Origin of the sequence: Hyphomicrobium sp. CS1BSMeth3, from assembly GCF_900117415.1 — a bacterium.
Classification (GTDB): Bacteria; Pseudomonadota; Alphaproteobacteria; order Rhizobiales; family Hyphomicrobiaceae.
Genome location: NZ_FPEI01000006.1, coordinates 2207917 through 2580000 on the forward strand (window position 1 = coordinate 2207917; position 372084 = coordinate 2580000).

The 372084-nt window shown below is 64.0% G+C and carries 325 protein-coding genes, 4 tRNA genes, 2 rRNA genes and 1 other RNA gene (2 of these 332 cut by a window edge); 134 read left to right on the top strand and 198 right to left on the bottom strand.

Going from position 1 to position 372084, the window contains the following annotated elements:
- The 3 genes in view from CS1BSM3_RS25240 to CS1BSM3_RS25250 are tightly spaced (at most 39 nt apart) and all read left to right on the top strand, a layout consistent with a single transcriptional unit that may run on beyond the window.
- Positions 1-445, top strand: partial view of an ABC transporter ATP-binding protein gene (locus CS1BSM3_RS25240; RefSeq protein WP_083528895.1) — the 3' portion only. 407 nt of this gene lie to the left of the window's left edge; only the last 445 of its 852 coding nucleotides appear in the window; its start codon lies beyond the left edge, outside the window; the stop codon is at positions 443-445.
- On the top strand, positions 438-1319 hold the full coding sequence (locus CS1BSM3_RS25245) for an ABC transporter permease (RefSeq protein ID WP_072392561.1): 882 nt from the start codon (positions 438-440) through the stop codon (positions 1317-1319). The genes CS1BSM3_RS25240 and CS1BSM3_RS25245 overlap by 8 nt, the downstream gene beginning before the upstream one ends.
- Positions 1320-1358: 39 nt before the next feature.
- Positions 1359-2555: a CaiB/BaiF CoA transferase family protein gene (locus CS1BSM3_RS25250; RefSeq protein ID WP_072392563.1), complete on the top strand. Its 1197-nt coding sequence runs from the start codon at positions 1359-1361 to the stop codon at positions 2553-2555.
- Between the two features lie 79 nt (positions 2556-2634).
- On the opposite strand, the gene pstB is transcribed toward CS1BSM3_RS25250, so the two are convergent.
- The 8 genes from pstB to CS1BSM3_RS25290 all read right to left on the bottom strand — a co-directional run bounded on the left by pstB (position 2635) and on the right by CS1BSM3_RS25290 (position 10104).
- Complete coding sequence (gene pstB / locus CS1BSM3_RS25255; protein WP_072392566.1) at positions 2635-3420, bottom strand: phosphate ABC transporter ATP-binding protein PstB; 786 nt, start codon at positions 3418-3420, stop codon at positions 2635-2637.
- Positions 3417-4268: a phosphate ABC transporter permease PstA gene (gene pstA, locus CS1BSM3_RS25260; protein WP_072392569.1), complete on the bottom strand. Its 852-nt coding sequence runs from the start codon at positions 4266-4268 to the stop codon at positions 3417-3419. Before pstA ends, pstB begins: the two co-directional genes overlap by 4 nt.
- Positions 4269-4280: 12 nt before the next feature.
- The gene (gene pstC, locus CS1BSM3_RS25265) at positions 4281-5270 is read right to left on the bottom strand and encodes a phosphate ABC transporter permease subunit PstC (protein WP_072392572.1); all 990 of its coding nucleotides are present in this window, start codon (positions 5268-5270) and stop codon (positions 4281-4283) included.
- Positions 5271-5388: 118 nt separating this feature from the next.
- Positions 5389-6435 (bottom strand): phosphate ABC transporter substrate-binding protein PstS, encoded by a 1047-nt coding sequence (pstS, locus tag CS1BSM3_RS25270; protein WP_072392575.1) that lies wholly within the window; start codon positions 6433-6435, stop codon positions 5389-5391.
- Between the two features lie 405 nt (positions 6436-6840).
- Complete coding sequence (locus CS1BSM3_RS25275) at positions 6841-7449, bottom strand: response regulator transcription factor (RefSeq protein ID WP_072392578.1); 609 nt, start codon at positions 7447-7449, stop codon at positions 6841-6843.
- Complete coding sequence (locus CS1BSM3_RS25280; RefSeq protein WP_083528896.1) at positions 7442-9058, bottom strand: ATP-binding protein; 1617 nt, start codon at positions 9056-9058, stop codon at positions 7442-7444. Before CS1BSM3_RS25280 ends, CS1BSM3_RS25275 begins: the two co-directional genes overlap by 8 nt.
- Before the next feature lie 242 nt (positions 9059-9300).
- Positions 9301-9537: a hypothetical protein gene (locus CS1BSM3_RS25285; RefSeq protein ID WP_072392584.1), complete on the bottom strand. Its 237-nt coding sequence runs from the start codon at positions 9535-9537 to the stop codon at positions 9301-9303.
- 156 nt (positions 9538-9693) lie between these two features.
- A complete protein-coding gene (locus CS1BSM3_RS25290) occupies positions 9694-10104 on the bottom strand; it encodes a c-type cytochrome (RefSeq protein WP_174263786.1) in 411 nt (136 codons plus the stop codon).
- A gap of 155 nt (positions 10105-10259) precedes the next feature.
- On the opposite strand from CS1BSM3_RS25290, the gene CS1BSM3_RS25295 reads away from it, so the two are divergent.
- The 3 genes from CS1BSM3_RS25295 to CS1BSM3_RS25305 all read left to right on the top strand — a co-directional run bounded on the left by CS1BSM3_RS25295 (position 10260) and on the right by CS1BSM3_RS25305 (position 12117).
- The gene (locus CS1BSM3_RS25295; RefSeq protein ID WP_072392590.1) at positions 10260-10496 is read left to right on the top strand and encodes a YdcH family protein; all 237 of its coding nucleotides are present in this window, start codon (positions 10260-10262) and stop codon (positions 10494-10496) included.
- Between the two features lie 220 nt (positions 10497-10716).
- Positions 10717-11202 (top strand): flavodoxin family protein, encoded by a 486-nt coding sequence (locus CS1BSM3_RS25300; protein WP_072392593.1) that lies wholly within the window; start codon positions 10717-10719, stop codon positions 11200-11202.
- Positions 11203-11670: 468 nt separating this feature from the next.
- Positions 11671-12117, top strand: coding sequence for a VOC family protein (locus CS1BSM3_RS25305; RefSeq protein WP_072394555.1), 447 nt, complete (start codon positions 11671-11673; stop codon positions 12115-12117).
- Between the two features lie 233 nt (positions 12118-12350).
- On the opposite strand, the gene CS1BSM3_RS25310 is transcribed toward CS1BSM3_RS25305, so the two are convergent.
- The 5 genes from CS1BSM3_RS25310 to CS1BSM3_RS25335 all read right to left on the bottom strand — a co-directional run bounded on the left by CS1BSM3_RS25310 (position 12351) and on the right by CS1BSM3_RS25335 (position 15961).
- The gene (locus tag CS1BSM3_RS25310; protein WP_072392595.1) at positions 12351-12656 is read right to left on the bottom strand and encodes a hypothetical protein; all 306 of its coding nucleotides are present in this window, start codon (positions 12654-12656) and stop codon (positions 12351-12353) included.
- Positions 12657-12694: 38 nt separating this feature from the next.
- Positions 12695-13015, bottom strand: coding sequence for a hypothetical protein (locus tag CS1BSM3_RS25315; protein ID WP_072392598.1), 321 nt, complete (start codon positions 13013-13015; stop codon positions 12695-12697).
- A gap of 238 nt (positions 13016-13253) precedes the next feature.
- Positions 13254-14234 carry a DUF4189 domain-containing protein gene (locus CS1BSM3_RS25320; RefSeq protein ID WP_143149351.1) on the bottom strand — a complete coding sequence of 327 codons (981 nt, stop codon included), beginning with the start codon at positions 14232-14234 and terminating at the stop codon, positions 13254-13256.
- 181 nt (positions 14235-14415) lie between these two features.
- A complete protein-coding gene (petA, locus tag CS1BSM3_RS25325; RefSeq protein ID WP_072392604.1) occupies positions 14416-15024 on the bottom strand; it encodes a ubiquinol-cytochrome c reductase iron-sulfur subunit in 609 nt (202 codons plus the stop codon).
- A gap of 385 nt (positions 15025-15409) precedes the next feature.
- The gene (locus CS1BSM3_RS25335) at positions 15410-15961 is read right to left on the bottom strand and encodes a hypothetical protein (protein WP_143149352.1); all 552 of its coding nucleotides are present in this window, start codon (positions 15959-15961) and stop codon (positions 15410-15412) included.
- A 363-nt stretch (positions 15962-16324) separates the two neighbouring features.
- Between CS1BSM3_RS25335 and CS1BSM3_RS28380 the strand changes: the two genes are divergently transcribed.
- Positions 16325-16537: a zincin-like metallopeptidase domain-containing protein gene (locus tag CS1BSM3_RS28380; protein ID WP_280174783.1), complete on the top strand. Its 213-nt coding sequence runs from the start codon at positions 16325-16327 to the stop codon at positions 16535-16537.
- Positions 16538-16757: 220 nt separating this feature from the next.
- Here CS1BSM3_RS28380 and CS1BSM3_RS25345 read toward each other — a convergent pair whose 3' ends face one another.
- The 7 genes from CS1BSM3_RS25345 to CS1BSM3_RS25375 all read right to left on the bottom strand — a co-directional run bounded on the left by CS1BSM3_RS25345 (position 16758) and on the right by CS1BSM3_RS25375 (position 22414).
- A complete protein-coding gene (locus CS1BSM3_RS25345; protein WP_072392615.1) occupies positions 16758-17570 on the bottom strand; it encodes an ABC transporter ATP-binding protein in 813 nt (270 codons plus the stop codon).
- The gene (gene rutD, locus CS1BSM3_RS25350; protein WP_072392618.1) at positions 17567-18367 is read right to left on the bottom strand and encodes a pyrimidine utilization protein D; all 801 of its coding nucleotides are present in this window, start codon (positions 18365-18367) and stop codon (positions 17567-17569) included. Before rutD ends, CS1BSM3_RS25345 begins: the two co-directional genes overlap by 4 nt.
- 9 nt (positions 18368-18376) lie before the next feature.
- Complete coding sequence (locus CS1BSM3_RS25355) at positions 18377-19177, bottom strand: ABC transporter permease (protein WP_072392621.1); 801 nt, start codon at positions 19175-19177, stop codon at positions 18377-18379.
- A gap of 19 nt (positions 19178-19196) precedes the next feature.
- Positions 19197-19586, bottom strand: a complete 390-nt coding sequence (locus tag CS1BSM3_RS25360) for a Rid family hydrolase (protein WP_072392623.1) — start codon at positions 19584-19586, stop codon at positions 19197-19199.
- Between the two features lie 31 nt (positions 19587-19617).
- Positions 19618-20319 (bottom strand): isochorismatase family protein, encoded by a 702-nt coding sequence (locus tag CS1BSM3_RS25365; protein WP_072392627.1) that lies wholly within the window; start codon positions 20317-20319, stop codon positions 19618-19620.
- Positions 20316-21335, bottom strand: coding sequence for an ABC transporter substrate-binding protein (locus tag CS1BSM3_RS25370; RefSeq protein WP_072392630.1), 1020 nt, complete (start codon positions 21333-21335; stop codon positions 20316-20318). Before CS1BSM3_RS25370 ends, CS1BSM3_RS25365 begins: the two co-directional genes overlap by 4 nt.
- A gap of 173 nt (positions 21336-21508) precedes the next feature.
- Entirely contained in the window at positions 21509-22414 is a 906-nt protein-coding gene (locus CS1BSM3_RS25375; RefSeq protein ID WP_072392633.1) for a LysR family transcriptional regulator, read from the bottom strand.
- Between the two features lie 446 nt (positions 22415-22860).
- Here CS1BSM3_RS25375 and CS1BSM3_RS25380 point away from each other — a divergent pair, with 446 nt between their 5' ends.
- Positions 22861-23664 (top strand): DUF2189 domain-containing protein, encoded by an 804-nt coding sequence (locus tag CS1BSM3_RS25380; RefSeq protein ID WP_072392636.1) that lies wholly within the window; start codon positions 22861-22863, stop codon positions 23662-23664.
- Positions 23665-24017: 353 nt separating this feature from the next.
- Here the strand turns inward: CS1BSM3_RS25380 and mdoH are convergent, their stop codons facing one another.
- The 3 genes from mdoH to CS1BSM3_RS25395 form a co-directional block, all read right to left on the bottom strand.
- Entirely contained in the window at positions 24018-25823 is a 1806-nt protein-coding gene (mdoH, locus tag CS1BSM3_RS25385; protein ID WP_072392639.1) for a glucans biosynthesis glucosyltransferase MdoH, read from the bottom strand.
- On the bottom strand, positions 25820-27454 hold the full coding sequence (locus tag CS1BSM3_RS25390; protein WP_174263787.1) for an OpgD/OpgG family glucan biosynthesis protein: 1635 nt from the start codon (positions 27452-27454) through the stop codon (positions 25820-25822). Before CS1BSM3_RS25390 ends, mdoH begins: the two co-directional genes overlap by 4 nt.
- Before the next feature lie 285 nt (positions 27455-27739).
- Positions 27740-28462, bottom strand: coding sequence for an SH3 domain-containing protein (locus CS1BSM3_RS25395; protein ID WP_072392641.1), 723 nt, complete (start codon positions 28460-28462; stop codon positions 27740-27742).
- 252 nt (positions 28463-28714) lie between these two features.
- Here CS1BSM3_RS25395 and CS1BSM3_RS28850 point away from each other — a divergent pair, with 252 nt between their 5' ends.
- Entirely contained in the window at positions 28715-28849 is a 135-nt protein-coding gene (locus tag CS1BSM3_RS28850) for a hypothetical protein (RefSeq protein ID WP_280174774.1), read from the top strand.
- On the opposite strand, the gene CS1BSM3_RS25400 is transcribed toward CS1BSM3_RS28850, so the two are convergent.
- The 6 genes from CS1BSM3_RS25400 to CS1BSM3_RS28900 form a co-directional block, all read right to left on the bottom strand.
- Positions 28846-30702 (bottom strand): response regulator, encoded by a 1857-nt coding sequence (locus CS1BSM3_RS25400; RefSeq protein WP_072392644.1) that lies wholly within the window; start codon positions 30700-30702, stop codon positions 28846-28848. The genes CS1BSM3_RS28850 and CS1BSM3_RS25400 overlap by 4 nt on opposite strands.
- Before the next feature lie 4 nt (positions 30703-30706).
- Positions 30707-36847: a HAMP domain-containing protein gene (locus tag CS1BSM3_RS25405; RefSeq protein WP_244540655.1), complete on the bottom strand. Its 6141-nt coding sequence runs from the start codon at positions 36845-36847 to the stop codon at positions 30707-30709.
- 227 nt (positions 36848-37074) lie between these two features.
- Positions 37075-37338 carry a DUF5985 family protein gene (locus tag CS1BSM3_RS25410; protein WP_072392650.1) on the bottom strand — a complete coding sequence of 88 codons (264 nt, stop codon included), beginning with the start codon at positions 37336-37338 and terminating at the stop codon, positions 37075-37077.
- A complete protein-coding gene (locus CS1BSM3_RS25415) occupies positions 37339-37596 on the bottom strand; it encodes a DUF5985 family protein (protein ID WP_072392653.1) in 258 nt (85 codons plus the stop codon).
- Between the two features lie 2 nt (positions 37597-37598).
- On the bottom strand, positions 37599-37976 hold the full coding sequence (locus CS1BSM3_RS25420; protein ID WP_072392656.1) for a hypothetical protein: 378 nt from the start codon (positions 37974-37976) through the stop codon (positions 37599-37601).
- 281 nt (positions 37977-38257) lie between these two features.
- Positions 38258-39442 (bottom strand): DUF72 domain-containing protein, encoded by a 1185-nt coding sequence (locus tag CS1BSM3_RS28900; RefSeq protein ID WP_210188829.1) that lies wholly within the window; start codon positions 39440-39442, stop codon positions 38258-38260.
- 279 nt (positions 39443-39721) lie between these two features.
- On the opposite strand from CS1BSM3_RS28900, the gene CS1BSM3_RS25440 reads away from it, so the two are divergent.
- Positions 39722-40057: a hypothetical protein gene (locus tag CS1BSM3_RS25440; protein WP_072392658.1), complete on the top strand. Its 336-nt coding sequence runs from the start codon at positions 39722-39724 to the stop codon at positions 40055-40057.
- Positions 40058-40120: 63 nt separating this feature from the next.
- On the opposite strand, the gene CS1BSM3_RS25445 is transcribed toward CS1BSM3_RS25440, so the two are convergent.
- The 3 genes from CS1BSM3_RS25445 to CS1BSM3_RS25455 form a co-directional block, all read right to left on the bottom strand.
- Positions 40121-40999 carry an ABC transporter permease gene (locus tag CS1BSM3_RS25445; protein WP_072392661.1) on the bottom strand — a complete coding sequence of 293 codons (879 nt, stop codon included), beginning with the start codon at positions 40997-40999 and terminating at the stop codon, positions 40121-40123.
- Positions 40992-41786, bottom strand: coding sequence for an ABC transporter ATP-binding protein (locus tag CS1BSM3_RS25450; protein WP_072392664.1), 795 nt, complete (start codon positions 41784-41786; stop codon positions 40992-40994). The genes CS1BSM3_RS25445 and CS1BSM3_RS25450 overlap by 8 nt, the downstream gene beginning before the upstream one ends.
- Before the next feature lie 90 nt (positions 41787-41876).
- Entirely contained in the window at positions 41877-42884 is a 1008-nt protein-coding gene (locus CS1BSM3_RS25455) for an ABC transporter substrate-binding protein (RefSeq protein ID WP_072392667.1), read from the bottom strand.
- 230 nt (positions 42885-43114) lie between these two features.
- On the opposite strand from CS1BSM3_RS25455, the gene CS1BSM3_RS25460 reads away from it, so the two are divergent.
- The 3 genes from CS1BSM3_RS25460 (at position 43115) to CS1BSM3_RS25475 (ending at position 45927) form a co-directional block, all read left to right on the top strand.
- Positions 43115-44470, top strand: a complete 1356-nt coding sequence (locus tag CS1BSM3_RS25460; protein WP_072392670.1) for an MmgE/PrpD family protein — start codon at positions 43115-43117, stop codon at positions 44468-44470.
- Positions 44471-44857: 387 nt separating this feature from the next.
- Positions 44858-45556 (top strand): methyltransferase family protein, encoded by a 699-nt coding sequence (locus CS1BSM3_RS25470; protein ID WP_210188830.1) that lies wholly within the window; start codon positions 44858-44860, stop codon positions 45554-45556.
- Between the two features lie 200 nt (positions 45557-45756).
- Positions 45757-45927, top strand: coding sequence for a hypothetical protein (locus tag CS1BSM3_RS25475; RefSeq protein WP_210188831.1), 171 nt, complete (start codon positions 45757-45759; stop codon positions 45925-45927).
- A 148-nt stretch (positions 45928-46075) separates the two neighbouring features.
- Here the strand turns inward: CS1BSM3_RS25475 and CS1BSM3_RS25480 are convergent, their stop codons facing one another.
- The 5 genes from CS1BSM3_RS25480 to hydA all read right to left on the bottom strand — a co-directional run bounded on the left by CS1BSM3_RS25480 (position 46076) and on the right by hydA (position 51488).
- Entirely contained in the window at positions 46076-46873 is a 798-nt protein-coding gene (locus CS1BSM3_RS25480) for an ABC transporter permease (protein ID WP_244540612.1), read from the bottom strand.
- A complete protein-coding gene (locus tag CS1BSM3_RS25485) occupies positions 46870-47757 on the bottom strand; it encodes an ABC transporter permease (protein WP_072392673.1) in 888 nt (295 codons plus the stop codon). The genes CS1BSM3_RS25480 and CS1BSM3_RS25485 overlap by 4 nt, the downstream gene beginning before the upstream one ends.
- Positions 47754-48878: an ABC transporter ATP-binding protein gene (locus tag CS1BSM3_RS25490; RefSeq protein ID WP_072392676.1), complete on the bottom strand. Its 1125-nt coding sequence runs from the start codon at positions 48876-48878 to the stop codon at positions 47754-47756. The genes CS1BSM3_RS25485 and CS1BSM3_RS25490 overlap by 4 nt, the downstream gene beginning before the upstream one ends.
- Complete coding sequence (locus CS1BSM3_RS25495; RefSeq protein WP_072392680.1) at positions 48875-49909, bottom strand: extracellular solute-binding protein; 1035 nt, start codon at positions 49907-49909, stop codon at positions 48875-48877. Before CS1BSM3_RS25495 ends, CS1BSM3_RS25490 begins: the two co-directional genes overlap by 4 nt.
- A gap of 130 nt (positions 49910-50039) precedes the next feature.
- Positions 50040-51488, bottom strand: coding sequence for a dihydropyrimidinase (gene hydA, locus CS1BSM3_RS25500; protein WP_083528900.1), 1449 nt, complete (start codon positions 51486-51488; stop codon positions 50040-50042).
- Between the two features lie 100 nt (positions 51489-51588).
- Between hydA and CS1BSM3_RS25505 the strand changes: the two genes are divergently transcribed.
- From CS1BSM3_RS25505 to rfbA, 5 genes are all read left to right on the top strand, one after another.
- The gene (locus CS1BSM3_RS25505; protein WP_072392683.1) at positions 51589-52434 is read left to right on the top strand and encodes an NHL repeat-containing protein; all 846 of its coding nucleotides are present in this window, start codon (positions 51589-51591) and stop codon (positions 52432-52434) included.
- Positions 52435-52505: 71 nt separating this feature from the next.
- Positions 52506-53894, top strand: a complete 1389-nt coding sequence (locus CS1BSM3_RS25510) for an amidase (RefSeq protein ID WP_072392686.1) — start codon at positions 52506-52508, stop codon at positions 53892-53894.
- A 2-nt stretch (positions 53895-53896) separates the two neighbouring features.
- Positions 53897-54643: an aspartate/glutamate racemase family protein gene (locus CS1BSM3_RS25515; RefSeq protein ID WP_072392689.1), complete on the top strand. Its 747-nt coding sequence runs from the start codon at positions 53897-53899 to the stop codon at positions 54641-54643.
- A 151-nt stretch (positions 54644-54794) separates the two neighbouring features.
- Positions 54795-55943, top strand: a complete 1149-nt coding sequence (locus tag CS1BSM3_RS25520) for a DegT/DnrJ/EryC1/StrS family aminotransferase (protein ID WP_072392692.1) — start codon at positions 54795-54797, stop codon at positions 55941-55943.
- A gap of 87 nt (positions 55944-56030) precedes the next feature.
- Complete coding sequence (gene rfbA / locus CS1BSM3_RS25525; protein ID WP_072392695.1) at positions 56031-56900, top strand: glucose-1-phosphate thymidylyltransferase RfbA; 870 nt, start codon at positions 56031-56033, stop codon at positions 56898-56900.
- Positions 56901-56961: 61 nt separating this feature from the next.
- Here the strand turns inward: rfbA and CS1BSM3_RS25530 are convergent, their stop codons facing one another.
- From CS1BSM3_RS25530 to CS1BSM3_RS25555, 6 genes are all read right to left on the bottom strand, one after another.
- Positions 56962-57612: an acetyltransferase gene (locus CS1BSM3_RS25530; protein ID WP_072392698.1), complete on the bottom strand. Its 651-nt coding sequence runs from the start codon at positions 57610-57612 to the stop codon at positions 56962-56964.
- Entirely contained in the window at positions 57605-58204 is a 600-nt protein-coding gene (locus CS1BSM3_RS28390; protein WP_174263789.1) for a glycosyltransferase family protein, read from the bottom strand. Before CS1BSM3_RS28390 ends, CS1BSM3_RS25530 begins: the two co-directional genes overlap by 8 nt.
- Positions 58205-59341: 1137 nt before the next feature.
- Positions 59342-59416 (bottom strand) — tRNA-Glu (locus tag CS1BSM3_RS25540).
- A gap of 554 nt (positions 59417-59970) precedes the next feature.
- Positions 59971-61383 carry a type I glutamate--ammonia ligase gene (gene glnA, locus CS1BSM3_RS25545; RefSeq protein ID WP_072392704.1) on the bottom strand — a complete coding sequence of 471 codons (1413 nt, stop codon included), beginning with the start codon at positions 61381-61383 and terminating at the stop codon, positions 59971-59973.
- Between the two features lie 101 nt (positions 61384-61484).
- A complete protein-coding gene (locus CS1BSM3_RS25550; protein ID WP_072392707.1) occupies positions 61485-61823 on the bottom strand; it encodes a P-II family nitrogen regulator in 339 nt (112 codons plus the stop codon).
- Positions 61824-62100: 277 nt separating this feature from the next.
- Complete coding sequence (locus CS1BSM3_RS25555) at positions 62101-64338, bottom strand: hypothetical protein (protein ID WP_072392710.1); 2238 nt, start codon at positions 64336-64338, stop codon at positions 62101-62103.
- Positions 64339-64573: 235 nt separating this feature from the next.
- Here CS1BSM3_RS25555 and CS1BSM3_RS25560 point away from each other — a divergent pair, with 235 nt between their 5' ends.
- Positions 64574-65929: a sulfite oxidase gene (locus CS1BSM3_RS25560; RefSeq protein WP_072392713.1), complete on the top strand. Its 1356-nt coding sequence runs from the start codon at positions 64574-64576 to the stop codon at positions 65927-65929.
- 11 nt (positions 65930-65940) lie between these two features.
- The gene (locus CS1BSM3_RS25565; RefSeq protein ID WP_072392716.1) at positions 65941-66297 is read left to right on the top strand and encodes a hypothetical protein; all 357 of its coding nucleotides are present in this window, start codon (positions 65941-65943) and stop codon (positions 66295-66297) included.
- A 30-nt stretch (positions 66298-66327) separates the two neighbouring features.
- On the opposite strand, the gene CS1BSM3_RS25570 is transcribed toward CS1BSM3_RS25565, so the two are convergent.
- Positions 66328-67431, bottom strand: coding sequence for an anhydro-N-acetylmuramic acid kinase (locus tag CS1BSM3_RS25570; protein WP_072392719.1), 1104 nt, complete (start codon positions 67429-67431; stop codon positions 66328-66330).
- 86 nt (positions 67432-67517) lie between these two features.
- Between CS1BSM3_RS25570 and tyrS the strand changes: the two genes are divergently transcribed.
- A complete protein-coding gene (gene tyrS / locus CS1BSM3_RS25575; RefSeq protein WP_072394575.1) occupies positions 67518-68774 on the top strand; it encodes a tyrosine--tRNA ligase in 1257 nt (418 codons plus the stop codon).
- Positions 68775-68784: 10 nt separating this feature from the next.
- Here the strand turns inward: tyrS and CS1BSM3_RS25580 are convergent, their stop codons facing one another.
- Positions 68785-72639, bottom strand: coding sequence for a YhdP family protein (locus CS1BSM3_RS25580; RefSeq protein ID WP_072392722.1), 3855 nt, complete (start codon positions 72637-72639; stop codon positions 68785-68787).
- A gap of 345 nt (positions 72640-72984) precedes the next feature.
- Between CS1BSM3_RS25580 and bcp the strand changes: the two genes are divergently transcribed.
- Both bcp and CS1BSM3_RS25590 read left to right on the top strand, forming a co-directional pair.
- Positions 72985-73467: a thioredoxin-dependent thiol peroxidase gene (gene bcp, locus CS1BSM3_RS25585; protein WP_072392725.1), complete on the top strand. Its 483-nt coding sequence runs from the start codon at positions 72985-72987 to the stop codon at positions 73465-73467.
- 208 nt (positions 73468-73675) lie between these two features.
- Positions 73676-74281, top strand: coding sequence for a PRC-barrel domain-containing protein (locus tag CS1BSM3_RS25590; protein ID WP_072392728.1), 606 nt, complete (start codon positions 73676-73678; stop codon positions 74279-74281).
- 89 nt (positions 74282-74370) lie between these two features.
- Here the strand turns inward: CS1BSM3_RS25590 and CS1BSM3_RS25595 are convergent, their stop codons facing one another.
- Positions 74371-75654, bottom strand: a complete 1284-nt coding sequence (locus CS1BSM3_RS25595; protein WP_072392731.1) for an acetyl-CoA C-acetyltransferase — start codon at positions 75652-75654, stop codon at positions 74371-74373.
- Between the two features lie 393 nt (positions 75655-76047).
- On the opposite strand from CS1BSM3_RS25595, the gene CS1BSM3_RS25605 reads away from it, so the two are divergent.
- A complete protein-coding gene (locus CS1BSM3_RS25605; RefSeq protein ID WP_083528994.1) occupies positions 76048-77367 on the top strand; it encodes a L,D-transpeptidase family protein in 1320 nt (439 codons plus the stop codon).
- A gap of 247 nt (positions 77368-77614) precedes the next feature.
- On the opposite strand, the gene CS1BSM3_RS25610 is transcribed toward CS1BSM3_RS25605, so the two are convergent.
- Positions 77615-78532, bottom strand: coding sequence for a pirin family protein (locus CS1BSM3_RS25610; protein WP_072392737.1), 918 nt, complete (start codon positions 78530-78532; stop codon positions 77615-77617).
- A 183-nt stretch (positions 78533-78715) separates the two neighbouring features.
- Here CS1BSM3_RS25610 and hrcA point away from each other — a divergent pair, with 183 nt between their 5' ends.
- The 5 genes from hrcA to CS1BSM3_RS25635 all read left to right on the top strand — a co-directional run bounded on the left by hrcA (position 78716) and on the right by CS1BSM3_RS25635 (position 85603).
- Positions 78716-79786: a heat-inducible transcriptional repressor HrcA gene (hrcA, locus tag CS1BSM3_RS25615; protein WP_072392740.1), complete on the top strand. Its 1071-nt coding sequence runs from the start codon at positions 78716-78718 to the stop codon at positions 79784-79786.
- A 130-nt stretch (positions 79787-79916) separates the two neighbouring features.
- Positions 79917-80657 carry a nucleotide exchange factor GrpE gene (gene grpE, locus CS1BSM3_RS25620; RefSeq protein WP_072392743.1) on the top strand — a complete coding sequence of 247 codons (741 nt, stop codon included), beginning with the start codon at positions 79917-79919 and terminating at the stop codon, positions 80655-80657.
- 226 nt (positions 80658-80883) lie between these two features.
- Positions 80884-82827 (top strand): molecular chaperone DnaK, encoded by a 1944-nt coding sequence (gene dnaK / locus CS1BSM3_RS25625; RefSeq protein ID WP_072392745.1) that lies wholly within the window; start codon positions 80884-80886, stop codon positions 82825-82827.
- A gap of 179 nt (positions 82828-83006) precedes the next feature.
- Positions 83007-84146, top strand: coding sequence for a molecular chaperone DnaJ (gene dnaJ / locus CS1BSM3_RS25630; protein WP_072392748.1), 1140 nt, complete (start codon positions 83007-83009; stop codon positions 84144-84146).
- A 161-nt stretch (positions 84147-84307) separates the two neighbouring features.
- Complete coding sequence (locus CS1BSM3_RS25635; RefSeq protein WP_072392751.1) at positions 84308-85603, top strand: hypothetical protein; 1296 nt, start codon at positions 84308-84310, stop codon at positions 85601-85603.
- A 23-nt stretch (positions 85604-85626) separates the two neighbouring features.
- Here the strand turns inward: CS1BSM3_RS25635 and selD are convergent, their stop codons facing one another.
- The 4 genes from selD to CS1BSM3_RS25655 all read right to left on the bottom strand — a co-directional run bounded on the left by selD (position 85627) and on the right by CS1BSM3_RS25655 (position 89530).
- Positions 85627-86673, bottom strand: coding sequence for a selenide, water dikinase SelD (gene selD, locus CS1BSM3_RS25640; RefSeq protein WP_072392753.1), 1047 nt, complete (start codon positions 86671-86673; stop codon positions 85627-85629).
- A gap of 228 nt (positions 86674-86901) precedes the next feature.
- Positions 86902-87618, bottom strand: coding sequence for an orotidine-5'-phosphate decarboxylase (gene pyrF, locus CS1BSM3_RS25645; protein ID WP_072392756.1), 717 nt, complete (start codon positions 87616-87618; stop codon positions 86902-86904).
- A complete protein-coding gene (locus CS1BSM3_RS25650) occupies positions 87615-88217 on the bottom strand; it encodes an NADPH-dependent FMN reductase (protein ID WP_072392759.1) in 603 nt (200 codons plus the stop codon). Before CS1BSM3_RS25650 ends, pyrF begins: the two co-directional genes overlap by 4 nt.
- A 131-nt stretch (positions 88218-88348) precedes the next feature.
- On the bottom strand, positions 88349-89530 hold the full coding sequence (locus CS1BSM3_RS25655; RefSeq protein ID WP_083528903.1) for a peptidoglycan-binding domain-containing protein: 1182 nt from the start codon (positions 89528-89530) through the stop codon (positions 88349-88351).
- A 130-nt stretch (positions 89531-89660) separates the two neighbouring features.
- Between CS1BSM3_RS25655 and CS1BSM3_RS25660 the strand changes: the two genes are divergently transcribed.
- The 10 genes from CS1BSM3_RS25660 to CS1BSM3_RS25705 all read left to right on the top strand — a co-directional run bounded on the left by CS1BSM3_RS25660 (position 89661) and on the right by CS1BSM3_RS25705 (position 102827).
- Complete coding sequence (locus CS1BSM3_RS25660; protein WP_072392765.1) at positions 89661-91268, top strand: Do family serine endopeptidase; 1608 nt, start codon at positions 89661-89663, stop codon at positions 91266-91268.
- Between the two features lie 128 nt (positions 91269-91396).
- Entirely contained in the window at positions 91397-92077 is a 681-nt protein-coding gene (locus CS1BSM3_RS25665; RefSeq protein WP_072392769.1) for a response regulator transcription factor, read from the top strand.
- A 4-nt stretch (positions 92078-92081) separates the two neighbouring features.
- Positions 92082-93602 (top strand): sensor histidine kinase, encoded by a 1521-nt coding sequence (locus CS1BSM3_RS25670; protein WP_072392771.1) that lies wholly within the window; start codon positions 92082-92084, stop codon positions 93600-93602.
- Positions 93578-96511, top strand: coding sequence for a bifunctional [glutamine synthetase] adenylyltransferase/[glutamine synthetase]-adenylyl-L-tyrosine phosphorylase (locus tag CS1BSM3_RS25675; RefSeq protein WP_072392774.1), 2934 nt, complete (start codon positions 93578-93580; stop codon positions 96509-96511). Before CS1BSM3_RS25670 ends, CS1BSM3_RS25675 begins: the two co-directional genes overlap by 25 nt.
- A 95-nt stretch (positions 96512-96606) precedes the next feature.
- Positions 96607-97554, top strand: coding sequence for an EF-hand domain-containing protein (locus tag CS1BSM3_RS25680; RefSeq protein ID WP_072392777.1), 948 nt, complete (start codon positions 96607-96609; stop codon positions 97552-97554).
- Between the two features lie 122 nt (positions 97555-97676).
- On the top strand, positions 97677-98297 hold the full coding sequence (locus CS1BSM3_RS25685) for a sigma-70 family RNA polymerase sigma factor (RefSeq protein ID WP_244540614.1): 621 nt from the start codon (positions 97677-97679) through the stop codon (positions 98295-98297).
- Between the two features lie 30 nt (positions 98298-98327).
- Positions 98328-98969, top strand: coding sequence for a hypothetical protein (locus CS1BSM3_RS25690; RefSeq protein ID WP_143149356.1), 642 nt, complete (start codon positions 98328-98330; stop codon positions 98967-98969).
- A complete protein-coding gene (locus CS1BSM3_RS25695) occupies positions 98966-99538 on the top strand; it encodes a periplasmic heavy metal sensor (protein ID WP_072392783.1) in 573 nt (190 codons plus the stop codon). The genes CS1BSM3_RS25690 and CS1BSM3_RS25695 overlap by 4 nt, the downstream gene beginning before the upstream one ends.
- A gap of 122 nt (positions 99539-99660) precedes the next feature.
- Entirely contained in the window at positions 99661-101958 is a 2298-nt protein-coding gene (locus CS1BSM3_RS25700) for a fused MFS/spermidine synthase (RefSeq protein ID WP_072392786.1), read from the top strand.
- 143 nt (positions 101959-102101) lie between these two features.
- A complete protein-coding gene (locus CS1BSM3_RS25705; protein ID WP_072392789.1) occupies positions 102102-102827 on the top strand; it encodes a haloacid dehalogenase type II in 726 nt (241 codons plus the stop codon).
- Positions 102828-103011: 184 nt separating this feature from the next.
- Here the strand turns inward: CS1BSM3_RS25705 and CS1BSM3_RS25710 are convergent, their stop codons facing one another.
- Positions 103012-103188 (bottom strand): YdcH family protein, encoded by a 177-nt coding sequence (locus CS1BSM3_RS25710; protein ID WP_072392792.1) that lies wholly within the window; start codon positions 103186-103188, stop codon positions 103012-103014.
- 196 nt (positions 103189-103384) lie between these two features.
- On the opposite strand from CS1BSM3_RS25710, the gene CS1BSM3_RS25715 reads away from it, so the two are divergent.
- The 5 genes from CS1BSM3_RS25715 to CS1BSM3_RS25735 all read left to right on the top strand — a co-directional run bounded on the left by CS1BSM3_RS25715 (position 103385) and on the right by CS1BSM3_RS25735 (position 109079).
- A complete protein-coding gene (locus tag CS1BSM3_RS25715) occupies positions 103385-104005 on the top strand; it encodes a ribonuclease D (protein WP_072392794.1) in 621 nt (206 codons plus the stop codon).
- 131 nt (positions 104006-104136) lie between these two features.
- Positions 104137-106179, top strand: a complete 2043-nt coding sequence (locus CS1BSM3_RS25720; RefSeq protein ID WP_072392797.1) for an LptA/OstA family protein — start codon at positions 104137-104139, stop codon at positions 106177-106179.
- A 22-nt stretch (positions 106180-106201) separates the two neighbouring features.
- The gene (gene lptB / locus CS1BSM3_RS25725) at positions 106202-107041 is read left to right on the top strand and encodes an LPS export ABC transporter ATP-binding protein (RefSeq protein WP_072392800.1); all 840 of its coding nucleotides are present in this window, start codon (positions 106202-106204) and stop codon (positions 107039-107041) included.
- Positions 107042-107225: 184 nt separating this feature from the next.
- Positions 107226-108794, top strand: coding sequence for an RNA polymerase factor sigma-54 (gene rpoN / locus CS1BSM3_RS25730; RefSeq protein WP_072392803.1), 1569 nt, complete (start codon positions 107226-107228; stop codon positions 108792-108794).
- Between the two features lie 210 nt (positions 108795-109004).
- A tRNA-Lys gene (locus tag CS1BSM3_RS25735) sits at positions 109005-109079 on the top strand.
- Positions 109080-109164: 85 nt separating this feature from the next.
- Here CS1BSM3_RS25735 and CS1BSM3_RS25740 read toward each other — a convergent pair.
- The 7 genes from CS1BSM3_RS25740 to CS1BSM3_RS25770 form a co-directional block, all read right to left on the bottom strand.
- Positions 109165-109356, bottom strand: a complete 192-nt coding sequence (locus CS1BSM3_RS25740) for a hypothetical protein (RefSeq protein WP_072392806.1) — start codon at positions 109354-109356, stop codon at positions 109165-109167.
- A 27-nt stretch (positions 109357-109383) separates the two neighbouring features.
- Positions 109384-110895 (bottom strand): multicopper oxidase family protein, encoded by a 1512-nt coding sequence (locus CS1BSM3_RS25745; RefSeq protein WP_072392808.1) that lies wholly within the window; start codon positions 110893-110895, stop codon positions 109384-109386.
- A gap of 29 nt (positions 110896-110924) precedes the next feature.
- A complete protein-coding gene (locus CS1BSM3_RS25750; protein ID WP_244540615.1) occupies positions 110925-111305 on the bottom strand; it encodes a hypothetical protein in 381 nt (126 codons plus the stop codon).
- 23 nt (positions 111306-111328) lie between these two features.
- On the bottom strand, positions 111329-114475 hold the full coding sequence (locus CS1BSM3_RS25755; protein ID WP_072392811.1) for an efflux RND transporter permease subunit: 3147 nt from the start codon (positions 114473-114475) through the stop codon (positions 111329-111331).
- Positions 114476-114483: 8 nt separating this feature from the next.
- A complete protein-coding gene (locus tag CS1BSM3_RS25760; RefSeq protein ID WP_072392814.1) occupies positions 114484-116151 on the bottom strand; it encodes an efflux RND transporter periplasmic adaptor subunit in 1668 nt (555 codons plus the stop codon).
- 125 nt (positions 116152-116276) lie between these two features.
- Positions 116277-117653, bottom strand: a complete 1377-nt coding sequence (locus CS1BSM3_RS25765; protein WP_072392817.1) for an ATP-binding protein — start codon at positions 117651-117653, stop codon at positions 116277-116279.
- Complete coding sequence (locus CS1BSM3_RS25770) at positions 117650-118405, bottom strand: response regulator (protein ID WP_072394587.1); 756 nt, start codon at positions 118403-118405, stop codon at positions 117650-117652. The genes CS1BSM3_RS25765 and CS1BSM3_RS25770 overlap by 4 nt, the downstream gene beginning before the upstream one ends.
- A gap of 575 nt (positions 118406-118980) precedes the next feature.
- On the opposite strand from CS1BSM3_RS25770, the gene CS1BSM3_RS25780 reads away from it, so the two are divergent.
- The 5 genes from CS1BSM3_RS25780 (at position 118981) to CS1BSM3_RS25800 (ending at position 123980) form a co-directional block, all read left to right on the top strand.
- A complete protein-coding gene (locus CS1BSM3_RS25780; protein ID WP_072392822.1) occupies positions 118981-120087 on the top strand; it encodes a helix-turn-helix transcriptional regulator in 1107 nt (368 codons plus the stop codon).
- A 210-nt stretch (positions 120088-120297) separates the two neighbouring features.
- Positions 120298-120954: a hypothetical protein gene (locus tag CS1BSM3_RS25785; protein ID WP_072392825.1), complete on the top strand. Its 657-nt coding sequence runs from the start codon at positions 120298-120300 to the stop codon at positions 120952-120954.
- Between the two features lie 48 nt (positions 120955-121002).
- Entirely contained in the window at positions 121003-121779 is a 777-nt protein-coding gene (locus CS1BSM3_RS25790) for a hypothetical protein (protein ID WP_072392828.1), read from the top strand.
- Positions 121780-121962: 183 nt separating this feature from the next.
- A complete protein-coding gene (locus CS1BSM3_RS25795; protein ID WP_174263790.1) occupies positions 121963-122535 on the top strand; it encodes a tetratricopeptide repeat protein in 573 nt (190 codons plus the stop codon).
- A gap of 365 nt (positions 122536-122900) precedes the next feature.
- Positions 122901-123980 (top strand): DNA glycosylase AlkZ-like family protein, encoded by a 1080-nt coding sequence (locus CS1BSM3_RS25800; RefSeq protein WP_072392834.1) that lies wholly within the window; start codon positions 122901-122903, stop codon positions 123978-123980.
- A gap of 207 nt (positions 123981-124187) precedes the next feature.
- On the opposite strand, the gene CS1BSM3_RS25805 is transcribed toward CS1BSM3_RS25800, so the two are convergent.
- The 5 genes from CS1BSM3_RS25805 to CS1BSM3_RS25825 all read right to left on the bottom strand — a co-directional run bounded on the left by CS1BSM3_RS25805 (position 124188) and on the right by CS1BSM3_RS25825 (position 132219).
- Positions 124188-125879, bottom strand: coding sequence for a thiamine pyrophosphate-binding protein (locus tag CS1BSM3_RS25805; protein WP_072392837.1), 1692 nt, complete (start codon positions 125877-125879; stop codon positions 124188-124190).
- A 447-nt stretch (positions 125880-126326) separates the two neighbouring features.
- A complete protein-coding gene (locus CS1BSM3_RS25810) occupies positions 126327-128813 on the bottom strand; it encodes a GcvT family protein (RefSeq protein ID WP_072392840.1) in 2487 nt (828 codons plus the stop codon).
- A 5-nt stretch (positions 128814-128818) separates the two neighbouring features.
- Positions 128819-129826: a GTP-binding protein gene (locus CS1BSM3_RS25815; protein ID WP_072392843.1), complete on the bottom strand. Its 1008-nt coding sequence runs from the start codon at positions 129824-129826 to the stop codon at positions 128819-128821.
- Positions 129823-131469, bottom strand: coding sequence for an amidohydrolase (locus tag CS1BSM3_RS25820; RefSeq protein WP_143149358.1), 1647 nt, complete (start codon positions 131467-131469; stop codon positions 129823-129825). The genes CS1BSM3_RS25815 and CS1BSM3_RS25820 overlap by 4 nt, the downstream gene beginning before the upstream one ends.
- Positions 131470-131502: 33 nt before the next feature.
- Positions 131503-132219, bottom strand: a complete 717-nt coding sequence (locus tag CS1BSM3_RS25825; RefSeq protein WP_083528906.1) for a helix-turn-helix domain-containing protein — start codon at positions 132217-132219, stop codon at positions 131503-131505.
- A 76-nt stretch (positions 132220-132295) separates the two neighbouring features.
- On the opposite strand from CS1BSM3_RS25825, the gene CS1BSM3_RS25830 reads away from it, so the two are divergent.
- From CS1BSM3_RS25830 to CS1BSM3_RS25855, 6 genes are all read left to right on the top strand, one after another.
- Entirely contained in the window at positions 132296-133870 is a 1575-nt protein-coding gene (locus CS1BSM3_RS25830) for an ABC transporter substrate-binding protein (RefSeq protein WP_072392849.1), read from the top strand.
- 30 nt (positions 133871-133900) lie between these two features.
- Positions 133901-134872, top strand: a complete 972-nt coding sequence (locus CS1BSM3_RS25835) for an ABC transporter permease (protein WP_072392852.1) — start codon at positions 133901-133903, stop codon at positions 134870-134872.
- Positions 134869-135741 (top strand): ABC transporter permease, encoded by an 873-nt coding sequence (locus CS1BSM3_RS25840; RefSeq protein WP_072392855.1) that lies wholly within the window; start codon positions 134869-134871, stop codon positions 135739-135741. Before CS1BSM3_RS25835 ends, CS1BSM3_RS25840 begins: the two co-directional genes overlap by 4 nt.
- Positions 135738-136733 (top strand): ABC transporter ATP-binding protein, encoded by a 996-nt coding sequence (locus CS1BSM3_RS25845; RefSeq protein ID WP_072392858.1) that lies wholly within the window; start codon positions 135738-135740, stop codon positions 136731-136733. Before CS1BSM3_RS25840 ends, CS1BSM3_RS25845 begins: the two co-directional genes overlap by 4 nt.
- Complete coding sequence (locus tag CS1BSM3_RS25850) at positions 136730-137758, top strand: ABC transporter ATP-binding protein (RefSeq protein ID WP_072392861.1); 1029 nt, start codon at positions 136730-136732, stop codon at positions 137756-137758. Before CS1BSM3_RS25845 ends, CS1BSM3_RS25850 begins: the two co-directional genes overlap by 4 nt.
- A 217-nt stretch (positions 137759-137975) precedes the next feature.
- Entirely contained in the window at positions 137976-138623 is a 648-nt protein-coding gene (locus CS1BSM3_RS25855; RefSeq protein ID WP_072392864.1) for a VOC family protein, read from the top strand.
- Between the two features lie 109 nt (positions 138624-138732).
- Here CS1BSM3_RS25855 and CS1BSM3_RS25860 read toward each other — a convergent pair whose 3' ends face one another.
- The 3 genes from CS1BSM3_RS25860 to CS1BSM3_RS25870 all read right to left on the bottom strand — a co-directional run bounded on the left by CS1BSM3_RS25860 (position 138733) and on the right by CS1BSM3_RS25870 (position 141727).
- A complete protein-coding gene (locus CS1BSM3_RS25860) occupies positions 138733-139422 on the bottom strand; it encodes a Crp/Fnr family transcriptional regulator (RefSeq protein WP_072392867.1) in 690 nt (229 codons plus the stop codon).
- 176 nt (positions 139423-139598) lie between these two features.
- Entirely contained in the window at positions 139599-140198 is a 600-nt protein-coding gene (locus tag CS1BSM3_RS25865) for a UbiX family flavin prenyltransferase (protein ID WP_072392870.1), read from the bottom strand.
- Positions 140195-141727: a UbiD family decarboxylase gene (locus CS1BSM3_RS25870; protein ID WP_072392873.1), complete on the bottom strand. Its 1533-nt coding sequence runs from the start codon at positions 141725-141727 to the stop codon at positions 140195-140197. The genes CS1BSM3_RS25865 and CS1BSM3_RS25870 overlap by 4 nt, the downstream gene beginning before the upstream one ends.
- A 108-nt stretch (positions 141728-141835) precedes the next feature.
- Between CS1BSM3_RS25870 and CS1BSM3_RS25875 the strand changes: the two genes are divergently transcribed.
- The 3 genes from CS1BSM3_RS25875 to CS1BSM3_RS25885 are packed head-to-tail and all read left to right on the top strand — an operon-like array spanning position 141836 to position 144329.
- The gene (locus tag CS1BSM3_RS25875; protein ID WP_083528907.1) at positions 141836-142417 is read left to right on the top strand and encodes a ubiquinone anaerobic biosynthesis accessory factor UbiT; all 582 of its coding nucleotides are present in this window, start codon (positions 141836-141838) and stop codon (positions 142415-142417) included.
- A gap of 20 nt (positions 142418-142437) precedes the next feature.
- Positions 142438-143415: a ubiquinone anaerobic biosynthesis protein UbiU gene (locus CS1BSM3_RS25880; RefSeq protein WP_210188863.1), complete on the top strand. Its 978-nt coding sequence runs from the start codon at positions 142438-142440 to the stop codon at positions 143413-143415.
- Between the two features lie 23 nt (positions 143416-143438).
- The gene (locus tag CS1BSM3_RS25885; protein WP_072392882.1) at positions 143439-144329 is read left to right on the top strand and encodes a ubiquinone anaerobic biosynthesis protein UbiV; all 891 of its coding nucleotides are present in this window, start codon (positions 143439-143441) and stop codon (positions 144327-144329) included.
- Positions 144330-144377: 48 nt separating this feature from the next.
- Here CS1BSM3_RS25885 and CS1BSM3_RS25890 read toward each other — a convergent pair whose 3' ends face one another.
- The 8 genes from CS1BSM3_RS25890 to CS1BSM3_RS28860 all read right to left on the bottom strand — a co-directional run bounded on the left by CS1BSM3_RS25890 (position 144378) and on the right by CS1BSM3_RS28860 (position 151714).
- A complete protein-coding gene (locus CS1BSM3_RS25890) occupies positions 144378-145817 on the bottom strand; it encodes a pyruvate carboxylase subunit B (RefSeq protein WP_072394592.1) in 1440 nt (479 codons plus the stop codon).
- 58 nt (positions 145818-145875) lie between these two features.
- Positions 145876-146868, bottom strand: coding sequence for an ABC transporter substrate-binding protein (locus CS1BSM3_RS25895; RefSeq protein ID WP_072392884.1), 993 nt, complete (start codon positions 146866-146868; stop codon positions 145876-145878).
- Positions 146869-146922: 54 nt separating this feature from the next.
- Positions 146923-147675, bottom strand: a complete 753-nt coding sequence (locus CS1BSM3_RS25900) for an ABC transporter ATP-binding protein (protein ID WP_072392886.1) — start codon at positions 147673-147675, stop codon at positions 146923-146925.
- Between the two features lie 10 nt (positions 147676-147685).
- Positions 147686-148513: an ABC transporter permease gene (locus CS1BSM3_RS25905; protein WP_210188832.1), complete on the bottom strand. Its 828-nt coding sequence runs from the start codon at positions 148511-148513 to the stop codon at positions 147686-147688.
- A gap of 123 nt (positions 148514-148636) precedes the next feature.
- Positions 148637-150016, bottom strand: a complete 1380-nt coding sequence (gene accC, locus CS1BSM3_RS25910; RefSeq protein ID WP_072392892.1) for an acetyl-CoA carboxylase biotin carboxylase subunit — start codon at positions 150014-150016, stop codon at positions 148637-148639.
- A 4-nt stretch (positions 150017-150020) separates the two neighbouring features.
- On the bottom strand, positions 150021-150533 hold the full coding sequence (accB, locus tag CS1BSM3_RS25915) for an acetyl-CoA carboxylase biotin carboxyl carrier protein (RefSeq protein ID WP_072392895.1): 513 nt from the start codon (positions 150531-150533) through the stop codon (positions 150021-150023).
- Positions 150530-151354, bottom strand: a complete 825-nt coding sequence (locus CS1BSM3_RS25920) for an IclR family transcriptional regulator (RefSeq protein WP_174263793.1) — start codon at positions 151352-151354, stop codon at positions 150530-150532. The genes accB and CS1BSM3_RS25920 overlap by 4 nt, the downstream gene beginning before the upstream one ends.
- Positions 151355-151585: 231 nt before the next feature.
- Positions 151586-151714: a hypothetical protein gene (locus tag CS1BSM3_RS28860; RefSeq protein ID WP_280174775.1), complete on the bottom strand. Its 129-nt coding sequence runs from the start codon at positions 151712-151714 to the stop codon at positions 151586-151588.
- Positions 151715-151883: 169 nt separating this feature from the next.
- Between CS1BSM3_RS28860 and CS1BSM3_RS25925 the strand changes: the two genes are divergently transcribed.
- On the top strand, positions 151884-152180 hold the full coding sequence (locus CS1BSM3_RS25925; protein ID WP_072392901.1) for a hypothetical protein: 297 nt from the start codon (positions 151884-151886) through the stop codon (positions 152178-152180).
- 72 nt (positions 152181-152252) lie between these two features.
- On the opposite strand, the gene CS1BSM3_RS25930 is transcribed toward CS1BSM3_RS25925, so the two are convergent.
- The 6 genes from CS1BSM3_RS25930 to mddA all read right to left on the bottom strand — a co-directional run bounded on the left by CS1BSM3_RS25930 (position 152253) and on the right by mddA (position 158465).
- Positions 152253-153074: an alpha/beta fold hydrolase gene (locus CS1BSM3_RS25930; protein WP_072394595.1), complete on the bottom strand. Its 822-nt coding sequence runs from the start codon at positions 153072-153074 to the stop codon at positions 152253-152255.
- Between the two features lie 434 nt (positions 153075-153508).
- Positions 153509-154144 (bottom strand): uracil phosphoribosyltransferase, encoded by a 636-nt coding sequence (gene upp, locus CS1BSM3_RS25940; RefSeq protein ID WP_083528996.1) that lies wholly within the window; start codon positions 154142-154144, stop codon positions 153509-153511.
- 142 nt (positions 154145-154286) lie between these two features.
- Positions 154287-154856, bottom strand: coding sequence for a glutathione S-transferase family protein (locus tag CS1BSM3_RS25945; RefSeq protein ID WP_072392910.1), 570 nt, complete (start codon positions 154854-154856; stop codon positions 154287-154289).
- 82 nt (positions 154857-154938) lie between these two features.
- Positions 154939-157047: an alpha/beta hydrolase gene (locus CS1BSM3_RS25950; protein ID WP_072392913.1), complete on the bottom strand. Its 2109-nt coding sequence runs from the start codon at positions 157045-157047 to the stop codon at positions 154939-154941.
- Positions 157048-157051: 4 nt separating this feature from the next.
- Positions 157052-157666, bottom strand: a complete 615-nt coding sequence (locus CS1BSM3_RS25955; protein ID WP_072392916.1) for a TetR/AcrR family transcriptional regulator — start codon at positions 157664-157666, stop codon at positions 157052-157054.
- 22 nt (positions 157667-157688) lie between these two features.
- Positions 157689-158465 (bottom strand): methanethiol S-methyltransferase, encoded by a 777-nt coding sequence (gene mddA / locus CS1BSM3_RS25960; protein WP_072392919.1) that lies wholly within the window; start codon positions 158463-158465, stop codon positions 157689-157691.
- Between the two features lie 207 nt (positions 158466-158672).
- Here mddA and CS1BSM3_RS25965 point away from each other — a divergent pair, with 207 nt between their 5' ends.
- Positions 158673-159746, top strand: a complete 1074-nt coding sequence (locus CS1BSM3_RS25965) for an alpha-hydroxy acid oxidase (RefSeq protein ID WP_244540616.1) — start codon at positions 158673-158675, stop codon at positions 159744-159746.
- Positions 159747-159765: 19 nt separating this feature from the next.
- Here CS1BSM3_RS25965 and CS1BSM3_RS25970 read toward each other — a convergent pair whose 3' ends face one another.
- From CS1BSM3_RS25970 to CS1BSM3_RS25985, 4 genes are all read right to left on the bottom strand, one after another.
- Positions 159766-160617: an energy transducer TonB gene (locus tag CS1BSM3_RS25970; RefSeq protein WP_143149361.1), complete on the bottom strand. Its 852-nt coding sequence runs from the start codon at positions 160615-160617 to the stop codon at positions 159766-159768.
- A gap of 98 nt (positions 160618-160715) precedes the next feature.
- Positions 160716-161609, bottom strand: a complete 894-nt coding sequence (locus CS1BSM3_RS25975; protein WP_072392925.1) for a tetratricopeptide repeat protein — start codon at positions 161607-161609, stop codon at positions 160716-160718.
- Complete coding sequence (locus CS1BSM3_RS25980) at positions 161609-162289, bottom strand: Fe2+-dependent dioxygenase (RefSeq protein ID WP_072392928.1); 681 nt, start codon at positions 162287-162289, stop codon at positions 161609-161611. Before CS1BSM3_RS25980 ends, CS1BSM3_RS25975 begins: the two co-directional genes overlap by 1 nt.
- A gap of 71 nt (positions 162290-162360) precedes the next feature.
- Positions 162361-164796, bottom strand: a complete 2436-nt coding sequence (locus tag CS1BSM3_RS25985; RefSeq protein WP_083528909.1) for a TonB-dependent receptor — start codon at positions 164794-164796, stop codon at positions 162361-162363.
- Between the two features lie 339 nt (positions 164797-165135).
- Here CS1BSM3_RS25985 and CS1BSM3_RS25990 point away from each other — a divergent pair, with 339 nt between their 5' ends.
- The gene (locus tag CS1BSM3_RS25990) at positions 165136-165408 is read left to right on the top strand and encodes a hypothetical protein (RefSeq protein WP_143149362.1); all 273 of its coding nucleotides are present in this window, start codon (positions 165136-165138) and stop codon (positions 165406-165408) included.
- A 62-nt stretch (positions 165409-165470) separates the two neighbouring features.
- Here CS1BSM3_RS25990 and CS1BSM3_RS25995 read toward each other — a convergent pair whose 3' ends face one another.
- The 3 genes from CS1BSM3_RS25995 to CS1BSM3_RS26005 all read right to left on the bottom strand — a co-directional run bounded on the left by CS1BSM3_RS25995 (position 165471) and on the right by CS1BSM3_RS26005 (position 169667).
- Positions 165471-166361: a TauD/TfdA dioxygenase family protein gene (locus CS1BSM3_RS25995; protein WP_072392934.1), complete on the bottom strand. Its 891-nt coding sequence runs from the start codon at positions 166359-166361 to the stop codon at positions 165471-165473.
- Between the two features lie 113 nt (positions 166362-166474).
- Positions 166475-167248: an SDR family NAD(P)-dependent oxidoreductase gene (locus tag CS1BSM3_RS26000; RefSeq protein ID WP_072392937.1), complete on the bottom strand. Its 774-nt coding sequence runs from the start codon at positions 167246-167248 to the stop codon at positions 166475-166477.
- A gap of 112 nt (positions 167249-167360) precedes the next feature.
- Complete coding sequence (locus CS1BSM3_RS26005) at positions 167361-169667, bottom strand: molybdopterin guanine dinucleotide-containing S/N-oxide reductase (RefSeq protein ID WP_174263794.1); 2307 nt, start codon at positions 169665-169667, stop codon at positions 167361-167363.
- A 188-nt stretch (positions 169668-169855) separates the two neighbouring features.
- On the opposite strand from CS1BSM3_RS26005, the gene CS1BSM3_RS26010 reads away from it, so the two are divergent.
- From CS1BSM3_RS26010 to CS1BSM3_RS26035, 6 genes are all read left to right on the top strand, one after another.
- Positions 169856-171280 (top strand): amidohydrolase family protein, encoded by a 1425-nt coding sequence (locus CS1BSM3_RS26010; protein ID WP_072392940.1) that lies wholly within the window; start codon positions 169856-169858, stop codon positions 171278-171280.
- A complete protein-coding gene (locus CS1BSM3_RS26015; RefSeq protein WP_072392943.1) occupies positions 171277-171591 on the top strand; it encodes a hypothetical protein in 315 nt (104 codons plus the stop codon). The genes CS1BSM3_RS26010 and CS1BSM3_RS26015 overlap by 4 nt, the downstream gene beginning before the upstream one ends.
- Entirely contained in the window at positions 171588-172568 is a 981-nt protein-coding gene (locus CS1BSM3_RS26020) for a CobW family GTP-binding protein (RefSeq protein WP_072392946.1), read from the top strand. Before CS1BSM3_RS26015 ends, CS1BSM3_RS26020 begins: the two co-directional genes overlap by 4 nt.
- 150 nt (positions 172569-172718) lie before the next feature.
- Entirely contained in the window at positions 172719-174893 is a 2175-nt protein-coding gene (locus tag CS1BSM3_RS26025; protein ID WP_072392949.1) for a protein-disulfide reductase DsbD family protein, read from the top strand.
- A gap of 13 nt (positions 174894-174906) precedes the next feature.
- A complete protein-coding gene (locus CS1BSM3_RS26030; protein WP_244540617.1) occupies positions 174907-175593 on the top strand; it encodes a redoxin domain-containing protein in 687 nt (228 codons plus the stop codon).
- 27 nt (positions 175594-175620) lie between these two features.
- Positions 175621-176730 carry a DUF3500 domain-containing protein gene (locus CS1BSM3_RS26035; RefSeq protein ID WP_072392952.1) on the top strand — a complete coding sequence of 370 codons (1110 nt, stop codon included), beginning with the start codon at positions 175621-175623 and terminating at the stop codon, positions 176728-176730.
- Positions 176731-176739: 9 nt separating this feature from the next.
- On the opposite strand, the gene CS1BSM3_RS26040 is transcribed toward CS1BSM3_RS26035, so the two are convergent.
- From CS1BSM3_RS26040 to recA, 5 genes are all read right to left on the bottom strand, one after another.
- Complete coding sequence (locus tag CS1BSM3_RS26040) at positions 176740-177561, bottom strand: hypothetical protein (RefSeq protein WP_072392955.1); 822 nt, start codon at positions 177559-177561, stop codon at positions 176740-176742.
- Positions 177562-177571: 10 nt separating this feature from the next.
- Complete coding sequence (locus tag CS1BSM3_RS26045; protein ID WP_072392958.1) at positions 177572-178624, bottom strand: thymidylate synthase; 1053 nt, start codon at positions 178622-178624, stop codon at positions 177572-177574.
- A complete protein-coding gene (locus CS1BSM3_RS26050; protein ID WP_072394611.1) occupies positions 178621-179487 on the bottom strand; it encodes a nucleotide kinase domain-containing protein in 867 nt (288 codons plus the stop codon). The genes CS1BSM3_RS26045 and CS1BSM3_RS26050 overlap by 4 nt, the downstream gene beginning before the upstream one ends.
- Positions 179488-179719: 232 nt before the next feature.
- Positions 179720-180364 carry a uracil-DNA glycosylase gene (locus CS1BSM3_RS26055; protein ID WP_072392961.1) on the bottom strand — a complete coding sequence of 215 codons (645 nt, stop codon included), beginning with the start codon at positions 180362-180364 and terminating at the stop codon, positions 179720-179722.
- A gap of 11 nt (positions 180365-180375) precedes the next feature.
- The gene (gene recA, locus CS1BSM3_RS26060) at positions 180376-181536 is read right to left on the bottom strand and encodes a recombinase RecA (RefSeq protein WP_072392964.1); all 1161 of its coding nucleotides are present in this window, start codon (positions 181534-181536) and stop codon (positions 180376-180378) included.
- A 369-nt stretch (positions 181537-181905) separates the two neighbouring features.
- Between recA and CS1BSM3_RS26065 the strand changes: the two genes are divergently transcribed.
- Positions 181906-182226, top strand: a complete 321-nt coding sequence (locus tag CS1BSM3_RS26065; protein ID WP_072392967.1) for a DUF5330 domain-containing protein — start codon at positions 181906-181908, stop codon at positions 182224-182226.
- Positions 182227-182255: 29 nt separating this feature from the next.
- Here the strand turns inward: CS1BSM3_RS26065 and CS1BSM3_RS26070 are convergent, their stop codons facing one another.
- Complete coding sequence (locus CS1BSM3_RS26070) at positions 182256-182777, bottom strand: hypothetical protein (RefSeq protein ID WP_143149363.1); 522 nt, start codon at positions 182775-182777, stop codon at positions 182256-182258.
- A gap of 1165 nt (positions 182778-183942) precedes the next feature.
- Positions 183943-185784, bottom strand: coding sequence for an ABC transporter ATP-binding protein (locus CS1BSM3_RS26075; RefSeq protein ID WP_072392973.1), 1842 nt, complete (start codon positions 185782-185784; stop codon positions 183943-183945).
- 323 nt (positions 185785-186107) lie between these two features.
- Here CS1BSM3_RS26075 and hemF point away from each other — a divergent pair, with 323 nt between their 5' ends.
- Positions 186108-187010 carry an oxygen-dependent coproporphyrinogen oxidase gene (gene hemF / locus CS1BSM3_RS26080; RefSeq protein WP_072392975.1) on the top strand — a complete coding sequence of 301 codons (903 nt, stop codon included), beginning with the start codon at positions 186108-186110 and terminating at the stop codon, positions 187008-187010.
- Positions 187011-187418: 408 nt separating this feature from the next.
- Here hemF and CS1BSM3_RS26085 read toward each other — a convergent pair whose 3' ends face one another.
- The 7 genes from CS1BSM3_RS26085 to CS1BSM3_RS26115 form a co-directional block, all read right to left on the bottom strand.
- Positions 187419-188405: an Hsp33 family molecular chaperone gene (locus tag CS1BSM3_RS26085; protein ID WP_072392978.1), complete on the bottom strand. Its 987-nt coding sequence runs from the start codon at positions 188403-188405 to the stop codon at positions 187419-187421.
- 16 nt (positions 188406-188421) lie between these two features.
- Entirely contained in the window at positions 188422-189372 is a 951-nt protein-coding gene (gene argF, locus CS1BSM3_RS26090) for an ornithine carbamoyltransferase (RefSeq protein WP_072394614.1), read from the bottom strand.
- Between the two features lie 91 nt (positions 189373-189463).
- Positions 189464-190687 (bottom strand): aspartate aminotransferase family protein, encoded by a 1224-nt coding sequence (locus tag CS1BSM3_RS26095; protein WP_244540618.1) that lies wholly within the window; start codon positions 190685-190687, stop codon positions 189464-189466.
- A gap of 325 nt (positions 190688-191012) precedes the next feature.
- The gene (locus CS1BSM3_RS26100) at positions 191013-191594 is read right to left on the bottom strand and encodes an SH3 domain-containing protein (RefSeq protein WP_072392981.1); all 582 of its coding nucleotides are present in this window, start codon (positions 191592-191594) and stop codon (positions 191013-191015) included.
- 142 nt (positions 191595-191736) lie between these two features.
- Positions 191737-192468 (bottom strand): class I SAM-dependent methyltransferase, encoded by a 732-nt coding sequence (locus CS1BSM3_RS26105; protein ID WP_072392983.1) that lies wholly within the window; start codon positions 192466-192468, stop codon positions 191737-191739.
- 12 nt (positions 192469-192480) lie between these two features.
- Positions 192481-194070: a phosphoglycerate dehydrogenase gene (gene serA / locus CS1BSM3_RS26110; protein ID WP_072392986.1), complete on the bottom strand. Its 1590-nt coding sequence runs from the start codon at positions 194068-194070 to the stop codon at positions 192481-192483.
- A gap of 116 nt (positions 194071-194186) precedes the next feature.
- The gene (locus CS1BSM3_RS26115; RefSeq protein WP_072392989.1) at positions 194187-195362 is read right to left on the bottom strand and encodes a phosphoserine transaminase; all 1176 of its coding nucleotides are present in this window, start codon (positions 195360-195362) and stop codon (positions 194187-194189) included.
- A 367-nt stretch (positions 195363-195729) separates the two neighbouring features.
- On the opposite strand from CS1BSM3_RS26115, the gene rnk reads away from it, so the two are divergent.
- Positions 195730-196143, top strand: a complete 414-nt coding sequence (gene rnk / locus CS1BSM3_RS26120) for a nucleoside diphosphate kinase regulator (protein WP_072394620.1) — start codon at positions 195730-195732, stop codon at positions 196141-196143.
- Positions 196143-196664 (top strand): GreA/GreB family elongation factor, encoded by a 522-nt coding sequence (locus tag CS1BSM3_RS26125; protein WP_072392993.1) that lies wholly within the window; start codon positions 196143-196145, stop codon positions 196662-196664. Before rnk ends, CS1BSM3_RS26125 begins: the two co-directional genes overlap by 1 nt.
- A gap of 35 nt (positions 196665-196699) precedes the next feature.
- Here CS1BSM3_RS26125 and CS1BSM3_RS26130 read toward each other — a convergent pair whose 3' ends face one another.
- The 3 genes from CS1BSM3_RS26130 to purC all read right to left on the bottom strand — a co-directional run bounded on the left by CS1BSM3_RS26130 (position 196700) and on the right by purC (position 200132).
- Complete coding sequence (locus CS1BSM3_RS26130; RefSeq protein WP_072392996.1) at positions 196700-197590, bottom strand: alpha/beta hydrolase; 891 nt, start codon at positions 197588-197590, stop codon at positions 196700-196702.
- A gap of 333 nt (positions 197591-197923) precedes the next feature.
- Positions 197924-199114, bottom strand: coding sequence for an NADH-quinone oxidoreductase subunit D (locus tag CS1BSM3_RS26135; RefSeq protein WP_072392999.1), 1191 nt, complete (start codon positions 199112-199114; stop codon positions 197924-197926).
- Between the two features lie 229 nt (positions 199115-199343).
- Entirely contained in the window at positions 199344-200132 is a 789-nt protein-coding gene (gene purC / locus CS1BSM3_RS26140; protein WP_072393001.1) for a phosphoribosylaminoimidazolesuccinocarboxamide synthase, read from the bottom strand.
- Positions 200133-200474: 342 nt separating this feature from the next.
- Between purC and CS1BSM3_RS26145 the strand changes: the two genes are divergently transcribed.
- Entirely contained in the window at positions 200475-200801 is a 327-nt protein-coding gene (locus tag CS1BSM3_RS26145; protein WP_072393004.1) for a DUF1476 domain-containing protein, read from the top strand.
- Between the two features lie 71 nt (positions 200802-200872).
- Here the strand turns inward: CS1BSM3_RS26145 and CS1BSM3_RS26150 are convergent, their stop codons facing one another.
- Complete coding sequence (locus CS1BSM3_RS26150; protein ID WP_072393007.1) at positions 200873-202009, bottom strand: site-specific DNA-methyltransferase; 1137 nt, start codon at positions 202007-202009, stop codon at positions 200873-200875.
- A 315-nt stretch (positions 202010-202324) separates the two neighbouring features.
- On the opposite strand from CS1BSM3_RS26150, the gene CS1BSM3_RS26155 reads away from it, so the two are divergent.
- Entirely contained in the window at positions 202325-203242 is a 918-nt protein-coding gene (locus CS1BSM3_RS26155) for an AEC family transporter (protein WP_072393010.1), read from the top strand.
- 91 nt (positions 203243-203333) lie between these two features.
- Positions 203334-203915: a TIGR00645 family protein gene (locus tag CS1BSM3_RS26160; RefSeq protein WP_083528912.1), complete on the top strand. Its 582-nt coding sequence runs from the start codon at positions 203334-203336 to the stop codon at positions 203913-203915.
- Here the strand turns inward: CS1BSM3_RS26160 and CS1BSM3_RS26165 are convergent.
- Positions 203912-205399: a M81 family metallopeptidase gene (locus tag CS1BSM3_RS26165; protein ID WP_072393013.1), complete on the bottom strand. Its 1488-nt coding sequence runs from the start codon at positions 205397-205399 to the stop codon at positions 203912-203914. The genes CS1BSM3_RS26160 and CS1BSM3_RS26165 overlap by 4 nt on opposite strands.
- 290 nt (positions 205400-205689) lie before the next feature.
- Here CS1BSM3_RS26165 and CS1BSM3_RS26170 point away from each other — a divergent pair, with 290 nt between their 5' ends.
- The 5 genes from CS1BSM3_RS26170 to CS1BSM3_RS26190 all read left to right on the top strand — a co-directional run bounded on the left by CS1BSM3_RS26170 (position 205690) and on the right by CS1BSM3_RS26190 (position 210117).
- Positions 205690-206523 carry an aldo/keto reductase gene (locus CS1BSM3_RS26170; RefSeq protein ID WP_072393016.1) on the top strand — a complete coding sequence of 278 codons (834 nt, stop codon included), beginning with the start codon at positions 205690-205692 and terminating at the stop codon, positions 206521-206523.
- Between the two features lie 75 nt (positions 206524-206598).
- Entirely contained in the window at positions 206599-207255 is a 657-nt protein-coding gene (locus CS1BSM3_RS26175; protein WP_072393019.1) for an MBL fold metallo-hydrolase, read from the top strand.
- 330 nt (positions 207256-207585) lie between these two features.
- Positions 207586-208737, top strand: coding sequence for an acyl-CoA dehydrogenase family protein (locus CS1BSM3_RS26180; protein ID WP_072393022.1), 1152 nt, complete (start codon positions 207586-207588; stop codon positions 208735-208737).
- A gap of 78 nt (positions 208738-208815) precedes the next feature.
- Positions 208816-209538 carry a RibD family protein gene (locus tag CS1BSM3_RS26185; RefSeq protein WP_072393024.1) on the top strand — a complete coding sequence of 241 codons (723 nt, stop codon included), beginning with the start codon at positions 208816-208818 and terminating at the stop codon, positions 209536-209538.
- An 18-nt stretch (positions 209539-209556) separates the two neighbouring features.
- Positions 209557-210117 carry a cytochrome b gene (locus CS1BSM3_RS26190; protein WP_072393027.1) on the top strand — a complete coding sequence of 187 codons (561 nt, stop codon included), beginning with the start codon at positions 209557-209559 and terminating at the stop codon, positions 210115-210117.
- Here CS1BSM3_RS26190 and CS1BSM3_RS26195 read toward each other — a convergent pair.
- The 4 genes from CS1BSM3_RS26195 to nudC all read right to left on the bottom strand — a co-directional run bounded on the left by CS1BSM3_RS26195 (position 210114) and on the right by nudC (position 213578).
- Positions 210114-210950, bottom strand: coding sequence for a class I SAM-dependent methyltransferase (locus CS1BSM3_RS26195; RefSeq protein ID WP_072393030.1), 837 nt, complete (start codon positions 210948-210950; stop codon positions 210114-210116). The two genes, CS1BSM3_RS26190 and CS1BSM3_RS26195, sit on opposite strands and share 4 nt — an antisense overlap.
- Positions 210947-212005, bottom strand: coding sequence for a glycosyltransferase family 4 protein (locus tag CS1BSM3_RS26200; RefSeq protein WP_072393032.1), 1059 nt, complete (start codon positions 212003-212005; stop codon positions 210947-210949). The genes CS1BSM3_RS26195 and CS1BSM3_RS26200 overlap by 4 nt, the downstream gene beginning before the upstream one ends.
- Positions 212006-212144: 139 nt before the next feature.
- On the bottom strand, positions 212145-212546 hold the full coding sequence (locus tag CS1BSM3_RS26205; RefSeq protein ID WP_072393034.1) for a 6-pyruvoyl trahydropterin synthase family protein: 402 nt from the start codon (positions 212544-212546) through the stop codon (positions 212145-212147).
- 96 nt (positions 212547-212642) lie between these two features.
- Positions 212643-213578, bottom strand: coding sequence for an NAD(+) diphosphatase (gene nudC / locus CS1BSM3_RS26210; protein ID WP_072393036.1), 936 nt, complete (start codon positions 213576-213578; stop codon positions 212643-212645).
- A 198-nt stretch (positions 213579-213776) separates the two neighbouring features.
- Here nudC and CS1BSM3_RS26215 point away from each other — a divergent pair, with 198 nt between their 5' ends.
- The 3 genes from CS1BSM3_RS26215 (at position 213777) to CS1BSM3_RS26225 (ending at position 216995) form a co-directional block, all read left to right on the top strand.
- Positions 213777-214886, top strand: a complete 1110-nt coding sequence (locus tag CS1BSM3_RS26215) for a TRAP transporter substrate-binding protein (RefSeq protein WP_083528914.1) — start codon at positions 213777-213779, stop codon at positions 214884-214886.
- 136 nt (positions 214887-215022) lie between these two features.
- The gene (locus tag CS1BSM3_RS26220) at positions 215023-215574 is read left to right on the top strand and encodes a TRAP transporter small permease subunit (RefSeq protein ID WP_083528915.1); all 552 of its coding nucleotides are present in this window, start codon (positions 215023-215025) and stop codon (positions 215572-215574) included.
- Positions 215571-216995 (top strand): TRAP transporter large permease, encoded by a 1425-nt coding sequence (locus tag CS1BSM3_RS26225; RefSeq protein WP_072393042.1) that lies wholly within the window; start codon positions 215571-215573, stop codon positions 216993-216995. Before CS1BSM3_RS26220 ends, CS1BSM3_RS26225 begins: the two co-directional genes overlap by 4 nt.
- Before the next feature lie 79 nt (positions 216996-217074).
- Here CS1BSM3_RS26225 and CS1BSM3_RS26230 read toward each other — a convergent pair whose 3' ends face one another.
- On the bottom strand, positions 217075-218091 hold the full coding sequence (locus CS1BSM3_RS26230) for a hypothetical protein (RefSeq protein ID WP_143149366.1): 1017 nt from the start codon (positions 218089-218091) through the stop codon (positions 217075-217077).
- Between the two features lie 285 nt (positions 218092-218376).
- Positions 218377-220359: a vWA domain-containing protein gene (locus CS1BSM3_RS26235; RefSeq protein WP_072393046.1), complete on the bottom strand. Its 1983-nt coding sequence runs from the start codon at positions 220357-220359 to the stop codon at positions 218377-218379.
- Between the two features lie 507 nt (positions 220360-220866).
- On the opposite strand from CS1BSM3_RS26235, the gene CS1BSM3_RS26245 reads away from it, so the two are divergent.
- A complete protein-coding gene (locus tag CS1BSM3_RS26245; protein WP_072393050.1) occupies positions 220867-221442 on the top strand; it encodes a nitroreductase family protein in 576 nt (191 codons plus the stop codon).
- Positions 221443-221467: 25 nt separating this feature from the next.
- Complete coding sequence (locus CS1BSM3_RS26250) at positions 221468-222130, top strand: flavin reductase family protein (protein WP_072393053.1); 663 nt, start codon at positions 221468-221470, stop codon at positions 222128-222130.
- 101 nt (positions 222131-222231) lie between these two features.
- On the opposite strand, the gene CS1BSM3_RS28905 is transcribed toward CS1BSM3_RS26250, so the two are convergent.
- The 7 genes from CS1BSM3_RS28905 to glmM form a co-directional block, all read right to left on the bottom strand.
- Positions 222232-222531, bottom strand: a complete 300-nt coding sequence (locus tag CS1BSM3_RS28905) for a hypothetical protein (protein ID WP_072393056.1) — start codon at positions 222529-222531, stop codon at positions 222232-222234.
- A gap of 203 nt (positions 222532-222734) precedes the next feature.
- Positions 222735-223832 carry an ABC transporter ATP-binding protein gene (ugpC, locus tag CS1BSM3_RS26260; RefSeq protein WP_072393059.1) on the bottom strand — a complete coding sequence of 366 codons (1098 nt, stop codon included), beginning with the start codon at positions 223830-223832 and terminating at the stop codon, positions 222735-222737.
- A gap of 4 nt (positions 223833-223836) precedes the next feature.
- Positions 223837-224688: a carbohydrate ABC transporter permease gene (locus tag CS1BSM3_RS26265; protein ID WP_072393062.1), complete on the bottom strand. Its 852-nt coding sequence runs from the start codon at positions 224686-224688 to the stop codon at positions 223837-223839.
- Positions 224688-225623 carry a carbohydrate ABC transporter permease gene (locus tag CS1BSM3_RS26270; RefSeq protein WP_083528916.1) on the bottom strand — a complete coding sequence of 312 codons (936 nt, stop codon included), beginning with the start codon at positions 225621-225623 and terminating at the stop codon, positions 224688-224690. The genes CS1BSM3_RS26265 and CS1BSM3_RS26270 overlap by 1 nt, the downstream gene beginning before the upstream one ends.
- A gap of 282 nt (positions 225624-225905) precedes the next feature.
- The gene (locus tag CS1BSM3_RS26275) at positions 225906-227231 is read right to left on the bottom strand and encodes an ABC transporter substrate-binding protein (RefSeq protein ID WP_072393068.1); all 1326 of its coding nucleotides are present in this window, start codon (positions 227229-227231) and stop codon (positions 225906-225908) included.
- 184 nt (positions 227232-227415) lie between these two features.
- Positions 227416-228195 carry an enoyl-CoA hydratase gene (locus CS1BSM3_RS26280; RefSeq protein WP_072393071.1) on the bottom strand — a complete coding sequence of 260 codons (780 nt, stop codon included), beginning with the start codon at positions 228193-228195 and terminating at the stop codon, positions 227416-227418.
- A 197-nt stretch (positions 228196-228392) separates the two neighbouring features.
- Positions 228393-229748 carry a phosphoglucosamine mutase gene (gene glmM, locus CS1BSM3_RS26285; protein ID WP_072393074.1) on the bottom strand — a complete coding sequence of 452 codons (1356 nt, stop codon included), beginning with the start codon at positions 229746-229748 and terminating at the stop codon, positions 228393-228395.
- Between the two features lie 311 nt (positions 229749-230059).
- Between glmM and CS1BSM3_RS26290 the strand changes: the two genes are divergently transcribed.
- Both CS1BSM3_RS26290 and CS1BSM3_RS26295 read left to right on the top strand, forming a co-directional pair.
- Positions 230060-231046, top strand: a complete 987-nt coding sequence (locus CS1BSM3_RS26290) for a threonine ammonia-lyase (RefSeq protein ID WP_072393077.1) — start codon at positions 230060-230062, stop codon at positions 231044-231046.
- A 383-nt stretch (positions 231047-231429) separates the two neighbouring features.
- The gene (locus tag CS1BSM3_RS26295; protein ID WP_072393080.1) at positions 231430-232575 is read left to right on the top strand and encodes an MFS transporter; all 1146 of its coding nucleotides are present in this window, start codon (positions 231430-231432) and stop codon (positions 232573-232575) included.
- Between the two features lie 141 nt (positions 232576-232716).
- Here the strand turns inward: CS1BSM3_RS26295 and CS1BSM3_RS26300 are convergent, their stop codons facing one another.
- Together CS1BSM3_RS26300 and CS1BSM3_RS26305 are read right to left on the bottom strand one after the other, a co-directional pair.
- Complete coding sequence (locus CS1BSM3_RS26300; RefSeq protein ID WP_072393083.1) at positions 232717-233940, bottom strand: hydantoinase/carbamoylase family amidase; 1224 nt, start codon at positions 233938-233940, stop codon at positions 232717-232719.
- A gap of 15 nt (positions 233941-233955) precedes the next feature.
- Positions 233956-234774 (bottom strand): NAD-dependent epimerase/dehydratase family protein, encoded by an 819-nt coding sequence (locus CS1BSM3_RS26305; RefSeq protein ID WP_072393085.1) that lies wholly within the window; start codon positions 234772-234774, stop codon positions 233956-233958.
- Between the two features lie 274 nt (positions 234775-235048).
- Here CS1BSM3_RS26305 and CS1BSM3_RS26310 point away from each other — a divergent pair, with 274 nt between their 5' ends.
- Positions 235049-236503, top strand: coding sequence for an AAA family ATPase (locus CS1BSM3_RS26310; protein ID WP_072393087.1), 1455 nt, complete (start codon positions 235049-235051; stop codon positions 236501-236503).
- Here the strand turns inward: CS1BSM3_RS26310 and CS1BSM3_RS26315 are convergent, their stop codons facing one another.
- Both CS1BSM3_RS26315 and CS1BSM3_RS26320 read right to left on the bottom strand, forming a co-directional pair.
- Positions 236504-236842 (bottom strand): DUF1491 family protein, encoded by a 339-nt coding sequence (locus tag CS1BSM3_RS26315; RefSeq protein WP_072393089.1) that lies wholly within the window; start codon positions 236840-236842, stop codon positions 236504-236506.
- An 18-nt stretch (positions 236843-236860) separates the two neighbouring features.
- A complete protein-coding gene (locus CS1BSM3_RS26320) occupies positions 236861-237886 on the bottom strand; it encodes a mitochondrial fission ELM1 family protein (RefSeq protein ID WP_244540619.1) in 1026 nt (341 codons plus the stop codon).
- A gap of 137 nt (positions 237887-238023) precedes the next feature.
- Here CS1BSM3_RS26320 and CS1BSM3_RS26325 point away from each other — a divergent pair, with 137 nt between their 5' ends.
- Positions 238024-238503: an Lrp/AsnC family transcriptional regulator gene (locus tag CS1BSM3_RS26325; RefSeq protein WP_072393093.1), complete on the top strand. Its 480-nt coding sequence runs from the start codon at positions 238024-238026 to the stop codon at positions 238501-238503.
- A gap of 214 nt (positions 238504-238717) precedes the next feature.
- Positions 238718-239848, top strand: a complete 1131-nt coding sequence (locus CS1BSM3_RS26330; RefSeq protein ID WP_072393096.1) for a hypothetical protein — start codon at positions 238718-238720, stop codon at positions 239846-239848.
- A 20-nt stretch (positions 239849-239868) separates the two neighbouring features.
- On the opposite strand, the gene CS1BSM3_RS26335 is transcribed toward CS1BSM3_RS26330, so the two are convergent.
- The 4 genes from CS1BSM3_RS26335 to ffs form a co-directional block, all read right to left on the bottom strand.
- Positions 239869-240351 (bottom strand): GNAT family N-acetyltransferase, encoded by a 483-nt coding sequence (locus CS1BSM3_RS26335; RefSeq protein WP_072393099.1) that lies wholly within the window; start codon positions 240349-240351, stop codon positions 239869-239871.
- Between the two features lie 35 nt (positions 240352-240386).
- Positions 240387-240707 (bottom strand): YbaB/EbfC family nucleoid-associated protein, encoded by a 321-nt coding sequence (locus tag CS1BSM3_RS26340; protein WP_072393102.1) that lies wholly within the window; start codon positions 240705-240707, stop codon positions 240387-240389.
- Between the two features lie 65 nt (positions 240708-240772).
- Positions 240773-242734, bottom strand: coding sequence for a DNA polymerase III subunit gamma/tau (locus tag CS1BSM3_RS26345; protein ID WP_083528997.1), 1962 nt, complete (start codon positions 242732-242734; stop codon positions 240773-240775).
- 55 nt (positions 242735-242789) lie between these two features.
- Positions 242790-242881, bottom strand: an RNA gene (gene ffs, locus CS1BSM3_RS26350) — signal recognition particle sRNA small type.
- Positions 242882-243031: 150 nt separating this feature from the next.
- On the opposite strand from ffs, the gene CS1BSM3_RS26355 reads away from it, so the two are divergent.
- A complete protein-coding gene (locus CS1BSM3_RS26355) occupies positions 243032-243985 on the top strand; it encodes a hypothetical protein (RefSeq protein ID WP_072393105.1) in 954 nt (317 codons plus the stop codon).
- Here the strand turns inward: CS1BSM3_RS26355 and CS1BSM3_RS26360 are convergent.
- Positions 243974-244414, bottom strand: coding sequence for an NUDIX hydrolase (locus CS1BSM3_RS26360; RefSeq protein WP_072393108.1), 441 nt, complete (start codon positions 244412-244414; stop codon positions 243974-243976). The two genes, CS1BSM3_RS26355 and CS1BSM3_RS26360, sit on opposite strands and share 12 nt — an antisense overlap.
- Before the next feature lie 113 nt (positions 244415-244527).
- Here CS1BSM3_RS26360 and CS1BSM3_RS26365 point away from each other — a divergent pair, with 113 nt between their 5' ends.
- From CS1BSM3_RS26365 to CS1BSM3_RS26375, 3 genes are all read left to right on the top strand, one after another.
- A complete protein-coding gene (locus CS1BSM3_RS26365) occupies positions 244528-245019 on the top strand; it encodes a nucleoside 2-deoxyribosyltransferase (RefSeq protein WP_072393111.1) in 492 nt (163 codons plus the stop codon).
- 21 nt (positions 245020-245040) lie between these two features.
- The gene (locus tag CS1BSM3_RS26370; protein ID WP_072393114.1) at positions 245041-246291 is read left to right on the top strand and encodes a YcaO-like family protein; all 1251 of its coding nucleotides are present in this window, start codon (positions 245041-245043) and stop codon (positions 246289-246291) included.
- A 138-nt stretch (positions 246292-246429) separates the two neighbouring features.
- The gene (locus CS1BSM3_RS26375; RefSeq protein WP_072393117.1) at positions 246430-248535 is read left to right on the top strand and encodes a BTAD domain-containing putative transcriptional regulator; all 2106 of its coding nucleotides are present in this window, start codon (positions 246430-246432) and stop codon (positions 248533-248535) included.
- A 24-nt stretch (positions 248536-248559) separates the two neighbouring features.
- On the opposite strand, the gene CS1BSM3_RS26380 is transcribed toward CS1BSM3_RS26375, so the two are convergent.
- Entirely contained in the window at positions 248560-248976 is a 417-nt protein-coding gene (locus CS1BSM3_RS26380) for a hypothetical protein (RefSeq protein ID WP_072393120.1), read from the bottom strand.
- Between the two features lie 36 nt (positions 248977-249012).
- The gene (locus tag CS1BSM3_RS26385; RefSeq protein ID WP_072393123.1) at positions 249013-250803 is read right to left on the bottom strand and encodes a peroxidase family protein; all 1791 of its coding nucleotides are present in this window, start codon (positions 250801-250803) and stop codon (positions 249013-249015) included.
- 201 nt (positions 250804-251004) lie between these two features.
- Here CS1BSM3_RS26385 and CS1BSM3_RS26390 point away from each other — a divergent pair, with 201 nt between their 5' ends.
- The 3 genes from CS1BSM3_RS26390 (at position 251005) to CS1BSM3_RS26400 (ending at position 252694) form a co-directional block, all read left to right on the top strand.
- On the top strand, positions 251005-251319 hold the full coding sequence (locus CS1BSM3_RS26390; RefSeq protein WP_072393126.1) for a hypothetical protein: 315 nt from the start codon (positions 251005-251007) through the stop codon (positions 251317-251319).
- 87 nt (positions 251320-251406) lie between these two features.
- Positions 251407-251835 (top strand): OsmC family protein, encoded by a 429-nt coding sequence (locus CS1BSM3_RS26395; protein WP_072393129.1) that lies wholly within the window; start codon positions 251407-251409, stop codon positions 251833-251835.
- Between the two features lie 88 nt (positions 251836-251923).
- Positions 251924-252694, top strand: a complete 771-nt coding sequence (locus CS1BSM3_RS26400) for an SDR family NAD(P)-dependent oxidoreductase (protein WP_072393132.1) — start codon at positions 251924-251926, stop codon at positions 252692-252694.
- Between the two features lie 11 nt (positions 252695-252705).
- Here the strand turns inward: CS1BSM3_RS26400 and CS1BSM3_RS26405 are convergent, their stop codons facing one another.
- On the bottom strand, positions 252706-253812 hold the full coding sequence (locus CS1BSM3_RS26405) for an NAD(P)/FAD-dependent oxidoreductase (protein WP_072393135.1): 1107 nt from the start codon (positions 253810-253812) through the stop codon (positions 252706-252708).
- 15 nt (positions 253813-253827) lie between these two features.
- Positions 253828-254613, bottom strand: a complete 786-nt coding sequence (locus CS1BSM3_RS26410) for an SDR family NAD(P)-dependent oxidoreductase (protein WP_072393138.1) — start codon at positions 254611-254613, stop codon at positions 253828-253830.
- Positions 254614-254867: 254 nt separating this feature from the next.
- On the opposite strand from CS1BSM3_RS26410, the gene atzF reads away from it, so the two are divergent.
- A complete protein-coding gene (gene atzF, locus CS1BSM3_RS26415) occupies positions 254868-256655 on the top strand; it encodes an allophanate hydrolase (RefSeq protein ID WP_072394629.1) in 1788 nt (595 codons plus the stop codon).
- Positions 256656-256664: 9 nt separating this feature from the next.
- On the opposite strand, the gene CS1BSM3_RS26420 is transcribed toward atzF, so the two are convergent.
- The 13 genes from CS1BSM3_RS26420 to CS1BSM3_RS26480 all read right to left on the bottom strand — a co-directional run bounded on the left by CS1BSM3_RS26420 (position 256665) and on the right by CS1BSM3_RS26480 (position 269776).
- Complete coding sequence (locus CS1BSM3_RS26420) at positions 256665-257354, bottom strand: GntR family transcriptional regulator (RefSeq protein WP_072394632.1); 690 nt, start codon at positions 257352-257354, stop codon at positions 256665-256667.
- Between the two features lie 28 nt (positions 257355-257382).
- Complete coding sequence (hpxZ, locus tag CS1BSM3_RS26425; RefSeq protein ID WP_072393141.1) at positions 257383-257772, bottom strand: oxalurate catabolism protein HpxZ; 390 nt, start codon at positions 257770-257772, stop codon at positions 257383-257385.
- A gap of 12 nt (positions 257773-257784) precedes the next feature.
- The gene (locus CS1BSM3_RS26430) at positions 257785-259170 is read right to left on the bottom strand and encodes an AtzE family amidohydrolase (protein ID WP_072393144.1); all 1386 of its coding nucleotides are present in this window, start codon (positions 259168-259170) and stop codon (positions 257785-257787) included.
- Between the two features lie 3 nt (positions 259171-259173).
- Positions 259174-259365, bottom strand: coding sequence for a DUF4089 domain-containing protein (locus tag CS1BSM3_RS26435; RefSeq protein ID WP_072393146.1), 192 nt, complete (start codon positions 259363-259365; stop codon positions 259174-259176).
- 14 nt (positions 259366-259379) lie between these two features.
- The gene (locus tag CS1BSM3_RS26440; protein WP_072393149.1) at positions 259380-261143 is read right to left on the bottom strand and encodes a dipeptide ABC transporter ATP-binding protein; all 1764 of its coding nucleotides are present in this window, start codon (positions 261141-261143) and stop codon (positions 259380-259382) included.
- A gap of 9 nt (positions 261144-261152) precedes the next feature.
- Entirely contained in the window at positions 261153-262040 is an 888-nt protein-coding gene (locus CS1BSM3_RS26445) for an ABC transporter permease (RefSeq protein WP_072393152.1), read from the bottom strand.
- Complete coding sequence (locus CS1BSM3_RS26450) at positions 262037-263050, bottom strand: ABC transporter permease (protein ID WP_072393155.1); 1014 nt, start codon at positions 263048-263050, stop codon at positions 262037-262039. Before CS1BSM3_RS26450 ends, CS1BSM3_RS26445 begins: the two co-directional genes overlap by 4 nt.
- 30 nt (positions 263051-263080) lie before the next feature.
- The gene (locus CS1BSM3_RS26455; RefSeq protein WP_072393158.1) at positions 263081-264700 is read right to left on the bottom strand and encodes an ABC transporter substrate-binding protein; all 1620 of its coding nucleotides are present in this window, start codon (positions 264698-264700) and stop codon (positions 263081-263083) included.
- A gap of 324 nt (positions 264701-265024) precedes the next feature.
- Positions 265025-265828: a GntR family transcriptional regulator gene (locus CS1BSM3_RS26460; protein WP_083528920.1), complete on the bottom strand. Its 804-nt coding sequence runs from the start codon at positions 265826-265828 to the stop codon at positions 265025-265027.
- On the bottom strand, positions 265812-266315 hold the full coding sequence (locus tag CS1BSM3_RS26465; protein WP_072393161.1) for a MaoC family dehydratase: 504 nt from the start codon (positions 266313-266315) through the stop codon (positions 265812-265814). Before CS1BSM3_RS26465 ends, CS1BSM3_RS26460 begins: the two co-directional genes overlap by 17 nt.
- A 4-nt stretch (positions 266316-266319) precedes the next feature.
- Positions 266320-267450 (bottom strand): CaiB/BaiF CoA transferase family protein, encoded by a 1131-nt coding sequence (locus tag CS1BSM3_RS26470; protein WP_072393164.1) that lies wholly within the window; start codon positions 267448-267450, stop codon positions 266320-266322.
- A complete protein-coding gene (locus CS1BSM3_RS26475) occupies positions 267447-268616 on the bottom strand; it encodes a CaiB/BaiF CoA transferase family protein (protein WP_072393167.1) in 1170 nt (389 codons plus the stop codon). The genes CS1BSM3_RS26470 and CS1BSM3_RS26475 overlap by 4 nt, the downstream gene beginning before the upstream one ends.
- Positions 268613-269776, bottom strand: coding sequence for an acyl-CoA dehydrogenase family protein (locus CS1BSM3_RS26480; protein WP_072393170.1), 1164 nt, complete (start codon positions 269774-269776; stop codon positions 268613-268615). The genes CS1BSM3_RS26475 and CS1BSM3_RS26480 overlap by 4 nt, the downstream gene beginning before the upstream one ends.
- Positions 269777-270014: 238 nt before the next feature.
- Between CS1BSM3_RS26480 and CS1BSM3_RS26485 the strand changes: the two genes are divergently transcribed.
- On the top strand, positions 270015-270467 hold the full coding sequence (locus CS1BSM3_RS26485; protein WP_072393173.1) for a DUF2267 domain-containing protein: 453 nt from the start codon (positions 270015-270017) through the stop codon (positions 270465-270467).
- Between the two features lie 17 nt (positions 270468-270484).
- Here the strand turns inward: CS1BSM3_RS26485 and pncA are convergent, their stop codons facing one another.
- From pncA to CS1BSM3_RS26515, 6 genes are all read right to left on the bottom strand, one after another.
- Positions 270485-271117: a bifunctional nicotinamidase/pyrazinamidase gene (gene pncA, locus CS1BSM3_RS26490; RefSeq protein ID WP_072393176.1), complete on the bottom strand. Its 633-nt coding sequence runs from the start codon at positions 271115-271117 to the stop codon at positions 270485-270487.
- A gap of 166 nt (positions 271118-271283) precedes the next feature.
- Positions 271284-271784, bottom strand: coding sequence for an Hsp20/alpha crystallin family protein (locus CS1BSM3_RS26495; RefSeq protein ID WP_072393179.1), 501 nt, complete (start codon positions 271782-271784; stop codon positions 271284-271286).
- A 129-nt stretch (positions 271785-271913) separates the two neighbouring features.
- On the bottom strand, positions 271914-272414 hold the full coding sequence (locus tag CS1BSM3_RS26500) for a hypothetical protein (protein WP_072393183.1): 501 nt from the start codon (positions 272412-272414) through the stop codon (positions 271914-271916).
- A 54-nt stretch (positions 272415-272468) separates the two neighbouring features.
- On the bottom strand, positions 272469-273299 hold the full coding sequence (locus CS1BSM3_RS26505) for an ABC transporter permease (protein ID WP_083528921.1): 831 nt from the start codon (positions 273297-273299) through the stop codon (positions 272469-272471).
- The gene (locus tag CS1BSM3_RS26510) at positions 273259-274065 is read right to left on the bottom strand and encodes an ATP-binding cassette domain-containing protein (RefSeq protein ID WP_072393186.1); all 807 of its coding nucleotides are present in this window, start codon (positions 274063-274065) and stop codon (positions 273259-273261) included. The genes CS1BSM3_RS26505 and CS1BSM3_RS26510 overlap by 41 nt, the downstream gene beginning before the upstream one ends.
- Positions 274062-274529: a host attachment protein gene (locus tag CS1BSM3_RS26515; RefSeq protein ID WP_072393189.1), complete on the bottom strand. Its 468-nt coding sequence runs from the start codon at positions 274527-274529 to the stop codon at positions 274062-274064. Before CS1BSM3_RS26515 ends, CS1BSM3_RS26510 begins: the two co-directional genes overlap by 4 nt.
- A gap of 244 nt (positions 274530-274773) precedes the next feature.
- On the opposite strand from CS1BSM3_RS26515, the gene CS1BSM3_RS26520 reads away from it, so the two are divergent.
- The 7 genes from CS1BSM3_RS26520 to CS1BSM3_RS26550 all read left to right on the top strand — a co-directional run bounded on the left by CS1BSM3_RS26520 (position 274774) and on the right by CS1BSM3_RS26550 (position 280732).
- Positions 274774-275466, top strand: coding sequence for a phosphoribosyltransferase (locus CS1BSM3_RS26520; protein WP_072394641.1), 693 nt, complete (start codon positions 274774-274776; stop codon positions 275464-275466).
- Between the two features lie 204 nt (positions 275467-275670).
- On the top strand, positions 275671-276135 hold the full coding sequence (locus CS1BSM3_RS26525; RefSeq protein WP_072393191.1) for a DUF3775 domain-containing protein: 465 nt from the start codon (positions 275671-275673) through the stop codon (positions 276133-276135).
- A 31-nt stretch (positions 276136-276166) separates the two neighbouring features.
- Positions 276167-276490, top strand: a complete 324-nt coding sequence (locus CS1BSM3_RS26530; RefSeq protein WP_072393194.1) for a DUF4389 domain-containing protein — start codon at positions 276167-276169, stop codon at positions 276488-276490.
- A gap of 435 nt (positions 276491-276925) precedes the next feature.
- Positions 276926-277459: a BA14K family protein gene (locus tag CS1BSM3_RS28395; RefSeq protein ID WP_072393197.1), complete on the top strand. Its 534-nt coding sequence runs from the start codon at positions 276926-276928 to the stop codon at positions 277457-277459.
- Positions 277460-277628: 169 nt separating this feature from the next.
- Positions 277629-278765 (top strand): MlaE family ABC transporter permease, encoded by a 1137-nt coding sequence (locus tag CS1BSM3_RS26540; RefSeq protein ID WP_072393200.1) that lies wholly within the window; start codon positions 277629-277631, stop codon positions 278763-278765.
- 5 nt (positions 278766-278770) lie between these two features.
- Positions 278771-279562 (top strand): ABC transporter ATP-binding protein, encoded by a 792-nt coding sequence (locus CS1BSM3_RS26545; RefSeq protein ID WP_072394645.1) that lies wholly within the window; start codon positions 278771-278773, stop codon positions 279560-279562.
- A 3-nt stretch (positions 279563-279565) separates the two neighbouring features.
- Complete coding sequence (locus CS1BSM3_RS26550; RefSeq protein ID WP_072393202.1) at positions 279566-280732, top strand: ABC-type transport auxiliary lipoprotein family protein; 1167 nt, start codon at positions 279566-279568, stop codon at positions 280730-280732.
- A gap of 27 nt (positions 280733-280759) precedes the next feature.
- Here the strand turns inward: CS1BSM3_RS26550 and ctaD are convergent, their stop codons facing one another.
- Entirely contained in the window at positions 280760-282403 is a 1644-nt protein-coding gene (gene ctaD / locus CS1BSM3_RS26555; protein WP_072394648.1) for a cytochrome c oxidase subunit I, read from the bottom strand.
- A gap of 447 nt (positions 282404-282850) precedes the next feature.
- On the opposite strand from ctaD, the gene CS1BSM3_RS26560 reads away from it, so the two are divergent.
- The 7 genes from CS1BSM3_RS26560 (at position 282851) to CS1BSM3_RS26590 (ending at position 296003) form a co-directional block, all read left to right on the top strand.
- Entirely contained in the window at positions 282851-284680 is a 1830-nt protein-coding gene (locus CS1BSM3_RS26560; RefSeq protein WP_072393205.1) for a sensor histidine kinase, read from the top strand.
- Positions 284673-286025: a sigma-54-dependent transcriptional regulator gene (locus CS1BSM3_RS26565; protein WP_072393208.1), complete on the top strand. Its 1353-nt coding sequence runs from the start codon at positions 284673-284675 to the stop codon at positions 286023-286025. The genes CS1BSM3_RS26560 and CS1BSM3_RS26565 overlap by 8 nt, the downstream gene beginning before the upstream one ends.
- 328 nt (positions 286026-286353) lie before the next feature.
- Positions 286354-287838, top strand: coding sequence for an efflux transporter outer membrane subunit (locus tag CS1BSM3_RS26570; RefSeq protein WP_072393211.1), 1485 nt, complete (start codon positions 286354-286356; stop codon positions 287836-287838).
- Between the two features lie 11 nt (positions 287839-287849).
- Positions 287850-289088 (top strand): efflux RND transporter periplasmic adaptor subunit, encoded by a 1239-nt coding sequence (locus CS1BSM3_RS26575; RefSeq protein ID WP_072393214.1) that lies wholly within the window; start codon positions 287850-287852, stop codon positions 289086-289088.
- A 27-nt stretch (positions 289089-289115) separates the two neighbouring features.
- Positions 289116-292286, top strand: coding sequence for an efflux RND transporter permease subunit (locus tag CS1BSM3_RS26580; RefSeq protein WP_072393217.1), 3171 nt, complete (start codon positions 289116-289118; stop codon positions 292284-292286).
- A 671-nt stretch (positions 292287-292957) separates the two neighbouring features.
- On the top strand, positions 292958-294148 hold the full coding sequence (locus tag CS1BSM3_RS26585; RefSeq protein WP_072393220.1) for a carbohydrate porin: 1191 nt from the start codon (positions 292958-292960) through the stop codon (positions 294146-294148).
- Between the two features lie 130 nt (positions 294149-294278).
- Positions 294279-296003: an ABC transporter substrate-binding protein gene (locus tag CS1BSM3_RS26590; protein WP_072393223.1), complete on the top strand. Its 1725-nt coding sequence runs from the start codon at positions 294279-294281 to the stop codon at positions 296001-296003.
- A gap of 85 nt (positions 296004-296088) precedes the next feature.
- Here CS1BSM3_RS26590 and ybaK read toward each other — a convergent pair whose 3' ends face one another.
- Positions 296089-296577 (bottom strand): Cys-tRNA(Pro) deacylase, encoded by a 489-nt coding sequence (gene ybaK / locus CS1BSM3_RS26595; RefSeq protein ID WP_072393226.1) that lies wholly within the window; start codon positions 296575-296577, stop codon positions 296089-296091.
- Positions 296578-296805: 228 nt separating this feature from the next.
- Between ybaK and CS1BSM3_RS26600 the strand changes: the two genes are divergently transcribed.
- A complete protein-coding gene (locus CS1BSM3_RS26600) occupies positions 296806-297354 on the top strand; it encodes an SCO family protein (RefSeq protein ID WP_072393229.1) in 549 nt (182 codons plus the stop codon).
- 561 nt (positions 297355-297915) lie between these two features.
- Entirely contained in the window at positions 297916-300159 is a 2244-nt protein-coding gene (locus tag CS1BSM3_RS26605) for a DUF3772 domain-containing protein (RefSeq protein WP_143149369.1), read from the top strand.
- A 57-nt stretch (positions 300160-300216) separates the two neighbouring features.
- Here the strand turns inward: CS1BSM3_RS26605 and ssuD are convergent, their stop codons facing one another.
- From ssuD to CS1BSM3_RS26625, 4 genes are all read right to left on the bottom strand, one after another.
- Positions 300217-301404 carry an FMNH2-dependent alkanesulfonate monooxygenase gene (gene ssuD, locus CS1BSM3_RS26610; RefSeq protein WP_072393232.1) on the bottom strand — a complete coding sequence of 396 codons (1188 nt, stop codon included), beginning with the start codon at positions 301402-301404 and terminating at the stop codon, positions 300217-300219.
- 134 nt (positions 301405-301538) lie between these two features.
- Complete coding sequence (locus CS1BSM3_RS26615; RefSeq protein WP_072393235.1) at positions 301539-303086, bottom strand: sulfate adenylyltransferase subunit 1; 1548 nt, start codon at positions 303084-303086, stop codon at positions 301539-301541.
- Positions 303086-303991 carry a sulfate adenylyltransferase subunit CysD gene (cysD, locus tag CS1BSM3_RS26620; protein ID WP_072394654.1) on the bottom strand — a complete coding sequence of 302 codons (906 nt, stop codon included), beginning with the start codon at positions 303989-303991 and terminating at the stop codon, positions 303086-303088. Before cysD ends, CS1BSM3_RS26615 begins: the two co-directional genes overlap by 1 nt.
- A 2-nt stretch (positions 303992-303993) precedes the next feature.
- Positions 303994-304725: a phosphoadenylyl-sulfate reductase gene (locus CS1BSM3_RS26625; protein ID WP_072394657.1), complete on the bottom strand. Its 732-nt coding sequence runs from the start codon at positions 304723-304725 to the stop codon at positions 303994-303996.
- Positions 304726-305214: 489 nt separating this feature from the next.
- Here CS1BSM3_RS26625 and CS1BSM3_RS26630 point away from each other — a divergent pair, with 489 nt between their 5' ends.
- The 4 genes from CS1BSM3_RS26630 to CS1BSM3_RS26645 all read left to right on the top strand — a co-directional run bounded on the left by CS1BSM3_RS26630 (position 305215) and on the right by CS1BSM3_RS26645 (position 309264).
- Complete coding sequence (locus CS1BSM3_RS26630) at positions 305215-306198, top strand: aliphatic sulfonate ABC transporter substrate-binding protein (RefSeq protein ID WP_072393238.1); 984 nt, start codon at positions 305215-305217, stop codon at positions 306196-306198.
- Positions 306195-307055 (top strand): ABC transporter permease subunit, encoded by an 861-nt coding sequence (locus CS1BSM3_RS26635; protein WP_083528926.1) that lies wholly within the window; start codon positions 306195-306197, stop codon positions 307053-307055. The genes CS1BSM3_RS26630 and CS1BSM3_RS26635 overlap by 4 nt, the downstream gene beginning before the upstream one ends.
- Before the next feature lie 11 nt (positions 307056-307066).
- Entirely contained in the window at positions 307067-307840 is a 774-nt protein-coding gene (locus tag CS1BSM3_RS26640) for an ATP-binding cassette domain-containing protein (protein ID WP_072393241.1), read from the top strand.
- 314 nt (positions 307841-308154) lie between these two features.
- Positions 308155-309264: a mandelate racemase/muconate lactonizing enzyme family protein gene (locus CS1BSM3_RS26645; RefSeq protein WP_072393244.1), complete on the top strand. Its 1110-nt coding sequence runs from the start codon at positions 308155-308157 to the stop codon at positions 309262-309264.
- Between the two features lie 38 nt (positions 309265-309302).
- Here CS1BSM3_RS26645 and CS1BSM3_RS26650 read toward each other — a convergent pair whose 3' ends face one another.
- Entirely contained in the window at positions 309303-310205 is a 903-nt protein-coding gene (locus CS1BSM3_RS26650; protein ID WP_072393247.1) for an HpcH/HpaI aldolase/citrate lyase family protein, read from the bottom strand.
- Between the two features lie 47 nt (positions 310206-310252).
- Positions 310253-311476, bottom strand: a complete 1224-nt coding sequence (locus CS1BSM3_RS26655; protein ID WP_072393250.1) for a CaiB/BaiF CoA transferase family protein — start codon at positions 311474-311476, stop codon at positions 310253-310255.
- Positions 311477-311808: 332 nt separating this feature from the next.
- On the opposite strand from CS1BSM3_RS26655, the gene CS1BSM3_RS26660 reads away from it, so the two are divergent.
- A complete protein-coding gene (locus CS1BSM3_RS26660; RefSeq protein ID WP_072393253.1) occupies positions 311809-312585 on the top strand; it encodes an IclR family transcriptional regulator in 777 nt (258 codons plus the stop codon).
- Positions 312582-313334, top strand: coding sequence for an IclR family transcriptional regulator (locus CS1BSM3_RS26665; protein WP_072393255.1), 753 nt, complete (start codon positions 312582-312584; stop codon positions 313332-313334). The genes CS1BSM3_RS26660 and CS1BSM3_RS26665 overlap by 4 nt, the downstream gene beginning before the upstream one ends.
- 67 nt (positions 313335-313401) lie before the next feature.
- On the opposite strand, the gene CS1BSM3_RS26670 is transcribed toward CS1BSM3_RS26665, so the two are convergent.
- The 16 genes from CS1BSM3_RS26670 to CS1BSM3_RS26745 form a co-directional block, all read right to left on the bottom strand.
- Positions 313402-314544 (bottom strand): NADH:flavin oxidoreductase/NADH oxidase, encoded by a 1143-nt coding sequence (locus CS1BSM3_RS26670; protein ID WP_072393258.1) that lies wholly within the window; start codon positions 314542-314544, stop codon positions 313402-313404.
- A 9-nt stretch (positions 314545-314553) separates the two neighbouring features.
- On the bottom strand, positions 314554-316695 hold the full coding sequence (locus CS1BSM3_RS26675) for a CaiB/BaiF CoA transferase family protein (RefSeq protein WP_072393261.1): 2142 nt from the start codon (positions 316693-316695) through the stop codon (positions 314554-314556).
- A complete protein-coding gene (locus CS1BSM3_RS26680; RefSeq protein WP_072393264.1) occupies positions 316695-318203 on the bottom strand; it encodes a tripartite tricarboxylate transporter permease in 1509 nt (502 codons plus the stop codon). The genes CS1BSM3_RS26675 and CS1BSM3_RS26680 overlap by 1 nt, the downstream gene beginning before the upstream one ends.
- A gap of 26 nt (positions 318204-318229) precedes the next feature.
- Positions 318230-318697 carry a tripartite tricarboxylate transporter TctB family protein gene (locus CS1BSM3_RS26685; RefSeq protein WP_072393267.1) on the bottom strand — a complete coding sequence of 156 codons (468 nt, stop codon included), beginning with the start codon at positions 318695-318697 and terminating at the stop codon, positions 318230-318232.
- 124 nt (positions 318698-318821) lie between these two features.
- The gene (locus CS1BSM3_RS26690) at positions 318822-319799 is read right to left on the bottom strand and encodes a Bug family tripartite tricarboxylate transporter substrate binding protein (RefSeq protein WP_174263796.1); all 978 of its coding nucleotides are present in this window, start codon (positions 319797-319799) and stop codon (positions 318822-318824) included.
- Between the two features lie 76 nt (positions 319800-319875).
- Entirely contained in the window at positions 319876-321258 is a 1383-nt protein-coding gene (locus tag CS1BSM3_RS26695; protein WP_072393275.1) for an MmgE/PrpD family protein, read from the bottom strand.
- A gap of 207 nt (positions 321259-321465) precedes the next feature.
- Positions 321466-322389, bottom strand: a complete 924-nt coding sequence (locus CS1BSM3_RS26700; RefSeq protein WP_072393278.1) for a LysR family transcriptional regulator — start codon at positions 322387-322389, stop codon at positions 321466-321468.
- Positions 322390-322685: 296 nt separating this feature from the next.
- Positions 322686-323600, bottom strand: coding sequence for an NAD(P)-dependent oxidoreductase (locus tag CS1BSM3_RS26705; protein ID WP_072393281.1), 915 nt, complete (start codon positions 323598-323600; stop codon positions 322686-322688).
- Entirely contained in the window at positions 323593-323982 is a 390-nt protein-coding gene (locus tag CS1BSM3_RS26710) for a carboxymuconolactone decarboxylase family protein (protein WP_072393284.1), read from the bottom strand. Before CS1BSM3_RS26710 ends, CS1BSM3_RS26705 begins: the two co-directional genes overlap by 8 nt.
- Positions 323983-324056: 74 nt before the next feature.
- On the bottom strand, positions 324057-325514 hold the full coding sequence (locus tag CS1BSM3_RS26715) for an MmgE/PrpD family protein (protein WP_072394663.1): 1458 nt from the start codon (positions 325512-325514) through the stop codon (positions 324057-324059).
- A gap of 215 nt (positions 325515-325729) precedes the next feature.
- Positions 325730-326557: an N-acyl homoserine lactonase family protein gene (locus CS1BSM3_RS26720; protein WP_210188833.1), complete on the bottom strand. Its 828-nt coding sequence runs from the start codon at positions 326555-326557 to the stop codon at positions 325730-325732.
- A 35-nt stretch (positions 326558-326592) separates the two neighbouring features.
- The gene (locus CS1BSM3_RS26725; RefSeq protein WP_072393287.1) at positions 326593-327369 is read right to left on the bottom strand and encodes an enoyl-CoA hydratase/isomerase family protein; all 777 of its coding nucleotides are present in this window, start codon (positions 327367-327369) and stop codon (positions 326593-326595) included.
- Positions 327370-327405: 36 nt separating this feature from the next.
- Complete coding sequence (locus CS1BSM3_RS26730) at positions 327406-328536, bottom strand: acyl-CoA dehydrogenase family protein (protein ID WP_072393290.1); 1131 nt, start codon at positions 328534-328536, stop codon at positions 327406-327408.
- Positions 328537-328593: 57 nt separating this feature from the next.
- On the bottom strand, positions 328594-329385 hold the full coding sequence (locus tag CS1BSM3_RS26735; RefSeq protein WP_083528929.1) for an SDR family NAD(P)-dependent oxidoreductase: 792 nt from the start codon (positions 329383-329385) through the stop codon (positions 328594-328596).
- A 198-nt stretch (positions 329386-329583) separates the two neighbouring features.
- Positions 329584-329660: transfer RNA gene (locus CS1BSM3_RS26740), tRNA-Arg, on the bottom strand.
- 59 nt (positions 329661-329719) lie between these two features.
- On the bottom strand, positions 329720-330559 hold the full coding sequence (locus tag CS1BSM3_RS26745; protein WP_072393293.1) for a DUF2189 domain-containing protein: 840 nt from the start codon (positions 330557-330559) through the stop codon (positions 329720-329722).
- Positions 330560-330803: 244 nt separating this feature from the next.
- Here CS1BSM3_RS26745 and CS1BSM3_RS26750 point away from each other — a divergent pair, with 244 nt between their 5' ends.
- From CS1BSM3_RS26750 to CS1BSM3_RS26760, 3 genes are all read left to right on the top strand, one after another.
- Entirely contained in the window at positions 330804-331382 is a 579-nt protein-coding gene (locus CS1BSM3_RS26750; RefSeq protein ID WP_072393295.1) for a thiamine pyrophosphate-dependent enzyme, read from the top strand.
- Between the two features lie 68 nt (positions 331383-331450).
- Entirely contained in the window at positions 331451-332224 is a 774-nt protein-coding gene (locus tag CS1BSM3_RS26755) for an HpcH/HpaI aldolase family protein (protein WP_072393298.1), read from the top strand.
- A complete protein-coding gene (locus CS1BSM3_RS26760) occupies positions 332214-333485 on the top strand; it encodes an MFS transporter (RefSeq protein WP_072393301.1) in 1272 nt (423 codons plus the stop codon). Before CS1BSM3_RS26755 ends, CS1BSM3_RS26760 begins: the two co-directional genes overlap by 11 nt.
- 159 nt (positions 333486-333644) lie before the next feature.
- On the opposite strand, the gene CS1BSM3_RS26765 is transcribed toward CS1BSM3_RS26760, so the two are convergent.
- From CS1BSM3_RS26765 to lpdA, 3 genes are read right to left on the bottom strand one after another with little or no spacing between them, the layout of a single operon-like run.
- Positions 333645-334358 carry a DUF1028 domain-containing protein gene (locus tag CS1BSM3_RS26765; RefSeq protein ID WP_072393304.1) on the bottom strand — a complete coding sequence of 238 codons (714 nt, stop codon included), beginning with the start codon at positions 334356-334358 and terminating at the stop codon, positions 333645-333647.
- 33 nt (positions 334359-334391) lie between these two features.
- A complete protein-coding gene (locus tag CS1BSM3_RS26770; protein ID WP_072393307.1) occupies positions 334392-335018 on the bottom strand; it encodes a glutathione S-transferase family protein in 627 nt (208 codons plus the stop codon).
- Between the two features lie 10 nt (positions 335019-335028).
- On the bottom strand, positions 335029-336474 hold the full coding sequence (gene lpdA / locus CS1BSM3_RS26775) for a dihydrolipoyl dehydrogenase (protein WP_072393310.1): 1446 nt from the start codon (positions 336472-336474) through the stop codon (positions 335029-335031).
- Positions 336475-336960: 486 nt separating this feature from the next.
- Here lpdA and CS1BSM3_RS26780 point away from each other — a divergent pair, with 486 nt between their 5' ends.
- From CS1BSM3_RS26780 to CS1BSM3_RS26790, 3 genes are all read left to right on the top strand, one after another.
- Positions 336961-337668 (top strand): response regulator transcription factor, encoded by a 708-nt coding sequence (locus tag CS1BSM3_RS26780; protein ID WP_072393313.1) that lies wholly within the window; start codon positions 336961-336963, stop codon positions 337666-337668.
- Between the two features lie 220 nt (positions 337669-337888).
- Positions 337889-339778: a stimulus-sensing domain-containing protein gene (locus CS1BSM3_RS26785; RefSeq protein ID WP_072393316.1), complete on the top strand. Its 1890-nt coding sequence runs from the start codon at positions 337889-337891 to the stop codon at positions 339776-339778.
- Positions 339779-340076: 298 nt separating this feature from the next.
- Positions 340077-341318, top strand: coding sequence for an MFS transporter (locus tag CS1BSM3_RS26790; protein ID WP_174263797.1), 1242 nt, complete (start codon positions 340077-340079; stop codon positions 341316-341318).
- A gap of 6 nt (positions 341319-341324) precedes the next feature.
- On the opposite strand, the gene speB is transcribed toward CS1BSM3_RS26790, so the two are convergent.
- Positions 341325-342245 carry an agmatinase gene (speB, locus tag CS1BSM3_RS26795; protein ID WP_072393323.1) on the bottom strand — a complete coding sequence of 307 codons (921 nt, stop codon included), beginning with the start codon at positions 342243-342245 and terminating at the stop codon, positions 341325-341327.
- Positions 342246-342400: 155 nt separating this feature from the next.
- Between speB and CS1BSM3_RS26800 the strand changes: the two genes are divergently transcribed.
- On the top strand, positions 342401-343342 hold the full coding sequence (locus CS1BSM3_RS26800; protein ID WP_072393326.1) for an aldo/keto reductase: 942 nt from the start codon (positions 342401-342403) through the stop codon (positions 343340-343342).
- A 53-nt stretch (positions 343343-343395) separates the two neighbouring features.
- Here the strand turns inward: CS1BSM3_RS26800 and CS1BSM3_RS26805 are convergent, their stop codons facing one another.
- Entirely contained in the window at positions 343396-345204 is a 1809-nt protein-coding gene (locus tag CS1BSM3_RS26805) for a glycosyltransferase (protein ID WP_072393329.1), read from the bottom strand.
- A 230-nt stretch (positions 345205-345434) separates the two neighbouring features.
- Here CS1BSM3_RS26805 and CS1BSM3_RS26810 point away from each other — a divergent pair, with 230 nt between their 5' ends.
- On the top strand, positions 345435-346295 hold the full coding sequence (locus CS1BSM3_RS26810; RefSeq protein WP_143149371.1) for a transporter substrate-binding domain-containing protein: 861 nt from the start codon (positions 345435-345437) through the stop codon (positions 346293-346295).
- A 44-nt stretch (positions 346296-346339) separates the two neighbouring features.
- Here CS1BSM3_RS26810 and CS1BSM3_RS26815 read toward each other — a convergent pair whose 3' ends face one another.
- Positions 346340-347062, bottom strand: a complete 723-nt coding sequence (locus tag CS1BSM3_RS26815; protein ID WP_143149372.1) for a tetratricopeptide repeat protein — start codon at positions 347060-347062, stop codon at positions 346340-346342.
- A gap of 227 nt (positions 347063-347289) precedes the next feature.
- On the opposite strand from CS1BSM3_RS26815, the gene CS1BSM3_RS26820 reads away from it, so the two are divergent.
- Both CS1BSM3_RS26820 and CS1BSM3_RS26825 read left to right on the top strand, forming a co-directional pair.
- Entirely contained in the window at positions 347290-347919 is a 630-nt protein-coding gene (locus CS1BSM3_RS26820; protein ID WP_072393339.1) for a PilZ domain-containing protein, read from the top strand.
- Between the two features lie 208 nt (positions 347920-348127).
- Positions 348128-348760: a transglutaminase-like cysteine peptidase gene (locus CS1BSM3_RS26825; RefSeq protein WP_244540621.1), complete on the top strand. Its 633-nt coding sequence runs from the start codon at positions 348128-348130 to the stop codon at positions 348758-348760.
- Positions 348761-348776: 16 nt separating this feature from the next.
- Here CS1BSM3_RS26825 and CS1BSM3_RS26830 read toward each other — a convergent pair whose 3' ends face one another.
- Genes CS1BSM3_RS26830 through cysE form a run of 3 tightly spaced genes read right to left on the bottom strand, consistent with a single transcriptional unit; the run spans position 348777 to position 350479 of the window.
- On the bottom strand, positions 348777-349307 hold the full coding sequence (locus tag CS1BSM3_RS26830; protein ID WP_072393342.1) for a gamma carbonic anhydrase family protein: 531 nt from the start codon (positions 349305-349307) through the stop codon (positions 348777-348779).
- Positions 349308-349330: 23 nt separating this feature from the next.
- Complete coding sequence (locus tag CS1BSM3_RS26835; protein ID WP_072393345.1) at positions 349331-349588, bottom strand: DUF3126 family protein; 258 nt, start codon at positions 349586-349588, stop codon at positions 349331-349333.
- A 57-nt stretch (positions 349589-349645) separates the two neighbouring features.
- Positions 349646-350479 carry a serine O-acetyltransferase gene (gene cysE / locus CS1BSM3_RS26840; protein WP_143149373.1) on the bottom strand — a complete coding sequence of 278 codons (834 nt, stop codon included), beginning with the start codon at positions 350477-350479 and terminating at the stop codon, positions 349646-349648.
- 425 nt (positions 350480-350904) lie between these two features.
- Between cysE and CS1BSM3_RS26845 the strand changes: the two genes are divergently transcribed.
- Positions 350905-352701: a PHA/PHB synthase family protein gene (locus CS1BSM3_RS26845; protein ID WP_072393348.1), complete on the top strand. Its 1797-nt coding sequence runs from the start codon at positions 350905-350907 to the stop codon at positions 352699-352701.
- Positions 352702-352706: 5 nt separating this feature from the next.
- Here CS1BSM3_RS26845 and CS1BSM3_RS26850 read toward each other — a convergent pair whose 3' ends face one another.
- From CS1BSM3_RS26850 to CS1BSM3_RS26885, 8 genes are read right to left on the bottom strand one after another with little or no spacing between them, the layout of a single operon-like run.
- On the bottom strand, positions 352707-354218 hold the full coding sequence (locus CS1BSM3_RS26850; protein WP_072393351.1) for a M81 family metallopeptidase: 1512 nt from the start codon (positions 354216-354218) through the stop codon (positions 352707-352709).
- Positions 354219-354238: 20 nt separating this feature from the next.
- Positions 354239-355240, bottom strand: coding sequence for an ABC transporter ATP-binding protein (locus CS1BSM3_RS26855; protein ID WP_072393354.1), 1002 nt, complete (start codon positions 355238-355240; stop codon positions 354239-354241).
- Positions 355237-356229 (bottom strand): ABC transporter ATP-binding protein, encoded by a 993-nt coding sequence (locus tag CS1BSM3_RS26860; protein ID WP_210188834.1) that lies wholly within the window; start codon positions 356227-356229, stop codon positions 355237-355239. The genes CS1BSM3_RS26855 and CS1BSM3_RS26860 overlap by 4 nt, the downstream gene beginning before the upstream one ends.
- Complete coding sequence (locus CS1BSM3_RS26865; RefSeq protein ID WP_072393357.1) at positions 356226-357065, bottom strand: ABC transporter permease; 840 nt, start codon at positions 357063-357065, stop codon at positions 356226-356228. Before CS1BSM3_RS26865 ends, CS1BSM3_RS26860 begins: the two co-directional genes overlap by 4 nt.
- Before the next feature lie 15 nt (positions 357066-357080).
- Positions 357081-358091, bottom strand: a complete 1011-nt coding sequence (locus tag CS1BSM3_RS26870; protein WP_072393360.1) for an ABC transporter permease — start codon at positions 358089-358091, stop codon at positions 357081-357083.
- 31 nt (positions 358092-358122) lie between these two features.
- Positions 358123-359712 carry an ABC transporter substrate-binding protein gene (locus tag CS1BSM3_RS26875; RefSeq protein ID WP_072393363.1) on the bottom strand — a complete coding sequence of 530 codons (1590 nt, stop codon included), beginning with the start codon at positions 359710-359712 and terminating at the stop codon, positions 358123-358125.
- A 23-nt stretch (positions 359713-359735) separates the two neighbouring features.
- Positions 359736-360470, bottom strand: coding sequence for an aspartate/glutamate racemase family protein (locus CS1BSM3_RS26880; protein WP_072393366.1), 735 nt, complete (start codon positions 360468-360470; stop codon positions 359736-359738).
- 11 nt (positions 360471-360481) lie between these two features.
- Complete coding sequence (locus tag CS1BSM3_RS26885) at positions 360482-362254, bottom strand: M28 family peptidase (RefSeq protein ID WP_072393369.1); 1773 nt, start codon at positions 362252-362254, stop codon at positions 360482-360484.
- A 221-nt stretch (positions 362255-362475) separates the two neighbouring features.
- On the opposite strand from CS1BSM3_RS26885, the gene CS1BSM3_RS26890 reads away from it, so the two are divergent.
- Entirely contained in the window at positions 362476-363231 is a 756-nt protein-coding gene (locus tag CS1BSM3_RS26890) for a GntR family transcriptional regulator (protein WP_072393372.1), read from the top strand.
- 62 nt (positions 363232-363293) lie between these two features.
- On the opposite strand, the gene CS1BSM3_RS26895 is transcribed toward CS1BSM3_RS26890, so the two are convergent.
- Positions 363294-364355, bottom strand: coding sequence for a L,D-transpeptidase family protein (locus tag CS1BSM3_RS26895; protein WP_072393375.1), 1062 nt, complete (start codon positions 364353-364355; stop codon positions 363294-363296).
- A gap of 330 nt (positions 364356-364685) precedes the next feature.
- Between CS1BSM3_RS26895 and CS1BSM3_RS26900 the strand changes: the two genes are divergently transcribed.
- Both CS1BSM3_RS26900 and CS1BSM3_RS26905 read left to right on the top strand, forming a co-directional pair.
- Positions 364686-366770, top strand: coding sequence for a hydantoinase/oxoprolinase family protein (locus CS1BSM3_RS26900; protein ID WP_072393378.1), 2085 nt, complete (start codon positions 364686-364688; stop codon positions 366768-366770).
- Complete coding sequence (locus CS1BSM3_RS26905) at positions 366767-368443, top strand: hydantoinase B/oxoprolinase family protein (protein ID WP_072393381.1); 1677 nt, start codon at positions 366767-366769, stop codon at positions 368441-368443. The genes CS1BSM3_RS26900 and CS1BSM3_RS26905 overlap by 4 nt, the downstream gene beginning before the upstream one ends.
- Positions 368444-368580: 137 nt before the next feature.
- On the opposite strand, the gene CS1BSM3_RS26910 is transcribed toward CS1BSM3_RS26905, so the two are convergent.
- The 4 genes from CS1BSM3_RS26910 to CS1BSM3_RS26925 form a co-directional block, all read right to left on the bottom strand.
- Positions 368581-369144, bottom strand: a complete 564-nt coding sequence (locus CS1BSM3_RS26910; RefSeq protein WP_244540622.1) for a L,D-transpeptidase — start codon at positions 369142-369144, stop codon at positions 368581-368583.
- Between the two features lie 296 nt (positions 369145-369440).
- Positions 369441-369517 (bottom strand) — tRNA-Met (locus tag CS1BSM3_RS26915).
- A 124-nt stretch (positions 369518-369641) separates the two neighbouring features.
- Positions 369642-369756 (bottom strand): 5S ribosomal RNA (rrf, locus tag CS1BSM3_RS26920).
- A 144-nt stretch (positions 369757-369900) separates the two neighbouring features.
- Positions 369901-372084 (bottom strand): 23S ribosomal RNA (locus tag CS1BSM3_RS26925) (it continues 615 nt past the right edge of the window).

Genomic DNA, 372084 nt, shown 5'->3' on the forward strand with positions numbered 1-372084 from the left:
ACGCTTCATCGACAAGGTCAACCTGACCAAATTCCGCGACGTCTATCCGCACATGCTGTCGGGAGGAATGAAGCAGCGGGTCGCCATTGCCCGCGCGATGGCCATGGAGCCTGACATCCTGCTGATGGACGAGCCATTCGCAGCCCTCGATGCTCTGACGCGACGAAAGATGCAGGAAGAACTCCTGCAACTCTGGGGGGACACGCGCTTCACGATGTTGTTCGTCACGCACTCCATCGAGGAAGCGATCATTGTCGGTTCACGCATTCTCGTGCTCAGCCCGCATCCCGGTCGCGTCAAAGCGGAGCTGAATGCTCACCAGTTCAGCCATGCGGAGCAGGGTCGTCCCGAGTTCGGGGCACTCACCCAACGCATCCACAATATGCTGTTTGCCGAACGCATCGAGGAAGAAGCGCTCGCAAAAGCGGGAGCCGCTCATGGCTAGTGCATCACTCATCACGCCACTCGTCCGCCCTGAGTTCGAGCACGCCACAGTTGAAGCCGGTCAGATCGGAGAGGTGGAACGGCCTCTTTCGACTTGGGAAAGGCTGACCAACATCGAGTGGGTTCGCAAGGCCGCCATTCTCATAACTCTGGCTGTGATCTGGGAGGCCTATGCGCGGTATGTTAGCAACGAGCTGACGTTCCCCACGCTCGTTCAGACCATGCAGGCGCTCTGGGACTCGACCGTTTCCGGGCCGCTTCTGGAACGCACGTTCACATCTCTCAAGGTTCTACTCACCGGCTACGCCTTGGGCCTTTTCATTGCGGCCGTGTTCACGACAATCGCCGTTTCAACCCGCATAGGGACCGATCTGCTGTCCACTCTGACGGCAATGTTCAACCCGCTGCCGGCAATCGCGCTCCTGCCCCTGGCATTGCTGTGGTTCGGCCTCGGCACGCCCAGTCTCGTCTTCGTCATTGTTCACTCCGTCCTGTGGGCGGTAGCCCTGAATACGCACACCGGCTTCCTTGCCGTATCGGAGACGCAGCGTATGGCGGGGATGAACTACGGACTGCGCGGCGTACGCTATGTCTTGAAGATACTCATCCCGGCCGCATTCCCCTCCATCCTCGCTGGCCTGAAGATCGGCTGGGCCTTTGCCTGGCGTACGTTGATCGCCGCTGAGTTGGTCTTCGGCGTCTCCTCGCGTTCGGGTGGGTTAGGCTGGTTCATCTTCGAGAACCGCAATCAGCTTGAGACCGCCAATGTGTTTGCCGGCCTTACCGCGGTGATCATCATCGGCTTGGTGGTCGAGAGCGTCGTCTTCCGCACGATCGAGATGCATACCGTTCGAAAGTGGGGCATGCAGCGCTAGGTTGCGCCGCCGTTCCAGTGACCGCGAGAGGCTAGCCACATGCGACAAGGTCCGCTTTCAGCGCTTCGGGTCCTGGATCTTTCGACCATCTTCGCTGGTCCACTTTGCGGCGCGCTGCTTGCAGACTACGGCGCCGATGTGATCAAGGTCGAGCAGCCGCGTGTCGGTGATCCCTTGCGCGCCTTCCCACCGCATAAGAATGGCGTCTCGCTCTGGTCGAAGGTCACCAATCGCAACAAACGCGCCATCAGCCTGGATCTCAGGAACCCAATAGCCAAAGACGTCCTCGGCCCGATCATCGCGAAGCGGGACGTGGTCATCGAAAATTTCCGCCCGGGCACGCTCGATGGCTGGGGTCTGACCGGCGACTGGATGCGTTCTCTGAACCCGCGTGTGACGATCATCCGAATTACCGGCTTTGGTCAGGATGGCCCCTATCGGGACAGGCCAGGTTTTGCGCGCGCATTCGAGGCGCTGTCCGGTTTCACCCACCTCTGTGGTGAAGCGGACGGGCCACCGCTGCACTTGGGCTTCCCGATCTCCGATGCTGTCGGCGGCCTCGTCGCAGCACTGGGCGTTCTTGCTGCGCTCTATGAGCTGGAGCGGTCACCTGAGAAGGAAGGGCAGGAGATCGACTGCTCGATGGCCGAGGCAATGCTCCGCGTCATGGACTTTGTCGTTATCCAGCAAGACCAGCTGAACCAGTCACCCAAGCGCTCAGGGAACGTCAGCGCGTATGCTGCACCTAGCAGCATTTTCGAGACGCGCGATGGCAGATGGGTTTCCATTCCCGCATCATCGCAATCACTGTTCGAGCGCCTGACGGAAGCCATCGGTCAGCCCGAGCTGAAGTCGGATCCACGCTTTGCCAGCAATCCCGATCGCGTGCGGCATCGTCAGGAGATCAATGGCATCGTCGCCGACGCATTGCGTGGCTTAACCTTCTCCGAGCTGGAGAAGCGATTGGACGCTCACGGGATTGCGTTTGCGCCGATCAACGATGCCAAGGCAGCCATCGAGGATCCTCAATTCGTCGCGCGCCAAGCGATTGTGGAGATTCCGGATCGCGAGCTCGGGCGCGTCAAGATGCAAGGCGTGGTGCCGCGCTTTTCGCGAACGCCGGGCGCGGTTCGGCAAGCAGGTGAAAGCGTCGGCCACGATACCAGCGAGGTGCTTGCGGAGTTCGGCTTCAAGCCCGACGCTATCGAGCTTTTGATCGCGAAGGGAGTGATTTGACGAAGCTGCTCCACCTATTCTCGGCCGTGCGGCGACAGCGCTGAGCTGCGTAGTGGCGGCTTCTTCTTTCCGAGTTCGCTTAGCCGAACCGACCGGTTACGTATTCCTGCGTGCGATTGTTCGTGGGATTGGTGAAAATCTCGGACGTATCGCCGAATTCGACGAGCTCCCCGAGATACATGAAGGCCGTGTATTGTGAAACACGGGCGGCCTGCTGCATGTTATGCGTGACGATCGCGATCGTGTAGTCCTGCCTGAGCTCGTCGATGAGCTCCTCGATCTTGGCCGTGGAGATCGGATCGAGTGCCGAGCAAGGCTCATCGAAGAGAATGACCTCGGGACGGATGGCGATCGTTCTCGCAATGCAAAGCCGCTGCTGCTGGCCCCCTGAGAGCGAAAGGCCGCTGGTGAGGAGCTTGTCCTTCACCTCGCCCCAGAGAGCGGCCTTTTCCAGCGCGGACTGGACGCGAGCATCGACCTCGCCCGTCGAGAGCCTCTCATATAAGCGCATCGCGAAGGCGATATTATCGTAGATCGTCATGGGAAATGGCGTCGGCTTCTGGAAGACCATGCCGATGCGCGAGCGCAGAAGATTGAGATCTTGCCTCGGCTTCAAAATATTATCGCCGTCGAGCAGGACCTCTCCCTCGGCTCGCTGGTTTGGGTAGAGGTCGTACATCCTGTTGAGGACACGGAGCAGCGTGGACTTTCCGCATCCCGAAGGGCCGATGAACGCCGTGACGTGATTGGATCGGAGCGGCAGGCTCACATCCTTCAGAGCGCGGCTTTGGCCGTAGAAGAAATTGAGGTTGCGGATCGCTATTTTTTCCGCCGCCTCCGGCTTGGCGACTGACAGCATATTCATTGTGCGGTCCTCGAAGAACTTAGCCAGCGCGCTACGACGCTCAATGCGAGCACGGCCAGTGTGATGATGAGAGCCCCTACCCATGCCAGGCGCTGCCAGTCGGCGTACGGGCTCAGCGCAAACTGGAAAATGACAACCGGCAGGCTGGAGAAGGGCGCGTTGAGGTTCGTGCTCCAGAATTGGTTGTTCAACGCGGTGAAGAGGAGAGGTGCCGTCTCACCGCTGACGCGCGCCACGGCGAGCAGGACGCCGGTGACGATGCCGGCCCTTGCGGCCTTGTAGGCAATCCTGCGGATCATAATGGACGGCGGCATCCCGAGCGCGATTGCCGCCTCGCGCAACGAGCCGGGCACGAGCAACAGCATGTTCTCCGTCGTGCGCACGACGATCGGAATCACGAGCAGCGCCAGCGCGACCGCACCGGCGAAACCGGAGAAGTGCCCCATAGGCGCGACCATGACCGTATAGACAAAAAGGCCGGTGACGATCGAAGGCGCGCTGAGCAGGATATCGTTGATGAACCGGACCACCACGGCAAGCCGCGTGTGGCGCCCGTATTCGGCCAAGTAGGTTCCCGCCAGTACGCCGAGCGGCGTGCCGATTGCCACGCCGATGGCTGTCATGATGAGACTGCCGACGATGGCATTGACGAGGCCGCCCTCGCCGCCGGGAGGCGGGGTTGTTTGCGTGAAGACCTGCAGGGAAAGGCCCGAGAACCCTTTGAACATGAGCGTTCCAAGGATAATCGCGAGAATGCCGAGGCCGAGCCCGGTTGACAGCCAGCACAGGAGATTGCTCACGAAGTTGCTGCGCTTGCGCCGGCTGTAGCGGCCTTTGTCGAGAGCCATTGCCTATGTTGCCTATGTTCCAGATTTCAGCTCGAGCTTCATCAGCATCAGACGGGCTCCCGCCAGCACGATGAAAGTGATGAAGAAGAGCACCAAGCCCAAGGCAATGAGCGACGACGAGTAGAGATCTCCCACGGCCTCTGTGAACTCGTTGGCAATAGTGGCCGAGATCGTCGTGCCGGGCGCCAGGATCGATGCGGAAATCCGGTGCGCATTGCCGATGACGAAGGTGACGGCCATGGTCTCGCCAAGCGCGCGCCCGAGAGCGAGCATCGCTCCGCCGACCAGCCCGACGCGGGTATAGGGAATAACGACGTTTCGTACGACTTCCGTCGTCGTGCAGCCGAGGCCGTAAGCCGATTCCTTGAGGACGGCCGGCACGGTCTCAAAGACATCGCGGCTGACCGCTGTGATGAACGGCAGAACCATGATCGCGAGAATGAAGGAGGCCGTAAGCACGCCGATGCCGTAAGGCGGTCCTGCGAACAAATTGGAAAGGATCGGCACGTTGGCGAACGTCCCTATCAGCGCCGGCTGCAGCGTCTCCTGCAGAAAGGGGGCGAAGAAAAACAGTCCCCAGATGCCGTAGATGATGCTCGGAATGCCGGCCAGCAACTCGATGGCAATGCCGATCGGGCGACGCAGCACGGGCGGGCAAAGCTCCGTCAGGAATATGGCGACGCCGATGCCGATGGGCAGGGCAAACGCCATGGCCAAGGCTGACGTGACAACCGTGCCATAGATAGGCGCGAGCCCGCCGAACTTTTCCGTGACCGGGTTCCACGACTGCGTCGTGATGAACGACAGCCCGAAGGCGCGAAATGCCGGAGCCGCCCCCTCGATCAGCGAGAGAAAGATGGCGCCCAAGATGACGAGAACGCTGACTGCTGCTGCGCGTGTCAGCCATCGAAAAGCAGCGTCTCCACGTCGCAACTTGGCTAGGACCACGCTCCGGCCGTCGTCAGCGGCTGTCTTCTCGATATCAAGAGGCAAGCTAACCATTTACAGCTCTGGTTGGCGGCAAGTGCAAACGTGGACGTTCTTGTAGATCTGAAAAACGAAAGTCGGGGTGCGGCCGGCGGGTCGTCCGCACCCCTCCTCACGTTGCACTGGGAGGTGCTCAGTTGCTGGCGAAAACCGGCTTGCCAGCGGAGTCTTTGATGTCCTTGGCCCACATCGCCTTGACGCTCTTGACCACGTTGGCGGGCATCGCGATGTAGTCGAGCTCGTCAGCCGCTTTGGCACCGTTGTCGTAAGCCCAGGCGAAGAACTGCAAGGCCAGCTTCGCGGCCTCAGGATCGGCGGGCGCCTTGTACATGAGGATCCACGTCGCCGCGGTCATCGGCCACGATTCGGCGCCGGGCTGGTTGGCGAGAATGACGCCATAGCCGGGAGCGCTGTTCCAATCCGCATTGGCGGCGGCAGCCGCAAAGGACGCAGACGTCGGCTTAACGCGCTTGCCATCCTTATTGATCATGTCCGTGTGCGTAAGCTTGTTCTGCTTGGCGTACGCATACTCCACGTAGCCGATCGAGCCCTTGGTCTGAGCGACGTTGTTCGCGACGCCCTCATTGCCCTTGGCACCGATGCCGACCGGCCATTCGAGCGAGGTGTTGGTGCCGATCTTGTCCTTCCAGCTCGCGCTGACTGCCGAGAGATAGTAGCTGAAGTTGTACGTCGTGCCCGATCCGTCGGAGCGATGCACGACCGCGATCGCCGACGACGGAAGCTTGGCGCTCGGGTTGAGCTTCTTGATGGCCGCATGATCCCAGGTCTTGATGTTGCCCTGGAAGATTTCGGCGAGCGTGGGACCGTCGAGCACAAGCTCGCCGGGCTTGATGCCTTCGACGTTCACGACCGGCACGATGCCACCCATGACCATCGGGAACTGAGCCAGGCCCGACTCGTCGAGATCCTTGCCGGAAAGCGGAGCATCCGTTGCGCCGAACGTGACGGTCTTGGCCTTGATCTGCTTGATGCCACCGCCGGAGCCGATGGACTGGTAGTTGAGGCCGACGCCGGTCGACTTCTTGTAGGCGTCCGCCCACTTCGCATAGACGGGATACGGGAACGTGGCACCCGCACCTGAGATGTCCGCAGCAAGCGACGGCGTGGCCGCGACGGCCATGCCGATCGCGAGCGCCGCTGCGCGGGCCATGATCTTCATTTTCACTCTGGTATCTCCCCTGGTCTAGGAGTTCGGGGGAAGCGGCATTCTCAGCCGAAGCCTCCCATTTATCGCGCCCCAAAACGGTGCGATGGAAGGCACCTGCGCATAGGCAGACAAAGGTTTTGTGACAGCTTAATAGGCTGATAAATCAAGGAAACATAAGATCATTGTCACAGAAAACTACTGCTGCTGCGGAGGCCTCCTGCAGCAGGGAAAAGGCACCGGGGAATGCTCCGTTTCTGGCGCCCAGAAAATGCGGAGATTCAATGTCTTTGGATCAGCCGGTGCGTATCGGGCCCGAAACCCGGCCACGTGCCGCACGACCGCCCGGCCGCGTCGTACGCGCGCGGACGCCGGCCTTCTATTGTGGAAAATACGTACGGGATCGTTCGCTCGGTGTTCTCACTCGGAGGTGTCGTGCGACCCGATGAGGCGCACGAGATCCGGGAGTGCCCTCGAGGCAGTCTTCTGCATGATGTTCGCGCGGTGAACTTCGACGGTGCGAACGCTGATCCCGAGCCTCGCCGCAACGACCTTGTTGGCGAGCCCCGAAACGAGAAGCAGAGCGACCTCTCGCTCGCGCGGGCTCAAGACCGAGAGCCCGGAGCTTGCCTCGCTCCCATCGGCATCTGCCTGCCGATCGCGCGCAAGGGATCTCGCCGCTCTCAAGCTCTTGAGAAGCACTTCGTCGCGAAAAGGCTTCTCGATGAAGTCGACGGCGCCTGCCTTGAGCGCAGCGACCGCAACAGGGACATCCGAATGCGCGGTCATGATGATGACGGGTAGCGCCAACGCGCGCAGCTTGAGCTCCTTGACGAGTTCTATGCCGTTCATCGCCGGCATACGCACATCGGCGACGACGCAACCATGCCAACCCGGCCGTACGACGCTCAGAAAGTCCAGCGCGGAAGCGAATGTTTGCGCGCGATAACCGGCTGTCGCGAGCAGGACCGCAAGGGAATCACGAACCTCCTCGGCATCGTCTATTACGTAGACGGACACATCACGCATCGCGGATCTCCGCGGATGAGCGCGGCAGCGTCAGCTTGAAACACGCGCCTTGCGGCAACGCCACGGCCTGCAGATCGCCCTCGTGCGATTCGAGGATGGATTTGCTGATCGCGAGGCCGAGGCCCATACCTGACGCCTTCGTACTTACGAACGGCAAAAAGAGCCGCTCCATCACTTCCGCGGCAATTCCCGGTCCGGTATCGGCCACGGAAATCTCGATCAGGTCCCCTTTATCCATGCCCGATACCGTTATGGCACCGGAAGCCATCTTTGCTTCGGAGATCGCCTGCACAGCATTGCGCAGAAGGTTCACCAAAACCTGCACGATGCGCACCTGATCCACATAGACCGGCGGCAAGGCCGACAGGCCAACTGCACGTAGATCTATGTGCGCGGCATCGGCTTCCGCCGAAACCAGATGGAAGGCCCGCTTCACGGTCTCGTCAATGTGCGAAAGGCTCAGGCGTAGTTCGCTCTTCTGCATGAACTCTCGAAGACCATGCACGGTTTGGCCTGCGGCCTCGACCTGGCTGATGCCCTTGCTCAAGACCTCCGCCGCGCGCTCCAGATCGGGATCAGGAGCCTTGATCATGCGCAACGCTGCCAAAGTATAGTTCATGGCCGCCGTGAGTGGCTGGCTCAGTTCATGGGCGAGCGCGGAGGCCATTTCCGATCCGATGTTGAGGCGCTGAAGATGCGTGAGCTCGGTCTGCTGCGCCTGGACCTGCCCCTGAGAACGCCTGCGCTCGCTGACCATGGTTCCGAGCAGAAGAGCGGTGACCGCCAGCACGATCAGGCGAAGCTGAAGCTCGGTGCCTGCCCTGAGCGTATGTATCAGCAGCCAGTCCGAGACAACTGCCGACAGGAAGACGAACGCCAGCGCGATGGCGGCTCCGCGCTGCCCATGCCGCGTCGTGATCCATGCAAGCGGCAGGAACAAGACATAGAAAAAATGCACCTCGGCATTGGCGAAACGCCCGAAGACCTCCCACACGATCGCTCCGAGGGCCGCGATCTGCATCACCGTCTCGTACGAGATCAACGGCCAGCGTAGAACGCGCGTCGGAGCGAAATCATAGAACATGAGGATAGGCGAAAAGCAGAGAATGGCTGTGAGATTGGCGACGAAGATCCGGCCTGCAACAGCAAGGGCGGCGGTCTCTGATGGAGCTGCTATCAGGACCTCGCACAGACGCACGAGTGCGATACCTCCGGCCGCGACTGCTGCCGCGACGAAGAACGTCGAGACCGTACGCAACGGGGCAAAGTCGACGCTTCGGTCCTTAGCGGAGATCAAAATTGCAGCGATGAGAACCGAACTGCCCTCGGCAAAGGCTCGTGGCGCGATCCACACCCAGCCTTCTATCGTCGCACCGTGCAGGAAGCCGGCAGCGAGCGGCGCGGCAAAAACCGCAGGCCACCACCGGACGCCGAAGCGCACCAGCAATGCAAGGCTCATTGCCGGCGCGGCGTTCCATAGCTTGAAGTCGACGCCATCGACCGCGTGCCAGGCGGCCAGCGCATCGCCTATCGAATAGAGTACGAAGTACGCCAGCGCGACGCGAGCCACGTTTTCCAAACCGCGGGACGAGGCCACCGAAGCCTGCACAAGCTCTCCTTTGCCATACCGCCTTGAATGCTTTTTATGGGCTGCGCCGGAACAAGACGACCAGCGCGGCAGAGCATCCGCACTGAATGGAACACGGGATCACATCGATTGCCATAGGATCCATAGTGGCGATCTTGGCGCATACGACAGGACAGGGGAAAGCCATCGCATTGCACTACCGTGCGAAGACGCCCCAGCCCTGAGAGAGGAGGATGACTACAAGCCATCCCACGCGAGAGCGCTCAGCTCTCGTAGCCCCGCGGAAAATCTTGCAGAGCAAATACGGCCTGGATCGCATCAATGCCGATGAGCTCGATGCCGCCTCCCAATATCGCAGGCGTTTCACCAGGACGATGTTTGGTGATGGCTCGCTTCACCGCGACCTTCAGCGGCATGGTGTACTGACCTGTAGGCTTCGAACTGAGCTGCCCCAGGTCTCGAATGAACGAGACATTCGCGTGAAAATCGAACTCAATCATGGCATCATCCTTTGTGAAAGGGATGCCCACCCGTCAGCCTAGTGACTAACCCCCAATCGTGACAGTTTGGACAAAGCCTTCTGCGACAGATTGGCATTTGTGGGTCTGAGGCTTTGCTAGAGGGCATCGCACGGAAGCCCGCCCTGTTAGGTCTTGTTAGGTCTTCGACGGATACTGCGGCTTCTGCCCCCCAGGCTTCACCAAGGGCGCCACGTCCGGATTGGTGCGCAACGTCTCAAGGTACGCGAGAATGTCCTGAATCTCGTCCCGTGTGATCTGGACATCGGGCATCGGCATGTGCGGCAGCATGAGGACGTTGCTAATGCGGTCGGCAGACTGCCCGGGGCGGTTTGCGATGCCCCGAAACGTACCTATGCCCTCGGGGGCCGACTTTCCTGAGCCATCGACAAGGTGGCAATTGGCGCAAAGCCGCACCGCGAGCGCGCGGCCGCGATCGGCGGAGGGTTCTGCTGCTTGCGCGAGCGCCCAATCCGCAAGCGCGGCAATGCCGGTCGCAGCCACTGCCGCGCACATGACCCTCGTCGCGCCCCTGGTCCACATGCTCATGCTCAATACCCCTAAGCGTCGTGACAGCGCATCGTGTTTGCGAGCAAGAACAACACGCGACGTTCCTCCCCATCCTTGATGCAGCGCAAAGCCGGCGGGTAAGCGAGCCGCATAAGAGATGGCCAACGCGCAAACCCGATAGCAGGCAGACATTCATGTCCAATACGCCCCATACCCTCGCCGAGGAGTTCCCAGACCAAGCCGAAGCCATTCACCGGCTCAAGGTGAGCAATCCCGCCTTCGCGAAACTGCTCGAGGAATATGACGACGTGAACGACCAGATCCATCTGGCCGAAACCAACGTAAAGCCCGTCGAACACCTGCATGAGGTCGAGCTCCGCAAGCGGCGCCTGAGCATCAAGGACGCCATCGCTGCGGCCTTGTCGGCCTAGCCGGTGTTGGCGCGGGAGGGGGCAGCCCTTTCGGGGGCGCCTCCATGCCGTGATCAGCCCTGCCATCCAACAAGGCGAGTGGAAGCGCTCGGCAGGGCGCAAAGCTCATCCATGCGGCTTCGTTGCACTTTGACATGCCGGCTTTTGCCCTTGCGCCGCATCAAGTGCCGGCGAGCGTCCCCGTGCCATCCGTTACGTGAAGAGCCAGTAGAGGAGAGCGATGATGACTACTCTCGTCGTCTACTACTCGCTGTCGGGCAACACGCGCACCGTTGCGACGGCGCTCGCACAACGACTTGGCGCCGACATCGAGGAAATTCGCTGCAGTCGCTATACGCGGAGCTTTTCGGGTTTCCTCCGAGCTTGCTACGATAGCTGGAGGGGATATCTGCCTCAGCTCGAGCCGCTGCAGCACGCGCCGTCCCGCTATGACCTCGTGGTGGTCGGCGGGCCCATCTGGGCATGGCACCCTGCACCTCCTGTGCGTGCGTTCCTGCGCCAGGAGGCTTCCCGGATTCCCGCGATGGCTTTCCTCCTGACGCATGGCGGCGCGGCGGCACAGCAGTCTTTGCGCGAGATGGAGCAGCTTGCCGGGCAGGCGCCGACGGCGACCCTCGTCGTGCGCGAAGTGGACATCAAGAATGGCGGCTTCGAGGCGGCGGTATCGTCGTTTGCTTCCACGCTCCAGAAGCAGCAGGCTGCCTGACCACGCGGCAAAAGACGGTCATCGGTCCTCAAGCGCACACCGAGGTTCTGCACTAGCGTGCGGTGGTCGTTAGGCCAGAGTGTCAGCGGAGGACAGAAAGCGCGGCTTTCAGCCGCGCGCCGCCGTTGCGGGACACAGCCGGCTCTGGCCCGATCGCCTCTTAGGAAGACCGGGCGCGGTTCCGTCTGGCGGTGCGAGATGAAAACGGTCAACAATCGCCCCTCGTCGAGCCCAAAAGCGACGTGATCCCCGTTGAAGTCGGCGAGACGAGGCGACAGCGGGATCGTTTTGATCCCAGAATTTGCGACCCGCGCGGCTCAGCCGGTCGGAAAAAAGTTCCTGCCGATGTCGGGATCGTGCCGCCCGGTTCGTCCTCTGGGACACAGGAGCAATTGTGAACCTCCCGGTCGCGGAATGACCATCTTGCGGCGCGAGGGGTATCGAAGCCCGATCAGGAAGGAGACCACCATGAAGATCGTGACCAGCCTGAGCTTCCAGGGCCAGTGCCGCGAGGCGTTCGAGTTCTACGCCAAGGTTCTGGGCGGAAAGATCACTGCGGCCTTTCCCTATGGAGATGGACCTCCGGATATGCCGATCACCGATGAGAAGTACAAGACCTGGCTGATGCACTGCTGGCTCGAGGTCGGCGATCAGGCGCTGATGGGCGCCGACATGGACGTCGGCTGGGCCAGGAACATCGACAAACCCAAGAACGGCTTCGACGTCACCCTGCACACCGAGGACAAAGCCCAAGGGCAGCGCTGGTTCAATGAACTGTCGGAAGGCGGCAAGCCGGTCATGCCATTCGGCGAGACCTTCTGGTCGCCGGGCTTCGGTTCTCTGATCGACAAGTTCGGCGTGCCGTGGATGGTCAACACCATACCTTCGGCCGGCTGGAAGCCGCCGCAAGGCTGATCTCGGTCGAAGGAAGGCCGGCAAAACGTGCCGCAGCCGCGCTGTATGACAGCGGCGACGCTCGCGCCGTCGCCGAGCGGCTGAATTGAGCCCGTCAATGAAGGATTGATCGATCGGACAAAGAGGCGGAGCCGGCGCGGCCGCCAGCCAGAATGCGATGGCAATCAGGGCGGCAAGCGCGGCAGACGTGAGCCAGAGGATTTTGCGCATGACCGGCGCGAGCCTCTGAGCGGCTACGGCTTATTCTCCGGCTCGTTCTTCGATGCGCTGTTGCGGCCCGCAAGGAAGGCGACCACGATGAGCGCTGCGACGAGCAGCACACATGCGGCGATTGCCATGATGTCGAGACGCGATTGCGACCCCTGCGGCATCAGGACGACGAGCGGTGACCGCAAGAAGAGCCCAGCCGAGAAATAACTGGTGAGCAAAATGACGGCGGTGGCGCCGCCGAGCACCACACCCCACTCGTGTTCCAAGTAAATGAGCAGAACCGAGAGCAACACCGCGATGGCGATCACCGCCCAGACGACCAGCATCATTTGTTGAGCCCAACGTCCAGTGAAGGTCTGTCCTGTGCCTAGCTGGAGCAACGTATGCTGGTGACCATCAGAACGCCCCCCTGCACCATGCCGGTCGCGGTGAATTTCTTGCGGCCGAAATCCTCGCCGTGGCCACATCCCGCCGGCACCTTGCCTTTGCCCATCAGCATCGTGACCGTACATGGTTGAGCATTTTCAACGCTCCTGGCTGCCCATTGACCATCGCCCGTATCGACGGCTTCCGACATTGTCCCATTCAATGTCTGCTGAGCGCCCGCGCGACAATCGGCGGCCTCCGATGTGCTCAGCCCAATGCCGAGCAATATGGCCAAGGCTGCTGTTATCCTGACAATCGTCATGCGTGCGTCTCCCTTTGTCGCAGATCTGCCGCTCCAGAAGCGTGATGCTCTTAGGCTTGTCGAATATTCACGCGCGTGCGCGCCGGCCCGCCGCGCACCCGCCCTGCCAGATCGAAGCGCGCGGCATGGCAGGGGCAAAACCAGCCCTCCTCTGTGCTGCTGCAGTCTGCAGCCGAGATGCGTGCAGAGGCCGGGAGCTGCAGCGACCGGTTCAGCCGCGAGGTTGCAGAAATCCCAATCAGGACCGTGACCCGTCGCCGACACATCGCACGGCCTCGGGCACGACGAAGCAATTCTGGCCGCCGGCCCTCTTGCATTCGGCAAGGGCCCGCTCGCTGGCTGCTGAGGCGGGCTTGGCGCTGCCGAGCCCGACGAAACGGCGCGCTGCAGTACCCCAGTACATGTCGTGTGAGCGGGCGAGAGCGACGCATCCATCCGTACTGACGATCGACTTCATACAGGTTTCGTTGCGCTCCTCCGCTGTTGTCGCCGTGTTTCCCTTGTACCGCTGGCAGAGCGCTTCCGCCGCCGCCCAGGCCGCGCCGCCGCGCGCTTCGGCGGTCCCATAGAAGAGCCCACTTTCGGTCGTGATCAGTGCGACAATCAACTTTTCCGGCTCTTGCCGCGTGCCGGCGCGGTTCAAATGTTCGATCCGCTCGGCGATGCGTTTCACCATGTCCGCGAATTCGCTGCAGTTGTGGAATTGCAGTTCACCTGCGTTGCTCCAATTCCTGGTCGCAAAGTCGTAGCACACGCTGCGCCTCACCTCGCGCCTTGCTACTTCGACCCCTTTCGGATTGCCGGCCCGAGAAAACGATTTGGCAGCCTGCTCGAACTTGTCGGCCGCCGCTCCGTAGCTCTTGTCGTTGAACAGCGCTTCCGCCTCACGCCAAAAGGCCTTCGCCTCATTGAGACCGCGCGCGTCGTCTAGCATCGGCGACGTTGGACGCGGACACGGGATGATGCGGCTCGGGATGGCCCCGCCCTGCAACTCGCGCTGCGTCAGCTGTTGAGTGCCGCACTCGTTGCTGAACGTCGCGATGCCAGCGACCTGATCGATGACCGTATAGACACGCGTCCCATTGATTGTCTGATATCCGCTCTGCGCCGAGGCAGACACCGCCGCGGCAACACTGACCGCCAAGTATGCGGCGAGCGAAAGACCGGCACGGTGTCCCACGACTCCCTCCATCACTTTTAGGGTCGCACATCGCCCCATGCGTAATATCTCGTGCCAGGGACGCGAGTCCGCATCACCCAAACGGGTGAAAAGAGGGCTCACTGAGATGGAATGTGCGCGCCGGCGAGCAGTGGGCCACGCCCGGCGGCTGCCGAACTGACTCTGCGTGGATTCCCGTTTGTCTCCTGTGAAACGATGGCTGCGGCACAAGCCAGGGAAGTCAGGCCCTGCCGATCTCTATTATGCTGGTTGCAACGAAGCGATAGGGCGGCACCGGGAGATTGGTGCGCGCCGGCCCGCCGCGCACCCGCCCGGCCAGATCGAAGCGCGCGGCATGGCAAGGGCAGAACCAGCCCTCCCCTGTGCTGCCCGGTTCGATCGCGTGGAGAGGCTGCAGTCTGCAGCCGAGATGCGTGCAGAGGCCGACCACGACGAGCCATTCAGGACGTCCGGCCAGCGTACGGTTCGCATCGTCAGCGGGAGCATTGGCCGGAAGCGCCGCGTTCCTCGCGTGCGGATCAGGCAAGCTGCTGACCGCGACATTGCGGGCGCGCGCGATCTCGTCACTGGTCCGATGCCGGACGAAAACCGGCTGTCCTCTCCATGCCACCGTGACCGTCTGTCCAGGAGCGATCGGCACGAGATCGACAAGACGCGTCTCCGGTGGCGGCGTACCCGGGTTCGGATTCATCTGATCGATGAGCGGCCATAGTGCGAAGGCACCGCCGACGGCGCCGAACGCGCCGGTGACGACGGTGAGGAAATCGCGCCGCGTTGGCGGCGACGAATGATTGTCGCGGATTCCAGAGGTGTGATCGAGCGCAGTCATGGCCTTGCTTCTATCGCGCGACGTTCGGGCACCGCATACGTTTGCCCATAGAGCTATAAGGCTCCCCCTTCTTGAGCAGCAAATCCTTCGTAAAGTTACAAATTATTCCTCCGTCGCCTTCGTACCCGCTACAGAGATCTGCCCATTTTTCCATCTCCTCGCGTTCGCGAGTTGAATCGGCCTGAGCAAGGCCGGCGATCATAGTGCAACGTCTACCCCGCTCAGCTTGAGTCTGAGAATATGCCGGCGCGTTCATAAGCGCTCCGAAGAGCATGACGGCCAGGAAGCGTTCGAGCATCCAAAAACCCTTTTCTAGGGTCACCTGTCGCATTGGTGTCCATAACGCGCTGCGTCATATCCTGTAGCGAAAATGTTGGTCATGCGATCATTTCCCGCCACGACTCATTTCTCTCCTGATGGAATCAGGCACGCACTGCGTTTTATTGAACTGGGCAATGAGTTTGTCCCTCAGCGAAATCTCCTTATCGAGCTGTTCTTTCACCTGCTTGTGGCAGCCAGGATCGCCCTCGATCGTATTGATCTTGCTCAGCGCTTGCGCAAGATCCCCGGTTATCTTTTTCTCGGTCCTGTACGAGCTATTGACCGTCATTTCCACCAAACCATGCGTATCTGAAAATTCGAGCATATCAGGACAGTCTTCGCAGAATTTCTTCGTGAGTCGCTGACAGACGACCTGGAATTTCTTTATCTGGTCGCCCAGGCGGCTCACTTGCTTTTGAAGCTCCGCAACGGAGCCATCGATCGCTTTGATTGCTTCGCGGGTGGATTCCTCTTTGACCTGCTTGGCGCAATACAAGCGCGTGCACTGATCGAGCCTCTGCAGCACCATGCCGCCCTTTCCACACGCTGGATCAAGCGCGTGGGCAGAGAAAGTCCAGCAAAGAAACATTATCCCACCCGCGATCGCCGATTTCATTGAACCCCCTGAGATCATTTCGATTGGATAGGACGCGTGGTGTGTCACCTTGAAACTCTCAGCATCCTTCGTCACCGTATCGCTATGGTGCGCGCACGCATCACCCGTTTGGGTGATGCGCTGGGCTGATGGGCGGGGTCACATCGAATAACCGACTGCAGACTCAAAATGGAGGCATGAATGGCCTTCCAGAGTCCGAGCGCATCGCGCGCGCCGATCCCTTCTTTGCGGCGCTGAATATTCCGATCGTGGTCGGCGGCAACGAAGCCTGCTCAGCAGCCCGACTCAGCCCCAACACCGACGTCAGCAACGTCCGCCATGATTGGATTTCCACAGCAACTGTCAGGTTAAGTCGCCGAGCTGATCTCGGCGTACACCATGGCCTATCTCGGCCTCTCGGCACAGCCGCGCGACGACCATGCCCGCTACATCGCGAATTGGCTGAAGGCGCTCAAGGATGACGAGCGCGCCATCTTCACCGCCGCAGCGCGCGCGCCGATGGCACGCACCGCGTCCCCGTTGACGACGACGTCTTCCACGCCCTCCACGCCGCAAGACATCCTTCGGAATCGTTGAGCGACGTGCTGATCCGCAAGATTGCGCACCTCACAAGCCAACTCAACTGACGACGGTATCGCTAGCCTTCCGGCCTGGCTCGAGGACCGGCCCGCCGGCCGACAGTTCCCTCAATGGGCAATGCGCGCCTCAGCGTGCGAAGAAAGCGCCCTGCCGTTTCCAGCGCAGTGGGGCGCCCTTCAATTTACATGAGGGCCGCAAATAATCGGCTTTTCTCACCTCAGGCAACTTTGTTCTCCGAACCCTTTGCCTCGTCGATGATTTCGAGTTCCGACCAGATTTTTGCAAACATCGCCTGATACTCGGGATGCGTGCGGATATTCACGGCGTCAGTGCTCGCGTTCCGAAACGACACCGTGTGAACTGACTTTACCGTCGCCGGGCGGTTAGTGAGAACGACGATACGATCCGCCATTGAAATCGCTTCACCAATATCGTGCGTGATCAGGATCACGCTCTTGTTCTGCTCCTTGATGATGCGGGTCACGTCGGCCTGCAGCAGTATTCGCGTCTGGAAATCGAGCGCGGAAAACGGCTCGTCCAGAAGTATCACATCAGGGTTGAACGCAAGGGTCCGCATCAATGCCACGCGCTGGCGCATGCCCCCGGACAGCGCCGCCGGCTTGCTATTCTCGAAGCCCGATAGCCCATAGCGGCGGATCAGATCGCTAGCGATGGCGCGCGCTTGCGCACCGCGCATTCCTCTGATCTCCAGCCCTAGTGTGACGTTGTCGATGACGGTGCGCCAAGGTAGCAACAGGTCCTTCTGCAGCATATAGCCGACATGTCCTGTTGCCTTGTCGACCTGCTGGCCACCGACTTCGACGCGTCCGCCCTGCAGAGGAAGTAGCCCGGCGATCGCATTAAACAGGGTGGTCTTGCCACATCCCGATGGGCCCACCAGTGCAAGAACTTCGGAGCGTCTCAGATCGAGCGAGATGCTGCGGACGGCTTCCACCGGGTGTGCCGTATCTTCATTGTAAACAACGCGCGCACCGGACGCCCTGAGGACAATGTCATCCTGAGGTGTCACGACCGCGCACCGCGCTGGATGTAGTCGAGAACGATGCGATTGAATTCTGCCGGAACGGTCTGCGAAGCCGCGTGCGCGCCGTCTTCCATGATCACCAGCTCAGCGTTGGGTATGGCCTCGGCAAGCTCCCGCGAGAAGTAGGCGGGTGTAAGATGGTCGTCGCGAACGCCCAGAACGAGCACGTTCTTGTCGATCTCACCAAGCCGTCCCGTCCAATCGAATTTCAGCAACGCATCGATGCGGCTGTTCATGATGCCGACGTCGGGATCGCTGCCGTACACGTCCGCTTCAGTGCGCTCCAGCACTTCGATATTGTCGCGGATCCACCAACTGGGATGCAGGAAGATCGGCGTTGCCTTCACGTATGCCTGAGGACCGGACTTCAGCAGAAGCTCGCGCCGAACCTCGAAGCAGCGGCGGAAGAAGCCGTCCGCCTTTGTCCAAGCTGAAGCCATGACCACCCTGTCCAGCCGCTCGGGATGCGTGATGCAAAGTATCTGGCCTACGGCCGCTCCTGTCGAATGCCCAACAAAGTGCGCCTTTTCGATCCCGAGGCAATCCATGAGGCCTATCGTGTCGGCCGCCATCTGCTCTAGTGAGTACTCTATCTTCGAACGGCTGCTCTTTCCGGTGCCGCGGTGGTCGTGAATTACCACACGATAGTGCTTTGAGAAGCTCTCGAGCTGAGGCTTCCAATAGGAGCCGACGCCCCCCAATCCTGCGACGAGGACAAGCGGCTCGCCCGAGCCAAACTCCTCGTAGTAGATTTCAGCGTCTTCCAACTTTGCAAAGGGCATTGTCCGTACCTACCACTGCAGCTTCTTCTCGATCCATGAAACAACGACCTCAAGCATCAGAGCCATGATCATCAAGGAAAAGATGCCGACCCATACGCTGTTGAGATCGTAGAGCTGACCGGAGTAGTAGACCTTGTGGCCTAGCCCTTCTTCGGCCGAGATGTATTCGCCGACGACGGCCCCGATGAGCGCAAAGCCGACGTTGAGACGCAACGCAGACACAATCCAGGGCAGGCTGCCGGGCACAACAACGATGCGAAAGATCTGCAGCGGCTTGGCACCGAGAGATTGCAAGAGTCGGATCAGGTCGCTGTCGATCTGCTGTGTCCCCTTATGGGCCTGCAGGAATGCGACAATGAAGGTAATTATCGCGGCGATCGCGATCTTGGATTCCATTCCCAGGCCGAACCACACGATGATCAGTGGGGCCAATGCGATCTTGGGAACTCCGTTGAGGGCGATCATGTAGGGATGCAGGACTCTTGCCCATAGTGGTGAGAGCCAGAGCAGCAATCCGCTTATCGTCCCCAGCAGGCTGCCGATCAAAAAGCCGATGACCACTTCCTGCCCGGTCACCCAGAAATGGCGCAACAGACTTCCGTCAAGGAGCTGGCTCGCGAAGGCGGAGGCCACTCCAGAGGGCACCCCGTAGATATAAGCCTCGAGATAGCCGAGGCGGATGCCAGCTTCCCAGAACCCAAGAATGCCGACGAGTAGCCCAATCTGGTAAACTAGCACTCGCACCCGGAAGGAGGTTTGTTTGGTCCGCGTCTCGGCTTTGTTGGGTGCAGTTGTTGTGGCATCCACCATCACTTGGGTTTCCGGAGGCTCATGTTTTCGGAGGAATGTGCGCCGTAGCCGCGATCTCTACGAGAAATTCCTCGCGCACGAGCCCGCAAATGACGCAATATCGGGCCGGTGGGTTCTTGCCGAAATATGCACCATAGACTTCGTTGAATGCGGCGTAGTCCTCACGGCGCTTCAGGAAGATCGCGTTGTAGACGATGTTGTCGATGGTGCCACCGGCTGCTTCGACAACCGCCACGACCTGTTCGATGACGTACTTGGTCTGCGCCTTGACGTCGCCGACATAGAGGCTCTTGCCATCAGGATCGATTGCGAGCGTGCCGGCGACGTACACGGTGTCGCCGACCTTACTGCCGTGGACATAGGGCGCGATCGGCTTTGAGGATCCAGCAGGAATGATCGGTTGGAACATCGGCGTGGCTTCCTGTCATATATCGTTGGTGTCAGCTTTGAGCGAGACGTTCGCGCAATGCATCGCTCGTCGTCGTCCATCCAAAGAATGTCTCGACGTTGAAGATCGTAGCTTCCTGAATGTAGGTCGGGCCTGCCTGAAGGCAGCAGTCCGTCACCATGATGGCCTGATACTCGAGGCCGAAGGCGTCGCGAATGGTTGTCTCGACGCAGACATTGCTGGCCACTCCGACGACGAACAGCTGTCGGATGCCGCGGCTTCTCAGCATCGAGTCGAGCGGAGAGCTCACAAAGCCGCTGTATCGCGGCTTGGGTATGATGAAGTCGTCTTCCGTCGGCATCAAGGCATCGATCAACGCGTAGTCCCAGCCCCCCTTCGCGAGTAGCTTGCCGGCATACTGGGGCTCGTTGCGCATAAGCTTCAGAGCATTCGACTTCATTTGATTGGCGGCCAACGGACCACCGGCCTCCTTGTAGGCAGGATCCCAACCATTCTGGAGAAAGAAGACTGGAACCCCGGCGGAGCGGATATCGTTGAGGAGAGAAGCTATGCCCGTGATGACACCATCGATGCCGGTCAAATCGAAGCCAGCGAGATCCAGATAGCCTCCGCGAGACGCGTAAGCGTTCTGCATGTCGACGACGATAAGGGCCGTTTGAGCGGGATCGATCTCGACACTCTCCGGCCGGGCCGGAAGCGAAAAGCGGCCCGGTTTGGAGGCACGTCCGCTCATGGAAGGCCGAACTGTTCTGCTGCCTTCTGAGCGAAGGCATTGTTAACCATCTGGCTATAGGGCAGCACCGCGCGAAGGGTTCCGGCACCGCTCTCGTGCGCCACGAGTGTATTCCACTCCGCTTCCGATATAGTCGGGTTCTTCGGCGCAAGTGCAACCGCGCCGAAGAAGCGGGCTCGCGCCGCGTCAAACACCGCCTTGTCGAGCTGCGGAAATTCAAGTGCTGAGACTTCGGTGAACACCGCAGGATCCTGATGCAACATCTTCTGTGCCTCAGCGATCGCGTTGCAATAGGCCTGCACCGTGCCGGGATTCGCGTCGAGGAATGATTTCGTCACGAATGTCGATGTGAACACAGCCGGCCCCAGCTTCTCACCGAGTGAGTAGACGGTCTTTAGGCCGAACTTGGTCTCGGCGATGCTGGCATCCCACTCGAAGACGGTTGCAAAGTCCGCACGTCCGTCGGCGACGGCCTGCAATTGTGCGCCAAACGGAAGCTGGAGAATCTTCACGCCGTTGGCTTCCGGATCAAATCCGGCAACGACCTTCATTGCATACGTAGGCGTGGTGAACGTGTTGGACGGATACTTCAAAGTGGCAATCGTTTTGCCCTTGAAGTCCTCCACTGAATCGAACTTCACGCCGGGCTTCGCAACAACCCAAACAGAGATCTGTCCGGCAATCTTGGCAATGTTGACCATCTGTGCCCCTTCGACGGTAGCATTGATGGACATGCCTGTACCGGTCACCGCAAACTGTGCCTTGCCGGAAAGAAGAGCGGGAACTGGCTGCGCAATGCCACCGGCAGTCGACAGCGTCGGAGCGAGGCCGTGCTTCTCGAACAGCTTCTTGCGCATAGCGGTGTAGAGAGGAATATAGATGCCAAGCTTGATCGCCTCGGAGATGTGAATGGCGGTCGCGGCTATGCTGCTCGTCGGGATACCGATGCCGATCGCACCGGCTGAAGAGGCAAGTCCCGCCACGAACGCACGACGGCCGAAATCAACACTTGTCATGCAGATCTCTCTCGCTGGTGTCCATCGAAGGCTACGGCAATTCGGGTCAGCACTTCCGCTTACGGCAGCTGACACGTCGCTCTCACACCCTTCACACCCTAGCAGACGGGCGATAGGTGAATATTGCCGTTTTGAAATCGCGTTGTTGCGCGAAACGCAACACGCGGATGCCACTACCTGTGGGGTCTTATCTGCGAGAAATGTCGCTTCAAGGATTCGACAAGTTCTCTAGCTGCATAGGAAATATTTCGATCGCGATGAACGCACACGGCAACGCGTGAGCTGGAGAAGGCGGGCGATTGCACTCGAATTGAGCGGAGTCTGCCCGCAGAAACATCATCCATGACCATGAAGCGCGGCATGAACGCGACCGCACTCCCCAGCATCGCCATCCGCTTCGCCAGTTCCAGGGAATTCGTACACACCGTGATCTGGGGCGAAAGCTTCTCGCGGCGGATGCCGGTGTCGATCATCCGGCGCAATCCGAAGCTCGTCTCGGGCAGTGCGAGAGGATATGCGAGGATGTCTTTCAGAAGGACCGATCTCTTCCTTGCAAGGGGGTGACTCGGAGCCACGAGGCAGGTGAGCGGTTCCACGTACTCAACGACTTTTGCCAGTTCATCGCGCTCAGGACCGTTGAAGGTTATTCCAATATCAGTCTCATCGTCGATGATCGCCTCTACGATCCGATCAGTGGAGGCAAAGACTACATTAAACGACACTGCCGGAAATTTGGCCTGATATAGCGAAATCACGGTCGGCAGGAACTCTGCGATGAGGCCCTCCGGAGCATAGATGCTCACTTGGCCGCGACGCAGCCCCTTCAGGTCATCTATCGCACCCCGGATGCGCTCGAAATCGCGAAACGTGCGCTGCGTTTGGCGGGACAGGATGGTGCCGGCCGCCGTGAGGCGCATGCCTTGCCGGCTGCGCTCGAATAGTGCCGTGCCAAGGTCCTGTTCGAGACTGGCGATCATTCGGCTGATCGAGGACGGAGTGACGTGAAGGTTCTCCGCGGCACGCCGGATCGACCCGGTGCGAGCGGTTTCGTGAAAATAGCGCAGTGAGACGAACTCCACCGATTATCCCCGACGACCAACCCTGATTGCTCGCCCCCATGATCGCACATCCATGCCGTGCTGTGGCGCCGTACACACACCATGCTTAAAAGCCGCCAACAAGCGCAAACCCCGTCGCGACACGGCTTCTCAGCCACGCTGCGTGCGGAACTTCGCCCATTTGTCGCCTGCGACCTCGGCGTGCAACGGGCCTTGCTCCTGGAAGGCGCACCCTGATGGGCTGTGCCAGTTCCTGGATTGGCACGGCGATAGTTCGCGTGATCGTACTATCAGCGGCGCTGCGCAGGAGCGCCACTGCCTTGTATATCAGGGCATTCTGCGAGGGTCTTTCGCTGTGAAACTGCTGCACTGCTTGGCCGCCTAGCAACCTCCACGGGTACGCGAGCGTTGCCGCCTCAGGGAGCAAACCTCGGGAGAGACCCCCGACCAGCGATCAGGAGGTCCCAATGTCCACCAACGACATGATCACGCCACTGGCACGCACGGACGAGCTGCCGGTGGTTCGCACGATAAACTTCCATGACTTGCGACAATCGCTGATGCAAGGCCTTGACGACTTCCTGGCGATGAAGACCCATGTCGTCTTTCTCAGCCTGATCTATCCGATTGTCGGCTTGATACTCTGGTTTGCCACCGCAGGGCTCGATCTGCTGGCTTTGCTCTATCCGCTGGCGACCGGATTTGCCTTGCTGGGTCCATTCGCCGCGATCGGTCTCTATGAACTGAGCCGGCGCCGCGAGATGCATCTTGATACGTCGTGGCGACATACCTTCGATGTTTTGCACTCACCGTCGCTTGGCCCGATCCTGCTGCTCGGGTTGCTGCTGTTCGTCGTGTTCCTGATCTGGATCGCGGTTGCGCACGGGATCTACGTGGCAAACTTTGGAGTCCACGACCCCGAACCGCTCAGCGTCTTCATGCACAAGGTACTGACCACAGAATCCGGCCAACACCTCATCGTGGTCGGCAATCTCGTCGGCGCTGCCTTCGCAGTGTTCGTCTTCGTGATCAGCGTCATTTCGTTCCCGCTGTTGCTGGAGCGGGATGTGGGGGTGGCTGTTGCGGTGACTACATCACTCAAGGCAGTTGCCGCCAATCCCATTGTGATGACCTTTTGGGCCGCGATTATTGCTGGTGGATTGCTGATCGGCTCGTTGCCTCTGCTGGTGGGACTGGCTGTGGTCATGCCGGTTCTCGGCCACGCCAGTTGGCATCTCTATCGGTGCGTCGTTGAGCCACGCGTGGCTTAGCTGCCCGGGACCTTGGCGTAAAACTCGAACCTCTTCCCCAAGATGGTCATTCCGCGCTCGGGAGGTTCACTCAAAATTGTTCCTGCGTCCCAGAGGACGAACTGGGCGGCACGCCCCCTATATCGGCAGGAACATTTCTTGCGACCGGACGGGTCAGCGAAACGGAAACAAGCGCAATCAGCCCGTCGGTACATTGCAGCGCCTATGCCTGGGGAAGAGCATCATCACGCTGTTCGAGTGGCTCGGCGAGGTGCTGCCCCACTTCCTCAGCACCGCGGAAAACTGATGCTGTAAGATCCCTCTTGGGGCCTCGGGAAGGCGGCTACAGCCGGACACACTGTTTCGGCTCAACTTCAGGGTACGATCGAATGTGACGTTACCCACGTCACGAGAGGTGAGAGCACGAGGCCAATGATCACTGGCAGAAGCCAAGCAACGGCATACCATGAGAGCGAGGCCGCCGCGCCAGCGAGCAAGACACCCACAGCTACATGAACGACGTGAAACCTCAGGGCATCCGTCAATGAGATGATGCTGCCTTGGCGCTTCTGCGGCTTCCAGCCGGCGTCCTGGCGCAAGAGAATCTGAATGAGCGCCCTTGCGTGGTTGAGCATCGTCACTGGTGCCACAAGCACGCTATGAACGAGCTCGACCATCCAAAGAGACAAGAGCGAGCCAACACGCCCGAGCGGCTGACGATCACGACTTAGTTGTCCAAGCGCCAGTGTAAGACCCAGAAACTTCGGGAGGAGCACGACGGCCATCGTAGCAAGCAGCAGACGCAAGGCCGCGACCGGATCGTAGATCGGCCAATTCGGAAACAGCGACTTCGTGCTGTCGAAGTAGCTAACGACGCGCTGCTGCTCGATCCAGATCAGCCAGAGGCCCAGCAATATCACCAGCAACCACAGAGCGGACGACACATAGCTTGCAATGCCCATGCCCAAGTGAAGCCGGCTGACCGCCGTGAGCCCACGGGCACCAAGGATGCGTGCGTGCTGAAGGTTGCCCTGCATCCATCTGCGATCGCGTACGGCCATTTCGACAAACGTCGGTGGGCTTTGCTCGTGCGTGCCATCGAGACTCGTCAGCAGCGCGACCCGCCATCCAGCCCGCCTCAGCAACGCAGCCTCAACGAAGTCGTGGCTCTGGATATGTCCGCCCCAAGGGGCATTTCCTGGCAACACGGGCAGGCCCGCGTTCTCGGCGAACGCGCGCGTTCGTATGATCGCGTTGTGGCCCCAGTAGTTACCAGACGCGCCTTGCCAAGCGGCCAGTCCGGCGGCACTCATGGGGCCGAGGGTATTGTTCGCGAAGGCTTGCAGTCGAGAGAATTTGGTGTGGCCAGGGGAGAGGCGTGGCACTGTCTGGATAAGGGCCGTATCCGGATGGGCCTGCATGGTGCAGACCAGCTGCATGAGTGTCTCGGCGGACATGACACTGTCTGCGTCGAACACAACGAAGTGGTCGTAGCCGCCTCCGTGGGTACGAATCCAGTCAGCAATGTTCCCGGCCTTCTTGCCGACGTTGTGAGCGCGATTGCGATAAGCGAATGTAACCTTTCCGCCGATCTCGCGCGAAAGCGACCTGAAGATATCGCGTTCGGCCGTCCTGTCTTCCTGCGTTTGACTATCGCTCACGACGAAGAAGGCGAATGCTTCGATCGCACCCTTGTCTTCGAGGTCGCGGACGAGATCGCGAATGGCGGCGGCGATCTGGCGCGCATCTTCGTGATAGACCGGAAACAGTAGAGCTGTACGTGATCCAGTGGGAGCTTCCGCCGGCGCCGGCACAATGGAATTGCCGTCGGTACCGGCAAGCAGGCAGCACGCGCCAAGGAAGGCATTGGCTGCGCCGAAGGCCACCCAGGCAAATGCGAGCGTCGACAAGCCAAGAAACAGATAGTGCAAAGGCGTTCCGCCGTTGTGCAGGGCCAAGGCGTTGTAAAGTGCAGACGCGAACGCGAAGGTCGTGAGAATGGTAGTTAGCAGCAGCGCGACGCCCATGATCCGCGACATCAGCGGATCATGAACATTCGGTCTGTTGTCCTGCTGCAGCTCGCCATCGTACCAGAGCTCCTGCGCGTTCATCTCAGTTGGCTGAGCTTTCAGCGGGGGCCGAGCCAGCCATCTATCCTTGGCTCCGGCGTTCTCTGTCATTGACTATTTGTCCATCGGTAGAGCCACGTCTCGGGCACGCGACCATTCCAGTCGCTCAGGTTTACGCGCAGCTCGGCCAAATCCTTTCCTTGTGGATCGAAGATCAGACTGACGCGCAGGCCTCCCGTCTCTGGATTGGGTTGAACGACCAGATTGCGAATCTCGCCAACCGAGGTTGTGGCTTGCACCTTTGGTAGTTCCTTCTCGCCGAAGCGCTCCTGATCCAGGTAGTCGATTACGAAATGGATGCTTCCAGCAGCAGCTTCGTGATAGGCGCGGCCGATCCGAGTGTCGGATATCCACGGTCCGACGAAGCGGGTGGGTGTTTCATCGCGCCAACGAAGGCGATAGCTGAGTTGATACTCGCGACCTTTTTCGAGGTGCTGCGTAGGGCGCCAGAACGCGACGATATTGTCGTGGATCTCTTCCTCTGTCGGAAGCTCAACGAGAAAGACGCTGCCGGAGCCTGGACCGCGCATGAACTCCACCCACGCGCTCGGGCGACGCTCGTACCGCGCCTCCAAGTCCTCATAGTCGGCGAACTCGCGCCGCCGCTGGATCAGGCCGAAGCCGCGCGGATTGTTGTCGACAAAGGCACTCACCTGCAACTTGCGGGGATTGGTGAGGGGGCGCCAGATGCGCTCGCCGCTGCCGTTAAGAATGGCGAGCCCATCGGAATCGTGCACGCGCGGGCGGAAGTCCTGCACCCGCGTTGAATTGACCGGACCGACGAGGAACATGCTCGTCAAAGGCGCGATGCCGATTTCACCGAGGGCTTGGCGCGGGTAGAGCGTCGCGTTTACGTCGACGATCGTCTCGGCGCCCGGATGCACCGTGAACGTGTACGCGCCGCTTGCCGAGGGGCTGTCGAGCAGAGCATGGATCGTAACGACGTTCGCATCGTCGGAAGGCTTCTCTACCCAGAACTTTCGAAACGAGGGGAATTCCTCACCCTTGGTGCTTGCCGTCCCTACGGCGAGCCCCCGCGCGGACAGTCCATAGACATGTCCCCGACCGAGAGCGCGGAAATAGCTCGCGCCCTGAAAGACGATGATCTCGTCCGCCTTGTCGGCACCGTTGAGCGGGCCGCTGATGCGAAAGCCAGAAAGGGGCATCTCGACTGCTTTCAAGCGGTCGTCCATGGCGCCCTCGCGTTCGTCGAGAAAATCCGCTCCCGTGAACTTCACCGGCTGTGACCTCCCGTTTTCGATCGCAAGGAGTTCGATGGGGTGCTTGAAGAGCCAGCCGAGCGGCAGCCCATGAAGTTCGAGAGCTGGAGGTCGGCGATACCAGAGAGCACTCTTGGGCTGGAACCGCAGACGTCTGTAGTCATCATAATTCGCAGGTGCGGCCGACTTCACTTCGGCAGCGGCCTTGTAGGGGGTAAACGAGAGTTCCTGCGCCTCTTTGCGTACCGTCTCGGCAATGTTCGGCTGCGCAATCGCAGATTCGCTCTGCGTGATATCGGGGGCGCCCGAATCTCGGACGGGTTCGCCGACAGACGAGCTGATTGAGCCTGTGATGCAACACATACCGGCGATCGCAGCGGCGATCCGCCGGGTGCGCCGCCTTTCGACGTCCTCCGACAGCACGCACGCTGCTCCGCCAAGCCATTTCTTCATATCCTTCATGCGCTCCATCCGGGCTGCAAGTAGGGGAACGAACGCGGCCTGTTGTATTTCGTTCCCGCTCTGCTGCGTGACGAAGCGCACCAGGGCCGACCCGGTCGGCAAGCGGTGAGCGGCGATTGCGCGGCGCTCGTCGGCAGTTATTCGAGCACAACGACAGCCGTGCCGACGGTCACGAGGCACGCTGGATCGACGGCCTCATCTGGTGCTTGTGGCCGCGTCGGAAAAGCCCGCAAGCGTGAGAAGCCCGTTGCGGGCTTCTCACGGAATTCTGGCGAGCCTACGAGACTAGTTATCTCGCGCGCGACCGCCACGGTCGAGCCGCTGAGAGCGGTCACCAATTTCATTCGGTCGTGGCGCGCCGCGATCCTCCATGCGGAATTGCCGCATTTGATCTCGTGAGCGATCTACTCGACCGTCACCGCGGTCCACACGCGGGCCCTGGCGCTCGACTCGGCGTACCTGCACGGCTTCGCGCCGATCCGCGCGGCGTTCGGCGCGATCGACACCGCGGTCGCCACGGTCCTCGAAGCGGTACACCCGGCGCTCTCTCCAACCATCCGCTCGATCATCGCGGCGGTCCCACCGATAGTCCCTCCAATTGACCTCCCAGCGGTCGCTCCAACGCGAGCGCTCCACGTACCAAGGTCTGTTTCGGTAGTAGGAGTCCCAATAGGGTCCGACCGAGAACGTCACAATCGGCACATCAATCTCAGAGATGTACTCGACGAGCGGAACATATCCTCCTTCAGCTGCGTAGCTCAAATAGGCTGAATAGACCCATCCGCGGCCGCCCTCGGTGCTCACGTCGCACCAACTGTATCCAGCAAGGCAGCCGTGGATATCGACCGGCGTATTACCTGGAAGTACATCGACGACGGGAAACTCGGGTGAAGGTCCTGCGCGCATATTCAAGTCCATCGTCACGATTGCATCCTGCGCAAGCGCGGCAGTGGGAGCGGCGAGCGTGCCGATGAAGGCCGCCGCGAGAGGAGGTAGATAGCGTCTCATGAGCGTGTCCTTTCGAACGCATAGCTTTGCATGGCCGCAAGCTTCTGTTGGAAGGAACAGCTCGACGACACGTTTGTTCCTCTAGTGAATGCAGTTTGCAAATGGGCTCGCCCGCTACCGGGCGATATCGACCGTTCACGCACATCCGTCCGACTTCACTGTTATGCGCATGGAGCTATCGATGGAATGCCGGCGGGTAGGAGAACGCGACCACGGATTTCGGCCGGCGACACGAAGCGCACCCGAGCAAAGATGATCCAAGTCATCGCATCGACGCGCTACGGCAATCTCTCGGCCCAACCCGGTTTGCGCCGTGCCGAGGAGGCTCAGTTGCGTGTTCTAGATGAAACAGCCGACGGCCGAGACAATGGCGCGCGCTACGACTAGCGGAGGCTTTGTAGGAGAGTGCTGATGGAGCTCGCATTGTACGGCTTGCTGAGCCTGGGAGCGCCCTCGAACACATGGTCCATTGGGTGCTGCCCATCGAACCCAGTTGTCAATGCGAAGGGAATATCCTTTTCGCGGAGTAGACTAGCGATGGGGCTGCTTGTGGCGTCCCCAAGCCTGACGTCGATCAGGGCGCAATCAATGCCGCCCTCTCGCACAAGTTCGATACCTTGCTCGATCGTGCACGCGGGCCCGATGACGCAATAGCCCTGATCCTCGAGGTCTTGGCTCAGTTGCAGACCAACCAGAAGCTCGTCCTCGACCACGAGCACACGCCGGAAAACCGTCGCATCGTGCTCCACTTTGGGATCTGGCTCTGGCTCCTGCCTGATCCGAAATGGTGTATTGCTCGTCGGAACGAGTGACCTCTCGAAGTCGAAGCGAATGCCGTCAGCTTCGAAGTTCAGGCTCGCGCTGCCTCCCATCTCCGATGCTGCGGATCTCAAGACTGTGAGACCGAAGCCGCGCTGCACTGGCTCAACGACGGGCGGCCCGCCCGTTTCTTTCCAGGAAAGTGAGAAGCGAGGCACGTCGCCGGCGGCTTCAATGGCGTGCCAGGAAATGGAGACTTGCCCATGAGCCGAGGATAGGGCTCCGTGCTTGACGGCATTGGTCGTCAGCTCATGAAGAACGAGCGCAAGCGACTGCGCCGTCCGTGCGGGCAACATGACTGTGTCACCCTCGGTCGAGATATTTGCCGCATTTGCGCTGAAAGGTCCCAAGGTGACGGAGACCAATTGACGGAGATCAGCCCCTCGCCAGTCGCATTGGCGCAGAAGATCGTGTGCTGCACTCATCGATTGAAGGCGCCCCTGCAGCGCCGCAACATATGCAGCTACCGATGTTGCGCCGGCACTCGACAGCCTCGTGATTGCGAGAACATTGGCCAGGACATTCTTGACGCGGTGATCCAGCTCGCCCATGAGCAAAGTCTGGTGCTCCTCCGCCTGTTTGCGCATCGAAATGTCGAGAAGCGTCCCGACAATGCGTTGGGGCTCTCCTGCGCTATTGCCGACCAGCTTGCCCCTGTCCAACAGCCAAAGGCCCTGGGATGCGGCGTCCGCCGCGACCCTGAATTCCATCTCGAGGGGCTGCTCGTCATCGTGAGTTCTGGTGAAGCGCTGCAGTAAGCTCCTTCGATCGGCCGGATGGACAATCTTCAGGACGCCTTCGAGAGAACCGAGATCGCTCGAGGGGGCGCGGAGCAAGTTGCAGACATTCTGCGACCACTGAAATCGCTGCTGAGCAACGTCAAATTCATAGCTGGCGAACTGCGCGGCGTCGGCGGCGAGCCTGAGGCGTTCCTCACTCCGGCCCAACATCTCGTTCGTCGCCTCGAGCTGCCGCGTGCGCTCCGCGACACGCGTTTCAAGCTCCTCGTTGATGCCTCTCAGAAGTTTTGTCTTGCGATGGAGGTCGACAAATACTCTGACTTTGGCCTTCAGGATTTCCGGCTCGACGGGCACGGGAACGTAGTCCACCGCACCGATCTTGTAGCCCTTCACGAGATCCTCTTGGCTAAGCCGAACGCCGGATACGATAATGATCGCCGTCTTCTCGTGCCGAGGATGCTGCCTGATCATCGCCGCGAGCTCGAAGCCGTCGATATCGGGAAGGCAAACGTCCATCAAGATGACGGCGACTTCCGTCTTGACGAGTACGGCCAGAGCTTCTTGCGCCGAACCCGCCGAGATCAAGGTCTCGCCAAGGCTCTCCAAGATCGCATGATAAGTCAGAATCTTCCCGGGCTGGTCGTCGACCAGGAGAATGGCGTCGCGCTGCTGAATACTCATTCAGTCACCTGTGCAGCCAAATTCGCAACGCTGAGAGGAGCTGGTCCGTATCGACGGGCTTCGCCAAATAGTCCGACGCACCGGCCTCCAGACATTTTTCCCGATCGCCCTTCATTGCCTTGGCAGTAAGCGCGATAATCGGAAGCTGGGCATGTTGCTCCCTGCTGCGGATTTCCCGCATCGTCTGATATCCGTCCATCTCGGGCATCATGATGTCCATGAGGACTATGGAGACCCCTCCGTAGTCGATCGCCTCGATGGCCTCTCGCCCGGTCGTGGCGGTGCGCACAACCATGCCCCGGCGTTCCAATACGCTGCTCAGCGCGAAGATGTTTCTGGCGTCATCGTCGACGACGAGAACCGTCTTGCCGGCGATGTCCACGTCGCTTTCGTGAAGCCGCTTGAGCAGCTCCTGCTTGTGCGTCGCAAGGTTGGCGATATTGAGATGCAGAAACAGCGCCGTTTCATCGAGGAGACGCTCCGTCGATTCCACACCTTTGATTGTGATCGTCTTCGCAAGTCGGCGAAGTTGACTGTCCTCGTCGGCGGTGAGCCCCCGTCCCGCAAAGACGACCACCGGCACTTGCGATAGTTCGGAACTCTCGCTCATGCGCTCGAGAAACTCGAATCCTGTCATGTCAGGTAGCTTGAGGCTCAAAATAACGCAGTGGACTATCTCTCCTCGCAGGTGGGCGAGCGCTTCGTCTGCGGTTTCCGCCATCATGATATCGACGTCGTCATGAGCCAGCAGACCCGCAATACTCAGTCGCTCCTGCTCATCGTCCCCTACGACAAGAAGGCGGCGACGTTCGTTGCGGGCGAGCGAACGCATCCGCGTCAGTCCACGTTCAAGCTGCTCTGAAGATGTCGGCTTCGCGAGATGCGCGAACGCGCCGCGGGAGAGGCCGTGATTGCGATCATCGTCCATCGTCACGATCTGGACGGGGATATGTCTGGTGAGTTGATTTCGCTTGAGCTCTCCGAGGACGGACCAGCCGACCATGTCCGGAAGGAACACATCGAGGGAGATGGCGGTCGGGTTATAGTCGAACGCCAGGGATAGGGCATCTCTACCTTGAGATGCCCACAGCACCTTGAAGTGATTGCGCCGCGCGACATCCATCAGCAACCGCGCAAATACGGGATCATCCTCGACGACGAGCAGAACATCCTCGCCGGGGCCGATGTCGTCGCGATCATCATCGAGCGAAACGTGCGGTTTCTCGCCGATTGCAGAGGTGGGCACGGCTCCGAGCGGCTCCATGCGCGCATTCTCCAGGCTCTCGTGAGCCACTGCGCCGGAGTATCGTAGCGGCAGGAATAGTGTGAATGTGCTGCCGACGCCGGGCTTGCTGCGCAGTTGAATTTCGCCACCCAATAGGTGTGCAAGCTCGCGGCTAATGGCCAATCCAAGCCCCGTGCCGCCGTACTTCCGGCTCGTGCTCGCGTCCGCCTGCTGAAACGCCTCGAAGACAAGCTTCTGCTTGTCGAGCGGGATGCCGATGCCAGTATCGGCCACTTCAAGGGCCACCACCGGCGTTGTCCCGAGTGTGGGATGCTCCGCAGGCCATCCGCGATCGGCGGCGAACGCGGAAATGCGAACGCTGCCGTCCGACGTGAATTTGAATGCATTTGAGAGCAGGTTCTTGAGGATCTGCTGAAGCCGCTTGGAATCGGTATGGATGTTCCTTCCCAGGGCCTGATCGAGCTTGATCTCGAATGTAAGATGTCGGCGTTCTGCTTCATGGCGGAACGGGCGCGCCACCGTCTCGAGGAGGCCAAGCAAGGAGATTTCTTCTGCGTCGACGGTGACGGTCCCGGATTCGATCTTCGACAGATCGAGGATGTCACTGATGAGATTGAGTAGATCGGTTCCGGCGCTCAAGACGGTGCGGGCAAACTCCACCTGCCTGTCCGTAAGATTGCCGTCAGGATTCTCTGAGAGCTGTTGGCTCAGAATCAGGATGCTGTTCAGCGGCGTCCGCAGCTCATGGGACATATTGGCGAGGAACTCGGACTTGTAGCGCGATGTGAGGGCCAGCTCCGCGGCCTTTTCCTCGACGGCCCGTCGTGCCAGATCGATTTCCTGATTTTTACGCTCGACCTCGACATTGCGCTCTGCCAGCTGTTGCGCCTTGAGCTCGAGCTGGTCGTTTGTTTGCTGCAGCTCCTTTTGCTGGCTCTGCAGCTCGGTGGCGAGCGTTTGTGACTGCGTGAGCAGGCTTTCGGTCCGCATCGTCGCTTCGATACTGTTGAGCACGATGCCGATGTTCGCCGTGAGCTGCTCGAGAAAGGTCAAATGGATCGGCTCGAACTCATTCAGCGACGATATCGAGATGACGGCTTTGATCTGGTCTTCGAAGGATACGGGAATGACGGCGACGCTGCGAGGGATCGCCTTGATCAGTCCGGTATCGATACGAACGGTATCTCGTGGAATGTCACCAAGCAGGATACTCCGCTTGTCGACGGCACACTGACCGATGAGCCCAGCTCCCAAAGCCAGCTCGTCTGGAAAGCCGTCTTCGACGGCGTCTCCATACGCCGCCAAAAGCTTCAACGGCTTTGCTCGCGCCTCATTGGTGACACGATAGATGACGCCCTGGTGAGCCTTGACGAGCGGCACGAGCCTCGAAAGAAGAGTCTTGCCGACCGTCACGAGATCCCGCTGGCCCTGCAGCATGCCCGTAAAGCGCGCTAGGTTCGTCTTCAGCCAGTCCTGCTCGGTATTGCGCTCCGTGGTGAGGCGGAGGTTACCGATCATCGTATTGATGTAGTCTTTGAGCTCCGCGACCTCGCCGCGCGCCTCGACCTGAATTGAGCGTGTGAGATCGCCTTCGGTAACCGCGGTCGCGACTTCTGCAATGGCGCGAACCTGGCTGGTGAGGTTTTCTGCCAGCAGGTTGACGTTGCCGGTGAGGTCCTTCCACGTGCCTGCCGCGCCAGGCACGTCGGCCTGACCGCCGAGACGACCTTCGACGCCGACCTCACGGGCAACGGTCGTCACCTGATCTGCGAATATCGCCAATGTCTCCGTCATGCCGTTGATCGTTTCCGCAAGGGCGGCAACTTCGCCCTTCGATTTCACTGTGAGCCTCTGCTTGAGGTCGCCCTCGGCGACGGCGGTCACGACCTTGACGATGCCGCGGACCTGCTCGGTCAGGTTGGCCGCCATGTCGTTGACCGTGTCGGTCAGATCTTTCCACGTGCCGGCGACACCCGGGACCGTCGCTTGTCCGCCGAGCCGGCCCTCAGTTCCGACCTCTCGCGCGACGCGCGTCACTTCCGAGGCAAAGCCATTGAGCTGATCCACCATGGTATTGATGGTGTTCTTGAGTTCCAGGATCTCGCCTTTCACGTCGACGGTGATTTTGCGTGACAAGTCACCTCGCGCCACCGCGGTCGTGACCTCGGCAATGTTACGCACTTGGGTCGTGAGGTTGGCCGCAAGCAGATTGACGTTGTCCGTGAGATCCTTCCAGGTGCCGCCGACGCCAGGAACTACGGCCTGACCGCCGAGGCGTCCTTCGGTCCCCACTTCGCGGGCAACGCGCGTGACCTCGGCCGCAAACGACCGAAGCTGCTCCACCATCGTATTCAGTGTTTCCTTGAGCTGGAGGATTTCACCGCGCACGTCGACGGTGATCTTCTTGGAAAGGTCACCACTCGCGATGGACGTCGCGACCTCGGCAATATTGCGTACCTGAGCCGTGAGATTGCCGGCCATGAAGTTCACGCTGTCCGTCAAATCCTTCCACGTGCCGGCGACATCCGGCACCGCCGCCTGTCCTCCAAGTTTCCCTTCGGTGCCCACTTCGCGCGCGACGCGCGTCACCTCGGAAGCGAACGAATTGAGCTGATCGACCATCGTGTTGATGGTGTCCTTCAGCTCCAGGATCTCTCCTTTGACGTCCACGGTGATCTTGCGCGACAAGTCACCCCGCGCCACCGCGGTCGTGACCTCGGCGATGTTGCGGACCTGCGCCGTGAGATTTGAGGCCATCGAGTTGACGCTGTCGGTCAAATCCTTCCATGTGCCGGCGACATCGGGCACATTGGCCTGACCGCCGAGCCGTCCCTCGGTGCCGACCTCGCGCGCGACGCGGGTGACTTCGCCCGCGAAGCGATTCAGCTGGTCGACCATCGTGTTCAGGGTTTCCTTCAGCTGAAGAATTTCGCCTTGAACATCAACGGTGATCTTCCGCGAGAGATCGCCGCGCGCAATCGCTGTTGCGACCTCCGCGATATTGCGCACCTGATCGGTGAGGTTTCCGGCCATGGAATTCACGCTATCGGTGAGATCCTTCCAAGTCCCCGCGACACCGGGGACGATCGCCTGCCCGCCAAGTTTGCCGTCCGTGCCGACCTCGCGCGCGACGCGCGTCACTTCCGCGGCGAAGGCGTTGAGCTGGTCGACCATCGTGTTGAAGGTTTGTGCAAGTGTCAGGATCTCGCCGCTGGCGCTGACGGCAATCTTCTTCGAAAGATCTCCTTGCGCGACGGCGGTCGCCACCTCCGCGATGCTGCGGACCTGTCCGGTCAGGTTTCCGGCCATGGAATTGACGTTGTCCGTCAGGTCCTTCCATTTGCCGGCCACACCGCGAACGACAGCTTGGCCTCCAAGCTTTCCTTCGGTGCCGACCTCGCGCGCCACGCGCGTCACTTCACCGGCAAAAGCATTGAGCTGATCGACCATCGTGTTGATGGTTTCTTTGAGCTCACGAACCTCGCCGCGCGCATCGACGTCGATCTTCTTCGACAGGTCGCCGCTCGCGATCGCGGTCGACACTTCTGCGATGTTGCGCACCTGCGTCGTGAGGTTCGACGCCATCGAGTTGACGCTGTCGGTCAGGTCCTTCCAGGTCCCCGCAACGCCCTGGACATCGGCCTGGCCTCCGAGGCGGCCCTCGGTACCCACTTCGCGGGCGACGCGTGTGACTTCCGATGCAAATCCGTTCAGCTGGTCGACCATCGTGTTGATGGTCTCCTTGAGCTGCAGCATCTCGCCGGAGACATTGACCGTGATCTGCTTGGATAGATCCCCGTTGGCGATAGCCGTCGCCACATCGGCAATATTTCGCACCTGACCGGTGAGGTTGCCGGCCATGGAATTGACGTTGTCGGTGAGATCCTTCCATGTGCCTGCCACGCCGGGAACGGTGGCCTGTCCTCCCAGTCGGCCTTCTGTGCCGACCTCACGCGCGACGCGCGTAACTTCCGACGCAAAGCCATTGAGCTGATCCACCATCGTGTTGATGGTGTTCTTCAGCTCGAGAATTTCGCCCTGTACGTCGACAGTGATCTTTCGCGAGAGGTCGCCTCTTGCAACAGCCGTGGTGACCTCCGCGATATTGCGGACCTGCGTGGTAAGATTGGCCGCGAGCAGGTTGACGTTGTCCGTGAGGTCCTTCCAGGTGCCACCCACACCAGGGACCACCGCCTGTCCGCCCAATCTCCCCTCGGTACCCACCTCGCGCGCGACGCGCGTCACTTCGGCAGCGAACGAGCGAAGCTGGTCAACCATCGTGTTGATGGCTTCCTTGAGCAGCAGAATCTCGCCGCGGACGTCGACCGTGATTTTCTTGGATAGATCGCCGTTGGCGACGGCAATTGTCACCTCCGCGATATTGCGAACCTGCGCCGTGAGATTCGACGCCATGGAGTTGACGCTCTCGGTCAGGTCCTTCCAAACGCCGGTCACCTCTCGAACCTGCGCCTGCCCTCCCAGCTTGCCGTCTGTTCCGACTTCCCGAGCAACGCGCGTCACCTCCGACGTAAAGACCGACAACTGCTTGATCATCGTGTTGACGATCGTCGCCGTCCTGAGAAACTCACCTTTGAGGCGGCGCCCATCGACATCGAGCCGCATGGTTTGCAGAAGGTTGCCCTGCGCCACGGCTTCGATGGTCCGGGTGACCTCACCCGTTGGCCACAACAGGTCATCGATCAGCGCGTTGACCGAGTTCTCCATCTCGCCCCAGGCGCCACTTGCTACGCCGAGCCGCATCCGGCGTCGCGTTCGCCCGTCCTTGCCGACCACTTGGCCAACAGTTTCGAGCTCGTGCGCCATGCGAGCGTTGGCGGCGACGATATCGTTGAGGGTGTCGCAAATCTTACCGAACAGCCCGGCTTGATCGCCCGGCATCCGCACCGTGAAATCGCCCTCCCGGACGGCTTGAAGCGCGCTCAGAAGTTCTACAAGCCCGCTGTCTGCGTGCTGAAAGCGCCCGCCTGCCGCGGCAATGCTCTCGGCCGGGTCACGCATAAAATTCCCCCTCCAATGGCGTACGGCGGGCTTCTGCGGAGCCCCAAGCTGGGCCCGCATCCCTACGCAGCGATTGAACGCACGCGGGAGTTGGATGGTTCCGACGCTCAGTCGATCTTTTGTGAGCCGTTCTTGTTGCTCACGGCCGCAATGATGAGGCCGAACGTGAGCAGGCGCGTCAGATAGGCATAGGGCTCAAAATCCTCGGCAGCGCCGATGAGTGCGAGTGCAAACCGCCCCGCGCTGTCTATGGCGAAGGCCAAAGAAAACATCATGAAGAAGCGATCGCGCGTCTGGTGCCAATACTTCAAGAAGAATAGCGCCGCGACTGCCGACGCCATTGCCACCGCCCCTGAAATCACCGCTGTCATTCACTCGGAATCCCAGACAAGGCCATAGATAAGAACCGCCATCGCCACAAATGCAGATGCTGCGCGGGCCGGAACGAAGTCGATGTCCGGAAAGACCAGCTTGTCAGCGATCAGCAGGACATTGTTCAACGTCAGGCCGACAAAGCAGAGCCCACTCCACAGCAGCAACCGATACTGGCTGCGCCGGTAAGCCCGCAACAAGAGACAAGCACACGTGAAGGCAGTGAGAGCGCAGAGACTGTAGATGAGCACCGCCATTCTTACGGGTCTCTCCGAAACCTGAAGGCGTCTGCAAAACGTCTAATTTTGCGACCATGCTCGTGAATAAGCTTAGTCACCGGAATGAGCTGGCGCGCATGAACTTCCGCGGTCTTCGCGACTATCGCGTCGAGTTCCGAGGAGGAGCAATGATAGCTGTATCCCTCAGCATCCTTATTGAGGAAGCCCAGGCTCATCAAAGTACGAAGCACATGCTCCGCTTCCGTCGATGAGACATACAGTCTCTGCGCCAAGGCATCTGCGCTCCAACTAGCAGTCTCGCGGCGCATCAGTAGGAGCGCCTCGAGCTCCGCAATCGACGCGATCGTTCTCAGCAGGAAATCAGTGACGTCCCGCGGTATGGGCTCGTTCGCTGCCATCCTTCCCTCAGCTCAGTTCGTCAATAACGACTGAGCTAGACGCTGGCAACCCTCGGCCATATGGCCCGGAGTTTTGGGTACGCGACAAGTAATGGTGCGCGCGAGCGGGAGTCGAAAGACGAGCAAGCCCCCATGAGCCGCTTCTCCGCGGCCGGATCTCAGTGTGCTCAGAAACTCGACGTGGCGTACGGATCGTTGGGCCTCAACCTATGGGTACTCGTGCCGGCCTTCGCCAGCGTTGGTCTTATCGCACGCCATCCACGCCAAGGGTATTGGACATCTCAGGCGCCAAGCATGGACAAAAGTCGCCGAGCGTCCTTGGGTGCGGCGCTCTTCTGGTCGTTATCGAAATAGACGAATACCTCACGACCGCGCCGTCGCCAGCGTCGGATGTGATCCGCCCAAGAGTTCAACGTCGTCTCGGGATAGCGGCCCTTGTAGCTTCCAGCCGGCCCATGGCCACGCACGTACACGTGGCGCGCCGTCACTTTCCATGGCGCCGGGGCTTGATGGTGATCCGACAGGCATAGCGCAGCATTGTGCTCACGGAGCAGCGCGAGAATTTTCGCCGCATACCAGCTCTCGTGCCGAAACTCGAAGACATAGCGGTGCTTGCTGGGCAGCATCGCGAGGAAGTGCTCGAGACGACTGGCGTCCGCGTCGAAGTTCGCAGGAAGCTGAAACAGCACCGGCCCGAGCTTGCTGCCCAGCGCACGCAACCTCGTGTTCATCAGCCTGAGCGAACTCGGGCATGTCTCGCCGAGGCGTTTCCAGTGCGTGATGTACTTCGATGCCTTCCAGGCAAATAGGAAATCATCCGGTGTTTCGTCCCGCCACCGATGGACCGTCGCCAGGGAGGGCGTTCGATAGAAGGATCCATTGATCTCGGTCGTCGCGAACTGAGTAGCGTACCAAGCAAGCCACCGCTTCTTGGCCACATCGCGTGGATAGAATGGGCCGCGCCAGCCGTCATAGGCCCAACCGGACGTTCCGATCCAGATATGGCGAACGGCTGTCCTTCTCAGCGTCGCGGCCATAGCTTGATCTTCATGGCACACTCCAACATCTGCACGAATGCGCTCTCCCGCCGACCTGACACGGCCGACAGTGCGATAACGATCATCGATCCGCCAGGGATCCGCTACTTCTTGCGGCGAGCCCGGGTCCGCGCCGCCTTCTTTGCAGCCATCTTGCGGCCCGCGGCTCCCTTCGTGCGTGCTGCCTTGCGGGCAGCCTCCGAACGATCGGCCGGAGAGCGTCGTGCGGCCGGTGCTCGACAGCCTGCGCCGAAGATATGAGGCTTGCATCGAGATCGTGCCCGTGGCCAAGCCTGCCTTGGCGGCGACGGCCGCCACCTGCGTGTGCCGCCAACCGTCCTCGGCGACGAGATCGCGGGCGGCCTTGAGAATGCGCGCGCGATTATCCTCCAGCCGGACGACCACGGCAGGCGTGCGGCGATAGACCACGGCGCGCCTCAAGAAATGAACTTAGGTTCATCGCAAGTGAACTACAATTCATTCTTTGAGCCCAGCAGGCGGGCGAGCGTGATTGCGGCCCGCGGAGCAGCCTCACCTTCCTTAACGATCAGGGCCGGTGATCTGGTCAATGCGGACCTTCGCCGATCTTTGCTACGGAGGAGATGATGGTAGCCAGACCGAAGTTGAGCTACGACTCCCTGCCCCGTGCGGTCGAAGCCGTCCGGCGGCTCGTCAGGACGCCATCGGCAGGGTTGGAGCAAACCGCAAATGACAGACGTAACCGTCTATTCGCTGGTCGCGGGAATCGCCGCTTTGCTGGGAATGATTGCCGGGCGCGTATTTGCGATAGAATGCGGCAAAGGGCTCACATCCATTTTCGCCGCGGCGTATATCGCGGCGGGTGTAGGCCTGATGAGCTCCATCATGATCGGACCGATACTCGCTTTGGTGGCGCAATATCTCAGTAGTGGGACCACCACTTGGTTTAATGCTCTGGAAGTTGCGGGCACTTCACTGCTGTGGGGCACGGCGGCAGGTGCGGCCGGCGGCATGGCAATCGGCATGGTAATTGCGGTGCTGCCGTCGAGATGGTTCGCGCGGTAGCTTATTGCACTCGGGACGTGCGGCTCCGGCAGCTTGCCCGCACGAGGGCGTCGGCAGCTCAAGTCAGACTTGCATGCCCCAGCGCTGGACAGTGCTGCGCTCCACGAGACGGAACACAACGTTTTCGACCAGCAGACCGAAGATGATCACGGTCAGCAGGCCTGCGAATACGCCAGGGATATCGAGCTGGTTCTTGTGCTGGAAAATGAACCAGCCAAGCCCGCCATCACCGCCGCTCGCGCCGAAGACAAGCTCCGCCGCAATCAATGTGCGCCACGCAAATGCCCAGCCGATCTTGAGGCCGGTGAGGATGCTTGGAAACGCACCTGGAATGAGAATTCGGGCGACGTAGCCGACTTTACTGAGGCCGTAGTTCTGTCCCACCATGCGCCACGTGGGGCTGACCGCGCGGAAGCCGGCATGTGTATTGAGCGCCACCGACCACAACACAGCGTGGATGAGAACGAAGACGATGCTCGGATTGCCGAGGCCGAACCAGATCATGGCCAGCGGCAGAAGGGCGATCGATGGCAACGGATTGAACATCGAGGTCAGAGTTTCGAGGAGATCAGCGCCGATGCGCGTCGCGCTCGCAAAGGCAGTGAATACAGCAGCGAGCACAAGGCCGATCACATAGCCCTGAAGCAGCAGCTTGATGCTGAACCACGTGGATCGCGCGAGCTCGCCGGAAGCAAGCCCCGCGATCAGGGCGGAGACCGTATCGAGGAAGGTCGGAAAGAGCAGACTATTGCCGAGCCAGCGGGCATAGAGCTCCCAGGCCAGCGCGATCAGCACGAGCAGGATCGACTTGCGCACGGCGGCAAAGCCGATCAGACGCTCCCACACGCCAAGCGGCTGCTGGACGACACCGAGACCCGAGGTCGACACGGTATTGAAGATTTCGGGCCGCGAGGACACCGTGCCGGAAGTGGCATCAGACATGGGTGGCACTCCTCTGGCTCGCCGGGGCGTCGAACAGCAAATCCTCGATCTTTTGGACAAGCGGCTTGCCGCTCGCGTCCAAAGTGTCCGCGCCGGAGCTGTTCATCTCGGCTTTCACCTGCCCGGGATGGGCACTCAACAGCAGGATGCGGCTGCCGATGCGCACAGCTTCGGGAATGGAGTGGGTGACGAAGAGGACGGTGAACTTGGTGTCGTCCCACAACTGAAGCAGCTCCTCCTGCATCTTACCGCGTGTGAGCGCGTCGAGTGCTGCAAACGGCTCGTCCATAAGAAGGATTTCCGGCTCCATGGCCATGCCGCGCGCGATGGCAACGCGCTGCTTCATGCCGCCGGAGAGCGTGTGCGGATAGCTGTCGGCAAAGCTGGTCAGATTCACCTTGGCGATGTAATGCATGGCGCGCTCCTCCGCCTCACGGCTCCCCATGCGGCCGCTCGCCGTGAGCGCGAACATGATGTTCTGCTTCACTGTCTTCCACGGGAGGAGCTGGTCGAACTCCTGGAACACGAGAACGCGGTCCGGTCCGGGCTTGGTGATCGGGGCGCCGTTCAGACGGATCTCGCCTTCGACGGGGCGGATATAGCCGCCGACCGCCTTGAGCAGTGTCGATTTTCCGCATCCCGAGGGGCCGACGATCACGAACCGGTCCGAGCGATGGACGTCGAAGCTCACGCGGTAGGTTGCGGTGACCAGATGATCGCGCGTGCGATACTGCAGCGTCACGCCCTGCACCGTGAGCAGAGATTCACTGCCAAGTCTGTCGTGCATGGAGGCGCCTAGTGAGAAAGCTGAGGCGGGCGTCGGCGGCCCGCCTAGGTGAAATGCACTTGAGATGCACGAGATACGTCGCGACAGACGTCAGTTTCCGTCCTGATTGTGCATCTCGGGAAAGAACATCTCCTTCCACGATGCCGGCTTGTTCTTGAGCGTGCCGATGCCGTGCATGAATTCGGCATACTTCATCAGGTTTTCGGATGCGGTCGTGTACTTGATGTCTTTGTCATTGAGAATTGCGACGAGCTCGTCGATTTCCCAGCCCTTGCCGCCCATAGAGGCGAGCAGGACTTTGGCGGCGCCCGGCTTGTCGGCGGCGATCATCTGCATGGATTCCTTCAGCGCCGCGAGGAAAGCGCTGAAGACCTTCGGATTGGCCTTTTGGAATCGCTCGGTGGTCGAGATCATGGTGAAGGTGGTCGATCCGCCCATGACGTCGCTCGTGGTCTGGATGGTCCGAATATTCTTTTCCTTGATCTCGCGGTGATGAAACGGCGGCGAGGTGTAGTGCGCGGTGATCTGCTTGTTGCCGGTGAGCATGGCGATCACGCCATCGGGGTGCGTCATGGAGACGGTATTGCGGTCGAAGCGAAAGGCTTCGGCCTTTCCGTACTTCGCGAGCGCATGCATCTGCATGATGATCGAGGGGATCGAGACCTTTACGGCAGTGACGGCGATCTTGTCCTCGGGCTTGATGTCGTCGAGGGATTTCAGATGCTCGGCGCTCGTATTGAGGTACATCGGCATCGAGCTCATGCCGGCGGCAGCCTTCACCTCGATGGGCGTACCCTTGGTGCGATCCCAGAGCGTGAGGAACGCTGGAGGGCCGGCCGAGATGAAGTCCGCCGAGCCTGAGAGAAGGGCCTCGTTCATCACCGAGGGGCCGCCGATGTTGGCCCAGTTCACTGTGACGGGCACCCCGGCTGTGGCGGAATGCTTCTCGATGAGCTTGTGCTCTTTCATCATGTGGAGCGGCAAGAAGCCGAAGCCGCCGGCGCCCATCGGTATGCGCAGTTCCGTCACTTCTGCCTGGGCAGCCATCGGCACGGCGGCGATCATGGCGGCAAAGATGAGGCTGCAAATGCGTTTCATTTGTTTCGCTCCCTGGAACCCGTTTTGATTGGCGCTGTCTTGGGACAGCTGCGCAGCTTGGCCGGCTTTATCGCACGATCTGATCCCCGTTCGGTACTTCATTTCTGCATACAGCCCTCGAGGACAATGCTGATATAGGTCCAATCCGGTCAGAGCGCGCGCCGAGCGGCGTGGCCCGGACCTCCGAGGCTCCTTGTTGAAGCTCCCACACACAGCGGCTACTGCGCGCCATGACCCGTCCCTCAGGCATCTCGAGAACCTTCGCCGAGCTCATTGTCGACACGACATGGGAACGACTTCCGGAGCGCGTCCGGCACGAGGCCAAACGCTCTATTCTCAACTTCATGGCGACGGCGCTCGCCGGATGCCGCGAGGATGCGGTGGAGCATACACTCGCCTCCCTCGCCGCGTTCTCGGGAGTGGAACAGGCGACCGTCATCGGACGCACGGAGAGGCTCGACGCGCTCAGCGCGGCATTCCTCAACGCGGCGAGCGGCAATGTCTTCGATTTCGACGACACGCACCTGCGCACGGTCATCCATCCGACTGCGCCGATCTTGCCTGCGCTTTTCGCCCTTGCCGAGCTGCGATCCGTGTCCGGACGCGAGCTCCTTCTTGCCTTTGCGCTCGGCGTGGAGATCGAATGCCGGGTCGGCAATGCCATTTCACCGGAGCACTACGCGCGCGGATGGCACATTACGTCCACCTGCGGCTGTCTCGGAGCGGCGGCTGCGGCTGGGAAGCTGCTTTCACTCGATGCAGATCAATTGATCTGGTCGCTGGGCTCGGCTGCGACACAGACCGGCGGCCTCGTCGAGTGTCTCGGCACCCCGGCGAAGAGCCTGAGCGTCGGCAATGCCGCGCGCAATGGATTGTGGTCCGCACTCCTCGCAGAGCGCGGCTTTCGCGGACCACCTGCGCCGCTCGAGGGGAAGCAGGGCTATTTCAATGCTCTCGCCCCCTCTGCCCCCGACTGGTCGGCTCTAACGCGGGAGTTGGGAGAGACCTGGGAGCTTCTTCAGAACACTTACAAGCCATATCCAGCGGGCATCGTCGTCCATCCTGTCATCGATGCAGTGTTGGCACTCCGTCAAGAGCACGTGCTCGCGCCCGACAATATCGAGCGCATCGTGGTTCGCGGCCATCCCCTGCTCGCAGCGCGGACGGACCGCCCGCACGTGACATCGGGACGCGAAGCCCAGGTGAGCGTTCAGCACAGCGTGGCGGCCGCACTCTTGTTCGGAGAGGCATGTCTGGCGCAATATACGGATACATGCGTACGCGATCCTGCAGCCCTAGCCCTGCGAGCGAAAGTCCAAGTCGAACGGGATGCGGGCATTGCCGTAGAGGCAGCCGCTCTGCGGATCGAGATGAAGGATGGGACGGTGCACGCCCTTGCGGTGCCGGCCGCTCGGGGCAGCCTGGCTCGTCCTCTGAGCGATAGTGAAATCGAGGAAAAGTTGCACAGGCTCGCGGCCGGTTGGTGCCCCACCCATGATGTGCAGCCGCTCATTGACGCCGTCTGGGCGTTGGATCGCGCGGCGGATGCTGCGGCAGTTCCTCGCCTCACTGTGCCGACAATATAAGCTCTGCCATTTTTATGCTGCCCTAAAAATCCCGCATCGCGGTGCGAAGGCCTGCGCGTTATTGACGCCTCGATAATGCCCGAGATCACAATCAGCGAACCGGACGCGGCCTCGCTCATGATCGGATTGCGCGCTTCGAAGTTCGCGACAACTCTGCCCTCCAGATATTCGCGGCGGCAGTAAGCCTGAACGCTTCCGCCGTAAGCATCCACTCGTCTGGAAAGAGGCGGCCCTCCTGCCCCATTCTTCTCAAGCGTCCGCGCTAAAGTGCTTCTGCCTGAGCCGGGCATCCGCAGATGAGATGAAGCGTCGCCATGAAGGTCGGACTATCATGGAGGCCGGGCGCGGCTCCATCACCGCATCCGATCCGGCATGGGAACTTGAGGAATGAGCGTCAGCGAGCCCGAACCTATGCCCCGCGGCGCCGCGCTCGCCTACGCGATCGGTCTGCCGCTGGCGTTGCTTGCGCTCGTTTTCGGACCCGTCGGCCGTCTCGACTGGCCGCCCGGATGGGTCTTCATAGCCTTCGTGGTCGTGGCTTTTGCCGTGTCGGCTCTCATTTTGTGGCGCATCAATCCCATCATCTATCGGGCACGCAGCCGCTTCCAGCCCGGCACGAAGCACTGGGACAAGATCCTGCTTTGGCTAATGCTGCCCGCCATGGTCGCCGAGATTCCCCTCGCCACCCTCGACGCCGGCAGACTGTTCTGGTCGGCCGTACCGTTCCCGATTGTCGTCCTCGGCTACGCTCTGCTTGGCGCGGGTATCGCGCTTAGCACCTGGGCGCAGGCGGTCAACCGTTTCTTCGAGCCCGGCGTGCGCATCCAGCGCGAGCGCGGCCAGCACGTGATCACGTCCGGACCCTATGCGATCGTGCGCCACCCTGGCTATGTTGGCGCGCTCATGATCTTTGCCGGCCTCGCGCTCGCCCTGGCGTCGTGGTGGGCGTTGGTCCCGGCTGCCTGGGCGAGCGCGCTTCTGATCCTGCGGACCCACTGGGAGGATGCACTGCTGCACGCCGAGCTCGAGGGCTACGCCAACTATGTGCGACGCACGCGATTTCGGCTGGTGCCAGGCATTTGGTGAACGCCTAGCGACCGCACTCCCCGACGGGTTGAGATGGGATGAGGGCCCCGTCTAATGTCTCCAGGTTCGACACTTGATAGCTCTGCAGGAGATCATGGTGCCGGATCGTCAGATTCGGCATAGCCAATATTGTAAGCTCGGCCGGCAGCCCTCGCCGGCTTTTGGTTGGACCTCCTAGAAGATCGTACTTTCCGAGCCCGGTGGGGCGTTTCGCCACGCTTTCGATCGACACCGTCATCCGCTTCCAGTCGCCCGCCGACCGCGCCGCCTTCACAGCCGATCTCGCCAGCGCCGTCCCAGCGCTCGCCGCACGCTATCACGACGGAAGCGCGCCGCGCGGACGGTCGCATCGGCTCGTCGTCGCGTCCTAGCCCGCGCTGGCCGACGCCAAATCCCGAAAGGATATCTCTCTTGCCTCATCAAGAAGGGCGAAAGCGGCAAGCGCTGGATCGAATAGGACACTACGCTCAAGAACGGCGAGATGGCTGCCGGAAAGCAGCGGATGCGAGTATCGTATGATTAAATCGTCGTCATTCGCTTCAGACCGACCAGCCTGTCGCAAACGATCAGAGCCACGATTGTCGCCATGATCAAAAGAGCTGACGTTGCAGCAACCGTCGGATCAGGCGACATCTCCAGCTGGTTCAGGAGTTGGATGGGCAGTGTCTTCGTGTGCACATCGACCAGGAAGATCGAGATCGGATAGTTGTCGAATGAGGCGATAAAGGCGAACAGCGCGCCCGACATCACGCCCGGCAGAATGTTCGGCACGAGCACGCGCCATAGCGCCCTGGGATATGAGCATCCCAGCATCCGCGCGGCATCCACCATCGAGAAATCGAACATGGACAGGCTGGCGAGCACTGTCCGCATGATGAATGGCATCGTCAGCACGATGTGTGCGATGAGCAGGGTCGCGTAGGCATCATTCAGGCCGATAAGGCGCGCGGACTGCAGGAATGCGATGCCTAGGACCAATCCGGGGATCATCAGCGGCGACGCCATGAATGTTGCGATGGCGTCACCGCCGGGGACCATCCGGCGGACGACAGCGATAGCGCAGAGCGTTCCCAGAACAAGCGAAATGAGAGTCGAGATGAAGGCGACCTGCGCGGAGAGCCACGCCGATGCGAGAAGCCCGTCGGCGTTGCGGATCGAATAGTACCACTTGAGGGAGAAGCCCTGCGGCGGAAACGAGAAGACGGCCGACTCCGTGAAGGACACCGCCACAACGATCACGATCGGCGTGAAGAGAAACATGAGTACGAGGCCCAGCATGACCCAGCACAGCGCGAATGAGATGCGAGGTATCATCATCCCTTGCGCCCTCTGCGGCTCGCGGGCTCGGCGAAGTAGGTCGACGTGAATACGATCGTGACGGCGACGACGAGCATGACAACGGCCATGCTGGCACCCAGATTGAAGTCACGGATGTTGAGGTACGCCTTGGCCATGACCTGCGACATCGTCATGAAGCGATCGCCGATGAGCAGGCCCGGCGTCACGTACGCAGCCACCGAAATAGAGAACACGAGGGAAATTCCAGCAACGACGCCGGGCATCGTCAGTGGCAGCGTGACCCTCAAAAATGTCGTTACCGGCCCCGCGCCGAGAGAAGCCGCAGCGTCAGTGAGCCGGGGATCGAGCTGACGCATGACGGAATAGATCGGCAGGATCATCAATGGCAGAAACACATTGATCATGCCGAAGTAGAGCGCGAACTCGGTGAACACTAGCCGCATCGGGCGCTCGATAAAGCCCAAGTTGAGCAGCAGCCAATTCAGGATTCCATCTCTTCGCATCATGATCGCGAGACCGAACGTCTTGACGATGATGCTGACGGTCAGGGGTAGGAAGATGAGGGCGAAGAGAAGGACCTGAAGCCGAGCAGGCGCTCGCGAAAGCGCGAACGCAGCGGGATAACCGATCAGCAAGCTTCCGATCGTAGTGATCAGACCGAGCTGCAGGGAATTCCATATGATCCCGATGTAGTAGGGATCGCCGAGCACTTTCCGATATCCTGCCAGGCTGAGCCCGCTGGCGTCGCGGAAACTGTCAGCGACCAGAATGAGGACCGGGATTGCGAATGCCACGACCATGAACACGAGCCCGGGTAGCACCATGATTGCTGGCGCGTCGAGCTGGAGTAACCGGCGGCGCGGTGGCGCGGTGACCTGGGTCTCCATTCCAATCGTCGTCATGGCGTTGGGTACACCATTGTTTCGGCAATCGGCCAATGCAGCTTGAGCGCGGCACCCGGAGCGACGCCCGAAGGAAGGCGCGCGACTTCTACTTGAATGCGATCCTCCATTGCCGGAGGCTTGAAATGCAGAGCCGTCTTGGATCCGAAAAAGACGATATCGGCGAGCTCTGCTGTGATCTCGTTGAAGTCGGCGCCGGGCCGCTCGCCGAGAGCAATGCATTCAGGGCGAATGCCAACAACGACTTTCCCGGTCGGGCCACTATTCCTGCGCATTGACGCGCGGATCTGGCCGATGGGTGTCTCAATGCCGACATCGCCGCCTTGGCCCGAAGCGCTGGCAGTTCCGCCAATACGTGTCGACTGGCCGACGAACTCGAGCACGTGCAGGCTTGCCGGCGAGCTATAGACTTCGTCCGGCGTCCCAAGCTGCTCGATGCGTCCTTCGTTCATCACGGCAATGCGGTCGCTCATGACGAGCGCCTCATCCTGGTCATGCGTCACGAAGATGGATGTGATCTCGAGGTCTCTCAGAAGGTGTCGCAGCTCGATCTGCATCGTCTCGCGCAGTTTTCGATCGAGCGCGCTGAACGGTTCGTCGAGCAGCAGGAGTGACGGCTTGACGACGAGCGCACGGGCCACCGCTACGCGCTGCTGCTGCCCGCCTGAAAGCGCGGAAATGCGCCTTTCCGCGAAGGCCTGCATGCGCACGAGGGCGAGCGCGTTTTGCACGCGCCCCCCGATCTCTGCCTTGAGCGTTCTCTGCGCCTCGAGCCCGAAGGCGACGTTCTGCTCGACGCTCAGATGCGGAAACAGGGCGTAGTTCTGGAACACGACGCCGATGTTTCGCTTGTGCGCCGGAACCTGCGTCAGATCGTTGCCACCGATCGCAATCCGGCCCCCATCAGGCTTCATGAGGCCGGCGATCAATCGCAACAACGTGGTCTTGCCGCACCCCGAAGGGCCGAGCAGGGAGATGAATTCGGAGCGGGCGACGCTGATGTCGAGATCCTTCAGGACCGTCGCCGCCCCGAACCGCTTCGTGACAGCGGCCACGTCGAGATAGCGGTCGCTTCTGGGCGTCGCCCGTGCGTGTGCAGCTTCGCGTGCTACGACGTTCACCTTGCGGAGACCTCCCGCTCGAAGCGCTCGATCATGGCGTTGCGATTGTCGGCGAAATACTCCCAATCCAGCGCGACGAGGTCGGGGAACGAGAGATCCGCAGGGAGTACCGTCTTGCTGTTCGTGGGCTTCGAGAAGAAGGTCTTGGCGATGTAAGCCTGGATGTCGGGGCTCAGCATCTCGTTCAGGAACTGGATGCCGATGTCCTGGTTCGGTCCACCTTCGACGAGCGCGATGCCGGCCGGCATCGCAAGGATGCCCTCCTTCGGCTTGCCTTGATCGACCGGCGCGCCCTTCGACTTGCGCTGCAGTGTCGTGCGCGAGTCGGGCGCCATGTAGAGATCGCACTCGCCGGTTTCGAGGAGCTGCTGGGCCTGCGGTGCGTTCGTCGACACCTGGATGATATTGGGCTTGAGCTGCTTCATGCGCTCGATGCCCTGCTGCCAGTCTGGCATGCACTGATCGAGCGGTTTCTTGGTGACGTGGTGCGTGGCAGCGAGCAGTGGGGCGATGGCCTGCGTAATGCGCATCGAGATGATGATGATGCGCTCCTTGAATTTCGGATCCCAGGCCTCAGCATAGGAGTCCAGGCCCTTCGGCAGCGATTGGGTATTGTAGGAGAAGCTGCACAGGGGCTGGCACCAATTGGCCCACATGGCATCGCGCGGCTTGGCCCCGGCCGGAAGATCTGCGAGATTCGTGACGTCGGCCGGCAGCTTCTTGATCACCTTCTCACGCTCGGCGAGGATGAGGACCGGGTCGTCCATCATGGTCAGCGTCATCGTTGGACGCGCCTTGTTCGAGCGGATCTTCTCGAGGTTGATGAGCGAGTTCGTGCCCTCGTAGAGCACCTTCACATTGAGCTTCTTCTCGATCAGCGGGAAGAGGCCGTCAGTAAGGCCCGGCGTGGCGGGGCCGCCGATGAAGATCTCTCGCGTCTGGGCGCGAACGATATTGGGAAAACCGACAACGCCTACTGCCGAAGCGCCAGCAAGAACCTGACGCCGCGAGAATGTGGTCTTCTTGCTCATGGGGATGTTCTCCTGTGATCCGAGATGCCATTTAGCGTTCGGTAGATCGCTGACAGGACGCACTCATCTGTGGGGATTCTGCGACGACCGGCTAAGTGTCATCGCCATTGAGACGTGAGAGCCCGGTCGATCAGACGATTTTGCGATCGACAGGGTTGAATGGCGTGGGGAAGCGACCGAGTGGTGTGATCTTTGCGTAAGGCGCGCGCGGAAGGTAGCTGCCGTGTCCCGCCTTCCCGACGACCTTGCCGTCATCGAAGACCGTAACGCCACGAACGAGCACGCGGACCGGATATCCAGTTGCCTGATATCCCTCGTAAGGCGTGTAGTCTCCGCCGTGATGCATTCGCTCGTTGGTCAGCGTCACGGATTTCGCGGGATCCCAGATGACGACATCGGCGTCGCTGCTCGGCGCGATCGCGCCCTTCTTGGGATGCAACCCGACGAGCTTGGCCGGATTAGTCGAGACGAGACGAACGAATGTCGGCGGATCGATGCGCCCCTTCGTGACGCCCTCGGTGAACAATACCGGCAGGCGCGCGGCGAGGCCTGGGATGCCGTTCGGTATTTGGGTGAACGGCCCATCCTCGCCCGCAAACTTCTTGCCCTTCGGATCATCGTAGCGCGTCGGCGCGTGATCTGATGAGATAACCTCGATGATGCCGCGGCGCATGTAGTCCCAAAGCGCTTCTTGGTCGGCCTTCGTGCGCGCGGGTGGCCCAAACACCAGCTTTGCGCCCTCGAAACCGGGCCGATCGAGATCCTCGGCGACGAGCGTCAGGTAGTGTACGCACGTCTCGCCCCAGACTTTAAGGCCCCGTGCCTGGGCACGCGCGATTTCCTCAGCAGATTGCGCACCTGATACGTGGAAAACCTGGATCGGCACATCCAACGCTTCTGCCAGCGCGACGATCCGATTCACCGCCTCGCGCTCTGCGATCATCGGCTTGCCCCAAGGGTGATACTTGGGCGCTGTAAGGCCAGCCGCGACGAGCTGCTCTCCCATCCAGGAAATGAGATCATGATGCTCCGCGTGGACGCAGACGAGCGCTTTGTTGCGTCGGGCGGCAGCCAGCACACGAATGACGGCCGCATCGTCCAGGCGAACACCGTCATACGTCATGAAGATCTTGATCGAACGATTGCCCTCTTCGACCAGCGAAGGCAGCTCCTGATCCAGGACTGCAGGCGTTGCATCCGTGATCGTCAGGTGGAATGCGTAGTCCACCATCGATTGGCGCGCACGCTGATGGTAGTCCTTCACCACCTCAGCGAGCGACTCGCCCTTGCCTTGCCAAGCAAAGCAAACGACCGTCGTCGTTCCACCTGCCGCGGCAGATGCGCTGCCCGTGCGGAAGTCATCGCACATCTCGGGACCGCGCGAGCGCTGAGCAAGGTGGACATGCGTGTCGACGCCGCCAGGCATGACGAGCATCCCGCTCGCGTCGATCACTTCGCGCGCACTTCCGCCGAGCGCGCCAACCGCTACGACTTGACCGCCGGAAATGGCGACATCAGCCTTGGCCATGTCCTGCGCCGAGACCACTGTGCCGCCACGTATGAGGAGATCGTAGTCCACCGCGTCTTCCCCCTTTCGGTGTGGCTATTCCGACTGCATTATGAGCATCTAACACGTGCCTAAGCAACGGGCACGCACGAAAGGTATGCAGGAGGCTGCTATGCGAACAGGCACTCTCGTGGTCGCTCTCGGGGAGAGGCGCTATCGCGTCGAGCGGCCTTGGGGTGACCTTCCCGCTGGACCAGTTAGCGACGTGACGGTCGACTCGCGTGGCCACGTGTTCGTGATCCTACGTTGGGATCCGCTCTCCGATACGACGAGCCCGCGCGTTATCGAGCTCTCGCCGGAAGGGGAGCGGCTTGGCGCCTGGGGCGAGAAGCTCATTGCGGACTCTCATATGCTCGCGGCGGCGCCCGACGATCGCCTGTTCATTGTCGATCGTGATGTCCACGAGGTGGTCATCTGTCGATCCAACGGCGAGCGCATCGGCGGCCTCGGCAAGCGATATGCGCCGCTGGAGCCTTTCAACCATCCAACGGACGTGGCGATCACGCCGAAGGGCGAAATCTATGTCTCCGACGGTTATGCCGGCCATAGCGTGCATCGCTTTTCGCCAGACGGAAGGTTGCTGCGATCGTGGGGCAGCCTCGGCGAGGAGCCGGGGCAATTCGTGAATCCGCATGCTGTCTGGGTCATGAGCGACGGCAGAGTTGTCATCGTCGATCGAGAAAACAATCGCCTGCAGGTGTTCACGCCGGATGGAGATCTGCTCGACGTGTGGACGGGGTTCCGCAAGCCCATGGATGTTTGGGGTGATGCCGACGACAATCTCTACGTGACGGATCTCGTTCCGACGCTCGCCATGCTTGCGCCCGATGGTCGTCGGCTTGGACGTTGCCGGCCAGTCCTAAACGGTGCTCACGGCATCTGGGGCGACAAGCAGGGCCGGCTCTACCTTGCCGAGCCCAATCCCAGCAGGCTCACGAGGCTAACGCCTATCGATTAGAGCCGTACTGTCGCTCGTCAAATGTGTCTGGATGGGCGTCACCCATATGAAGTGCTGCTGAGGACTATTCGATGCTTCGCAAGAGTGCGCGAGAAATTGCGGCTGCGGTAAACGGCAAGGCGGCTGACCCGGTGGAGGTCACTGACGTATTTGTCGCCCGTATTCTGGAAAGAAATCCGAGCCTAAATGCTCTCGTGCGCTTCGATCCGCAGATCGCCCGCGGCGAAGCGCTGGACGTACGCCGACGAATGCAGGCCGGTGAAACCATGCCTCTGGCGGGCGTGCCTGTCATCGTCAAAGACAACATTTGGGCGGCCGGGCGAAGAATTTCGCAGGGATCGCGGCTCTTCGCCGACCATGTCGCGCCAGAGGACGCCATCGCTGTCGCGCGCTTGCGCCAGGCCGGTGCCGTCATCATTGGAATCGGCAATTCTCCCGAGTTCGCCTGCAAAGGCGTGACCAACAGCCCACTACATGGGCCGACACACCACCCGTTGAACGTAACCCTGACACCGGGCGGCTCTTCCGGTGGCAATGCCGCGGCGCTTGCCGCTGATTTTGCTCCGATTGCACTTGGGACAGACGGCGGCGGCTCCGGCAGGCGGCCGCTTGCGCATACTGGAACCGTCGGCTTCAAACCTTCGTTCGGGGCAATTCCCTATGGCCCCGGTTTTCCAGAACCTTTCTGGGGAATCTCGGTTTTGGCGCCCATGGGGCGTTCAGTTGCCGACGTCGCGGCCCTATTCGATGTGGTGGTGGGTGCCGATGCGCGCGATGTTGAGAGCGCGGCCATTGAGGCTCGCTCAGCCCCCGAGCCCCGGCAGTTGCGCGCTGCATTCTGTCGAGACCTGGGCCTCGGTGCGCCAATCGATAGCGATGTCGAAGCCGCAATTGCAGATGGTGTAGATCGCTTGGCAAAGGCTGGCTGGAAAATCGAGCACACTGAAGTTCAATGGCCGACCGGGATCGGCGAAGCCTCCATCATGCCCTTGCAAGCTGCAGGCCTCGCAGCTATTCACGGTGAGACTTGGCGACGAACGCCGGATCTATTCGATCCCGATATTGCCGTGCAGATCGAGCGCGGAATGTCACTGACCGGCGCCGATGTGGGCCGCGCCCTCGAGGCGAGCGCCGCGATCAAACGCACGGTCGCGCAGTTCTTCGCGGGTTATGACCTGCTGCTCTGTCCGACTGCGCCCTGTGTGGCGTGGCCGCTGACCGAACTCGGCCCCAAGCAAATTGGCGGTGTGGATGTGCCCCCGCGCGGGCACGCCGTGTTCACGCCGCTCTTCAATCACGCGCTTGTGCCCGCGATCTCGATACCATGCGGTCGTGGGCGCGACGGCTTGCCGGTCGGGATGCAAATCGCGAGCCGGCGCGGGCGTGATCGAACGGTACTTGCGGCTGCGACGGAAGCTGAGCGCATTCTCGCGCCGATCAATGACTATGCGAGGTGCTAGAGATGCGAATTCTGATGCTGAACCCGAATACCACGCCTGCCATCACGGACCGGCTCTACCAAGCAGCGGTCGAAGTCACCGCGCCTGACACGGTGCTCATTCCTCTGACGGCATCACGCGGCGTGCCCTATATCGCAACACGCGCGGAGGCACAGATCGGCGGCGCGGTCGCCTTGGAAATGCTCGCTGAGCAGCATCGCAATGTCGATGCAGCGATCATTGCCGCTTTCGGAGATCCTGGATTGTTGGCGGCGCGTGAGCTCTTCGACATCCCCGTCATCGGGATGGCCGAGGCGGCGATGCTGGCTGCCTGTATGCTCGGACGTTCCTTCGCGATTGTCACCTTCGCGAGTGCACTTGGTCCTTGGTACCGCGAGTGCGTGGAAATGCACGGCCTCACGGGGCGCTGCGCTGGCATCCGCATGCTCGACGGTGCCTTCCGGTCGATCTCCGACGTGCAGGAGGAGAAGGAAGAGCTACTCGTTGAATTGGCCAATCGCGCAGTCACGGAGCTCGAGGCCGATGTCGTCATCCTCGCGGGCGCGCCACTTGCGGGACTTGCGAAGAAAGTGAAGTCCCGCATCCCTGTTCCGGTCGTAGATCAAGTGCAGGCTGCCGTGAAGCTGGCGGAATCTGTGCTGGCCCTAGGTACGAGCAAGGCGACAGCAGGTACCTTTCGCCGGCCTGCAGCCAAGCCGACAATCGGCCTGGCGAGCGAACTTCAGCGCCGCATCGAGCACACCGACTAAGCCGAATGGCAAGGCAGCGTGGACTTGGGTGCTCGACTACTGACCGAAATGGATCTCAACAGTATCTGGATTGAGAGGTGCGGATAAGTATTTGAAAGGGCAGTGGAGAGATGTTAGCGCGGGTGTAAGTTCCTTTTCGAGAGGGCTGACAATGTCCCCAAAGCGCATCATCTTCGGCACCCCTTCTATCGGTGATGAAGAGATCGAAGAGGTCATCGACACTCTCAGGTCGGGGTGGATAGGAACTGGCCCACGGGTGGCGCGCTTCGAGCGGGAATTTGCCGCGCACAAACGATCTCCGTATGCTGTTGCCGTCAACTCCTGCACTGCTGCATTGCATCTCTCATTGGTCGCGGCCGGGATCGGCGAAGGCGATGAGGTCATCACAACGCCCCTGACATTCTGCGCAACCGTGAACGCGATCATTCATGCGGGCGCGCGGCCAGTGCTGGCGGACATCGATCCGCGCACGATGAACATCGACCCTGAGCAGATTGAGCGCAAGCTCACGCCACGCACGAAGGCCCTTCTGCCCGTGCACTTCGCCGGACTACCCTGTGAAATGGATGCCATCGGCAGAATCGCGACGCAGCATAATCTCAAGGTGATCGAAGATTGTGCGCACGCAATCGAGACGGAGTATCGGGGCCAGCCAGCCGGATGCATTGGCGACTTTGGTTGCTTCAGCTTCTATCCCAACAAGAATATGACCACCGGCGAAGGCGGCATTATCCTGACGCGCAGCGAGGCCGACGCCGAGCGATTGAGATCCTTGGCCCTGCACGGCATGTCCAAGGATGCCTGGAAGAGGTTCATTGACCCGAGGTTCCGGCACTACCTGGTCACGGAGGTCGGCTACAAATACAACATGACGGATCTGAATGCAGCGATCGGTCTGCACCAGATCCGACGCCTCGATGACTTCTGGCGCCGACGCACGGAGATATGGAACACATACGACCGCGCTTTTGAGGATCTGCCGCTCGTGCTGCCGACGCGCGCGGCTGAGGGCGTGAAACACGCGCGTCACCTGTATACCGTGCTTGTGGATCGCGATCGCGCCGGCATCGATCGCGAGGACTTCATCGAGAGCCTCAATCGCAGACTGGTCGGCACCGGCGTCCACTATCTATGCCTTGCCGAGCATCCCGTGTACCAAAGCCTCTTCGGCTGGCGGGCATCGGACTTTCCTCATGCCAGCCGCATCGGACGCCAGACCGTGAGCCTGCCGATCTCGCCGTCCCTATCCGACAGCGAGGTGTCCACGATCATTTCTGCCGTACGTGAGAGCGTTGCTTAGGTACGACGGCAACTCACGCTGGAAGAAGCGCATTCACTAGCAAGCACCGCGCAGTACCCACGCGAGTTTTCTTTGGGAGGAGGAGCATTGAAGGGCATTATCCTCGCCGGTGGGAGAGGCACGCGACTTCACCCGTCAACGCTTGTGGTATCGAAGCAGCTCCTGCCGATCTACGACAAGCCCATGATCTACTATCCCCTGACAACGCTCATGCTTGCCGGGGTTCGCGAGGTTCTGGTCATTTCAGCACCTGGAGACCTGCCCCTTTTCCAACGTCTCCTCGGCGACGGAACCAAGTGGGGGATGCGGCTCAGCTACGCTCCGCAGCCACAGCCGGGGGGGATAGCACAAGCCTACGTGATCGGGCGCGAGTTCGTTCAAGGCAATCGCTCAGCGCTCATACTTGGTGACAACGTCTACTTCGGCAATGGATTGGGAGGCATTCTGCAGCGCGCAGCATCGCGCGACGTAGGTGCCACAGTGTTTGCGTACGCTGTTAGTGATCCTGCTCGCTACGGCATCGTTGAATTCGGCGCGAATGGCGCTCCGCTCTCCATCGAGGAGAAACCGGAAGTTCCGAGATCACGATGGGCCGTTACCGGTCTCTATTTCTACGATCAGCGCGTTGTCGATATTGCCGCAACCCTGAAACCATCGTCCCGTGGCGAGCTGGAGATCACCGACATCAATCGCACCTACCTCGAGCTTGGCGCGCTGCATGTCCAGAAACTCGGACGCGGCTATGCTTGGCTTGATACCGGCACACCCGATGCGCTTTGCGAAGCGTCCGATTTTGTGCGCGTCCTCGAGAGGCGGCAAGGTTTCCGCATTGCCTGCCCCGAGGAGATCGCCTTCCGCATGGGTTTCATCGATCGCGCACAGTTGGCCAATCTGGCCATGGAGCTCGGAACCTGCTCGTACGGGCAGTATCTGATGAGCATAGCGCGGGAGCCCTGACAGTCGCACGGCGCGCCATTCTTCTGAGCGGCACTGACCGCGAGGCTGTCGCGGCTTATTGCTATCTGCCGTCGACGCCCTCTTTCTTGATCCGTGCGGGAGAGCCCATGACCTGCACGTTCTCGGGAACATCTCGCGTGACCAAGGAGCCTGCCGCGATCACACTGCCCCTCCCCACCCGCCGACCGTCCAGCACGATGGCGCCCATGGCAACGTAGCATCCGTCCTCGATGACACACTTGCCGGCAATGTTGGCGCCCGGAGAAACGGTGACGTATCGCCCGATCCGCGTGTGATGCCCGATCAAGACGCCGCGGTTCAAGATCGTATGCGAGCCGATCTCCGATTGCGCAGCGACAATGACGCCCGCGCTGACGATGGCGCCAACTCCGATCGGACTTGTCGAAGATATGCGGGCACTTGGATGCACGAGCGTGGCGAACGGCAAGCCGAACGGCTCAACTTGCTCGATATAGCTCTGCCGCTTCGTTGTGCCGATCGCACAGATCAGATGGTGCCCGCGACCAATCGTGCCAAGGTCGTCCACCCAATAGATCGGTTTGCCATGGAGCTTCGTCCCGCAACGGCTGCGGTCGAGATTCTCGACAAAGCCGGCCGTCCGCCACTCCCTAGTTTCCGACATGAGATCATCCACTTCCTCTGCGAAGGCGTACGAGCCGAGGATCAGTACAGGCAGACGCGGATCATCCATTTCTGACCTCGGCCGCCGATGCATAAGCTATCGGTGCGAGCGCGTTCGACAGCAAGGACGCGAGCGTAAAGCTCTCGGTGACAAACCTGTGCGCCTCATCAACGATACGCGAACGCTCTTCGTCCCTCTCAAGATACGTGACTAGAGCTTCACCGAGTTCCGACGCATCGCGGACAATCGCGTGCCGGCCCTCAAGAAACGGACCAGGATCGCTGGCACGCTCCGAAACGACAAGCGTTTTACAGCCCATGGCCATCAAGAGACGGATAACCGGGAACTCCCAAGGAAACTTCTGCAGGTTGAGGATGATCTTCGACCGGTTCAGCAGACGATTGCGCTCCTCACCATAACAGTCGCGATCGACCACGTGGATGGTTCGCTTATGGCGTCGCAAGTGTGATCGAATTGCATGGAGCAGGTCGCGCCGCCGCTCGCTGATCTGCCCGAGAAAAAGCACGTCCACGTCGCGATCGATGCCCGGTATGATTGATCCAAACTCTGGCAGATATCCAACGGGGACGACTTGGCTCGGAATGCCGTGCTGTGCCAGAAGCACCTTGCGCGGTGGAACGCTGACCAGAATGTGGTCCAAGAGACCATCCCGCCAAAGCTGAACAACATCTCGGACCTGTTTCAGAGGATAGCTCAGGAGCTTGCGCATACTGCGCACAGATGGGTCAACTTGTGGCGAGCCTCGCAGAGAGACTGCAAAAGCTCTTGCCAATGCTGAGGCAACAACGGAACGTCCCGTTCGGCTGAGAGCAGACTCGGGCTCGGAGAGACTGCTCAGATTGCGCAGGTCAGCTTGAAGGATGCGCTTAGGCAGTCCTTCCACAGGAGGTGGAAGCGGCTCCAATTGCCACAACACACGCTTTACTCCCCGGGCTCCAGCGGCTTGGAGGCATTGCACGACCTCGTGACGCGCCCAGCGTCCCGTACCTATGATGAGAAGGATGTCTCCAGCGGAAAGCGCCTGGTCTGGAAGCCCCACAGCGGCTAGCGGAAATCTGGCGCTCAAGGCGCTGGCTATTTGGTGCGCCGGGAGGATGTTGCCGGCACCGACTGCATCAAGCACCGAGATACGGACGGATCGACAGATATCCTGCATGAAATGGCTGCTCGCGGGATGCTTACCAAACGAATGGGCGAGCCGGTTTGGTCCACAGGTACTGCCCGCTTCGCACTGCGGGCTCAGAAAAGCAAGACCAGGGCGACGCGTCGCTCGCATCTAGACGCTTCTGCTTCTGACCCGGACTTGCCATGACGAGCGTCGACACGCCGAACGCTTCGTCTAGGACGCGCAAGAGGCTCTCTATGATTAGCCCGCATGATGGATAGCAGGGCCTCGCCCCCTGCTCCTCTTGCGGAGCTCGGTCAGCGAGAGGAGTCGAACCCTACCACCGTGTGAGGAGTAAGCTGATTCCCGGGCTGTCGCAGCCAGCAGGATGGGACTGCCCCATCCGAGAGTCGAGTACGGAGGTTTGGATGAAAATCTCGACGCCTGCTGCTTTCGAAGCGTCGATCAGCTTGCGTCCCGTTCTCACCTAGCTTTCATCTTCGGCCGGAAGCGGCGCGGCTCTCGTGAAGCGTACCGAACAGCAGCGGAGCTCTGCTGCCCGCAAGCGCCGGCAGCTCATCGAAGAGAACGAAACAGCGCCGAAAGTCGGAATAGATGGCCAGACGAAAAGTCGGAATGAGCGGCGAAGGGCGTCTAATCTATTGATTTCATTGGCGCTCCCTACGGGAGTCGAACCCGTCTTTTCAGATTGAAAATCTGACGTCCTAACCGATAGACGAAGGGAGCGCACAGGCCTGCGATGGGAAGATTCCCGTCGACCGCCGGCCTTGTAACAGGTCACTCGCAAGCGGGCAAACATCTACGCAGCCCATCTGCCATGGTGCGACCAAAAAAATGCGGCCGTAGGCGCCCCCCGGGGCGGGGCCGCATCGAGCGCTGCGACGGCCCGCCCTCCCGGAATGCCGGACGGGCCTCACCGACCGCCAGCGCCACACTCGGCGATGCAGGTCCGATCGCGAAGGTCCCAAAAAAGAAATGGGCCGAACCTAATGGTCCGGCCCCCTCGCAGGGCTTGTCGCCAAGCCCATCCCCCGAGGCGCCCGCTAATGCGTGGACCTCAAATGCGCCCCACGGTTAAGGCCGGGCTCAATGTTGCATTTGAGGTCCAAAGACGCTTGGGACTTGATGCGTTCCAAAGCAACTTTGAACTTGAAATTCGCCCCACGCCCGCGATCGAGGTCAGGCGAGTTTCAAGTCCGTTGCTCTAGCGTCGCGTCATGCAAGCAGGAGCCGCGCCCGCGCCGGCATCGCGGCGTTGGGCGACGCTCCCGGTCATCACATCAGACCGAGTAGTACATGTCGAACTCGACCGGGTGCGGCGTCATCTCCACGCGCTCGACCTCGGCCATCTTGAGCTCGATGTAGGCGTCGATCATGTCGTCGGTGAACACGCCGCCCATCTTGAGGAAGCCGCGATCGCTGTCGAGGCTCGTCATCGCCTCGCGGAGCGAGCCGCAGACCGTCGGGATCTTGGCGAGCTCGGCCGGCGGCAGGTCGTAGAGGTTCTTGTCCATGGCATCGCCGGGATGCAGCTTGTTCTGGATGCCATCCAGGCCCGCCATGAGCATGGCAGCGAACGCGAGGTAGGGGTTCGCGCCGGGATCGGGGAAGCGAACCTCGACGCGCTTTGCCTTCGGGCTCGTCACGTGCGGAATGCGGCAGGAAGCCGAGCGGTTGCGCGCCGAGTAGGCGAGCAGCACCGGCGCCTCGTAGCCCGGCACCAGACGCTTGTAGGAGTTGGTGGTCGGGTTCGTGAAGGCGTTGATGGCCTTCGCATGCTTCAGGATGCCGGCGATGTAGCTGAGGCAGGTGTCCGAGAGATCCGCGTACTTGTTGCCGGCAAACGTCGGCTCGCCCTTGTTCCAGATCGACTGGTGGCAGTGCATGCCCGAGCCGTTGTCGCCGAAGACGGGCTTCGGCATGAACGTCGCGGTCTTGCCGTAGGCCTGCGCGACCTGATGGATGACGTACTTGTAGATCTGCATATGGTCGGCCATCGTGATCATCGGGCCGAACTTGATGCCGAGCTCATGCTGAGCCGAGGCAACTTCGTGGTGATGCTTCTCGACGACGACGCCCATCTCCGCCATCACCGAGAGCATCTCGGAGCGCATGTCCTGAGCGCTGTCGATCGGCGGGACCGGGAAGTAGCCGCCCTTCGTGCGCGGACGATGGCCGAGGTTGCCCGTCTCGTACTTCGTGCCCATGTTCGAGGGCAGCTCGGCGCCGTCGAGCACGAAGCCCGTGTTGTAGGGATCCGAAGTGAAACGGACGTCGTCGAAAATGAAGAACTCGGCCTCGGGACCGAAGTAGATGGCGTCGCCCACGCCCGTGCTCTTCATATAGGCTTCGGCCTTCTTGGCGATGCCGCGCGGATCGCGCTCATAGAGCTCACCTGTCGAGGGCTCGATGACGTCGCAGAAGATCGCCATCGTGCTCTGGGCGAAGAACGGGTCCATGTGCGCCGAGCCGGGATCGAGCATCAGCGTCATGTCCGAGGCCTCGATGCCTTTCCAGCCGGCGATCGAGGAGCCGTCGAAAGCGTAGCCGTCGGCGAACATCGCCTCGTCAACGCAGGAGGCGTCGGCAGTGACGTGCTGCATCTTGCCTTTGGTGTCGGTGAACCGCAGATCAAGGAATTTGACCTCCTTGTCCTTGATCGTCTTGATCACGTCGGCAGCAGTCTTGGACATGCTAAGTTTCCCCAGTTTGTGATTGGCGAAGTGTCAAAGGGTTGGGAAGGGCGGTCCCCGCGGCATGAGCGCCGGCCGAGGACCGAAACAGGCGGGAAGTGTCAGATGGCGTCGGTGCCGGTCTCGCCGGTGCGAATGCGGATCGCCTCCTCGATAGTCGATACGAAGATCTTGCCGTCGCCGATGCGGCCGGTCTTGGCGGCCTTCTGAATGGCATCGACGGCCTTGCCCACCATGTCATCCGGCAGCACGACTTCGATCTTCACCTTGGGCAGGAAGTCGACGACGTACTCGGCGCCACGGTAGAGCTCCGTGTGCCCCTTCTGGCGGCCGAAGCCTTTGGCTTCGATCACGGTGATTCCCTGGAGGCCGATCTCCTGGAGCGCCTCCTTCACCTCGTCGAGCTTGAAGGGCTTTATGATGGCTTCGATCTTCTTCATGTGACTTGCCTGCGCTCCCTGCGGTGACGGCGAAAACGCCCCCGGCACCCCCTGCATTAAGCATGCGACGTGCCAGAGCCGATCATGGAGCAGAATGCCTCGATCGCCCCGCACGTTAGCCTATCAGTGCCGGATTTTAAGGCGGGAAGTTAGAGCAATTCCGGCCTGAATGATGGGCAATATGCCTGAAAATTAGGCTGATGCGACCCGTAAGTCAGGCAAACGGGATCCCTGGCCGACAGGGCCGGCCAGGAGGCTCGAACGGGAAGCGCAGGGATCAGCCCACCTGCTGCAGGTGGGGCGTTGCGGCAGGCGCGACCGGTCCCGAAGGCTGCGGCGCCAGCAGGCCGACCCACTCCTCATGGAAGCGCTTGAGCGTGCGCCGCGCGAGATCAGCATGGGCGGTGGCCCCTTCGGCCTCGAAGACCTCGAGCGCCGGCACCATGGCTCCGGCGGCAGCAAGCCAGTTGTTGCGCTTGTCCTCCTGCTCGCCGAGGCGGATCAGCGTCGAGCCGAGGTTCATGCTCGCCGTCGCCCACGTGATCGGCGTCGCGGCGCGATCGACCACTTCGAGCACACGCCGATATGTGGCAATGGCCTGATGCAGGCGCGCAGGATTCGAGCGCTCCGCCTCGCCCAGCGCTGAGAGGGCATCGGCGAGCGTCATGCTCGCATTGACCCAGATGTCGCGGTGGCTGTCCGGCGTCATCACTTCGATCGCGCCGCTCAGCGCCGCGATCGCCGCCATGAGGCGCTCCGTGTCGGGTCCCGTCTCGCGACGAGCCTCGGCGAGAGCGAGCAGCGCGCTGCCGAAGTTGTAGCTCGCCTCGGCCCAGATCTCCGGCGCATCCGCACGCGACAGAAGAACGAGGGCATCGCTGTAGGCTGCGACCGCCCCCTCGAGCACGTCTGCAGACTTGTCGAACTCGGCAAGCTCCAAGAGTGCCGTGCCGAGACCAAGATTGAGCTCGAGCCGGTTCTGGGCGGGGACTTCGTCCGTCGCCGCGGCGAGGGCCGTCCGGTAGATTTCGACGGCCTCGCGGAAGGGCGGCGCTTGACGCGAGCGCTGCGCGGAAAGCACGAGACTGCGCCCGAGCCCGCCTTGGGCTTCGCACCAAAGTACCGGCGCATCATCCGCCGAGATCTGCGACAGCGCTTTGCGGAAGGCGGCAACAGCATCGGCGAGGCGGCCGGTCCCGGCGGCCGTCTCGGCCTGTCGATGGAGCGCACGGCCGAGCCCGACATTAGCGCGCGCGGCGCCGCGGGTATTCGAGCCGTCGGCAAGCAGCCTCAGGACACTGCCGTAGCCGGCCAGAGCCTCGCCTAGCGCGACGTCGTCATTCTCCTCTTCGGCCTTGCGGAAGAGCGCGTCGGCACGGGCCAGATGATAGCGCCAGGCTTCCTCGCGCGCGCTCTTCGGCAGGCAGTCCGCAGCCTCGATGAAGAGGTCGGCCGCCGCGAGGTAGTCGCGCCGGGCGACAGCAAGCTCGGCGAGGCGGGCCGCAGCACGCGCCTCCTCGGTCATCTGGGCCTTGAGGGCCGCGACCTCGTCCTCGAGGCGCGCCTCTATCCGGCGGCGGCCGTCGCGCAGCTCGCGGCGGATATGCTTCAGCGTCTCCATGGCGAGCGCGAGATCGCCCGCCGCGAGCGCATCGGCGGCGCGCATCTTGAGCTTGCGCAGATCGCCGTCGTCGTTGGTCGGGCGGATGAGCTGCGCGCGCGCTTCCTGCAGCCAACGCGCAAGCGCCTCGAAGCGAGCGAGACGCGTCGCGCCCGTCGCGCCCTGGCCCTCGATCAGCTCCATGAGGCGTGCCTCGGCGGCCTCCGAGATGCCATAGTGCGCCCGGATGCGGGCGCGCTCTTCCATTTCGGTCGGCGGTTCGGGCATCCGGGCCGCAGCGGGGGGCGCTCGCTGTGCCTCGGGCGGCGGCGCAGAAGGGGCGGCCGGGGGCGGAGCGGAGCTGGCAACCACCGGCGATGGCTCAGGCGTCGGTTGGGGCGCGGATGCCGGCGGCGGGCCGAGAAATTCGCGCAGCATGGGCGCGAGAGCCGTGATCCGCTGGCGCTCGCGCACGAGCCGGGCGAAGCTGCGCTCGAGCACGAACATCGCGACGTCGTCGGACAGCTTGCGCGCCGCGAGCACGCCGTCGCCGCGCGCCTTGAGAAAGAGATCGAGCGCAATACGGCGCCCGCGATCGCCGCCGGCCGAGGACGAAAGCGCGCCGTCGAGGCACGCACTGTCGATCTCGTAGGCCGCGATGATCTCCGCAAGGTCGGAGAAGTGCCCCTCGAGGGCTTCCTGCGGCAGGCTGCGCGTCTCGGCGCCGACCCAGATTTCGCGCGTCAACTCACCGACGTAGCCATCAACCAGATCACCGGCCCCGCGTGCACGCAGCGCCACGACCAGATCCACACCTCGGCCACGGTGCGCAGCGGGAACGACGATGCCCGCCGCTGGCGCGAGCGCGAGCAACGCGGCACCCGCTAGCCGCTCCATGGCCTCGAAAATGGACATCGCACTGGCCTCCACAGATTCCCAACTCGTGGCAGTTGCTTCGAAAACCGATCGATTCGCAACGTGCCCAGGGCGGAAAGCGGTGGAGCACTCGGCGGGCGACCGGGCACCGTCACTTCGATGCACGTCCTGAAAGTCGGCCGAGTATTGGCAGGGGGTCCGCCGAATTGTATCATAATATTCGGATGTATTCATATGGATATATCGGGCCTCGCGACCAAGGGAGGAAACAAGCATGGCCAGGAAGCGCGAACGATCGATCGACGAGATCTATGCCGCCGACCCGGAGCGTGCCGACGCGATCGCCTTTGGCAGAACAACGGGCGTCTCGCGCCGCGGCTTTCTAAATGGCGCCGGCCTCGCGGCCATGAGCGCTGCCGTCGGCGGAACGATCGTCCACAGCGCGACCATGCCCGGCGGGCTCATTCCCGCGGCCCTGGCGCAGGAGGCCAAGAAGGCCCCGGAGACGGCCGCCGCCGCGAAGGCCCCCCAGCCCTTCAGCTTCCCCGGCAAGGATCCCGGTCTGACCCTTCTCGGCGACCGGCCGCTGGTGGCCGAAACGCCCGAGCACCTGCTCGATGACGAGACGACGCCCTTCTCGAAGTTTTTCATCCGTAACAACGGCCAGATCCCCGACCCGCCGTCGCAGCCGGACTCCTGGGAGCTGACGATCGATGGCGAGGTGAACACGCCGCTCAAGCTCACGCTCGGCGAGCTGAAGAAGCGCTTTGCTGAGAAATCCGTCTTTGCCGTGCTCGAATGCGGCGGCAACGGCCGGTCCTTCTATTCACCACCCGCACGCGGCAATCAGTGGACGAATGGCGGCGCCGGCTGCGCGAAGTGGACAGGTGTGTCCCTCGCCGAGGTGCTGAAGGCAGCCGGCCCGAAATCGAGCGCCGTCTACACCGCGCACTACGGCACGGACCAGCACCTGTCCGGTGATCCCAAGCAGCTCACGCTCTCGCGCGGCGTGCCGATCCCCAAGGCCATGGAAGCCGAGGCCTTGCTCGTGTGGGCCATGAACGACGCGCCCCTGCAGAACATCCACGGCGGGCCGCTGCGGCTCATGATCCCAGGCTGGCCGGGCTCGGCCTCGCACAAGTGGCTCAGCAAGATCACGCTGCGCGACAAGGAGCATGACGGGCCCGGCATGACCGGCACGAGCTATCGCGTACCGATCCAGCCTATGGTTCCGGGCAGCAAACCCGATCCGAAGAACTTCAAGATCCTCGAGTCCATGCCCGTGCGCGGCATCATCACCAATCCCGCCAACGGAACGAAGCTCGCGGCGGGGACGCGCGAGGTCGCACTGCGCGGCGCGGCCTGGGCAGGCGATCTGACGGTCAAGGCCGTGCATGTCTCGACGGATTTCGGGGCGACGTGGCAGCAAACGCAGCTCGGCGCGCCGCGCAATCGCTTCGACTGGCAGCGCTGGACGGCGAGCGTGAAACTCCCGAGCGACGGCTACTACGAGATCTGGGTGCGCGCGACCGACAGTCAGGATCGCGCTCAGCCGCATGTCGCTGCGAACTGGAATCCGCAGGGCTATGGCGGCAATCCCATGCACCGCGTCGCCGTGCTGGTCGGGTAGATCGACACACGATGCGAAAGCTCATTCTCGCCTTGCTCATGGGGAGTGCGCTGGCGGTATCGCCAGCGCACGCGCAGCAACAGCCGCCGGCCTTCGAGCCGCGCGACGAAACTCCCGAGATGTATCCCGACGCGCCCAATCGCGAGGACACCTTCTACTTCTGCATTGCCTGCCATTCATTCAAAATCGTGGCGCAGCAGGGGCTCAGCCGACAGCGGTGGGATGAAGTGCTCTCGTGGATGACGGAGCGGCACAAAATGCCGGACGTGCAGGGCGAGGATCGCGAGAAGATCCTCGACTATCTCTCGACCGCGTTTCCCGAGCGCCAGCAGCAGCGCGGCTGGAAGAACCCGTTCGCGCCACAATAGACGCACCGAAGCGCGACGAGCCGAGCGAGATCACGCCTTGCTCAGCACGCCGCCGGTGAGCGGGACACGCACGCCGGTCGTGCCGGGGAAGGTGATGGGCCGCAGGTCGAGCGCGCGCACGGCAAGATAGGCCCAGGCCTCGGCCTCGACCGCATCGCCGTCGAAACCGAGTGCTTCGACCGGCACCACGGCCGCGTGCACCAAACCCGCGAGCATCGACATGAGCGTGCGGTTGCGCCGACCACCGCCGGAAACGATCCACATGCGCGGCTCCTCCGGCACGTGCTCGCGCGCACGCGCGATCGCCGAGGCCGTAAAGGCAGTCAGAGTTGCCGCGCCATCCTCTGTTGAAAGCGGCTCCACGAGCGCGACATCGAAAGCATTGCGGTCGAGCGACTTCGGAACCGACGCCGCGAAGTGATTGTGCCGCAGATAGGCGGACACATAGTCCTCTTGCACCGTCCCGCGTGCGGCGAGCGCGCCATCCTCGTCGCGCGGCGCGCCGGTCCGCTTCATGATCCAATCGTCGATCATGGCATTGCCCGGGCCGGTATCGAAGGCGATCAGCGAGCCGTTGGCGCCGATCCAGGTGATGTTCGCGACGCCGCCGATATTGACGAAGGCCACTGGCCGTTCGGGCGCCTTCGCCGCCATGGCGCGATGGTAGACGGGTGCGAGCGGCGCGCCCTGCCCACCTGCCGCGCAATCGGCGGCCCTCAGATCGTGCATGACGTCGATGCCTGTCGCCGCCGCGAGCGCCGATCCGTCACCGATCTGGACAGTCAGCCCCTTGTCGGGCTCGTGCAGCACCGTCTGGCCATGAAAGCCGATCACGTCGATGGCCGAGGGCTGCAGCATCCGGTCGCCGATGAAGCGCAGGACGGCCTCGGCATGGAGCCTGGTCAGCTCGGCCTCGACGCCGGCGAGCTCTCCGGGCCTTTCCTCCCGCTTCTTGATGGCCGTGGCATCGCCGAGCGCACCCCGCAAGCGCTGCCGGAAGACCGGGTCGTAGTCCACGCCTCCCGCGGCCAGGCGGCGCACGTGGTCCTCCCCGTCGGTCTCGATGAGGGCAATGTCAATGCCGTCCATCGACGTGCCGCTCATCAGTCCCAGCGCGCGCCTGATCTTGCCCATGGCGGCCTTCCTGTGCAATTTGCCCCGACCCTGCTATCCCCCTGCCGCGTCGATGCGGCGTGGATGCGACCGAAAGCCCGACGATCATGGCAAAGCACACATCCGATTTCCTCAACATACTGGCCGAGCGTGGCTTTATCCACCAGTGCTCGGACTTCGAGGGGCTCGATGCCCTCGCCGCCAAGGGCGAGATCGTGTCGTACGTCGGCTACGACTGCACGGCGCCCTCGCTGCACATCGGGCACCTGCTCTCCATCATGATGCTGCACTGGCTCCAGAAGAGCGGGGGCGGCCGGCCCATCACGCTCATGGGCGGCGGCACGACGCGGGTCGGCGATCCCTCGGGCCGCGACGAGACGCGGCGCATTCTGCCCATCGAGCAGATCGAGGCGAACAAGGACAGCATCAAGAAGGTCTTCGCCAAGTTCCTCTCGTTCGGCGACGCGCGCCACGATGCGGTGATGGCGGACAATGCCGAGTGGCTGGCGCCGCTGAACTACATCGAGTTCCTGCGCGATGTCGGCCGCCACTTCTCCGTGAACCGGATGCTGTCGATGGACTCGGCGCGCATGCGCCTCGAGCGCGAGCAGGAGCTCTCTTTCATCGAGTTCAACTACATGCTGCTCCAGTCCTACGACTACGTGGAGCTCGCGCGGCGCTACAAATGCAATCTGCAGATGGGCGGGTCCGACCAGTGGGGCAATATCGTCTCCGGCATCGATCTCGGCCGACGCATGGGCACACATCAGTTGTACGCGCTCACCTGTCCGCTGCTGACGACCGCGTCCGGCGCGAAGATGGGCAAGACGGCCGCGGGCGCCGTCTGGCTCAACGAGGACCAGCTTCCGGTCTACGACTACTGGCAGATGTGGCGGAACACCGAGGATGCGGACGTCAGCCGCTTCCTGAAGCTCTTCACGCTGCTCCCGATGAGCGAGATCGCGAAGCTCGCAGGGCTCGGCGGCGCGGAGATCAACGAGGCGAAGAAGACGCTCGCCACGGAGGCAACCGCGCTCCTGCACGGGCGCGAGAAGGCCGAAGCCGCCGCGGAGACGGCGCGGCGCACCTTCGAGCAGGGCGAGACGGCCGAAGGCCTGCCGACCATCGAGGTGCCGGTCGCAGATATCGAGAACGAGCTCGGCATTCTCGCCGCGTTCGTCACGGCCGGTCTCGTGAAGTCGAACAGCGAAGCGCGCCGCCAGATCCAAGCCGGCGGCCTGCGCGTGAACGATGCCGTAGTCAGCGACGAGAAGGCGAAGCTGCGCTTGGGTGATGTTTCCGCCGACGGCGTGATCAAGCTGAGCCTCGGCCGCAAAAAGCACGTGCTACTGCGGCCGGTATAGGCGCGAGGCATCAATTCCGCTGAGGCGTGCTGGCGCGCGGGTCCGTCGTCGCAGTCCAGCCATCGGTGATCTCCGGCGTCACGCTCTTCGGGCGGGGACGTGCCTTCGGCGCAGCCTTCGCAGCGCTGGCATCCGGCGATGACGACTGTTCGGGACCGGTTGCGGGCGGACTTGCCATCGTCTGCGGCTGAGGTGCCCGGCGCGTCTGCGAGGGCGCGCGCCCGGGCGACACGGTCGGGTTGTTCGGCGCCATCTGGAAGATTTCGCGGAAGATGCCCGGTGTCATCAGTGACAGCGGGTTGGGGATGAACTGCGGGTTGCTCATCGGGCCCTGGATCGCGAACGTCATCGCAAGAATGCCCTCGCGCCTCGGACCGGTGAGCACTTCGCCGAAAAGCGGCACACCGGAGAGCGCGCGATTGAGCCCGGAGAGCGGCGTATAGGTGCCGCCGAGGTGGACCTGCTCGGTGCGATAGTCGAGCTTACCGCGCAGCGTCGCGCCGAGCATGGGCCCGAGCACTTCCATATCCTCGATCACGAGCTGGCCGTTGCCGGTCGCGAAGGCCGCCCGCAGGCGGTCGAACTCGATCTGCTCCCGCACGACCTGCTGGTTGCGCGCGCCCTGCTTGATGGCCGGCTGGCCACCGTCGTTGTAGGCGGAGGCCATGTCGCTCACGACCGGATCGCCCATGACGCGGAAGCGGCGCACCCGCATGACACCGCGCCGCTCGGCCGCGCCGGCACCATCGAGATTGATCTCGAGCCGCCCTTCGCCGCCCTGCATGCTCCGGTAGATGCCAATGAGCTTCAGCGCCTCGCCCGTGTCCTCCGCATCGACGGTGAAAAGTCGCGGCGCGCCGTTCGTGCTCTTCATCGAGGCGCGTAGCGCACGGCCGTTGTCATGGCGGCCGCTGAATTGGATCTCGCGCACCTCGTGGCTGCGCGAACTGAAGCGCAGGCTCACGCCGCGGAGGCGCGGATCGGGATTGGTGGGGACATAGACATCCGGCACACCCGTGACGGTGTCGATCTTGGCATCGAGATCGACACCGAGGGATTGGTTCTGCGACGCATTTTCGAGCGGCCGCTGGCCCGAGTTGACGCTGAGGAAGCCGCGGAAGATATTGCGGGCATCGAAACGTGCCCCCGTGGCCTTGATGTCCCATATGCGGTCGGGCCGCAGAACGCCTTTGACGCTGAGACTGCTCACGGTATTGAGCGAGAAATCCGTAAAGAGATACTCGATGGGCCGGCTATCGGCGCCGAGCGCGACCCAGCCGTTGACACCGATGGTATCGCCATCCAGGCGGAAATTCTGCAGGACGACATTGCCGTCGCGCCGCTTGCCGATGTCGAACTTGAGCTCGGCGCGCTGTCCGGGCGGCTTTGTCCACGAGATGTCGCTCAGGTGAATCTCGGCAGGCGTGAGATCCGCCGAGACGCGGATGACCGGGCCATCGTCCTCACCCGGCCGTACCGTCAGATCGACGTCAACATCACCGCTGATGAGATCACCGAGGCTGAGACCAAGCTGCGCCCGCTCGCTGTTGCCGAGCCTTGCGCGAAGGCGAAGTCCCTGCGCGTCGAGCTGCCCATTGCCCGCAAGCGCATAGCGCCAGTTGAGCTTGGCGAGCACGCCATCGAGCAGCGCCTCACCCGCGACATCGACGATATTGTCGCGCGCTTCAGCACGGATCGAGGCACCCGAGATGCTGTAGCGCCCGCCCAGCTTCCGCGCGTGTCCCTCGACGACAGTGGCCTTGCCCTCGACGATCTGCACATCCTGCATCGAGAGCCCCTGATGCAGGGGGAAGGCGAGGCTGAAGCGCGTATCGAGCTTGCCGTCGAAAGCGGCGCCTTCGAGCCAGCCGGAGCGCAGCAGTCCTACAGGGGGACGCGCGAGAAGATCGCCGAGCGCTCCCGCCGGCCCTGCCACACGCACATCGAGGCGCGCCTGCGGGCGTTCCTGATCGACACCGCTGACAACCAGGGCGCTGTCCTGAACCTGAAGCTGCTGGGTTGGCGATGCCCGGATGACGCCGTTGGGAATTTTGAGCGTCGCAGTCGTGCCCTCGACGCTCAGACGCGCCTCCCGGGCATCGAGCGGCGGCATCCCGTTGAGGTATTCGATCCCGATCTGCTCGGCGTCCAGGGTGAGGGACAGGGCGCGCTCGCGGAAGGAGGCTGGATCACGCCGGTCGATCCGATCGCGCCGCTCGTTCGTCATGCTGAAGGCGCCGCCACTGAGGCGGCCGGTCACGAGGTGGCCCGCGACCCACTTGCGCGTCTGCGGCGCCAGGCTCTGCGGCCACATGGTCTTGAGCGCATCGAGCGACATCGGTCCGATGCGCCCATCCAATCGGGCGACGCGCGCGCTGCCCGAGGCGGCGACCCCGCCGACCATCGCAACCTTAGCCTCGCCGGCCGTCATCTGGAACTCGGAGATCTCGACGTGGCCGCTCGCGGGAAAGGCCGTGCCGCGCAGGATCAGGGAAGAGAGCGGCAGCGGCGCCGCGCCAAGATCGTCGGCCCTCAGCAGACCGTCGACGCCATGCGCCTCGAAGCGCCAACCCGGAACGCCGTCGCTGCCAGCAACCTGCGAGATCTCTCCCTTGAGCGTCGCGTGGCTCTGCCGCCAGCGCAATGTCGAGGGCGCAATGACGAGCTTGCGCTCAGCGCCCCCTTCGTAGCTCGCCTTGATCTCGCCGCCGGCAAGATCGAGCGGCACCTTGCCGAGCCAAGGCAGATGCACGAGCCCCTCACCGAGCGCGACGTCGAATGTGCCGCCGATCACGTCGCCCTGGCGTGAAAGCTCGATCGTGCCGGAGCCCTTGAGCGGCAGGTCGATCCCCTCGAGAAGCTCGAGACCGGACTGGCCGAGCGCCACGCTCCGCGGGACCAGCTCATCGACCTCGACCTTCATGGTCAGACGGTCGCGGCTTTCGGAGTCTTCCATGCGGAAGTTGTATTTGAAGGCTGTCCCCGTCCCCGCCATCGTGCCGGTGCCCGAAATGACGCTGCGCTGCGAGCGGTGACGCAGCGAAAGCTCGAGGCTCGGAAGCTGGAAGAGCCGCTGCTGGCGATCGTCGGAGACAATGAGCGAGGCGTCCTTGAGGCCGAGCGTCTCGAGGAAGGATGCAGCCCCCTTGCGCCGCCGCATTTCGCCCGCGAGCTCCGCCACGCGGCGCGCCACGTCGATGCGATCGCGCATGATCGTGACGGTCTTGGCGACTTCGGTTTCCTGCGGCGCCGCCTTGCCCGGCTGGCCAGCCGGCCCTGGAGGCATCGTGAGCGTGCGGCCCTGAAGATCATGGCCATAGCCGAGCATGTAGGAGGGCCGGTCGGCAGCAAACAGCACGACGCGCGGCTGGAGGAGATCGATGCGCGCCGGCGCGATCCGCCCCGTCCTCAGGGCGCGGAGGCTGAGCTGCACGGAGGCGCGCGAGGCGAGCGCCACGACGCTGCCGGTATCCTCCGTAAGGCGGACGCTCGTCAGGCGAAACTCGACGGCCCCCTCGGGCGTGAGCTGGACAATGGCGTCCTCGACGCGGAACTGGACGCCGGGCATCTCGTCGTTGAGCCCACGCTGAATAGGCTCGACGAGGAAGGAGACCGAGATCGGGCCATTCAACAGGCGCAGATACAGGAGCCCGACAGCAAGCAGGCACAGCGGCACCACGACGGCCGCCGTCATCGCCGCAGCGCGACTACAACCTTTGAGCCAGGGTGGCGCCGTGCGCTTACGGCGCGCACCCGGCGGCACCTCAGAGCGAATCGATTCGGGGGCGGAGGCAGCAGCGGGCGCCTGCGGGCCGGGCGCGGCGCCGCCGGTCTCACCATTCGCTTGGCCGAGCGGGCCATGCATCGCCGACTTCCCCTAACCCGTTGACCGATCACGCATCTCATCGGCCCGAGCCAGCGCCGCGCGTAGCAGCGCAATCTGTGGGCGGCGAGATCCGGGACCCAGCACGTCGGTTTGCCCCCCAGGGCGTCTCACTGGAAATGACCCGAGCAATGCGACTTTATTGCGTCGCGACAACTGCTTGGCCTCGCCAGCCGGACACGTCGTAGTCCTGGATGACCGCGCTGCACATCCTTGGCATCGTCACCACGATTCGGTACGAGAGATCTTAACGCCCGAGGACCGGGCGCACGTGATCCTCAGCGCACGATCGGACTAGAAAAACGACCGAACGAGGGCATTTCCCCGATGAACACATCCCCGGTCGAAAAAGGTGACAAAGTACCAGCGTTCAAACTGCCGACGGACGACGGCGACACCGTCAGTCCAGCAGATCTCGCGGGAAGCCCCGCCGTCATCTACTTCTATCCGAAGGACGACACCCCCGGCTGCACGACAGAGGCCAAGGACTTCACGCGACTTGCCCGCGAGTTCCGAAAGGCCGGTGTCGCGGTGGTCGGCATCTCGCCGGACAGCGTGAAGAAGCACCAGAAGTTCCGCGAGAAGCACGAGCTCGACGTGCGCCTTGCCGCCGACGAGGACCATTCGGTCGCCGAAAAGTTCGGCGTCTGGATCGAGAAATCCATGTACGGGCGCAAGTACATGGGCGTCGACCGCGCGACCTTCCTGATCGATGCCAAGGGGCGCATCGCGGAGGCTTGGCGCAAGGTCAAGGTGCCGGGACACGCGGAGGAAGTTCTGGAAGCGGCACGGCGGTTGAGCAAGGGATAGCGGCTCGACGATTCGTCACACCGTCCGCGCTGCGATGCTGGCGGGATTGTGACAGATTTCACGTTCGTTCGCAGGAACTTATTTGCACGGCAAGCATTGTTGGAATCGCGCCGACACACCAAATAGGGCGGGTCTGACCGCCCTCGATCTGATGGTCGGACGAGCGCGCCATAGGACGCGTTCAGATGTGAAGAAGGACACTCGTGTGATGCGACGCCTCTCCCTTGCTCTTGTTGCAGCTTCCGTCATCGCGGCCGGCGCGCCGGCCATTGCCCAGCAGCAGAGCCCGGCTCCTGCGACCGCGCCTCAGACTGAAGTGTCGATCCCCCGCGGCGTATTTTTCCGCGGTCAGGTCGATGGGCAAATCCTCTCGAGCGACAACCTGATCGGCGGAAAGATTTATGCGCCCGACGGCAAGATCATTGCCGACATCGAGGAGCTGATCCTGACGTCCGATCTCCGCGTCGAAGGTGTGGTCGTCAAGACGGGTGGTTTCCTCGGCGCGGGCCAGAAGCGGCTCGGCCTGCGCTTCTCCGCGCTTCGCTTTGGTCCCGACGGCAAGATCACGGTGCCGGAGCTGACCAAGGAAGTGATCGCGGCGCTCCCGGCCTATGAGCGCAAGACGCCGCGCAAGACTTTGCTCGAGCGGGCGGCCGAGAACGCGCGCTCGATCGCCGATCGCAGCATGGAGACTGCCAAGCCGGCCATCGATCAGGCTTCCGAGGCGGCGAAGGACGCCTATGAGAAGGCCAAGGAAGCCACCAAGGAAGCTTACGATAAGGCCAAGGAATCCGTGCAGCAGCCGAAGCAGTAAGGCGCGAATTCACGCTGAGAACAGGGCGGGCGTCGGCATCGGCTGGCGCCCGTTTTTTTGCTCTGGAGTGTGTGGCAGGCGGCTGCGCGTCAGGCCCGCGCGCTCTCCATGATGGCCGCGACGCCCATACCACCGGCCGTACAGATCGAGATGAGCCCGCGCCCGCCATTCTCGCCGAGAAGCTTCGCGAGCAGCGCCGCGATCCGCCCGCCGGTTGCCGCAAAGGGATGGCCGACGGCCAGCGACGAGCCCTTCACGTTCATTCTCGTGCGGTCGATGCTTCCGAGCGGCACATCCTTGCCGAGCCGCGCCTTGCAGTAGGCCGGGTCTTCCCAGGCCTTCAGCGTTGCGAGCACCTGCGCGGCAAACGCCTCGTGGATCTCGTAGAATTCGAAGTCCTGCAATGTCATGCCCGTGCGATCCAGAAGCCGCGAGACGGCAACGGTCGGCGCCATCAGCAGCCCTTCGCCGGCGACGAAATCGACAGCCGCGGTCTGCGCCGCCGTGAAATACGCAAGGATGGGCAGACCACGCGCCCGCGCCCACTCCTCGGAAGCGAGCAGCACCGCGGATGCGCCATCCGTGAGCGGCGTCGAGTTGCCGGCCGTGAGCGTGCCGCGCTCGGACTTGTCGAAGGCCGGTTTCAATGAGGCCAGCCGATCGATGCTGATGTCGGGACGCAGGTTGTTGTCGCGGAAGACGCCTGCGCACGGCACGATCAGGTCATCGAAGTAGCCGGTGCGATAGGCTTCCGCCGCCTTGATGTGGCTCTCGTAGGCGAGCTGGTCCTGGTCCTGGCGCGCGATCTTCCAGTGCTGGGCCATCAGCTCCGTGTGCTGGCCCATGGAGAGGCCGGTGCGCGGCTCCGCAACCGAAGGCGGCAGCGGCGCCAACTCGCGCGGCGAGAATCCTTTGAAGGCCCCGAGCTTCTCGCCGAACGAGCGGCCTTGCTGGGCAGCCACCAGCCGCTTCGCGAGCGGCTTCGATACGACGATCGGCGCGTCCGAGGTCGTGTCGGAACCGCACGCGATCCCCGACTCGATCTCGCCGATGGCGATCTTGGCCGCGATGCCCATGGCGGCCTGCAGGCCGGTGCCGCAGGCCTGGATCAATGTGATGCCCGGCGTGGTCGGCGCGAGCTTGGTGCCGAGGACGGCCTCGCGCGCAAGGTTCCAGTCCCGAGAGTGTGAGACGACCGCGCCGCCGACCACCTCGTCGATATGGACGCCCGCGAGGTTGTAGCGGTCGACAAGGCCGCTCAGCGCGGCCGTCAGCATGTCGAGGTTGCCGAGATCAGCGTACAGCGTGTTCGAGCGGCAAAAGGGAATGCGCGTGCCGCCGACGACGGCCACCTTCCGTGTGGATTGTTGCATGATCCAGTCCTGCTCTGCCGTCCTGGCGCTTCATGTAGCTGGAATCGCCAGAGAGCGCCACGACGACCCTATTGCTCTCTGAACACCTATCCAATGAGCTCGGTTTCCATGCCGTACGCCCCTTGAACGGGCACTGACGGACTGGCGTGACTCGTTTGCATCATGGTCCCAGCAAGCGACGTCGGCAGGGGGCTCAGGTCTTCCAATTTCCTCCCAACTCCCGCATTAACAATCTGTGGCGACATTGAGGCAAGCCTGTCCGCAGGCCTGCAGTTGGGGTCGAGATGCGCCACGTCCATGCGCAAATGCATCGACCGGAGCAAGGCGAAGATTTGCCTGCCAATCTTCGCCCTGGGCTTTCATGTGCAAAAAACAAAAGCAGCGGATGCGGCGATGATCGGTTTGACCAAGGATCGTAGCGCGGGAGAGGCCCTCGCGCACATAGGATTGCTTGCGCGCGGCCTTGCCGTTGCGCTCGCCGTGGCAGCGCCGCTGGCGCCGGCCGGCGCATCGGAGGGCAATAGCTGGGCCAATAATGCGTGGGCCAACGGCAATTATGTCGGAAGCTACACCCCGCCGCCTGCCTTCGATCATTCATTCGCGCGCCAGTGGGAGGCCAATCCTCCGAAGGGCTTTCCGACGCTCTCGCCCGAGAACATCGCGGCGCTAAAGGAGGCCATCAAGCGCTATGCCGATGTCGTCGCGCGCGGGGGCTGGCAGCCGATCCCCGATGCGCAGCTTCAGCCGGGCGCGAGCGGCTCCGCCGTGGCCCTGCTCCGCCAGCGTCTCACCATGTCGGGCGATCTGCGCGACAGCGATGACTACGGCACCGCCTTCTTCGACGGCTCCGTCGAGCGCGCCGTGCGCCGCTTCCAGGCATCGAACGGCCTCACGCCGACCGGCATCGTCGACAAGCGTACGATCGCGGCACTGAACGTGTCCGCAGCCGCACGCCTGCGCCAGCTCAAGACAAATCTCACCCGCCTCACGGAGATGGCGCGCTCGCTGCCGAAGCGCTACATCGTCGTCAACATCCCGGCGGCGCAGATTGAGGCCGTCGAGAACGACAAGGTCGTTTCGCGCCACGCCGGCGTCGTCGGCAAGACCGATCGCCAGACGCCCATCCTGCGTTCACACATCCACGAGCTGAACTTCAATCCCGTCTGGCATCTGCCGCCGACCGTGATCCAGAAGGACCTCATCCCGAACGGCCGCGCGATGGCCGCAAAGGGCCAGGACGTGCTCGCCAAGTTCGGCATCGATGTCTACGGCGGCGACGGCCGCAAGCTCGACAGCACGAAGATCAACTGGGGCAACGCTTCGACGGCGGGCCTGACCTTCCGCCAGAAGCCGGGCCCCGAGAACCCGCTCGGCTTCGTGAAGATCAACTTCCACAACAGCCACTCGGTCTACATGCACGACACGCCGTCGGACCGCATGTTCGGCCGCAATTTCCGCGCCGCGAGCTCCGGCTGCGTGCGTGTGCAGGGCATCGAGCACCTGGCTGCGTGGCTCATGGCCGACCAGGGCTGGGACGAGGGACGCGTGCTCGCGATGAAGAAGTCGGGCGAGCGGCTGGACGTGCGCCTGAAGAAGCCGATGCCGCTCTTCTTCGTCTACATGACGGCGTGGGCGACCGAAGATGGCGTGATCCAGTTCCGCCGTGATCTCTACCAGCGCGATGGCGTCGGCGAGACGGCCTCGGCTTATTGATTGAGTGCCGCGGGCTGCTGGGAAGGGGTGCTGCCGCCTTCTTCCGCGGTGCCATGCCCGCGGCGGCCATAGCGACAGCTTCGTGTTTGATGCCGCGGGCTGCTGGGAGGAGTGACCATCCCCTCTCCCCGTCCTTCACGGGGAGAGGGTTAGGGTGAGGGGCGGCGGCAAACGCGAACGTCGCGCAAGTTCCCGCCCCTCATCCCGGCCTTCTCCCCGTAAGCACGGGGAGAAGGGGAAGTGTCCCTCAATCCGGCAGCGGGATGAACTCCTCGGCATCGCCGGGCACGGGACCGAAGCGCTTCGCCTTCCAATCGGCCTTGGCGGCGTTGATGCGATCCTGCGAGGACGACACGAAGTTCCACCAGATATGGCGCGGACCATCCATGGGCTCGCCACCGAGCAGCATGAGCCGCGCATTGCTGAGCGCCAGGATCGAAATGCGATCGCCGGGCCGGAAGACAAGCAGGCGGCCCGCCTCGAAGCGATCACCCGCAATGTCGATCTCGCCGGAGACAATATAGACGGCGCGCTCGTCGTAATCGGGATCGAGGGGCAGCACGGCCCCTGGCGCCAGCACCGCCTCGGCACAGAAGCTCGGATGCGGGAACTCGACGGGCGAGCGCTGGCCGTAGAGCTCGCCCATGACGAGGCGCACGCGCTTGCCTTCGCCCGTGATGCGCGGCAACTCGTCGACGCCATGATGCGCGAACGTCGGCGCCCCCTCCTCGTGCGATTTCGGCAGCGCGGCCCAGGCCTGGATGCCGTACAGCTCGTGCTGATGGGCGCGCACTTCCGCGCTCGTGCGCTCGGAATGGACGATGCCGGAGCCGGCCGACATCAAATTCAGCTCGCCCGGCCGGATCGGCAGTGACGAGCCGAGGCTGTCGCGATGCCAGATCTCGCCCTGGAAGAGGTACGTCACCGTGGCGAGGCCGATGTGCGGATGCGGGCGCACGTCCATGCCCGTGCCAAGCAGGAACTCGGCCGGGCCCATCTGGTCGAAAAAGATGAACGGGCCGACCATCTGCTTGCGGGCCGACGGCAGTGCGCGGCGCACCTCGAAGCCGCCGATGTCGCGGGCTCGCGGAACGATCACGTGCTCGATCGCATCACAGGAAAAGGCATCGCCGGGAATGGGATCGTGGTCAGGGAGTTTGCTCATATCAACCTCCTCGAGGGGGCGCGCCTCCTGGGGCGCTTGTCCGTTGCATCAGCATAGGCGCGGCGGCGCACAGGACAAGGCATTGAAATCAAGCTATGCCGCACCCGTTTGACGAACCATCGGGGCATTTCTAACATGATCAACCGCCCTGGCGCTCAGGACCTGCGCCCCCGGAGGTGAGCATTGGACCGTCCTACGAAGGAAACCGCGAGCGGGCTCATCCAGCTCAATGAGCGCACGCGCGAAATTTTCCGCCACATCGTCGAATCCTATCTCGCGACCGGCGAGCCCGTCGGCTCGCGCAATCTCTCGCGCCATCTGCCGATGACGCTCTCGCCGGCCTCCGTGCGCAACGTGATGTCGGACCTCGAGCATCTGGGCCTCATCTACGCGCCGCACACGTCTGCCGGGCGCCTGCCGACCCAGACCGGCCTGCGCCTCTTCGTCGACGGCCTCCTCGAGATCGGCAATCTCACGGATGAAGAGCGCCGCCGGATCGAGACCCAGATCAAAGTGAAGCAGCAGCAGTCGGTGGATCAGGTGCTGGCCGAGGCCGGCGACATGATCTCCGGCCTCTCGCACTGCGCCGGCCTCGTCATCAGCGAGAAGCGCGACGGCCATTTGAAGCATATCGAGTTCGTGCCGCTCGAACCCGGCAAAGCCCTCGTCATACTCGTCGGCGAGGATCAGTCGGTCGAGAACCGCGTCATCAATATCCCGCGCGGCCTGCCGCCGTCCGCGCTCGTCGAGGCAACGAACTATCTGAACGCACACATCCGCGGGCTCAATCTCGTGGAGGCCAGGACGACCATCGAGCGCCAGCTCGCGACGGCCAAGGCCGAGCTGGACGTACTGACGAAGAAGGTGATCGAAGCGGGGCTCGCAACGTGGTCGGGCTCGGGGGACGAGCGCAAGAGCCTGATCGTGCGCGGACAGGGCAACCTCCTCAAGGACCTGACCGCCATCGAGGATCTCGAGCGCATTCGCCAGCTCTTCGACGATCTCGAAGCGAAGCGCGAGCTCGTCCAGCTCCTCGGCCTCGCCGAAAAGGGCGACGGCGTACATATCTTCATAGGCTCGGAGAACCAGCTCTTCTCGCTCTCGGGCTCCTCGCTGATCGTGTCGCCGTTCCGCGATTCCTCGCGCAAGATCGTCGGCGTCCTCGGCGTGATCGGCCCGACCCGCCTGAATTATGCCCGCATCATTCCGATGGTCGACTACACTGCACGCCTGATCAGCCGCACTTTGACTTGATTTTGTTGCCCCGGGGCATGATATGCGAGGGTCGGGCGCGACAGCCTGCCGGACGCTCGACCCCGGCGGCTTTCGATGCATTTGTCGCGCGCCATATAGGCCCGATTCACTGGGACGAGCACGAGGACACATGAGCAACCAGACCCACGACCCCCAGGCGCCGGGGCATGGCGCCGGGGCGCCTGAGCCTGATTCAACCACCCCCGGCAACGCCCAGCGCGCAGCCGCCGAATACAGCCAGCAGGCCGGCGAAGCCGGACAGGCCCCTCCGCAGGAGGCCGAGGCTTCGCAAGTTCAGGCACTCCAGGCGGAAGTCCGCGACCTGAAGGATCAGGTCCTGCGCGCCTATGCCGAGATGGACAACATCCGCAAGCGGGCCGAGCGCGAGCGCCTCGACACGCAGAAATATGCCGTTTCCAAGTTCGCGCGCGACCTGCTCTCGGTCGCCGACAATCTGGAGCGGGCGCTGGCAGCCGTCCCGACGGACACCGCCGATCCGATCGTCAAGGGCCTCCTCGACGGCGTGACGGTGACCGAGCGCGGCCTCGTCGGCATCCTCGAGCGCTACGGCATCAAGCGCATTCCCGCCGAGGGCGCGCCCTTCGATCCCCATCAGCATCAGGCCGTCATGGAGCACCATGATCCGAAGGTACCGCACGGCTCGGTCGTGCGCGTGTTCGAGGCCGGCTACACGATCGAGGATCGCGTGCTGCGCCCGGCTTCGGTCGTGGTGGCCAAAGGCGGTCCCAAGCCCGAGAAGGCGCCCCCATCTCAGGGTGCAGCGGCAACGGGTTTCGGAGCCGAGGGGCCCGAAGCCGGAAATGACAATGCCGCAAACGGCGGGCCGTCGGAGCCCTCCTCCGGGACATGAGAAATGGGCATCGGAATTGGCATAAGCCTCATGCAATCGGCGGATGCAAAATTGTCACAACACGGTTGGTTGCGGGCGTTGCAGGGCTTCCGGGGCACTCCTATATACCGGTGAGCCAAATCACCAACTCCAGGGAACCGGAGCCTCCGCCCACCGCGGGTTAAAGCACTATCGGGTGCCGTAGCGGACCCGGCCGGTTTGCCGCAACGAGAGGATTGAGAAGAAAATGGCCAAAGTCATCGGGATCGATCTCGGGACGACGAACTCTTGCGTCGCTGTCATGGAAGGCAGCACGCCGAAAGTCATTGCCAACGCCGAGGGCGTGAACACCACGCCATCGATCGTTGCTTTCACCGACGACGGCGAACGCCTCGTCGGCCTGCCGGCCAAGCGCCAGGCAGTGACGAACCCCTCCAATACCCTTTTCGCGATCAAGCGCCTCATCGGCCGCCGCTTCTCCGACCCCATGGTCGAGAAGGACAAGCACCTCGTGCCCTACAAGATCGTCAGCGGCACGAACGGCGATGCCTGGGTCGAGGCGAACGGCAAGCAGTACTCGCCCTCGCAGGTTTCCGCCTTCATCCTCCAGAAGATGAAGGAGACGGCCGAGGCCTATCTCGGCCAGCCGGTGACGCAGGCCGTCATCACCGTGCCCGCCTACTTCAATGACGCCCAGCGCCAGGCGACCAAGGACGCCGGCAAGATCGCGGGCCTCGAAGTTCTGCGCATCATCAACGAGCCGACAGCGGCCGCGCTCGCCTATGGCCTCGACAAGAAGAAGGACGCCAAGACCATCGCGGTCTACGACCTCGGCGGCGGCACCTTCGACGTCTCGATCCTCGAGATCGGCGACGGCGTGTTCGAGGTGAAGTCGACGAACGGCGACACGTTCCTCGGCGGCGAGGACTTCGACATGCGCCTCGTCGAGTATCTCGCGACGGAGTTCAAGAAAGAGAACCAGATCGATCTGAAGAACGACAAGCTCGCGCTGCAGCGCCTCAAGGAGGCCGCTGAAAAGGCGAAGATCGAGCTGTCGAGCGCCCAGCAGACCGAGATCAACCTGCCGTTCATCTCCATGAGCCCGCAGACGCAGTCACCGCTGCATCTGACGATGAAGCTCACCCGCGCCAAGCTCGAGAGCCTGGTCGAGGACCTCATCGCCAAGACGCTGCCGCCCTGCGAGCAGGCGCTCAAGGACGCCGGCCTCAAGGCTGCCGAGATCGACGAGGTCGTGCTCGTCGGCGGCATGACGCGCATGCCGCGCGTGCAGGCCGAGGTGAAGAAGCTGTTCGGCAAGGAGCCGCACAAGGGCGTCAACCCGGATGAGGTCGTCGCGATCGGCGCCGCCATCCAGGCCGGCGTGCTCAAGGGCGACGTCAAGGACGTGCTGCTGCTCGACGTGACGCCGCTCTCGCTCGGCATCGAGACGCTCGGCGGTGTGTTCACGCGCCTGATCGACCGCAACACGACCATCCCGACCAAGAAGTCGCAGACGTTCTCGACGGCCGAGGATGGCCAGCGCGCGGTGACGATCAATGTCTACCAGGGCGAGCGCGAGATGGCCGCCGACAACAAGATGCTCGGCCGCTTCGATCTCGACGGCATTCCGCCGGCGCCGCGTGGCGTGCCGCAGATCGAGGTCACATTCGACATCGACGCCAACGGCATCGTCCACGTCTCGGCCAAGGACAAGAAGACGAACAAAGAGCAGTCGATCCGCATCCAGGCCTCGGGCGGTCTCTCCGACGACGAGATCAAGCGCATGGCCGAGGAGGCCGAGCGCTTCAAGGACGAGGACGTGAAGCGTCGCGAGCTCGTCGAGGCACGCAACCAGGCCGACCAGCTCACGGCCCAGATCGAGAAGGATCTGGCCGAGCATTCGAGCAAGGTCGGAGCCGCCGACAAGACCGCAATCGAGAGCGCGCTGACGGAACTCAAGGATGCTGCCAAGACCGATGACGTCGAGCGCATCAAAACCGCGACCCAGACGCTCATGCAGGCGTCCATGAAGCTCGGCGAGGCGATCTACGCTGCCGACAAGGGAGCGGCCGAAGCAGCCGGCGGCGGCGAGGCGCCGTCGGGCGATGGCAGCGGCCGGTCTTCCGGCGGCAACAACGTCGTCGACGCCGACTTCGAAGAGGTCAAGGACGACAAGAAGAAGTCCGGCTGACCTCGGAGCCGAGCAATGCAGACCCCTGACCGCCGCGACGCCACCGAGATGTCCTGCGGGACCATCTCCGGTGCGCCGCCGGCCGGCCGGTCAGGGGCATTTTCATGCCTGGAGCGACGCAATGCCCATGGGGGCCTATTGGGGGCCTGACTCGGCGGGCGGGATTGGATCACGTTCTCATGGCCAAGCGCGACTACTACGACGTTCTCGGCATCAAGCGGGGCGCCGGCGATTCGGACATCAAGTCCGCCTTCCGCCGCCTCGCCAAGGAGCATCACCCGGACCGCAATCCGGGTGACGCGAGCGCCGAGCAGAAATTCAAGGAGATCAACGAGGCCTACGAGGTCCTGAAGGACGAGCAGAAGCGCGCGGCCTACGACCAGTTCGGCCATGCCGCCTTCGAGGGCGGCGGGCGCGGCCCCGGCGGCTTCGGCCCGGACTTCTCCTCGTCCATGTCCGACATCTTCGACGACCTCTTCGGCGAGTTCATGGGCGGACGGCGCGGTGGCCGCCAGCGCTCGGCGCGCGAGCGCGGCGCGGACCTGCGCTACAACATGGAGATCACGCTCGCTGAAGCCTTCGTCGGCAAGCAGGCGCAGATCCGCGTGCCGACCAGTGTCACGTGCGAGACCTGCTCCGGCTCGGGTGCCCGCGCGGGCTCGCGGCCGACCACCTGCCAGACCTGCGGCGGCGCCGGCAAAGTGCGCGCGAGCCAGGGCTTTTTCACCATCGAGCGCACGTGCCCCGCCTGCCAGGGCCGCGGCGAGACGATCGACGATCCCTGCCCCGCCTGCCACGGCCATGGCCGCGTCACGAAGGAGCGCACGCTCGCGGTGTCCATTCCGCCGGGCGTCGAGGACGGCACGCGCATCCGTCTTGCCGGCGAAGGCGAGGCCGGCCAGCGCGGCGGACCGACGGGCGATCTCTACATTTTCCTCTCCATCAAGCCGCACGAGTTCTTCCAGCGCGATGGCGCCGACATCTTCTGCCGCGTGCCGATCGCGATGACGACGGCAGCGCTCGGCGGCAACGTCGATGTGCCGACGGTCGAGGGCAATCGCGTGCGGATGCCGGTGCCCTCAGGGACCGAGAACGGCAAGCAGTTCCGCCTCAAGGGCAAGGGCATGCCGGTGCTGCGCTCGAAGGTGCACGGCGACATGTACATTCAGGTCGAGGTGGAGACGCCGAAGAACCTCTCGCGCAAGCAGCGCGAGCTGCTGGAGGAGTTCGAGCGCGAGTCGAACAAGGAGACGAACCCCGCGTCGAGCGGGTTCTTCGCCCGCGTGAAGGAGTTCTTCGATCCGGGGAAGGGTGGGTGAGGGGGCATCCTATTACAAGCGGCGGTCTCCCTCTAGTCATTGCGCTGGCACGCGTTTGATTTTCCTCAGCGGTGAAGAACTCAACAAGATAGTTGCGAGCTCGGATTGGGCCTCATCTTCCCATGGCGTAAGATATCGCCATTTCCAATCGGGAGGTTTAGGTGGCCAAATTTCGCATCCCCAAGCAAACCGATCGCTCGTTGCTTATGGCGCTTTTCAGCATCCGCGACGACATCAATTCCCTAAGTGCGGAGCATCGGATTCTGGCCCGAACTTTCGAAGGCCACGGATCGGCTGAGCTGGAAATCAATAGCCTCCAAGAGCCGCCCGAGCTCGCGGGCGAGATCCTTGCACAGGAATCGGAGGTCATGTCCGTCTTTTGGCTTCGGAGCGCCAGCAATCACAATGGATTGGTCATTCATCGCAAAGGGACGGAAATAACCGATGAAGTCGAGATCGCAGCTAACAACGAGTGGTACAACAATCTCAACCTCAAAGACGAACGAAGGAAGTTGCTCGTTATCAGGTTAATTAGCTCCGCTCGAAAGCACCTTCGCGCAATTAGTGCCGACGCTAGCATGCTGGGGGAAGGTGACGCCGAATGGGCACGCTATCGCGCTTCTCAGGGAGCAATCCTGAACAGCCTCCAAGAGACGCAGCGCACCATATTATCTGATTTCACGCGCAGATCGCTTGAAATGGAGGCCGCCGCAAAGGCACGCATTGACGCACGCGAGGCGGAACTTGAGGCGCACTATAACACGCTGAGGGAGCAGCTCGAGCATGAGCGGCAATCGGATAAAGAACGGTTGACGGCACGTGAGCAGGCAATTGAGGAGCGAGAGAATAGCTTCAATACAAAGGAAGCTCGATACGTCGCTCGACGTGGTCAGGAGCAACAGATCGCGCAGATTAAAGAATGGCTGAATGATTGGAGCCTAACAAAGGGAACACATTCAAAGAGGCGCGTAATTATTGCAGCCTACGTAATAGGGGCCGCCACCACCGGATTTGCCGCATACTGGTTCAGCACGGAAAGCATGGAGATACTTCATGCCTCCGCACCCCAACTAGCCTGGTGGCAGTGGTTGCTACTCTCTATCAAATCTATATTCCCGTTTGCAGCGTTCGTTGCAATCATCATTGCATTCATACGATGGTCATCTGATTGGGCGAAGCAGCACGCCGATGAAGAGTTTAGGAACCGCGCTCGTATCCTAGATATCGGTCGCACATCTTGGCTGCTGGAAGCGGTGCGCGATGCGCAAGACAACAGCAAAGAATTACCCCCTGATCTGGTCAAGGAACTGTCGCGCAATCTGTTTGCGTATTCGCCGACGGATACGAGCGAACTTCATCCTCAGGCAGTCAGCGATATGCTGATGCAAGGGCTAAATTCGCTGAGAGTTAAAGGTCCTGACGGTAGTGAGATCGAAGCGAAGCGCGGAAAGGCTTAGTCGTTAGTTCCTAGCGCGTGCCCCTACCCCACCCTCACCCTCGCTTCTCCCGCCTCCGCATTCCCCACAACCCGCGCCGCTGGATACCCCGCGGCCTTGATCTTTGCGACGAGGTCAGCCGCGCGCCCCGGAGCACACGCCACGAGCAAGCCGCCTGAGGTCTGCGGGTCCGTCAGCAGATGGCGGCGCCAGTCGGGAATGCCCTCAGGCAGCACGACACCCGCGCTGTAGCTCGCCCAGTTGCGGTGCGAGGCGCCCGTGACAAAACCTTCCTGCGCGAGCTTCTCGGCTTGGGCGAGCAGCGGCACCTCGCTCGCCTTGATGTTCAGCGTTAGCCCTGAGCCGCGCGCCATCTCGAGCCCGTGGCCGAGAATGCCGAAGCCCGTCACGTCCGTGATCGCGTGGACGTCCTTATCCTCAGCGAGCTCCGCGCCGACCTTGTTGAGCAGCGTCGTCGTCGCGATCATCTCCGTGTAGCCGGCGGGCGGCAGCACGCCCTTCTTAATGGCCGCCGAATAAATGCCGACGCCGATCGGCTTGGTCAGAATGAGCGCATCGCCCGCCTTGGCATCGGCATTGCGGCGCACCTGCTCGGGCCGGGCGACGCCGATCACGGCGAGGCCGTACACCGGCTCGGGACAGTCGATGGAATGGCCGCCCGCAACGGGAATGCCGGCCTTGGCGCACACGCTCGCGCCGCCCTTCAGGATCTCGCGCACCATCTCGATGGGGATCTTGTCGACCGGCATGCCCAGCACGGCGAGCGCCATGACCGGCTTGCCGCCCATGGCATAGACGTCCGAGATCGCGTTGGTCGCCGCGATGCGCCCGAAGTCGAAAGGATCATCGACCATGGGCATGAAGAAGTCGGTCGTCGCGATGATGCAGGTGTTCTCGTCGTGCTGCCAGACGGCGGCGTCATCAGCCGTATCCGTGCCGACGAGGAGCTGCTTGTAGGCCGCCATGGCCGGCTGATCGGCGAGCAACTGCTGCAGCACATTGGGCGCGAGCTTGCAGCCGCAGCCGCCGCCATGCGCAAGACTGGTGAGACGTACCTGTGGGGCGTTCATCGGATTTCCTTCCCTGCCTCGTAACTCGAGAGCCCTGGCGCCTAGTGCCGCCAGTTACACCCGGATACTGGACAGAAGGAGGAGCGATGACAAGCAGCGTCGGGCATCCCCCTCCCCCTTGTGGGGAGGGGTCAGGGGTGGGGGGAATCCTTACTGCCAGCGTTCTGCGATCCCCCCCTCCTAACCTCCCCCACAAGGGGGGGAGGAACGAGTGCGGCGCAGCCGAGGCTAGCTCTTGAGCGCCGCCTCGATCTCGGCGACGAAGGCGGCCGCGGCGGCGCGCGGATCAGCAGCTTCCGTGATGGGGCGTCCGACCACGAGGCAATCCGCGCCGGCGGCAATGGCCTTGCCCGGCGTCATGACGCGCACCTGATCGCCCGCCGCACCACCCGCAAGACGAATGCCCGGCGTCACGATCAGCACATCCGGGCCGACCGCGGCGCGGATCATCGTCGCTTCCTGCGCCGATGCGACAATGCCATCGACGCCGGCGTCCTTGGCGAGGCGCGCGCGGTGCACGACGAGATCGGCAGGTGACATGCCCTTGATGCCCTGCTGCTCGATGTCCGCCTGTTCGAGGCTCGTGAGCACGGTCACGGCAAGCAGCTTGAGCGTACTCGCGCCGCGCCCGCGCACGGCGGCTTCGACGGTCTTCGTGTCCGTGCCGTGGATGGTCAGATAATCGAGCCCGAGGCTCGCGATGTTCGCCGCTGCCTTCTCGACGGTGTTGGCGATGTCGAGGAGCTTCATGTCGAGGAACACGGTCTTGCCGGCCGCCTTGAGGCCCTGCGCGAACTCGAGCCCGCCGCCGAACAGCAGCTCGAGCCCGACCTTGTAGCAGGAGACCGTATCGCCGAGCTCCGTCACCAGCACGCGCGCACGATCGACGCTCGCGACATCGAGGGCGACGAAGAGGCGCTCGCGCGCGGCAAGGCTTCGGCTCATGATCTGGCAAACTCCCCGCGCATGATGAGCGCCGCCCGAGCTAGTTTCTCGATCGTGCTCTTGTAGAGCTCCATGGACTTCTTGTCCGAGAGATGCCCGTTCTCGGCAAAAGCCTTGTCCGCACGCGATACTGAAAACTGATCGGGCAGTACGAGCGCGCCGGTGCCGATCTCCAGCGTCTGGCGCAGCACCGTGAGACCGCGACTGCCGCCGTACATGCCCGGCGAGGCCGAGCCGATCGCGAAGACGCGCGTCTTGTACACCGCGAGCGGCGGCTCGTCGCGATCGCGGATTCGGCTCACCCAGTCAAGGGCGTTCTTGAGCAGCGGCGGGATCGAGGCGTTGTACTCGGGCGAGATGATGAAAATGCCGTGGTGGACCTCGAACAGCGCCTTGAGCTTGCGCGCGTTCTCCGGCGGGCCTTCCGCGGCTTCGAGGTCGCCATCGTAGATGGGCATGGGGTAGTCGCCGAGGTCGGCGAAGGCCGAGTGGATGCCGTTCGCATTGGCGATCTCGGCACCGAGCCGCGCGAGGCGCTTGTTGTAGGAGCCGGCACGTGCGGCACCGGCGACGAACAGCAGTCTCGTGGTATGAGCCATGTGCAGGGCCCCTTGAACTTGCCGATGCACCCTGCCTTAGACCACTCCGCCCGGCGATGCCAGAGGTGCTTACCCCGAAGATGCCAGGCCCCACTACTGCGCGGGCGGGCAACCGCGCACGGCGCGCGCCGTCAGCGCATGGGTGCCGATGTGGGCTTGTGCCGCGAGGTGGCCTCGGCGGTGAGATGCGAGAGCAGCGGCGCCGTCGCGAGCCCCGTCACCGGCAGCCCGCGTGCCCTCTCGTACGCAACGATGCCGGCCTTGAGCACGGGGCCATAGTCCCCGTCCGCACGGCCGCTATAGAAGCCGAGCGCCGACAGATGCTCCTGGAGCTGGCGGATCGGGTTGCCGGCGCGCAGGATCGCCGCCTGCTGGAAGCCCGCGATGTGCTCCGCGAAGACACGCGCATTGACCGCCGTGTTGGCAATCGTCTCGGTCTGCTGGCGGGAGGGGGCGCGGCCCTGCTGCGTGATCATGCGCGACTGCACGTATGTGCCGACGTTCATCGCGACGACGACCGGCCCCTCCGGCGTCTCGGCGAGGATCGGCGAGCCCGAGGAGGCACCGCCCGTGTCGCAGGTATGCAGGACGATCTCGTCGGGGCTTTCGAAGTCCGGCGCGATGGTCTTCCAGGAGCTGGCGCCGAAGTCGCGCGCCGCATGGCAGGGCCCTGAGTACGTCGGCGTCCAGCTCGGCAGATCGCGATGATAGGAGACGGAGAAGAGGCGTCCGGCCTCGGCCATGGCCAGAATGTCCTCGCTCGATGCCGGCCTGACAGGAATGCCGCCCTGACGGCAGACGGGCCGCTCGAGGCGCACGAGTGCCCAATCACGTGCGGCATCGATGGGCGGGCGGACATTGAGGCGGAACTCGCCGGTGTAGATGTGCTGGGCCGCGGCGCCGGTGGAAAAGCCCTCGATGCGCACGTAATCACGCTCGCGATCGTAGGCGCGGGCAAAGAGGAAGTCGGCCGGTCGCAGCCGCGCGCCCTGCGGCGAGGCAACTGCGACGCAGTGGGCGGCTGTGGCAATGATCGCGGGCGCGACGCAGAAGGCCGAGCAGACCGTCCGCGCCGGATTGTTGAAGAGAACGCCCATGCGCGCGGCCATGCTCGCCAGCCGCTCGGGGAGTGCCACGCGGTCGTCCCGCCCGAAGACGGCGACGGGGCGAATGACGCCGCCCGGTTCGGCAGGGCGGGCGTTTGGCGGGCCCGCCATGGCTGGCCCGGCCGATGAAAGCCCCGAGACCGAGATGGAGAGCCCGAGAATGGCCCGGACCGCCCATTCCCGTACGCGTCGGTACTTTACAACCATTACCCTCACCCCGCCCCCAAGGGCCGGCACATTACCAAAGTTTCATGCAGTAGAAAGATCGCCGTAAGGCGCACCAACCTATCTCCATGTGCACGATATTCAGCGCAGCCCGACGACGAGAGAGGAAAACATGCTTAAGCTTGCGCCCGTCAAGTCCAGTGCATCCAGCCGAACGCGGGCTCTCGCCGGGGTGGCCGTCGCTGCTGCGCTCGGTGGCGCCCTGGTGGCGGCTCCCCAGCTCGAGGTTCATGCCCAGCAGCGGAGCGACGCCCAGACCGTCCAGACGCCCTTCGGCCGCGCGCCGCTGACCTTCGCCGACATCGTCGAGAAGGTTAAGCCCGCCGTGGTCAGCATCCATGTCACGAACGGCGGCGAGCGCACGGCGCGGCGCCTGCCGCGCCAGGGTGCGCCCAACACCCCCAACGCCCCAACCCCTCCGGGCGGCCGCGTCCTCCCGGACCTCCCCGACGACCACCCGCTCAACGAGTTCTTCCGCAATCTGCCGCGTGAGTTCGGCAATCGCGGCGGCACGCCGAACGCGCCGACGCCGCGTCCCTCGCTCGCGCAGGGCTCGGGCTTCGTGATCTCGGCGGATGGCTACGTGGTCACCAACAATCACGTGATCGACGGCGCCTCCAAGATCTCGGTGAGCTTCGACCGCGACAACAAGTTCGATGCCGAGCTCATCGGCACCGACCCGCGCACCGACGTCGCGCTCCTGAAGATCAAGCCCAGCAAGCCCGACCAGAAGTTCGACCACGTCCGCTTCGCGGCCAAGGAAGCCCGCGTCGGCGACTGGGTGATCGCGGTCGGCAATCCGTTCGGCCTCGGCGGCACGGTGACCGCAGGCATCGTCTCGGCCTCGGGCCGCGACATCGGCTCCGGTCCTTATGACTACATCCAGATCGACGCGGCGGTGAACCGCGGCAACTCGGGCGGCCCGACCTTCAACCTCGACGGCGAGGTGATCGGCGTCAACACGGCGATCTACAGCCCGTCCGGCGGCAACGTCGGCATCGCCTTCGCGATCCCCGCCAAGACCGCCGACGAGGTCGTCTCGCAGCTCCGCTCGAAGGGCACGGTGAGCCGCGGCTGGCTCGGTGTGAAGATCGAGAACGTCAACGAGGACACGGCATCGAGCCTCGGTCTCGCCAACGCACGCGGTGCGCTGGTCAGCGAGATCACGGCCGGCGGTCCCGCTGCCGCTTCCCAGCTCCGCGCCGGTGATGCCATCGTCTCGGTCAATGGCGTCGAGATCCGCGACAGCCGCGACCTCGCCCGCAAGATCGCCGAGTTCGCCCCCGACACGACGGTCCGCATCGAGGTCATGCGCTTCGGCAAGAGCGAGACCGTCCCGGTCAAGCTCGGCACCTTCCCGGCGAACCCCGATGTCGCCATGCAGTCGCAGAAGCCGACGGCCAAGCCCGAGGCCACGCCGACCCCGACCGTCACCGAGCTCGATCAGCTCGGGCTCTCCCTGACGACGGTGACGGCCAAGGCCGGCGAGACGGTCGAGGGCGTCGCGATCTCGGACGTCAAGGCCGGCTCGGATGCCGCCGGCAAGGGCCTCAAGAGCGGCGACGTGATCCTCGAGGTGCAGGGCCAGAAGGTCGCCAATGCGGCCGACGTCGAAGCCGGCGTGAAGAAGGCCAAGAGCGATGGCCGCCGCGCCGTCCTGCTCCGCGTGAAGTCCGGTGATGTGCTTCGCTTCATCGCCGTTCAGCTTAAGGCTGGCTGAGGGGCTGACAGACAGCCGACGGCCGACATTGACGGCGTTCCCCCCGCGCCTTCAAGGTTAGGTCGTAAAGTGAGCGTGCCGGGTCCCCCGCCCGGCACGTTTCACTGCATTCGAGGAGTACATGCGCCATGCGCGTGCTCGTCATCGAGGACAATCGTGAGACCGCCCAGTTCGTGCAACGCGGACTGCGCGAGGCGAGCCATGTGGCCGAGATCGCCGAGGACGGCGAGGTTGGCCTCGAGCTCGCGCGCGCCGGCGGCTACGACGTGCTCATCGTCGATCGGATGCTGCCGCTCCGCGACGGGCTGAGCCTCATTCAGATGCTCCGCGCCGAGGGCGATCGCACGCCGGTGCTCATCCTCTCCGCCATGAGCCACGTCGATGATCGCGTGAAAGGCCTGCGTGCCGGCGGCGACGACTACCTCACAAAGCCCTTCGCACTCGCCGAGCTGATCGCCCGCGTCGAGGTGCTGGCGCGCCGCCGCCAGCCGGAGGAGCAAGCGACGCGCTACGTCGTCGGCGATCTCGTTCTCGACCGTCTGACCCACAAGGTCACGCGCGGCAGCGAGTCGATCATCCTGCAGCCGCGCGAGTTCCGCCTTCTCGAATACCTCATGCGCAATGCCGGGCAGGTGGTCACCCGCACGATGCTGCTCGAGAACGTGTGGGACTATCACTTCGATCCGCAGACCAACGTCATCGACGTCCACATTTCACGCCTCAGAGGAAAGATCGACCGGAACTTCGATCGACCGCTCCTGCACACGGTGCGCGGAGCCGGCTACATGATGCGCGACGGCGGCGAATAGGCCGATGAACCGCGCCGCGCCACCGCCCCCCTCGGCCGCGCGCCCGCCGCGCTTCTGGGACACGACATCCTTCCGCGCGGCTGCCGTTGCGACCCTCGCGCTCGCCGTCAGCGCGATACTGGTCGTTGCCTTCGTGACGCGCTCGACGAACGACGCCATGAGCCGCGCAACGATCGAAGCCCTCGATCGCGAAGGCGCAGCGCTCAACCGCATCTACGCGCAAGGCAAGCTCGACCAGCTCACGCGCGCCATCCAGGAGCGCATTGCCGCTGGCGACATGCATCTCTATCGCCTGACGGACGCGACGCAGCGCGTCGTTGCCGGCAATCTCCACGAGAGCCCGGCCCTCCCCGCGGAGTCGAGCGGCGGCGGCACGTTCCGCTACAATCCCCAAACTGAAGGCGCAGCCGCGCCCTCGCGTCTTGCTGCAGCGCGCGTGTTCTCGCTCGCCAATGGTCTCACGCTGATCGTGGGACGCGACATCGAGCAACAACGGAGCTATCTCGCCGCCACCAATCGCACGCTCGGCATCGGCATTGCACTGCTCGCGCTCGTCGGGCTTGCCGCGGGCGTCTTGCTGAGCCGCCATATCCTGAAGCGCGTCGATGCCATGACTGCCGCAAGCCGCTCGATCATGGCCGGCAACCTCACCCAGCGTCTGCCGCGCACGGGGACTGACGACGAGCTCGATCGTCTTGCCACGAGCCTCAACACCATGCTCGACCGCATCGAGCTGCTCATGGCCGGCATGAAGGAGGTCTCCGACAACATTGCCCACGACCTGAAGACCCCGCTCAATCGTCTCCGCAATCGCGCCGAGGCCGCTCTCGCGGATCAGCGCGGCAGCCCGGCGTGGCGTGCCGGCCTCGAACACGCGATCGAGGATGCCGACGAGCTGATGAAGACCTTCAACGCACTGCTGCTCATCGCGCGTCTCGAAGCCGGCGCAATCGACGACACCATGGGCCCCGTCGAGGTCGCCGCCATGGTCGAGGATCTGGCCGAGCTCTATGAACCCGCCGCCGAGGAAGCCGGGCTCGGTCTCACGTGGCACAATGCTGCGCGCGCACCCGTGCACGTCCGCGCCAACCGCCAGCTTCTCGGGCAGGCGATCGCCAATCTCATCGAGAACGCGATCAAGTACGCGGCACCAGCCAACGGGATGCCGCTGATGGGCACACCGTCGGCCGTCGCCGTCTCGCTCGCCCTCGCGGACGACCATGTCGAGATCACCGTTGCCGATCGCGGGCCCGGCATTGCCGAGGAGGACCGCGAGCGCGCCATACGCCGCTTCGTGCGCCTCGAGGCAAGCCGGACAAAGCCGGGCACCGGGCTCGGCCTGAGCCTTGTCGCCGCGGTCGCGCGCCTCCACGATGGAATGCTCAGGCTCGAGGACAACAAGCCGGGCTTGCGCGCCGTGCTCTCGCTGCCGATGATGGCCGCCGCCGCAGGGGGTGACGCTGCAGACAGCGAGCCGCAGCAGAAGAAGGACGAGCGTGCATGGCAGAAGGCGCGGGCCAACTGAAGCCACTCTGGCGGCGGATCGCCGAGACGCCGCTCGCCTTTGATGCGCGCCTTGCAGAGGACCGGCTCGCAGAGCTCGAAGCAGCGGCGCACGCGTCGCTCGCACCGCTACTCGCCGAACCTGCCGTGCGTGATCTCCTCGCCGGCACCCTCGGAAGCTCGCCCTATCTCGCCGGCCTCATCCTGCGCGATCCCGCACGCCTCGCGCGCATTCTCGATACGGCCCCTGAGTTGCACATGACAGACCTCGGCCATGCGCTCGAGGCCGATATGCTGGCGGCCGCGACGCCCGCCGACGCCATGCGCATCCTGCGCCAGTACAAGACCGAGGTTGCGCTCCTCGTCGCCCTAGCCGATCTCGGCGGCGTCTGGCCCGTGATGACCGTCACCGGCGCGCTCAGCGATGCCGCCGACGCGACCACCACCGCCGCCGTCCGTTTTCTCTTCAATGCCGCGATCGCCAAGGGCGACTGGCTCGCCACCGCCGGGCCGCACGCGGAAGCCAATTCCGGCTACATCGTCCTCGGCATGGGCAAGCACGGCGCGCGCGAGCTCAACTACTCGAGCGACATCGATCTCATCGTCTTCTACGAGCCGGAGCTCGTGAATCTGCGCGCCGGCCTCGAGCCGCTCGCGTTCTTCGTCCGCATGACACGCGACCTCGTCCGCTTCATGCAGGAGCGCACGGGCGACGGCTATGTTTTCCGGACAGACCTGCGCCTGCGCCCCGATCCCGGCGCCACGCAGGTCGCGATCTCGACCAATGCTGCGCTCAATTACTACGAGAGCTTCGGCCAGAACTGGGAGCGCGCCGCCATGATCAAGGCGCGCGCCGTCGCCGGCGACATTCCCGCCGGCGTGGCGTTCGTCAAGGAGCTCGCGCCGTTCGTCTGGCGCAAGTATCTCGACTTCGCCGCGATCGCCGACATCCACGCCATGAAGCGCCAGATCCACGCCTTCAAGGGCTTTGGCGAGATCGGCGTTGCCGGCCACAACATCAAGGTCGGGCGCGGCGGCATTCGCGAGATCGAGTTCTTCGCGCAGACCCAGCAGCTCATTGCGGGCGGCCGACAGCCGGATCTCCGCGAGCCGGATACGCTCGGCGCGCTCGCTCATCTCGTCGATCGCGGCTGGATCAAGCCTGAAGTGCGCGACGACCTCACCGACAGCTATCTCTTCCTGCGCCGCATCGAGCACAGGCTGCAGATGATCGCCGACGAGCAGACACAGACACTGCCCGCCGACGCCGAGGGCCTGCTGCGCCTCTCTCGCTTCTCGGGCTTCCCGGACACTGCCGCGTTCTCCGCCGCCCTCGTCGCGCATCTCGAGCGCGTGCAGCGCCACTACGGCGCCCTCTTCGAGGACGTGCCGGAGCTCACGCGCGGCAATGCCAACATGGTCTTCGCCGGCGAGCAGGATGATCCCGGCACCGTCGAGGCGCTCACCCGCATGGGCTACAAACGGCCTTCGGATATCATCGGCGCCGTGCGCGGCTGGCACCACGGCCGCTATCAGGCCGTGCGCACGCCACGCGCCCGCGAGTTGCTCACCGAAGTGCAGCCGACCCTCATCGAGGCGCTTTCACGCACCAGCGATCCCGATCAGGCCTTTCTCGGCTTCGATCGCTTTCTCTCGCAGCTCCCTTCGGGCGTGCAGCTCTTCTCGCTTCTGCGCAACAACCCGCGCCTTCTCCGCCTCGTCGCCGACATCATGGGCTCGGCGCCGCGTCTCGCACGCATCATGAGCCGGCGGCGCCGCGTGCTCGATGCCGTCCTCGACCCGGGCTTCTTCGGGAGCCTGCCCGATGCGGATGCGCTCGCCCGCATTGTCGATGCCGAGATCGACGCGACCGCCGACTATCAGGAAGCCCTCGACCGCGCGCGCATTGTCGGCAGCGAGCAGGCCTTCCTGATCGGCGTTCGTGTGCTCTCAGGGACGATTACGGCAGCACAAGCGGGCGGCGCTTATGCCGCGCTCGCCGAGCACCTGATCGCGGCGCTACAGCGGCAGGTCGAGCGCGAAATCGTCGCCCAGAGCGGCCATGTTGCCGGCGGCGCTGCCTCCGTGGTCGCCATGGGCAAGCTCGGCGGATGCGAGATGACGGCCGCCTCCGATCTCGACCTCATTCTCGTCTATGACTTCGATCCGGCCATCCAGCAGTCCGATGGCCCGCGGCCGCTCGCCCCGAGCCAGTACTTCACGCGCTTCACGCAGCGCCTGATCACCGCCCTCTCCTCGCCGACGGCGGAAGGTGCGCTCTATGAGGTGGACATGCGTCTGCGGCCCTCAGGCCAGAAGGGGCCCGTCGCAACGCAGCTCTCGAGCTTCGAGCACTATCAGGAGAACGAGGCCTGGACCTGGGAGCACATGGCGCTCACCCGCGCCCGCGTCATCTCGGGGCCGCCCGAGCTTCGCGCCCGTGTCGAGGCTGCCATACGCCGCGCGCTCGTCAGGCCCCGCGATCGTGCAGAGCTCGTTGCCGACGTGCGCGATATGCGGGAGCGCATCGCCAAGGAAAAAGGCACGGAGGACATCTGGGAGCTGAAGCAGGTCCGTGGCGGCCTGGTCGACATCGAGTTCATCGCCCAGTTCCTCCAGCTCGCGCACGCCGATGCCCATCCCGAGGTGCTCGACCAGAACACCATCAATGCGCTCAAAAAGCTTGCCGCGGCAGGACTTTTGAGCACGCCTCATGCCGACATCCTGCTTCCCGCGGCGAGGCTGGTGCACAATCTGACCGAGGTGCTGCGGCTCTGCCTGGACGGCCCGTTCGACCCATCCAAGGCCCCGGACGGCCTTCGCGAGCTGCTGAGCCGGGCCGGCGACGCACCCGATTTCACGCGCCTCGAGGCGTCGCTCCGCACGACCCTCGCGGACGTCGCCGGGCTCTTTGACGAGATCGTTTCCTGAACACTGGTCAATGGCTGACATGATACGGCGACGGATTTCCCCGCCGTGCCGCGTTCCACTCCTCGAAAGTACTTCGAACTCGAGGAGTTCCCTAAATGTCCAAGAAGAAGGTGCTCATCGTCGCGGCCGTGCTGGTCGCTGGCGGTGCGGCCATTGCGATCTCGGCCCCCGGCGACCGCGGGCACGGCCCAGGCGGCGGTATGGGCTGGTTCCAGGGCGAGGGTCGCCACGGCATGGGAGGCCCGTTCTCCGGCCGCTTCGGTCGTGAGCTGACGCGCGAGGCCTTCGACGAGAAGGTGCGCGAGCAGTTCGCCCGCTTCGACCTGAACAGCGATGGCGTCATCGACGTTTCCGAGATCGAGGCCGCGCTCGCCAAGGGCAAGCATCGTGGCTTCCGCGAGCGCCGCACCGATCGTGATGGCGCCGCCAAGGGCGAAACCCGCGCCGACCGCTCCGTCACCAAGTCCGAGTACCTCGACGAGGTGCGCCGCCGCTTTGCCCAGCTCGACCTCGACAACGACGGACGCATCACCGACGCCGACCTGCCCCCGCCGATGCGTGGCCGCGGTGTCCTCTCGCGCCTCGCGAGCGAGCAAGGGCCTGGCATGATGCGCGGCCAGCGTCAGGGTCCGCGTCTCGGCTTCCTGCGCGGCGCACAGGTCGACAAGGACGGCGGCATCCCGCTCGATGAGGTGATCAAGGTCGCCGGCGAGCGCTTCGACCGCATGGACCGCAACAAGGACGGCAAGCTCGACCGCGCGGACCGTGACGCCGCCCGCAAGGAGATGACCGACTACCGCGTGAAGCGCGTTCTCCACCGCTTCGGCGCCACCGACGGCAAGATCACCCGCGAGCAGGCGTTCAAGGTGGCGGGCGACATGTTCGAGCGGCTCGACCGCAACAAGGACGGCGTCATCTCGCGTGACGAGCGCCCGCGGGGCTGGGGCCGCCATCACGGCCAGCACGGCGAGCGCTTCTGGCGCGGACGCGACCGGGATCGGGGCGATGAGCGCGCCCCGGGCGGCGAAACGAAGAAGATATAGCAGTCGTCCCCCTATTCCCGATCCCGGTGTCGCAGTCCGGGATCGGGACACGAAAAGGCGAGGCACACATGCGCGCGCTGAGCTACACTCCGATGGTTGGGACGACCGCGGGGAGCCGTTGCGTGACGCGCGCGCACGATAGCGGTCCGGGACCGGGAGACCGGCATGGACCGGGGGCGGGGACGGCAGCCGAGGAGGCGGCCGTTCTCGCACGCATTCGCGATGGCGATGGCACCGCCTTCCGCGAGCTGATCGACCGCCACGTGGGCAGCCTGCTCGCGGTTGCGCGGCGCATGCTCAAGGTCGATGGCGATGCCGAGGACATCGTGCAGGAGGCGCTCGTGCGTGTCTGGCACAATGCCGGCACGCTCGAGCTCGGTCCCGGCGGTCTCAGGCCCTGGCTGCGGCGTGTGGTCACGAACCTCTGCCTCGACCACCTGCGCCGCCATCGGCTGACCAGCGTCGTCGCGGACGTACCCGAGACGCCCGAGCCCCCTGAGCAGGGCCGGGGCCTCGAGGAGGCGGATCTCGCGAAGCGCGTCGAAGCGGCGCTCTCCGCGCTCCCCGAGCGCCAGCGTGTCGCGTTGACGCTTTTCCACTACGAGGGCTTGAGCCAGATCGAGGTGGGAGAGGCGCTCGGGATATCGGATGAGGCGGTCGAGTCGCTGCTGGCCCGTGCCCGGCGCTCGCTCAAGGCGGCATTGAAGGACGAGTGGCGGCAACTGCTGCCCGACGGCGAGTAAGAACTGACTGGAAGAGGCGGAGCGCGACATGTGCTTCGAAGGATGATGACGAGCGAGAAAAGGCTTGCCGAGCTTACGGCTTTCGAGAACGTGCTCGACACGTTCGGTGGAAACTCCGCGCGCTGGCCCGCTGAGAAGCGGGAGCGGCTGATGAGCCTTGCCGCCTCCGATGCCGAGGCCGGACGGCTGCTGCGCGAAGCCAAGGCGCTCGACACTGTCCTCGCCCATGCCGCCGGCCCCCCGGTCGGCGAAACGAAGGCGCTCGCCGACCGCATTGCCGCGGCAGTCGCAAATACGGCTCCCGGTCAATCGCCGGGCAAGACCGCGCACGCCGAGCGGCAGACGGGCGGCAGCACGCCCTCGTCGGAGAATACCTCGGGCGTCGTCATCGCCTGGCCGCGCGGCGCGGGCGAGAACCCGCGCGTGGCGGCGCAGGCCGGAGCACTTACGGGATCCGTGCCGCAGCGTGAGCGCTTTTCGAGCGGCTGGCGGACGGCGGCATTGCTCGCCGCTTCGCTGGTGGCAGGCATCTTCGTCGGCGTCGCGGATCTCGTGCCGTCCGAGGTCACGCAGATCGTCGCCAGCGCCACGACGGGCACCGAAACACCTCAGGCGCTTGCCTTCCTCAGTGGTGAGGGTCTCCTCGAGATCATCGAGGAGGAGTTCCTATGATCCTGCGGCCGAGAGAGACGCGGGTCGTTCGGCGCATACCGAAGTGGCTGCTCGTCGTGCTCGTCGTCTCCCTGCTCCTCAATGGTCTTGTCGTCGGTGCCATCGCCTCGCGGTGGCACGCGATGCATGCCATGCCGCCGGCCCTCGGCTCCTCGTCCAATGCCCACCTCTTCGGCTTTGCCGTCACGTTGCCGGCCGAGCGGCGCCTCGAGGTCTGGAGCTCCGTCGAGAAGGATCGCGCCGCCATCCGGCCGCTGCGCCAGGCCGTGCATGACGCGCGCGATGCGACCCGCAAGGCCCTGCTCGCCGAGCCCTTTGACCCCGCGCAGTATGCAGCAGCGCAGAAGCGCCTGTTCGACGCCGAGCAGGAAATGCGCCTCCGTGGCCTCGATGTCGTCCAAGCCATTGCCCAGCGCCTGACACCGGCCGAGCGGGCCGCATTCGCCCGCTGGGAGGACGAGGATCGCTCCCGGCGCCGGGCTTTCTGGCGTCGGATGCGGGGCGGAGAGGAGGAGCGGCCCAACCGGCCCAGTGAGCGTGGCGCTCGCACCGAGCAGATCAAGAACTGAAGAGGTTCCCCTCCGGCGATTTCTTAAGAGTCCGTAAAGACCATCACGCGCTCCATTCAGCGAAACTAAAGCAATAGTCGCCATAGTTCCCCACACCTGCGTCCAGGGGAGTGAGTGGCGTTATGGAATACGTTGCCGGTCAAATCGCGCGGCTGCGCCAGTCATGGACCGCCGGCGATACGCGCCTCGTTCTTTGGACATTCACGGCGACGCTCTTTCTTTCCGCCGTCCTCCTCTTTTCCGTCCAGCCGATGTTCGCGAAGATGGTGCTGCCCAAGCTCGGCGGCTCGCCATCGGTCTGGGCCGTCTCGATGTGCTTCTTCCAGGCCATGCTGCTGGCCGGCTACTGCTACGCGCATCTGCTGAACCGCTACCTGCCGCAGCGCCTCATTCCGATTGCCCATATGGCGGTGCTCGCGCTCGCCATGTTCGCGCTCCCAATCGGCCTCTCGGAGAGCCGTGCCGAGCCGCCGGCCGGAGATGCCTACGGCTGGCTGATAGTGACCCTCGCCCTGGGCGTCGGCCTGCCGTTCTTCGCCGTCTCAGCCAATGCGCCGCTTCTTCAGTCCTGGTTCGCGCGTACGGGGCACCCCCACGCCGGCGATCCCTATTTCCTGTATGGCGCATCCAATCTCGGCAGCCTTGCCGCGCTTCTCGCCTACCCGATCCTCATCGAGCCCTTCAGCGGACTGGCGCATCAGGCCGCGCTCTGGGCCGTGGGTTTCCTGGCTCTGGCGATGATGATCGCGCTCTGCGGGATGATGATGGTCACTGCGGCAAGCACGAATGGAGCACACGGCAGCTCCCTTGCGGCAGAAGCCCCCTCGCACCTCGATGCCCGCCAGCCGACCGTGGCACAGCGCGCAGGCTGGGTCGCGCTCGCATTCGTCCCCTCGGGCCTTCTCGTCGCCTTCACGAGCTACGTCACGACCGACATCGCGTCGGCGCCCTTCCTCTGGGTGCTCCCGCTCGCGATGTTTCTCGCGACCTTCATCCTCGTGTTCCGCGACAAGCCCTATATCCCGCATCGCTGGATGCTCGTGCTCCAGCCGATCGCGACGATCGTGGTGCTGCTTGGCATATCGCTCGTCGGAAATCGCGGATGGCAGGTCGCCTCGATGGGCGGCACCTTGGCCTTCTTCGTCGCCACCATGGTGTGCCACCGCGAGCTTTTCGAGCGGCGCCCCGCGAGCCGGTATCTGACCGAGTTCTATTTGTGGATGTCGCTTGGTGGCGTGCTCGGGGGCATGTTCGCCGCTCTCATCGCACCCCAAATCTTCAGCACCATCTGGGAGTATCCGCTGCTGCTCGTGCTCGCCATGGCGTGCCGCCCCGGCATGAGTGCGCGCATTTCCGGCAGCGAAGCGCGCGAGCTTGCGGTGGTTTGCGCGGCAGGCGTCGCGGCCATGACGTTGCTGGCGTTTCTGCAAGGACGTGGCCTTCTGCTCGTGCCGAACGCCGTGCTGAGCCTCCTCGTTCTGCTCGGTTTCGGCTCGCTCTGCGTCCTGCAGCGCGACAAGGCACTGCGCCAGTTCGCCTATGCGGTCATGACCGCGCTCACGCTCGTCATTCTGCCATCCCAGATCAGCCGTGGTGAGGCAGAGCGCAGCTTCTTTGGCACGCATCGCGTCACGACGACGGGCGACGGCAAGGTGCGCATGCTCCTTCATGGCACGACGCTGCACGGTGCCGATCGCCTCATTGCTGAGGACGGCTCTCCCGTACAGCAGCCCGTGCCGATGACCTACTACCACCCCGAGAGCCCGATGGCGCTCGGCGCTGAAGTCATGCGCAATGGCAAGAGCTCGGCAGGCCCTGTCCGCGTCGGCATCGTCGGCCTCGGCTCAGGCGCGATGGCCTGCAATGCGCGCGCCGGCGAACAATGGCGCTTCTACGAGATCGACCCCGTCGTCGTGCGCATTGCGAGAGATGCGACGCGCTTTCGCTACCTGTCGTCCTGCCAGCCGGAGGCCGACATCGTTCTCGGCGATGCACGGCTCACCCTCGCGAAGGAGCCGTCAGCGCGGTTCGACTATCTGGTCATCGACGCATTCTCGTCGGACGCCGTTCCGGTCCATCTGCTGACGGTCGAAGCGCTCAATCTCTATCTCGACAAGCTCTCGCCTGACGGCCTGCTCGCGCTGCACGTATCCAATCGCCACCTGGATCTTGTCTCGGTCGCGACCGCCGTCACCAGCGCCGTGCCCGGCCTGCACACCGCTGTTGCTACCGACAAGCAAACAGGTCAGGGGTTCGACCGCACGAGCTCCCAAGTCGTCCTGGTCAGCAGATCACCGGCCACGATCGAACGCGTCCTTGCCTTGCCGTTCGCCAAGCCCACGAAGCCGTCAGCCCTGCGCCCCTGGACGGACGACTACTCGGACATCCTGGGTGCGATCTGGCAGAGGTACGGGCGATAGGTGTGCTACGGGCGCCAGGCACTGGCGCTCATCAACCAGCAGCACGCGCGGTGCTCGCGAGAGCGTTGCTTGACAAGTCCTCTCCTGCGGCCCACCGAGGAAGCAACGCCCGGATTTCTCCGGCGATCGCTTGGGAGAGCAACGTGAAACTCTCTGACTTCAAGGTCCTGACGTTCGACTGCTACGGCACGCTCATCGACTGGGAGAGCGGCATGATCGCCGCGCTTACGCCGCTGACCGAGCGCCTGCAGCCCGCCCCCACGCGCAATGAAATTCTCGAGGCCCATAGCCGCATCGAGGCCATGCAGCAGCTCACCACGCCGGCCATGCCTTATGCCGAGCTTCTCGCCGTGGTCTACAAACGGCTTGCCGAGCACTGGCGTCTTTCGGTGAGCTGGCAGGAATGCCTTACCTACGGACGATCGATTGCCAACTGGCCGGCATTCCCCGACTCAGGTGAAGCCCTTCGCTACCTGAAGCAGCACTTCGCGCTCGTGATCCTGTCCAACGTCGACAACGAAAGCTTCGCGCATTCCAATGCCCGTCTCGGCGTGGCCTTCGACGCGGTCTACACGGCCGCGGACATCGGATCGTACAAGCCGGCGATCCGTAATTTCGAGTACATGCTCGCCGACCTTGCTCAGCAGGGTGTCGCGCGTGGCGACATTCTCCATGTCGCGGAAAGCCTGTTCCACGACCACGTGCCGGCAAACAGCCTCGGCCTTGCCTCGTGCTGGATCCATCGCCGCCACGGCGACGAGGGTTTCGGCGCCACCCGCCCCCCAGGGACCATGCCCAAGCTCGATTTCCGTTTCGAGAGCATGGCGGCACTGGCTGCGGCACATGCCGCCGAGGTCGGGGCAGACTAAAGAGCCTTCCCGGCACAGGAGGCCGGAAAGGCTGCGTCACCGCAAAGTCTGGGAGGCATTCCGGCGCAACTACCTCCTCGCCCGGTCTGCGAGCCACATCGGCCCGGTGACCGGCAAAGGAGATGTATGGGTCACATGGCGCAGGCGGCGGTATCCGCTACCAGCGCCACCGGCAGGGATCTGCCTAGTGACTCCTCTTGGTGCTCAGTCTGCTTATTTCGTCCTTGAGTTTTAGTTTTTCGAGCTTCAGCCGGGTGATCTCCACGTCATTGGAGCCCGGTCGGCTCATCTCTTCCTCGATCCGGCGGTCGAGAAGCTTGTGCTTCTCAGAAAGCTCTGCGAGATGTGCGTGTAGCGACATCAGGCCCTCCGTGTACGAGTTGACAGTTGAAAGTCTGCCACGGAACGGCTGCGCTGTCCAACCGGCTCGGCATCAACTGGTGTAAAACAAGCCGACGTCCACGCATTAACGCTGACTGATCACGCCTCAATCGGTTAGATACTTTCTACAAACTATACAAAATCTTGCGTCAGCGAACTCACGGAACCGATCGGTCATGACGGCACACCAGATCTTCCTTCACCGCGGCGACCTCCCCGCCGGCCTCGCCTTTACCGGCGCCGTGGCCGTCGACACCGAGACGCTCGGGCTGAAACCGCATCGCGACCGCCTCTGTCTCGTGCAGCTCTCGGCCGGCGATGGCGCCGCCCACCTCGTCCAGCTCGACGGCACCGACTGGTCCGCCCCGCGGCTCAAGGCGTTGCTCACCGATCCGGGGATCACCAAGATCTTTCACTTCGCCCGCTTCGACGTCGCGGTGCTGGAGCAGTATCTCGGGGTCGTCACCGCGCCGATCTACTGCACGAAGATCGCCTCCAAGCTCGTACGGACGTACACCGACCGGCACGGCCTCAAGGACCTCTGCCATGAGCTGCTGGGCGTCGAACTCTCGAAGCAGCAGCAGAGCTCCGACTGGGCTGCCACCACACTGTCCCAGCAGCAGCTCGCCTATGCCGCCTCGGACGTCCTGCACCTGCACGCGCTGAAAACCGCCCTCGACGCCATGCTCGCCCGCCAGGACCGCACGGCGCTCGCCGAGGCCTGCTTCCGATTCGTTTCCCAGCGGGCCAAGCTGGACCTCGCCGGCTTCGAGGACATGGATATCTTCAGCCACTGAAAGAGGCTGTGGGTTATTCCGTTTTCGCCGTAACAGCTTGCAGGGTGTCCCAATATCTCCCAAATTCGCCTTCAGTGAATGGGGAGGAGCCCGGCTCCGACAGGCCCGAAAGGGCGCATCAGCGGGCAAGCATGGCGACAGCGATCGATTCACGCCGGCTGCGGGACCGGCCGGGTGGCTTTGTTCCGAGCGGAACGGGCCATGCGGCGGGCGATGATCGCGTGCGCGCTTTCGCAGCCGCCCGCCGCCATAGCTGGATGGTCCGCACACTGCGCCTTGCCCTTCCGCTCCTTGCTGTCGGGATGCTCGGGATTTACGGGGCAACGACCTGGCGCATTGCCACGCTGAGAGCCAGCGGGGTGACGCTCGAGGAGGTCCGCCTCTCCAACGACCTCCTCGTGATGGCCAATCCGAAGTACGCCGGCAGCGGCAAGGACGGCTCGCGCCACGCCGTCCGCGCGCGCTCGGCCGAAACCGATCTGCTGACCCAGAAGCTGGTCAAGCTCACCGCCATCGAGGGCGATATCACGCAGCTCAGCGGCAACAAGATCGATCTCACCGCGACGCGCGGCACCTACGATCAGGAAACGGGCGTGCTCGAGCTTCACGAGCAGATCGACGTGCGCTCGACCGACGGCATGACCGCCAAGCTGACGGCCGCGACGGTGATGACCAAGGAGAACCGGATCATCTCCAACGAGCCGATCACCGCGGCGACGGCAACGAGCCGCATTCGTGCCCTCAGAATGGAAATGGCCACGCAGAGCAGGCTCGCGACCTTTACGGGCGACGTCGCCGTGCGAATGACGCCACCTCCCACGGATAGCACCGCGCCGAAGAAAGAAAAGCCGGCGGCCACCGCGCTCGGGCCGAGCTTCTCCTCTGGTGAGCCCGTCGATGTGACGTCCGATCGCCTCGTCGTCGACGATGGCAAGCACACGGCCATGTTCCGCGCCAATGTCATCGCCCGTCAGGGGACGTCGACGCTCGCGGCCCCCGAGCTCGATGTATTCTACGCAGGCCGCTCTGCATTGCCCGGCGCTGCCGCGAGCGAGTCGGCAGCCGATCCGGCGGCCTCGCGCCTGACGAAGCTCGAAGCGCGCGGCGGTGTGCTCATGACGCGCGATACGGATCGTGCGACAGCAACGACGCTGCACCACGATGCGGAAGCGCAGCGCACGACACTTTCGGGCCCCGTGGATATGACCTCCGGTATCGACCGCCGTGCGACCAGCGCGATGGCCGAGATCGACCACAAGGCAGACCGCATCATGCTCGATGGCGCTGTCGTGCTCTACCAAGGCCGCAACATCCTGCGGGGCGAGCGCCTTGCGATCGATCGCGCGAATGGCCGTGCACGCCTCGATAGCCCCCCGGATGCAGCGCGCAGCCCCGGCCGCATCAGCGTGCTCCTGTACCGGACCGAGCAGCCCGCCCGCTCGCGGCCCTCGGCGCCGGCAGCGGATACGGGCGAGAATGGCGTTATCGGCGCCTTCCGGACCGATCCGAACCAACCGATCGATATCGACGCGGCGGTGCTGGATTTCGATGAGGCGCGCCGCAATGCGCACTTCACCGGCAATGTCGTCGCCAAACAGGGTGAGTTCGTGATGCGCACGCCGAGCCTCACCGCGTATTTCCAGGGACAGACCTCGCTTCTGTCGGCGGCGCCGAAGGGCGGCGATGCCGCATCGGCCTCGAGCCTCAAGAAGATCGAGGCGAGAAACGGTGTGGTGATCACGGGCAAGGACGGGCAGAAGGTGACGGGCGACTCGGCCGATTTCGATCCGGCCGCCAACTTCGCGACCGTCACCGGCCGGGTGATCGTCCATCAGGGCAAGAATGTGGTCGAGGGCTCGAAGCTCATCATGGACCTGACCTCGGGGCGCACCCGCTTTGAGACCGATGGCGCCCAGACCGCGACGGCGAGGCCCGCGCCGGAGAGCTCGCTGCCGTGCGTCGCCGGCCAGACGTGCACCTCCAAGCCGCGCGTCCGCGCTGTTTTCTATCCCAAGGATGCAAAGCGCCCGCCTGCGACCCGCAATGCGCCCGGCTCGACCACACGCCAGGGCTCCGATCAGGCCCCGACGCCGCGCGGCACCGGCCAGTCCTCCTGGCAGTCTTCGACCACGCCATCGACCACACCGGCACCCGACGCGGGGGCTTTCCGATGACCTGCCGCCCGGGGATGCCTTCATGAGCCAGAACGGCTGGATGCAGCGGCTCGGCTTCGGTCGCCGCCAATCGCACAATGGCGCGCACCATGAGGAGGAGGCGGAGCCCTACGACTATGCCGATCATGGTCACGGCAGCCACGAGGGCTGGCTGACGGCGGTCGGCGTGCGCAAGTCGTACAAGCGCCGCCTCGTCGTGCGCGGCGTGGATCTGGCCGTCCGCCGCGGCGAGGCCGTGGGTCTTCTCGGCCCCAATGGCGCGGGCAAGACGACCGTCTTCTACATGATCACCGGCCTCGTTCCCGCCGATGCCGGCCACATCACGATCAATGGCCAGGACGTCACCCGCCTTCCCATGTACCGGCGGGCCCGCCTCGGCATTGGCTACCTCCCGCAGGAAGCCTCTATCTTCCGAGGTCTGACCGTCGAGCAGAATATCATGGCCGTGCTGGAGCTGGTCGAGCCCAACAGGCGGCGGCGGCGCGAGCAGCTCGACGAGCTTCTCGAGGAGTTCCGCATCACCCGCCTCAGGAAGAGCCCCTCGATCGCGCTTTCCGGCGGCGAACGGCGGCGCTGCGAGATTGCCCGGGCGCTCGCCTCCCGCCCGGTCTTCATGTTGCTGGACGAACCGTTCGCCGGCATCGATCCTATTGCGGTGGGTGAAATTCAGCAGCTCGTACGCCACCTTACGCAGCGCGGGCTCGGTGTATTGATCACCGATCACAACGTCCGCGAGACGCTGAGCCTCGTGGATCGCGCCTATGTTATTGCCGACGGCCAGGTCCTGACCCAGGGCAGCCCGTCGGAAATCATTGCCAATGAGGATGTCCGCCGGGTGTATCTTGGCGACATGTTCGGTTAAGCGCTGCCCCAAATCAGGGCATGTCTTTTGGCGGAACCGGCACTCGGCACGCAATGCTGTTTACGATTCTGGGCTAGAGTGCCCCACTAGTTGCAGCACGCGGCCGACCATGAAGGCTGCTGGCATTCGAGTGGTATCCTGCGCGGTGTAGGGCATCGCGGGGCAGCGGTTGGGGATAGTAAGTATGGCGATTACGACGAAGCTCGAGCTCCGCCAGAGCCAGCAGCTCGTCATGACGCCGCAGCTGCAGCAGGCGATCAAGCTCCTGCAGCTCTCCAACCTGGAGCTCAACGAGTTCGTCGATGCCGAGCTCGAGCGCAACCCTCTGCTCGAGCGCGACGATGAACAGTACCCGGCATCCGGCCCCACGGAGAGCGCTCCCGAGAAGGAGAGCGGCGCGGAGGACGACTTCGGCGGCGACGACGGTGACTACAGCAATGGCGACGAGCCGTCGGCCGCGCAGGACATGGTCGCCGACGCGACGAAGCTGGCCAGCGACCTCGATGTCGACCGCGATGTTGCCTTCGCCGAGGAAAGCCCGCAGGACATTGCCGCATTGCTCGCCGGCAGCACCTGGTCGGGCGCCCGCCAGTCCGGCTCGCTGGACAGCGAGGAGACCGATCTCGAGTCGATCCTGACCAGCGACGTCTCGCTCCGCGAGCATCTGTCAAACCAGCTCCAGCTCGCCGTCAGCGATCCCGTGGAGCGCATGATCGGCGGCTATCTGATCGATCTCGTCGATGACGCCGGCTACCTCCGCGCGGACCTCGACGAGCTGGCCGACCGCCTCGGCGCTGCCCCTGCCCAGGTCAGGGCCGTGCTCGCCAAGCTGCAGACGTTCGATCCGCCCGGCGTGATGGCGACATCGCTCAAGGAATGCCTCGCACTCCAGCTCAAGGAGCGCGGCCGCTACGACCCCATGATCGCGAAGTTCCTCGATCATCTCGAATTGCTGGCCGCGCACGACCTGCGCCAGCTCAAGCGCATTCTCGGCACCGACATGGAGGACATCACCGACATGATCGCCGAGATCCGCTCGCTCAATCCCAAGCCCGGCAATGCCTTCGACGGCCCGCCGGTGCAGACCGTGATCCCCGATGTGCTCGTGCGCCCGGCGAACGATGGGAGCTGGCACGTCGAGCTCAACAGCGAGACCCTGCCCCGCGTGCTCGTCAATCGCGCCTACTACACGCGCGTATCACGCAACATGCCGGCGCAATCGCGCGACAAGGAATTCCTGGTCGACTGTCTGAACACGGCCAACTGGCTCGTGAAGAGCCTTGACCAGCGGGCGCGCACGATCCTGCGCGTTGCCGAGGAGATCGTGCGTCAGCAGGATGCCTTCCTCGTGCACGGTGTGCAGCATCTGAGGCCGCTCAATCTCAAGACGGTCGCCGATGCCATCAAGATGCACGAATCGACGGTAAGCCGCGTCACATCATCGAAGTACATGGCCACGAACCGCGGCATCTTCGAGATGAAGTACTTCTTCAACTCGGCCATTGCCTCGGTCGACAACGGCGTTGCCCACTCCTCCGTGTCGGTCCGCCATCGCATCAAGCTGCTGATCGATGCCGAGGCCGCGAGCGCCGTGCTTTCGGATGATCAGATCGTCGACATCCTCCAGCGCGAGGGGATCGACATCGCGCGCCGGACGGTCGCCAAGTACCGGGAGGCCATGGGGATCGCCTCGTCCGTCCAGCGCCGCCGCGAAAAACGCGCCCATGCCCAGACAGCCCGAGTGGCCGGCTAGGCAGCCGCGGGCACAATCGGGGCCAGGAGCGGGGCTCAGGCGTTGCTATCCCGGGCAAAGCCCTGTAATCACGGCGCCTGAGCCTGATCGTTCCAGAGGGGGCCCCGCGCCCCCCGTCTGGGGTCTGGATCATGCTCCCATCCTAGGCTTGGAATGTGATTGCCTTTGATGAGCCCGCGACGCCGGTTTTGGCCGGCAATCGCACTCAGGGGGCGGGTAGCTCAGTGGTAGAGCATCTGACTTTTAATCAGATGGTCGTGGGTTCGATCCCCACCCCGCTCACCAGTGAAATCAACGCGATAGGTTTTCAGCCGCCCGCGGGCGCCCATGAAAGCGCCCACGTAAGGCGAGAGGCGAGCGGAACCGCCGATCAGCTCTCGACGGGGCTCTCTTCGCTCTTCTCGACGAAGGCAACGAGCGTTCCGACCTCAGCAATAGATACGTACTCGTGATCGACGGAGACGCCGAGATTGCGCAGCCGGCCGATCGCGCGCAAGAAACTCTCGGGCTTCATGCCGAGGCGATTGGCGATCAGCGCCTTCTCGTAGGGCAGAACGACCACGCAGGAACCGCCGCGGCGTCTGCAGTGCTATGAAACCTGCACCTCGGTCATCATGCCTGTCGCCATGTGATAAAGATGATGGCAGTGCAGGAACCAGGAACCCCTGTGAGCTGCATCAAAGGCGATCGTAACGGGCGCGTGAGCCGGCACGATGACCGTATCTCGGATAGGGCCTGAGAACCGACGGCCACCAACGCCAACCACCTGGAAATGATGTCCGTGCAGATGCATGGGATGCATCATCGAGGTCGGGTTCATGAACGTGATCTCGGCACGATCACCCTGCCGAACCTTGAAGGGCTCGTGCTCACCGTGGACACTGCCGTTGATGGTCCAGCGATAGCCGGCCTCCTCGCCAAGCATGGCGACGAACGATGCCTGCGGCCGCATGGTCGGGAGCGGGGTGGCCGCTCGAAGGACGGCCTCGAACGCGAGATCGAGGAGCTCTGCCTTTTGTGTGGCCATCGCGGGACGTCGCGCAATATCGGCGCCCGGAGTCGCGAGGACAATGCCAGTGAGGAACGTCGCGTCCTCGACCTGCGCCAGCACTGAGAACGCGCCGCCTTCACGAGGGATTTCAACCGCAAGGTCGATCCGCTGACCCTGCGCAAGCGGGTAGCTCGCTTGCTGCACGGGTTGGCAGGAGACGCCATCGACCGCTGTGGCGCGACTGGCGAGCCCGGGCGTCGATACGAAGAAGGCCGTCGCCGTGCCACCATTGATGATGCGCAGGCGCACACGTCCTCCCTTCTCGACCTTGACGATCTGAGGGTCGTCGAGCGTGCGTTCGTTGGCCAGGTAGGCATCGTAGCGAACATCATTGGCATGCGTCATGCTCATCATATGTCCGCCATGCCCCCGCATATGCCCGCCCATGCCGTGCATGGCGTGCCCACCTCCGGGCCCATGTTGCATCGGGGCAGACGCGCGACGCGCCGGACCAGGCATTGGCCCCCGTCCTGCTCCATGGCCCCCATGGGCATCTGTTCCGCCAAGCTCGGCCAGAATCTCCAGCGGTGACCGGAAAGCAAAATCATGGAGCATGACGACGACGTCCTGCACGTCCCCGGCATCTCGCTCCCGCGTCACCATGGGCGCAGCAAGGAGGCGTTGCTCCGAAAGAGTGTGGGAGTGCATCCAATGTGTGCCGGGCGTGAGCTCGAAATCATGCATGTCGGAAAGATCGGGAGCCAACGCGCCGCCGCCGGGGCGCGCACGGTCCTGATCGGCGGGCGCCTTCACCTGCCCGTGCCAGTGCATCTGAAGCGGCTCGCCCGAGGCATTGAGTAGCGCGCCGGAAAGACGGTCGCCCTCACGGGCCATCAAACCGTTCGTCCCTCCTGGGCCCTCGATATGGAAGACTTTCGCGGGCTTTCCGTTCACCTCGATCGTGCGCGTGCCGACCTTGAGCGTCGGACTCGCCGCGTGAACTGGTACCCAAGGGACGCCCGCAATCAAAGCGCCGCCCGCGGCGGCGGATGACTTGAGAAAAGTGCGGCGGTCCAGAAGCGGCACCTTCTGATTTCGGCAATGGCTCATGATCGTATCCTTGATGCTGATGGTGCTCGTCAGAATTTGCCCTGCGCAGAGGAGCCATCCGGGGCCGTGAGCTGTACGACGCCCTTCACGCCGCGCTTGATCGGCGCCGGTGCAGTTCCAACCAGCTTTGAGCCTTCAACAGGAGCAAGAGCAAAGCGCTGTGATTTGCCATCGATGATGAAGATCGCCGTTCCTTTGAAACCCGCCGCAGGGATCGGCTTGTCATCGGCGTCGCTGAGATAGACCACCACGTTGGACGAGCCGTCGACGACAAGCTCCGTGTGATACTTTCCTGCATCCACGCGCCACCCACCATGCCGACCCTTTGCAGCGTCATGAGCGAGAGCGAAGGTCGGCGCGAGAAGCGCCACACTGAGGGCGATTGTTGACATGAGACGATAGGCGGACACGGCGCAGACTCCTTTGCTCTGTATCAATAGGCCTGAGAGGGACGAGGTCCGGCGTCGACCTCGGAGACGGATTGCTCTTCTCCGCGCGCCTGGGCGATAAGCCGAGCGAGTGGCTTTTCGCCATAGCGCAGGAACAGGACGGGCGTGAGCAGGGCATCGAGAAGGGTGGCGCTTACGAGACCGCCGAAGATGGTGATCGCGACGGGGTAGAGGATCTCCTTGCCGGGCGCATGGGCATCGATCATGAGGGGAACGAGCGCCACGCTGGCCGACAATGCCGTCATCAGAACTGGCGTCATGCGCTCGAGGCTCCCGCGCATCACGAGATCCGGGCCGAAGGACATGCGGTCGTGGATCGCGAGGTTGATGTAGTGGCTGATCTTCAGGATGCCGTTGCGGGTCGCGATTCCGGTGAGTGTGATGAAGCCGATCATGCTCGCGACGGAGAGCGGCTGCCCGACCCACCAGAGCGCGACCACCGATCCGATCAGTGCCAGAGGCACGCTGCCCATGATGATCAGGACGAACAGGATCGAGCGATAGCGGCTGTAGAGCAGCGTGAAGACCATCGCGAGAGAGATGAGCGAAAGCACGCCGATCGTGCGCATGCTTTCCTCCTGCGCTCGAAACGTGCCCTCCAGGCTGACAAAGAAGCCCGAGGGCAAGCTGGCAGCCGCGATCTCGCGCCGGATATCGGCAACAATCGCCGCCATGTCTCGGGCGCCGTCGGAGTTGGCGAGAACGACAATCCGGCGTTTGGTGTTCTCGCGGAGAATCTGGTTCGGCCCGTCCGCCTCCTTCACCTCGGCGACCTGCCGGAGCGGCACCCAGCCCGAGGGCGTCTCGATGAGCAGATCGGCGAGGCCCTGCGTGGTGCGGGCGCGATCATTCAGGCGCACAACCAGATCGAAGCGCTTGTTGCCATCCACGAGACGCGAGACGAGCCGCCCATTGGATAAGCGTTTGAGCTGCTCGGTGATCTGTGCGGGCTGCAGGCCGTAGAGCGCGGCCTTGCGATAGTCCACGCTGATCTCAAGCTGAGGAATGCGTACCTGACGCTCGACCTGGAGATCGACGAGGCCCGGAACCGTGGCCAGCCTCGCGCGCAGTGCCTCGGCCAGGCTGCGCAGCGTGTCGAGATCCTCGCCGAAGAGCTTGAGTGCGATCTCGGCGCGAACGCCTGAGAGCATGTGGTCCAGGCGGTGCGATATGGGCTGGCCGACATTGGTTGCGGCCGGCAGCACTGCGAGACGCGCACGAATATCGTTGATGATCTCGCTTTTCGTGCGGCCCGAGGGCTTCAGGTCCACCTCGATCTCCGAGGAATGCACGCCTTCAGCGTGCTCGTCGAGCTCGGCACGCCCAGTGCGTCGTGCCGCGAGTTTGACCTCTGGCACTTCGAGGATGAGCTTCTCTGCAATGAAGCCGACGCGATGGCTCTCCGCGAGAGAGATACCAGGCTGGAAGAGCAGATTGATCGTCAGCGTTCCTTCGTTGAAGGGTGGCAGGAACGCGCGCGGGAGGCCCGCTGCGGCGACCATAGCGAGGACAACAGCCATGCCCGACGCTGCCATCAACATCCGCGCGTGGCCGAACGCCCAGGTGAGCGCGCGCCGGTTCGCACGCTTCAGGGTGCGCACGAGCGGGCTCTCGTGCTCATCGAGCCGCTTCAGGCTCGGCAGCAGGTAGTAGGCCATCACCGGCGTCAGCGTGATCGAGACGAGCAGGCTGACCAGGATCGAGGTGATGTACGCTTGACCAAGCGGCGCGAAGAGGCGCCCCTCGATCCCCGACAAGGCAAAGAGCGGCACGAAGACGAGCACGATGATCATCGTCGCGTAGACAATGCCGGAGCGGACTTCCTGGCTCGCGGCCACGATCACATCGAAGGTGGAGCGCGGATTGCCGAGCTCCCGGTTCTCCCGAAGACGACGAAAGATGTTCTCGACGTCGACCACGGCATCGTCGACGAGCTCGCCGATCGCGATCGCGATGCCGCCGAGGGTCATCGTGTTGATGGAGAGGCCGAAGAGGTGGAAGACGATAGCCGTTGCCAGGATGGAGACGGGGATGGCTGTCAGCGAAATGAAGGTCGTGCGGAAATTGAGCAGGAACAGGAACAGGACGATCGCGACGGCGCCGATGGCCTCGAGCAGGACCTTCTGGACGTTCCCGATGGACGTTTCGATGAAGTTGGCCTGGCGGAAGACAACCGTGTCGACCTTGATGCCCTGCGGCATGGTCTGATTGAGCTCTTTCATGGCTCTCTCGACCTCCGCGGAGAGCTTGACGGTATCGACCGCCGGCTGCTTTTCGACGGACACGATGACGGCGGGGCGGCCCATGAATCCGGCATCTCCGCGCTTCAGCCGGGCGCCGTAGCTCACTTCGGCAATTTGGTGGAGGTAGACGGAGCGCCCGCCCTCGGCGCGCACCACAACGTCCTTGAGATCCGCGAGCTTGAGCGTGCGGCCGATATTGCGGATCAGAAATTCGCGACTGTACTGATCGGTGAAGCCGCCACCGGTGTTCGTGCCGAATTGCTGAAGCGCGCGCTCCAGATCGGCGAGCGAGACGCCGAGGGCACGCATCGCCGGCGGATTTGGCGCGACCCGATATTGGCGCACCTCGCCGCCCATCGGTATGACCTGGGCAACGCCGGGTATGGTCAGGAGCCGCGGCCGCACGACGAAGTCAGCGATCTCGCGCAGCTCCATCGGGCTTGCCGTCTCCGAGGTCAGCGCGAACATCAGGATCTGGCCCATGATCGAGTTGATGGGCCCCATCTGCGGCGTGACATTCGTCGGGAGCTGATCCCGGACCAGCCCCAGGCGTTCGGCAATCTGCTGGCGATTGCGATAGATGTCCGTGCCCCACTCGAACTCGACGTAGATGATCGAAAGCCCTATCCCTGAGACGGAGCGCACCCGCGAGACGCCGGGGAGCCCGTTCATCTGCGTTTCAATGGGAAAGGTGACGAGCTGCTCGACCTCGTTCGGCGCGAGCCCCTCGGCCTCCGTCATGATGGTGACGGTCGGTCTGTTGAGGTCGGGGAACACATCGACCGGCAGACGATGCAGAGTGAACGCGCCGTAGATCACGAGCACGACTGACAGCGTGATCACCAGCAGCCGATTGCGGAGGGACTGAGTGACGAGGAAGGTGAACATTGCTGGTCTCAGCGGATCTGGTTCAGCAGCTCGGCACCCTGCGTAACGATGCGGCGCCCGGCCTCGATGCCTGCCACGGCGAGCAGATGTGCGCCGTCGAGCGGCTCGACGCGAACCTCGCGAATGACGAAGCGCTCCGCATTCGTGTGGTCGTAGACAATGCTCTGGCCGTTCGCGCCGCGCAGTACCGCCTCGCGCGGCAGCGCGATCCCCCGACGCTCCTCTGCCGTCGACGCGACGACCGTGACGAACTGTCCTGCACGGAGGCCCGCGGTGCTTCCCTTGATGGCAAACTGATGAGGAACGGCCTGATTGCGGTCAGCGAAGCCCGTGCCGAGGTATTCGAGCTCGAGCGTCCGGCCGTCGGCCAGAAGGCCTTTGGCCGAACCGTTTGTCGTGTGCGCTTCGTAGCTCAGCGCTTCGATCCAGAGCACGCTGGGATCGATGATCTGGAAGATGACGGCATTCGGCTCGGCCATCTGTCCGGCAACCGCACTGGCAGCGGCGATGATGCCGTCGACCGGAGCGACCAGCGCCTCGGCCTCGCGTTGTACGCGGTCAAGATTGGCGCGCCGCGTGCGCAATCCCCGCAGTTCCAGCTCGGCATCCTCGAGCTGGCTTTTCGCGATAACTTGCTCGATCGTCCGCAGCCGCTCGACCTTCCGCGCGACAATGGAGATTTGCTGGTCGAGCTCGCGCGCCTGCTGCTGCTGGACGGTCGCATCGGCGAGCGGCAGCGGTGGCCGGACATAGGCAAGGACGTCGCCTGCCTTCACGGCAGTGCCGAGCGGCTTGAAACCGCCTTCGGGAGGTGACAGCCGGCCACCGACCGAGGCTTGCACAAGGCCACTGGCATTCGGGCTCGGGATGATACGACCAGGCAGCTCGATCGAGCGACGGTGAGTGCGCTGCTCGGTGAGTTGCGTCCGAATAGCGAGAATGTGCTGCGTGGGCTTTGGCACGAACAGCGCGCCATCGGCGAACCGCTGGGCAATATCCCGCGGAGCGGCGACAGCCACTGTATCAGCACGCACGGGACTTCCATGCAGTGAGCCGCCCCCAAGAGCAGCAATGACGATCATACCTGCTGCCGTTCGACCGCGAACGCGCCACGTGACGAGCGCTCCGGCCGCGAAGCCCACGAAGAGCGCCAGCCAGAGCGAGCCCGCAGCATCGCCAAGGCGCTCCCGGAACTCCTGCGCAAATGCGCTGTTGAAGATCCATGAAGCGCTGCGCGTAGCTGCCGGATTGAGCACGTCCGCGGGAATTTTCAGCGTCGCAGCGAGAATATCGACAGTATCCTGAGCCGTCACGATAATGGCGAGATCATAGGAACCCGGCGTCGTCAGGAACGGCGCATCGGCCGCGTACACGCCGTTCCCCTTGTCGACCGGGACGAGCTGGCCGGAGGAAGTATCGATCTCGATCGAGGCGCCGGTGACCGGCGCATTGGTGCGAAACTGATCGAGATGGATCATCAGCTCGCCACCGCGCGCAATGAGGACCATCTCGAAATCCGACGAGGATGCCTCAGCGCGAGGGGCTATGGTGTTCGAGACGGGCGGCGGCGGCGCACCGTGGTCGTGGCCCTCGTGAGCGTTGCCAGCGCCAGCTCCCGCACCAAGTGCGATGGCCAGGAGTGCCGCCTTGCAGAGCCTTGCATTGAAGCGACCCATAGTGTCCTCGCGCCCCGGGAAAACTCGCACCTGAGTAGCCGGAGCTGCGTGACGCCGCGTTGCGCCTTCGTAACAAATTGTTTCAGGACGTGGGGTGGCAGGGAATAGTTGGTACGATGGGTGCTCTAGGTGCCCGCTGGAGACGCCCCCGCCGGCTGCGCAGCGGAGAGAGCCGTGGAGGCTTGCCTGGCAGCAGGGCGAACCGGCAAGCGGACGATCGCACTCAGGCCGCCTTCTGCTCGATTGCGCAGCGTCAGGCTCCCGCCGTCCGCCTCGATATTGGCCTTTGCGATCGTCAAGCCCAAGCCGACGCCACCGGTTTCACTGTTGCGCGACTCTTCGAGACGGACAAATGGCTCGACGACCACGTCGATCTGGTCCTCGGGTATGCCCGGCCCGTTGTCATCGATGATCACGTAGACATCATCGCCTTCGACTTCGGTCGATACCGATACACGGGAGCCAAATCGGAGCGCATTGCCGACGAGGTTGGATAGTGCGCGCTTGAGACCAATGTGCCGTGCGTTCACGACAACATGCGTCCGGCTGCTCAGAACCGCATCATGCCCTGCGTCGTTGGCGTCGTCGACGATCGTCTGGAGCAAAGCTCCGAGGTCTATGGCGCGCTGTGGCTCGGAGGCTTCCTCGTCTCTGAGATATGAGAGCGTCGCGTCGATCATCTGCTCCATCTCCGCGATATCTGCGGACATCGCGCGCTGCAGCTCGGGGCTGTCGATTTCATTTATGCGAAGCTTCAGGCGGGTGAGCGGCGTTCTCAGATCGTGCGAGACGGCTGCGAGAGATCGCGTGCGCCGCGACACCAGGCCTTCGATCCTTTGGCGCATGTCGTTGAAGGCGGCCGCAAGCTGCCGCACCTCGAGGGGGCCGCGTTCGGGGACTTCGGATTTGGGATTGTCGGGAGACCACACCGTCACCGCCCGCGCCATACTGCGCAAAGGTCGTGTCAGCCACCGCGCCATGAGCAGAGACATGAGCACGACGCCGATAGCCATGAAGCTCGTCGAGAGGAGGGTTCCATGGCGACCGCTGCCCGAGGGTGCTGCGGCAAACAAGCTCGCATTGAGCCACGTGCTGTCAGGCAGCCGGATGGAAAGTGATGCGACGTGGGCATCCGTGCTCGTGCCGACCAGGACATCATCTGCCCCGAGCTCGGGGGCCAGCTCCCGAATTCTCGATGTCAGGCTGTGCCAAGCCTCGGCCCCAGGGCCGCCGGCCGAAGCCCCCTTGACCTTGCTCCAGTGAACATCGATCGGCCCGGTCGAAAAATCGTGTGCCAACGCTTCGCGCTGCGCTTCGGGTACAAACATCACGCTGCGCTTGATGAATATCAGGCGCTCGGCCAGTCGGGACTCGTGCGCAAGTGTCAGCTCCTGATCGAGAGCGTGCTCGTAGGTCCAAAGGCTGACGATATGGACGAGCGAGATTCCGAGCACCGATACCAAAATAAGGCGCGCGACCAGCGTATCGAACAATCCGATCATGCCCGTGTCACGGCTGGGACGAACATATAGCCGATGCCTCGGATCGTCTTGATCATCGCCTGGCCGTCCTCGCTGGCATCGAGCTTCTTGCGCAGCCGGCTCACCTGGATGTCGATCGCGCGATCGAAGCCTGTTGCAACTCTATGCTTGGCGCTGTCCATAAGTATATCGCGGCTCAGCGCTCGTTGCGGATAGTCCAGAAATGTCAGGAGCATCTCGTACTCCCCCGTCGAGAGGTCGACGATGGCCCCTTCCGGGTTCGTAAGCTCGCGCCGTCGCGTATCGAGTGACCACCCTTCGAACCGAAGCCGATAGCCTGCACTTTGCGGAGCACCGGCAGAACCCCGTACGCGGCGGAGCACAGCGTTGATGCGGGCCAGCAGCTCGCGGGGATTGAACGGCTTTACCAGATAGTCATCGGCGCCGATCTCGAGGCCGACAATTCGATCTGTGTCGGCACCAAGCGCAGTGAGCATGATGACCGGCAGCAATGAAGTGGAACGAATCTCTCGACAGAGATCGAGACCGTTTCCCCCCGGAAGCATGATGTCGAGGATGACCAGATCGATGGTCGTGGCTGCGAGAATTTCCCGCATCTCGCGCCCATCACGAGCCATCGATACCCGATGCCCGTGCTCGCGCAGGAACTTGGCCGCAAGCTGGCGGATCTGAGCGTCGTCGTCGACGACGAGAATATGCGCCTGGGCTGCTCCCGGCGTCGGGCTGGTGCGGTGATCTGTCTTGGTCGTCATCATCGGCATGGGGTAAGTGCGCTTCCGCCCAAGCATACGCGCTTTCCCGTATCGCGCCATTTCTGCAGTGTTTCAAAATGTTTCATGCTGGCCCCTGGGCCATGAGAAAATCTCGGACAGGCTCGAGAAAGGATGCCTTGCGGGCAATAGTTGAAAGGCTCTACTTCCAGCGCTTAGGCGGGGCTGCATACTGATCGTACAAGTAGACTGTCATGCATCGCCAAGCAGAACGGCCACCAGATCCTGTTTACCGGTGCTTCGGCAGCGCTTTTCAAAGGCGAGAAGATGGGCCTGGTCGGACCTAACGGCGCAGGCAACGCCGCAACGGTCGATCCCAATAGCGGAAGTCGAACAACTTGCAGTGGGCGACGCCATAAGCGCCGCCGACGATGTCCGCTTACTGGAGACCGCGTCGGCACGCGCCAGGTTCTCGGAGATTTTCCTTGTCGTCGCGCCCCTGCGCGCCTTTCAGAACCACTGCAGCGCCGAGATGTATTTGATCGCCATCGACCATAAGCTAGGATATCCCTACGCGGCGCGTCGGGGGATGCGCTGCCTGTGCGTCGGGGGCGCGCATGCGGTTGGGAAGCGATTGGAGCGACCGGCTGATCGACCGGATCTACGAAGCCGGCGTGGTGCCTGAGCAGTGGCCGGCGGTCCTCGATGACCTGACCAAGCTCGCCGACGGCGCCGGCGCACTCATTCTGAGCCGCTCACGCTTCCAGGAGCATTTCATCGGCACGCCCGAGGCGGTGCGCATTTTTGCAGGGGCAGTCGCAGAAGGCTGGCAGGGCGAGCGGAATCCTCGCGCACCCCGACTCTTTGGCGCCAAGCATGCGGGCTTCCTGACCGATCTCGACGTGTTCACCCGCGAAGAGATCGAGCGCGAACCTTATTTCACGGAGTTCTTGCGACCGCTTGGGTTAGGCTGGGGTGCGGCGACCGCCATCGAGGTACCGAGCGGCGACGTGATCGCCTTCGATGTGGAGCGGTCATTCGAGCGCGGCCCGATCGAGCGGCCAGTCGTGGAGCGGCTCGACGAACTGCGGCCGCATCTGGCGCGCGCAAGCATGCTCTCGGCCCGGCTCGCCTTTGAGCGTTCCCGCGCTGCAGCGCTGGCGCTCGAGCATGTCGGTCTGCCGGCCGCCGTGCTGGGACGCAAAATGCACATCCTTGCCGCCAACCCCTCGCTCGAAGCCATGATGCCGGGCGTGGTGCAGGACCGTAGCGCGCGCGTCGCGCTGGTAGACCACAACGCGGACGCGTTGCTGGCGGAGGCTTTGAGCCGGCTCGCGCTGTCGGATGACCTCCGCGGCGTGCGCTCCATCCCGATCCCCGCACGGCAGGAGCAGCCACCCCTGATCGTCCATCTGGTTCCGATCCGCCTCGGCGCGAACGACGTGTTCTCCAGCGCCTCAGCCATTCTGGTGCTGACCCCGGTCGTCCCTGCCGAGGTGCCGACGGCGGACGTGTTGCAGGGCCTGTTCGATCTGACGGCAGCCGAGGCCCGGGTCGCGCGCAGCATCGCTCAGACGCAGACCATTGAGTCCATTGCGGACAATCTCGGCGTATCGCGCGAGACGGTCCGAAGCCAGCTCAAGGCGGTTCTCGCGAAGACCGGAACCGCGCGTCAGGTGGACCTCGCCGCGCTGCTCGCGGGATCCCGTATTCCACCTCACTGAACCCTTCTTTCACCCGTTTGGGGGATGCGGGCTCGCGATAACGCGCCAACATTCGCGGGTCCCTGGCGTGCCTGCCGGCAACGATCGCCGGAAGAGCAACGCGCATGGCGGTTGTCAGGATGGTGCTATCGATTTGAGGAAAACAAACCAATGCCGATGGTCCTGCTGAACTATTGCTGATTGGGGCGAGAGGCATATCGAGAAATTGAAATGCTGGTTCGGAAGACTGCGAGCGTTCTCTATATCGGTGTAGCCATTATTGTCGGACTTTCATCGGTAGCCCATGCGGAAAACCTGCATCGCAAGTATCGCGATCTCGGCATCGAGAAATGGGACTGCGGCTATATCGTGATTACGGATCCTCGCTACCCCGCATGCAAGGCGTGCGAGGACAAAGGCATGGAGTACGACGACAGCGGAAGCGGATCCTGCGAGCCGGCTGAATCGCTGCGCGACCGCACACGAAGGGCCTTCGGCCTGCCCCCGCGCTCTCGCGAGCAAGCGCCATCGACGAAATCCGGCGGGACATCCCGTGCGCCCAAGGTGCGGTACCAATACGGGGCTCTTGCATACGGAAAGCTGAAAAATCCAGACGGCACCGAAACGGGCGTCACGGGATATGCGCGCATGACGAACCAGGTTGAAGCCGATGGTGCCGCGGTATCCGCGTGCATTGGCAACGGCGGGCAAGGCTGCAGCGTCGTCGGCAGGTTCAGCGGAGGCAAGTGCGGCTACATCGTCTTGTGCACGAATCGCTCCGGCGTCAGCTATGGCGCAGCGGAAACGGACGCGGCTGCGGCCGGTAAATGCTTCGGCGGAAAATATTCAAAGCGTGATCGCGGCGTAGGAGGATGCACCGACAAGTGATGCGCGCGCCCCACTGGATCACACTGCGGCGCAATAAGGGAGAAAGGCATGTTCTTCAACATTGTCTGGATCGGGGCTTTATCCGGCGCGCTGATCATCGGCGCTACGCACGATGTTGTGGCGCAGACGAAAGGCCGCTGGAGCAGTGCGCAGTGCAATGAATTCGCGCCTAAAGAGAATCGAACGAGCGAGATCGAGCGCGACGAATATGACAAGCGCATCAACTTGAAGGACGCGATCGGCAACAAATCGTGGACGCTGTTGGGCCATTACTGGTGCTCCGAAGCGAGGCTTATCGCCGAGCTTCGACGAGCCCAGATCGAGCGCCGCAAGGAGTTCGAGAGGCAGTGTCCGGCTCTCAAAAAAGACCAGCGGTGCGATTCGCGGTGCTGGGGCAAATGGCTCGCATCCGACGAGAAGGACGTGGCGAGCAAGTGCGAAAGCGTCCGTAAACAGAGCGCGAAATACCGCGCCATGCACGAGGGCCGCATGCTCTGGCATCAGGCCCGCGAGATGCAAAAAAAGGATCGAGCCAAGGCCGCGGAACTGTATAAGGCGGCCGCTGCGAAATTCACGCCTCTGCCCCTCATGCGCGGCTACGAGCACTACCCGATCATCATTACCGAAGAAATGAATACCGGGGTCATTGCGGAAGTGGCGCGTGATCTCGAGGGCGACGTGACGCCGTCCGCGCGTGGCACGCCGCACACCGACGCTGAGACCTGCAAGACCGCACGCCTCTTGAGCGCCATCTACAAGCGCGAAGGCGTCGCGACGGGCGACTTCGATGACCAGATCGCGCTGGAATGTGATCCTGTCCGCTGAAAGTGTCGGCACAAACAAGAGCACAGCGTTCTCTACTGATGGAACACGAAGCCGAGGGCGGAGAAGTTGCCTGAAATCGCAGCAGTAAGCTGCGGCACCTCAGGTGGCGGTTGAGAGGCCCGAGAGCAAAACGGGAGGAAAACGATGATCGCGCGAATGCTGCTGGGTGTCGCCGCGGCGACAATGCTGATGGCGACGCCGGCGTGGGCACAGCTTGCGCCGGAATGGCCATCTTGCGTCGAGCTCCGCTTCACGCCGGACGAGCGCGTACGCAGCTGCACGGTGCTGATCAAGTCGGGGCGCGAGGCGCCGAAGAACCTTGCCGCTGCCTATAGCAACCGCGGCAACGCCTATGCCGCCAAGGGCGATCTCGACCGCGCCATCGCCGACCACAGCGCGGCGATCCGGATCAACACCGATTTTGCCAATGCCTACTTGAACCGCGGGAGCGCCTATTTCCGCAAGGGCGATTTCGACCGCGCCATCGCCGACGGCAATGAGGCGATACGGCTCGCCTCCCGTCTCGGCATGACTGGCACTCTCATCGTGGCGTACGAAAACCGCGGCATTGCATTGCGCAACAAGGGCGACCAGGACCGCGCCATCGCCGACTTCAACAAGGCGATCAGCCTCAATCCGCGCGATGCCGTGGCCTACTTCAACCGCGGCTTGTCGCGACAGGCGAAAGGCGACAAGGCGGGCGGCGAAGCCGATATTGCCACGGCGCGCCAGTTGCACCCGGGAATCGGGCAGTGAACGGGGGCGGCAGCCATGCGCAGCGCGTCCGCCGCTCGCGAGCAATGCTGCGGAGCTGAACAGGGAGGGAAACGATGACCGCGCGAGCGCTGCTGAACGCGCCATAGCGGCCACGTTATGGCCTAGGACGCGTGCAGTGCCGGACGTCGGCTGCAGCAGGCCGAGCAGCATCCGCAAGGTGGCTAAGCAGACAACCACTTGATCGGCTTTGTCGATCGGGGTCGACAAACGACGACGTCCGCTTTCTCTGCTCCTCAACTGCCAAATCACTGACGCATCTCGCTGGTGATCCGAAACGGCCATCCGTGTGGAGATTGCGATCGCAGCTCTTCAATTGTATGGACTTCGTCCGACGAGGACAGCCCATGCCGAAGCCACTCGACTTGTCCGCGCTGCGCCGCTACGCCGTGGCGCGTACGCTGTTTGCGCCGACCACGCTCCCGCGCGCCATCGACAAGCTCGGATTCGTGCAGGCCGACCCGATCCGCGCGCCGGCGCCCGCGCAGGATTTGACGCTGCGCCACCGCGTCAAAGACTATCGTGCTGGTGATCTGAAGCGCCGCTATACCCGGCTGGCCGTCGAGGAAGACTTCTTCATCAACCACGGCATCCTGCCGCGGGAAACGCAGCGGCTGATGCATCCACGCCGCGCACGCACGGTGTGGGGCGCCGACAAGATGCGTCAGGCACAGGCGGTATTGGATTTCGTGCGCGAGCGCGGCACGGTGCATCCGCGCGAGGTCGATGCGCAGTTTTCGCACGGCAAGGTAAGCAACTGGTTCGGTGGCACCACGAACGCGTCGACGCAACTGCTCGACGGCATGCAGTACCGAGGGATGGTGCGCATCGCTGGTCGCGCGGGTGGTGTGCGTCTGTACGCAGCAGCCCCCATCATCGAGCCGCCCGAAGACCCGCAGCAGCACATGGACGCCCTGGCCAATGTCGTGATCCGACTCTATGCGCCTTTGCCGGAGCGCACTCTGAAGCACTTGGTCAGCCGCCTAGTCTATGCGGCACCGCAATGGATGCATCTGCGCAAGGACACGTTGAGGCGTGTTCGTACGCGGCTACAACACGCAAAGATTGACGGGCATTCTTGGTACTGGCCTGAAGGCGAGAACCCGGCGTCCAATCGCCACGAGCCCGACGACATCGTGCGACTGCTCGCCCCCTTCGATCCGATCGTGTGGGACCGCGACCGTTTTGAGAGATTGTGGGGCTGGGCCTACCGCTTCGAGGCCTACACACCTGCGCCCAACCGCGTGCGTGGCTACTACGCGCTGCCGCTGCTATGGCGCGACCAGGTCATCGGCTGGGGCAACCTCGCGTGGCGTGACGCCAAGCTCAAGGCCGATATCGGCTACGTGGCCGGCAAGCCGCCGCGCGAGGTCGCGTTCAAGCGTGCTCTCGACGACGAATTGCATCGCATGCGGGCCTTCCTCTAGGGTGTAGCGCTTATGGCCCGCCATGCCGGGAGCTCGACGAGTGGCTTCCAACCCGACCATGGCGACGCCGGAGGACGATCGGTTCAGCCCGGCTCAACGGGAGAATATCGTGCTCCATCACAGGCTGATCGAGGTGATGGCGCGCGGTGCGATGCGCCGCGCCGCGCTGCCAGAGGTTATATCCGCGTCAGAACGACCGGAGCGATATTACATCTTCCCATGACCGCGAACGACATTGCGGCGCATTGTGGGGGCAACGACTTGGTCGGAGATTTGGAAATTCCACACGCCTGCCTCTCCCTGCGCGGCGAACTCGTCAAATAATCCAGGCACCCTGGCAAGATCCCGCACCTCAGCTCCGACGAGTCCAAAGCCCTGCGCGATCGCTTCGAATGGCGGGCGCCCGAATATGGCACCTGAATCGTCTTCTCCCGTGTGTCGGAATTTGTGAATCTCGGCACCGTAGGCACCATCGTTCAACACACAAATGAGGACGCGCAGCCCGTGTCGCTTCAGCGTCTCAAGCTCTTGAATGTGCATCAGCAGGCTACCATCGCCTTCGATGAGGACCACTTTGCCGTTGCGGCCCTCCGCGCGCGCGGCGGCGACGCCGATTGCATAAGAAAGGCCATTGCCGATCGCACCGAATTCGCGAATGGCGCAGAATTTCTCGGGCGGCCGGCCGCGCATCTGCGAGTTGAAGTATGACTGATGGCCGGAGCCGGACACGATATCCCAGTCCTTCGGAATGACATCGTCGAGCATCCGGATGACTGCGCGCGGATCGAGAAGGCCGGGGGCGATCTCGAAATGGTGGTCATCAGGGAGCTCGGTGGCGATGCGATGGGCGAGTTCGTTCGTGCGCACCGTCGCCGCAGTAGGCTTGCCGGCACCGAGCGTCGCGTCAAGCTCGGTGAGAATTGCCTCGGCGGTGACCCTGGCGTCGGCTGTGATGAAGAAGTTGGCGGCCAGCGCCCCTTCGCTCAGTCCCCTCGGCGCTGTATCGATCTGGGCGACGAACGCCTGCGGGAAGATATTGCCGCCGTCGACCGTGTAGTAGGACATGCGGGCGCCGAAGGCCAAGATCAGATCGGCCTCGGCCATCACTTCGCGGCAGAGCTTTGTTGCGTAGCCCCCGCTGATGCCGAGCGAATAGGGATGGTGATCGAAGAGCCCGCGCGCGGGCAACGTCGTTGCAAGCGCTGCGCCACACCGATCGGCAACGGCTTCGACAGCAGATTTGGCTCCGGAGTGCAGGACGCCGCGACCGGCGATCACGATGGGATTCTTAGCTTCACGGATCTTAGCGACGAGCGCCGCCACAAGCTCTGGATCGGGGCGGGGCCGTCCCCCATTGGGAATATACCGGGTGGACGGCACGTATGGGCTGGTGGTCGCCGGCGCGAGCGTCTGCAAATCGTAGGGCACACCGAGAACCACTGGACGACGCTCGAGGCGCGCGACATGAAATGCCTCGCGCACATACTCGTGCATACGCGGCAAACTGTGCGCCTGAATGTAGTGGGCACCGGTCGCCGTCACCAGCGGCAACTGTGCAATCTCCTGGTTGTAAAACTTTGCGTTGATCGGCGACTCGCCAGCAAAGACGACAAGTGGGATGCGAGCACGGACTGCCGCTGGTAGCGCGGTCGTAAGCTGCGTGAGACCAGGCCCGCACGTCACAGAAGCCGCTGCTATCTTGCCGGTCGCTACGTGGTAGCCCATCGCCGCGGCTACGGCGCAGTGCTCATGGCGATGGTGCACCGTCTTGATGCCGGGCAATTTCTGCAGGGCTGACGTCCAGTGCATGTTCCCGTCGCCCATGAGGATGAATTGGGTGTCTACTCCCTCTGCGACGAACGCCTCGGCAAGCGCCTGATAAAGCTTGAGCTTCTGCATTTTGGACTGATTTCCTCGACTTCGGACAAGTTGGACGAGCAGCGTAGCGCTTCGGGAGCCGAGGCGCGATCCTTGCCTTGCGGGCGGATGAGGCATTCGGCGCCACTCAACAAATGGCGAGCAGATAGTGTCATCCGAGATGTCGGTGTGAAAGGAGTCGCGCCGCTGGTCAGCTTCTATCGGGCCAGCGAACACGCAAATTCTGCAGGAGCGCTGAAGCCATATTGAAGAACTGCACGTCGGCTACTTCTACACTGCGCCATCCGCCGCGACGCCCGAAGCCGATCAGCTTGATGCCCCGATAGAGCATGTCTGCTTCGGGTCAGCACCAGACATCCGTTCGGTCTCCCTGGAATGCCGAACAGATTTATCCGCACCACCGTGCTCACACCCGAGACAGAGAGGGGTCCTGGTGCGGCCGGCGACCACATTCTTGCGCGCTGGCATTCAGAAGCGGACGCGGTCTCCCGATGGATCATACATCGGTTTGAGGCTGGCCAAAGCCGGGACTGCGCGTCCCGCGACCTCAATTTCAAACCGATGCGCTAGCAGGCGTTCCGCGCTGTCGCATTCGCGGCATGGCACGTAACCCAGCCCGATGGCAGCACCGAGCGAATGGCCGAACCCTCCCGACGTCAGATAGCCAACAATCGCACCGTTGGCGATGATCGGCTCCGAGTGATAGAGCAGCGGTTCCGGGTCATCCAGTTTGAACTGGACGAGCCGGCGCGACATGCCTTCTCGCTTTTTCGTGAGCACCGCCTCGCGACCAATGAAATCGCCGAACTTGGACCGTGGCTTGTTGGGCTTCACTGCGAAGCCGAGTCCCGCCTCGAGCACGTGATCCTCATCGGCGATGTCGTGCCCGAAATGGCGATACGCTTTCTCGAGCCTGAGCGTGTCCATCGCGTTGACACCCACGAGCCTGAGGCCATGCGGCGCCCCGGCAGCCATGATGGCATCGAACACGTAGCGCGCGAACTCCGTCGGCATGTAGAGCTCCCACCCCAGCTCGCCGACGTAGGTCACGCGATGCGCGCGCACCAGCGCCATGCCGAGCTCCATGGTTCGTGCCGTACCGAAGGGGAATGAAGCATTCCCGAGATCATAGGACACAAGCGGCTGCAGCACGTCCCGGGCACGCGGCCCCATGAGGGCAAGACAAGCCTCGCCACTGCTGACGTCGAGCGTAACGCACCGGGCGCCGTCGGGTATCTGGCGCTGCAGCCACGCGAAGTCGCGGATGACGCAGGCCGCTGATGTGATCACGAGGAACGAGGACTCGCCGAGCCTCGTGATCGTCAAGTCTGCTTCGATGCCGCCCTTGTCATTGAGCCACTGCGTGTAGACGATGCGTCCGGGCTCGACCGCTACATCGTTGGCGGAGATGCGCTGCAGCACGGCTTCGGCATCCGGCCCTTCGACGCGGAACTTGCCGAACGCACTCATGTCGAGCAAGCCGACGCCGTTACGGACCGCATGGTGCTCGGCCGCTACGTGGGCAAACCAGTCCTGCCGCCCCCAACCGTAGCGCCACTCAGGTCGCTGGCCGTTCGCGGCGGCGTCAACCGGCACGAACCAGTGAGCGCGCTCCCAGCCGGCCGTCTCGCCGAAGCAGGCGCCCGCCGCCTTCAACTGATCGTAGAACGGCGTGTGGCGGACATTGCGTGAGGTCTCGTACTGTCGAAACGGAAAGTGGTCGGCGTAAAGCAGGCCCAGCGTTTCGGTGACCCGGGTCTGGATGAACGTCCGCGTCGCCTGATAGGGCACGACGCGACGTACGTCGACGTCCCAGAGGTCGAACGGCGGCGCACCATCGACGATCCACTGCGCAAGCGCCATGCCGGCGCCCCCCGCCGACTGGATGCCAATCGAATTGAACCCGCACGCGACGTAGAATCCCGGCAGTTGCGGAGCCTCGCCGAGCAGATAGCGATCGTCATGCGTGAAACTTTCGGGACCATTGAAGAACGTGTGTATGCCGATGCGGCCGACGATCGGCACGCGCGCAGTTGCCTTCTCCAGGATCGGCGCGAAGTGGTCGAGATCCTCCGGCAACTGGTCGAAACAGAAGCCCTCGGGGATACCATTCGTCGCCCACGGCTTGGCGACGGGCTCGAACGCGCCGAGCAGGATCTTGCCGGCATCCTCCTTGTAGTAGGCGCACTCGTCGGGGACGCGCAGAACCGGCAGCTCGCGCGGGATGTCGGGCGACGGCTCCGTTACGATATAGAAATGCTCGCACGCATGGAGCGGCAGCGGCACGCCGGCCCATCGACCGACATCGCGGGCCCACATGCCAGCGCAATTCACGACGATCTCAGCTTCGATCGCGCCGCGATCGGTGAGAACTCCGGTCACGCGACCCTTGGCCTGACTGATGCCTGTGACTTTGATGCCCTCGACGATCCGAACGCCGCGATTGCGTGCACCCTTCGCCATTGCCAGAGCGATATTGCCGGGATCGCCTTGACCATCCTTGGGAAGGTAGACGGCGCCCGCGGCGCCAGACACATCGAGCAGCGGATGGCGAGTGGTGGCTTCACCTGCGGATATGACTTCGATGTCGACGCCATACGCCCGGGCCATCGAGGCCCCGCGCTTGAGCTCCTCCAACCGCTCGGACGTCAGTGCCAACGTGAGCGAGCCGTTGCGCTTGAACCCTGTCGCGACACCGGTCTCCGCTTCGAGCGTGCCGTACAATTCCTGGCTGTACTTTGCGAGCCGCGTCATGTTCGCTGTAGCTCGAAGCTGGGCAATCAGGCCGGCGGCGTGCCAAGTCGTGCCACAGGTGAGCTGCTTGCGCTCCAGCAGGATGACGTCGCTCCACCCCAATTTGGAGAGGTGATAGGCGACCGCGCAGCCGGCAACGCCCCCCCCGATGATGACTGCGCGCGCCTTTCGAGGCAGGGTCCCGATTGCTTCGCTGTTCATGCGGATCAACGCGCCCCCCCATCGGCCACGGCGGCGCGGCGGGCACTACGAGTGCCACTTCGAATTGGATCGTTCAATGCTGCTTCATTTCCTGCACCCAGGGCCGCGAGCTGTAACCGAAGCGCCTCGAGATCTTTGCGATCGGTACCGATTGCCATCAACGCCTGTGGCGCGGCATCCGCGGCGTGTGGACACGGCTCGATCGAGCGCCGTGCGGCGACGCACTGGACGAGCATCGTCCGCCCGGTCGCGATATCGGTAACGAAACCTTTGACGCGATGCACGCTCGCGGGCAGATCCCCAAGGACCGTCTCGAGCTCGTCGAGATCGAGCGCTTCCTCCATCGGGACCGTTGCATTGAAAAACGTGCCCGGTCGGGCATGTGCGAGCTCGCCGTATCGTGATGCGGCGGCCTGATGCGCGCCCTGCAGAACCAACGCTGGATCGATCCGGCCCCAGGTGGATTCCACGATCCCCGCGCCGGACGCCAAACCTGACAGCCAATCGACAACCGACGACCGTGCTTCCGCGTCGACCAGATCGGTCTTGTTGAGGATGAGAAGATCCGCGGAGCCGATCTGGCGGCGAACGACGCCGCCGACAAATTTATCCGTCGCGCGCTCGCGAATAGTCTCGACGTCGACGACACAGACCACCGCGTGCCGGCTCAAGCCAGGCCAGCTTTCGACATAGCGCAGCATGCGCGCAGGTTCCGCAACGCCGCTCGCTTCAATCAGAATGTGCTGCGGGGGCTTGTCGCGACGCAACTGCGCATCGATCGCCGCGCCGAGGTCGTCCTGGATTGTGCAGCACACACAGCCATTGCTGAGCGTGATCGTGTCTTCGGCCCGCGACGAAATCAGACTGGCATCGATGTTGACGGCGCCGAAGTCGTTGACGAGAACCGCCACGCGCACATCGAGCGCGTGCGAAAGGACGTGATTGATCAGCGTCGTCTTGCCCGCGCCGAGGTAGCCGCCGAGAATGGTGACAGGAATGTCCACGGCCGTCACTCCAGAGGCGCCGGAACGCCCTCGAAGACCGTGCCCCAGATTGGAATGTCTTTCAGCTCCAACGGTGGCACGTCGAACGGGTCCGCCTCCAGCACGGTGAAGTCCGCCTTCTTGCCGGCGCGGATGCTGCCGACCTCATGCTCCATTCCGAGCACGTAGGCAGCGTCGATGGTGATAGCCCGCATCGCCTGTTCGACGGTAATGCATTCCTCGGGGCACACGACCGTCCCCGACTCGGCCCGCCGGTTGACGGCCACCCACGCCGAGTTCAGCGGAAGCGCCGGCGCCATCGTGAAATCCGTGTGCAGGGCCGTCGTCACGTTGTGCCGGGCGAGTGTCCCCAACCGCGACATTTGCGAGGCCCGCTCAAACCCGATACTGCGCTTCCAGTACGCTTCGCCAAGCTCGTAGACGTAGTAGGCGTTGACCGATGCGAGCGCCCCCAGATCCGCCATCCGGCGCACCTGCTCGGGCGTCGAAAGCCCAAAATGCTCGATTGTGAATCGATGATTGAACCGCGGCCGCTCAAACTGCAGCTTCTCGAGGACGTCGAGCGCCAGCTCCAGGCCGAGATCGCCGGTGCAGTGCACGTGGATCCGATATCCGTCATGCCAGTAGGGCCGGCACAATGCCTCGAATACTTCCGGCGGCATCAGCCATTCGCCCTCGTGGCCATCGATGAACCCGGGCGGCTGCACCTGCATGAGCTCCGCGAAATACCCACCGTCCGTGAATAGCTTTACGGCCTTGCGAAACTCCAGACGATGGGTGTTGCGTTTTGGCATGCTGCGAACGCGCTCGAAATTTTCGGCTTCCTTGCCGAGCCCGCCGCCGCGTTCTACCGCACGCGCCACGAACTGGGTGCGGAACGGCGTGTCGTCGGTATCCATGACCGCCTTGAGCGTCGACCACTCCAGCTCCAGGTTCAGCATGGGCAGTCCCATGTCGCAGATCGTGGTGTGACCGCCCGCGTGAACGGCGCGCTTGGTCAGCTCCATGCCGTGACGGAACCGCTTCGGATCGAGAATCAGCTTGCGCATGCCCCCCATGGCGACCGCGAGCCCGGTCTCGTAAAAGCGACCCTCGCCGAGATCGATCTGGTGGTGGCGCTCCATCATCGCCCGATCAGCGCCAATCCATTCGATCGCGGCGTCGTTGGCGATGACCTCGTGGAACGAGCGCTGCCAGACGATGACCGGACGTGTCGACGAGATGTTGTTCAGGACCTGCCGATCGACCTTGCCGTGCCAGATCTTATGGTAACCCCAGGTGATCAACGGCTCGCTCGGGTCAGTGAGGCTTTCCTCGATCTGCTTGAGCCGGTCGATGTAGGCGTTGTGGCCATGAACCGGGGCGCACACCCGATCGGGCAGCTTCCACTCGGTAGCTGTGATGAAGTGGCACGGCAGGAGAATGGCAGCGAGCGAAGGATGCAGGTGCGGATCGATGAAGCCGGGCATCAGGACGTGATTGCGGAACGTCGTGTCGATGCGGTGAGGGTGGGCGTCCAGCCACGGCTGTAGCGTCTCGAGCGATCCAACCTCGATGATCTGTCCATCGCGAACTGCGACCGCGGTGGCGATCGGCAGGGACCGGTTCATGGTCCGGATACGCCTCGCGGTATAGACTGTGATCTGGCTCACGATTGCCTCCTTACGGGCGGTCTCGTTGGCGAGCTAGTACGAGCTCGGCGGTGTCAGGACGCACATCAGGACGGCTGGAGCGCTACCCCGGTTCTCGAAGCGATGGCGACCCTTATGCCGCAGGGAGTAGCTGTCGCCCGACGTGAGCTTGAAGCGCTTGCCGTCGACGCACAGGTCGAGTTCACCGGACATGATGAGACCCGCTTCCTCCCCCTTCCGCAGACGGCCACCGCGACCGGTAGAGGAGCCTGGCTGGAAGGTCGTGATGATCAGCTCGAGTTGCCCCGTCAGCGTTGGCGAAAGGAGCTCCTCGATGACACCCTTCGCACTCAAGTCGAGGATGCGACGATTGCCCTTGCGCACGACGACGTCGCGCTCTCCCGGCGGCGCCGCGGCCGGCCCCTGGAAGAACCAGTTGATACCGACGCCGAGCGCGTCGGAGATCTTCTGCAATGTCCCGATGGATATGCCCGACTGATCGCGCTCGATCTGGCTGACGTAGCCGATCGAGCGCCCGATCGCGGTCGCCAGTTCGGCAATCGTCTTGCCGCGTGCCAATCGCAAATCTCGGATCGTGGACCCGAGCGCCGATGCGGATGGGGATGCGGCAGGCTTCCGGTTGGACGAGTGCCGTGAAGTCAGGGGTTTGGAGTCCATGGGCCACATTCTTGCTTCGGAGGATCTTGCTTCGGAGGATGAAAAACATGACGCCCAATCTCGGCGTCGTGAAAATTGTATTGCATTTTTCATTTTCTTGAACAAGTCTTCACGTGGCTTGGGCGATGCGCGGCCGCCGCGTGGGGAGAATCAAGTGGGAGGAGATGCAATGCGCGCACGTAACTTTGGAGTGCTCATCGCCGCTGCAGCATTGACGCTCGGCAGCGCGGCGGCGCAGGAGCCCAAGCGAGGCGGCACGCTGGTGATGGGCCAGAGCAGCGCAACCACGCATTTCAACAACGCTGTCGGTTCCGGCACCGGAATCATGATCCCCGGCGCGCAGCTCTTTGCGAGCCCGATCATGCACGACGATAAGTGGAACCCTCAGCCTTACCTTGCGGAGCGGTGGGAAATCTCCACTGATGCCCTCGCGGTTACTCTCCATCTACGCAAGAACGCTATTTTCCACGACGGCCATCCGATCACCTCGGAGGACGTCGCGTTCTCGATCCTCACGATCCGGGACAACCATCCTTTCAATACCATGTTGCGTCCGGTCGAGGGCGTCGACACACCGGATCCCCACACTGCTGTCATCCGGCTGAAGCACCCGCATCCCGCCATCCTCTATGCGATGGGGCCGCCGCTGATGCCGATCCTGCCCAAGCACATCTATGGTGATGGCCATGCGATCAAGACACATCCACGCAACAATAAGGATGTCGTCGGCTCGGGCCCCTTCAAGTTCGTCTCCTTCAAGCCCGGCGATCAGGCCGTTATGGAGCGGTTCGACAAGTTCTTCCTTCCCGGCAAGCCGCTCCTCGACAGGATCATCCTGAAGCTCTATCCGGACTCGCAAACCTCGTTGCTCGAGCTGGAATCGGGCCGCCTGCACATGCAGCCGTTCTTCAATCGCGTGCTCGAGCTCGAACGCGCCAAATCCAATCCGGCCCTGACGATCACGTCGCGCGGCTACGAGGCGATCGGCGGCATCAACTGGCTGCTTTTCAACAACAAGAAGAAGCCATTCGACGACATCCGGGTTCGCCAGGCGATCGCGCATGCGATCGATCGCGACTTCATCGGCAAGGCACTGCACAAGGGGCTGTCGCGGAAGGCGACAGGGCCGATTCACAGCGGCTTTCCGCAGCATTCGGCGGAAACGACGCAGTACGCCTTCGATCTCAAGAAAGCGGAGGCGCTGCTCGACGCGGCCGGCATCAAGCGCGGGCCCGACGGCGTCAGAATGCGGATCACGTGTGACTACTATCCCGGCGACGAGGACGGCCAGAAGCGGATCGCCGAGTACATGAAGCCTGCCCTCAAGCGGATCGGGATCGAGGTCGAGGTGCGTACGCCGGCCGATTTCGCGACGTTCGCGCGACACATGGCGAGCAAGGACTTCGACATCAGCATGGATGCGGCCTTCGCGTGGGGCGATCCGGTCATCGGGGTCCACCGCACCTATCTGTCGACCAATATCCGACCGCTCGTATTCACGAACAACGCACAGTACGCAAATCCCAAAGTTGACGAGCTGCTGGCCACGGCCGAGCAAGAGATGGATCCCGCAAAGCGAAAGGCCCTCTACGTCGAGTTTCAGAAGATCGTAACAGCCGATGTACCGCTCGTGTGGCTGACCGAGTTGCCCTATCACACGATTGCCAGCAAGCGCGTCCATGGCCTGCCGGCGACGATTTGGGGCGCTGCTGCGCCGCTGCTCGATACGTGGCTTGCCGACTAGTTTCCGCAGTATCGAGGTGGACCGACTGTCATGGCGCTCACCGCTTTCCTTCTGAAGCGCTTGAGCTACGCGGCGGTGCTCGTGCTCGCGGTGCTGGTGCTGAATTTCCTGCTGATCCGCTTGGCGCCAGGCGATCCGATCGAGACGCTCGCCGGCCAAATGGGCGGCATGACGGAGGAAATACGTGCTGAGCTGCAGCGCGCTTATGGCTTGGACAAGCCCTTGCCGGCCCAACTCGGCATCTACCTGTCGCGTGCTATCAGCGGCGATCTCGGCCATTCGTACTTCTTCAATCTGCCGGTAACGCAACTGATCCTCGAGCGGGTGCCCGCCACTCTGCTTCTTGTCATGACGGCCTTGTTCCTGGCTGTGCTGGCCGGCACGACGCTGGGGGTGATGGCGTCCAGGCGCCCGAACGGTCTGCTGTCGCAGATCATCACGGTCGTCTCCGTCGTAGGCTATTCGGCGCCCGTCTTCTGGACCGGGATGCTGTTGATCATCCTGTTCGCGTCGATCATTCCGATCCTGCCTGTATCGGGGATGAGGGCTGCAGTCGTCCGGCAAGGTGTGTTCGCTGATATGCTCGATGTGGCGCACCATCTCGTGTTGCCGAGCCTTTCCCTCGCCATCGTCTATCTGGCGCAGTATGGCCGGTTGACACGCGCCAGCATGCTCGATGTGCTGGGTGCCGACTACATCCGCACTGCGCGCGCGAAAGGACTGACGGAGAATACCGTCTATTTCCGCCATGCCCTGCGGAACGCGCTACTGCCGGTGATCACGATCGTCGGTCTGCAGTTCGGCAACATGCTGGCTGGCGCGATCGTGGTGGAGACCGTCTTCAACTGGCCCGGTCTCGGCCGTCTGGCGTTCGACTCCGTGCTCCGGCGTGACTATCCGACTTTGCTGGGGCTCCTTTTCTTTTCCTCGTTGTTGGTAATCGTGGTCAACCAGCTGACGGACATGTGCTACCGCCTCGCCGATCCAAGGATCAGGACATGAGCGCCAACTCACGGCCTGCACACGGTGAGCATCCGACGCGGGAAGCACTGCGCATGTTTGCGCGCAGCCCGGTGGCGGTGGTCGGCTTCGCGCTTCTGGGGGCGATCGTCGCCCTGGCCTTGCTCGGCCCGATGCTGATGCCCGCCGATCCGTTCGACATCGTTGCGGCACCGCTTTCTCCGCCGAGTTTCCAGGAGGCGCTGCTCGGCACCGATCAACAAGGCCGCGATGTTTTGACGGGCATCGTGCATGGAGGACGAGCAACACTCGCAGTTGGGCTGTCGGCCGCGCTTGTCTCCGTCCTCATCGGCATCACCGTTGGCGCCATTGCCGGTTTCTTTGGGGGCACCATCGACGAAATTCTGATGCGGGTGACAGAGTTCTTCCAGGTGCTGCCCGCACTGTTGTTCTCGATGGTTCTCGTGACGCTTTTCACGCCGACGCTGATGACGATTGCGCTCTCGATCGGCGCCGTCAGCTGGACTGCGACCGCGCGGCTCACTCGTGCCGAATTCCTGAAACTGAAGGAGCTGGACTTCGTCGCCGCTGAGCACGTGATTGGCGCCGGAAAGGGCCGCATCATCTGGGGCGTCATCCTCCCAAATGCCTTGCCGCCCCTCATCGTATCCGCGACCTTCGCGATCGGCACAGCGATCCTGTTCGAGGCGAGCTTGTCGTTTCTCGGTTTGGGGGACCCCAATCGCATGAGCTGGGGCCTCATGATCGGCTCCAGCCGGTCCTATATCCTCAGTTCCTGGTGGGCCGTCACGTTCCCTGGATGCATGATCTTTCTCACTGTTCTCGCCGTCAGCCTGATCGGCGATGGCCTGAACGACGCGCTCAATCCCAAGCTGAGGGAGCGCCGATGACCGCTGCCGGTCTGCTGCGGATCGAGGGGCTGTCGGTGGAGTTCGGCTCCGGCGACAATCTCGCGCGCGTGTTGAACGATGTCGCGTTCGAGATGAAACCTCGCGAAACGCTGGGCATCGTTGGCGAGTCCGGGTGCGGCAAGAGCATGACAGCGCTGGCGATCATGCGTCTCGTTCCCAACCCACCGGGGCGGATCAGTGCGGGTCGCATCGTGCTGGGAGGCGAGGACCTCCTGCAGGCAACCGACGCGCGCATGCGTGACATCCGCGGCAATCGGATCGCGATGATCTTTCAGGAGCCGATGACCTCGCTCAACCCGGTTTTCACGGTGGGCAGCCAGATTGCCGAATCGTTGACGCTTCATCTCGGTCTCAGCGGTGCGGCGGCGCGTGCCCGCGGTGTCGAGCTGCTCAAGGCGGTCGGAATTCCGTCGCCCGAGCAGCGCTTCGACGCGTATCCGCACCAGCTCTCGGGAGGTATGCGACAGCGCGTCATGATCGCCATGGCGATCGCATGCGAGCCCGAGTTGCTCATTGCCGACGAGCCGACCACGGCGCTGGATGTGACCGTCCAGGCGCAAATTTTCGATCTGCTGCGATCCATCCAGCAGGCGCGCGGCATGGGCCTGATCCTGATCACGCACGACATGGGCGTAATCGCCGAGATGACGGATCGGGTCGTCGTCATGTACGGCGGACGCGTCGTCGAGCAGGGCGCCACGCGCGACGTGCTCGCCCGGCCCGCGCATCCCTACACTCGAGGTCTCGTTGCCTGCGTCCCCACCCTCGAGATGGACGGCGATGGCGAGCCCGCCGACCTGCCGGAAATTCCCGGCGTCGTTCCCTCGATCTGGGAGTTGCAGACCGGCTGCCCATTCGCCGATCGATGCAATGTCGTGCTGCCATGGTGTCGACAAGAGATGCCGGCGGCGACTCTCATCGGAGTGGCGCATTGGGTGGCTTGCTGGCAGCGACAGGAGGGGCGGCCATGACGGCGCCGATCCTGGAGATCAAGGATCTGCAGGTTCACTTTCGGCGTCGGCGGCTGAACCCCTTGGCGCAGCCTGAGGTGGTGCGCGCGGTTGACCGTGTGTCACTGACATTGAACCGAGGCCAGACCGTCGGTCTGGTGGGCGAGTCGGGGTCGGGAAAGACGACGGTGGCGCGCGCGATTTTGCGGCTGGTGCCGACCACTGCCGGCAGCATCGAACTTGATAATACACGGCTCGACGAACTTTCGGGTGGTCGGTCGCACGAGAACCGGCGGCGCATCCAGTACATATTCCAGGATCCCTACTCGTCGCTCAATCCTCGCGTGCGAGCGGGCGACATCGTGCGCAGTCCGCTCGATGTCATGAATATCGGCGATCAGGCGTCGCGCGACGCGCGCGTCTCCGAACTGTTCGAGGCGGTGGGGCTGAGACCGGAGCAGCGAGGCCTGTTTCCGCATCAATTCTCCGGCGGTCAGCGACAGCGGATCAACATCGCACGCGCCCTGGCGCCTGATCCCGATCTCATCATCTGCGACGAGCCGGTGTCCGCGCTCGATGTCGCAATCCGCGCTCAGATCCTGAACCTGCTGCAACGGTTGAAGCGCCAGCGGGCCATTACCTATCTGTTCATTTCGCATGATATGGCCGTGGTTAAGCACATGGCGGACGAGGTTGCCGTCATGTATCTGGGCCAGATCGTGGAGAAGGCGCCTCGTCGATCGTTCTTTTCGGCGCCGCTGCATCCATACAGCCAGGCGCTCCTATCGGCGGTGCCACGGGTCGGTGTCGGCACCGCCGGGTCGGCGGGTCGTATTCGCCTCAGTGGCGATCCGCCGAGCCCCATCGCTCCGCCACCAGGCTGCCGGTTTGCGCCACGATGTCCAATCGCCGAATCCCGCTGTCATCAATTGCCACCCGAGCTCCGCGAACTGGCTCCAGCTCACTCCGTTCGCTGCCATCTGATCGAAAACCGAGGCGGGGCGCCCGTGTCACCCATGTCGGAATGGGTTGCCAAACACGATTGAATTTTACTTCCGCAAACAAACCGGCGTGAAAAAGCGACTCTAGTGGGATTGAGCGCCGGGTGCTCCGATCGCTACGCAGAGACGGGCCAACAAGGGGCATCGCCGCCGTTGACAATCCGCTGTCGGCGCTGGCACTGTGGAACAGTTGCAGTAGGGCGCATCGGTCGAGGCCGAAGGGGCTATGCCCACCTACGATTCGTGAACCGTAGTTGCGCCCATGCCGAACCTTGAAAACCTGAAGAAGCAGGCCAAGCAGTATCTGCGCTGGCATCGTGAGCGGTATCATCCAGTCGCCGCGGAGATCAGAGCTTCGCTACCTCGATTTCAGCACCTGGATGACTATCAGGTGTTGGAGGCGACGTTCAAGCTCAGCGACGCGCAGGAGCTTGTTGCTCGCCAATTAGGGTTCGAAGGGTGGCAGGCGCTCAAGGCAGGAGCCCTAGCCGTGAACACTCAAGTCAAGCAGGTAACGACACGTCCGATCCTCAGCAGGACGGAAGCCGTACTCTACGTCGCTGACTTCAGGGCGTCGTGCGAGTTTTTCACTTCTAAACTCGGGTTCGCAGTCGAGTTTGCCTACGGCGATCCGCCGTATTACGGCTTGGTCAAGCGCGACCATGCGCGGCTTTGCCTGCGGCTTGTCTGCGAGCCTGTCTTCATCGGAAATATTCGCCAGCGCGAGCAGTTGCTGTCGGCCTCGATCACGGTAGACTCGGCAACAGAGATCAAGCAGCTCTTCTTGGAGTTCCAATCCGCCGGCGTGAGCTTCCACCAAGGGCTCAAGAAAGAGCCTTGGGGCGCGCGGAACTTCATCGTCCTCGACCCTGATGGCAATCTCATCTTGTTCGCGGGCCCCGCCGATTGAACACAACTCCGGGCAATGAGGCGAAGGCTGCTGCTGAACCTTCGCCTTGTTCCGCTAAGGGTCAATTCCCGCCACCGGCGTGCGACGGAGGGGCGAGCGGAACCGCCGATCAGCTCTCGACGGAGCTCTTCTCGACGAAGGCAACGAGCGTGGCGACGTCAGCAATAGAGACGTACTCGTGATCGACGGAGACGCCGAGATTGCGCAGCCGGCCGATCGCGCGCGAGAAACTCTCGGGCTTCATGCCGAGGCGATTGGCGATCAGCGCCTTCTCGTAGGGCAGAACGACCACGCAGGAACCGCGGCGCGTGCGGCACTGCTGGATCAGGAAGTCAGCGATGCGCTGCGGGGCGGACAGCAGCTTGATCTGCTCGATCTGCTCGACGAGGAACTTCAGGTGGTGGGACGCCGAGGCCAGCATGCAGAGCGCGAGGTCCGGGTTCTCGCGGATACTCTTGCGCAGGTTCTCCCCGTCAATTTTCAGCAAGCGCGACGGCGCCACCACCTCGGCATTGGCCGGATAGCGGCCGCCGAGAAACATGGCGGCCTCGGCAAAGGTCTCGCCGCGCCGGAACATGCCGACGACGGCTTCGCCGCCCTCCGAGGTGAGACGCGCGATCTTCACCCAACCCTCGAGGATGACATAGAAGGCATCGGCCGGATCGCCTTGCTGGAAGAGCAGCGCGCCCTTCTCGTAGCACCTCGGCCCTGACGATCCCACGAGCCTCGCGGTGACATCCTTTGGAATGCGTCCAAAGAGCGGCGTCGATCGGACGAGGTGCCAATCCTCAGGCTCCATCGGCGATGCGTTGCGGATCAGTGGCCCACGCCCCTCTAGCCCGTCTGCGCCGTCCGTTACGCGACGGCGCGCGACAGAAAGCAGCTTGATCGATACATTTTTGTATGCTGGCTGTTGGACGTGGGGACTTTGACGCGGATCAAACCGCAGCCCCGCCGACTATGTCTTCGCCGTCGTCATTCTCGAGAGGGCTGCTCACCAGCATGGTCCGCCCACGCGCGTGGGCGCGGCGCGCCGCGCAGGCGCAGCAGATCTATGGTGCGCAAGGCAATCTGATCCACGATATCAGACAGCCGCTCGGGCAGGAGATAGAACGCCGGCACGGGTGGCGCTATGACGGCGCCGAATTCCGTGACGGCGGTCATGGATCGCAGATGGCCGAGATGCAGCGGACTTTCGCGCGCCACCAGAATGAGCGGCCGGCGCTCCTTGAGATGCACATCGGCGGCGCGCACGATCAGGTTGTCCGCGATCCCGCTGGCAATGCCTGAAAGCGTCCTCATGGAGCACGGCGCGACGATCATCCCCGCCGTCGCAACAGAGCCGCTCGCGATTTCGGCACCGATGTCGTCGCTCGGATGGCGCTTGGCAACACTGCGCTCGAGACGAGCGACAGCGCCCGGGCCGATCTCGATCGCCAATGTGCGCAAGGCGGCGGGCGAAATGACGAGATGTGTCTCGATCTCGGGGAGCTGAGAAAGAATCTCGGCAATGCGCACGCCAATGGCAGCACCGGATGCACCGCTGATGCCGAGAACGACACGTTGGCGGCTCACCGGTCGCCTCCATTGGCCGAGATCTTCACGCCATCCAGGCCGAGCTCTGACCACATGCGCTCCACGCGATCCACCACAGCCCGATCCATGTGCAGTGGGCGCCCCCATTCCCGACTTGTTTCGGCGCCGATCTTGTTCGTTGCGTCGATGCCGAGCTTTCCGCCAAGCCCGCTCTGCGGTGACGAAAAGTCGAGGTAGTCGATCGGTGTCCGATCGAGGATGACAAGATCGCGCCCGGGATCCATGCGCGTCGACAGCGCCCACAGGACATCACGAGGATTGCGCACGTCGATGTCGTCATCCACGACCACGATGATCTTCGTGTAGGAGAACTGCACCATCATGCCCCAGAGCGCCATCATCACGCGGCGCGCCTGACCAGGATAGCGCTTGCGCATCGAGACGACGGCCATGCGATAGGAGCAGGCATCGGGCGGCAGCCAGCAATCGACGACCTCGGGGATCTGGCCGCGCAGGATCGGGACAAAAAGCTCATTGAGCGCTTCCCCGATGATCGAAGGCTCGTCGGGAGGACGTCCAGTGTAGGTCGAAACGTAGATGGGTGCGCGCCTGCTCGTGATGGCGGTGACCTGCATCACGGGAAAATTCTCGACCGCATTGTAGTAGCCAGTGTGATCGCCGTACGGGCCTTCGGGCGCGGTCTCATCGGGCGAAACAGTGCCCTCGATCACGATTTCGGCGTCGGCCGGCACCATCAGCGGCTGCGTCACACATCGCGCAAGGCGCGGCCGCTCGCCTCTGAGAACACCCGAGAAGCGCAGCTCGGACATGCCCTCAGGCAACGGCAGAACCGCCGAGAGCATGGTTGCCGGATCAGCACCGATGGCGATCGCAACCGGCATCCTCTGGCCCGTGGCGGACCAAAGCCGATGATGTGCTGCGCCGCCGCGATGCGCGAGCCAGCGAATGATGGCCCGATCGCGATCCAGCACCTGAACGCGATAGACGCCAGTGTTGTAGCTGGCGAGATTGTCCGAGCCTGGCGTGCGGGTAATGACGAGTGGCCAGGTGATCAGCGGCGCCGGCTCACCGGGCCAGCAGGTTTGAACCGGTAAACGCGCAAGATCGGCGTTCCGATCGGTGCAGATTTTTTCCTGCACCGCGGGGCGGCCGACGATCGACGGCTGGGCGCTGAGCGCCGCCTTGACGAGCGGCCAGCTTTTTCGCAACCCCTTGAAGCCATCGATCGGTTCGGGCTGCCGCAGTCGCGCCAGCAGGTCTCCCAGCGCGGATATCCGCTCTCGCGGCACGCCCAAGCCCCATGCGACGCGCTCGATTGATCCAAAGAGATTGACCAGCACAGGCATTTGGGCCGCCGCACCATCTGCTGTGTGTGCATTTGTGAAGAGCAAGGCTGGCCCGCGCTGCTCGAGCACGCGCCGGTGGACTTCAGTCATCTCATGAACGGTGGAGATGGGTGCATCCACCTTCGCCAGGCGGGCCGAGGCATCGAGAAAGTGCAGAAATGCGCGCAGGTCGCGAAAGTGCGGCAGTTCGCGAAAGGACATGGTCCCTCCCAGCAGGGGTCCACGTATCTCGGGCGGAGAACTGCACTACGCCTTGACTTTGGTTAAGTGCTCCCGCCGCGACATCAGCTAGTGGAAGATGCCTCGCGTATGGCAGCGGGCGTATGTGGAGACATCATGTTTACTTTGTCGTTCAGACGTGATTTCCGCGTTCCGGATGTCGTCTCTTCGGCACTGCGCCCGCTGCCTCTGCTGCCGCTCGAGATTTTCCTGCAACAGCTCGCGAGCAATATCGTCACGCGTCACCCCGATATCCTCACGCGTATTGGCCGTACGGATCTGCTGCGCTTCGGCATCGATCCGACCGATGTCCCATTTGCCATCGAGATCGAGCTGCGTGACGGCGTGGTGGGCGTGCATCTGCGTCGCGAGCTCGATGAGCAATCCCAGCACGCGCGTATCAGCGGAACACTGGCGGCGCTGATGCGGCTCGTCGACGGCGAGGCCGATGGCGATGCGCTGTTCTTCTCGCGAGAGATCGTCGTGACGGGCGACATTGCAGCGGTTCTGGCACTACGCAACGCCGTGGATGCTGCCGAAATCGGGATCCTGCGGGAGGCCGCCGCGCTGATCGGATTGTGGATCAGCGAACCGGGACGGTTGCTGCGAGGAATGCTCACAGATGAGCCGCGCCGGGAGCGACGGGCGCAAGATGAGCGGTTTCGACAATGACATCGAGCGCGGCAAACGATCTGGAGCTCATCTGTCCAGCGGGCACGCCTCCAGCGCTGCGGGTCGCCGTCGATGCCGGCGCCCATGCCGTCTATTGCGGTTTCCAGGATGAGACCAACGCCCGCAACTTCCCCGGACTGAACTTCAGCCGTGCGGACATGGCAGCCGCCATCGACTACGCGCATCAGCGGAACTGCAAGGTCTTCATCGCGGTGAACACGTTTCCGCGGGCCGGTGACGCAGCCCTATGGCGACGCGCGATCGACGATGCCGCGGCCCTCGGCGCGGATGCTGTTATCCTCGCAGATATCGGCCTCCTGGCCTACGCAGCCGAGCGCCAGCCCGACCTTCGTTTGCATCTTTCCGTTCAAGCGGCGGCCTCGAGCCCCGAGGCCATCCGCTTCTATACCGACACATTCGGCGTGAAGCGCGTCGTTCTGCCCCGCGTCCTGAGCGTTGCCGAGATCGCGGACATCAATGCTGCCGTCGCCTGCGAGACGGAAGTGTTCGTTTTTGGCGGCCTGTGCGTGATGGAGGAAGGGCGATGCTCGCTTTCCTCCTACGTCACCGGCCGATCTCCCAATATGCACGGCGTGTGCTCGCCGCCGAGCCACGTCAGCTATCACGAGGCCGATGGGAGCTTCGTATCGCGCCTCGGGAATTTCACGATCAACCGCATCCCGGCGCGGCAGCCTGCTGCCTACCCCACGCTGTGCAAGGGAGCTTTCCGGGCAGGAGGCACGGTCGGTCAGGTATTCGAGGACGCCGTCAGTCTCGACGCCAGCAAACTTCTTCCTGCTCTGTCACGCGCTGGCGTCAAGGCGCTCAAGATCGAAGGCCGACAGCGCAGCCGTGCCTATACGAGAGCTGTCGTCGGAGCGTTCCGCGCCGCATTGGATGCCATGGCGAACAACACCGAGATCCCCCTCGGCATTCTGCTGCAACTGAGTGAGGGACAGAGCGCGACCCACGGTGCGTACGTCAAGACATGGCGTTGAGGCGCCGCGAAGGAGTGCATTCCATGCAGAGCACCACGCTGACTCTCGGGCCTGTGCTGTTCAACTGGCCGGCTGATCGCTGGCGCGACTTCTACTTCCGGATTGCGGACGAAGCGCCGGTCGACCACGTATGCATTGGAGAGGTGGTGTGCTCCAAGCGACAGGTCTTCTTCGCCGAGGTTCTGCCGCAGGTGATCGAGCGCCTGGAACGTGGCGGCAAGGAGGTTCTGCTCAGCTCGCTCGCCTTGCCGACGCTCAAGCGCGAGACGCGGCACGACGCGGAGCTCCTCAATGGGCGCCATATGGTCGAGGTCAACGATGTCTCGCTGCTTCCGTCCGTAGCGGGGCGGCCTCATGCCATCGGCCCGTTCGTCAACATCTACAATGAAGGCACGCTCGCCTTTCTTGCCAGCCGCGGGGCGCGGCTCGTCGCGCTGCCGCCGGAGCTTCCGAGATCCTCGATCGAGGCTATTGCTTCTGCCCTGCCGGATGTCACGGTCGAGGTCTGGGCTTTCGGGCGCACGCCGCTTGCCATCTCCGCACGCTGCTATCATGCGCGCGTACATGGCCATTCGAAAGACTCATGCCAGTTCGTTTGCGATCGGGACGCGGATGGGATGACCGTAGAGACGCTCGATCACGAGCCGTTCCTGGCCGTCAACGGCGTCCAAACGCTTTCGTATGCGTTCTGCAATCTTCTGAAGGAAGCCAACGATCTGGTCGACACCGGCGTCTCGTCCCTGCGGCTGTCGCCACACACATGTGACATGGTGGCGGTCGCGCAGCTCTTCCGCGCGGTACTGGACGGCCAGCGCGATGCCGATGAGGCCTTCGCACTCAGCCACGATGCGTGCCCGTCTGCCACCTTTGCGAACGGGTTTGTGCATGGAGCCGCGGGCGCGCTCTACGTTTGAGGTCCTTGTCTGGCCCGATGCCTAGGGCTGCGAAAAACTGCGCGGGTGTCAGCTCAGGGCCAGCCCGCCCGTGGAAAAGTGCACTCTGGCGACACGCCGCCTGCTTAGCTCCTGCACGAGCCTGACCAGCGGCGCCTCGAACAGGTACTCGGTCTTCATCGCCCCCGCCGCCCGCATTTCATCGACCTGCGGGCCGGCAAACATGAAGCGCAGCAAGCGCTCGTCGTCATCGGCCTCGGGATACTGGCGGCGCAGCTTCTCGACGGCCGGTTCGAGGGGAGCCGGCTTCAATGGGATGCTGGGCGAGCCGTTGGACACGATGCGATCGAGAACGTCCGGGTCGACGGGCGCGAGCAGTTTCCCGAAATAGCCCAGGGCGTACTTCTTCACTTCGTCGGGGACGGTCCGGTAACGCTCGCCCTGCACGACATTGAGGACGGCCTGCGTGCCGACGAACTGCGCGAAAGGCGTAATGAGGATCGGGAAGCCCAGCTCGCGCCGGACGCGCGCACATTCCTCGAGAAGCTTCTGCAGAAGGTGAGAAAGCCCCGCCTGCGCGAGCTGCGAGCGGAAGTTCGACATCATGCCGCCGGGAATCTGATGCTCGTAGTGAAAGGCGTCGTATTCCTGCGGCGTGCCGAGCGGCTTTCCCTCCTGCATCGCGACGCGGCGGAAATGCTCGCCCACTTCGTCGACGAGTGCGTCGTCGATATTCACCGTATAGCCGAGTGCCCGCAGGTTCTTGACCGTCGATTGCGTCGCGGGCTGCGCATTACCATTGGCGAGAGGCGCGATCGACGTATGCACCATATCGGCGCCGGCCTTGATGCCCTCGAGATACACGAGCGGCGCGACGCCCGTCATGCAGTGGCTGTGTAGCTCGAGCGGAACATTGCCGATGACGGCCTTTATGGCCGGGACAAGCGTTCGAATGCGGTCGACGGTGAGCAAACCGCCGGCGTCCTTCAACCAGATCGCGTCGACCTTGCCGCGCTTGATGAGATCTTTGGCTGTCCTGATGTACAGCTCGTCGGTGTGGACCGGCGACAAGCCATAGGAGAGGGCTCCGAACGTTTTCACGCCCAGGCGCCGAGCCACGTTGATCGTCGTGAGCATGTTGTCGACGTCGTTGAGGCCGTCGAAGGTTCCGACCTCCCGGAAGCCGTTGGCCACCAACCGCTCCACCCATAGCTCGACGATGTCGTCAGGCAGGACGTCGAAGGCGACGAGATTCTTGGAGCGCGTGAACGAGCTGAGCGGCGTTTGCGTCATGCGCTGACGCATCAACCTCATGCGCTCCCAGGGATCCTCCTTGAGATAGCGCACGCAGACGTCGAACTGGATCGTGCCGGCGAGATCTATGCGCCTGAAGCCGATACGATCCATGCGTTCTGCGATCGGCAGCATGTGGGCCGTCGTCATACGAGTCGCCCAAAGGCATTGGTGCGCATCGCGCAATGTGGTGTCAACGACGGCTATTTCGCGCATATGATCTCCGAACTTCACGACGCGTTGGCGGCCGGTGGGGCCGGCCGCCAAGCTGCTCCTACTTCAGTGATGCCTCGGCCTTCTCGAGGAAGGAGTAGTCGAGATATTTGCCGATCCACCCATCCACGTCCTTGACGAGATCCTCGGGAATCTTGCCTTGCTGGGCGATCGTCGTCATCCAGAGGCGCGTCGACGCCATATCCAGACGCGGTTGCGTCAGATCGACCGATTTCAAGGCGTCCAGGTTGATCGGCAGCGAACTCGGATCATTCATCTTTTTCGAGACCAGCTCGGCGGTCTTCTGATCGCCGTTGGCCTTGATCCACTGAATCCCGCGCAATGTTGCACGCACGAACTTCTGAACCGTCTCCGGATTTTGCTTCGCGTACTCGGGCGTGAACGCGAGCTGGAGGCTCTCCGAATTCGGGATCGGCGGCATGCGCTGGATGTAGTGCAGGAGATCCGGCGCCTTCGCCACGGCGGCTGCCGACGCCGGCTCCCACCCGATGAATGCCTCCACCTCCCCCTTCTGGATCATGATGGCGACATCAGTGATCTTCGCCGGCACGTGCTGGAACTTGATGTTCTGCGAGCGCTGTATGTAGCTCAGCACGGCATCATGAATCGTGCCGAGGCCGGGCGTGCCGACCTTCTTCCCGTCCAGCTCCTTGACCGACTTGTACTGCTTCTTGCCGATGATCGGGGCGTTGCCCTTCGTCACCGACATCACGATCCTCAGATCGCCGCCGCGCGCGACGTACTGCATGAACGGGACGATGGCCGCCATGACAGCGTCCAGGTTCTTGATGTCCAGCAGGGCCGAGGGACCGTTCGCGTATGTCTTGCGATCGATCTTTATGCCCTCTTCCTGATAGTAGCCGTTGAGCTCGGCGACCCAAACGGCCGCATAGTCGACCTCGGAGCCATTCTGATCGGCCAATCGGATCGTCTTCATCGACTGTGCCGCCGCCACGCCGGCGCCGAGTGTTACGGCGGTCGGCATGAGTGCGGTTGCTGCAATGCCTTTTAGTGTCGTGCGCCGCGTATGCATCGTAGTCCTCCTTGCTCCCTGGTATCCGGACCGCTCTTTCCTCGGCCTTCTTCTTCAATGCGAAGCGTGCAGCCACTGCACGCACTTCGAGCGGATCTCTGTGAACTCGGTCGACAGCGGATCGCGCGGATGCTGCAGTGGAATGGGCAGCTCCGCCACGATGCGCGCAGGCTTCGCGGACAGTATGAGCACGCGGTCGGCGAGGTAGACCGCTTCCTCCAGATTGTGCGTGACAAAGATCACGGTCCGCTTCATGTGGCGCCAGATGTCGAGCACCTCACGCTGCATGTGCTCTCGCGTCGGCTGATCGAGACTGACGAACGGCTCGTCCATGAGAATGAGATCGGCCTCGGTCGCGAAGGCCCGCGCGATGGCGACGCGCTGCTTCATGCCTCCCGATATCTGGTGCGGGTAGTAGTCCTCGAAGCCCTTGAGCCCCACGATGTCGATGATGCTCGCCACCTTCGACCGCACCTGATCCGACGGCGCCCCCTTGATGTTGAGGCCGGTCGCCACGTTCTCGGACACGGTCAGCCAGGGAAAAGTCGACGGCTCCTGAAAGACGAAGGAGATGCTGTGCTTCTTCGGATTGGCGGGCGTTCCGTCAATGTGCACATGACCGCTCGAGGGAACGAGAATTCCCGCGAGCATGTCCAACAGCGTGGTCTTGCCGCAGCCGGAGGGTCCGCAAATGCAGATGAACTCATTCGCAGCCACGCTGAACTTCAGACCATCATGGACCGTCAGTGGACCGTAGCGGTGCGAAGCATCGACATCGACTTTGGCCAGTGAGATCGGAGCGTGCATCGGTTCTCTCCTAGAGGCTGACTTGCCAGCGCCAACGGAAGAGACGCCTTTCGATGAGCAGAAGCACCTCGTTCATGAGAAAGCCGATGAGACCGATGAGAAGCATGCCGACAATGACGTGCGGGACCATGATCAGCTCTGCGTAGTTGATCATCATGCGGCCGAGACCCGTGGAGATGCCCCCCGCAAGCTCCGCGGCAACAATGGTCAGCCACGCCGTTCCGAGACCAACCCGCATGCCCGCCATGATGTCCGGCATCACCGTCGGGATGACGACGTGGCGGAGAATCCAGAGCTTGCTGGCGCCGTGCACGATGCCGACTTTCCGATGGATGGGCTCGACGCGCGCAACGCCGACGAGCGTGGATGTGAAGATCGGGAAGAAGGCGCCGAGGAAGATCAGGAAGGCGAAACGCGTAAGGCCCGAGAAGAAGATGATGGCGAGGGGAATCCAGGCGATGGGTGGAATGAATCGGAATGGCTCGATGACGGCGCGCGTACCTGCGTAGAGCTTGGGGTAGAGGCCCATGAGAAGGCCTAGCGGCACGGCAAAGATGACGCCGAGGCCAAAGCCGACCAGCACACGCTCAATGCTTGCCCAGGAGTGCTCCCAGAGCGAATGTCCGGTTGTATCGCCGCGCGTGGCGAGCTGAATGAACGCATCGACGATCTGCATCGGCGCGGGGAAGAACGGCGAACCTACAGCGCGCGAGGCGAGCTGCCAGATCACCAGTGCGATCGCCAGCGATAGGACGTTCCATGCGACGATCCTGATGCCCGCGCCCATGGCCTCGGGCATGTCAGATCGACCGGCATCTCCCTTTGTTGTCGCGGCCATTTTGGCCTCTTCCTCCCATATCGATTTGTGATTTTGATGCTACCTGCCGGGAGACAGGCGTACGCGTTGGCGCTGTGCCCTCCAGGAGCCGGCAGGGATCAGCACGTGTGCAGCTTCCAAGCATCAGGCCGCTCCAGCCTGCTTGAGCGATGGCAGGAAGGTCTCCTCGACCCACCGCGTCGTCACGGCAGCACCTGCGAAGTCCCGATGCGCCAGCACTTGCTGATGAAACGGGGCCGTGGTCGGCACGCCTGAGATCTGCAGGCGCCCGAGCGCCTCCTGCATGCGCTGTACGGCTTCGTGGCGATCCCGGCCGTGCACGATGATCTTCGCCAGAAGCGAGTCGTAGTACGGCGGCACGAGATAGCCGGAGAAGCAGTGCGTATCGATCCGCACGCCCTCGCCCGCGGGAGCGACCCACGTCTGAAGGCGCCCTGGCCGCGGCGCAAAATTCGCGCTCGCATCCTCCGCGTTGATGCGGCACTCGATGGCATGACCGGAGAGCGCCACTTCCTCTTGCGTGAAGGAGATTGGCGCGCCGGCCGCCACGCGGATCTGCTCGATCACCAGATCGCGCCCGGTCACCATCTCGGTAACGGGATGCTCGACCTGTATGCGCGTATTCATTTCCAGGAAGTACCAGCGCTGCGTGTCGTCATCGAAGACGAACTCGACCGTACCTGCACCGACATAGCCGACATGCCGGGCCAGCCGGACGGCCGCATCGGCAAGCTCCTGGCGCAACTTTGCATCTATCACCGGCGATGGCGCTTCCTCGATCAGTTTCTGATGCCGGCGCTGCGTCGAGCAATCGCGCTCGCCCAGATGCACGATGTTCCCGTGCTTGTCGCCGAGGACCTGAATTTCGATATGCCGCGCACGCTCGATGAATTTCTCGACGTAGAGCGATGGATCGCCGAAAGCGGCCTGGGCTTCTGCCGCGGCGGCCGCAAGCTGTGAAATGAACTCCTCGTCCCGGCGCACGACGCGCATACCGCGTCCGCCGCCGCCGGCACTGGCCTTGATCAGCACCGGATAGCCGTGCGTCCGTGCGAACGCGCGCGCGCTGTCGGGATTGTCCACGCGCCCCGAGCCGGGCACGCGAGGAACACCCACTTCCTCGGCCAGCTTTACCGCGGACAGCTTGTCGCCCATGACCTCGATGGCCTCGGGCCCGGGGCCGATAAAGGTAAGGCCTGCCTCGGCGCACATGCGTGAGAACTGGGCGCGCTCGGACAGAAAGCCATATCCGGGATGAACGGCCTCGCAGCCCGTGCCGGCAGCGGCGGTCACCAGCAGCTCCGGTCGCAGGTAGCTCTGTGAGGCCGATGCCGGACCGATACACACCGCGCGGGTCGCCATGCTGGCTGCAAGGCTGTCGCGATCGGCCTCGGATACGGCAACGACGCTCTCGATGCCGAGTTGCTGGCAGGCGCGCACGACGCGAACGGCAATCTCGCCGCGGTTGGCAATCAGGATCCTCTTGAAGGGCGCGGCCGCCATGCGTTCAGCCCTTGCTCGGCTTGACGCAGATCAGCACCTGATCGAATTCAACGAGCCCGCTGTTCTCCGCACATATCTTCACGACCTCTCCATCGACGCCCGCGCGTATCGAATTGAAGAGCTTCATCACCTCGATGAGACAGACGGTGTCGTCCGCCTTCACGCGCTGTCCGACCTCCACGAAGGGCTTCTCGCCAGGCGCCGGTGCGCGATAGAAAATGCCGAGCATGGGCGCCCGAATGGCAACCGCTCCGGGGGGGATTTCTGCCGAGGCCGTGGAAACAGCGGGCGCCGCGGGCACGATTTGCGGCGCCGGCGCATTGTTTGTGCTTGGCGGCGGCGATGCCTGAGGCGCCATCGGCATCGGCGCGCTGATCGAGCGGCCATTGCCGTTTCCTTCACGGACGACGTGAAGTCGAAAGCTGCCGTGCACGATCTCGATCTCATTGAGATGCTCGGCAGCATCAATGATCTTCAGGATGCTCTCAACATCGCTGTGCGTCAGCTCTGTGCTCATTTCGGAGTTCTCTTTCTCACCGATGCCGCGGAAACGCTCTTCGATTTCTTGGGGCCTGCCGGCGCTCCACCGCCGCGCGCCGTGGGCCGGCTTCGTCCAAGCTCATCGGAAATGAGGCGCGCTGCCGCCTTGATCTCGGGGAGGTGCTGCTTGAGCTTGTCGAGGGGCAACGTGGCCGTGGGCGCCATGACAGCGAGGCCGGCAACGGTCTGGCCTGTGCTGAGTTGAATAGGTACTGCGAGACAGTTGACGCCCAGGATCAGCTCCTGATCGTCCACCGAGTATCCGAGCTTGAGGATTTCGTCGAGATGACGTGAGAAGCGGCTCGCCGTCGTGATCGTATTCTTCGTGTAGCGCTCGAACGGCGCGCGGCACATGACGGCATCCCGCAGCTCCTTCGGCCCGAATGCGAGCAGCAGCTTGCCGCTTGCACTGCAGTGCACGGGCATCGGCATGTCGCCGCTGATGTTGATGCGCAGCGGCGCCGTCGAATCCACCCACTGCACGAACGAGAGGTTGCCCGATTTCAGAACGACGAGATTGACGCGCGCTTCCAGGCGCTCGGCAAGCTCGCTCATGATGCGGCGCCGATAGCCGTGCACGGCGCTGTTCCGCAATCCCTTGAGGGCAATATCCTCGAACGAGTAGCCGATCTGATAGCGCAAGGTCAGCGGATCCTTGGCGATGTAGCCGGCCGCCTCCAGAGCGCGCGCGAGACGGTGGGTCGTCGGCTTGGGCAGATTTATCGCGCGGCTCAGCTCCGCCAGCGCCGGGGCTTCCTGACTTGCGGCGACGTGCGCCAGGAGCCGGAGTGCCTTCATGACCGGCGATCGATCTGCAAATTCTGAGGCAGTGATCATTTCATTCATTGGAACGATATGGCTCCATAAACGAGACACATAAACTAACGTTGCGATCGCATGTCATGTCAAGCGCCTCCAATGCCGTGACGTGCCTCACCCGTGGATGCCTTCCTGACTGTTTTGATGCGCACCGGCGAAGCGCCGCGACGTCTGGCAGATTGCTGCAGCGCAATGACCGACCGTCGAAATTCACGGCACGAGAACGAGGAGCATCACAAAGGCCAGGGGAAGCGCGAGGCTTTTGCGGCGGCCTCGCTCGCCGGCTCGATGGATCAGCATGAGAATGCGACCGTGCGTGAGCGGCATGAACACGGTCACGACCTTCCCCGGGCAAGGTAAATGGCCCGGATCGCCCGGTTCGGGAATTTGGCGCGCTCCCGTTGTCCGACATCGGACTAATGCAGATTATCCGCGGCAGGACACTGGAAAAGGCGAGCCGGCCGTACAATATAGTTGGGTAATGCCAACTGAACTGGAGGTGTGCCCAATGCTATCGCGTCCATCCCCCCGGATCGCCACGATTGTTGGGCTGGGTGCCCTGCTGATGGGCGCCGCTGCCACCATGCAATCGGCATCTGCCACCGACAGACGCGGCTATGTCGATCGGTCCATCGATGCCGAGCATCGGGCGAACGCCGATGCGGCATGGCAGCGCCGCGAGCTCGATGCCGCAAGGCAATCGCTGTCGGCAGAGGCCCGGGCCCGCGAGACCGAGGAACGCGCACGCGCAGTCCAGCGGCGCATTGAAGAAATCGGACGAAGTGCCCGTCCCACGTCGCGGTAAAGGGCGCTCGGCCGAGAAAAACACCCGAAGGGGCTGAGCGGCCCCTCCGGGCGCTTGGCGTCTTTCCCGCTCTCAGGCCTTGAGGAAGGCCAGCAGCTCCTCATTCACGACGTCCTTGAGCGTCGTGCACATGCCATGCGGCGCGCCCTTGATGATCTTGAGCGTCGCACCCTTCACGATCTTCGAGGCCGGGATCGCCGCAGCCTCGATCGGCACGATCTGATCATCATCGCCGTGCAGGAAGAGGGCCGGAACATCGACCTTCTTGAGGTCCTCGGTCGTGTCCGTCTCCGAGAATGCCTTGATGCAGAAGTAGCAGGCCGGGAATCCAGCCATCATGCTCTGCAGCCAGAAGGCGTCCCGAACGCCCTCTGAGACTTTCGCGCCCGGGTGATTGTAGCCGTAGAAGGGTATCGTCAGATCCTTGAAGAACTGCGAACGGTCGGCAAGCACGCCCGCGCGGAGCTGATTGAAGACATCGATCGGCGTTCCTTTTGGATTGGACGGCGTCTTCAGCATCAGCGGCGGAATGGCGCCGATGAAGACCGCCTTCGCGACGCGCGAGGTGCCGTGGCGGCCGATGTAGCGAGCAACTTCGCCGCCGCCCGTCGAATGACCGACGTGCACCGCGCCCTTGAGATCGAGCTTCTGCACGAGCTCCGCAAGATCATCTGCGTATGTGTCGAGGTCATTGCCGTGCCAGGGCTGGTCCGAGCGACCGTGGCCGCGGCGGTCATGCGCGATGACGCGGTAGCCTTTCGAAGCGAGATAGAACATCTGGTCTTCGAACGCGTCGGCGCTCAGCGGCCAGCCGTGACTGAAGACAACAGGCTGCCCCGTGCCCCAGTCATTGTAGTAGATCCGCGTGCCGTCTTTGGTTGTGATGGTCGGCATGATCGTGCTCTCTCTCGTAGAGTTGGGATCATCGATTTCCGAGCCGGACGAGCCGGGCTCTGAAATTCTGATGTGGGCGGCGCTTTTGGCGACGGCAATGGCCGGCCGCATCAACATCGGTCACGCGCGCCGGGTGCGAGCTCGGCAGCTTCCGCTCTCCGCCGTTGCGCATCGCTCTCGATGACGGATATGTAGGCACGCGACGCGCGCATCATGCGCTCAAACATGCCAAGCGTTGCCGAGGGTTGCTGGGCTGCCAGGCATGAGCGTTGTCGAGCGACGCCGGTCACGGCGGAGAGTGTGATGCCCCGCGCGGCGCGCATCGCCGAAGCGGCATCGTCAGCCGATCTCACTGCTTTGTGATGGTGGAGCTAGGCTGCGGCCTCAGCTCACACCGTTCACTGCCGGTGGCAGCTCGCGCGATCAGGGCGCGCTCACTTCGTGCCGTACATGCGATCACCCGCATCGCCGAGGCCTGGAAGTATGTAGGCGTGATCATTGAGCTCGCGATCGATGGATGCGGTCAGGATCGGCACATCGGGGTGAGCGGCTGAGAAGTTCTCGATGCCAACCGGCGCCGCGAGCAGGCAAGCAAACTTGATGCGCCTTGCACCTGCTTCCTTGATGCGCCGGACAGCAGCGACGGCGGAGTTGCCGGTCGCGAGCATTGGATCGACGCAGATGCACAGCCGCTCCTCGATATGGTCGGGAAGCTTCACGTAGTACTCGACCGGCATGAACGATTGCGGATCCCGATAGAGGCCGACGTGCCCAACGCGCGCCGAGGGTACGAGATCGAGCATTCCGTCCACGAGCCCGTTTCCGGCGCGAAGGATGGAAATGAAGCAGAGCTTCTTGCCTTCGAGCCGCGGCGCCATGAAGGTCTCGAGCGGCGTCGTGATCTCGACCAGTTCGGTTTCGAGATCGCGGCAGATCTCGTAGGTGAGCAGCAGGCCGATCTCGCGCAGCAGCGCCCTGAACTTCGAAGATGCGGTATTAACGTCCCGCATGAGGGTCAGCTTGTGCTGGACCAGAGGATGAGAAACGACGGTCACATTCGGCGCTGGCATCGGATCATCCTCCATTCCGAGAGAAATGGCATCACGCGGCCCCGTGCGCCAGCCATTTCAGCGCACAGGGACAGGCCCGCCCCGCACTGGAGCGCCGCTCAACTGCAATGATACCGAGGCCGAAACGCAAAGCGCCTGGCGCCTATTCGTAGGCCTTCTCGATCTCCAGCGCCTTCTTGACGGCGGGGCGCGCGAGCATTCTCTCGTGATGCGCTTCGAGCGCGGGATAGGTCCCGAGCGGCGCATCCATGCCGGGCCGGAAACGCCAGTAGACGCGAAACAGATGGATGTCCGCGATCGAATAGCGCCCGATCGCCCATTGCCGATCGCCGAGCCTCTGATTGGCAACCTTGAAGGCCGTAGCAACGTGCTCCGGTCCCTTGGCGCGCGAGCCGTGCATGGTGGAGGCGACGAAGGACATCCACGAGATCACCTGCGCCTCGGCCTCGAGGTCACCCTCGGGCCAAAGGCCGGCAGCCGGATACTTGCGCGCAATGTAGTAGAGCGTCGCCGCCACCTCCGTCAGGATGCGGCCGCCCTCGGTGAGCAGCGCCGGCACCTTGCCATCGGGGTTGATAGCCAGATACTCGGGCGTCCGCGTCTGCTGCTTCGACATCGGGCGCGCGTCGAGCTCATGGGGAGCGCCGCACTCGATCAGGGCGATATGTGTCGCGAGCGAGCTCGACGACGGCGAGAAATAGAGCTTGAGCATGGCTTGACCTCATGGCGGCGCGAGATGCCGGAGCATCTGCCATCGCCTCCACGAGCGCAAGCCCTGCCGCCGCGCTGGATTGTCAGAGCAGCTCCGCGAGCATACGCGCGGCGCGTGCCGCACCGTCGGCTTCGACGGGCTGTGGGCGCACGGGCGACTTCAAGGCGGCAACCATAGCTTCTGCAATCATGTCCGGGGTCGTCGTCGCAAACTCCATGCGTCGACCGGCGCCGTACCGGTCGAGCCGGTGCGCCACGTGGAAATTCTGCTCGAAATGATTCTTCAACGGAAAATAAAGGAAGGGCGTCCCTGCTGCCGTGAGCTCCATGCACGTGGTGAGACCGCCTTGCACGACCGCGAGGTCACAGGCTGCGAGGTGGCGATCGAGGTTCGGCACGAAAGCGCGGACCTCAACGCCCGCCGGAGCGGAGAGCGCGCGCGGATCAATCCGCGGCCCTGTCACGAGGATCATGCGCAGCTCGGGAATGCGGGCGCGCGCCATGGGATAGCTGTCCAGAATGCGCCGGATGAGATGCGTGCCGACACCCGATCCACCGACGGTGACAATGCATACGCGCTCGCCCGGGAGATAGCCGAGCGACTGGCGCAGCTCCTGCCGACTTCCGAACGCATCAGGATGCTCGCCGATGACGTAGCCGGAAAAGTCGAAGTGCTTCGGGATCCAATCACGCATCTCCGGCAGATCCCTGCCGAACGTGAGCGGCACGATGTCCTCGGGCGAGCCGACGAAGATGGCGCGGTCACGCACATTCGGGTGGCGCTCGATATGCCCGATCATCTCCGCGTTGTAGTCGGTCGCGAGCATTGCCTCGTGCGCACCATTCGCCGGCATCGGGACATAGCCAACGAAATCCGTGAACCAGGCGAGCTTTGCCTTCTTCAGCTCGGGGTGCTCGTGCCAGTAGTGGTCGATATCCCAGGCCTCGTCAGCGATGACGAGATCATAGCCCCCCTCGTTCACGGCATCCTGGAAGATCATGAAATTCGCAATGAGCACCTCATCCATGCGCCGGATGGCCTGGAATGCATTGAGGTCATGCTCGCCGGACTCGAGCTCGATGTGGCGCGACTCGCTCGCAAGGCGCGCGCTCAGCGGATGGACGCGCTCGCCGTACGCATCGAGGAGCCGCGTCACGGGATCCTGGGCCAGCCAGTCCACCTGCAGGTCGGGGTGCAGCTTGCGAAGCTCGCGCGTGATCGCGATGTCGCGACGGCCATGTCCGAGACCGATAGGCGAGGAGAGATACAGTGCCTTCTTCGCGCGCGTCGTAGGCTTCGACCGGCCTTTTCCTGGAGCTGGAATGCCAAGCTTGCGATCCAGAAATTTGTTGATCAGCTCATTGCACTTTGCAGGAAAGCGCGCGAGCACATTATGGCCACCGCCAGGGATCGTGAAAAGCTCGCCCCCCGTGAGCTCGGCGACGAGCTGGCCACGCGCATAAGGCTGGATCTTGTCGTCGTCGCCATGGATCAGCAGCATGGGACAGCTAACCTTGCGGTACATTTCCTCGCTGACATCGAAAGGCGGAGCAAACGCACGGGCTTCTACCGTTTTGACCAGAATGTCGCCGGTGGTCTCGGCAGCCCATTCTACGCCGTCCTCGAATTGCTTCGTTGAATGGGGCTCGGAGTGGATGTGGCTAACGAAGTGCGCTGCAAAATCCGGATAGTTCGAAAGCCAGTAGTCGCGATTGTATTTCTCCCAGCCCTCGAAGCTCGTTCGCTTGGCGAGGAAGTGCTGCGGCACCATGTGCGGATAGCTTGGGCCGATCGTTGCGGCAGTGCCGGCAAGGACGGCAGCCTTCACGCGCTCGGGATGGTAGGCGGCGATCGCGCAGATATGTATGCCCGCGAGTGAAAGCCCGACAAGGATGGCCTCGCCGGCTTCGGTGGCATCCATGACCGCGAGCACGTCGGCAATGAAGTTGGCGAGGGTGTACGCACTGGCCTCTTGCGGCCGGCCGGAGCGGCCATTGCCGCGTGGATCGAAAGTGATGCAGCGGTAACGCTCGCTGAAGTAGGGGATCTGGGCCTTGTAGACGCGTGAATGGACAATGCTCCAGGGCGGCAGAAAGACCATGGTCTCCGGCCCGTCCCCATAGACCTCGTAAAAAATCTTCACGCCGTCGCGCTCGACGAACCCTTCGGCTGCAGGCAGCTTGGCGCGCATAATCTCACCTCTTGGATGATTTACTTTCTGCAATGCGTATGAGATCGCCGAAGCGCCGCAGGGCCTGTCGCACAGGCACGCCGCGCCGCTCGAGACCGAGAAGATAGTGACTCTCCGAGCCGATGAAGGCGCTGCCGACCAGAGCCGCTACTTCCTCGGCGGAGAAAGGTCCAAGTCCGCCCAATTCGCGCTCCGCACGGCGCGCGACTTCCGCGATGAGATCGATCCAGCCCTTGATCGCGTCGCGGACGACCTTGGCGACCTCGGGATCGGACCAGCCGGCGGCGCTCAGCTCCTGCAGAACGCGCACGTAGCCGGAGCCGATATCCTCATCGAGATAGTCGCAGGCCTTGTCCCATTGCTCCGCGATCGACAGGGATTTGTCGCCGTAGAGTGCATCCTGGCGATCGAGGAGCTGGCCATTCAAGTACTCGAACAACGCGAGCAGGAGACCTTGCTTGGATCCGAAGTGATAGTGGATCTGACTGAGCGGCACGCCTGCTGCGGCTGCCACGTCCCGCGTGGAAAGGCCCGCATAGCCGCTCTGGCGCAGCACCTTCTTTGCTGCTTCGAGCAGCGTCGTACTGGTTTCAAGTTTCTTGGCTGCCGGGCGCGCCATGCGAAGTCTCTCCTTGCTGCGGCTATCGGTGCTCAAGCTCACCGGCCTCATTGACGTGCTTGCTCATTCCACTGCGGAAGGGCATCGGAATGAGCATGGCAACCTGCCGACGATAGCGTCGATACTGCTCGCCGAACAATGCGATCAGATCGCGCTCCTCGAGATAGATGCCGATCAGGATGTAGCCCGTCGTGACAACCGCGAAGAGCAGATGGCCTACGGTCATTGTCGGCGTGGCCCAGAACGCGAGCAGGAAGCCGAGGTAGATCGGGTGGCGCACCCACTTGTAGAACAAGGGCGTCCTGAATGTCGGATCCGGCAACGTACGCCCCATCAGCCGGGCGAAAACCTGCCGCAAGCCGAACAGCTCGAAGTGGTTGATGAGGAACGTGCTCACCAGAACGATGGCCCAGCCCGCCCAGAAGATCGCCTGCAAGGCAACAACGACGGTCGGGTCGGACACGGACCAGACGACGGCCGGCAAGGGACGCCACTGCCAGTAGAGCAGCACGAGCACGAGGCTCGCGAGCAGCACATACGTCGAGCGCTCGACGGCGTGCGGCACGAACCGTATCCACCAGCGCTTGAAGGCGGGCCGCGCCATGACGCTGTGCTGGATGGCGAAGAGACCGAGGAGCAGGCAGTTCACCACGAGAGCAACGGCCATGCTCCCTTCCACGCCACTGTCGATGGTTTTAGGCACCGGGAGATTGCCGACGAAGGCAATGGCATAGAGGAACGAGCCGAGGAAGATCACGTAAACGACGACGCCGTAAGCCAATGCAAGGATACCGCCCATTTGACATCTCCACTCTGATTGTTTGCTTCAGATTGTTGCTTCAGATCGCTTTCCTGCAATTTTCGGTCGATCGACCGATTTATCATCGTATATTTCGGTCGACCGACCGAGTCAAGATACTCACGACGATGTGTTCGGGCCGTGTTGCGCAATCTGCCGCTTCCGGGCGATTGCAGTGCGTCCGCGACCATGCAACGCTCAGGGCCCATGAACGCGCCACCTCTCAGCCTCGCCGATTACGAGCTGCTGGCAGCCAAATGCCTCGACGCGGGCCCCTGGGCCTATTTCTCCGGCGGCGCTGCCGACGAGCTGACACTGCGCTGGAACCGGGAAGCCTTCGACCGGATCGCGCTCCTGCCGCGCGTGCTCAATGGCGGTCCCGGCGGGACGGCGCGCATCGATCTCTTCGGACGCACGCATGCGCACCCGATCCTCGTCGCGCCGGTCGCGCATCAAGGCCTCGCGCACCCCGACGCGGAGCGCGCGACGGCGATGGCCGCGGCCGCACAGGGCGCCGGCATGGTGCTCAGCACGCTCGCCACGACCAGCATGGAGCAGGCAGCCGCAGCGGGCGAGACGTGCCGCTGGTTCCAGCTCTACATCCAGTCGGATCGCGAGGACACGCTGCGGCTCGTGCGGCGTGCGGAGGCTGCGGGCTATGAGGTGCTGGTCGTCACGGTCGATGCGCCGGTGAGCGGCGTGCGCAATCGCGAGCAGCGCGCGGGCTTCCGCCTGCCTCCTCAGCTCGTGCCCGAGAATCTCCGCGGTCTCGCAGAGCCGCATCCTTCACCGAAACCGAATCTGGACAGCATCGTCTTCGAGCACTTCATGGCGATGGCGCCGAGCTGGCGCGATATTGCGTGGCTTCGCGGCGTGACGCCCCTACCGATCGTTCTCAAAGGCATCTTGGCGGCTGATGATGCGGCGCGCGCGCTCGATATCGGTGCTGACGGGATCGCGGTCTCGAACCACGGCGGACGCACGCTGGACACAATACCGGCGACCATCGAGGTCCTGCCCGAGATCGCCGCGCGTGTTGCGGGCCGCGTGCCGCTCATCCTCGACGGCGGCATCCGGCGCGGCACCGATGTGCTCAAGGCTTTGGCGTCTGGCGCTGCGGCCGTGATGATCGGCCGCCCGATCGTGTATGGGCTCGCCGTCAACGGTGCGATGGGTGTCGCGCACGTGCTGAGGCTCCTGCGCGACGAGTTCGAGGCCGCCATGGCGCTGACTGGATGCGCATCGATTGCCGACATCGGCCCGCATCTCTTGCGCCGCTGAGCGAGAGCAGGCGCCCGCGCTATTTGATCGTGAACTCGATGGGGATCACGAGCTCCACGACTTCACCGGCAATCTCGTCCGGCGGCTCGGGCAACGGCGATGCGCGCTTCAACATCGAGAGGGCCTCCGCATCGAGATGGACGCTCTGCGAGGCCTTGATGACGCGCGCGGACAGAACCTGCCCCCGGCGGTCGATCGTGAAACCGACCTGAACGGCACCCTGATGACCGGCCTGGCGCGCCGCTGTCGGATAGCGGCGATGGCGGCCGAGATGATTCATCAGAGCCTTCGACCATGACATGGCCTCGTTCGAAGGCCGGTCTGTCGTACCCTGGCGCCGCGCCGCAGTCTTAGGCGCCGGCGTCGCTGCCGGTGCGGGCGGCGCACCCTGCTGGATCATGGCCTCCTGCGGCTTGGCTTCCTCGACCTCCGGCTCCTTATCCTTTTGCTCCTCTTTGACCACCTGCTTCTCGACCGGCTTTTCCTCTTCCTCCTTCTTCTCGGGAGGCTCCTCTACCGGCTTCTGAATCGGCATGGCGAGTTCGGGATCGGGCGCGACGGGCAGCGGCACCTCCTTCGGCGGCGTCACCTCGGGTACTTCCTCGGTCGGCGTCTTCTCCGTGATCTGAGGCTGCGTGACCTCGGCAGAGGGGCCGGGCAGCTCGGCGGCATCGGCCGTAGCTGCCACCGGTAGCGGCGCCAGCTCCAGCATGAATGCACCCTCGGATTCCTCCACGACCTCCTCGGGCGGCGGCTTGAGATAGGCAAAGGCGACGAGCCCGGCGTGCAGGCTCGTGACGATGACCGCGGACGCGATCACGCGCCGCCACCACCACCATCGAGGCTCCAGTCTGTCGCCGTATAAAGACATCAGGTCGCTTGGTTCATCGAAGCAATGTGCAGCCTCTGGGGGCATCGAGAGGCCCCCAGTTAATATCTTGACTGATAGAGGAAAGAAATAGTAGTTCGTCAGACAGGCCGCGACCTCTTTGCACGGGTGAGGGCCCGCCACACGCGGCCTGCGGATCGACGCCTGCGCGGTGTTGATTGAGCATCCGGCGCGATCTTCGTCTCGATCCCGGGAATTGACGCTTTCGCACGCTCGGGGGCCGAGAGTGCACGCTCGTGTGCCAGCGCAGCGACCTCTCGCAGGCGACTATCCGGGTGATCTGCGAGATGGCTCGCGAGCTCCGCGCAGAAGGCACCAGGAGCACGCGCGATCGACTGCCGGAGCCAGTGCACGGCGCCATCAACGTTGCCATCGCCCATGAGATGACGTGCCGTGTTGAAGGCCCCCCGGAAGCAGCCGCGACGCGCGGCGCGGATGTACCAGCGGCGCGCAGGCGCGATCTTCACGGCACCGCGCCACCCCTCCTCGCACGCCTCCCCGATCGCGTTCATCGCCTTGGCATTGCCGCGGCGTGCCGAGCGCACCAGAAGCGAGAGGATGTCGCGCTTCTCACCCTCGGCGCCGTCACGCGCCAGCATCAGCATGGCGAGATTGAAGTTCGCCCACGCGTGCCCTGCCTCGCCGGCGACGCGATAGCATTGGGCGGCCAGTCGCGTGTTACGCGCCGTGCCCCATCCAAGCTCGTGACAACGACCCAGCATGTTGATCGCCTCGACACTTCGAGAGCGCGCGGCGAGCTGGAACCAGCGAAAGGCCGCCACCGGATCAGGCGCAGTTCCGTGACCTTCGAGCAGCATGTGCGCCCAGCCGAGCTGCGCCTCCACATCGCCGGAGATGGCCGCTTGCCGCATGTGCTCCGCCAGAAAGGCCGGATCCTCAGCGAGGCGCGCCTCATGCTGCGCAGGGCCCTCCCACGAGAAGACGATGTCGCGCGGCACGGCTTTCCCGGGCATCACATCTCGGCCCAGTGACGCAGCAGATTGTGATAGTGCGCCATGAGTGCGGAGACCGCCGGATCGTCATCCGGCAGCATTGTCCTGGTCCTCATGATCGCTCTATCGAGATCGTAGAGCATGTTGCGCCGCCAGCTATCCTTGACCATGGACTGGGTCCAGAACACAGCGCTCCAGCGGCTGCCGCGCGTGACCGGCGTGACACTGTGCAGGCTCGTCGCTGGATAGACCACCATGTGCCCGGCCGGCAGCTTCACCGTGTGCGCGCCGTAGGTGTCGTGCACGACGAGCTCGCCGCCGTCATAGTCCTCCGGCGGGGTCAGAAAGAGCGTCGTGGAGACGTCCGTTCTGAGACGCTGGCCAGTCGGCAGCGCGCGAATGGAGTTGTCGACATGGGCGCCGAACGTCATGCCCACGTCATAGCGATTGAACATCGGCGGCAACACGCTCAGGGGCAGCGCCGCCGTGGTGAAGCTCGGGTTGCGACCGAGCGCGCGCAGAATGATCTGGCCGAGATCCTGGGCCTCGGGCGCGTCGAGCGGAACCTGCAGGTTGTTCTTGACGACGGCGGCCTGGTCGCCGGCCGTCTTGCGCCCGTCAATCCAGGCTGTGGTCTCCAGTACGCGGCGAATGTGCGCGACCTCTTGCGAGGTCAAGACATCTGGAATGGTTACAAGCATCGTGCCTCCAAAACGCGAAGATTGCCGGGCGGGCCCGGCAATCTTCCTTCCCGCGCAATCGTCAGGCGCGCTTAGTACTTGAAGCTCGCGCTCAGCCAGTAGGTGCGAGGTGGGCCAAGCGCCGCACGCACCCCTGGCCAGTTCATCGACGTCGCATAGAACTCATCGAAAACGTTGTCCACGTTCAGACGAAGCGTGATGTTCTGCGTCAAATCGTAAGATGCCATGGCATTCACGACGAAGTAGTCCGGGAGCTTGCCGAACCTACCGTTTGCGATGATGCGCGTGGCATCATCCGGACGACCGGCCCACGACTCGCCGACGTACTGGAAGCCTGCGCCGACAGTAAAGGCATCCGTCACCTTGTAGGTCGACCAGAGGTTCGCGGTGAACCTTGGGGTGAACGCAAGCTCCTGCCCGTTCGTCGTGGTGACCACGACACCATTCACGGTGTAGTCGGTAGCCGTCTGCGTCCGGTCAACTGCTGCCCCGTGCTTGCGCTCGCTGTCGATCAACGCGAGTCCGCCGAACAGCTTCCAGCGCTCTGTCAGATTACCTGCGACCGCCAGCTCGAGCCCCTCCACGATCTGCTTGCCGTAGATGGGGTTGCCAATCGCCGCGGCCTCACCCGCCCCCACGTTGGCGGCCGTGGCAGAATAGGCGACCCTGTGCTTCTCCGTGCGGAACAACGCAGCCGAGGTCGTCAGACGCCCGTCGAAGAAGTTCCACTTCACGCCGATTTCGTAATTGTAGAGCCGCTGCGGGTCGGCGCCGAGCACGAGACCAGGGAACGCACCGTCATCCACCCGCGAAATGTCGGGCGACGACATGAGCACGCCCGCCGGCGGCATCCCCGACGTGCCGAACGAGGCGTAGAGGCTGCCCTCTTTGACCGGCTTGTAGACAAGCCCGACCTTGCCGCTCAGCGTCGTGAAGTCGTTGTCGTATCCGTCGAATATGCCGGCCGAGGCTCCAGCGGCCGTCTTGCTGGCGATGTTGATGCTGTAGCGCTCGACGCGCAGGCCACCAGTCAACTGGAGCTGCCGCGTGAGATCGATCGTGTCGTACACATAGGCTGCGGCAGTGTCGATCTTGATGCCGTTTGTCTGGCTGAGTGTTGGCGGACCGAAGATGGCGCGATCCGGATTGGGATTCACCAGGCTGGTGGGCAGGCTGCCGGACAACAGGTTGTTCGCGTAGCGATTGGCATCCGAATCCTCGCGGCTGAACTCGACGCCGGCGCCGAGCGAATGTTTGAAGCCGAAGGCCCAGAACTTCGCAGTGAGCTCGGTCTGATTGGTCAGATTGGTGCCGAGCCGGTCATAGTAGTTCCTGGACGTCGCCACAGTATCGGGCGCCGTGAAGGCGCCTGGCATCGTGAATGCCGCATAGCGATCGACGCGCGACCAACGCGTCTGGTTGCTGACCGTGATGCCGGGTGAAAGATCGTGCTCGAAACGCGCCGTCACGGCATCGACCGTTGCCCGATCCTTGTCCGAGCGCAGGCCGTAGAAGCTGTCGCGCGATCCGGCAGTGGCTAGCGGATTGTAGTTGATGGTCCCCTTGATCATGGCCGCAGGGACGCCCCAGTCGGGCCGATCGTTGCGATCGAGGTGGTAGTAGGAGAAGATCGCGCGCGTGTCGGTGCCGAGGCCGAAAGCGATCGTCGGCGCGAAGCCCCAGGCCTTTGCCTCGGCGAGTTCGCGGCCCGCGACGCCACTGTCCTCGACCATGCCGTTGAGGCGCACAGCGGTGGTGCCGAAGCGCTGGTTGACGTCGAACGTCGCCCGCCGACGCACCTCCGAATCGTACCCGTCCCAGCCGATGCCGACCTCGGCGCGTGCGAAGTTCTCAAGCTGCGGCGTCTTGGAGACGATGTTGATGTATCCACCGGCGCCGCCGCGGCCATTGTCGGCTGCCGGCCCCTTGAACACCTCGACGCGATCCACATTGAACATGTCGCGCGTGTAGACGCCGGAATCGCGCGCACCATCGACGAAGATATTGGCACTCGAGTCGAAGCCGCGGAGCTGGAAGTTTGCAGCTCCCGTACCGAAACCGTTCTCGCCGGCGTTGAAGCTGATACCAGGCGTATTTCTGAGCACATCCGTCAGAGTCGTCGCCTGCCGCTCCTGGATGATCGTGCCCGGCACAACAGTGACAGTCTGCGGCGTATTGAGAAGCGGTGCTGTCTGCTTCGACGAGCTTGCCGTGGTTGCGGTGTAGCTACCGGGCAAGGTCGAGGGGTCGACCGGGGCCGCGGGCTCTGCGGCGGCAACCGGCGGCGGCGCCTGCTTGGCCTTGGGCGCGGCCTTGGCCTTGGCTTTGGCCAGCGCTTTTTTGGTCTCGACGGCGAGTGGTGGAAGGGTCGTCTGTGCCGTGGCGGCCGATGCCATCAGCATCGAGGCTGCAACGCTGAGCGACACTTGTGCGATGAGGCGCTTGTCGCTGGTGAGATTGTCGTTGCCGATACCTGCATCGGCGAAATCATTGTGGTTTGTTTGCATTCCGGCCCCCGTGTGCGCGACCGCGCAACAGTTCCCTGATGCCGCCGATCGGCCGCAAGAGTGCGGGACCGGCGCGCTCACGACGTCAGCGATGGGGGGCTTGGATGCTAACCTGGCTGCCTGTGCTCACTGTCAGATCAAGTTAGGGTATACTATACTTGCTGTGTCAAGTTTGCATTGTCCGCTCGGACACACGACGACGAGGCCGATGCAATATCGCAACAGCTCCTCTGCCGCAGACATCGTCTCACGCTCACCACGCCGTTGAACCTCGGGCGGTCTCGCTGCGACCAACCGAGCAGAACCGATCACGGTTCCTCGGCAAAAGGAGCAACGAACATGCCTTGGCGGACAATGATGCTTGGCGCGGCAGCTCTCAGCGCAATCGTCGGCTCGAACCTGATGACGAGTCAGCCGGCGGAGGCCAGACCCGCCTGCTACTACATCGCGCGCGATCCCTTAGGGAACATGATGGCGGACGGCCATGCCTGGGCAGCCAAGAAGAGCTGGGCCTGCAACCGGGCAGAGCGGCGCTGCAAGCGCGAGCTCGAGCGCAAGCGGCGCCAGGGCAAAGCAGGGCGTGGAAGCTGCATGCGCGTCACGAACTACTGAGGCGCCCTGCGCACTGCACCGGAGGCCGATGCGCGCCGGGCGCATCGGCCTTCGCCCGCAGCTCAGCTCGCGGCGACCAGCTCAGGATTGTCGTTGATGGAGTCCATATCCTGCGTGGTCACGCGCCTCAGATCGCGGCGATACTTCGCGTCGTCATAGCGCCGGCCGCGATGAAGCGTGCAGCGATTGTCCCACATGACGAGATCGCCGACCTGCCACTGATGCGAATGGACGAAGCGCTTGTCCGTCGCGTGCTCGGTCAGATCGAGGAGCAGCAGGCGGCCTTCAGGATAGGGCCAGTCGATGATGTGGGAGGCGTGCGAGCCCATGTAGAGCGTCTTGCGCCCCGAACCCGGATGCACGCGCACGAGCGGATGGCGCACGGACGGGAGCGCCGCGCGCTCGGACTCCGTGTAGTCGGTATGGCCGAGAATGCCGCGCGACGTGAAGATCGAATGCTCGGTGGAGAGGCCGTCGATCGTTGCTTTGGTCTCATCATCCAGCGCGTCATATGCCGCGCGCAGATCGGCGAACTGGGTGTCACCGCCCGCCGGCGGCACGACATGCGCGTGCAGCATCGAGATGGCGCCGGAAATCGGCCGGAACGAGGCATCCGAGTGCCAGAGCTGATTGCCGAGCCCGTCGAGACGGCGATGGTCGTCGCGGGCGCGCAGCTCGTTCTTGACATTGAGGTTCGAGATGTCGGCGATCTCGGCGTGCTGGAGACGGTGCCCGGCACGATGGTTCCGCGGTGGCGCGACACTGCCGAACGTGCGGCCGAGCGCCAGAAGCTGATCGTCGTCGAGCGACTGGCCGTGAAAGACCAGCACCGCGTAGGTGTTGATGGCATCGTTGATGGTGCTGACCGTCTCGGGACCGAGCGGGCGCGAAAGATCGACGCCGCTCACTTCGGCGACAAAGAGCGGGTGAAGCTGACGAATGCTGATGGCCATTGTCGTTTCCTCATTCGTTTTGTTTTTTGATCTTGGATGCGCAATTTAAGCATCTCGAAGGCAGTCCTGTCAGCTCGCCTCGACGTCCCTCACGGCAGATCTGCCATGAGAGCTCAGTCGGCCGTCCAGCCGCCGTCGATGATCATGGATGTGCCGGTCATGAGAGAAGAGGCATCCGACGCGAGATACACGATCGCGCCGGTGAGATCGCCGACCTGACCGAGGCGGCCGAGCTTGATCTTCTTCAGGACCTCGTTGCGGAATTGCTCGCTCGCGAGCATGCGGCGCGCGAGCGGCGTCTCGATGAACGTCGGGCAGAGCGTGTTCACGCGAATGCCGTGCGGCGCGAGATCGACGGCCATGGCGCGCGTCATGCCCTCCATGGCCCATTTCGAGGCGCAGTAGACCGTGCGGGTCGCGGCGCCGACGTGTCCCATCTGCGAAGACACGTTGATGATCGAGCCGGATCGGCCGGCAGCGGCGAGCTTCTGCGCCACGACCTGCGCGGCGAAATAGGCCGCGCGCACGTTCAGCGTCATGATCGTGTCGTACTGCTCCTCGGTCACATCGAGGAATGTCACCGGGTTGTTCGTGCCGGCGTTGTTGACGAGGACATCATAGGGCGCGCGCGCCGCGATCGCCGCACGCAGGCCAGCGGTATCCTTCACGTCGAGCTCGAGGGCATCCGCACTGCGGCCATCGGCTCTCAGCCGCTCAATGGCTGTATTCAGGTCCGCGGATGGGCGCGCCAGCAGCGTCACGTGAGCACCGAACGCCGCCAAGGCCTCCGCAGCCGCAAGCCCGATGCCGCGGCTGCCGCCCGTGATCAGGGCACGCTTTCCCGCGAGATCGAAGGATGGAACGGTCGCGGTACTGCTGGCTGTCATGGTCGATCCTCGGTCCTCATGCGTCGCGCACGCGCCGATGCTCGACCGGCCAGACGCGCAAACCGCAAGCTTACTTGCGATCCACGCGCCAGCATAGCGGTGTGCGGTGGGCTCAGCTCGCCCGCTCGAGTGGTGGCGGCGCGAAGACCGTCACCTCTCCCGGATCGCCGTCAAAGCGCTCGACCTCGACGAGCGCCGTGTGCGCGATCGGCCCCTGGCCGAGCTTCGACGTGCCCTTGTCGGGCGTCAGCATGTTCGGATTGCCGTGCTTGTCGAGCGCGCCAATGCGGCCCGGCTCCGTGGGATCGTACCACGCACCGGTCGCGAGGCGGATGACGCCCGGCAGAAGACCATCGGAGAGCACGGCCGTTGCCAGCGTCGCACCACGCTCGTTGAAGACGCGGACGATGTCGTGCTCGGCAATGCCGCGGCGCTCGGCATCCTCGGGATGGATGAGCACGGGCTCGCGGCCCTTGACCTTGAGGGAAAGGCTCTCGCCGGCAAAATCCATCTGCGAGTGCAGCTTGCCGGCGGGCTGGTTCGAGATCATGTGCAGCGGGTAGGTCTTCGCCTTGTCCGAGCCGAGCCACTCGAGCGGCTCCATCCATACGGGATGGCCAGGGCAGTCGTCGTAGCCGAAGCCCGCGATACGCTCGCTGTAGATCTCGATCTTGCCGGAGGGCGTCTTGAGCTTTCTCGCGTCCGGCTCGGCGCGGAAATCGGCGAGCACGGTGTGCGCCTTCATGGGCACGGGGCTCTCGGCGTGGCCCTGCTCCCAGAACGCATCGAAGTTCGGAAGCTCCACGCCGGCGCGCGACGCATCCTGGCGCGCGACCTCGTAGATGTGGCGCAGCCAGTCCATTTCCTCGCGGCCTTCCGTGAAGGCCTTCTCGACGCCGACCTTGCGGGCGAGCGCGCGGAAGATGTCGTAGTCGTTGCGCGACTCGCCGACGGGATCGACGGCCTTCTTCATGGCGATGATGAAGCGATCGCGCGAGCTCGCGCCGATGTCATTGCGCTCGAGCGTCGTCGTCGCCGGCAGCACGATGTCGGCAAAGCGGGCGGTCGACGTCCACCAGGGCTCATTGACGATGACCGTCTCCGGTCGCCGCCAGGCCTCGATGAGGCGATTGAGATCCTGATGATGGTGGAAGGGATTGCCGCCGCACCAGTAGATCATGCGCGTGTCGGGATAGACGCGGTTCTCGCCATCAAAGTCGTAGGCCTTGCCCGGATTGAGCAGCAGGTCCGAGATGCGCGCGACCGGAATGAAACTGCCCGTCGGATTGCTGCCGGCGGAAAGCGCGGGCGCGGAATAGACGGTGACTGGATTGCCCTGGCCGTGCATGGAGCCATAGCCAAAGCCGAAGCCGCCGCCGGGAAGGCCGACCTGCCCGAGAATGGCGCCGAGCACGGCCGTCATCCAGAAGGTCTGCTCGCCGTGATCGCCACGCTGGAGCGAGTAGCTCGTTGCGATCATGGTGCGCACCGCCGCCATGCGACGCGCGAGATTGCGGATCGTATCGGCATCGATGCCGGTGATGGCGGCCGCCCAGTCGGCCGTCTTCGGCACGCCGTCGTCCGTGCCGCGCAGATAGCGCTCGAAGCGCTCGAAGCCGACCGCGTAGCGCGCGAGGAAATCCCTGTCGTGCAGGCTCTCGCTGACGAGCGTATGCGCGAGCCCGATCATCATGGCGACGTCGGTGTTCGGCCGGATGGGCAGCCACGTCGCGCGCGCGATCTCGGGCGTGTCGTCGCGCACGGGCGTAATCGAGATGATCTCGACGCCCTTCTCGGCAAGGCGCGCGAGCCAGGGACCGGCCGTGTGCTCACCTGAACCGCCCGGCTCGACCTGCGCATTCTTCGTGCCGCAGCCGCCGAAGGCGAGGAAGAGCTTCGAGTTCTCGGCAATGCCGTCCCACGAGGAGAGATTTCTGAGCGTGCGATGATCGCCGAGAATATGCGGCAGGATCGCTAGGCCGGCCGCGAGCGAATAGCTGTGCTTCTGGCCCGTGAAGCCGCCGAAGCAGTTCATGAAGCGCTGGAGCTGCGTCTTGGCATGATGAAAGCGGCCGGCGCTCGCCCAGCCATAGGAGCCGGCGAAGATCGCCTCGTTGCCGTAGGCCGTCTTGATGCGCTTGAGCTCGCGCGAAACGATGTCGATGGCCTCATCCCAGGGCACTTCGACGAAGGGCTCGGCGCCGCGGCCCTCGCCGCCCGCCTTGTAGCCCTTTTCGAGCCAGCTCTTGCGGATGGCCGGCCGCGCGACGCGCACGCCATGATAGAGGGCCTCCGGCATTCCGCGCAGGATCGGCGAGGGATCGGTGTCGCGCGCGGCGGGCTCGATCTCTACGAGGCGACCGTCCTCGACGATGGCCGTGAAGGCGCCCCAGTGCGAGCCGTGGGTGATCTTGTTCATGGGCAGCGCTCGTCTCCTCAGGCTCGAAGGCCGTTGCTCGGCTGATATTTTCTCGATTGATGTGTTCCTGTCGAGGCCCTCCTCGCGCATAGGGCCCCCCACACTTGATTGAGCACTTGAGTTGAGCACTTGAGTTGTCTGGGCCCCGTGACATGATGCCCAGCCAAAGGACGATCCGGGAGGAAACCATGCTCGACATCATCATCCGGGGCGGGGATGTCGTCACGCCCGAGGGCGTTACCAAAGCCGATATCGGCATAAAGGGCGAGTCCATTGCCGTGGTGGCGGCGCCGGGCGTGCTCGGGGAGCAGGCGGGCCGTATCATCGATGCCACGGGGCGAATCGTCATGCCCGGCGGGATCGACCCGCACGTGCACATGCAGCATCCGTTCGCGACGCCGGAAGGTCCGACGTACTACACGCGGGGACCCGATCATGTCGGCATGGCGGCCCTTTACGGCGGCACCACGACGCTGATCGACTTCGCCTACATAAACTCGGACACCACGGTCCAGAGCGGTATCGAAGCGCGCGATACTCAGTTCAAGGGCACAGCCGCGTGCGACTGGGCCTACCACCTCATGCTGCAGTCCGAGCCGCCGGAGGCCGTGGTTCGGGACCTCGGCGAGGCCATCCAGGCCGGCTATCCGACGGTGAAGATCTTCACGACCAACATCGTGCCGCACAGGAAGGACCGCATGGTCGACCTCGGCGACATGTGGGAGGTGTTCAAGGTTCTTGCGAAGCATGGCGGGCTCGGCGTGATCCATGCCGAGGACAACGACCTCGTCATGCACATGTACGCCAAGCTCATCCGCGAGGGGCGCGCGGGTTTCGAGAACATGGCCGAGGTGCACAGCCAGCTTTCGGAGGACATCAGCTTCCGCCGCGTGATCCGCCTTGCCGAAAGCGTGCCGGGCTGCGCGCTCTACATGATGCACGTCTCGGCGGCGACTGGCGTCGCCGCAATCCAGGAGGCCCGCGCGAAAGGCCTTCCGATCTACGGCGAGAGCCTGCACCAGTACATGCTCTATACCGCCGAGGACTACAAGCGTCCCAACGGGCAGATCTATCACACCTATCCATCGCTCAAGACGAAAGCAGACCAGCAGGCGCTGTGGACCGGCACGCTCGATGGCGCGATCAACTGCGTCGCCACCGACGATCTCTGCTGCACGCTGCGCGAGAAGACGCTCGGGCGGCGCATCGACGATACGACGGGCGGCAACTCCGGCGTCGAGCCGCGCCTCGCCGTCATGTACACGGAGATGGTGACGCGGCGTGGCTATTCACTCTCGCGCTATGTCGATCTCGTCTCGACGAATGCGGCGAAGATCATGGGCCTCTATCCGCGCAAGGGTGCCATCGCCGTCGGCAGCGACGCCGACATCACGATCCTCGATCCGACGCGGCGCGGGCAGATCAAGGCCGCCGAGCTGCATCAGACGGACTACACGCCGTGGGAGGGGCACGAGATCAATGCGTGGCCCGTGCTCACCATGCTGCGCGGGACAGTGAAGGTCGAGGACGGGCGCTATCTCGGCAAGCCTGGGGATGGCGAATATCTCAAGCGCAAAATCCCGAGCGAGATTACTGCCGGACCTCTGCTGTGAGCGACGCGCGCACGAAGAGCATGGACGAGGCGCTGCTCGCGCTGATCGCGTCGAGCCTCACGATGTGGGGACGCTCTGGCAGCGCGCGACAGGACGAGAGCGGCAACATCATCGTCGAGAGCGAGGCACATGTTGTGCGGATCGCCCGCGCGGCACCGGGCGTGCCCTTCCGATGGTCGATCACGATCGATGGCCGCGAGCGTGTCGCGAGCTCCGTTACGGGCGCCTTGCGCGTGCTGCGCTCGAGCCTCGATCCTGATTTCCGACCGAGCCGCGTACGCATCGCCCCAATCGAAATCACGCCGCCATGATCCCCGTCACGGTCCTGACCGGCTTCCTCGGCAGCGGCAAGACCACCCTGCTCGCGCGCCTGCTCAAGTCACCCGAGCTTGCGCGCACGGCTGTCATCATCAACGAGTTCGGCGCCGTCGGCATCGACCACGATCTCGTCGAGGCGGGCGAGGAAAGCTTCGTCCAGCTCGAGACGGGGTGCCTCTGCTGCACCATCCGCGGCGATCTCGAGGCAACCATGGCGGACCTCGTCACGCGCCGGAGCCGTGGCGCCGTTCCCGCCTTCGAGCGCATCGTGATCGAGACGAGCGGCCTCGCCGATCCGGCCCCCATTCTGAATGCGATCATGAGCGAGAGCGCGCGCGGCTCAGGACTCGCCCTTGGCGCTGTCGTCACGACAGTCGATGCCGTGACGGGGCTCGCGACGCTCTCTCGTGAAGCCCAGTCCGTTCGGCAGGTCGCGGTCGCGGACCGGCTGATCCTGACGAAGAGCGATCTTGCGGAACAATCCGCCGATCTTCGCGCGCGTCTCGCGGCGCTCAATCCGCGGGCTGAACTCTCGGAAGCCATATTCGGCGAGATCGATCCCGCGGGCCTTCTCGACTCCGAGCGCAACCCGATCCGCGATCTCCACGTCCACGCACATCACGCACATTCCGACGACATCCAGTGCATCGCAGTCCGGCGTGATCAGCCCATGCACGCGCTGACACTCACGCTATTGCTCGAAGCGCTCGCCGATCATTGCGGCGCAAACCTGCTGCGGCTCAAGGGCATCATCAACATCGCCGAGAGCCCGGACCGCCCCGCTGTCATCCACGGCGTGCAGCATGTTTTTCATGCGCCTGCGTGGCTCGATCGCTGGCCGTCGACGGATCAGGGCACGCGTGTCGTCATGATCGGCCGCGGCCTTTCCGAGGGTTGGGTTCTGGATCTCATCGCCGCGATCGAGGCCGAGATCGACGAGTTGGCCGTGCAGCAAACTTCCGCCGGCTGATCTTGGCTCTAACAACCTCACATCATTGTGTTTCGATGTTAGATGCCGACCGCCATACTTCGCGTCACAAGTGACTACTATAGATTCCACATGGCGCCGATCCGTTTGATCGGGGCGCTTCGCCAACACTTGGACGGGACCGACGCACGAATGAGCGGAGTGTTTGAGCGCAAGAGCTGGCGGCATCCCGCGCTCTGGATGTCGACATTCGTGGCTCTATGCGCCGGTGCGTCCGTCGCCAGTGCGCAGGAGAGTGCGCCGGTCACGAGCCCGCGCGTTACCGCGACGCTCATCAGCGACGCCGCGTCTGTGGCGCCCGGTCAGACCTTCCGCGTGGGCCTGCGCCAAAGGCTCGCCCCTCACTGGCACACGTACTGGAAGAACTCGGGCGATGCCGGCGCGCCCCCGGAGATTCGACTGAACCTGCCGAAGGGCGCGACGGCCGGCGAAATCATCTGGCCAGGACCGGACCGCATCCCGGCTGGTCCGATCATGAGCTACGGCTACGAGAACGAGATCGTCTTCCCCATTCGTGTGACGGTGCCGAGCGACGCCGCGCCGGGCCAGACATTGAGCGTGAGCGCCGATGCCGAATGGCTCGTCTGCGAGAAGGAATGCATTCCCGAGCAGGGCAGCTTCATACTGGATATCCCGATCAGCAGCGCGGGGACGCCCGCTGGCGATGACATCGGCGCTGCCTTCGCTATTGCCGATGCGCGCAAGCCCTTGCCGGGCCCGTGGAGCGCGAAACTGGCCAGTGAGGGGGATGCACTCGCGCTGACGGTCGAGGGCGCGGATCTCACGCAGGCCGCGGTGAAGAGTGCGTACTTCTATCCGGCCTCGTGGGGCGTTGCGGACCATGCGGCACCGCAGCAGCTTTCGCTCACGGATGGGACGCTCACGCTCGCGCTGACCAAGGGGCAGACGTTCAATCCCGATGCCAAGGCTGAGGGGCTGCTTGCTATCACGGACGGCGGCGGCGTGACGCGCTGGTTCGAGATCAGCCCGAGCATCTCCGGCGCGCCTGCGGGTGGCGCGGCCCCTTCATCGCTGATCGAGAGCCTGCCGCTCTGGCAGACCGCGCTCTTTGCCTTTATTGGCGGCCTCATTCTCAATCTCATGCCCTGCGTCTTCCCGGTGCTCGCGATCAAGGCGACGGCTGTCGCAAGGCTCTCGGGCGGAGAGCTGCGCGAGGTTCGGCTCGCGGGCGCGTACTACACGCTCGGCGTCGTCGTCGCCTTCACGGCACTGGCGGCGGCTCTGCTTGCCGTGCGCGCCGGAGGCACGGCCGTGGGCTGGGGCTTTCAATTCCAATCGCCGCTGTTCGTCGCCGGCATGAGCTGGCTGCTGCTGGCCATCGGCTTGAACCTGTCGGGCGTCTACGAGATCGGCCTCGGCGTCACGGGCACCGGCCAGGGCCTCACACAGAAGTCCGGCCATGCCGGCAGCTTCTTCACCGGCCTGCTCGCCGTTGTCCTCGCGACGCCCTGCACAGCGCCGTTCATGGGCGTTGCCGTCGGCACGGCGCTCTCGGCATCCGTCCTCGTTTGCCTGCTCATCTTCCTCGCCATGGGGCTCGGCCTTGCCGCGCCCTACGCACTGCTGACGCTCTTCCCCGCGCTCGCGCGCGCTCTGCCGCGTCCGGGTCCATGGATGCTGCGCCTGCGCCAGGCCATGGCGTTCCCGATGTACGCCTCGGCGGCGTGGCTCGTCTGCGTGCTCTCGCAGCAGCTCGGCGATTTCGGCGTGCTGGTGGCACTCTCCGGCGCTCTGCTCGTCGCGCTTGCCGCCTGGATCTACGGCACGGCGCAGCACGGCACGGGCCGCGGCCTCATTCCACGCGGGCTCGCAGCAGCGGCGATCGCCGGCACATTCGGCCTGCTTCTGCAGCTCGATGGCGCGGCCACGCCCGGCATTGCCGCACGCACGCAGGCGAGCGCGGCATCCGCAAACTACGAGCCTTTCACCAACGCGCGCCTCGCGGAGCTTCGCAAGGAAGGCAAGCCGGTGTTCGTCAACATGACGGCCGCGTGGTGCATCACCTGCCTCGTCAATGAGCGCACGACACTCTCGACGGAAGCCGTGCAGGAGGCCTTCCGCGCCGCGGGCATCACCTATCTCAAAGGCGACTGGACGAACCGCAACCCGGAGATCGGCGCCTATCTGCGCTCGTTCAACCGCGATGGCCTGCCCTTCTATGCCTTCTATCCCGCCGGCGGACGCGAGCCGGCGGTGCTGCCACCCGTCCTGACGGAAGCGATCGTCGTCGGCGAGATCGAGCGCGCGGGCCGATCGGCGCAAACATCCCCTCAACCCATCAAATGAGCAGGAGGACTTCATGACCGACAATCGGCTCAAATCACATCTGGCGGATCTGCCTTTCGACCGCCGCACACTCATGCTCGGCACGACGGCAGGCCTGACCGCAGTCGCCGCCGGCGGCCTGACGATGCTCACCAGCCAGCCAGCCATGGCCTCGCCGCAGATCAACAAGCCGGCGCCGGACTTCACGGCCGTCGACAGCAATGGCAAGACGCAACGTCTCGCGGAACTGCGCGGCAAGATCGTTGCGCTCGAGTGGACGAACCACGACTGTCCGTACGTGCGCAAGCACTACAATGCCGGCAACATGCAGGCGCTGCAGCGTCAGGCCGCCGATGCCGGCGTCGTCTGGCTGAGCGTGATCTCGTCGCCGCCCGGCGAGCAGGGCAATGTCACGCCGCAAAAGGCCAACGAGCTCACGCAGAGCCGGAAGGCATCGCCGGCAGCCATTCTGCTCGATCCGAAGGGGCAGATGGGGCGCGCGTATGATGCGCGCACGACGCCGCAGATGTTCCTCATCAATGCCGAAGGCATCCTGGTTTACATGGGCGGCATCGACTCGATCCCCTCGACGCGCGCCGACGATCTGGAGAAGGCGACGCCCTACTTCCGCGATGCGCTCGCCGCCGTGACCAAGGGCGAGCCGGTGAAAAACGCCGTGACGCGCCCCTATGGATGCGCGGTGAAGTACACGACGTCCTGACGCAATAAAGCTGGGAGGCAGGGAACCATGCCCTGCCTCCTGCGCGTTCAAGCCCCAGCAACCGAGGCCGTTGGCATGACATGGGGCCCGCATCCGAGCCGCCGCGAGTTTGCCGCTCTGATGGCCGGCGCTGCACTGCCGGTGAGTGCTCCCATGCCGGCGCGTGCTGAAGTTGCGGCGAGCAGTCTGGGCGCCGACATGCGCAAAGCGGCTGTTGCTCTGGTGTTCGGCATTCGCAGCGAGTTGCGTAACCAGCTCACTTTCGAGTTCAAGGCCCCCGAGCGCCATCGCTGGACGTACGTGCCGGGGCGGCGCGCCGGCGTGACGCTCGACGACATGTCGAGTGCCGAGCGCGAGCTTGCCATGACTCTCCTCGCCTCATCGCTCAGCCGCACGGGCCTCGAAAAGGCGACGGGCGTCATGAAGCTCGCCGCCGCGCTCAAGGATTTGCGCGGCTTCGGGCGCGGTCCCGGCGCCTATGCTTTCGTCGTGTTCGGCGATCCTGAGAAGGACGCTCCCTGGGGCTGGCGCGTCGAGGGGCATCACCTCTCGCTGAACTTCACGGCTATCGGCGACCGGATCATTTCGACAACGCCGCACTGCGTGTGCGCCGACCCGATGGAGGTTACGGAAGGGCTGCACGCAGGTCTCGCGCCCATTCATCGCGAGGACTACATCGGTCGCGATCTCGTGCGGAACCTCGAGACCACCCAGCTATCGCGCACGCGGCGCGCGGGCGACGTTCCGAATGACGTGCGCGCAGGCCCGCGCCGCGCGGAAATCGCGACCGAGCCCGGCGGCATTGCCTATGCCGAGCTCACTGACGAGACGCAACGTCATCTCATGCTCGGCATTGCCGAGACCTATATTTCAAATCTGCCGAATGACCTGGCGCGCGCGCAGATGGCGCGGCTCGACGGCACCGCGCGTGATGGTCTGCGCTTCGAGTGGGCTGGCGGCTTCGGGACGACCGATCTGCACTACTACCGCCTGCACAGCGCGACACTCTCGATCGAGTATTCGACGCGGCAACTCGCGAGCCATGTGCATACGCTCTGGCGCGAGCCCGGCAACGATTTCGGTCGCGCCGCGCTCGCCGCCATCGGCGAGCAGACGCTGCCGCCCGAAAACGCGTAGAGGCTGGCCTCAGCTCTTTTCGCGATTGTCGCGGGCCGTGCCGATCTCGAGAGCGCCGCGCGCGGCCATCTCCGCCTCGACCAGAACGAGATAGCGGCGCAGGTCGCGGATATCGTCGAGCAGGGGCTCGGCGCGGCGATCGGCGAGAATGTGCTGGAAGAGATTGTGCTTCTGAGCGCCGGGCGTCTCGGAAGTGGCGGCAATCTCGGTCGAGACGCGCTGCTCGATGCGATCGAACTTGCGGGCGAACATCATGAAGGCGCCGATGCCGCCACGCCGCTTCCAACTGCTGCCGTACGCGCGCTCCTTCTCCTCGATGTTCGCGACGTCGCTGTCGGCGATCACCTGAAGCTGATCGAGATAGCCGCGCCCGCTGTCCTCGACATTGGCGGCCTTGCGCGCGGCGATCTCGGCTTCGGCAAGCATCAGATATCGGCGCAGGTCGCGCACATCGTCGATGAAGCCGTCGCTCTTCGTGTCCGCTGCAATGTGCTCGAAGATGTCGTAGGGCGAGGCACCCTTCGCGCCGGATCCAACCGCAATCGCTGTCGCGAGGCGCTTTTCGACGCGATCCCATTTGCGCGCCAGCATGTTGAAGGTGTCGACACCGCCGCGGCGCTTCCAGCTATTGCCATAGGACTTCTCGGCGTTCCTGAGACCGCGCACGTCGCTGTCGGCAACGGCACGCAGAAAATCGAGATAGCCAGGACCGCTGTCCGCTGGTCTCTCGGGCGCGTCATCGAGCAGCGCCGCGAGCCGCTTCAGCGTCGTCATATCGCTCGCGGCAAGCTGTTCCAGTAGCGCTTTGCGCTCCGCGTCTTCGCTCGTCACGTCTCGCCCTTTATTCGGCTGCGGCGCTCACGCGCGCCTGCCAGCGCCGCTCGAGCCACTCGCGCGCGGCACGCCGCCAATCCGTCGCGGCACAGCGCTCGACCCAGGCCAGTGCCGCCGCGCGATCCTTGCGCTTGTAGGCGAACCAGCCGTTGTAGATCGGCGTCGCGACCGCGAGGAAATAGGGATTGCGCCCAGCGCCGCGCGCCATCTCCGCATCCCACTGCTGAAGGCTCAGCGCATCCGGCGGATTGTCGAGCCAGTGGAAGAGATCGGCATCGAAGTTTTCCGGGTCCCCGACGAGCGGGTAAGCGGCGACCTCACCGAGCGCATAGGGATCGCCCTCGAAGCGGTCGGCAATGCCGCTGATCTTTGACCAGGTATCCTCGTAGGCGTGGTAGCTGTCGCTCATCTGGCGGTAGACACCGGTCTCGACGCCGATGCGCGCCGCCATGTACTCGAGCAGGATCGAGAAGTGCACGGCATTGGCGCCGTAGCAGCCCCAGATGATGTCGTTCGAGCGGTTCGACACCGTCATGTTCAGGCGGCCAGCGCGCACCTTGAACATGGCCTGCGTGTTGCAGGCGAGATCCTTGCTCACCACGCCGAGATCGGCCTCGGCATCCCAGATCTGCAGGACGGCGCGACGGCTGTCCGGGTCCTTGCGCAGGAGATCGACGATGGTTGTGAGCTGGTCGCGGAACGGCCGGCCATGCGCCTTCGATAGATCGAACTGCTGGCGCCAGCGATAGCCGTAGGCGGCATTGAAGACGATGCCGTCATCCGAGTAGGTGGCCATGCGCTGGTTGAAGCGCGCGAGCCAGGCAACGTCATTGCGCCCGGCGAGCATCCAGAGCGCTTCCAGAAGATGGAAGAACGGATTTGCGTCCCGCACGCCGTCGAAGAGCACGCGCTCCAGCGGCTGCTCGTAGACGGTGCAGACGGGCTCGGGATACTCGATCGTGCCGCCGGCGCGGCTCGCCTGGACAAGCCCGCCCTGCTTCAAGAGCTCCGCGCCCTTGACGACCGCGTCATTGACGTTCCTGGCTTGGACGACCTTCATGCGGGAACACCCTCATATTTGGCCCTGGGGCGGCCCTCTCCGTTGGCGACGCGCAGATACTTGTCCGTCTCGCAGAGCGAATGCTCGATCTCGCGCAGCTCCAGGGGCGGAATGAAATCAGGCAGGCACGTCCTCGACATCTCGAGCAGCTCGCGCATTTCCACGAGCGCCTGCGTCTGCGTCAGAGATCTCTTATAGGGCCGGCCGTGCAGGCGGTGAAGCCCGCGGATCGCGCCCGGCCCCGCCACGGCCCAGGTGTTGATGTCGGGGGCATTGCGCAGGTAGCGCGTGTGGCGAAGATCCGTCACCACCTCGTAGGCCATGAAGTCGCCCCAGCCGCGGAACTGGCGCAGCCACGTGTGGACTTCCTGCATGGTGGGCTGGCGGCCGTTCGCGAACATCGCCTCGAACTCGCGGCGCGCATCCCAGAGCGCGCCGACCACGATGTGGGCCGTGTACTCGGGCTTTGCCATGCCGGCGAATTCGCCGGAAGGCGCGCTGATCATGTACGCACCCGTATAGACCTTCTCGCCGCGCGCCTTGCGTGCCTCGAGCGCCGCGCGGACAGCCTTGGCATCGTAGGTGTGCACCGGAAAGCCGACTTCCTCGAGCGTGTCCGGCCAGTTCACCTGGCGCGCGAGGCACATGGCGATCCAGAGCTGCGGGTTGTCGGCATAGGGATCGCGCCATTTTTCCCGCACCCAGACAGTGACCTTGTCCAGCTCGCGAAAGACATTGCAGAAGCTGTACGACTGCAGGATCTCGTCCTTCGTCCAAGGAGCCCGCTCGCCGGCGGCCTTCTTGAGGTAAATGCGATGGCGTTCGGTGATCCAATCCCAAAAGGGCTGTGCGTTGAGAGCCACGATGCACTCGCTGTTGTTGTGCGTCACCCGCCGCAGGCCAAAACCCAATGACTGGTCAGCGGCGAGCAGACTCGCTTGCGCGACCGTAGGCGGTGCTCGTGGCATTTGCCACACCGCGGGGGAGCTTATGCACCCTTAGTGTCCCGATTCCAAAGCTCGCCCGGCTTCGATGCTCGCGTTGCGACTGAACGCTGATTGATGATGGCCGCGAGACCACACCACGTCACCGCTCTCAGTGGCGGCCCCCGCCTGACTCGTGCGCGGCAATATCATCGGCAAGCGCGCGCGCGCGCTTGAGATCGGCCAAAGCATTGGCCTTCAGGCCGGGGCTGCGCAGTATGGCGGCCGGATGGTAGGTCGCGATCGTCGGGATAGCCCTGTACTCGAGCACCCGACCGCGCAGCTTGGCCATAGGCTCTTTTCCAGGGAGCAGCCATCGTGTCGCGTGAAGGCCGAGCGCACAAAGCACGCGGGGCTTCAGCGTCTCGAGCTGCGCACGCAGGAAGGGCGCGCACGTTACAGCCTCCTCGGGGCGAGGGTCGCGATTTCCCGGCGGTCGGCACTTCACGACGTTGCAGATGTAGACATCACTGCGCGCGATCCCCGTCTCCGCGAGCAGGCGATCGAGAAGCTGACCGGAGCGCCCGACGAACGGCAGGCCTTGCGCATCCTCGTTCGCGCCCGGTGCCTCGCCGATGAAAACGATGCCCGAGCGCGCGCTGCCGGAGCCGAAAACCACGTTGGTGCGCGTCTCGGCGAGCACGCAGGCCGTGCAGCGCGCGGCCTGTGCGGCGATCGGCGACAAGGCAGCTTCGACCGCAGCCACGACATCGTCCGAACGAAAGGCGGCGAACGGTGGCGGCGGTCGATCTTCCACGTGAGAGGTGCCTACCGCCGAGCTGCCCGCGAGCCTTTGCGCGCTGTCGTGTCGTCCGTATCCGGCAACACGCCATCGGCATCCGGCACCTCGGTGAGGCCTTCCGGATCCGCGTCGTCATCGCGCTCCGCCTGGAGCATCTGATCCACGAGCAAGCCGGCATTCTGGCGGATCGCCGCCTCGATCTCGGCAGCGATTTTGGGATTGTCCTTGAGGAAGGTCTTGGCGTTCTCGCGACCCTGGCCGATCCGATTGCCCTTGAAAGAGATCCAGGCGCCCGACTTCTCGACGATCCCGGCCTTCACGCCGAGATCGACGAGCTCGCCGGTCTTGGAGATACCCTGGCCGTACATGATGTCGAACTCGACCTGCTTGAAGGGCGGCGCCACCTTGTTCTTGACGATCTTGACGCGCGTCTGATTGCCGACCGGCTCGTCGCGCTCCTTGATCTGACCGATGCGGCGTATGTCGAGGCGGACGGACGAATAGAACTTGAGCGCGTTGCCGCCCGTCGTCGTCTCCGGGTTGCCGAACATGATGCCGATCTTCATGCGGATCTGGTTGATGAAGATCACCATGCAGCGCGACTTGGAGATCGTCCCGGTCAGCTTGCGCAGCGCCTGGCTCATGAGGCGCGCCTGCAAACCAGGAAGGCTATCTCCCATCTCGCCTTCGAGCTCGGCCTTGGGCGTCAGCGCGGCGACCGAATCGACGACCAGCACATCGACCGCGCCCGAGCGGACCAGCGTGTCGACAATCTCGAGCGCCTGCTCACCCGAGTCCGGCTGCGAAATGAGAAGGTCCTCGACGTTGACGCCGAGCTTGCGCGCATAGACCGGGTCGACGGCGTGCTCGGCATCGACGAAGGCGCAGATGCCGCCCTTCTTCTGAGCTTCGGCCACGCACTGGAGAGCGAGCGTTGTCTTACCGGAGCTTTCCGGCCCGAAGATCTCGACCACACGGCCGCGCGGCAGCCCGCCGATGCCGAGCGCAATATCGAGCCCGAGCGATCCGGTCGAGATCGCCTCGATGTCGATGGACTTATCAGTCGCACCGAGACGCATGATCGAGCCTTTGCCGAACTGCTTCTCGATGTGCGCCAGCGCTGCATCCAGCGCCTTGTGCTTGTCCATATCGTCCCCCTCGACGACGCGTAAATGCGCAGCAGCCATGATGCGGGTTCCCTTATTCCACGAGTTGCAGATTCTCGCAATTAACCCTTCATGTACCATTTTTGTTCTACATGCGCAATGCATCGCCAGTGCATTGAAACAACAAATCTAATATCATCATGTTCTCTCAATGTTTTCAGACGAGCGTGGAGGCCGAAAATGCCCGGCCGGTCCCGACGATTCGGGGGCGCTCGGCGTCGAAGCACTACGCCCCGCCTGCCGCCGCAATGCTCACCGAGGAGTTAAGAAGCCCAGCTCAATTTTCGACAAATCTACCGCTCCGCTTTTGCGGTGATTTCGGCTCTTCAAGGTAAACATGAGCCATGGACTTCGGCTGCGCTCGCGGCCCAAGCCGAGAGGTTGAGAGACATGTTCCTGATCCGCACGGCCTTCTGGGTGGCACTGATCGTGCTGCTGCTCCCCTCAGACAAGGAGCGCCAGGCCCAGCTCTACAAGACGGCCACCGAGGCCGTGCACCGCGCTGCGACCTTCTGCGAGCGCAACGCCTCGCTCTGCGAGCAGGGATCCAAGCATTGGGCGGTGTTCCGCACCAAGCTCGAGTTCGGCGCCAGGATGGTATTCGACATGGCGAGCGAGCGGCTGCTCGGCGTGCAGCCCGCTATGCACCGTCCCGATGAGGACAAATCCTCCGGGCAGCAGCCCCGGCGTGGTCCGGCAACAGGCGCCTAGATACCCGAGCTACGAGCGAGCTCGGGGCCTCAGCGCGAATGCTTCGGGTTGAAGATCTCTTCCCGATCCATGGCCTTCTGCGAGCTGGCCGTATCCCACCAGCCAGCCGACGCCGGCAACGCCGGCTTCTTCGGCGCCCGGAAATCGCCTGCAAGCTGCTTCTGCAAATCGGTGCTGACCTGACGGGTCCGCTGCTCGGTGCAGTATTCCTGCGGGTTGCTGATCTGCTTGGAAACAGTCGTTTGCGTGAAGTCGTAGGACTGGCCGAGCTTGGTCATCTGCTCGGGCGTCGCCCCGTTCGCGGCCTCCGCCGCCAGGAAGGACTCGCGCAGCTTGGTGGGATTGAAGTTGTAACCGCATTTGCTGGCACGGGCGGCCACCGAGGCCGAATGCAGCGCGCGCTCCGAGGGCTCATCCGCCTGCGGCTGAGCGGCGGGCGTGCCCAGCAGGGATGCCGTCGTCACGCCGCCACCGCCCGAGCAAGCCGCAAGCGCACTCGCCAGCACCACTGCGCTGAGCAACCGAATCCGGGTCATGGCGTCTTCCCCCACAGGAATCGTCCCTGAGCGTATCTAGCATGTGGCATCGATAGAGCCAAATCGTGGCGTTGTTATAGTGCCGCGGGCTGCTGGGAAGAGGCGCTCCGCAACCGAACCGTAGTGCTATGCCCGCGGCGGCAAGAGCGACAGCTCAGAGTGCGGGATCGCGGGCTGCCGGGAAGAAGTGCTCCGCAACCCCCGCCATGGTGCGTCGCGCCAGAGGCGCGCCAAGAAAGTGCTCCGCGGCGGGAGTTATTTGACTTACCGCGGGCTGCTATTCCTTGGGACGGCCTAACGGCCGGCGCGCAGTCGCGCGCTCAAGAAATGGCGCTGCGAACTGGGCATTTGTCCCCGCACTTGTAGGCAGCCGTATCTTCTAGGTCGCGCGCGGCACCAAGGGGGCCCTCCGGAGGCGTCCGAAGTCGCGCCGCGCGCGCCGCTCCCGGAGCATCGCCTCCGGCCTGCTGCCTCCGCACGTAACGCACGTGCGCGAGCTGGACCCGACCGGCCATGGCAGGTGGAGAAAGCGAGCGGCAGAACGGGGCGGCAGGCGCCGCTTCCTCTTTCCATCGGACTGGCGTCGCCGCCCCGTCCCCTTGATGATTTCACGCCCGGCGCGGGAGCGCGGCCGGGAAATTGAGCGTGAGAACTCACCGGCGCGATGCGGCCTTCGCGCTTTCAGCGCGAGCGGGGCCTCGGCCCCGCACCCCGACCGGGGGACACCCCCGGAACCCCCGCCTTTTATTTTTGTACCGCGGGCTGCTGGGAAGAGGTGCTATCGCCTCCAGCCGTGGTGCTATGCCCGCGGCGGTCAGTGCGACAGCGCAGTGTATGACGCGCCCACTCCCCCCTCTCCCCATTGTCTTCAATGGGGAGAGGGCCGGGGTGGGGGGCGACAACATTTGCGACGTCGGCGTATGCCGCCGCCCCTCACCCTAACCCTCTCCCCGTAAGAACGGGGAGAGGGGATGCTGGTGCGTTCGCGGCTCGCTCCAGTCCATAAAAAGAAGGGGGTTCGGGGTCTCCCCGATTGGGGCCAGGGGCGAAAGCCCCGTCGCGTCGAAGACGCGAATGCGGTCCCGCTCGCTCGAAGACACGGCTGCGGCTTGTTGCACGGAAGATTTAGCGCAAGGCGCGGGGACTAGTCCCCGCTCGCGAAAGCGATCGGCGGGCGCGATTACTCCGCCGCCTCTTTGGCGAGGAAACCGCCCGACTGGCGCGCCCAGAGCTCCGCATAGATCCCCCCGCGCTCGAGCAGCACCTGATGCGGCCCCTCCTCGACGATGCGGCCCTGATCCATGATCACGAGCCGGTCCATGGCCGCGATCGTCGACAGGCGATGCGCGATCGCAATCACGGTCTTGCCCTGCATGAGGTTGTTGAGCTGCTCCTGGATGGCCGCCTCGACCTCGCTGTCAAGCGCGCTCGTCGCCTCGTCGAGGATCAGGATCGGGGCGTTCTTCAGCAGCACGCGCGCGATCGCGATGCGCTGGCGCTGGCCGCCCGAGAGCTTCACGCCGCGCTCGCCAACGTGGGCGTCGTAGCCCGCGCGTCCGCGCAGATCCCTGAGTGCCGGGATGAACTCATGCGCCGCCGCCATGCGCGCAGCCGCCGTCGCGGCCTCGCGACTTGCGTCCGGACGGCCATAGAGGATGTTGTCGAGCACCGAGCGGTGCAGCAGGGACGTATCCTGCGTGACCATGCCGATGTTCTCGCGCAGGCTGTCCTGCGTGACGTGCGCGATGTCCTGGCCGTCAATGAGAATGCGCCCGTGCTCGAGATCGTAGAAGCGCAGGAGCAGGTTCACGAGTGTCGACTTGCCCGCACCCGAGCGGCCGACGAGCCCGACCTTCTCGCCCGGAGCGACCCGCAGCGACAGGTCGTCGATGATCCCCGACTGGCGGCCATAGTGGAAGCGGATGTGCTCGAAGCGGATCTCGCCGCGCTTGACGACAAGCGGCTTCGCATCCGGCGCATCGACGACTTCCTGGTCGCGCGAGATCGTCTCGAGGCCCTCCTGCACGACGCCGATGTTCTCGAAGATGCCGGCAACTGTGAACAGCACCCAGCCCGACATCGCGACAATGCGGATGACGAGGCCGGTGACCACAGCGATCGCACCGATCGAGACCGCGCCGAGGCTCCACAGCCAGATGGCGAGCCCGCTCGCGCCGACGATCAGGAAGCCGTTCAGCGTGTAGAGCGTGAACTCCATGCTGGTCAGCAGGCGCAGCGAGGCCTGCCACTTCGACATCTGCTCGTCGATGGCGGCCTTGGCGTAGGTGTCCTCGCGATCGGCGTGCGCGAAGAGCTTGACCGTCAGGATGTTCGTGTAGCTGTCGACGATGCGCCCGGTCAGCATCGAGCGCGCCTCGGCCGCGGCCGTCGAGCGCTCGCGGATCTTCGGCACGAAGTAGATCATCGCCACGATGTAGGCGCCGAGCCAGATGACGAGCGGCGCGAGCAGCAGCGGGTCGGCGGCGGCGAAGAGCACCACGGCGCCGATCCACTGGATGCCGGCGAACCAGACGGCGTCGATCACCTGCACGACGGACTCGCGCAGCGCCGGCGCCGTCTGCATGATCTTGTTGGCGACGCGGCCCGCGAAGTCGTTCTGATAGAACGACAGGCTCTGGCGCAGCACATAGCGGTGCGTCAGCCAGCGCACGCGCGTCGTCACAGGCCCCGCGATCACCTGGTTCTTGATCAGATCATGCAGTGTCGAGATGATCGGACGTGCGATCAGCGCGACGAAGCCCATGAACAGCAGCCATGCCGCATGATCGGCGAGGAAAGTCTGCGGAGTCTCCGAGGCCCGCATCAGGTCGACGATGCTGCCGATGAACGCCATCAGCGACAGCTCGATCACCGAGCCGATGAAGCCGACGACGAGCAGAACGGCAAAGGCCGGCCACACGGGCTGGATGAAGTAGCGATAGAACGCGGCGAGCGTCGCCGGCGGGCGCTCGGGCGCCTGCTCGGGATAGGGGTCGATACGGCTCTCGAACCAGCGGTACATGGCCTGTGCTCGTCGTAGTTACTGCAGTCTGCGGGGCGCGCATCAGCGCTGCCCTGCCATGGGCGCGTTGCCGGGCCCAGGGACTGGATTCCTATTGCCCCACTTTTGAGCACCCGAGGCGCCGGGTTGATCCCGGTCAATGTGACGACCGGATCCCTTGACGTATCAAAGGGAAGCTGAGAATGCAGCTCCGTCCTCGGGGGGCGGCGCGCGGGTGGCCTCTCTACGTGCCGGTCGTGACGACATCATGTCCACGTACGGAACGCCGCTTATCGAGCGGGGAGACGTCGCGCGCGTCGAAAGAGAGGTGTCACGTGACTAGCATGCCTCCAGATGAAATGCACCTCCGGAAGGCGACCGCGCGCACCTGGTTCGAGCGCCTCCGCGATGACATTTGCATGACCTTCGAGCGGATCGAGGAGGAGCTGCCCGCAGGCGCGCCGCTATCGGACCGGCCCGCGGGCCGCTTCGCGCGCCAGCAATGGCGGCGCGGCGACCATACGGGCAGCGATGGCGGCGGCGGGCTCATGAGCATGATGCGCGGGCGCGTCTTCGAGAAGGTCGGCGTCCACACGTCGACCGTGTATGGTGAGTTCGCCCCCGAGTTCCGCGCGCAGATTCCCGGCGCATCGGAAGACCCCCGCTTCTGGGCCTCGGGCATTTCGCTCATTGCCCACCTGCAGAATCCGCACGTGCCGGCCGTGCACATGAACACGCGTTTCGTGGTGACGACGAAATGGTGGTTCGGCGGCGGCGCCGACCTGACGCCCGTTCTCGGGACGCGGCGCACGCAGGAGGATCCCGACACGCGCGACTTCCATGCGGCCATGCAGGAAGCCTGCGCGCCGCACCCCATCGTCGACTACGCACGTCTCAAGGCGTGGTGCGACGAGTATTTTTATCTGCCCCACCGCAAGGAGCCACGCGGCGTCGGCGGCATCTTCTACGACTATCTCACGCCCGAGCCGGCGGCCGGCGGCTGGGAAGCCGCGCTCGCCTTTACGCAGGATGTCGGGCGCACCTTCGGCCGCATCTACCCGGAGATCGTCCGGCGCAATTTCAAGAAGAAGTGGAGCGATGCCGAGCGCGACGAGCAGCTCGTGCGGCGCGGGCGCTACGTCGAGTTCAACCTGCTGCACGATCGCGGCACGGTGTTCGGCCTCAAGACCGGCGGGAACGTGGATTCGATCCTCTCGTCCATGCCGCCCTTGGTGAAATGGCCTTGATCTAGGTGCCGCGGGCTGCTGGGAAGGGGTGCTTCGCAACCCTGCCGTAGTGCTATGCCCGCGGCGGCCATGCGGACAGGGCGTCGCTCGTTGCCGTGGGCTGCTGGGAAGGGGTGCTTCGCAACCCCGCCGTGGTGCTATGCCCGCGGCGGCCATGCGGACAGGACATCGCTCGTTGCCGCGGGCTGCTGGGAAGGGGTGCTTCGCAACCCCGCCGTGGTGCTATGCCTGCGGCGGCCATGCGGACAAGATACCAACCGCTGCAACGAGCGCGACAGGTCCCTTCTCCCCGTGCTCACGGGGAGAAGGTTAGGATGAGGGGCGGCGGCAATTGCCAGCGTCGAGCAAGCTCCCGCCCCTCACCCTAACCCTCTCCCCGCGAAGAGCGGGGAGAGGGGAAAATTTGCGTCACCCGATCACGTCGTCCCGCTCGAAGCGGTAGCTCGTCGAGCAGAACTCGCACTTCACGGTGATGGCGCCGTCGGCCTCGCGCAGCGTCTCACGCTCCTTCTCGGGAAAGCCTTCGAGGAACGCGCCAATGCGCTCGCGCGAGCAGCGGCACTTGGCTTCGAGCGGCACGATCGGCGCAACGCGCACGCCCTCCTCGTGGAAGAGCCGCAGCAGCAGCCGCTCGGGCGCGAGCGTGGGATCGATCAGCTCGTGATCCTCGACGGTCGCAGCCAGGATCTCGACGCGGTTCCAATCATCATCGTGCTCGCCGGCAAGGCTCGCGTCGTGCGCTTCGCCTGTGAGCTCGGGCTTCTGCTCGCCGCCCGCCGCCGGCACGTGCTGGACGATCAGCCCGCCGGCACGCCAGTGCCAGCGCGAGGGCGCATCGCCACTGCGGCCGACGAACTGGCGGACGGCCGTGAGGCGGATGAAGGTCGGGAGCTGCTCGGACTGGCGGAAGTAGGTGATTGCCGCGTCCGCAAGACCTCGGCCCTCGAGCGGCACGACACCCTGGTGGCTCTCCTGCTCGCCGCCGGGATCAATGGTCATGGCGAGGCGGCCATTGCCGAGCAGGCTGCCGTCCGAGAGACCGCCGGACCTGCGCAGAGCTTCCAGGCGCTCGGGGTCGTAGCTCGCATAGCCGCGCAGCCGCCCCGGCACCTCGTACTGCACGACGAGAAAGCCGAGAGGCCCGTCCGACTTCGTCTGAAGGATGAGCCGTCCGCTCTGGAGCTGCTGGCCGAGGAGTGCCGTCAGCGCGATGGCCTGGCCGAGAACGACGCTGATCGGCTCGGGATAATCGTGCGAGGAAAGGATCTCGTCGATGACATGGCCGAGGCGGACGACGCGTCCGGCGACGCGCGAGCGCACGGTGCCGAACGGCAGCACGAGGTCATCGCGCACCGGCGGCCCGCCGATGTCCGTTCGGCCCGCTCTGATCGTCATCGTTCCATCGTCCTGCTCAGTCGACGCCGAGGCACCAGGCGAGAATGGCCTTCTGGGCGTGGAGCCGGTTCTCCGCCTCATCGAACACGACAGACTGCGCCCCGTCGATCACGTCGGCCGAGACCTCATGCCCCCGGTAGGCCGGCAGGCAATGCATGAAGATTGCATCCTTCCCTGCGCGGTCCATCAAATTCTGATCGACCGCATAGGGCCCGAGGAGCTGCTTGCGCCGCGGGGCATCGTCCTGCCCCATGGAGACCCACGTGTCGGTCACCACGCACTCGGCACCCTTGACCGCCTCGGCCGGATCGTCCGTCAAAAGCACGCTGTCTTTTGCGCCTTCGGACTTCACCCAGTCGATCACGGCCTGCTCGGGCTTGAGCTGAGCCGGCGTCGCGACGCGAAGCTTGAAGCCGAACTTCACGGCCGCGTGCATCCAGGAAGCGGCCACGTTGTTGCCATCGCCGACCCAGGCGACGGTGCGGCCGCCGATGTTGCCGCGCGTCTCCTCGAACGTGAGGATGTCGGCGACGATCTGGCAGGGGTGGCTCAGATCCGTCAGGCCGTTGATCACCGGAATGGTCGCGTGCTCGGCGAGATCGACCAACGTCTGGTGGGCATTGGCGCGGACCATGAGCGCGTCGGCATAGCGCGAGAGCACCTTCGCCGTGTCCGAGATCGGCTCGCCGCGGCCGAGCTGCATGTCCGTGTGGTTGAGGCCGATCGTCTGCCCGCCGAGCTGGCGCATGGCGACGTCGAACGACACGCGCGTCCGCGTCGAGGGCTTCTCGAAGATCATCACGAGGACCATGTCCTCGATGTCCTTGGGCCGAAGATGCTGGGGCACGCGCCTGCCGGCCTTCTTCATCTCGTGCGCCATGTCGACAATGCGGCGCAGCACGCGGGCGTCGATCTGATCGAGATCGAGGAAATGGCGGGGCGGCTTCAAGCCGATACGGGCATCCATGGCGGTCTCGCCGTTCGAGATCGAAAGATAGAGCCATCGGCGCCGCCACCTCTGCCATCGGCAGAAACGGCAGCGCCGCATTACGAAGTTCCTACTTCACCTGCTTTTTCGCGTTCGTGAGCGCGCGCGAGAGGCGCGCAACGCCCTCGGCCAGCTCCTCGTCCGGCGTCGTCAGCGGCGGGATCATGCGCACGACGTTGTCGCCAGCGCCGACCGTTAGCAGATGCTCGGCGAGGCAAGCCTTCACGACGTCACCAGCCAGGATCTTGTCCTTGATCTTGACGCCGATCAGGAGACCTTCGCCGCGAATGCCCTCGACGATATCGGCATGCTCGTCCTGCACGCGCGCGAGGAGCTGCTTGAAGCGCAGCGCCTTCCTCTGCACTTCCTCGAGGAAACCCGGCTCCAGCACGGCTTCGAGCACGGCATTGCCGACGGCCATGGCGAGCGGATTGCCACCGAACGTCGAGCCGTGCGTGCCGGGCACCATGCCCTTCGCCGCTTCCGTCGTCGCAAGGAAGGCGCCGACCGGGAAGCCGCCACCAATGCCTTTGGCGATCGCCATGGCATCCGGCTTGATGCCCGCGGCCTCGTAGGCGAAGAGCTTGCCCGTGCGGCCGACGCCGGTCTGCACCTCGTCCAGAATGAGCAGCAGGCCGTTCTTGTCGGCGAGCGCGCGCAGGCCCTGGAGGAACTCCTTGGTGCAGGCGCGGATGCCGCCTTCGCCCTGAATGGGCTCGACCATGATCGCCGCGGTCGCAGGCTCGATGGCCTTCTCGACGAGGGCGAGGTCATTGACCGTCTCGAGCACGTCGAAGCCGGGCGCCGGCTCGCCGAAGCCCTCGAGGTACTTCTCATTGCCGGCAGCGGCGATCGTGCCGAGCGTACGGCCGTGGAACGAGCCCTTGAAGGTGATGATGCGCCAGCGCTCGGGATGCCCGCTCGTGAACTGATAGCGGCGTGCGAGCTTGATGATGCCCTCGCAGGCCTCCGCACCCGAATTGCAGAAGAAAACCTTGTCGGCGAACGTCGTCGCGACGAGGCGCTCGGCGAGCTTTTCCTGGCCGGCCACGCGATAGAGGTTCGAGGTGTGCCAGAGCTTCTGCGCCTGCTCGGCGAGCGCGGCGATCAGCTTGGGGTTTGCATGGCCGAGCGCGTTCACGGCAATGCCGGAGCCGAAGTCGAGATAGCGCTCGCCCTTGGTGTCGATCAGCCAGGAGCCCTCGCCCCGGTCGAAGACGACGTCGTAGCGGCCATAGGTGCCCATGACGGCAGGCGAAGGGCCGGAAGAGGCAGCGGTGGTTGCGGCGGACATCTGTGAGGCTCTTTCCAATGCTGGATCAGGTCGGAAGTGGCAGCGAATTCAGAAGAAAGAGGGGCTTTGGCCGGCGCGTCCAAAATGAAAAAGGCCGCGCGACTGCGCGGCACGGACAACGACGGCTGGTCTCACCACGCCGTCATCGCTGCCGCGGGCCGCAGCCCCAACGACGTCGCTCACGGATGTTCGCATAGATCGACATGGGCCCTATATGGGGCAGAGCGGCCGCTGGTGTCAATAATTCAGGCAATTCAACGAAAGGCCCGGGCAGCCGCCTGGCAGCCCGGGCCCTTATGGATCGCAATGTGGACCGATCTAGCGACTAGCGGCGCTGATCACCGCGATGATCAGGCCCGGGGCGATCTCCCCTGGGGCGATCGGGCCGCTTCCAGCCGCGATCCGGCGGACCCTTCATGCCGGGAGGGGCCTGATAGCCCTGGCGCCACCAGCCGGCCTTGCGCGGCCCGGATGGCGGTGCCCGCCAGCCCGGACGCGGCCGCGGCTTGAACGCTACCCAGCGGTCGCGCTCCTTGAACCAGGGCCGGCCCGTGTAGTGCTGGCGCCAATAGTTTGCCGCGAGGAACGTGACGACGGGGATCCGCGCCGCGCTGAGGCCGATATCGGGCACAGGCACGTACTCGCCGCGCCGACTGAGGGCCAGGTACTCGCTGAATACCCACCCGCGGTTGCCGCCCGCGATCACATCGCACCAGGACTCGTCCCTGAGACAGCCGCGAATGTCGACGGATGTCCCCTCGGGAATGACGCCCATGCTCGGGAACTCCGTATCGGGTCCCGTCCTGTGGTTCACATTGGCCGTCGTAAAGCCCGGCGCCGCCTGCGCGACCATCGCGCCCGTCATCGAGAGCGCCAGGACCGCGGAAGCCAACTTCAGCATTTTCATCAGACTCATCCCTCATTAGGTGATCTGCTTCACGCACAACACACCCAGCGCAAACGGCGCGCGCGGCGGCGATCCGTCTCGTCCAATGCGGAATAGCTTTTTCAATGGATCGGCCGTGCGACAACCCGCGCGCGAGGGCGCCTTAATTGCGCCGCGCGGAGACGAGGAGGAACATCGGCCGCTCGCGCTCCTTGGCCCATGCGGGCTGGGCCGCGATCTGCTCCGGCGTCGGGCCGTACTCTTCAACGTGGGCAATCGCGAAGCCCGCGCCGATCAGCGCATTGAGCGTGGTCGCGAGTGTGCGGTGATATTTGACGACGCCCGGCCTGAACCACTCCGTCGTGCGCGTACCTTCGGCGAGATAGCCGTCCACGGGCCATGTCGGGGCGCCATCCAGATGGGTGAGCCATTCGGCGCGGCGCGACGCCATCAGGATCGGATGCTCGGTCGAGAAGACGAAATGCCCGCCGGGAATGAGCGCGGCGTGCACTTCAGCAAAGAGCCGCGCCACGTCCTCGAGATAGTGGATGGCAAGCGAGCTGTAGGCGAGATCGAAGCGACCCTTGGGCAACGCCACTGTCGCGAGATCATGCTGCTGGTAGGTGATCGCGTCGTCCGACGTCGCCGCGCGGGCGCGCGCAAGCATATTCTCGGAGAGGTCGATACCGAGCACGTCGGCGGCGCCGTTCTCGCGCGCCCAGCGGCAGAACCAGCCAAAGCCACAGCCGAGATCGACGATCCTGAGACCGCGCACGTCGGGCAGCATGGCCTGCAGGCGAGGCCACTCCGGCGCTGAAGGGAGGCCGCCCACCGAACGCGGCAGGCGGCTGTACCCAGCGAAGAACTCCGGATCGTCGTAGATGTTCTGAGGCATCAGCCCCGTTTATCAGAAAGCGAGGCGGTTGGCCCTCACGACATGCGGCAGCGAGCGTACCTGAGCCATGACGGGCTCGGGCATGGGCTCGTCCAGCGTGACGATGCAGATGGCGTCACCGCCGGGCTTGTCGCGGCCGAGGTTGAGCGTCGCGATGTTGAGGCCCGCCTTGCCCATGAGCATTCCGAAGTTGCCGATGAAGCCCGGCTTGTCGGAATTGCGCACGAAGAGCATGTGCGGCGCCGTCTCGAACTCCATGTTGATGTCGCGCACCTGGATGATGCGGGGGCGGCCATCACTGAAGACCGTGCCGGCCACCGAGCGCTCGTAGTCGTCGGTGACGACGGTCAGGCGCATGTAACCCTCGAAGGCGCCGTCCTGCGTGCGCGTCGTCTCCTCGACGACAATGCCGCGATCCTTCGCCGTCGTCGTCGCCGAGACCATGTTCACGGCATCCGACAGCAACGGGCGCAGGATACCCGCGACGCCGGCCGCCGTGAGCGGCTTGACGTTCAGCTCCGCGACGGTGCCGGAGTATTCGAGGCGGATGCCCTTGATGCTCGATTCCGTGAGCTGGCCGGCGAAGAGGCCGAGCTGCTCGGCGAGCTTCACCCAGGGGCGTAGGCGCGGCGCCTCCTCGGCCGTGATCGACGGGAAGTTCACCGCGTTGGAGATCGCGCCCTTGAGCAGGTAGTCGGACATCTGCTCGGCAATCTGCAGGGCGACATTCTCCTGCGCTTCCGAGGTGGCAGCGCCGAGATGCGGGGTGCAGACGACGTTCGGCAAACCGAAAAGGACGTTTTCTTTGGCCGGCTCGACCTCGAAAACGTCGAGCGCCGCGCCCGCAACCTTGCCCGCCTTGAGCGCTGCTGCGAGGGCGTGCTCGTCGACGAGGCCGCCGCGCGCGCAGTTGATGATGCGCACGCCGGTCCTCATCTGCTCGAAGGCTGAGGCATTGAGGACATTGCGCGCGCGCTCGGTCAGCGGCGTGTGCAGGGTGATGAAATCCGCGCGCTGCAGCAGTGCCGGCAGCTCGACCTTCTCGACGCCGATCTCGACGGCGCGCTCCTCGGAGAGGAAGGGATCGAAGGCGATGACGCGCATCTTGAGTCCGATGGCGCGGTCGGCAACGATCGAGCCGATATTACCGCAGCCGATCACGCCGAGCGTCTTGCCGAAGAGCTCGACACCCATGAAGCGGGATTTCTCCCACTTGCCGGCCTGCGTCGAGCGATCCGCCTCGGGAAGCTGGCGCGCAAGCGCCATCATCATGGCAATGGCGTGCTCGGCCGTCGTGATCGAATTGCCGAAGGGCGTGTTCATCACGATGATGCCCTTGGCGGTGGCGGCCTTGATATCGACGTTGTCGACGCCGATGCCGGCGCGGCCGATCACCTTGAGGTTGGTCGCCGCAGCGATGATCTTCTCGGTGGCCTTGGTCGCCGAGCGGACGGCGAGGCCGTCATAGTTGCCGATGATCGCGGCGAGCTTTTCCTTGTCCTTGCCGAGCGTCGGCTCGAAGGTCACGTCGATGCCGCGATCCTTGAAGATCTGCACGGCGGTAGGGGAAAGCTCGTCGGAAATGAGAACTTTGGGAGCCATGGCGTCATGATCCTGAATGAATGTGCGCCGGCACGTCCGTTCGCGATGCTGCGGCGCGGGTGCATTTTCTGATGCGGAATTGGGTGAGGGGCGACGCGCGCCCCTCGCTTCAGCTCTCAGGCAGCCTTCGCGAGCGAGGCACGCGCTTCCGCGTAGGCCCACTCGATCCACGGCACGAGCAGCTCGACATCGCGCGTCTCGACCGTCGAGCCCGTCCAGATCCGTAGACCCGGAGGCGCATCGCGGTAGTAGCCCGCGTCCATGGCGACGCCTTCCTTTTCCAGGAGGCCCGAGACGCTCTTGGCAAAAGCTGCCTGCGCCTCGAGCGGCAGTGCCGCGATCGCAGGATCGGTGAACTTCAGGCAGACGCTCGTATTGGAGCGGGTCTTCGGCTCGACCGCGAGCGACGCGATCCAAGGCGTGCGCTCCACCCAGTCATAGAGGGCCTTCGCATTGGCATCGGCGCGCGCCATGAGGCCCGAGCGGCCACCGACCCGATCTGCCCACGCGAGGGCATCGAGATAGTCCTCGAGTGCCAGCATGGACGGCGTGTTGATCGTCTCGCCCTCGAAAATGGCCTTGTTCAGCTTACCGCCCTTGGTCAGGCGGAAGATCTTCGGGAGCGGCCAGGGCGGGCTGTAGGTCTCGAGACGCTCGACCGCGCGCGGCGAGAGAACAAGCATACCGTGCGCCGCCTCGCTGCCGAGCACCTTCTGCCAGGAGAAGGTGAGCACGTCGATCTTCGACCAGTCGATGGGCTGGGCAAAGGCGGCCGAGGTCGCATCGGCGAACGTGAGGCCGGCGCGATTTGCCGGGATCCAGTTGTAGTCCGGCACGCGTACACCCGAGGTCGTGCCGTTGGACGTGAAGAGCACATCGCGCGAGAAATCGACGGTGCTCAGATCCGGCAGCTCGCCATATGGCGCCTTGATGACACGGATGTCGCTGAGCTTGAGCTGCTTGGTCATATCCGTGACCCAGCCCTCGCCGAAACTCTCCCAGGCGAGCGCATCGACGCCGCGAGCGCCGAGCATCGACCACATGGCGAGCTCGAAGGCGCCGGTGTCGGAGGCCGGCACGATGGCGCAGATGTAGTCGGCGGGAAGCCCGAGCAGCGCCTTGGTCTTGTCGATGGCGAGCTTCAGGCGCGCCTTGCCCTCTTTCGCCCGGTGCGACCGGCCGAGGAATGCTTTTGCGAGGGCTTCGGGGGACCAGCCAGGGCGCTTGGCGCAGGGGCCGGAGGAGAAATGAGCGCAATCAGGCCGCTGCTGCGGCCGCGTCGTCGTCGTCATGTGAGCCTATCCTTCCAGATAGAAGCCCCTCGTTGGGGAGGGGTGTCCCACGCGGGGGAATACGCCCGACGCGGCGCGCCGTCAATCATGCAAAGGTCGCAGGCTGTGCGCAGAGCCTCGCCTTGACAATTGAGCCCAGGGTGCCAACCTGTCCTACATGACGAGCGAATGCGCAAATCTTCAGCGGATCCTTCTGATCGCGCATTTCTAGCCCCGAGCTCGGCGCGGCCTTGCCCCGAGCTTCGGGGAAAAGCGGAGCCTCGCGCGGCTTCCACCTTTCTCGGCCATTTCCGACATCAACTGATGAGCCTGCCGCCGCGAGAGCGTCTCGCGCTGCAATGGCTCACAAACTCATATGAGCACGATCATGCACCAGAGCGCGCCCGTCGGCGCCAAACCGCCGCTCGTCATCGGCGACGTCGATCATCGCCATCTCGTTTCACTTGCCGTCGCAATGGAGAAGCGCGCGCCAGAGGTATCCCAAGCCCTGCTCGCCGAGCTCGATCGCGCGAAGGTCGTGCCCCAGCACAAAGTGCCGGCGCGCACCGTCCGCATGGGCTCCACCGTGCGTTTCAGCACGAACGGCGCCGCCGAGCGACGCGTGACGCTCGTCCTTCCGGGCGACGCGGACATCGATGCCGGGCGCATTTCCGTCATGACGCCGATCGGCGCCGCCCTGATCGGCCTCTCGACCGGTCAAGCAATACGCTGGCAGGCCCGCGACGGGCGCGAGCAGGAGCTGACCATCCTCGACGTCGAGCCGCCGGCGGAGGGCGGGTGATGCCGAACAACCCACCCTGCCAGCTCACGGCGAAGGATATGAGCGTGCTCGAAGGCATGATGGATCGGCTCAAGGCGCAATCGCAGGCCGACAGCGCCATGGCGCGACTGCTCGGCCGCAAGCTCGCTGCGGCGCGCATCTGCTTTCGGGATGACATCGATCCGCGCGTTGCGACGATCAACAGCCGCATTCAGTTCCGCGTCGGCAGTGGAAGCATCGAGACGTGCGTCCTGACACATGGCGGCGAGAGCGCACTGCCCGGCACGGCGCTCTCCATTTCGAGCCTCTACGGCCTCGCTTTGCTGGGCCTCACGGAGGGCGACACGATCGCAGTGGAAGAAGCGGACGGGAAAAGCGACGTGCTGCATGTCGTGCGCGTCGTGCACCAGCCTGAAGCGGCGCGGCTCAGAAATCACCGCACGGGCTTGCGGCTCATCCATGGCGCACAGACACGGCACAGCCGAGCTAGCGAAATTCCGGATGGGCCCGACGATGATGACCCGGGGCCACGCGCGGCCTGATCGGCCACCGGCGGCATCCGGACCTACGCTAGCGGTCAGGCGCGGCCGGCCCGCGCCTCGAGATGATGGTCGGCGCGCGCCGACTTGCTGCGCTCGCGGACGGCGGGCTTGCCGGCATCGATCTCGGCCACGACCTGGTTCATGAACGAGACGGTGCGGTCGACGACCACCTGACGCTGCCGGTCGATCGTGATGATGTGGTAGCTATCATCGAGAACGACGAGCTCGACGCGGCCGCCGAGATGGCGCTGCAGGTACTCGGAATTGTTGATGTCGGCGTGATCGTCCTCGCGCGGGTGGAGGACAAGCGACGGCTGCGTGACCTTCGCGGCCTCACGCATAAAGGCCTTCACCATCCAGCGGTGCTCGAGCACGGCGCCGCCCGGCGTGTAGGGAATGCCCGAGACGGAGTTGTCGGCACTCTTCAGGGCATTGGCGATGAGATCGCGCACACGCGGATCCTTGATCCCGTGCGGGTCCGCATCCTCGAAGCGAAGCTTGTTCGCGAACCACTTGTGGTGCACGAGATTGAAGAAGCGCGCGTACCACGGCATGACCCAGCCATTGAGCCAGAAGATCGGCGCGTAGGACACCGTGCCCTGCACGAGCTTCGGATTGCGCGCGGCGAGCAGGAGCGCCAGCACGGCGCCGACCGAGAGGCCGCCCACGAACACGACGTCGCAGTCCTGGCGCATACGCTGCAGCGCGGCTTCCGCGCTCGTGTACCAATCCTGCCAGGTGGTGTTGGCGACGTCATCGACGCTGCCGCCATGGCCGGCGAGCAGCGGACAATGAACGGTGTAGCCGGCGCGCGCGACGCCATAGGCGACATAGCGCAGCTCCATCGGCGTCCCGCCGAGGCCGTGGAAAAGAAGCAGGCCGACGCGATTGCCGGGGATGATGAGGCTCAGATCTTTGTTGGTCATTCTCGGAACACAGGTGCTGTTGTTCTTAATTGCAGGTTATCGCGGCCGTACCGTGCATCACGCATGCCGGTCATACCCTCTTAAGTATGCGGCGTGCTCCTGGTCGAACTTTATGGTTAAAATTCGGCCAATCCGTGCGGCCACCTGCATGGCGTGGCGACGATGGCGGAATAGCAGGGATCGTCCGATCCCTCTTCGCGCCCACCATCACCGGTAACCCCGCGCCCTTGAAACCTCCTGAGCGCTGTAGCGTCAACCGCCTCTCGCGCGTTTGGTTCCCCGAACCCTTACGGGCGCGCCAGACCTTCGAAATTCTGGAGGAAACGCGGCCGCCTAGCGGTCGATCTCGCCGAACACGATATCGAATGAGCCGAGGATCGCGGAGACGTCGGCCAGAAGGTGCTTCTTGCCGAACGGATCGAGCGCCTGGAGATGCGGGAAGCCCGGTGCGCGGATCTTGCAGCGATAGGGCTTGTTCGAACCATCAGCGACGAGATAGACGCCGAACTCGCCCTTGGGTGCTTCAACCGCCGCATAAACCTCGCCCGGGGGCACGTGGAAGCCCTCAGTGTAGAGCTTGAAGTGGTGGATCAGCGCTTCCATCGAGCGCTTCATCTCGGCGCGCTTCGGCGGCACGACCTTCTTGTCGTCGGAGACGTGCGGGCCCTGGCCCTCGGCCGAAGCGAGCTTCTCGCAGCACTGCTTCATGATGCGCGCAGCTTCGCGCATCTCGACCATGCGCATGAGATAGCGGTCGTAGCAGTCGCCGTTCTTGCCGATCGGAATGTCGAACTCGAGCTCCGAATAGCACTCGTAGGGCTGGGCGCGGCGCAGGTCCCAGGCGACACCGGTGCTGCGCAGCATGACGCCCGACATGCCCCAGGCCATGGCATCGGCCATGGTGAAGGTGCCGATGTCGACATTGCGCTGCTTGAAGATGCGGTTGTCGGTCAGCAGGCCCTCGATGTCGTCGCAGACCTTGAGGAAGGGGTCGCACCACGCGTGGATGTCGGCGATCAGCTCCGGCGGCAGATCCTGGTGCACGCCGCCAATGCGGAAGTACTTCGCGTGCATGCGCGAGCCGGACGCGCGCTCGTAGAAGACCATGAGCTTCTCGCGCTCCTCGAAGCCCCAGAGCGGCGGCGTCAGGGCGCCGACGTCCATGGCCTGCGTGGTGACATTGAGGAGATGCGAGAGAATGCGGCCGATCTCGGAGTAGAGCACGCGGATGAGCTGGGCGCGCTTCGGGATCGTGATCTCCAGGAGCTTCTCCGCCGCCATGCAGAAGGAATGCTCCTGGTTCATGGGCGCGACGTAGTCGAGGCGGTCGAAGTAGCCGATGGCCTGCAGGTAGGACTTGTGCTCGATCAGCTTCTCGGTGCCGCGGTGGAGAAGGCCGATGTGCGGATCGACGCGCTCCACGACCTCGCCGTCGAGCTCCAGAACCAGACGCAGCACGCCGTGTGCCGCCGGATGCTGCGGACCGAAGTTGATGTTGAAAGGGCGAATCTCGGTCTCGGCCACGGCGCTCGTCCGATTCTAGAGATGGAGCAGGACCTCGGCGGTCGTGCCCTTGGGTTCCTGCGCTCGATACCCCAGACCGGACCGCTCTGGCAACGCGTCAATTGATACGACCCACGCCTGGGCCGATCTCGAAGTCGCATCCAAGGTCCAAGACGCTTTGAAAACAGAAAAAGCCGGGCGCCCAGTTCGACGGGGCCCGGCTTTTTTGATGTCAGCGTACAATCACCAGTCAATTGGGCTTCATGCCGTTGGTCGAGACCAGCACCGGGCCCGAGCCCTTGGGCCGGGGGTTCTCGGTCAGGACGCCGAGCCGGCGCGCGACCTCCTGGTAGGCCTCGATGAGGCCGCCGAGGTCCTGGCGGAAGCGGTCCTTGTCCATCTTGTCGCCGCTCGACACATCCCAGAGGCGGCAGCAGTCCGGGCTGATCTCGTCGGCGAGGACGATCCGCATGTTGTCGTTCTGCTCCCAGAGGCGCCCGAACTCGACCTTGAAGTCCACGAGCCGGATGCCGATGCCGAGAAACAGGCCGACGAGGAAGTCGTTGACGCGGAGCGCCATCTGCATGACCTCGTCGATCTCGGCGGGCGTGGCCCAGCCAAAGGCCGTGATGTGCTCTTCCGAGACCATCGGGTCGTTGAGCTTGTCGTTCTTGTAGTAGAACTCGACGATCGAGCGCGGCAGTGCGCTCCCCTCGTCTAGCCCCAGCCGGGACGCGAGCGAGCCGGCGGCGACGTTGCGCACGACCACCTCGAGGGGGATGATCTCTACCTCGCGGATGAGCTGCTCGCGCATGTTGAGCCGCTTGATGAAGTGCGTCGGCACGCCGATCTCGCCGAGCCGCTGGAAGATGTACTCGGAGATGCGGTTATTGAGGACGCCCTTGCCATCGATCAGCGCATGCTTCTTCGCGTTGAAAGCTGTGGCGTCATCCTTGAAATGCTGGATCAGGGTCCCGGGCTCCGGACCCTCGTAGAGCACCTTGGCCTTGCCCTCGTAGATGCGACGCCGCCTATTCATTTTCATGGATCCTTCGTGGTATCCCTGTTTCGTCCGGGTCTTCGGTTGCGGCTCGCTCGACTGCCTCGATGATCCGAGCCGGATTACCCGGCCCAGCCTGGCTCGCGCAGCGCGCCACCGTCCCAAACGCTCATGTCAGCCCGTGGGGCGGAGACTATCCGAACCGCCCCGCGGAAACAACGACGACCCCGGACCGCGCACAATGGACACTGTTCACAAATGCCGCATGGTTGATTTGCCGGTGCGGCTCACGATATGCCTTTGGCGAGCAATGCATGGGCTTGCTGTGCGCGTCATCAGCCCCGGCGTGTGCCATAGTCCTGATTTCAACCGGAGATCTCTATGACGACGTTCGACGAGCGGGAAAAGGCGTTCGAGAAGAAGTTTGCACACGATCAGGATTTGAAGTTCAGGGCTGAGTCACGGCGCAATAGAATGGTCGCTGAATGGGCCGCAACGAAGCTCGGCCTGACGGGTGAAGCTGTCGACGACTACATCAAGGCTGTCAGAAAAGCTGATCTCGAGGAAAAGGGCGACGACGACGTCTTTCGTAAGCTTCGTAAAGACTTCGACGCCAAGGGCATCCAGGTGAGCGACACTGAGATCCGGGATGTGCTTTTCAAGCTCCTCGGCGAGGCTGTCGCGCAGGTCCAGAAGGACACGAAGTAGCGCGCAGGTCGCCCAGGAGTTGGGTGCGCCCAGCCCGCGCCCCGGGATCGGGGGGCGCGGAGTTGCCTCGCCTACTCGGCGGCGACGAGGGGCTGCGGCTTCACGACCGCGAGCTGACGCCGCGCCAGTTCCCGAAGTGAGTCGATCGGCTTGAGCTTGCCCTCGACCTCGAGGTGCCAGAACGTCCAGCCATTGCACGCGGCCTTCCCCTGCACGGCCGCACCGAGGCGGTGGATCGAGCCCTGCTGCTCCACGCCACCATCGAGGACGAGCGTGCCGTCCGCCCGCACGTTGGCCCAGATGCGCCCGCGCTCGTCCGTGAGGCGCGTACCGGCTTCGAGAAGGCCGAGCTCGACAATGGCGCCGAAGGGAATGCGCGGCTCGGCCCGCTTCGAGCGCATGGTCTCGAGATCGACCGGCGCGAGCGGCCGGACGCGTGCAATCCGCTCACGCGCAGCGGCGGCGTAGTCGGGATCGCGCTCGATACCGATGTAGTGCCGACCGAGGCGGCGCGCGACGGCGCCTGTCGTACCGGTGCCGAAGAAGGGATCGAGAACCGTATCGCCCGGCCGCGTCGAGGCGAGCAGCACGCGGTGGAGCAGCGCCTCGGGCTTCTGCGTCGGATGAGCCTTGCGGCCACCATCGTCCTTCAGCCGCTCCGGCCCCGAGCAGATCGGAAAGAGCCAGTCCGAGCGCATCTGCAGGTCGTCATTGCCGGCCTTCATGGCCTCGTAGTTGAAGGTCACGCGTGACTTGCGATCGCGGCCGGCCCAGATGAGCGTCTCGTGCGCGTTGGTGAAGCGCTTGCCGCGGAAGTTCGGCATGGGGTTCGACTTGCGCCAGACGACATCGTTCTGGATCCAGAATCCGAGATCCTGGAGCGCGACGCCGAGCCGGAAGACATTGTGATAGGAGCCGATCACCCAGATCGCGCCGTCGGGCTTCAGAATGCGCCGGCATTCCGTCAGCCAGGCGCGCGTGAAGCGGTCGTAGCTTTCGAAGGTGTCGAACTTGTCCCAGGCATCATCGACGCCGTCGACGACGGTGTTGTTCGGCCGCAGCAGCTCGCCATCGAGCTGCAGGTTGTAGGGAGGATCGGCGAAGACGAGATCGACGCTCGCATCCGGAAGCTTCTTCAGCTCGGCGAGGCAATCCCCGACCAGGATGGAATCGATTTTTGCGACACCACGCGCACGACGAACGCTCATGAAACGCCACTCTCGAACTGACAACCGCGCACTCAACAGCAGCGCAGGTTGGCCCACGACCTCACCGGAGGGCAATGCCCATCCGACGTCCGAGAGCCTGCCCCTTCAAGGTTAAGGCGCCGTTAACTGACGCCCCGAAGCGCTGCAAACAGTGCGCATCAGCGCACGCGATTAGGTCGAACGAATGGCGAACTCGGTTGCATCGCCGACGTGAGGCGAGGCTGAAGACAAGTGCGTCATCACGCTTGCCCGCGTGGGACGCTGCAGCTATCAGCCGTCATCCAATTGAACGGGGTGGCCTCCGCACAAGGCGTCATGGATCTATTCTCCGACATTCTGACCCGCGTCACGCTGCCGATCATCGCCCTCGTCGCGCTCGGCTGGGCCCTGCAAGGCCGCCTGAAGCTCGACGTTCCGACGCTCAACCGCATCCAGGTCTACGTCGTCATGCCGGCGTTCCTGCTGCACTTCCTCTCGTCGGGAAAGCAGCCGCTCTCCGTCGTCTGGCCGGTCGTGTACTTCGGCATCGTGCAGTTCATGATCCTGATCCCGCTCGGCTGGCTGCTGGTCATCCTCTTCCGCCAGCGAAAATCGCTCGGGCCGGTCATGGGCCTCGGCACGGCCTACGCGAATGTCGGATTCTTCGGCATGCCGGTGACGCAGCTCGCGTTCGGCTCCGAGTACCTGATCTACCAGTCCGTGCTGACGGCGCTCATGGCCGTACTCGTGTGCACGGTCGGCGTCGCGCTGCTTGCGCCGCCGGGCGGGAGCAAGATCGCCAAGTTCAAGACGGCCTTCGAGACACCGCTCATCCCCTCCGTCGTCATCGGCCTTGCGCTGCGCGGCTTCCAGGTGGAGCTACCGACGGTCGTCTCGCAGCCCATGCAATTTCTCGGCTCGATCTTCACGCCACTCGCGCTCTACACGCTCGGCGCGCAGATCGCGGCGGCAAAGTCCATTCGCTTCGAGCTCGTGCCCCAGACCCTGATCCTGTTCCTCAAGTTCATCGCGGCGCCCGTGATCACTTGGGGGATCTGCCACGCCATGGGTCTGCCGCGCGATGTTCAGGATGTGATCGTGGTCGCCGCGGCAACGCCCGTCGGCGTGCTCATCGCGATCTTCGCGGCCGAGTACAAACGCGAGAGCGAGTTCATCTCGACCGCGGTTGTGGTCTCGACGGCGCTCTCGCCCATCTTCGTGACAGGTTGGATTTTGGCCACACGATTGTTCTGATTTGAGGGCCGGCACCGCCGTGCCCAATTGACTTTCCTCGAAACTCCAAGCTGAAGTCCCGCCCGCCTCAACAAGCGCCGAGCGCACACCCATGAGCAACCTGAAGTCGAGACAAGCTTCCTCCGACGTGCTCTACGAACAGCCTCAAACTCACAAGGTCATCTCGAGCCTCATTTTCGGCTCGCGGTGGCTGCAGCTCCCGCTGTACGTCGGGCTGATCCTGGCCCAGGCCATCTACGTCGTCATATTCCTGAAAGAGCTCTGGCACCTCATCACGCACGCCGGCACGTTCGGCGAGCAGCAGATCATGCTCGGCGTGCTGGCGCTGATCGATGTCGTGATGATCTCGAACCTGCTCGTCATGGTGATCGTCGGCGGCTACGAGACCTTCGTCTCGCGCCTGAGGCTCGAAGGCCATCCCGATCAGCCGGAATGGCTCGATCACGTGAACGCCAGCGTGCTCAAGATCAAGCTCGCCATGGCGATCATCGGCATTTCGTCGATCCACCTGCTCAAGACGTTCATCGAAGCGCGCAGCATCGGCCTTCCAGGCGCCACGACGACCGCCGAGGGCGTGCTCTGGCAGACGATCATCCACGTGGTGTTCATTCTGTCGGCGATCGGCATCGCCTACGTGGATCGCCTCGGGCTCTCATCCCGGCCGCAGCACTAGTCCAGATCGAGCGGGAAGACCGGCCGGGGCACGCGCGTGAACGGCAGCTTCGGCAGGTTGTTCGACATGACACCGCCGCCCTCGTCGACGACGATCACCTCGGAGGCGATCGGCGCATAGGCGGCGCGGAAGTGCTGCGAGGATTTGACCGCCAAAACCGACCGCTCGGTCGGCTCGATGCCGCCGGCGCGGAAGAAGTTGCGGTCGTAGTTCTGGAAGCGCCGCGAGTTGATCACGACCTCGACGCCGCCGATCTTCAGCGTCGCCGTCGGCCCCATTTCGAGGCTGAGCCCGCGCATCATCGGCCCTTCGATGATCATGTGGCCATCGCTCAGGTGCGTGACCGTGCCGGTTGCCTCGATAGGGGCGCCGAAGCGCGGATCGACCTTGCCGCCGAGCTTCAATGTGATCGTCGCGCCGAGCCCCGCCTTGTGACAGACCGCGGCCGCCTCGGGATCATAGAACGCCGCCATGGCCGCATTTTCGAGCCCTGCCTCGATCATGCCGCGCAACAAGCCCGTCGTGTCGCCGTAGCCACCGCCGCCGGGATTATCGGCGAAGTCCGCGAGCACGGCCGGCTTGCCCACCTTGCCCACAGCGCGAGCACGCTTCAGCGCCTCCGCGACCGTCACGAACTCGACTGTGCGGCGGTGGCGCCCTTCCCAGATCTCGTCGGCGAGGCTCTCGGCGTAGGCCTGAAAGCGCGGATCATTGCCGTCGCCGACGATCTGCGCCGTCGGCCCGACCTCGGAAATATCCGCCCATGAGACCCCGCCGTTGATCGACGCCGCCAGCACGCCTGCGTCGGACGACTTGATCTTTGCGCAGCGATCGAGCAGCTCGGTCATCGGACCGGGGCTCGTCGTGCGGCCGTCATCGGCGCCATAGATCTGCGCGCGGCGCGCGAGGTACGTCTTCGGCTTGATCTCGCCATCGAGCGCTTGGCTGACGATCTCCACCGTCTCCGCAGCGATGTCGTACATGTCGATGTGCGGGTACGTGCGATAGCTGACGAGAATGTCGGCGTGCTTCGCCATGGCCTTGGTGACGTTCGCGTGCAGATCGAGCGTCGCTGCAATGAGCACGTCCGGGCCGGTCTTGCCGCGAATGCGCTCGAGCAGCGTGCCCTCGCCGTCATCCGTGTGCTCGGCCACCATGGCGCCGTGCAGGTTCAGCAGGATGGCATCGAGCTTACCGGCCTTCGCGACGTCCGCGACGATCTCGTTCGCGATCGTCTCGTAGCAGTCCTTGGTGAGCTTGCCCGAAGGCGTCGCATCCGCGACGAGCGAGAGGACCGGCTCCCAGCCATACTTCGTGCAGCCATCCAGGAAGGCCGCGACCTCGGTGTTCGTGCCCTTGAAGAAGGGAACGATCTCGGCGCCCTTCACATATCCGCGAGCCTCGTAGGACTGGAGCGTCGTCGGCAGGATCGAGAACGTATTGGTTTCGTGCTTGAACCCGGCAATCAGCACGCGCTTCGTCATCGAGGATCTCCCGGCGGTGGGCCATGTTGTGGGCTAAAGCGTCAGACCTTGAATGCGCCCCGTGCCTGGACTGGACTCGCAGTCGCATTCAAGGTCCAAAGACGCTTTAGGTTCATAACATTCCAAAGCAACTTTGGACTTGAAATTCACTCCTCGCCTAGCCTCGAGCTCAGGTGAATTTCAAGTCCGTTGCTTTGGGTCGGATGCATGGTTCCATGAAAAGTGCGATGCTGTCACGCGGCGCGTAGACGCGGATCGGCGCCCGATTTCCGAACTGGCAGGAGAGGCTCATGCGACGTGTCACACTCAAAGGCGGGGAGACCATCCCGCAGCTCGGCCTCGGCACCTGGCACATGGGCGAGCAGCGGAGCCAGCGCGGCGCGGAAGCCGAAGCCCTGAAGCTCGGCCTCGACCTCGGCATGACGCTCATCGATACCGCCGAGATGTACGGCGAGGGTGGCGCGGAGGAGGTCGTGGCAGAAGCCGTCAAAGGACACCGCGACGAAGCCTTCATCGTGTCGAAGGTCTATCCGCACAATGCCTCGCGCGCGGGCACCATTGCCGCGTGCGAGCGGAGCCTCAAGCGGCTCAAGACGGACCGCATTGACCTCTATCTGCTGCACTGGCGCGGCTCGTATCCGCTCGCCGAGACGGTCGCGGCCTTCGAGCGCCTCAAGGCCGACGGCAAGATCCGCCACTGGGGCGTGTCGAACCTCGATCCTGAGGATCTGGACGAGCTCGCTGGTGTCCCGAATGGCAAGAACTGCGTCTCCGATCAGGTGCTCTACCATCTCGGCTCGCGCGGCATCGACTTCGATCTCATCAAGCAGTGTGCCGACGAGAAGATCATGGTCATGGCCTACTCGCCGCTCGGTCAGGGCCGCATCCTGCGCAATGCCGCGCTCGGCAAAGTCGCACAGCGGCACAATGTGAGCCCGGCTGCGGTCGCCCTGGCCTGGACCATGCGCCATCCGCATGTGGTCGCAATTCCCAAGGCCTCGGCCCCCGAGCACGTGCGCGAGAACCTCGTCGCGGCCGACCTCGAGCTGACGGCAGAAGACTTGGCCGATCTCGATGGCGCCTTCCCGCCGCCGAAACGGGCGACCGCGCTCGGGATGCTGTGAGAGGGCGGAACAGGCTGGACCCGACAGCGGTTTCAGCTATGCAGGGGGGAGAATGAGCGATCGGAAGGATCCCGAATGAGCACCCCCGCCCACGAGCCCCGTCTCAAGGCCGCCGTCGTCCAGGTCACACCCTTCGAGCAGAACTGCACGCTGATCTGGGACGAGGCGACGAAGCGCGGCGCGGTCATCGATCCGGGCGGGGATGTCGATCGCATCGAGGCAGCGATCGCGCAGGTGGGCATGACCGTGGAGAAGATCGTGCTCACGCACGGCCATCTCGACCACGTCGGCGGCGCCGCCGAGCTCAAGGAGAAGCTCGGCGTCAAAATCGAAGGCCCGCACATTGCCGACAAGTTCCTCATGGAGAACGCCGAGAAGCAGGCGGCGAGCTACGGCCTGACGGGCATTCGCAATGCCACCTCCGACCGCTGGATGGAGGAGGGCGAGACGCTCACGATCGGCGGCCACGACTTCGAGATCTTCCATTGCCCGGGCCATTCGCCGGGCTCGCTCGTCTACGTCAATCGGCCGAACCGCTTCGCGCTCGTCGGCGACGTGATCTTCCGCGGCTCGATCGGCCGCACCGACTTCCCCTATGGCGACCACGACGCCCTGATCAACGCCATCAAGACCAAGCTCTTCCCGCTCGGCGACGACATCGCCTTCATCTGCGGGCATGGCCCCATGGGCCAGTTCGGCATGGAGCGCCAGAGCAACCCGTTCTTGGTCTAGCCGCGGAGTTTCTTGACTTGCCGCGGGCTGCTCGGAAGAGCTGCTTTCGCATTCTCGCGTGGTGCTATGCCCGCGGCGGCCATGCGGACAGCGCTCGCGTGTGGCGCCCACTTCCCCCTTCTCCCCGTCCTTTACGGGGAGAAGGTCGGGATGAGGGGCGGGAACTCGCGCGACGTCGGCGTATGCCGCCGCCCCTCACCTAGCCCTCTCCCCGCAAGCGGGGAGAGGGGACAGTAGCGCGCTGGGTGAGAAGGCCGTGCTTCCAACGCCGGCACCGACGCGCTATGCCTTGCCGCAACCATCCGGAAACGCACCCTCACGAGGCTGCCCATGCATTTTTCCCTCACTGAAGAGCAGCAGGCGATCCAGGAGACGGCGCTCGCCTTCGCCCGCGAGCGGATCGCGCCGGACGCCGCCGCCTGGGATGAGACTTCCCACTTCCCCGTCGACGTGATCCGCGAGACGGCCGCACTCGGCATGGCTGCGATCTACGTGCCCGAGGACAAGGGCGGCACCGGCCTCTCGCGCCTCGATGGCGCGCTCATCATGGAGGCACTGGCGACAGGCTGCCCGGCCATCTCGGCCTACATCTCGATCCACAACATGGTCGCGTGGATGATCTCGCGCGCGGGAACGCCCGAGCAGATCGAGCGCTGGATGCCGAAGCTCGCCTCCATGGAATGGCTCGCGAGCTACTGCCTGACGGAACCCGGCGCAGGATCGGACGCCGCAGCACTGCAGACGCGCGCGGAGAAGTCCGGGGACCACTACATCCTCAATGGCACGAAGCAGTTCATCTCCGGCGCCGGCGCGACGGACTTCTACTTCGTCTTCGCGCGCACCGGCGACAGCAGCCCGAACGGCGTCTCGGCCTTTGCCATCGAGAAAGGCACGCCGGGTCTCTCGTTCGGTGCTAACGAGCGCAAGATGGGCTGGAACGCCCAGCCGACCGCCCAGGTCATCATGGAGAACGTGAAGGTCCCGGCGGCGAACCTCGTCGGCGGCGTCGAGGGCCAGGGCTTCCGTCTCGCCATGTCCGGCCTCGATGGCGGGCGCATCAACATCGGCGCGTGCTCGCTCGGCGCGGCCTGGACGGCGCTTGAGAAGGCCAAGGCCTATGTCTTCGAGCGGCGCGCCTTCGGCAAGCAGATCGGCGAGTTCCAGGCCCTCCAGTTCAAGATCGCCGACATGGCGACGGACCTCGAAGCCGCGCGCCTGATGATCTATCGCGCCGCGGACTCGCTCGACCGCGCCGATCCGCAGGCGTCCATGTACTCCGCCATGGCCAAGCGCTATGCGACAGACCTTGGCTTCAAGGTGTGCAACGAAGCGCTTCAGCTCCACGGCGGCTACGGCTATCTCAAGGACTACGGCCTCGAGAAACTCGTGCGCGATCTGCGCGTTCACCAGATCCTGGAAGGAACGAACGAGATTATGCGTGTCGTCATTTCGCGGAAGGTTCTCGGTGGCAATCGCGGGTGAACGCGTCGCGCGCTTTCGCAGAATCGCCGCACAAATGTGATTTGAGTGCCGCAGTCTGACGCCGAGCAAGGGCCCTGCATGTCCGCCAGCACGACCGCAACGGCCCGCCACGATGCTGCCGACCGTACGGCATTCCCGCCGATTGCGCGCATTCTGTCGGCCCCGCGCGACCGACCCTTCGTCGTCGCGCAGCTCGGCCAGTCGCTCGATGGCCGGATCGCCATCGAGAGTGGTGAAAGCCGCTGGATCAACGCCCAGTCCGCCCTGACGCATGTGCACCGCGTGCGCGCGGCCGTCGACGCGGTCGTGGTGGGCGTCGGCACCGTCGCCGCCGACGATCCCATGCTCAATGTCCGCCATGTGTCCGGGCGCAATCCCGCCCGCGTCGTGATCGATCCGAACGGGCGCCTGCCGCAAACCGCCCGCTGCCTCCTCGGCGAGGACGGCTGTCGCCGCGTGATCGTGCGCGCGAGCGATGGCCCGCTGCCGAAGGGCGTCGAGGAGCTGCGCCTTCAAAGCGACGGCGGTCGCCTGTGCCCGAACGCCATTGTCGACGGGCTGTTCCGACTGGGCCTGCGCTCGATGCTCATCGAAGGCGGGGCGCACACGGTCTCGGCTTTCCTTGCCGCCGGTGCGCTCGACCGCTTGCACGTGCTGGTCGCCCCTGTCATCCTCGGATCGGGCAAGCCCGGACTTCTGCTGCCCCCCATTGCGCGCCTAGCCGATGCGCTGCGCCCGCCTGCCGACGTCCACGTTTTGGATGACGGCGACGTCCTGTTCGATTGCGACCTGAGATCATGACAAGGGGAAGCATCGCTCATGGCAACATCACATAGCTACTCGCCTCTTCAGCGCACGCTGCACTGGATCATCGCCGCCGCCGTCATCGTGATGGTTCCTCTCGGCATCTACATGGTGCAGCGCGGGGCCTGGTCGAACTTCGATGCGCTCACGAACACGCTCTATAGCTGGCACAAATTCATCGGCTTCTGCGTGCTCTGGCTGATTGTCCTGCGCGTCATCGTGAGGCTCATGCGCGGCGCGCCACCGCCCGAGCCGATCCATCCCGTCCTGCAGTTCGGCGCCAACGTCTCGCACTTCGCCCTGTACGCGCTGCTCGTGATCGTCCCGATCCTCGGCTGGACCGGCGTATCGGCGTACGGCGCGCGCGGAACGCCCTTCGGCTTCGAGCTGCCGGAGATCATCCCGCAGAACCAGGCGCTCGGTGAGACCATCCTCTGGTATCACGCCTGGGCGGCCATTCTGCTCGGGCTGATCGCGCTCACGCATGTCTGCGCCGCGCTCATGCACCGCATCATCCTGAAGGATGGCATCTTCGCGCGCATGTGGCCAAGCGCCGGCGGCAAGCGCGAGGCTTAGGCTGGCGGCAATGCCAGCGTGTCGGTATGGCCGACGATGGAGCCTGTGCGGCGGACGGAAAGCCAGTCAGCGATGACGTCCGGCGCCACGCGGCTGATCTCGGCGACCGCACCGGCGAACCCGTCGGTGAGCATCTCGATGAGCGCCTGCTCGGAGCTGTCGATGCGCCAGGGGCTCGATGCCTCCTGGACGGCGTAGCCCTGCTCGCGGAAGGCGAGCGCCAGCGCTTCGGGTGCCGCCGGCCCGGCGGCACTGCCAAAGCCCTTGTCCGTCTCCTGATGCGCGTTGAACGCGGCCGTCATCTCGGCGTCGGCCGGATGCACCGGGCTCCACGTCTGCACACCGTCATACGTGAGCACGGTGTAGAAGGCCGCGCCCTCTGCCGCGACAGCACGCGCCGTGCGCCTGATGAAGTCCACCGAGGAGAGATCGAAGAGCGCCGAAGCCGTGACGAGATCGGGCTGACCGCCGATCACGGCCTCGAGGTTCTGCATGAGATCGGCTCGGCGGAAGCGCACGGCGATCGCGCGCCCCTCCTTCTTGAGCGCGATCGACTCGCCATTTTCCGAGCTCTCATCGGCCCAATCGAGCAGCGCCCCGCGCGCCGCATCGAGCAGAACCGGGTCGTAATCGACGAGCGTCCAGCTCTGCACGGGGCCGAGCGCCGGCGCGGTCGTGCGGATGTTGGCGCCCGTACCGCAGCCGAGATCGACGACCTCGATGGGATCCCGCCCGGCCAGGTACCCGGCCAGTGCCAGAAGCAAACCCGGATCGCGGGCCCGCACATCCGCCGGCTCGCGCAGCGCCAGCCAGTCCGGCGAGAAGCCACTCATTCTCGCGCCTCCTTGATGACCTTGGCGATCGTTGCAGCCGTATCCGACCACCGGGGCAGGTTCTGGCCCGCGACCCATGCGGCATCGGCAAGCTCTCTGCGCAGCGTCGCCTCGTCCATGATACGACGGAGAGCCTGCTGCAGGGCTCCGGCATCGCCCGGCAGCACCTTCAGCGCCGCACCATCCGGCACGGTCTCCGCAGCAGCACCGCCGGTCGTCGTCACGATCGGCAGGCCGCGCGCCAGCGCCTCCCCAAGCACCATGCCATAGCCCTCATAGTGCGATGCAAGAACGAAGATGTCGGCGCCATCATACAGCCCATCCAGATCCGCGCGCGACTTCGGGCCGGCAATTTCAATGCGCGCGCTGAGCCCGGCCCTGACAATCTGCTCACGCAATGCCGCGACCGTAGCCGGATTGCGATCGACCGCGCCGACGATGTCGAGCCTCCAGTCGGCGCGATGGTCCTTGGCATCGATCTCGAGCGCCTGCACCAGAACGTCATAGCCCTTGCGCGGCACAATCGAGCCGACCGCCAACAGGGCCAAGCCATCGCCTGCGCTTCCCCGCGCGCGCGGCGCGGGATCGGTTCCTGGCTCGGCAACGGATATGCGGTCAGGAGGCACGCCGAAATCCGCAGTGAGCGTGCGCGCGGTCATCGGGCTGGTCACCACGACGCGGTGCGCGCGGGCGAGCGCAGCCGTCTCGAGGCCGCGCAGTGTTTCGATCCGCGAGGGCGCAAGGCCTGCCTCCAGGCACAGAGGATGGTGCACGAGCGCGACGATCGGGCGATCGAAGCGTTCGATCAGGGCGGCCGGCATGGCGCCATAGGCGAGGCCGTCGATCAGGAGCACGGCATCGGATGGCGTAGCCGCAATCTGCTCGGCTGTCCGTGCGATATCTTCGGGCGAGGGATCAGGGTAGCCGCCAGAGAGCGCGAGATGCGTGGCCTCGACGCCCGCCGATGGCAGACGCGCCAGCACTTCCCGGTCGTAGGCATAGCCGCCGGTCGGCAGCGTGATGTCTCCGGGGATGGCGAATACGGCCGCGGCCATCGGCTAGTGTCCCGATTCCGAAGTTCGCACAACCTTGCCGCTGGCGCCCCGAGCGAACTTCGGAATCAAAAGGGACACTGGAATAGAGGATTCGCTCGCTTCCTTGCCGCGAGCACTGGCGAATTTTTCGATCATCGCACTAGCCGACCGGGCCTTCGAACCACGCCCGCGCGAGATCGGTCTCGTGCAGCGTGACGCGAACCTTCGCGAGGCCCTTGCCGTCGGCACCGAGCGCGCCCGACTTCGCGGCCGCAACGATCGCATCGAAGATGTGCCGGCAGAGGAACTCGGTGGTCGTCAGCTTGCCCTTGAAGGCGGCGATCTCGTCGAGGTTCTTGTAGGCGAGCGGCTTCAGCGTCTTGCCGAGCACATCGAGCGCGGCGCCGATGTCGACGACGACATTCTGCGCCGTGAGCTGCTCACGGAAGAACGCCACGTCGACAACGAAAGTCGCGCCATGCATGTGCTGGGCCGGACCGAAGAAGGGATCGGGCAGACTGTGGGCGATCATGATGCGATCGCGCACCTCGACGGCATACATTGTGCGACTCCATTCCAGATAAGCGGTCGTCAGTTAAACGCGGACGAAGCGCACCGCGTTGCGGCGCGCGGCATCCTGCCTCTCACCGGCACGTCCTCAGCTTTCGCCGACGAAGTGCCGCAACAGGATATTGGCGATCGCGTGGCGGCCGGGCGCGGTCAGCCCATCGGGATGGCGGTTCTCCAACATGGCGCGCACTTCCTCGCGCGAGAACCAGCGGGCATCGGCCAGCTCGGTCGTATCGACCTTGAGATCCGTTGTCTCGGCGTGCGCAATGCAGCCGATCATCAGAGAATGCGGGAAGGGCCAAGGCTGACTGGCATGGTACTCGACCCTGCCGACGCGGATGCCCGTCTCCTCGCCGACTTCGCGGCGCACGGCGTGCTCGATGTCCTCGCCGTGCTCGATGAAGCCGGCGAGCGTCGAGTACATCTTGGCGACGTATCGATGCTCGTGCGCCAGGATGCACCGCTCACCATCGGTGACAAGCATGATCACGACAGGATCCGTGCGCGGAAACCACTCTGCGCCACAAGCCCAGCATTTGCGCCGCCAGCCACCGTCCTTGACCTTGGTCGCCGAGCCGCATTTTCCGCAGCAGCGCGCGTTCTCGTGCCACTGGGCAAGCGCGCGCGCCTGACCGGCAAGGGATTGGTCCTCGGGCGTGAGCACGCCCTGCATGGCGAGCGTTCTGAGATCGACCGCGGGCCGGAAATACTGCACCACATCCGGCGTCGCACGCGCGAGATGATCCGCGATCGCAATTGCGAAATACGCGTGTCCTTGCACATCGAGACCGAGGAAGAGCGCATCCTCCGTATTGAGCGCGAGCGCCTCGACCTCACGCAAGCTCAGCCAGCGGATTTCACCGCTCGTGCGATCGGCGCCAGGCGCGATCACAAGCTTCAGATCGACGAGGATCATGAAGCGCGAGGCGTCGCTGACGCGGCGTGCGCGCATCCATTCCGCATCGGGCCGCCGGGCGCTCGCGCGGTCCAGAAGTTGCGTTGTCCCGAGCGTCGGCGTCGGCATGGTAAACCCCTCCTGCTCGCGAGATAGAGCATATGCGCGCGGGGCGCGCAACGTGACTGACATGCTGCCAAAACGGGCAGGAAGCCCGCGGCACCATACCTCTTGACCTGCATGAAATTTACACGATTGACGCACCGCACCGCGCCGTGCTCTCTATGACGCAACAAAAAGGTTCTAAGACCAAAGGGAGGAATATTGATGTTACCATTGAAGGCGAAGTGCGTCTTGAGTGGGCTGGCGCTTGGCGCGGCCGTTGCCCTCAGCGGGCCTGCTACTGCTCAGACCAGAACCCTCAACATGCAGGCCACGTGGCCCGCATCTCTCACCCTCTACGAGAACTTCACATACTGGGCCGAGCGCGTCGACAAGCTGTCCGCCGGCACGCTCAAGATCAATGCCATGCCAGCGGGACAGGTCGTCCCCGCCTTCGAGGTGCTCGACGCAACGCACAAGAAGGTGCTCGACGGCGCTCACGCCTGGGGCGGCTACTGGACCGGCAAGGACAAGACGGCGGTGCTCTTCACCGGCGGTCCGGGCGGTACGTTCGGCATGGACTTCACCGACTTCATGGGCTGGATGTATTTCGGCGGCGGCTGGGAGCTCTATCAGGAATTCTTCCAGAAGCACCTGAAGCTCAACGTCGTCGCGTACTCCGTGCTGCCCTCGGGCCCGCAGGCCTTCGGCTGGTTCAACAAGCCCATCACGTCGGTCGCCGACATGAAGGGCATGAAGTGCCGCCAGACGGGCATCGCGGGTGAGGTCTGGAAGGCGCTCGGCTTCACCGTCGTGAACATGCCGGGCGGCGAAATCATTCCGTCGGCCCAGCGCGGCGTGATCGACTGCGCCGAGTGGGTCGGCGGCGTCGAGGATCTCCGTCTCGGCTTCCACAATGTCTGGAAGTTCCACTACTCGCCGGGCGTGCACGAGAACACGACCGTTGGCGAGCTCCTCTTCAACAAGGACGTCTGGGAAACCCTCAAGCCCCAAGAGCACGAGTGGATCAAGTCGGCGGCCAATGAGGCTTACGTGATCTGGCACGCGAAGTGGCAGCGCCAGAACGCCGACGCGCTCAAGGAGCTGCAGGAGAAGCACGGCGTGCAGATCCTCCAGACGCCGCGTGACATCCTCCTCGAGTTCATCAAGGGCTGGGACAAGATCGCGGAAGAGGAATCGGCGAAGAACCCCTTCTTCAAGAAGGTGCTCGAGAGCCAGAAGGCCTACGCCTCGATCGTCGTGCCGTACAAGCGGTTCTACTTCCCGCCCTACTCCTTCATGGCGAACTACTACTTCCCGCCGAAGGCTAACTAGCTCGGCAAAGGACAAGGAAGTGCGGGGCGGGTCCGGACGACTCGCCCCGTTTCCGTGAACGGTAGCGCCCGCGCATCGTGTCGACGGCGGTCACGCGTGCGCCCTGTTGCGGCAATTGTCGCCAAGGATTCCTAAAATGTCTGAACCACCGCGGTCGTTGCTGACGCTCATTCGTGTCATCGATCGATTTACCGATGCCACCGGCCTCCTCATTGCGCTGCTCGCCCTGCCGCTCGTGGGGGCCGTCGCTTACGAGGTCATTTCCCGCTACGTGTTTCACGCACCGACGACCTGGGCATACGATCTCACCTACATGCTCTACGGCACCCTCTTCATGCTCGGTGCCGCCTATGCGCTGCACAAGGGCGCGCATGTGAGGACGGACTTCTTCTGGGACAAGTTCTCGACGCGCACGAAGGGCATCATCGACTCGATCTCCTACGTCCTCTTCTTCTTCCCGGCGCTGGCGATCCTCGGATACATCGGCTTCGGCGAGGCTCTCTACTCTTTCAACATCGGCGAACAGTCCGATCAATCGCCGTGGCGGCCCCTTCTGTGGCCATTCAAGGCCGTTGTGCCGCTCGCCTGCCTCCTGCTGCTGATCCAAGGGGTCTCTGAGCTCATCAAGAGCATCTATGCCGCCCGCACGGGCATCGAACTCGAGCAAAAAGAGAAGGTCGAAGTATGAGCGGCGAAGCCCTTATCGGCCTGATCATGCTGTGCGTGCTGATCGGCGCAATCTTCATCGGCGTGCCGATCTCATTCACGCTGCTGTTCCTCGCGCTCACGTTCGGCTACATCGGCATCGGCGCGACGGTCTATGACCTCGCATACTTCCAGACCATCGGCATGATGAAGGAGGAGCTGCTCGCCGCGGTGCCGCTCTTCGTGCTCATGGGCTTCATCACCGAGCAGGCCGGACTGATGGAGCGGCTCTTCACCGCGTTCCGGCTCCTGCTGTCGCGTTTGCGTGGCGCCCTGTTCCTCGTCGTGATCCTGACGTCGACGGTATTTGCGATGGCGACCGGCATCGTCGGCGCCGCCGTGACCGTGCTCGGCATCATGGCCTCGCCGATCATGAACAAGTCGGGCTACGACGCCGAGCTCTCGGCCGGCGCCATCACGGCCGGCGGCACGCTCGGCATTCTCATCCCGCCATCGGTCATGCTGATCGTGATGGGGCCTGTGCTCGGCGTGTCGGTCGCGGATCTTTATGCCGCCGCCTTCGGCCCGGGCTTCATGCTCGCCGGCATCTATCTCATATACCTGATGGGGCGATCGATCCTCAATCCCAAGCTCGGGCCGCCCGTACCGCCAGAGGAGCGCATCCATTCCGCAGGCGTCATTCTGAAGGAGGTGTTCCTCGGCGTAGTGCCGCTCGCCGGCCTGATCACGGCGACGCTCGGGTCGATCCTCGCGGGCCTCGCGACACCGACTGAAGCATCCGCTGTCGGCGCCGTCGGCGCACTGTTTTTGTCGGTGGCCTATGGCAAGTTCACATTTGCGGGCCTGAAGCGGGCGCTGCTCAGCACCATGGCGACGTCGAGCATGGTGCTGCTGCTGGCCGTGACGTCCAACGTCTTCGGCGCCGTGTTCGCACGCCTCGGCACGGCCAACTGGATCACCGAGAGCCTTCTCGGCCTCCAGCTGCCACCGACGATGATGCTCGTGCTGATCCTCTTCCTGATCTTTGTTCTCGGCTGGCCGTTCGAATGGCCGGCGATCGTGCTCGTCTTCCTGCCGATCTTCTATCCGGTGGTGAAGGCCATGGGCATCGACCTCATCTGGTTCGGCGCCCTGGTCGCCGTCGTGCTGCAGACCGCGTTCCTCTCGCCGCCAGTGGCGATGTCGGCGTACTACCTGAAACAGGTCGCGGACAGTTGGAGCCTGCTCACGATCTACAAGGGCATGTTCCAGTTCATGATGCTCCAGATCATTGCGATTGCGCTCCTTGTTGCGTTCCCGCCGATCGCCACCTGGCTGCCGCACACGCTCAATGAGGCGGCACGCACAAAGCCGATGTCCGAGCAGCACATGAAAATCATCGAGCAGCAGAAAAAGCAGCAGTCGCTCGAGGACGACGACTACGGCGCTCCGGCCAAGAAGTAAGCAGACGCCTCAGAAGCAAGACGGCGCAGTACACTCCAAGAGTGAGCCGCGCCGTTTTCTTTTCGAAGGCCGCCGTCTGCTACTTCATCACCACTTCGATCTGCGTCGTCTCGCCGGGCTGGACAGTAAAGCCGTGCCGGAACACGCGGCCTGAATGGCTCGCCGTCACGACGTAGCTGCCCGCCGCCAGGACGTGGGTCGGCAAGGCGCCGGCACTCTCCTTGATGACTTCGCCGTCGGGATCGAGGATCGACCACTGCGCACCGCTCTGGGCCTCGCCGCCTGGACGCGTGACGAGCTTGAAGGTCACGGTCGCGCCCGGATGCGTGATCGCGACCTCGGTGAGCTTGCCCGCTTCGACGGTCACGTCGGCATTGACGACCGCATTGGCGTCGCCGTAGCGGCTGACGATGTGGAAGATGCCGGCATTGAGGCGAATGATGAGACCGGGCCGCGCACCGCTCATGATGCGCTGACGATTGCCGAGCTGATCGGTCTCGCCGGAGAAGATGTCATAGCTGACCGCGGCCTCGGGCGCCGGCGTGCCATTGCCGAGGTGTGCGCTCACGCGAAGCCCGCCCGCATTGAGGACGAAGCGCTCGTTCAGCGTCGCGCCCTGCTCGACGACGAGCGTACGCGTCAGGTTCGCGCGCCCGAAGGAGACATTGACGAGATAGCGCCCCGGCGCCAACCGGATCACGGGGTTCGCATCGCGGACCGTACGGTGATGGCGGACGGGCGCCCCGTCCTTCTCGCTGTCCTGGAAGATGTGCCAGACGAGGCCCTGATCGATGGGTGGCGCATCGTCCGTAAGAAACGCCGTGAGCTGCACTTCCTGCGCGCCGCCCGTCGGTGCGGAACGCGGGACCACGGTCACGTTCGGCGGCAGGGAAAAGACGCTGTTGCCCGCCGGAGGGCCACCGGGCGCCACCCGGGTATCCGGTCGCCAGGCCTCGGTCCCCTGCTGGGCATGTCCCGTGCCCGGCACGAGCAAGCCGAGGATCGCGCAAAGCATCGCCAGGCAGAAGCGGAGGCGGGCGGGGCGCGCAGACGCCCGAATGGTCCCGGCACGGCGGGTCTGGCCCACGTCCCCCACGACACTCGCTCCTCAGTCGGTGCGCGCCCGTCGGTCCCTGCAAATCGCGGACCGCCGCGCGGATGGTTGCCTAAAGCAACGGACTTGAAATGCGCCTCACCTCGATGCCAGGCAGGGAGCGAATTTCAAGTCCAAAGTTGCTTTAGAATTGTTGAGTCTAAAGCGTCTTTGGACATCAGAATGCGACTCTGAGCCCGATCCGAATCGTGGGCCGCATTCGAGGCCCGACGCTTTAGCCCTATGACTTTGGCGCGAGAATGACCACCCCCGCCGACCCGGCCGGGCTCAATTCTCCCCCACGATCAGCACACGGTCAGCCCCCGCGCGAATGTCCGCCGAGCGCTCATGGCGCGCTTGGCGCGTCTGCACCTCGATCACATAGTTGCCCTGCTGCAGGAGTCCGACGGGCTCGCTCTCCGTCGAGCTCCACACGATCGGGCCGTTGGCCAGCCGGACCTTCCAGAAGATGTCGCTGACCGCCTCGCCGGGCTCCGATACGAGGCGCAGCCGCACGCGCGCAGCCGGCGGCGTCAGCGACACGGTCTCGCGCGCGCCCGCTGCAACGGCAATGTCGCGGCTCGCCTCAGCATTCAGCGTACCGAAGCGCCCCTCGATCCGGTACTTCCCGGCGGCGAGCACGACGCGCGCGTTCTCGCCATAGGCGCGGATGGCTTTCCCATCGCGCTTGTCGAGCGGCACGATCCGCCATTGCACGTCGTCAGGTGCGCTCGCGAGGCGCGGTACGATCCCCGAGGCAAGATTGATCTCGGCAGAGTTCAGGACCAGATCCCGGCGCACGACCTCGCCGGCACCGATCGCGACCCGGTCGCGCAGCTCCACCGCACCATGGCTGGCAATCACGTGATAAGTCCCAGCGGGCAGCGCGAACACGGGCCGCGCCGCGGCCGAGCGCGCAACCTCGCGGCGCCCCTGTGGTGCGTCGGGATCATCCTCCTGGATCACGTACGTGACCTGCTCGAGCCGGCCGCTGCCCTCGTTCGGGAAGGTCAAAAGCTCGAGCTCGCCGACCGGCAGGCGCAGCTCCGCGGCGCGGCGCTCGCCCGCAATCACCTGCGCCTCCTGGACGACGCGGATGCTGCCCAGCATGGCCACGACCTCGTAGCGGCCGGGCGGCAGCGCGATCTCGGCGCGCGGCCCGCGCGCGAGCCAGCTCGATGAGGCGGCGTTCGCCGGTGCTTCGAGCGGCCGGATGATGAAGCGGGTGCCGTCGAGCGGCTTGTTCATGCGGCCGGCGAGCGCCGCCATCTGCAGCGTGCCGCCCGAGAGCGAGAGCTGCACGCGCGCGGACGGCGCGTCCGACACGTCGATCTCCTGGCGCGCCGAGAGCGCATCCAGCTCGGCAGTGAGGGCATAGCGGCCAGGACCGAGCGGCAGCGTCACGGCCCCGCCTTCCGCGCGCGAGGCGGCCGGCGCCTCTCCGCCGCCAAGTCGCTCGATACGCCAGCGTACGGGAAGATCAGGCACCGGCGTCCCTGATGTCGATTGACCGAGCATGGCGACCAATTGCACGCCCGGACCACTTGGCTCCGGCAATACTGCGGAAGCGGCAGGACCGCCCGCCGTCGGCGAAGGAGCCCGCGGCTGTGTCCGCGCCGCGATCTCGACGACCTCGGCAATGGCATTGAGGATCTGCGCGCCCGAAGTGGCGACATAGTGCTGGCCGTTGGTCGGCACCGTCAGACATTGCATCTGCCGCGCATCTGCCGGATTGAGACCGATCGACAGCACGTGGATGGTCACGCGCGGATGCTGCGCGCGCACGCTCTCCATCAGCGCGCAGGGGTTCTGCTGGCAGTTGTCGAGATCATCATGAACGAGAAGGATGGTGCCGGGATCGTCCTTCGGCAGGGTCTCGAGCGCGGTCTGCAGGCCCGCCGCCACCGGTCCACGACCCTTGGGATTGAAGTCGTTCAGCATGTCGGCAATGCGGCCCGGCTCACCGGCCTCCGGCGCACGCATCACCTCGACATCCTGGCAGCCCGTGCGGCGATGGCCAAAGGCGACAAGCCCGACACGCGTCATGGCCGGCAGCTTCGGCAGGGCCTCGGCAAGCCCCTGGCGCACGACCTGGAACTTCGCGAGGCGCTCGGTACCGAGCTTGCCCCACATGGAGCCCGAGCCGTCCATGACGACTGTCAGCGCCGGCCCTTCGGCCGCCTTAGCCGGGAGTGCGGCCGCAAGCCACATCGTCCCTGCGAGAAGCAGGACGACGGCTACAGACAGCCACCGCAACCACTCTTGACCCATTCCAAACCCCCTCCGCGAGTAGTGTTCCAACCATTGTACCGTATTAGGATATACGTTAGCGAGAAGGCACGAGCGCGGGTGCGTCTCGGTTCGAACCCTGGGTTTGCCGCGTCCTAACCTTCGGTCCCCTGTGGCTCAGCAGATCGGAGTTGCCGTGTTATCCGAGAACCTGGACTTCATCGCATTCTTGCTTGCGGTGCTCATCGTACCAATCGTAATCGGAGCGCTCTCGTCATCGCCACAACGAGCAGCTCTCTGGGTTTATCTGGTGCTGGTTGGCGGAATGGCCTTCGAAGCATTCAGGGATTGGTGGAATGAACGCGAAATTGCACTGCTCGCAAACGGCGTCGGGGAGCTTCTACATGTTCTCGTATTAGCGTTCGTTGGTATCGGAGGGCTCGCTGTGCTCGGTCACAAGCTCGGGCAGCGCGGCAGGACCTCGTAGGAAATCCTGCCTGAGACACCACCCGAGCGCCCCCTGATCCTGATGGCCACCTTGGAAACACTATGACCAACGCCACGATCGAATTCCTGCTGAAGCGCCGATCGGCCAAGGCGGCGTTGCTGACCACCCCTGGTCCGACGCCGGACGAGCTTGCGACGATCCTCACGTGCGCCGCCCGCGTGCCCGACCACAAGAAGCTCGTGCCCTGGCGCTTCATCGTCTTCGAGGGCGAGGCGCGGGCGAAATTCGGCGAGATCCTGGCGCGTACGGTCGCGGCCGAGGACAAGGAGGCGCCGTCTGCCGTACGCCTCGAAGCCGAGCGCGGCCGACTGATGCGCGCTCCGACCGTCGTCGCCGTCATTTCGCGTGTCGTGCCGAACCCGGGCGCGCCGGAAATCGAGCAGCTTCTCTCGTGCGGTGCTGCGGCCTTCAATCTTTGCCTCGCCGCGAACGCCCTCGGCTATGGCACCTGCTGGATCACCGAGTGGTACAGCTTCAGCGATACGATCGGCAAAGCCCTCGGCCTTGCCGCCAACGAGCGTATCGCGGGCTTCGTCTACATCGGCACGGACAGTGCCCCGCAAGAAGATCGCGAGCGCCCTGCCCTCGCCGATATCGTCACACGCTGGCAGGCCTGATCTGCCCCGAACCCGGAGCTCCTTCATGTTCTATGACGCCATCGAGAACAAGCACGGCCTGAAGCACGATCCCTTCAAGGCGCTCATGGCACCACGCCCGATCGGATGGATCGGCACGATCAGCAACGACGGCATCGCGAACCTCGCGCCGTACAGCTTCTTCAACGCGGTCGGCGACCGGCCGCACTACGTCGTGTTCGGCTCGGGCGGCATCAAGGACTCGCTCCGCAACATCCAGGAGAACGGCGAGTTCACCTGCTCGATGTCCACCTGGAACCTGCGCGAGCACATGAACATGTCCTCCGCGGCTGTACCGGCCAATGTCGATGAATTCCCGCTCTCGGGCCTCACGGGTGTGCGCGGCAAGCTCGTCAAAGCGCCGTACGTCAAGGAAGCTGCCGCCGTCTTCGAGTGCAAGCACTGGAAGACCATCGAGCTGCCGGCGATCGCCCCGCAGAAGGGCGGCTTCAATATGGTGATCGGTTACGTCGTCGGTATTCACATCGACGACCGCTACATCAAGGACGGGATCGTCAACACCTCGGAAATGCGCCCGCTCGGCCGCATGGGCTACATGGAATATGCCGTCGTCACGCCCGAGACGACCTTTTCCATGAACCGCCCCGAAGTCGACAAGGACGGCAAGGTCGTCGGCGTTCCCGAGGGTTGGGACGGGAAGTATCGGTGAGACTCAGGCCGCCCTTTCTTCCCCTTCTCCCCGTCCTTCACGGGGAGAAGGCCGGGATGAGGGGCGGGAACTTGCGCGACGTTAGCGTATGCCGCCGCCCCTCACCCTAGCCCTCTCCCCGCAAGCGGGGAGAGGGGATGACGCGCACTGGCCGCACGCCCGTGCCCCTTAACGCGACCGCTCTCCGCGAGCAAAGCGCGACCGTGCGGCGTGATGCTGACGAGCACGCCGCGTCCGTCGACCACGGCCGACGAGACCAAGCCCTCTTCGACGGCATCCTCCCACACCGTGAGGCGCGGACATGATGTGCGCCATGCCTCGATAACCTCGGTGTAGGGCCGCGGCTCGGGGCCCATCCACTCCAGCATGTCGAGCACGAGCGACTTCAACCGATCATCCATCAGGAAGCTCCCACTTGGCGCCTCGCCTTCCCCTTCTCCCCGTCCTTGTCGCGCTGGAAGCGCGCCTCTGGCGCGACGAGAAGGTCGGGATGAGGGGCGGCTACAAATGAGACGTCAGCGTATGCCGCTGCCCCTCACCCTAACCCTCTCCCCGTAAGCACGGGGAGAGGGGATGAGCTGCAGCTCTGGCCTCGGCCCGTCACTCAACCCCTTACGGCCATCTCGGTCTTTCCGTCGAAGAAATGCGCCCGATGCGGGTTGAAGGCAAGGCGGATCTTCTCGCCGGGCTTGACGCGCACGGTCGGATCGACGCTCGCGACCATGCTGCTTGGTCCGCATGAAACATCGAGCAGGATCTCAGAGCCGAGCTGCTCGGCGACCTCGACCACGGCCTCGAAGGTGTGGTGCGCGGGCTCGGAGCCGTCCGCGAGCCGCAGATCCTCGGGGCGGATGCCAAATGTGGCCGGCCGCCCGACATGGGGCCCGAGCGGAGCGGCGAGATGCTCGGGCACGCCGATGTTCATGGCGCTGTTGGACGCGACGAGCCCGCTGCCGTTCTGCGCGATCGTCACGTCGGCGAAGTTCATGGCCGGCGAGCCGATGAAGCCGCCGACATATTTGTTGGCCGGATGATTGTAGAGCTCGAGCGGCTCGCCCACCTGCTGAATGAGCCCGTCCTTCATCACGACGACACGGTCGCCGAGCGTCATGGCCTCGACCTGATCGTGCGTGACGTAGACCGCCGTCGTGCCGAGACGCTGATGGAGCTTCTTCAGCTCCACGCGCATCTGCACGCGCAGCTTGGCATCGAGGTTCGACAGCGGCTCGTCGAACAGGAAGACCTGCGGATTGCGCACGATGGCGCGGCCGAGCGCGACACGCTGGCGCTGGCCGCCCGAGAGCTGCCGCGGCTTCCTGTGCAGGTGATCCTTGATGCCGAGGATGTCGGCTGCCTCACTGACCCGCCGCTTGATCTCGGCCTTGTCGAACTTCCGCATTTTCAGGCCGAAGGCCATGTTGTCGTAGACGCTCATGTGCGGATAGAGCGCGTAGTTCTGGAAGACCATCGCGATGTCGCGATCCATCGGCGGCAGCTCGTTGACCACCGTATCGCCGATGAGGATCGTGCCCTCGGTGATCGTCTCGAGGCCCGCGACCATTCTGAGCGTCGTCGTCTTGCCGCAACCCGAAGGCCCGACGAGGACGACGAACTCCTTGTCCTTGATCTCGAGGCTCACGCCCTTGACAGCGTGGAAGTCGTCGTAGCGCTTGTGAACCCCACGGATGCTGACTGTTGCCATGCTTCTATCCCTTGACCGACCCCGTGAGGCCCGAAACGTAATGTTCGACGAAGAAGGAGTAGGCGATCGCCACCGGGATCGACCCGAGCAGCGCGCCCGCCATCAGCGGGCCCCAGAAGAAGACATCGCCGCGTATGAGCTCCGAGACGACGCCGACCGGCACGGTCTTCTGCTCGGGGCTCGAGAGGAACACGAGCGCGTAGATGAACTCGTTCCACGAGAGGGTGAAGGCGAAGATGCCGGCTGAGAGAATGCCCGGAATGGCGACGGGAATGATGATGTAGAGCATTGCCTGCCATCGCGAGGCGCCGTCTATTCGGGCGCATTCCTCGAGCTCCTTCGGCACGGCCTTGAAGTAGCCCATCATGAGCCACGTACAGAAGGGTATGAGGAATGTCGGGTAGGTCAGGATCAGCGACCATGGTGTGTCGCCGAGCTTGTAGTTCCGGATGATCTCCGAGAGGGGAATGAAGAGCAATGTCTGCGGCACGAGATAGGTAATGAAGATCCCCGTGCCGAGACTGCCGGCAAAGGGGAAGTTCAACCGCGCGAGCGCGTAGCCCGCGAGCACGCCGCAGATGAGCGAGATGATGGTCGAGGCGGTCGCGATGAACATGGTGTTCCAGAGCCACGTCGCGAACATCGTCTCCCGGAAAAGATACTTGATGTGGTCGAGCGTGGGGTTCCACGTCCAGAAGGGCGTGTAGTTGGCCGCACGCCACGGCCGGTAGAGCTCGCCGTCCGGCCGGAATGTCGTGATCAGCATCCAGTAGAACGGGAAGAGCAGGAAGATCAGGAAGAGCGCGAGGGGAATGTAGAAGAACACCCAGCGGCGCCAGATCGCACCTTCGATCATCAGCGGACCTCCACGCGGCGGATATAGAGGAGCTGGATGATCACGATCAGCAGCAGGATCGGGAACATCGCAAGCGAGACGGCCGCACCCTGGCTCAGAAGGCCGGTGCCGACGCCGAGCTGATAGGCGTAGGTCGCGAAGAGATGCGTCGCGTTGGCTGGCCCGCCGCCCGTCATCACGTAGACGATCTGGAAGTCGGCGAACGTCTGGATGACCGAGAAGAGCATCACGACCATGGTCACCGGTAGAAGCAACGGCCAGGTGATGTACCAGAAGCGCTGCCAGGGCCGCGCGCCATCGATCGCCGCCGCCTCGTTCAGATCAGGGCTGATCGTCTGCAGGCCGGCGAGCAGTGAGATCGCGAAGAACGGCACGCCGCGCCAGATATTGACGATGATGATCGAGAGCATGGCGAGATCGCCATCGCCGAGCCAGTTGATGGCGCCGCGGATGAGGCCCGTCTGGTAGAGCATCCAGTTGAGGACGCTGAAGGTCGGGTCGAACATCCACTTCCACGCGAACGTGGAGAGCACCGTCGGGATGATGAACGGCAGCAGGATGAAGGCGCGCGTGAAGGCCTTGAACCTGAAGGAGCGGTTCAGCAACAGCGCCAGCCAGAGCCCGAGGCCCAGCTTGAAGATCGTCGTGACGAACGTGTACCAGCAGGTGTTCCACACGACCGCGTGGAAGATCGGGTCCGACGCAAGGCGGCGGAAATTGTCGAGACCGACGAACTCTCCCGGCACACCGACGCGCGTATCCGTGACGGACAGCAGCAGGCCGCGCATGAACGGATAGGCGATGAAAAGGCCAAGCAGCACCATCGTCGGCAACAGGAGAAGCCATGCGAGGTTGCGCTCGTTCTCGAGCGGCCGCCATTTGGCCTTCGGTACGATCACACGTTGAGGTGTGGAAGTGGACGCCGCAACAGCCATCGGCGTTTTGTCCTTTCGGAAGATGTGATGGACGTCGGCGGCAGGCCGCGCCTGCCGACCGCCCTAAAGCGTCGGACCTCAAATGCGACCCACGGTTCGGATCGGGCTCGAAGTCGCATTTGAGGTCCAAAGACGCTTTAGACCTTTGGGTTCCAAAGCAACTTTGGACTTGAAATTCGCTCCCTGCCGGCCTCGAGGTGAGGCGAATTTCAAGTCCGTTGCTTTAGCCACTGGTGACCGGAGCGGCGCCCGCTCCGGTCATGTCATTCCGATCAGAGTGCCTCAGCCCTCGTAGATCTTCTTGAGCTGGGCCTCGCAGGCCGCGACCGCATCCTCGGCTTTCTGGCCGCGGATCGCGCCGGCGAACATGTTGCCGATGAGGTACTTCGTGAGCACCTCGGCGGCCTTGGCATTCGGCTCGCCTGGATAGCCGGGCGTCAGGCCGAGCTTGCCGGCGACCGCGAACGGCGCCATCACCGGATCCTTCTTCCACAGGTCATGGTTTTCCCAGGACATGGTGCCGGGCGTGTAGAAGCCGAGCCCGGTCGTGAACCACTGGTCGTAGTTCTCTTTCTTATGAATGAAGCGAAGGAGATCCTTCGTCGCCTGCTGGTTCTTCGAGTAGTTCGGCATCACGTGCGAGGTGTACGTGTGGAAGCCGAACTGCCCGGCAGGGCCGGCCGGCAGCGGTGCGTGGAGGATGTCTTCCTTGAGCGGTTTGCCGTTCGCCTGCTTGTACTGCTCAGGCTTGCGCATGGACTCGATGTAGATCGAGGCGCCGTTCAGCGTCGAGCAGATCGTACCGGCGAGGAAGGCGCGGTTGTTCGAGGCGTCGTCCCAGGCGAGGCCGCCTTCGTCGAAGGCATCCGTCCAGGCCGCTGCCATCCATTTCACGGCATCAACGGTCGCCTTGGAGTTGATGACGACCTTGCCCTTGTCGTCGATCTCGGCGCCGCCGAACGACCACAGCAGCGGGTAGGCGAACGTCGGCGGATCGCCGAACGACTGGCCGAACGACTGACCGATGGGATAGCCCTTGGCCTTCAACTTCTTGCCGACATCCCGATACTGATCCCACGTCTTCGGGAACTCGTTGTAGCCGACCTCGGCGAACCACGATTTGCGGTAGGCATTCATGGCGCCGATGATCGCCATCGGCATCGAGAAGTACTTGCCGCCCGAAGAGCTGTTCGCCGTGCAGAGCTTGTACCAGCCGCCCTGCGCCTTGCCGATTTCGTCAGCCACGTCGCTGACATCGGCGAGGCTCGCCTTGTAGAGATGCGGGTGGTTGTTGAAGAGCATGATCAGGTCGGGGCCGGCGCCCGACTGAATGCCCGATGTGATGCGCGGCTGGAGATCGTTGCCGTTCACCGTCTCGTAGCGAACCTTGATCCCGAGCGCCTTCTCGGCTTCGGGGAGGAGCTTCTGGCGGAGAAGCTGATCGCAAGCCGGAACGAAGTCATTCCATCTCAGCCAGTGAACGGTGGTCTGCTGCGCGTATGCCGGTGCACGGCCGGTCGCCAGAATGCCGGCAAGGCCACCCGAACCTGCGGCGAGTGCACCGGCACTCGTCGTCTTGAGGAATTTTCGACGTGATACGCCCGTCATTCTAGAAACCTCCCTAATGAGCACCTTGTTTGTTGATGGCGCTGTTATGGTTTTTTGTATTGAGCACGCGTAGCCTACGCGCACGCTGATATTTCAGCAAGCGGTTGCATGAAGGCGCAAAGACGGCGCCGCCGCCCGTGAGGACTGCGGCGTCTTTGCGGCGCAGCAATCTAGAAAGTGGCGTTCAGCGCCCTTGCCAGTTGGGCTTCCGTTTTTCGAGGAAGGCCGCCATGCCTTCCTTGAAGTCGGCACTCGTGTAGACCATGCCGATCAAATCGTCGTCATCGACGACCGGGAGGCGGTGGCGCAGCCGGCGCAATAGTTCTTTGGTCACGCGCAGCGTCAGTGGTGCATGGCCGGCAATTTGGCGTGCGAGCGCGTCGGAGCGCGCCACGAGCGCATCATGATCCTCGACGACCTCGTTGACGAGGCCGATCCTGAGCGCCTCATCCGCCTCGATCAGCCGCGAGGTGTAGAGCATGTCGATGACGGTTGCCTCGCCCAAGAGCCCGACGAGCCGCGCGAGCGTTGCCGCCGACAGGCAATTGCCGAGCGTGCGCGCGATCGGAAAGCCGTACTTCAGCGAGCGCGTGGCAATGCGCATGTCGCAGCACGCCGCGATGCCGGCGCCGCCGCCGGTGCAGGCGCCCGTGATCGCGGCAATCGTCGGCACGGGACAGCGCTCGAGCGCGGTGAAGACCTTGTCGCCGTTCTTCTCGTAGGCAATGCCCTGCTCGGGCGTCTCGAAGCTGCGAAAGAGCGAGATGTCGGTGCCTGCCGCGAACGCCTTGCCGCCCGCCCCGCGAAAGACGATCGCCTTCACCGAGCCGTCCGCCGGCACATTCGAGCAGATGTCGGCGATCCCGTCGTACATCTCGAATGTCAGCGCGTTGTACTTCTCCGGCCGGTTGAGCGTCACCGTGAGCACGCCGCCATCGAGATGCTTCAGAATGTGGTCAGACATTAGTGTCCCGATTCCGAAGTTCGCCTATCCTCAATGCTAGCGTCCCGAGCGAACTTCGGAATCAAAAGGGACACTAGAATCACAATCTTGCCAGTGTGATTCAGATCGAGAAATTCGCTTGGTACCGTGCTGCGACATATGGCGAATTTCTCGATCATCACACTGGGCGTACTCCCAGGCTTGAACTTCGTTGTTGGTCAGCCGACGTGCGCGACGTTCTGAACGGCCGCGACGATATCGCCGACGATCGCATTGACGAGCCGCTCGTCCTCGCCTTCGGCCATGACGCGAATGACGGGCTCCGTGCCCGACGGGCGGATCAGTAGGCGTCCCTTGTCGCCGAGCTTGGCTTTCGCGGCGTCGATCGCGGCGAGAACGCGGCCATCCTCAAGCGGCGAGCCATTGGCATAGCGCACATTGCGCAAAAGCTGCGGGATCCTCTCGAAGCGATTGCAGACCTCGCTGACCGGCCGATCCGTCGTCACCACCGTTGCCAGAATCTGCAGCGCTGCGACGAGCCCGTCGCCCGTCGTGCCGAAGTCGGAAAGAACGATGTGCCCCGACTGCTCGCCACCCACATTGTAGTTGTGCCGGCGCATGTGCTCGACCACATGGCGGTCCCCGACCGGCGTGCGGATCATGGTGAGGCCGAGCGTACCGAGATAACGCTCGAGCCCGAGGTTCGACATGACCGTTGCCACGACGCCGCCGCCGAGCAGGCGGCCACGGCGGCGCCAGCTCTCCGCAATCACGGCCAGGAGCTGATCGCCGTCGACGATCGCACCCTTCTCGTCGATGATCACGACGCGGTCGGCATCACCGTCGAGCGCGATGCCGATGTCGGCCCTGAGCTCACGCACCTTGGCCTGAAGGGACTCCGGCGCCGTCGAGCCGCACTTCTCGTTGATGTTGAAACCATTCGGCTCGACGCCGATGCGGATCACCTCGGCACCGAGCTCCCACAGCGCCTGCGGCGCCACCTTGTAGCCGGCACCGTGCGCGCAATCGATGACGATCCTGAGCCCGTCGAGGCGCAGGTTCTTCGGCAGCGTACGCTTGGCATATTCGATATAGCGCTCCTGGGCGCTCTCGATGCGCGTCGCGCGGCCGATCTTGTCGGAGGGCACCAATAGCTCGGCGGCGGGCGTATCGATCAGCGACTCGATCTCGAGCTCGGCTTCGTCGGACAGCTTGAAGCCGTTGGCATCGAAAAGCTTGATGCCATTGTCGGCGAACTGATTGTGCGAAGCCGAGATCATGACGCCGATATCGGCACGCAGAGACCGCGTGAGCATGGCGACCGCGGGCGTGGGCATGGGGCCGAGCTGGAACACGTCGACGCCGACGGCGGTGAAGCCCGACATCAGCGCATTCTCGATCATGTAGCCCGAGAGCCGGGTGTCCTTGCCGATCACCGCCCTCTGCCGGTGGCCGCCCGCCTGCGCGAGCACCTTGCCCGCCGCCATGCCGACCTTGAGCGCGACTTCGGCAGTCATCGGCGGCGTATTGGCAAGCCCCCGGATGCCGTCCGTGCCAAAATACTGGCGCGCCATCTCACATCCCTCCTAGCCGGACGCAGCGCCACGGGCGCGGAGCGTCGGGATCATTCCGCACGGGTAGTCGCGCCACGCCCCGGCCGCAAGCGCGAACTATCCACCGCAAGACGTCTATACTTCAATCCCGGCTGCGAAAGCGGAAATACATTGTGAAGAAACAGCACTATCCCCGCTGCCCACGGGGGCTTGGATCCGCCGGTTGGCCTAGTCGGGCTCGCGGCACGACGCGCATGGCCTTATGCGCGCGCCTGGTGTATTGAGCGGGCGCCCGCTCCGCCCATTAAAGCCACCAGCCAAGAGATCCCGCCATGCCGACGCTGCCCGTGACGATCGAGATGATCCGTGCTGCCGCCGAGCGGCTCGCGCCTCACATCGTCGCGACGCCCGTTCTCGAGCACCCCGCCCTCAACAAGCAGGTCGGCGGGCGCGTGTTCCTGAAGTGCGAGAACCTCCAGCGAGTCGGCGCCTTCAAGTTCCGCGGTGCTTACAACAAGATCTCCAAGGTCGACCCGAAGGCCTATCCGGGCGGTGTCGTCGCCTCCTCCTCGGGCAACCACGCCCAGGGTGTCGCCGCCGCCGCCACGCTCTGCGGTCTGAAGTCCGCGATCGTCATGCCGAAGGACGCCCCGCCGATCAAGGTTGCGCGCACCAAGGCCTTCGGCGGTGAGGTCGTGCCCTACGACCGCGAGCGCGAGGACCGCGACGCCATTGCCCGTGCGCTCTGCGAGGAGCGCAAGGCCATCTTCGTGCCGCCCTTCGACGACCCTGATGTCATCGCCGGCCAGGGCACGGCCGGCCTCGAGATGATGGCCGAGGTCGCGCGCCGCGGCGTGAAGCTCGACGCCGTGCTGATCAACGTCTCGGGTGGCGGTCTCGCGAGCGGCATCGCCGTCGCCGTCAAGGACGCGAGCCCGTCGACAGACGTGTGGACCGTAGAGCCCGCCGGCTTCGACGACTTCGCCCGCTCGCTCGCGAGCGGCAAGCCCGAGCGCAATGACCGCCTCTCCGGCTCGATCTGCGACGCGCTGATGGCGGAGACACCCGGCAAGCACACGTTCGCCATCGGAACGGCTCTCATGAAGGGCGGTGTCTCGGTGACGGACGACGAGGTCCGCGACGCCATGCGCTTTGCCTTCGAGGAGCTGAAGCTGGTCGTCGAGCCGGGCGGTGCCGCGAGCCTCGCGGCGATCCTCACGGGCAAGGTCCCGGTCGAGGGCCGCGCCGTCGCCGCGCTCATCTCGGGCGGCAATGCCGATCCGGCCCAGTTCGCCAAGATCATCACGCGCGCGGCCTGATCGGGGCCGCGCCTTCCATCAGCGGGGCAGCCCCGCCGAGAGCGAGATCACCTAGTGTGATGATCGAGAAATTCGCCGGATCACGCAGCACGGTAGAGAGCGAATTTCTCGATCTGAGTCACACTAAAGCAACGGACTTGAAATTCACCTCAGTTCGAGGCTAGGCGGGGAGTGAATTTCAAGTCCAAAGTTGCTTTAGAAGACTATGGCGCTAAAGCGTCTTTGGACCTTAAATGCGACTTTGAGATCGGCCCAGGCGTGGGTCGCATTTAAGGTCCGACGCTTTAGCGAGGCTATGATTCTAGTGCCCCTTTTAATTCCGCAGTTCGCTCGGCATCCCAGCCGCGATGTGTGGCGAACTGCGGAATTGGGACACTAGCGCCATGCTCGCCGCCCGGATCTCGCTCTTCTACTGGGCGATTTTCCTGATCATCGGCCTGCAGACGCCCTTCCTGCCGCTCTGGCTCGATGCGCGCGGCCTCAGCGTCACCGAGATCAGCATCGCCGGCGCACTGCCGCTGTTCATACGCATCGTCGCGACGCCGATGGTCGCCTATGTCGCCGATCGCTCGGGCGACCACCGCCGCATGGTCATCACGCTCGCCTGGAGCGGCCTCGCCTGCACGGTCCTGCTTTCGCAGAGCCATCACCTATGGCCGATCATTCTGCTCTCCACGCTCATGATGCTCACGACATCGAGCATCATGCCGCTCACCGAGACGCTCGCCATGCGGGCCGTGCGCGCCCACGGTCTCGACTATGGCCGCATGCGGCTCTGGGGATCGATCAGCTTCATCGTTGCAACGCTCATCGGCGGCGCGGCCATCGAGCGTTGGACCGGCAGCGTCGTCATCTGGCTCATCATCGGTGCCGTCGCGCTGACGGCTCTGGCTGCCCACGCCCTGCCAAGACCCGATGGCGCAGCCACAGGAAGCGCGCGCCCGCGCATCTCACGCGCCGATGTGGCAGAGCTCGTCACCTCGCCGCTCTTCCTGCTCTTCCTCGCGGCAGCCGGCCTCGTGCAGGCCGCGCACGCCGTCTTCTACGTCTATGGCGTGTTGCACTGGCGCGGCCTCGGCCTTTCCGCCACCTGGACCGGTGCGCTCTGGGCCATTGCCGTCATCGCCGAGATCGCGCTCTTCGCCCGCTCCGGCGCGGTGCTGAAAATCCTGAGCCCGCTTAGCCTCATCGCGCTCGGCGCCATCGCTGCCATCGTGCGCTGGATCGCCATGGCATTCGATCCGCCATTGGCGGCGCTCGTCGTGCTGCAGGTCCTGCACGCGCTCACCTTCGGCGCGACGCACATCGGCACCGTTCACTTCATCGCGCAGAACATTCCGCCGGAGCGCGCGGGCACGGCTCAAGCCCTGCAGGCGAGCGTCACCGCCGGCATCGCCATGGGCGGCGCGACGCTGCTCGCGGGGCAGCTCTATGGTCCGTTCGGCGCGAAGGCTTATCTCGCCATGGCCGTGCTCGGCGCGCTCGGCCTCGCGGCGGCGTTCATGGCGCAGAGACGGTTGCGCGCTTAGTTGCACCTTCGGTGCAAGTGGGGCCTGAGGCCCCACACCCCGATCGGGGGACACCCCCGAACCCCCGTCTTTTATTGATTTGGAGCGAACCGCTGGCGCGCCACAATCCCCTCTCCCCGCTCTTGCGGGGAGAGGGGATTCTCACGCCCCCAACAACCGCGCCACCGCGTCGATGTACACGCGCGCGCCCATGACAATATCGGCGTCGGACGTGTTCTCCGTCCAATGGTGCGAGATACCGCCGATCGAGGGCACGAACAGCATTCCCGAAGGCATATGGCGTGAGAAAACCATCGCGTCGTGCCCGGCGCCGCTCGGCATGTCGACGTGACGGCCAGGCACGTCCGCCTCCGCAGCGCCGCGCACGGCATCCATGAAGTGGGGTGCCATGGCTGCTGGCTCCGTGCGGCGCGTCTGCTTGATGCCGGCGCGGCATGGGCCGCTCTTGTCCGCCTCGGCGACGATCTCGCGCACCTTCCCTTCGAGACGATCGAGCACTGCGTTATCGGCATCGCGCATCTGGAGCACGAGCTCGGCGCGACCGGGAATGACGGCCGGCGCGCCGGGCTCGAGCGTGATGCGGCCCATGGTCCAAACCGTACGCTCACCCGCGAGCGCCGGAAACTGGTCCGAGATCGCAACGGCAATGCGCGCCGCGGCAACGCCGGCGTCCTTGCGGATGGCCATGCGCGTCGTGCCGGCGTGGTTCTGCACGCCTTCGGTCGTGATCACATACTGCCGAATGCCCACGATGCTCGTCACGACGCCGATCTTGAGATCGTGCGCTTCAAGCCAGTCGCCCTGCTCGATATGCGCTTCGAGAAAGCCGACATAGCGCTTGGGGTCGATGACATGGCGCGGCACACCGGCGAGACCGGCCGCGGCGAGTGCGTCACGCATGGGAATGCCACTCGTGCGATCGACTGCCCCATCGATAAGCGCGTCATCCACTTCACCGACGGCGGAACGGCTGCCCAGGAAGAAGCCGTAGTGCCCTTCCTCGTCACAGCAGGCGACCACATCGACGCCGCAGTTCGCGAAGGTGGGGTCAGCCTTCACAGCGCGTGCCGCTTCGAGCGCATAGACCACGCCGAGCGGCCCATCGAGCCAGCCCGCATGGTTCTGGCTCTCGAGATGCGAGCCGCCGAGCAGTTTCGGTCCCGTGACTTTGGAAATGCCGAACACGTTGGCAATGCCGTCGATCTTCGCCTCGTGCCCGATGGCCCTCAGCTCGGTCTCCAGCCACTTGAGCGAGGCCACGTGCTCGGGCGACAGCGTCGGACGATGCACACCGCTCTCATAGGGCGCGAGCGCCTTGAGCGCGCGGAGGTCGGCGAGCACGCGTTCGCCATTGATCTCGGGCATTTCTGATCGAACTCCTCAGTTGCTTTTCTTGATGACGTCGAAATCCGCGGAGTACTCCGCCGCGCAGAACGTGCCGCCCTGATAGTGCTCCGCCACGGGATCCTTCCCGACCTTGGGTTCGGCCGCGAGCACCTGCACGGCATAATCCTCGCCGCGGCTCTGGGGCGCGTAGCCGAGCGCCGCAGCGTGGCTGTTGTCGTACCAGGAGCGCGCGTTGTCCGAGACGCCGTACATGACTTCGTACACGATACCCGGCCGCTCGAGACCAATGCGGATGAGACGGACCAGATCCTCGGGCGAAAGCCAGATCGCAAGGCGCCGCGCATCGATCGGCGCGTCCGCGACATTGCCGATCCTGAGCGACGTGACGCCGATGCCATGCTTCATGGCATAGAGCGCGCCGAGCCCTTCGCCGAAAACCTTCGAGAGACCGTAGCGGCTGTCCGGCCGCGGAATGACGTCCGCCGGGATGGTCGCGCTGCGCGGATAGAAGCCGACAGCATGGTTGGACGAGGCAAAGACGATGCGTTTCACGCCCGCCTTGCGCGCGCCCTCGAACAAGTTGTAGGCGCCGATGATGTTCGACTGCAGGATCTCGTCCCACGTGCCCTCGATCGACTTGCCGCCGAGATGCACAATGCCGTCGATGCCGCGACACAGCCCTTCGACCGCCACGGCGTCCGTCAGATCCGTTGCTATAAACGTCTCGTCCGCACGCAGATCCGCCGGGCGGACGCGGTCGCTGACGACGAGCTGGCGATAGACCGGTTTGAGCAGAACCCTGAGACGCGACCCGATGTCGCCCGCAGCTCCTGTAATCAGGACACGTTCCATATCGCTACCTCCCAATTTGATTATTTGAGACAGTATCTTGCCCGCGCGCGACCGCCACCCCAGGACCGAAACGCCACACCATCAGCCTTCAGCGTAATATCCGTAGGCATCGCGTCATACCTGCGCCATTGTTGGGGGCGCCTTTACGGTTCAGCGGGCCAGCCAAGCAGCGGCGCCGTTCGGCTATTCGTTCCCGAGCCACCGCAAGAACATGACAACCCAAGATTATTTTCACCATCCCTTATTTCCGCTACCTGCCTCCTGAGGGGAACAAATGCGACTGACTGCCTGCGAGATTGCCGGATATCGTTCCCTGCGTGCCGTCAGGCTGCCGCTCGGACCGGTCAGCGTCCTCCTCGGGGAGAACGGCGCCGGCAAGACCAACTTGTTGCGCGCGCTGGAGCTGCTGCAGGCAGCGGCGACCGGAACGATCTGCCGGATGCTGGTGGAAGAAGGCGGACTGGAGCGCGTGCTCTGGTCGGGACGCCCCTCGGCGAACGACGGCTCCGCGCCGACGAGCCTCAGGTTCACGGCGCATTTCGCCAACATGCGCTATTCAACGGAGATCGGGGCGCCGAACGCTGGTGATGCGGCTCTCGCCGGCGAGCCGATCGTGCGTGAAGAAGTGCTCGCGCATACGGGCATCGGCCCGGATGGCACCGGCGAGCGGATCGTCATGCACCGCGAGGGCGCGAGCGTGCGCCTGCGCGATGCCAAGGGCGAGCGTCAGCACCTCAAGCAGCACCTGGCGCCCGCCGAAACCGCCCTCCATGCCATCCGCGATGGCGCGAGCTATCCCGAGCTCGCCTATGTCCGGGAGCTGCTCGAGGGCTGGCGGATCTACCATCGTTTCAATCTGGCCGCCGATGCCCCCTCGCGGGCGCCCGCGCTGGCAGCCATGACGCCGGCACTCGCAACCGATGGACGCGATCTTGCCGCAGCCATCGCCACGATCTCGAATATGCGGCGGGGCCCCGATGCGCTGCTCGGCCCTCTGCGCGACGCCTTTCCCGGCGCGACGCTCGAGCCCGCCGTCGCCGACGGCCGCGCGAGCTTCCAGCTCCGGCTCGCAGATATGGATCGCCCGCTCACGGCACGCGAGATGTCCGATGGTACGCTGCAGTACCTCTGCCTGCTCGCGGTTCTCATGGCCTATCGCAAGCCGGCGCTCATCGCCATCAACGAGCCCGAGGCGAGCCTGCACGAGAGCTTCCTGCCGCCGCTCGCCCGCCTCATCGCCAAGGCCAATGGCGACGGCCAGATCTGCATCGTCACGCAGTCGGCTGCACTCGCGCGCGAGATCGCCAAGGCTGCCGACGTCCGCCCCATGAAGGTGCTCCGCGAGAACGGGCAAACGCGCATTGATGGCGTGGCTGCGCCCGTAGTGCTCACGCGGCCTGAGCCCGAGGCCTCATCGCCCCCAGCAGCAGCGGGCAGCAAGGCCTCGGCCGAAGAGCCTGCGCTGGATACTCAGATCGAGGAAGTCCGCAGCCTCACGGCCGCACGAGATGTGCTCGCCGAGATCCGCAAGCTGATCGCGCGCCTGAGAGAGCATCCCGAGGAGCTCTCTGAAATTCATCCGAAGATCGAGGCACGTCTTGCGCGCCTGCGCTCGACGGCCGTGGCACTCCCGCCGGAGTTCTCGTCGCTCACCGGACGGCTCGACGAGGAGTTGCGCGCGATCGTCGCCAAGCCCGCCGGAGGCAAACGGTCCGCGTCGCTCTCCTGACTATTCGGCAGAAAGCCAGTCATCGAGGAAGTGGCGCCCGGCGCGATCCTCGACCTCGATGACCCAGATATCGCGGTCCATGTCGCGCTCGCGGGCAATGAGGGCATCGACATCGCTCTCGGCCGCGGCCTGGCGGACGGAAACCCATTCCCGGTCGAGACGATCGACGAGGCCCGCCGGCGCCGGCCCGTAGAGATCGGCCGTGCCGTTCAAGTGCGCAATCTTGATGAAGATGACACCGGCATCCTCATCGCCGCGGTTGACGACGACGGCGGGCACGCCTTCGGTCGCGCAGCGTCTGATGTAGGCCTTCACCCAGATTTCGGACTTGAGGCGCACGAGCGAACTCCCCTTGGCTCAGGTCCCGGCCCTGCCGGAGAGCATGGCACGACGGCGCTCCCAGCGCTCGGCAATGGCCCGGGCAATATCCGCCGCCGCATAGAGCGGAGGATAGCTCCAGTCGTCCAGCGTCGTGACCATATCGGGCAGGGCACGCGTCGCGCCATGCCGGGCGAGCGCGCCATGAAAGCGCTGGAACTTCGCGCTGCCGCCCGACGGTGAGAAGAGATGGATCGGCCGGCCGGTGACAGCAGGCTCGCCACACATGTTGACGCTATCCGCCGTGACGACGAAGCGGTCGGCGTGCGCGAGCATCGCGGGATAGGGGTTCTCGCCCGTGCCGTCCCAAAGGAAGCGGGGATAGTCCGCCGTGGTTTCGGCGATGGCTGCCACGAGCGATGGCGCCGTGCGCCGCGAGGGCGTGACGAGCAGGCCCGCGCCCTGCGCTGCAATCGACTGCAGAACTCCGGCAAGCCGCGCCTGATCGTCCGGCGTGAAATTGTAGCTGCTTCCATCGCCGCCGAGGAGCACGGCCACCCAAGGGCGCGGCACCGTAAGGAAGGCAGCGGGTGGTGCCATAGCGCGCAAATCCGCGAGCCGTGCCGGCGAAAAGCGATGCGGCGCCACGATGGTCGTGACGACATTCGCGCCGCGCCTCAAATCGTGCTCCGGCATCCAGAAGAGATCAGCCGTCGAGAGCGGCACCTTGGGATCCTGCAGAATGATCGTGTACGTCGCGCGTCCGGCGTGCCGCTTCAGCGCCCGGATGTACGGCGCGGTGAGGCGGCCGGCCGCGATCGCGAAATCGGGCCACGGCGGCGCGAAGGTCGATCCCGGCGCGCCGAACTGCTCGGACCGCGCCACGGGCACATACGGTGCCAGCGCCCGCTGGAGCCGGCCCGGACTGATCCGCTTGATCTCGTAGGAAAGCCCCAAGGCTTCGAACACGCCCCGGCACTGGGCCTCGTGACCGGCCTTGCCATCGCTGATGATCCAGCCCGATCGGCCACGCACAGCCGTCAGCAGCATTTCCTCGGATGACAACGTCGGCCTGCTCCGTTTCGAGCCATGATGCGTCGCAATAGGCATCAACGGCGCAATATTCTTGCTTCGGGGAGAGTGTGCAGACTAGAGTTCCCGCACAATTCCTCAACCCCGGAAGCGATGGCAGCCCTCTTAGCATGCGCGCCGAACTCGATGCCACGGATTGGCGCATCCTCAAGGAGTTGCAGACCGACGGCCGCATCACGAACGTGGCGCTGGCCGCCCGCGTCGGCCTCTCGCCGCCGCCATGCCTGAGGCGCGTGCGCGCGCTCGAGGAAGCGGGCCTTATCCGCGGCTACCACGCCGAGCTCGATACGGCCCTGACTGGGTTCGAGGTGACGGCGTTCACCTCGGTACGTCTTCATGCTCAGGGCGAGCCGGATCTTCGGGAGTTCGAAAAGCAGATCCTCATGTGGCCGCTCGTCCGCGAGGCCTACATGCTCTCCGGCGATATGGACTACATGCTGCGCTGCGTGGCGCCCGATCTGCCGGCCTTCCAGGAGTTCGTTCTCGGCAAGCTCACGGCACTTCCGAACGTGGCGAGCGTGAAGACGACCCTGGTCCTGCGGCAAGCCAAGTACGACCCTGGCGTGCCGATCTCGATCCCTGAGAAGTAGGCTGCCCGCACCACACTCCACCACCAATTGTGGCAGTCACACGACACCCTGTGGCGCGCCGATTTTATCCACAGTTTCCTGATGTTCACCGCGCTGAGCGATTCGATTCGCTCTGCCCGGTCCTCTATTGTCAGCCATCTTGTGCTCATAGCGCTCGTAAGGCGCGAGGCGCGGCTTTGCTTCTCTCACCGTCGCCCGTTAGTGGAGTACGAAATTGGCGTTCCAGGACCAGTATCCGAGTGGCAGCGACCTGCCGCGCTCGCTGAGCGATCAGCTCCGGATTCTGGAGCAGCAGCTCAACCGCTTGAGCGACAACGGACCCATCCAGCTCGTTCACCCCACCCGAGAGCCTCTCGGCCTGCCGACCGTCCTCGGCCGACCGATCGGGCTCGCCTCGCCCCCGCGCGCACCGATGCTGGGCGCGCCGGAGCCATATGGTGACGTGCAGGGCGCTCCGGCTCCGCAGAGGACATTCCGCCGGCGCATCACCATAGCCGGGGTCAGCCTGCTGCTCCTCTCCTCGACGGCCGTCATTCCCTCGCTCTGGCATTTCGCGGTGCCGGAGACGTCGGAGGAAGTCGCTCCGGCCGTCGTATCACTGAGGACCGAGCAGTTTGCGCACGCAGCGCGGGAGCTCGGGCAAGTGCAGCTTGTTGAGCCGGCGCCCGCTGAGATCGCGCCGGCCTCCGTGCCGCACACGGCCGCGCCTCAGTTCCGCGAGGCCCCCTCCCTGGCCGCCGCACGGCCAGTGGCGACCCTCACCGTTGCCGAAAGCGACCTCGCCCGCCTCAGTCTGCCGATGCTCGTCTCGGGTGGCGGACGCGCCTGGGCTGGAAGCGCCGTCGTCATCGACGGCCTGCCTGCGGAGGCCCGCGTCTCGCATGGCATGAAGATCGCGCCCGATACCTGGACCGTCGGCATTGCCGATGTCGGCCATGCCGTGCTCTCGCTGCCGCGCACGACGCCGGATCGGCTGGAGCTTTCCGTACGCGTGGTCGCCGCCGACAGCCACGAGCTCGCCGCCAGCGCGCTGCGCATTCAGGTCCTGCGGAGCCCGGACCGGGCGGCTCAGCTTGTCCCTGCCGCGGTCTTCGAGCCTACGGCCGCCGAGACAGGCGCGGGACGGGAGATCGACCCGGCCCCGACCTCGCGTCAGGCCGTGAAAGTGAACCGCACGAAACGCCCTGCCGTGCCCGCGAGCCCAATGGCACCGCCGCCCACTCAGACGGCCAAGCAGCAGGAGTGGCCGACGGCTACATCCGCTTGGGTGACCGAAGAGCGGCGAGAATTGCCAACGTTCGGCTTCGCGCCCATGCCGAAGTGGGCGCCTTTCAGCGATCGCTGAGGCCGCTTTGCCTCGCACGGTCAGGCCAGTTGCTTGAGATAGACTGCGTACTCGACGCCATGAATGGGCGGCGCATCGCGCAGCTTCGCAAATCCCATGCGCAGATACATGGGCAGCGCCACGGTCATGATCGGGCTGGTGTGCAGTGCGATGACCTGACTGCCGTCACGACGCGCGCGATCGATGCAGGCTTCGGTGAGCGCGCGTCCGGCGCCCAGGCCACGCGACTGCGGATCCACGACGAGCATTCTGATGATCGGCCACGCTGCATCGAAGTACGGTGGCTTGGGCGCATGAGGCGCGACGTACGCGACCGCCCCGATGATCGTGCCGTCGTGCTCGGCGACAATGACCTTGCCCTTTTGAGCAAGTGCAGCCATCGAGCCGATGCCAGCCGCCAATGCCGGCCAGTCATCGTAGAGCAATTTGAATTGCGCGAAGGCGCTCAGGGCCACCTCGTTGACCCGGCTGCTGTCCGCCTCGCGAAAATCTCGAATGCGCATGTTCGAAAGCCCGTCGTGCGCATTGGAGAAACGCGTCAGAAGAGCTTCAGGCCCGGCGGCAGCGGCAGCCCGCCGGTCACCTCCTGCATGCGCTTCTGCATCTCGCCCTCGACCTTGCCCTTGGCATCCTGGAAAGCGGCGAGCACGAGGTCCTCGACGATCTCGGCATCGTCCGGCTTCAGCAGGCTCGGATCGATCTTCACCGACCGCATCTCGCCCTTGCCGTTGAGCGTCACCTTCACGAGGCCGGCGCCGGACTGCCCCGAGACCTCGAGCGCTGCAAGCTCCTCCTGCATGCGCTGCATGCGGCCCTGGATCTCCTGGGCCTGCTTCATCATCTTCATCAAATCTTTCATCGACGTATCCTCTGTGCGCGACTGCAGGCCGAAGCTGCTTCCTTCATATAGGAGCTGAGCCCTTCTCAGCCCACCGCGCTGTCTTCACCCGGTTCCTCGTCACCCTCGTCCGCGCTCGGCGCCGCAATCGGGCGCACGCTCGCAATCTCGGCATCGGGGAACTGCTCGAGCACGGCCCGGACCGAGGGATGCTGCTTCAGGGCCTCGATCTCGGCGGCTTCCTCGGCACGCTTCTGCTCGCCGAGAGGCAGCTCGCCCGGCCGGCGGCTCAGCGCAATGGTCCAGCGCCGCGCCGTCCACTTGTTGAGCTTCTCGCGCAGCTCGTTGGCAATCTCAGGTGGCGCGCCATCGAGCAGATGCAGCTCGATGCCCGCGTTGGGATCGAACTTGACGAGGCTCACGTGCTCCTCGAGATGGACTTTCAGGCGCGCGTCGCGCTTGCGGCCGACCAGATTGACTACGTCCTGGAATGAATTGAGCACGATGTCTTCGGGCCGCTCGATCGCAGAAGGACCGAGATCGTCCTCCTCGGCCTCGCTCTCGTCATAGATCTCCGGCGCCGCGGCCGGATCGGGCATCTCGTCGAGCGGCGGCGCAAATCGGCCCTCGTCCTCGCTGTCATCTTCGGATGCAGGCCCCCGCGCCGTAGCGGGTGGCGTCGCCTCGCGGGCCTCGACCTTTCCGGCAGAACGATCACTCTCCGCGGACGGCTTTGCCTCGCTCCGCCGCGGCGAGGGCACGCCCCCCAGCGCGCGGATGATCTCGTCGGGCGCCGGCAGGTCCGCCGTGTGCGCAATGCGGATGACGACCATCTCGGCTGCGGCACGCACGTCCGGCGCACGGCCCGCCTCGTCGAGGCCCTTGAGCAGCATCTGCCACACGCGCGCGAGCAGCGGGATCGAGAGCTTCTCGGCAAGCGCAGAGGCGCGCCGCAATTCCTCGCCCGAGAGCACCTCGCGCTCAGTGCTCGCGCCCGCAACCTTGATGCGCGTCGCCGCGTGCACGGCCTCGGCGAGATCGCCCAGAACTTCCAGCGGATCGGCGCCGTCCTTGTAGAGCCCGTCGAGCGCTGCGAGTGCCTCGGCCGTGCGCCCGGAGAGCGTGTGCTCGATGAGGTCGTAGATGCGCCCGCGATCGGCGAGGCCGAGCATGGCGCGCACGGTCGGCCCCGTGACCGCGCCCTCGCCCATGGCGATCGCCTGATCGAGGATCGAAAGTCCGTCGCGCACCGAGCCCTCGGCCGCCCGCGCGATCAGCAGCAGGGCCTCGTCCTCGACGGTCGCGCCTTCTTTCGCGGCGATCCGGCGGAAGTGCTCGGCGAGCACCGGCACCTCGACGCGGCGCAGATCGAAACGCTGGCAGCGCGAAAGCACCGTCACCGGCACCTTGCGCACTTCCGTGGTCGCGAAGATGAACTTCACGTGCGGCGGCGGCTCCTCGAGCGTCTTCAGGAGCGCGTTGAACGCTCCCTTCGACAGCATGTGGACCTCGTCGATGATGAAGACCTTGTAGCGCGCGGCCATGGGCTTGTAGCGCGCGCTCTCGATGATCTCGCGGACATTGTCGACGCCGGTGTTCGAGGCCGCGTCGATCTCGATCACATCGGGATGGCGGCTCTGGATGATGGCTTCGCAATGCGCGCCATAGCCGTCCATCTCGACGGTCGGGCGATCGGGCAGCCCCGGCTTCACGTAATTCAGCGCGCGGGCAAGAATGCGCGCCGTCGTCGTCTTGCCGACGCCGCGCACGCCCGTCAGCATGTAGCCCTGAGCAATGCGGTCCGCCGCGAAAGCGTTCCGCAGTGTCGTGACCATGGCCTCCTGGCCGATCAGGTCATCGAAGGTCTCGGGCCGATACTTGCGCGCGAGCACGACATAGCCGCTCTCGGCAGGCTTGCCCGCCGGCGCCATCTCGGCGTCGGAGAAAAAGGACGGCCCGTCATCCGGCGACGGCAGATCGGCCGCATCGGCGGATCCGGGGGCGTGCTGCCCCTCGTCATCGCTGCCGGAACCTTTCCTGCGCGCCATGCCGCCCGACATCCTCGTGGAGAATGGGCCCATGAACACGTCATGGGCCGCAAAAAGGAGACTGGCAAACGACCCAAATCCTGATCGTTAGGGCTGCTTCCTTCCGGACCTGACCCGGTTGGCGAGGGACCCGTCCGCCGCCAGCCTCCCGCGCCGCTTATCACACGATCGGGAGCCCCTCGCAACCCGCCCAAACCCCATGCGGCCAAGGCGACATGCAGCCGACGGAGCTTTCATCGGGCCCGAGCCTGCGCTATGGCCAGCAGGGGCAGCAGACCGGGGGGCTGACAGAGCAGCATGGACGGCATCGACATCGTCTTGCGCGTAATCGGCGCATTCTACGCTCTTGCCGGCTTCTTCGCCGCCCGCGCGGCACTGACGTCGAACCTCATAGATCAGGCGATTGCCGCGATCAGCATGAAAAAGACCGAGCGGATCGAGACCCACCGCACGATCTGGCTCCTCTCTCTCTCGGTGCTGTTCTTTGCCGGCGGCGCGTGCCTCATCCTGCTGCTCGAGCCGGCCGCCTGGCTCTTTGGAATAGCGACGCTCGTCCAGATCCTCTTTTTTCTCGTCCTCGGCCCCTACTACTTCGATGTCGCCGATCCGCCACCTCCAGAGGCCCGGCAGCGCAGCATCAACGCGTTCGTCGTTTTCGGCGCCTGCACTCTGCTCATCCTCTGGGCGGCTTACATGGGGCGCCTGACAAAGCTCACCGATGCGCCGCTACTTCTCTGGGGACCGGTCGCGGCGGCGATCGCCCTGCACATCGGCTACATCCTGCGCCACACGCTGGCGCCGCCAAAGCGCAAGCCGGGCTTCGCAGCCTTCGACAGCGGCGATGACGAGAGCGACATCCCGGTCGACTCCAAGCTCTCGGGCGCGGACATTGCGGGCTCGCGCCGCATCAAAGTGATGGCCGACTACGGCTGCTATCCGCTTTGGGCCATGGACGAGGGAGCGATCGGCCCCTTTTCGCCGCAACACCTCGGCGTCTCAATGGAGCTGGAGAACGACCTTTGGAGCTGGGCGGCGGAGTTCGACATGTCGTTCAACATGGACGACCCTGCCAAATCCAGTTGGTCCGATGAACGCTACAGGCAGCACGTCGAGGAAGGGCTGGCGCTCGCGCGACGCATCAAGAGCGAGCTTCCCGATCGCGAGGTTTTCGCCCTCGACACCGAAGGGAAGCTCATCGAGATCGACACGGGGAGCGCTGCCGGAGCAATGCCGAGCGCCTCAGATCGTTAGCTGCTCATCGAGCCAATCCGGCAGGAAGGATAGCAGGCGCGCAAGGTCCGGCTCCTGGACCATGCTCGCGGCCTCCAAGACCGACACCCACGTGAACTGGCGCTCGGCCTGCTCGGGCCAGCGCTCACGCTGGACCCTGACGAGCAAGGGATAAACCGCGACACGGCAGTCCGCGGACGCAAAGAAATGCAGGCGCTTGCGGTAGGTGTAGCTGCCGATCGGGTCGGTAGAGATCTCGCCGACCAAGCCCGCTTCCTCTTCGGCCTCGCGCGCCGCCTGCTCGTAGGGCTCGAACGGCGGCTTCGGCCAGCCTTTGGGGATGATCCAGCGCTTCGTGCCGCGACTCGTGATGAGGCAGACCCGGATGTCCCCATCGAGTCGTATATAAGGCAGGGCGGCATATTGCGCGTACTCGGCCACGGTCGGCATTCTCCAACTGCGCCTGAACCGCTTGTGGATGTCGGATGGGCGCCTAGATTGTGCAAGAGCACTCTACACGATGATTCGGACCAGTCGGAGGCCAAGCGGATGAGACTTGACCCATGAAACCCCGCATCTATCTTGCCGGCCCGACGGTCTTCCTGGCCGATGCCGACGACGCGGGTGCGCGCCTCGTGGCCTTGTGTGCGCAGTACGGCTGCGAAGGCCTCTACCCTCTCGACTTCGATCTGGATGGGCCGATGTCCTCCCGGACGATCCAGGCGGCGTGCCTGCGCGAGCTCAGATCGGCGGATGGCGTCGTCGCCGACCTCAGTCCCTTCCGGGGCCCGCACGCCGATGACGGCACGGCCTTCGAGCTGGGCTTTGCCCACGCCCTCGGCCTGCCCATCTGGGCCTACACCACCGATCCGCGCCCGCTCATCGAGCGCATTCCGGGCGCCCGCGCCGCAAGCGGCCATCTGCGCGACGACAAGGGCCTCCTGATCGAAAACTTCGGCCGCGCCCACAATGCCATGCTGGCCGAGGCCATCCTGCATCTCGGAACGTCGCCTGAAGAGAGCATCCGGCTCGCGGCCGAAACACTTCGCCGGTGAACGCCCACTCGTGGTGGCCCCATGCGGATTCTGGAGCTGAGAAAAGGCAGCGCAGAGGAGGCGGAGCTGCTCGAAGCCGCGGCCGCAGCGCATGGCGACTGGGTTCTGGCGGCCGCACCGGTCATGACGCGCCTGTGGCTCATGCGATCCGAATGGGCGCCCGGGCTGCGCTACATCGGTGGCCTCGCCGCGGCGCCCGATCTGGCGCACAAATCCGATCTGCCGCCGCTCAGTGTCGGCGGGGCGGGCCTGCGGCTCGAGGATGCGCTCGCGGCGTGCCTTGCCGAGGCGATCGAGCGGACCGCCCAGATCGAGCGTGACGGCGATATCGCTCTGACCGCCCCGCTCGGCTCGGTCAGCCTCCCCGACCAGATCGCGGGGCTCGTGGATCTCGTCATTGCCGGCGATCCCGCGAGGGCGGACGAGCCCATCGACTGGGTGCAGGCCCGCGATACGACGACGAGTGCCGAGATACTCGTTCCGGCGGACTGGTGCCTGCGTCGTCAGAAAGCAACCGTACTCGCCATACCCGGCGCGGCGCTCAGCACGGGTTGCGCCGCCGGCCCGACGGCCGAAGACGCATACACGCGCGGCCTCCTCGAACTCGTCGAACGCGATGCCGCGAGCCTTTGGTGGCTCGGCGGACAGCCGGCCGCCGCACTCCTCCCCGGCAGCATCGAGGCTGCCGCCACGGCGCGCCTCAGCGCCGAGCTCCGGCAAGGCGAGGACACCGGCCGGGCGACGCGCATCCTGGACATCAGCAGCGACCTCGCGATCCCGGTCATGGCGGCCGTTTCACAGAACAGCGGCGGGACCGGGCTTGCCATTGGCCTTGCCGCGCGCCAGTCGGCCGCGCGCGCGGCGAGTAGTGCTCTTGTCGAGCTTTGCCAAATGGAGCTCGCGCTCCAACTCGCACGGGGCAAGCGTGAGCAACTGGGGGATGCCGCGCTCACCGACGTGGACCGCCGGCATCTTGAACGCGCGGCCGTGTCTGCCGCGGATCTCGTGCCGCTCGCGCCGGCGGGTGCACCGCGGCGCCACGGCCCTCTCGCGGGCGGCGCCAATCCGGCCTGTCAGCCCTCTGCCGCACTGACCGAGAACGACATCCACACCTGGTACGTCGATCTGACGCGCCCGGTAAGCAGCCTGCGGGTGGTCAAGGCGATCACTCCGCGCCTGCAGCCAATGCCAGGCGATCTCGTCACGGCCAGACTCTCTGCCGTTCAGAAAGCGCGCGGGCATGGGCTCCCGCCGCCCGTCATGATTATGTAGCTCGACCTTACGGTAGCTTCTCTGGACGACGGGGGAGAACATCTCTAGCTTATCAGTGCAATGCACAATCAGCTTCAACAGCAGCCAATATAATCTCCGAAGAGGGTCAGGGTCGTGGCGAGAAGCGCGCAAGAATCCGTGCCGCCATCCACGGCCAAGCTTGTCGCGCAGCTCATCGGCCCTCAGTACGTCCGCTATGACGGGCACTCCGTTCAGCTTTCCAATCGCAAGTCGCGCGCACTGCTCGCGTACCTCCTGCTGACGGACAAGGGGCGCGAGAAGCGGGAGCGTCTCGTCGGCCTCCTGTGGAGCGAGACCGATGACACGCGCGCACGCGCATCGCTGCGCCAGGCACTCTATGAGACGCGGACCGCGCTGGACACGGTCGGCTATCCCGGCTTCGAGGCCGACAAGTTCGATGTCGGCTTGAGGGCCGCATCGTTCGAGGTCGATATCAGCGAGGTCCTCGATCGCGTGAAGGCGGGCGAGCCTCATCACTTGCTGCTGGAGAACGAGCGCCTCACGGACCGGCTGCTCGATGGCTGCGATGCGATCGACCCGGCCTTCGACGTCTGGCTGACGGCCAAGCGCGAGGCGATCCGCCAGCGCATCGAGCGCGACCTCGAGACGGCGCTCAGGGAGCACGCACAGGAAAGCCACGCCGTCGAAGATCTATCACGCGCCATCCTCAATCTGGATGCGACGCACGAGGAGGCGGCACGTGCGCTCATGAGCGCACGTCACGCCGCAGGCGACACGGCTGGTGCACTCGCGATCTACAAGAAGCTTTGGGACCTGCTCGACGCGGACTATGACACCGAGCCATCGAAGGAGACCCAGGATCTGGTCGCCGCAATCAAGCTCGGCAAGCTTCCGATACCGAAGGTGTCCGCGCCTCCAGCAGCAGAGGCCAAACAGACGCCGCTCGCCTCCGTCGCAGGGGCGATCATGCCGCTCGCCGGCATTCCTGGAGAGAACGCTGGTCCGACCGCCGCAGAACGATGGTCCACGCGCTTCGTGCTCTCCGTCGCGCCATTCGAGATTGCCGGTGCGCGAGCCGAGCAGCTTCATCTGGTGCACGGCTTCCGTCGCGAGCTGCTCGCTTGCCTTACGCGCTTTCGTGAATGGCTCGTGCGCGATCTCGGTCCCGCCAGCGCTCAGCCGCTGGCGCCACTCGGCCCAGGCTCGGAGGAATATACGATCGAGGCCAGTGCCGTGCAGGCGGGCGAGGCACTCCGCCTCGTTCTCACGCTCAAGGAGACTGCCACGGGCGTACTGCTGTGGAGCGAGCGGCTGCAGCTTTCAGCCGTGGAATGGATGAACGCGCAGCAGACGGTCATGCGTCGGCTGGCGGCGGCGCTCAAGGTCAACGTGTCGGCCGAGCGCATGTCGACCATCTCGCCGAAGCCGGACGAAGGCCTCAAAGTCTTCGACACGTGGCTGCGTGGACAGGCCCTGATCCTGAGCTTCGACCCCAAGGACTGGCACCGCGCCGCCGAGCTTTTTCGCACGGCCATTCGCGAGGCTCCGGGCTTCGCGCCTGCCTATTCGAGCCTTGCCCAGCTACAGAATACGATTCATTTCGTGCACCCGGGCATATTCCGGAGCACCGAGCGCACGACGGACGCACTGAACTACGCGCGCGAGGCAGCACGCCTCGATCCCGTCGACTCGCGCGCTCATCTGGCACTCGGCTGGGCGCACGCATTTGCCAGCCAGCACGAGCAGGCAGCGGCGCACCACGAGCTCGCCCACGAGCTCAACGATAACGATCCCTGGACGAGCACGTCAGCCGGCCTCGGCTTCGCGTTCGGCGGTGACACCAACAAGGCCCATGTCTTTCTGAGCGATGCCGCGAGCCACATGGTCGACCCGATGCCCATCCATTGGCGCTACAGGACGATCGTCGAGCACATCAGCGGGAACTACGCAGCCTCCCTCGCCGCCGCCGAGCAGGCAACCAGCAGCGTCCCGAACGAGCTCGGCTGGAAGGTCTCGGCGCTCTATCATCTGGGCGAGACGGAGCAAGCCAGACAGGAGCTCAAACGCTTCTATGCCTTGATTGCACAGCGCTGGTGCGGCTCATCGCAGCCGACGGAAGAAACCATGGCGCGGTGGTTCCTTCATCTCTTCCCGATGCGTCGGAACGAGGATTGGGAGCACCTGCGGGAGGGACTGGCGGGCGCAGGTGCTCCCGTGACGGATCTCTCCCCGGCGATTGCACGCCCCACGGCGCACGCCTGAAGTGATCCGGCCCGGTGTGGCGCCTCAAGCGCACATGCTGATCGTGTAGTCGCCGATGCGAAGGGCGTGGAAGCGGAGCTTGTCCTCCTCCGTATCGCCGATATTCGGCCGGCGTCCGAAAACCTGATTGTAGAAATCAGGGAGCTCGTAGGTCCGCTCGGCGTGCTTGAAGTCCTGCTCGTTGGCCTCGACGATTTCCTTCGGCGGCAGGCGGATCGTGATGCACGCCATGCTCGGCTGGACGAAGACGATGGCCTTGAAGCCCTCGAGCTGGAGGCCGAGGTTCAGCTTGTTGTTGCAGAGATCCTCGAACTCCCCGAAGGAATGGGGCATGGGGATCGGCGGGTCGCCCGGCACGAGATAGTTCTTGCCGGTCGCCCATGACTTGACCAGCAATCCCCACCGCAGCTCGCTCAATGGAGGCACGATACGCTTCGGCATGGTCGTCTCCTATCCTGCTCACGCTAAAATGACATCTCAGGCCGCAAATTTTCCCTTCGCGGCCAGGAATAGAATGACATCCTTCATCTCGCCGATCTCGCGGCGATCGGCACCGGCGCCCACAGCAACGTCGTCCAGCGCTGCAGGGTCATCGAGAAGCTCGCCGCCGCAATTGCGGAGTGCTTCGCTGAGCGTCGATGCATTCTCGAACTCGATTTTCTGATCAAGCGCCCCGAAGATCGTTTCGGCGACGATGATCGAACCGAGGGGCCCGAGCCGGGCCCCGCCACCGTCCCGCACCGGAGCGCCGTCCTTGATGGTATGCGCGGCCTCGAAAAGCACGAACAACGACAATGGAGGATCATTGGCAAGACGCCGTTTGTCAGTCTCCGACAATCGTCCTGTGCTGTCACTCTCGCCTAGCCAGCTCAAGAACGGCGCCCGCCAAAATTCATAGGTGCTGAAAAAATGGGCGAGTGAAGAATTCGGTAGTGCCTTGGCAAGCCGCTCGAACAAGCGCGGCACAGACCAGATGCCCGCGTGCGCGGCGCTCAAATGGTCCAGGAACGGAAGGCCCAGACCGGGCTCGGACGTGAACATGAGGTCCGAGAACATCACCCGGCCGTAGTCGGGCCCGATCCGCCGGCTGTAGTTGGGGGCCGTGCCTTGCTCGACTTCGAAGAACAAACGCCAGTCGATCAGCCAGTCCTGGGAGACCGGCAGCTCGAAGGGAAAACGGCGCGCCTGACGGAGCGCGAAATCCGTGAGTAGAGGCGCCTTGCTCGGATCATTGATCCGGTAGCTGTCGCGCACCATGGCATGGCCGAAGCGGAACGCACCGTGGGAGAACTCGAGCGGGATGCCTTCGCCCTTGTCCAGGCGCAACCCGTCGTTCGCATAGGCTGCATAGACCTTCTCGTGCAGGATCCTGCGCAAGAGATCGTCGCGAACGATCTTCCGGTAGATCAACGTCACGGCGAGACGGGCGCACAGGAAGCGGCGCCAGGCGCGCTCGGCCTGAGACCAGCCCTGCGGATTGTGCGGCGGGCGATCCTGGAGCGTCTTGATCACCGTATTGTGGAGCAGATGGAACAGCACGACGAGCTGCGAGAGCAGGGCATGTGAATCATTGCGCTCGTCGCCAATCATCGTGTCGGTCGGATACGGCTTGGGGTTGTCGGTATCCTGCTCCTCGTCCTCGACGAGGAAGACCGGTTTGCCGTTGGCCAGTCCTGCCGTACCGGTGCCGCGACCGAGATCACGGTGCGGACAGAAGGTAGCTCCGGGCACCCGGGGCCGAGGCGGGCTGAGGCGCAGCCGCGTGCGCGGTACGAGCCCCCTGCTGAAATGGTGCTCGGTGTCGACCTCGTAGGGATCGGGCGTGAGCTCCGGCCCATCGCCGTAGATGGTGTCAAGGATCAGCGCATTGTCGCGGGCATTGTCGACCGCCGAACGCCCGATGATCGTCGATAGCGAGACCGTGCTCGCGACGAGGTCGTGCGCGACGAGCTGGAGGAGATACGTGTAGCCCGAGGGAATTGCCGGGTTCTCCCACGTCTTCAGTTCGCTGGCTTCTGCCGCGGGCGCGGGGAGCGTGTCCGACCAGAAGTGGTCCGGCGGCTCACTCCTCTGCCGGGTGAGCTTCTTCATCAGCTCCGTGAGGATGCGATCGCCGTCCGGCTCCTGCAGGAGACCGTCGCCGCTGAAAAGCACCGCTGAAGAGCCGAACAAATTGCGAAAGCCGCGCCGCGGATCGACCTTGGCTCCCGCCTTCCGGTCGACGATGTCCTTCAGAGCTCTGAGGCCAAGCGGGTTGAAGCCGTGCATCTTCGTCCCTCTTCGCAATCCGGCGCCGTCTTCGCGATGGCTGCGGGGCCAAATGTACGCCCGGCCCCGTCAAGCGAGCGTCAATTGGCCGGCGCCCCCAATTGGCGGCAACAGAACGGTGACTTGACGGGCGTCGCCTACGGCTTCTTCGCGGCTGGATGACCCATCCGACCATGCGTTCCCGGCCCGAAGGAGACACCCATGAACGACGCCCCACGCCACAATGGATTTTCTCTCGCGAAAATTCCGCGTCCGCACTGGTCAAATCTCTACCTCTGGTGGCTGATATGGCGCGCGGCACGCGCAGCCGAACACGCCTACGAGAGGGCCCGCGCCGATGGTCTGCCGCGTGATGTGGCCGCGAGCAGCGCATTCAAGGCTCTGAACACCGACGATCCGTTGGCAGATCCGGAGCAAGCAACCGCCGCTCAGCCGGCTCCTCTCGACGCCGCTCTCCCACCCGAGCGCGCATCGGCACCGCTCGATGCCGTCGACAGACCGATAGCAACGGCGTGATGTCCCCTGGAACTCGGGGGCGGTGATCCCCATTCAGGTGGAAGCGGGGCCGCGCCGGCCCTCGCCAACGCCAAGGAGACCGAACCCATGAAAATCAATCGGAAGGGCAGCGCGAGCTGGAGCGGTGGCCTCAAGGACGGCAAAGGATCGATCAGCACCGAGAGCGGCGCGCTGGCCAATCATCCGTACGGCTTCGCGATGCGCTTCGAGGGTGTGAAGGGCACCAACCCCGAGGAGTTGATCGGCGCCGCTCATGCGGGCTGCTTCACGATGGCGCTCTCCAACATCCTCGGAAAGGCGAACCTGACCGCCACGAAGATGGACACCACGGCCACCGTAACCCTCGAGCAGAAGGACGGCGGCTTCGCCATCACCGCGATCCACCTCGAGCTCAAGGCCCAGGTCCCGGGCACCGACCAGAAGCAGTTCGCGGAGCTTGCCAAGGCTGCCAAGGAAAACTGCCCGGTCTCCAAGCTGATGAAGGCCGAGATCACGCTCGACGCCAAGCTCGTCTAGATCCCCAATGCCAGGGCGCCTTCTCCCCGCTTGAGCCCCATGGCGGGCCAGCGTAGGAAGGGCCCTGATCATCGACGGGGAGCACACCATGAGCCGCCTCAAGGGCAAGGTCGCTTTCATCACCGGTGGCGGCGGCGGCATCGGTCGCGCAACGGCCGAGCGCTTCGCCGAAGAAGGCGCGAAGGTGGTTATTGCGGACATCGACGGCGCCGCGGGTGAGGCATCCGCCGCCTCTGCGCGTGAGCGCGCCGCCAATCGGGGCGGCGACGCGTATTTCATACGCTGCGACATTACCGAGCGGTCGAGCGTCGAAGCCGCCATGGCCGAGACGGTCGCCCGTTTCGGCAAGCTCGACATCCTGCACAACAATGCCGGCGGCGCTCAGCCAGCCGACGGCCCGGTGACCGAAGCGCCGGACGAAGAATTCTGGCGCGCCATCAAGCTCGATCTCTACGGCACGTTCCTATGCTCGAAGATCGGCATTCCACACATCATCAAGGCGGGGGGCGGCTCGATCATCAACATGTCGTCGATCGTCGCGCTCATGGCCCTGCCCGGGCGCGATTGCTACACCATGGCCAAGGGTGGCATCTCCGCCCTCACGCGCTCGATGGCCGTTGAGTACGCCGCGCACAAGATCCGGGTGAATGCGATCGCCCCGTCCGTGACGCTCACCGACCGCGTGAAGAAAATGCTCGACGGCAGCGGCAACGCCACCGAGCGCATCGCCGCATCGCACCTCCTCGGCCTCGGCCAGCCGATCCACATCGCCAACCTGGCCGTCTATCTCGCCTCCGACGAGGCGGCGATAACGACCGGCCAGGTCATCCCCGTCGATAGCGGCGCGACCATCTGGTAGCGCGCGATCCCTCAACCCGCGCCGATCGCATAGGCATCGAGCGCGAGCTCCGTCGGCTTGCCGAGCGTCAGCCTCGCAAGCTCGGCGCCGCTGAACGGCCCCATGGTGAGACCGCTCGGCCCGAGCCCATTGCCGATGATCAGATTGTCGATGCCCGGCGCTTTGCCGAGCTTCGGGCGAGTGTCATCGGCGAGCGGCCTGAAGCCGATGCGGATCTCGTGCAACGTCCACGCGGCGAGCCCCGGCGCGATCGTAAGCCCCGCATTCAGCACTTCTGCGACGCCCGCGGCCGTCAAACGATAGTCAAAGCCCGAGCCCGTTTCCCGCGAGGCGCCGATGACGACCCGCGAGTCCTCGAAGGCCAGCAGGTAGTAGCTGTTGAGCGGCTGCAGGATCGACCAGTGCGCCGTCTCTGTTCCAGGCAGACGCAGGTGGACGATCTGGCCGCGTTGCGGCGCCACCGCTAATCGCACACCGGCAGGCTCCAGGAACTTCGGCGCCCACGCACCCGCCGTCGCAACAACGGCATCGGCCTCGATCAGCTCGCCATTGACGCGCACGCCCGCCGCGCGGCCACCACGCATCACAAGCTCCGCCGAGCCGTTCACCAGTCGGGCACCGCGCTTCGCGGCCGCCCGCTGCATGGCAGCCGCGATCCGCCGACCATCGACGCGCGCACCGCCCGACACGAACAATCCCGGCTGATCCTCGCGCAAAGGCGGAAACGCGCGCCGCGCATCGGCTGGCGCAAGGCGCTCGATGCTGCCGGCCTCGGGCGCATCGACCGCGCGGGCTCGCGCACGCCTCTCCGCGGCATCGAGCTCGGCAGGATCAGAGGCCACGTAGAGCCCGCCGACCTTGGCATAGCCGAGATCGAACTCACCATCCTCGGCGAGCATCTGGACGAGACGCGGATAGTACCGCGCGCCGTGCGCGAGCAGCGCATAGTAGTCCTCATCGACCGTCGGCGAGCCCCAGGGAGAGACAATGCCCGCGCCCGCCGCCGTCGCGCGCCCCTCATCGACGCGATCGACCATCGTAACGGCGCATCCCGCCCGCACGAGACTATAAGCCGCGCTCGCGCCGAGAATGCCGGCGCCGACGACAATCACTTTCATGAGGCTGCTCCCTGCTCAAATGTTCCGTTGCGAGCCGCCATCGATCTCGATCGCGGCGCCGTTCATGTAAGCAGCGTGCTCCGAGGCAAGATAAGCAACCAGCCGCGCGACCTCCTCGGGCTTGCCGAAGCGCGGCACGCCCATCTTCGAGAGCAGCACGTCTGCGGCCTGCGCGATGGGGACACCGGCCTGCTCGGCGGCCGAGCGCAGTGATTGCTGGAGACGGCCCGTCTCGAACACACCCGGATTGATGGCATTCACCCGCACGCCATCACGCGTGCCGATCGTTGAAAGCGCCTTCGTGAAATGCAGGAAGGCAGCATTCACCGAGCCGCCGATCGTGAAGTCCGCACTCGGCATGCGCGCACCGACGCCGACGATATTGACGATCGCGCCGCGGCTTTGCTTGAGGCTCGGCCAGAGCGCGCGGCTCATGCGCATGGCACCGAAGAACTTGAGCCCGAAACCGCTCTCCCAATCCGCATCCGTCAGCGCGAAGAAATCGCCGCGCTTCGTTGCACCAGCCGAGTTCACGAGGAGATCGACCGTGCCAAGTTCCGCGGCAGCCGCGGCTGCCGCGCGCTCGATCTCAGGAATGCTGGTGAGGTCGGCGGCGTGCGGCACTGCGCGAATGCCATGGCGTGCGCGCAGCGATGCCGCGTTCTCTTCGAGCGCCTGCTTGTCGCGCGCCACAAGCACGACATTCATGCCCTCGCTCGCGAGCACCTCGGCGATGGCCGCTCCGAGACCGCGGCTCCCACCCGTGACGACCGCGTTCTTTCCCTTGAGCCCGAGATCCATCGTTCCTCCTTATTGTTGTATGCCGCCCCTGGCTCCAAAGTGGATGTGAGCGGCCGCACATCATGGCTGGCACGCCAGCCGGCAGCAAGTGTGTGTGACCGCCCGAGACTGGACCTCGCGGAACGCCTGTAAAATGAGCAGTCTTGCGCGTCCCCGTGACCATGCAAACCCTTGCGTGGGGCCGATCAACACGATAGCCCTTGCTCGCGCACGGCCTTCCTCGCGCTGTCGAATTTCCCCTCAAGGAGCTGCCTGTGGCCGAAACGGTCGCCTCTCTCCTCGCCGGGCACAGGTCCGGTCAGATTTCAGTCGCCGATACGGTCAGCCGGACGTTTCGCCGCCTTCGTGAAGCGAATGATCCTGCGATCTTCATTTCCGTGCGGGATGAGGCCGCCGTCCTGGAAGAGGCCCGTGCGCTCAGCGCGCGCGATCCGGCGACATTGCCGCTCTATGGCATCCCCATTGCCGTCAAAGACAACATCGACGTCGCCGGCCTGCCGACCACGGCCGCCTGTCCGGCATTTGCCTATACGCCCGCCGCCGATGCCGAGGCCGTCGCGCGCCTTCGCCGCGCCGGCGCGCTGATCATCGGCAAGACCAATCTCGATCAGTTCGCGACGGGTCTCGTCGGCATGCGCTCGCCTTATGGCATGCCGCGCAATTCGCTGAGGGCCGATCTCGTCTCCGGCGGGTCCAGCTCGGGATCTGCCGTCGCCGTTGCACGCGGCATTGTTCCGCTGGCCCTCGGCACCGACACCGCCGGCTCTGGCCGCGTACCTGCCGGTCTCAACAACATCGTCGGCCTCAAGCCGAGCCTCGGCCTCATTCCGACAACCGGCGTGGTGCCGGCATGCCGCTCGCTCGATTGCGTCTCGGTGTTCGCGTTGACGACAGAAGATGCCTTCGCGGCACTCTCCGTCATGGCGGGCCCCGACGAGAACGATGCCTTCTCGCGCCATCTGCCGGTCGGCCAGCCTGCAGTGCTCCCACCATCGCTGTGCATTGCCGTTCCGCGGCCCGCGGATCGCATTCATTTCGGCGACAAGCAGGCTGAAGCGTCATTTCGCGCGGCAGAGGAAATCGTGCGCGGGCTCGGCGCAACGCTGGTCGAGATCGATCTCACGCCGCTCTTCGATACGGCGCGGCTCCTGTACGAAGGCCCATGGGTTGCCGAGCGCACGGCCGCCGTCGGCGAGTTCATTGCGCGCCATCCTGATGCCGTGCATCCCGTCACGAAAGCCATCATCACGCAGGGCGTCGACAAGTCGGCCGTCGACACATTCCGCGCGTTCTATAAACTCATGGCGTTCCGTAAGATCGCGACGAACCTTTTCGCGGGCTTCGACGCGCTCATGGTGCCGACCTTTCCGCGGCCGTGCACGATCGCCGAGCTCGAGGCCGACCCCATTGGGCCGAACTCGGGCCTCGGCACATACACGAACTTCGTCAATCTGCTCGATCTTGCGGGACTGGCTGTGCCGGTCACGCTCACCCCAGACCGCACGGCCTACGGCGTCACGATGCTCGCGCCCTGCGGTCGCGATGCTTTTCTTGCGGGCCTCGGCGGTACCATCCATGCCCGTACGGGGCTTTCGCTCGGCGCGCTGGACGAGCCGCTGCCGGCTTGGACGGCCCCAGCCGGCTCGATCGATAAAGACGAGATCGCGATTGCCGTGATCGGCGCGCATCTCTCGGGAATGCCGCTCAACCACGAGCTGACGGCGCTCGATGCGCATTTCCTCGGAGCGGCCGAAACCACAGCCGACTATCGACTGTTCGCCCTCAGCACCGAGCCGCCGAAACCCGGCCTGCTCCGCGTCGCGAGCGGCAGCGGCACGCCAATCGCCGTCGAGATCTGGGCGCTTTCAGCAGAGGCCTTCGGCCGGTTCGTTGCTGGCGTCCCGTCGCCACTCTCGATCGGAACGCTGAAGCTCAAGGATGGCCGCAGCGTGAAGGGCTTCCTCGTCGAGGCCGAAGCCGTGCGCGAGGCGTGCGACATCTCCACCTTCGGCGGCTGGCGCGCCTACGTGGCATCCCGATAACAGAGCGGATCAGCCGCCGCGATACGTCGCGTAGGCGTCGTGCACGCTGCCGATGTGCGCTTTCATGGCCCCCGCCGCCCGCTCCGCCTTGCCGTCCATGATGGCGCGTACGATCGCCTCATGCTCGGCGTGTGAGCGCGCGAGCCGGCCGAGCGTGCGGAACTGCGCGCGGCTGAAAGGGGCGATGCGCGCCCGCGTCTCGATCGTCAGGCGCTCCAGATAGTCATTATGGCAACCAGCATAGATGATCGAATGGAACTGCTCGTTGAGCTCGTGATAGCGCTGCGGATCACCGGCGCGCACCACGCGCTGCAGCGCCCCATGAACGCGGCGCAGATCAGCCTGCTCCGGCGCCGTCATGCGCTCGGCGGCAAATCCTGCGCACAGAGATTCGAGCTCGCGCAGGGCTTCGAACATGCCAGCGAGCTGAGCCTCTGTCGCGCGCGCGACAACGGCACTGCGGTGAGGACGCGCCTCGACGAGTCCGCTCGCAACCAGCAGCCGGATGGCCTCGCGAACGGGCGTGCGCGAGACGTCGAAGCGCTTTGCCAGCTCGAGTTCCTCAAGCGCGATACCTGGCGGCAACGCGCCGCGCACGATGTCATCGGCAATCTGCTCGCGCAAACGTGCCGCGAGCGTCTTGAATGGCACTGCAGGGCGGGCACCACCGCCTCCGGCAAACTCCTGCAGCTTGGTCATGCGCCTCACCCCGTCCATGCGGGCCAGTCTATGCGGGTTTGTCGATGATGCTCACATGCGCGGCGACGATGAACCAGCCATCGGGAAAGCGCACCCACGTCTGCATCTGCCGCCCGATCTTGCGATCACCCATCATCTCGCGATGGAACAGCGTCGAAGCCGTGGCGTAGTCGCGGCCGTAGGTCGTGATGACCGTGCGATGAATAGTACGCTCGAGGTTGATGGCCGGCCGCGCATTGCGGAAGGCCGCAATCTCGTCCGCGCCGTAGAGGTTCTCCCCGATGCCATAGCGGATCGTCTCAGGCGCCTTGCGGAAGAGCGCGGTCAGCATTTCGACATCGTTGGTCGTCAGCGCCTTCTCGTAGCACTCGAACAGCGCACTCACCTCGGCGACGACTTCCGGCAGATTGATTTGCATGTCAGCCTTATCCTAGAGCGGTGGACGTGGTGCCTGCGCGACCTGCGCCCCTTCCAGATGATGAGCGATGCGCAGGGCGATATCTTCGCGCCAAGGGGCGGCGATAATCTGGACGCCAATGGGCAACGGGCGCAAGGGGAGCGGCACGCACACCACCGGCAGGCCGATGAACGAGATGGGCTGCGTATAAATGCCGATGTTGGCGCGCAGCGGCACTTCCGCACCATCGAGCATCATGGTCTGCTGGCCGAGCTTCGGAGCCGTCATCGGCGTGGCCGGCGCGAGGATCGCGTCATAGCGCTCGAACAGTTGCAGCACCTGCGCGCGATACCAGCGGCGGAACTTCTGGGCCTTGGTCACGAGCGAGGCCGGTACCATGGCACCTGCAATGAGTCTGTCGCGCGTCGCCGGATCGAAATCGCCGGCGCGTGTGCGCAGGCGATCGAGATGCAACGCTCCGCCCTCGCTGGTCGTGATGACGAAGGCCGCGGCGCGGGCGCGTGCCACCTCTGGAAGCTCGATGATGTCGTTCGCCTTCAGCTCTTGCGAAACGAGAGACATGGCCTGGATGACTTCCGGCCCGGCGCCTCGCTCAAAATAGCCGCCGGCCACGGCAATGCGCAGTCCGCCAATACCCTTGTCGAGCGTCGGCAGCGCAGGCTCCGGCAGCCGCGTCGTGCAAACGGGATCCTCGGCATCCGGTCCCTGCATGGCGTCATAGGCGAGGGCCAAGTCGCGCGCACTCCGCGCCAGCGGCCCCAGATGATCGAGGCTCGCGACGAACGGGAATGTGCGCGCGCGCGTCAGGCGGCCGTAGGTCGGCTTGAGGCCGAACAGCCCGCAGAAGGACGACGGCACGCGGATCGATCCATTCGTGTCCGAGCCGAGCGCGATCGGCACGAGCCCGCCCGCGACCGAGCCGCCGGAACCGCCCGAGGAGCCGCCCGTCATGCGCCCCGTGTCATGCGGATTGCGCGAGGGGCCGTCGTGCACGTTCTCGCCGGTGAAGTCGTAAGCATACTCGCCCATGTTGAGCGCGCCGAGCAGCACCGCACCAGCGCTCTCGAGGCGCGTGATCAGCGGTGCATCAACCGTCGCCGCCGCGCGCGTGCGGTTGATCTTGCTGCCGGCAAGCGTCGGCAGGCCCGCGACATCGAAGAGGTTCTTCACCGCAATTGGCACGCCGGCCAGAGGACCCAGCGGCCGGCCAGCGGCACGCGCAGCGTCGACCGCGCGGGCTTTGGCCAGTGCTCGCTCGGCAGTCACGGCTGTGAAGGCATTCAGTACGCCGTCGCGCTCTTTGATGCGCGCGAGCGCGGCCTCGGTGACGGCAATGGCGCTCGTGCGCCCCTGCGCAACGGCTTCCGCGATCTCGGCGGCTGTGGACCAGGCTTCCATGGCTCAGGCCTCAAACACGGGCGCTGGCTCGCTCTCATCGGGCAGCTCGAAGTCGGCCACGATGTTGGCGAGACGGACGGACACGGCAAGGTTCGCGCGGATCGACGGCATCCAGGCATCCTCGATCGGCACGCCGAGCGCCGCCGCAGCAGCCTTGATGTAGGCCTCGAGGGCCTTGTCATCGATCTCGCTCATCTTCAGCTCCAGATTTACAGCGGCGGATGCGGAATGGCGGACAGCAGCTCGCGCGTATAAGCCGCGGCCGGAGCTCCCAGTACCTGCTCCGTCGGCCCCTCCTCGACGATACGCCCGGCCTGCATGACGATCACGCGGTCGCAGAGCAAGCGTACCACATTGAGATCGTGCGACACGAAGAGATAGCTCATGCCGAGCTGCTCCTTGAGGTCCTGCAGCAGGTTCAGGACGACCGCTTGCACGGAGACATCTAGTGCTGCCGTAGGCTCGTCGAGGATGACGAGCTCGGGTTTCAACGCGATAGCGCGCGCGATGCCGATGCGTGCCTTCTGGCCGCCCGAGAGCTGGTGGGGAAAGCGATCGAGCAGATCGAGGGGAAGACCAACCTGCGTCGCCAGCTCTTCGCAGCGCGCGCGCACGGCCTTGGTGCCCTTCTCATCCCCCATACGCAGGATCGGATCCGCGATCGCGCGCGCAGCCGTGAAGCGCGGATTGAGGCTCTCCGTCGGATCCTGGAAGACCATCTGGATGCGCTTCCTGAGCGGCAGGCGCGCGAACTGCCGCGCAGGAATGGCGCCGATGTCCTCGCCATCGAAGAGGATCTGCCCGTCAGTCTTGTCGATGAGCCGCATGACCATGGTCGAGGTCGTCGACTTGCCACAGCCGGACTCACCGACGAGCCCGACGCTTTCACCGCGCCGCACGCTGAAGCTGATACCGTCGACGGCGCGGAAAACCGGCGGCGGCGCATCGGGCGACGCAGCACCATTGCGCTTGAAGAGCCCTGCGAAGCTACCGCCGTTCACATCCTTGCGCGGATACTCCTTGATGAGGTTATCGACCACGAGAAGCGGCGGCTCCCCTGCCCCCTGATGCGCAGCGCCATTGATGGCGCTCGCCTTGCGCAAGGCCGATCGCGAGACGGCATCGTCCTCGGGCAGGAGATCGGTCAGCGTCACACCGGGCCGCGGCGTCGCGCGCACGAGCTTGCGAGTATAAGGATGATTAGGTGCTGAAAATATCGCGTGAGAATTCGCCGTCTCGACGACGCGGCCCTTTTCCATGACCACGACGCGGTCGCAGTAGGCCGCAGCGAGGCCGAGGTCATGCGTGATGAGGATCGTGGACATGCCGCGCTCACGCGTCAGCTCCACGACGAGGTCCATGACCGTCTTCTGCGTCGTGACATCGAGGCCTGTCGTCGGCTCGTCAGCGATGAGCAACTGCGGCCGGCACGCGAGCGCGAGCGCGATCACGACGCGCTGGCACATGCCGCCTGAAAGCTCGAAGGGAAAGGCATGGTAGCGCTCATCCGGGCGCGCAATGCGCACCTGCTCGAGGATCGCGATCGCCTTTGTCTTGGCATCATCCGATCCGGCCTGCGCGTGCTGGCGCAGCACGTCCTCGATCTGATGGCCAACCTTGCGGATCGGATTGAGAGCCGCGCGCGGGTTCTGGAAGATCATCGAGATCTCGCGGCCACGGAGATCGCGCATGTTGCGCTCGTCAGCCTTGCCGACATCGACGCCGCCGAAAGTGATGGTGCCGTTGGCGATGTGCCCTGCGCGATCGAGAATACGCATGACCGCGTAGGACGTGACCGATTTGCCCGAGCCGGACTCGCCGACGATCGCGACGGTCTCGCCCTTGCCGACGGTCACATCGACATGCTTGACCGCCTGTACCGTGCCGCGCCGGGTCGAGAATTCGACCGTGAGATCGCGCACGTCGAGGAGGGGGACTTCTGGCGGTGCATTGGGAATGGCTGCTGCTGTCATGCCCGGTCCTCAGGTGCGCCGCTGCGGATCGATGATGTCGCGCAGACCATCACCGAGCAGGTTGAAGCAGAAGACGGCCATCATCAGGCCGAGCCCGGGGAAGAACGCGATCCACCACTCGCCCGAGACCATGAACGCGGCACCTTCCGCGACCATGATGCCCCACTCGGGCGTCGGCGGCCGCACACCAAGGCCGATGAACGAGAGGCCCGCAGCATTGAGGATCGCATAGCCCATGGTGAGCGACATCTGCACGACCATGATCGGCATGATGTTCGGGAGGATGTGGCCGAGCAGGATGCGCATCTCGCCATTTCCCGAGAGCCGCGCCGCCTGCACGAAGCCGGCTTCACGCCGCACGTTCGCTTCCGCGCGAGCAATGCGCGCATAGAGCGGGAAGTTCACGATCGCGGTCGCCAGCACGATATTCTCGACCGTATTGCCGAGCGCCGCGACGATGCCCATGGCGAGCACGAACAGCGGAAATGCCATGATGGTATCGGCTATGCGGCTGACAATGCGATCCGTCCAACCGCCGAAGAAGCCGGCAGCGACGCCGGCGAGCCCGCCCATGAGGAACACCAGCACGACCGAGAAAATCGCGATCGCGAAATCTAGGCGCGTCGCCACGACCACGCGGCTGAAGACATCGCGGCCGAGCTGATCCGTGCCGAACCAGTGGCGCGCGGAAGGCGCCTGCAGCGCGGCGGAGGTGTTGCTTGCCAGCGGATCGTACGGAACGATGTGGGGACCGAACAGCGCAGCCAGCAGGATGATCACGAACAGGCCAAAGGCAAAGCCGGTGACCTTGTTCTCGCGGATCACGTACTGCGCGTGGCGCAGGACGGCGCCCATGCCGTGCGTCGGCGCGGACGGAGCTGCCGTCGTATCGCTCATGCCTCGATCCTCACGCGCGGGTCGATCAGGCCGTAAAGGATGTCGATCAGGAGATTGAGGACCACGTACATCACCGCCATGGTGAGCACAAAGCCTTGCACAGGCGCAAAGTCAGAGGCGATCAGCGCCTCGACGGCAAAGGAGCCGATACCCGGCCAGGCAAAGACTTTCTCGACGAGCACGTTGGCGCCGAGCAGGAACGAGAAGACCATGCCGAGCGTCGTCACGACGGGCAGCATGGCATTGCGGAAGGCGTAAGTGACGATAACCGTCCCCGGCGAGAGACCGCTCGCGCGCGCCGTGCGCACGAATTCCGATCCGAGCACAGCCAGCATGGAGGCGCGCGTCATGCGCGCGATCGGCGCCAGCGAGAAGATGGCCAGCGTGGCTGCCGGCAGGATGAGCTGCTTGAGACTCGCGAGGAACACCTCGCCGTCACGCGCAATGAGACTGTCGATGAGGAAGAAGCCCGTCACGCGCGGTGGCGGACTGAAGAAAATGTCGAGGCGTCCGAGCGGCGCCGGCGCGACACCGAGCTGGTAGTAGAAGAAATAGACGAGGATCAATCCGGTGAAGAACACCGGCAGCGACACGCCGGCCGTAGTCAGTATCCGGCACGTATGATCGAGGATCGAGCCCGGATTGGTCGCCGCGAAGATGCCGAGTGGCACCGCAATGAGAATCGATACCAGCAGGCCGAGGATCGTGAGCTCGGCTGAGGCCGGCAAGCGCGTGCGGATCTCGGTCGCGACCGGCAATCCCGTGCTCAGCGAATTGCCGAGATCGCCGCGCGCGAGATCCGCCACATAGCGCCCGAACTGCACGATCAGCGGCTGATCGAGCCCGAGCGCGACGCGGATCTGCTCGATGGCTTCCTTGCTGGCGGCGGGCCCCGCGAAGTATGCCGCGGGATCGCCGGGAAGTGCGCGCGTCAGCAGGAAGGTGACGATCACGACGCCGATGAGGCTCGGGATCGCCAGTGCCGTGCGCTTCAAGATCAGGTGCAGCATGGGAGCTCCCTGATGTGCTGAGGGCCGCCGTCAGGTCTTCTCGATCGTGCGATAGTCGAGCTGGCGGTGGAACCAGTAGCGATAGCCGGAAATGTTCTTCTGCATGGCCGCGCTGAGCGTCGGCTGGAAGAGCGGGATGCGCGGCACCTCGTCGAAGGCCTTCTTGACGAAACCCTGGACATTCTTGTCGTAGGCCGCGGTGTCGTTGGCTGCCGCCGCTGCGCGCGCGGCGTCGATCATCGCGTCCATCTCCTTGTCCTGGTAGCTCATCGTGTTGAAGACGGCGTTCTGGCCGTGATAGCACCAGAAGAAGAAATACTCGGGATAGTCGAGCCAGCCCGAGAAGAAGTTGGAGATGAGCGGCATCTCCTTCTTCAGGAGCTCGCCGCGCCAGTTCGCGCCAGGGATCTTGTTGATCGAGACCTTGATGCCGATCTGGCCGAGGCTCTCCTGCACGAGAATGCAGAGCGGCTCGTTCACGACACCGAAGCCGAGATCGAACGACAGCGTCGTCTCGAAGCCGTTCGGATAGCCCGCTTCGGTGAGAAGCTGCTTCGCCTTGGCGAGATCCGTCGTGTAGGCGTGCGGCTGCGGCCACGCCGTCTGAAGGGGATCGCCGGGCTTCGCGCCGTACATCGGCCCCGCGAGACCGAAGAGCACCGCGTCCATGATCTTCTGGTAGGGGATCGCGTAGGCGACGGCCTGGCGCACCTTCACATTGTCGAAGGGCGGCTTCTTCACGTTCATGCCGATGTAGCCGATGCCGTTGCCGATCAGGTTCGTGACGACGGCGACCTTGCCGGCGGCTTTCAGCTCGGCAAAATCCTTGTTCGGCATATCGAAGGAGATGTCGGCGTCGCCGCGCTCGATCAGCGCGCGGCGATTGCCGGCTGAGGGCACCGTGCGCCAGATGACGCGCTTGATCTTCGGCAGCGGGCCCGACTTCCAGTCGTCGAAGCGCTCGTAGACGAGCTCACTGCCGGCCTGCCAGCGCGTGACCTTGTAAGCGCCGCCGCCCGCGGTGTTGACCTTGGTGTACTCGAGGCCCCAGGGGTCCTTCTCCGTCGCGTGCTTCTTGATCAGCTCGGAGTTGTAGACGCCGGGTACGATCACCGCGAGATCGGGCATCGTCAGCTTGTCGGGGCGAATGAAGTCGACGCGGAACGTGCTATCGTCAACGACGACGAACTGCTCGGGCTTCTCGAGCGAGCCGGCTTTCATCTGGAAGGTCGGGAAGCCGCCGACCGTCACGGCGCGATCGAAGGACCACTTCACATCCTTCGCAGTGATTGGCGTGCCGTCGTGGAACTTGGCGTTCTTGCGCAGCTTGAAAGTGACGGAGTTCGGCTTGAGGTCCCACTCCTCGGCGAGCTCGGGCACGAACTTGTCGCGGTCGTAGGACTTCGTGCCGTCCGGCAGCGTCTTCTCGCCGTGCGTCATCAGGCGGTCGTAGCAATTCCACGACACTTCGTAGCCGGGCCGGTTCGTGCCGACGCCGTGGATGTCGAAATTGTTCGGCGCGTACTCCGTAACGACGAGCAGCGTTTCCTGACGCGATTGCGCATTGGCACTCGACCAGACTGCGGGCAGGGGAAGTGCACTCGCGGCGCCGGCTGCAGACAACGACTTCAGAAACTGACGACGTTTCATGAGCAATTCCCCTCCTTGCGAACGAGCGCGGACACGCTGATGGAGGGTTAACAGCAACCTTTGTGCCAACTCGGCACGCGGCGTCCGTTTTTGGATCAATGCGCTGATCCAATTTGATTATTTCGGCCGGAGGTCGGCGAATGAGCGAGCGCCATGGAGAAGCTCAGCCCGCAAACTTGCATACAAAATGGCATACACGCCTGAAATTTAGCCCGCGAAGCGAGCGCGGCGGGGTACGCGATCTCTACTTCCAGAGAAGCACCGGAAGACGCGCGTATGAACGCGTTGCGCGCTTCCACGCGCTGCGCCATCGAAGCGTGAGAGCTACCCCTTCACGCGCCGGATTGTCATTGTGTGGCGGAAGCGCTCGGCGGGATGGATGTTGATCGCGACCAACGCGATCTTCCCCGAGGTCAGGCGATAAGTCCGCTGGACGTCGAGCGCGACGGAATTCGGCTCGACCTTGAGGCCGCGCGCCATGGTCGCCGGAATGATGCTGGCCGAGATCTGCTGTTGCACTTCGTCTATGCGCTGGCCGAACAGATCCTCGATGAGATGAAAGATCGGGCCGCGATTGCGCTTGAGGAGCCGCCCGACCCCAGCGAACTCTTCATTGACGAAGACCTCGGCCCAGCAGGCCGGCAGCGGGCTCTGGTCGGATTGCCGATAGCCGCGCACGATGAGCCAGCGCTCCCCGATCGCGCCGCCGATCCGTTCCGCGAGTGCGGGATCGGCGGTGATCATCTCCATGCTCTCGATATCGAAGCGAAGACCAACCGCGAACGTGACGAGGTCGTTGATCGACGTCACCTGATGCAGATCAGCGTCCGAGGGATCGAACGGAATGACCATCGTGCCGGCTCCCTGCCGCGATGCGACGAGACGGTCCTCGCGCAGGCGCCGCAGCGCTTCTCTTATCGTGTAACGGCTGACGGAGAAGCGCGCGCAGAGCTCTTCTTCCGTCGGCAACTGCGAGCCGACCGGATAGACGCCTCGGACGATCTCGTCCTTCAGCACCTGCACGACCTGGCGATAGAGCGCCTCTCCCGAGCTGCTTGCCGGGAGCGCCGCGCGCTGAGGCCGCCGTTGGCGTGTCGGCCGCTTCTTCAGGTCAGTATTCGATGTCATGGCCCTGCTTTGGCACCAGCATGGTGCGCTCGAAGCTCATGAACTGCGTGCCATCGGCCTTCTTACCGACGGTGCGCACCGTCACGATGCCTTGGGTCGGGCGCGAGGACGACTCGCGTTTTCCCAGGACCTCAGACTCCGCATAGATCGTGTCACCGATGAAGACCGGCGCCGTGAGCTTGATGTCATTCCAGCCGAGGTTGGCGATCGCCTTCTGGCTCAGGTCGCTCACGCTCATGCCGACAACGATCGACAAGGTGAGGCAGCTATTGACCAGCGGCTTTCCGAATTCCGACTTCGCCGCGTAGGCAAAGTCGAAGTGCACGGGATGCGTATTCATGGTCAGCAGCGTGAACCAGGTGTTGTCGGTTTCCGAGATCGTCCGCCCGGGCCGATGCTCGTAGATGTCCCCGACCGTGAAATCCTCGAAGCACCGGCCGAAGGTTTCGCGATAACGCTGGCCGCCGACCGCGGTATGGCTCTGCATGGCATCAATCTCCGGAAGCTGTCTTTTGCGCACCGAGCAGGGCTTCGGTGTGCTCGCCAAGGCGCGGCGGACGCAGGCTCGGTGAGGCCGGCTCCTCGCGGAAGTGAATGGGCGGACCGACGTGCGTGCGGCCCTCGTCATCGCGCAGAACCATCCCGCGGGCGTACAGGTTCTCGTGCGCGAAGGCCTCCGGCAGCGTGTTCACGCGGCCATAGCAGACATCGAGCTTGCCGAGATAGGCGTCCCATTCCGCGAGCGTCCTGGTGCGGAACACCTCGGCGAGGAAGTGCATGACGGGTTGCTGATGTGGTCCTGGCCCACGCAGACACGGCTCCGCGAGATCGGGACGTCCCAAGGCGCCGAGCAGATTATGGATGAACTTCGGCTCCTGACCGGCGAGGACGAGGAAGCGCCCGTCACGCGTCTCGTACGGACGATAGAACGCCGCGCCACCCGTCGTGCGCTCGTGCGTCGGAATGGGATGACGGTTCTCGGCGAACGTGGGGCCGAGAATGTTCAGCATCGCGCCGATGGTGACATCGTGCATGCTGATGTCGACGTAGTCGCCTTTCCCCGTCTGGTTCCGGCGCTGCAAGGCCATCAGCACTGCAGAGAGGCCCTGCAAACCGGCGAGAACGTCCGCAACCGGAATGGCAGGCATGGCCGGCTTGCCGTCGCCGCCAAGGGATGCGGTCAGCAGGCCGCTCTCGGCCTCGAGCGCGATGTCGTGCGCGGGACGCCCACTGAAAGGTCCTTGCTGCCCGAACGCGCTGATCGAGCAATAGACAATGCGCGGATTGCGCGCCCGCAGTGCCTCGTAGCCGACGCCGAGCCGATCGACCACGCCCGGGCGGAACGACTCGACGAACACATCGGCGCTCTCGCAAAGCTTCAGCAGACGCTCGCGCTGTGCCGCGTCCTTCAGATCGACGACGATGCTCTTCTTGCCGCGATTGAGATTGCGGAAGAAGACTGTCTCCGGTCCGTCCGAGAGACCGATGTGGCGGCCGGGATCACCCTCACCGGGCGCCTCAACCTTGATCACCTCCGCACCATGATCGGCCATGGCGAGCGTGAGATAAGGCCCCGGCAGAAACACGGAGAGATCGACGACGCGGATGCCTTCGAGCTTCATTTGCGCCCCCGCACAGTTTCCGTCGACACGACGCCGACGAACTCGGCATTGTCCGCTCCGAGCGGCGAGCAGGGCGTCTGCTCCAGGCGCTTGCCGTTGATCTTGATCGGATTGGCGAGCACACGCATACCCGGCATTGCCGGATGCGGCACGGTGCGCACCATCTCCGTCTTCTTGAGGAAGGGATTGTCGAGCGCGCTCGCGAGGTCGAGCACCGGCGCGATCGGCAGGACGCTGCCGAGCTTGTCGAGCCAGGTGCTGCTCGGCTGCTTCTTCAGCTCCACGTCGACGATCTCGGTGATCGCATCGCGGTTCTTCTGCCTGTTCGCCATCGTCGCGAAGCGGGGATCCTGCGCCAGCTCCGGGCGTCCGATGGCGGTGGCCAGCTCGCCCCAGAACCTGTCGGTCATGCACATGATGAAGACCCAGCCGTCCGCCGTCGGGAAGGTCTGCACGGGCGCGACGGAGAAGTGCGCACTGCGCTGCTGGCGCTCGGAGACATGCCCTTCATTGAGATACCAGCGCGCGGCATAGCCGAGCTGATGCACCGCGACCTCGAACAGGCTCACGTCGACATCGCAGCCTTTGCCCGTCGAGCGCGCCTGAAGAACGGCCGCGAGCAAGCCGACGGCCGCCGTGAGGCCCGTCGTCTGGTCGATCATGGAGGGCGCGCCGATGCGCGAGGGCGGACCATCCGGCTCACCCGTCAGATCCATGAGCCCGGATTCGGCCTGCATGAGATAGTCATAGCCGGGCCGCGCCGTGCGCTCGTTGTCCCGCCCGTAGGCGGAGATATGAACGCACACAATAGAGGACTTGATGGACGAGAGCGCGGGATAGTCGAGCCCCATCTTGGCCGGCAGATCGCCGCGCAGATTGTTCATCACGACATCGGCCTTGGCGATCAGACCGTTCAGCGCCGTACGGCCTTCCTCGCTGCGCAGATCGAGCGCGACGCTCTTCTTGCTGCTGTTGAACGACTGGAAATACTCGCTGTCGTTTTCGCCGAGATAGTAGGGACCGGTCTTGCGCGCCGGATCGCCACCGATCGCGGCATTCTCGATTTTGATGACCGTCGCGCCGAGCTCGGCCAGAAGCATCGTGCCATAGGGTGCCGCGCCGAACTGCTCGACCGATACGATCTTCAGATCTTGCAGCGGCTTCATGCGATGGGATTCCTCTTGATCCAGTTCTTGGAGATGATGATGCGCTGCATCTCGTTGGTGCCCTCGCCGATGCAGGTGAGCGGCGCATCGCGGTAGAGGCGCTCGATGTCGTACTCTTGCGAGTAGCCATAGGCGCCGTGAATACGCATTCCTTCAATGGAGTTCTCGAGCGCGGCCTCGCTGGAGAAGTATTTTGCCATGCCGGCCTCCATGTCGCAGCGCTCGCCGCGATCGAAAGCCGCAGCCGCATCGAGCGTCAGCAGCCGGGCAGCACGCGCCCGCGTCGCCATCTCGCCGAGCTTGAGCTGGATGGCCTGATGCTCGCAGATGGGCTTGCCAAAGGTCTTGCGCACCTGAGCGTACTCTGTCGCAAGTTTGAGCGCCCCTTCGGCAATGCCGACGCCGCGCGCGGCGACGTTGATGCGCCCGAGCTCGAGGCCGCCGGTCGTCTGATAGAAACCCTGCCCCTCGACGCCGCCGATCAGATGATCCTTCGTAACGCGATAGTTATCGAACACCAGCTCCGCCGTATCGATCGCCTTGTAGCCGAGCTTCTTGAGCTTGCGGCCGACCGTGAAGCCCTCCTTCTTCGGCGTGATGAAGAGGCTGAGGCCCGAGTGCCGCGGATTGGCGTCGGGATTGGTCTTCACCAGCATGGCGAAGCACGAGCCCTCGGCGCCGTTCGTGATCCACATCTTCGTGCCGTTGATGACGTAGTCGTCGCCATCGCGGCGGGCGGTCATGCGAATGCCCTGCAGGTCGGTGCCGGCATCGGGCTCCGTCAGGGCGAGGCCGCCGCGGATCTCGCCCGAGGCGATCTTCGGCAGCCACTGCCGCTTCTGCTCGGGCGTCCCGAACTTCTCGATCGCAAGCGCGAGCATCAGGTGCGAGTTGAAAATACCGGTGATCGACATCCAGACCGACGAGATCGTCATCACGATCTTCGCGTAGGTCGAGGCCGGCAGACCGAGGCCGCCGTACTCGGTGCTGACCGTCGCGCCGAAAAGGCCAAGCTCCTTCATCTGCTCGACGATGTGATCGGGATAGCGGTCGGCGTGATCGTACTCGCGCACGATCGGCTTCAGCTCGCGCTCGGTCCACCGCTCGATCATGTCGAGAAGCTGGGCCTCGTCGCCCGCATCATTCATCACACTGCTCATCGCCCGTTTCCGCTGGCTTCGTGGATTTGTCCAGACAATACTATTTCAATCTGAGCCATACCGAGGCATATCCTCTTTGCATACCTGATAATTTGTACGGACAAGATGGCATGAGGCGCGGCGGCACGCCAGCGCGTTTGACCTCCATCAATGGCACGCCCGCGCCCGCCGGCAATTTTGGAGGTCACAGTGACGTGCCGGAATGGACGGCCGCGCCCAGGCGCAGAGGAGATCAGCCATGACGCTTCCAGCGACGCTCAGTCATGCCGTTCAGCAGACGCAGATCTGGCTGAAAGAACTCAGAGACAACGGCGATCTCGGTGATGAAGCCACTGCCTACAGCGTTCTCAGGGCCGTGCTCCATCAGCTACGGGATCGCCTGACACCGGAGGAGGCCACGGATCTTGCCGCGCAATTGCCGCTCATCATTCGCGGCGCCTATTTCGAAGGATGGCAGCCGCGGCACACGCCTGAGAAAGTACGGACCAAGGAGGAGTTTCTCGACGGCATAGCGACCAAGCTCAGACCGCACTCGATTGATGCCGAAGCCGCAGCCCGGGACGTCTTCGCGCTACTGTCGCACCATTGCGACCAGGGCGAGATCGCCGACGTCATCGCGCAGCTCCCGCACGAGCTGAAGGCGCTCTGGCCGGAGACGGCGCAGACTTTTCACGCACGCTTGAAGCAGTGACACCTCGCAGCGTCGCGTCAGGTCACATCATCGGCGGCAATCGCAGCGATTTCCCGCTCCGCAAAGGCGCGGCGTGCGGCATCGACTGAGCCGTTGAGATCGATGCCGCGCGTCGCCTCCTCGACCACGACGATATCGAAGCCGCAGCGGTGCCCGTCCTCGGCCGAGTAGCGCACACAAAAATCGAGCGCGAGGCCCGCGAGAAAAATGCGCGAGAGGCCGCGCTCGCGCAGATAGCCCGCGAGGCCCGTCGGGGTCGTGCGATCGTTCTCGAAGAAGGCTGAATAGGAATCGATCGCGCGGCGATAGCCCTTGCGGATGATCAGCTCCGCATGGGGAATATGCAGTCCGTCATGGAAGGCCGCGCCGCGCGTCTCCTGCACACAATGATCGGGCCACAGCACCTGCGGTCCATAGGGAAAAGTGACGACCTCGAAGGGCTGACGACCGGGATTGGCCGAAGCAAAGGAGCTGTGCGCCGGTGGATGCCAGTCCTGTGTCAGGATCACATGCTGGAAGCGGCCCGCAAGTCGATTGACGAGAGGCACGATCTCGTCACCGCCAGGCACGGCGAGACTGCCGCCGGGGCAGAAATCGTTCTGCACATCGACAACCAGCAGAACATCGCTGTCGGTGATCTTCTCTGCCATCGGCGATCCTTCCTACCAGGGCACACGTGCTGGAAGGCCTCGCGTTCCGAACCAGCCCTCCTGTGTGCTGTAGCGGAATGAGAATGATGGCTGCAAGCGCGGAATGTCATCAGCGGCGAGCATCGGCGCGGCCTGCTCATGCAGCCGCGCCGCGCTGCAAAGACCGTCAGGTCTTCTTGATCTCGATCTTGCGCTCGGCCTTGATGGCTTCGGGCTTCTTGGCGGCTTTCACCTTCAGAACGCCCTTGTCGAACTTCGCTTCGATCTTGGCTTCGTCGATGCTCTCGGGAAGCCGCAGCGTGCGTTCGAACGTGCCGTAGCTGCGCTCGCTGAGATAATAGTTCTCCTTCTTCTCCTCCTTGGCCATCTTCTTCTCACCCTTGATGGTGAGCAGGCCATTGGCGAGGGTCACGGAGACATCCTTCTCGTCGACGCCCGGCAACTCGACCTCGATGGTCACCGCATCGGCGCTTTCCTTGACGTCGAGCTCGGGCATGAGCATCGTGCCGTTGCCATGACCATGCTCGCGGAAGAGTGCGGGCCAACGCGGAAAGCCGTGCTCGAAGCGCTCGAACATGCGATCCATCTCATTACGCATCGCTGCAAATACGTCGCCCGAGCGGGTCGGCGAAGTTTCCATGGATTTCGAGAGTTCAGTCTTTGCCATCTCAAAACTCCTGTCTTGGACTTCACGCGGGGCACAGGTGCCCCGTCAGACAGATCTTCTCGTAGGAAGCCCGGCGAACACGCACATTGATCGGACGCAAAGGCGGCGCGCGCCCGACGCCCTGCAGCGCTAGCCTCTCGTCATTGTGATGTTGACGCTTCTCAGCGGCACGCCTTGAACAGAGATCACGACGGTCTGCCGCGAACCGCCGTAGTTGACGGACATGGATCCTGAAAGCCCGCCACCCGAGATCGAAAGGTTCATGCGCCCGGGCGACATGCGGCCCGAGGCCTCGCCGGCCGCATTGAACGTGCGCTCTTCCCATGTTCCCGAAAGCGCGCCGGACGGCTGCTGCTGGAGCTGCCCTCGGATCTCGACGGCGTTCGTCGTCCCGCGACATCTTATGGCAAGACGCAGCGCCCGCTGCGCTCCCGAATAGTAGGCCGTGCAGCGGATGCGCTCGGACGCGCCATCTTGATATCGTATCTGTCCGGATCCGGACCACGTGCCGAACAGACTTTGAAATGGCGTCGCCGCCGCATGAGCGGTCGCGATAGCGGCACCAGAGAGCAGACAGATGGCGAGGACAGTTCGCGCGGAAAGTCGCCATGGGCTTCTGAGCAGTTTCATCTCGCTTCTCCATTGTTCCGCGTCACGCCGCTTGTCGACGGCAACCCGATCCGCTCACGCCGTCATTCTCGGGTAGAGCCGCGCCGCTACAAGGACGAGCACGGCGGTCACGCCAAGCAGGACGGCAAAATCCGTAGCGAGCCCGAACTTGCTCTCGCCACCGGCCAGCATGAGCGCGCGTAGCGCGTCGACCTGATAGCTGAGCGGATTGGCGAGGGAGATGCCCCTGAGCCAGTCGGGCATGATATCGATGGGATAGATCGCATTGCTGGCGAAGAAAATGGGCATGGTCAGCACCTGGCCAATGCCCATGAAACGCTCGCGAGTCTTGACGATGCACGCAATGGCCAGCGAGAACGTCGCAAAGAGCGACGAGCCGAGCGCGATCAGCGCGGCAACGCCGATCAGATGCAGAGGATTGAAGCTCACATCCACATGCATCAGCAAAGCCAGAAGATAGACGATTACCGACTGAATGAGCCCGCGCACGGCGGCCGACACCGCCTTTCCCAGAACGAGCGCAGTGCGCGGAGCCGGGCTCACCATGTAGCGGTGCAGGATCCCGAGATCGCGCTCCCAAATTGCCGAGATGCCATAGAAGATCGCCGCAAAGAGCACGCTCTGCGCCAGAATGCCGGGCACGAGGAAGTCGAGGTAGTTGCCGCCTCCGGCGTCGAGCCCTCTCACGTGCGCCATCACCTGGCCGAAGAGCAGCAGCCAGATGGCCGGCTGCAGCGCGCGCGTGAAAATCTCGGTCGGATCGTGCATGAGCTTGCGGAGCTCGACATCGGCCACGGCAAAGACTTGCGTGCCGTATCCGGCTGCTGCCGCGATCAGCGACCGCTCATGAGTGGCTCTGAATGCTTCTGCGGGTCTGGCGGACATCTCGATACGACCCTTCTGATCCGGCGCCCGTATCGGCAATGCTGGCGAACACATCGTCCAGCGTTGCCTCGGGCCCGATGCTTGCCTTGAGCTCCTTCGGAGAGCCGACGGCCTGAAGACGACCGCTGTGCAGCAGGCCTATGCGGTCACACATCTGGTCGGCCTCGTCCATGAGATGGGTGGTCATGATGATGGTCGTGCCGAGCGTCTCCTGTAGCTGGCGCACATGCGCCCACACGACGTGACGCGCGGCGGGATCGAGCCCGACGGTCGGCTCATCCATGAACAGGACGGGCGGCTCATGGATCGTGCTCTGCGCGATCTCGAGACGCCGGATCATGCCGCCGGAATAACCCTGCACGAGCCTGTCGGCGAACTCCGCGAGTCCCATGCGCTCGAGCGCCGTTCGGATGCGCTTCTCGCGCTCCGCTCTCGGCACGAGATAGAGACGAGCCGCAAAGAGGAGGTTCTCGTATCCCGTGAGGGCGCCGTCGGCGGAAAGGAGCTGCGGCACATAGCCAATGTGCGCGCGCACATTGGCCGCGTTGCGCACGACGTCGTAACCGGCGACGACCGCTCGCCCCGAAGTCGGGGGCAGCATCGTCGTCAGCATCTTGACGAGCGTGGACTTGCCCGCGCCGTTGGACCCGATCAGACCGAAGATCTCGCCGGGAAAGACCGTGAACGATACCGCATCCACGGCCGTGAATGTGCCGAAGCGGCGCGTCAGGGACGCTGTCTCCACGATGGTCGCGCGGGGCTTCATCCTCTCGCGCTCCGGCTTGGCCCCCAGATAGGCGCCAGATGAGCGGGCAGATCGTTCTGAGGGATCTTGACGAGATCCTTCGCGAGCTCAGCCGTCACCTTTGCCTGCAGCGACTTCGAAAGCGCCTCGCGCAAGTCGCCGAGCGCGCCAGGTGGCGCGACAATGGCGAGACGATCAAATCTGCGGTCTCGCAAACAATGCTCCAGCTTGTCCGCAATCTCCCGCGCGAGCTTGCGCTTCAACTCGCGGTGCGGGTCGGTGCGGTTCTCTATGGCGTGACGCGTGGGATTGGCCGACTCGAGGCTGCGCCCCGGCCGGTCGGTCTCCAATTCGCGATTGGGTGGAAGCTCCATGGTGAGGGACATGTCCTCGACCGGAACGAGCTCGGAACCGGGGCCATGGCTCTCCAGCACTCTGGCGCGGCTTCCGTCGGCTATCAGGATCCAGGTTCGGTCAACCTTCATGGCATCTCTCCGTTCATCCTGCCCTGAACTCTATGAGCCCTCGCTTTCGTTCCATGCTTTGACGCTGCTCAAGCCGAATTGATGAGGACGGAAGCTCCGCCCCGCATGGAATTTGGGCGGCCACTGACGGCTAAGCGAGCAGCCGGCGGCTGGATGTTGATGGCGGTCAAGGAAACAAGCCGGATCCTCAAGTATTGGAAGGTTGGCTGGATTCTCGCGCGGCGAGACGAAAAACATAAATGCGATGAGGAATGCCGGACCATTTGCCGATCGTGCCGCGGCAGGGCGCGCCCTTGCCGACGCACTGATCGCGAGGAATCTGGTGCAGCCGGTCATCCTCGCCTTGCCCCGCGGCGGGGTCGCCGTCGCGGCCGAGATCGCCAAGGCCCTCGCGGCCCCCCTCGACATAGTTCTCGTGCGCAAGATCGGGGTCCCGTACCAGCCGGAGCTCGCACTCGCCGCCATCGTCGATGGCGACCCGCCGGACGTCGTCGTCAACGAGGATGTCGCCGAGCTCTCCGGCATCCCGCCAGACTACATCGAGACACAAACGAGGCAGGCGCTCGCCGAAATCGAGCGGCGGCGCAAAGCCTATTTGCAGGGGCGGCCGCGCGTGCCACTCCAGGGCAGAACCATCGTTCTGGTGGATGACGGCATTGCCACGGGCGCAAGCATACGGGCCGCACTGAAAGCGCTGCAGAGAAGGCATCCGAACAGGCTGATACTTGCCGTCCCCGTCGCTCCGGCTGAAACCGTCGCCGAGCTGGAGAAGGACGTCGACGAGGTCATCTGCCTCCGCCAGCCCGAGCCGTTCTTCGCCATCGGCGTCCACTACGCGGACTTCCACCAGATGAGCGATCAGGAGGTCATCGCGCTCCTCGAGGCCTGCGCGGCCGGCGCCTCGCCACCTGCGTCGGCGCCCGATGAGGGGAATTGAACAGGCACAGGCAGAGCCCGCGCCGTCTGCTCTTCCACCCTCGGGTCTCCCCTGGGGCGCCGATCTCACCTCCACGCAACGCGAGCATGATCCGCGCGTTGCACTGCCAAAACATTGACTGAGGTCAAACCCGTATCGCGCCGAGGCGCCTATGAGAGCACTAGCGCACCGGAGAGCCCCTCATGCCGATCGGAGGCTGCTGTAATGCCCAAGACGCCGAAGACCGTCGAGGAGTTCTCGCCTGACGAGTTGCCGCCGCTCGCGATCTCGCCCGAGAAGGTGTGCTTCATCATCGTGAAGGCGCGCGAGTTCGACGCCAAGGATGTCGTCACCGAGCCCGACGCCGGGTCCAATCCATCCGACGACAACATGATCTCGGTTTTGGAGGATCACGGCGACGACCCGGTCGAGGAGGAGCTGACGACATTCATCTCGGGCCTCAGCGAGGACGAGCAGATCGACCTCGTCGCACTCGCGTGGCTCGGACGCGACGACAATACGCTCGATGACTGGGCAGAGCTGCGCGAGGAGGCGGCGAACGCCCATCGCACGCAAACGGAGCACACAGCCAACTATCTGCTCGGGATGCCACTCCTCGGCGACCATCTCGAGGAAGGCCTCTCGCTGTTCGGGCTATCGTGCGACAGCTTCGAGGCCGACCATCTCTGACAGCATCTTGTCTACAGCGAGGAGCCATTCCATGGCCGTCACAGAGCAGCAGGGAGCAGGAAGCCGGTACGTGTGGAAGCGTGGGCTTTTCATGCTCCTTTTCGCAGTGGGCTTCGGCATCGGGCAGGCGCTGCTGAACATCTGCGCCATCGTGCAGTTCTTCTGGCTGCTGTTTTCAGGTGAGCCCAATCGCTTTCTCGTCGGCTTCGGTCGATCCCTCGCGATCTGGCTCGCGGAGGTCGCCCGCTTCCTGATTTGCGCGAGCGAGGACATGCCCTTTCCCTGGAAGAGCTGGCCGGATGGCACGCGCGACGCCGGCACGTCGTCAAAATCGACCGATCCCTTCGGCCTTTGACGCCGCAACGGCGGACAATGTCGGCGTTACGAGGTCCAAGCCATGAAAGGGAGCTTGCGCCTTCTTCGCGTTGCCGCGGCCGTTGGCATGGGCACTCTGCTAGGCCTGTCGGCTGTCGTGCCGGAGGCCATGGCGCAAAGAGGCGGCCATGACAGAGGCGGTGGCAGGGGAGGCGCAGCTCCGAGCTTCTCGCCACGCGGCGGAGGGGGTCTCGCCGGACCGCGGGTTGGCGGCTACGTGCGCGTGCCGAGCGCAAGAATTGTCAGCCCAGGCATAGGGCGCACCTACAGAGTGCCGAGCGGCAGCATAGCCCCGCTGCGATCAGGCCGCATCACTTCGCCATCGATTACTTCGAGGCGTATGAGCACGGAGCGCGGAGATCTCGCACCATTCGGGCAACGCGTGCATATCGGCCCAAGCCCCCGAGGACTGCGCATGATGCCAGGCCCGACGTCGCGCGGCGCGACGCTGCCTCGGGGGAGCACACCATTCCCTGCCTCGCGCATTGCACCTTCGAACCTGGCGCTGAGCAATAGTGGCCTGCGCCAGAACCCAGGCTATCCAAAACCTCCAAACGTAAAGTTCGACCCCAAGCAGAAGGCCGACAGGACAGGGTGGCAGCATCGCTATCGGCCGTTCTACTACAAGCACGACAGGCACCGCTGGCTGCGCCGCTACTACGCCTATCCCGTCGGCGGGCTCTGGTATTGGTACTGGTATGACGTTCTCGCCGATACCGATCCCTTTGGGGAGCTCTATAGCGACGCGATGCTGGCGAACTGCGATCCCGGAACCGACGCCTGCAGCGAGCCTGCTCTGCAGGCGCTGATCGCGCCGGCCATCCTCGAAGGGCGAGCCACCCCGGAGGATATATCACGCTGCCAGGGCGAGTACCGGTCCTTCAATGCTGCAACCGGCACGTTCGTCACCCATGGCGGCGATACTCGCATTTGCCCCTATCTCATGTAGCGGTATAGTCGCCACGTGACCTCAGCCGGATCGTGGTAGCGCGGGTGAAGCGGACGCGACACGCTTCGTTCAAGAACGATTGATATTCATCAAGGCTCTTTCTCATTGACGAACGGCATGGTCACGCCGATTTCCGTAGTTCAGTACCCGCCTGCCGACCGAGGAATTCTTGACGACGCCACCCAATGTAAGTGCCGCCGAACGTGGTGGCCGGACAGAGCTGACGGCAGAAGGTTCGTGGACTGCGCCGCACGCCGCGGAGCTCGAGCGCCTGGTCGATAGCGTGAGCACCGATCCGGCGCTCATGCGCGCGACGGCCATCAACATGCGCGGCATCGAGGCCTTCGATACCTACGGCGCCTGGCTGCTGGAACGGCTGGGACGCCCGGGGCCGACACGCAAGGAGCAGCTACAGATCCTCGATCTCGACGAGCGGTACGCAGGCCTGCTCGAAGAGGTGCATCACGTCAATCGCAAGCCTGCTGAACCGCGAAGGGCTCCCAACCCCATCGTGCGGACGCTCGAAACCATCGGGCGCACGCTCGAGGACGTGGGGCGCGACTTCCTGCAGTTCGTCAACATGCTCGGCGCGCTCGGAAACGCGCTTGTCGGCGTGCTGCTGCGCCCCCGGAGCTTCCGGCTGACCTCCGCCGTACATCATCTCGACCGCGTCGGCTGGCAGGCTGTCCCGATCATCCTGCTCATTACCTTCCTGATCGGCGGCATCATCGCTCAGCAGGGCTTCTTCCACTTCCGCAAGTTCGGCGCCGATGACTACGTCGTCGATATGGTCGGCATCCTGGTGCTGCGCGAGCTTGGCGTTTTGATCGTTGCGATCATGGTGGCCGGCCGCTCCGGCAGCTCCTACACCGCCGAAATCGGCTCCATGAAAATGCGTGAGGAAATCGACGCCCTGCGCACCATGGGCCTCGATCCGGTGAGCGTGCTGCTCCTTCCGCGCGTCATCGCCCTCGTGATCGCGCTGCCGCTGCTGGCCTTCCTCGGCTCGATGGCCGCGCTCTACGGCGGCGGCGTCGTGGCGTGGCTCTATGGCGGCATGAGCCCGGACATCTACATCGCACGCCTCAACGAGGCCATCTCGGTCACACATTTCAAGGTCGGCATGATCAAGGCGCCGTTCATGGCCCTGGCGATCGGTGTCGTGGCATGTGCCGAGGGCCTCAAAGTGCGTGGCAGCGCCGAGTCGCTCGGGCTTCACACGACAGCCTCCGTCGTCAAGTCGATCTTCCTCGTGATCGTGCTCGACGGCCTGTTCGCCATCTTCTTTGCGTCCATTGGAATGTGATGCCGATGACCGCGCCCAGTGACAAGCCAGCCATCAGCGTGCGCGACCTCGTCGTCGGCTTCGGCGACCATATCGTGCTCGACCGTCTTTCTCTGGACGTGCGCCGTGGCGAGATCCTGGGGTTCGTCGGCGGCTCGGGCAGTGGCAAGTCCGTGCTCATGCGCACGATCATCGGCCTGCTGCCGAAGCGCCAGGGGACCATCGAAGTCTTGGGCGTCGATCTCGAGCGGGCGAGCGACGATGACCGCCACGCGCTAGAGCGTCGCTGGGGCGTGCTCTTTCAGCAGGGGGCGCTGTTCTCGTCGCTCACGGCATTGCAGAACGTGCAAGTGCCCATGCGGGAGCACCTGGTCCTTTCCGAACGCCTGATGCGCGAAGTCGCGCTCGCCAAGCTCGAGATGGTGGGGCTCAGCCCAAGCGACGGCGAGAAGCTCCCTGCGCAACTCTCGGGCGGCATGACCAAGCGCGTCGCGCTCGCCCGCGCCCTCGCGCTCGACCCGGAGCTTGTCTTTCTCGATGAGCCGACATCGGGCCTCGATCCGATCTCCGCCGGCGATTTCGACGCCCTGATCCGCACTCTCCAGCAGACCCTGGGCCTCACGGTATTCATGGTCACGCACGATCTCGAAAGCCTCGATACGGTCTGCGACCGCATTGCCGCACTCGCCGACGGCAAGGTCGTCGCCATCGGTCCGATGTCGGAAATGATGCGATCGCCGCATCCGTGGATGCAGGCCTATTTTCAAGGCAAGCGCGGCCGCAAGTTGTCCCGCGGCCTCTCGACAATGGAAACCTGAGCGATGGAAGTTCGCGCGCGCTACGTCCAGATGGGGCTCTTTACCCTGGCCGTCCTGGCCCTGGGCTTCGGCTTCGTCTACTGGATCAACAACGCAGGCGGCCTCAGTGATCGCGCGGCCTATCGCGTGCAATTCGACGGGCCCGTGTCCGGATTGCTGCGTGGATCCGCCGTGCTCTTCAACGGCATTCGCGTCGGCGAGGTGACGGCACTCGATCTCAATCCGGCTCAGCCGCGCGAGGTACGGGCGACCATCTCTGTCGATCGCAGTGCGCCGGTGCGCAAGGACACGGTGGTCAGCATAGATTTCCAGGGTCTGACAGGCTCTCCGGTTGTCACGCTCACGGGCGGCGCTTCCGGCGATCCGGTCACGGCAACGAAAGGCGAGCTGCCTCTCCTCAAGGCACGTAGCGACGCCGGTGAGACCATGTCGCAGTCGGCGCGCGACGTGTTGCGCAAGCTGGATACCATCCTCTCCGAGAACGCAAAGCCGCTGCGCGACATGATCGCCAACATCGACACCTTCGCCGGCGCGCTCGCGCGCAATGCGGACAAGATCGACGGGATCGCCGCGGGCCTCGAGCGCATGACCGGCGGTGCTGCCGCGAGAGCACGCGCATTGACGTTCAACCTGCAACATCTGCACGTGCCGGAAGCCAAGGAGCGAGCACCGGCAGTCCAGGTCGTCGTGCCGGAGCCAAGCGCGCTCTCGAGCCTCGACAGCGAGAAGATCGCGACCGTTTCGGCCGAGGGCGTGCTTTCGGCGATGTCCGACGCCCAGTGGAGCGATGCGGTAACGCGGATCGTGCAAGCCACGATCATTCGCGGCCTCGAGGATAGTCATGCCTTTGCCGGCGTCAGTCGCCCACTGGATGACCTGACCGCGGACTTCCGCGTCGCGATCGACATTCGGAAGTTCCAGATCGGCGCAGGTAACGCAGCGGACGTCGAGATCGGCAGCAAGATCATCGACAGCAAGGGGCGCATCATTGCCTCGCAGGTCTTCCGGGCTTCCGTCCCAGCCGCCAGCGAGGATGCCAGCGCGGCAGCGGCTGCAATTGATCAGGCATTCGGGAAGGCGGGGCCGGATCTCGTCGCCTGGGTCGCACGAACCATCGCCGAGCACAGCGCGCAGAAAGGGCCTCAGCCGAAGAAGGCGGCCGGCGAATAGCTCCACGCCCGCAATCAGCGCACCCGCTCAGTGCCCATCGCTCTTGAAGCGCGGCAGCCTATCGAAGGAATGGAAAGGCGGCGGCGAGGGAAGCGTCCACTCGAGTGTCGTTGCGCCTTGTCCCCACGGATTGCCTTCGGCCTTGTGCTTGCTGGCAAAGGCGACGGCAACGCCGATGAAGAACACCAGCGCGCCCACGCCCGAGATGTAGGAGCCGAAGGACGAGATCCGGTTCCAGTCGGCAAAGGCATCCGGGTAGTCGGGATAGCGCCTCGGCATGCCCGCGAGACCGAGGAAATGCTGCGGGAAGAACGTCAGGTTGACACCGATGAAGGTCAGCCAGAAGTGCAGCTTCCCGATCGCCTCCGAGTACATGTAGCCCGTCATCTTCGGGAACCAGTAATACCAGCCGGCAAAGAGTGTGAAGAGCGCGGCAAGCGACATCGTGTAGTGGAAGTGCGCGACGACGTAGTACGTCTGGTGCACCGCGCGGTCCGCGCCGGCGTTGGCCAGGACGATTCCGGTGACACCGCCGATCGTGAAGACAAAAATGAAACCGAGCGCGAACAGCATCGGTGTGGTGAAGCGTATGGATCCGCCCCACATGGTCGCGATCCAGGAAAAGACTTTGATGCCGGTCGGCACCGCGATGACCATGGTCGCGAACATGAAGTAGGCCTGCACGTCCGCCGAGATGCCGGTCGTGAACATATGGTGCGCCCACACGACGAAGCCGATCGCACCGATCGCGACCATCGCATAAGCCATGCCGAGATAGCCGAAGATTGGCTTCTTCGAGAACGTCGCAATGACGTGGCTGACGAGGCCGAAGCCCGGCAGGATGATGATGTAGACCTCAGGGTGTCCGAAGAACCAGAACAAGTGCTGGTACAGCAGCGGATTACCGCCACCCTGGGCAACAAAGAACGCGGTGTCGAAATTGCGGTCTGCCAGCAGCATCGTGAGCGCGCCTGCCAGGATGGGCATTGCGAGCAGGAGCAGGAAGGCCGTGATGAGAATTGACCACGCGAACAGCGGCATCCTGTGGATCGTCATGCCGGGCGCGCGCATGTTGAGGATCGTCGTGATGAAGTTGATCGAGCTCAGGATGGACGACGCACCGGCGATGTGCAGTCCCAGAATGGCGAAATCGACGGCCGGTCCCGTATGTCCTGACGTGGAGAGCGTCGGATAGACCGTCCAGCCGGTTCCCGCGCCGCATCCCGACAGATCGCGCGTCGCGGCGTCGAGGCTGATCACGCAGCTCCCCTCTCCCGGCACGAAGAGCGAGAGGATGAGCATCATGAAGCCCGCGGGCAGCAGCCAGAATGAGATGTTGTTCATGCGCGGGAAAGCCATGTCGGGCGCCCCGATCATCAGCGGCACGAACCAGTTGCCGAAGCCGCCGAACAGCGACGGCATGATCATGAAGAAGATCATGATCAGCCCGTGACCGGTCGTGAACACATTGAACATGTGCGGGCTGGAGAAGTATTGCATCCCCGGCTCCTGAAGCTCGAGCCGGATGCCGATCGACAGCGCGCCACCGACGATCCCGCCGAACATGGCGAAGATCAGGTACATCGTGCCGATGTCTTTGTGATTGGTGGATAGAAGCCAGCGCCGCCATCCATGCGGATGATCATCTGCGTGCGCTATTGCCGCGCTCATCATGACCGCATCCTCCACTTAACGCTTAGCGCGTCCAGCGGTCCGGACGACGCTGCACCGGGGAGGCTGCTGCCGGAAGAGCGGGCGGCGATTGATCCAGATCAAATGGGATTGCGACCTTTTGTGTCTGCGCGGGCCGAGCGTCCCACGCCCTCGCGGTATCCGACCGCCTTGCACCAACCCAGGCCCGGAAGCCGGCGTCGCCCGTCCACGTCAGGCCATGGCACCGCAATGATGCTGGAATCCTTGCATAAGCTGAGCGATGATCCGCCGCCGCGCCGGAGCCATGCATCGCGGAGCCCCTGCTGCCCAGCTCCGCCGGATGACGGTCCGCTGACCTGCGTTTTGATGGCGCGGTCAGCTATGCTATCGGCCGGGGTGGGATGCTACGGACCAGCGTGCGAATGCCGTTTTGGTAGCTGACTGAGTGACATCAGCGGACAGGCAATGCAATCACTCGCCAGAAAACTGCTCCTCTGGGCCGGCGCGGCGGCGCTGATCGGCGGGTCGGCACTCGTCACCCAGCACGTCTGGCGAGAGCAGGGATTGCGTTCATTGCAGGCCATCAACTCCCAGCGCATTCAGCTCGTTACGGCCGCTGTTCACGCCGAGGTCAACCGGCAGGACCACTTGCCGATCCTGCTCTCCCTCGATGCCGACGTTCGAGCGGCCCTGCGATCCCCCGGTGATCCGGCCCTTCTGGATCGCGTGAACCACAAGCTTCGTCGCATCAGCATCGAGGCGGACGCCCGGGCCGTCTATGTCATCCGTCCGAACGGCATCGTGATTGCGAGCGACGACTGGGAAAGCGCTAACACCCGCATCGGCCGCAATGCCTCGGATCTTCCCTACTTTCAGCAGGCTATCGCGGGCGGCAAGAGCGCGGACCTGGAAATCGAGCCCGACTCCGACCGGATCCGGTACTTCCTTGCCGAGGCTGTCCGGGAGGAGGCACTTCTCGGCGCGGTTGTCGTGCGCATCGAGTTCGACAAGCTTGAAAGCGCATGGGAAAGCGCCGGCGAGCGCGTCATCGTCACCGATCGCGACGGCATTGCCTTTCTTGCCAGCGATCCGATCTACAAATATCGGCGGATGAACTTCGAGCGCCAGCCGACCTCGGCCGAGCCCCCGTCAAACCACTATGGCAGCGCGAACCTGGCGCCTATCTCCTGGGACATCATGGAGCGGCGCGGAAATACGGCGATCATTCGCGCCCGCGGCGGGGCCGACAGCTCGGCATATCTCTACGAGTCCATGGCGCTGCCGGAGTATGGCTGGACTGCACACCGCCTCGCGGCACTGGCGAGTGTCTCCAATGACGAACGCGACGGCGCCATCATCGGCGGCACGATCTCGGCGCTTTTGCTATCGCTGCTTCTCTACATGCTTCAGCGTCACCGCGCCTACCTCTCCGAGCGGGACGCCGGCATAAAGCTCAAGCAGGAGGTGGACGAGCGCACGCGGGAGCTGCGGGACGCAAACACCTCTCTGACGACGGAGGTGGACGAGCGCCGGCGTACGGAGGCGCGCCTACGCACGACGCAGAACGCGCTTGTCCAGGCCGGAAAGCTCGCAGCGCTCGGACGCATGTCCGCCGCACTGGCCCACGAGATCAACCAGCCCCTGGCAGCCATCCAGACTTTCATTGCCAGCACACGGATTTTCGCCCAGCGCGGCGATACGGATCAGGTCATGCGCAACGTGGACCTCATCAGCGACCTCGCCGATCGCATGGCGAAGCTTTCCGGGCACCTGAAGATGTTCGCCCGCAAGAGCGAGCCCACCCATCACGAGCGCGTCCGTGTCGACCGGATCCTGGACGGGGCGCTGCTGCTCGTCGAGAATCGGATCAATTCCGGCGATGTGCGGGTCGAGAAGGACATCGAGCCCGACCTGGTCGTGGTCGGCCACGCCGTGCAGCTCGAGCAGGTCGTCGTGAACCTTCTTCTCAATGCCCTCGATGCCGTGTCGGATGCGACGAGCCCCTGGGTCAGGATCCGCGCCCGATCCACGCCCGAGACGATCGTTCTTGCTGTTGCCGACAACGGGCACGGCATCCCCGCCGACCTCCTCGAGCGGATTTTCGATCCGTTCGTGACGACCAAGCCGGTCGGCAAAGGCCTTGGCCTCGGCCTCTCGATATCCTACGGAATCGTTCAAGGAGTGCAGGGCCAGATCTACGCGACCAATCTTCCAGAGGGCGGCGCCGAGGTCACTGTGGAGCTGCCGCATTCCGTCGAGGGACTGCCCGCAGTTGCAGAGGCGAGCCATGCCTGACCAAGGTCTGGTACTGTTTGTCGACGACGAGGAAGCCATGCGTGAGGCCGTCGGCCAATGGCTGCGCCTTGCCGGCTTCGAGCTGATCGTCCACGACCGCGCCGCGCCCGCCATAGCAGCCTTGAGCACGGACTTTCCCGGCGTTCTGGTGACCGATCTCAAGATGGAAGGCACCGACGGTATGGAGCTTCTGCGCCAGTCGCAGAATATCGATCCGGAGCTGCCCGTCATCGTCATAACCGGGCACGGCGACGTCGAGACCGCCGTCGACGCCATGCGGCTCGGGGCCTACGACTTCATCGAGAAGCCCTTCGAGCCGAAGCGCCTGCTGGAGGTCATCAGGAACGCGGCCGAAAAGCGCAAGCTCGTCACGGAAAACCGGCGCCTCAGGCGTGCGGTGGCCGAGCAGACGCTTGGCTCGCGCATCGTGGGCACCTCGCAAGCCATCGAGCGGCTCCGTGCGAGCGTCGCCGAGCTCGCCGCAACCGACGTCAGCGTCATCATTTTCGGCGAGACCGGGGCCGGCAAGGATCTCGTGGCGCGTTGCCTGCACGACTTCGGGCGGCGCCACGAGGGGCACTACGTAGCCATCAATTGCGCCGCCATCCCGGAGACGATGGCGGAAAGCGAGTTGTTCGGGTACGAGACCGGCGCCTTCACCGGCGCGGCAAAAGGGCGGATCGGGAAGCTCGAGCACGCCAGCGGGGGCACGCTTTTCCTCGACGAGATCGACAGTATGCCGCTCTCGATCCAAGGAAAGCTGTTGCGCGCGCTGCAGGAGCGGGTCGTCGAACGGCTCGGATCCAACCGCAGCCACCCGATCGATTTGCGCGCGATCGCAGCCAGCAAGATCGACCTGCGCCAGGCGAGCAGCGCCGGCCGCTTCCGCTCGGATCTTTATTACCGGCTTTCGGTCGTCGAGTTGACGATCCCTCCTCTGCGCCAGCGCAAGGAGGACATCCCTCTCCTGTTCGAGTACTTCGCCTCGCTTGCAGCAAATGCCCACGGACGGGAGCGCAGACCCGTCCCTGCGGCCACGGTCAATCGCCTCCTGGCGTATGACTGGCCTGGAAATGTCCGGGAGCTGCGCAATGCCGCTGAACGCTTTGCGCTCGGTCTCGGCGGGACATTCTGGCCCGATGCCGCCACAGAGCCGGAAGGTGATCGGCTCTCGCTCGCCGAGCAGGTGGACGCCTTCGAGCGCTCCGTCATCGAGCGCTGCCTGGCGGAGTCCGGCGGCAAGCTGACGGCGGTGATGGAACGCCTGAACATTCCCCGTCGGACCCTCAGTGAGAAGATGGCCAAGTACGGCCTGGACCGCCGGCGGTTCACCGATCAGGGCTGAAATCGGCTGAATTCCGCCGATGCTTTTGTCGGAAGTGGCGGAAAGCCGCCGCTTCGGACGCAATAAGCCGTGCGGACGTTGCGACAAGCCATTGAGTAAGAACAACGAATCTCTGACTCTGTCGGCCTTAACGGGCTGGCACGCCCGTTGCTAAAGCGACAACGGTTCGGAACGGCATAAGGGCGACAAGCCCAGCTCTCCGGACGGGGATCGGGGGCAGAATTCCATGGGTTTCTCGGCATTCTATGCGGAGGGCGGGCGTGCGATTTGTCGGTACATTGGAAGCTGGTTGGGGGGGAGGCGCAGCATTTGCCTCTTGTTGGTGCCGATGCTGAAGGGCTGCACAGTCGGACCCGACTTCATTAGCCCGGGCTTTCCGGACGTGGGAAGCTATGTGTCGGGCGATCGCTCTTCCGGCCTTCCGCAAGGAGATCGCGTGCCCGGACAAAACGTCGTACGCGGCGCAGACATTTCGGCGCGCTGGTGGGGGCTTTTCCGCTCCGAGAACCTCAATCGCCTGGTAGAGGACGGCATCGCGCACAATGCCGATCTCCAGGCCGCTGCCGCCGCCGTGCGCGTAGCACAGGCCAATGCGCTGGCGCAGCGCAGCACCTTCTTCCCGGTGCTCACCGGAAACTTCGAGTCGACGCGGCAGAAGATTGCCAGCCGGTCCGTGACCACCGACGCCGCCTCCGGTTCCGACCTCTTCAGCCTGCACACCGCTCAGCTCACCGTCTCCTTCGTCCCCGACATATTCGGCGGCAAGCGGCGCCAGTTCGAGTCCGCGGATGCCCAGGCTGAAAGGGAAGGCTTCCGCCTCGAGGGCGTCTATCTGACGCTCACCTCCAACATTGCGCTCGCGGCCATCCAGGAAGCCTCGCTTCGCGGCCAGGTCGGTGTGACCAAGCGGATGATCGATCTCCAGATGGAGCTTCTGAAGATCCTGAAGCGCCAGCACGAGCTCGGGCAGCTCGGGCAGACCGAGATCGCCGCCCAGGAGACGGCCGTTGCGCAGACGCGGCTCCTACTGCCGCCGCTCGAACGCCAGCTCGCACAGCAGCGCCACCTGCTGGCCTTCCTGACCGGCCGTGTTCCGAGCGATGGCCCCTCGGAGACCTTCCAGCTTTCGTCCTTCCGCCTGCCGCGGCAGCTTCCGCTCAGCCTGCCGGCCGATCTCGTTCGTCACAGGCCCGACGTGAGAGTCGCCGAGGCCAACCTGCGCTCTGCAAATGCGGAGATCGGCGTCGCCATCGCCAACCGGCTGCCGCAGATCACGCTCTCCGGCAACGCGGGCAGCGTGGCCGAGTCGATTTCCCGGCTGTTCTCTCCCGGAACCACCTTCTGGATGATCGCCGGCAATGCGGCGCAGACCATATTCGACGGCGGCAATCTCAGATACCGCCAGCGCGCTGCAGAAGCGGCGACCGACCAGGCCGCCGCCGAGTATCGCAGCGTGGTGCTCGCTTCCTTCCAGAACGTGGCCGACGTGCTCAGGGCCCTGCAGGCCGACACCCGCGCCATGAGCGCCGCGACCGAGGCCGAGCGCGCGGCATCGCGCAATATCGATCTGGTTCGACAGCAGGTTCAGGAAGGGCAGGTCAGCGTGCCGCTCCTGCTCGTCGTACAGCAGGCATACCTGCAGGCGCAGCTTGCACGCGTGGAAGCGGAAGCCTCGCGGCTCGCCAACACCGTCGCGCTTTTCCAGGCGCTCGGTGGCGGCTGGTGGAACAGGCCGCCGCCGCCGGCCCCCGAAACGGTTAGCCATGACAACGAGCGCGCCATCAAGAAGGCCGCGCACGTAACGCGAGAGTAAAGCGCAGGAACATGTTGCATCGTCTGTACAAAGGTCTACGGACCTCGATTGTTGTCGTGATCGCCGCTTGCGGCGGCATGCTCGCTGCTGTGGTGCTGTCGAAGGTGTCGTGGTGGAACTCGATGCCGCCGGCCACGGCCTCCTCGCCGTCGACCGAAAAGGTCGATCCCAACAACGTGCGCGTCACTCCCGACCAGATGCACCAGCTCGAGCTCGTGAAGGTCGGCCTCTGCTCGTTCCGCCAGCAGAAGACGGCCATTGGCCAGATCGCCTTCAACGAGAACGCCAGCACCAACGTGTTCACGCCCTTCTCCGGTCGCGTCACGCGTCTCATGGCGCAGGTCGGCGATGAGGTGAAGCGCGGTGATCCTCTGTTCGAGATCGACAGCCCCGAGGTCGTGCAGGTGCAGACGGACCTCATCGCGGCACTGCACGCGCGCGACAAGGCCAACTCGCATCTCGACGTCATGCGCCGCCAGGCCGATCGCCAGCAGCGACTGTTCCGCGACAAGGCGACATCGCAGCGCGAGATGGAGCAGGCGCAGAACGATCTTGCGGCGGCCGAATCCGATTTCAAGACCGCATTGGGCGCACTCACCGCGGCACGGCACCGCCTGCGCGTGATCATAGGCCGCGATCAGGACGAGGTAGATCGCCTCGAGCGCGAGCGCATCATCAATCCGCTGCTGGCCGTCAACGCGCCAATCGGTGGGACCGTCACTGCGCGACGTATCGGCCCCGGGCAGTTCGTCAAGACCGATGCCTCCGAGGCGCACTTCTCGATTTCCGACCTTTCCACCATGTGGCTGAAGGCCTACGTCGCGGAAGGCGACATCCCGAACGTGAGAGTCGGCCAGGAGATCGACGTACGCATCCTCGCTCTTCCTGACCGTCGGGTGCACGCGCGGATCGACGCCATCGGAGCAGCCTCCGATCCCACGACGCGCCGGGTCATGGTGCGCTCCGAGATTCCAAACCCTGACGGGCTGCTGCGCGCAGAGATGTTCGCGACGTTCAAGATCTCTGTCGGGAATGTCGAGGCGACGACGGCCGTCCCAACGGACGCCATCATCCGCCGGGGCGAGGAGACGCGACTGTGGGTTGAGAAGGAACCGCAAGTGTTCCAGAGCCGTACCGTGAAGATTGGTGCCGAGCAGAACGGCTGTATCCAGATCCGTGACGGGCTCAACCAGGGAGAGACCGTGGTCGGCCGGGGCGCAATCTTTGTAGACAACGAGGGGCGCCACTAGGCCCCGGCTTACCTTTCCGGCTCATCCATGCTGTCCAAACTGATCGCTGCGTGTCTCGCTCGGCGGCCCCTGGTCGTCTTGCTGTTTGCTGCCTTTGTCGGCCTCGGCTACGCGTCGTACCGCACACTCAATATCGAAGCCTATCCCGATCCAACGCCGCCCATCATCGAGATCATCGCGCAGTGGCCGGGGCAGTCGCCCGAAGAGGTCGAGCGCTACGTGACGATCCCGCTCGAGCTCGCGGTGATGAGCACGCCGGGGCTGAAATTCGTTCGCTCGAACAGCGTCTACGGTCTCGGCTTCCTGCGTCTGCAGTTCGAATATGGCCGCGACTATCACTTCGTGCGGCAACAGGCTCTCAATCGCATCAAGGACGCCACGCTGCCGACCGGCGTCGAGCCCACGATCTCGCCTGCGGGAGGCATCAGCGAGATCTTTCGCTACGAGCTGAAGGGCCCGCCCGGCACCGATGTCATGCAGCTCAAGACGCTGCAGGACTGGGTCGTCGAGCGCAAGTTCCGCACCGTGCCGGGCGTCATCGACGTCGTGGTCCTCGGCGGAAAAACCCGAGAGTACAGCGTCGAGCTCGACCTCAACCGCATGATGGCCTACGGGCTCACACTCCCGCAGGTCGTGACCGCCCTTTCCTCGAGCAATGCCAACGTCGGCGGCCGCACCATTTCCCTCGGCGCCCAGTCGGTGAACGTGCGCGGCCTGGGTGCGATCGGCTCGCTCGACGACATTCGCAACACGGTGCTGACGCAGCAGGGCGGCGTACCTGTGCTCGTCTCCGACATCGCGAAGGTCGAGATCGGATACGCGCCGCGCATCGGCATTGCCGGCCGCGACGGCGACTCCGATGTCGTGACCGGCATCGTGCTGATGCAGAAGTTCGAGCGAACCAATGAGGTGGTGACGCGCGTTCGCGCCATGGCGGAAAAGATCAACCGCGATGGCGTCCTGCCGGCCGGCATCAAGGTCGTCCCCTTCTATGACCGCGGCGACCTGATCGCCGTGACCGTCGACACCGTCGTGCACAACCTGCTGTTCGGCGTCGCGCTGATCTTCGTGATCCAGTGGGTGTTTCTCGGCAACCTGCGATGCGCGCTGATCGTTGCCGCGACCATACCCGTCGCGCTCTTCCTCGCCGTGATGATCACGGTCTTACGAGGGGAATCCGCCAACCTTCTGTCCATCGGCGCCATCGACCTCGGCATCATCGTCGATGCGACCGTCATCATGGTGGAGAACATCTACCGCCATCTCGCGCACTACGATCCGCACGATACGAGCGACCGACGAAGTGTTCTCAGCGAGAAGCTGCAGCGGATCGTGGCGGCCGCGGTCGAAGTGGACAAGCCGATCTTCTTCTCGGTGCTGATCACGATCGCGGCGTTCCTCCCGCTGTTCACCATGCAGGGCGTGGAGGGGCAGATCTTTGGCCCGATGGCGCGCACCTATGCCTACGCGCTGATCGGTGCCGTCATCGCGACCTTTACCGTGACGCCCGTGATGGCCTCGCTGCTCCTTCCCGACAAGGTCAGCGAGATCGAAACGCTTGCCGTGCGCAAGCTGCGAGCGGTCTACGAGTTCGTGCTGCATCGGGCCGTCCGCCATTACGCTCTCTCGGCCTCGATTGCGCTCGCCATGCTGGTCGGTGTTGGCGTGCTGGGCTCGCGCCTTGGCACGGAATTCCTCCCCAAGCTGGAGGAAGGCAACATGTGGATCCGCGCGTCGCTGCCTCCCACGATCTCGCTGGAGGCAGGCGGCGACGTGGTGGCTGGCGTACGCCGCGTGATCGGAAGCTATCCGCAGGTGAAGACGGTGTTCTCGCAGCAGGGACGCGGCGAGGACGGCACTGACCCGACAGGCTTCTTCAATGCTGAATTCTTCGTGCCGCTCAAGCCGTTCGATCAATGGCCGAAGGGCTCGACCAAGGAGCAGTTGGTCAAGGAGCTGAGCGAGCGGCTGAACCGCGAATTCGTCGGCGTCGACTTCAACTTCTCGCAGTACATCCAGGACAACATCGAGGAAGCGCTGTCCGGCGTGAAGGGCGAGAACTCGGTCAAGATCTTCGGCCCCGACCTCGAAGTGCTCCAGCGGCTCGCGAAAGCAGTCGAGGGTGAGCTGAGCCGCATTCCGGGTGTCCGCGACCCAGCCGCCTTCAACCTGCTCGGCCAGCCGAACCTCATCATCCGCGTCGACCGCGCCGCGGCCGCGCGCTACGGCTTCTCCGCCGGCGACATCAATTCTGTCGTGCAAGCGGCGATCGGTGGGCAGGAGGTGACCCGCGTCTACGAAGGCGAAATGAATTTCGCCCTGACGGTCAGGCTCGCACCTGAATACCGCCTCAACGTCGATGCCATACGGTCGATCCCCGTAGCACTCCCGAGTGGCGACTCGCGCGCATTGCCTGCCTACATTCGGCTCGGCGACCTCGGCGAGGTTCGGCTCGTCCCCGGCGCCGCCTACATCTATCGCGAGAACACGCAGCGCTTCGTGCCGATCAAGTACAGCGTCCGCGATCGCGATCTCGGCTCGACGGTGACGGAAGCTCAAAAGCTCATCGCCGAGAAGATCCCGCTCCCGCCCGGATACTATCTTGAGTGGTCCGGTGAGTTCGGCGCCCTGCAGGAGGCCAAGCAGCGGCTCGCCATCATCATTCCGCTCAGCCTCATGCTGATCCTGATGCTGCTGTACAGCCTGTTCAACTCTTTGCGTGACAGCCTGTTGGCGCTTTCGGGCATCCCGTTTGCGGTGGCTGGCGGCATTGTCGGCCTCTACTTCACCGGCCAGTATCTGAGCGTGTCGGCGGCGGTCGGCTTCATATCGCTGTTCGGCGTGTCGGCCATGGATGGGATCCTGCTCGTCTCCTACATCCGCAGCAATCTCGAACGGGGACTCGGCACCGTGCCGGCCGTCATCGAGGCCGGCCAGACCCGCATGCGGCAGATCTTCATGACGGCATTGTCCGCCTGCATTGGTCTCGTGCCGGCGGCCTTCTCGACCGGCATTGGATCGGAAGTGCAGAAGCCGCTCGCAGTGGTGATCGTCGCAGGCATGCTGGTCTCACCTATCTTCAGCCTCTTGATGATCCCGGTCCTCTCGCGGATGTTCATGCCGTGGGTGCCCGGCCCCACCAGCGGAGAGGAACCGCCGGCGGATGCCGTTCCCGTCGCCGAGCCGCACGCGACCTGACGGCACGCGGCCGAAGCCGGATCACTGTCGCAACGCCTTCGTAAGCCTGAGATAGCCTGTGCTGCCGCAGGCTGCACAGGCTTTCGCTAGTTGCGGAAGGGCATGACGAGTATCGGCACCGCTTTTGGGCTGCGCCGAGTGTCCCGAAGCCGAAGTTCCGCATCGAAAGGGGCACCAGAACCATGGTCTTGCTGGTGTGATTCAGCTCGAGGAATTCGCTCGATACCGTGCCGTGAGATGGAGCGAATTTCTCGATCATCCCTCTGGTGAATCACGGTACACATTGGGCAGAGGGCTCGATTGCCGCGGGTGCCTTTCACGGCCCGCGTCTCGCATTGTTGCTCGAATGCTGCACATGGGATTCACCAGTCATCGATCTGCGCACACCTCTCTTGCTATTGCGAATGATTTGCAATTAGATCCCAGCTGCGTGGATCGCAGACACATCGTCTGCGCGGCAGATCAATGAAGGGCAGGTGAATGCGCGAGTTCGAGAACCAGCTTCTGAAGCGCGCGTCGCGCTGGCGCGCAGGGCCTCTCTTTGGCGCCACCCCCTTCTTCTCTCTTCAGTCGTCAGCCCTCATGCCCAGGAGAGCGCGCGTCAGCAACACACCGGGGATCTCGCAAGTTTCGTTGCAGAGGCCAATGCGGTTCGCGATCGCTTCAAGGCGATGGGCATCGAGTACGGCTTCGTCTACACGAGCGAAGTTCTCGGCAACGTTTCCGGCGGATTGCGCAGAGGTGCGATCTACGACGGGAAGCTGGATACGACATTCCAGGCTGACCTCGGCAAGCTCGCCGGCTGGGAAGGACTGACCTTCTACGCGAACGTCTTCCAGTTGCACGGAACGGGGCGCCTCAAGGCCGAATATACCGGCGCCATCAATACGAACAGCAACATCGAAGCCCTGCAGACGACGCGCCTTTCCGAGCTCTGGCTGGAGCAGAAGTTTGCCGGCGGTGCGGCTTCCCTTCGTTTCGGGCAGCTCGCTGCAGACCAGGAATTCTTCTTCAGCGACTATGGGAATTTCTTCGTCAACAGCGACTGGCCGACTATCGCCGCTGAAAACTTGCCGAGCGGCGGGCCAGCCTATCCGCTCTCGACGCCCGGCGTGCGGCTCAAGATCCAGCCGAGCAAGGATGTTGCCTGGCTGCTGGCCGTATTCAACGGCGATCCCGCAGGTCCAGGACCGGGAGATCCGCAGAGGCGCAACCGCTATGGCCTGAACTTCCGCGTTCAGGATCCGCCGCTCATCGTCTCCGAAGTGCAGATCAGCCGGAACCAGGAGAAGACGAGCCCCGCGCTCGCCTCCGCGCTCAAGTTCGGCATATGGGGGCACGTGGGCCACTTCGACGACCAGCGCTTCGACGCGAACGGCGTCTCGCTCGCATCGCCCTCATCGACCGGATCACCTTTCCGCCATCGCGGGAACTACGGCATCTACGGAATCGTCGACCAGCAGCTCTATCGCCCGGCCGGAGGGGATGCGAGCAGCGGCCTCGTCGTCTTCACCCGTATCTCGGCGAGCCCGTCCGATCGCAATCTCGTCGACTTCTACGTCGAGAGCGGCACGATCGTGTCAGGCCTTGTTCCCGGGCGACCCGACGACAAGCTCGGAGCATCGGTCATCTACTCGCACATCTCGGACGTGACGCGGGCTCTGGCCGCGGACGAGGCTCGTCTCAGTGGCACGGAGAGTCTCTGGCACAGCTACGAGGCGACCCTCGAGGTCAGCTATCAGGCCCAGCTCCGCGAAGGCTGGGTCGTCCAGCCCTTGTTTCAGTACGTCTGGCACCCCGCTGCAGTACCGGGCACGCCGAATGCGACCGTCGTCGGCATAAGAAGCGTCATCACCTATTGAGGGCACTGGCGCGGGCCTTCGGACTTGAGGCTCAAGGCTCGCGACCTCACCCCCGTCTCGCCGCTCCAGATGTAAGGGGGAAGTAACACTATCTCCGGTAGAATGGGACCAAACCATTCACGGGAGAAACATGACGGCCATCGGAACGCGGGCCTTCATCCGGGCCCTTTGCACAATCGTCGCTGCACACCTCACCGTTCTTCTGCCCCCATCCCGCACCGAGGCGTCCGATAAGTTGCGCTTGCAGCTCATGTGGACACACCAAGCGCAGTTCGCCGGCATCTATGTCGCCGTGAGCAAGGGCTACTATGCCCGCGAGGGCATCGACCTCGAGATCATTGAAGGTGGCCCAGGCATCGCGCCGATCGAACGGCTGCGCACCGGCGATGCCGACGTCGCGCTCGCATGGCTTCCTGCTGCACTGGCCGCGCGCCTGCGAGGCCATGACGTCGTCAACATCGCGCAGATCTTCCGGCATCCCGGCATTGCGATCGTTTGCCGGCGCGGCCCCGGCCTTCAGAGCCCCGCAGATGTTTCTGACAAGACGATCGGCGTCTGGAATACTGGCGACGAGCTCCAGGTTCGTTACTGGCTGCGGACGTTGGGCATCTCCAGTGACAGCGTCAGGATCGTTCAGCAGCGATCGGACGCCCTCGATCTGATCGAGCGCCGCGTCGATTGCGCAACGGCGATGATGTACAATGAGTACTGGTCGATCCTGCAGTCGGGCCTCTCGCCCGGTGAGTTGTTCCACGTGCGCTTCGCCGACAGCCAGCAAGGTTTTCTGGACGACGGCATCTACGTCAATGCAGAGACCCTGCAGGACAAGCGACGCCACCAGGCCCTCGTACGCTTTCTACGTGCGACCCTTGCCGGATGGCAGTACGCGCGCGAGAACCCGGAGGAGGCGCTCGCGATCACCATGGCGAGCGCGCCAGGCGTCGATGCTGCGCACCAGCGGCGCATGCTCCAGTCGGTCCTCCAGCTCATCGGCAACGATAGGAATGCTGGCCTGCTCGAGCTTTCTTCGTATTGGAGCGGCGTCGGCGTCATGGCGAGCGAGGGCGCAAAGGGGCAGGACATGCAAAGAGCTGCGCACGCCGGCTGGACCCACTCGATCTGGCGCGCGACGAAACCCGCGGGTGGCGATCCCTTCGCACTTTCCCAATCCACCCGGCACTATCTGACAGAGACGGTGCGCAGCCGCTGGTTCTACGTGCTGGACCTCGCGGGCACGGTAGCCTTCGGCATCGCGGGTTTCATGCGCGCCGAGCAACGGCGGTACAATTTGTGGGGTGCGCTCATCTTGACGCTTCTGCCGGCGGTCGGCGGCGGCACGTTGCGCGATTTGCTTGTCGGCGGAGACCGCCACCCGCCCTTCATGTTCAAGGACCCGACCTACCTCTATCTGGTCCTCGCCATCGTGGCCCTCGGCGCGTGGCTTGCCCGTATTCTTCCCGAGGGTGCCGTCGGCTCGCGCACATTCGAGCGAAGTCTCACATTCTTCGACACCGTAGGCATGGCCACATTCACAGTCATCGGCGCGCAGGTTGCGCTGATTGCCGGGCTTCATTGGTTCTGGGTGCCGTTCTGTGCGGCCCTGACATGTGCCGGCGGCAGCATGCTCCTCGATGTCGTGACAGGGCGCGAGCCACGAACTTTTCAGGGCGAGCCGTATGAGGAAATTGCCGTACTCGGCGGTCTCATGCTGCTCCTCGGCCTTTGGCTCGCCAACAAGTTCGAGCACTCGCAGGCACTAGTCGCCGCAGTTATTCTCGCAACGATGGCGAGCGTCTTCGTGCTGCGGCTGTGCGTCGTGAAGTACCGGCTGCGGTCCTACAGGCTGCGCGGATAGGCACCGCCGCACTACGAGCGCCGGGCGCCTATTGGAGCCCAGCTTAAATCGCAGCCCCGCGCTCCCTGAACCGCCCGCTAGCGCATCAGCGCGCCTTGAGATCGGCGACCAGCGGCGCAGCGATTGCCTCCAAGGCTTCCTGCGCGTCGAGCGGAGAGAGGCGGACCTGTAATCCCCGCTGGCCGCCATTCATGTAGACTAGCTCATGCTCCAGCGCCTCGATCTCGATCGCTGCCGGCGTCTTTCGCTTCTGACCAAATGGACTGATGCCGCCAACCTTGTACCCCGTCATCCGTTCAGCATCCGCGGGCTTCATCATCTGCGCCGACTTTCCGTCGAGAACCGCGGCGAGCTTCTTCATCGAGACCTCGCGATCCGAGGGCACGATGACGCAAACGGGCTTGCCATCGACGAGCGCCATCAGCGTCTTCAGCACGCGCTCGGGCGGCTCACCCAGCGCTTCGGCAGCCTGAAGCCCGATGTGCTCTGCTTCAGGATCGTACTCGTAGCTGTGAACGGTGAAATTCAACCCGGCCTTCTCGAGCATCTCCGTTGCACGTGTTTTCTTGGACATGACCAACTCCGAAAGCCGATGTCGCGCCGCGGGCCACTGTTCAATTGGGCGACGATCAGGAGCTTCATGCACGCTCAGTCTGGACAGATCCACTTCAAATATCGAACATGGCACGTCCGAAATCGAAGGAAGTCCTCCATGCTCATGAGGACAGGACACTCTCGACGTCAGCCGCTCCATCGTCCGGGCCCGACGTCGTCGCGTTCGCCAACCCGGCATCTTGCGTGGATGGCCTTTCGTCTGCTGACGCTACTTCTGATCGCAAGCTCGCCTGCTGCGGCACAAGATCTGACGCGCGCTCAGCGTCTCGAAGCGCTGACGGATCAATTCGGAATGCCATTTTCCGCCGCGAGCCTCGCGGGCCGACCTTACGCGCTCTTCTTTGGCTTCACGCACTGCCCCGACATTTGCCCGACCACGCTGCTGCAGATGTCGAACGTCCTGCTGCACCTTGGGGCTGATGCGGATCGCGTCGCCGTCCTATTCGTGACAGTCGATCCCGAGCGAGACACGCCGGACCAGCTCAGGAGCTATCTCACCTCATTCGATCCGAGGATCCGAGGTCTCACGGGCACGCCCACCCAGATCAGAGCCGTCGCGGCCGCTTGGAAGGCTGCCTACGATCGGATCGATGAAGGAAACGGCACCTATACGATTGCTCATTCGGCGCACGTTTATCTCATGGACCGCTCGGGTGAGCAGCAGGACACAATCAATTTTCAGGAGGACGAAGTCGCACAGCTCACGAAACTCAGACGGTTGCTCGCGTCCCCGTAAGCGCTCCCGCCGCACTGCTCCGGCAAGAAACTTGGCCCGAAATGACCATGCGACTTCAGACCGCACGAGCACAAAGGCAGCCCAAGGCTTGCTGGCAGTAGTCGACCGTTCAGGCACGGCTTCACCGCCACGAGAGCCGTTGATCCACGGACGGTCAGGCTCAATTCCGCCCAACAGCCCCCATACTCACGCTAAGGCGTATTGACTAGTTTCAGCCCTGCACGATACCAAGCGCGGCCACGCTGCGTTCGGAACTATAAGCACCGCTGCCCCCTGCCCACCCGATCAATCGAAATTGCCCATCGCCACATGGTGCCCAAGTCGTGCCAGGTTCGTCGGCATTCTCGGGCGAAGGGAAGGTAGAGTTCGCTGACCATGGCTCGTCGCACGTACATAGCTTTCGTAGTCGCACTTCTAGCCGCGCTTTCTTTCGGGGCTTCAGCGCAGCAGTCACCGCCGGCGACACCTCCCGTCGCCGCAGCCCCGCCGGTCGCCGCAGCTCCGCCTGCTGCCTCACCGCCAGCCGCGCCCTCCCCTGCAACCCCGTTGCTGCCATCCGAGGTGACAACGCCAGTCGAGCGCCTGGTCAAAGGCATCGAGTCCGCTGAGAAGTCGATACAGCAGCTCAAGGAGCTGGAAAGCGAGCTCCAGCGCCTGCGCACCGATGTCGAGGAGATCATCTACGACTCGACGGCCACAGCCGAGACGCTCAGACCAAAGCTCACCGAAGTCAAAAGCCAGATCGAGCGGCTAGGTCCGGCGCCGAAAGATCAGCCGGAGGCCCCCGCGATTGCAGCGGAACGCGCGCGCCTCAATACGATCGCCGCGGCCCTCGATGGCGCTGTCAAGAGCGTCGAGCTCACGTGGGTGCGTGGCAAGCAGATGATCGACCGCATTACGGTCATGCGGTATCAGATCTTTTCCCGCAACTTGTTCGAGCGGCGCGCGAGCCCGCTCCTGCCGTCCCTCTGGCACGACGTTTACGAGCGCCTGCCGAGCATCACCGGTCGCGCCCAGTACTACGGCGCACACTGGTTCGAGCGTAGCAGCCGGCAATGGCTCGCGCTGATCTGCGTCATCGCAGGCACGCTCGTCGCGGCATTTCTGATCGGTCGCGTCGTCGATCATTGGATCGAGAAGAAGCGCGCAGGCTTCGAGGGCATTCCAAGCTTTTTCGATCGTATCAACCAAGCGGCAATCGTGGCGCCGGCCCGCATGCTAGGGCCGATGATCGCCGCAGCGATCCTCTACGCCGGCTTCGACAGCCTCGACATGTTCTTTTCGCCGTGGGAGCGCCTGTCCGAAACGGTGCTCTGGGGCGTCTTGATCTACATTGCCGGGTCCGGCATGGCGCGCGTCGCCCTCGCGCCGCGCCATCCGGAATGGCGGCTTATCCCCGTTGACGACGATACGGCTTCGTTCATTCTCACCATCGTGAAGGCGATACTCGGCGTCTATATCCTCGACACGGTGCTCGTCGAGTTCGGTCGCGCGATCTATGTTCCACTTGCCGTTACGGTGGCCCAGGGCTTCATAACGAACCTGCTGACCGCCGGACTATTGGCGCTGCTGGCTCTCAAGCCTTTCGTGGCCCAGACCGGTCCCTTGCGTGTCGTCAATCATCTGGACAGGGTCGACGCCAATGCCGGCAAGCGCCTTGCACCTCTCTCGATCAAGCTCCCCATCCTGGCCCTCGCGATCTTCATCGCTGGAAGCTCCACGGTCGGCTATGTCGCGCTCGGGCGCTACGTCGCTCAGCAGATCGTTCTGACCGGGACGGTTCTCGCCATCGCAGGCCTGATCTACCTCGGTGTCCGCGCCCTCACGCGACGCAGAGAGGGCGCGAACAGCGCCGTGGGCGCGTTCCTCGAGAGCCGCTTCGGCATCGAGCGCACACGTCAGTCTCAGATCGTCAAGCTGTGCGAGGCTGCGGTACTGCTGGCCCTCCTCTTTGCCGCGCTGCCGCTTCTCATGATGCAATGGGGCTTTTCCGGCGCAGATATACGCGACTGGGCAAAAGCGCTGTTCTTCGGCTTCGAGATCGGGCAGTTCCGCATTTCATTGATACGGATCCTGATCGGCATCATCCTTTTCATTGCCCTGCTGTTTCTGACCCGTATCACTCAACGCTGGCTGCGTGAGCACGTTCTCGCGCAGGATCGGATGGACGCCGGCGTCGCGAACTCGGTTGACTTGGCTGTCGGCTATGTGGGCGTCAGCGTCGCCGTGCTCATGGCCGTCTCCTACGCCGGCCTCGACGTGACAAATCTTGCGATTGTCGCCGGTGCCCTCTCGGTTGGTATTGGTTTCGGCCTGCAGTCGGTCGTGAACAATTTCGTTTCGGGCCTCATTCTCCTCGCCGAGCGTCCGATCAAGGTCGGCGATTGGATCGTGGTGGGAGATCAGCAGGGGAACGTACGCCGGATCTCCGTCCGTTCGACAGAAATCGAGACGTTCGATCGGGCCAGTCTCATCGTTCCGAACTCCGAGCTCATCTCCGGGCGCGTCCTCAACTGGACGCACCGCAACATGCTCGGTCGTGTCGTGATCAAGGTCAGCACCGACATGAAGGCCAGTCCCAAAGCCGTGATCGAGATCCTGGAGCAGGTTGCGCGTCGCCAACCCAACGTTCAGGAAAAGCCACCGCCGCTCGCGGTCCTGGAGACGTTCACGCCCGACAGTCTGATGTTCTCGCTGAGCTTCACGCTCTCCAACGTCAATGCCGGCGGGCGTGTGAAGTCGGAGCTTCACATCGCCATCCTCGATGCATTCCGAGAGGCAGGCATCTACGCAACTCTGCACTAGATGCCCTCGGCGTACAGCGCTCGATCGACATTGCCGGGATAGTCGATATCGAACCCGTCAACTGGCAGCCTGTTGGCTTCCGCCGACTGCTGCGGGTGCGCGATCGTTTGCAACGATCTCGCCGATCGGTCCGGCGCGGCCCAGGCGATCGACCGACAGCTCGACGCCTTCGCGCGGCACGAGCGGGAAGACCAGCTCGGCGAAGCGATAGGCCTCCTCAAGATGCGGGTAGCCCGACAGTATGAAGGTATCGATGCCGAGAGCCATGTACTCCTTGATGCGGTCGGCAACCTCCTGCGGATTGCCGACAAGCGCGGTGCCGGCACCTCCCCGCACGAGCCCCACACCCGCCCACAGATTTGGGCTCACGACGAGCTTGTCACGCTTTCCACCATGCAGTGCGCGCATCCGCTGCTGGCCAACGGAGTCCATGCGCTGGAAGGTCTCCTGTGCCGCCGCGATCGTCTTGTCGTCGAGGTGCTGAATAAGCTCATCGGCCGCGCGCCACGCGGCCTCGCTCGTCTCGCGCACGATGACGTGCAGTCGAATGCCGAACGTGAAGCGCCGCCCACGAGCCGCAGCCACGATCGCAGCGCGCTCGATCTTCTCCGCGACCTGTGCGGGAGGCTCGCCCCAGGTCAGATACTTGTCGACAGTTTCGGCAGCGACGGCGATGCCGGCGTCGGAGGAGCCACCGAAGTAGAGAGGCGGATGAGGGCTCTGCACCGGCGGAAAGAGAAGGCGCCCGTCCTCCATGCGAATATGCCGGCCGGTGAAATTGACAGTCTCGCCGCTGAGGAGCTGCTTGTAGACAGTCAGGAACTCGTGCGTGACGGCATAGCGCTCGTCATGTGGGAGGAAGACGCCATCGCCCTTGTTCTCCACGGGATCGCCACCCGTGACCACATTGATGAGCAGGCGACCCTGCAGTGTGCGGTCAAGCGTCGCCGTCATGCGTGCGGCGACGGTCGGTGACTGCAGCCCAGGTCGAACAGCAACGAGAAATCGCAATTGCTCAGTCAGGTGCGCGAGCGAGGACGCCACGATCCACGAGTCCTCGCAACTCCGCCCGGTCGGAAGCAGCACCCCGAAGTAGCCGAGCTCATCAGCCGCTTGTGCGATCTGGCGCAAATAAGCCGGACTCGAGGCGCGACCGCCAATTGGTGTGCCGAGATAGCGGCCATCACCATGTGTTGGCAGAAACCAGAGAATGTTTGCGCGCTGTGCCGGCGTCGACGAAGTCATGTCTCTCTCTCCGTCACGTGCCATCTGTGCAGCACTCAGCGATCCGTCTGCACGTGTCGGAGCTTGCGCCTCTCGTTCGCGTTGCGGAACGTCGAATATCTTCGTTGCTTATGCCGAAGAGCGAAGTTGTGGGTTCATCCGGGGTGCGCGCTCGGCTGCAAGTAGGCCCCGTTCATCTCTTCGTCGTTCGCCTCGAGTGCCGCATCCACGCCGGCAGCCTTGAGGACTTTCAGCAACGCGATCGCGCGGCGGCGAAACTCCGCCGACGTCGGCTCCACGCCGGCACAGACACCTTCGGCGAGCATTGCCGTCGTCAGGCGAAAGCCGACCTCCTCCTGGCCAGCAGCCTCGTGCAGTGCGACGGCCGTGCCGCCGGCGACCGTCGCTCCCGTGAGCGCGTCCACGAGGACGAGCGCGCCAGTCCCCTTGTGATCGGCGAAGCGATCGAGAGCGACCGGGCGCCGCAGCGTGATCGCAGCCAGAACGACGTCATTGTGCACGCAGTCGGAAGCCTCGATCTCGGTGAGTGTCTCCAGATCGAGCCGCGCGGACACGCGAACCGATGAAACGGGAACGAGGTCCGTCGCACTGCGCAGGAATAGGCGGCGCTGAAGATCGAACGGCGTCTCCGACATCCAGACGAGCCGCGCGTCGAGGCGCTTGGTGCGAATGGCGGGATCGTCGGGCGTCGCCAGGATGGCACCGCGCGCAATATCGAGATCCGCATCGAGTTGGAGGACGACAGCCTGGCCGCAGTGCGCGGCTTCGAGATCGCCATCCATCGTCGCGATGCGGCGGACGGCAGCACGACGTCCGCTGGTGGTATCGATAACCGTCTGGCCCACCGCAATCGAGCCCGAAGTCACCGTTCCGGCGAGTCCGCGGAAATCGGGTGGACGCCGCACGACGAGCTGCACGGGCATCCGGAAGGAAGCTGCCTCGACACTGCCGCGCGGCGGCGTCCGGTTGAGCTGCTCGATCAACGTCGGGCCTTCGTACCAGGTCATCGTCGAGGAGGATCGCGCGACATTGTCGCCTGTTGTCGCAACGACCGGGATGGCCGCGGCTTCCTCGAACGCGAACCGCGCCGTCAACGAACGGAAGTCAGCCTCTATCTCTCGGAACCTCGCTTCGTTGCCACCGACGAGATCCATCTTGTTGACCGCAAGGATCACGCGACGCACGCCGAGCAGACCGAGGATCGCAGCATGTCGGCGCGTCTGCGGCTTCACGCCATGGCGGGCATCGACGAGCATGATGGCAACATCGGCGTGCGATGCGCCGGTCGCCATGTTCCGTGTGTACTGCTCGTGGCCGGGACTATCGATGATGACATAGCGCCGCGCGCCGGCATCCACGTAGCGCCATGCAATGTCGATGGTGATGCCCTGCGCGCGCTCTGCCGCAAGGCCGTCGACGAGGCGGCTCAGGTCGATCCGCCCATCCGGCAGCAAAGTCTCGGCGACCGACGCGCGCGTATCCTCGGGAAGATCAGCGACGTCCCAAAGCAGGCGGCCGATCAGCGTCGATTTGCCATCATCCACGGAACCGCAGGTGAGAACGTGAACGATCGCTTGCGCGTTCTCATCACCTGTCGTGATTTCAGCGGACGAGCACAATAGCTCCTTGGCGGCCGCCCCCGTCGCCGGGTGGTCCGCGTCCTTCGCCAAAACTGCCCCCATCAGAAATAGCCTTCCTGCTTTTTCTTTTCCATGGCGCCCGCTTGATCGTGGTCGATCAGGCGGCCTTGCCTCTCGGATGTTCGCGCTGCGAGCGTCTCGGTGACGACAGAGAGAAGATCCGCAGCCTCGGATTCGATCGCCGCAGTCAGCGGCCAGCAACCAAGCGTTCGAAAGCGAACGCGTCGCGGCACGATCTTCTCGCCCTCTGCAAGCCGCATGCGATCATCATCGAGCACGAGCAGCATCCCATTGCGCTCGATGGTCGGACGGATCGCGGCCAAATAGAGCGGCACAACATCGAGCTTCTCGCGCAGCACGTAGCGCCACACGTCCCCCTCAGTCCAATTCGAAAGTGGAAAGACCCGCGCGCTCTCGCCCGTACCGAGACGGCCATTGAGCAGGTTCCACATCTCCGGGCGCTGGTGGCGCGGATCCCAGCGATGCTCTGCCGTGCGGAAGGAGAAGACACGTTCCTTGGCGCGGCTTGCTTCCTCGTCGCGTCGCGCCCCACCGAACGCCGCATCGAAACCATGGCGATCGAGCGCCTGGCGCAGCCCCTCGGTCTTCATCACGTCAGTATACAGCGACGGCGCGTAGTCGATCGGATTGATACCCTGCGCGCGGCCCGCCTCATTGACGTGCACGATCAAGTCGAGGCCGAGGTCGCGCGCCGTACGATCGCGGAAGGCGATCATGTCGCGAAACTTCCACGTCGTGTCGATGTGAAGCAGCGGAAATGGTATGCGCTGCGGAAAGAAGGCTTTGCGCGCCAGATGCAGGAGAACCGTGGAATCCTTGCCGATCGAATAGAGCAGCACCGGCTTGCGGAACTGCGCTGCGGCTTCGCGGAAGATATGAATGCTCTCGGCCTCGAGAACGTCGAGGCGGCTGATCGGTTTTGTCATGCTCATGAGCTTTCAGCGATCGGCCTGTTGTGCAGGCCGCACTCCTTGCCATCTTCGTTTTCCCACCACCACCGTCCCGCCCGCACATCCTCGCCGGGCCGAACGGGCCGCGTACACGGCTGGCACCCGACGGAGGGATAGCCGCGCGTGTGCAGCGGATTGATCGGGATGTCGTTCGCGGCGATGTAGGCCTCGACCTGCTCCAGCGACCAATCGGCGAGCGGGTTGAGCTTGAGGAGGCCGAGGCCCGTATCGATCTCGGCAAACGGAATGCTGTGGCGCCCGACGGATTGTCCGCGCCGGAGGCCGGTCACCCATCCTCTCGCGCCAGCAAGCGCGCGCTGCAATGGTCGCACCTTGCGCACGTCGCAGCAGGCCTTGCGCGCATCGATGGATGAGCGGAAGCCGTTGATGCCGTCTCTTGCAACCAGACTTTCGAGATCGCGAGCGTTCGGCGCAATCAGGCGAATCCTCGGAGCGTAGCGCCGCTCGCTGCTCTCTATGGTGTCGAGCGTCTCGGGGAAGTGCCGGCCCGTGTCGAGCGTGAAGACATCGATTGCCGCGCCGGTCGTCGCGATGGCATGGAGGATCACCTGATCCTCAACGCCGAGGCTCGTCGAGAATGCAATTTTCCCCGCGACGGCCCGCGCGATAAAGCCGATGCGCGCCTCGAGATGCGTCAGCGCAGCCAGCTCGCGAGAGATGATGTCTGCTTGGGACAGTGATGCTGACACGTGCGCCGACACAGCGAGGAAATTCCAGCGAGGCGCCCATCAAAGGGCCTTTCATAGAAATATATCCTACAACTGCGCGCGTATATGGCCTGCGCTTAGAACATTATCGCGCATGATCATGCCCCAATGGAATAAGCAGAGATCGCATCGGCTTGGTGAAGGAGCCGAGCCTTCGTAGCTCCATCATGCGCGTCCAATTGAAGCTTGATCTCACGCGCATCCGGCACGCGCTCGGCAGATGAGGCACGCAGAAATTCCGCGGCCCGGATGCAATTGGTTTTCCTTCATCCCGAGCTGCGCGAGCAGCCAGATTCTGCGCCGGCCAGGACACGCGAGTGCGCGTTCCCGCCAAAGTCGATCGCCTGCAAAAGAGCAACGGCGCGCGTCCGCCGGCCTCCACTAAGCAACGCAAAAATTGTTGGTTTGGCTTGCGTCAGGTCCTGCCTAGCCTCGCCGCATGTCATCCATCTTATGGCTGTGGAGCAAGAAATGACGAGTCACTCACGCAGACAATTCCTGGGAGCCGCCGCGTCTGTCGCCGGTGCAGCAAGCTTCCCCGCGATACTGAGCGGGCGCGCCGGCGCCTCGACGCCGAAGGCACCCAAGGAATTCAAGGTCGGCTGGCAGAAGGGCACGGCGATCCTCGTGCTCGCCAAGCACAATCAGGTATTCGAAAAGCGCCTGAAGTCGTTCGGTGTCGAGAGCGTGAAGTGGGTCGAGTTCCAGTTCGGGCCACCCCTGCTAGAGGGCCTCGGTCTCGGTGCCGTCGACATCGGCGCGGTTGGCGACACGCCGCCCATCTTCGCGCAGGTCGCGGGGGCCAAGCTCGTCTATGCGGCGACGACTCCGGCGGGGCAGAACGCGATCCTGGTGCCGAAGGACTCGCCCATCAAGACCGTCGCCGATCTCAAGGGCAAGCGCGTCGCATTCGGCAAGGGGTCGAGCTCTCACAACGTGACGGTGCGTGCCCTCGCCCATGCAGGCCTGACGCCCAAGGACATCACCGAGGTCTATCTCGCGCCTGCTGATGCGACGGCAGCCTTCAACGGCGGTCGTGTCGATGCCTGGACGGTCTGGGATCCCTACTTCGCGATCGCCGAACAGAAGTACAACGCGCGCGTCCTGATCGACACCAAGGCCGATCACCTCAAGAGCCATTCCTACTGGCTCGCCAATCGCGGATTTGCCGAGAGCTACCCCGCTGTACTGACCGCAGCCTTGGAGGAGCTGGGCAAGCTGGTCGCCTGGGCCGGCAACAACCGCAAAGAATTCGCGGAGTTCTACGCGAAGGAAACCGGTGTGGAGTTGGAGCCGATCCGGGCCGCTTTCGAGCGCGCAGAGTATGCCTGGGGCCCATTGACGGACGTGCACATCAGGTCGCAGCAGGATCTGGCAGCGACCTTCCACGGACTTGGCATCGTGCCGAAGAAGGTTGATCCCAGCGAGATCGTGTGGAAGGCGCCGACGCAATGACCACGACCACAACCAGTGTTCTGCCAGTCGAGGCGCGGCGAGACGAAGCCGCGCCTCGGCGGGAGGTGCCCGCTTGGCTGAAGGGTTCGCGCCGCTGGCTTGCCGACGCAGGTGCGGGCTGGCTGCTGCCCTTCGGTCTGCTCGCAGTTTGGGAGGCAGCGGCGCGCCTGGATTTGCTGACCGAAACCATCCTGCCTGCGCCGAGTGCGGTGTTGCTTGCGGCCTGGACGCTGCTGCTGAAAGGCGAGCTCCTTACGCACATCGGCGTCAGCGGTGCGCGAGCGCTGGCCGGCTTCGCGGTTGGTGGCCTGATCGGCTTCGGCCTCGGCCTGGCCAATGGCCTGTCGGCAGCAAGCCGTACGCTCACCGACACGACACTACAGATGATCCGTAACGTACCGCACCTCGCGCTGGTGCCGCTGGTAATCATCTGGTTCGGCATCGATGAAGGCGCGAAGCTGTTTCTGGTGGCGCTCGGCGTATTCTTCCCGATCTACGTCAACACGCTGCTCGGCATCCTTACGGTTGATCCACAGCTCATCGAGATGGGGCGTGCCTACGGCATGTCGAACACCGCCCTGTTCCGCCGCGTGCTGCTGCCCGGTGCGCTGCCGTCGATCTTCGTCGGCGTGCGATATGGCCTCGGCATCATGTGGCTGACGCTGATCGTGGCGGAGACCATCGCGGCCTCGTCCGGCCTGGGCTACATGGCCATGCAGGCGCGCGAGTTCCTGCTCGTCGATATCGTCGTGCTGGCCATCATCATCTATGCCTTGCTCGGCAAGCTTGCCGACAGCGTGGCGCGCGCGCTCGAGCGTCGCTGTCTTCAGTGGCATCCCTCGTTCCGCAATAGCTGAGGAAGCAGCCCATGAGCGAAAATCAGCAATCACGCCGCGGCGCGGCTTTGCGCCTGACCGGCGTCGGCCGCGACTTCGGTGCCAATACGGTGTTGCGCGGTGTGGACCTGCAGGTAGCCGCCGGCGAGTTCGTCGCGATAATCGGCCGAAGCGGCTGCGGCAAGAGCACGCTGTTGCGCCTTCTTGCCGGACTGGATCGGCCGACCCGCGGCCGCATTGCGCTCGGCACGGGTGAGGCATCAGGCAGCGCGCGCATCATGTTCCAGGAGCCGCGACTGCTCCCTTGGGCGCGCGTGGTCGAGAATGTCGAAGTGGGCGTGTCGGAGGCGGAAGCGCCTGCGGCGCGTCGGGCGCGTGCGCTGGCGTTACTGGGCGAGGTCGGTCTTGCCGATCGCGCGGAGGAGTGGCCTGGCGTTCTTTCGGGCGGGCAGCGGCAGCGCGTCGCGCTCGCGCGTGCCCTGGCCAGCCGGCCGGAGCTCCTGTTGCTCGATGAACCGCTCGGCGCACTGGATGCTCTGACGCGTATCGAAATGCAGCGCTTGCTGGAGCGCATCTGGCAGCATCAGGGCTTCACGGCCGTGCTCGTGACGCACGACGTGAGCGAAGCGCTGGCACTCGCCGACCGCGTCGTTCTGATCGATCGCGGGACCATTGCACTGGACCTGCGTGTGGACGTGCCGCGCCCGCGCCGGCGGGATCGGCCCGAACTCGGCGCCATGGAAGAGCAGATCTTGGATCGGCTCTTTGACGGAGCCACCACGAGCCCAGCCACAGCCGCAGCCTGAGCTTCGGCAGTTGTCAGCCTGCCCGATAGTGAGCCTATCGGCCGCGATGGACGTCAGCTCCCGGAGCTGACGTCGAGCGCTCTGGACCTGCTCTGAAACGAGCCGCGAGCGCATCCATCTCCAGAAACGCACCTGCTAGTCAGGCGCACGCCAAGCCCGGCGTGCGCCGCATCGGCGTTTCGAAGTGCACAGCTCGATTGCATTGAAGTCGGCCGCCGCCATTCTCCGACATATTGGCCTCGAAGCATCAAAGCGATAAAGGTCGTGCTTGCGCTCCGGCGAAGAGATCACGGCAAGGCCCAGGGGGAAACAGCATGAAGATTACAAAAATAGAGACGATCGCCTTGACCGTGCCGCTACTGCGACCGGCGGTGATCGCCAGCGGTTCCGCCAGCACCGGCTTTCACGTTCTCATCCGCATCCACACGGATGCCGGCCTCATCGGCCTCGGCGAAGCCTCCCCCATTGCCTCGACAGACGCCGATACGCCCGGCTCCATCGTCGAGGTCGTGAACAAACGCATCGCGCCGCGCCTCGCCGGCTGCGACCCGCGTCGCACGCAGGAATGCCTCGCGCTGATCCACACAGCCATTCCCGGAAATCAGTGCGCCAAGGCCGGCGTGGACATCGCCCTTCACGATCTCGTCGGCAAGGCGCTCGGCGTGCCCGTCTACCAGCTTCTCGGCGGGCGCTGCCGCGACGCGATCAATGTCATTGAAGCCGATATATGGATCGACACCCCCGAGGCGATGGCGACCATGGCCAAGGAGGCGGCCGGCCGCGGGGTGTCAGCCTTCGAGATCAAGATCGGCAAGGACCCCGCTGTCGATCTCCAGCGTGTTGCGGCAATCCGAAAGGCAGTGGGACCCGGCGCCCGCCTGCGCATCGACTGCAACGAAGGATATGCCGCGGGAACCGAGCTCAGAGTGCTCCGCGCGATGGAAGCGCTGGATCTCGTCTACATCGAGCAGCCTGTGCCGAGGTGGGACATCGACGGCATGCGCCGTCTCGCCGATGCCTTGGATACGCCGATCTGCGCCGACCAGGGCGCCTACACGCCACAGGACGTCATGCGCCTGCTCTCGTGCGGTGCGGCTGACCTGATCTGCATCAAGATCCCGAAATCCGGCCTCTTCCATGCCTCGACAATCAACGCCATATGCGAAACCGCGGGCGTCAGATGCACGCTCGGGAGCATGTTGCCGCTTGGCATCGGCGCAGCGGCCATCCACCACTTCGCGATCGCCATGCGCAATGTCGACGTGGAAATGGGCGGCGTGTACGGCAGCCCGCTCGACTATTTCGTCGACGATATCGTGCAGGCCTCGACGGTCGCGGCGGACGGGGCGATCCGCCTCAGCGATGCGCCCGGGCTCGGCGTTTCCGTCGACGAGGAGAAGATCGCCCGTTACCGCCGCACGTGATCATCGCCGCGCGGCTTGGGCCGCCTACGACGACGCGCCTAAAGTGCCGCCGACAGCTCCTTCAGGCGCCGCGCGATCTCCACGTGCTGCGGCAGTACGGCCCTCCCCGCGACGGTGCGTGATGCCGGCCGCGTCGGATCTGCTGCAGCATTGGCACCCAGAATCTGATCGGCCCAGACGAGCTCCTCCTCCGACGGCGTGAAGACGTCGTTCGCGATGTCGATAAAGGATGGATGATAGAAGTCCACGCCATCAAACCCGAGCCAGCGCGCCGCCTCGGCGTCCGCACGAAAGGCATCGACGTCGGAAAGCAGCTTCGGCCGCAGCGCGTCGATCGCCGAGAGCCCATAGGCGCGCGCCACGGCGAGCACGTGCTGGCGCATATAGAGCAGGTCCTGGTCATGCAGCGGCAGGCGCGAAGCCGCACCGACCGGAATGATGGATAGGCTGTGCGTCTCGCTGGCGTAGTCGAGGCCGCCTGAAATCAGCCCGTTCGTGCGCGGACTGGCCTTGACCATCTCGTGCAGATTGAGAACTGCCGCCGGCGTCTCGATCAACAGTACGACGCCGAGAGTGTCCGGCGCACCGAAGCTGGTCAGCGCGCGCTCGACGACCATCAGGTCCTGCGCATCCCGCACCATGGGGACAACGACCGTCTCGATCGGCAGCCGGACAACGTACGCCAAGTCCTCCATGAACCACTTGCTGTGCGGCCCGTTGATACGGATGGCTCTCTCGCGCGTGGCAAATGCGGATGATGTCAGCGCCTTCTCCAGGACCGTTCGCGCGCGCGATTTCGCTTCGTCGGTATTCGGCACGCCGTCTTCCAGGTCGAGCATGAGGACGTCGACGGGGAAGCTCCGCGCCTTCTCCACCATGGCTTCGACGTTTCCGGGTGTCGGCACGAGCGAGCGGCGCACCCGCAGGCTTGCGTTCTTCATTTCTCAATCCTCTCTAGACGGGAACGGTTTCGCGAGCAGGCCACCGATCAGATGATCTTCTGCTCGCGCAGATGGCGAAGCTCGTCGGCCGAAAGCTCGAGCAGGCCACCGAAGATTTCGTCGTTGTGCTGTCCGAGATCCGGCCCGAGCGACCGGATCGTTCCGGGCGTCTCCGAGAGGCGCGGCAGCACGTTGGGGACGACCACTTTGCCTTCGCGCTGATCGTGCATCTCGACCAGGTTCCCACGAGCCTTGATGTGCTCATCCGCGAAGATGTCGGCGATGCTGTTGATCGGGCCGATGGGCACATCCCCCTCGATGCAGCACGCCATAAGATCATCGAGCGTCATCGTCCGCATCCAATCGGCAACAATGCGGTTGACCTCGCTGCGCCCCGCCTCCCTCTGCGCGACGGTCGCGAAACGATCGGCCCTCACGAGCTCAGGCTGCCCCATGACAGCCGCAAGGCGCTCGAACATCTTGTCGCTCGAGCAGGCCAGCGCCACCCATCGCCCGTCTTTGGTCTCGTAGTGGCTGTGCGGTACGGCATTGACTGTGTCGGCTCCCATGCGCTCACGCACCTCGCCCGTCTTGGCATAGACGGACGCCGTCTCGTCGAGCATCCGGAAAATACCCTCGTAGAGCCCGACATCGACAGCCTGTCCGATGCCATACCGGTTCCTCGCGATGAGCGCCATCAGCGCACCGATCGCGGCATAGGTACCGGTGATATAGTCGGCCAGTGATGTGGAACCGGGAACAACGGGCGGGCGGCCAGGCTCTCCCGCGAGATAGGTCAATCCGCCGAAGCCGTGCGCCACGCGCGCATAGCCCGGGCGATCGCGATATGGACCGTCCTGGCCATAAGCAGAAACGCGGACGAAGATCAGCTCGGGCTTCAGCTTCTTGAGCACGGCGGGGCCCAGTCCCCACTTCTCGAATGTGCCCGGCCTGAAGTTCTCGATCACCACGTCGCACTTCTCGATGAGACGTTTCACGAGCGCATTGCCCTCGGGCTTGCGCAGATCGAGCGTGATCGACTTCTTGTTTCGGGCTTCGTTGAGCCAATTGAGAGTCGAGCCGGTCGCGGTCATGGTTCCGAAGCGTCGCCACGGATCTCCGATCCCCGGAATCTCGAGCTTGATCACCTCGGCGCCAAACTCTCCCAGAATGCTCGCGCAGTACGGCGCAGCGACCATCGTCGCCATGTCCAGAACACGATAGCCCTGCAGCGGCAATGGCTGCTCCGGCGCCTGCGATGTGTCGTTCAAGATTCTACTCCAAGGATATTTGGCAGCACGTGCACCTTGTGCGGTCGAGCAGCTCCCGCCAGTTCCCGTCCGTGCCCTCGATCATCTTCTCCGCCGCGCAACGCCACATGCTCCGCCCGCCGCATGAAGCAGCGCACGCACACTTCTCGCACGACCACTATTCCACTGAATGGAATATATTTTTATTTGATACTATCATCAGTTATGACGTATCTGTCAAACGATCGATCCATGTCGCTGGAGCTCGAATATCGTATTCCATTCAATGGAATATGATTCTGAAATTGGATCGCCGATCGAGCATGGCGATGTTGTGCTGAACGTGAGAGACCATGACCGACAGTCCGGTTTCAAAGGCCTTGGCCGTGCTGAGAACGCTGGCGGAAAAAGAGAACGTCGGCGTCTCCGTGATTGCGAAGGCGACATCGCTCAACGTCAGCACAGTCCACCGCCTGTTGCAGCAGATGACCGACGACAACATGGTCGCGTATGACCCGCATCTGCGCACGTACAGCATCGGAACAGCGGCGGTGCGCTTCGCCACGCAGGTGCTCGCGTCCGGCTCGCCGATTGGGCGCGTGAGGCCCATCATCGTCACATTGGCAAACGAGCTCGCCGAGACCTGCGCCTTCACGATCTACGAGCCCAAGACGTTCTCGAAGATCGTGACCATCGTCGAGCACGGGCCGCAGCCGCTTGGCTATGCTTTCGAGATCGGCAGCCGGGATGGCATCCACGCAGGCGCGAGCGGAACCCCCATCGCGGCCTTCCTGCCTGATGATGAGATCGAGAAGATGCTTCAGCTCCCGCTCGAGCGATTGACGGAGTTCACGATCGTCGATCCCGACGCGCTGCGCCGCAAGTTCCGGCTGATCCGCAAGAATGGATATGCCATGTCGCGCGGCGAGCGCATTCCCGGTGCGGGCGTCGGCATCGGCGCCCCGGTCTTCAACCGGTACGGACGTGTCATCGGCTCCGTGGTCGTCACCATTCCAGCCTTTCGATGGAAGAAGGAACGATTACCGAAAGTCGTGAAGCTGGTGCGGCAGGCCGCCGAGAAAGCGTCTGCAGTCGGAGATCCGTCCCTCTCGCGAGGAATACAGTCATGACGACCGATACCGTAGGGACAGTCGCACGCGCACTATCGGTGCTGAAGGTTATCGCCGAGGCAGACTCCGCCATCGGCGTGAAGGACGTCGCGGCATCGCTCAACCTGCCGATGAGCACATCGCACCGGCTGCTTGACCTTCTTCAACGCGAAGGGTTCGTTGCCAAGGATTTCGAGCGCCGCCGCTATCGGGTCGGTCCGGAGTTCTTCAGGCTGGCGAACATCGTCGGCCAGGACAGCACGCTGGCCACCGTGGTTCAGCCCGCGCTCGAGCGGCTCACAAAGGAAACCGGAGAGACGTCGCTCTTTGCGCTGCACTTGTCCGGCAAGCAGGCCATGTGCTTTGCCGCGAAATGCGACAGCCCGCACACATTGCGATTTCGCGTCCCGCTCTATGAGGATCTCCCGCTCGTGTGGGGGGCTGCTGGTCTCGCGATTCTGGCCTTTCTTCCTGCTGAAGTTCAGGCAGAGGCGCTGAAGCACGCGGCGCCCTCACCACTGACGGGCAGGCGACTGAATCGTGCCGAGTTCCTCGGCGAAATCGAGAAGGTGAAATCCTCGGGCGTCGCGATCACGCGCAACGAAGCCCTGCCAGATGCCGCCGAGATTGCGGCCCCCGTCTACTCCGGATCCAACCACATCGTCGGCTCGATCATGCTGGCCATCCCCGCGCCGCGCTTCTCACAGAGCAAGATCAAGCTCTACTCGGAGATGGTCCGTAACGCGGCGTGGGGCACCTTTATGTACTGACGCGCGGAGAATGCCCTGCAGCTCGATCAACCAGCGGCCCCAGTGATCACGCACTGGCGTCGGGCTTCTACCTGCTCTTTCGCCTCGTGGCCGTTTTTGCCTCGGCAGGCAGTGCCGGCCGCAGGAAATTGCCCTTCCGCATGGAGGGATGAGCGCGCTGATACTGAACCGGGAAGGCAGCCTCGGCCCCGAACTCTGCCGCCGCGTGCCAGGGCCAGCGAGGATTGTAGAGCATCCCGCGGCCGAGCGCGACGAGGTCGGCCTTGCCTTCGCCAATGATCGCTTCAGCCTGACGCGGCTCAGTGATGAGACCCACCGCCATCGTCGCGATGTCGACTTCGCGTCTGATGCGCTCGGCAAACGGCACCTGATAGCCTGGGCCGATGGGGATGTTCTGCTCGGGAACGCAACCGCCGCTGGACGCTGTAACGTAGTCGCAGCCGCGCGCCTTGAGCTCCGTCGCCAGTGTGACGCTGTCCTCGATATCCCAGCCGCCAGGCGTCCAGTCGGTCGCCGAGATGCGCACGCCAATGGGCTTGTGCTGTGGGAAGACCGAGCGTACGGCGTCGTACACTTCCAATACGAAGCGCATTCGGTTCTCGAGCGAACCGCCGTACTTGTCCTTCCGCTGGTTGCTCAGCGGCGACAAGAAATTGTGCAGCAGATAACCGTGCGCGGCATGGATCTCGACCACATCGAGGCCCAGCGCGTCGGCGCGGCGTGCTGCTCTCGCGAACTCCGCGACAAGCTCCGCGATCTCCTCGACCGTAAACGGCTCGGGGGTGGTACGGCCCGGATATGCGATCGCATCTGGCCCTCTGATCTCCCATCCGCCCGCGTCGAGAGGGATCTCGCGCTGGTGCTCCCAGGCTACGGTGACAGAGCCCTTGCGGCCGGCGTGTTGTAGCTGGATACCCAGCCGAGCGCTGCCATGCTTTCGGCAGAACTCGAGAATGGGCGCAAGCCGTTCCGCATGCGCCTCCGACCATAGACCAAGATCACCCGGACTGAGCCGCGCGCCCCGCGTGACGCTCGTGGCCTCGATGATGAGAAGGCCGGCCCCCGAGAGCGACAAGTGACCGAGATGCGTCCGATGCCACTCGGTGGCGAGGCCTTCGTCGGCCGAATACTGCGCCATTGGCGAGACGACTATTCGATTGGGGAGCTCGAGCCCACGAAGCCGAAACGGCGAAAAGAGGAGTGGAGACATGGCGGCATACTACTCTGGTTGGTGATGATGTCCGGGCGAGGCGAGAACGTCGGCATTGTCCCGGCCGAGAGACGGCATGGGACGTTCCACGCAAGCGGGCGTCTGAGAAAGGCGCATGGGACAGCTCAGGAGCGGCCACGCGTGCTCATCACCCGGAGCCGTGAACCAAAGGCGACGAGCTGCCGTCTGAGGAAGGCTCAGCATCTCCGGCGTCGTCAGAACAGCCGAAGCCGCGACTCCGCGTGACTGCAGATAGCTGACGGCCGCCGCTCTCGTCATGCTTCCGGCGACGTCGTCACTTGGTGCTTTACCATCGACAACGATGTGGCCGTCGGCGCAGCGAACAACAGAAGGTTGCCGCCTTGCAGCGCCCCGTCCGTTCCATGCCGTCTGCGTCATCCATGCAGCGATATCCTGCATGGAAAGATCGATCGATTGTCCAAGCCCGCTGCGATCGCGATGAAGGATCGCTCCCACAACAGAGACGCAGGCAAGAATTGCGCCCATGAGATCCGCAATCGAGATGCCCGTCTTCATGGGCACACCGTCAGAGCGGACGACATCCATGATGCCGGACATCGCCTGGATCACCGTGTCGAAGGCCGGCCTGCCAGGATATAGGGAGCGAACGCCGAACCCCGACACCCCCGCGTAGATGAGGCGCGGATTGCGCTCGCTCATCTTCTCGTACGAGAAACCCCGCTTGGCCAACGCGCCCGGTTTGAGGTTCTCGATCAGCACGTCGGCGTCTTCAATCAAGCGCCAGAGTGCACTCGCGCCTTCATCCGTGCGAAGATCGAGGACGATGCTCTTCTTGTCCGAGTTCATGTACGTGAAGAAGTAGCCCTGCCGGCCCTGAACCGGCGGCCATTCACGCGTCGCCTCGCCTTCGGGCGGCTCGACCTTGATCACCTCGGCGCCCAGTGCGGCGAGGTGCTTCGTGCAGAGCGGCACCGTCGTGTAGTGACCAATCTCGATCACTCGCACCCCGGCGAGCGGGCGCGTCGGCACGGTCTGGCTGTTCTGCGCAGGCGCAGTAGCCGAGGAGAGGATCCGCTCGATCGCGCTTCGATCTTCATCCGGTCTGGGGATGCTTTTCGGAGCCTTCCCAGGGCTTCTGCTCATGCTGAGCGGCGATCCAGGAACGAACAGCGTCTTCTCCGTCGCGCGGTCGGTCAGGGAGACGATCATGCGACGCTCGTCGAGGTTCGGCTCGGTCGGATGCTGCCCGATCTGGACCACCGGCCCGCAAGCAACCTGAGCCTTGCTCAGTGCCTCTATGCATTGATCGACGGTGTTCTCGGCAGCCCAGGCCTGAACCGCAGAATCGACTTCGGCGGAATGGCGCACGCGATCGGCGACGCGTGCGAGGCGAGGATCAGCGCCGAGTTCGTCACGCTCCATGATCTGCGTCAGCCTCAGCCACTGCTGATCACTTCCCGCGCATATCAGCAGCCAGCCATCGCTCGCCCGGAAAACATTCCAGGGCGAGATCATGGCATGGCGATTGCCAATCCGATTAACGGCGCTGCTCGTACCAGCAAGAAGGCCGGGCAGGAACGTCGCCATGGCTGCAAAAGCGCAGTCGTAGAGCGCGATCTCGACCGTTTGGCCTTGCCCGGAAATGCGCGCGCACCTCAGCGCCGCCAGCACCGCAGTGGCCGCATACGTGCCCGCCTGGTACTCGACAACCGGCAGGGAGATGTTGACCGGCTTGCTGCCCGCATTTCCGGTCGTATCGATGATCCCCGAGCGCGCCTGGATTGCCAGTTCGTCATCGGCGCGCCCGGCGTCAGGACCAGTCGAGCCATAGGCCGTGATTTCGCAGACGACAGCGCGGGCAGGGCGCGGCACAGTGATCCGGTCGATATCGGGCGAAACCAGAATGATGTCCGCCCGTTCGAGCAAGCTTTCCAGCAACGCTTGGTCAGCAGCCGAATTGCGATCGAGGCACAAGCTCAGCTTGCCGGCCGCAAACTGCTCCCGGCAGGCCCGCTTCGTCGACGGACCGCCAGCCGCAGCACCTTCGATGAAGACCACGGTCGCACCGAGCTGCGCCAGAAGCGAACCGCACACGGACACGCCGATCCGATCGCCCAGCTCGACAACCAGAGTTCCGTCGAGCGCAGCGTTGCTCTGAGGCGTATCCATCAGCCCGCCTCCTCCTCGAACGCCTCCTCGCGCTTTTGTCTAATCGAAGGCAAAAGCACGATCAGGAGCAGGACGACCGCGACGGCCAGCATGGTGGCGCTGATCGGCCGCGTGAAGAACACCGTCGCATCGCCGCGCGAGAGCAGGAGTGTGCGCCGCAGGAACTCCTCCATCATCGGTCCGAGGACAAACGCGAGGAGCAGCGGCGCGGGCTCTGCATCGATCTTCCGGAACACATAGCCAAGCAGCCCGAAGATCGCCATCAGGTACACGTCGAAGGTCGAATTGCTCAGCGAGAAGACGCCGATCGAGCAGAAGGCGACGATCATCGGATACAGGAGATGGTAGGGGATGGAGATCATCCGGACCCACAAGCCGATGAGCGGGAGGTTCAGTGCCAGCAACATCAGGTTGCCGACCCACATCGAAACGATGAGCCCCCAAAACAGCTTCGGCTGCTCCGTCATGACCGACGGCCCAGGCTGAATGCCCTGGATGATCATCGCGCCGATCATGAGGGCCATCACGGGGTTCGATGGCACGCCCAGGGTCAGCATCGGAATGAACGATGTCTGCGCGCCCGCGTTGTTGGCGGACTCCGGCGCCGCTACTCCCTCAATGGCCCCCTTGCCGAACTCCGCCGAATTTGGCGACACCTTCTTCTCGAGCGAGTAGGCGCCGAATGAGGCAAGCATGGCGCCACCGCCCGGTAGGATCCCGAGGATTGAGCCGAGCACAGTGCCTCTGAAGATCGGCCCGATGATGCGGCGCCAATCCTCGCGCGTGGGCATCAGACCCGTGACGCGCTTAGCCAGCAGCTCTCGCTTCGATTCGTTCTCGAGATTGGCCACGATCTCGCCGATGCCGAAGATCCCCATGGCCACGATGACGAAGTCGATTCCATCGGCAAGCTTCGGCAGGTCGAAGGTGTAGCGTTCGCTGCCAGACGTGATGTCTGTGCCGACCAGCCCGAGAAACAGGCCGAGAACGATCATCGCCAGCGCGTGCAGAAGCGATCCGCGCGCCAGGACGATGGAGGCAATGAGGCCGAGCACCATCAGGGAGAAATACTCGGCCGGTCCGAACTTCAGCGCGATGCTGGCAAGCGGCGGCGCGAAGAAGATGATGACGAACGTCGCGATCGTGCCGGCGATGAACGAGCCGATCGCCGCCGTGGCGAGGGCGCGACCTGCCTTGCCCTGGCGCGCCATTTGATAGCCGTCCAACGCCGTCACGACGGACGAGGACTCGCCGGGGAGATTGACAAGGATCGCGGTCGTCGAGCCGCCGTACTGCGCACCGTAGTAGATGCCGGCCAGCATGATCAGCGCCGACTCCGGCGGCAGTCCGAACGTGATCGGCAGCAGCATTGCGATCGTCGCAACAGGGCCGAGACCGGGCAGCACGCCGACGGCCGTGCCGAAGAAGACACCGACGAGGCAGTAGAGAAGGTTGATCGGCGTGAGAGCGGTCTCGAGACCGATCCACAGGTTGCCTAGGAGGTCCACGCGGACGCCTTTCTTATTGAGTTGGCTTAGCCGGCGTTGAACCAGCTTCCGACGAGGGGCATCGGCACCCCCAGCGCCTTTACGAACAAAAGCGCGCCGGCAGCGATGAAGGCGATGAGTCCGAGAGCAGCGGACCATTCGAAGCGGAACTCGCGGCTCGCGCTGGCACTCATCAGGATGGAGGCAAACATCGCGATGATGAAGCCGGCCCGCTCGACGAGCAGGCCGAAGAGCACGACCGAGCCGACGATCAGCAGCGCCGGCTTGAGCGCGAATTTGGTGACCTGCTCGCCTGGAACGATGAATGCGCGCGCCAACGTCGCGATGCCGAAAACCAGCAGCAACGAAGACAGAATGATCGGAAAGTAACCGGGCCCCATCTGACCAGCCCGGCCCATCGGGTAATCACTTCCGACGATCAGCCCGAACAGCGCGGCAGCCAGATAGATGACCCCGCTCCAGAAATCCTTGGGACTGCGGATGAGAGACATCATCCTGCTCCTCTCACGTTCGCTCAGCTTCGCGTTACGTCGTTACGTCAAACGACGTGAAATCCAGGCCACGCCACCTCGGAGGAAGAATTTTCACCCGAGGTGGCAGCGTACTCCTGGCTACAGCTCAGTTCTCGGCCTTCATGCCAGTGCGGTCGGCGACGCCGTTCCACTTCTTGACCTCAGAGGTGACGAAGGCCACGAACTCCTCCGGCGTGGAGGCAGCCGGCACCGCGCCAAGATCCGAAAGTCGCTTGACGACATCCGGGTCCTTGAGTGCCGCGGCGAACTGCGCGTTGAGCGTGTCGACGATATTCTTCGGCAGGCCCGCGGGACCGATCAAGCCCTGCCAGTCGGGGACGTCGAAGCCCGGAACGAGCTTCGCAGTCGGCTCGACGTCGGGGAGCGCATCGATCTTTTTACTGCTGCCCATGGCCAGCGGGACCATCGCCTTGTTCTTGATGTGCCCAAGCGCAGAAGGCGTCGTCGCGAACAATCCGGAAATCTCGCCAGAAACGACAGCCGCCGTAGAGAGACCACCCGAACGATACGGGACATGGATGGTCTGAATGCCTGTTTCCGCCTTGAAGAGTTCGCCGGCGAGATGGTTGACAGTGCCGTAGCCCGCTGAGCCGAGGGAGAGCGTGCCTGGATTGGCTTTAGCGCGGTCAATGAACTCCTGCAGCGTGTTAATGCCGAGAGAAGGCGGCACGACCAGCACTGTCGGGATATCCGCCGTACGCGTGATCAGGGTGAAGTCCTTGAGAGGATCGTACGGAATCTTCTTGTGCCGATAGAGGGCCGGATTGGCGCCAAAGCCGATCGTCGTGACGAGCACCGTATAGCCGTCAGGACGTGCCTCTCGCACGGCGCTGAGGCCGATGAGGCCGCCACCGCCCGCGCGATTCTCAACGACAACCGGCTGCCCGATGGTCTCGGTGACCTTCGCCGCCAGAATGCGGGAGACAACATCCGTAGCACCACCCGGCGCAAACGGGATGATGAGCTTTATCGGCTTCTCGGGCTTCCAGTCGGCCGCTTGCGCGCCGCCCGTGAACGCGAGCAGCGCTGCTGCCGCGAGAGCGGAATGAATCTTCCTGAACATAGACATTTCCTCCTTGCTGTTTTCGCAGCCCGCTTCGAAAAGCCAGCCGTGCCTTCTAGGGAACGACGCGTGTGCGTCAGTGCGACTTTGCAGACGGGGATCGCCCGGCCGGACTGCTTTCGCCAGAGAGGCGCTCAATGGCGCGGAGGCCCTTCTGGCTGCCCGAACCGAACTGTCTCAGATCTTCGAAGAGAGCGTCGGCCTCGCCGCCCGCGCCAACCAGCCCCGCGAGCTTCGCCCGCATGTCGTCCCACGTCATGGGATTGCCGGGATGCCCCTTCGCGATGGCGATCTCTGCGCGGCGTTCCTCGCCACTCTTGAAGCCGACTGTGACCGCCGCTGACGAGTATCCATGCGACGCGCTGTTGATGGCATCGACCTTCTGCGCCGTCTCCAGGATCCGAGGCTCCGGGCGGAAAGGCTCGGCGAAGTCCGCCGCGGAGAGCGGACGGCCATGAAGCGCCAATGCCAGGCAGTACTTGATGTCGAATTTTCCCTCGAGCGATGAAGCCGGCGTGCCCGTCTTGGCACCCGTGATCTGATGGGCCAGGGCGCCGATGTCCGCGCGCACCTTGGATACACGGCCGACCTCGTCGGAGGTCAGCGCCAGTGATCGCGCCGCATCGATCGCCGGATGCGTCAGGTGGCAGGCGGCATAGGGCTTGAAGCTGTTATTCAGGATCTCCCATTCAGTGAAATCCGCGACGGCGATCGTCGCCGCGCGATCCTGAATAATCGCTGTTGCGAGGGCCCCACCCGGATTGAGAAGCTCGGTTGCCGCCTTGAAACCAGCAGCCGCGAGTTGGGCCGATAGCACACCATCCATCGCGGCCTTGCCCGCATGGAAGGGCTTCGACATCGTCCCGAACGAGCCGACGAGACCGCTCGCCTGCGTCGCGGCAACGCCAAGCGCGTGCTGGGCCGCACCCTCGTCCAGTCGCAAGAGCACTGCGCAAGCTGCTGCAGCGCCGAGGCGGCCAAAGACACCTGTCGCGTGAAAGCCCCGGGCCGTTACCGTTTCGCCAAGTCCGTATCCAACGCGCGCCGCCACCTCGAAACCGGTGATGAAGGCGGTCAGCATTTCCTCTTCGGAAGCACCAACTTCCTGGCCGAGTGCCAGAGTAGCCGCCCACAACGGTGCACTGGTGTGCGTGTTCGCCTTGACGTAAGTGTCGTCAAAATCAAGGCAATGCGCGAGTGTGCCGTTGCAAAGCGCTGCACCGGTCGCACCGGATTGACCGCCGATGAGAAGGGTGGAGCGTCCGGGAATGCGCCAGCCGTCGACCACCGCGTGCACGCTTCTGCCCGCCTCCTCAGACCGAGCTCCCATGCATACTGCTACCCAATCGACGAGGCACATGCGTGCCGCCTCGATGACGTCCGCCGGTATGGCGCGCGAGCGAGCGGCACCGATATAGCGCGCGATTGCGATGCCATTCGAGGCATTGTCGATCTTCACTCTCCGAGCCTCCTCCCGAACCCTTTTTCTTCGCACGACAAGACGCTCGATCGCGGAAGCGCGATCGTCTGGCCCCTATGGGATCTCCAGAAATTCAGTCTCGGCGCCGAGCTAGGCCGTGCATTTCGCGGCGGAGGATAGCCACAATCGTTCGGTCAGGTACCGCCACGATCGGAATAGCAGCCATATTGGCGTACGCATATTTTGTCAGAGGCGCGGGGACCATTGCCCCGATCGCAGCATGGCGCGGGCTTGACTTCGCACTGTCTGAGCAAGCGCACGCGACGCTTCGGTGGAAGGCCGCAACGTCGACGAAGCTAGGATAAGTTTCCTATTCATCGTCGGCTCGAGCCGCCAGTAGCGAATTCGGCCCGATGTGACGAGGTCATGCACGCAGGCATAGGAAAGCACCGTGTACGCGACACCGGATTCGACCAGCTTCAGCGTCGACGGCATGGCGTCTATCTCGATCCGAACGTTTGCAATCAGGCCACCGAGCCGGGCCAGAACCGTGTCGACGAGCAGGCGCAGTCCGTGCGGCCGGCTCGGCAGGATGAGTGGAATATCCTTGAGCGCCGCCGTCGGCACGACACCGTCGCCCACACCGAATGGGTCATTCATCGGACCAAGCAGGAAGAGCTCGTCGGTCAGGAGCTCGTCGGTCGATACGGTCCGGCTGTGCGGCGTGTCATAGAGAACGGCGACGTCGATGCGACCGGAAATCAGCCATTCCAGAACATGCGCACTGAAGCCCTCCATCACGCCCAGAAGGACATTCGGAAACTTCTGGCTGAAGCGCTGAACCAACGGGCCCGCGAGAGCTGCAGTAACCGAAGGCGGCATTCCGACGCTGACATGGCCGGAGGGAGACAGGCCGAGCGTGCCGATCTCGTATTCGGCGGCCGACCGCGCCTGCAGCATGGCCCGCGCGTACTTCTCCAGCAGTTTCCCGGCTTCAGTCAGCGCAACGCCGCGCCCGGTCCGATGATAGAGCTTGGCCCCGAGCGAATCCTCGAGCGCCTTGATCTGACGACTGAGCACGGGCTGAGCTACGGAAACTTTAGCTGCGGCGCGTGAGAACGCGCCGCAGTCTGTAATCGCTAGAAAGTACTCGAGCTGTCGCAGCTCCATGGGCAAGGTTCCGCTATTCTAGTGTGATGATCGAGAAATTCGCCACCTCCCAGGGCTGGGGCCGAGCGAATTTCTCGATCTGAATCACACTAGCCAGTCCACGATCCTAGTGTCCCTTTTGATGCCGAAGTTCGCGCGCGACACTAGCATCGAGGTGTGGCGAACTTCGGAATTGGGGCACTAGCGACTTGCCCGATGACCGGTTGGCGATGAGGTCAATAGCGAGCCCGCCTCAATAATAGCGGTCGTACTGCTATCTTGGGTAGCAGATCCTTGCACAACGGGCGTCGACTACATCAGGCAGGAGCTGTCAGATATCGATTGATCGCCGTGTGATCGGCCTTGTCGCCGAGCTCTTCGGCCGCCGCGTCCCACAATGAGGCACATTTCTCACCCAGCGGAACCGGCACGCCCAGCCGTTCGGCAAGATGCTGCGCAGTCCGAATATCCTTGGCCATCAGCCCGAGGAAGAAACCTGAATCGTAGCGTTCGGAGATGACGTACTGCTTCAGCTTCACCTCGGTCGAGTTGTTCTTTCCCGTCGAAGCATTCAGCACATCGACAAGCACCTCGGGGGCGACGCCGAACGTCTTGCCGACGTTCATGGCCTCGAGCGCGGCCACGAGCCCTGCTCCCGATACGTAATTGTTCAACGCTTTGACCGCGTGCCCCGAGCCGATTGGGCCAGTACGGAAGACGGCGCGGCCCATGGCTTTCAGCAACGGCTCGACGCGGTCGATCGTACTTCCCTCACCCCCGGCCATGATCGCCAGCGAGCCGTCGATGGCCCGCTTCACACCTCCCGAGACAGGCGCATCGACGAAGCCGAACCCTGCAGCGACCAATGCCTCTCCGATCTCGCGCGTCCCGATCGGATCGGATGAGCTCATCTCCACGATGATCGCGTCCTGACGCAGATGCGGCCGAATGGCATTCAGGACTTCACGCACGATGGCGCCGTTCGGCAGCATGGTGATAACGACCTGCGCCCCTTCGACGGCCGTCGTGAGCGAAGGCGCGATCTTGCCTCCGGTTTCGCGAGCGAAGAGCTCGCGCATCCCCTCGGCGACATCGAACCCGACGACATTGAAGCCCGCGCCGATGAGGCGGGCGCCCATCGGACGCCCCATATTGCCCAGTCCTACCAGCGCGACCTTGGCCGGCGGCGCAATCACGGTGGTCCTCGATGAGGGCGTTTCTGAATTACTCATCGCCCATTTCCTTGAACGCTTCCTTGGCAAGGCGGAAGCTGTCGATGCCCGCCGGCACGCCGGCGTAGACCGCGACCTGCAGGAAGATCTCCTTGATCTCGTCCTTCGTGAGGCCGTTCTTCCGGGCAGCCTTCACATGCAGCTTCAGCTCGTGAGGCCGGTTGAGCGCTGCGATCATGGCGAGGTTCACGATGCTGCGACTGCGGCGATCGAAGCCGGGCCGCGTCCAGAGTGCACCCCAACAGTAAGAAGTCGACCACTCGGCCATCGTGCGCGTGAACTCGTCGGCACCGGCAATCGACCGATTGACGTAGTCCTCGCCGAGAACCTCCTTGCGAACCGCAAGGCCCTTTTCGAACAAGCTGTCAGCGTCGTCTGTCATGTTTTCATCCTCAGCAAGCTGAAACGTGGAGTGCGATACGCTCTCCACCCCTTCAAATTCGGCACGCGGGCTTCTCAGCTCGCGGCCTCGGCCAGCAGGCTCTTCGGCCGACCGGACACGTCGCGCGGCACCAGCGGCGATACGACGTCGGCGGCGACATCGGAGATCTTCTCGAGCGCCAGAACATTCTCGATGACCTTCGAGATGGCCGCGTCATCGAGCCGATAGGCGGCGAAAGGCGCACACCTGCGGAACTTTGCAGCCACCTCTTCGACCGTCAGGGGATTGTCCGGGTGCCCCTTCTCGATCGTGCACACGCCAGCAATCGCCCGACCGTCTCTCAGCTTTGTGGTCAGGCGCGTTCCGAGCGGCGGCAAGCTCTCATCGAGATCCGCCGAGATGCGATCCATGAAACCACGCACGTCGGTCCGCGCGCGGGCTTGCGGCGTGTAGGCGTCGAGGAAGATCCCGCCGTCGTGCACAACCGTCGAGATGACGTAGGGCAAGCTGAATTGGCATTGCGGGACCGTCTCCGGCTTCCATTTCTCCGCCTTGGGGATTGCCACCACTGTCCAGTTCAGGCTGCCAACATCCAGGTGCATGCTCTCGACATCGCCGACGCTGAACTCGTGCTCTCGCATCTGCTCGAGCAAGAGATCGATGCCGGTGTGCGTGCACTTGCAGGCAGCGTGCGCCTTGAAGCTCGTGCGCATCATTTCCCAGCGCGCGCCGAGCTCGTGCGTGACCGCATCGAGATCGATGCGACCCTTTCGTGCAAAGAGGGCGTAGTAGCCGCGCTGCTCTCCCGCCAGGAATTCCTTGACCGGTCCCGTCACGCCGAACCGGCTCATCCGGCAGATGTTGATCGCATCCTGCGCGACGAAGCCATGATGGAACCTGATCATCGAGGCGCCTTCGTTGTACATCGAGGCGTCGTGCGGCTGCGTCATCAGCTTGGCGATGCCGAGCGCGTTCATCAGCTCAGCGTGGCTGAAGCCGAGCAGCTTGGCGGCTGCGGCCACCGCACCAAAAATGTAGTGCCCTCCGGCAGAGCCGCCGGGCTGCTCGATGCTTTTGAACGAGCAGCCAAGGCCCGTCCGGATCATGAGCTCCTGCGCAACGATGAACGCCGTCAGAAGCTCCCGTCCGCTCGTCTTATCCTTCAGCCCGGTCGCGGCGAGCAGCGTCGGCACGGTATACTCCGCGCCATGCCCGGCTTCGTAGTGCGTGTCGCCCATGTCCATGGCACGCGCCATCGGCGCCAGCGCGAATGCCGCCATCGCAGCCGGCACTTTCCCGCCGTAAAATGGAATGTGGCTCTCCGGCTTGCCGCCCTGATCACGCACGAAGGCAACGACATCGGCGATGCCGTCCATGCCGGAGCCGCCCATCGAAACGCCGATGATGTCGAGGATCTGCTTCTTGCCGAACTCCCGGACGTCCTTCGGCAGATCGTCGTAACTCGTCTCGACCACCATCCGACAGAGCGTCTCCATGGGGTCTTCGTCAGCGATCCGCTGGAATGTCCTCATGATCACCTAGTCTCCTCCGTCAAGCCATCCCGCCATATGCGGAGGCTTGCTCACGTTTGCTTTGCCGAACCCGGCCACGGCGGAACGGGACGCGCCTTACGCCGTCCGGCAATGTTTCCTGATCGAACCATATTCCGCCCACCGACACTGACCACGCGCGGCGCCGGCATAGCAGGGTGATCATTCGCCATATACCGACGTGGCATTTGCCCCCATCAGCGCGCCGCCCGGTCCGGGATCGGACGCAGCGGCGGCAGATCGAGACGCACGACGATGCCCGCAAGCTCTTCGCTCGCCGGCGGATAGCTCTCCATCACGAGCGTGTCGTGCCCTGGAATGAGATAGTCCAGGCTCGGTACAGTCGCGCGCACCTTCTCGTAGGAACGAAGCATCTGCGCGATGTCGACGGCCGCCACGAACGGCCGTTGCCGGCTAATGTTCTCGAAGAACGATGCCACGTCCCCCGCCAACGTGATCCAGCCGCGCTCGGTGTGGATCCGCAGGTACTGCAGTCCGACGCTGTGCCCCGGAGCTATGTCGATCTCGATGCCGGGCGCGAAGGTGAAAGCGCCGTCGTAGAGCTTCAGCCGCCGCGCGAAATTGAGCCTGACCAGATTGGCGATATCGTCGGCTTCATAGCCGGCGGCAAAGTAGCGGAAGCGCATGTCCGGGCCGACAGCGAACGCAAGCTCGCTCTGCTGGAGGTGGAACGTCGCTGCCGGCAGAAGGTCGATATTGCCGGCATGATCATAGTGAAGATGCGTGTGAATGACGTCCTTCACCTCTCCCGGCTCGATCCCGATCAGGCGCAGGGCTTCGATTGGGCAACGCAACAGCTTGCGCTTCCGCCGCGCCGCAACCTCAGCGGAAAATCCCGTATCGATCACGATCGTCCGACCCGCCCCGACGGCGACCCAGATGAAATAGTCCATGTCCATGCGCTCGTCGCGCGCATCGCCGCCGATGAAATGATCCGAGCGCCTGGCCTCTCGCGAGGCATACTTGATAGCGTAGAGGCGATACGTCGGCAGGCTCTCGGGCACTGATCTGCTCTCCTTACGCGCGAATCCGATCAGCCTTAGCGGCCGATGAAACGCGGCTTGCGCTTCTCGAAATGGGCCCGCAGGCCTTCTTCGTAATCGGCAGTCGCTTCGAGTGGGCGACGCAGGGTCTGGTTCAGCTCGGCTGCCGCATCGAACGGCAGGTCTGCCCCCGCGTTGAGAAGCTCCTTGGCAGCCGCGAACCCGAGCGGGCTCGTGCTGTCCGCAATCTTGCGCGCGAGCTCGAGGGCCGAGGGAAGCAGCTCCTCCCGTTTGACGACACTCTCGAGGATACCGAGTTTCAGCGCCTCGTCCGAGCCGACCTGGCGCGCCATGTAGAAGAACGGCCGGGCCGCCGCGCGACCGATCAAGCGGGGCAGGATGACAGCGCCGCCGGCGCCGGGAAAAGCGCCCAAGGTCATCTCGGGAAAGCCAAAGCGCGCTTGATCGCTGGCGATGCGAAGATCGCAGTAGAGCGCGAGTTCGAAGCCGCCGCCGACACACCAGCCGTTGACGGCGGCGACGAAAGCCTTCGGCGAGCGCCAGATGGCGTCGTTGACGCGCCACAGAGAAGTGGCCTGCGCCCACTTCTCATCGGCGCTCATGTCACGCCGCTCCTTGAGGTCGGCACCCGCGCAGAAAGCCCTGTCGCCGGCACCAGTGACGATGATGACCCGCGTGTCCGCATCTTGCTCGGCCGCGCGAACTTCCTCCAGAAGCCGCACCGCCAGCGCGCCCGACAAAGCGTTCATGGCCTCCGGGCGATTGAGGGTCAGGATCCGTACCGGCCCTTCCTGCGCGATCGTGAGTATCATGCTGTCCTAGCCTGTCCTTGGGAGCTGCCGACGCGCTCAGCGGTTGGAAAGCAGCTCGCGGGAGATGAGGAGCTTCTGGATCTCGTTCGTGCCGTCGTAGAGCTGGAACACCATCGCATCCCGGTAGAGCTTCTCCAGCGGGAAGTCGTTCAGGAACCCGTAGCCGCCGTGCATCTTGAGAGCCGCCGAGCAGACGCGCTCGCTCATCTGCGAGGCGAAGAGCTTCGCCATCGAGGCTTCACGCACGCAGCGAACGCCCGCATCCTTGAGCCGCCCCGCGTGGTAGTAGAGCTGCCGCGCACATTCGAGATCTGTCGCCATCTCCGCGAGCGTGAACGCGACCGCCTGATGTTGGGAGATCTTCTTGCCGAACGTCTCCCGCTCCTGGGAATAGCGCAGCGCCTCATCGAATGCGCGTTGGGCCACGCCGACCGCCTGGGCCGCAACGACGATGCGCTTCGTCTCGAGACCCGACAGCGCGATTTTCAGCCCATCGCCCAGCTCACCGAGGAGGTTTTCAGCCGGCACCTCCACATTCTCGAGCGAAATTTGGCAGGTGTCGTTCGTCCGGTGCCCAAGCTTCAGCTCTTCGCGAACAACGGTGTATCCAGGAGTATCGGTCGGCACGATAAATGCCGAAATCCCACGCCGGCCCGCCGCCGGGTCGCTCACGGCGATGACGAGCGAGATCTTCGCAGTCGCTCCCGAGGTTATGAACAGCTTGCTGCCGTTGATGACATAGCGGTCGCCGCGCAGCTCGGCGCGCGCGCGGAGGTTTGCAGCATCCGATCCCGCCTGCGGCTCCGTCAGCAGCATGCAGGCAATCTGCCGCCCTTCCGCGACCGGGCGAAGGTAGCGCTCCTTCTGCGCCTCCGTTCCGAATGCGAAGACGTTGTTGGCGAAGGAGTTCGTGGCATTGATGGTGTTGCAGATGCCCGCATCGCCGTAGCTGAGCTCCTCGGTCAGATACAGATACGAGAAGAAGTCGGCTCCGGCGCCGCCCCATTCCGAAGGTATGCCGACACCGTAGAAGCCGAAGCCCCCGAGCTTTTCCAGCGTCGCCTTCGGCACGATGTGCTGTCGGTCCCACTCCGCCGCATGGGGAATGATTTCCTCACGCACAAAATTGCGCACCATGTCGCGCATCGCGATCTGTTCGTCGGTCATTGTGGTCACGTTATCGTCTCTTGAAGCTTGGAGAGGGGCCGATCGGAGCTGGGCCAATCAGCCGGGCATCGCGAAACCGCCGTTCACGCTGCAGATCTGTCCGGTGATGTGACGCGCCCTGGTCGATGCCAGGAAGGTAACGAGGTCCGCGACATCGTTGGGTTGGCCAATCCGCCGGACCGGATAGACACGGCGAACTTTCTCCTCGCGCGCGGCGACAGCCTCCGCTCCGAGCTTTGCCTCGAGGCGGCCGAGCATTTCACGACGCAGCGGCGTGTCTGTTGCTGCCGGCGACACCGCGTTCACGGTTACTCCATGGCGGCCGACTTCACGGGCCAAGGATTTGGTGAAGGAGATCAGGCCGCCCTTCGCGCTCGAATAGGCCACTTCCTTCTCCTGACCGACCCTCGCCGCGTCCGACACGATATTCACAATTCGACCGTGGGTGCGCCCTATCATCCCCTGAAGAACGCTCCGCGTGCAATGCATCGCGCCAAACAATCCGACGGCGATCTCCCGCTCGCAGTCTTCCGGCCGGCTCTCCACGAACGGCGTATTGTTCACCATGATCGCCGCATTGTTCACGAGAACATCAAGGCGCCCGAACCGGTCATGAACCTCGCCGATGGAAGCCCTTACGTCGTCCAGCCGCGTGACGTCGAAGGGAGCGGCCATCGCCGGTACGCCGGTAGGCCGCAGCAGTTCGAGCGTCTCCTGGCACCGCTCGCGCGTGAGATCGTTGACGGCGACCGCGGCCCCCTCGGCCGCAAATGCAAGGGCGATCGCCTGTCCGATCCCCGATCCTGCCCCGGTAACGAGAACAGCTTGTCCTTTGAGTTCCAGATCCATATGCGCCGTCTTTTTTGGGAAGCACAGAACCTGCTCGTATTCCCTCCCCAATGTTTGCGCCACGCATAGCAGACTGCACACGGCCTACATACCGATCGGCAGGCCTGTATCTTTCACGATCGCCCTGCGGGCCATCGCGGTAGCGGCGCCCAATATCACGCGCCGTTTTGGCAATTTTCTCGCGTTCGGGTGAGGATTTGGCGATCCCGGCAGGATTCGAACCTGCGACCCCCAGATTAGGAATCTGGTGCTCTATCCGGCTGAGCTACGGGACCGGTTGGCACGCCGAGCCCGCCCGGCGGCGGCCCACACTTGCGCGATTGAGCGCCCGAGGTCAAGGCGCCGGCAACGGGCCGCCGATCCGGTCGTCCGTCACGACGACGAGCGCGCGGAAGGCGTGCCAGGTTGCATGGCCGATCAACGGGAACAGAAGGACCAAGCCGAGGAAGAGCGTTGCGCAGCCGAACGCCATGAAGCCGCCGATGAGGCCCGCCCAGAGCAGCATGGGCTTGGGATTTTGGCGCACGGCCGCAACGCTCGCTGCCGCCGCCGATATCGCGTCGATCCTGTGCACGAGCAGCAGCGGTACGGCGATGACCGACACGGCATAGACGGTGGCGGCAAGCACCCCGCCGACAAGTGACCCGACGATCAGCAGGCCGAGGCCCGAGGGCGTGAACAGGAGACGCGTGAGGAACTCGGATGGTGGCGGCAGTCCGGCACCTCCAAGGAAGAGGACGAGGAGGACGAAGGCGAGCTCCAGCCAGACGAGGAAAATCACCATGAGGCCGACGCCGAAGAAGCCGAGTTGCCCCTTGGCGCGAAGACCCGCGCCAATGACATCGCCAAGCTCGATGTGTTCGCCGGCCTCGAGACGCCGGCTCGTTTCATAGAGCCCGACCGCGAGGAGCGGGCCGACCAGCAGGAAGCCGCCAGCGAGCGCGGGCACCAGGGATTGCCAATTGGCGAGCGTCAGCCCGAGGAGCAGCCCACCCGCAACGATCGCGAAAGCAGCCCCATAGGCGAGCGAGATGTGCGGCACGCGCCAGAGGTCGTTCCAGCCTGCGGCGAGCCAGGCCCAAGGTGCATCGAAGGGCACGCGGCGAATCGCGACGGCCGTTCGAGGCAGCGCGAGCGGCGCGGCAGCGCGTTCGGAAAGTATGTCTTCCGTCATCCGAGGCGGCTCCCTCCCAGGGCATGGGCATGCTTTTGTACCGTATGCCCTGCCGCTCAGCCATGGTGCTTGATGGAGATCAATCCAGGGTCGACCTATGATAGCCGCGACGGGAACGCATGGGCGTGCGCACGCGCCAAGCTTGCCCCTCGGCACCTGATCGCGCCATTCTGTCCACGGGACGCCCTATTCCACAGCCGCCGACAGCCGATCGGCGGCACCTCCCGGGAGAGCCGAGACAACCATGCCCCTCGACCGCAATCATGCCGTGCCGGCCCTCGTCGGCAATCCAGCCGACTTCCTGATGATCGCCGGACTCGCCGGGACAGCCTACGAGCTCGCGTCGATCACCAACGACGGCGACAACCTCTACGCCCTCGGCGGCGCCATGGGCGCGGCCCTCTCCATGGGGCTCGGGCTGGCGCTCGCTCAGCCGAAACGGCGCGTGCTCGTTGCGACGGGCGACGGCGAGTTGCTGATGAACGTCAGCACGCTGGCCACGGTCGGTGCGCTGCAGCCGCCTAACCTTTCCATCCTGTGCGTGGACAATGGCCACTACGGCGAGACCGGCTACCAGAAAAGCCACACGAGCCTCGGCGTGGATCTCGAGCGCATGGCCATCGGCGCCGGCATCGGCTCGACCATGACCATCGAGCGCGAAGACCAGCTCGCGGCCGGCGCGCGGATGCTGCGCGAGAGCAATGGGACGTCCTTCGTCCTCGTGAAGGTCTCGACCGTCGATGCGCCGAAGGACAAGCTCTCGCTCGACGGCGGCGCCAACCGCGTGCGTTTCCGTCAGGCGCTGCTTCGCGCCGCGCGCTGAGCCGGCGCCCGATCCCGCATAAGAACAAAGACTGCCGGCCAACGCGCCAGTGGGGAGGAACGCAGACCATGGCCCGCAAGTCCCTGCGCCAGCGCGTGCTCGCGGGCGAGACGGTGCTCGGCAGCATGATGTTCGAGCTGCTCGGCCCCGCGATCCCGCAGCTCCTCGTGAACGCGGGCGCCGAGTACGTCATCTACGACATGGAGCACACGGGCACGTCGCTCGAGACCATCAAGATGCAGATTTCTTACTGCCGAGGGCTGCCGATTGCGCCCATGGCGCGCGTGCCGCGCGGCGAGTACCACTTCCTCGCCCGCGCGCTCGACATCGGCTGCCACGGCGTCATGGTCCCGATGGTGGAGAGCGAGGCGCAGGCCCGCGCAATCGTGGAAGCAACGCACTATCCTCCGCGCGGCCGCCGTGGCGCCGCCTTCGGCTTTGCTCATGACGATTACGCGGGCGGAGATCCGAAGGCGAAAATGCGCACGGCCGATGCGCGCACGCTGGTCATCGCGCAGATCGAGACCGAGCGCGGCCTCGAGCAGGTGGAGGCGATCGCGGCAGTCGACGGCATCGATGTGCTCTGGGTCGGCCACTTCGATCTCACGAATTTCCTCGGCATTCCGGGACAGTTCGACAATCCGATTTACGTGAAGGCTGTCGATCGGATCGTCACGGCGGGCCGCAAGCACCAGAAGGGCCTCGGCTTCATGGCGGCCAGCGCCGACTGGGCGCGCCAATACAAGAAGCTCGGCTTCAATATGCTCGCAGCGGGGCCGGACCAGGCACTGTTCGAGGCGGGCGTGCGCGGCATCCTTTCGAGCGTGGAGGATGGGCGATGACGGTCGAGGCGACGAGGTGAGCGACCGCCGCCCCAATCCGTCGGCAGAAAGCGCGCCGCAATACGCGACGCTCAAGGCGTTCAATGTCGCGCTCATCACGCTCGTCGGGTCATCGACGCTCGCGCTCTCCCTCGCCGTGCTGGCGCCGATGATGATGGCGACGGCCGGGATGCCGCCAGCCGCCTTCGGGTGGATCAGCGGCGCCTCGGGCCTCGGCTCGGTGTGGCTCTATATGGCCAACTCGGCCTTCACGGTGCCACTCGGCCCGGTCCGGGCTCTCATGGTGGCCGCGCTCGTCGCGACGGCCGGCGCAGCCCTGATCATGTCCGGCTCGTACGCGCTGATGATCGCCGGTGCCATCCTGATCGGCTTTGCCTATGCGACGACGACGCCGGCCGGCAGCCAGATCCTCGCCGACAACACGCCGCCGTCGAAACGCAACCGCATCTTCTCACTCCGCCAGACGGGTGTTCCGCTCGGCGGCGTCATCGCGGGCGTCGCCGGGAGCGCGCTCGCTGCGCAATACGGCTGGCGGGGCGCGCTTGGCGTCTTCGTCGTCTTTCTGCTCGTGGCCAGCAGCATCCTCTTTCTCGCGCCGCGGCACTTCAACGAGAGCCGCCCGCGCACGGCATTCAGGTTCGGCAAGCTGTTTGCGCTCTCGAACCTGCGTCAGCCGTTCCTGACGCTCGCCGCGATTCCAGGGCTGAGGATCATTGCGCTCGCGAGCATCGGCTTTGCGAGCGTGCAGGGCGTGCTGAACGCCTTCTTCGTCACGTTTCTCGCCAATGGCCTCGGCTATGACCTGAAGCTCGCGGGGCTGCTGTTCGCGTTGAACCAGGCCCTGAGCGTTGCCGGGCGCGTGGTCTATGGCTTCATCGCCGATGCCTTCGGCTCGCCGCGTCCGGTGCTGTGCGGCCTCTCCGTCCTCTCGGCAGCGTCGGCGATCGCAATAGCATGCCTGGGGAGTGGCTGGTCGATGGCTGCGCTGATCGCGGTGGCGGCCTTCTCCGGCATTTCGGTTGCGACGTGGAACGGCCTGTTCATGGCCGAGGTCGCGGGCCTTGCGCCGGAACGGGCCAGCGAGGCCAGTGCCGGCTCGACGTTCTTCGTGTTTGCGACGTACGTCGTGATCCCACCCATTGCCGGCGTCGTGATCACGTGGTTCGGATATCGCGCGGCATTCGTCATGGCCGCGGTATGCGTCGCGATTGCAGGTGTCGTGCTGGCGATCGGCTGGCGCGGCAAGATGCGCGGCGGCTAGTGTGATGATCGAGAAATTCGCCACATCTCGCGGCACGGCATCGAGCGAATTTCTCGATCTGAATCACACTAGCAAGTTTATGATTCTAGTGTCCCTTATGATTCCGAAGTTCGCTCGGGGCGCCAGCATCGAGGTATGGCGAACTTCGGAATCGGGACACTAGCGGTAGCCCTCATCGATCGAGCGCTTGATCGCGGCATCGAGCTCCGCGCGGTCGATGATCCCAGTCAGATTGTCCCGCGTCGGGCCAAAGCGGCGCGCATGAATGGCGCGCTCGCGCGAGACCAGCTCCAGGCGAGCGAGCTCGGCCAGCGGATCAGCATGATCATCGACGCGGATGTCGAGCATGGGAGAGTCTTCCTCATCGTGCACGAGGAGTGCTGCCGACTGGCGCCCGCGCTTGTCCCCACCCGCCGCCTCGCCGGCCTGCATGGCGCGAATGAGCCGTTCGGGCAATGGTAAGTCCGCGCCGGCCTCGTAGGCGTCCGCCGTTGCCTCGATCACCTGGGGACCTGCGAGCATGTTGCCGGCGATCGAGATCGTCGCGCGCTGAAGGTGGCCGCACCAGTCGATGCACGCCGCACCGGTCGCGGCAGCAAAGCGCCCCTCGCGGTCCATGATGTGGACCTGGCGGTGGTCGCGCCCTTCGTCGGCCATCATGAGCATGCGAACGACATCATCGGCCGACCCGCCTGCCGTCAGCAGCGCGAGGCCTCGCGGCCCGAAGAATGGATTGGTCAGCGCCTGCGTGCACACGGCACCGATGCCGGTCCGCAAATGCGGCACGCGAGCCCCCACGGCAAAATTGCACGTCGCGACCGCAATACCAATGCGGCCACTCGCGGGATCCCGCGCGATGATCGACCAAGTCATGCCACTTCCCCCAAGCCTTCGCGGCCTGCGGATTTAGGCTGTGCCGTGCGCCACTGCAAGCGCTCGCGCAACGGCTGGACGTTCCTTCATGCGTGCGAAGTGATCGGCGACGCGCGGGAACTGCGCGATGTCGACCTTGTCCTGCTTGAGCCAGCCGGAAACTGTGAACAGATAGGCGTCCGCAATCGAGTAATTCTCACCCATGACCCATGGGCCACGAAACATGCGGCTTTCGATGACTTCGTAAAAGTCCGTCATGTTCTGCTGAACCTTGGCCTTCATGGACTCGAGCGCCGCCGGATCGTCCGCCCAGCGTGAGCCCCTGATGCCGTGCGAATGACCTGGATGCACCGTCGAGCACATATAGCTGTTGAAGGCCTGGACTTCGGCAAAGGCAAAGGAGTCATCAAGCGGCGCAAGCCCACTCGCCGGATGCGTAGCGGCGACATACGCCAGGATCGCGGGAGTCTCCGTGATGACGCCGCGAGCCGTGACGAGCACAGGCACGCGCCCCTTCGGATTCATCGCAAGATAGTCGGGCGTGCGCTGCTGGCTCGTCTTGAAATCGACGCGAATGGCCTCGTAGTCGGCGCCTGCTTCCTCGAGCGCGATGTGCGAGGCCAGCGAGCACGTGTGCGGCGCGTAGTAGAACTTCATCATCTCATTGCCCTCAAGTGTGGATGACGCGGCCGAAGGCGTCGAGCACGCTCTCGTGCATCATCTCAGAGAGCGTCGGGTGCGGGAAGACGGTGTGGATCAGCTCCTCCTCCGTCGTCTCGAGGCCCATGGCAATGACGAAGCCCTGGATCAGCTCGGTTACCTCGGCGCCGATCATATGCGCGCCGATGAGCTGGCCGGTCTTGGCATCGAAGATCGTTTTCACGAGGCCGTCGGGCTCGCCGAGCGCAATAGCCTTGCCGTTGCCGACGAATGGGAAGCGCCCGACCTTGATCTGGCGCCCCTGCTCCTTGGCCTTGGCTTCCGTGAGGCCGACGCTTGCGACTTGCGGATGACAGTACGTGCAGCCCGGGATCTGCAGCTTGTCCATGGCGTGCGTGTGGAGGCCTTTGATGGTCTCGACGCAGATGACGCCTTCGTGCTCGGCCTTGTGCGCCAGCATGGGCGGCCCGGCGACGTCGCCGATGGCATAGATGCCGGCCACGTTCGTGCGGCCGAGGCCATCCGTGACGATCGTTCCGCGCTCGACTTTCACGCCGAGCTTCTCGAGCCCGAGGCCCTCGACGTTGCCGACGACGCCCACGGCCGAGATCACCTTCTCGAACTCGGCGGTCGTGCGCTTGCCCTTGTCGTCCTCGATCGTCGCGATGACCTTGTCACTCTTCTTGTCGAGCGCAACCACCTTCGCGCCGGTCATGATCTTCATGCCCTGGCGCTCGAAGCGCTTCCTTGCCAGCGCCGCGATCTCGGCATCCTCGACGGGGAGGATCTGCGGCAGCAGCTCGACCACCGTCACCTCGCTGCCCATGGTCCGATAGAAGGAGGCGAACTCGATGCCGATGGCGCCGGAGCCGACGACGAGCAGCGACTTCGGCATGGTCTGCGGCAGCATGGCCTCGAAATAGGTCCACACCTGCTTGCCGTCCGGCTCGAGGCCGGGGAGCACGCGGGGACGTGCGCCGGTCGCGATGATGATGTGCTTGGCCTCATAAGTGCCGGCACCGAGCGTGCCGGCCGGCGGCGGCACCTGCGGCTGCATGGGCGCCTTCTTCGTCGCGCTCACCTGGACGCGGCCCGGCCGCTCGATCACGGCCTCGCCCCAGATGACCGAGACCTTGTTCTTCTTCATGAGGAAGCCGATGCCGCCATTGAGGCGCTTCGAAACATCCCGCGAGCGCTGAACGACGCCCGCCGTATCGACCGTGAGCTTCCCTTCAAGCTTGAGGCCATAGTCCTTGGCGTGCGTCCCGTAGTGGTAGATTTCGGCCGAGCGCAGCAGGGCCTTCGCCGGGATGCACCCCCAGTTAAGGCAGATACCGCCCATGTGCTCGCGCTCGACGATGCCGACTTTGAAGCCGAGCTGCGCGGCGCGGATTGCCGCCACGTAGCCGCCGGGGCCGGCGCCGATGATGAGGATGTCGAAGCTGGTGGCGGTCATGCGAGGCGTTTCCTGAACAGGGATCGTATGCGATCCCTCCGGCGTGACGCCGCGGGACCTATGCACGGCATTCAACCGGATGGCAGGCGCCGCGCCAAGCCCTCAGTTGCTCTCATGAAAAATGCCTCCTCTGCAGGCGCGGCAGACGGCCGCATTACGTGGTCCAGGCCGGCAGCAGGAGGATGCAGCAACTCCGCCGAAGGGATTTTGACCTTTAGCGTCATTGGGATAAGAGTAGCGAGCCCCCGCGCGAGCACGGCCGGAAAAGGTCGGCGTGTCATACGGGGGCGGCGCATTACGGTGAGACTGTGCAAAAGTGCGGCGCACGTCCCGCAGGGGCGTGCTAGCCTTAGCGAGCTCTCCCCGGGGAGAGCATATTCATCCGCCGTTCAAGGGCGGGGCGCAACGCTCTGCGCCGTCACAATTCGCCCATGCTGACGCCATAGAGGCTCGAAAGCGTACGTCCACAGCCAGGATGTCGAGGTCATGAAAGAGAAGAGCACGATCGCCCTCGTCGATGACGAGCGCAACATCCTCACTGCGCTCCGCATGGCGCTCGAGGCCGAGGGCTACAAGGTGCGCACGTATCCCGACGGTGCGGCTGCCCTCGAGGCGCTGACCGAGGAGCCGGCGGACCTTGGCATCTTCGATATCAAGATGCCCCGCATGGACGGCATGGAGCTTCTCCGCCGCGTCCGCCAGCAGTCCGACATGCCGGTGATCTTCCTCACGTCGAAGGACGAGGAGATCGACGAGCTGTTCGGCCTCAAGATGGGCGCCGACGACTACATCGCAAAGCCGTTTTCGCAGCGGCTGGTGGTCGAGCGCGTGAAGGCCGTGCTCCGCCGCGCCCAGGCGAAGGACGGCACGGCGCCGCCGACCGAAGCAGCCCGCATTCTCGAGCGCGGCAAGCTCCGCCTCGATCCCGAGCGTCACACCTGCCACTGGGACAACCGCCCGGTCACGCTGACCGTCACCGAGTTCCTGATCCTGCAGGCGCTCGCGACCCGCCCCGGCGTCGTCAAGACGCGCGACGCGCTGATGGACGCGGCCTACGACGACCAAGTCTATGTGGACGACCGCACGATCGACAGCCACATCAAGCGCCTGAGAAAGAAATTCAAGCAGGTGGACGACGATTTCGATGTGATTGAAACACTTTACGGGGTCGGCTATCGCTTCAAGGAGACCTGATAGGGTCCGCCGCCGACGCGGGTAATGTGCTGTTGCTGGCACAAGGGCACGTGCTGTGTAATATCGCCCGCAGGGTTCGGCGAACTCAGTCTGCGCCAAGGAAACTTCGACGCTAAGTTCAGCGCAAGACTGATCAAGGTCTCATGCCGCAGGGAGGCCAACCAAGGGCCCCGCGGCCGGCACACCGGGCTGGTGGCCGCGAGAGCGAGGGGAACAGTGAATGGCTCTTGAAGGCGACCGCATGTGGCAGGTCCCGGCGTCGGATGACGACGCTGGCACCATTGCCAAGCGGGCGCCGCGCGCCCCATGGCTTGCTGCCACCTGGCGGCGCACAGTCGATGTCTGGCGCTTTCTCGACGCGCATGGGCCACTGCGCAAGCTGTTCTCGACGCTCGCGCGGCGCATTGTCCTCGCCAACCTGCTCGGCCTCATCGTGCTCGTCGGCGGCATGGTCTGGCTCAGCCAGCAGCACGCGTGGCTCATTACCGCGAAGTATGAAAGCCTCAAGGTCCAGGGCGAGATCATTGCCTCGGCGATCGCCTCGAGCGCACTCGTTGAGCGCGAAGGGCGGCTCGCGTTCGATCCTGAAAGGCTCCCCGAGCTCGATGGCGTGCGCGTGCCGTTCCGCGATGACGGCTTCGCGGCCATGGAGCTGTCGCTGCGCCATGAGCGCGTCATTCCGGTTCTGCGGCGCCTGATCCACCCGACGCACAACACCCGCGCCCGCATCTATGACCGCAACGGCAAGCTGATCGTCGATTCGAGCGACCTGCAGGACCTGCAGTTCCCCCTGCCGCTCGATCCGAGCGACGTGCGCACTCCCGAGACGCCTCAAGCCGACCCAGGCGAGCGCGTGAAGGTGAAGAATTTCTGGACCCGTCTTTCGGGGCTGTTCGACCGCTCGGACCTGCCGATCTACCGTGAGATCGGGCGCAATGCGAACGGCACCAGCTACCCGGAGGTCCGCCAGGCGCTCAGGGGTGCGGCACTGCCGCCGATGCTGCTCCTGACCGACGACCAGGAAAAGATCGTGTCGCTGGCCGTGCCGATCCAGCGGCGCAATGCGATCCTCGGCGCGCTCCTGCTCTCGACGCGACCGGGCGAGATCGACGAGATCATCGCCAACGAGCGCTCCGCCATGGCCATGCTGGTGCTGCTCGCCCTTGCGGCATCGGTGCTCGCCTCTTTGCTGCTCGCGCGCACGATCGCAGGCCCGATGCGCCGCCTGTCGGAGGGCGCCGAGAGCGTCAGCCGCAGCATTCATGCTCATAGCCAGCTTCCCGACTTCGGCAAGCGCCAGGACGAAGTCGGCCAGCTCTCCAATGCCGTGCACAGCATGACGCGCTCGCTCTACCGCCGTATCGAGTCGAGCGAGAAGTTCGCGGCCGATGTGGCGCACGAGCTCAAGAACCCGCTGACCGCAGCCCAGGTCATGGCGCAGTCTCTGCACTACGCCCGAACGCCCGAGCAGCGCGAGCAGGTCGTTCAGCAGGTCCTCGGTGAGCTGAAGCGCCTCAACCGTCTCATTACGGACGTCGCCAACACCTCGCGCCTCGATGCCGAGCTCGCCCTTCAGAAGACAACCCCCGTCGACATTCGCGGCATCCTGCGATCCGTCGTCGAGACCTTCCGCGGGACGATCGAGGACGACCGGCAGCGCGTCGAGCTCGATATCCAGGACGCGCAGGGACGCCCCGACGCCTTTATCGTCAATGCGCACGAATCCAATCTCGGCCGCGTCGTGACGAACCTCTTGGACAATGCCCTCTCCTTCTCGCCGCTGGGCGGCACCGTGAGCGTGCGTGCGGCAATGCAGGCGGATGAGGTCGAGTTCTCCGTCAGTGACGAGGGCCCGGGCGTCCCACCGGAAAGCATCGACAAGATCTTCGAGCGCTTCTACTCGGACCGCCCGCAGAGCGATCGGACGCAGGGCAAGAATTCCGGCCTCGGCCTATCCATCTCGCGCGAGATCGTCAGTGCACACGGCGGGCACATCTGGGCCGAGAACCGCGTCGAGGACGGCCAGATCGTCGGCGCGTGCTTCAAGGTCCGCCTCCCTGTCGCACACGTCCGCGCGGGCGGATGGCGTCAGAGAAAAGACACCACCTAGTGTGATGATCGCGAAATTCGCCACCTCTCGCGGCACCGTATCGAGCGAATTTCTCGATCTGAATCACACTAGCAAGTCTATGGTTCTAGTGTCCTTCTGATTCCGAAGTTCGCTCCGGACGCCAGAATCGAGGTGAGGCGAACTTCGGGATCGGGACACTAGCCCTCGACAGCCTGTCGAGAGTTCTGCGATGATCGATGTGGAATCGCTCCGACCGCCGCGCACCGCCCCGATCCCGCCCGAGCCCGTTCGATCGCCTCTCTGATCGCAAGCCAGGACGATAAAACCGATGGTGGCAATGGCCTCATTCCTGCCGCCAGCTCTGTCGAAGCCGCGCTTCCGCCTCTTCGCAACCGGCCAGGCCATATCGATCATCGGCGGCTGGATTCAGCAGATCGCCCTCTCCTGGCTCATCTATCGGCTCTCGGGTTCCGTCTTTCTGCTCGGCGTTTCAGGCTTCCTCACGCAGATCCCCTTCCTGGTGGTCTCCCCGTTCGCGGGCGCGCTCACGGATCGCGTGCGCCGTGTGCGCATGCTGATCACGGTCAACGTGGTGCTCGCGGTGCTCGCGAGCATCCTTGCCACGATGGCGGCGCTCGGCGTCGACGACGTGCGATTCTATCTCGCGCTCGCGCTCTGCTCAGGAACGGCGACCGCCTTCGAGACACCCGGGCGCCAGGCGCTGCTCTCCATCATCGTCGAGGACAGAAAGCTGCTGCCGAGTGCCATCGGCGTGAACTCCATGCTGTTCAACATGGGCCGGATCATCGGGCCATCCATCGCCGGCATTCTGCTCCTGCGCCTGACGGAAGCCTGGTGCTTCGCGCTCAATGCGTTGAGCTTTACCGCCGTCATCATCGCTTTGATCGCGATGCGCCTCCCCGATCCTGTTCCATCGCGCAAGGACGGAGAGCGGGGAATCGCGCTCCGCGAGACCATCAACTATCTCAAGCAGCATCCCGCGGCGCGCTACCTGCTGCCGACCGTGACTGCCGTCGCGATCTTCGCGCTGCCGTACCAGCACATCATGCCGTCGATCGCGGTCAACTTCTTCGGCGGCAACACCTCGACGCTCGGCCTGTTGATGAGCTCCGTTGGGGCCGGCGCGCTGGTGACGGCAATCGTGCTCGCGATGCAGACGAGCACGCGCGTTCAGCTCTCGCTGGTGCGGTTCGCTCCGTTCATCATTGCCCTAACGCTGATCGCCTTCAGCCAGTCACGCAGTCTGCCCCTCTCCATGTTCCTGCTCGCGATCCTCGGTGGCTCGATCCTGATGACATCGGCCTCCACGAACACGATTATGCAGCAGTCCGTGGAGGACGCCTGGCGCGGGCGCGTGATCGGGATCTATGTCATGTGCTTCATCGGCATGGCGCCGCTCGGCAATCTCCTCACGGGCGCCATCGCCGAGCATTTCGGCCTCGGGCCGGCGCTCGCCTTCAACGGCCTCATGATCCTGATCACGGTCGGCTTCACGCAATATCGCTTCGCGTCCGATCCGACCGCGATGGAACGCCTGAAGACAGATCTCGGGAGCTGATCGACCTCAGCGCGGGCCTGTCCCTGAAAGCGCATAGGACATGATCTTGTAGGCCAGCGCGGCGGCCGTGTAGTCGTAGATGTGGAAGCCGGGAATAGGCGCCAGCTCCACGAGATCGGCTCCCACGATCGTTCCGACCTCCGCGGCGCGCTTCAGGATTGCGAGCGCGTGAAGATAGGAGAGGCCGCCGGGTGTCGGCGTCCCGGTTGCCGGCATGACCGCACCGTCGAGACCGTCGATGTCGAACGTGACATAGATCGGACGGCCCCGCAGATGAGCCGCGATCGCCTCGATGTCCCAGCGCGCCTGGTCCTTACCCCAATAAATGTGCACGCGATCCCGGTGCGCATCGGCAAAGTCCGCCTCCTCTTTCGAGATCGCGCGGATACCGACCGAAACGAGCTCGACATGCGGATGGTCGAGCACGCGGCGCATGGCGGCGGCATGTGAATATTTCTCGCCGAGATAGCCATCGCGCAAATCCGCATGCGCATCGAACTGCAGGACGACGAGATCTTTGTAGCTCGCGGCAAAAGGATTGATGGCGCCGGCCGTGAGGGAGTGCTCGCCGCCGATCACGAAGGGAAAGCGGCCCTCATCCAGCACCTGCTCGACAATGGCTGAGAGCTGCCCCAGCGCGGCGCCGAGCGGCTTCGCAAGCACCGGCTCGCGGATGGCAGAGATCCCATAGTCGAGATAGGCCTCGCGGCGCAGCTCCTCGTCATAGAGTTCGAGCTGGTGGCTGGCAGCAAGGAGTGCCGCGGGCCCTGCCGCCGTGCCGGAGCCATAGCTCACCGAAGCTTCGAGCCCGAAGGGTATCACGACGGCGCGCGCCTTCTCCGGCTGATGCGCGTCGGCCCTGAGCGAATCGTGGAAGCTCTCGGCGGCGGGAAGATAGTCGAGGGGGGCGCGCGAAGTGCGGGTCATGCGTAGATCCTCTGCAGCTCTGAGGTGCGAATAGCTCTTGGCAGAGCGCGCCGCCCGTCGCAACCTGCAAGAGAAGCCAGGATGTGCGACCTGCAGCCTCGCAGCGGCCCCTGCCGCAGGGCGGCCGCCCTTATCCAAGAACGGAAGGAATACTTATGAAGGAACGCAATCTCGGGCCCTCGGGCCTGCGTGTGTCTGTGGTTGGGCTCGGCTGCAACAACTTCGGCGCCAAGCTCGATCTCGAAGGCTCGCGCAAGGTCATCCACAAAGCGCTCGATACGGGTATCACGCTCTTCGACACCGCCGACATGTATGGCAATCGCGGTGGCTCGGAGACGATCATCGGCGAGGTGCTGGGCGCGCGCCGCAAGGACATCGTGCTCGCGACCAAGTTCGGCTGGGAGATGGACGATACCGGCCGGATGCGCGGTGCCTCGCGGCGCTACATCATGAACGCCGTCGAGGCGAGTCTGAAGCGGCTCAAGACCGACTGGATCGATCTCTACCAGTATCACAAGCCCGATCCGCTCACCCCGCTCGAAGAGACACTCGCGACGCTCGACGACCTCGTTCGGCAGGGCAAGGTCCGCTATGTCGGCTGCTCGAACATGCCAGCGTGGCAGGTCGCGAAATCGCAGGAGATCGCGCGGGCGCACAACACCACGACCTTCATCTCGTGCCAGGACGAGTACAGTCTCGTCGTCCGCAATGTGGTCGAGCCGCAACTCGCCGCGGCCATGGAGCATTATGGCCTCGGCCTCCTGCCCTTCTTCCCGCTCGCGAGCGGGCTGCTCAGCGGCAAATACGCGCGCAACAACATGCCGGCGGATGGCCGCCTCTCGCAGGCCCAGCGTTGGGCCGACAAATACCTGAGCGACAGCAACTGGACGAAGGTCGAGAAGCTCGAGGCCTTCGCCAAGGCGCGCGGCCACACGCTGCTGGAGCTTGCTTTCAGTTGGCTGGCCTGCAAGGCGCCGGTCACGAGCGTCATTGCCGGCGCGACGACACCCGCGCAGGTCGAGGCAAATGTGAAGGCTGCCGGCTGGGAGCTCACGGCCGAAGAAATGGCCGAGGTGGACAAGATCACCGCGGCATAGGGGCGATCTCACTTCCCCCTCTCCCCATTGAAGACAATGGGGAGAGGGGATAACTAGCCGTTGTGCTTGCCTGCGCGCGAATGGCCATGCGCAGTCTTCTCCCAGAGATGGGGCGCGGAAATGAGTTGCAGAAGCGCGCGATAGCTCGCCAACGAGATCAGCAGCCAATAGACGGGCATCAGCAGCGCTTCGAGCGACAGCCACCTCCAGCCCCGACGCCATGAGGCAACGGCAGCGGCCAGCATGGCACTCGCATATCCGAGCGCGAAGTTGGCGAGCCCGATCCAGACGAGCACGCGCTCCCATATCTCGGCGTCCGGTGCCAGAAGGTCGCCGCTGAGCGCCAGCCACGCGATCGCGACCAGAACGAACGGATGGACGAGCGCGGAAAGCAGCATCCCGCCCATCAGCACGTGCAGGCCGAGCCATGTCCGCCAGCCGAGCGCCCGCCGGCTGCCCGCCCCGCGCCGCGTGTGCACAAGGTAGGTCTGCATCCACCCCTTGAGCCAGCGCGTGCGCTGCCGGACCCAGCTCCCGAGCGCGATCGGCGCCTCCTCCCAGGTCGTCGTAGGAATTGTGAGCGTGCGATAGCCGGCCCGCGCGAGGCGGAAGCCGAGATCGGCATCCTCCGTCACGTTGTAGGGGTCCCAACCACCGACTTGCTTCAGCCGATCGACGCGGAAGTGATTGGAGGTGCCGCCAAGCGGGATCGGCAGCCCGAGCCGCTGGAGCGCGGGGAGCTGCCCGTCGAAGAGCGAGGCGTACTCGATCGTGAATTGGCGCGCGAGCCAGCCCTGGCGCGCATTGTGGATGCCGAGCCGCGCCTGCACGCAGGCGATCTCGCTCCCGCCCTTCATGAATGTCGCGAGCGCGCGGCGGAGCTGGTCGGGCTCCGGGATGTCCTCGGCGTCATAGACGACGACGTAAGGGCTCTTCACGAGCTCGAGGGCGTAGTTGAGCGCCTTGGGCTTGGTGCGCGGCCCCTTTTCCGGCACGACAACCGGACGGATGTTGCCGGGAAGATCGAGGCCGGCGAGCGCTTCGCGCGTGTCGGTATCGCTGGCTTCGAGGACGAGCAGGATCTCCAGCTTTGCCGAAGGATAGTCGATAGCCGCCATGGCCTCGACGAGATCGGGCACGATCTCGGCCTCGCGATAGAGCGGAACGAGGGCGCTGTAGCGCGGCAATTCCGCATCCGGCACGGACCGAAGCATCTCACCGCCCTTGACACGCCGCTGACGGAGAAGTTCTGCAAGGGCCGCCGTGCGCAGCAGCACAACGCACAAGAATGGCAGTGTGAGGAGCGCCATCACGAACGGCGCGACAATCTCCGGCGCCACGGCGACCCCGCCAAGAAAGAGGCCGGCGACAGCGGCAGCCACGAGCGCCTGCCAAGTCTCGGCGCCATAGCGTGCGGAGGCCCTGGGGTTGGCCCGCCAAAGCCCCTCGATGGCGTGGTCTATGAGCGCGGCCTCGGCCCCCGCCATGTGGATCGCATCGACCTCGCGGCGCGTCGCGAGGACGGGCTGCTGGCCCGTCGGAATAAGCGAGATCCGCTCGCGGATGACCTGCGGCCGCATGGCATAGGCGCTGATCACGACCTCGCCAGCCCCCTGCGTCCGCCCGGGCGTGCGACCGAGCCAATCGATGCCGAGTGCCGCGCCGAGGGCAGCCACGTACTCCCGCTCGTCGATCCAGCCGAGGGCAATCAGCACCTCATGCGGGAGGACGGCCCATTCCACGGCAATGCGCTCGGCCTTGCGGAGCGTGGCGGCATCGATCGCCCGCCCGACGAGAAAGGCGTACTCGCCTGTCGATGCCTCGGCAGAAGCGGCGCGAAGCGGGCCGATCCGCTGTCGCACCTCTCTGAGGCGCGCTAATATGCTGCGCTGTCGGCTCGATTCCCGTTGCGGGGTGCGGTGGCGGGGACGAAGCGCGGTCGAAGCGGTCCTAGGGTCCATGGCTGCAATCACGCCGCGCTTTGGGTGCAGCCTTAGCGCCGCAACCGGAAAAATGAACGACGCGCGGCAAGCTGGAAGGTGAAAGACGACAACGTCGGCTCTCCAGCGGCCCCGCAAAATGAGGAAGCATTGTGCGCAAGTCGATCATAAGTGCTGGGCTGACGAGCGCAATACTGATTGCTGCTCAATTTGCGCTGATGCTGCCTGCAAGTGCCCAGGCCCGGAATGAAACGCCGACCGAGGCACCGAGCATCGCGCCGCCAGCCGGGACGCCCAGCGCCTCGACACGCCGCTTTGCGATCCGCTTTCTGACCGACAGCGAGTTCCCGCCGTTCCACTACTACGACGAGGACGGCGTCCTCACAGGCTTCGACGTCGATCTTGCCCGCGCCATCTGCCTGGAGCTCGGCACGCAGTGTGAAATCCGCGCGCTCCCCTGGAACGAGCTCCTGCCGGCCCTGCGCAGAGGGGAAGCCGATGCGGTGATCGCTGCGCAGCGGATCACGCCGTCGCTGCTCAAGGATTTCGACATCACCGATCGCTATTTCTATACGGCTGCTTGGTTTGCGGGCCTGCGCGGCGGCCAGCGCCAGGCGATCACCCCGGAGCTCCTCGAGCGCCGGCGCATTGCCGTTGCCCGGGGAAGCCCGCACGAGGCGTACCTCAGAACCTTCTTCCGCGAGAGCGCCATCGAAACGACCGAGACGGTGGAGCAGGCCCGTGAGGCCGTCCGGCAGGGCCGTGCCGACCTCGTCTTCGGGGACGGCATCGGGCTCGTGTTCTGGGTCAACGGCTCTCTGTCCCAGGACTGCTGCGAGCTGAAGGGGGGGCCGTTCTTCGAGCCGAAGTTTTTCGGTGACGGCCTCGCGATCACGGTGCCGCGCCAGGATGTCGAGCTCAAGCGGATGATCAACCGGACGCTGGAGCGCCTGCGCCGAAGCGGGCGCTACGAGGAGCTGATCCTGCGCTATTTCCCGAACCGGATTTTCTGAGAACTGCCGATCCGCCGCGACAAGCCCGGCAGCCGGCTACCCGGCTAGATACCCTGCCCGTCGACCTCGCGGGCCAGTTCCTCGGCCATGCGGTCAGCGCCTTCCCAATAGGGATGCACCTCGAGGAGCTGCTTGATGACGCTCAGCGCCCCCTTGGCGTTGCCCGTCTGGCGCCAGATCTGCGCCAAGCCGTCGAGCGCCCGGAAATGGTTCGGCTCAAGGGCCAGCGCACGCCTCAGGTCACCAACCGCGGAGGGCATGTCGTTGCGGGCGAAGTGGACGTAGGCGCGCCGATTGAAGCCCTCGGCATAGTCCGGCGCGATCTGCACGATGTAGTCCAGGAACTTCAGCGCCTGGTCATGGTCCTTGGCGCCCAGGGCTTTCGAGGCGCGCTGCATGAGCAGGTTGACAGTATCGCTGCCGGAATAGGTCCAGAGCCGCTCGATCGTCGCCTGGATCTTCTTCGCCGCATCGGGGGAGTCTGCTGTCGCGAGATGGGCGTAGAGGTCGGCCAGCAGCTTCGATTTTTCGTCGGCAGTCCTCGGCACGCGGTCCATCAGCCGGCCGGCGGCAGGCGCGTCTCCTTCGACCGGCGGTAGCGGCGCGGCTTCCGGTGCCTCCTGGGGCAGGGCAGGCCGGTCCGCGGGCGGCCCAGGCTGCTGCGCGCGCGCATCGACGACGCAAGCCCCCCACGCAACAGCCAGCCCGAGCATAAGGGCAATGACCGTTGGCGGTGTGCTTCGCCTTCCACTGGCTTCAGTGCTCATTGGTTCAGAATACCGTCACGTGATCGGGGCGTCAAAAAGGCCACGCCGGCAGAGCCAATCACAAATGGGTTAACAGGCGAGCGTGCCAAAATGGCGTGCGATTAGCACATCATTAAATGCCCACCCCTGATAATCGGCCTCGAGTTGCGGGATTGGCGCACGCGCCAGTTTCGACGCGGCCCACCGCCTGCTGAACTCGCCATTGTCATGAAGGCAGAAGGATTTCCATGTCGCTCCAATCCGCGTCGCCCACTGCTCAGAGCGGCACGATTGTCAGCCGCACGCCGGCCGACCGGCGCCGGCACAAGCGCGTTGCCCTGACGCTGCTCGGCCGGTTCATGCGCGCGAACAAGCAGGAGTATCCCTGCAAGCTGTCCGATGTCTCCGCTGGCGGCGCCGCCATCATGGCGCCGGTGGAGGTCGAGGAAGGCGAGCGCATTGTGGCCTATTTCGATCAGCTCGGCGGGCTCGAGGGCAATGTCGTCCGGCTCTTCGATGGCGGCTTCGCCATCCAGCTCGTCGCGACCCAGCACAAGCGCGAGAAGCTCGTCGCCCAGCTCACCTGGCTGATCAACCGCAACGAGCTCACCGGCGAGGACGAGCGCAAGCATGAGCGCGTCGCGCCGAACAACCGGGAATCGATGATGAAGCTCGACGAGGGCATCATCATTCCCTGCAAGATCCTGGACGTCTCCATTTCGGGTGCCTCGATCGGCACCGAGGCGCGCCCGCCGATCGGGCAGGAGATCGTTCTCGGCAAGCTGCGCGCGGTGGTCGTGCGCCACCACAAGCAGGGCATCGGCGTCCGGTTCAGGGACATCCAGAACCCGGCCGCTCTGCGCAATCACTTCGACTGAAGGACCATAGGGGAAGCTCGCTGCGCTCCTGCGCAACGGTACTGGTTAGCACAGCGTTATCGCGATGGCGCCAATTCGAGGCAATTGCGGGCCGCATTTGTCTCAAATGCGCCGGGTCGGCTTGGAGGTCGCCTAACGTCTGCCTGCTAGTCTGTTGCTCTCTTGAGGGAGTTTTCAAGTCATGTTGCCGGCGTCAAGATTGCTGTTGGTGGCTTTGACAGGAGCGTTGCTGGCGTCTGCTGGCAGCGTGAGCAGCCACGCGCACAAGCAGGCACCCGAGCCGCGCCAGTCGTCCTACATGCGTGTCTATGGGCCGACCCTCCCGCCTTTCGGCTTCGTCAGCTTCTGCGAGCGCCATCCGGCCGAATGCCGCCAGGGATCCTTCGAGGAGGCCCGTTTCGAGCTGACGGACGAGAGGCGCGCCGAGCTCGATCACGTGAACCGCGCCGTCAACCGGCTCATCGAGCCGGCCACGGACCAGGAGATCTACGGCATCGCCGAGTACTGGACGATCCCCATGTCTCGCGGCGATTGCGAGGACTATGCCCTACTCAAGCGGCAGGTGCTGATGCAGCGGGGCTGGCCGGCGAGCGCGCTGCTGATGACCGTCGTGCGCGATGAGAAGGGCGAAGGGCACGCCATCCTGACGGCGCGGACGGCCAAAGGCGACTTCATCATGGACAACAAGTTCGATGAAGTGAAGCTGTGGCACACGGTCGACTACACCTACATCATGCGCCAGTCGTACATTAACCCGAAAGTCTGGGTGTCGCTCGACAGCCGCGACAGCCGGACGCCAGATCTGCTGGCCGGCGTCCGCAGCGACAGGGCGCGGCGCTAGCCTCGCAGCCGCGCCTCTATTCCTGCGGCTTGAAGGTCGCCGCGTAGCGCTTCCAGCGGGCCATGTAGTCGCGCACGCCGCCATCCACGCGCTTGCGATCCTCTGGGGTCACCTCGCGCGCGACCTTGCCGGGCGTGCCGAAGACGACGCTGTTCGGCGGAATGACCTTGCCTTCCGGGATGAGCGCGCCGGCACCGATCATGGCGCCCTCTCCGATGCGTGCGCCATTGAGGACGATGGCGCCGATGCCGATCAGTGCCCCGCGGCCGATGTGGCAGCCGTGAAGCATCGCCGTGTGGCCGATCGTGCACTCCTCCTCGATGACCATCGGATAACCAGGATCGACGTGAAGAACGCAGTTCTCCTGGATGTTCGAGCGCGCACCGATGCGGATCGGCTCGTTGTCACCGCGGATGACGGCACCGAACCAGATGCCCACCTCTTCCTCGATCGCCACCTGGCCGATGACGACGGCGGTCGGCGCAATCCAGTAGCGGCCGGCCGCGGGAAGCGTGACGGCGTGATCGCCGAGCTTGTAGAGAGGCATTGAGAACTCCAGCCAGCCTGCCGTCAGGCGCCTTCTTCGAGATCGATGTCGAGGATCGTCATGCTGAGCTGGTAGCAGGTCTCGCCATCCTCGAGGTCTTTCGAGACGACGGCGAGAAACTCGCCGCCCACGTAGACCTCCGCCGCATCGACGGCGCGCTGGCGCGCCCGCACCTCGACCGACTTGTTCGAGAGCACCTTGCGCAGATAGGCCTGAAGCTTGTCGAGCTCAGGTTTTGTGAGCGCATTCGCCTTGGACGCGCCCTTGGGTCCCGCCGCCATATATTGCTCCTTTGCCGGCGAGTACGTTCGACCGGTCCCTATCGCCAAGTTACGTTGTCAGCAGCCGCAGTCGCCGGGCTGCAGGCGCTGGTCCATGTTGCGTGCCGGCTCGGGGCATCCGGCCGGACCGACGATGCGCGCGGGCACGCCTGCGACCGTCGACTGAGGCGGCACGTCCTGCAGCACGACGCTGCCGGCCGCCACGCGGCAGCAGTTGCCGACCGAGATATTGCCGAGCACCTTGGCGCCGGCGCCGATCATGACGTTATCGCCGATCTTCGGATGGCGGTCGCCCGTCTCTTTGCCGCTGCCGCCGAGCGTGACGCCATGGAGGAGCGAGCAGTGGTCGCCGATGACCGCGGTCTCGCCGACGACGATCCCCGTCGCGTGATCGAACATCAGGCCCTTGCCGATGCGGGCGGCCGGATGGATGTCGACGGCGAAGATGCGCGAGCTCTGGCTCTGCAGATAGAGCGCGAAGTCCTGCCGCCCTTCGACCCAAAGCGCGTGCGCGAAGCGGTGCGTCACGAGAGCATGGAAGCCCTTGAAGTAGAGAAGCGGCTCGATATAGCGGTGGCAGGCCGGATCGCGGTCGTAGACGGCCGCCAGATCCGCGCGGAAGCAATGGCCGATCTCGGGGCGCGTCCGCAGAACGTCGCCGAAGATCTGCCCGATCAGACCCGCGTCCACGTCGGCATGATTGAGGCGCTGCGCGAGGCGATGGCAGATCGCATCCTCGAGGCGCTCGTGGCTCAGGATGGTCGCATAGATGAAGCCACCGAGGGCGCGCTCGGCGGTCATGACGGCTTCCGCCTCGGCGCGAATGGCCTGCCAGATGGGATCGTAAGCCTCGATCCTGCCGCTCGGAGCGGCGTGCGATGAGATGGCCATGATCACAATTCTCCTTGGGCGCCAAGGTCAAGGACCTGGGCCAGCATCCCCGCGCTCACCCCAATAATCGGGGCGGGCAGAGACCTTAGTATGCAGGTAACTACCGGGGATGCGTTAGTCAATCGTTCGGCTCCCGCGGATTTCCAAGCCACGCGGGATCGAGCGGCGCTGTGGCACCTGGGGAATATTCATATTCTTGAATATGTTACCAGGGCCGCGCTGCCGGGCATCAGGCACACCGCCTGCAGGGTCAGGAGCCAGGCTTGATACGCATCAACGACGATTGATGTCTCTTACGGATAGCTCAGATCTAGTCTGGCCCGTGAGATAGCGGCGGCCTCGCTCGAGTTGGCCCCTCGCCCGCGGCAATCCTTTCGCCGCGGTGCAGCCCGCCGCAATCAGGCACTGAAGGATGCCGCCACACAATGAATATCGAAGCGCGCGCCCCCGAGAAGAGCATACCGGCTCCGGCGCCTCGGGACATCGATAGCGACGGTGAAAGCGAAGCCTACCGCGCCCTGGACCGGACGCGAGAGGCCCTCACTGCGCAGTTCACCGCCGGCATTTCCCCGACCGCGATGTCCCTGGCCCTTTTCGACTGGTGGATCCACCTTGCGACCGCCCCCGGAAAGCGCTTCGAGCTTGCCGACAAAGCCACGCGCAAAGCGGCACGCCTGCTGTCGCACATGGCATCGACATGCACGTGCTCGGACACGCCGCCCTGCATCGAGCCCCTGCCCGGCGACCACCGGTTCCAAGCCGACGGCTGGAGGAAGCCGCCCTTCAGCTACTGGGCGCAGGCTTTTCTTCTGACGCAGCAGTTGTGGCACAGCGTCACCCATGACGTGCCGGGCGTCACGCCGCACAACGAGGACGTCATCTCGTTCGCCACGCGCCAGGTGCTGGACGTGTTCTCGCCCTCGAACCTGCCTTTCGCCAACCCGGAGGTGATCGACAGGACGATCGAGACAGGCGGCGCGAACTTCGCGCAGGGTCTGCAGAACTTCGCCGAGGACGCCATGCGGATCATGACCGGCCGCCGGCCGGTCGGCGCCGAAAACTTCCTGGTCGGCCGCGATGTCGCCGTCACGCCGGGCAAGGTCGTCTTTCGCAATCACCTCATCGAGCTGATCCAGTATTCGCCGACGACCGAGCAGGTCCAGGCAGAGCCGATCCTGATCGTGCCGGCGTGGATCATGAAGTACTACATCCTCGATCTCTCGCCGCAGAACTCCCTCATCCGCTATCTGGTCGCGCAAGGGCACACGGTCTTCTGCATTTCCTGGCTCAATCCGTCCGCCGTCGACCGCGATCTCAACATCGATGACTACCGGCGCCTCGGCGTGATGGCAGCGCTCGACGCCGTCAGCACGATCGTGCCCGATCGCAAGATCCATGCAACGGGCTACTGCCTCGGTGGCACACTCCTGTCGATCGCTGCTGCGGCCATGGCGCATACGGATGACGATCGCCTTGCGAGTGTGACGCTCCTGGCGGCGCAGACGGACTTCAGCGAGCCGGGCGAGCTCGCGCTGTTCATCGACCACAGCCAGATGCGCTTCCTCGAGAGCATGATGTGGAACCGGGGCTACCTGTCCGCGGACCAGATGGCAGGCGCGTTCCAGCTCCTGCGATCGAGCGACCTCATCTGGTCGCGTCTGGTGCGCGAGTACATGATGGGCGAGCGCACGCCGATGATTGATCTCATGGCGTGGAACGCCGACACGACGCGCATGCCCTATCGCATGCACGCCGAATATCTGCACCGGCTCTATCTCGACAACGATCTGGCCGCCGGACGTTTCCTGGTGGATGGGCGTCCCGCAGCCATCCAAAATATTCGCGTGCCGGTCTTCGTCGTCGGCACGGAGCGCGATCACGTGGCGCCCTGGCGCTCGGTCTTCAAGATCCACGCGCTGAGCGACACTGACGTGACGTTCGTGCTGACGAGCGGCGGACACAATGCCGGTATCGTCAGCGAGCCCGGCCGTGCAGGCCGGCACTATCGCATCGCGCTCAAGCGCACTGACGATCTCTGCCTGAGCCCCGAGGAATGGGTGACCGCCGCCGAGCAGCGTCTCGGCTCCTGGTGGGAAGCATGGGTCGGATGGCTCGCCGAGCATTCCTCCAAGGAGCTCGTGCAGCCACCTGCAATGGGATCCCCGCAGAAAGGGCTTGTGCCGCTGGCCAGTGCCCCCGGCACGTACGTCCATCAAGCATGAAGCACTCAGCGCCCGCGCGGCCCGCGTGAGTCCGGCCCGAGCGGCATGAGCCGCACGCCGGAACGCAGGCGCTGGTAGGGATACCTCGCCGAGTCGGCGAGGTGCCCACCGGGCGCGATGCAGACGAGCACGTCTTCAGCGATCGGCTGGAAGTCGCCGCGGAAATGCACCGTGCTCTTGAGACCGAGGATCTTCTGATCCTTGGGCTCGATGCCGAGATGGCGGAACGGCGCCTGATCGAGCGCCTGCATTCGCTTCGTCGTCACGGCGACCTTCACGCCGCCGATGGCGAGCAGCGCCATGGGCCCGAGATCGATGTCGCGATTGCCCGAAACCGGGCCCGACGTGCGGAATTTCCCGTTGCCGAGCGCTTCGACGCGGAAGGTCCCCTCAAAGGGCACGACGCCCTCGGGACCGCTGCGCCCGCCGAGCTTGAGCGTGATCTGCGCGCCTTTGCCGGCCGCGTGCGCGGCCTTGGCAGCCTCCGCGTCGCAGAGATAGCCGAGCACCGCGCCTTCGGCCTTGCCCTCGACCAGCGCGAAGAGCAGGCCCGTGGTGTCGGCGCTGCCGCCGGCACCGGGATTGTCCTGCGTGTCCGCAATAAGGACCGGACGGCTCGCGTTCGCGGCAATTTGCTTCGCCCGCGCCACCGCCTCGGCTGGTGAAAGCACGGGCACCGCGAATTCCGGCTCCTTGAGCACGATGGTGCGCGCGGCCTCGTCGGCGACGCGATCGGCGATCTCCTGCGTCGTTGCGTGCACGACGATGCACGGGCCACACTGATAGAGGTCGGAGGGCGGGAAGCCCGCGAGATAGGCCACGCTGATGACGCCGTCCTGCTTCTCGAGCCGCTGGGTCAGCTCGATGATGCCGCTCGAGGGCTCGACCATCGTGCACTGGCTGTGCAGCGGAATGAGGAAGGGCATCTTGCGAAGTGCGCGGCCTGGCGTGCGGCCGTGCTTCAGCACATGCTGCATGGTGCGGGCAGCACGCACACCCGTCTCGGGGCGGTCGACGTGCGGATAGGTGAGATAAGCCGAGACCGCATCGGTGTAGTCCGTGATCTCGTGCGTGACGTTGGCGTGGTAATCGAGGCTGATGGCGATCGGCATGTCGGGGCCGACGCACGCACGAATGCGGCGAAGCAGCTCGCCCTCGCCATCCTCGAAGTCCTCGCTCACCATGGCGCCGTGCAGGTCGAGGTAGATCGCATCGACGGGCATCTGCTGCGAAAGCTCAGCCACGAGCTCGGCGGCGATGCGCTCATAGGCATCGCGCGTCACCATGCCGCCCGCGCCGCCACTGGTCCACAGCAGCGGCACGATCTCGTGCTCCTTATCCATGACCTCGAGGAAACCCGAGAGCGCGAACGAAATGCCGCTCAGCCATTTCAACACGTCGACGCGGCGCACGAGCGGCGGGCGGTCGCGATGGCTGCAGAAATAGGCGTAGTCCGTCGGCGGCGTGACGAAGGTGTTGGTTTCGTGGTGGAAGCCACCGACTGCGATGCGTGCCATGGCCGTTTCCTCGCTCCTACTCAAGCCGGGGTATCTGCCCCGGTCTCCTCGAGCCGCACACAGGCGGCCGAATGTCGTTCGCCGACCGACCTGAGCGGCGGCCGCGCCTCGGCGCACTTGGGCGCAGCGAACGCGCAGCGCGGGCGGAATGTGCAGCCGGAAACCAGATTGGTCGGTGAAGGCGGGTCACCAGGCAGAGCCGGTGTGTCGTTGAGTGATCCCGGCTCGAGCCGTGGCGCGGCGGCCAGCAGGGCGCGCGTGTAAGGATGCTGCGGTCGCGCGAAGATCTCTTTGGTTGGGCCGATCTCGACAATGCGGCCGAGATACATGATCGCGACTTCCTCGCACATGCGCTCGACGACCGAGAGATCGTGGCTCACGAAGAGGTACGTGAGGCCAAAGCGCTGGCGCAGCTCGTCGATGACGCCAAGCACGGTCGCCTGCACGGAGAGATCGAGGCCGGAGGTCGGCTCGTCGAGAATGACAATGCGCGGGCGCAAGACGAGAATGCGCGCGAGCCCGACGCGGCGCTGCTGGCCGCCGGAAAGCTCGTGCGGATAGCGCGTGCGGAAAGTCGCATCGAGTCCGACGGCACGTAGCATCTCGTCGATGCGTGTGGTGCGCTCGCCCTTGTCGCTGATGCCGTGAATGCGCAGCGTTTCGTCGAGTGCGTGGCCAATGCTCCACCAGGGATCGAGGGCGGCGCCGGGATCCTGGTGCACGTACTGGACCGTCGCGCGTGCGCGGCGCGCCTCCTTGGGCGCGAGGCCCGAGACCACGCGGCCATCGAGGCGCATGGTGCCGGACTTCTCGCGCACGAGCCCCAGCGCGGTCTTGGCGATCGTCGTCTTGCCGCAGCCGGATTCGCCGACGAGCCCCAGCGCCTGCCCGGGCTTGAGTTGCAGGCTCACGCCATCGACGGCACGCACGATCCGCTGAGGCTTGCCGAGGAAAGCCTTCGCGCCACCGAACTCGGTGACGAGATCCTCGATTTCCAGCAACGCTGCGTCGTTCCCGCTCATGCCGCGGCCTCATCGAGATGCAGGACGCAGCGCACGGCATGTCCCGGCTGAGGCGCGACGCGCGGCGGCTGGCCGGCGCTGCACGCGGGGCGCGCACTCGGGCAGCGCGGATTGAAGCGGCAGCCTTGCGGGGGCCTCAATGGCGAGGGCACGGCACCGGGAATGCCGGCAAGCTCCTTCGCGCGCTCGGGATGACAGGCGAGCAGCATCTGCGTGTAAGGATGGAAGGGTGCCTTCAGGACCTGCGCGACCGGGCCCGACTCCACGGTCTGGCCGGCGTACATGACCGTCACCGTATCGCAGAGCTGCGCGACGACACCAAAATCGTGCGTCACGAAGATCATGGAGAGCCCACGCTCGATGGCGAGACCGCGCAGCAGCTTCAGGATCTGGAGCTGTGTCGTCACGTCGAGCGCCGTCGTAGGCTCATCCGCGAGGATGATGCCGGGTGCGGAGGCGAGGGCGGCAGCGATCAGAAGGCGTTGGCGCTGGCCGCCCGAGAACTGGTGCGGATAGCGGTCCAGCGCGTGCTCGGCATCGGGAAGCTGCACGGCCTTGAGCAGCGAAATGACGTGCGCCTTCTTGGTCTCGCGCGTCGCCTTGCTGTCACCGGGTGTTCGGACCGTCTCGAGGAGCTGTGTGCCGACACGAAAGACGGGGTTGAGTGCCTGGAAGGGATCCTGCGGGATGAAGCCGATGGCGCGCCCGCGCACATCCTTCTGCAGCGTGTCGGCAGGGAGGCCGAGCAGATTGCGCTCGCCAAGCATGATCGAGCCATGGGTCGCGCGGCCACGCTTCGGCAGAATGCCGAGGATGGCGCGGATGAGCGTGGACTTGCCGCAGCCCGACTCCCCGACGACGCCATGGATCGAGCCCGGCATAAGCGCGAGGCCGGCGTTGTCGAGAATGCGCGCCTCGCCTTCATCCGTGCCGACCGAGACGGAGAGGTCGCGGATCTCCAGTACGGGAGCTGGCTTTTCGAGCATCATCGCGAGCGCCTCAGCCGAGGATCGACGAGATCACGCAAGCCGTCGCCGAACAGGTTGAAACCAAGCACCGTGATCAGGATGGCAAGGCCGGGGAACGTCACCGCCCACCAGGACTCGGGCAGATACTCACGGCTCTCGGCGATCGCGAGGCCCCAGTCGGGGCTCGGCGGAGCGGCGCCGATGCCAAGAAAGCCGAGCACGGCGGTCGTGAGGATCGTGAAGCCCATGCCGATCGTCGCGCGTACGATGATCGGCGAGGCGACATTGGGGAGCACGTGCACGAAGAGAATGCGCGAGGTCGAAGCACCGAGGCCCTGCAGCGCCTCGACGAACAGCGCATTGCGCACACGCCGGACCTCGCCATAGACCGTGCGGCAGAAGAACGGCCAGTAGGTGAGTGCCAGCGCCGCCATGGCGCTTTCGAGACCGCGCCCCATGAGCTGAGCAATGGCGAGCGCGAGAATGAGCTGCGGCACGGCGAGGAACACGTCCGTGACGCGCATGATGATCTCGCTGCCCCAGCCGTTCGTGTATCCGGCATAGAGGCCTGCCGGCACGCCGATGACAATGGCGAGCGTGACCACGGTCAGCGCGACGAGCAATGCGCCGCGCGTGCCCATGACGACGCGCGCAAAGACATCGCGGCCGAGGTTGTCCGTGCCGAACCAGAACTCAGCGGACGGCGGCTTCAGGCGGTCGATGATGTTTCCGAAGTACACGGCATCGGCGTCCGCCACGATGAGCGGCGCGAACGCGGCAATGAGGCAGACCACGCTGATGATCAGCAGCCCCAGCACCGCCGGAATGTCGCGCAGGAATTTCTTGAGAATGAGCATTGTTTCGCCGGCCCCTCAGAGGTTTTCGGCGACACGTGGGTCGAGCATGGCGTGCACGACATCCACGATGATGTTCACGATCGCATAGATCACGCCGACGACCAGCGTCACAGCCAGCACGGCCTTGTAGTCCGACGTGAGAATGGCGCTCACCGCATAGGAGCCGACACCCGGCCAGTCGAAGATGGCCTCCACCGCGACCGCACTCGAGATCAATGCACCGAACAGGAGGCCGATCTGCGTCGTCGCCGCGACGACCGAATTGCGCAGCACGTACACCCAGATGATGCGCTTTCTCGCATAGCCCGCCGCTTCGGCGTAGTGGACGAAGTCCTTCTGCATGGTCTCGAGAACGCCTGCACGTGTGAAGCGCGCGATCGAAGCCAGGCCGCCGAGCGAGAGCGTGAAAGCCGGCATGACAATGTGCTTGAAGGAGGCCCAGAACTGATCGAAGCGCAAGGTCAGCAGGCTATCCACCAGATAGAGGCCAGTAATGTCGGTCGGCGGCGGCACGCCGTCTGGATAGCGGCTTCGGAGCGGCAGCCAGCCAAGATCCATGGAGAATACGATCTGCAGGATGATCGCGAACCAGAAGGAGGCTATCGCGAGCCCGCCGACGGTTATTATTCGCATGGCGTGATCGAATGGCGAGTTGTGCCAGACAGCCGCCATGGTCCCGAGTGGTATGCCCACTATGGCTGCGAACAACAGCGATACGAACGTCAGCTCGATTGTTGCCGGCAGCCGCCAGGCGATATCGCTCGCGACCGGCCGGTTCGAGATGATCGAGTTGCCGAGATCGGCGCGCGCGACCTGGCCGACGTAGATGACGAACTGCTTCCAGAGCGGCTCATCGAAGCCATAGGCCTTGCGTACGGCCGCGATCTGCTCGGTCGTCGCGTTCTCACCTGCAAGCGCTGCCGAGGGATCATTCGGCAGCACGCGCAGCATGATGAACGTGAGCACGAGCAGTCCGAACAGAGCCGGAAGCGCCAGCAAAAGCCGGCCCAGGATGAACCGCGTCATCGCTCGTCTGATACTCCGAGTTTGGCCCGCATCAGCCCGTCAGCGAGATGATGCGGAAGTTGGCACCCGATCCCACAGGCGTGAACTGGAAGCCCTTCACGCGGTTGGAGAGGCCCCGCAGCTCGATCGTATTGTAGATCCAGATGTCGGCAGCTTCGGCGACGACGATGCGCGAAGCCTCCTCGTAGAGCGCCGTGCGCTTGGCCTGATCCGAGAGGCGGCGCCCGTCGCGCAGAAGGCTGTCGACCTTCTCGTTCTTGTACCAGCAGGAAGCCTTCCACGTGCCGTGGAAGGAGCTGTCGTACATCTGGCCGATCCAGTTCTCGGGGTCGACGAAGTAGGTCGATACCCAGTGCACCCACATGTCGGGCGTCGTCTCGGGCTTCGCCGTCGAGGCGACGAGCTGCGGCCAGAGGTTCGGCACGATGTTGAGCGTGACGCCAATGCGGCGCAGGTCCTGCTGAAGGATCTGTGCGGCCTGCGTCGTCTGCGCCAAGTGCTGCTGGATATGGATCTCGATCGGGCGGTCGATCGGCGCCCCCTCGGCCTTGGCCTTGGCGAGCAGCTCTTTGGCCTTGTCCAGATTGTACTCGTACGGCGTCAGGTCCTTGGGCGCGCCCCAGAGATTGGCGGGGGTCGGCCCCGCGTTGCGGACGGCATAGTCCTTGAGCACGCCGCTGATGAAACCCTTGTAGTTGAAGGCGTAGCTCAGCGCCTGGCGATAGCTGACGTTGTCGAAGGGCGCCTTGCGGTTGTTCATGCGCAGAACCATGACGCGCATGGACTGATCCTGCGACACCGTCGCGGTCTTCGACTTCATGACGCGCTCGACCTGATCGGTCGGCAGGTAGCTGTCGGTGGCGTCGATCTCGCCTTTGATCAGCGCGTTGATGCGCGTCGTGGTCTCGAGAATATTGCGGCGGCGTACGACCTCGACGGGCTTCGCGTTGTGCCCCCAGCCCTTGAAGTGATTGGGATTGCGCTTGAGATCGGCCTGCTGGACGGGACGGTACGTCTCCGCATCGAGAACGTAGACGCCGGATCCCGCCGAATTGGACGAGAGCCACGCCGTGCCCCAGTCGTTGTCCTTCACGTTCGGCTCGATCACGCGGCGATTGAGGACCGCGACGAGCGGGATTGCCGAGAGGAACGGCACATAAGGATGCTTGAGCTTGAAGACGACTGTCGTCTTGTCCGGCGCAGTGACATTGGAGGGATCGAGGACGGGCAGGAAGGCAGAAGCGGCGCCGCGCTTCAGAGTGAGGAGGCGCGCGAAGCTCCACACCACATCTTCAGCGGTGAGCGGGCTGCCATCGTGGAACTTGACGTTGTCATTGAGCTTGAATGTCCAGGTCAGGCCGTCCTCGCTCACCGTGTGGCCGGTCGCGAGCCAGGGCACGAGCCTCGGCGGATTGCCCTCGTACGCATAGAGCGTGTCGTACACGTTGGACATGTAGCCCTGCATCGGTACATCGAAGAGGGCGTGAGGATCCAGGTTGCCGGGGAGCTGATCGGCCCAGATCATTTCATTGGGCTGGCGCTGAGCGAGCGCGATGGGTGACCCGATGACAACGGTCGCGGCGGCAGCGCCGGTCCCCGCGAGGAATGTTCTGCGCTTCATAACTTTCCCTCCAACTCAAGAGTTCATGAAAGGTAGGTTTTTTCGGGAGGCCGCGGCCACGCCGTCCGTGAGTGCGCAATGCCGAGATCGAGCAACGTCTCGGCGGTCTTCAACGCCGCGAGCACGGGGCTCACGACAGGCGCCGACAGCCGCTGCGAGAGCTCGCGCTCGACGCCCATGAAGGCCATGCTCATGCAGCCCATGACGAGCACGTCAGCGCCGTCTTCGTCGATGCACCGCCGACCGGTCGCGACAATGCGATCCCAGGCATCGTTCCCGCCGCGCGCGAGATCGACAACCGAAACGCCCACGCCACGCACGGAAGCCAGGCGCTCGCTCAGGCCTTGCGCGCGCAGGCGCGGCGCCGCGCGCTTGGCACCACTATCGAGCGGCGAGAGGATCGAGTAGCGCTCCCCGAGCTGCAGGGCGAGCGTTACGGCCGATTGGCCAGGCCCGACGATCGGCATGGTGACGGTCTCGCGGATGGCATCGAGACCTGGATCGGAGAAACAGCCGACGATACCGGCACTGGCGCCCTCGGCCTCGGCCTTCTGCAATCCCGCCATGAGGTGCGGCGTGACCATGACGGCATCGCGCTCACTCTCGATGGATGGATAGCCGGCCGGCACGCTTTGCACGGTGATCTGCGTGCCGGCTCCTGCATGGCGCTGGAGATAGTCGCGCCGCCGCTCCATCTCGGCCACGCCGAGCGTCTTCTCCATGGGCGCGACGAGCTGGTAGACGATGCGACGGGCCATGACGCGGCTCCCTACTTCATCTGCGCAAGCGTATCATCAATCAGCGCAGTTGAGTCCTGCAGAGCATCGGCGACCCTGTTGCGAGCCCGCACCATCTTCGTCTCGAGCATCCAGCGCTGCTCCCCGTCGGGCAGCTTCGAGAGCTCGGTGAGATCGTAGAGGCAGGGGATCATCGTCGTCTGCGGCGTGTAGCCGTACGGATCGTGGCCGTACGTACCAATTGCCGTCGACTGCAGGGGCACGAGAATGCGCGAGAGCCGCTTCATCGCCCGGTTGAGAAGCTGCGCTGCTGCCTCGGAGCCGCGGCCGCTCTTGAACTTCTCGGCTTCGGCGCTCGCTGCAGCATCTATGCGCCCCGCCGCGTCGTAGAATTCCTTGGCGCGAATGGCGGCGCCATCGAGCCCGACGCTCTTGCCGGGCTCCTTGAACTCCTCGAGACGCGCGATGACCTGCTCGGCAACGGGCACGAAGCGGAACGGCAGCACGGGCGCCGTCGTCAGCTCCCACAGATAAGCCGCATAGAGCCGGATGTGCTCCTGCATGTGCTTCCAGTCCATCTTGTCGAGCCGGTTCTCGATGGAGTGATGCCACCAGCCGAGCGTTGCGTTGGCGGTTGCGGCCAGCTCCTCGTCGGTGAAGCCGCCTTCGCCGTGGAACATCGGAATACCGATGCCGAAGAAGCTGGAATCGCCCGTTTTTACGGCGCGCTTCCACTTGAACTTCTTGGTCAGCAGATCCTTTTCGATGCCCTGGTGGAAGGCCTTGAGCTCGGCATTGGAAGCGGTGTTCCAGAGTGTCGTGCCGATGAACGCCGGCTGGTCGATCTGCAGATAGGCAACGCAGTTCTTGCGCAGATCATCCCAGTTGCGGTCGGCAAACCAGGCCGAGCCGGCCATCGTGCCCGTCTCGTGCGCCGTCCAGAAGCCGAAGGTGATGCCGCGCCGGAGCTTGTCGCGGTGCTGCATGAAGACGCGCGCGAGCTCCATCTTGCAGGCATTGCCGGCGGCGTTGTCGGTTGCGGCTTCGCCGGGCCAGCTATCCTGGTGGCCGCCGACGAGCACGAAGTCATCCTTCTCCGCCGAGCTGGCCGGTGCCGGCAGACGCGCGATCGTGACCTGGATCGGCCGCCAACCGTTCTCGATGTGCGTGCGGAACCAGACCTTGACGGGGCCCTTCTTGGCCATCTCGCGCAGTTTGAGGCCGGCCGTGCGGGCAATGCCGATGCAAGGGATGGTCGGCATCTCGGTCTTGACGTTGTCCGGTGTCGGGTTGCCCCAGACGGGCTTCACGGAGCCGAAGGGAACGGCCTCGTTCTCCGGGTGCCCCCAGTTCATCATGACGGCGCCGATGGCGCCCTTCATGCCGGCGATGCGCTGCTTCTCGTGGCGCGCCGGCGAGTAGGACAGCTCCGTGAGGATGATCTTTCCGCGCGCGTCCTTTCCGACGTAGTCGGAGAAGGCCCCGCCGCCGACGTCGATGATCTCACCACGAAGGCCGTCCTCGGTCGTGTTGATGCTGTGGCCAAGCGTATTGGCCTGAATGGCAATCTCGGTCGGGCTCTCGACCCGGAACTCGGCGTGCTCGGGGAATGAGACGACGGCCGGCAGCTCGTGCATCACGACATCGGTCAGCCCGTTGGCCTTCATGGCATCGCGGCTGTATTCGGCCATGCGGCGACCATTGGCGCTGCCGGCGGCACGGTGGGGGATCTCGGTAACGATTTTCTCGACGTGTGCCCGAATGCGATCTGCAGAGACCTCATCCATCACTTTTGAGCCCGACATTGGCCGCTCTCCCGGAAAGCTTGGTGTTTACATCCCTCAATGTCATCATTTTGTATGACAGCAGTCAAGATGACACCATGGTAGATGTTAGTATGTCAACTTGAGCTACGATGAATGTTTTGGCAGTGTGCGGCTCCTTTTTGTGCGTCGCAAAACATGCTTGAAGCCGAGCGATCCGCCAGCCTGCGGGCAAGCGAGTGCGCATTGCTCTGGAGGGTTATATGACTGGGGATATTCTGCGTCTCACCGAGCTACCGCCATTGCGGCGCGATCAAGTGCTCGAGCGTCTTCGCAACGCGATCATAGCCGGGCACTTCAAGCCGGGCGATCGCCTCATCGAGCGCGAGCTGTGCGAGCGCATGGGCGTAAGCCGCACCTCCATCCGTGAGGCCTTGCGCCATCTCGAAGCCGAGCACCTCATCCAGGTCGAACCGCGCCGTGGACCGGTGGTGGCGCGCATCACGCGCAAGCAGATCGTCGAGATCTACGAGGTGCGGGCGCTCCTCGAAGCCGCGCTCGTGCGCCGCTTTGCGGAGAGGGCGAGTGATGAGCAGATCGCAGCGCTCCGTGGCATCTACGAAGACTTGCGCATTACGCGAACGACCGGAGAGGTGCCGCGCATCGTTGCGCTGACGAAGCGCTACATCGAGCACATGATGGATGCCGTCGACCACGAGCTGATCGGCGACATGCTGCGCAAGCTCACGGCGCGGATCAATGTGGTTCGTGTGCTTGCGATATCAGTGCCGGGACGCCTCGAGGAGAGCGGGCATGAGCTCGCCATCGTCATGGATGCCATCGAACGCCGCGACGGTGAGCTCGCGGCGCGCAGCCTGACGACCTACGTCCAGAACGCGGCGGCCGCGTCGCTGAAGCGCTTCGATGAAGTGGAGCGCGAGCGGGACTCCGTCAGCAAGCGGGGCAGCCGCACTACGCGGGCAGCACCGGCGCGATCCTCCGGCGCAGGCCGCAAGTAAGCGACGCGGCAAGACCGCTGCCCGGGAGCGACACGCGGTATCGAAGCCGCGAGTTTCCGCGCTCAATTGCCGAAGAATGAGGACAGCAGGCTCGGGCTCGGCGGTCCTTTGAACGGCGCCATGGCCGACGCGACTTCCGTATAGAGGCCTGGCACCCACGCGGGCTGCCCTGGATCGGCCGACGGCAGACCGCGCCGCCGGAAATCGCTCGGTGCAATGACGACCTTCACGTTCGGCAAGCCCACCTCGGCTGCGAGGACGAACAGCTCTTCCGCAGCCTCGTCACCAACGGCAATGCAGCCGGCAGAAACGGCCTTGCCGTGGAACATGATGTCGCCGCCGAGGTCGCGACGGCCGTCCTTCGTCGCCATCTGGCGATCGAAGGTATTTGGATAGTTCACACGCAGCGACACGTGATAGCGGCTGGCGGGGTTGAGATACGAGATGCCGTAGACGCCTTCAGGGACCTGCCTGTCTCCCTGCTGCAGCTTCGGTCCGGACTTTCCACTCGCGGCCAGCACCGGATAGCGGTGAACCATTTTCCACGAGCCGCCCTCGGGTCGTGCGTGAAGCTCGACGACCTTCTCATCCTTGATCGTCACGAAGGCAACTTCCGCGGGAGGCCAGGCGACCTTCGCGGTGCCGAAGCGGGCCGAGAGACGACGGGTCGCGCCCGGCCCAATCTCAGAGAGCCTGCGCGCCAGCCTGTAGTCGCGCAATGGCGCGCTTGCACGCGGCGACGTCCAGGCCGATGCTTGCGGCGGCCGGATGGCGAGCCGCGGCGGCTCCAGAAGCGGAACCACACGCTCGGCCCGTGTCTCCGTCGACCATGGCGAGGGAAGATCCTCACTGAGCGTCCTGAGCGGGGCAACTGCCGCCGTCTCCTCGGTCGACATCGGCAAACGCAGCGTTCCGACATCGAGCGACACATACATGAAGCGATCGACCGGAGCGGGGCCTTCGGGGCTCGGGATCGGGGCGTCGGCCGGCAGCTTCTCGACGGACTGCACGGGGCCCTGCGACGCGGCGAGCAGACCGAGACGCTCGAGCGCAATCGTGCCGCCCGCGCCTGCGAAGGACGCCGCTACCCCCAGGACCAGAAGTGAGACCTTGCCGAACTTCATTCCCAAACGTGCTGCCCGCCGTGTTCCAGTGCCTCGATCCATCATCGCCGATTCGGCCGGTTGGACGAATGGCCCAGCGACGAATCGCTTGCCCCCTAATCAAGCCGCCCTTTGAGACAAAAGACGGGTCTCAATGAGCCGAAGATGGGGCGATCTGGCCATTATCGCTCCACATTCCGTGACTTACGCGGTCAGGCTCCCGAAATTGCGTGTGGCGCAAATCGTGCAGGGCGGCACCCGCAGAGCAGTGTTGCGCAGCGTGAATCCTTTCCGGCAGAATGGCCCCGGCCGCGATCGCGGCGTATCCGCAATCGAGGTCCTGCTCCCAAGATGCAGCCAACAGCATCGCCGCGCTCCGTGCGCATCGCCGTCGACATCGGCGGCACCTTCACCGACATCGAAATCCTGGACGAGGCAACGGGCCAGACCTTCGCCGTCAAGACGCCGACGACGCCGGACGATCCCTCGGAGGGCCTGATCACCGGGCTGCGCCTCGCCGGAGAGACCGTCGGCTTCCGCTTCAGCGATATCTCGGCGCTCATGCATGGCACGACAATCGCGACCAACGCCGTCCTGCAGCGGCGGCTGCCCAAAGGCGCCCTCATCACGACGGCGGGCTTCGAGGACGTACTCGAGATCGGTCGCCATTTCCGCAAGCAGGTGTATGCGAGCAAGGCCGAGCCGCGGGTCATATTGATCCCGCGCGCCTGGCGTCTCGGCATCAGAGAGCGGACGCTTGCGACAGGCACAATCGAGACGCCGATCGACGAGGCCGAAGTCCAACGCCTCGCGGAGAAGCTTAAGGCCGGCGGCATTCAGTGCGTCGCCGTGTGCCTGCTCCATGCCTATGCCAATGCCGAGCACGAAAAGCGCATCGGCGAGCTGCTGACGAAATATGCGCCGGAGCTCGATGTCTCGCTCTCGCATGAGGTGAGCCCCGAGATCCGCGAATTCGAGCGCTCCTCGACGACCGTGCTCAATGCGCTGCTCATGCCGGTCGTGCGCCGCTATCTCGAGCGGCTGAGGTCGCGACTGAAAGCCGCCGGCTTCGAAGCGCCGGTCTATCTCGTGCAATCGAACGGCGGCGTCATGAGCCCGGAGACGGCGGCGCTGCTGCCGGCGCGCCTGCTGCTGTCGGGGCCAAGCGGCGGCGCGCTCGCTGCCGAGACGATCGCGCGGCGTCTCGCCATGCCGGACGTCGTGGCCGTCGACATGGGCGGCACGAGCTATGACGTTTCGATCGTGAATGGCGGGCGCACGCGCCTCGTCACGGAAGGCAATGTCGATGGCCTGCCCGTGCGGCTGCCCATGATCGAGATCCGAACCATCGGCTCGGGCGGCGGATCCATTGCGCTCGTGGAAGAGAGCGGGCGCCTGCGCGTCGGCCCTGAAAGTGCCGGCGCCAAGCCGGGTCCTGCCTGCTACAGCCGCGGCGGTACCGAGCCGACGGTGACGGACGCGAATGTCGTGCTCGGCCGCATTGATCCGGCGTTCTTTCTGGGCGGCGCCATGCGCCTCGATGCAGCCGCCGCGCGGACAGCCGTGAGCACGCGTGTGGCGGAGCGCTTGTCACTTGCGCCCGAGGAGGCGGCGGAAGGCATTCTGCGCGTCGCGGTCTCGCATATGGCCGGCGCCATTCGCCTCTCGCTCTTCGAAAAGGGGCTCGATCCCGAGGATTTCACGCTGCTCTCGTTCGGCGGCGCGAGCGGCCTCCATGCCTGCGATACGGCCGACGAAATCGGCATTGGCCGCGTCGTCTTCCCGCGCGATCCGGGCACGCTCAGCGCCTGGGGAATGCTCTACTCGGACGTGGTGCACGCGCTCGCACGCGCGCGACTCATGAAAGCTGACGTCTCGGCCATTCCCGCGCTCCGCGAGATCTGCTCCGAGCTCGCTCGTGCGGGCGCTGAGCGGCTGAGCGCCGACGGTATTGCAGCTCCCGAGCAGCTTCTGCCGATCGCTCTCGATATGCGTTATCCCGGCCAGGCCTACGAGATCCAGGTGCCGTTCGATTGGTCGACGGGATCGCCCGAGGCAGCTCTCGTATCCTCCATTGCGCGCTTCCACGAGGTGCACGAGGCGCAATACGCGCACTCGGAGGCTCACGTGACACCCGAGATCGTCGCCGTGCGTATTGCGGCCACGGGAAAGCTCAAGAAGCCGGGCGAGCACGCCTTTGCTTTCGAGGGATCGGCCGCACCCAAGGGGCGTCGCGCCGTCTACGCCGCCGGCGGCTGGCATGAGGCCGCTATCTACGAGCGCGCGAGACTCGCTGCCAATACGAAAATCGATGGTCCCGCAATCATCGAGGAAGCGCACGCGACGCACTTCATCCCGCCGGGGTGGGAGCTCGCGCCATCACCGACCGGAGACCTCATCGCAACGAAGCGCGCAGGGAGCGCAGTCCAGTCATGAAAGCGCTCGACGTCGTCCAACTCGAAGTAATCCGCAACGCGCTCGTCGCTGCCGCCGAAGAAATGGGTGTCACCATTTGGCGCACGAGCCGCTCGAGCGTCGTGCGCGACCTGCTCGACTATTCGACGTGCGTGTTCGATGCCGAGGGGAAGAGCGTCGCACAGGCGACCTGCATCCCCGTGCATCTCAACTCCATGTCGAGTTGTCTCGACGACATCCTGCGCGATCACATTCCGCTCAGCGAATGGCGCGAAGGGGATCTCATCATCACCAACGACCCCTACTCGGGCGGCCAGCACTTGAATGACATCCTGACGTTCAAGCCGGCGTTCGTGGATGGGCGGCTCGTCGGCATCGCGGGCGTGCTCGTGCACCATCTGGACGTCGGCGGCGGCGCACCGGGCAGCTACTACGCGGGGGCGACGGAGATCTATCAGGAAGGATTTCGTATTCCGCCCATGCGGCTCGATGATGCCGGACGGCGCAACAAGGAGGTCATCCAGCTTCTGCTGCGCAATACGCGCGAGCCCGCCAACGTCGGCGGCGATTTCGCCTCGCAGCTCGCTGCACTCGACATCGGCGTGAAGGGCCTTCATCGCATCACGCGGCGCTATGGCGCGGACCGGCTTGCTGAAGCCTGCCGCGGCATCCGCCGACAGTCCGAGATGGCCATGCGCGCCATGATCCGCGACATCCCGGACGGCACGTACAGTTTCGAGGACTTTACGGACGACGACGGCATCGAGCGCGACAAGGCGATCAAAATCTCGGTGAAGCTCACGGTGCGCGGCGACACCGTCGAAGTCGATTTTTCGGGCTCCTCGCCGCAGGTGCAAGGCCCCGTCAACTGCACGCGCAATATGTCGGGCTCGGGGGTCTTCTGCGGAATCCTGATGTCGATCGGCAGCGAGATCCCTGCGAATGCGGGCTGCTATGAGCCGGTGCGGATCGTGGCGCCTGACGGGCTGTGCGTGACGGCGCGCTCGCCGGCACCGGTCGCGAACCGCATGGCGATCGGACATCGCGTCGTCAATGCCGTCATGGGCGCGTTCGCGAAGGCCATTCCCGGGCGCGTGCCCGCGGCCTACTACGGCGTGAGCTATGCCTATGCGACGAACCTCTTTCATGCCGATGGGCGGCGGCAGGTCTACTTCGATCTGACGTGCGGCGGCTGGGGCGGTCACCCGGACGGCGACGGCGCCAACGGCTTTTCATGCGGGCTGCACAACATCGCGAATGCACCCGTCGAGATGCTCGAGAGCACATATCCCGTGACGTTCGAGGCTTACACGCTCGTTCCCGACTCAGGCGGTGCGGGCGAGCAGCGCGGCGGCTGTGGTCTCATTCGCGCCTTCCGCATTGACGCGCCGGCCGGCACGCTTTCCTGCAACTTCGATCGCTTCAAGACGCAGCCCTATGGTCTCGCGGGTGGTGCGCCAGGTGCCGCAAGTTTCGCCGAGCTCCAGCACGCTGACGGTTCGGTCGAGCGCCTGCCGTCGAAGGTCGCAGGCAAGGCCATTGCGAAGGGTGATGTCTTCCGCCTCGTCACTTCGGGCGGCGGCGGCTACGGCGAGCCGGCAAAGCGCGCCGAGGCAGCCATCCGCGAGGACATCGAGAACGGGTACGTCTCGCGCCAAGAAGCCTCCGCGCACTACGGCGTGAAGGCTGGATAGCGCGGGCGCGGCAGCTCGGATCGACCTAACCTGGCCGTCGCTGGCCGAGCGATCTTCTGAACTACTGAGCGCCATGCCTGCGCGCGTCTTGCGCGCAAGCAGGGCGGCGTCGGCAGCCGACATCCGCAATGGCGGGTTCAGGCGCGATACCGCCGCCACGTGACGGTCACGCGGGTGCCGACCGGCACGCGCGGATAGAGGTCCAATACATCCCGATTGTACATGCGGATGCAGCCCTTGGACGCCGCCGTGCCAATGGTCGAGGGCGCGTCCGTGCCGTGAATTCGATACATGGTCGAGCCGAGATAGAGCGCGCGCACCCCAAGCGGGTTCATCGGGTGCCCACCGGGGACGTACGCGGGTAGACGCGGATTCTCGCGGCGCATTTCTGCCGTTGGCGTCCAGCTAGGATTGTGCCGCTTATCGGAGACATGCGTCACGCCCTGCCAGCGGCTTTGCTCGCGCGGCACGGCAATGGGATAGCTGATCGCTACGCCCGGGCGCTGGATCCAATACAGCCGCCGATCCCCGAAACTGACGATGATCTGGCCGGGCGCTTGGCGAGGATCGAAGCTGACGACCTCGCGCGAGCCGCCCTCCCAGAAGAAGGAGAAGAAACTCTGGGCGTTGGCGCCGGCGGGCGCAATCGACAACGCAGGAAGAACGAAGATGAGAAGCGAAAGAATCCGGAGCTTATGCACGGCGACGGCCCCCCTTGCTGAGCGAGGAAAACTGAGCACTGGCATGACATGGTGGATTACCCGGGCATCATCATGATTGGAACGCGGGCATCTATCAAGAGCTCAGTGTGCGCATGGTTATTTCGCATTCGAGCCGAAGTGCTGACCGCAACATGTCCTTCGAGCATCGTCGAGTGGCTGCGCCGCCGCTCAACAGCAAAATGCGAGGATCCCCATCCGGCAGCCAAAAGCAAAAAGCCCCAGCGCGCGAGGCACTGGGGCTAATCTGTAAGTCTATGTTTCGTAGACTTAAAATTTGGTTGCGGGGATAGGATTTGAACCTATGACCTTCAGGTTATGAGCCTGACGAGCTACCGGGCTGCTCCACCCCGCGTCACCATCCCGATGTTCTTCATCACCATGCCCGGACGCAAAACGGGCCATCGAAACCTCGACGGCCCGTTGTGCTCCCGGAAGGAGGAGATCTCGATAGAATTTGTTTCATCACATCTTGGCAGACCTGGCAACGACCTACTCTCCCGCGTCTTGAGACGAAGTACCATCGGCGCTGGGGCGTTTCACGGCCGAGTTCGGAATGGGATCGGGTGCAGCCGCCCCGCCATAGCCACCAGGTCAGCAAAGATGTGATGAATTCTGGTCTTTCCGTGTTCTCACGCTCATCAGGGGCGCGCGCCCCTTAGCGCTCGGCGCCATGCGTGGCCGAAGCCTCGCTAACTGGCAGCTCTCGAGCGCAATGATGAGCATTGCTTAATGAGAGCAATCAAGCCGATCGAGCTATTAGTACCGGTAAGCTCAATGCATTGCTGCACTTACACACCCGGCCTATCAACGTGGTGGTCTTCCACGGCTCTCAAGGGAGAACTTGTTTCGAGGTGGGTTTCCCGCTTAGATGCTTTCAGCGGTTATCCCGTCCGCACATAGCTACCCTGCTGTGCCGTTGGCACGACAACAGGTCCACCAGAGGTGCGTCCAACCCGGTCCTCTCGTACTAAGGTTAGATCCTCTCAATTCTCCGACACCCACGGCAGATAGGGACCGAACTGTCTCACGACGTTCTGAACCCAGCTCACGTACCACTTTAAACGGCGAACAGCCGTACCCTTGGGACCTGCTCCAGCCCCAGGATGTGATGAGCCGACATCGAGGTGCCAAACGACGCCGTCGATATGGACTCTTGGGCGTCATCAGCCTGTTATCCCCGGCGTACCTTTTATCCGTTGAGCGATGGCCCTTCCACGCGGGACCACCGGATCACTATGACCGACTTTCGTCTCTGCTCGACTCGTCAGTCTCGCAGTCAGGCAGGCTTATGCCATTGCACTCGACGGTTGATTTCCGACCAACCTGAGCCCACCATCGCGCGCCTCCGTTACTATTTGGGAGGCGACCGCCCCAGTCAAACTGCCCACCATGCAATGTCCCGGAACCGGATAACGGTCCGCGGTTAGACAACCATGTTCACAAGGGTGGTATTTCACATTGCGGCTCCACAAAAGCTGGCGCCTCTGCTTCATAGCCTACCACCTATTCTACACATGCAAACACGATTGCCAGTGCAAAGTTGCAGTAAAGGTGCACGGGGTCTTTCCGTCTAACCGCAGGTACCCCGCATCTTCACGGGGAGTTCAATTTCACTGAGGATGTGCTGGAGACAGTGGGGAAGTCGTTACGCCATTCGTGCAGGTCGGAACTTACCCGACAAGGAATTTCGCTACCTTAGGACCGTTATAGTTACGGCCGCCGTTTACTGGGGCTTCGATTCAAAGCTTGCACTTCTCCTCTTAACCTTCCAGCACCGGGCAGGCGTCAGGCCATATACGTCGTCGTTTGACTTAGCATAGCCCTGTGTTTTTGCTAAACAGTCGCAACCCCCTGGTCTGTGCCCCACCCACCTGGTTGCCCAGATAGATGGCCTGCTTCTCCCGAAGTTACGCAGGTAATTTGCCGAGTTCCTTCAGCACACTTCGCTCAAGCGCCTTGGTATTCTCTACCAGTCCACCTGTGTCGGTTTCGGGTACGGTCTATGTGGGGGCTATTTCCAGGAACACCTTCGCTGCAAGCAGAATCCAGTAACTGCTCACAACACACGGCATTCGTCACTCACCCACTGGCCCACGAATATTAACGTGGTTCCCATCGACTACGGCTTTCGCCCTCGCCTTAGGGGCCGGCTAACCCTGCGCAGATTAACTTTACGCAGGAACCCTTGGACTTTCGGCGGGAGTGTTTCTCACACTCCTGTCGTTACTCATGTCAGCATTCGCACTTCCGATACCTCCAGGTGTCCTCGCGGATCACCCTTCGCAGGCTTACGGAACGCTCCCCTACCACGTGCTTTCGCACATCCGCAGCTTCGGTAGACAGCTTTAGCCCCGTTACATCTTCGGCGCAGAAACCCTTATTTAGACCAGTGAGCTGTTACGCTTTCTTTAAATGATGGCTGCTTCTAAGCCAACATCCTGGTTGTTATGGGATTCCCACATCCTTTCCCACTTAGCTGTCATTTAGGGACCTTAGCTGGCGGTCCGGGTTTTTTCCCTCTCCACGACGGACGTTAGCACCCGCCGTGTGTCTCCCGAGTAGTACTCCCAGGTATTCGGAGTTTGGTTAGGTTTGGTAACCCTGTGGGGGCCCCTAGCCCATCCAGTGCTCTACCCCCTGGGGTATTCACTCGAGGCTCTACCTAAATAGATTTCGGGGAGAACCAGCTATTTCCTGCCTTGGTTGGCCTTTCACCCCTTGCCACAGTTCATCCGAGGCTTTTTCAACAGACACCGGTTCGGTCCTCCAGTGGGTGTTACCCCACTTTCAACCTGACCATGGCAAGATCGACAGGTTTCGGGTCTAATCCGACGAACTGAACGCCCTGTTCAGACTCGCTTTCGCTGCGCCTACGCCTATCGGCTTAAGCTTGCTCGTCAGACTAAGTCGCTGACCCAT

Coding starts and splice junctions, on each gene's coding strand:
- CS1BSM3_RS25285 (WP_072392584.1), bottom strand. CDS start 9,537: ATGATTGAGTTCGATTTTCACGCGAATGTCTCGTTCATTCGAGACCTG.
- CS1BSM3_RS25900 (WP_072392886.1), bottom strand. CDS start 147,675: ATGCACGCTCCGATCTCACTGGCCAAAGTCGATGTCGATGCTTCGCAC.
- CS1BSM3_RS26455 (WP_072393158.1), bottom strand. CDS start 264,700: ATGAAACGTCGTCAGTTTCTGAAGTCGTTGTCTGCAGCCGGCGCCGCG.
- pstC (WP_072392572.1), bottom strand. CDS start 5,270: ATGGTTAGCTTGCCTCTTGATATCGAGAAGACAGCCGCTGACGACGGC.
- CS1BSM3_RS26175 (WP_072393019.1), top strand. CDS start 206,599: ATGAGCACCCCCGCCCACGAGCCCCGTCTCAAGGCCGCCGTCGTCCAG.
- CS1BSM3_RS26470 (WP_072393164.1), bottom strand. CDS start 267,450: ATGAAGCTCGAAGGCATCCGCGTCGTCGATCTCTCCGTGTTTCTGCCG.
- CS1BSM3_RS25890 (WP_072394592.1), bottom strand. CDS start 145,817: ATGCGCGAAATAGCCGTCGTTGACACCACATTGCGCGATGCGCACCAA.
- CS1BSM3_RS25595 (WP_072392731.1), bottom strand. CDS start 75,654: ATGCAACAATCCACACGGAAGGTGGCCGTCGTCGGCGGCACGCGCATT.
- CS1BSM3_RS26045 (WP_072392958.1), bottom strand. CDS start 178,624: ATGAAGGTCGTCCAAGCCAGGAACGTCAATGACGCGGTCGTCAAGGGC.
- cysE (WP_143149373.1), bottom strand. CDS start 350,479: ATGGCCATCTCATCGCACGCCGCTCCGAGCGGCAGGATCGAGGCTTAC.
- CS1BSM3_RS26160 (WP_083528912.1), top strand. CDS start 203,334: ATGAGCAACCTGAAGTCGAGACAAGCTTCCTCCGACGTGCTCTACGAA.
- CS1BSM3_RS26600 (WP_072393229.1), top strand. CDS start 296,806: ATGGCCTTTCGTCTGCTGACGCTACTTCTGATCGCAAGCTCGCCTGCT.
- CS1BSM3_RS26800 (WP_072393326.1), top strand. CDS start 342,401: ATGAAGGAACGCAATCTCGGGCCCTCGGGCCTGCGTGTGTCTGTGGTT.
- ybaK (WP_072393226.1), bottom strand. CDS start 296,577: ATGTCCAAGAAAACACGTGCAACGGAGATGCTCGAGAAGGCCGGGTTG.
- CS1BSM3_RS26780 (WP_072393313.1), top strand. CDS start 336,961: ATGAAAGAGAAGAGCACGATCGCCCTCGTCGATGACGAGCGCAACATC.
- selD (WP_072392753.1), bottom strand. CDS start 86,673: ATGAACGCCCCACAGGTACGTCTCACCAGTCTTGCGCATGGCGGCGGC.
- CS1BSM3_RS25610 (WP_072392737.1), bottom strand. CDS start 78,532: ATGAGCAAACTCCCTGACCACGATCCCATTCCCGGCGATGCCTTTTCC.
- CS1BSM3_RS25360 (WP_072392623.1), bottom strand. CDS start 19,586: ATGTTCCAACCGATCATTCCTGCTGGATCCTCAAAGCCGATCGCGCCC.
- CS1BSM3_RS25335 (WP_143149352.1), bottom strand. CDS start 15,961: ATGAAATCGGCGATCGCGGGTGGGATAATGTTTCTTTGCTGGACTTTC.
- CS1BSM3_RS25855 (WP_072392864.1), top strand. CDS start 137,976: ATGCCGAACCTTGAAAACCTGAAGAAGCAGGCCAAGCAGTATCTGCGC.
- CS1BSM3_RS26685 (WP_072393267.1), bottom strand. CDS start 318,697: ATGATGTCTCTCATCCGCAGTCCCAAGGATTTCTGGAGCGGGGTCATC.
- bcp (WP_072392725.1), top strand. CDS start 72,985: ATGAACACATCCCCGGTCGAAAAAGGTGACAAAGTACCAGCGTTCAAA.
- CS1BSM3_RS25755 (WP_072392811.1), bottom strand. CDS start 114,475: ATGTTCACCTTCCTCGTCACTCAGTCCCTCCGCAATCGGCTGCTGGTG.
- CS1BSM3_RS25835 (WP_072392852.1), top strand. CDS start 133,901: ATGGCGCTCACCGCTTTCCTTCTGAAGCGCTTGAGCTACGCGGCGGTG.
- CS1BSM3_RS26020 (WP_072392946.1), top strand. CDS start 171,588: ATGATCCCCGTCACGGTCCTGACCGGCTTCCTCGGCAGCGGCAAGACC.
- rnk (WP_072394620.1), top strand. CDS start 195,730: ATGCACCAGAGCGCGCCCGTCGGCGCCAAACCGCCGCTCGTCATCGGC.
- CS1BSM3_RS26730 (WP_072393290.1), bottom strand. CDS start 328,536: ATGACCGACGAACAGATCGCGATGCGCGACATGGTGCGCAATTTTGTG.
- CS1BSM3_RS26515 (WP_072393189.1), bottom strand. CDS start 274,529: ATGAAGGTTGACCGAACCTGGATCCTGATAGCCGACGGAAGCCGCGCC.
- CS1BSM3_RS26300 (WP_072393083.1), bottom strand. CDS start 233,940: ATGCCCGAGATCAATGGCGAACGCGTGCTCGCCGACCTCCGCGCGCTC.
- CS1BSM3_RS25975 (WP_072392925.1), bottom strand. CDS start 161,609: ATGCCCGGGAAAGCCGTGCCGCGCGACATCGTCTTCTCGTGGGAGGGC.
- CS1BSM3_RS25390 (WP_174263787.1), bottom strand. CDS start 27,454: ATGAAGGATATGAAGAAATGGCTTGGCGGAGCAGCGTGCGTGCTGTCG.
- CS1BSM3_RS26340 (WP_072393102.1), bottom strand. CDS start 240,707: ATGAAAGATTTGATGAAGATGATGAAGCAGGCCCAGGAGATCCAGGGC.
- CS1BSM3_RS26570 (WP_072393211.1), top strand. CDS start 286,354: ATGCTGAAGGGCTGCACAGTCGGACCCGACTTCATTAGCCCGGGCTTT.
- CS1BSM3_RS26670 (WP_072393258.1), bottom strand. CDS start 314,544: ATGTCTCCACTCCTCTTTTCGCCGTTTCGGCTTCGTGGGCTCGAGCTC.
- CS1BSM3_RS25870 (WP_072392873.1), bottom strand. CDS start 141,727: ATGTCCTTTCGCGAACTGCCGCACTTTCGCGACCTGCGCGCATTTCTG.
- nudC (WP_072393036.1), bottom strand. CDS start 213,578: ATGCCGACGCCGACGCTCGGGACAACGCAACTTCTGGACCGCGCGAGC.
- CS1BSM3_RS25245 (WP_072392561.1), top strand. CDS start 438: ATGGCTAGTGCATCACTCATCACGCCACTCGTCCGCCCTGAGTTCGAG.
- CS1BSM3_RS25930 (WP_072394595.1), bottom strand. CDS start 153,074: ATGCCGACCATCACAACCAAAGACGGCACGCGGATCTACTACAATGAC.
- CS1BSM3_RS25510 (WP_072392686.1), top strand. CDS start 52,506: ATGCTTCGCAAGAGTGCGCGAGAAATTGCGGCTGCGGTAAACGGCAAG.
- CS1BSM3_RS26735 (WP_083528929.1), bottom strand. CDS start 329,385: ATGGATCTGGAACTCAAAGGACAAGCTGTTCTCGTTACCGGGGCAGGA.
- CS1BSM3_RS26650 (WP_072393247.1), bottom strand. CDS start 310,205: ATGAAGAACGCAAGCCTGCGGGTGCGCCGCTCGCTCGTGCCGACACCC.
- CS1BSM3_RS26460 (WP_083528920.1), bottom strand. CDS start 265,828: ATGACATCGAATACTGACCTGAAGAAGCGGCCGACACGCCAACGGCGG.
- CS1BSM3_RS25995 (WP_072392934.1), bottom strand. CDS start 166,361: ATGGCCATCAGCATTCGTCAGCTTCACCCGCTCTTTGTCGCCGAAGTG.
- CS1BSM3_RS26715 (WP_072394663.1), bottom strand. CDS start 325,514: ATGAGGACATTCCAGCGGATCGCTGACGAAGACCCCATGGAGACGCTC.
- CS1BSM3_RS26130 (WP_072392996.1), bottom strand. CDS start 197,590: ATGACCAACAAAGATCTGAGCCTCATCATCCCCGGCAATCGCGTCGGC.
- CS1BSM3_RS26765 (WP_072393304.1), bottom strand. CDS start 334,358: ATGACTTGGTCGATCATCGCGCGGGATCCCGCGAGTGGCCGCATTGGT.
- CS1BSM3_RS25295 (WP_072392590.1), top strand. CDS start 10,260: ATGTCCAATACGCCCCATACCCTCGCCGAGGAGTTCCCAGACCAAGCC.
- CS1BSM3_RS25520 (WP_072392692.1), top strand. CDS start 54,795: ATGTCCCCAAAGCGCATCATCTTCGGCACCCCTTCTATCGGTGATGAA.
- lptB (WP_072392800.1), top strand. CDS start 106,202: ATGAGCCAGAACGGCTGGATGCAGCGGCTCGGCTTCGGTCGCCGCCAA.
- CS1BSM3_RS26185 (WP_072393024.1), top strand. CDS start 208,816: ATGTCCGCCAGCACGACCGCAACGGCCCGCCACGATGCTGCCGACCGT.
- CS1BSM3_RS25365 (WP_072392627.1), bottom strand. CDS start 20,319: ATGAGCGGACGTGCCTCCAAACCGGGCCGCTTTTCGCTTCCGGCCCGG.
- CS1BSM3_RS26165 (WP_072393013.1), bottom strand. CDS start 205,399: ATGACGAAGCGCGTGCTGATTGCCGGGTTCAAGCACGAAACCAATACG.
- CS1BSM3_RS25990 (WP_143149362.1), top strand. CDS start 165,136: ATGCCTTGGCGGACAATGATGCTTGGCGCGGCAGCTCTCAGCGCAATC.
- lpdA (WP_072393310.1), bottom strand. CDS start 336,474: ATGACCGCCACCAGCTTCGACATCCTCATCATCGGCGCCGGCCCCGGC.
- CS1BSM3_RS26755 (WP_072393298.1), top strand. CDS start 331,451: ATGGCCCGCAAGTCCCTGCGCCAGCGCGTGCTCGCGGGCGAGACGGTG.
- CS1BSM3_RS26095 (WP_244540618.1), bottom strand. CDS start 190,687: ATGTCCGCCGCAACCACCGCTGCCTCTTCCGGCCCTTCGCCTGCCGTC.
- accB (WP_072392895.1), bottom strand. CDS start 150,533: ATGAGCACAGAGCTGACGCACAGCGATGTTGAGAGCATCCTGAAGATC.
- CS1BSM3_RS26390 (WP_072393126.1), top strand. CDS start 251,005: ATGAACGACGCCCCACGCCACAATGGATTTTCTCTCGCGAAAATTCCG.
- CS1BSM3_RS26295 (WP_072393080.1), top strand. CDS start 231,430: ATGCTCGCCGCCCGGATCTCGCTCTTCTACTGGGCGATTTTCCTGATC.
- CS1BSM3_RS26030 (WP_244540617.1), top strand. CDS start 174,907: ATGACCGACAATCGGCTCAAATCACATCTGGCGGATCTGCCTTTCGAC.
- CS1BSM3_RS26280 (WP_072393071.1), bottom strand. CDS start 228,195: ATGTCTGACCACATTCTGAAGCATCTCGATGGCGGCGTGCTCACGGTG.
- glmM (WP_072393074.1), bottom strand. CDS start 229,748: ATGGCGCGCCAGTATTTTGGCACGGACGGCATCCGGGGGCTTGCCAAT.
- CS1BSM3_RS26705 (WP_072393281.1), bottom strand. CDS start 323,600: ATGAGTAATTCAGAAACGCCCTCATCGAGGACCACCGTGATTGCGCCG.
- CS1BSM3_RS25665 (WP_072392769.1), top strand. CDS start 91,397: ATGCGCGTGCTCGTCATCGAGGACAATCGTGAGACCGCCCAGTTCGTG.
- CS1BSM3_RS26630 (WP_072393238.1), top strand. CDS start 305,215: ATGACGAGTCACTCACGCAGACAATTCCTGGGAGCCGCCGCGTCTGTC.
- CS1BSM3_RS25570 (WP_072392719.1), bottom strand. CDS start 67,431: ATGGGCAAGATCAGGCGCGCGCTGGGACTGATGAGCGGCACGTCGATG.
- CS1BSM3_RS26245 (WP_072393050.1), top strand. CDS start 220,867: ATGACCAACGCCACGATCGAATTCCTGCTGAAGCGCCGATCGGCCAAG.
- CS1BSM3_RS26660 (WP_072393253.1), top strand. CDS start 311,809: ATGACCGACAGTCCGGTTTCAAAGGCCTTGGCCGTGCTGAGAACGCTG.
- CS1BSM3_RS25950 (WP_072392913.1), bottom strand. CDS start 157,047: ATGCGCGCCAAGCTGCCTGCAGCCGAAGGGTTCGTCGAGCGCGACGGC.
- CS1BSM3_RS26635 (WP_083528926.1), top strand. CDS start 306,195: ATGACCACGACCACAACCAGTGTTCTGCCAGTCGAGGCGCGGCGAGAC.
- CS1BSM3_RS26700 (WP_072393278.1), bottom strand. CDS start 322,389: ATGGAGCTGCGACAGCTCGAGTACTTTCTAGCGATTACAGACTGCGGC.
- CS1BSM3_RS25315 (WP_072392598.1), bottom strand. CDS start 13,015: ATGACGATTGTCAGGATAACAGCAGCCTTGGCCATATTGCTCGGCATT.
- CS1BSM3_RS25965 (WP_244540616.1), top strand. CDS start 158,673: ATGAACGCGCCACCTCTCAGCCTCGCCGATTACGAGCTGCTGGCAGCC.
- CS1BSM3_RS25875 (WP_083528907.1), top strand. CDS start 141,836: ATGGCAGCGGGCGTATGTGGAGACATCATGTTTACTTTGTCGTTCAGA.
- CS1BSM3_RS25980 (WP_072392928.1), bottom strand. CDS start 162,289: ATGCTTGTAACCATTCCAGATGTCTTGACCTCGCAAGAGGTCGCGCAC.
- dnaJ (WP_072392748.1), top strand. CDS start 83,007: ATGGCCAAGCGCGACTACTACGACGTTCTCGGCATCAAGCGGGGCGCC.
- CS1BSM3_RS25800 (WP_072392834.1), top strand. CDS start 122,901: ATGCCGAAGCCACTCGACTTGTCCGCGCTGCGCCGCTACGCCGTGGCG.
- CS1BSM3_RS26345 (WP_083528997.1), bottom strand. CDS start 242,734: ATGGCGCGCAGGAAAGGTTCCGGCAGCGATGACGAGGGGCAGCACGCC.
- CS1BSM3_RS26325 (WP_072393093.1), top strand. CDS start 238,024: ATGCGCGCCGAACTCGATGCCACGGATTGGCGCATCCTCAAGGAGTTG.
- CS1BSM3_RS26450 (WP_072393155.1), bottom strand. CDS start 263,050: ATGCTGCACCTGATCTTGAAGCGCACGGCACTGGCGATCCCGAGCCTC.
- CS1BSM3_RS26760 (WP_072393301.1), top strand. CDS start 332,214: ATGGGCGATGACGGTCGAGGCGACGAGGTGAGCGACCGCCGCCCCAAT.
- CS1BSM3_RS25745 (WP_072392808.1), bottom strand. CDS start 110,895: ATGAGCCATTGCCGAAATCAGAAGGTGCCGCTTCTGGACCGCCGCACT.
- CS1BSM3_RS25460 (WP_072392670.1), top strand. CDS start 43,115: ATGACCCGTCCCTCAGGCATCTCGAGAACCTTCGCCGAGCTCATTGTC.
- CS1BSM3_RS25780 (WP_072392822.1), top strand. CDS start 118,981: ATGCGGTTGGGAAGCGATTGGAGCGACCGGCTGATCGACCGGATCTAC.
- CS1BSM3_RS26525 (WP_072393191.1), top strand. CDS start 275,671: ATGCCCAAGACGCCGAAGACCGTCGAGGAGTTCTCGCCTGACGAGTTG.
- CS1BSM3_RS25605 (WP_083528994.1), top strand. CDS start 76,048: ATGATCGGTTTGACCAAGGATCGTAGCGCGGGAGAGGCCCTCGCGCAC.
- CS1BSM3_RS25555 (WP_072392710.1), bottom strand. CDS start 64,338: ATGTCCATTTTCGAGGCCATGGAGCGGCTAGCGGGTGCCGCGTTGCTC.
- CS1BSM3_RS25505 (WP_072392683.1), top strand. CDS start 51,589: ATGCGAACAGGCACTCTCGTGGTCGCTCTCGGGGAGAGGCGCTATCGC.
- CS1BSM3_RS26850 (WP_072393351.1), bottom strand. CDS start 354,218: ATGGCACGCATCGCAGTCGGTGGCTTCCACCACGAAACCAACACCTTC.
- CS1BSM3_RS26435 (WP_072393146.1), bottom strand. CDS start 259,365: ATGAGCGAGATCGATGACAAGGCCCTCGAGGCCTACATCAAGGCTGCT.
- CS1BSM3_RS25320 (WP_143149351.1), bottom strand. CDS start 14,234: ATGGGGCGATGTGCGACCCTAAAAGTGATGGAGGGAGTCGTGGGACAC.
- CS1BSM3_RS26400 (WP_072393132.1), top strand. CDS start 251,924: ATGAGCCGCCTCAAGGGCAAGGTCGCTTTCATCACCGGTGGCGGCGGC.
- CS1BSM3_RS25495 (WP_072392680.1), bottom strand. CDS start 49,909: ATGAGCAAGAAGACCACATTCTCGCGGCGTCAGGTTCTTGCTGGCGCT.
- CS1BSM3_RS25785 (WP_072392825.1), top strand. CDS start 120,298: ATGCTGGTTCGGAAGACTGCGAGCGTTCTCTATATCGGTGTAGCCATT.
- rutD (WP_072392618.1), bottom strand. CDS start 18,367: ATGCCCTTTGCAAAGTTGGAAGACGCTGAAATCTACTACGAGGAGTTT.
- CS1BSM3_RS26075 (WP_072392973.1), bottom strand. CDS start 185,784: ATGTACCGCTGGTTCGAGAGCCGTATCGACCCCTATCCCGAGCAGGCG.
- CS1BSM3_RS26125 (WP_072392993.1), top strand. CDS start 196,143: ATGCCGAACAACCCACCCTGCCAGCTCACGGCGAAGGATATGAGCGTG.
- CS1BSM3_RS26880 (WP_072393366.1), bottom strand. CDS start 360,470: ATGGCCCGTCGCATCGTCTACCAGCTCGTCGCGCCCATGGAGAAGACG.
- CS1BSM3_RS25275 (WP_072392578.1), bottom strand. CDS start 7,449: ATGCGTGATGTGTCCGTCTACGTAATAGACGATGCCGAGGAGGTTCGT.
- CS1BSM3_RS26575 (WP_072393214.1), top strand. CDS start 287,850: ATGTTGCATCGTCTGTACAAAGGTCTACGGACCTCGATTGTTGTCGTG.
- CS1BSM3_RS25790 (WP_072392828.1), top strand. CDS start 121,003: ATGTTCTTCAACATTGTCTGGATCGGGGCTTTATCCGGCGCGCTGATC.
- CS1BSM3_RS26170 (WP_072393016.1), top strand. CDS start 205,690: ATGCGACGTGTCACACTCAAAGGCGGGGAGACCATCCCGCAGCTCGGC.
- pstB (WP_072392566.1), bottom strand. CDS start 3,420: ATGAATATGCTGTCAGTCGCCAAGCCGGAGGCGGCGGAAAAAATAGCG.
- CS1BSM3_RS25680 (WP_072392777.1), top strand. CDS start 96,607: ATGTCCAAGAAGAAGGTGCTCATCGTCGCGGCCGTGCTGGTCGCTGGC.
- pstA (WP_072392569.1), bottom strand. CDS start 4,268: ATGGCTCTCGACAAAGGCCGCTACAGCCGGCGCAAGCGCAGCAACTTC.
- CS1BSM3_RS26405 (WP_072393135.1), bottom strand. CDS start 253,812: ATGAAAGTGATTGTCGTCGGCGCCGGCATTCTCGGCGCGAGCGCGGCT.
- CS1BSM3_RS26585 (WP_072393220.1), top strand. CDS start 292,958: ATGGGCATCGAGTACGGCTTCGTCTACACGAGCGAAGTTCTCGGCAAC.
- CS1BSM3_RS25300 (WP_072392593.1), top strand. CDS start 10,717: ATGATGACTACTCTCGTCGTCTACTACTCGCTGTCGGGCAACACGCGC.
- CS1BSM3_RS26560 (WP_072393205.1), top strand. CDS start 282,851: ATGCAATCACTCGCCAGAAAACTGCTCCTCTGGGCCGGCGCGGCGGCG.
- CS1BSM3_RS25850 (WP_072392861.1), top strand. CDS start 136,730: ATGACGGCGCCGATCCTGGAGATCAAGGATCTGCAGGTTCACTTTCGG.
- CS1BSM3_RS26215 (WP_083528914.1), top strand. CDS start 213,777: ATGTTACCATTGAAGGCGAAGTGCGTCTTGAGTGGGCTGGCGCTTGGC.
- CS1BSM3_RS25720 (WP_072392797.1), top strand. CDS start 104,137: ATGGCGACAGCGATCGATTCACGCCGGCTGCGGGACCGGCCGGGTGGC.
- CS1BSM3_RS26065 (WP_072392967.1), top strand. CDS start 181,906: ATGTTCCTGATCCGCACGGCCTTCTGGGTGGCACTGATCGTGCTGCTG.
- CS1BSM3_RS25480 (WP_244540612.1), bottom strand. CDS start 46,873: ATGATGATACCTCGCATCTCATTCGCGCTGTGCTGGGTCATGCTGGGC.
- pncA (WP_072393176.1), bottom strand. CDS start 271,117: ATGGCAGAGAAGATCACCGACAGCGATGTTCTGCTGGTTGTCGATGTG.
- CS1BSM3_RS28850 (WP_280174774.1), top strand. CDS start 28,715: ATGATCCAAGTCATCGCATCGACGCGCTACGGCAATCTCTCGGCCCAA.
- CS1BSM3_RS25830 (WP_072392849.1), top strand. CDS start 132,296: ATGCGCGCACGTAACTTTGGAGTGCTCATCGCCGCTGCAGCATTGACG.
- CS1BSM3_RS25415 (WP_072392653.1), bottom strand. CDS start 37,596: ATGGCGGTGCTCATCTACAGTCTCTGCGCTCTCACTGCCTTCACGTGT.
- CS1BSM3_RS25825 (WP_083528906.1), bottom strand. CDS start 132,219: ATGAAAAATGCAATACAATTTTCACGACGCCGAGATTGGGCGTCATGT.
- CS1BSM3_RS26265 (WP_072393062.1), bottom strand. CDS start 224,688: ATGATCGAAGGTGCGATCTGGCGCCGCTGGGTGTTCTTCTACATTCCC.
- mddA (WP_072392919.1), bottom strand. CDS start 158,465: ATGGGCGGTATCCTTGCATTGGCTTACGGCGTCGTCGTTTACGTGATC.
- CS1BSM3_RS25905 (WP_210188832.1), bottom strand. CDS start 148,513: ATGGCCGCGACAACAAAGGGAGATGCCGGTCGATCTGACATGCCCGAG.
- ugpC (WP_072393059.1), bottom strand. CDS start 223,832: ATGGCAACAGTCAGCATCCGTGGGGTTCACAAGCGCTACGACGACTTC.
- CS1BSM3_RS26150 (WP_072393007.1), bottom strand. CDS start 202,009: ATGAGCGTTCGTCGTGCGCGTGGTGTCGCAAAAATCGATTCCATCCTG.
- CS1BSM3_RS26005 (WP_174263794.1), bottom strand. CDS start 169,667: ATGAACAAGATCACCCACGGCTCGCACTGGGGCGCCTTCACGGCCATC.
- CS1BSM3_RS26820 (WP_072393339.1), top strand. CDS start 347,290: ATGTCGCTCCAATCCGCGTCGCCCACTGCTCAGAGCGGCACGATTGTC.
- CS1BSM3_RS25810 (WP_072392840.1), bottom strand. CDS start 128,813: ATGAACAGCGAAGCAATCGGGACCCTGCCTCGAAAGGCGCGCGCAGTC.
- CS1BSM3_RS25660 (WP_072392765.1), top strand. CDS start 89,661: ATGCTTAAGCTTGCGCCCGTCAAGTCCAGTGCATCCAGCCGAACGCGG.
- CS1BSM3_RS26190 (WP_072393027.1), top strand. CDS start 209,557: ATGGCAACATCACATAGCTACTCGCCTCTTCAGCGCACGCTGCACTGG.
- CS1BSM3_RS26010 (WP_072392940.1), top strand. CDS start 169,856: ATGCTCGACATCATCATCCGGGGCGGGGATGTCGTCACGCCCGAGGGC.
- CS1BSM3_RS26890 (WP_072393372.1), top strand. CDS start 362,476: ATGACTGGGGATATTCTGCGTCTCACCGAGCTACCGCCATTGCGGCGC.
- CS1BSM3_RS26155 (WP_072393010.1), top strand. CDS start 202,325: ATGGATCTATTCTCCGACATTCTGACCCGCGTCACGCTGCCGATCATC.
- CS1BSM3_RS26360 (WP_072393108.1), bottom strand. CDS start 244,414: ATGCCGACCGTGGCCGAGTACGCGCAATATGCCGCCCTGCCTTATATA.
- CS1BSM3_RS25580 (WP_072392722.1), bottom strand. CDS start 72,639: ATGCATGGCCCGCTCGGCCAAGCGAATGGTGAGACCGGCGGCGCCGCG.
- CS1BSM3_RS26615 (WP_072393235.1), bottom strand. CDS start 303,086: ATGGGGGCAGTTTTGGCGAAGGACGCGGACCACCCGGCGACGGGGGCG.
- CS1BSM3_RS26105 (WP_072392983.1), bottom strand. CDS start 192,468: ATGCCTCAGAACATCTACGACGATCCGGAGTTCTTCGCTGGGTACAGC.
- CS1BSM3_RS26580 (WP_072393217.1), top strand. CDS start 289,116: ATGCTGTCCAAACTGATCGCTGCGTGTCTCGCTCGGCGGCCCCTGGTC.
- accC (WP_072392892.1), bottom strand. CDS start 150,016: ATGGCGGCCGCGCCCTTCAAGAGGATCCTGATTGCCAACCGCGGCGAG.
- CS1BSM3_RS26440 (WP_072393149.1), bottom strand. CDS start 261,143: ATGACAGCAGCAGCCATTCCCAATGCACCGCCAGAAGTCCCCCTCCTC.
- CS1BSM3_RS25290 (WP_174263786.1), bottom strand. CDS start 10,104: ATGAGCATGTGGACCAGGGGCGCGACGAGGGTCATGTGCGCGGCAGTG.
- CS1BSM3_RS25550 (WP_072392707.1), bottom strand. CDS start 61,823: ATGAAGAAGATCGAAGCCATCATAAAGCCCTTCAAGCTCGACGAGGTG.
- CS1BSM3_RS26000 (WP_072392937.1), bottom strand. CDS start 167,248: ATGACAGCCAGCAGTACCGCGACCGTTCCATCCTTCGATCTCGCGGGA.
- grpE (WP_072392743.1), top strand. CDS start 79,917: ATGAGCAACCAGACCCACGACCCCCAGGCGCCGGGGCATGGCGCCGGG.
- CS1BSM3_RS25440 (WP_072392658.1), top strand. CDS start 39,722: ATGACAGACGTAACCGTCTATTCGCTGGTCGCGGGAATCGCCGCTTTG.
- CS1BSM3_RS25970 (WP_143149361.1), bottom strand. CDS start 160,617: ATGTCTTTATACGGCGACAGACTGGAGCCTCGATGGTGGTGGTGGCGG.
- CS1BSM3_RS26665 (WP_072393255.1), top strand. CDS start 312,582: ATGACGACCGATACCGTAGGGACAGTCGCACGCGCACTATCGGTGCTG.
- CS1BSM3_RS26270 (WP_083528916.1), bottom strand. CDS start 225,623: ATGGCTGTTGCGGCGTCCACTTCCACACCTCAACGTGTGATCGTACCG.
- CS1BSM3_RS26770 (WP_072393307.1), bottom strand. CDS start 335,018: ATGATGAAGTTCTACTACGCGCCGCACACGTGCTCGCTGGCCTCGCAC.
- CS1BSM3_RS26430 (WP_072393144.1), bottom strand. CDS start 259,170: ATGGAAGCCTGGTCCACAGCCGCCGAGATCGCGGAAGCCGTTGCGCAG.
- CS1BSM3_RS26385 (WP_072393123.1), bottom strand. CDS start 250,803: ATGCACGGCTTCAACCCGCTTGGCCTCAGAGCTCTGAAGGACATCGTC.
- CS1BSM3_RS26395 (WP_072393129.1), top strand. CDS start 251,407: ATGAAAATCAATCGGAAGGGCAGCGCGAGCTGGAGCGGTGGCCTCAAG.
- CS1BSM3_RS25675 (WP_072392774.1), top strand. CDS start 93,578: ATGGCAGAAGGCGCGGGCCAACTGAAGCCACTCTGGCGGCGGATCGCC.
- serA (WP_072392986.1), bottom strand. CDS start 194,070: ATGGCTCCCAAAGTTCTCATTTCCGACGAGCTTTCCCCTACCGCCGTG.
- CS1BSM3_RS26510 (WP_072393186.1), bottom strand. CDS start 274,065: ATGAAGCCCCGCGCGACCATCGTGGAGACAGCGTCCCTGACGCGCCGC.
- CS1BSM3_RS25695 (WP_072392783.1), top strand. CDS start 98,966: ATGATCCTGCGGCCGAGAGAGACGCGGGTCGTTCGGCGCATACCGAAG.
- CS1BSM3_RS25450 (WP_072392664.1), bottom strand. CDS start 41,786: ATGCACGACAGACTTGGCAGTGAATCTCTGCTCACGGTGCAGGGCGTG.
- CS1BSM3_RS25470 (WP_210188830.1), top strand. CDS start 44,858: ATGAGCGTCAGCGAGCCCGAACCTATGCCCCGCGGCGCCGCGCTCGCC.
- CS1BSM3_RS26790 (WP_174263797.1), top strand. CDS start 340,077: ATGGCCTCATTCCTGCCGCCAGCTCTGTCGAAGCCGCGCTTCCGCCTC.
- CS1BSM3_RS26305 (WP_072393085.1), bottom strand. CDS start 234,774: ATGGAACGTGTCCTGATTACAGGAGCTGCGGGCGACATCGGGTCGCGT.
- glnA (WP_072392704.1), bottom strand. CDS start 61,383: ATGTCCAAGACTGCTGCCGACGTGATCAAGACGATCAAGGACAAGGAG.
- CS1BSM3_RS25455 (WP_072392667.1), bottom strand. CDS start 42,884: ATGAAACGCATTTGCAGCCTCATCTTTGCCGCCATGATCGCCGCCGTG.
- CS1BSM3_RS26640 (WP_072393241.1), top strand. CDS start 307,067: ATGAGCGAAAATCAGCAATCACGCCGCGGCGCGGCTTTGCGCCTGACC.
- CS1BSM3_RS26860 (WP_210188834.1), bottom strand. CDS start 356,229: ATGATGCTCGAAAAGCCAGCTCCCGTACTGGAGATCCGCGACCTCTCC.
- CS1BSM3_RS26865 (WP_072393357.1), bottom strand. CDS start 357,065: ATGCTCATTCTCAAGAAATTCCTGCGCGACATTCCGGCGGTGCTGGGG.
- CS1BSM3_RS26530 (WP_072393194.1), top strand. CDS start 276,167: ATGGCCGTCACAGAGCAGCAGGGAGCAGGAAGCCGGTACGTGTGGAAG.
- CS1BSM3_RS26645 (WP_072393244.1), top strand. CDS start 308,155: ATGAAGATTACAAAAATAGAGACGATCGCCTTGACCGTGCCGCTACTG.
- CS1BSM3_RS26370 (WP_072393114.1), top strand. CDS start 245,041: ATGCGGATTCTGGAGCTGAGAAAAGGCAGCGCAGAGGAGGCGGAGCTG.
- CS1BSM3_RS26900 (WP_072393378.1), top strand. CDS start 364,686: ATGCAGCCAACAGCATCGCCGCGCTCCGTGCGCATCGCCGTCGACATC.
- CS1BSM3_RS25405 (WP_244540655.1), bottom strand. CDS start 36,847: ATGCCGGGCGATCAAGCCGGGCTGTTCGGTAAGATTTGCGACACCCTC.
- CS1BSM3_RS26565 (WP_072393208.1), top strand. CDS start 284,673: ATGCCTGACCAAGGTCTGGTACTGTTTGTCGACGACGAGGAAGCCATG.
- CS1BSM3_RS25370 (WP_072392630.1), bottom strand. CDS start 21,335: ATGACAAGTGTTGATTTCGGCCGTCGTGCGTTCGTGGCGGGACTTGCC.
- CS1BSM3_RS26480 (WP_072393170.1), bottom strand. CDS start 269,776: ATGAGCAGTGTGATGAATGATGCGGGCGACGAGGCCCAGCTTCTCGAC.
- CS1BSM3_RS25355 (WP_072392621.1), bottom strand. CDS start 19,177: ATGGTGGATGCCACAACAACTGCACCCAACAAAGCCGAGACGCGGACC.
- CS1BSM3_RS25715 (WP_072392794.1), top strand. CDS start 103,385: ATGACGGCACACCAGATCTTCCTTCACCGCGGCGACCTCCCCGCCGGC.
- CS1BSM3_RS26885 (WP_072393369.1), bottom strand. CDS start 362,254: ATGTCGGGCTCAAAAGTGATGGATGAGGTCTCTGCAGATCGCATTCGG.
- CS1BSM3_RS25380 (WP_072392636.1), top strand. CDS start 22,861: ATGTCCACCAACGACATGATCACGCCACTGGCACGCACGGACGAGCTG.
- CS1BSM3_RS25565 (WP_072392716.1), top strand. CDS start 65,941: ATGCGAAAGCTCATTCTCGCCTTGCTCATGGGGAGTGCGCTGGCGGTA.
- CS1BSM3_RS25920 (WP_174263793.1), bottom strand. CDS start 151,354: ATGAAGGCACTCCGGCTCCTGGCGCACGTCGCCGCAAGTCAGGAAGCC.
- CS1BSM3_RS25795 (WP_174263790.1), top strand. CDS start 121,963: ATGCTGATGGCGACGCCGGCGTGGGCACAGCTTGCGCCGGAATGGCCA.
- CS1BSM3_RS26180 (WP_072393022.1), top strand. CDS start 207,586: ATGCATTTTTCCCTCACTGAAGAGCAGCAGGCGATCCAGGAGACGGCG.
- rpoN (WP_072392803.1), top strand. CDS start 107,226: ATGGCGATTACGACGAAGCTCGAGCTCCGCCAGAGCCAGCAGCTCGTC.
- cysD (WP_072394654.1), bottom strand. CDS start 303,991: ATGACAAAACCGATCAGCCGCCTCGACGTTCTCGAGGCCGAGAGCATT.
- CS1BSM3_RS25400 (WP_072392644.1), bottom strand. CDS start 30,702: ATGAGTATTCAGCAGCGCGACGCCATTCTCCTGGTCGACGACCAGCCC.
- mdoH (WP_072392639.1), bottom strand. CDS start 25,823: ATGACAGAGAACGCCGGAGCCAAGGATAGATGGCTGGCTCGGCCCCCG.
- CS1BSM3_RS25985 (WP_083528909.1), bottom strand. CDS start 164,796: ATGCAAACAAACCACAATGATTTCGCCGATGCAGGTATCGGCAACGAC.
- petA (WP_072392604.1), bottom strand. CDS start 15,024: ATGACTGCGCTCGATCACACCTCTGGAATCCGCGACAATCATTCGTCG.
- CS1BSM3_RS28395 (WP_072393197.1), top strand. CDS start 276,926: ATGATGCCAGGCCCGACGTCGCGCGGCGCGACGCTGCCTCGGGGGAGC.
- CS1BSM3_RS25805 (WP_072392837.1), bottom strand. CDS start 125,879: ATGCAGAAGCTCAAGCTTTATCAGGCGCTTGCCGAGGCGTTCGTCGCA.
- CS1BSM3_RS25515 (WP_072392689.1), top strand. CDS start 53,897: ATGCGAATTCTGATGCTGAACCCGAATACCACGCCTGCCATCACGGAC.
- CS1BSM3_RS25765 (WP_072392817.1), bottom strand. CDS start 117,653: ATGATCGGATTGTTCGATACGCTGGTCGCGCGCCTTATTTTGGTATCG.
- CS1BSM3_RS25560 (WP_072392713.1), top strand. CDS start 64,574: ATGGCCAGGAAGCGCGAACGATCGATCGACGAGATCTATGCCGCCGAC.
- CS1BSM3_RS25530 (WP_072392698.1), bottom strand. CDS start 57,612: ATGGATGATCCGCGTCTGCCTGTACTGATCCTCGGCTCGTACGCCTTC.
- CS1BSM3_RS26505 (WP_083528921.1), bottom strand. CDS start 273,299: ATGTCCGCCAGACCCGCAGAAGCATTCAGAGCCACTCATGAGCGGTCG.
- CS1BSM3_RS26145 (WP_072393004.1), top strand. CDS start 200,475: ATGACGACGTTCGACGAGCGGGAAAAGGCGTTCGAGAAGAAGTTTGCA.
- CS1BSM3_RS25895 (WP_072392884.1), bottom strand. CDS start 146,868: ATGCATACGCGGCGCACGACACTAAAAGGCATTGCAGCAACCGCACTC.
- upp (WP_083528996.1), bottom strand. CDS start 154,144: ATGCCAGCGCCGAATGTGACCGTCGTTTCTCATCCTCTGGTCCAGCAC.
- CS1BSM3_RS26025 (WP_072392949.1), top strand. CDS start 172,719: ATGAGCGGAGTGTTTGAGCGCAAGAGCTGGCGGCATCCCGCGCTCTGG.
- argF (WP_072394614.1), bottom strand. CDS start 189,372: ATGGATGCCCGTATCGGCTTGAAGCCGCCCCGCCATTTCCTCGATCTC.
- CS1BSM3_RS25845 (WP_072392858.1), top strand. CDS start 135,738: ATGACCGCTGCCGGTCTGCTGCGGATCGAGGGGCTGTCGGTGGAGTTC.
- CS1BSM3_RS26750 (WP_072393295.1), top strand. CDS start 330,804: ATGCCCCTCGACCGCAATCATGCCGTGCCGGCCCTCGTCGGCAATCCA.
- CS1BSM3_RS25710 (WP_072392792.1), bottom strand. CDS start 103,188: ATGTCGCTACACGCACATCTCGCAGAGCTTTCTGAGAAGCACAAGCTT.
- pstS (WP_072392575.1), bottom strand. CDS start 6,435: ATGAAGATCATGGCCCGCGCAGCGGCGCTCGCGATCGGCATGGCCGTC.
- purC (WP_072393001.1), bottom strand. CDS start 200,132: ATGAATAGGCGGCGTCGCATCTACGAGGGCAAGGCCAAGGTGCTCTAC.
- CS1BSM3_RS25310 (WP_072392595.1), bottom strand. CDS start 12,656: ATGATGCTGGTCGTCTGGGCGGTGATCGCCATCGCGGTGTTGCTCTCG.
- CS1BSM3_RS26085 (WP_072392978.1), bottom strand. CDS start 188,405: ATGACGATCAGAGCGGGCCGAACGGACATCGGCGGGCCGCCGGTGCGC.
- tyrS (WP_072394575.1), top strand. CDS start 67,518: ATGGCAAAGCACACATCCGATTTCCTCAACATACTGGCCGAGCGTGGC.
- CS1BSM3_RS26225 (WP_072393042.1), top strand. CDS start 215,571: ATGAGCGGCGAAGCCCTTATCGGCCTGATCATGCTGTGCGTGCTGATC.
- CS1BSM3_RS26590 (WP_072393223.1), top strand. CDS start 294,279: ATGACGGCCATCGGAACGCGGGCCTTCATCCGGGCCCTTTGCACAATC.
- hpxZ (WP_072393141.1), bottom strand. CDS start 257,772: ATGCAAATCAATCTGCCGGAAGTCGTCGCCGAGGTGAGTGCGCTGTTC.
- CS1BSM3_RS26815 (WP_143149372.1), bottom strand. CDS start 347,062: ATGAGCACTGAAGCCAGTGGAAGGCGAAGCACACCGCCAACGGTCATT.
- CS1BSM3_RS25955 (WP_072392916.1), bottom strand. CDS start 157,666: ATGGCGCGCCCGGCAGCCAAGAAACTTGAAACCAGTACGACGCTGCTC.
- CS1BSM3_RS25670 (WP_072392771.1), top strand. CDS start 92,082: ATGAACCGCGCCGCGCCACCGCCCCCCTCGGCCGCGCGCCCGCCGCGC.
- CS1BSM3_RS26275 (WP_072393068.1), bottom strand. CDS start 227,231: ATGACGGGCGTATCACGTCGAAAATTCCTCAAGACGACGAGTGCCGGT.
- CS1BSM3_RS25840 (WP_072392855.1), top strand. CDS start 134,869: ATGAGCGCCAACTCACGGCCTGCACACGGTGAGCATCCGACGCGGGAA.
- CS1BSM3_RS25925 (WP_072392901.1), top strand. CDS start 151,884: ATGCTATCGCGTCCATCCCCCCGGATCGCCACGATTGTTGGGCTGGGT.
- CS1BSM3_RS25420 (WP_072392656.1), bottom strand. CDS start 37,976: ATGGCAGCGAACGAGCCCATACCGCGGGACGTCACTGATTTCCTGCTG.
- CS1BSM3_RS26335 (WP_072393099.1), bottom strand. CDS start 240,351: ATGCGCATTCGAGATTTTCGCGAGGCGGACAGCAGCCGGGTCAACGAG.
- ctaD (WP_072394648.1), bottom strand. CDS start 282,403: ATGAGCGCGGCAATAGCGCACGCAGATGATCATCCGCATGGATGGCGG.
- CS1BSM3_RS25860 (WP_072392867.1), bottom strand. CDS start 139,422: ATGGAGCCTGAGGATTGGCACCTCGTCCGATCGACGCCGCTCTTTGGA.
- CS1BSM3_RS26355 (WP_072393105.1), top strand. CDS start 243,032: ATGGACGGCATCGACATCGTCTTGCGCGTAATCGGCGCATTCTACGCT.
- CS1BSM3_RS25945 (WP_072392910.1), bottom strand. CDS start 154,856: ATGCTCAAGCTCTATTTCTCGCCGTCGTCGAGCTCGCTCGCGACACAT.
- CS1BSM3_RS28905 (WP_072393056.1), bottom strand. CDS start 222,531: ATGGATGATCGGTTGAAGTCGCTCGTGCTCGACATGCTGGAGTGGATG.
- CS1BSM3_RS25655 (WP_083528903.1), bottom strand. CDS start 89,530: ATGGTTGTAAAGTACCGACGCGTACGGGAATGGGCGGTCCGGGCCATT.
- CS1BSM3_RS26445 (WP_072393152.1), bottom strand. CDS start 262,040: ATGAGCGATACGACGGCAGCTCCGTCCGCGCCGACGCACGGCATGGGC.
- CS1BSM3_RS26545 (WP_072394645.1), top strand. CDS start 278,771: ATGACCGCGCCCAGTGACAAGCCAGCCATCAGCGTGCGCGACCTCGTC.
- dnaK (WP_072392745.1), top strand. CDS start 80,884: ATGGCCAAAGTCATCGGGATCGATCTCGGGACGACGAACTCTTGCGTC.
- CS1BSM3_RS26895 (WP_072393375.1), bottom strand. CDS start 364,355: ATGAAGTTCGGCAAGGTCTCACTTCTGGTCCTGGGGGTAGCGGCGTCC.
- CS1BSM3_RS26235 (WP_072393046.1), bottom strand. CDS start 220,359: ATGGGTCAAGAGTGGTTGCGGTGGCTGTCTGTAGCCGTCGTCCTGCTT.
- CS1BSM3_RS25650 (WP_072392759.1), bottom strand. CDS start 88,217: ATGGCTCATACCACGAGACTGCTGTTCGTCGCCGGTGCCGCACGTGCC.
- speB (WP_072393323.1), bottom strand. CDS start 342,245: ATGACCCGCACTTCGCGCGCCCCCCTCGACTATCTTCCCGCCGCCGAG.
- CS1BSM3_RS26855 (WP_072393354.1), bottom strand. CDS start 355,240: ATGAGCGGGAACGACGCAGCGTTGCTGGAAATCGAGGATCTCGTCACC.
- CS1BSM3_RS26035 (WP_072392952.1), top strand. CDS start 175,621: ATGCCCTGCCTCCTGCGCGTTCAAGCCCCAGCAACCGAGGCCGTTGGC.
- hemF (WP_072392975.1), top strand. CDS start 186,108: ATGCCTCCAGATGAAATGCACCTCCGGAAGGCGACCGCGCGCACCTGG.
- ssuD (WP_072393232.1), bottom strand. CDS start 301,404: ATGACTTCGTCGACGCCGGCACAGCGCGCAAACATTCTCTGGTTTCTG.
- CS1BSM3_RS26710 (WP_072393284.1), bottom strand. CDS start 323,982: ATGACAGACGACGCTGACAGCTTGTTCGAAAAGGGCCTTGCGGTTCGC.
- CS1BSM3_RS26905 (WP_072393381.1), top strand. CDS start 366,767: ATGAAAGCGCTCGACGTCGTCCAACTCGAAGTAATCCGCAACGCGCTC.
- CS1BSM3_RS26115 (WP_072392989.1), bottom strand. CDS start 195,362: ATGACGACGACGACGCGGCCGCAGCAGCGGCCTGATTGCGCTCATTTC.
- CS1BSM3_RS26195 (WP_072393030.1), bottom strand. CDS start 210,950: ATGAGTGGCTTCTCGCCGGACTGGCTGGCGCTGCGCGAGCCGGCGGAT.
- CS1BSM3_RS26465 (WP_072393161.1), bottom strand. CDS start 266,315: ATGCAGAGCCATACCGCGGTCGGCGGCCAGCGTTATCGCGAAACCTTC.
- CS1BSM3_RS25445 (WP_072392661.1), bottom strand. CDS start 40,999: ATGTCTGATGCCACTTCCGGCACGGTGTCCTCGCGGCCCGAAATCTTC.
- CS1BSM3_RS26290 (WP_072393077.1), top strand. CDS start 230,060: ATGCCGACGCTGCCCGTGACGATCGAGATGATCCGTGCTGCCGCCGAG.
- CS1BSM3_RS26500 (WP_072393183.1), bottom strand. CDS start 272,414: ATGAAACTGCTCAGAAGCCCATGGCGACTTTCCGCGCGAACTGTCCTC.
- CS1BSM3_RS26870 (WP_072393360.1), bottom strand. CDS start 358,091: ATGACGCGGTTCATCCTGGGCCGGCTTTTGCTGGCGCTTCCGGCTCTG.
- CS1BSM3_RS26365 (WP_072393111.1), top strand. CDS start 244,528: ATGAAACCCCGCATCTATCTTGCCGGCCCGACGGTCTTCCTGGCCGAT.
- CS1BSM3_RS26420 (WP_072394632.1), bottom strand. CDS start 257,354: ATGACCAAGCTGCAGGAGTTTGCCGGAGGCGGTGGTGCCCGCCCTGCA.
- CS1BSM3_RS26250 (WP_072393053.1), top strand. CDS start 221,468: ATGTTCTATGACGCCATCGAGAACAAGCACGGCCTGAAGCACGATCCC.
- CS1BSM3_RS25395 (WP_072392641.1), bottom strand. CDS start 28,462: ATGAGACGCTATCTACCTCCTCTCGCGGCGGCCTTCATCGGCACGCTC.
- CS1BSM3_RS26475 (WP_072393167.1), bottom strand. CDS start 268,616: ATGAAGCCGCTGCAAGATCTGAAGATCGTATCGGTCGAGCAGTTCGGC.
- CS1BSM3_RS26845 (WP_072393348.1), top strand. CDS start 350,905: ATGAATATCGAAGCGCGCGCCCCCGAGAAGAGCATACCGGCTCCGGCG.
- recA (WP_072392964.1), bottom strand. CDS start 181,536: ATGGCTGCTGCGCATTTACGCGTCGTCGAGGGGGACGATATGGACAAG.
- CS1BSM3_RS25410 (WP_072392650.1), bottom strand. CDS start 37,338: ATGACAGCGGTGATTTCAGGGGCGGTGGCAATGGCGTCGGCAGTCGCG.
- CS1BSM3_RS26410 (WP_072393138.1), bottom strand. CDS start 254,613: ATGGATCTCGGGCTCAAGGGAAAGAACGCGGTCGTCACGGGTGGGAGC.
- CS1BSM3_RS26725 (WP_072393287.1), bottom strand. CDS start 327,369: ATGATACTCACGATCGCGCAGGAAGGGCCGGTACGGATCCTGACCCTC.
- CS1BSM3_RS26835 (WP_072393345.1), bottom strand. CDS start 349,588: ATGGCGGCGGGACCCAAGGGCGCGTCCAAGGCGAATGCGCTCACAAAA.
- CS1BSM3_RS26745 (WP_072393293.1), bottom strand. CDS start 330,559: ATGACGGAAGACATACTTTCCGAACGCGCTGCCGCGCCGCTCGCGCTG.
- CS1BSM3_RS26495 (WP_072393179.1), bottom strand. CDS start 271,784: ATGGCAAAGACTGAACTCTCGAAATCCATGGAAACTTCGCCGACCCGC.
- CS1BSM3_RS26875 (WP_072393363.1), bottom strand. CDS start 359,712: ATGAAGCGCAGAACATTCCTCGCGGGGACCGGCGCTGCCGCCGCGACC.
- CS1BSM3_RS25590 (WP_072392728.1), top strand. CDS start 73,676: ATGCGACGCCTCTCCCTTGCTCTTGTTGCAGCTTCCGTCATCGCGGCC.
- CS1BSM3_RS26690 (WP_174263796.1), bottom strand. CDS start 319,799: ATGTTCAGGAAGATTCATTCCGCTCTCGCGGCAGCAGCGCTGCTCGCG.
- CS1BSM3_RS26785 (WP_072393316.1), top strand. CDS start 337,889: ATGGCTCTTGAAGGCGACCGCATGTGGCAGGTCCCGGCGTCGGATGAC.
- CS1BSM3_RS25485 (WP_072392673.1), bottom strand. CDS start 47,757: ATGACGACGATTGGAATGGAGACCCAGGTCACCGCGCCACCGCGCCGC.
- CS1BSM3_RS26550 (WP_072393202.1), top strand. CDS start 279,566: ATGGAAGTTCGCGCGCGCTACGTCCAGATGGGGCTCTTTACCCTGGCC.
- CS1BSM3_RS26200 (WP_072393032.1), bottom strand. CDS start 212,005: ATGGCCGCGGCCGTATTCGCCATCCCCGGAGACATCACGCTGCCGACC.
- CS1BSM3_RS26830 (WP_072393342.1), bottom strand. CDS start 349,307: ATGCCTCTCTACAAGCTCGGCGATCACGCCGTCACGCTTCCCGCGGCC.
- pyrF (WP_072392756.1), bottom strand. CDS start 87,618: ATGAGCCGAAGCCTTGCCGCGCGCGAGCGCCTCTTCGTCGCCCTCGAT.
- CS1BSM3_RS26520 (WP_072394641.1), top strand. CDS start 274,774: ATGAGGAATGCCGGACCATTTGCCGATCGTGCCGCGGCAGGGCGCGCC.
- CS1BSM3_RS25700 (WP_072392786.1), top strand. CDS start 99,661: ATGGAATACGTTGCCGGTCAAATCGCGCGGCTGCGCCAGTCATGGACC.
- CS1BSM3_RS26380 (WP_072393120.1), bottom strand. CDS start 248,976: ATGCCGAAGCGTATCGTGCCTCCATTGAGCGAGCTGCGGTGGGGATTG.
- CS1BSM3_RS25770 (WP_072394587.1), bottom strand. CDS start 118,405: ATGACGACCAAGACAGATCACCGCACCAGCCCGACGCCGGGAGCAGCC.
- CS1BSM3_RS26205 (WP_072393034.1), bottom strand. CDS start 212,546: ATGTATGCCGTCGAGGTGCGCGATCGCATCATGATCGCCCACAGTCTG.
- CS1BSM3_RS26485 (WP_072393173.1), top strand. CDS start 270,015: ATGACGCTTCCAGCGACGCTCAGTCATGCCGTTCAGCAGACGCAGATC.
- CS1BSM3_RS25305 (WP_072394555.1), top strand. CDS start 11,671: ATGAAGATCGTGACCAGCCTGAGCTTCCAGGGCCAGTGCCGCGAGGCG.
- CS1BSM3_RS26220 (WP_083528915.1), top strand. CDS start 215,023: ATGTCTGAACCACCGCGGTCGTTGCTGACGCTCATTCGTGTCATCGAT.
- CS1BSM3_RS25760 (WP_072392814.1), bottom strand. CDS start 116,151: ATGGGTCGCTTCAATGCAAGGCTCTGCAAGGCGGCACTCCTGGCCATC.
- CS1BSM3_RS26310 (WP_072393087.1), top strand. CDS start 235,049: ATGCGACTGACTGCCTGCGAGATTGCCGGATATCGTTCCCTGCGTGCC.
- CS1BSM3_RS25250 (WP_072392563.1), top strand. CDS start 1,359: ATGCGACAAGGTCCGCTTTCAGCGCTTCGGGTCCTGGATCTTTCGACC.
- CS1BSM3_RS25885 (WP_072392882.1), top strand. CDS start 143,439: ATGCAGAGCACCACGCTGACTCTCGGGCCTGTGCTGTTCAACTGGCCG.
- CS1BSM3_RS26100 (WP_072392981.1), bottom strand. CDS start 191,594: ATGAAAATGCTGAAGTTGGCTTCCGCGGTCCTGGCGCTCTCGATGACG.
- CS1BSM3_RS26675 (WP_072393261.1), bottom strand. CDS start 316,695: ATGGATACGCCTCAGAGCAACGCTGCGCTCGACGGAACTCTGGTTGTC.